Source organism: Vulcanococcus limneticus LL (assembly GCF_943369875.1).
Taxonomy (GTDB): Bacteria; Cyanobacteriota; Cyanobacteriia; order PCC-6307; family Cyanobiaceae; genus Vulcanococcus; species Vulcanococcus limneticus_A.
Window position 1 is genome coordinate 56,702 of the sequence record NZ_CALROT020000001.1, and the last position, 439,319, is coordinate 496,020.

The following is a 439,319-nucleotide window of genomic DNA, read 5'->3' on the forward strand; positions in this document are numbered from 1 at the left end:
ACGCGGCCTGGGTGTTGAGGGCGATGGGGGGAGAGCTGGTGGAGCCTGTCCTGCTGGGTGGGTTACCGAGGCAGCCCGTCAGCAGGATGGAGCTGGAGAGAGTTCCTGCAACCAGGGCCAGGACGGAGCGACGCTTGGTCATGGAGAATCGGCTTGGATAAGAAGGGAGGAGCGCAGAAAAGCGAGAGCCAAGCCTCATGACTGGCTCTTGACTTGTTGCGGTGCATGTAGAGCTAACGGCAAAGACTGGGACGCAGAGGCGTGGCTTCAGCTCCGTGGATTGAATGTCCCGGAACGTTAGGGGTCGTCTCTTTGGGGTTGGGGAGACTGTTGGCTTGGCGTTGCTGACTGTGTTTATAAGCTGGGATTATCAGTGCCCGGTGTCTGGTCGTTTCGGCTGGCATCTTCCGGCTTCCGGCTGCCATGGATGCTCGGGTGTGAGGCGCAGCAGATTGTCAGGACCCTCCCTGCAACGTCGCCCTTCTCTCCGATCCGTGGTGGGGGCTTTGGACCTGGTGACCCGTGTCAAGCCTGCGCTCTCCGCCAGCTGCTGGTGGGCGAGATTCATCGCCGTGAACGACAGACTCACGCCAGGGCTGCTGACACGTCCGAACCGTTCCGCCAGTACGAGCAGCAGTTGGAACAGCCGGGTTTCCGACGGTTGAATCCTCCCAGTGCTGTGGTGTGAGAACCATCGTCCCCTGACCCTTCCTAGGGTTTCCTGTCCTGGAGATCCGTCCCGCTGACCACAGCGGTGGCGGGCTTTTTTGTGGACCATCTCCTGCCATCCCACTCAGGCCAGGGCTACGCATCAGACCCAGATCGTGCTGCCAGTCTCTAACGTCCCTGCGCCACCGCTCCTCTGCCGGCATGGTGTCTCGCCGTTATGCCGGCCGTCTGATCGCCCTGGCCACCCAGCATGGCAAGCAGCAGGTCCTGGCCAGGCCGCTCCGGCACGGCCTGGGCCTCACCCTCCGCCATGCGGCCTCGGTCAACACCGACCGCTTCGGCAGCTTTGCCGGGGACCAGGTCCGATCCGCCGATGCCCCCACCACCTGCCGCCTGAAGGCCGAGGCGGCTCTGGAGGCCCTGGATCTCGACCTCGGTATCGCCAGTGAGGGCTCGTTCGGGCCCCATCCCGCGGTTCCCTTCCTGGCCATGGGCCAGGAGTGGCTGGTGCTGGTGGATCGCCGTGACGGCTTTGTGATCACCCAGCCGATGCTCTGCAGCCACACCAACTTCGGCTCCTGCACCGCTGCCGATCCCGAGTCCTGTGCGTCCTGGCTGCGCCAGGTGGCCTTCCCCTCCCATGCCCTGATGGTCCGGCCCCATGCCGGTGAGCGTGCCGACCCCCTCCCGTGGCTGGCCAAGGGGATCCATGGGGCTGCCGAGCTCGCCCAGTGGATGGCGGTGGCGGTGGACCTGTCCCCGCTTGGTCTGGCCTGGCTGGAAACGGACATGCGCGCCCACTGCAATCCCACCCGCATGGCATCGATCCGGCGCCTGGCCTTTCGGCTGGTGCGGCGGGTGGGCGCCACCTGCCCGGCCTGCGAGGCGCCGGGCTGGGGCCTGGTGAGCACCCGCGCTGGACTGCCCTGCCGGGCCTGCGGGCTGGCCACCGAGCTGGTGCAGCTGGAGGAGTTCGGCTGTGTGGCCTGTTCCCATCGCAGATTGCTGCCAAGGCGGGATGGGCTCACGGCCGCTGATCCCGGCCACTGTCCCTATTGCAATCCATGAGGGTCCTGGCTCCCAGATCATCGATCATCCACCGGGGAGATCCTTCACGGTCGAGTCCGTGAGGTCGCCATCCAGGCTGCTGTTGGGCCTGGATCAGGCTGATTGCTGATCACGTCGGGCCCATTTGACCAGCCAATAGGCAGCAGCCAGGCCCACCACAATCACCCCAAAGCCTGCCATGAGCTGGGGCTTGCTTTCCGTGCCTGGCGGCAGCACAATCACTTTTCTGGCGATGGCCGTCATGGCCGTGAGCAGCACCAGTTCGATCTGTACAACCTGATCACGGAGATAGGCCGTCACGTTTTGGAGGACTTCCAGGGCGATAAAAATCATCAGAAGCCGATCGAGCAGTCTGATCAGGCCTCCATCAAACCAATTCGACTGAAACTGGGCAATCTTGATGCTGGATTCGAAGACCAGTTCGAGGACGGCGAAGCCAATGACAACGGCCAGTAACAGGGCTAGAAGCTTTGCAAGTTGTCGCTCATAGTTGTGGATTCCGCCAAGGAACTGATCGTCGTCGAGAAACTTCATGCCGTCAATGGTGGAATGGCGAAGTGGTAAACAATAGAAAAGCCCGCCCATGCAAGGGTGCATAAGCGGGCTTCAGAAAAGCCGGTAACAGCTACTTGCTGGAAGCGGCCTCAGAATTTGTGATCGCGCAGGGCTTCAACTGGATAAATGTAGGTGATGATCGAGAAGTCGGTGTAAAACTTGGCTTCGATCTCACGGGTGATCTTGTCTGCCAGCTCGCGGGTGCCGGTCAGTACCTCGATTTTCACATTGGAGAGGGTGTGCGACACGCTTGGTTCGCCGGTGGAGCGCACGTTGCGGCTGCCTTCCCCTCCAGCTGCGTTCACCGTATAGCCGGTGGCGCCCGCGTCTTTGATGAGCTTTGTCAGCTTTTTGGAGAGGATTTCTTCGGCAACGATGACCAGCTTCCAGACTTGTTGGCTCATGAGTTTAGCTCGTGAATAAGTGATTGGGTGAGATTGTTATCGGCCGAGCATCATTTCGGCAATGCCAATGAACAGCGGGATGCAGATCGCGATCGCCACTGGGGTGCCGATGGCCGTGGAGGCACCGATGTAAGCCGAGGGATTGGCCGATGGGATGCCAGCGCGCAGGGTGGGCGGGCCGGAGATGTCAGAGCTGGAAGCCGCAATCACGGCCAGAACCACCGAGCCCCCGATGCTGAAGCCGGTGAGCTTGTGCAGGATCAGGCCAACACCGAAACCCAGAAATCCATGCACGATCGGAGCAAAGAAGGCATAGATCGCAAACCACTGGGCGACCTTGCGCAACTCGTTCATGCGCTGGGCGGCCTCCATTCCCATGATGATCATCAGAACGGCGAGGAAGCCGCGGAACAGAGGGTTGAAGAAGCTTTCATAGACCGGCTCTGGCTTGGTGAGGATGCCAAGGGCTACGCCCAGGAGCATGGCTGTGACGGCCGAACTCTGCAGGCTCTCTTTGATGATCGGCCAGATTTCAACTTTTTCGGAGGTATTGCCGGTTTTCTTGCTGATGTACAAACTGGCCATCACGATTGCGGCCACCAGGGCCGGGATGTCCATGAACGGATAGAGCGCAGCCGTCCAGGCCTCGTAGGGAACCTTGGCGGTATCCAGCTGAGGCAGCACCGCTGCAAGGGTGGAGCCACTCACCGCGCCAAATAGTCCGCCTGTGGCAACGGCGTCGGGCACGCTGATGCCTGGCAGTTTTCCCAGCGTGTAACGGCTGATCAAGACGATCACGATGCCAATCCCCACGGCGCCGAGGGCGGGGAGAATGATTTCGGAGAAGTTCGAATTGCGAATCGCGATACCGCCTGTCAATCCGATCTTCATCAGCAGGAAAAAGCTGATGAACTTGTAGATGGAGTCAGGAATGGCCAGCTGGCTTCCAAGTGCGGCGACAACGATGCCGCCAATCAGGAAGCCTAGGGTTGGCGATTGAAGTTGCTCGATGAAGAGAGGGAGGAAGTCTGTCAAGTCAAGTCCTCTTTTTGTGCGTTCAGACTACGGCTTTTGGAGTTTAGGAGCTTTGCCGCGAACTTGGGTTGAGCTCCTATTGAGGCTGTATTGATTGGGTCGGTTGGGGGCAGTGCGCGCCGGATAATAGGCAGTGTTCCCAAAAACTGGGTCGCGGTGGTTCAACCCAGTTGTGGTCCGCTCTGCCCATGAGCGCCCTGCGCCATGGCGGCCCTTCTTAGCCCTGCTCCAGCTGGTCGGTCTTTGCTGATCGATGCCCCCTCCCCGATAGGGAAATTCAGGGTCTCATTGGCTGTGCCGCCCCAAGGTCAGGGCCACCGTCCCTATAAATCCACAACCCCTTCTGTTTGCGATGCTCGCCCTTCCCCCGCTTCTGCTGGAGTTCAGTTCCCACCAACTTGAAGTGGCGGAAACCCTGATTCAGGTGGGCCGCTTTGTGGTGATCTTCTTCGCCGCCCGCGCCATCGCTGAAGTGATGGTGCGGCTGCAGCTGCCCACCATCCTGGGTGAACTGGTGGCCGGGGTGCTGATTGGGGTGTCAGGCCTGCACCTGATTGTGCCGCCCGAAACCCAGGCCCAGCTCGCTGCCAGCGTGACAGCGCTGGTGGGCTCCCTGGCCGAGATCAGTCCTGAGGCGGTGCAGGATGTCTACAGCGAAACCTTCCCCAACCTCCAGGCCGTGTCCCAGCTGGGCCTGTTTGCGCTGCTGTTCCTCACGGGTCTGGAAAGCGAGCTCGATGAGCTGGTGGCCGTCGGACTGCAGGCCAGCACCGTGGCGGTGGCTGGGGTGGTGCTGCCCTTTGCCCTGGGTACAGCTGGCCTGGTTTTCATTTTTCATGTGCCGCTGGTTCCCGCTGTCTTTGCCGGGGCGGCCATGACCGCCACCTCCATCGGGATCACTGCCAGTGTCTTCGGCGAGCTCAAGTGGCTCAAGCGCAAGGAAGGCCAGATCGTGATCGGCGCCGCTGTGCTCGACGACATCATCGGCATCGTGATCCTGGCCGTGGTGGTGGCGGTGGTGGGAGGCGGTTCATTCAGCCTCGGCCCTGTGCTGAAACTGTGTCTGGCGGCGGTGGTCTTCGTGGCGGTGGCCCTGGTGCTGAGCCGCAAGGCTGCCCCAGCCTTTGACTGGGTGGTGGACCGGCTCAAGGCGCCCGGCGATGTGGCGGTGGCCAGTTTCCTGGTGCTCACCGTGTGCTGTTTTGCGGCCCAGGCCATTGGCCTGGAGGCGGCCCTGGGGGCCTTTGCCGCGGGGCTGATCCTCAGCGCCTCGAAGCACACCCATGACATCGATGCGGCGGTGAAGCCACTGGTGGCCCTGTTTGCCACGGTGTTTTTCGTGCTGATCGGCACGGGCCTGGATCTCTCGGTGCTCAACCCCCTGGACCCGGCCAACCGGGAAGGATTGGTTGTGGCCGCTTTCCTGCTGGCAGTGGCGATCGCCGGCAAGGTGGCGGCCGGCTGGAGTTACCTCAGCAAGGAACCCACCAACCGCCTGGTAGTGGGTTTGGGAATGATGCCGCGGGGTGAGGTGGGTCTGATTTTCCTGGGGCTGGGCAGTCAGGCCGGCATCCTCACGCCCGCCCTGGAGGCCGCCATCCTGCTGATGGTGATTGGCACCACCTTCCTGGCCCCGATCCTGCTGCGGCTGGTGATTCCTCGCGAACCCGGAGAGGGCACAACGGTGGCCGCCGAACAGCCGGCCTGATTCCGTGCCATTGGGTTCGCCCTATGCGGGGCAGCGGCTCTGCCTCGCCACCCAGCACGGCAAGCAGCGGGCCCTGGCCCTTCCCTTTGCCGCAGGCCTGGGGGTGACCATGGAGGTGTGTACCTGCGACACCGACAGCCTGGGGACCTTCAGCGGTGAGGTGCAGCGCCTCGACGATGCCCTCACCACCTGCCGCCGCAAGGCTTTGATGGGTCTCGAGCAGACCGGCTTGCGGCTCGGCCTGGCCAGCGAGGCTAGTTTTGGCCCCCACCCAGCGGTGCCGCTGCTGGCCGTGGGGCAGGAACTGCTGGTGTTCGTGGATCTCGATCTCCCACTCAGCCTGGTGGAGCAACGCCTGGATTGGCGCACCAACTATGCCCAGATGACACTCGGGCCACAGCAGGATCCGTCAGCCTGGCTGAAGCAGGTGGGCTTTCCCTCCCATGGGGTGATCGCCCGTCCGTTGGAGCGGCCTGAGGGGCCCGTCTTCAAAGATCTCATTCACCCTGTTGCCCTCCATGACGCCCTCGCGGCCTGCCGCCGGCTCGATTCCCTGGGGCAGGTCTGGCTCGAGACTGACATGCGGGCCCATCGCAATCCCACCCGGATGCGCTCGATTCGCCGCCTGGGTGTAGCTCTGGTGCGGCGCCTGGGTTCAGCCTGCCCCGGCTGCGGGTCCCCGGGTTGGGGCCTGGTGGCCAGCGCGGCTCTCACTGCCCCGGCGGGACCGGCTCACGGCTGCCGACCCGGCCCACTGTCCCTACTGCAACCCCTGAGGCTTCAGGCCTCCAGGTAGTCGATCACCCGCTCGGAGAGATCCTTCACTGCGGCCACGGCGCGGCGCTCGATGCCCCGGGCGGTGTCGCGGGTGACGCCCAGGCTGCGGGCGGCGGCACTCAGGGTCATCGGCTCCGGGCGGTTGATGCCGTAGCGCAGGCGCAGCAGTTCAGCCTCCCGGTCGGGCAACCGCGTCAGCAGCTGCTCGAGGTCGTGGCTGAGAAGCTGGCGGCTGAGGCGATCGTCGGGCAGGGGAGCGTCGCAGGCCTGCAGGTCCAGCAGATGGCTGTCGTCGTGGCCGCCCAGCCCCGCATCGAGGCTCACCGGCTGCTGGGCGCGGAACAGGGTCTCGCGGATGTCCAGGGGCTTGAGTCCGGTGGCGTCCGCCAGTTCATCCACGCCGGGGGCCCGCCCCAGCTGCTGCCAGAGGCTGTGCTGGGCCTTGCGCAGCTTGCTGAGGGTGTCGCCCACATGCACCGGCAGCCGGATCGTGCGGCTCTTGTCGGCCAGGGCCCGCGTGATGCCCTCGCGGATCCACCAGTAGGCATAGGTCGACAGCTTGTAGCCGCGGCTGGGATCGAAGCGCTCCACGGCCCGGATCAGGCCGAGGGTGCCCTCCTGGATCAGGTCCTCCAGCTCCAGCTGACGGAAGGTGTACTTGCGGGCCACGCTCACCACCAGCCTGAGGTTGGCGGTGACCATGCGCGTCTGGGCCCGCTCGGCCAGGCGCAGCTGGCGCTGCAGGTGGCGCACGGTCAGGCCGGCCTCCACGGCCCAGGCCTCCAGGCTCGGCTCCAGGCCGCCGGCCCGCAGCTTCATCTCTTCGGCCAGTTCCAGCAGTCGCCGCCCGGTCTGCACCGATCGGGCCAGGCTGATTTCTTCGTCGGGGGTCAGCAGGGGAATGCGGCCGATGGCACGCAGGTGCTGAGTCATTGCGTCGCAGCCGCCGCTGGGGAGCTTCTGTGGCGCAGGCATCGGGGGATGTCTGAAAAGAATTCGGCAAACCTTACGGGCTTTGCGGCGGGATTGGTGGGTGGTCGGGGCAGCGACTAGCAGTCCCAATCGGGGCGATCAGGCGAGCTGATCATTGGGCGGCATCGCCCGGTCCACTCGTGTGGCCCGCTTAGCAAAGTGCGGGTGTTGTTGGGGGTCTGGCCCCCTCTTCCGCCCACCTGGGGCCATGGGGATCGGGCCCATCGGTGCTGCCCCAGGCCCTGGGCAGGCTTCCCACAATTGGGGTGACGGACTGCCCCTGCCCCGCCGATGACCGTGCTGTTCCTGGTGGCCCTCGGCTGGCTGGGCCTGCGCACGGCGCTGCTGCTGGCCCAGACGGTTCGCCACACGCCCGAGGCCCAGCTGGGTCGGGCCTTTCAGCAGGAGCTGCGGGACCGGGGGCTGATCGTGGAGCCGCGCGGCCGCTGAACGCCTGCCAGGCTCAGTGCCTGGGCGACAGGTGCCTCACCGTCGCCGGCCCGCTGCCTAGCCCGTGGTCTCCTCCTCGCTGCTCACGACCCTGCTGCTGCTGCTGGTGGGGATCCTGCTGGCCCGGCTCACGGCCAGCCGGCTGGAGCGCTGGGCGGTGCCGGCCATCGTGCTGGAGCTGGTGGTGGGCTTCGTGCTCGGCAACACGCTGCTGCCCTACACCGCGATCCGGCCCCTGGCGGGGCTCACCGAGCTCGGCGTGCTCACCCTGTTCTTCCAGGTGGGCCTGGAGGTGCGCGGCGATCTGCTTCGGTCGCGCCCGGGGGCCGTGCTGCGCACCGTGGCCCTCAGTGCCCTCACGCCCCTGCTGGCCTGGGCCCCCCTGCAGGTCGGCTTCCAGCTCGCGCCGGCCACCACGCTGCTGTGCCTGGCGGTGCTGAGTGCCACGGGCACCGGCGTCACCCTGCGGCTGCTGGCCCAGCGCCAGGCCCTCGGCACCCCATCGGGCCGCCTGCTGGTGGGCGTGTCGGTGCTCGACGACCTGCCGGCGATCGGCCTGCTGTCGCTGGCCATGGCCCAGGGAACCGCCCAGGCCAGGGCCGCGGGACAGGTGGCTCTGCAATCTCCGGGTCTGCCGGGCCTGCTGCTGGGGCTGGGCCTGGCGGCCCTGAGCTACTGGGGCGTGGAGCGCTGGCGGAGCTGGCGCGGCCCGTGCCAGCCGGATCTGCTCACGATCCTGCTGCTGTTGATCAGCTGTGCCTGGGTGGGCGAGGCCAGCGGCCTCACCAGCCTGCTCGGCGCCCTCTGGGCGGGTGTGCTGCTGGGCCGGCTGTTGCCGCAGGGGCCTGACAGTCCCGAGGAGCAGCGGCTGCGCGGCCACCTCACCCTGCTCTCGGAGGTGTTCCTGCCCCTCTATTTCCTCAGCGTGGGCATGCGCGTTCCGGCGGCCACCCTGCTGAACCCGGCGGCCTGGGGCCTGGCGGCGGCGCTCACGGTCCTGGCGCTGCTCTGCAAGGCCGTCTGCGGGCTGGGGATCCGTGCGGCCGACCGGGCGGCGGGCGTGGATCCCCAGGTGGTGGTCTACGGCCTGATCCCCCGCGGCCTGCCGGGTCTGGTGTTCGCCACCAGCGCCCTGGCCGCCGGCGTGATCACGGCGGTGCAGTTTTCGGCCCTGGTGCTGATGGTCACCGTCACCACGGTGCTGGGCCTGCTGCTGCTGGGGCGGCGCCTGCAGCAGCTGGAGGCCGCGGCGGCCCCGAGGATCAGCCCCTGAGGCAGCGCCAGGACAGCCCGGCCCGCTCGTTCAGCTGCCCTGCTGCAGGGCTGGCGTCACATCCACCAGCGGGATCTCGGCATCGCCCCAGCCGTCCGCGGGCAGCAGGGTGGGTGCCGTGGGACCGGGCGCGGCGGCCGCACCCGCCTGGAAGGCCCCGTTGACCCAGGCCAGGATCAGGCCCCGCAGCGGTCCACCTCCTTCCTCCAGGGGCGAGCGCAGGTTGAAGTGGTCGCCGCCCTTGGCCAGCACCAGGCGGTGGCCCCCGCCGATGCCGCGGAGCTGCGCTGTCATCGGGGCGATCGCCTCCGGCCCCGACGGGACGACCCAGTCGCGGCTGCCGCTCACCAGCAGTGCCCGGGCATTCATCGCCTGGGAGGAGCCGACATCGAACAGCAGCGCCGTCGGCGGGCTCACCGCCACCACCGCCTTGACGCGGGGATCGGCCAGGCCCGCCTGGTCGGCGGTGGCCTTGAAGCTGCACTGCAGCACCCAGCTGAGGTTGCGATCGGGATCGCGCAGGTCGGCGCAGCGGCCCTGCATGCGGTCGGCGCTGGGCCGGAGCCCGGCCAGCTGCAGCACCGTGGTCGCCCCCCACGACTGGCCCAGGGCCACCACCGCCTCGGTGCGCACCGGCGCCGGCAGCGTCAGGGCGCCGCTGGCCGCGGCATCGATCAGCGCCGACACGTCCAGGGGCCGCAGCTTGAGGTCGTCGGGGCTGGGGGGCGGCACCTTGCCGGCGAGCATCGCCTGCTGCTGGCTGCTGTCGCTGCCGGGGTGACGGGGCAGCACCACCGTGGTGCCGTGGCTGGCCAGGTGCTTGGCCCAGCCCTCGAAACCCTCGGGCGAATCCCAGAGCCCGTGGGAGATCACCGCCAGCCGGCCGTTGCCGCCGGTCTTGGGGGCGATCACCACAACCGCCAGGGCCTCGGGCCGGTGGCGCACGGGGATGGTCTGCTCCGTGCGCTGGATCGCCAGGGGGCCCGGGGCCGCCAGGGCCGGCGAGACCGCCGCCGGGGTGGCCGCCGCCAGGCGCAGGCCTTCACTCTGCTGGCGCTGCAGCCGCTCCAGGCCGACGAAGAATTTCTTCAGGTCCACCGTCACCGTGCGGCCCGGCAGGGCCTGCAGCAGGTCCACCACGGTGAGGGGGCCGCTGGCGGCGGTTCGGTTGAGGCTGGAGGCCAGGTCCTTGCTGTCGATCGTGTCGGGCACCCCATCCACCTCGCCCAGGGCCGACACCAGCAGCAGGGCCTGATCGAGCAGCGGTGAGCCCACGGCCTGGTTGGCGAAGGAGCGCACATTGAGCGGCAGCGGTGTGCTGAACACCCGGGCCAGCTCGCGGCCGATGGATCCGCTGGTGGCCCGATCCAGCTCGGCCAGATCGCTGCTGCCGCGGATCAGCTTGCTGGGATCGCGCAGCTCCGCCGTCTTGACGGTGAAGCTCGTCTGCAGGAGGGGAAGCTGCAGCTGCACCACGTCAATCGCCTGCGCCGGGGCGGCCAGGGCGGTGCTGCCGGCCAGGGCGGCGGCGGCCAGAAGGGCCCCCCGCAGGCGGCTGGCGGGGCGAAGGCGGACGGGCGGGCGGACCAAGGCGGACGGGCGGCGGGCGCAGCGCTCAGTCAACCAGCCTTTGGCCGTCTCTGCAGGCCCGGCCCGGGCCAGTCGGGGCCGTGAGGGGCCGCCAGGCCAGCCCCGATGGCAAACCATGACAGTGCTGAACCGTGCCCGCTGGCCCTGGTCATCCTGAGGATTCAGACCGGGCACCCTTCCGCTCCATGCTCGAGCTGCTGCCGGCCCTCAACGACCACAACCTGCCCTGGATGGACACCCTCCATCCGATCGTGGTGCACTTCGTGATCGCGATGGCGCTGATCGCCTTCGTGTTCGATCTGGTGGGCGTGCTGGGACGCAAGCCGGCCCTGCTGGAAGTGAGCTTCTGGAATCTGCTGTTCGCCACCGCGGCCATCTTCGTGGCGGTGATCCTGGGCCAGGTGGAGGCGGGCCTGGCGGCCCCCTACGGCGGCGCCCGCCGCATCCTCGATCTGCACACCACCCTCGGCTGGGCCCTGGCCGGCATCCTCTCGGTGCTCACCGGCTGGCGCTATGTGCTGCGCAACCAGGACAGCCAGACCCTGCCCTGGCCCTTCCTCGGCGCCGGCGCCCTGCTGAGCCTGCTGATCGGCGTGCAGGTGGTGCTCGGCGACCAGCTGATCTGGACCTATGGCCTGCACACCGTGAAGGTGGTGGCGGCGATGCGGGAGGGGTTGATCTGATGAACGCCTACGGCCCCAACGGGCTCCCCTACCCCCTGCCGATCCACCCCAACCTGGTGCACCTCACCGTGGGCCTGGTGGTGATCGGCATCGCCTTCGACATCGCCGGGGCCCTCTATCCGATCGAGCGGCGCCTGTTCCGCTTTCTGGCCCTGCCGGTGACCCGCTCCGCCCTGCACGACGTGGGCTGGTACAACCTGCTGGCGGGGGTGGTCACCGCCTTCTTCACCGTGGCGGCCGGCCTCTACGAGATGCTGCTGGCGGAGCCCCTGCCGGGCGTCACCAGCGCCTTCGGCCTGGGCAGCCTCGACACCATGCTCTGGCACGGCGTGGGCGGAGTGGCGCTGCTGCTGCTGCTCACGGCGATGGCGGTGTGGCGCGGCTTCCAGCGCTTCGCCTGGCGCCGCGACATGGGCCGCCAGGTGCAGTGGAGCTACCTGCTGGCCGGCGTGGGGCTGGTGCTGCTGCTGGCCGTGCACGGCACCCTCGGTGCCCAGCTGGCGGCCGAATTCGGCGTGCACATCGCCGCCGGCCAGCTGCTCCAAGCGGGCGCCGACCTGACCACGGCCCTGCCATGACCACGGCCATCCCATGACCGCCACCTCCCCCGCCAAGCCGCCCAACCGGCTCGCCATCGCGGCCGTGAGCCTCTGGACCGGCCTGATCGTGCTGGTGAGCCACTGGATGGCGCAGCAGTCCCAGCGCTGGCTGCCGGTGCAGGCCTCCAGCGCCGCCCCCCTGGTGGATGGGCTGTTCGGCTTCGAGACGGGCCTGGGCACCTTCATCTTCCTGGGGGTGATGACGGTGCTGGCTTGGAGCCTGCTGTTCCACCGCGCCAGGAAGTACGACGAGAGCGACGCCGAGCCGATCGAGGGCAACACCCGCCTGGAGATCGTCTGGACTGTGATCCCGCTGGTGCTGGTGCTGCTGATCGCCGCCAACGCCATCCGGGTGAACCGGGTGCTGGGGGTGCTGGGCCCGATGGAGCACGTGCACGGCACTGCCACGTCCACCGGTGCGGTGGCTCCTGGCGCAGAGGCGTCCGGGCCGGTGATGTCGGCGTCGGCGAGCTCCGGCGCGGCGGCCTCCGAGCTGCAGGTGGAGGTGATCGCGCGCCAGTGGTCGTGGGAGTTTCGCTATCCCCTCGGCGATGGCGACGCCCAGCCCCATGCCGTGCCGGCCATCGTCTCTTCCACCGAGCTGCACCTGCCCGTGAACCGGCCGGTGAGCTTCCGCCTGCTCTCGGAGGACGTGCTGCACGGCTTCTACGTGCCCGCCTTCCGCCTCAAGCAGGACGTGGTGCCCGGCCAGGCCATCCGTTTCCGCCTCACCCCCACCAGATCCGGCCGCTACCGGCTGCGGGACTCCCAGTTCAGCGGCACCTGGTTCGCGGCCAACCAGGCCGATGTGGTGGTGGAGAGTCCGGCCGCCTTTGCCCATTGGCTGGAAGTGGCGGTCCAGCAACCCCTGCAGCCCGGCCTCAGCCCCGCCGCCGACGACTACACCCGGCGTCAGCAGCGTCCCGCCAACGGCTGGGCCACCGTGGTGCCGGCCCCGCCGCCGCTGGTCAACGTGCCTGGATCCGCTGCCCTTCCCCACGACGCCTGAGCCGATGGTCTCCACCGCTGCCACCGCCACACCGCCAGCCTCGGGCTCCTGGCTGCGCTACCTGGGCTGGAGCACCGACGCCAAGGTGATCGGCATCCAGTACATCGCCACGGCCCTGCTGTTCCTGCTGGTGGGGGGCTTTCTGGCGATGGTGATCCGCGGCGAGCTGATCACCCCCGAGGCCGATCTGGTGGACCGCACGGTCTACAACGGCCTCTACACGATGCACGGGACGATCATGTTGTTCCTGTTCATCTTTCCGGTGCTCAACGGCCTCAACAACCTGCTGGTGCCGCTGATGATCGGAGCGCCGGACATGGCCTTTCCCAGGCTCAATGCCGTCGCCTTCTGGATGGTGCCGGTGTTCGGGCTGATCCTGATGGCCAGCTTCCTGGTGCCGGGCGGGCCGGCGGCTTCGGGCTGGTGGTCCTATCCGCCGGTGAGCCTGCAGAACCCGCTCGGGATCCTGCTCAACGGCCAGGCCCTGTGGATCCTGGCGGTGGCCCTCTCGGGCGTGTCCTCGATCCTCGGGGCCCTGAATGTGGTCACCACGATCCTGCGGCTGCGGGCGCCGGGGATGGGCCTGTTCCGCATGCCGATCTTCTGCTGGACGGCCCTCTCGGCCCAGCTGATCCAGCTGGCGGGCCTGCCCGTGCTCACCGGCGGGGCCGTGATGCTGCTGCTGGATCTGGTGGCGGGCACCTCCTTCTACCGGCCTGAAGGGGGCGGGGATCCGGTGCTCTATCAGCACTTCTTCTGGTTCTATTCCCACCCGGCGGTGTATGTGATCATCCTGCCGATCTTTGGGGTGTTCTCCGAACTGCTGCCGGTGTATGCGCGCAAGCCGCTGTTCGGCTACAACTTTGTGGCGATGGCGTCGCTGGTGATCGTGGGGCTCAGCCTGATCGTGTGGGTGCACCACATGTTCCCCAGCGGCGTGGCCCAGTGGATGCGCGATCTGTTCATGGTCACCACGATGCTGATCGCCGTGCCCACGGGCATCAAGGTGTTCGCCTGGGTGGCCACCCTCTGGCGCGGCAAGATCCGGCTCACCTCGGCGATGCTGTTCGCCCTGGGGGGCATCGTGAACTTCGTGTTCGCCGGCATCACCGGCATCATGCTCGCCACGGTGCCGATCGACATCCATGTGAACAACACCTATTTCGTGGTGGGCCATTTCCACTACGTGATCTATGGTGCCGCCACCATGGGGGTGTACGCCGCCATCTACCACTGGTTCGGCAAGTTCACCGGCCGCATGCTCTACGAGGGCCTGGGCAAGCTGCACTTCGTGCTCACCTTCATCGGCACCAACCTCAACTTCCTGCCGATGCATCCCCTGGGCCTGATGGGCATGCCCCGGCGCGTGTCGAGCTACGACCCGGAATTCGCCTTCTGGAATGTGCTGGCCAGCCTGGGGGCCTTCATCCTGGGGGTGTCGATCATTCCCTTCCTGCTCAATCTGGTGAGTTCCCTGGTGCGGGGCGCCAAGGCGCCGGCCAACCCCTGGAATGCCATCGGCCTGGAGTGGCTGCTGCCCTCGCCGCCGCCGGCCGAGAACTTCGAGGAGCACATCCCCACGGTGCTGCGGGGGCCCTACGGCTACGGCAGCGGTGAGCCGCTGGTGGAGCACCAGGAGCGCTACGAGCAGGCCCTGCGGGAGGTGGCGGCATGACCAGCACCAGTGCCGGTGTCGCCCCTGGAGAGGGTCGCGCCCCCGGCAACAACCCTGGCCCCGGCGAGACCCCCGGCAGCGGCCACCACGCCCATCCGGACCACAGCCTCACCGGCTTCGTGCTGTTCCTGGCCTCCGAGAGCCTGGTGTTCCTGGCGTTCTTCGCTGGCTACGCCGTGCTCAAGACCGGCGCCCTCAGCTGGTATCCCGCCGGCGTGGCGGGGCTCGAGTGGCGCGAGCCCCTGCGCTACACGGCGGTGCTGCTCTCCAGCTCCGGCACCATCGCCCTGGCGGAGCACTTCCTGGAGCGTGGCCGGCTGGGGCTGTTCCGCGGCTTCTGGCTGCTGACGATGGCGATGGGGGCCGTGTTCCTGGCGGGGCAGGTGCTCGAGTGGCGCGGCCTGGCCTTCGGCTTCACCGATGGCGTCTTCGCCAACCTCTTCTATCTGCTCACCGGCTTCCACGGTCTGCATGTGGCGGCCGGGATCGTGCTGATGGGCGTGATGCTGGTGCGCTCCTTCACGCCCAAGCCGGGCGGCGGCCACCGGGGCCTGCAGGCCGCAGGCCTGTTCTGGCACTTCGTGGACGTGATCTGGGTGGTGCTGTTCCTGCTGCTCTACGTGTGGCGGTCGCCATGATCATCGACGACCGCTCCTACGACGTGTTGATCATCGGCAGCGGCGCCGGTGGCGGCACCCTGGCCGGTGCCCTGGCCGCCAGCGGCCGCTCCGTGCTGCTGCTGGAGCGCGGCGGCGTGATGGCCCTGGCGGATCAGAACGTGGCCGATGTCGACCTGTTCCGCAAGGACCGCTACCACCCCGGCGAGCAGTGGTTCGGCCCGGACGGCGACCCCTTCGCGCCCCAGACCGTGTATGCCATCGGCGGCAACACCAAGATCTGGGGGGGCGTGCTGGAGCGCATGCGCGAGCGGGAGTTCGGCCCCCTGGCCCTGCAGGAGGGTCCGCTGCCCAGCTGGGAGCTCAGCTACGCCGACTTCGCCCCCTACTACGACCGGGCCGAGGCCCTCTACCGCGTGCACGGCCAGGCTGGCAGCGACCCCACGGCGCCGCCGCGCAGCGGCCCTTTCCCCCTGCCGCACCGCCCCCTTGATCCGCTGATGGCGGAGCTGCGCGGCGCCCTGGAGCGGGCCGGCACTCACCCCCACCCGCTCCCCCTCAGCTGGAGTGAGTCGGTTCAGGACCCCACGGGCGATGCCGAGCTGTTCGGGGTGGATCTGGCCCGCGCCAGTGCCACGGTCACGATGCGGGAGCGGGCCCGGGTGCGCCGCCTGCACGTGAGCCCCAGCGGCCGGGAGGTGCGGGGGGTGGAGGCGGAGATCGACGGCCAGCGCTGGCTGTTCAGCGCCCGGGTGGTGGTGCTGGCGGCCGGGGCGATCAACAGCGCCGAGATCCTGCTGCGCTCCGCCAACGACCGCCACCCCCAGGGCCTGGCCAACGGCTCGGGCCAGGTGGGCCGCAACCTGATGAAGCCCCAGCTCACGGCGATCCTGCAGCGCTCCGCCGCCCCCAGCAGCGGCCGTGAGGCCCGCTGCCTCGGCGTGCACGACTACTACTGGGGCGATCGCAACGTGTCGTTTCCGCTGGGCACGATCCAGAGCGGTGGCGGGGTGCTGCAGGATCCGCTGTTCGCCGAGTCGCCGCCGGTGCTCTCGCTGGTGACGCGGCTGCTGCCCAGCGCCGTGTTGGAGCGGCTGGCGGGGCGCTCGATCTGCTGGTGGGCCAGCAGCCCCGTGCGGCCCGATCCCGCCAACCGGGTGACCCTGCGGGGCGAAAGCCTGCAGATCGACTACACGGCCAACAACCGCGAGGCCCATGACCGGCTCGTCTACCGCTGGATCGAGACCCTGGAGGCGGTGGAGGCCGATCCGCTCAACACGGTGGTGCAGCCCTTCCCGATCCATCCCCGCGGCGAGGCGCCGCTCTCGGCGATCGGCCAGGTGTGCGGCACCTGCCGCATGGGCTCGGACCCGGCCAGCTCCGTGGTGAACCTGCAGGGGCAATGCCACGAGCTGGCCAACCTCTACATCGCCGACGCCAGTACTTTCCCCAGCTGTCCGGCGGTGGGGATCGGCCTCACCGTGATCGCCCAGGCCCTGCGCCTGGCCGACCACGTGCAGGCCCTGATCTGAGCGCGGCGCGCCGGGCCCGGGCTGGCCATGGTGGAGGCAGTGCGCCGCTCCAGCCATGTCCAGCCTCTCCCCGGAACAGGCCCTGGTGCTCACCGCCATCGAGCGCTTCCTGGCGGACCCCGACCTGATGGCGGAGGAGGGGGGCGGCGCCGATGGCGACGCTGACGGCGACGTGCTGGAGGCCATCGCCCTGGCCCTGACGGCGGTGCTGCCGCCGGAGTCGATCGAGCAGGCGATCACCAGCCTGCTGGCCAGCCATGGCGCGGAACTCGACGAGGAGATCCAGCTGGTGCTGGAGGCCCTGCTCGGCGCGATCGAGCGCGACGACAGCGACCTGGAGGCTGAGGCCGACTCCGGCCCCGACCTCGATCCCGACTCCGGCCCCGATGCCGGCGAGTCGGCGCTGCAGCGGGCCCTGGCCGGCCAGGCGGCCGCGTTGGAGGCCAATGCCCTCGATGGCAACTGCCTGCTGGTGTGGGACGAGCAGCAGAGCCCGCCCCTGCAGGAGCTGGAGATCCTCGATCTGCTCGATGAGTACCCCTGCCGCGGCGCTGGGGCCCGCTGGGGCCCGGAGGACTTCGTGGTGCTGCTGGAGGCCAAGAGCCGCCTCTGGCAGCAGACGATGGCGGCGCTGGAGATCTTCGCGGAGCGGCCCGAGAGCCGGCCCAACGCGGCCACGATGCTGGCCCTGGTGCCACCGGACCTGGAGCGGCCGATCGAGCTGATGGAGGTGCTGGTGCCGCTCACCGGCCTGGCCTGGACCGCGGATGAGGGCGGCCCGGTGCAGGAGCCTCAGGCCTGAATCGGGATCACCCGGTCGCGGCCGCGGTCCTTGCCGGCATACATGGCGCCATCGGCGCGGGCGATCAGCGCCTCCACCGACTCGCCCTCCTGGGCCACCGCTACGCCGATCGTGGCGGTGATGGCCAGGGGGCCGGCGACGGTGGGGATCGGCGCGGCGATGGCCCGGCGGATCTTCTCGGCGATCTGCGTGGCGTTGTCGAGGTCCTGCACGCCTTCGAGCACCACCAGCAGTTCATCGCCGCCGACGCGGGCCGCCAGATCGCCGGCGCGCAGGCAGCCGCTGATCCGCCGGGCCACGTCTCGCAGCAGGTCGTCGCCGGCGGCGTGGCCGTACTGGTCGTTGATGGTCTTGAAGTGATCCAGATCGCAGAACAGCGCGGCCGTCCGCGAGCCGGTGCGGGGCAACTGCCGCAGCAGCGCCTGGATCCGGCTGTGCATCTCCTGGCGGTTGAGCAGGCCGGTGAGGGGATCGCTGGCGGCGCGGCGGGCCAGTTCTTCCTGCTGCCGCCGGCGCTCGGTCACATCGAAGCAGTAGCCGATGTAGCCGCCGAAGGCGCCGTCGAGGCCCGTGAAGGGAATGCCGTTGTCGGAGATCCAGCGGAACTCGCCGTCGTGGCGGCGCAGGCGGTACTCCATCACGAAGGTGCGCCGCTCGGCCAAGGCCTCCAGATAGATCTGCAGACAGCCCGCCAGATCGTCCGGGTGCACCCCTTCGCTCCAGCCGTTGCCCATCTCCTGCTCCATCGTGCGGCCGGTGAAGGCCAGCCAGGTGGTGTTGAACCAGTCGCAGAGGCCGTCCTGGCCGGCGCGCCAGATCAGGGCCGGGGCGTCGTTGAGCAGCTGCAGATAGAAGGTGGCGGCCCGCTCCCGCTCCGCCTCCACCCGCTTGAGCGCGCTGATGTCCGTGATCTGCACGATGGTGGTGCTCAGGGCCCCGTCCGCGTCGCGGATGCCGCTCACCGAGACATCCCCCCACACCGGTGAGCCCTCCGGGCGGTGGAAGCGGGCCACCAGCCGGTAGCTGCTGCACTGGTTGGTCTCCAGGTCGCGCCGCAGCCGCTGCTCCTCCGCCAGATCCTGGGGAGCGATCAGGGCGCTCCAGCTGGTGTGCAGCAGCTGCTCAGGGTCACGGCCCAGGAACTGGCAGAGGGCCGGATTCACCCGCCGGACCCCCCCGCCGGGATCGAGCAGGCCCTGGCCCACGGCGGCGTTGTCCATCGCCATCTGGAACAGCTGCTCGGCCTTGGCCTGGGCCAGGCGGGCCTCCACCGCTGTGTGCACGTCGCGGCAGCTGCCGACGCGGGCGATCACCCGCCCCTCGCCATCGAGCACCGGCTTGATGGCCACGGACACCCACAGCGGCTCGCCGCTGGCCTTGCGCAGCCGCAGCTCGTAGGTGATCGGCCGGCCGGCCAGGATCTGCTCGGTGGCCCGCTGCAGCCGCGGCAGGTCCTCGGGCTCGATGATCTCGGCGGCGGAGCGGCCCACCAGCTGCTCCGGCTCGTAGCCCAGCAGGCTGCGGGCCGCGGGCGACACCCACTGGAACACCGCCTCCGGTGTGGAGCGGAAGATCATGTCCGCGGTGTAGTCCAGCAGCAGCTGGTAGTGGTCCCGGGTGGCCCTGAGCTCCCGTTCGCCCTGCCCGCGACGCGCGGCTACGACGACCGCCGTCAGCCCCACACCCGTGAGGCCCACCAGCCGCGAGAGGAAGTCGAGCGAGGGGAAAAAGGCCCAGTGGATCCCGGAGGCCAGCGACAGGGCCAGGGCCAGGCCCGCCAGCAGCAGCACCCTGGCGGGGGAGGCAAAGGCCGCCGCCAGCACCACCGGCAGCCAGTAGTAGGGCAGTACGACGATGTTGCGGGGCAGCACCAGATCCGCCAGGAACAGGCCGATCAGCAGCAGCACCAGCAGCAGCCAGCCGCTCTGCCGGTCCAGTCGGGTGGGGAGCCGTGGGACGGGGCGATCGGGCTCCCTGCTGCTGCTGGCTGCGTGCAGTGCCGTCCCCTCCAGCCGCTCTCGTCGTCAGTCTGGTGCGGATCGGAGCGGACGGCTGCGGGAGCGCCGGGGTGTTCACCGACAGACGGGGAGCCTGCCTGCGCCAGGTGCCCTCCGGGGATACGGTGCGGATGGCGGCGTCGCAGGCACGGCCATGGCCCTGATCAACACCGCCGTGGGCCTGCTGGCGATCAGTTCGCCGATCGGGGCGCTGCCGGTGGTGGCCAAGGCGGCCGGGGGCGAGCCCGGCCGGGTGCGGCGCATCAGCCGGCTGGCGGTGCTGACCTTTCTGTTCACCCTGCTGGCGGCCTGCTGGTGGGGTCAGGCGTTGCTGGATCTGTTCGCGATCACCCTCGATTCCTTCCGCGTGGCCGGCGGCCTGATCCTGCTGCCCATCGGCCTGCGGCTGATCGAAGGCCTGGAGGTGGGTCACCCGGAGGTCGACAACGATGCCGGCACGGTGGGGGTGGTGCCGATCGGCATGCCGCTGCTGGCGGGGCCCGGCGCCATCTCCCTGGTGGTGGCTGAGGCGCCGCCGGCCTGGATCGGTCGCCTGGCCCTGAGCGGGATCATCGCCCTGCTGGCCCTCGGCATCTATCTGGTGCTGCTGGTGTCGATGCCGCTTCGGCGCGCCCTGGGGGAACTGCAGGAGAAGGTGATCAGCCGCCTGATGGGGCTGCTGCTCAGTGCCATCGCCGTGCAGATGCTGGTGAGCGGCCTCAAGGGCTGCTTCCCGGTGCTGGCCTGAGGCTCACGCTCCGGCGGGCGGGTCGGCCGCGGCCGTGTCGCCGTGCTCAGCTGCCCTCCCCTGGGAACTCGGCCGGCTGGGCCAGGGCCTCGAACACGTCCGCCAACACCCTCTGCATCCCCGGCTGCAGGCGGCAGTCCGGCACGGCCTCGGAGGCCACCAGCAACAGGGCGCAGGCGTCGGCCAGGGCTGCGGCCTCCTCGGCGTTGAGGGCCAGTAGGTGCTCGCCCCTCCACTGGCTCGCCCTCACCGCTGCCTCGCGGCGACCGTCAAGGCCATGTCCAATTCCGTCATGCCGCTGCCTCCAGCGCTGGGCTGGGCCGAGCCTGGGCGGCAGCTGTGTCTGGCCGCTGACTGCGCCGGCTGCGGTTGCGACTGGATGTGACTGCGCCGCGCCGGTCCTGCGCCCAGGGCCGCGGCTCCCGAGCCCGGGGGCACGGCTCCGCTGCCTCTCGCCACGGCTCTCCTGCGCAGGGGCCCGGCCCGTGGTCCGTCGCCGGAGGCCGTGCCTACGGTTCGGGTGTGTGCCGTCCTGCCGTGACCAGCGCCGCCGATGGTCGCCCCCGTGCGCCGGTGGCCCGCGGGGGCCCGGCAGACGAGCCGCGGGCCCAGGCCCTGCTGGAGCAGCTCACGCTGGCCGAGAAGCTGGCGATGCTCGATGGCGACACGCCCTTCTGGTCGGGCATGGCGGACATCGCGCTCCACAACGCCTCCCACCAGCACCCCTGGCCGGCCGGCGTGGTGCCGCGGCTGGGCATCGGCGGCCTGCACTTCGTGGATGGCCCCCGCGGCGTGGTGCTGGAGGGCGGCGCCACCACCTTCCCTCCGCCGATCGCCCGCGGTGCCAGCTGGGATCCCGACCTGGAGGAGCGGATCGGCGCGGCCATGGCCCGCGAGACCCGCTCCTTCGGCGCGAACCTGCTGGGTGGCGTGTGCGTGAACCTGCTGCGCCACCCCGGCTGGGGTCGCGCCCAGGAGACCTACGGCGAAGACCCCGTGCACGTGGGTGCGATGGGCGCCGCCATGACCCGCGGCGTGGCCCGCCATGCGATCGCCTGCGTCAAGCACTTCGCGCTCAACTCGATCGACAGCGCCCGTTTCCGGGTGGATGTGCAGGCGACGCCGCGGGTGCTGCACGAGCTCTACCTGCCCCAGTTCCGCGACTGCATCGAGGCCGGCGCCCTGGCGGTGATGAGCGCCTACAACAGCGTCAACGGCGACTGGTGCGGCCAGCACCCCGTGCTGCTGGGCGAGATCCTCAAGCGGCGCTGGGGCTTCCGCGGCTTCGTGCTCACCGACTTCATCTTCGGCGTCCGCGACGGCGTGGCGGCCGTGCTGGCGGGCCAGGACCTGGAGATGCCCTTCCGGATGGTGTTCGAGGCCTGTCTGGCGGAGGCGGTGGCGAGCGGTGCGGTGCCCCTCAGCCGCATCGACGATGCGGTGCTGCGGCTGCTGCGGGCCCAGCTCTCGGTGCCCCCCGGCGACTACCCGGCGTCGCTGCGGGCCTGCGCGGAGCACCGGGCCCTGGCGCGGGAGGCCGCCACCAAGGCGATCGTGCTGCTCAAGAACGATCCGCTGGCGGAGGGTGGGCCGCTGCTGCCGCTGGCGGGCGTGGAGTCGATCGCCGTGATCGGGCCGCTGGCCGCCACGGCCAACCTGGGCGATCGCGGCTCCTCCGACACCCGCCCCGCCCCCGGTGCGGTGGTGACGCCCCTGGCGGGGCTGCGGGCGGCGGCGCCCCAGCTGCAGATCCGCCACAGCGACGGCCGCAACCTGGCCGAGGCCGTCGCCCTGGCCACCGAGGCCGAGGTGGCGGTGCTGGTGGTGGGGCTGGACTGGCGCCACGAGGGCGAGCACATCCACGCCGGCGACATCGCCCCGATCCTGCGCCACACGCCCCCGCCCGATCCCCTGCTGCGCCGCATCGGCCGGGAACGGCTGCTGCCGCTGTGGTCGAAGCTGGCGGCGGGCTTCGCGGCGGTGGCCAGCCTCGGCTCGGCCCGGCCGGGGGGCGATTTCGCCTCCGGTGACCGCACCGAGCTCAGCCTCGAGCCGCGCCAGGAGGCCCTGATCCGCGCCGTGGCCGCCGCCAACCCGCGCACCGTCGTGGTGCTGATGGGCGGCGGCGGCATCCTCTGCGAGGCCTGGCGGCGCCTGGTGCCGGCGATCCTGCTGCTCTGGTATCCGGGGCAGCAGGGGGGTGAGGCCCTGGCGGATGTGCTGCTGGGCCGCGTGTCGCCCTCGGGGCGGATGCCCTTCGCCCTGCCCAGCGACCACGCCCAGCTGCCCCCCTTCCACCCGCGCACCCGCCGGATCACCTACGACCTCTGGCACGGCTACCGCCGCTTCCAGCGGGATGGCCAGCTGGCCGCCTTCCCCTTCGGCTTCGGCCTCTCCTATGCGGCCTTCGAGCACAGCGATGTGGCCGCCGCGCTGGTGGAGGGCCCCGCGGGGATGGCGGATCCCCAGGCGGCCCTGCAGCTGGAGCTCACGGTGCACAACGCCGGCGCGATGGTGGCCGACGAGGTGGTGCAGGTGTATCTGGAGCCTCCCGGGCGAGCCCTGGAGCGGCCGGTCCGCAGCCTGATCGGCTTCCAGCGGCTCACCCTGGAGCCGGAGCAGAGCGAGCGGCTGCGGCTGGCGATTCCCCTGCGCCGCCTGGCCTATTTCGATGAGGCCCGCGACGGCTTCGCCCTCGAGGCCGGCCGGCACCGGCTGGTGGTGGCCCGCCACGTGGAGGATCCGGGCCTGGCGGTGGAGCTGGAGCTGGAGCCGCTGCTGCTGGGGCCCTGAGGGGGGGCCTCAGCCGCCCCCCGGGCGCTGGCGCCCCATCCGCTGCAGCAGGGCCGTGATCCGCAGCCGGTTGAAGCGCTGCAGCAGCAGGCAGGGCAGGTTGAAGGCCGTGGCGAACAGCAGGTTCAGCAGCACCCCCGCAGGCGGCAGCCACAGGGCCGTGGCGATCCAGAACGGCCACAGGGCCAGGTGCACCAGCTCGGCCCGGCGGGTTTCGGCCACCAGTCGCCGCAGCGCCTGCCCATCCCGCCCCACCAGGCTGGCCTTGCGGACGCCGCCGGCAAAGGCGGTGCCGGCATCCGGCAGCCGGTGCTTCCAGCGGCGGATCTGCAGCCAGCGCTCGTAATCCGCGGGCCGCTCGCCCCAGGCCCTGGGGGCGGTGAGCCAGCTGTCGCGCTCCAGGGCCGCCGGGGGCAGCCGCTGGGCCAGCCAGCCGATCAGCACCGACCAGCCCAGCCAGCCGCCGGCGCAGGCCAGGATCCTCCAGGCATCCGCCGGCATGGGGGATCTCCGGCCTCAGGCGCGCAGCAGTTCCTGGGCCAGGGGCGCCAGGGCCTGGGAATCACGCACCAGCTGGGGGTGGGTGAGCACCGGCAGCTGGTGCCGCGGCCCCACCGGCAGCACGGCGCTCCAGCCGGGCAGCACCATCAGATCCAGGCCTGAATAGAAACTGCAGCAGTCCACCTGGCGCAGGCTGTCGAGGTCGGCATCGAGGCGCTGCAGCAGCGGGCTGCCCGGCTTGAGGTCGGCGATACCGGCCAGCAGCTGCCGCGGCCAGGGCTGGGCCGTGAGCGTGCCCTGCTGGGGGCTGCCCAGGCTGATGAAGCGGCGTGTGCGGCGATACCCCCCCTGCAGCTGGATCCAGGTGCGGCCGATCACCCCACCCATCGAAAAGCCCAGCAGGTCCACCGGCCGGGAGGGGCCGAACGCCGCCTCGATCTGGCGGCCCAGCCACTCGGCCAGCTCCTGCACGGGGGTGGTGCCGAAGCGCACCGGCAGGGCGGGCACGAGCAGTTCCTGGCGCCCCTCGCCCAGGTGGCGCCGCAGCCGATCGAACACCCGCGGGCTGTCCATCAGGCCGTGCAGCAGCACCAGCGGCGGGGTGGCCGTCGGCGTGGAACCCTTCGCGTTGCGCATCACTGCATTCAAGGCCAGATCGCGCGGGGCCGCCGTCCGCCCGGCGGAGGGGAATACCGGCCGGGCGGAATCCCCTGGCCTGCGCCCCTGGTCGGAGCCCCCGGGCCGCAGGCCACAGAATGCAGCCCAGGCCCCCTCGCCCGCCCTGCCGCCGCTGCGGCACCGCCATGCTCACCGCGCTCCAGCTCCGCCAGTTCAAGTCGTGGCAGGACACGGGGGCTGTGGCCCTGGCGCCGGTGACGATGCTGCTGGGCACCAATTCCTCGGGCAAGTCGTCGCTGATCCAGAGCCTGCTGCTGCTCAAGCAGACGGCCCGGTCGCCCGATCGCACCGTGCACCTCGACCTCGGCGGCGAGGAGGGCACCGCCAGCTTCCACTTCGGCGACTTCGCCAGCCTGCTCAAGCAGGGGGCCCGCCCGCGCCGCGTCGGCATCGGCTTCAGCTTTGCCCGCCGCGGCAGCACGGAGCGGGTGGCCAGCGGCCGCTTCCAGGCCAGCTACGGCCAGAGCGCCAGCGGTGCCGTGGTGGTGCAGGAGCTGACCCTGGAGGACGGGGACGGCCAGCGCTTCCGGGCCGTGCGCCGCGAGAAGGGGAGCTACGGACTGCTGCTGGGGGCCGCGAACCAGTCCCAGGGCCACAGTCCCGCCTTCTGCCCCGAGCGCTCGATCGCCCTGCCGGCCCATGCCATCGCCCAGCTGGGTGCCGCCGGTGCCCGCGCCGAGGACCTCAGCCTGGCGATCCGCCGCGAACTGGAGGAGATCCTCTACCTCGGCCCGCTGCGCCGAAGGCCCGAGCGCGACTACCAATGGGACCGGGCCCGACCCGGTGAGATCGGCAGCGACGGCGGCCGCTGCATCGACATCCTGCTGGCCGATGCGCTGCTGCCGGGCCCGGAGCGCCACGCCATCGTCAACGGGGTGTCCCACTGGCTGCAGCGCATGGGGATCGCCCAGCAGCTGCAGGTGCGCCCGCTCGGCCGCTCCGGCCGCTACGAGCTGGTGATCGACCAGGAGGCGGTGGCCGCCAACCTGCACGACGTGGGCATCGGCCTCTCCCAGGTGCTGCCGGTGCTCACCGTGGCCTTCTTCGCCCCGCCCGGCAGCACCGTGATCCTGGAGGAGCCGGAGATCCACCTGCACCCCCTGGCCCAGTCGGTGCTGGCCGAACTGTTGGTGGAGGTGAGCCAGAGCCGCCGGGTGCAGTTCATCGTGGAGACCCACTCCGAGCACCTGTTCCGCCGCATGCAGACCCTGGTGGCCCGCCAGGCCATTGCCCCCGCTGACTGCGCTCTCTATTTCGTGGACAAGCGGGCGGGCAGCTCCCAGCTGCGCCGTCTCAGCCTCGACGACTACGGCCGGCTGCTGGATTGGCCCGAGCACTTCTTCGGCAATGCCATGGGCGATGCGGAGGAGCAGGCGCGGCTGATGTTCGAGCGGCAGATGTTGGAGCGTCAGATGGCCGAGCGCCAGCGGACTGGACGGCAGCACCCGGAGCGCCCGGCGGCCCGGCCATGAGACCCCGCTACGTGGTCGACACCAACGTGCTGATCGCCGGCAGTGCCGGCGACCCGCAGCAGCACCGCCCGATCGCCGCCACCCCGGAGGATCCCGCCCTGCGCCTGGCGGTGTGGCAGTGGCTGAAGGCGTTCAAGGAGTCGGAGAGCCGGCTGGTGCTCGACGGGGCGGGGCGCATCTTCGAGGAATACCGCCACCAGCTGGGCTTCGGCGACTACGGCCACCAGGTGGTGCTGCACAAGTGGAGCACCTGCGCCAGCGATGTGGTGGAGATCGCCTACGACGCCGACGGCAACGCCGTGCTGCCGGCGGATCTGCAGCCGGTGGTGCACGATCTGGCCGACCGCAAGATGGTGGCCGCCTGCGCCGAGGCGATCCGGGTGCACGGCGCCTGCTGGATCGCCTTCGCCGGCGACACCGACTGGCACGGCTGGGAGCAGGCCCTCAGCGCCCACGGCATTCCGCTGGAGCCGGTGATCGAGGCCTGGTCGCGCCAGAAGTACGCTGAAAAGGAGGACCACGGCCCGCGGGATCAACGCCCGCAGCACCACCGCCATGGCGAGGCCCCCGATCAGCGCCCCACTTAGCGCCCTGATCAGCGCCCAGATCAGCGCCACTGACAGGGCCTCTGCCCGCGCAGGGGCCCCGGGGCCAACCGCGCCATGACCCCTGCCGTCGACCCTGCCATGACCAGCGGCGCCGGGAGCCCGGAGTTCTTCCGCTTCCCCCACACCCCCCACCTCGCCTGGCTCGGCAGCGGCGATGTGCGCGGCGACAAGGTGCTCACCCCGCCCGAGGCCGAGCACTTTCTGCAGGCCCACCTGTCGGTGGAGGAGAAGGTGGATGGGGCCAACCTGGGCCTCTCCCTCGGCCCCGATGGCCTGCTGCGGCTGCAGCAGCGGGGGGAGTATCTGCAGGCGCCGTTCCAGGGCCAGTTCACCCGCCTGGGCTCCTGGCTGGCGGTGCATGGGCCGGCGCTGACGGCCTTTCTCTCGGAGCCGCAGCACCGGGGCCTGGTGCTGTTCGGCGAGTGGTGCGCCGCCCGCCACTCGCTCGACTACGGGGCCCTGCCGGATCTGTTCCTGCTCTTCGACGTGGTGAACCCCCGGGACCCGCGCTTCTGGAGCGCGGCGCGGCGCAATGCTCTGGCCCAGCAGCTGGGCCTGGCGGCCGTGCCCACCCTGCACCGGGGCCGGCTGGATCTGCCCGGGGTGGTCGCCCTGCTGGACAGCGCCCCCAGCCGCTACCGCAGCGGGGCCCCCGAGGGCTTCGTGCTGCGCCACGACGACGCCGACTGGTGCCTGTCGCGCAGCAAGCTGGTGCGGCCGGAATTCACCCAGGCGATCGCCGAGCACTGGCGCTCCCAGCCCCTGGTGTGGAACCAGGTGGATTACGGCGCCGCGCCCGAACCTGCCGGATACGGGTCTCCGTAGCCCAGCTCACCTCCAGGGACCGTTCAACCCCGCGAGACTGGTCCACGAGAAGCCAGCCATATCCGGGCCCCAGCTCCATGCGTGAAATCGTGTTCCGGGTGCTCCCCGATCGGCCAGGTCGCCTCCAGGCCACCGCCGAGAACGAGACGATCCACATCGAGGCCGACTCCCTCGAAGAACTCCAGCACGAGGCCCGCGAGGCCCTGATCGAACGGCTGGGTCCCTCCCACGTGGCCTACCGCGTGCGGCTCAAGCGCAGTCAGGCGGCGGTAGTGGCTCGGCCCTGCCCCCGGCCCTTGCCGCTGGGCTGATCCAGCCCAGGACCATCAACACCGAATCAGTCGGAGAGTCCCGCCCGGGCCATCTTGGTGAAGGCCACGAAGTTGCGGCGTTCCGACTCCGTGCCCACGAAGGAGATGCCGATCCTGGAGTTGCTCTGGCCCAGCCGGCACCAGCGCACCACCCCCTGAATCTTGCGGCCCTCGTCCATCGCCTGCTCCATGGGGCGGTTGTCGTATTGGGCCACCTCGATGGCCACCACATCGCCCACGCTCACCTCCAGCCGTCCCCGGCGGATGGCACAGGCGCCGCCCTCGTTGATGTCGTAGAGGTTGGCCATGCCGCTGCCGGCCTTGGGTAGATGCAGCTGGATCGGTGTCGCGGAGGGCATCACCTCCCGCTCGGCGCGGCCACTCTGGTCCGGCTGCAGCGGCGCGGCACTCGTCATCGGCTTCCCTGTTGTGCGCGGACCTCTCTCCCATTAAAGGAACGGGGCCCGGGGACCAGGCCCGGCGCCGCAGATCTTGACCTTCACCGGCCGCCGCGGCGCCGTGTCCGCGCGAACCGGCGGGGCCGCGGCTCCCATGGGACAGTCCAGGTACGATCGGATCCCGCCGCGATGTCCCTCTCCCCCGCCGAGCTGCTCGAGGTCCAGCGCTGGCGCTACGCCACCAAGGTCTTCGATCCCGGCCGCACCATCCCGCCCGAAACCTGGGAGGCCCTGGAGGAGTCGCTGGTGCTGAGCGCCTCCTCCTTCGGTCTGCAGCCCTGGAAGTTCCTGGTGATCGATGATCCGGCCCTGCGGGCCGAGCTGCGCGTCCACTCCTGGAACCAGGGCCAGATCACCGACAGCTCCCATCTGGTGGTGCTGCTGGCCAAGCGCCGCATCGACGCCGCCGACGTGGATCGCCTGATCACCACCACGGCCGAGACCCGGGGCCTCGATCCCGCCAGCCTCGATGGCTACCGCCAGCTGCTGGAGACGACCGTGCTGCAGGGCTTCAGCCCCGAGCGCGCCGACCAGTGGGCCGTCAATCAGGTCTACATCGCCCTGGGCAACCTGCTCACCTCTGCGGCACTCCTGCAGGTGGACACCTGCCCGATCGAGGGCTTCTCGCCGCCGGACTACGACCGGATCCTCGGCCTGGAGGGCAGCCCCTACCGCACGGCGGTGGTGGTGGCCCTGGGCTACCGCAGCGCCGACGACAAGTACGCCGGCCTGGCCAAGGTCCGCTACCCGCGCCAGGAGCTGATCGAGCGGCGCTGAGGCCCTAGCGCGCCGCTGCCGGGCTGGTCTGGACCCGCAGCACCTGATGCTCCGGGTCCCAGCTCCACTGGGGCTTGAGTTCCCCGGCGGCCTGGCGCCGGCCCTGCCGTTGGCGCCAGGCCGCCAGGTCCCGCTGCAGCGGCCCGTTCAGGTAGCGCTGTGCCTCCTGCAGCCGCCGGGCCTGGCCGGGATGGGAGCCCAGGGGATCCTCCGGGGCGTAGTCGGCATCGAGCTGGGCGCTGCTGAGCAGCTGCTGCACGCAGGCCTTGGGGTCGTGGCCGGCGATGGCGGTCATCAACATGGCGCCGCGGTCGGCCGCCAGCTCCTGCTGCTGCGAGAGCTGGGCCAGGGCGCGTTGGCGGGCCTGCTCGGGGAGGTCCTTGTAGGTGCCGTTGGCCGCCAGGGAGGCCAGATAGGAATGGCGGCGCAGCACGTGGCTCAGCTCATGGGCGATTACGCAGCGCAGGGCCGGGCGGTCGCCGTCGTGCACGAGGAAGAAGGAGCGATCGAAGGTGATCAGCCCATGGGGATAGCTGCGGGCCTGGGCGGAGCCGAACAGATAGGAGAGCCGGCGGATCTGGCGCTGGGCGGGGCTGGTGGCCTCCGCCGGCGACTGGTGGGCCCAGTTGGCGCAGGCATCGCCGGCCTCCCTGTCCTGCTGGCTGGCCTTGCAGAGGCCGGCCTTCTCGGCCCAGTAGGGGGCCGCATCCCCGAGCTCCAGTCCGAAGCGGAGCGGGGTGGTCTGGATGCGATTGGCGCGCAGTAAGGGCTCCGCCACGGCCTGAACCTCCGCCAGCTCCCTGGGGATCGGAGCCTCGCCGCAGCCGGCCAGCGCCAGCAGCAGCCCCAGGGCCGCCAGGGGGCGAGGCAGACGGTGCGCGCAGAGACGGCCCGCGCAGACAGGGCGCATGGCGAGGCGGTGCACGGGCTGGAGGCGCACCAGGGGCTCAGGCGTGCTGGGGCATCCGGTCGGTGAGCTGGAGCGTGGTGAGCTCGAAGCGCAGCCAGGTGTGCAGCTGGTGGCGCTCCGCATCGAAGACGAAATCGAGCACCCGTCCGGCGCTCACGGCGATGCCGCGCACCGGGGCCAGGCTGCACTGGCCCACCACGCTCACCCACTCGATCGGCGCGTCGAGCTGGCGCGTGAGCAGGTCCATCAGCTCTGGGGTCACCGGCAGGGCCATGGCGCAGCTCGCGTCTGAGCCCGGCCTAGCCAGCCTGGGCTGGGATGGGGCCTGCTCCACGGTTTTCCTGCAGATCCCCGCCCCTGCGCCGCCCCCAGGGCTGCGGTTGCCGCGGCGGCCGCGGCTGGCTAGGGGAGAGGAGCGGGGCCCACCCGGCCGCCGTTGAGGCCGTCGCCATGGATTCCTCGCCATGCACTACCACGCCGTTCCCGATCGGGTCTTCCAGCGCTGTGTGGAGCTGCGGCGCCGGCTGCATCGCCACCCGGAGCTGGCCTTCGAGGAGGTGGAGACCGCCGCGCTGATCAGCGCCGAACTCGAGGGCCTGGGCCTGGTGCCCAGCTACGGGGGCAAGGGGAGCGGCGTGGTCGCCGATCTGCCCGGCCCCGGGCCCCTGATCGCCCTGCGGGCCGACATGGACGCCCTGCCGGGCGAGGAGAGCACAGGCCTGCCCTTCAGCTCCGCCATCCCCGGCGCCATGCACGCCTGCGGCCACGACGCCCACATGGCGATGCTGCTGGGGGCCGCCCATCTGCTGGGCGCCGATCCGCCGGGGGTCGGCGTGCGCTTCATCTTCCAGCCGGCGGAGGAGAAGGGCGGCGGGGCCCGCACGGTGATCGCCGCCGGGGCCCTGGAGGGCGTCGGCGCGATCTTCGGCGCCCATGTCACCCAGCACTACCGGGTCGGCGAGGTGATGGTGGCGGAGGGGGTGATCACGGCTCAGTCCGATCGGTTCACGATCACGGTGCGCGGCCGAGGCGGCCATGGCGCCCGCCCCCATGAGGCCACCGATGCGGTGGTGATCACGGGCTTCCTGATCACCGCCCTGCAGACGCTGGTGTCGCGCGAGGTGGACCCCGTGCATCCGTCGGTGGTCACGATCGGCCGGGTGGAGGCCGGCACGGCGCCGAATGTGATCGCCGAGACGGCGCGGCTGGAGGGCAGCATCCGCAGCACCCTGCCCCGGGTGCGCGAGCAGCTGCACAGCGGCATCCGGCGCATGGCGCGGGCCCTCGGCGACCTGCACGGCGCCAGCCTCAGCGTGGAGATCCAGGAGGGCTATCCGCCGGTGGTGAACACGGCCGCCGAGGCGCAGCTGGCGGAGCGCACGGCCCGGCGGGTGGTGGGGGACGGCGGCCTGGTGCGGCTCGATCACCCCAGCATGGGCAGCGAGGACTTCGCCTACTACCTGCAGCGCGTTCCCGGCTGCTACGTGCGCTTGGGGGCGCGGCCCGCTGGCCAGGAGCAGGCCTTTGTGCCGCTGCACAGCCCCGCCTTCGACATCGATGAGGGGGTGCTGCGGGTGGGGGCGGCCTTCTTCGACCAGCTGGTGCGGGAGGCCGCGGCCGCCCGGCGTGCCGTCCCCTGAGGCAGGCCGATGGAGTTCTGCCCCTCGCCGGGCTTCACGGTGGGCCTGGAACTGGAGTTCCAGCTTCTCGATCCCGCCAGCTGGGATCTGGTCGATGGGATCCTGCCGCTGCTGGACACCTACCCCGCCCAGCAGGCCGTCAAGCCCGAGTTCATCCAGAACACGGTGGAGCTGGTCTCGCCGCCGGCGGCGGGCCTGGGCGAGCTGGAGGCGTCACTGCGGCCCCTGCTGCGGGAGCTGCTGGCCCACTGCGACCGCCTCGGCATGGGCCTGTGCGGCGCCGGCACCCACCCCTTCTATCGCCGCTCGGCGCTGGTCACCCCCGGCCGGCGCTACGCCGCCATGGAGCAGGCCAGTGGCTGGCTGGGCCACAACCAGGTGACCTTCGCCACCCACGTGCACCTGGGCCTGCCCGACGGCGAGGAGGCCGTGACGCTGATGCGCGAGCTCAAGCCCTTCCTGCCCCTGCTGATCGCCCTCTCGGCCAGCTCCCCCTTCTGGCACGGCGCCGACACCCGCTTCGCGGCCTTCCGCCAGCGGGTGCTGGCCTCCGCCCGCACCTACGGCACCCCGCCCGACTTCGCCTGCTGGGCCGAGTTCGAGCGCTTCTTCGCCACCATGCGCCGCGCTGGCCTGCTGCAGGCCCTCAACGACATCCACTGGGACCTGCGGCCCCGGCCGGATTTCGGCACCCTGGAAGTGCGCGTGATGGACGCCCAGCCGACCCTGGCGCGGGCCCTGGATCTGGTGGCGCTCGTGCGGGCGCTGTGCCGGTTCCTGCAGCACGGGCGCCACGATCGCGCCCTGGTGCCGCCGCTGATCCCCCTGCCCTGGTGGTCGCAGAAGGACAACGGCTACGCCGCCTGCCGCGATGGTCTTGAGGCCCAGCTGATCACCAGCGCCGACGGCGACCTCCAGCCGCTGCGGGCCGTCGCCCAGCGCACCTTTCGCCTGATCGAGCCCTTCGCCGCGCCCGACGAGCTTCCTCGCCTCAGGCGCCTGGCCGCCGCTCTGGAGGCGGACCTCCCCTACCGCCGCCAGCGCCAGCTCCATGGCGCCAGCGGGTCGCTGCCGGCGGTGGTGAGGGCCCTGGCCCAGGAGCTGCGCGCTGACGTGGAGGCGGGATCGGCCTGAGGGCAGCCGCTGGCGTTGGCAGGGGCCGGCGTGTCGCGGTGGATGGCCGTCGCCATGGCCCAGCATGGGAGCACTCCCGCCCTGTCTGCCCCATGGCTGATCCTCAGAGCCCCGCCCAGGCCTGCGATGCAGCGGCCGGCCACGGCCCGCTGGATCTGATCCACCGTGCCGCCATCCAGACCGCCCGGGACCTGCTCGCCGCCGAGAAGCAGGTGGAGAGCCTGCGCCATGAGCTGGCGGCCGCCGAGCACCACGCCCGTTCCCTGCGCCAGCAACTGGAGATGACCGTGCACCGCATCGACAAGGCCACGCCCGCGGCCTGAGCGCTGCGGTCACCCCCACAGCGGCCGCGCCGTCGTGCTGCCGCCTGGGTCCGGCTCCCGGATCAGGGCGTGATCCGCACCTCGGCGCCCGCCGGTGTCCGCTGGAACAGCCAGCGCGCCGTGGGGCTGGAGACGCGGATGCAGCCGTGGCTGCGTCGCACGCCGAAGGCCTGGCGGGCCGCCTCCTGCCAGGGGGCGGGATGGATGCAGATCCGATCGGGCCGCAGACCGCCGCCCCCCAGGCACATCACGTGGGCCACGGCGGGGATGCGGTAGCCCTCGCCCACGATCGGCGTGCTGGCGTACTTGCCGGCCACCCGGAACTGCCCGGCGGGCGTGGGCATTGAGGCCAGGCCGGTGGAGACGAGGGCGCGATAGAGCCGCCGTCCCTCGCCATCGAAGGCCGTGAGGCGCTGCTCGGAGAGATCGATCAGCAGCAGGGCCACCGGGCCAGCCGCCGCCGGGGCTGATCCCCCCGGGGCCGGCGCCGCTGGAGCGGATCGGGGCGGGGCGCTCGGGGCCTGGGATTTCGGCTTGGCGGGGGCCGGCGGCTGGGGCAGGGGCGGCAGGGGGGGTGGCGGAGCCTGCTGGGGGCTGTCGGGCTGGGGCGACGGCGGCAGCCCGGGCTGGGGGAGATCCGGCTGCGGGGCCGACGGTGCTGGCTGGGGCGATGGCGCTTCCGGTTGCGGTGTCTCCTGCTGGGGCGCCGGGGGCTGGGGCGCCACTGGCTCGGGTTGTGCCGGGGCCGCTGCGGGTGAGAGCTCTTCGGCGCGGCTGGGCTCTGGCAGGGCTGGCGCCAGGCCGAGGCCCACCAGGAGGGAGCCCAGCAGTGCCATTCCGGTGATGCGCCTCACGTCCATGCCCTCCCGTCCATCCCGTCTGCTCGATGCCCTCTTGTTGATGCCGCCGTGTCGACGCCGTTGCGGTGACGCCATCGCGTTGACCGCGCCACGGCTGCGGTGCGGCCTCCCCCCCCCACGCCTTAGCCACTGGAGGCGACTGTCGCCATCGATCAATCCCGACCACCGGCTCCGTCGTGATGCGGGGAACACAGGCCGCCGCATCAGCTGCGGCGGCAGCCGTGGCCCCGCTGGTCCATCGTGGGATCGATGACACCGTCACGTCCATGACCAGCGCCCCCGAGTCCACCCCGGCCACCGACGAGCCGAACCCCCGCGTTCAGCAGGTGCTGGATGCCGTGGAGGCCGCTGCCGTCACCCCCGAGGACGCGCTGCGGATCAGCCTGGAGCTGCTGGGCTTCGTGGAGGAATACCACCTGGAAACCCTGGAGGAGCTGCTGGGGGATGCCGAGGCCGACGCCATCAGCGTGGCCGTCTGGGCCGCCGACAGCGCCCGCCTCAAGACCGCCCGAGAGGTGCTGGAGGAGGTGCTCGGCGATGACGAGGACGAGGAGGGCGAGGACCTGGACTTCGGGGACGAGGCCGAGGACGCCTGAGCCCCTGATCCCCTGGGCTGCTCCGGTGGGCTCCCGCGGCCCGGCGCGGCCAACTCCCCTAGGAGAGCAGGGTTCTGGACAAGATCTGGAAGGGCCTCGGGTGAACCACCACCCTTGGCCCCAGCCCGAGGGCTACGCCATCGTGAAATGCCGCTCCGGCGCCAGCATGGCTGAGCGTCCTGGGGCCGGTGCGCTCAGGCAGCCAGCTCCAGCAGTGGAATCAGCTGCTCCAGGGCCACGCCACGGCTGGCCTTGAGCAGCAGCTGATCGCCCGGGGCCAGCCACTCCCGCAGCAGCGGCGCCGCCTCGGCCGGGCTCGACACCCGCCGCAGCCGGGGCAGGCCCGCCGCCGCCGCCAGCATGGCCTCCCCCTCCTGGCCGCCATCGACGATCACCAGGCCGTCGAGCTCCAGCTCCCGGGCCCGCTCGGCCACCTGGCGGTGCAGGGCCAGGCTCTGTTCCCCGAGTTCGAGCATGGTGCCCAGCACCGCGAAGTGCCGCCCGGGCTGGCGCTGCAGCAGGGCCAGGGCCGCGAGCACCGCCTCGGGGGAGGCGTTGTAGGTCTCATCCAGCACGGTGATGCCGCCGATGCTCTGGCGACGGCTCCGCCCGCCCGGCAAGGCCACCTCCAGGGGATCCAGCCGGCCGGGCTCCAGCCCCAGCTCCTGGGCGACGGCGAGGGCCAGCAGCAGGTTGCGGGCGTTGTGCTCCCCCTCCAGGGGCAGCGGGATCCGCGCCTCTCCCAGGCGAAGCACCGTGCCGTCAGCCTCCAGCTGGCCGGTCATCCCGGGGGGAGGCAGTGGGGCCGCCACCGGCGCGGCGCCGGTGGCCTCGGCATCGGCGCCCCTGGGGGCCGCCAAGGCCACGCGCACCACCCGCCCCGACCACACCCGCGCCAGGGCCTGCTCCAGCAGGGCATCGCCGGCGGGGATCACCACGAGCCCATCGGGGCGTAGGCCCGCCGTGATCTCGCACTTGGCGGTGGCGATGGCGGCGCGGCTGCCCAGGCGGCCGATGTGGGCCGTGCCGATGTTGGTGATCACGGCGATGTCGGGCTCGGCGCAGCGGGAGAGCCGATCGATCTCCCCGAGGCCACGCATGCCCATCTCCACCACCACGGCGCGGTGGTCCGGCCCCACCTTGAGCAGGGTGAGCGGCACGCCCACGTCGTTGTTCTCGTTGCCGCTGCTGGCCAGCACCGGCCCCAGGGGGGCGAGCACGGCGCGGATCAGCTCGCGGGTGGTGGTCTTGCCGGCCGAGCCCGTGACCGCCACCACCGGCGTCCGCAGCTCCTGGCGCCACAGCTGGCCCAGCTCCTGGTAAGCCGCCAGGCTGTCGTCCACGAGCCAGGCCGCCAGGCCGGGGGGGAGACCCGCCTCCCGGCCCCGCTGCACCAGGGCGGCCTGGGCCCCCAGACGGGCCGCCTCCGGCAGGAAGGCGTGGCCGTCGAAGCGCTCCCCCACCAGGGGCACGAACAGGGCCCCGGCCGCCAGCTGGCGGCTGTCGGTGCAGATGGGGCCCAGGGGCTGATCGGGGTCGACGGCGGCGCCGATCGGGGCTCCCCAGCGTTCGATCAACCGGCTCAGCAGCATGGGCTCAATTCCGCTCGGGAGGACTGAGCAGAATCATGCCGCCGCCCACCACCGCCTCCCGGCCCAGCAGGGCTCCATCGGCAGCGCGCAGCTGCAGGTGCTCGTAGCCCAGGCCCAGGGCCAGCTGCTGCCAGGTGTCGGCGCGGCGCTGCTGCTCGGCCCCGCTCAGGCCCTGGAAGCCGTCGCCCAGCACCAGCTGCAGGCTGGCGCTGGCGGGCTCGGCGCTGGCGGAGCTCAGCAGACCCGCCGCCGCCGGGCTGGCGAGGAGGTCGGCCAGGGGATCGGGCGGCACCATGGATCCCGGCAAGGCCGCGGCTTCGGGCGTCGCCGCTGCCGTGGGGGCCGCCTCCGCGAGGCTGGGGTCTGTCTCTGGGGTTGTGCGGGCCTCGGATCGGCTGGTGCCAATTGGGGCGTCGGAGGCGTCGGCAGCGCTGGTGGCTGGAGCGGCCACCGCGTTTGTCGGGGACGCTGCTGCCGGGGGCTCCATCGCGACAGTCCCGGAGCGGGGTTCAGGCGCAGCGCTTGCTGGGCCCGCGGCCGGGCTGGTGCCTGGCCTCTCCTGAGGCATCTCCAGGGGCATCTCGGCCGGGGGCGCTGGGGATGCCGGTTCCCCTGGCCCGACGGCTGGCCCGCCCAGCCTTCGGCCCAGCCCCACCCCCACCAGGAGCAGCGCCGCCAGCGCCAGGGCCAGCAGCAGGGGCCAGAACAGGGGCGCCAGGTCCCGGGGCCAGGGGCCAGGGCGGGGCAGATCCCCCTGGCCATTGCGGCGCCACAGTTCCTGCAGGCCCAGCCGCAGGCTGGCGGCCACCGCACGCAGGTCCTCGGCCAGGGCCCGCCAGGGGCTGCGGTAGGGCGCCGGCAGGTTGGTGCTCGGCTCCGGCCGGCTCATGGGGGAGATCGCAGGGGCGGTGCCGTCCGGCTGCGGCCGGGAGTCAGCCTCCCGAGCGGCGCCGCAGCAGCGCCAGGGGGTTGAACCGGGCCGCCAGGGAGGCGTCGGACGCGTCGGCCTGTTCCTCGCCGGTGCTGGTGCCGGCCGGGGTCGGATCGGCGGCGGCGGCCTGGCCCTGGCTCCAGCCCGGAGCGGCCTCCCCGTTCAGCGGCTCCCCGCCCCGGCGGCTGGGATCCGCGTCCTGGCCGAGGGAGAACTGCTCCACGGCCTGGGCATCGGGCGAGGGCTCCTTGATGCCGCGCACCTCCTTGTACATGCGGTCGTACTCCAGGGCGGAACGCTCCCAGCTGTGGTCCGCCGTCATGGCGCGGCGCTGCAGTTCCCGCCAGCTGTCGGCGTGGCGGAAGGCCTCCCAGGAGCGCACGATCGAGGTGTAGAAGTCCAGCGGGTCGTAGCGGTCGAAGCAGAAGCCCGTGCCGCTGTGGTGGGCCGGGTCGTGGGGCGGCACCGTGTCCACCAGGCCACCGACGCGGCGCACCACCGGGATCGAGCCATAGCGCATTGCCAGCAGCTGGCTGATGCCGCAGGGCTCGAAGCGGCTGGGCATCAGGAAGGCGTCGCTGCCGGCGTAGATCAGGCGGCTCAGGGCGTCGTCGTAGGTGAGGAACACCGAGAAGCGGCCGGGGTGGCGCGCCGCCATCTGCCACAGCCCCGATTCCAGGCTGCGATCGCCGGTGCCCAGCACCACGATCTGGCTGTCGGAGTAGGCGAGCACCCGATCGGCCACCTGCAGCAGCAGATCGATGCCCTTCTGGTCCACCAGCCGGCTCACCACCCCCATCAGGTAGCTGCCGGGATTCACGCTCAGGCCCATGCGCTCCTGCAGGGCCGCCTTGCAGAGGGCCTTGCCCCCCAGGTCGTCGGGGCTGAAGGTGGCCGGCAGGCTGGGGTCGGTGGCGGGGTTCCAGTCGTCCTGATCGATGCCGTTGAGGATGCCGCGCAGCTTGCCGCTGATGTAATTCAGCAGCCCATCGAGCTTCTCGCCGTATTCAGCGGTGCGGATCTCCTGGGCATAGGTGGGCGACACCGCATTGACCCGATCGGCATAGAGCAAGGCGGCCGCCATGGTGTGGTCCCCCTGCATGTACCAGGGGCACCAGGTGATGCGGTCCAGCTTCCAGCGCCAGGGCCCCTGGTATTTGAGGTTGTGGATCGTGAAGACCGTGCTGATCTCCGGGTCCTGGTGCATCCACACCGGGATCATGCCGGTGTGCCAGTCGTGGCAGTGCAGCACCTGGGGCTTCCAGTGGTTCCAGGCGAATTCCGCGGTGGCGCTGGCGAAGAAGGTGAAGCGCCAGTCCTCGTCCTCGCCGCCGTAGATGCGCTCCGGGTCGAACACCGGATGGCCTACCAGATACAGCGGCAGGCCCGTGGTGGGATGGCGGCTCTCGTAGATCGCGAAGTCGGTGCCCATCGTGTGGCCGCGCCACACCGGCTCGCTGGAGATCGTGAGCTTGCTCCACAGCCGGCCGTAGCCCGGCATGATCACGCGCACGTCGTGGCCGAGGGCCGCGAGGGCCGGCGGCAGCGAGCCCACCACGTCCCCCATGCCGCCCACCTTCACCATCGGGGCGCATTCGGCTGCCGCAAACAGCACGCGCATGGGGTCGATCACCACAGGTGGCGCAACTCTACGGGGGGTCTCCGGCGCTCCCGTTCGCGGCGAACCGCGGCGCCCTGGCCTCAGGGCAGCACCGTCACCGGCGTGCCGATCTGCACCAGCTCATACAGGTCGCGCACGTGCTCGTCGTAGAGGCGCACGCAGCCGTGGGAGATGGCACGGCCCACGGTCCAGCGGTGGGGGGTGCCGTGGAAACCCGCCACCACGCAGCCCTGCACGTCCAGGTAGCGCTCGCCGTCCCAGCCCTTGCGGCCCGTGCAGTCGCGGTGGAAGCCGATCCAGCGGCTGCCCAGGGGGTTGGCGGGGCCGGGCCCCACCCGCTTGCCGTTCTGCGGGTGCTCCCAGACCGGATCGACCTGCTTCTCCATCACCTGGAAGCGGCCCGCCGGCGTCTCCCAGCCCACCATGCCCACGGCGGCGGGGAAGCGGCGGCGCAGCTCGCCGTTCTCCAGCAGCATCAGCTGGCGCCTGCTGCGATCCAGCACCACCTGCAGCCCGGTCTGCAGGCGCAGCTCCTCCGGCACCGCAGCCAGGGCCACCGCATCGCTGATCGGTGGCGCCGCGGGGGGGATCGGGTCGGCCTGCCGGGCGTGGCCGGCCGCGGGCGCCAGGATCCCCAGGCCGGTGGCGGTCGCCAGCAGCAGGGGGGCCAGCCGAGCGGGGGCAGGCGGCAGGGGAAGCGAGACGGGAAACCGCGGCACAGCGGCGCAGAGTTCAGGTCGCTGCCTGGACCCTAGCGAGGGCAGGCCCTACGGCAGCCAGGGTGAGCCGGAGAAGTCCGGCGGCCGCTTCTCCAGGAAGGCATTGCGGCCTTCGCGGCCCTCCTCGGTTCGGTAGAAGAGGTGGGTGGCCTGGCCGGCCAGCTCCTGGAGCCCCGCCATGCCGTCGGTTTCAGCGTTGAAGGCCGCCTTGAGGCAGCGGATCGCGGTGGGGCTGTGGCCCAGCACCTCCCGGGCCCAGGACACCCCCTCGGCCTCCAGCTGCTGCAGGGGCACCACCGTGTTCACCAGGCCCATGGCCAGGGCCTGCTCGGCGTCGTACTGGCGGCAGAGGAACCAGATCTCGCGCGCCTTGCGCTGGCCCACCAGCCGGGCCAGGTAGCTGGCGCCGAAGCCGCCATCGAAGCTGCCCACCCGCGGCCCCGTCTGGCCGAACACGGCGTTCTCGGCCGCGATCGAGAGGTCGCACAGCAGGTGCAGCACCTGGCCGCCGCCGATGGCGTAGCCGGCCACCAGGGCGATCACCACCTTGGGCAGGCTGCGGATCAGGCGCTGCAGATCGAGCACGTTCAGCCGCGGCAGGCCCTCGTCGTCCACGTAGCCGCCGTCGCCGCGCACGCTCTGGTCGCCGCCGGCGCAGAAGGCCCAGCCCCCGTCGGCGGCCGGACCGGCCCCCGTGAACAGCACCACGCCGATGCTGGGGTTGTCGCGCACCCGAGAGAAGGCGTCGAACAGCTCGCTCACGGTGCGGGGCCGGAAGGCGTTGCGCTTGTGGGGGCGGTTGATCGTGATGCGGGCGATGCCCTCCTCGCTCAGGTCGAAGAGGATGTCGGAGTAGCTCCCCTGGGGGATCCAGCGCACGGGAGATGGCTGCGGGGTGAGCATCGGCCAGGCTGGTGGTGCCGGCCATTCTGGGGCGCGGCCTTGGTGTCCCCTGGGGCCGTCCGGCCCGGCAGGCTCGCCACCCGGGTCAGCGCGGCTCTGCGGCCGCCGGCGCGCTGGCCAGCTGCTGGGCCACCGTCGCCCGCAGCTGCTGGCGCAGCCGGGCATCGCCACGGCGGTCGCTGTGCAGCACGATCAGGGCCATCGGCTGCTCCGCCGCCCAGGCCAGGGCCGCTCCGAGCTCCGCCAGGCTCGCCAGGGGCCGCAGCGGAACCCCATGGGCGGCCGCCAGGGCGCCGTGGTCCACCGCCTGGGGCATGGCGAACAGGCGCTCGAAATCCAGGGGCGCCTCCCCGCCGCCCGGGGCTGCCTGCGGGCGGATCGGCAGCTGCTCGAAGATGCCGCCGCCGCCGTTGTCCACCAGCACCACCGTCAGCCGGCAGCCGGCCGCGGCGAGCTGCGTTCGCCACAGCCAGCCATTGGCGTCGTGCAGCAGGGCCAGATCGCCCGTGAGCAGCACCAGCTCGCCTTCCGCCAGGGCCAGGCCGGCGGCGATCGAGAGGGTGCCATCGATGCCGGAGGCGCCGCGGAAGCCATGCACCCGTCGCTGGGGCGCGGCCGGATCGGCAAAGCTCTCCCAGTCCCGCACCGGACTGCTGCTGGCGAGCATCAGCGGCAGCCCGGCGGGCAGCAGGCGGCTGAGGGCCCGCGCCAGGGCGGGTTCGCTGGTGGCCCCTGGGGATCCCCCACCGGCGTCCACGGGGCCCGGGGGGTGATCCCCAGGCCGGCTGAGGCTCCGATCCAGCTCCGCCTGGGCCAGGGCCTCGGCCCGTCGCCAGCGCACGGCCAGCTCCAGGGCCTCGGCCCCGGGCCCTGGGATGGGGGCTGAGGCCTCATCCGCCAGCCGCGGCCCGGCCCGCTCCAGCCAGGCGGCCAGGCCCTCGCCGCGGCGGGCCGTGGCGCTGCCGCTGGCATCCAGGTTGCGCGGCTCGGCCTCGCTGATCAGGAGCTGGGGGCCGCGGGTCGCGGCAATCCACAGCTGCAGGCGCCGGCTGGCGGGCATGGGGCCCAGGCGCAGCAGCTGGGGGGGCGCCAGCGCCCCGGGGGGCTCGGCCAGCACCAGGTCGTAGGCGGCCACCAGCTCCAGACCGGGCCAGCCCCGCAGGCCCGAGAGTCCATCGGCCAGCACCGGCCAGCCCGTGCGCCGCTGCCAGCGCAGCAGGGCGGCGGCAAAGCGCTCCAGCCCGGCGGCGGTGCCCCGCCAGGGGCCGGCCACCACGACCCCAGGCCGATCGGGATCCAGGCCGCCGAGGGGACCCGCCGCCAGGTCATGGGCCGGGTTACGGGCCAGGTCATGGGCCCGGGGCTCGATCCACTCCTGGGCCAGCACCGGCAGCTCAGCGGCCAGCTCGGCCAGCTCCTCCGCCCCGGCGTGCAGCGGCTCCTCAAAGGGCAGGTTGAGGTGTACCGGCCCCAGCGGGGCCCGCAGGGTGGCCTCCCAGGCCTGGTGCGCCAGGGCTTCGATCGCGGCCTGATCCATGGCCGCCAGGCCGCGCCCGTCGCCCGCCAGACAGGCCCGGCAGCTGGCCACCAGGAACTGCTCCTGGTTCACGGTCTGGTTGGCGCCGCAGCCCTTCAGCCGGCTGGGTCGATCCGCCGTGAGCAGCAGCAGCGGCACGCTGCCGCTGTCGGCCTCCACCGCCGCCGGCAGCAGGTTGGCCACCGCCGTGCCGGAGGTCGTCACCACCGCGGCCGGCAGCCCGTCGACCCGCCCCAGCCCGAGGGCCAGGAAGGCGGCGGAGCGCTCATCCACGCCCGTGAGCAGCTGCAGGCCGTGGCGCTCCAGCAGGCCCGCGGCCACCGCCAGGGGGGCCGAGCGGCTGCCGGGGCAGAGCACCAGGCGCCGCAGGCCCTGGCGCTGCAGTGCCAGCAGCAGGCGGAGGGCGGCCCGCAGGTTGGCGGCGGCCCGGGTGGGGAAGGCGGGAGCGGGCACCGGCGCCGGCGGCTGGTGAGGATGGACCGATCATGCTGACCGGACCGTCCGCCCATGGCCGATACCTCCTCTCCCCCGGCCGACGCTGCCGGCGCCGAGCCCCAGGGCCTGCAGGGGTGGCTGCGGCGCTGGCTGCCCCTGCTGGCCTGGGTCGTCGTGGCCCTGCTGCTGCGCTGGGCGGTGGTCGAACCCCGCTGGATCCCCTCCGGCTCGATGCTGCCCACCCTGCAGCTGCAGGACCGGGTGCTGGTGGAGAAGCTGCGGCCGCGGCTGCACCGCCCTCTGCCCCCCGGCACCATCGTGGTGTTCCATGCTCCGCCGGCCCTGGTGGCGGCCGGCTATGACCCCGACGCGGCCCTGATCAAGCGGGTGGTGGCCGAGCCGGGCGATGTGGTGGAGGTGCGGGACGGTCAGCTGATCCGCAATGGCAGCCCGGTGGCGGAGCCCTGGCTGCGTGAGGCCATGGACTACAGCCTGCCGCCGCTCACGGTGCCCGCGGACGCGCTCCTGGTGCTGGGGGACAACCGCAACGCCAGCCTGGATTCCCATCTCTGGGGCCCGCTGCCCAGCCGCGAGGTGATCGGCACCGCGGTGTTCCGCTACTGGCCCCTGGACCGGCTCGGTCCGATTCGGTTCTCCCCCCAGGGCCGCCGCGAGGGCCTCAACCAGTTGGGGTAGTGTTGCGCCGTGACGCGGAGCACACCGGAGATGTTCAACCCGGAGTTCCTGACGAGCGAGAACGAGGCGATCGGCACCAATTCGCTGATCCAGTACCTCCAGGAGCAGTCTCCCGACGTGCTGCAGCGGGTGGCCCGCTCGGCCAGCGGCGACATCCAGGACATCATTCGCCACAACGTGCAGGGTCTGCTCGGCATGCTCCCCGGCGAGCAGTTCGAAGTGAAGATCCAGGCCAGCCGCGACAACCTGGCCGGCCTGCTGGCTTCGGCGATGATGACCGGCTATTTCCTGCGCCAGATGGAACAGCGCATGGAGCTGGAAGCCTCCCTGTTCATTGATGCCGACCAGGACGTCGATCCGGGCGAGCTGAAGCTCTGAGTCCCACTTGATAGGGCCTCAGGGCACGGGCTGGTCGGGGACCACCCCCAGCTGCAGCAGGCGGTCGTCGATGCCGGCCAGGTAGGCCCAGTTGCCGTCCCGGGGGGCCCAGGGGCGGGCCTCGATCTGATCGGCGAGGGCCGCCAGCTGTCCGGGCGAGCAGGCGATCGGTGCCTCGTAGTGGGCGGGCACCAGCCAGCGCACCCCCTCCAGGGCGGCCAGCCGTCGCAGCCAGGCCACCAGGGGCTGGCGGGCCCGCGGAAACACCAGCCGCTCCAGCACCGGCGCGATCTGCAGCCGCGGCCGCCCGTCCTCCAGCAGGGCCTCAAAGGCGGTCTGCCAGCCGGAGCGCCAGCGGAACGGATAGAGGCCGAAATAGCTGCGCGGGCTGCGCAGCCCCGGCCGCAGGGCCTGGCCCAGCACCTCGCCCAGGGGCGGCACCGCCAGGGGCTCGGGCCGCAGGTAGGAGGCGAACAGCACCAGCCGTCGCCAGCCCCGCCGACGCTGCTCGAGGCCATCCTGCAGGGGCTCGTCGCCCCGCTCGCGGGCATGGAACAGCAGCGGCGTGGGGTCCGCGGCGAAGAGTTCGGGGGGCTCGGCGCCGATCGCCACCAGGGCATCGGTCACCAGCAGGGCGCCGCTGGCCCGGTGCAGGCAGGCCAGTTCCTGGAAGCGCCCCACCCCCAGGTCCAGGGGGCCCAGCGATTCCCACAGCAGTTCGTCGGGGTGGGGCCAGCCGTCCTCGCCCAGCACCCGGGTGCGGCCGGGGGGGAAGCCCAGCCAGGCCAGGGGCAGCCGCAGTGGGAAGCTCCACTGCCCCGGCGTCACCCACACCTGGGCCGCGGGGAAGGCCCGGGCCATGGCGGGCACCGGCAGCTTGTGCTCCAGCCCTGAGGCCGTGGGCAGCACGATGGTGGTTACCGGGCCGAAGCGCTGCTCCAGCTCCCGCAGGGCTGAGCGCACCTCGCCCGTGGGCGCCACCGGCGCGTAGAGCAGCAGCCCGGCCCGCAGCCGCACCACCGTCATCCGGATCGGCACCGCCACGTAGAACACCCCCTGCAACTGCTCGAAGCTCCACAGCTGCTCGGGGATCAGCTCCCGCACCAGGGTGCGGCGCCGGCCGTAGGGGTAGAGGGGCAGCAGCGGCCACCAGGGCCAGGACTGCTCGCGGCGCGCACCGGTCATCGTCACCCGTCCAGCCCCCGTCTCAAGCTCCGTCACCCTCCAACCTCAGCGGGCCCGCTGGGCCAGCAGGCCATGGCGGGGCGCGAACAGGAACGCCAGCAGGAACAGCCCGGTCTGCACCAGCACGATGCAGCCGGCGGTGGAGGCATCCAGCCAGTAGCTCAGGTAGATGCCCATCACGCTGGAGAGCATCGCCGAGGCGATGGCGATCCAGCTCATCCGATCGAAGCGGTCCGTCAGCAGGTAGGCGGTGGCTCCGGGGGTCACCAGCATCGCCACCACCAGGATGATGCCCACCGTCTGCAGGCCCGCCACCGCCGCCAGGGAGAGCACCGCCAGCAGCAGGTAGTGCAGAACTCCGGTGTTGAGGCCGATCGAGCGGGCGTGGGTGGGATCGAAGCAGAACAGGATCAGGTCGCGCCGGAACACCAGCAGCACCGCCAGCACCAGGCCGCTGATCAGCAGGGTCTGCTGGATGTCGGCGGCGCTGATACCGAGCACGTTGCCGAACAGGATGTGGGTGAGGTCGATCGAGCTGCGCAGCTTCGAGATCAGCGTCAGGCCCAGGGCGAAGAAGCCGGTGAACACCAGGCCGATCACCGTGTCCTCCTTGATCCGTGTCATCTGCTTGATGTAGCCGATCAGGGCCACCGAGCCCACGCCGAACACGAAGGCGCCCACGGCGAAGGGCAGCCCCAGGGCGTAGGCGATCACCACCCCCGGCATCACCGCATGGGAGACCGCGTCCCCCATCAGGGCCCAGCCCTTGAGGGTGAGGTAGCAGGAGAGCAGGCCGCAGACCGTGGCCACCAGCAGGCTCACCAGCAGGGCCCGCACCATGAAGGCGTGGCTGAGGGGCTCCGTGAGCCAGAGCAGGGCGTCCATCAGCGGCCCCTCCCCGGGCTCGTCCCCACGCCGGCCACCGCGGCGCTGAAGGTGCGCGCCAGGTTCTCCTCGGTGAACACCTCGTCGATCGCCCCGTAGGCCAGCACGGTCCGGTTGATCAGCACCACCTGGTCGCAGAAGCCTCTCACGTGGGAGAGGTCGTGGGTGGAGATCAGCAGGCTGCGGCCCTCGCGCCGGAACTGCTCGAACAGCTCCACCATCAGCCCCTCGGTGCGGATGTCCACGCCGTTGAAGGGCTCATCGAGCAGCAGCACTGTGGCCCCCTGGGCCAGGGCCCGGGCCAGGAAGGCCCGCTTGCGCTGGCCGCCGGAGAGCTCGCCGATCTGGCGGTCCTGCAGGTCCGCCAGGGCCACCCGCTCCAGGCTGTCGCGCACGGCCTGGCGGTCCTGGGGCCGTGGCTGGCGCAGCAGGTTCATGCGGCCGTAGCGGCCCATCATCACCACGTCGGCCACGCTCACCGGGAAGTTCCAGTCGACGCTCTCGGTCTGGGGCACGTAGGCCACGGCCTGCTCGCGGCGGGCCTGGGCCAGGGGGGCGCCGTTGATGCGGATCGTGCCGCGGGATGGCCGCACGAAGCCCATCAGCGCCTTGAACAGGGTGGATTTGCCGGCGCCGTTCATGCCCACCAGGCCGCAGATGCTGCCGGGGGCCACCCGCAGCGAGGCCTCGTGCAGGGCCACCACCCCGTGGTAGTCCACGCAGAGCCCCTCCACGGCGATGCGCTCGGGTGGCAGGGGAGCGGATGCATCGGAGCCGGAGGGCAGGGTCTCGCGGGGCGGATCAACCATCGCCTCAGCTTCCCGCACCGCGCAGGCCCTGCACCAGCGTGCGCAGGTTGTGGCGCTGCAGCCCCAGCAGGCTGGGGGCGGGGCCGTCAGGCAGCGACAGGGAGTCGACGTAGAACACCCCACCGAAGCGGCTGCCGGCTTCGCGGGCCACTTCCCGCTGGGCCTCGTCGCTCACGGTGCTCTCGCAGAACACCGCCGGCACGCGGCGGCGGCGCACCAGATCGATCAGGCGGGCCAGCCGCTGGGGGGTCACCTGGCTCTCGCCGTTGACGGGCCAGAGGTAGGCCTCCTGCAGGCCGTAGTCGCGGGCGAGGTAGGAGAAGGCCCCCTCGCAGGTGGCCAGCACCCGCTGCTCGGCCGGCAGGGCGGCCAGGCCCTGGCGCAACTCGCGGTCGAGCTGGCGCAGCTGGCGGCGGTAGGCCTCGGCGTTGCGGCGGTAGGTGGCGGCGCCGGCCGGATCGAGCTTGGTGAAGGCGGCTCGGATGTTCTCCACATAGATCTCGGCCAGCCGCGGCGACATACAGGCGTGGGGATTGGGCTGGCCGCGGCCGGCGTCTTCGGCGATCGGCAGCGGCGTGATGCCGGTGCTCAGGGTCACCCGCGGTACGCCCGGCAGGCCGGCGTGGAAGCGCTCGGCCCAGCGCTCCAGGTTGAGGCCGTTCTCCAGGATCAGCCTGGCGCCGCTGGCCCGCTGCAGGTCGCTGGGGGTGGGCTCGTAGCCGTGGATCTCGGCCCCCAGCTTGGTGATCGACTCCACCTGCAGCCGATCCCCCGCCACCTGGCGGGCCATGTCGGCGATCACGGTGAAGGTGGTCAGCACCCGGGGCTTGCCGCTGTCCACCGTCCCTGAGGTCTGCGGCTGCCGTCCGGGCTTGCAGCCGGTGAGCGTCAGGCCCGCCAGGCCCACGGCGACCAGGGCCCAGACCAGGGGCCGGCGGAACCGCTGGGGCCTGCAGCCGCCGCCGATCGGTGAGGGGACCATGGGGGCGCGCCCGACGGGTGGAGCCTACGAAAAAACCCCCGCCGCAGCGGGGGCTCTGGGGTCGCCGCGGGGCGGCAGGGGCGGAAGGCCCTCAGCCGATCGCGGGGGCGGTCAGGGCGACGGGGGTCACCTGGGTCGCGGCCAGATCGAGGGGGAAGTTGTGGGCATTGCGCTCGTGCATCACTTCCATGCCGAGGTTGGCGCGGTTGAGCACGTCCGCCCAGGTGGGCAGCACCTTGCCCTGGGCATCCAGGATCGACTGGTTGAAGTTGAACCCGTTCAGGTTGAACGCCATGGTGCTGATGCCCATGGAGGTGAACCAGATGCCCACCACCGGCCAGGCACCCAGGAAGAAGTGCAGGCTGCGGCTGTTGTTGAAGCTGGCGTACTGGAAGATCAGACGACCGAAGTACCCGTGGGCAGCCACGATGTTGTAGGTCTCTTCCTCCTGGCCGAACTTGTAGCCGTAGTTCTGGCTCTCGCTCTCGGTGGTCTCACGCACCAGGGAGGAGGTCACCAGGGAGCCGTGCATGGCGGAGAACAGGCTGCCGCCGAACACACCCGCCACCCCCAGCATGTGGAAGGGGTGCATCAGGATGTTGTGCTCGGCCTGGAACACCAGCATGAAGTTGAAGGTGCCCGAGATGCCGAGGGGCATGCCGTCGGAGAAGGAGCCCTGACCGAAGGGGTAGATCAGGAACACGGCATAGGCGGCGGACAGCGGAGCGCTGTAGGCCACGCAGATCCAGGGGCGCATGCCCAGGCGGTAGGAGAGTTCCCACTGGCGGCCCATGTAGGCCGAGATGCCGATCAGGAAGTGGAACACCACCAGCTGATAGGGACCGCCGTTGTACAGCCACTCGTCGAGGCTGGCGGCTTCCCAGATGGGATAGAAGTGCAGACCGATGGCGTTGCTGCTGGGGATGACAGCGCCGGAGATGATGTTGTTGCCGTAGAGGAACGAACCAGCCACGGGCTCGCGGATGCCATCGATGTCAACGGGCGGAGCCGCGATGAAGGCGATGATGTAGCAGATGGTGGCCGACAGCAGGCAAGGGATCATCAGCACACCGAACCAACCCACATAGATGCGGTTGTCGGTGGAGGTGACCCACTTGCAGAAGCGTTCCCAGCTTCCAGCGCGGCCGCTGCGAAGGGCAGTGGTCATGGACCGAATGAGTACGGGAATGCCACGGGATGTGGCAGAGCCACGCTAGGCAGCGCGTTCGAAGTGATTCGTGAACGACAACGAACGTGAGCGACCTTTGGGTTGCTTCATGAAGCACTTCACGAAGGCTTTACGAAGAGTTGTGAAGTGGCAGCCTGTCAGGCTGGGCCGGGCGCCAGGGCCTGCTGGCGCCACCAGTGGCGGCCCTGTTCCAGGAAGCCGGCCCAGTCGTGCCGCTCCTCCTCGGCCGCCCGGGCCACCAGCAGCGGGGCCTGCCGCTGCAGCAGGGCCGCCAGCTGCTCCTCCGGCACGCCGGAGGCCAGGGCCAGGTAATCGGCCATGGCCCGGCCCACCACCCGGGTCAGGTAGGCCGCGCTCAGGGCCTGCAGGGCTCCGCCCACCAGCCAGGTGGCCCCGTGCAGCTTGATCAGCGAGGCCAGGGCCTGGGAGCTCCACTCCACCACCCCCAGGGTGAGGGCGGCCTTGGCCAGTTCGCGGGCCGCCGCCTGCAGCTGCTCAGCCGACCAGCTGCAGTCCCACAGCCTGGCCATCTCCTGCAGCATCAGGCCGTTGGCGGCCGCCAGCACCAGCAGGTCGAGGCTGGGCAGGGGCGCCACCACCACCCCGGCCGCCACCGTCCACTGGGTGCGCGCCACGAGGACCTGCCAGCGGCTGCGGCGCAGGGCCTCCAGCTCCACCTGCCAGCGCCCGTGCAGCTGCTTGAGGCAGCGGCACTGGGTGCGCTCCAGCTGCAGCGGGGCGCTGCGGCCCAGTTCCGCCGCCAGGGGGGCCAGGGCCTGGGCCAGGGCCTCGCCGTCGCGGCTGGCGGGATCCCAGGCCAGCCAGCGCTGCCGCAGGCGCTCCGGCAGCTGCCCCTCCAGCTCCTGCTGCCGCCGCGGCCAGTCCGCCCCATCGCCCCGCTCCACCAGCAGCCACACCGACTGGCCCGCCGGCAGGGCCTCCAGCCAGCGCAGGTCCGAGGCCCGCAGCGGCAGCGGCAGGCAATAGAGCAGGTGGTCGCAGCGGTGGAACAGCTCGGGCCACTGCCAGCCGGGGCTGCTGGCCGGCAGCGGCCGGCCCCAGTGCAGCCGCACGGGCAGGGGGGCGCGGCAGGCCTGGGCCAGCAGGGGCTGCAGCTCGGGATCGGGCAGGTCGCAGCCCACCAGGGCCAGATCCAGATGACGGCGCTCCTGGTGGGTCTGCAGGGCCGCCAGGGCCTCGCGGCGTCCCGGCAGGGCCGGTGCGTCGGCCCCCTCCAGGTGCTCGAACTGCGTCAGCACGGCCTCACAGCGGCTCAGCCAGCCCTGGGAGGAGGCCGGCAGGCGGGGTGCCACGTGCCGGCTGCGGCCGTTCAGCAGCCACAGGCCCCCGGCGGCGGCCGAGAGGGCCACGACCGACGAGAGCGAGAGGTGCAGGGTCTCGCCCAGCAGCCAGCCGCCGCCCAGCACCGCGGCCCCCACGGGCCACCAGCGCCGCAGCGCAGGCCCGAGGACGGCCTCCAGGGCGCCGGATCCAAGGCGCACGGGGCCCGAGGGGGCTGCGGTGCTGGGCGAGAGGGGGGAGCTGGTGTCGGGTGGGGTCAAGGCCGGAGGAGCACGGGCCCGGTCGCCGGGAGGGCGGGGGCTGGCGGTCGGGTCCGAGCCTCTCTAGCTCAGGCCCCGCGGCCTGCCCAGGCGGATGGCGTCGAGCGACACCAGCTGCAGCGGCCCGGAGCCCATAGCTTGGGGCTCGGATGGGCATCGGGCGAGGCTGCTGCATGGGTTCCGTCTTCAGCCAGGTCAGCGCGGGCGGCGGCGCCGTGCCCTGGGCCAGGGCCGCCAGGGCCGGGGATCCCCAGGCCCCTGAGACCCGTCGGCAGGTCAAGCGGGTGCTGCTGGTGGCCCTGGCGGTGAACGTGGCCATGAGCCTGCTGAAGCTGGTGGTGGGCCTGGCCAGCGGCTCCCTGGCGGTGCTGGCCGACGCCATGCACAGCGCCACCGACGGCCTCTCCAGCCTGCTGGGGCTGATCACCAACGGCCTCTCCGATCCGGAGCCCGACCGCGACCACCCCTACGGCCACGACAAGTACGAGGCGGTGGGGGCCCTGGCCATCGCCGGCTTCATCCTGCTGACCGCCTTTGAGATCCTGCGCACGGCCGTGACGCGCCTGACCACCGGTCTCCGGCCCCTGCGGCTCGACGGCCACGAGCTGGTGCTGCTGGTGCTAGTGCTCGGCTGCAACCTGCTGCTGGCGGCCTACGAGCGCCGCGCCGGCCGCCGCCTCAACAGCCAGCTGCTGCTGGCCGACGCCCGCCACACCACCAGCGACATCTGGACCACCGTGGTGGTACTGCTGGGCCTGGCGGGGGTGCTGCTGCTGGGTCAGACCTGGTTGGACGTGGCGGTGGCCATCCCCCTCTGCCTGCTGCTGTTGCGGGCCTGCTGGCAGGTGGTGCGGGCCAACCTGCCCTGGCTGGTGGACCAGATCGCGATCGCGCCGGAGGCCATCCACGCCGTGGCGATGGGGGTGCCCGGCGTGCTCAACGTGCACGACATCGCCAGCCGCGGCGTGCTGGGCCAGCGGGTGTTCATCGAGCTGCACATGGTGGTGGATGCCGACGACCTGACCAGCGCCCACGCCATCACCGAGGCCGTGGAGGAGCACCTGGCCGAGCGCTTCGGGCCGGTGCGCTGCACGATCCACCTCGAGCCGCGCGACTACGCCATGGCCGCCATCACCTTCCAGGGGGCCCACGGGTGACGTCGATGGCCGACAACGCCCTGCTGAGCGGTGCCCTGCAGACGCCGCGGCTGCGCCTGCGGCTGGAGCGGCTGCTGGCGCAGCAGCAGCGCGAGCAGGGCTGGCATGGGGAGCTGCCGGTGCTGCTGCTGGAGCGCTGCTGGCTGCGGCTGGAGGTAGTGCCGGTGCGGCGGCTGGCCCAGGTGCTGCCGCCGGATGCCAGCGCCGAGGCCCCGGAGCTGGTGCGCTTCCGCGAGCTGCGCCGCCAGGGGCTGACGGCCGACCTGGCCCAGGAGCGCTGCTGGGAGGAGTTCGGCCGCGAGGCCTGCAGCCGCGCCCTGCGCCGCTTCTGGTGCTCCCAGGAGCAGCCGGGCCCCGGCTGGACCCTGGAGCGCTACCTGCTGCTGCTCGATCTCTACCGCCGCCACCTGGAGACGCCGGGCCCCCGACCGCTGCCCCTGCTGGTGCTGGCCCGCGCCGGCAGCGCCGAGCCGCACCGGCTGGAGTGGTGCTGGCCCGCGGCCACCGCCATGCGTCACACTTGCCCCTGATTTCAAGGGTTGCGGCCATGGCCGACGGGTTGAACGACGCGGGCCGGTCCCAGGAGCGCCAGGACGGCGGACGGGGTGGAGAGGGCCGTTTCCCCGGCGGCCGCGGCCCCCGCGAGGGCGGCCAACGGGACGGCGGCCAACGGGACGGTGGCGGCCGTGACCAGGGCGGCTTCCGCATCCGCCTGAGCGACAACGAGCTGCGGGCCGCCCGGGCCGTGCAGGAGGCCTTCGGCCTGCGTTCCACCGTGGCCGCCCTGGGCCTCTCGATCCGCACCGTGGCCCAGCTGCTGGAGGAGGGCAAGCTCGACGAGGTGCTGGCCCAGCACCGCGCCCAGGCCGGCAGCCGCCCCCAGGGTGAGAGCCGTGGCCGCCGCGGCGAAGGCCGGCCGGAGGGCCGTGGCGAGGCCCGGGGTGAGCGGGGTGGCCAGCGGGTCAACCCCTTCGCCAGGCCCAGCAAGCCCCCGGCTCCCGTGGCCGCAGAGGCCGAGCCCGCCGTGGATGAGGCCCCTGCGGCCAGCGACAGCGCTGAGACCGCGGACGGCGTGACGGCTGACGTCATCGCCGCCGAGGGATCGGACGCCGGCGCTGAAGCCACCCCCGAGACCAGCGCCGCCGAGGCCTGATCGCTCCAGCCGCCGCCGGCCGTCCGACGCCGGCGGGGGGCCGCCCCCAGGGCAGAATCCGCCCAACCGTCTGGCTTTGGGATGCAGCGCGCAAGGGTTCTCTCCGGGGTTCAGCCCACCGGGGCGCTGCATCTGGGCAACTGGCTGGGGGCCATCCGCAACTGGGTGGACCTGCAGGACAGCCACGACACCTTCTTCTGCGTGGTGGACCTGCACGCCATCACCGTGCCCCACGAGCCGGGCCAGCTGGCCGCTGACACCCGCAAGACCGCCGCGCTCTATCTGGCCTGCGGCATCGACCCGGCCAGGAGCACGGTGTTCGTGCAGAGCCACGTGCCGGCCCACAGCGAGCTGGCCTGGCTGCTGAACTGCGTCACGCCGCTCAACTGGCTGGAGCGGATGATCCAGTTCAAGGAAAAGGCGATCAAGCAGGGCGACCAGGTGTCGGTGGGCCTGCTGGATTACCCGGTGCTGATGGCAGCCGACATCCTGCTCTATGACGCCGACCTCGTGCCCGTGGGCGAGGACCAGAAGCAGCACCTGGAGCTGGCCCGCGACATCGCCCAGCAGCGCATCAATGCCCGCTTCGGCCAGCTGGACGCCGAGGGCGAGCGGATCCCGGTGCTGAAGGTGCCCGAACCCCTGATCCTCAAGGAGGGGGCCCGGGTGATGAGCCTCACCGATGGCCGCAGCAAGATGAGCAAGAGCGACCCCAACGAGGGTTCGCGCATCACGCTGCTGGATCCCCCGGAGCTGATCACCAAGAAGATCAAGCGCGCCAAGACCGATCCGGTGATGGGCCTGGAGTTCGGCAACCCCGAGCGCCCCGAGACCGACAACCTGCTGGGGCTCTACGCGATCCTCAGCGGCAAGGGCCGCGAGCTGGTCGCCGCCGAGTGCGCGGCCATGGGCTGGGGCACCTTCAAGCCGCTGCTGGCGGAGGCCACCGTGGAGGCGCTGCGGCCGGTGCAGCAGCGCTACGCCGAGCTCAGCGCCGATCCGGCGGAACTGGATCGGGTGCTGGCGGCTGGCCGTGAGCGGGCCCAGGCGGTGGCCCAGGCCACCCTGGAGCGCACCCGTGAGGCCCTGGGATTCCTGGCACGGGGCTGATCGATCGGACTCGAACCATCAGCTTGGCTGATCGAAACGGGGCCTCCGCGCGTTGAGCGGTCAGACACCGGTGACGGCGAAGGGCCTGGCTCCGTCGCGGGCGCAGATCGCTGCGTCTCACGGCTCCCAGGCGCGTCGCAGCTGGGTCCCAGGTGCAGTGGCATGGGTCCAAGGCATGGTCCGGTCCGTTTGTCCAGGGCGGTTCCAGGGGGTCTCCCCCTGGGACTGCTCGGGCCAGCAGGCTCAACCGACTTCGCCTTGCCCGCTTGCCCATGGTTCGTCGCCCGCTGCCCGGCTCCACGCCCCCCCTGTTCCTGGGTTGCGCCCTCGCCTCCGTGCTGGCGCTGCCCCTGCTGGTGGAGTTCCGGCCGGAGTCGGCAGCGGCCCAGGGGCAGGCCATGGCCACCGGGTCCCCAGCGGTGCAGGACGCCCCGGACGCCCGCGAGGCCGCCCCGGCCCGCCCCGCCGGCCACTACGCCATCACCCCCGAGCGCCGCGCCCTGCTCAACACGATCCGCTACGCCGAGGGCACTTGGCTGGGCGGCCGTCCGGAGGGCTACCGCACCCTCTACGGCGGCGGCCGCTTCGCCAGCCTGGAGCGCCATCCCGAGATCGTGGTGGTGAAGCGCTACGCCAGCGCCGCCGCCGGGGCCTACCAGTTCCTGCCGGGCACCTGGGGTGAAGCCTCCCGCAAGCTGCGGCTGGCCCGCTTCGATCCCGCCAGCCAGGACCAGGCCGCCCTCTACCTGGTGGAGCGCCGCGGCGCCCTGGGGGCCATTGACCGCGGCGGCCTGGATCGCCAGGCCATGGCGCGCCTCGCCGGCGAGTGGGCCTCCTTCCCCACCCTGGCGGGCGCCAGCGCCTACGGCCAGCCCGTCAAGAGCGCCGAGGAGCTGGAGCGCTTCTACAGCGCCAGCCTGCGCCGCGCCCGCAGCGCTGAGCAGGCCTGAGCCTCAGGGCTCCCGGTAGACCACCCGGCCCCGCTCGTCGTTGCCGACATCGAGCAGGTGGTCGAACAGCAGCCGCTCCACCTCCTCCCGCACCCGTTCCCGCGGCAGATCGGCGGGCAGCTTGAGTTCCAGCAGGGCGTCGTTGAGGGTGAAGCCGGCGGCACCGCTGCGGCGGGCCAGGGCCAGCAGCTGGCGATCCACCGGCTCCCCCAGGGCGAGGCCGTCGCCCTGCCGGTTGGCCTGCTCGATCAGGCCCGGCATCAGGAACAGATCCAGCAGCTGGCCCACGCCGCAAAGCCCCAGGGTGCACAACCAGAGGGTGCCGCTGACGGGCCTGCGGGCGTAGAAGCGCTGCAGGCCGCAGAGGCCCACCAGCGCCAGGGCCCAGAGCAGATAGCCCGCGGCCAGGCTGCGGCGCTGCCGCGGGCGGACAGCCAGCGGGCGGGCCTGGGTCATGGGGCGTCCTGGTCGGGCAGGGGGACCCCCGCCCCCCGCAGCTGCGAGGAGAGGTTCCAGACCCGCATCATCAGCCGGTGCCAGGGGGTCATGGCGTCCATGTCCACGGCCATGGGGGTGGGGGAGGCCCGGCGCAGGGCCCGGGTGGCGGCCAGGCCCGCCAGGCCCTCGCTCAGATCGGCGCGCAGCTGCTCCCGCTCCGCGGCGGGCAGCAGGTTCTCGGGGGCGCAGTCGAGCAGCACCAGGCCGCGGCGGAACCAGGTCTCGAAGTCGTCGAACAGGGAGGTCAGCAGCTGATCGAGCAGCGCGACCGATTCCGGTGGGGGAGGGGGAAGGCTCACCCACCCAGCCTAAGGAGCCCGATTTGGGCTGCGTAGGATCGGGTTTGCCTGCCTGTCTGCCGTGACCGCGACCCGCTCTGCCGACCAATCCCTCAGCAGCAGCGCGGCCACCACGACCACCGCCCCCGCCGGGGCCCCTGGCGCGGCTCCCAGCCCGATTCCCCTGCCCAAGACCAGCGAGAGCCCCCAGCTGCTGCGCATCCGCCACTCGATGAGCCACGTGCTGGCCATGGCGGTGCAGACGCTGTTCCCCAAAGCCCAGGTGACGATCGGCCCCTGGACCGAGAGCGGCTTCTACTACGACTTCGACAGCCCCGATCCCTTCACCGAGGCCGATCTCAAGGGCATCAAGAAGGAGATGATCAAGATCATCAACAGGAAGCTGCCGCTCGAGCGGATCGAGGTGAGCCGCGCCGAGGCCGCGGCCAGGATCCAGGCCCAGAACGAGCCCTACAAGCTGGAGATCCTGGCGGGCATCCAGGAGCCCATCAGCCTCTACACCCTGGGCGAAACGTGGTGGGACCTCTGCGCCGGCCCCCACGTGGCCAACACCGGCGAGCTCAACGCCAAGGCCTTCGAGCTGGAGAGCGTGGCTGGGGCCTACTGGCGCGGCGATGAAACCAAGGCCCAGCTGCAGCGCATCTACGGCACCGCCTGGGAAACCCCGGAGCAGCTGGCGGAACACAAGCGCCGCAAGGAGGAGGCCCTGCGCCGCGACCACCGCCGCCTCGGCACCGATCTGGATCTGTTCTCGATCGAGGATGAGGCCGGCGCCGGCCTGGTGTTCTGGCATCCCCGCGGCGCCCGCATGCGCCTGCTGATCGAGAACCTCTGGCGGGAGCTGCACTTCGCCGCGGGCTACGAGCTGCTCTACACGCCCCACGTGGCCGACATCAGCCTGTGGAAGACCTCCGGCCACCTCGACTTCTATGCCGAGAGCATGTTCGGCCCGATGCAGGTGGATGAGCGGGAATACCAGCTCAAGCCCATGAACTGCCCCTTCCACGTGCTCACCTACGCCAGCACCCTGCGCAGCTACCGCGAGCTGCCGATCCGCTGGGCCGAGCTGGGCACCGTGTACCGCTACGAGCGCCCCGGCGTGATGCACGGGCTGATGCGGGTGCGGGGCTTCACCCAGGACGATGCCCACGTGTTCTGCCTGCCGGAGCAGATCAGCGATGAGATCCTGCGCATCCTCGATCTCACCGAGCAGATCCTCTCCACCTTCGATTTCCGCAACTACGAGATCAACCTCTCCACCCGCCCGGACAAATCCATCGGCGAAGACGCCGTGTGGGAGCTGGCCACCCAGGGCCTGATCGAGGCCCTCGATCGCAAGGGCTGGGCCTACAAGGTCGACGAGGGCGGCGGTGCCTTCTACGGCCCCAAGATCGACATCAAGATCGAAGACGCCATCGGCCGGATGTGGCAGTGCTCCACGATCCAGCTCGACTTCAACCTGCCGGAACGCTTCGCCCTGGAGTACGTGGCCGCCGATGGCACCCGCCAGCGGCCGATCATGATCCACCGGGCCATCTTCGGCTCGCTGGAGCGGTTCTTCGGGATCATGACCGAGAACTACGCCGGCGATTTCCCCTTCTGGCTGGCCCCCGAGCAGATCCGGCTGCTGCCGGTCACCGATGAGGTGATGCCCTACGCCGAGGAGCTGCTGGGCCAGCTCAAGGCCGCGGGGGTGCGGGCCGCCATCGACCACTCCGGCGACCGCCTCGGCAAGCTGATCCGCAACGGCGAGCAGATGAAGATCCCCGTGCTGGCGGTGATCGGCGCCAAGGAGGCCGAAAGCGGCCGGGTGAGTCTGCGCAGCCGCCGCGACGGGGATCTGGGCAGCGTGGCGGTGACGGATCTGCTCGCGGCCGCCACCGGCGCCAACGCCGGCCGGGCCGCCGGCCTGGGGCTGCCGGCGGCCGCCAGCGCCTGAGGCCCGCCCGATGACGACCCTGCTGGCCTGCGACATCGGCGGCACCAAGACGCTGCTGGCCACCTACCGGCTGGAGGGGGGCGCGCTGATCCAGCAGCGGGCTGAACGCTTCCCCTCCGCCGACTGGGACGACTTCGCCGCCCTGGTGAATCACTTCCTGGCCGGCGGCGCCACGGGGGAGCCCCCGCGCCAGGCACCACTCCGCCAGGAGCCCCCGGCCGCGGCCTGCTTCGCCGTGGCCGGCCCCGTGCGCCATGGCCGCGTCAAGCTCACCAACCTGCCCTGGGAGCTGGAGGAGACCGCCCTGGCGGCCGCCTGTGGCCTCGGGCGGCTGGAGCTGGTGAACGACTTCGCCGTGCTGATCTACGGCCTGCCCCACCTCGGCCCCGGGCAGCAGGTGCCGCTGGATCCCGCCAATCCGGCGCCGGATCCCGGCGCGCCCCTGGCGATCCTCGGGGCCGGCACCGGTCTGGGGGTGGCGATCGGCGTGCCGACGGCCGCCGGCCTGGTGGCGGTGGCCAGCGAGGCGGCCCACGCGGCCTTTGCCCCCCGCACGGCCGAGGAGTGGGATCTCCAGCAGTGGCTGCAGGCCGACCGGGGGCTGGAGCGGGTCTCGATCGAGCGGATCGTGAGCGGCACCGGCCTGGGGGAGGTGATGCGCTGGCTGCTGGCCGGCGCCGATCCCGAAGGCCGGCACGCCCTGGCGGCCGCGGCCCGGGCCTGGCGTCACCCCGAGCCCGCTGCGTCCACGCCGGACCTGCCGGCCCTCACCGCCCAGGCGGCCGCGGCCGGCGATCCCCTGGCGGGCCGGGCCCTGGAGCTCTGGCTGGGGGCCTACGGGGCCGTGGCCGGGGACCTGGCCCTGCAGAGCCTCTGCCTGGGCGGCCTGTGGGTGGGTGGCGGCACGGCGGCCAAGCTCCTGGAGGCGCTGCGCTCGCCCGCCTTCCTGGGTCCCCTGCGGGCCAAGGGGCGCCTCAGCCCGGTGCTGGCCCAGGTGCCGGTCACGGCCCTCACCGACCCGCAGGCCGGCCTGTTCAGCGCCGCCTGCCGCGCCCGCATGCTGCTGGGCTCCTGATCGGGGCGGCGGGGGCCGTCACCGGCGGGTGGGACACTGGCCCGAGCAGAAGGACAGGCATGGTGCGCCCGCGCATTGGACAGGGCGTCGTGGTGGATGTGCCGGCGACCACGGCGAACCTGGGCCCCGGGTTTGATTGCCTCGGCGCTGCCCTCGATCTCAACAACCGCTTTGAACTGCGCCGCATCGAGGGCGATGACGAGCGCTTCGATCTGATCATCGAGGGCAGCGAGGGCTCCCACCTGCGCGGTGGGCCCGACAACCTCGTCTATCGGGCGGCCCAGCGGGTGTGGAAGGAGGCCGGGGAGCAGCCGATGGCGATCGAGGCCCGGGTGCGCCTGGCGGTGCCGCCGGCCCGGGGCCTGGGCAGCAGCGCCACCGCTATCGTGGCCGGCCTGATGGGCGCCAACGCCCTGATCGGCGAACCCCTCAGCCGCGAGAAGCTGCTGGAGCTGGCCATCGACATCGAGGGCCACCCCGACAACGTGGTGCCCTCGCTGCTAGGGGGCCTGTGCATGACCGCCAAGGCCGCCTCGCACCGCTGGCGCGTGATCCGCTGCGAGTGGTCGCCGGAGGTGCTGGCGGTGGTGGCGATCCCGGCGATCCGCCTCTCCACCAGTGAGGCCCGGCGGGTGATGCCCAAGGTGATCGCGATCCCCGATGCCGTGACCAACCTCGGCTCCCTCACCCTGCTGCTGCAGGGGCTGCGCACTGGCAACGGCGACCTGATCGCCGATGGCATGCACGACCGCATCCACGAGCCCTACCGCTGGGGCCTGATCCAGGGCGGCCGGCGGGTGCGGGAGGCGGCCCTGGAGGCGGGGGCCTGGGGCTGCGTGATCAGCGGCGCGGGCCCCAGCCTGCTGGCCCTCTGCAGCCGGGCCACGGCTGCGGCCGTGAGCCGGGCGATGGTGCGTGCCTGGGAGGGCGAAGGCGTAGCGTCGAGGTCCGAGGTGCTGCCGCTGCAGCAGGCCGGCAGCCGCTGGCAACCCCTCTGAACCAGCCCTCCCGCACACCACCAGGGCAGGAGACCAAGGCTGAGTAAAAATACCTAAACTGTTACATTGACAGGGTTGGGTTGCATCCCACGGGGCGCGTTGCGGCAGCACTCTTGCCGTCTCAGCGTCGTCACTGCAGGGCCGCCAGTGCGGCCAGCGGCTGGCGTCTCCTGGGCTGTCGTCCGACCGATCTCCCCCCGATCAAGCTGAGATGGACGCCAATCTGCCCCTCACGGCCGCGTCCAACCTCGGCAGTTTCCCCTGGCTGAGCCTGATCACGCTGCTGCCGGTGGCCGTGGCGCCGCTGCTGATGCTGCTCCCGGGGGACGGCACCGATCCCAAGCTTCCCCGCACCGTCGCCCTGGCGACCCTCGCGGCCGACCTCGGCCTGATGCTGTGGGTGTTCAGCCAGCGCTTCGACGGCTCCCTGGCCGATCTCCAGCTGGTGGAGCGCTTCGCCTGGGTCCCCTCCCTGGGGCTGGAGTGGTCCCTGGCGGCCGACGGCCTCTCGGCCCCCCTGGTGGTGCTCTCCGGCCTGGTGACCCTGCTGTCGGTGGCGGCCAGCTGGAACATCCAGAAGAAGACGCGCCTCTACTTCGCCCTGCTGCTGGTGCAGGCCTCGGCCCAGGCCCTGGTGTTCCTCTCCCAGGACTTCCTGCTGTTCTTCCTGGCCTGGGAGCTGGAGCTGGTGCCGGTGTACCTGCTGATCGCCATCTGGGGCGGCCAGCAGCGCCAGTACGCCGCCACCAAGTTCATCCTCTACACGGCCACCGCCTCGCTGCTGATCCTGCTCAGCGGCCTGGCCCTGGCCCTCAACGGCCCCTTCACCCTCAACCTCAGTGAGCTGGCCGCCCGCAGCCCCGGCGGCAGCTTCGGCCTGCTCTGTTACCTCGGCTTCCTGATCGGCTTCGGGGTAAAACTGCCGATGTTCCCCCTGCACACCTGGCTGCCCGATGCCCACGGCGAGGCCAACGCGCCGGTGTCGATGCTGCTGGCGGGCGTGCTGCTGAAGATGGGCGGCTACGCCCTGCTGCGCTTCAACGTGCAGATGCTGCCCGAGGCCCATCTGCAGCTGGCGCCGGCCCTGATCGTGCTCGGCATCGTCAACATCGTCTACGGGGCGCTGAACGCCTTCGCCCAGGACAACGTGAAACGGCGCATCGCCTGCAGCTCCGTGAGCCACATGGGCTTCGTGCTGCTGGGCATCGGCGCCGTCAACAGCCTGGGCATGAGCGGGGCGATGCTGCAGATGATCAGCCACGGCCTGATTGCCGCCGCCATGTTCTTCGTGACGGGGGTGTTCTACGAGCGCACCAAGACCCTCTCGATCCCCAACATGGGCGGCCTGGCCAAGGTGCTGCCGATCACCTTCGCCTTCTTCCTGGCCAGCTCCCTGGCCTCCCTGGCCCTGCCGGGCATGAGCGGCTTCGTGAGCGAGATCACGGTGTTCCTGGGGGTCACCAGCAACGCCGACTTCACCACCGGCTTCCGGGTGATCACCGTGATCCTGGCGGCCATCGGCCTGGTGCTCACGCCGGTGTACCTGCTCAGCCTCTGCCGCCGCGTCTTCTTCGGCCCGCGCATCCCGGCCCTGGCCGTGGTGGGCGACATGAAGCCGCGGGAGCTGGTGATTGGCCTCTGCCTGCTGGTGCCCACCCTGGTGATCGGCTTCTGGCCGCGGGTGGCCATCGACCTCTACGAGGCCAGCACCACGGCCCTGGCCACGGATCTGGCCGCCCACAGCGCCGTTCAGATCGCCTCCCATCCCGCCGGCCAGCTGGTCGCCGATGCGGCCGCCGTGGTCCAGGTGGCGCTGGGCCGGCTTCCCGCCCTCGGCTGAACCGCGCCGCTCGGCCCGGTTGGGCTGGAATGGTCGCTGCGACCGCCAGCCCCCCGCGCCGATGACCGCCGCTCCCGCCAGCTCCAGCGCCCCGGACTCCGCCGCCCCAGCCGCCGCCATCCCCAGCGGCTCCGCCTCGGCGGCCGACGGGTCCGGCGTTCCGCCGCTGCTGATCGGCGCCGGCCTGCCCCCGTTTGAGGCGATCACGCCGGAGCAGGTGGGTGCCCACATCCCCAGCCTGCTGGCGGACCTGGAACTGGAGCTCACCGCCCTGGAGCAGCGGCTGGAGACGGCCCTCGCCGCCGCTGGCCCGCTCAGCTGGCAGGTGGTGCTGGATCCACTGCAGCGGCTGGAGGAGCGCCTGCGCTGGAGCTGGGGCGTGGTGAGCCACCTCACCGGGGTTTGCAACAGCCCCGAGCTGCGGGAGGCCCACGCCGGCCAGCAGGCGGCGGTGGTGGCCTTCGGCAACCGCCTGGGCCAGAGCCGGGTGCTCTACCGCGCCCTGGAGACCCTCGATCACCAGCACCGCAGCGCCGCCCCCGGCGAGGCCGGCCAGCTGGATGGCGCCCAGCAGCGGATCCTGGCCGCCGAGCTGCGGGCGATGCAGCTGCGGGGCGTGGGCCTGGAGGGCGAGGCCCAGGCCGCCTTCAACGCCGCCAGCCAGGAGCTGGCCGAGCTCTCCACCCGCTTCGGCAACCAGGTGCTCGATGCCACCAACGGCTGGACCCTCTGCCTCACGAGTGCCGAGGAGATTGAGGGGCTGCCGGCGAGCCTGCTCGAGCAGCTGGCCCAGGCGGCCCGCGGCGCCGGCCCCACGGCCGCCGATGGCGGCGAGGCCACGGCCGAGGCCGGCCCCTGGCTGCTGGGGCTCGACATGCCCCGCTACATCCCCTTCCTCAAGTACAGCCGCCGCCGCGACCTGCGCGAGCGGCTCTACAAGGCCCACGTGGGCCGCGCCTCCGGCCAGGGGGAGGGGGCCAGCGCCGAGCTCAACAACTGGCCGCTGATCGAGCGGATCCTCACGCTGCGCGGCGAGCAGGCCCGGCGCCTGGGCTATGCCAACTGGGCCGAGGTGAGCCTGGCCTCGAAGATGGCCCACTCCGAGGCCGCCGTGGAGGCGCTGCTGGAGGAGCTGCGGGCCGCCGCCCTGCCGGTGGCGGAGCGGGAACTGGAGGAGCTGCGGGCCTGCGCCGCCCGCCACGGCGCCCCCGAGGCGGCGGATCTGCAGCCCTGGGACGTGAGCTTCTGGGCGGAGGTGCTGCGCCAGGAGAGCTTTGAGCTCGACAGCGAGGCCCTGCGCCCCTACTTCCCGCTGCCGCGGGTGCTCGACGGCCTGTTCGCCCTCTGCGGCCGCCTGTTCGACATCCAGATCAGCGCCGCCGATGGCGAGGCGCCGGTGTGGCACCCCGACGTGCGCTTCTTCCGGGTGCTGGAGGGCCCCGGGGCCGGCGAGCGGGCCGGCCAGCCGATCGCCGCCTTCTACCTCGACCCCTACAGCCGTCCCGGCACGAAGCGCGGCGGTGCCTGGATGGATGAGTGCCTGGGGCGCTCCCGGGCCGCGGATGGCGCCCCGGTGCTGCCGGTGGCCTACCTGATCTGCAACCAGAGCCCGCCGGTGGGTGAGACCCCCAGCCTGATGACCTTCGAGGAGGTGGAGACCCTCTTCCACGAGTTCGGCCACGGACTGCAGCACATGCTCACCACCGTGGAGCGGCCCCAGGCCGCGGGCATCAACAACGTGGAGTGGGATGCGGTGGAGCTGCCCAGCCAGTTCATGGAGAACTGGTGCTACGACCGCGCCACCCTGTTGGGTATGGCCCACCACTGGCAGAGCGGCGAGCCCCTGCCCGAGGCGGAGTTCGCCAAGCTGCTGGCCGCCCGCACCTTCCTGGGGGGCGCCGCCACCCTGCGCCAGGTGCACTTCGCCCTCACCGACCTGCGGCTGCACAGCCAGTGGCATCCCGGCTGCGGCCAGAGCCCCGAGCAGCTGCGCCGCGCGATCGCGGCCAACACCACGGTGCTGCCCCCGATCGACGAGGACGCCTTCCTCTGCTCCTTCGGCCACATCTTCGCCGGCGGCTACGCGGCCGGCTACTACTCCTACAAGTGGGCCGAGGTGCTCAGTGCCGACGCCTTCAGCGCCTTTGAGGAGGTGGGTCTGGAGAACGAGTCGCGCATCCGCGAGACCGGCCGCCGCTTCCGCGACACGGTGCTCAGCCTGGGGGGCAGCCTGGATCCCAAGGCGGTGTTCGAGGCCTTCCGGGGGCGTCAGCCCAGCAGTGAGGCCCTGATCCGCCACTCCGGCCTGGTGGCGGTGTGAGCTGACGGGCCGCCCCCCTCGGGCTCAGGGCTCCAGCAGGGCGGCTCCGATCGGCCCCAGGGCCTCGGGGCGGGTGATCAGGTGCTTGTGGTTGGCCACCGGCAGCACCTGCACCGTGCCAACCGGCAGCACCCCCTTCCAGGGGGGCACGATCATCGTGTCGATCGGGCACCAGAAGCTGCGGCAGTCCAGGCCCTTCAGGGGCGTGAGATCGGCGTTGAGACGCTGGATCAGCGGGCTGCCCACCTTCATGTCGGCGATGCCGGGCAGCAGCCAGCGGGGCCAGGGCTGGGCCGCGAAGGTGCCGTTCTGGGGGCTGCCGACGCTGATGAAGCGGCGGGTGCGGCGGTGGCCGCCCAGCAGCTGGATCCAGATGCGGCCGATCACGCCGCCCATGGAGAAGCCCAGCAGATCCAGCTCCTGCTCGGGGCCGAAGGCCGCCTCGATCTGCTCCCCCAGCTGCGCCGCCAGCTCCTCCAGGGGGGTGCTGCCCAGGCCGTGGGGCAGGTTCGGGATCAGCAGTGGATCGCGGCGCCCCCCCAGCCACTCCTCCAGCCGCCGGAACAGCCGCGGGGTGTCCCAGAGGCCGTGCACCAGCACCAGCGGGCGGTGGGGAGGTGTGCGGCTCATGGCCTGTCGCCCTCCGGCCTCACCAGGCCACGCCCTGGCCATGCCGGCTGCGCCGCACCGCCACGGTGCCCGTGAAGCCCGGCACCGGCGCCCGGCACTTGCGCAGCTCCAGCCGCATCGGCACCGGGCCGTAAAGCTCCTCCAGCAGCGTGAGGATCCGCTCGGCGTAGTGCTCCAGGGTCAGGCAGCGCACCGTGCGGGCCTGCTGCTGCAGGGCCGTGATGGCGCGGCTGTAGTCCAGGCTGAGCTCCAGGGCATCGGCGGCGCCGGCGGCGGCCAGATCCACCGCCAGCTCCAGGTCGAGCTCGAACCACTGGCCCAGCTGGCGCTCCGGCTCCAGCACGCCCACGTGGGCCCAGAGCCGCAGGTCGCGCACCAGGATCCGATCGGCCGGGGGCTGGGGGGCGGAACCGGGCGCGGCGGCTGGGATCACAGGGGCAGGGCGCGGTGGCTGAACTGGCGCTGGCCGCTGGCGTAGTCGGCGGCGATGTGGCCCTCGCCCCGCAGCCGGTAGCGGTAGGTCACCAGGCCTTCGAGGCCCACCGGGCCCCGGGGCGGCAGGGTCTGGGTGCTGATGCCCACCTCGGCGCCGAAGCCGTAGCGGAAGCCGTCGGCGAAGCGGGTGGAGCAGTTGCGATACACCCCGGCGCTGTCCACGGCCCGCAGGAAGCGCTCGGCCGTGGCGTCGTCGCGGGTGGCAATGGCATCGGTGTGACGCGAGCCGTAGCGGGCGATGTGGGCCAGGGCCTCCTCCAGGTCGTCCACCACCTTCACCGCCAGGATCAGGTCGGAGTACTCCGTGTGCCAGTCGTCCTCCGTCGCCACCCCGGCCACGCCGAGCTCCCGGGCCGCTGCGTCGCCGCGCAGTTCCACGCCGGCGGCGCTGAGGGCTGGGATCGCCGCAGCTAGGAAGGCCGGCGCCACGGCGCGGTGCACCAGCAGGGTCTCGATGGCGTTGCAGGCGGCCGGGTACTGGGTCTTGGCGTCCACGGCGATGCGCACCGCCTGGGGGATGTCCACGTCCCGGTCCACATAGAGATGGCAGATGCCATCGGCGTGGCCCAGCACGGGGATGCGGGTGTGGTCCTGGATGAAGCGCACCAGGGCGTTGGAGCCGCGGGGAATGATCAGGTCCACCAGGCCGTCGAGCTTGAGCAGCGCCAGGCTCTCCTCGCGGGAGGTGAGCAGGGCCAGGGCCTCGGGGCTCACCGCCGAGCCGGCCAGGCCCTGCTGCAGGGCCGCCAGGATCGCCGCGCAGCTGTGGGCGGCCTCCCGCCCCCCCTTGAGGATGGCGCCGTTGCCAGAGCGGATCGCCAGGGAGGCGATCTGCACCACCGCATCGGGCCGCGCCTCGAAGATCACCCCCACCACGCCCAGGGGCACGCTGACCCGCTCCAGCACCAGGCCGGCATCCAGTTCGGTGTGCAGCTGGCGCTGGCCCAGGGGATCGGCGAGGGCCGCCAGCTGGCGTACGCCCTCGATCGCGCCGGCGAGCTTGGCGTCATCCAGCTTGAGCCGGGCCACGAGGGCCGGGGCCAGGCCGTCGGCCGCCGCCGCCTCCAGGTCGGCGCGGTTGGCCGCCACGATCGCGGCGGCGTTGGCCTCGAGAGCTGCGGCCATCGCCAGCAGGGCCTCGCGCCGCTGCTGGTCGCTGCACTGGCCCAGGGCCATGGCGGCCCGGCGCACGGAGGCCGCCCGCTGCAGCAGCTCGGGGGAGGGATCGGGAACGCTGGCTTGGTCGATCACGCTCACGGCCGGGGGCGGGCTCTGGGGTGGGGCTTGAAGAGCATCATCCCAACCGGACCTCCCCTGTGCCGGAGCGCCGCGTCGACTCAGCCCCCCGCCGGCCCGCGCACCAGCCGGTCCAGGGCCAGCTTGGCGGCGCCGAGGCGGCCGGCGCCGTTGCCCAGGGCGCAGCGGCGCAGCTCCAGCCCCTCGCGGCTCACCGCCAGCACCCGCCGCTCCAGCTCGGCCCGCACCGCCGGCAGGAAGTGCGCACTGGCGCCGCTGAGGCCGCCGCCGATCAGCACCACCTCCGGGGTGAGCACGTAGAGCAGCGAACTCAGGCCGATCCCCAGCCAGCGCCCGTAGGTCGCCCACACCGCCAGGGCCTCGGGATCCCCCGCCGCGGCCCGCCGGCTGAGCTCGGCGGGATCCAGCGGGCTGAGCCGGGCCAGGCCGCGGATCGAGCAGCGGGTCTCCAGGGAGCCACTGTTGCCGCTGTTGCAGGGCGCGCCATCGGGCTCCACGCCGATCAGGCCCAGCTCGCCGGCGGCGCCGCCGTGGCCCACGAACAGCTCGCCGTTGAGCAGGATGCCGCCCCCCACGCCGGTGCCGAGGGTCAGCAGGATGGCGTCGCGGCAGTCCTGGGCGGCGCCGCGCCAGGCCTCACCCACCAGGGCGGCGTTGGCGTCGTTGGCCAGGGTCACCCGGCGGCCCAGACGGGGCTCCAGCCAGTCGGCCAGGGGCACCTCCTGCCAGCCCTCCAGGTTGATGGCCAGTCGGGCGATGCGGTTGTGGCGATCGGTGGGGCCGGGCAGGCCGATGCCCACCACCTCCGCCAGGCCGTCCGGGTCGAGCTGGCCGATCGCCTCGGCGATCGCCAGGGTCACGGCGCCGGGCATCGCCGGGCGGGGGGTGGCGAGCTGCAGCTCCGCCAGCAGTTCGCCCTGGGGATCGAAGCGCCCGAGCTTGATGGCGGTGCCGCCCAGGTCGACACCGATCAGCTGGGTCATCGCGCGGGCCGGAGCTGGCGGGCAGGGTAGGGCGGACTGGTGAATGCCCCGGGGGGGGGGCGACGGCCGTTCACACCCGGCGGTTCAGGGCCGGGACGTCAGAGCCGGGATGTCAGAAGCCGGAACGTCATGGCCGGGACGTCAGAAGCGGAAGAACAGCTGCAGCTGGGTCTGCCAGCGGCCCTCGCTGTCGACCGAGCCCTGCAGGCCCAGCTTGTCGCTGGCCTGGTAGCGCAGGGTCATCTGTGGGGGGATGTCGCTGCGGTTGGGGGCGGCCAGTACGGAGAAGTTGAAGCGCTCCGTGAGGTCCAGGCCGATCTCGCTGCCTAGCACCAGCTGCGAGGGGATGCGGCGCGCGCGGGTCTGGCCCGGCCCGCTGCTGCTGGCCGTGTCGGCGGGGGCGAAGTAGGTGGGATAGAGGGCGAAGCTGAAGCGCTGGCCGAAGGCCTCACTGAGGCTGCCCACCACCGGCGAGAGCAGCGACTGGCCCAGCGCCGTGGCCAGGGCGGCCGTGGCGTTGCCGCCGATCAGGCCCACCAGGGAGTTGCCGCCGATCAGGGCCACCAGCCGGTCCTCCGGCAGGGGCGGGGAGCTGCGCAGGCGGATGTTCTCCATCAGCCGGTCGGCCGGCCCGCTCACGGTCAGCACCACCCGGACCAGGTTCAGCTGGTCCAGGGCCGTGGTGGGGGCGGCCACGTTCCAGTCGTAGATGTTGGAGCGGTCGTTGCGGCCCGTGGCGATGTTGTCCGACACGCGGGTGCGCAGGGCGATGTCCAGGTAGGGGATCAGCCCCAGGGACGGGGTGAACACCGCCACGTTCGGCGCGTCGGGATCCAGGCTGAAGCTGGTGGTGAACAGTCCCAGGCGGCCGTTGAGCAGCCGCACCACCCCCCGGGCCTGGAGGGAGGGATCGAGCGGGCCGTTGAGGGTCAGCAGGCCGGCGGTGCTGAAGTTCACCACGTTCGGCACCACCACCCTCAGGTCCGGCCCCAGGCGCAGCCGCAGGCCATCGAGGCCGATGAAGGGCAGGTTCGGCACCGCCTCCCGCAGGGAACGGCTGGTGCCGCTCTCGATGTCGGGCCCCATCACCACGATCGGCTGGTTGAAGTCCCAGCGCTCCTCCACCAGCTGGCGCACGCTCACCGGCTGCTCCGGCGCCTCCACCTTGGCCAGCTGGCCCGGCTGCACGTTCAGCACCCCCCTGGAGAGGCGCAGTTCGCCGCCGAGCTGGGGGCGCAGCAGGCTGCCGCCCACCCGCACCGCGCCATCGGCCACTGCCCGCAGCCGCGGCACGCTGAAGGGGGCCTGGCGCAGCTGCAGGGTCAGGGGCCGCGCCTGGTCCTCGCTGGGATTGACCAGGGCCAGCTGGCCGCTGCCGGAGAGCAGGCCGCGCTCGCCCACCTTGGCGCTGAGCTCCTGCAGCTCCAGCTCGGCGAAGTCGAACAGCACCGTGGCCTCCAGCTCGCGCATGGTCTGGCCGGCCACCTCCAGTACGCCCTTGCGGAAGCGCAGGAAGCCGTTGGCGATCGGCTGGCGCAGGCTGCCGCGCACCAGCAGCTGCAGGTCGGCCGTGCCCTGCTGCCAGCGCACCGACGGCCCCGCCAGGCTGGCCAGGAAGCGCAGGCCATCGGCGCGGCTGGCCAGGCGCAGCTCCAGGCCCTCGGCCTCTGGCTGCAGCGGCACCCGGCCCTTGAACTCCACGTCGCTGCTGGCACCGGCGCTGCGCAGCGCCCAGTCCACCTCCACGGCGTCGCCGTCGAGGGCCAGGGCGCCCCGCTCCAGGGAGAGGGCCTGGCCGTTGAGGCTGGCCTGCTGCAGGGCCAGGGTCGCCTCCAGTTCGGGACTGGCGCCCCCCAGCCGGTAGCGCCCCTGGGCCGAGAGGCCGCCGCGCAGCCCCTCCGGCACGGGCGTCAGCAGGGCCAGCAGCGCCAGGGGCAGGTGGTCGAAGCTGAAGCGGCCAGCGCCCTGGCCCAGGGGGCCCTCGAGGCGCACCCGCAGCGGTTCGCTGGCCAGCACCTGGTCCCGGTCGTCCCGCTCCAGCCAGAGGTGGCCGCGGGCCCTCAGGTCGAGGTGCAGGCGATCGGGCGAGGGTCCGGTGAGGGTGAGGTTGGCATCCACTAAGGCCTGCAGGTCCTGCAGCTGGGGGCGTGGCGAGCGCTCCCGTTCCAGGACGGCCTGGCTGGCCAGCTGCTGCTGGGCCGCCGCCAGGGCCTGGAGCTGGTCCTGCAGGCTGCCGCCCAGCGTGTCGATCGCCAGGCTGCCCAGATCCCGGGCCCGGCCGCGGGGCGGTGGCGGCCCGCCCCGCCACTGGGGCCAGGCCTCCAGCAGTTCCCGGATCAGGTCGGCGCTGAGGTCGCGGCCCTCGAGCCGGCTCCAGAGGGCACCGCCGCGCTCGCCGCGCAGGCGCAGGCCGATCTGTCCGCCGGAGCGGGGGCCATCGCCGCGGGGCTGCAGCAGACCTGTGAGCTCGAAGCGATCGCCGCGGTACTCGCCGTGGGCGTCGAAGCGGCGGCCGCGGATGCCGAGCAGCTGGGGCGCCTCGATGCTGGCGCTGCCGTGCATCCACAGGGGCTGCAGATCCAGGGAGCCCTGGCCGCTGAGCAGGCCGGAGAGGGGCTGGAACCGCTGCCTGGGGCCGAGGGCCAGGCTGAGGCCGGCGAGGGGGAAGGCGCCGGCCCGCCAGAGGTAGCGGCGCGGCGAGCCGCTGAAGGCCAGCTGGCCCTCCTGCCGCTCCAGCTGCACCCGGCTGGGGAGCCAGTTCCGGCCCAGGCTGGCCGTGAGCCTCCCCGGCGGCGCCGGGGCCTGGGCGTCGAGCGCCAGGGTGCCGCCGCCGCCCGGGGTCGGGCTGAGCCGGCCGCGCCAGGTTTCGGCCAGGGCCAGGGGGCCCGCTCCGGGGGATTGCACCTGCAGCTCCAGATCGGGCCGCAGGGCCGCCAGCGGACCCCGCAGCGAGCCCGAGGCGTCGAAGACCCCGCGCACCCGCGAGCCCAGCAGCGGTGTCAGCCGCGCCAGGGGGTAGCGGCGCAGGGCCAGCTGCAGGTCCAGCTCGCCGGCCCGCAGGCCCTGGCGGCCCCAGGCGAGGGGCATCCGGCCGCTGGCCTGCAGTTCGGGGCCCGTCAGCTGCTCCAGCACCAGCCGCTGGCGGGCCCAGGCCAGCTGGGCGTTCCAGGGTCCCACCAGGAGGTTGCGCCGCTGGCGCAGGTCCAGGGCCAGCCGCGGATCCGCCAGGCTGCCGCTGGCCCGCAGCTCCGCCTCCAGCTGGGGCGAGGCCCCCAGGGGGCCGGTGAGGGCGGGCAGATCGCGCCAGAGGTCCTGGCCCAGCCGCAGCTCGCGGGAGCGCAGGTCCAGCCGCGGCCACACGCTGCCGACCGCCGTGAGGCGGGCATCGCCGCGCCGCAGCACCAGGTCGGGCAGCCGCAGCCGCAGGGGCGCACCGCCGCGGCGGTCGGGCCGTCCATCCACCTCCAGGCGGGCGCTGAGGTCCAGGGGCCGGGCCGGACCCCGGCCGATCGCGGGCAGCTGCAGCCGCCCCTGCAGGCGGCCGGCCAGATAGCGCCAGGGACCGGCCAGGCTGCCACCGAGGCGGTGCCCGCGCCGGCGCTCCCGGGCCTGCAGCTGCAGCTCCAGCCGGCCGGCCCGGCGCCCCGCCAGCTGGAAGCCGCCCTGGACCCGCCCGCTCCAGGGCCCCATGGCCAGCTCGCCGGGCAGCAGCAGCAGGGCCTGGCCGCGGCAGCGCAGGGTCAGCCGCTCGGCCGCCAGGGGCGCGGGCAGCACCGGCCAGCGCCAGCGGGCGCCGCGGACCTGCAGCTGGCCCTGGCAGCGCCGGTCCGGGTTCCCTGCGCTGGTGGGACGCCAGCCGCCCTGAGCGGACTGGCTTCGGCCCGCATCCACGAGCTCCAGCCGGCCGCTGGCCAGGCCCTCCAGCCGGCCCGCCAGCTGGCGCTGTACCCCCGCGGGCAGCAGCGGTACCAGGGGCGCCACGGGCAGCTGGCGCGGAGCCACGGCCACGGACCAGCGCCGATCCCGCCAGTTCAGGGCACCCTCGAAGGGCAGAACGCCGCCGGCCGTAGGCCTCAGGCTGCCGTCGAGCCGCAGCTGGCGCCGCCACAGCTCCAGCCGTGTGCGGCCCTGCAGGGAGGCCTGCAGGGGCCGGTTGGGCAGACCCGCCACCGCCGGGGGCAGCAGCCGCACCTGCGCGGCCTCCTGCAGCCGGATCTCGAGCCCGAGGCGGGGTGGTTCGGCCCCGGGGGGAACACGGCCCAGTTCCCAGTAGGCGCCGCGGCGATTGGGGCGCAGCTCGGCGCGGGCCCCCCGCAGCTCCAGGCGCAGCATCCAGGCCTGGCGGGCCAGGCTCGCCAGGGGGTCGAGGCTCACCGTCACGGCCTCCACCTCGGCCGTGGAGGGGTTGTCGGGCCCCGGCCGGAAGCGGCTGGCTCCGGCGGCGACCCCCCAGGGCCGCAGGCCGCGGTAGGGGCCGAGCTCCAGGGGGTGGCCCATCACCCGGCCGAGCTGCCGCTCCAGCTGGGGTTTGAGGTGGCGGTAGAGGCCGGCACCGGCGCCATCGGCCCCCCACCAGGCCACGGCCGCAACTCCGGCGGCCAGGGCCAGGGGCGCCAGGCGCCGCGGCAGGCTGGGACGGGCCGTGGCCGGGGGGGGACTGGCCGGGGACGGGCTGGCCGGGTCGCGGGAGTCCTGCGGCTGCACCCCCATGGGCCCGTGGCTGTCAGCGGCTGGGGAGGCCCGAATATAAGGGGGTTGCTTCGCTTGCCCCGTGCCCATGCCCGCCGATCCCCTGCTGTTTTCGGCCGGCACCTGGCTGGGCGCCGCGAGCGGTGTGTTGGCGGTGCTCACCGTGGCCGGCTTCCTGGCCCGCTGGGGGATCCGCTTCCGCCTGGTGGGGGTGACCAGCTTCACCGCCCTGCTGGCGCTCTCCTGCCTGGCCTTCGCGATCAGCTATTCGCCCCGCACGGCGGTCGAGGGTGCGGTGACCGTGCCGGTGGTGTTCGACAACGGCACCGACTTGGTGATCGCCGCCGCCCCGGAGGGCCTGGCCCCCGCGGCCTATGCCCCCACGGTGGAGCAGGTGGCCCGCAACCTGCGCGGTGGCGGTCGCAGCAGTGACGACGGCCTGGTGCATGTGCGGCTGCGCCGCATCGAGGCCGCCGGGGACGGCCTGGCGCGGCCGGTGATCCTGGCGGAGGCCACCCGCAGCCTGCGCGGCGATGCCGTGACGGTGCTGCCCTGAGCGGCTGTCCCCCGCTTGGGGAGCTCCCGGTGATGCTGCGCCTGCCGAGCCACTTCCGCGCCGAGGCCGCCGTGCTCGCCGCGGCCGGCATCGACAGCTGGTCTGCCCTGGCCAGCCAGGGCGATCCCCAGCTGCGCCGCCTGGCCAGCGGTGGCCGCGCCTCCGAGCAGCGGCTGATCAAGCTGCGGGGTCAGGCCCAGCTGGTGGTGGAGGTGGGGCTGGAGCCCGAGGAGGCCGCCCTGCTGCTCTATGCCGGCATCGCCAGCCGCCGCGGCCTGGCCGAGGCCTCGCCCCAGCAGCTGCTCACCCAGCTGGGCCGGCTGGAGCGTTCCCTGCTGGGCATGGCCCCGCCCCGGGTCGATCCGGCCACGCTGCGCCGCTGGATCCGCCAGGCCCAGGCCGGCCCTGGCCAGCCGGGTCCCGGGCAGCCGGGCCCTGGCCAGCCCAACCCCAGTCGCTCGCCGAACTGACCCCCGCGCCCCTACGGCTCCGGGCGCAGGCCCCTGGAATGGATTGACAACCACACGGGTGCTGAGCCCCGCCGATCCCCTTCCCCTCGGCTTCCATCCGGCCCCGCCTCGCTCCCCAGTCCCACGCCAGGGTCTCCCCCTGTCTCGCCGTGCGTTCCTCCCGCCGCCAGCTCCGAGCCCACGACCCAGCCGCCCGGCCCGTGCTCGCGCTGCTGACCGCCGCCCTGGCCATCCCCGCCGCCGGCCTGGTCGCCCTGCCCGCCCTGGCCAATTCCCCCCTGCTGGATTCGGTCAAGCAGAACCCGCAGCTGGCCCGCAGCCTCTGCAACGACCTCAGGGCCCTCAACGCCCAGGGCATCTCCTCCACCTCGCCCAAGGCGGTGGCGATGGTGGCCTCCCGCCAGGGCCTCAACAAGACCGACGCCGAGATCCTCACCACCTACGTGGTGGGCCTGCACTGCCCCGAGGTGCGCTGAGCCGTGGCGGCCGCGGCCGGGATCCCCGGAGCTGACCAGCCGGTTCAGGTCAGCGACGTCAGCCTCACGACCCCGGATGGCGTCCCCCTGGTGGGCCGCCTCTGGCGCCCGGCCGGCCGCGGCCCCTGGCCGGCCCTGTTGATGCGCCAGCCCTATGGCCGGGCGATCGCCTCCACCGTCACCTACGCCCATCCCCACTGGTATGCCAGCCAGGGCTACGCCGTGGTGGTGCAGGACGTGCGCGGCCGCGGCGACTCCGGCGGCAGCTTCGCCGGCTTTGCCCAGGAGGCGGACGACGGCAGCTGCACCCTGGCCTGGCTGCGGGATCAGTCCTGGTGCAACGGCCGGGTGGGCTGCTACGGCTTCTCGTATCAGGGCCTGAGCCAGTTGCTCTGGCGCGATGGCGCCCAGCTGCCCGATGCCCTCGCCCCCGCCATGGCGGGGCTGGAGGAGCGGCGGCACTGGGCCAGCGACGGTGGCGCCCACTGGTGGGGCCTGGGCCTGGCCTGGGCCCTGCAGCTGGCCGCCGAGGGCTGCCGGCGCCAGGGCGACGACGCGGGCTGGATGGCACTCCGCCAGGCCCTGGCGGACGGCAGCTTCCTGGGGGTGGGTCTGGAGCTGCTGGCCCGCCACGACCCCGGCGGCATGGGGCTGGCCTGGCTGCGGCGGGATCCCACCGACCCCCAGGGCTGGCGCAGCCACCAGCCGCCGGCGGAGCTCTGGAGCCGGCCGATGCTGCAGATCGGTGGCTGGCACGACCCCTATCTCAACGGCGTGCTGGACCTCTGGCAGCGGGCCGAGGCCGGCGGCAGCGACCAGCTGCTGCGCATCGGTCCCTGGACCCACCTCAACTGGCAGGGGGGGATCGACCGGCTGCAGCTGGCCTTCTTCGATCGCCACCTGCGCGACCGGGAGCCGCCGCCGGCCGCCGCCCAGCCCCCGGCCCTGCTGGCGGACCTGACCACGGGGCGCTGGCTGGCCCGCTCCCCCCGCCGCTCCAGCGCCCAGCGCTGGCGGCTGGCCAGCGGCGGCCTGGCGGCGATCGATGCCGGCGAGGGCCAGCTGCTGGAGGCCGGCCCCGGGGCTGGCGGCCGGAGCGGCGGCTCCGGGGGCGCCGCGGTGCTGCTGGTGCACGACCCCTGGCGGCCGCTGCCGGGCCGCGGCGGCCACCTGGGCCTCGATGCCGGCCCGGCGGAGCGGGGCGATCTCGACCAGCGCAGCGACGTGGCCTGCTTCACGGGTGTCCCGCTGGCGGCCCCCCTGGAGCTGCTGGGCCGGCCGGTGCTGGAGCTGGTGGTGGCGGCGGACCAGCCGGGCTTCGATCTGGCGGTGGCCCTCTCGGTGCTCAGGCCCTCGGGCGCGGTGCTGCAGCTCAGCACCGGTGTGGCCCGCTGGCTGGGGCCCGACGCCCAGCGGCCGCTGCGGCGGCGCGTGGCCCTGCAGCCCCTGCTGGCCACCCTCCAGCCCGGCGAGCAGCTGCGGCTCTCGATCGGTGCCGCCGCCTGGCCCCAGATCGCCGTCAATCCCGGCACCGGCGCCCTGCCCGCCGGCCCCAGCGGCCCCGGCCACCGGGTGATCACCCTGGAGCTGCAGCTGGCCGAGGCGGAGCTCGGCATCACCCCGATGCTTGGGGCAAACTGAGCCGACTCCGACCCTCCCCCCGCCCGTGACCCTGCGCGCCGTCCTGCTTGGTCTCGCTGTCGCCACCGCCGGCCTCAGCGGGGCGGCCCTGACCCTGGCGCCCGGGGCGGCCCTGGCGCAGGGCGCCGCCAAGGCCCCGGCCGCCGCCGCGCGTTCTACCCAGCCGGCCCTGAGCGTGGAGCAGGCCCGGGCCGCCGCGCGCCGCGTGCTGGAGGCGGTGAAGAGCCGCGATGCCAACGCCCGCTACGCCCAGTTCTCCGATGAGCTGAAGGCGATGAGCAGCCCCTCGATGGTGGCCGCCACGATCCGCAGCCAGCCCAGGATCCTCAGCTACGAGCTGCTGAGCGTGCGCAGCGGCGTCAACAGCAGCACCGTGGAGGCTGAGCTCACCACCGCCGACGGCAAGTTGGTGATCTTCATCGTGCTCAACCACGAGGGCAAGATCAGCCGCTACTACGTGGACCGCACCGATGACGCCACCAGCGAAGTGGCGCTGAATTTCGTGCGGGCCCTCAGCACCGGCAACTTCATCACCGCCGAGAGCTTCCTCAGCCCGGACTTCCAGAAGGAGATCCCCCCGGCGGCCCTGCAGGCCAAGTGGCTGCAGCTGCAGCGCGAAACCGGCAACTTCCTGCGGGTGGGCCGGGCCGTGGAGGCGGAGAGAACCCCGGACGCCCGGCTGGTGCTGGTGAACGTGGAGTTCAACCGGCTCACCGACAACCTCTTCGTGATCCTCAACGCCAACAACCAGATCGTGGGGGTCGACTTCCCCGAGGCACCGGCCAAACCCCGGCCGGCGCGCTGACGCCCAACACCGTGCGCGGCGGCCGCGGGGTCCAGGCGACGACCACGCCCGAGACGGCCCGTCAAATCCGCAACGACCGCCCCCGGAAAGCCGCCTAGGCTCGCAGCCACGCCCTGCTCTCAATGCCTGTGCTGGCTCAGCTCGACTGGTTGGTGGACGACGCCCAGCGCCTGGCGGAATGCCGGCACGACCATCCCTTCGCGCTGTTGGGTCCCCAGCCCCTGGAGTCCGGGGGCTGGACAGTGCGGGTCTGGATGCCGGAGGCCGAGCGGGTGGAGCTGCTCCACGCCGGCCAGACCATCCCCCTGGAGACCCCGCACCACCCCTGGCTGTTCGAGGCCGAGCTGGCGGACGCCCCCGGCAGCACCTACCAGGTGCGGGTGCGGCGCGGCGGCATCGAGCACGTGGCCCACGACCCCTGGGCCTTCCGCGACGAGTGGATGGGCGAGCTGGATCGCCACCTGTTCGCCGAGGGCAACCACCACCACATCTGGCGCCGCATGGGCGCCCACCCGGTGCAGCACCACGGGGTGGCCGGCGTGCAGTTCTGCCTGTGGGCCCCCAATGCCCGCAGCGTGGCCCTGCTCGGCAACTTCAACGGCTGGGACGGCCGCCATCACCCCATGCAGAGCCGCGTGGGCGGCCTCTGGGAGCTGTTCATCCCCGGCCTTGCCGCCGGCGAGATCTACAAGTACGAGGTGCGCACCCAGGCGGGCCACTGCTACCAGAAGGCCGACCCCTACGGCTTCCGCCACGAGGTGCGTCCCGCCAACGGCTCGATCGTCGAGTCCCTGGGCGCCTTCCCCTGGAGTGATGCCGCCTGGATGGCGGCCCGGGACAGCCGCAACCCCCTGGACCAGCCGATCGCGGTGTACGAGCTGCACCTGGGCAGCTGGCTGCACGGCAGCGCCGATCAGCCCTACATCGAAGCCGATGGCACGCCGCGGCCGCCCGTGCCCGCCGCCGACCTCAAACCCGGCGCCCGCCTGCTCACCTATCCGGAGCTGGCCGACAAGCTGATCCCCTACGTGAAGGCCCGGGGCTTCACCCACATCGAGCTGATGCCCATCTCGGAGCATCCCTTCGATGGCTCCTGGGGCTACCAGGTGACGGGCTGGTACGCCCCCACCAGCCGCTTCGGCACGCCGGATGAATTCCGCGCCTTCGTGGACCGCTGCCACGCCGAGGGCATCGGTGTGATCCTCGACTGGGTGCCGGGCCACTTCCCCAAGGATGCCCACGGCCTGGCCTTCTTCGATGGCGCCCACCTCTATGAGCACGCCGATCCGCGCATCGGCGAGCACAAGGAGTGGGGCACGCTGATCTTCAACTACAGCCGGAACGAGGTTCGCAACTTCCTGGTGGCGAACCTGGTGTTCTGGTTCGAGCAGTTCCACATCGACGGCATCCGCGTCGATGCGGTGGCGTCGATGCTCTACCGCGACTACCTGCGCCCCGACGGGGAGTGGCTGCCCAACGAGCACGGCGGCCGCGAGAACACCGAGGCGGTGCGCTTCCTGCAGCAGGCCAACCACGTGCTGTTCGAGCACTTCCCCGGCGCCCTCTCGATCGCCGAGGAATCCACCACCTGGCCGATGGTGACCCAGCCCACCAGCATCGGCGGCCTCGGCTTCAACCTGAAGTGGAACATGGGCTGGATGCACGACATGCTCGATTACTTCGAGCTGGATCCGTGGTTCCGCCAGTTCCATCAGAACAACGTCACGTTCTCGATCTGGTACGCCTACACCGAGAACTTCATGCTGGCCCTCAGCCACGACGAGGTGGTGCACGGCAAGAGCCACCTGCTGCACAAGATGCCGGGTGACGACTGGCAGAAGTTCGCCAACGTGCGGGCGCTGCTGGCCTACATGTGGACCCACCCCGGCAAGAAGACCATCTTCATGGGGATGGAATTCGGCCAGCGGGCCGAGTGGAACGTCTGGGGCGACCTGCAGTGGGACCTGCTCCAGTTCGAGCCGCACCAGGGACTGCAGCGCCTTGTGGACGATCTGAACGTCTTCTACAAGTCGGAACGGGCGCTCTGGGGCGACGACCACGACCAGTTCGGCTTCCAGTGGATCGACTGCAACGACAATCGCCACTCGGTGATCACCTTCATGCGGCGGGAGAGCACCACCGGTCGCTGGGTGGTGGTGGTGGCCAACTTCACCCCCCAGAGCCACTCCCACTACCGGGTGGGGGTGCCGCTGCCCGGCTTCTACAGCGAGGTGTTCAACACCGACGCCGAGCGCTACGGCGGCAGCAACCTGGGCAACCTCGGCGGCAAGTTCACCGACGACTGGGGCATCCACGGCTATGAGCAGTCCCTGGATCTCTGCCTGCCGCCCCTGTCGGTGCTGGTGTTCAGCCGCGACGAGAAGCGCAGCCAGGAGCTGGCCGCCGGCCCAGCGGCCTGATCCGGTCTGTGACGAAGCACTTGCCCTGGCCCGGCGCGGGCCGGGCGGCCGGGGGCTGTTCGGGTAAGTTCGCCCCTGGCCTCGCTTTCCCCCATGACCGGAACCGCCCCCCTGCTGCTGCGCGCCGCCCGAGGTGAGCAGGTGGAGAGGCCGCCCGTGTGGATGATGCGCCAGGCCGGCCGCTACATGAAGGTCTACCGCGACCTGCGCGACCGGCACCCCGGCTTCCGTGAACGCTCGGAGAACCCCGATCTCTCCTACGAGATCTCGATGCAGCCCTTCCACGCCTTCAAGCCCGATGGCGTGATCCTCTTCTCGGACATCCTCACGCCCCTGCCGGGCATGGGGATCGACTTCGACATCATCGAGAGCCGCGGCCCGATCATCGAGCCCGCCATCCGCTCCCAGGCCCAGGTGGATGCCCTGCGTCCCCTTGATCCCGCCGAGGCCCTGCCCTTCGTGGGTGAGGTGCTGGGCCGCCTGCGCCAGGACGTGGGCAATGAGGCCGCGGTGCTGGGCTTCGTGGGTGCCCCCTGGACCCTGGCCGCCTACGCGGTGGAGGGCAAGAGCTCCAAGACCTATTCGGTGATCAAGCAGATGGCGTTCCGGGAGCCGGCGCTGCTGCACCAGCTGCTGGGCCACCTGGCCGATTCGATCGCCACCTACGTGCGCTACCAGATCGATTCCGGCGCCCAGGTGGTGCAGCTGTTCGACTCCTGGGCCGGCCAGCTCAGCCCGATCGACTACGACGTGTTCGCCGCGCCCTACCAGAAGCGGGTGATCGATCAGGTGAAGGCCACCCACCCCGACACCCCTCTGATCCTCTACATCTCCGGCAGTGCCGGCGTGCTGGAGCGCATGGGCCGCACCGGCGTCGACATCGTGTCGCTGGACTGGACCGTGGACATGGCCGACGGCATTGCCCGCCTGCCAGAGCACGTGGGCGTGCAGGGCAACGTGGATCCCGGCCTGCTGTTCGGCACCCCTGAGGCCATCCGCGAGCGGATCGTGGACACCGTGCGCAAGGCCCGCGGCCGCAAGCACATCCTCAACCTGGGCCACGGCATCCTGCCCGGCACCCCCGAGGAGAACGCCCGCGTGTTCTTCGAAACCGGCAAGGCCGTGAACGAGCTGCTGGGGGCCGCCGTTTGACGGCCGCGCCCAACAACGCACCCAGCGGTGGCGGCCCTGTGCGCCGGCCCCAGCGGATCCTGATCACCGGCGCCAGCGGCTGCGTGGGCCAGCACATCGCCGCCCAGCTGTTCCGCGAGACCGACGCCGAGCTGCTGCTGTGGCTGCGGGATCCCGCCAAGCTCACGGCGGTGCCGGCCACCGATCCCCGCATCACCCTGCTGGTGGGGGACCTGCGCGATGTGGCGCCCCACCGGGAGCGGATCGCCAGCGCCAGCCGCGTCATCCACACCGCCACCGCCTGGGGGGACCCGGAGCGGGCCCGCCAGGTGAACGTGGTGGCCGTGAAGGAGCTGCTGGCCGCCACCGATCCGGCGGTGCTGGAGCAGGTGATCTATTTCTCCACCGCCAGCATCCTCGACCGGGATCTGCAGTTGCTACCGGAGGCCACGGCCTACGGCACCGAATACATCCAGACCAAGGCCCAGTGCCTGCGCCAGCTGGAGCAGCACCCCCTGGCCGAGCGCATCGTGGCGGTGTTCCCGACCCTGGTGTTCGGCGGGCGCGTCGATGGCGGCGGCCCCTTCCCCACCAGCTACCTCACCGCCGGACTGCGGGACGCCACCCGCTGGCTGTGGCTGGCCAAGTGGCTGCGGGCCGATGCCTCCTTCCACTACATCCACGCCGCCGACATCGCCCGGGTGTGCGTGCACCTGGCCACCCAGCCGCACCGGGCGAACCCCGAGCCGGGCCAGGGGGCCGTGCGGCGGCTGGTGCTGGGCCAGCCCATGGTCACGGTGAACGACACCGTGGCGCGCCTGTGCCGCTGGCGCCACAGTTGGATCCCTCCTTTCGGCGTCGACCTGCAGGGCTGGCTGATCGAGGGCCTGATCAAGTTGCTGCGCATCGAGGTGAATGCCTGGGATCGGTTCTCGATCCGCCAGCGCCACTTCGTGCATGAGCCGGTGAGTCCGCCGGAACGCTTCGGCCTGGTGAGCCACGCTCCCACGCTGGAAGCGGTGTTCGAGGACGCGGGCCTGCCCGAGCGCGGCCGGGTTTGAGGCGCCCATCGCGGTGCGCCGCGGGTTAGGGGCCCCCGCCTTTGTGGCGTCCGCCAGTCCGGGGCCCACGCCAGGCAGGCCCCGAATCCCTGCAATTGTTTCGATCCGATGCAGGGGACGGGGCGTTGGCGGGGGGTGACTCCTAGCCTGGCCCGGTTGCACGAGCCCCGATGCGCCGTCTTCTGTCCCTCATCGCTCTTTGCCTGGCGCTTGTGCTGGGTGCTGCCCCCAGCTACGCCGCTGACGCCGCCCACGGTGCCCAGGTCTTCTCCGCCAATTGCGCCGCTTGCCACATCGGCGGCGGCAACGTCGTCAATGCCGAGCGCACCCTCAAGCAGGATGCCCTCGAGGCCTACCTGGCCAACTACAGCGCCGGCCATGAGGCCGCCATCGTCACCCAGGTGACCAACGGCAAGAACGCCATGCCCGCCTTCGGCGGCAAGCTCAGCGCCGACGACATCGCCGACGTGGCCGCCTACGTCGAGTCCCAGGCCGCCAAGGGCTGGGCCTGATCCCTCGGGGACCTCTCCCCGGCCTTGACCCACGAACCGCCCCCCTGGGGCGGTTTTTTTGTGGGGCAGCCTGGTCACCGTCCGTCGGTGCCGCCATCGTGCCGGTAGTCCTGACGCCCGCACGGAGGTCTGCCATGACCCGCACGGAACTGGAACGGCTGGTGGCGGACGCCGAGCGCCAGCCCGGGCTGCGCCAGCAGCTCAGCCTGTGCCACAGCTGGCAGGAGCTGCTGCAGGCGGCCCAGGGCCGGGGCTATGCCGTGGAGACCGGCGATCTCCAGCAGGCCAGCCGCGAGGCCCACGCCAGCAGCTTTCTGGAGCGCTCCCGGCTGCGGCCGATCCCCGACCTGCTGCCGGGGGCTCCGGCCGCTCAGTCGTGGCCGCGGCGCTCGGCCAACACCGCCAGGTAGAGCTCCTCGGGCACCTCGCGGATGTCGTACTCGCTGGGCAGCACCCCGTGCACGTGACGGTGGACCGCCATCCAGCAGTTGCGCTCGGCGTCGCGGCCGGTGGCATCGAACTCCCGGGAGGCCTGGGCCAACCGTTCGATCAGCGCCTGCTCAGGGGCCTGGGCCATGGTTGCTGGTGGGGGGCGGGAGCGGCCGGCACACTGGGGCCAGCCGACCGCCGCCCATCATGGCCACCGGAGCCCATCACCTGGGACCCTGCCTGCCCATTGCCCTGCTGGCGACGCTGCTGGGCCTGGCCGGCTCGGTGGCGGCTGCCGACGCGGCCCCAGCCCCAGCCCCCACCCCGGCGCCGTCCTCCGGCCTCGCTCCGCCCCTGCCGGATCTGCGCCGCATCATCCCCGGCTCCACCCCCGCCGCCATCGACGCCAGCAGCTGGCGGCCGGGGGGCAGTCGCTGCCCGCTGATCGTCAAGCCGGTGGACGCGGTGTTCCAGCCCCTGCCGATCCAGCCGAGCCAGGTGGCGGCCAAGAACCGGGCCGGCTGCCTCTCGCCGGGTGATGCGATCTACGGACCGGATGGCTGCCCGATCCGCTTCTGCCGCGAGGGTGGGGGGGTGATCCCCCTGCCCGGTCCCGGTCGCCCCGCGTCTCAGCTGCCGGCCCCGTAGGCCACCTGGCAGACGGCGTTGAGCAGCTGGGCCTGGTCGGGATCGCCCGGCACCTGGCCGTTCAGCAGGCCGTCCTGGCAGTTGGCGGCCCCCAGCAGCTGGGTGCCGTTCACGTAGTAGCTGAAGCTCACCCCGGCGCTCCCCACCGACTCCACGGAGCCGAAGTTGAGCTGATAGCTGGTCTGGGGCACCACGATCACCGGGGACTGCTGCACGGACGCCGCGTTCACCAGGCTGGTGATGGCTGCACCGGTTGCCAGGCCCGCCACGCCCCAGGCGGCGGCGCTGGCTCCCCACCAGCCCCAGGAGGCGGGTGCCCAGCTGTACCAGCCGGCGCCCCAGGGCCGGCTGCCCCAGTAGCCGCCGTTGTTCCAGTCCCTGTTCCAGCCGTTGAAATCGCGGTTGTAGAAGTTGGTATTGACGTTCACGTTGCGGTTGAACGTGTCGACGTTGATGCCCTGGCGTGTGCCCGGGCCATACATCGGGTGGAAGCCGCCGTAGCCGTTGCGCCAGGCGTCACCGCCGGCGCCATTGAAGTGGTAACCGCCGCCACCGCCCCAGTGGGCGGCCCCGGTGCCCCAGCTCGCCCCCCCGAAGCCCCGGCCGCCCCCGCCGAATCCGCCTCCACCGAAGCCGCCGCCGCCGCCGCCCCGGGCCTGGACGGGGGCGGCGGCCAGCAGCAAGCTGCTGCCGACCAGGGGAGCGGCCAGCAGCAGGGCGGCCAGGGTGCGGCGGATCCGGAGTGCAGAGGGCCGCGGGGAACGTGTCATGGGAGGGAGTGGCAAGGCTCACCCCTGCTCTTAGCAACGCCACCGCGCTCGGGCTCACCCCAGGCCTGCGGGCACTGCGTGGCCGTCGTCTGGGGGCCTCCCCAGGGCGCCACCTTGAAGGAAAGGATCGGTTTGCTTCCCACGCCGGTTCGGCCTGCCCAACCTGGGGGGTGAGGCCCGAACCGATGGGTACGGCCCTCCTCTGGGGCGAATCCGTTCGCCCTCCATACGGTTCCTTCAGCGCAGTCCGCCCAGGAGGTACAGCCCATGCATCCCACCGCCGACCTGTTCACCGAGAAGGCCTGGGGCGCCATCGTGGCCGCCCAGCAGCTGGCCCAGCAGAAGCGCCAGCAGCAGATGGAGAGCGAGCACCTGTTCGCCGCCCTGCTGGCTCAGCAGGGCCTGGCCGGACGCATCCTGGAGAAGGCCGGCGTGGAGGTGGGCACCCTCAGCCAGCGGGTCGAGGCCTTCATCGCCGGCCAGCCGAGCCTGGCCACGGCCCCCGAGAGCGTGTATCTGGGCAAGGGCCTCAACGCCGTGCTCGATGCCGCCGAGAAGGCCAAGACCGACTTCGGTGACAGCTACATCTCGATCGAGCACCTGCTGCTCGCCCTGGCCGGCGACGAGCGCTGCGGCCGCCAGCTGCTCTCCCAGGCCGGCGTGGACGCCCAGAAACTCAAGACCGCCATTGAGGCGGTGCGTGGATCCCAGAAAGTGACCGACCAGAACCCCGAAGGCACCTACGAATCCCTGGAGAAATACGGCCGCGACCTCACCAAGGCCGCCCGCGAGGGCAAGCTCGATCCGGTGATCGGCCGCGACGAGGAGATCCGCCGCACGATCCAGATCCTCAGCCGCCGCACCAAGAACAACCCGGTGCTGATCGGCGAGCCCGGCGTGGGCAAAACCGCCATCGTGGAGGGCCTGGCCCAGCGGATCGTCAACGGCGACGTGCCCCAGGCCCTGCAGAACCGTCAGCTCGTGTCGCTCGACATGGGCGCCCTGATCGCCGGGGCCAAGTACCGCGGCGAGTTCGAGGAGCGGCTCAAGGCCGTGCTCAAGGAGGTGACCGACTCCGAGGGCCAGATCGTGCTTTTCATCGATGAGATCCACACCGTGGTGGGGGCCGGCGCCAGCGGCGGCGCCATGGATGCCAGCAACCTGCTCAAGCCGATGCTCGCCCGCGGCGAACTGCGCTGCATCGGCGCCACCACCCTCGACGAGCACCGCCAGCACATCGAGAAGGATCCGGCCCTGGAGCGCCGCTTCCAGCAGGTGTTCGTGGATCAGCCCACGGTGGAGGACACCATCTCGATCCTGCGGGGTCTGAAGGAGCGCTACGAGGTGCACCACGGCGTGCGCATCGCCGACAACGCCCTGGTGGCGGCGGCGGTGCTGAGCAGCCGCTACATCGCCGATCGCTTCCTGCCCGACAAGGCCATCGACCTGGTGGATGAATCGGCGGCCCGCCTGAAGATGGAGATCACCTCCAAGCCGGAGCAGATCGATGAACTCGATCGCCGCATCCTGCAGCTGGAGATGGAGAAACTCTCCCTGGGCCGCGAGTCCGATGCCGCCAGCAAGGATCGGCTGGAACGTCTGGAGAAGGAGCTGGCCGAGCTGCGCGAGCAGCAGAGCGCCCTCAATGCCCAGTGGCAGGCCGAGAAGGGTTCGATCGATGAACTGGGCGCCATCAAGGAGGAGATCGAGCAGGTGCAGCTCCAGGTGGAGCAGGCCAAGCGCAACTACGACCTCAACAAGGCCGCCGAACTCGAATACGGCACCCTGGCCGGGCTGCACAAGAAGCTCGCCGCCAAGGAGGAGGAACTCAATGCCAGCGGCAGCGACAAGACCCTGTTGCGCGAGGAGGTCACCGAGGACGACATCGCCGAGGTGATCGCCAAGTGGACCGGCATCCCCGTGGCCAAGTTGGTGCAGAGCGAGATGGAGAAACTGCTCCACCTCGAGGACGAACTGCACACCCGCGTGATCGGCCAGGAGAAGGCCGTCACGGCTGTTGCCGATGCCATCCAGCGCTCACGGGCTGGCCTGAGCGACCCCAACCGCCCGATCGCCAGCTTCCTGTTCCTCGGCCCAACTGGCGTGGGCAAGACCGAGCTCTCCAAGGCCCTGGCCTCGCAGCTGTTCGACAGCGAGGAGGCGATGGTGCGCATCGACATGAGCGAGTACATGGAGAAGCACGCCGTGAGCCGCCTGATCGGAGCGCCTCCCGGCTACGTGGGCTACGAGGAGGGCGGCCAGCTCACCGAAGCGGTGCGGCGGCGCCCCTATGCGGTGATCCTGTTCGACGAGGTGGAGAAGGCCCACCCCGATGTGTTCAACGTGATGCTGCAGATCCTCGATGACGGCCGCGTCACCGATGGCCAGGGCCGCACGGTGGACTTCACCAACACGGTGCTGATCCTCACCAGCAACATCGGCAGCGCGTCCATCCTCGATCTGGCCGGCGATCCCGCTCGCCACAGCGAGATGGAGCGTCGGGTGAACGAGGCCCTGCGGGGTCACTTCCGGCCCGAGTTCCTCAACCGGCTGGATGAAACGATCATCTTCCACAGCCTCAAGCAGGAGGAACTGCGCCACATCGTGGAGCTGCAGGTGCAGCGCCTGGCCAAGCGGCTGGAGGACAAGAAGCTGGGCCTCGCCCTCAACGCCGATGCCCTCGACTGGCTGGCCGGCGTCGGCTACGACCCGGTGTATGGAGCCCGGCCGCTCAAGCGCGCCATCCAGCGCGAGCTGGAGACGCCGATCGCCAAGGGGATCCTGGCGGGGCAGTTCACCGCTGGCCACACCATTGCGGTGGATGTGGAGACCGCCGGTGAGCAGAAGCAGCTGCGCTTCCAGCAGACCGATCCGGCCAAGCTGCCGGTGCTGGTCTGAGGCTGTCCCCGCAGGCGGGGCTCAGGCCGCCAGGGCCGCCTGGAGCTGGGGGTTGGCCTCCCAGCTCCAGGTTCCTTCGCGCACCGGTTCGATGCCAAGCTCGCGGCGTACCTCCTCGAGGTTGCGGCCCATCTGCTCCTCCCAGCACACGGGGAACAGCGGCCGAGCGGCGGCGCCCATCTCGAGCCCCTTGCTGATCATCCCGAAGGCGTAGGCCGTTGTGCGGGCCTGCTCGGCGGGATCGTCGAGCTCATCGATCGGTGTATCGCCCTTGAACCAGCTCAGCAGCATCGCCATCAAATCGGTGAAGGCCAGGCCGGGATGGGAGAACTGGGCGACGCTGATGCTGATCACCCCCAGCTCACCGAAGTTGTCGAGGCTGAAGCCGCTGAGGATGTGGTGCAGGTCGTGGGTGGCGTAGACGCGGTAGTTGATGTAATCAGCGTCGGTGGCCAGATCGGCGAAGAATGCCGGTTTGGGAAAGAAATTGATGTCGTAGTTCAGCGCACCCAGCACCGTGGCGTAGGTATGGCCGAGGCTGCCCTTGGGTAGCGCTCGCAGGGCGGCGCTGTCGTAGGGGGGCGCGCAGTGGCGCGCAGCGATCAGCGCAGCGCTGGCCGGATCCCTGGCCAGCCGCCGCTGGCAGAGTTGCATCGGGTTCGATTCCCGCAGCCGGTGCGAGAGTTGGAAGACGTTGTCGGCGGAGGCGCCGGCTCCGGCGGCCAGATCCACCAGCTCAAGGAAGGAGCGGATGTTGTCCTCGCTGGCGACGCGATTGAGGAAGCGGAATCCCATGGTTGCGGAATCGAGGTGGTGAGGAGGCGCCGGCGAGGGCGTCGATTCGGCGCGCCATCTCCAGATCCAGGCTGGAGAGGCCGCCGGTGTCGTGGATGGTGAGGGCGATCGACACCCGGTTCCAGACGTTGCTTCACTCCGGAAGGTGGCCCGTCGCCTCGGCGATTCGGGCCACCCTTCTGACGGGGTCGAACGCTGCGCCCAATCCCAGGAGCCATCGGTCAGGGGTTGGGCGTTCGGCCCATCACTGTTCCGCTGGCCCCCACTCCACGGTGCAGACGTAGCGGGGCGAGCTGTCGATCAGCATCTCGGTGCAGTCGGTGCTGGTGATGCGGGCCCCGGGTGGCATCCAGAGCGTGGCGTTCTGGATCGCGTTCTCACGGCTCACCAGGGAGGCGGCGGTGCCCCCATCGGCCCGGGCCTCACCCGGCAGCAGCAGCACGGCAGCCGCGGTTGCTGCCGCTGCGGCTGTCGCTGCGGTGAGCAGGGTGGTGGCGGCAGGGAGCCTGGTGGGAGTCGCAGCGCTGGGGACCATGGGACCTGGCGGGTTCTGCTCCGTTGGTAGCGGATCGGACGGCCTTTGGCGATCACCAGCCGCTGGGAACCTGCGCGTGGATCAGCTCACCCCGTGGCGCCGCCGGTGCCAGGCCCAGGCGTGCTCCAGGATCACCTCCAGCTGGGGGTAGCGCGGCGACCAGCCCAGCTCCCGCCGCGCCTTCTCGGCTCCGGCCACCAACTGGGGCGGATCGCCGGCCCGGCGCGGGGCCACATGGGCCAGCAGGCCCCGGCCGGTGACGGCTTTGGCCGCCTCGATCACCTGCTGCACCGAATAGCCGGTGCCGTTGCCCAGGTTGTAGACGAGGGGCTCAGGGCCGCCGGGCTGGTTGAGCAGTCGCCCCAGTCCCAGCACGTGCGCCTCGGCCAGGTCGCTCACGTGGATGTAGTCGCGGATGCAGGTGCCGTCGGGGGTGGGGTAGTCGTCGCCGAAGATCTGCAGGTAGGGCCGGCGGCCTGCCATCACATCCAGCACGAGGGGGATCAGGTGGGTCTCGGGGGTGTGGTCCTCGCCGAGGTCGCCATCGGGATCGGCGCCGGCGGCGTTGAAGTAGCGGAAGATCACGCTCGGCAGCCCGTAGGCGGCGCCGAAATCGCGCAGCAGCTGCTCCACCATCGCCTTGCTGCGGCCGTAGGGATTGATGGGCTGCTGCGGGTGGTCCTCGGTGATCGGCACCTGCTGGGGCACGCCGTAGGTGGCGCAGGTGCTGGAGAACACGATCGGCATCGGCCCGCTGTTGCCGTCAGCGCGCAGCCGGTGCTGGGGAACGTCCACCAGGGTCTCCAGCAGCACCAGGGTGTCGGCCAGGTTGTTGCGGTAGTACTTGGCCGGATCACTCACCGACTCGCCCACGTAGGCATAGGCGGCGAAGTGCAGCACGGCCCCCACCGGCTCCCCCAGGGCGGACGGATGGCGGCCGGACAGCACCGCCTCCAGCAGGGCCCGATCGCCCACCTGGCCCTCCACCAGCGGCACGCCGAGGCTGGCCACGATGTCGCGGTGGCCGTAGACCAGGTTGTCGAGCACCACCGGGCTGTGGCCCGCCCGCTGCAGGGCGCGCACGGCGTGGCTGCCGATGTAGCCGGCGCCGCCGGTGACCAGGACCTTCATGAACGGCGGGTGGGGGCGAGGGGGAACCAGCCCGCCATCATCGACCGGCCAGGACCGCATCGATCCGCCGGGCCAGCTCCAGATCCAGGGCCGTCAGGCCGCCGGCGTCGTGGGTCGTCAGATCGATCACCACCCGGTTCCAGACGTTGCTCCATTCCGGGTGGTGGCCCAGTCCCTCGGCGATCAGGGCCACCCGGGCCATGAAGCCGAAGGCGGCCGCGAAGTCGTCGAACTGGAGCCCGCGGTGCAGCTTGCCGTCGCGCAGCTGCCAGGCCGGCAGGGCAGCGGGCAGGGCGGCGAGTTCGTCTGGGGTGAGCAGGGCGGTGGCCATGGCCGGGCTTGCGAAGGGACTGTGGGGATGGGGATGGGGATCCGGATCAGAGCTCAGGCCCTCAGGGCTGGGCCTCCAGGGCCAGATCGTGGAGCCGGTCGATCAGCAGGTCCAGCTCGGTGTCCTGTTCGGGGTCGCCGCCGAGGGCCTGGCGCTGTTGCACCGCGCTGGCCAGCTGCTCGGCCTGGCGCCGCGCCAGGGGGTTGACCGTCTGGCTGGTGGTGGGGCCAGGGCTGGCTCCGGAGGCTGCCGCCGCCGGGCTGGCTGGGGCGCTGGCCAGCTGCAGCACCAGAACGCGCAGATCCCGGATCTCCTGGCGCAGGGCGCGGATCTCCGTGGCGAGGGCGTCGAGCCCGCCCAGCTCCCCGTCCGCCCCGGCGGCTGACGCCGCTGCCCAGGCCCGCGAACCCGCGGCCTTCGACTGGCTCCGTTCCCCCATGGCGATCGCCGCCGCACCGCCCTCACGCTACGAAGCGGCTAGGCGCCGATCAGGTGCAGGCTGAGCCGGCGCCGTTGCGGCTGGGCCCGGTGCTCCCACAGGTACACCGCCTGCCAGGTGCCCAGCAGCAGCCGACCGCCGTCGAAGGAGAGGCTCAGGCTCGTGGCCGTCAGGGCGGTGCGGATGTGGGCCGGCATGTCGTCCGGACCCTCGTCGTCGTGCAGCCAGGGCCGCAGCGGGCCCTGGCCGCTGATCGGCCGCACCCCCTGCTGGGGCACGAGGGCCCGCAGGTAGGCCGCCAGGTCGGCCAGCACCCGCGGATCGGCGTTCTCGTTCACCGTGAGCGAGCAGCTTGTGTGCTGCACGGCCAGCACCGCGATCCCCTGGGCCAGGCCGCTGCGGCCGATCTCGGCGTCGAGCCGGGCGGTGAGGTCGGTGAAGCCCTCGCCGTGGGTCTGGAGGGAGAGGCGGGTGAGGATCTGGCGCACGGCTGGGATCAGGGCTTGTCGCGCATGCCGCGGAACAGCTGGTCCGACTTGTCGGCGTCGGAGCCCTCCATCGGAATGCCGGTATCGGCGCTGAAGCGGGCTCCGTTGACCTGCAGGCCCGCGCGGGAGAGCTGCAGCCAGCCCCGGGCGAACGCCAGGCCCACCACCGCCAGGGCCGCCAGGGTGAGGAACCTGAGCATGGGCTGACGCTAGCGATGGCCGCCGGAGTGGGCCAGCCATCGGCCCGAGCTGGCGCGGGAATCCAGCGCCGATAGCGTGTGATCCCCTGCTGCCGGCCGATGTCCGCGCCTGCCCTGCCTGCCCGTCGCCTGGCCCGTGCCCTGCAGCTCTCTGCCCTTCTGGGCCTGGCGCTCGCCCCGCTGGCCCTGGCCCCCGCCGCCCGGGCCCAGCGGGTGGTGCCCAGGCTGCAGGCGCTGTGTCCGCTGGGCTACGTGGACATGCTCAACGGCAAGTGCTCCACCCTGGGGCTGATGCGCTACACGGTGACGCCCACCAACGGCAAGCCCTGCCTGGAGGGTTGGATGAACGTGGGCGGCGGCTACTGCCGCAAGAAGTGAGCGGCTCAGGCGCTGGCGTTCGGGTCCGGTGCCGCGGCTGAAGCGCTGGTCCTGGCCCAGCGCCTGGTGGCGGGGTGCCTTGCCTAGCCTGGCCCGATGGCTGAGCTCACCCTCCTCTACGACGGCGGCTGTCCCCTCTGCGTGCGGGAGGTGCGCTGGCTGGGGAGCCGCGACGGGGCCCTCCACGGCGAGGAGCCCCGGCTGGCCTTTGTGGACATCGACCAGCCTGGCTACGACCCCGCGGCCCACGCCGGCGTGACCTACCGCCAGGCCATGGGCCGCATCCACGCCATCGCCGCCGATGGCAGCGTGCTGCAGGATCTGGCGGTGTTCCGCGCGGCCTACCGGCTGATCGGCCTGGGCTGGCTCTATGCCCCCACCGGTTGGCCGCTGCTGGGGCCCCTGGCCGAGGCGCTCTACCGCCTCTGGGCCGAGCGGCGCCTGTGGCTCACCCGCCGGCCCGATCTGGACACCCTGTGCCGCTGCCGCAGCGCAGCTGGAGCCTGTCTCGCGGCGGCGGAGCCCCTCAGAAGCGGCGGTTGAGCTGGGCGGTGGAGAGCTGGGTCTCCCGCAGCAGCAGCAGCAGCGCAGCCATCAGGCTGGCCATCGCCACCACGAACAGCGGCACCACGATGGCCGCCAGATCCAGCACGGCCACGGCGCTCACAAAGGTCACCGACACCACCGCCGCCACCAGCAGGCCCGTGAGCGTGGCGCACTGCATCGCCCGCCCCAGCAGCCCCATGCGGCGCTTCTGAATCCCCATCTCCAGGTGCAGGGGCTCCCGTTCGGAGGGGGAGCCGCCGCTGGCTTCGCTGCGGCCGAGCTGGTCCTGCATGGCGCGGGCCCGGTCCACCACCCGCGAGAGCCGGCCGGCCAGCACCCCCAGCAGGCCGGAGATGCCCGTGAGCAGGAACACCGGGCCCACCGAGAGCTGGATCGCCCGCGCCAACCCCAGCACCGGCGCATGGGCGTCGGGCTCGGCGATGGCGGCCAGCAGGGCGAGGGGAACGGGCAGCGGCGGCATGGGCAGGGCGGTGGCGGTGGCGGCGAGCGGTGGCGGGTCGGGGGTGCACGCCGGTGCCAGCGCGCTCGGGAGCCAGGGCACCAGGCCGCCCACTGTCAGTGTGGAGCCCGTGCCCCAGCACCGCCGAGCCCGGGGCGCTGCACCGTCGCCGCAGCCTCTAGGCGACCCCCGCCCCCGCGCCCATGACCACGATCGACACCCGCTACGACGGCCAGCTGCGCTGCCATGCCGTCCATGGCCCATCCGGCTCGGAGCTCGACACCGATGCCCCCACCGACAACCAGGGCCGCGGCGAGCGCTTCTCCCCCACGGACCTGGTGGCCACGGCCCTGTCGACCTGCATCCTCACGCTGCTCGGCATCACCGCCGAGCGCCAGGGCTGGCGCCTGGAGGGCGCCACCGCCCGGGTGGAGAAGACCATGACCAGCAGCGGCGTGCGGCGCATCGAGCTGCTGGAGGTGTGGATTGCGCTGCCGGGGGATCTCAGCCCCGAGCAGCGCCAGCAGCTGATCCGCGCCGGCGAGACCTGCCCGGTGAAGGAGAGCCTGGAGGGCGCGGTGCCGATGCGCCTGCACTGGAGCTGAGGCCCGGGCCGGCCGGCCGCGCCGCCAGGCCTAGGGTCGCGCCATGGACCCCTCTGCCAGTGCGCCCCCCGCCGCGTCTGCGGCGCCCCCGGCCGCCAGCGGCACGCGCTCGCTGCCCCGCACCGGCGCGGTGAGCGGGATTGTGGAAACCCTCGCCTTCTTCCGCGATCCCGGCTTTGCCGAGCGCCGCTTCGAGCGCCACGGCGACGTGTTCGAGACGGTGTTGCTCGGTCAGCCGATGGTGTTCATCCGCGGCGGCGCGGCCATCGGCGATCTGCTGGCCCAGGGAGAAGCGGTGGAGGGCTGGTGGCCCGAGAGCGTGCGCCAGCTGCTGGGGAGCCGATCGCTGGCCAACCGCAACGGTCCGGCCCACCGGGCCCGGCGGCGGGTGGTGGGTCAGCTGTTCTCGGCGGCGGCGCTGCGGCGCTACAGCCCGCAGATCGTGGCGCTGGTGGATGAGCTGGCCACGGAGCTGCGGAGCGCGGGCGAGCCGCTGCCCCTGGCCGGGCGGATGCGGCGCTTTGCCTTCACGGTGATCGCCACGGTGGTGCTGGGCCTGGAGGGCCCCGACCGCGACGCCCTCTTCGCCGACTTCGAGATCTGGACCCGGGCCCTCTTCTCCGTGCCGCTGCCCCTCCCCGGCAGCCCCTTCGCCCGGGCCCTGGCGGCCCGCGCCCGGCTGCTGGCGCGTCTGCAGCAGGTGCTGGAGCAGGCGCCCCAGGGCCGCGGCGGGCTGGATCTGCTGGCGGGGGGCCTGGATGAGGCTGGCCTGCCCCTCACGGATGCCGACCTGGTGGAGCAGCTGCTCCTGCTGCTCTTCGCCGGCTACGAGACCACCGCCTCCTCCCTCAGCTGCCTGATGCGGGCGCTGCTGCTCGATCCCGCTCTGGAGGACTGGCTGAGGGTCGAGCTGGACGGCTTGCCCTGGCCGCCGCCTGAGACGGAGGCACCCAGCGCCTACGACCCCGCCCATGCCCCGCGGCTCGATGCCCTCGTGCAGGAGGTGTTGCGCTTCACGCCGCCGGTGGGTGGTTTCTTCCGCCGCACCGTCCGGCCCGTGGTCCTGGCGGGGGTGGCGGTGCCGGCCGGGCGGGTGGTGCAGGTGGCCCTGGCCGCCTCCCATCGCCATGCCGACGGCCCGGAGGCTGGCGATGGGGGGGCCTCCGCCAGGGAACACCTCGATCTGGAGACCTTCTGGCCCCAGCGTCACCTCGAGGGTGCCGTCGGCGCCACCCTGCTGCCCTTCGGCGGCGGCGAGCGGGTGTGCCTGGGCAAGGCCCTGGCGGAGCTGGAGATCCGGCTGATGGTGGTGGGTCTGCTGCGCCAGGTGAGCCTCGGCCTGGCCCCCGATCAGGACCTCAGCCTGCAGCGCCTGCCCAGCCCTTCGCCCCGGGATGGGCTGCTGGTGCAGACCCGTTCCTGATCTAAGAAGAGGGTTCTAAGACCAGTCGGTTACCTGTTCGGCGCGGGCTTAGCATCCGAGCGAGGATTGTGGCCATCGCGAGCCGGGACAACAGGTGGCCCTTGAACTGACGACTCCTTGGCTGTAGACCGCCAGGTCACGGTACGCCTGCTCCTGATGGCCGGAGTGGTGGCGGCGTTTGTTGCCGCCTGGCAGCAGCTCAGAACCATCCCGATGCTGGTCCTGGGCCAGCCCCAGTCCGTGGGCCTGCTGCAGCGGGAGCAGGAAGCCCCCTTTTTTCGCCATCTGGCAGACAGCACAGATCTGCCGTTGAGGATCACCTACAAAACGGCTGATTCCTTTGGCCTGAAGGATACCCACCAGCTGGAGGCCCTGCGCGATGGGCGCGTGGATATCGCCTCCCTGCGCTTCATGCAGAACATCGCCAAGGAGCCGGCCCTGGAGGGCCTGGATCTGCCCGGCATGATTCCAGACTTCCCGCAGGCCCGCCGGGTTGCTGAGGCCTATGGCCCCACCCTGGACCGCGATCTGCAGGAGCGTTTCGGAACCAAGCTGCTGGGTCTCTGGAGTTTCGGTCCCCAGATCATGGTCTGCCGAAGCCCTATCGGGAAGCTTGAGGATCTGAAGGGCCGCAAGGTGAGAATCGCCAGCCCCGGCTTGGCGCAGTTGATCGCCGCGATCGGCGGAATCCCCGCGATTCTTCCCTTTGAAGACACCAGGAGAGCCCTGGAGCTGGGTCTGGTCGACTGCGCCGTGACCAGTGCCGCCTCGGCCAGCTTCGCCGGTTGGACGGAGCACACCCGCTACTATTTTCCGCTCGCCTTTCAATTTGGCTTCAACGGCTACGCCATCTCCCTGGCCAAGTGGAAGGCGCTGCGGCCTGAGGAGCAGGATCGCCTGGCTCAGGCCTTCAGGGCGTTCAGTGTGAAGCTGTGGCGCTACTCCGAGGACCTGCAACGGGAGTCGGAGCGTTGCATTCTGGGCGGACAATGCCGTCAGCTGCGCCCCTCTGACCTGCGCCGTGTTCCGGTCAGCAGCCAGGACGTTCAGCTTCTGCAGCGGCTCTCCCGGGAGGTCGTCCTGCCCAGCTGGTCCGCCCGCTGCGAAGCCCATCGTCCGGGCTGTCGTCGCAGCTGGGATGCCATCGTGGCGCCCGTGACGGGATTTGCCCGTCCTGCCCAGCCCCGTCCGTGATGCCCGGTCGCCTTGCCGATGGGAGCCCCGGTGAGCACCCGTCCATCACCCTGCCGCTTCAGAGTGCGGGCCTGCTTTCGGCGCTGATCTTCCTGATCAACGCCATCTATGAAGTCCTGGTGATCAACCATCTGTATGGATCCCAGTATGTCCTGATTGGCCTGTTGCTGGCCGTGCTCTCGCTATGGGCCTTCCTGGAGGTGGCCCTGATCGGTCGACGGGCCATCGTGCCACCGCTGCGGATCCTCAGGCTGCTGCTGGCTGGTCAGATTGTCTTGATCCTGATCCGTCATGCTGGCGACGTTGCGTCCCGTTCAGCGGCTTTATCCAGTTCGGGGATTCCGGTTCAGTCTCCGCAATTCGGCCTGGCCATCGTGTTCCTGCCGGTCTTTGTGCTGCTGTTTCTGGCGATCAGCCGCTGCCTGATTGAGGCCTTTGCCTACGCGGAGCGTCGCCGCGCCAGGCAATTGCAGCGCCAGATGGCCATCCTCCGGCAGACCAAAGCGGAGCTGCAGGCCAGTGAACTGCGGTACCGGCTGATTGCCGAGAATGTGGATGATGTGATCTGGACCCTGGATTCCCAGGGACTCTTCACCTTCATCAGCCCATCCTTGAACACCCTGCTGGGCTATCGGGCGGAGCAGTGGATCGGCAAACCCCTGAACAATCTGCTGACTCCAGCGTCGTCCTCAACCCTGCAGGCTGCCCTCGCCCAGTGGCTCCAGCAGCCGCAACTGGTCGATGCCCCCGTGCCGTCCTACCGGGCGGAACTCGAACATCTCCATCGCGATGGCTCCCGGTTCTGGACCGAGATCACCATGACGCCCCTGCGTGGGGAGGAGGGGCCGTTGATGGGGTTTGTCGGCGTCACGCGGGATATCCGCGCGCGCAAGCTCTATGAGCGCAACCTCAGTGAGGCCCGCGATGCCGCTGAAGAGGCCAACAGCGCTCTCCTCTCAGCGAATGCGTTGCTGCACGGTCGTGCCACCACCGATGGGCTCACAGGCCTCCTCAACCGCCGGCATTTCGAGGAGATTCTGCGGGCGCAGATGAAGACGAGCGTTGAGCATGGCAAGAGCCTGTCTCTCCTGGTGATTGATGTGGATCATTTCAAGGAGATCAATGACGGCCTGGGTCACACCCTGGGTGACAAGATTCTCATTGAGGTGTCCCAGTTGCTGGCGGCCAGCCTGCGTCAGTCAGATCGACTGGCGCGCTGGGGCGGCGATGAATTCATCATGGTGATGCCGCGGCTGCAGGCTGAGGAGGCTCTTCAGGTGGCGAACCGTCTCTGCGAGAACGTCTCCAGCCACTCCTTCCCCGGGGGATGGGGCGTCACCTTGAGCATCGGTGTGGCGGACCTGCGGGCCCAGGAGAGCCTGGAGCAGTGGTTTGACCGCGCCGATGCCGCGCTCTACGCCGTGAAGAACGCCGGGCGCAACGCCGCCAGGCACAGCGCCTGATCCAAGCCTGGCTCGGGTTCCGGGAGGCCTCGGCTCCCCTGGCTGGGGCGGCATGCTGACGCCATCGCTGCTCCGGCCCCATGGCTGTTTCGGGATCCGCCCTCGATCGGCTGCACCAGCACCTGCACCAGACGCGGCTGCTGGGCTCGATCAGCAGCGCCCTCTACTACGACCAGAACACCGTGATGCCGGCGGCCGGCGCCTCCTGGCGGGGGGATCAGCTGGCCCTGCTGGCCAGCCAGCTGCACGAACGGCAGAGCAGCAGCGCCTACGCCGAGCTGGTGGCGGCGGCGGAGGGCGAGCTGGGTGCCGAGGCGCCGCCTGAGCACCGCCGCAACCTGCAGCTGCTGCGGCTGGAGCTGGAGCGCCAGCGCTGCCTGGATCCCGCCCTGGTGAGCGCCCTGGCCAGGGCTCAGTCCCGCGGCAACGCCGTGTGGCAGGAGGCCCGCGCCAACAACGACTTCTCCGCCTTTGCCCCGGCGCTGAAGGCGCTGATTGCCCTGCGCCGCCAGCAGGCCAGCCAGCTGGCCGCCGCCGAGCCGGTGGCCCGCAGTCCCTGGGAAATCCTGGCCCAGCCCTTCGAACCCGACATCAGCAAGGCCCGCCTTGAGGAGCTGTTCGCGCCCCTGAAGGCCGAGCTGCCGCCCCTGATCGCCGCGGTGGCCAGCGGCCAGGCCTCCGTTGCAGCCCCTTCCCAATCCGCGGAGGCCGTGGATCTGCCCGAGGCCCTGCAGGAGCGCCTCTGCGCCGAACTGCTCGACAGCTGGGGGTACGACCCCCGGCGCTGCCAGCGCGCCCGCTCGGCCCACCCCTTCTCCTGCACCCTGGGCCCCCAGGACTTCCGCATCACCACCCGGGTGGTGCCGGGCCAGCCCCTCTCGGCCTTCCTGGCCACCGCCCACGAGTGGGGCCACTCCCTCTATGAGCAGGGCCTGCCCCGCACCGACGACCACTACTTCCCCTGGCCCCTGGGGGAGGCCACCTCCATGGGGGTGCACGAGTCGCAGTCGCTGTTCTGGGAGTGCCGGGTGGGGCGCAGCCGGGCCTTCGCCGGGCGCTGGCATGGGCGCTTCGCCAGCGGGCTGGAGGCCGATCCCTGGGGCGGGGCCCCGGGGTTCTGGCGGGCCCTCAATCCGCTGAAGCCCGGCCTGATTCGGGTCGAGGCCGATGAGCTCAGCTACGGCCTGCACATCGTGCTGCGCTACGAGCTGGAGCTGGCCCTGCTGGAGCAGGAGATGCCGGTGGAGGAGCTTCCCAGTCGGTGGAACCGCCGCATGGGGGAGCTGCTCGGACTCGTGCCCGCCAGCGATGCCGAGGGCTGCCTGCAGGACATCCACTGGGCCGAGGGACTCTTCGGCTATTTCCCCTCCTATGCCCTGGGGCATCTCATCAGCGCCCAGCTCTCGGCGGCCATGGAGCAGCAGCTCGGCCCCCTCGAGGACCTGGTGGCCGCGGGCCAGGAGGCGGCTCTGCAGGGCTGGCTGGGCCAGCACGTCTGGCCCCTGGGCCGCCTGGTCAACGCGGAGGAGCTGGTCCGCCAGGTCACGGGCCGGCCGTTGAGCGCCCGCCCCTTTCTGGACTATCTCGGGGCCAAGGTCGCCGATCTGCGCGGCCCCCACTGAGCGGCCCCCTCTGAGGGCTCCAGCGGAGGGGCCGCCGGGCTGCGATCCGTAGGATGCCCGCCAGCCGTTTCCCAGCCGCTTCATGGCGAACATCGACCACGCCCCGAGCCGCACGATGCTCAACCTGCTGCACGTGCTGCCGGCCTTCGCCGATGAAGCCGAGCTGCGCCTCAACGCCATCGTGGAGCTCAACTCCAACACGATCAACAAGTACGAGCTGATCACCGAGACCGGCCACCTCAAGCTTGATCGCGTCGGCTATTCCTCCCTGGCCTATCCCTTCGCCTACGGCTGCATCCCCCGCACCTGGGATGAGGACGGCGACCCGCTCGACATCGAGATCGTCAATGTGACCGAGCCCCTAGTGCCGGGCTCCGTGGTGGAGGCCCGCATCATCGGCATCATGACCTTCGACGATGGCGGTGAGGTGGATGACAAGGTGATCGCCGTCCTGGCCGACGACAAGCGCCAGGACCACATCACCAGCTACACCCAGCTGGGTGAGCACTGGATCAAGGAGACCCAGTACTACTGGGAGCACTACAAGGACCTCAAGAAGCCCGGCACCTGCCGCGTCAACGGCTTCCTCGATGCCGCCGAGGCCGTGCGCATCATCAAGGAGTGCGAGCAGCGCTACCTCGACACCATCGAGGCCAAGCTGGTCAACTGAGCGCGCTGCGGGACGCCGCCCCTCCCCGGCGGCGCCCTCAGGGCGACAGGCGTTGGCGATTCGGCACCGGCGGCTAGCGTGAATCCACGCGTCACGCAACCCCGCCCTGTGCTTCGTCCATCCCTGCGCACGGTCCTCGCCGGCTTCACGCCTCTGCTGGTGGCGGGGGCCTTCGCCCTGCCCTTGGCGGGATCGCTGGATTCGGCCAGCGGCGCCAGGGCCGCCGAGGCTGGCGGCCCAGCCCCGGCACCCGCCGCGCTGTCAACGCCGGCCAGCGGGGTCGTGCCGGCCGTGCGCCCAGCTCCCGCCGCTGCGGTGGCCACCGGCTCCCAGGCCGCAACCAGCACCACCGAGATCCGGCTGGTGCTCAGCAAGCGGGAGATCAGCCTGATCCGTGACGGCAAGGTGGAGGGCCGCTGGCCCGTGGTGATCGGCGCCCCCGGCACCCCCACCCCCACCGGCACCTACAAGGTGCAGACCAAGGTCGTGAATCCGGTGTATCGCAGCACCGTGAGCGGCAAGGTCAAGGGCGCCGTGGGGCGCAATGGCCCCCTCGGGCACCGCTGGATCGGCTTCCACCGCACCGGCATCGACGACTACGGCATCCATGGCACCCCCTGGCCCTGGTGGGTGGATGCGCGGGCGGCCGTGAGCCAGGGCTGTGTGCGCATGCGCAATGAGCACGTGGAGAAACTGTTTGATGCCGTGAGCATCGGCACGCCGGTGGTGATCAAGCCCTAGGGCTGACTCGCCCGCCGGGCCAGGGCCCGGGCCATGCCGTCGCGGCTGGCCAGGCCCTGCAGACGGCCCAGAGCCAGTCCGCCGCCGGGCAGCCCCGTGGGCAGCTTCGGCAGGCTGGGATCGGGCAGGGCGAACACGGGACACTGGCGCAGGCCGTTGGGCCGCAGCTGGTCCTCCAGCTGGGCGAGGTTGGCGCTGGCCGGCAGCCAGACCAGGTCGCTGCGGCGGCAGTCCGCCAGGCAGAGGCTGCCGCCATGGGCGGCCGTCAGGCCCCGCTGCAGATCTCCCAGGGTCACCAGGCCGATCACCCACTCGTCCTGGGTCACGATCAGGCAGTGGCCGTGGGCCGCCAGCAGCTGCTCCAGGGCCTCGCGGGCCGGCAGGGTGCCCGCCAGCACCAGGGGCGCCTCGGGCTCCAGGGCCTCCCCCACGGTGAGGGCCGCCAGTTCGCGGCGCCGTTCCTCCTCGAGGGCGTCGGGCCCCAGCAGGCCGGGATCGCTCAGGCCCTGCCAGCGCTCCACCAGGGCGGCGCTCAGGCCGGCCGCCGCCATCAGCGGCAGCACGATGCGGATGTCGCGGGTGAGTTCAAACAGCAGCAGCAGGGCCGTGAGCGGCGCCCGGGCGCTGCCCGCGAGCACCGCCGCCATGCCCACCATCGCGTAGGCCGGCGGTTCGGCCACCGGCAGGCCGAAGCCGCCGTCGCCCAGCAGCTGGCCATAGACATTGCCGAGCACGGCTCCCAGGAATAGCGCCGGCGCAAAGCCGCCGCCCACAAAGCCCGTGGCGCTGCTCAGCCCCGTGGCCAGCAGCTTCACCCCCAGCAGGGCCAGCAGGGTGGTGAGGGCGATGCCGCCGTCGCTGCCGAGCAGGGCCTCGATCGTGTCGTAACCGACGCCCAGCACCTGGGGAAACCCCAGGGCCATCAGCCCCACCCCCAGGCCCCCCAGGGCCGTGAGCAGCCAGGTGGGCACCCGGCTCAGGGCCCGCTGCACCGGGCCGCTGCGGCCGGCCGAGAGCACGCTCACCAGGGCCCAGCTGGCAAAGCTGGCCACCAGGCCCAGCCCCAGATAGAGGGGCAGCTCCAGGGGGGAGCGCACCTCGTAGGCGGGCAGCCGGAAGATCGGTTCATCCCCCAGGCACAGCTGGGTGACCAGCTCGGAGGCCACCGCCGCCACCAGCACGGCCCGCACGCTGGGCCGGCCGGGAATCGTGCTGTAGCTGCCCTCGAAGGCGAAGAACACCCCGGCGATCGGCGCCTTGAAGCCCGCCGCCAGACCCGCCGCCACGCCCGCCGCCACCAGGGCCTTCTGGCTGCTGGGGGAGAGGCCGCCGCGGCTGCCCACCCACAGGCCGATGTTGCCGCCGCTCTCCACGCTGGGCCCCTCGGGGCCGAGGGAGGCGCCGCTGCCCAGGCTCAGGGAGGCGGCCACCAGGCGCAGCAGCGGCAGCTTGGGGGCCGCCTTGACGGCGCCGTCGGCCATGGCGATCAGGCTGGGCAGGCTCGGGCCCAGATCGCGCACCAGGAAGCGCAGCAGCCCCACCGCCAGGCCGCCGAGCATCGGGATCACCACCACCGGCCAGGAGGCGAGCCAGGCCGGCAGCGGCTCCCCGGGCAGGGGGATCGGCTCCGGTGGTGCGGGCGGTGGTGGCAGGAAGCCCAGGCCCCCCAGGCCGATCTGCACCAGCGCCCTGAGGGGCGTGCCCGTGTCCGGCGCTGGGGCGGGCAGGGGCTGGGCCAGCGGCTCCGGGGCCGTGTTGCCCACCAGGTTCAGCAGCCCTTCAACGACGGGGCCGAACAGCACGTTGTTGATGAAACCGAGCAGGTAGTGGAAGCCCACCACGGCGATGCCCGTGAGCACCCCCACCAGGGCGGCCCAGGCCAGCAGGCTCCACTGGAAGGGCAGGGGCCGCGCCTCGCCCTCGGCGCCGGCTGGCGGCGAAGGCAGGGGCGCCGCGTGCTCCGGCTCCAGCCCGGCGGCAGAACCCGAGGCGGAGGCGTCCGTGCCCTGCTCAGGCCTCGGGCCGGACGCTTGCAAAGATCTCCTCCAGGATCTCGCCGGCGCCCTGGGCCTTGAGGGCGTGGGCCAGGGCGATGCCGATCGCCTCGGGATCCTCCTGGGGCCCCCGGGCCTCGTCGCGGATCAGGCGCAGGCCATCGAGGCTGGCCACCATGCCGGTGAGCACCAGGGTGTCGCCCTCAAAGCGGGTGTTGACGCCGATGGGCACCTGGCAGCCTCCCTCCAGCTCCCGCAGGAAGGCCCGTTCGGCCAGGCAGCGGCGGGCCGTGGGCAGGTGCTCGAGCACCTTGATCTGCTCCAGCACGGCGGCATCGCCCTCACGGCACTCGATGCCGAGGGCCCCCTGGCCCACGGCGTGCAGGGAGATCGAGGGGTCGATCAGCTCGTGGATGCGATCGCCGAGGCCCAGGCGGCCCAGGCCGGCGGCGGCCAGGATCAGGCAGTCGAACTCTCCGGAGTCGAGCTTCTCCAGGCGGGTGATCACGTTGCCGCGCACGTCCTTGAAGGTGAGGTGCGGGTAGTGGTGGCGCAGCTGGGCCAGGCGCCGCAGGGAGCTGGTGCCCACCACCGCCCCGGCGGGCAGGGTGGCGAGGGTCTTGTCCTTGTGCTTCTCGTGCACCACCAGGGCATCGGCGGGATCCTCCCGCTCGGTGATGCAGCCCAGCATCAGCCCCTCGGGCAGGTTGGTGGGCAGGTCCTTGAGGCTGTGGACGGCGATGTCGGCCTGGTCCACCAGCATCTGGGCCTCCAGTTCCTTGGTGAACAGGCCCTTGTCGCCGATCTTGGCCAGGGCCACGTCCAGGATCTTGTCGCCCTGGGTGGCCATGGCTTCGATGCTGATCTCCAGGCCCTCGTGGGCCTTGGCCAGCTCATCGCGCACCCAGTGGGTCTGCACCATGGCCAGCTGGCTGCGGCGGGAGGCGATGCGCAGTTGGGAGGCGGCCATCGGATGCTTCGGGGGCAGCGGCGGCTGCCGGATCACAGCCGCCCAGCCTAAGGAGTGGCCGGTCCGCTCCTGGCGCGGACGCGGGAGGTCGTGATCAGAAGAAATCGAGGGGCAGCGGTCCCCAGGTGTCCTCGGCGGCCGGATCGGCGGGGCTGTGGCCGGTGATCAGGATCCCCTCCCCCAGGCCCGCCTCTGCCCGCACCAGGTAGCGGCCACTGTTCTGGTTGGCCTTGAGGAAGGCCGGACCCTCGATCGCCTCGGGCAGGGCGCAGCCCGGATCCAGCTCCAGGGCCGGCCAGCCCAGGGCGGCTTCGGCGGCCCGCAGGGCCTGCACGGCGGCGCCGGCCGAGGGCGCCATCACCCCCACGGTGAACCAGTCGCAGCGGCCGATGGCGGCATCGAGCTGCTGGCGCAGGAGCGCCCGCTGGGCGTCCGTGATCGCGGGTGCGCTGCGCAGGCCACAGAGATCGGTCAGCGCGGCCAGCTCGGCGCTGGGCTGGGGGGCGGAGTCGGAGGGCATGGGGGGTGTTGGAGAACTCAGAAGGCAGGGCTGCGTCGCGGGGCGCCGCAGGGCGCTGGCGTTGGCAGGCAGCGTGGCATCAGGCGGGTCGCTGGCGCCGCTCCCACACCGCAAAGCCGGCCAGGCAGCAGCTCAGCCACACGTAGCCCAGGGAGGCCCCGGCCACGATGTCGGTGAGCCAGTGGGCACGGCAGTAGAGGGTGCTCAGCCACACCAGCGCCACCCAGGCACTGGAGACGAGGAACAGGGGACGCCGCAGCCGGGGGTAGTGGGCCGCCAGCAGGGTGCAGGTCAGGAAATAGAACACCACCGAGCCGGCGGCATGGCCACTGGGGAAGCTGCGGCCGCTGATGTCCTCCAGCAGCCGGTTGCTGGGGCGGGACCGGTCGAACAGGGGCTTGAGCCAGCGGTCCACGATCACCAGGATGCCGGCCGTGCCCACCGCCAGGCACACCAGTTCGGCCCAGAGGCGGCGCCACACCAGAAAGGCCAGCACCGCCAGCACCAGAAAGGCGGTCACGTGCACGCCGCTGAGCTGATACACCAGCAGCAGCAGCTGGCCCAGCCCGTCGGGGATGGCGCCGTGGATCCGCTCCAGCACCACCTCATCGAAGGCGGGGTGCCGGTCGGCGGCCAGGCGCGGGCCAAAGCCCGCCAGGGCGGCGGCCACCAGCACGCCAAAGGCCAGGCGCCAGGGGCCCAACTGCTGCAGCCACAGCCGCGCCACAGACAACAGCGTTCCCATCAGGAGTCCTGCAGCTGGTGGAGGCGGGCCAGGGGCAGGCGGATCAGCCGGTGGGCCTGGCGCCGCGCCAGCAGCTCACCGTCGCCCGGGCCCAGGCCGAACTCCAGCAGTTCGGCGTCGTTGCCGAACAGCAGCAGGCTCTCCGGTGCCGCCCCGGGACGCGCAGGCCCGGGGCGTCCTGGGGCACCACCATCCCGCAGCTCGCGGCGGGCATCGTCGGCGTTGTGCACGAACAGCACCGGCCGGCCGCTGTAGTACACGACGCTGTAGCGCTTGTAGCCCACCACCAGCAGCGGCTCCCCCGGCCGGGCGATCGTGCCCGCCAGGCGCGCCAGCTGGCGGATCGGCAGCTGGCGCTCGCGATCCATCAGGGGGGCCAGGCCGGGCAGCACCAGAGCCAGCAGGCCCAGGAAGGCGGCGGCATTCGGAAGCCACAGCCAGGCCAGACCCCCCGGCTTCACCAGCAGCAGCGCCAGGGCGAGGGCCGCCGCGGCCAGCAGGGCGGCCAGCAGCTGGGGCAGGCCCGAGGCCTGCAGGGCGGCGGCGAAGTCGGGATAGGCGGGATCGCTGCTCACCAGCCGGGGCGCCAGGGCCGCCGCCAGGCCCATCAGGCCAAGCACGGCCCCATTCACCCAGCCGCTGGCGGCCTGGCCGCGGCCCAGGGGCTGGGCCGGCTGCTCCAGGGGCTGGAACTGCAGGGCCAGCAGTAGGGCCCCGGCGGGGATCGACGGCAGGATGTAGCCCGGCAACTTGGTGGCTGCGGCCGAGAAGAAGGCCACCACCACCACCAGCCACACCAGGGCCAGCAGGGGCAGATCGGCCGCCGAGGCCGGTGTGCGCCAGCGCTCCAGCCGCCAGAAACGCAGCCTGCTGAGGGCCACCGGCAGATACAGCGACCAGGGCAACAGCAGCACCACCAGCCAGGGCAGGTAGTACGAGGGCGGCCCCGGGTGCGAATAGAGCACCGAGGTGAAGCGCTCCAGGTTGCTGAAGCCGATGAAGTGCTGCAGGAACTCCATGCCGTTGGCCTGGGTGGCCAGGGCGTACCAGGGGATCGTCACCCCCAGGAACAGGGCCGCCATCGGCAGCAGCGGTGCCCGCCGCAGCTGGGGGAGCAGCTGGCCCTTGAGCAGCAGGAACACGCCGATCACCAGGCCGGGCAGCAGCAGGCCCACCGGCCCCTTGGCCAGCGTCGCGATGCCCGCGAACAGGGCCATGGCGCCGTAGCCCAGGCGCCGCAGCGCCACCCGCTCGGGCTGGGCGTAGGCCAGGGCAAAGCCGAACAGGGCCAGGGCGATGGCGCTGGAGAGGAACATGTCCGTCACCGAGGAGCGGCCCCAGCCCACCCAGCCGGGCGAGAGGGCCAGCACGGTGGCGGCCAGGGTGGCGCGCCCCACCCGCTGCCGCGGCGGCTCCGCGGCGGGGGCCAGCTGCCACACCAGGGCGGCCAGGGCCAGCACCACGGCGCTGGCGGCCAGGGCCACGGGCAGGCGGGCGGCCCACTCGCTGAGACCGAACAGCCGGAAGCTGAGGGCCACCATCCAGTAGCCCCACACCGGGTAGTCGAAGAAGGTGGAGCCGTTCCAGCGGGGGGTGATCCAGTCGCCGCTGTCCGCCATCTGGCGGGCCACCTCCACGAACAGGCCCTCGGTCTTGTCCATCAGGCCGAGGGTGCCCAGCTGCTGGAAGAACGCCAGGCTGCAGAGCCCGATCACGGCCGCCAGGCCCAGGGCCAGCGGGCGCCGCCCGTCGGCGTCCAACCAGCCCTGCAGCCGTGCCCGGGATCGCTCCAGCGGGCCGATCAGCCTCTCCATCGGGGGGATCTGCAACCGGGTGAGGCTACGGGGTGTTCCAGACGAATCTGGAGCTGGCGGCGTAGTTCCAGACGAACACCACCAGGATGCCGGCCAGCTGCGCACTCAGCGAATCGGCATAGGAGAAGCGCACCAGCACCTGGGCCACGCCCACGTTGGCCGCCAGCGGCAGGCTGGAGACCACCAGGAACTTGAGCAGGCCCTGGAGCAGCCCCAGGCCCCGCAGCCGCGCGAAGCGGAAGGTGAGGGCGTTGTTGATCAGATAGTTGGAGCTGGCGGCCGCCAGCGCCCCCACCAGGGCCAGCTCCTGGTTGCCGGCCAGGGGGCGGCCGCTGAGCCCCAGCAGCAGCTGGGTCACCCCCAGCTGCACCAGCACGCCGCTGGCCCCCACCAGGCCGAAGCTGATGGCGCGGCGGGGCAGCAGCCGCAGGCTGAGGCTGTGCAGGATCGAGATCAGGAAATCCCAGAAGATCGCCAGGTCCAGCTTGGAGGCGCCGTAGCTGCGGGGCTGGAAGCTGAGGGGGACCTCGGCGGCCCGCAGCCGGCCGCGGCTGACCGCCAGCAGCTCGTAGAGGAACTTGAAGCCGTTCACATCCACCCCGCGGATCAGTGGCAGGGCCGCATCGAGGCGCAGGGCGAAGAAGCCGCTCATGTAGTCGCTGAGGTGCCCGTAGGCACGGGGCAGGCTGCGGCGGGCGGCGGCATTGGCCCAGGTGGAGCCGGTCTCGCGGCGGCCGCTGAGGCCATGGATCTCGGCGTCGGGGTGGAAGCGGCTGCCGATCACCAGGTCCAGATCGCCCTGCTGGAGCGCCTGCAGGGCCCGCAGCACCGCACCGGGCTCGTGCTGGCCGTCGCTGTCCATCACCAGGGCCACGTCGCCGCTGGCATCCAGCAGGCCCTCCTTGATGGCGCTGGCCAGGCCGGCCCGGCCCACCCGCCGGATCAGGCGGATGGCCGGCTCGTCGTGGGCGAGGTGCCGCACCAGCTCGGCGGTGCCATCGGCCGAGTCGTCGTCCACCACCAGGATTTCCAGGTCGGCGTGCTGCCGGAGGGGCAGCAGCTGGGCCAGCAGCGGCTCGATGTTGCCCCGCTCGTTGTAGGTGGGCAGCACGATCGACAGCCGCAGGCGTGCCGCGGTGGACGGGGGCGTGGGCTCAGGCAAGGTCGGAGGATCTCCGCGATGGGCGGGGGACGTGCTGGCCGCCGGCACAGCAAAACCGGCGGGAAACTCCCGCCGGCCGCTGAACCGTAGACCGGTGCACCCGGAGCCGGGGCTCAGGTGGCTGAGCTCAGGTGGCGGCGCTCACTTGATGTATTCCTTGAGCACGCCGTTGCGGTTGGGGTGGCGCAGCTTGCGCAGGGCCTTGGCCTCGATCTGGCGGATGCGCTCGCGGGTCACATCGAAGATCTGACCGATCTCCTCAAGGGTCTTCATGCGACCGTCATCGAGGCCGTAGCGCAGGCGCAGCACGTCGCGCTCGCGGGGGCTGAGGGTGGCCAGCACGCCCTCGAGGTCCTCGCGCAGCAGGTTCTTGGCCACGTCCTGCTCGGGGTTCTCGATGTCGGCCTCGATGAAGTCACCGAGGCGGGAATCCTCTTCCTTGCCGATGGGGGTTTCCAGGGAGATCGGCAGCTGGGCCGATTTGGCAATGAAGCGCAGCTTCTCGATGGTCATCTCCATCGATTCGGCGATCTCCTCCTCGGTGGGCTTGCGGCCGAACTCCTGGCTGAGCACCTTGGTGGTCTTCTTGATGCGCGAGATGGTCTCGTAGAGGTGCACCGGCAGGCGGATGGTGCGCGACTGATCGGCGATGGCTCGGGTGATCGCCTGGCGGATCCACCAGGTGGCGTAGGTGGAGAACTTGTAGCCCTTCTCGTGGTCGAACTTCTCGGCGGCGCGGATCAGGCCCAGGGAGCCTTCCTGGATCAGGTCCTGGAAGGACAGGCCCCGGTTCATGTACTTCTTGGCGATCGACACCACCAGGCGCAGGTTCGACTGCACCATCTTTTCCTTGGCCCGGCGGCCCAGCATCAGGCGACGCCGGAACTTGATCACCGGCATGTCCACCAGTACCGCCCACTCCTTGGTGTCGGGGTAGTGGCCGTGGTCGGTCTCGAACTGGGCGGCGAGTTCCTCGAGCTGCAGCAGATCGGCGATCTTGCGGGCCAGTTCGATCTCCTCATCCGGGCGCAGCAGCCGGATGCGGCCGATCTCCTGGAGATACACCCGGATCGAGTCCTCGGTGTAGACGCCCTTGGGGCCCACCTTGATGCTGGCCAGGGCCTTGGCCTTGGCGTCCTTCTCGGCCTTGGGGCTGGCGGCGCCACCCTCGGCGGCGGCCAGCAGCTGGTCGGCGGCCCCATCGAGGTCCGCGCCGGCCTCAGCGGTGGCCTGGCCCTTGGCGGCGGCCTTCTTGGCGGTGGTCTTGGCGGCGGCCGCCTTGGTGCCCGTGGCCTTGGCCGCCGCGCTCTTGGTGGTCTTGGTGCCCGTGGCCTTGGTGGCCTTGGCTGCCGCGGCCTTGGTGGGGCTCACCTTGTTGGCCGGCTCGGCGCTGGCGGCATCGGCGGCGTCGGCCTTGGGCTTGCTGCGGCTCACCTTCGGCTTGGCGACCTGGATGGTTTCACCGGCCTGGTTGGCCACCATCAGGATTTCCAGGGCGGCTTTCTTGGGTTTGGGAGCGGCAGCAGGGCTCATGGAGGGGGAGGCGCGGGAACGGCGGGAGGAGGACGGGGCGGATGGCCCTGGGGTTCCAGGAGGAAGGGAGGAGGCGGCGCGCGGGGCGCAGCTCCGTCAACGACGTCGGCGGGTGGTGGCGGAGGGAGACGTCAGCAGGCGCGGTCGGTCGGGGGTGGCATCAGGCGCTTCGGCGGGCGGCGGCAGGGAGCCGGGGGGTAGGCCATCGGGGCGAACGCCGCGGCACTGGAGAAGCCACCAGGAGAGTCACCGGGGAATCGCCTGCGGGACGCAGGCGAGCAGCCAGGAGTCGGATCCCAGTCCAGGCCCCCGTGTTCATGCAGAAACTGTTCGATGTTGAACAGTCCGTGACTGAACAGGGCACGGATGAACGGTTCAGTGGTGAACAGTTCACCGGGCGGGGACGTGGCGACAGGGGCGGGCGAGACCGATGGCGGGTGGTCCGGAAGCGGCTGGTCCGGAATCGGGTGGTCGGGAAGCAGTGGGACGGGGCAGACGGAGCGCTCAGCAAACCGGAGGGGGCAGACCCAGGAGCGTGGGACAGGGGGGGACGGGCCCGACAGGGTGTTCCCACGGGGGTTGGGTGTGACCCGCGGCGGCTGGACCTGGGGGGAGATCCGGCCGTAGGAGCGGGTCCGGGGGCGGACGTCCGAGGCGAGAATCCGTGCAGGCGAAACCGAAACGGTGGGCAGAAGCCCGGGCAGTGCTGTCAGGGGTGGTCGCAGATCGGGGGCACAGGGTGGACCTGGCACAGCCTCGGATCTTCCCGCTGGTGCGGAACCTTGCCGGGTTCCGACAGCAGCCCAACGGACTGCTCAACAGGCTCATTCTAAGAAACGCCCGTGAGCTTTGCAACAGTTTCTGGCTCGGACGCTGCTGCGGAGGCTCCTGCAGCTCCTGCCGAACGGGGGGCGCCCTGGCTGCAGGTGTGGCTGGAGGCGGGCCGGGAGGGGCAGGTGTTCACCTACGCCAACCCCGAGGGCTGGCCCCTGGCCAGCGGCGATCTGGTGCGGCTGCGGCTGCAGGGCCGGCGCCACGTGGGCCTGGTGGTGGAGCCGCTGGCGGCGCTGCCGCCCGAGCTGGCCGGCCGCCGCATCCTGCCGATCGAGGCCCTGCACCAGAGCGCGGCGGTGGATCCCCACTGGCAGGCCCTGCTGGCCCAGGTCGCCCGCGACTGTCACACCAGCCTGTTCCGCACCCTCAAGACGGCTCTGCCGCCGGGCTGGCTGGGCCAGCGGGCCGAGCGCCGCGCCAGCGCACCGCGCCAGCGGATCCGGGTGGAGGTACGGCCTGCCGCCGAGGCCCCTGCCGAGGCCACCGCAGGCCTCACGCCGCGTCAGCTGCAGGCCCTGGAGCTGCTGGAGCGCGCCGGTGGTGCGGCCTGGCTGAGCCCGTTCAGCGCCGCCACGGGGATCGGCCGCTCGGTGCTGGAGGCCCTGGAGCGCCGCGGCCTGGTGCAGCTGCGCCGCCTGGCCGACGGCCCGGAGGACGGCGTGGGACTGGCGCCAGGCGCTGACGGCGCGGTGCCGGGGCTGGAGCGGCCCCAGCTGCTCACGGCCCAGCAGGCGGAGGTGCTGGCGGCGATCCGCGCCGCGGCCCCCGGCCAGGCGCTGCTGCTCTGGGGCGTCACCGGCGCCGGCAAGACCGAGGTGTACCTGCAGGCGGCGGCTGATGCCCTGGCGGCGGGCCAGTCCGCCCTGTTGCTCACCCCCGAGATCGGCCTGATCCCCCAGCTGTTGGAGCGCTGCCGGCGCCGCTTCGGCCCGGGGGTGCTCGAGTACCACAGCGGCTGCAGCGAGGGCCAGCGCATCCGCACCTGGCGGCGCTGCCTGGCCAGCGGTCCGGATGCCAACCCGGGCCGTGAGCCGGCCAGCCCCAGCGGCTCGCCGGTGCTGGTGGTGGGCACCCGCTCGGCCGTGTTCCTGCCGATGCCCCAGCTGGGGCTGATCGTGCTGGATGAGGAGCACGACAGCTCCTACAAGCAGGACAGCCCCATGCCCTGCTACCACGCCCGCGACGTGGCCCGGCAGCGGGCCCTGCGCAGCGGCGCCCGCCTGGTGCTGGGCAGCGCCACCCCCTGCCTCGAGACCTGGCTCAGCTGCCAGGACCCCCAGCCCAGCACCACCCTGCTGCGGTTGCCCCAGCGCATCGGCAGCCGGCCCCTGCCGCCGGTGCGGCTGGTGGACATGCGCCACGAGCTGGCGGAGGGCCACCGGCGCCTGATCAGCCGGCCGCTGATGGAGCGGCTCGAAGCCCTGCCCGCCCGCGGCGAGCAGGCGGTGGTGCTGGTGCCCCGCCGCGGCTACAGCAGCTTCCTCAGCTGCCGCAGCTGCGGCGAGGTGGTGCAGTGCCCCCACTGCGACGTGGCCCTCACCGTGCACCGCAGCCGCTCCACCGGCGCTGGCGCCGAGGGGCGCCAATGGCTGCGCTGCCACTGGTGCGACCACCGCCAGGAGATCGGCGAGCGCTGCGGCGCCTGCGGCTCCACCGCCTTCAAGCCCTTCGGCGCCGGCACCCAGCGGGTGATGGAGCAGCTGGAGGCCGAGCTGGAGGGGCTCCGGCTGCTGCGCTTCGATCGCGACACCACCCGCGGCCGCGAGGGGCACCGCCGCCTGCTGGAGCAGTTCGCCGCCGGCGAGGCCGACGTGCTGGTGGGCACCCAGATGCTGGCCAAGGGCATGGACCTGCCCGCCGTCACCCTGGCGGCCGTGCTGGCGGCCGACGGCCTGCTGCACCGCCCCGACCTGCGGGCCGGCGAGCAGAGCCTGCAGCTGCTGCTGCAGCTGGCGGGCCGGGCCGGCCGGGGCGACCGCCCCGGGGAGGTGCTCGTGCAGACCTACTGCCCGGAGCACCCGGTGAACCGCCATCTGGTGGACGGCCGCTATGAGGCCTTTCTGGAGGAGGAGCTGGCGCTGCGGCGCAGTGCGGGCCTGGTGCCCTTCAGCCGGGCCTGCCTGCTGCGCCTGGCGGGACCCTCCGCCAGCGGCACCGCCACGGCCGCCGCCGCCCTGGCGGAGCGGATCCGGCCCGGCGTGGAGGCCGCCGGCTGGCTGGTGATCGGCCCGGCGCCGGCCCCCGTGGCCCGGGTGGCGGGCCGCAGCCGCTGGCAGCTGTTGCTGCACGGCCCCGCCGGCACCCCCCTGCCGTTGGCGCGTGAGGCGGAGCTGCGGGACGGCCTGCCCCAGGCAGTGAGCCTGACGATTGATCCCGATCCGCTGGAGCTGTAGCTCAGGCGGGCAGCTCCGGCAGGCCGAAGCCGGCCCGCAGCCGCAGCCGCTGCAGCAGCAGGGTCAGGGCCAGCAGGGTCCCGATCGCCAGGCTGCCCAGCCCCAGCCGGCTCCAGCGCCAGCAGCGCAGCTCCAGCCGGTTGAGGGCCCCGGGCTGCAGGGTCCAGGCCAGCGTGCGCCCGGGCAGGGCGCGGGCGGGCAGGGGCTCCGCCAGGCGGAGGGCCCGCGGCCCGACGGGCTCCAGGTTCAGGTGCAGGTCCAGCCCCGGCAGGGCCGGGACGGCCCGCAGATCCAGGCCCACGCTGAAGTGCTGGCGCACCCCCAGCAGCCAGTTGCGCTCCTCCAGCTGCAGCTGGGGGGGCGGCAGCTCCAGCCCCGCCAGCTGGGCGGCCGTGGCGACGCTCCGGCCCAGCAGCTCCAGGGCCTCCGGGGCCGGCAGCACGGGGCTGCGGAGGGTCTGCAGGCCGTGGTCCTGGCGCTGGCGCAGGGGGGTGGACTCCAGGGCCACGGCCAGCTGCTGCTGCCAGGGCAGGCGGCGGCCCGTGGCGCTGAGGCTGCTCTGGCTGAACTGCAGGCGGCCGGGGGCGGGGAAGCGCAGGCTGGTCTCGAGCTGCACACAGCCCCCCAGCACCAGCGTCAGCACCAGCACCAGGCCCACCAGCAGGGCCAGGCCCCAGGGGGGACTGGTGGGGCCGGTGGGAGGGGCCGGCGGCGCCGGCGGCTTCGGGCGTCGCCGCCGCACCAGGGGCCGGCTGTTGCCCTCCAGGCTCTCCATCTCAGCCAGGCTGGGCAGGGTCATCGACCACTCCCGCGGCCGCTCCAGGGCCGGGGCGTCGAGCACCTCCTCCAAGTCGCGGGCCTGGGCCCGCAGGGTGGCGTCGCGGCAGGCCCGCAGGCTGCGGCAGACGCCGGCGGCCTCGGCGCTGCGGCCCTGGCCCATCAGGGCCGTGGCCATCAGCAGCCGCAGCCGCCCCCCGAAGGGGCTGGAGGCGCCGTGGGCCTCCGCCAGCGCCTTCAGATCGGCCAGGGCGCGGCCGTAATCGCCCCGCTCCACGGCCCGGCGGGCGGGGTCGAGCAGGACATCCAGCTCCTGCGGTTCGTCCATCGGATCGGGCCCGGCACCCGGCGACGGGGCGGCGGAGCTCGGCGGGGAGTCGGGCGCGTCGGCCACGGGGTCAGGCGGGAGGCTCAGAGGACGGCGCGGGAGCTGCCCACCACCATGGTGCCGATGCCGGCATCGGTGAACACCTCCAGCAGCAGGGCGTGGGGCGTGCGGCCATCCACGATGTGGGCCGCCGCCACCCCCTGGGCCAGGGCGCGGATGCAGCACTCGGTCTTGGGGGTCATGCCGCCGGCCACCACGCCGCTGGCGATCAGCTCCCGGGCCCCGGCCAGGCTCACCTGGCGGATCAGGGTGCTGGGGTCCTCCCGGTTGCGCAGGATGCCGGGGGTGTCCGTGAGCAGGATCAGCTTCTCGGCCTGCAGCGAGGCGGCCAGCTCGCCGGCCACGGTGTCGGCGTTGATGTTGTGGGCCTGGCCCTCAACGTCGGCCGCCACGCTGGAGATCACCGGGATGTAGCCGGCATCGAGCAGAGGGAAGAGCACGGCCGGGTCCACTGCCGCCACCTCCCCCACCAGGCCGTTGCAGCCCTCGCCGTAGGTGCGCGCCCGCACCAGGGGACCATCGCTGCCGCTGAGGCCCACGGCCCTGGCGCCCAGGCGGTTGAGGCCGTTGACGATCTGCTTGTTGACCCGGCCCACCAGCACCATCTCCACCACGTCCATGGTCTCGGGGGTGGTCACCCGCAGGCCATCGCGGAACTGGGGCTCGATCTGCAGACGCCCCAGCCACTCGTTGATCTCGGGGCCACCGCCGTGCACCACCACCGGCTGCACCCCCACGGAGGCCAGCAGCACCAGATCGCGGTACACGGCATCGCGCAGGTCGGCGCGCACCATGGCCGCGCCGCCGTACTTGACCACCACCCGGCGGCCGGCGAAGCGCTGGATGTAGGGCAGGGCCTCACTGAGAACGGAGACCCGCAGGGTGTCGTCGGGGTGGATGGCGGAATCGAAGCTCAAGGCCGGGCAGCGGGGAATGGAACGAGGGGAAAGGGGGGTCTCAGCTGTGGGGCGGCGCCACCGGGGCCGGACCGGCGGCGACGGGCGGCGCGGCGGGCACCAGCTGCAGCAGCACTTCGCCCGGGGCCGGCCGGCCCAGGCGCGCCTCCAGGCCCGGCGCGAAGAAGCGGCCGAGGCGGTCCTGCTTGGCCAGCCAGCGCTCGTAGGGCACGCCGGCGGTCTCGAAGCGCAGGGCCACCCCGTAGCCGCCGTTCTCCAGCAGCTCCTGGACGCTCAGCAGCTGGGGCGGCTGATCCTCGTCCCAGAGCTTGAGGGTCTCCAGGGAGCTCTCCAGGTGGCCCTTCTGGCCGTAGCGCCAGCGGTTCACGTCCTTCACCAGCTTGCGCAGGGTGAGGTTGGCGGGGTCGTTGCGCAGGGCCTCGGCGCCGGGGGCGGGCGGCAGCAGCTCGGCCGGGGCCAGCTCCGACGACTTGAGCGCCAGGCCCCCCAGCAGGATCGGGATGCCGTAGAAGATCGTCGGCAGGCTGAGGTTGGGGTTCTCGGTGGCGTAGCCGATCCAGCCGATCACCGAGAGAAGGGCTCCGGCCAGCGTGACTAGGCTGCCGGGGGACGTGAGTGCTTGCATGGCGCCATCTTCGGCCAACGGGGCGCAGCCGCGCGATCCGGAGCCCCAGCCCGGCGCTCAGCCCGGCCCGCAGACCGGTGGCGGCAGCTCAGGCTCGGCGGGCCCCGAGGCCGCGGCAGACCCCACGGCGGGCGGCGTGGCGAACCCCGCAGCGGTGCCGTCCCCGGCGGCGGATGACGCCGCCATCAGCACGGCGGAGCTGCTGGAGCTGCTGGGGGCCGATCGCCTCTGGCTGCTGCAGCAGATCGACGCGGGCCACTGGCCCGACCTGCGCCTCGACCTGGCGGCCCTGGAGCGGGAGCTGGGTCAGCTCCTGGACCAGGCCGCCGAGCGGCTCCCCTGCTGAGGAGCCGCCGGGGCCTGGCCCCCTGAACGCGGACCAGGGCACGGATCGGATGGCAGGCGGCTCAGAACGGAATCTCGTCGTCGCCCTCGGGCAGATCGGGCACCAGCGGCGAGCTGTTCCAGCTGGGGGGCTCGGGAGCCGCCTGGCGGGCAGGAGCAGGGCTCTGGCGGGCGGCACCGGCGGGCGTCGGCCGGGGCGCCGGTCCGCGGGCCGGTGCGCCGCCGCCTGCGGCCGGCGCGGCTGCGGACCCGGCGGGCGCCGGTGCGCTGCCGTAGCTCGGGCCGGCGCCGGCGCCGATGGGGTGCAGGCGGGCCAGGGTCAGCTCGGCCCGCTTCTCCTTCACACCGTCCGGGCGGGTCACGGTGTTCATGCGCAGCCGACCCTCCAGCACGACCCGCTGCCCCACCTGCACCCGGTTCTGCAGGTCCTGGGCCAGATTGCCCCAGCCGACCACCTTCAGCTGGCCCGGCGGATCGTCGGGCCGCAGCCCCTCGATCTGCACCGCCATTTCCGCCACCGGGGTCTGGTTGTCCTGGGTGTAGCGCACCTGGGGCGCCTCCAGCACCTCCGCCTCCAGCAAGCAATGGTTCACAGGTTCGATCCGGCTCCGGGGGCCACATCCTGATGCACGGCCACCCGTTCCACCAGGGGGCCGGCCCGCCGGCGGGGGGCGGAGCGCGGCCGGCCGCGCTCTGGCTGCTGAGCGGCACCGGGGAGGGACCGCCCCTGGCGACCGCCCTGCTGGCGCGGGGCTGGCGGCTGCGGGTCAGCGTGGTCAGCGCCGCCGCCGCCCGCGCCTACGGCCCCCATCCCCGGCTGGAGCTGCAGGTGGGGCCGCTCGGGGGGGAGACCGCCATCCGCGCCCAGCTGCTGGCCGCAGGCGTGCCCAGGTTCCGCTGGGTGGTGGATGGCACCCATCCCTTCGCCCGTCGCATCAGTGCCGACCTGCGGGCGGCCTGCGCGGCGGCGGGCCAGCCCCTGCTGCGCCTGGAGCGCCCCCGGCTGACGGGGCCCGAACCGCGGCGGGGGGTGGTGGGGCTGGAGGCGGTGGCGCAGCTGGCCCAGCAGCCCCTGGCGGGGGAGCGGCTGCTGCTGGCCATCGGCTCCCGCGGCCTGGCGGAGGCGCTGCGCCACAGCCGGGCCGCAGCCCACTACGCCCGCATCCTCGACAACCCCCGCAGCCTGCAGCTGGCCCGGGCCGCCGGCCTGGCCGATGCCCAGCTGGCCTGCCTGCGGCCGGGGCGGGGCCTGGCGGCCGCTGGAGCGGGGGCCCTGGAGCGGGCCCTCTGCCGGCGCTGGGGCATCACGGCCGTGCTCTGCCGCGCCTCCGGCGGCACCACCGAGGCCCTCTGGCGCCAGGTCTGCGCGGAGCTGGATCTGCGCCTGCTGCTGCTGCGGCGCCCCCCCGACTCCGCCGCGGGCTTGTGCCCGGAGGCCCTGCTGGCGAAGCTGGGACACCCCTGAGCCCCGCGCCATGGCCGCCGATTCCGCGCCGAGCGTGCTGGTGGCCGTGACCACCGAGGCGGACCTCGAGCGGGCCGAGGCCCTGGCCGGCGCGCTGGTGGAGCAGGGGCTGGCGGCCTGTGTGGCCCTGGAGCCCCAGCGGGCGATCTACCGCTGGCAGGGGCAGCTGGAGCGCAGCGAGGAGGTGCGGCTCACGATCAAGGGCCATCCCGCCCGGCTGGCCGAGCTGGAGGCGGAGGTGCGGCGCCTGCACAGCTATGCCACGCCGCAGTGGATCCACTGGATCGCCTCAGCCGGCGGGGCCTACGGGGCCTGGGTGGCCGAGGCCTGCGGGGAGGGGGCAGGGGGCTGAGGCTTGGGCCTGGGGCCAAGGGCGGACCCCTCAGCCCAGGTGGGCGGCCACCAGCTCCTGCAGGGAGCCCTGGGGCCGGGGGCCCAGCTGGGTCACCACCTGGCCGGCGCAGAGGGAGCCCAGGCGGCCGCAGGCCTCCAGATCCTGGCCCTGGGTGTAGGCGTGCAGGAAGCCGGCGGCGTAGAGGTCACCCGCGCCGGTGGTGTCCACCAGGGGGCCCAGCGTGACGGGGGCCACCGCCAGGGTCCGGTCGCCGCTGAGCACCACGGAACCCAGCTCGCTGCGGGTGAGGGCGGCGATGCGGCAGCGGCCGCGCACCTGGTCGGCGGCCTGCTCGAAGCTGTCGGCCCGGTAGAGGGAGGTGATCTCCATCTCGTTGGCGAACAGGATGTCGACGTGCCCATCCACCAGCTCCAGGAAGCTGTCGCGGTGGCGCTCCACGCAGAAGGCATCGGAGAGGCTCAGGGCCACCTCGCCGCCATGGGCGCGGGCCACCTCGGCGGCGGCGATGAAGGCCTTCTTGGCGTCGTCACTGTCCCAGAGGTAGCCCTCCAGGTAGAGCACCTTGGCCTGGGCCACGAGCTCCAGGTCCAGGTCCGCCGGATCGAGCCCCACCGAGGCCCCCAGGTAGGTGCACATGGTGCGCTGGGCGTCCGGCGTCACCAGGATCAGGCAGCGGGCCGTCGAGGGCCCGGCGGTGGCGGCGGGGGTCTCGAAGCGGGCGCCCACCGAGCGGATGTCGTGGGCGAAGATCGCCCCCAGCTGGTCGTCGCGCACGCGGCCGATGAAGCCGGCGCGGCCCCCCAGCTGGGCGATGCCGGCCAGGGTGTTGGCCGCCGAGCCACCGGAGGTCTCCAGGCCCGGACCGACGCTGGCGTAGAGGCCCTCGGCCTGCTGCTCATCCACCAGGGCCATGGTGCCCTTGGTGAGGCCGTGGTCGCCGAGGAAGCGCTCGTCGGCCTGCACGAGCACGTCGACGATGGCGTTGCCGATGCCGACAACGTCGAGGGTTTTGGCGGTCATGGCCTGGGAGGAGGAAGGGGCTCGGGGCTCAGACGCTGAGCAGCGCCCGCTTGGGACCGTGGATCGGGTCTTCCACCACGATCGTCTGGTCGCGGTTGGCGCCGAGCGACACGATGGCGATCGGCACCTCCATCAGCTCCGCCAGGAAGCGCAGATAGCTCATGGCCGTGGCCGGCAGGTCGTCGAGGCTGCGGCACTCGGCCGTGGAGGTCTGCCAGCCGGGCAGGGTCTTGTAGAGGGGCTTGCAGCGGGCGAAGGCCTCGGCGCTGCTGGGGAAGTACTCGATCCGCTCGCCATCCAGCTCGTAGGCCACGCACACCTGGATCTCGTCGAGCTCATCGAGCACGTCGAGCTTGGTGATCGCCAGGCAGTCGAGGCCGTTCACCTCCACGGCGTAGCGCCCGATCACGCCGTCGAACCAGCCACAGCGGCGGCGGCGGCCCGTGGTGGTGCCGTACTCGCCGCCCCGGTCGCAGAGGTGGTCGTTGAGGCTGCCCTCCAGCTCGGTGGGGAAGGGACCTTCGCCCACGCGGGTGGTGTAGGCCTTGGCCACGCCGATCACCCGGTCGATCAGGGTGGGCCCCACGCCGGCGCCGATGCAGGCGCCGCCGCTAACCGGGTTGGAGGAGGTGACGTAGGGATAGGTGCCGTGGTCGAGGTCCAGCAGCGTGCCCTGGGCGCCCTCGAACAGGATGTTCTTGCGGGCCCGGGCCGCCTGGTGGATGGCGCGGGTGCAATCCACCACATGGGGCGCCAGGCGCTGGCCGTAGCCCACGTACTCCGCCACCACGGCCTCGAAATCGAGCGGGGGGATGCCGTAGACCTTTTCGAGGATCTCGTTCTTCTCGGCCAGGGGGCCAGCCAGGCGGTCGCGCAGGCGGGCCTCATCGAGGATGTCGATGATGCGGATGCCGTTGCGCTCGGATTTATCGGCGTAGGTGGGGCCGATGCCCCGACCGGTGGTGCCGATGCGCCGGTCGCCGCGGCGCTGTTCCATCGCCTGATCCAGCAGGCGGTGGTAGGGCATGGTCACGTGGGCCGTGGAGGCCAGCTGCAGGCCGCCCACCTCGATGCCGTTCTCGGCGAGCATGTCGAGCTCGCCCAGCATCACCTTGGGATCGACAACGGTTCCCGAACCGATCAGACAGATGGTGTCGGGATAGAGAATGCCGGAGGGGATGAGGTGCAGCTTGAGCACCTTGTCGTCCACCACGATGGTGTGACCGGCATTGACACCGCCCTGATAGCGCACCACCACGTCGGCGGAGCGGCTCAGCAGATCGGTGATCTTGCCCTTCCCCTCGTCACCCCACTGCGCACCGATGACGACAACGTTGGCCAAGGACACAGCGGCCCGCAGCCGCTTCTGAGCACAAACAAAGAGAATCTCAGACGGGGTGCCCCCCCGTCAAAGAGGCCGAACAAAAAAGCGGCCTCAGGGGCCGCTCTCAAGGATCGGACCCTGGATCCGGCTCGCGATGGGGTGGGACCTCGGGCCCATCGGGCCGCTGGGATCAGGCGCCGCGGGTGGCGGTGCTCTCGGCCTTCTTCAGCTCCCGGCTGATCCGATCGCGCAGGGCCTCGGGCAGGGGCCGGTTGGCGTAGTTGGCGTAGTGGCCGGCAAGGGAATTGAGGGCGGTCTGCATGGTGGTGAAGGAGCTGAGGCTGTTCACCGCCTTCTGGGGCCGGTAGCGGGACACGTAGTCGTTGATCAGCGCCCGGGCGTCGGTCTCCGCCGTGTTGCGGTCGGCGTCATCCGGGGCCAGGGCGATGGTGGCCAGGATCCGGTCCGCCACCGCCACCGTGTCCTCCACGTAGTTGCCGCTGAGGCCCAGGCTGTCGTCGCCGCAGGCGGTGAGCAGCAGCGAGAGGCTCAGGCACACCGCGAACAGGGCTGCCATCAGCCGGCGCCATCCAGCAACCATGGGAGTCAGGGGAAGGAGAGAGCCCGATCCTAGGAGTTGCCGGCGACCCGGACCCTCGCTCACGGCCGTGCCGGTGGCCGCGAGGGCGTGGGCAGCGGGGGCCTCAGATCGCCAGGCCCGCCCGCTCCACCTGCAGGCGTCCCAGCAGCGTGTCCACCACCGCGCTGGCGGCCAGGTCCTGCTTGAGGCCGCCGGAGCGCTGCACCAGTTCCACCAGCCCCTCGGCGGCGCCGCGGCCCACCACCACCCGCCAGGGGATGCCCAGCAGATCGGCGTCCTTGAACTTCACCCCGGCCCGCTCTCCGCGGTCGTCCAGCAGGGCATCGATGCCGGCGGCCTGGAGGTCGGCGTAGAGCTGCTCCCCCAGGGTCCGCTGGCCGTCGTCGGCCGCGTTGGCGATCACCACGATCACCTCGAAGGGGGCGATGGCGGTGGGCCAGCAGATGCCGTTGGCGTCGTGGTGCTGCTCCACCGCCGCCTGGGCCAGGCGCGATACGCCAATGCCGTAGCAACCCATCCACAGGGGTTCGTCCGTCCCGGCCTCATTGGTGAAGGTGGCCCCCAGGGCGCTCGAGTACTTGCGCCCCAGCTGGAAGATGTGGCCCACCTCGATGCCGCGGCTGGCCTCCAGCTGCTGGCTGGGGTCGTGCTGGCAGCGGTCGCCGGGCTGGGCGGCGCGCAGGTCCAGGCTCTCCGGGCGCGGGGCCAGGGCGCCCCAAGCGGCCCCCACCAGGTGGGTGTCGGCGGCGTTGGCGCCGCACACGAAGGCGGGCAGCTCGGCCGCGGTGTGGTCCGCCAGGCGCAGGAAGGCCCGGTCCAGGGCGGGTTTGCTGCCGCCAGGCAGGGCGGCGGTCTCAGTCGATCGCCCGTCCGCCAGGACGGAATCGGGGAGGTGGGGGCCGATCGCGCCATAGGGGATGGCCTCGAGGGCCAGGGGCACAGCCCAGTCGCGCACGGTCTCCCGGGCCAGGGGGGCCACCGCCAGCAGGGCGCCGTGGTCGCCGCCCAGGCGGGCCGTGAGGGCATTGGCCAGCTTCACCTCGTTGAGCTGCTGGTCGCCCCGCAGGCTCACCAGCACGGGCTGGACCAGCCCCGCCTCGAAGCGCGCCAGCAGCAGCAGCACCTTCACGGTCTGGCTGGGGGCGAAGCCGTGGCCGGCGCAGAGGTCCTCGATGCTGGTCTGCCCCGGGGTGTCTAGGGGATCCCCCTGGCCGTCGCCCCGGGCGCCGCCGGGCAGGGGAAGGGCCTCCGGCGCCAGGGACACGGCCCGCTCCTGGTTGGCGGCGTAGCTGCCGTCGGGGCTGGCCAGGATCAGGTCCTCGCCGGCATCGGCCGTGACCATGAACTCCTGGCTGGCCGAGCCGCCGATGGCGCCGCTGTCGGCCTCCACGGCCACGGCCCGCAGGCCGCAGCGGCTGAAGATGCGGCGGTAGGCCTGATCCATCGCGGCATAGGTCTCCCGCAGGGAGGCCTCATCGGCGTGGAAGGAATAGCCATCCTTCATGATGAATTCGCGACCCCGCATCAGGCCGAAGCGGGGACGGATCTCGTCGCGGAATTTGGTCTGAATCTGATAGAGGTTCACCGGCAGTTGCCGGTACGACCGCAGCAGATCCGCCGCCAGGGCCGTGATCACCTCCTCGTGGGTGGGCCCCAGGCCCAGCTCCCGGCCCTGGCGATCCTGGAGGTGGAACATGATCCCCTCGCCGGCGGTGTAGCCCGCCCAGCGGCCGCTGCGCTGCCAGAGCTCGGCGGGCTGGAGCTGGGGCAGCAGTGTCTCGAGGGCGCCGGTGGCATCGAGCTCCTCGCGCACGATCGCCGAGACCTTGCGCAGCACCCGCCAGAGCAGGGGCAGGTAGGCGTAGATGCCGGGGCTGAGGCGGCGGATGTAGCCGGCCCGCAGCAGCAGCTTGTGGGAAGGGATCTCGGCCTCGGCGGGGTCGTCCCGCAGCGTCACCAGCATCAGGCGGGAGACGCGCATGGCCACGACCAGGGAAGGGGAGGCCGGAAGCTATCACCGAGCCGCCGGCCACCCAGGGGTGAGACTGGATGGCCACACCAGCCCAGCCGGCAGCAGCCTCCAGTCCACGGTCCGCGCCAGTCTCGTTCGACCGCTTCGAGAAGCGCCACAGAGCCCGTCCAGACACCCCAAAATTCCCTGGGCAACTGGAAAAGCTCTGCTAAGGTCGGCCGGTGAATCCCAGTTGTCGCAGCGTCGTCTCATGACCGCCCCCACGTTTGCAAACGGCGGCATGGGCGCAACCAGCGGCTTGGCGGCTTCCAGTGGCATGGCGGTGTCCAGCGCGTCGGCGGTGTCCACCGGTCTTGGTGCGTCTGCAGGCCTGGCCTCGGCCCTGCACAGCATCAGCGAGGCGGTCGCCTCCGAGACCGCGGAGGCCCTAATCGGCATCGATGAGGTGCAGCGCTCCCTCAACCGCTCCCGGGCCTCGGTGTACCGCTACACCAACACCGATCCCCGCAACCTCAACCCGCCCTTCAACCCGCGCAAGCTCAATCCCGAGTACCGCACCGACCAGAAGGAGCCGCTGCTCTTCCACCCCAACGAGGTGGCCCGCTTCGCCCGGGACGTGCTGCGCATCAAAGAAGTGACGGTGGAGGTGCTCAACTCCCCGTCCACCGCCACCCAGCAGCTGCTCGGCTCGATCCTCGAGGAGCTGCGGGCGATCCGGGAGCTGCTGGGCAGTTCCTCCAGCCTGCCCACCAGCCTGAGCAGCAAGCGCGAGCTGCAGGACCAGGCCCGTCCCGCGGCCTGAGCGTCTGAGCCCGGTCGACGTGCTCGATGGCCGCTGCGCTGGCTGGACCCTGCGGCAGGCTTGAGGCAAGCGACTGTGTGGCCTGGCCCCTCTGACCTCCCTGGTCTGGCCAGGGGTGTCAAGATGAAGCTGGATTGCTTTGCCGGAGTTCTGCTCCGGTCGGGTCCCCTGCGGCCCCATCCCCCCATCCCCGACCGTCGCCCCAGGCCCGGCCGGTGCCCCGCTCGCCCACCGGCGGCGGGGGAGAGCCCGGAACCCGCCGGCTCGGCTCGCCCTGATCTCCCGCTGACTGGCTATGCCGTCATCGGCGATCCGCGATCCGTGCAGCGCCTTCCGCCCGCAGCGACCCGGTCGCCGCACCCGGCTCACCGCGATGGGTGGTTCCCTTCCCTGCCTCCATGGATTCCGACCCCCCTCCCCGATCCCTCTCCGACAACCTGGCCCTCGGCGCCAGCCGATCCGGTGCTCCCCAGGCCGACTTCGACGCTGACCCAGGCGAGGACCCGGACAGTCGTCTGGTCCAGTCCCCCAGTGCCACCCTCCTCGACAGCGGCGCGCCCCTGATCGGCGCCCTGATCGCCCTGGCCACCCTGCTGCTGCCGCTTGCCAGCGTGCTCAGCGACAGGTCCGGCCTCGACCCAGCCCCACCGGCCCTCCGACGCGATGGATCTGCGCAGCCTGCCGGCCTCGCCGGCACCCGGCCTGGTGAACCTGGTGGTGGAGATCCCCGCCGGCAGCCGTAATAAGTACGAGTACAACGCCGAGGCCGGCCTGATGGCCCTCGATCGGGTGCTGCACTCCTCCGTGCGCTACCCGTTCGATTACGGCTTCGTGCCCAACACCCTCTCGGATGACGGGGCCCCCCTCGACGCCCTGGTGATCATGCAGGAGCCCACCTTTGCCGGCTGCCTGATCGCGGCCCGGCCGATCGGCATCCTCGACATGATCGACTGCGGCGCCCCCGACGGCAAACTGCTGTGCGTGCCGGCGGCCGATCCGCGCCAGCAGGAGATCCGCAGCTACCGCCAGATCGCCCCCAATCAGCTGGAGGAGGTGGCGGAGTTCTTCCGCATCTACAAGAACATGGAGGGCCGTCCCACCAGCATCAAGGGCTGGCTGGACGCCGGCGCGGTGCCCGAGCTGCTGGAGCGCTGCGTGGCGGCGGCCCAGGCCGCGGCCGGCAGGGGGACGCCGCCCTAGCCGCGCCGCTGCAGCAGGAAGCCCTCGTAGCCCAGGGCCTGGAAGATCCGGGCCGGATCGCCGAAGCCGGCCGCATTCACCAGGCTGGTGAGCCGGGCCAGGCCCACCGGGTGCAGGCCGTGGGTGAAGGGCGCCAGGTCCGCGTCGCTGGCCTGCAGGCCGCTGGCCCGCTGGAAGGCCAGCCAGGCCGCGGTGAGCTGCTCCTGCAGCGAGGGCAGCGAGGGCTGCATCAGATCCACCAGCACCAGCTGGCCGCCGGGTTGCAGGCTGCGGGCCAGGGCCGTCAGGAAGCCCAGCTTGCTGCCGTCATCGGGCAGCGACTGCAGCACCAGCACCGACAGGGCGCCGGCGAAGCGGCCCTGGCAGCCCGGGTCGTCGGCGAGGGCCTCGGCCGTGCTCTGGCGCCAGTGGATCGACGCCCCAGCGCCCTCCAGGCGGCTGCGGGCCTCGTCGAGCATGGCCTCCGAGGGATCGATGGCGGTGAGGCGCCAGTCGGGGCGCTGGGCCACGGCCTCCTGCAGCTCGGCGCCGGTGCCGCAGCCCGCCACCAGCACCTCGGCCCCCGGGGCCTCCGCCAGGGGCGAGACGGCCAGCAGGGCCACCCCCAGGCGGGCCAGGCTGCCGTAGCCGGGGATCAGCTGGCGCTGCAGGTGGTCGTAACCGGCCGGATTGACCATGGCGGCAGGGCTGAGCCCACTCTGGGGCGATCGTAGGCACCCCAGCGCCGTCTCCAGCCCGAGGCATCGGGGCGCCACTTCCGTTTCAGCCGCCAACAGTCAGGCCTGCATCCGCCGGGCCATCGACGCCGGCCAGGTAAGTTGGTCGGCGCCGTGATCCCCCGTCCGACCGTGCCCACCATCCGTTTCGAACAGGAAGGCCAGCAGGTCGGTTGCATCGAGGGCGCCAACCTGCGCAAGGCGGCCCTGGACGCCGGCATCAACCCCTACAAGGGCCTGAACAACCTCAACAACTGCGGTGGCGTGGGCCAGTGCGGCACCTGCGTGGTGGAGGTGGTGGACGGCATGCAGAACCTCTCCCCCCGCTCCGACGTGGAGCAGGTGTACCTGGCCGACCGCCCGGCCAACTACCGCCTGAGCTGCCGCACCAGCGTCAACGGCGACGTGACCATCCGCACCCGCCCCGACGGCGGCGTGGGCAAGGGCTCCAACAGCCTGGTGGGTGCCCTCAAGGCCCTGCTCGGCAAGTGATCCAGCAGCGTTGACCCCGCCGCGATTCAGGCGTGAGCACCGCACCCCTGCGCCTCTACAGCTATCCAAAGTGCAGCACCTGTCGCAAGGCGCTGCAGTGGCTGGCTGAGCGGGGCCTCTCCCCCGATTCAGGCCTGGAGCTGGTCGACATCACGGCCGACCCGCCCAGCCTCGATGAGCTGCGTCAGGCCCTCGCGGCCCTGGGGGACCGCAAGCGCCTGTTCAACACCAGCGGCCAGAGCTACCGGGCCCTCGGGGCCGCGGCCGTGGCTGCCCTCAGTGACGGGCAGGCCCTGGAGGCCCTCGCGGCCGACGGCAAGCTGATCAAGCGGCCCTTCGCCCTCACCGCTTCTGGTCAGGCCCTGGTGGGCTTCAAGCCCGAGGAGTGGTCGGCGGCCCTGGGCCTCTGAACCGTCCCTCCCCCATGCCGGCCTTCCCCTCTTAACAGGGGACAGGCTGGCTCTCAGCCGCCTGCCGTGGAACCCTCCCCGGCGGGGCTCCCGGGGCCTGCCGGGGTGGTCAGCTCATCCAGTTCGTCCATCAGGGCATCGATGCCGGCGCGGTTCACCTGGGCCAGGTAGGTGAGCTTGAGCTCCTGCAGCAGGGTGCAGAGCAGCTGCTGGCTGCGCTCCAGCGCCCCGCCCCGCTCCAGCGCCGCCGCCAGCTCATCCCAGAAGCGATCGCCGAAGCGCTGCAGCAGCTCCACCTGAAGGTTGTCGCGCTGGGCCAGCCGATCGGCGGTGCTGCGCGAGAGCTCCAGCAGGCTCTCCACCACCCCGGCCGCCAGCTGGCGGCTGAGGGCCGGCGGCAGCAGGACGCCGCCGGGCACATCGCGCATGCTCTGCTGCAGGGCGTGGCCGAGCACCCCCTGCAGCTCGGGCGAGAGCCGCGGTGCCACCTGGCCGAGCACCATTGGGCCCCATAGCCTCAGCAGTTCCACCACCTCCCGCTCATCACTCACGCTCACGCTCTGGTGGCTGCGCAGGCTGCGGATCCAGCGGGGCCACTGGGGCGAGCGGATCAGCGACTGGGTGCCGTCCACCAGCTGCAGCGCCAGCACCTCGAACAGCTCCAGGGCCAGCAGCGACACCACCGCCCGGCTGATCACGGCCCGCAGGGGCTCGATGTTGATCAGCTCGGCGGTGCTCAGCCGCTCCAGCACCGGCACCAGCCGCAGCCAGCGCCAGAAGGGCAGCAGCAGGGGCAGGTCGATCCAGCGCCGCAGCAGCGCATCCCGCCAGCTCAGGCCCGGGAAGCGGCGCCGCAGCCGCACCACCCGCAGCAGGATGTCGAGGGCGAAGACGCTCTGGAACAGCAGTAGATCGAAGCGCCAGAAGTGGTCGGTGGGACGGCCGTTCTCGTCGATCGAGCGCCAGTAGCCGGTCTCCACCAGCGGCAGGATCTGCTGGCGCCAGAAGCGCTCCTCCTCGCTCCAGGGGTGGCTGGCCAGCCAGCGGTCGCTGAGCAGCAGGGCGGTGGCCTGCTTGGCGGATTCGTCGCCGGCCCGCTGGCGCAGCCGGTTCTTAATCTTTTCGAGGGTGCCGGCGTTGCCGGAATCGAGGAAGGGGTTCTCCTCGATCATCAGCACCGTGAGGGCCACCTGCTGGCGTCGCAGTGCCGCGCTGGTGGACTGGTCGCCGGTCTTGTTGCTGCTGCCTGCGGCCTTGCCGCTGCCGGTCTTGTCGCTGCTGGCTGCGCCGCTGCCGGTGCCGCCCCTGGCCTCGCCGTCGAGGGCCCGGTCCATGCGCGCGAAGCCCGCCAGCCAGTCCTCGGTCTCGCGGTGGTGCTCGATGCCCTTCACCGGGTCGTAGACGCGGGTGAGATCCGGCAAGGCGGTGAGCGGAATCACCAGCGGCAGCGAGGGCAGCGGGTGCAGGTTGCGCTGCAGCCAGAAGGTGCGCAGCGGCACGTAGGTGAGGTCAAAGGCCACCCACACCAGGTTCACGCCGGCCCAGATCGCCACGGCCCGATCCCAGATCCGCCAGCTGCGGCCCACCGCCACCCTCGGAGTCAGGAGCCAGCGGGGGCGCACCATCGGCAAGCGGACGGGGGGTGGGGAGGCCTGATCGGCCTAATCTGCCGGATCCTCCCTGCAGCCCGGCGGCCGCAACCCTTGTCCCGACACGATCAGCCATCCCCGCTGGCGGACCCCGGCGCGCCAGCCGCCGAGCCGTCGGCCCCCCCGGAGCCCGCCGAGGAGAGCCCCTGGCACTTCTGGCGCGGTGTGCTGATCACCCTGGCGGTGGCGCTGGGGATCCGCCAGGTGCTGCTGGAGGCCCGCTTCATCCCGTCGGGCTCGATGCTGCCCGGGCTGCAGATCCAGGACCGGCTGCTGGTGGAGAAGCTCAGCTACCGCAGCCGGGCGCCCCGGCGCGGCGAGATCGTGGTGTTCCATGCGCCCCACCACTTCGATCCGGTGCTCAAGGCCGACCACCAGGCCGGCCCCCTGCGCTGCCTGCTGGTGAACCTGCCCCTGGTGAGCTCGATTCCGGGCCTGCATGAGCCCGCCTGCGACGCCTACATCAAGCGGGTGGTGGCGGTGGCCGGTGATCGGGTGGTGGTCAACCCCCGCGGCGAAGTGACTGTCAACGGCCGCCGGCTCGTGGAGCCCTACGTGAAGACCTACTGCCCCGTGGACTCCCAGGGCATGGGTCCCTGCCGTCCGCTCTCCGGCGTGGTGCCCCCCCACCACGTGCTCACCCTGGGGGACAACCGGGCCAACAGCTGGGACGGCCGCTTCTGGCCCGGCGGCGCCTTCCTGCCCACCAGCGAGATCATTGGCCGCGCCTTCTGGCGCTTCTACCCCCTCACCACGGCCGGCTCCCTGGACAGCCCCGATCCGCTCAGGCCGGCCCCCGCCACAGCGAAGCCCTGAGCCCGGTGGCCAGCACCTGCCCCCGCAGCTGACGATCGGCCAGGGGCTGGTTGGCGGCCAGGGGAGCCTCCGGATCGCTGGAGGCGTCCCAGGGCTGCTGGGGATCGAACAGGATCCAGGCGCTGCTGCCGGTCGTGAGCCGCGGTTCCTCCTGGGCCAGGAAGCGGGCCGGGCCCCAGCAGAGGGCCTGCCAGAGCTGCTCGGGGCTCCAGCCCCGGCCCACCACCAGTTCCTGCCACAGCGCGGGCAGCACGAAGCGGTGGCCCGCCACCCCGGGCTTGCGCTGATCCAGGGGCAGCAGCTGCTCCTCGGGATCCAGCGGTGCGTGGTGCACCGCCACGGCGCTCAGCACCCCGGCCGCCAGGGCGTCGATCAGGGCCGTGCGGTCGGAGGGGGTGCCGAGGGGGGGCTCCACCCGCCAGCCCTCGGCGATCGGATCGAGGCTGCCGCTGTCGGCCAGCAGGTGCCACCAGCTGACGCTGGCCGCCGGGCGATCGGCGGCGGGCAGGGCCGCCAGCAGGGCCACCGCCGCGGCGGTGGAGAGGTTCATCAGCCGCAGCTGCCGCCCTGGGTGCTGGGCGGCCAGGGCCAGCAGGCCCTGCAGGGGCAGGGTCTCGCTGAGGGGGGGATCCATGGGCCAGCCGGCCCGCAGGGCCTCCACGCCCTCGCGCACCAGGCCCTGCTGGCCGAGGGCGCGATCCCGCGGGGCCACCAGCACCGGGGCGTCCTCCATCTCCCCCAGGGCGAGGCTGCGCTCCAGCAGGGCCAGCGGCGGCAGCTGGGGTCCATCCGCCAGGCCCAGGGCCCCCGCGGCGAGCTGCTCGGCGTGGGCAGCCAGCTCCTGGCCATCACCGCCCAACGAGAGGCTCCCCCAGAGCCCCAGGCTCAGGCCGGAGCCGGCGGGGGCCGTCAGCTGCAGGGCCTCCGGGGCATCGCGCCAGCGCCGGGCCTGGGGCAGCAGGGCCACCCAGCCATAGCCGGCGGCCACGGCCGAGCGGGCCAGGGAGTCGAGGGTCTCGGCGCGGCCGGTGTGGGGATCCTCCAGCAGCGAATGGGGATCCACCAGCGGCGGCGCCAGCCACCAGCCGCTGGCGTCCAGGGGGCTCAGCCCGAGGGCCGCGGCCCGGGTGCGGGCCGGCTCCCCCTCCGCCGCGAGCTGCCCGTTCTCGAGCAGCACATCGGCCCGGCGGGGCGGCAGGCCTGGCCCCTCCAGCAGCTGGACCTGGCTCAGGAGGCGCGGGGTGGCCATCGGCGGATCGGGTGGGGCTCAGAGGGCGCCGGCGGCGGTGCGATCCAGCACCCCGCCGAGGTGGGCGGTCTGGTTGAGGCACACCACCACCGGCGGTTGATCCGGCCCGTGGGGGTAATCGATCACGGTCACGCCGCCGTTGCCCTGCTTCACGGCCCAGATGTCGGCGGGGCTGAGGCCCAGCAGGGCGCAGAGGATCGTCTTGTTCACCGCGTCGTGGGCCACCACCAGGGCGGTCTCGTCGGGGTGGAGGCTGCTGGCGATCCGGTTCCAGCCCTCCAGCGAGCGGTCCCACACGTCGTGGATGGTCTCGCCCTCCGGCATCTGCACGGTCTCGGGGGAGCGCTTCCAGTCGGCCAGCAGCTCGGGCCAGCCGGCGGCGATCTCCTCCTCCAGCTGCCCTTCCCAGGCGCCGTGGCCGATCTCCACCAGGTGGGGCACGCTGGTGAGGGGCACGCCGGGGTGGTGCTGGAGGATCCCCTCGGCCGTCTGGCGCGGGCGGGCCATGGAGCTGGTGTAGGCCCGGTGCACCCTCACGCCCTTGAGGTAGTCGCCGGCGGCGGCCGCCTGGGCCCGGCCGTTCTCATTGAGGGGAATGTCGATCTGGCCCTGGAAGCGGCCCTGGCGGTTCCAGTCGGTCTCGCCGTGGCGCACCAGCAGCAGCCGCGGGCCGGTGCCCTTGGCGGGCAGCGTCGAGCCGCAGAGTTCGGGGTGCAGGTGGCTGGTGCCGTTCAGCGACTCGATCTGCACCGTCACCCCGCCGCCCTCGGCCGGGCTGAGGTTCAGCACCGAGAGGGAGGCGTTGTCGATGCGCAGCCGGCGGAAGCCGCTGGCGGGCAGGCCCAGCAGGCTGAGCAGCAGGCAGCGCAGGATCGCGTTGTGGCCCACCACCAGCACGGTCTGCGGTTCGGCGGCGGTGGGGTCGTGGGCGGCCAGCAGCCTGGCGGCAAAGCGGCCGGCCTGCTCCATCAGCTCCGGGATCGGCGCGTAGCGCGTGCCATCCGGGCGCTCCAGGCTGAGCTGCTCCGGGTGGTGGTACCAGAGCCGGTGCTCGTGGGGGAAGCGCTCGCGCACCTCCGTGCCCAGCAGGCCGCTCCAGGGGGCCAGGTCCACCTCCAGCAGGTCGTTGTCGGGGACGGCCACCAGGCCGCCGCCGTGGGCCTCCAGCAGGGCCCGGGCGGTGTCGTGGGCGCGGCTGAGGGGCGAGGTGTAGGCCGCGTCGATCGTCAGGTCCCGCAGGGCCGTGCCGGTGGCGCGGGCCTGGGCAAAGCCCTCCTCGGTGAGGGAGGAGAGGTCGTCGCGGCCCTGGATGCGGTGCTCCACGTTGAAGCTGCTCAGGCCATGGCGAACCAGCAGGATCCGGAGGGACACGGGCGCAGCGCTGCAACAGGTCTGGCTGGATCGTATTGGAGCAGTCCGGACCGACCGAACCGCCGCCGACCCTCCCCGGACGGGCCCCTGGGCCGCAGCGGCGCCGCACAGGCGGAGAGAATCAAGCCACAACGGAGCGGGCTGGGTGAGCGCAGGCGGCGGACCGGAGGGCGGAGCCCGGGCCAGGGGTGGACCGGTTCCAGGCGGATCGACCCGCCCACGCGACCCGTCCGCCGCCGGCTGGAAGGGGCTGCTGGCCCTGCTCTGCCTGGCCATCAGCCTGCTGCTCTGGATCAACGGTCTGCTCGCCAGCCTGGATCGCCCCTCCGTGGGCGATGACCTCACCCGCCGCCAGCTGGAGCTGGCGGTGCTGGCGGCGCCGGAGTTGCCCCAGCCCCTGGGCGAAGCCCTGGCCGGCAGCGACCCCGAGGTCACGCTGCAGGAGCACCTGCTCCAGGAGATCGAGCGCCGCCAGGAGGCGGGCCAGCCCGCCGCGGCCGACCTGCTGCTGGAGCGGGCCCTGCTGCTGCGCCGCCAGCAGGACCGCCGCCAGGGCGATGCCCTTCTGGAGCAGGTGCGCGCCCGCCCTGACGACGACCCCCACAGCAGCGCTGCGGAGCGCCAGCTGGCCCGCGACCTGCTGGCCGCCCCAGCCCTGGACACCGCCGCCGCCCGCCCCCTCCTCAGCCCCGCCGAGGCCCGCGCCCAGGCCGCAGCCCTGGGCCGCGGCCCCCTGCTGGAGCAGCTCAGCTGCGCGGCCCTGGCGGGCAGTCCCGAGCCCTGCGGCGCCGCGCCGGCGGCCCGTCGGGCCGCCCGCCAGCTGCTGGTGGTGAACCTGCTGCCGGCCCTGATCCTGCTGCTGGGCCTGGGCCTGCTGGTGCGTCAGCTGTGGCTGCGCTGGCGCCAGGGCCCCCTGCCCGTGGCGCCCCTGCAGGGCCCGCTGCTGAGCGGGGTGGACGTGGTGCTGCTGGTGGCCGGCGGCTTTGTGGTGGTGGGTGAGCTGCTCACGCCGGTGCTGCTCACGCCGCTGGTGCAGCGGGGGCTCCTGCTGCTGGGCCTGACCGGCCCCCTGCGGGACGGCGTCACGGTGGTGGCCCTCTACCTGGGGCTGATGGCGGGCCCGCTGGTGATCCTCACCCTGATGCTGCGGGGCCTGGGCAGTGGCCCGGCGGGGGGCTGGCTGCAGTTCCGCTGGGTGCCCCTGGGCGTGACGGCCCGCCGCGCCTTTGTGGGTTTCCTGATGGTGCTGCCCCTGGTGAGCGTGGTGGGCTGGCTGCAGGCCCAGCTGTGGAGTGACGCGGGCGGCAGCAATCCGCTGCTGGAACTGGTGCTGAAAAGCCAGAACCTGCCGGCCCTGGCCTGCTTCGCCTTCACGGCGATCCTGCTGGCGCCGCTGTTCGAGGAGACGATCTTCCGGGGCGTGCTGCTGCCGGTGGCGGCCCGGGAGCTGGGCGGGGCCTGGGGTGTGGTGGTGAGTGCGGCGGTGTTCGCCGTGGCCCACCTCAGCCTCGGGGAACTGCCGGCCCTGTTCGTGCTGGGGCTGGGGCTGGGCTGGCTGCGGCTGAGCAGCGGCCGCCTGGGGGCCTCGGTGCTGATGCACGCCCTCTGGAACGCCATGACCTTCAGCAACCTGGTGCTGCTGGGCAGCTGATGAACCGGTCTGCTGCGGTTGCCTTGCTGGGGGGGGCGGCCCGTGGTTCACTTGCGCAGTTATCCCCCCGGCACCGTGGTCGCCGTTCCCGTTTCTTCGCCCAGCCGGGCCAACCGGGCGCCGCGCCAGCGCTCCTTCGCCCTGATCCAGGGGTCGCTTTCCGCCCGCAGGGTGGAGCGTCAGGCCCCCTGGCTGGCCAGCCTGCACCGGGTGGCCGATGGGGCCCTCAGCGGCCTGGGCCTGGCGGTGCTGGGCCTCAGTGGCCTCACCCTGCATTGGCAGGGCCAGTGGACCCAGGCCTACCAGCGCCTGGAGACGGCCCAGGTGCTGGAGCACCGCCTGCAGGAATCGGCCGCGATCCTGGAGCAGCACCACCTGGGTGTGGCCCGCAAGCCCGGCCGCCTGGTGCCCACCAGCGCCGAGAAACTCGTCTACCTGCCGGCCCCCGTGCCCCATCGGCCCGCCGCCATGGGCTCGCTGCTGGCCGGCGTCAGCCCCCGCCAGATTCTGGCGGGCTATTGAGGTGGTGAGCGGCGGCCAGCGTCAGCGGCCCGCCGGCCATGCCGTGCGGCCCCGCCCTGCACGGGTTGTCGACTTTCAGCCCGTCCCGGCCGGTCGCCTCGTCGCTGTCTACGCGATCCTCAGCGCCGGCCTGGTGGGCCTGGCGGCCCGTCTGGCCTGGGTGCAGGTGGTCCAGGGCGATCAGCTGCTCAACCGGGCCCGGGCGATCCAGACCCAGACGATCCAGCCCCTGGGCAAGCGCCGCACGATCGTCGATCGCCAGGGCCGCCTGGTGGCCCTCGACGAGGAGCGCTTCACCCTCTGGGCCCACCCCCGCTACTTCGCCTTCCCCGGTGACGACCCCGGCACGGTGCGACCGTCCCTGGATGTGGCCCGCAAGCTCTCGGCCGTGCTGGCGGTGCCGATGGCCGACCTGATGCGCAACCTCGGCGACCGCAAGTCCGGCGTGAAGCTGGCCTCGGACCTCGACCCCGACACCGCCCAGCGGGTGCGCAAGCTCGCCATCAGTGGCCTGGACCTCGAGCCCTACCCCCAGCGCCTCTATCCCCAGGGCGGCCTGTTCGCCAACGTGGTGGGCTTCCTCAACCTGGAGCGGGTGCCCCAGGCGGGCCTGGAGCAGAGCCGCGACAGCGACCTCAAGCGCCACGAGGCCCAGCTGTCGCTGCGCCGCGGCGCCGACGGCACGCCCCTGCCCGATGGCCTGCGGCCCGGCGTGATCTACGGCGACGACCTGCGGCTGCAGCTCACCCTCGATGCCCGCCTGCAGCAGGTGGCCCAGCAGGCCCTGACCAAGCAGGTGAAGCAGTGGAAGGCCAAGCGCGGCGTGGCCCTGGTGATGGACGTGCGCAACGGCGAGATGGTGGCCCTGGCCTCCACGCCCACCTACGACCCCAACCAGTTCTGGAAGTACTCCCCCGGCCTGTTCCGCGAGTGGAGCGTCCAGGACCTCTACGAACCCGGCTCCACCTTCAAGCCCATCAACCTGGCGATCGCCCTGCAGGAGGGCGCCATTGATCCGGCCGGCAAGGTGAACGACACGGGCCAGCTCACGATCGGTGGCTGGCCGATCTTCAACCACGACCGGCGCGGGAACGGCCTGATCGACTTCCCCACGGTGCTGCAGGTGTCCAGCAACGTGGCGATGGTGCAGGCCATGCGCAACGTCAAGCCGGCCACCTACTGGGAGTGGCTGCGCCGCCTCGGCATCGACGAGGTGCCCGACACCGACCTGCCCGGTGCCGTGGCCGGTGAGCTCAAGACCCGCGAGCAGTTCGTCACCCAGCCGATCGAGCCGGCCACCGCCGCCTTCGGCCAGGGCTTCTCGCTCACGCCCCTGAAGCTGCTGCAGCTGCACGCCATGCTCGCCAACGGCGGCCGGCTGGTGAGCCCCCACATCACCCGCGGTCTGCGCTCCGGCGACGACCTGGCCCCGCCGCCGCCGGCCTCCGGCGTGCAGCTGATCCGCCCGGAGATCGCCAAGACCGTTCTGAACTGGATGGAGACGGTGGTGCAGACCGGCAGCGGCAAGGGCACCAAGATCCCCGGCTACCGCATCGGCGGCAAGACCGGCACCGCCCAGAAGGCCCTCAACGGCATCTACATCCCCGGGGCGCGGATCTGCAGCTTCGTGGCCAACCTGCCGGTGGATGATCCCCGCTTCGTGGTGCTGGTGGTGGTGGATGAACCCCAGGGGGGCAATGCCTACGGCTCCACCGTGGCCCTGCCGGTGGCCCGCCAGATCATCGAGGCGCTGTTGGTGCTCGAGAAGATCCCCCCCAGTGCCCCGAGCGATCACCGCACCAAGACAAGCGGTTCTGCCCCTGGCCGGGCTGGCTAGTTTGAGGCCAACCGCCGGCTCGCCGTGGCCAACCTGCTCGACCAACTCGCCGCCATGACCGTGGTGGTCGCCGACACCGGCGACATCGACGCCATCCGGCAGTTCACGCCGCGGGATGCCACCACCAACCCCTCGCTGATCCTGGCGGCGGCCCAGATCCCCACCTACCAGCCCCTGATCGACGCGTCCCTCAAGGGCGCCCGCGCCGTGATCGGCCCCGAGGCCCCGGCCGAGGAGGTGGTGCTGGAAGCCCTTGATGAGATCTCGGTGATCTTCGGCACCGAGATCCTCAAGATCGTGCCGGGCCGGGTGTCCACGGAGGTGGATGCGCGGCTCAGCTACGACACTGAGGCCACCATCGCCAAGGCCCGCAAGCTGATCGGCCTCTACGCCGAGCAGGGGGTGGATCGCGAGCGGGTGCTGATCAAGATCGCCTCCACCTGGGAGGGGATCCGCGCCGCTGAACAGCTGGAGCGGGAGGGGATCCACTGCAACCTCACCCTGCTGTTCGGCTTCGCCCAGGCCGTGGCCTGCGCCGAGGCGGGCGTCACCCTGATCTCCCCCTTCGTGGGGCGCATCCTCGACTGGTACAAGAAGAGCACCGGCCGCAGCAGCTATCCAGGCCCCGAGGATCCGGGCGTGGTGTCGGTGAGCCAGATCTTCAACTACTACAAGACCTACGGCTACAAGACGGAGGTGATGGGGGCCAGCTTCCGCAATGTGGAGGAGATCATCGAGCTGGCCGGCTGCGATCTGCTCACCATCGCCCCGGCCCTGATGGATCAGCTGCGCAGCAGCGAGGGTGAACTGGTGCGCAAGCTCAACCCCTTCGATCCGGCCCCCACCGAGGCCCAGCTGCAGCTCGATGCCGCCAGCTTTGCGGCCATGCTCGCGGCCGATCCGATGGCCAGCGAGAAGCTGGATGAGGGCATCCGCGGCTTCAGCAAGGCGATCGAGACCCTGGAGGCCCAGCTGGCCCACCGGCTCGTGGAGCTGGAGGGGGCGGCGGCCTTCCAGCACGCGGCCCAGGAGATCTTCCTGCTCAACGACCTCGACGGCGACGGCTGCATCACCCGCGAGGAGTGGCTCGGCAGCGATGCCGTGTTCGATGCCCTCGACACCGACCACGACGGCCGCCTGCTGCCGGCGGACGTGCGTGGTGGCCTGGGGGTGCCGCTGGCGCTGCAGAGCGTCTGAGCTCTGGGCTCGGAGCCCGGCTCAAGCCCCGGGACCTTGGCCTGGGCTTAACCCGGCTGTTGCACACTGGGTCCATTCCCATGGATTGCGTGAACCGTTGAACGCCCTCGACACCATGCGCGCCCTGGCCAGCCAGGGCGAAGTGCTCAACTTCGCGCCGGGGGATTTCATCTTCCGCACCGGCGAGATGGGCGACTGCATGTTCGGGGTGCTCGATGGCACCGTTGAGCTGAACTGGAACGATGGCCTGGGCCATGAGCAGATCCAGTCGGGCGATGTGTTCGGCGCCGGCGCCCTGGTGACCCCCGAGCATCGCCGCTTCGGCAATGCCCGCGCCCTCACCCCCTGCAAGCTGCTGGTGATGAACCGCGAGAAGTTCCTGTTCGCCGTGCAGGAGTCGCCGATGTTCGCCATCGAGCTGCTCAGCGCCATCGATCAGCGCCTGCGCAAGCTCAAGGACTGCACGCGGATGGTGTAGGCCGAGCGCGGCAGGGCTGCCCGCCTGGCAGTGGACCTCAGCCCCGCTGGAACAGCAGCCGCTTGATCACCCGCTGGGCGATGTCGCCGTAGCCCATCTCGCCCGAGAGGATCTGGGCGATGCGCTGGGGTGCCGTGGGCCGCTTGATGCCGAGCTGGTAGCCCACCTTCGGCACCCGATAGAACACCTGGGCGATGCGCCGCCCCCAGGCCATCGAGTCGCCCCACTGCTCGCGCATGGCGGCCGTGTAGCCCGCCAGGGCTCCGGCCTCGCCGCCAAGGTGCCGGTCGAGGGCCTCGGCGGCCCGCACGCCGCTGAGCAGGGCCGGCCGCAGCCCCTCGGCCAGGAAGGGGTCGCACAGGGAGGCGGCGTCGCCCACCACCACCACGCCGGGCGCGTGCAGCGGATGGTGCCCGTCCCACACCCGCAGTGGCGAGCTGAAGCGCTCGCCCGCCCCGGCCGGCAGGCCCAGGCTGGGCAGCAGCCGCGCCAGCACCCCATCGGCATCGGTGGCCTCGCGGCCGATGAAGGTGCCCACGCCGATGCTGTAGCCCCCCTTGCGGGGGAAGGCCCAGCAGAAGCCGTGGCGCACCAGGCCGAATTCAAATCGGGCCGTGCCGGGCTCGGCCACCGGCGCCTCCACCTCCACGGCCACGGCCGAGGCGAAGCGGGGCCGGGGCGGGCCCAGGCCCAGGGGGGCGGCGAAGGGCGAGCCGGAGCCGTCGGCCACCACCAGGGCCCGGGCGGTGACCACCCCCGCCGGCGAACCGCCCGCGGCGGCGGCGCCTGGACCGGTGACCACGCGCCACAGGTCGCCGTCGCGGCTGATCGACTCCACCGGCGCGCCATCCTGCAGCTCGGCCCCGGCCAGGCAGGCCTGTTCGCCGATGTAGCCGTCCAGAACCGAACGGCGCACGATCCAGAAGGGGGCATCGCCGGGCAGCACCGCCGTCACCGGGTCTTCGAGGCACCAGGTGAAGCGCACCTGGCCGATCACCTGATCCACCGCCGGGGCCAGATCGAAGGGGAACCAGCGCTGCACCGACGCCGCCATGCCGCCGCCACAGGGCTTGCGCCGCGGCAGGCGCTCCCGCTCCAGCACCAGCACCCGCCGTCCCCGGGCCGCCAGGTGAAAGGCGGCGGCCGATCCGGCGGCACCGGAGCCCACCACGATCACGTCGAAGTCTGCGGGCATGGCGGTCCGGCGTGGGGAGGGGCCGATCAGGGCTGGCTGCTGATCCGGAGGAGGCGTCGATTCAGAGCGCCTTCTCGATCAGCGAGGAGTGTCGATCAGACCTTGAGGATGTCGGCTTCCTTATCGGCAAGCTGCTTGTCGATCAGGGCGATGAACTTGTCGGTGAGCTTCTGCACCTTGTCCTGCTCGTCGCGGCTCTGGTCCTCGGAGAGCTCGGCCTCCTTCTCCTGCTTCTTCACCTTGTCGATGGCGTCGCGGCGGATGTTGCGCAGTGCCACCTTGCCCTCCTCCGCATACTTGGCCGCCAGCTTGCAGAGGTCCTTGCGCCGGTCCTCGGTGAGGGGCGGGATGTTGATGCGGATGCTGCGGCCGTCGTTGTTGCAGGTGAGGCCCAGGTCGCTGGTGGCGATCGCCTTCTCGATCACGTTGATCGAGCTGGCATCGAAGGGCTGGATCTGGATCGTGGAGGAGTCGGGGGTGGAGATCGTCGCCAGCGACTTCAGGGGAGTCTCGGCGCCGTAGTACTCGACGCTGATCTTGTCGAGCAGGGAGGGGTTGGCCCGGCCGGTGCGGATGGTGTTGAAGGTGCGCTGGGTGGCGTCCACCGACTTGCGCATGCTGGCTTCGAGATCCATGGCGGGACTCAGGCGGAGATGACGAACGGGAACGGGGCCAGCTTGCTCCGGTGCGGAGCCGCGGGTTCAGGCCGAGGGGGTGATGCGGGTGCCGATCGGCTCACCCGCCACGGCCCGGCCGATGTTGCCGGGGCCGAACAGATCAAACACCACGATCGGGATGGCGTTGTCCTTGCACAGGGCGATGGCGGTGCTGTCCATCACGCCCAGCTCGCCGCTGAGCACGTCCTGGAAGGTGAGGCTCTCGTAGCGCCGGGCGTCGGGGTACTGGGCGGGGTCCCGGTCGTAGACCCCATCCACCTTGGTGGCCTTGAAGACCACGTCGGCGCCGATCTCGGCGGCCCGCAGGGCAGCGGTGGTGTCGGTGGTGAAGAAGGGGTTGCCGCAGCCGGCCCCGAAGATCACCACCCGGCCCTTCTCCAGGTGACGGATCGCCTTGCGTCGGATGTAGGGCTCGGCCACCTCCTGCATCGAGATGGCGCTCTGCACGCGGGTGGGCACGCCGGCCCGCTCCAGGCCGTCCTGCAGGGTGATGGCGTTCATCACTGTGGCGAGCATGCCCACGTAGTCGGCGGTGGCGCGGTCCATGCCGGCGGCGCTGCCCTTGAGGCCGCGGAAGATGTTGCCGCCGCCCACCACGATCGCGACCTGGGCGCCGGTGGCCACCACCTGGGCCACGTCACTGGCGATCGATTGCACGATGGCGGGGTCGATTCCATACCCCTGGTCGCCCATCAGGGCCTCGCCGCTGAGCTTGAGCAACACGCGCCGGTAAGCCATCGGTCTGCGCTCGCGGCACCTTTCGGCCGAACAGTAGCAAGCGTGCGCTCCGGCGCCGAAACGCCCTGCGGCCGGGCCGATTCACCCATCGGCGGCCCCCCGCGCGATCGGCAGGACGCCGCCGCGCCGGGGAGCCGTCGGCTCAGTACTCGATGCCGGCCTGGGCCTTCACGCCCTGCTCCCGGAAGGGGTGGCGCAGCAGCTTCATCTCCGTCACCAGGTCGGCCCGCTCCAGCAGGGCCGGCGGGGCGCCGCGGCCCGTGAGGGCCACATGGGTGAGCTCGGGCCGCAGGGCCAGCCCCTCCAGCACCTGCTCCACCGCCAGGTAGCCCAGCTTGAGGGCCACGTTCACTTCATCGAGCACCACGAGCTTGCGGCTGGCATCGGCGAGGTAGTCGAGCGAGCGCTCCCAGGCCCGCTGCACCAGCTGGCGGTCGCGCTCGCGGTCCTGGGTCTCCCAGGTGAAGCCCTCCCCCAGGGCGTGCCAGGCCAGGGCGTCGCCGAACAGCTCCAGGGCCCGGGCCTCGCCCGGCTGCCAGCCGCCCTTGATGAACTGCACCACCGCCACCGACTCGCCGTGGCCGAGGGTGCGCAGCACCAGCCCCAGGGCGGCCGTGGTCTTGCCCTTGCCGTCGCCGGTGAACACCAGCACCAGGCCCTTCTCCAGGTTGCGCTCGCCCACCCGCTGCTGCTGCACCTCCTTGCGGCGGGCCATGCGGCGCCGGTAGCCGTCCTGGTCGGCCTCGGGGGCCAGGTCACCGCCCGGGCCCAGTTCGGCGGCGACCTGATCGAGTTCGGTGTCCGGCACGGGTGGGGCGCTGCAGCGGTGCGCGCACTCTGGCGGGCTCAGGCGGCCCGTTGGCGTAGGCCCGCCCGCGCGAGCGCCGTATCCACCGCCTGCTGCTGGTCGCGGCGGGTGATCCAGTGGTGGTAGGTGCGGGTGTGGATCGCCACCGAGTGGCCCATCATCCGCGCCGCCACCGTGTCCGGCAGGCCGATGTGGATCGTGCGCACGGCCCAGGCGTGGCGCAGGTCGTAGGGGGTGAGGGGCAGGCCGTAGCGGCGGAACTGCTCGGCCACCCGCCGGCCCACCTGCTGCAGGGTGGTGTGGCGCAGGTCGGTGCACACCGGCGGCAGCAGCTCGCGGGCCTCCCCCAGGGCCTCCAGGCCGAAGTGCTCCACCCACTCCGGCTGGAACGGCCACACCTGGTGCTCGCCGGTCTTGGAGGTGGGCAGCACCCGGATCACCCGATCGCCGCCGGGGGCCAGGGCGGAGAGGTCGCTGAAGAACACCTCGTGGTTGCGCAGGCCGTAGGTGGCCATCAGCCCGTAGGCCAGGCGCCAGCCGGGGTTGGGGATGGCCTCGAGGGCGCCCAGGATCTGGCGATCGCTCGGCAGCTGGCGGAACTGGGCGGCGTGCAGGCCGTAGCCGCCGGCCCGCTCGCCCCAGTCGGCCGGCAGGGCCAGCCCCTCGGCCCTGGCCAGGGCGGCCAGGGCGGTGCCGCATTGCTGGCGGCCCCGGGAGGCGAGGGGGTAGCTCTCCAGCACGGCCTCGAGCAGCGGTGGCTGCAGCCGGTCATGGCCGTCGGCCTCGGCCTGGCGGCGCAGGCGGCGCAGGTAGGGGAGGTAGGCGGCGGTCCAGGTGCTGCGGCTGCCGGCGGGATTGCGGCGCCGGCGCGGATCGGCACCGAAGGCCTGCTCGAAGCGCCGCAGGGCCGGCTCCAGGGCGATCCCCGCGGGCGATCCCTGGCCCCCGGCTCCTGCGGCTGCGGCCCCGCCCGCGGGCCTGCGCCCAGCGGCCGTGCCCCCGGTGCCCTGGCTGCTGGGCACCACCCCCCAGGCGTCCCAGCGGAAGCGCTGCTGCTGCAGCTGCTGCAGCACCTGGCGCAGCCGCTGCCGGGCCTGCTCCAGGCCCGCGGCGTCGGCCGTCAGGCCGAGGCTGAGGCGCTGCACGGGGCTGCGGCCGCTGCCGCGCTTGCAGGGCAGGGGCCCGCGCAGGCCCAGGCGCTCGCCGCGGCGCTCCAGCCGCAGGGCCACGCCGCTCTCGGCCAGCAGGGCGTTGTGGCGGCGGATCTCCCCATCCAGCGGGTGCGGCGGCGGCGACATCACGGGGCGCTCGGGGCCCGGCAGGGGCCTGACCCTATCGAGCCCGCCCGGTCCGGTCGAGGCCCCAGCGGCCGCGGACAGCGGGCCCACGGCCTGCAGGGTTACGCTCACCGCCAACTCCCCTAGCTGGAACGAAGCGGGCATGGCCAAGGTCGGCGTGGTGCTGCTGAACCTGGGCGGCCCCGAGCGCATTCAGGACGTCGGCCCCTTCCTCTACAACCTGTTCGCCGACCCGGAGATCATCCGGCTGCCGATCCCGGCCCTGCAGAAGCCCCTGGCCTGGCTGATCAGCAGCCTGCGCTCCGGCAAGTCGAAGGCGGCCTACGAATCGATCGGCGGCGGCTCGCCCCTGCGCCGCATCACCGAGCAGCAGGCCCGTGAGCTGCAGAGCAGCCTGCGCCAGCGCGGCATCGAGGCCACCAGCTACGTGGCCATGCGCTACTGGCACCCCTTCACCGAGTCGGCCGTGGCCGACATCAAGGCCGACGGCATCGAGCAGGTGGTGGTGCTGCCGCTCTACCCCCACTTCTCGATCAGCACCAGCGGCTCCAGCTTCCGGGAGCTGCAGCGCCTGCGCCAGGCCGATCCCGCCTTCTCGAGGCTGCCGATCCGCTGCATCCGCAGCTACTACGACGACCCCGGCTACGTGGGCGCCATGGCCGAGCTGATTGCCCGGGAGATCCAGGCCTGCCCGGAGCCGGCCACCGCCCACGTGTTCTTCAGCGCCCACGGCGTGCCCAAGAGCTACGTGGAGGAGGCGGGCGATCCCTACCAGCAGGAGATCGAGGCCTGCGCCCGGCTGATCATGGAAAAGCTGGAGCGCGACCTGGGCCACCCCAACCCCTACACCCTGGCCTACCAGAGCCGGGTGGGTCCGGTGGAGTGGCTCAAGCCCTACACCGACGACGCCCTGCACGAGCTGGGGGAGCAGGGGGTGAAGGACCTGGTGGTGGTGCCGATCAGCTTCGTGAGCGAGCACATCGAGACCCTCGAGGAGATCGACATCGAGTACCGGGAGATCGCCACGGAGGCGGGGATCATCAACTTCCGCCGCGTGCCCGCCCTCGATACCACCGCCTCCTTCATCACCGGCCTGGCGGATCTGGTGCAGCACGCCCTGGAGGGCCCGGAGGTCAACCTCGACCAGGCGGCGGCCCTGCCGAAGCGGGTCAAGCTCTACCCCCAGGACAAGTGGGCCTGGGGCTGGAACAACAGCTCCGAGGTGTGGAACGGCCGCTTGGCGATGCTCGGTTTTTCCGCTTTCCTGCTGGAGCTGATCAGCGGTCGCGGCCCCCTGCATGCGATTGGCCTGCTCTGATTCCCGCCGCCGGCGGGGCTGGACCGGGGCCCGGGGCGGCACCCGTTCGGGAATGGCCGGCCTGGCTGCTCTGCTGGGCCTGACGGCCCTGGCCCTGGGCCCCCTCGGCCGGCCGGCCCTGGCGGAGCTGCGCTGGCGCCAGGGGGTGTTCCCCGTGGCCACCTTCCTGGGCTACACCAGCCACTTCGGCCAGCGGGTGGGGCCGAGTGGCCGCAGCGAGCCCCACTACGGCCTCGACATCGCCGCGCCCATGGGCTCGCCGATCCGCAGCTGGTGGGGCGGCGTGGTGGCCGATGTGATCAACGACGGCGCCTGCGGCATGGGCCTGGTGATCACCTCGGGCCCCTACGAGCACATCTACTGCCACCTCTCGGGCTCCGCCGCCGGTGGGGTGTACCGCAGCGGTCCGGTGGCCCTCGCGCCGGGCATGGGCGTGCGCGGCGGCCAGCTGATCGGCCACGTGGGCATGAGCGGCCGCACCACCGGGCCCCACCTGCACTGGGGCATCCGCTACCAGGGCCGCTGGCTCAACCCCGGCGCCATCCTCAAGGCCATGGCCCGGGCCCGCAGCCTCCGCTGAGGCAGTGTCCGCCGACGCAGCCTCCGTTGAGGCTGCGTCGGCGGCCGCGGGGTCGTGTCAGCTGAACAGCCAACCCCCCGGTGCCCGAACCAAACCTTAGGGTTGTTCCTATCGTGTCGATCTCCACCCGCTGAAGTCGTGACCGTTACGTCCGTTTCTCCAGCGGCTACCGCCGCCATCCCGTCGTATCCCGCCCGCGTCAACGGCGGCTACGCCCTGATGGACGCGCTGCACCGCCACGGGGTGGAGCACATCTTCGGCTACCCCGGCGGGGCGATCCTGCCGATCTACGACGAGCTGCACAAGGCGGAAGCCCGCGGCTGGCTCAAGCACATCCTGGTGCGCCACGAGCAGGGCGGCACCCACGCCGCCGACGCCTACGCCCGCGCCACCGGCAAGGTGGGCGTGTGCTTCGGCACCTCCGGCCCCGGTGCGACCAACCTCGTCACCGGCATCGCCACCGCCCAGATGGACTCGGTGCCGATGGTGGTGATCACGGGCCAGGTGCCCCGCGCCGCCATCGGTACCGACGCCTTCCAGGAGACCGACATCTTCGGCATCACCCTGCCGATCGTGAAGCACTCCTGGGTGGTGCGCGACCCGCGGGACATCGGCCGGATCGTGGCCGAGGCCTTCCTGATCGCCGCCAGCGGCCGGCCCGGCCCGGTGCTGATCGACGTGCCCAAGGACGTGGGCGTCGAGGAGTTCGACTACACGCCGGTGGAGCCCGGCACGGCCATCCCCGCCGGCTTCAAGCTGGCGCCGGCGCCCCGGCCGGAGCGGATCGAGCAGGCCCTGGAGCTGATCCGCCAGGCCCGCCGCCCCCTGCTCTACGTGGGCGGCGGCGCCATCAGCAGCGGCGCCCACGAGGCGGTTCAGCAGCTGGCCGAGCGCTTCCGCCTGCCGGTCACCACCACGCTGATGGGCAAGGGGGCCTTCGATGAACTGCATTCCCTGTCGGTGGGGATGCTGGGCATGCACGGCACCGCCTATGCCAACTTCGCCGTCACCGAGTGCGATCTGCTGATCGCCGCCGGCGCCCGCTTCGACGACCGGGTCACGGGCCGGCTGGACAGCTTCGCCCCCCGGGCCCAGGTGATCCACATCGACATCGATGCTGCGGAGGTGGGCAAGAACCGGGTGCCGGAGGTGCCCGTGGTGGCCGACGTGAAGCAGGCCCTCGAGCAGCTGCTGGCCGCCTCTGAGGGTGAGGGCTCCGCGGGCCGCACCGAGGCCTGGCTGGAGCGCATCAACACCTGGAAGCACCACTACCCGCTGGTGGTGCCCGCCCCCGAGGGGGAGATCGCCCCCCAGGAGGTGGTGACCCTGCTGCAGGAGCTGGCCCCGAGCGCCTACATCACCACCGACGTGGGCCAGCACCAGATGTGGGCGGCCCAGTTCCTGCACACCGGCCCGCGCCGCTGGATCAGCTCGGCGGGCCTGGGCACCATGGGCTTCGGCATGCCCGCCGCCATGGGTGTGCAGACGGCCTTCCCCGACGCCCAGGTGATCTGTGTGGCGGGCGACGCCAGCATCCTGATGAACATCCAGGAGCTGGGCACCCTCAGTCAGTACGCCCTGCCGGTGAAGGTGGTGGTGCTCAACAACGGCTGGCAGGGGATGGTGCGCCAGTGGCAGGAGAGCTTCTACGGCGAGCGCTACTCCGCCTCCGAGATGACCGATGGCATGCCGAACTTCCCGGCCCTGGCCGAGGCCTTCGGCGTGCGCGGCGTGAAGATCAGCGAACGCTCCGAGCTGCGCGAGCGCCTGGCGGAGGCCCTGGCCCACCCCGGCCCGGCCTTCATCGAGGTGCAGGTGCGCCGCAACGAGAACTGCTACCCGATGGTGCCCCCGGGTGCCAGCAACGCCCAGATGGTGGGTCTGCCCAGCCACCCTGAGCTGGCGATCGACACCACGCGCCATTGCAACAGCTGCGGCAACACCACCGTGAGCTCCAGCCTCTACTGCCCCAGCTGCGGCGCCAAGCTCTGACGCCCCCGGTGCCCCCCTGGCCCAGGCGGCTGCGCCAGGTTCGCGTCCACGCGATGGGCTGGCTGATCGGCCTGGTGGCCCTGGCCTCCCTGCTGCTGCCTCAGCCCGCTCTGGCGGCGGAGGTGCTGCAGGTCCGCAGTGGCACCCTGCTGCAGATCGGTGACGGCAACCGCAGCTACGCCGTGGAGCTGGCCTGCGTGGCGGTGGCGCCCGCCGATGACGCGGCCGCCGCGGCCTGGCTGCGCCAGGCCCTGCCGCGCCGCAGCCGCGTCAACCTGCGGCCCCGCGGCTCCGACGACGGCACCCTGCTGGCCTCCGTGCAGCGCCTCGCCCCTGGCAGCGGCTCCGAGCCGCGGCTGGACATGGGGGAGGGCCTGGTGGCCGCGGGCCTGGCCACGCCTTTGCCAAACTGCGGTGGCTGACGCCCGCTGCTGACCGCAGATCCACCGAGCGCCATGGGTCTCAACCGCACCGCCAAGGGCATCGTGCTCGTGCCCAGCCTGCTGCTGGGCAGCGCCTTTCTGGCGGCGGCGGCCTGGGGCGAGGCCGGCTCCAACCGGCCCCTGGCGCTCGGCCTGGGGGCCGCGCTGATGGGGGCCGGTCTCCTGGCCCAGCTGCTGCCGGAGCAGGCCCCCGAGAACGCGGAGCTCGACGAGGGGGGCTGACTCTCCAGGCCTGGGGCCCTGCTCAGCTGGCCTACTTGCCCGGCGCTGGAGCCGCGGCCGGGCCGCCCTTGCCCTGGTTGTCGCGCACCAGGCGGAAGTACTCCTGGGTCGGGAAGATCACGTAGCTGTCCTCGGGCGCCTTGATGATTTCCCGCAGCACGGCGGTGAGATCGGCCACCTGGGGCTTGAGCTTGTCCTTGTCCGGCAGCTTCGCCAGGGCCTGCTGCATCTCGTCGTAGCTGAGGAAGAACACGCCGCGGGGGCCCTTGGGCGTGTTGATCGTGAGGAACGGCTTGGCGAAGAACACCGGCACGCTCAGGCCCTCCTCGATCTGCTTGTCGCTGAGGCCCTGCTGCTTGAGCATCGCCACGGCCTGCTGGCGATCGCGCGGGTTGACCACCACCGGCGCCACCAGGGGCTTGGTCTTGTCCTTGAGCTGCTTGTTGAGCTCGGCCACCCGCTCGTTCATCACGTTCAGGGGGATCGCCAGCACCTGGGCCTTGAGGCTGGGGCTGGTCTTGCGCAGGTTGGCCAGCTCCTGGTCGGCCTTGGCGCGCTCAAGGTAGAGGGGCAGCAGCAGGGCCTTCTCCCGGGGGATCGGCAGGGGAATGCCCTTGTCGTCGGCCAGCACGAAGACGGGGATCACCTCGAGCTTCTTGATCGCCTCGGCTTCCGGAATCGCCAGGGCACGGTCCGGGGCCGTCAGGGTCAGCCCGGCACCGAGCAGCAGGCCGAGCAGTCCCCGGGGGACCCTGCGGCGCCTCCCACCGGAGTGGGCATGGGAGCGGCGGGCCTGCATACGACCAACTGTGGAAACGCCGAGCCTAGTCAGGTGAATCGGCCTAGCTTGCTGCGGCTGGGACGGTGCACGCCATGACCACCGCCGAGGTCACGGGACCCGCCCGGGCCAACGACGCCAGGGCCACCATCGCCACGGAGACGCCACCCGCCATGACGCCCCTGCCGGCCAGCCGCCATCCCCGGATCGGGCGCCAGCTCCCCGGCCTCGGTCTGGCGGCGGTGCTGCTCGGCAGCCAGGGGCTGGCGGCCAGCAGCCCCCTGCCCAGCGCCGTGCGCCTGCTGCTGCCGAGTGAGGGCCTGCTGGCCGGCCTCGGAGACGGGCTGCGCCGCGGCTACGGCCTGGCGATGGAGCAGGCCCGCGCCTGCGGCCTGGAGCCGCCGGGTCTGGCCCTCGGCTGGCTGCCCCCCGGTGCCGATCCGGAGCGGGCCCTGGCCAGCCTGGCCCGCTCCCAGCTGGTGATCGCCCCGCCGGCGGCCCCCGTGGAGCCCTACGGACGGCTGGCGGAGCAGCAGCGGCTCACGGTGCTGCTGCCCCTGCAGCGGGGCAGCTCCCTGGAGCGCCTGCCGCTGCTGCCCGGGTCCGACCGGCTCTGGCCCGTGGTGCCGGCCCGCAGCCTGGTGGCCGACCGTCTGGCCCAGGGGCTGCTGGCGGCCAACCGGGCCAGCGTGATGGTGGTGCGGGACCGCAGCGGTGAGTCCAGGGCCCTGGCCGAGCGCTTCACGGCCAGCCTGCGCACCGCCGGCGGCCGCACCACCGGCTTCCAGGAGGATCCCCTGGCCATCGACCCCAGCGACGCCAAGGCCCTCGCCCAGCTGCGGGCCGACGTGGACTGGTACCGCCCCCAGGCCCTGGTGGTGTTCACCCGCCCTGGCAGCGCCCTGGCCCAGGCCCTGCGCCAGGCTGACTGGCCGGCCGGGCTGGTGCTGGCCTGGCCCTTCCCGCTGCAGCCCTCCCAGGACCCCGGAGCGACGGCCCAGCTGGGGGTGGATCCCCAGGGCCGGGGCGAGGGCTGGACCGCGTTCGCGCGCCGCTTCCAGGACCGCTGGGGCTACCGGCCGGCCCTGGTGGAGGCCGCCGGCTACGACACCGGCCAGCTCACGGCCCTGGCCTCCCTGGCCCCGGCCGGCCGGCCGGGCTGGGATCTGGCCTGGTTCCGGCCCCAGGGCCGCAGCCTGCCGCTGTGTGAGGCGATCCGGGCCCGGCGCAGCGGCCAGAGCGTCCGCCCCCGCGGCGCCGCCAGCCGCCTGGACCAGACGGCCGGCACCCCCCCCACCGCCACCCTCCAGCTCAGCCCCGCCCCCGCCCAGCCATGACCGACCGCTCCTCGCCGCTGGTGGTGCCCCTGGAGGCGGTGGGCATCGACGCCATCGCCGAGGTGGGCGGCAAGAACGCCTCCCTGGGCGAGATGATCCGCGAGCTCTCCGCCGAGGGGGTGCGGGTGCCGGGCGGCTTTGCCACCACGGCCCGGGCCTACCGCCACTTCATCGCCAGCGGCGGGCTGGCCCAGCGGATGCACGCCATCCTCGATGGCCTCGATGGCAGCGACATCGCCGCCCTGCAGGCGGCCGGTGCCGCCGCCCGGGCCCTGCTGCTCGGCGCGCCGCTGCCGCCCGATCTGGAGCAGGCGATCCTCACGGCCTACCGCCAGCTGGCCCCGGCCGGCGGCGGCCCGGTGGCCGTGGCGGTGCGCTCCAGTGCCACCGCCGAAGACCTGCCCGATGCCTCCTTCGCCGGTCAGCAGGAGACCTACCTCAACGTGCACGGCGAGGCGGCCCTGATCGCGGCCTGCCGGCGCTGCTACGCCTCGCTGTTCACCGATCGGGCGATCTCTTACCGCCAGATCAACGGCTTCGACCACTTCGAGGTGGCCCTCTCGATCGGCGTGCAGCGCATGGTGCGCTCCGACCTGGCCGCCTCGGGCGTGATGTTCAGCATCGACACCGAGACCGGCTTCCGCGACGCGGTGCTGCTCACCAGCGCCTACGGCCTGGGCGAGAACGTGGTGCAGGGGGCGGTGAACCCCGATGAATACCTGATCTTCAAGCCCACCCTCACCGAGGGCCTGGCGCCGATCCTCAGCAAGCGGCTGGGCAGCAAGGCGATCCGCATGGTCTACGGCGAGGGGCCGGACCAGGCCTCCACCCGCAACGTGGACGTGCCGGAGGCCGAGCGCCGGCGCTTCGCCATCGCCGACGACGAGGCCCTGCAGCTGGCGCGCTGGGCCATCGCGATCGAGCGCCACTACAGCGCCCGCCGCGGCCAGCCCACCCCGATGGACATCGAGTGGGCCAAGGACGGCGAGAGCGGCGAGCTGTTCATCCTGCAGGCGCGGCCGGAGACGGTGGAATCGCGCCGCAGTGCCTCGGTGCTGCGCAGCTGGCACCTGGCGCCCCACGGTGCCGAGCTGCTCTGCAGCGGCCGGGCCATCGGCGCCTCGGTGAGCAGCGGCCGGGCCCGGATCATCCAGAGCCCCAGCGAGATCCAGCGCTTCGCCAAGGGGGATCTGCTCGTGACCGAGCGCACCGACCCCGACTGGGAGCCGATCCTGAAGATCGCCAGCGGCGTGATCACCAACCAGGGCGGCCGCACCTGCCACGCCGCGATCATCGCCCGTGAGATGGGCATCACCGCGATCGTGGGCACGGGCGATGCCACCGCGCGGATCCCCGATGGCGAACAGATCACCGCCAGCTGCTGCGAGGGCGACGAGGGCCGGGTGTACCGCGGCACCGTGCCCTTCACCCTGGAGGAGCGGGAGCTGGGCGACCTGCCGGCCACCCGCACCCAGATCCTGATGAATGTGGGCAATCCGGAGGAGGCCTTCAACCTGGCCCGCATCCCCTGCGACGGCGTGGGTCTGGCGCGGCTGGAATTCATCATCGCCAACCACATCAAGGTGCACCCCCTGGCCCTGCTGGAGCCCGGGCGGGTGGCCGATGCGGGCGAACGCCACGCCATCGCCGAGCTGGTGGCCGGCTACGCCAATCCGGCGGAGTACTACGTGGACCTGCTGGCCCAGGGGATGGCCCGCATCGCGGCGGCCTTCTATCCCCGGCCGGTGATCCTGCGCTTCTCCGACTTCAAGAGCAACGAATACGCCAAGTTGCTGGGCGGTGCGGCCTTCGAGCCCGACGAGGAGAACCCGATGATCGGCTGGCGGGGGGCTTCGCGGTACCACTCACCGGCCTTCCGCGAGGCCTTCGGGCTGGAGTGCCAGGCCCTGAAGCGCGTGCGGGAGGGGATGGGGCTCAGCAACGTGATCCCGATGATTCCCTTCTGCCGCACCCCCGAGGAGGCGGACAAGGTGCTGGCCGAGATGGCCCGCCATGGGCTGGTGCGGGGCCAGGCCGGGCTGCAGGTGTACGTGATGTGCGAGCTGCCCAGCAACGTGATCGGAGCCGAGGCCTTCGCCGAGCGCTTCGACGGCTTCTCGATCGGCTCCAACGACCTCACCCAGCTCACCCTGGGGCTGGACCGGGATTCGGCCCTGGTGGCCGACCTGTTCGACGAGCGCCACGCCACGGTGAAGGCGATGATCAGCCTGGCGATCCGCACCGCCAAGCGCTGCGGCCGCAAGATCGGCATCTGCGGCCAGGCCCCGAGCGACTACCCCGAGTTCGCCCAGTTCCTGGTGGAGGAGGGGATTGACTCGATCAGCCTCAACCCCGATGCGGTGATCGACGCCCGCATCCGCGTGGCGGCCCTGGAGGCCCAGCAGCGGTGACCGGGGCCGGCGGCGCTGTGCCGCCCCGCTCTCCCGCTGGCCTGCCCCGAGGGGCGAGGCTCGCCGGTGCTGCGCTCGCCGCTGCCGTGCTCACCGGCACGCTGCTGGCCATCCCGGCGGCCGGGGCCGAGACGATCACACTGCAGCTGCTTCAGCTCAACGACGTCTACGAGATCACGCCCCTGCCCGGCGGTGGCGGTGACCTGGCCCGGGTGGCCGGCCTGGTGCGGCAGCTGCGGAGTCGTCAGCCCCACACCCTGGTGCTGCTCGCCGGAGATGCGCTCAGCCCCTCGGCCCTCGGCACCGCCCGGGTGGACGGCCAGCCCCTCGACGGCCGCCAGATGGTGGCGGTGCTCAATGCCCTCGGCCTGGATGGCGCCACCTTCGGCAACCACGAGTTCGACCTGGCGGAACCGTCCCTCCGCGCCCGGCTGCGGGAGTCGCGCTATGCCTGGATCTCCAGCAACGTGAGCGGCAGCGATGGCCGCCCCCTGGCCGGTGTGGCCCGGGACCGGCTCCTGGAGCTGCGCGGCCCCGGCGGCGGCCGGCTGCGCCTCGGTCTGCTCGGCGTCACCCTGCCCAGCAACCCGGCGCCCTACGTGCGCTACGCCGATCCGCTCGCCAGCGCCACCGCCCAGGCCCGGAGCCTGCGCGGGCGCGGCGCCGACGTGGTGGTGGCCCTCACCCACCAGGACCTCGCCGCCGACCAGCAGCTGGCGGACTCCGGCGCGCCCATTGACCTGATTCTGGGGGGCCATGAGCACGAGAACCTCCAGCAGCTGCGGCTGCGCAACCTCGCCGGGGCGACCCCCGGCTGCCGCCCCGCCGGCGTGCCGATCGCCAAGGCCGACGCCAACGCCCGCACCGTCGTGCTCCACACCCTCCGCTACGACACCCTGAGCCGCTGTCTGGCGATCCGCTCCGACCTGCTGCCGATCGACGGGCGCTGGCCGAGTGATCCCCCGGTGCGGCGGGAGGCGGAGCGCTGGCAGGCCCTGGGCGACGCCGCCTTCCGCCGCCAGGGCCTGCAGCCCGAGCGGGTGGTGGCCACCAGCCCCGTGCCCCTCGACGGCCGCTCCGCCAGCGTCCGCACCGGGCCCACCGCCCTCACCCGGCTGCTGGGCCAGGCCCTGCGGGCGGCCGTGCCCGGCAGCGAGCTGGCCATCCTCAACAGCGGCGCCATCCGCCTCGACGACGTGCTGCCCGCCGGCCCGATCCGCGAGCTGGATGTGGTGCGGGTGCTGCCCTTCGGCGGCCGCCTGCAGCGGATCGCCATCCAGGGGTCGCTGCTGGAGCGGGTGCTGGAGGCGGGCCTGGCCAACCGCGGCAACGGCGGTTTCCTGGTGCTCGATGGGGCCGAACGGGATGGCGCGGGCCGCTGGCGCATCGCCGGCCAGCCCCTGGACCTGGCGCGCCGCTACCAGGTGTCCATTGCCGAGTTCCTGCTCACCGGCCGCGAGAGCGGCCTGGGCTTCCTCACGGCCACCGCCCCGGGCCTGGAGCTGATGGGGGATGGCGGCGAGCTGCGCCAGGCGGTGATCAGCTGGCTGGCCCAGGGGCCGTGGCGGCCGCCGCAGCAGCAGCCCCGCTGAGGGCGTAGCGCTGGCCGGGCTGCGGATCGATCAGCCGCGTGCCGGCGGGCAGGCCCGCGGCGGCCTCCGTGGGGCTGCCCTTCTGCCACAGCCAGCGGGTGAGCAGGCCCTCGAAGCGCACCTCTCCGCCGGCGGTGCTGGCCAGCACGGTGCGCGGCGCGAAGCGCTCCAGCAGCTGGGGCAGTACCCCCTGGCCCCGCACGAAGGCCCCGGCCAGGGGCAGGCCCAGGTCCACCACCGGGGTGATCACCGCATCCAGGGGCCTGGGCGGCAGATCGGCGGCCAGGAAGCCATGGGGTTCGAGGTAGAGGCTGCCGGCGGGGTGCTCCAGCAGGTAGCCGTTCTCCACCTGGGGCACGGGTGCTCCGGCGCTGGCGGTGAGGCGCAGGTCGCCCAGGCGGTGCTCCTCACCGGGGCTGAGGGCCGTCACGGCCGTGAACCCCAGGGCCTGGACCCGGGCGGCGGCGCTGGCGGAGCCCACCACGGGCAGGCTCCTGGGCAGCAGCGCCAGGCTGGGGGGGTGGGTGTGGTCGGGCAGGCCCTGGGTGAGCAGCAGCAGATCGAGGTTCTCGGGCGCGGGCCAGCTGTGGGGCAGCTCCCCTTGGAAGAACCAGGGGCCCGGCGGGAACTGCAGCGGCCCGGTGAGCCAGGGATCCACCAGCACCCGCAGGTCGCCGAACTCCAGCAGCCAGCCGTTGGCGCCGTAATAGGTGGCGTGCAGCTCCGAACCCGACCCCATGGCAGCCCCCTGGCGTGCAGCGGGCCGCGACCCTAGGCCCCCTGCAGGCGCAGCCGCGCCCGGGGGGCGGGCCGCCGCCACCGCCAGAGCAGCAGCCCATGGGCCACGGCGCGCGCCACGCTGAGCACCGCCAGGCCGACGCACACGGGGCAGTGGGTCAGTCCCATGGACGGGGTGCTGCGGTGGGCTCACCCTGGCAGGGGGGCCCTGCCCCTGGGGTGCGGTGCTGGAATACCGACATGGGACGAGGTATGGAGCGGGAGGTGCGTGGGTGCTGCGGCTGAATGAACTGAAGCTGCCGCTCAGCCACAGCCCGGAGGATCTGGCCGCGGCGGTGCGGCGACGGCTGAAGCTGGGCGAGCAGGAGCTGCGCCACCTGCAGGTCGTGAAGCGCAGCGTCGATGCCCGCCGCAAGGACGCCATCCAGCTGGTGTATGGCCTGGAGCTGGAGCTCGATCCGGCCACGGAGCGCCAGCTGCTGCAGCGGTTCCGCCGCGATCCCCACCTGCAGCCCGCGCCCGACACCACGTACCAGGTCGTGGCCCGGTTCCCGGAGGCCGCCGGGTCCGGGCTGCCCCGGCCCGTGGTGGTGGGGGCCGGGCCCTGCGGCTATTTCTGCGCCCTGGTGCTGGCCCAGATGGGCCTGCGGCCGCTGCTGCTGGAGCGCGGCAAGCCGGTGAAGCAGCGCACGGCCGACACCTTCGGCTTCTGGAGGGGCAGCGCCCCCTTCAATCCCGAATCCAACGTGCAGTTCGGCGAGGGGGGGGCCGGCACCTTCTCCGACGGCAAGCTCTACAGCCAGGTGCGCGACCCGGGCCACCGCGGCCGCAAGGTGCTCGAGGAGCTGGTGGCCGCCGGCGCCAACCCCGACATCCTCTGGCTGCACCGCCCCCACATCGGCACCTTCAAGCTGGCCACGGTGGTGCGGGGCCTGCGGGCCCAGATCGAGCGGCTGGGGGGCGAGATCCAGTTCGAGAGCCGGGTGGAGCGGCTGGAGCTGGAGCCGGAACCCCGCCCGCCGGCCCCTGGTGACCAGGACGGCGGCAGCCCCCGCCGGCGGGTGCGGGGCGTCACCCTCGCCGATGGCCGCTTCATCGCCGCCGAGCAGGTGGTGCTGGCGGTGGGCCACAGCGCCCGCGACACCTTCACCATGCTGCGGGATGTGGGGGTGGCGATGGAGGCCAAGCCCTTCTCGGTGGGCGTGCGCATCGAGCACCCCCAGGACCTGATTGATCGGGCCCGCTGGGGCACCTGCGCCGGCCACCCGCTGCTGGGGTCCGCCGAATACAAGCTGGTGCACCACGCCAGCAACGGCCGCTGCGTCTACAGCTTCTGCATGTGCCCCGGGGGCCTGGTGGTGGGCGCCACCTCGGAAGAGGGCCGGGTGGTGACCAACGGCATGAGCCAGCACACCCGCAACGAGCGCAATGCCAACAGCGGCATCGTCGTCAACATCGAACCGGCCGACGTGGCGCCCTATGGCGAGGGGCCCGGCGATCCCCTGGCGGGCATGGCCTTCCAGCGCCACTGGGAGCGCCAGGCCTATGAGCAGGGGGGCTGCAGCTACGCCGCCCCGGCCCAGCGCCTGGCCGACTTCCTGGCGGGCCGCGCCTCAGCGGCGCTGGGCGGGGTGGCCCCCTCCTACGCCCCTGGGGTGACCCCCACGGACCTGGCCCCCTGCCTGCCGGACTATGTGGTGGAGGCCCTGCGGGAGGCCCTGCCCGCCTTCGGCCAGAAGATCCCCGGCTATGCCCTGGAGGATGCCCTGCTCACCGGTGTTGAGACCCGCACCTCCAGCCCCGTGCGCCTGCCGCGCACGGCCGAACTGGAGAGTCTGACGATCGAGGGGCTCTATCCGGCCGGTGAGGGCGCCGGCTATGCCGGCGGCATCCTCTCGGCGGGCATCGACGGCATCCGGGTGGCCGAAGCCGTGGCCCTCAATCTTCGTCGTCGGTGGAGCCCAGGGGGGCCAGCCGGATCTGCTTGCGGCCCAGCTTGATCTCGAACTCGTCGCCGGGTTTGAGGTCCAGCAGGGCGGTATAGGCCTTGCCGACCATCAGGTTGCCGTTGAATTGCACCTTGGTGGTGAAGCTCAGCTTGCGACCACCCTTTCCCACCTTGGCGGCACCGCCACCGAATTCCACGCCCTTGGCATTGAGCAGGGCCTCGTAGAAGGCCGTGAAGTTCAGCCGTTCGGTGCCGTCCTTCTTGGTGGAGACATAGCCGCAGGCGCGCACGATGTCCGACTTGCTGGCGTCGCCGAGGTCTTTGACCTTGGCGAGGAGATCAGCGCCTGTGAGCATTGGGAGGAATTATGCGACATGTGCATTATTTCACTCCATTGGCGCCATGTGCAACCCCTTGGCTAGTTGTCTTGACCGGTCGCAGTTGGTCTGGTGAGGTGCTAGGTGCCGGCCGTTCAGCGCAAAGATTGCCGAACGAGCGCGGCGCCATTCCGTTCACTCCGGCGCCGCCTTTCGCGGCTGAGCAGCGGATTCGCCACGATGGCGCCAGTGCGCACGGGCCATGGCGGCCACCCTGATCTGGTTCCGGCGGGATCTGCGCCTGGTCGACCACGCCGTGGTGGAGGCCGCCTGCCGGCGCGGACCGGTGCTGCCGGTGTTCGTGCTCGATGACGCGCTGCTGTTTCACCCCGAGACGGCGGTGGCCCGGGTGGCCTTCCTGCTGGAGAGCCTGCGGGCCCTCGACCACGACTGGCGCCGCATCGGCGGCCGGCTGCTGGTGCGCCGCGGCGAGCCGGCCCAGACCCTGCTGACCCTGGCCCGGGCCGCTGGGGCCGACCGGCTGATGGCCTACACCGACAGTGAGCGGCTGGTGGGCCGGGTGCGCGATGCCCGGGTGAACCGGGTGCTGGCGGGGGCGGGGATCGCCCTGGACTGGATCGAACCCCCCGGGGCCACGGGCGAGCTGATCAGCTCCGCCAGCTGGCGGCGCCACTGGCACGGCGCAATGGCGGCACCGCTGCACGCCACCCCCGAACGGGCGGTGGTGCCGGAGCCGCAGGGTGCCCTCGCCGATCGGCCGATCCCCAGCCTGCAGCAGCTCGGCCTGCGCCCCGACGCCAAGCCGATTCCCCCCGCCGGCACCGCCGCGGCCCAGGCCCTGCTGGAGCGCTTCTGCAGCGGTGGGGCGGCCCGCAGCTATTTCTGGGAGCTGAGCTACCCGGCGGCGAAGGTCAGCACCGGCCTCAGCCCCTACCTGAAATTCGGGGTGATCTCGCCGCGCCAGTGCCTGCGGCGGATCGCGGCGTTGTCGGGGGAAGGCGACCGCCGCCTGGCCCGCAGTGCCCTGCAGCTGGCCAGCCGGCTGCGCTGGGCCGCCGCCATCACCCAGCGCTTCCGGTACCTGCCCCAGCTGGAGCTTCGCTCGCTCTGGAGCCGCTTCGACGCCGAGCCCTGGGGCTTCGACGCCGAGCTCTACGACGCCTGGCGGGAGGGCCGCACCGGCTTTCCGATCGTGGATGCGGCGGCCCGCTGCCTGCAGGCGGAGGGCGGTTGGCGGGAGCTGAACTTCCGCAGCCGCGCCATCTACGCCAGCTTCCTCTCCAACCTCGGCGGCATCGACTGGCGCTATGGCGCCCTGCACTTCATGCGCCACCTGATCGATGGCGACTGTCCGATCGACCACTACCAGTGGGCCATGCAGGCCGGCGTGACCTACCGGGGCGAGCGGGCCTGGAGCCGCATCTATCACCCGGGCCAGGTGGCGGTGGACCGCTGCGATCCCCAGGGCCTGTTCATCCGCCGCTGGCTGCCGGAGCTGGCCGAGCTCACCAACGACCAGCTGGGGGCCCCGCCAGCGATGGCCGCCTACCCGGCCCCGACCCTCGACTACGAGTCGGCGCGCCGCCGGCGGATCGAGCAGCTGGCCGAGCGGCGTCAGCGGCTGACGGAGCGGGACCAGCTGGCGGGGGAGAGCTCGATCGCGGGCCAGAGCCGGATCATTGGGCTGGGGCCCCTGGCCGGCCTGGCCGAGCTTCCGGCCGACCTCACCCCCTTCGCGGCGGAGCGCTTCCCCGAGGCGGTGCTGGGCTGGGCCCAGGAGAAGGGGGCGGCCCTGTTCCCGCCGGCCCTGGATCTCGCCAGTCTGGATGGCCCCGCCCGCCGCGAGCTGGCCAGCTGGCTGACGATGGCCCGCAGCGGCTCCGCCTCAGGCAGCCGGGGTCGCCAGGCCGATCCAGACGCCCCGGGGCCGGCGGGCGGCCGAAGCGCAGCCAGGGGCCGCGATGGCGCCCGCAGCGGTGGGCGGAGCGATGGGCGCAGTGGTGGCCGCTCCGGTGGCCGCGCCCGGGTGGCGCCCGGGCAGCTCAGCCTGGATCTGGGGATGGATCGGGCGAGCGATTTGGACCTGGAACGGTGAGCGTCAGCGCGATCGGCCTGCCCTCACTCAGGCCGCCTGGGCCACGATGCCGCTCCACTGCACGGCCTTGACCTGATCGCGGCGCCAGGAGTGGAACAGCAGCGGCTCCGCCACCGTGCACAGGGGGCAGAGGGCGATGCGGCCGGGATCCAGGCCGGCGTTCACCAGCTGCAGGCGGGTGGCGCGGCGGATGTCGAGGCGATCGCGGTCGGGCTGGGGATCGGCCAGCAGGGCGCCCACCTCCGAGAGGCTGGCCAGGGCGGCCTCGAGGGTGTCTGGCGCGAGGGCCTCGGGCTGCAGCGGCGCGGCCCCGGGGGCGGCCAGCACACTCGCCGCCACCTGTTCACTGACGCCCCGCTCCACCTGGTAGTTGTCCCCACTCACCGCCGGCCCCAGGGCCACCAGCAGCTGCTCGCGGCGGCTGCCGGCCGCCTCCAGCCGGGCGATGGCTTCGAGCACGATGCCGCCGGCCAGGCCCCGCCAGCCGGCGTGGCAGGCGGCCACGCGGCCGCTGCCGGGATCGGCCAGCAGCACCGGCGTGCAGTCGGCGCCGCAGACCCAGAGGCTCTGGCCGCCAGCGTCGCTCACCAGGCCATCGGCCTCGGGCCAGGGCTGGCCCTCCGCGGCGCTGGCGGGCAGCACCTCGGCGCTGTGCACCTGCTGGGGCCGGTGCACGCTCACCCCCGCGCTCAGGTAGCCCGCCAGCACCTCGGGGCCGCGGCCCTGCCACTGGCGGGTGAAGAAGCCGTGCTCGAAGGCCGCCAGCAGGTCGGCCTGGAGGTAGTAGCCGCCGTAGCAGCCCACCCAGCTCCAACCCTCCAGGGCGTTGAAGCCGGCATCGGGCCGATCAAACGGGGGATCGACGGCTTCGGCCATCAGCGCACTCCGCCGTCAGGCATCGGGCAGGTCGCGCAGGATCCAGAAGCCCTCGAAGCGGGGCTCGTCCTCGGCGGCCTGCACCGCCAGGAACTGGACGCCGCCGGCCTGCTCGCGGGCCGCCTGGAAGGCGGCGGCCGCCGCCTGGGCCTCCTCGGACTCGAGGCGGCCCAGCAGCCAGCGGTCCTCCAGGCCCGCTTCCAGCACCAGCTGGTTGTCGCTGATCGCCAGGCGCACCGGCTCCAGGCCCGCCAGCCAGCCGGCGATGGCCAGGGCCCGTGGGCCGCCGATCAGCCGCAGACCGCTCACCGGCACATCCTCGGCCAGGTCGGCGGGCAGGGCCACCAGCCCCGGGAAGCTGATCTCCCACTGGCCGGCCTCCCGCAGGGCCCCCAGGGGCAGGGAGGCCCAGCTCCAGCTCTGGCCGCGGGCGGCCTCCGGCAGGGGCACCGCCATCGGCTGCATCAGCTGGGGCGGTGGGGCCAGGGGGCCGGCCATGTAGCCCTCCTCGGCCGGGTACACCGTGGCCTGGCGCTCCTGCAGCCACTCCACCAGGGCGTAGCAGCGGCGGCTGGGCACCAGCTCCAGCCCCAGGGCCTCGGCGGCCCGCTGCACCATCGTGCGCATCGAGGCCCGCCAGCAGCGCACGCGCCGCGGCGGGGCGTAGCCCTGCGCCGCCGCCGCCTGCTGGGCCTCGGCCAGGGCCTCCTTGAGCCAGGTGGAGTTGACGCTCGTGGCCGGGCAGCGCTGCACCCAGCGGAACGGCTCCACGCCGGCCGGGGCGTCGGCCGCGCTGGTGGAGCACACCAGCAGCTCCCAGCGCTTCTTGCCGTCGGATTCGAGGATCGGACGGGAGTAGTAGTCCAGTTCCCAGTCGGCCTGGATCAGGCCGGGGGCCGCTTCGATCAGCTGGCTCATCCGGCGTTCTGTTCCTGTTGGCGCAGCACGTTGCGGGCCCGGTTGGCCCGGTCGGTGGCCTCGGCCATCACCTTCTCCTTGTCGATCAGCAGCTCGCCGGGCTGGCCCTCCAGCAGGGCGGTGTTGAGGGCGATGCGGCCGCGGCTGGGATCCAGCTCGGTGATCAGCGCCTTGACGCGATCGCCGTGGTCGAACACCTCGCGCAGGTCGCGCAGCTGGCCGCCGCTGATGCTGGATTGGTGCAGCAGGCCGCTGACGCCGCCCAAGTCCACGAACAGGCCGTAGGGCTTGACGGCCACCACCTGGCCCTCCACCAGCTGGCCCACCTCCAGGTTCTGGAAGAACGCGGCGCTGGCGGCCTTCTTCTCCGAGAGCACAAGCTTGCGGGTCTCCGCGTTCACCTCCAGGAAGGCCACGCCGAGGGTCTTGCCCATCAGGGCCTCGTGGTTCTCGCCCTCCTGCAGCTGGGAGCGGGGGATGAAGCCGCGCAGCCCCTCCAGATCGGCGGTGACGCCGCCGCGGTTGAAGCCGTTCACCTTCACCTGCACCACCTTGCCCTCCTTCTCCAGCTGGCGCACCTTCTCCCAGCTGTGGCGCAGGGCCAGGGCCCGGGCGCTCACGGTCACCATGCCGTCGGCATTCTGCTCGCGGGTGACGAGCACCTCCACCTCCAGGCCGCGGGGGAAGCGCTCCTTGAGGTTCGTGATCACCCCGAGGGCGGCTTCCTTCTTGGGCATGAAGCCGGGGGCCTTGCCGCCGATGTCCACATACACGCCATCGCTCTCGACCCCCACCACGACGCCCTTGGCCACCTCACCGGTGGTGCCCACGAAATCCTGCTCGTCGAGTGCCGCCAGGAAGGCGTCGGCATCGAAGTCGAAGTCGTCGACGGTGCGGGAGGGCACGGCGGCGGTGGGCTGGCTCTGGGCTGCCGCGCCTGCCCCGAACGCCTTGGCCGAGCCGGTGGCTCCCGCTCGGCCGCCGCGGCGCTTGCTGTCGTCCGGGCCCAGCAGGTCGGCCATGGTCAGGCCCTCGAAGGCCCCCATGTCGAACAGTTCGGCATCGCCGCCCGCGGGGCGGGCGGGGGCGCTGGGGCGCTGGGGCGCCTGCGGGGCCACCGGCGCCAGGGGCTCCTCCCCCCGGGCGGCGCGGGCGGCGTTCTCCAGTTCGGCGGCCCGCTGCTGGGCCGCGTCCGCGGCGGCCCTGGCCTCGGCGGCCTCGCGCTCCAGCCGGTCCTGCTCCTCGCGGCGGTTGATGGCCAGCACCTGGGGGGGCTTCCTCACCGGCGCCTGGGCTGCCGCCGCGGGCCGCACCGGTGCCGGCGGCGCCGGTCTGGGGGACTGGGCCTGGGGCCTGGTCGGCGGCTGGGGGGGCTGCGGGGTGCCGGATCCGGCCATGACCACGAGGGATGCACAGCGCCACACTGTAGGGACGTCCGCCGGGCTTTCTGGATGCGCCCCCACCGCGGTCTGGAGCGGCTGAGCTGGCCGGAGCTGCAGCGGGCGGCGGCCCGGCCGGGCAGCACGGTGCTCTGGCCCTTCGGGGCCTTCGAGCAGCACGGCCCCCAGTTGCCCCTCGGCACCGATGCCCTGTTCGCCGAGCGGCTGGCCGCGGCGGTGCTGGAGCGGCTGGAGCAGGACGGCAGCGATCCCCCGATCTGGAGCCTGCCCTGCTGGAGCTTCGGCTTCTCGCCGGAGCACGCCGGCTTCCCCGGCACCCTCAGCCTGCCGGCGGAGCTGCTGATCGCCCAGATCGTGGCCCTGGGCGGCCAGCTGGCGGCGGCCGGGTTCCGCCGCCTGGTGCTGTTCAACGGCCACGGCGGCCAGATCGCCCTGCTGCAGGTGGCGGCCCGCCAGCTGCGGGCCGCGCACCCCCAGCTGGCGGTGCTGCCCCTGTTCCTGTGGAGCGGCCCGCCGGGCGTCTCCGCGCTGATCCCCGAGCCCGAGCGCAGCCAGGGCCTCCATGCCGGCCTGGCCGAAACCAGCCTGATGCTGCACCTGGCACCGGAGCGGGTGGGCCCGGAGCGCCCCGTCGACGGGCTGCTGCCGGAGCCGCCGCCGCCCGGCTGGAGCCTGGAGGGGGCCGTGCCCCAGGCCTGGCTCACCGCCGATCTCTCGCGCTCGGGGGTGGTGGGGGATGCCCGCGGCGCCAGTGCCGCCCTGGGCGAGCGCCTGTTCGAGCAGCTCGTGGCGGGCTGGACCCGATTGTTCACGGACCTGCTGACCAGCGACTGGCCGCCCGTCAGCACCGGATCACCATGGTTACAGTCATGACCTGACCTGTTCCTGTTCCGGTAGCCATGGCCACCCTCGACACCGCAGCGGCCTCCGCCACCCTCGAGGGCTCCGCACTGCCCGACTTTGCGAGCGCTACCTATAAGGACGCCTACAGCCGCATCAACGCGATCGTGATCGAGGGCGAGCAGGAAGCCCACGACAACTACATCGCCATCGGCGGCCTGATCCCCGAGCAGGCCGAGGAGCTCACCAAGCTGGCCCGCATGGAGCTCAAGCACAAGAAGGGCTTCACCGCCTGTGCCGCCAACCTGGGCGTGGAGGCGGACATGCCCTTCGCCAAGCAGTTCTTCACACCCCTGCACGACAACTTCCAGGCGGCCCTGGCCGAGGGCAAGGTGACCACCTGTCTGCTGATCCAGGCGATCCTGATCGAGGCCTTCGCCATCTCGGCCTACCACATCTATATCCCTGTCTCCGATCCCTTCGCCCGCAAGATCACCGAGGGCGTGGTGAAGGACGAGTACACCCACCTCAACTACGGCCAGGAGTGGCTCAAGGCCAACCTGGAGAGCGTGCGTGAGGAGCTCGAGCAGGCCAACCGCGAGAACCTGCCGCTGGTGCGCAAGATGCTGGAGCAGGTGGCCGATGACGCCGCCGTCCTGCACATGGACAAGGAGGACCTGATGGCCGACTTCATGACCTCCTATCAGGAGGCCCTGATCGAGATCGGCTTCACCTCCCGCGAGATCGCCCGCCTGGCCACCGCCGCCCTGCTGGGCTGAGGGCTGCTCCGTCGGGTCGTTCGGTCGCGCCGGACGGTTTGTTCGGACGGTTGGCCAGGCTGCCCGTGGCAAACTGTGTCCACGGTCACACCTGACCCTGCGCCTGTCGCCCTCCAGCCACCACCCCACCTGCATGTTCGGCCTGATCGGTCACTCCACCAGCCTTGAAGAGGCCCGGAGCAAGGCCCTTGCCCTTGGTTATCCCGAGTACGCCGAGGGCGATTTCGAGATGTGGTGCGTGGCTCCACCCCAGCTGGTGGAAACCGTGCATGTCACCAGCCGCACCGGTCAGGTGATCGAGGGCGCCTACATCGATTCGGTGTTCGTGCCCGAGATGCTGAGCCGCTTCAAGACGGCACGGCGCAAGGTGCTCAGCGCCATGGAGCTCGCCCAGAAGAACGACATCGCCATCACGGCGCTGGGGGGCTTCACCTCGATCATCTTCGAGAACTTCAACCTGCTCAAGGAGCAGCACATCCGCGGCACCACCCTGGAGTGGGAGCGCTTCACCACCGGCAACACCCACACCGCCTGGGTGATCTGCCAGCAGGTGGAGCGCAACGCCCCCCTGCTCGGCATCGACCTGGCCAAGGCCAAGGTGGCCGTGGTGGGCGCCACCGGTGACATCGGCAGCGCCGTCTGCCGCTGGCTGCAGCGCAGCGGCGTGGGCGAGCTGCTGCTGGTGGCCCGCCAGCAGCCGCGGCTGCAGGAGCTGCAGAGCGAGCTGGGCGGCGGCCGGATCCTGCCCCTGGAGGAGGCCCTGCCCGAGGCCGATGTGGTGGTGTGGGTCGCCAGCCTGCCCCAGGGCCTGGCCGTCGATCCCGCCAGCCTCAAGAAGCCCTGTCTGATGATCGACGGCGGCTACCCCAAGAACCTGGACAGCAAGTTCGCCGGTGAGGGCGTGCATGTGATCAAGGGCGGCATCGTGGAGTTCTGGCAGGACCTGGGCTGGCAGATGATGGAGGTGGCGGAGATGGAGAATCCCAAGCGCCAGCTGTTCGCCTGCTTCGCCGAGGCGATGCTGCTGGAGTTCGAGGGCATCCACACCAACTTCAGCTGGGGCCGCAACAACATCACCCTGGAGGCGATGGAGCGGATCGGTGAGGCCTCCCTGCGGCATGGCTTCCAGGCCCTCGGCCTCGATCCGGCCCGCCTGGGGCATCAGCTGGCTGCCGTCTGAGCTCGCGCCCCCGTCGCCATCGCACCGCGCGAGCTCAGTCCTCCACCCCGGCCCCGTCCGTCTGTCCCCCAGTCCGCCCACTCCATGGTCCGCCGCCCCCTGCTTGAGTTCGAGAAGCCTCTGGTGGAGCTGGAGGAACAGATCGAGCAGATCCGCCAGCTGGCCAAGGATTCCGAGGTGGACGTGAGCCAGCAGCTGCTGCAGCTGGAAACCCTCGCCGCCCGGCGCCGGGAGGAGATCTTCAGCAGCCTCACCCCGGCCCAGAAGATCCAGGTGGCGCGCCATCCCCAGCGCCCCAGCACCCTCGACTACATCCAGGTGCTCACCGATGAGTGGATCGAGCTCCACGGCGACCGCCGCGGCAGCGACGACCAGGCCCTGGTGGGCGGCGTCGGTCGCATCGGCGATCAGGCCGTCGTGCTGCTGGGCCACCAGAAGGGCCGCGACACGAAGGAGAACGTGGCCCGCAACTTCGGCATGGCCTCCCCCGGTGGCTACCGCAAGGCCCTGCGCCTGATGGAGCACGCCGACCGCTTCCGGCTGCCGATCCTCACCTTCATCGACACCCCCGGTGCCTACGCCGGTCTGCTGGCCGAGGAGCAGGGCCAGGGCGAGGCCATCGCCGTGAACCTGCGGGAGATGTTCCGGCTGCGGGTGCCGATCATCGCCACCGTGATCGGCGAGGGGGGCTCCGGTGGGGCCCTGGGCATCGGTGTGGCCGACCGGCTGCTGATGTTCGAGCACAGCGTGTACACCGTGGCCAGCCCCGAGGCCTGCGCCTCGATCCTCTGGCGCGATGCCGCCAAGGCCTCCGCGGCCGCCGAGGCCCTCAAGATCACCGCTGCGGATCTGCTCCAGCTGGGCGTGATCGACGACGTGATCAGCGAGCCCTCCGGGGGCAACCACTGGTCGCCGCTGCAGGCGGCCGAGGGCCTCCGGCAGGCCCTGCTGCGCCATCTGGGCGAGCTTCAGCAGCTGACCGAGGCCCAGCTGAAGCAGCAGCGCTACGCCAAGTTCCGGGCCATGGGGCGCTACCTGGAGGCCGGGGCCACCGACACCTCCCTGAGTTCCTGAACGGAGCCCCCCGCCCCTCAGCCCAAGGATCCGAACCTTTAAGGTTTCGTTTCGATTCCCCGGGGGCGGTGCCCCCTGTGTGTTTGCCCGTCGCCCTGATCACCGGCGCCTCCCGGGGCATCGGCGCCGCCGCCGCCCGACGCTTCGTCGCCGCCGGCTACGACCTGCTGTTGCTCTCCCGCAGCGCCGACGCCCTGGAGGCGCTGGCCGAGGAGCTGCGCCACGGCAGCGGCGATCCCCGTCCCGCTGGCGATCCCTCGCCCGCCGTGCGCCGGATCGAGACCCTGGCCCTGGACCTGGCCGACCCTGCCGCCATCGCCCCTGGCCTGGCCGAGCTGCTCGGCCGCGGCCTCACCCCCCAGACGGTGATCAACAACGCCGGCGCCGCCTACACCGGCTCCCTGGCCGAGATGCCCGTGGAGCGCTGGCAGTGGCTGTTCCAGCTCAATGTCACCAGCGTGTTCCAGGTGAGCCAGGCGGTGCTGCCCGCCCTGCGGGCGGCCGGGGGCGGCCACCTGATCAACGTGAGCAGCCACGCCGCCCGCCAGGCCTTCCCCGACTGGGGGGCCTACTGCGCCAGCAAGGCCGCCCTGGCCTCCCTCAGTCGCTGTCTGGCGGAGGAGGAGCGGCCCCACGGGATCCGGGTGAGCACGCTCACCCTGGGTGCGGTCAATACGCCCCTGTGGGATAGCGAAACCGTCCACAGTTCCTTTGATCGGCGTGCCATGCTTGATCCCGAGCGTGCGGCCGAAGCCCTGCTGTTGCTCGCCCAACAGCCCGCCTCCCAAGTTGTGGAGGACCTCACCCTCATGCCGGCCGCCGGCGCTCTCTGAGATCACTCCATGACCTCCACCCTCCCCTCGAGCTTCACCGGCCAGCCGAGCACTCCTGACTCCGCTCCGCTGCCCGTGAGCCTGCGCATCCGCCAGCGGCTCGAGGCCGCCGGCGTGCCCTTCCTCGCCAACGACAACATCGCCGAGCAGCTGCTGGAGGGTGAACTCGACCAGCTGGAGATCGAGGTGGCCGGCAAGGTGCGGGAGCTGCTGCGCAGCCTCGTGATCGACATCGACAACGACCACAACACCGAGGAGACGGCCGAGCGCGTCGCCCGCATGTATCTGCATGAGGTGTTCAAGGGTCGCTATCACCATCAGCCGAAGATCGCCAGCTTCCCCAATGTCAAGAAGCTGGATGAGATCTACACCGTGGGTCCGATCACGGTGCGTTCCGCCTGCTCCCACCACCTGGTGCCGATTCTCGGCTCCTGCTGGATCGGCATCAAGCCGGGCGAACGGGTGATCGGCCTGTCCAAGTTCACCCGCGTGGCGGACTGGGTGTTCTCCCGGCCCCACATCCAGGAGGAAGCGGTGATGATCCTGGCCGATGAGATCGAGCGCCTCTGCAAGCCCCAGGGCCTGGCGATTCTCGTCAAGGCTCAGCACTACTGCATGAAGTGGCGCGGCGTGAAGGAACCTCAGACCAGCATGGTGAATTCGGTGGTGCGCGGTGATTTCCGCCACGACCCAAGCCTCAAGGCCGAGTTCTTCGAACTGGTCAAGCAGCAGGAATCCCTGCTCGGCCACTGACACCCGGGCGCTGACTCTGGTCCACTTCGTCAGCTGCGCGAGTCACATCGGGCCAGTGACGTCGGCCGTTGCAGGCGGCCGTTGAAGCCGGCCAAGTCCATCGCAGGGGCTCCACAGCCCGCAGGCCGGCTGGCCCCGAACCCGGGGCCAGCCGGTTCGTGTGTCAGGGCGCGGCCTGGATCGGCCCCAGGGGCGTGGAGGCCACCCGCTTGACCTGGCCGTTCTGCGTCACCACGGCCACCACCATCACCCGCTGGCCGATGTCGATCGGGCTGGGCACGTAGCGGGTGCCGTTGGCCCCCTCGATCAGCACCCAGCTGCGCTGGCCCGGGGCCAGGCGATACCAGTGGTAGTTGGCGGTGGGCAGGGCCGCCCGCGCGGCGGCGACCGCCGTGGCGGTGAGCAGCCCGCCCACGGCGGCGTTGCCCTCCAGCACCAGCTGGCGCAGGCCATCGATCTGCTGCTGTACGGCCCCCTCCTGCTGAAGGGTGTCGGAGAGCTGTTGCTCCAGGGCGCGGATCTGCTGCTGGGGGTCGGCACTCACCCCCGGCACGCACTGGATGTCGGCCCCCACCAGCTGGCAGCCCACCAGATCCTGGGCGCGGGCGGCCCCCCCGAGGGCGAGGCCGGTCGCGGTCAGGGCCATGGCGGTGACGGCGGTGGCCGCGAAGCCGGCGGCCCTGGCGCCTCCCCTGCAGGCTCCGGCGACGGGCAGGGGGAATGGGGCGGGTGCCATCGGCGCAGCTCAGCTGGGCTGATCCTGGCGGAAGGGCCGCAGGGCAGCCACCAGGGCGCCGACTCGCTCGAGGTCCTTGTCGCCCGGGGCGCGCTCCACGGAGCTGGAGGCATCGAGGCCATCGGGCCGCAGGCTCGCCAGCACCGGTGCCACCCGCTCGGGGCTGATGCCGCCGGCCAGCCACCAGGGCCGCTGCGGATGGAACGCCTGCAGCCACTCGATCGGGATGCGGTGGCCCGTGCCCCCCAGCTGGTCCGGCACCCAGGCATCCAGCAGCAGCGCGTCCACGTGGGGGGCGTAGGCGTCCGCCAGCAGCAGGTCTTCGGGACGGCGGATGCGCAGGGCCTTCCACAGCGCCAGCCCCGGGCCCAGGCGCTGGCGCAGCGCGGCGCAGCGCTCGGGCGACTCATCGCCGTGCAGCTGCACCACCTGGTGTCCCTGCCCCGCCGCCAGCTCCGCCAGCTCGGCCTCGCCGGGGTCGGCCACCACCAGCACCCCCAGGCAGGCCGGGGCGGCCTGGGCCATGGCCGCAAACAGGGCGGGGCGCTCCTCCGGCGCCAGCCAGCGGGGGGAGCGCCGCACGCCGATCACGCCGAGGGCGTCCACCCCCAGGGCGGCCACGGCGGCCGCCTGCTGGGGCTGGCGCAGGCCGCACACCTTCAGCAGCGGCCGCTGGCGGGGCAACGCCGGTGGCTTGGGCGAGGTCGGCGCCGGGGACTGGGGCGTGGACGTCGGGGGCACGGCGGACACGGCGGCCTGCGGGGTCCGACCTTTCTAGGATCGGTGCACTGGGGCTCCGTGCGTGGGTGAAGGCTGGCAGCTGCTGACGATCCGGGGCATCCCCCTGCGCATCCACCCCAGCTGGTTTGTGATCCTGGGCCTGGCCACCCTGGCCTTCCAGCAGCAGTACGCCGCTGAGTTTGCGGCCCGCGGCAGCGCTGCGCCGATGCTCTGGCTCGTGGCCCTGGCCACGGCCCTGCTGCTGTTCGTCTCGGTGCTGCTGCACGAGCTGGGCCATTCCGTGGCCGCCCTCAGCCAGGGGGTGAAGGTGCGCAGCATCACCCTGTTCCTGCTCGGCGGTGTGGCCAGCGTGGAACGGGAGTGCAGCCGCGCCAGGGGTGCCCTGCTGGTGGCCGCCGCCGGCCCGGCCGTGAGCCTGGCCCTGGCGGCGGTGCTGATCGCCGGCCGCCACGGCGCCGCTCACCTCTCGCCCCTGCTGGGGGCGATGGTCACCGAGCTGGGCACCCTCAACCTGGTGCTGGCCCTGTTCAACCTGCTGCCGGGCCTGCCCCTCGATGGCGGCCTGATCCTCAAGGCGCTGGTCTGGCAGTGGACCGGCAGCCAGCGCAAGGGCACCCAGGTGGCCACCGCCACGGGCCGCTTCCTGTCGTTGCTGGCGGTGGGCCTGGGCACGGTGCTGCTGCTGCGCAGCGGCAGCGTCGGCAGCCTGTGGCTGATCCTGCTGGGCTGGTTCGGCCTGGGCTCGGCCCGCAACCAGACCCAGATGCTGGCCCTGCAGCAGGCCCTCAAGGACCTGACCGTGCGCGAGGCGGCCCGCCGCCGCTTCCGGGTGCTGGAGGCCGGCGCCAGCCTGCGCGACCTGAGCCGGATCCGCATCGGCGAGGTGAAGGGTCCGGCCGACTGGCTGCTGGTCTGCGACGGCGGCCGCTGGCGCGGCGTGATCGACGACGCCCCCCTCAATGCCCTGCCGGTGCAGTGCTGGGACCAGGAGCGGGTCGCGGACCACATGCGCCCCCTGGACAGCCTGCCTGCCATCCGGGAGGACGCGCCCCTCTGGCAGGCGGTGCTGCAGCTCGATCGCGAGGGCAGCGACCCGGCCTCGCGGCTGCTGGTGCTGGGGCCGGCGGGCCTGCCCAGCGGCACCCTGGAGCGCCCCGAGATCGCCGAGGTGGTGCTGGCGCGCCTGGGGGTGAAGCTGCCGCCGCCGCTGCTGGAGGCCGCCCGCCGCCAGGGCAGCTATCCGCTGGGCATGGCCCTGGCCCAGGTGGCCCGGTCGATGGTGGCCAGTGGCGATGTGGCCTCCGCTGCCGACGACGCCAGGCTGGCGCCGGCCGCCGGCCAGCAGTAGCGCGCCGCGCGGGCCTCGACGGCCGCCCACTCCTCGCCTGAGAGCGGCTGCTCCCGCAGTGCTCCTCCACAGAGCTCCTGCTCGGCGCAGCGGCGCAGCAGGGTCATCAGCTCCTCGGTGCCCAGGCCCAGGGGCGGCAGCGGCGGCGGCGCGTCGCCGAACACTTCCCGCCACAGCGGCGCCGAGGGGGCGAGCAGCAGGCTGCCGTGCTGGAGCAGCTGGCCCCGGCGCCAGAGCTGGGCGCTGCCGATGCGCTTGGCGCCGTTGGCCTGGACCAGGTCGGCGGCGGTGCTGGTGGCGAAGCAGCTGGGGCGCTGCTCGGGGGCCGGCGCCCGCGGTGCCGCCCGGCCCAGGCTGAGGGGCTGCCCCAGCTCCCGGAAGGCCCGCTGCAGCCAGCGGCAGGCGTCCGCGTAGGCCCCTGGCCGATCGACCTGGGCCGGCCTCTGGACCAGGGCATAGGTGAGGCCGGCCTGGCCCGGCTCGTGCAGCACGGCGCGGCCGCCGCTGGGGCGCCGCACCAGCGCCAGCCGGCCGCTGGCGGCCAGGGCCGGCCAGTGGCTCTCCAGGCGCCGCTGGTGGAACCCCAGCGACAGGGTCGGCCGGCTCCAGCCGTAGAGGCGCAGCACCGGTGGCCCGCCCGCCAGGGCCTGGTCCAGCAGCCAGTCGTCGAGGGCCATCTGGATGGCCCCCTCGGCCTCCAGGGGTGGGATCCAGCGCCAGGGAGCCGTCAAGGCCGCCGCGCGCGGCGCGCCCCGTCAGTCCAGCCCATCCCAGAAGCTGCCGTCGAGTTCAAAGCCGAGCACCGCGGCCATCTGCTCCAGGTTGCCGCGGCAGCTCAGCCCCTGGCTCCGGCCCCAGCCATCCAGCAGGAACAGCCGGTGGGTGATCCACAGTTCCAGGGCCTCGGGGGCGAAGCGGATCCCCTCGCTGCGGCTGAAGCTGTGGGGCAGCAGCATCGCCACATGGCGCGTGAGCTGCCCGCCGCTGCGCTCCAGCAGCAGCGGCAGCCAGGGGCAGAGGGCATCGGCCCGCAGGCTCCAGATCCTCAGCTCGGGGATCTCGGAGAGCTCGCGGGGGTCCTCCGGGTCCCGGGGCCAGTCGAAGGCCAGCTCCAGCGTGCCGCTGCGGGCCTGGAGTTCGCTGGGGGCCAGGTCCCGCAGGGGGGCCAGGGGCGCCAGGCTGCGCCGGCGCACGGCCTCGGCCGGGATCGTCAGCGGGGCCGAGGGGAGGGGCGACACGGTCCGGGTCGGCGGCAGGGCCTGGACGGTAGCGAGCCCGGCTGCGCCCTGGCCCCCGCGGCCATCACGAGCTGTGACAGCCAGGCGCCTCCGGATGACGCCGCCGGCTGGGCCGCGGACAATGGGCCCGACATCTTTTGCTCAGAACAGGTCATGGTTTCGTCCCTCACCCAGGCCGAAGTGCTGATTGCCCTGGTCGTGGCTGCCCACGCCGGCGTGCTGGCCGTGCGCCTGGCCGCCAGCCTGTACCGCGCCTGATCCCCTTGGCAGCCTGGGGCCGGCCTGCTACAAGCGGGCCAGCCCCGCCGCCACCCCAGCCTTGAGCTCCCCCCGGCACACCCAGCCATCTCAGCGGAGATCCGCGCGCCGGGACCCCAGCTCCACCAGCCGCAATGGCTCCAGCGCTCCTTCCAGCGCTTCCCGTCCCAGCCGCGCCAGTCGTCCCGGTGGTGCCCTGGCGGCGGCCCCGGGCGGTCTGATCGGTGCCCTGGCCGCCGGCCTGGACAGCCGCCGCCCGGATGGCGAGCTGGCGGGCGCCGGCCCCTCTCCCCTGTCGGAGCACCCCGGCCTGAGGCCCTCCAGCAGCCAGCAGGAACTGGTCTGCAGCGCCATTGGCCTCACCCTCAAGCTGGGGCTGTCGCTGGTGGCCGTGGTGAGCCTGGTGCGCCTGGCGGGGGCCTACCAGGAGCGGCTCGATCGCCACGGCGAGATCACCGCCGTGCTCGAGATCCAGAAGGCCAAGCTGCTCAAGGCCCGCGGGCGCTTCGATCAGCTGTTCGCCACCGGCGGCGAGCAGCGCCTGATCGAGGAGCAGGACCAGTGGATCGCCCCCAACCGGCTGCGCGTGGTCTGGGAGCAGCAGAAGCAGCCGCCAATCGGTGCCGCCGGCTCCCCGGGCGCCGCCAGCCCGTTTCCAACTGTTGAGCAGCCCCCTGGCGCCCCCGGCACCCGCCCCTCTCATCCGTAGGTTGTGACCCGCCGCGCGCAGGGCGCCATGGTTTCCAGCTCCACCACCAGCACTCCCTCCCCCACGGCGGCCACCCCCGGAGCGGTTCTGATCACCGGCACCACCTCGGGGGTGGGCCTCAACGCCGTCAAGGCACTGGTGGACCGCGGCTGGACCGTGGTGACCGCTAACCGCGACCCGATCCGGGCCGCCGCCGCCGCCAGCTCCCTGGGGATCCCCCAGGAGCGGCTGCACCACCTGCGCATCGATCTCGGCGATCTGGAGAGCGTGCGCAGCGGTGTCGAGACCCTGGTGGGCTCCCTGGGCTTCCCCATCGACGCCCTGGTGATCAATGCCGCCGTCTACAAGCCGCGGCTGAAGCAGCCGGAGTGGTCGCCCCAGGGCTACGAGATCTCGATGGCCACCAACCACCTGGGCCATTTCCTGCTGATCCAGCTGCTGCTCGAGGAGCTCAAGAAGTCCACCCATCCCTCGCGCCGGGTGGTGATCCTCGGCACCGTGACGGCCAATTCCAAGGAGCTCGGCGGCAAGATCCCGATTCCGGCCCCCGCCGATCTGGGCGACCTGGCCGGCTTCAAGGCCGGCTTCAAGGCGCCGATCGCGATGGCCGACGGCAAGCCCTTCAAGCCCGGCAAGGCCTACAAGGACAGCAAGCTCTGCAACATGATCACCACCCAGGAGCTGCACCGTCGCCTGCACGGCTCCACCGGGATCGTGTTCAGCTCGCTCTATCCCGGCTGCGTGGCGGACACCCCCCTGTTCCGCAACACCCCCAAGGCGTTCCAGAAGATCTTCCCCTGGTTCCAGAAGAACATCACCGGCGGCTACGTGAGCCAGGCCCTGGCCGGCGAACGGGTGGCCCAGGTGGTGGCCGATCCCGAGTTCGCCGTGTCCGGGGTGCACTGGAGCTGGGGCAACCGCCAGAGCAAGGGCGGCAAGCAGTTCAGCCAGGAGCTCTCCGACAAGGCCAGCAACCCCGACACCGCCAAGGGCGTGTGGGAGTACTCCGAGCAGCTGGTGGCCCGCTCCTGAGCCCCACCCCCGGTACCCCCTGATGGCCCCGTCTGCGCTGCGCCGCGCCTATCCCCCCGCCATCCTGGGGGTCGGCAAGAACTACGCGGCCCATGCCCGCGAGCTGGGCCTGGAGGACCCCACGGAGCCGGTGCTGTTCTTCAAGAACCCGGCGGCGGTGATCGGCGACGGCGAGCCGATCCTGCTGCCGCCGGTGGTGCACACCCCCGAGCCCGGCGTCGACTACGAGGGCGAGCTGGCGGTGATCCTGGGCTGCGATGCCCGCGATGTGCCGGAGGCCGAGGCCCGGTCGGTGCTCTCCCACGTGGCCGTGGCCAACGACGTGAGCCAGCGCTGGTGGCAGTGGCACGGCGGCGGCGGCCAGTGGTGCCGCGGCAAGAGCTTCGACGGCTTCTGCCCCCTGGGGGAGCCCGTGCCGATCGAGCAGGTGCCGGATCTGCAGGCCCTGGAGCTGCGCACCAGGCTCAACGGCGCGCTGGTGCAGCACGACAGCACCGCCTCGATGCTGTTCCCGGTGGCCCGGCTGATCGCCGAACTGAGCCGCGGCACCACCCTGCTGCGCGGCACGGTGATCCTCACCGGCACCCCCTCGGGGGTGGGGGCCGGCCGCACGCCGCCCCGCTTCCTGCGCCATGGCGACCGGGTGGAGATCAGCATCAGCGGCGTGGGAAGCCTCAGCAACCCGGTGCTGGATCCGCTGCTGGCTGGGGGTTGAGGGCCGGCCCGGCCCGCCGTTGCTAAGACCCGGGGGCACTGCCTGAGCCGACGATGAACCGTGCCCTGCGCTGGGGCCTGGCCGCCCTGCTCGCCACGGGCCTGCTGGTGGGCGCCGTGGTGCTGGCCCCCTTCAGCTCCTGGCTGCCCGGCGGCACCGTGGCCGATGTGCCCCTGGCCCAGGTGGTGAACGGCAGTGCCTTCAACCGCCTGTTCCCGGCCCCGGAGCAGGGCCAGCAGCTGGTGTTCACCCAGGAGAAGCGGGGCTTCAGCGAGGCCAGGCTGAAGCAGGGCGGCGAGGCCCTGGCCCTGCTCGCCATCTCCGACACCCGCACCGCCCCGGAGGCCCGCGCCAAGTTCGAGGGCAGCCGTGAGCGTCTGCAGGGCTGGCCGCTGCTGGAGCAGGGGGCCCAGGCCAGTGCCCTCCTGGTGGCCGATCGCTTCCAGGTGAAGGTGATCGGCCAGGGGCTGGGCCTGGCGGCCGATCAGCGCCACGCCCTGCTGGAGGGCTTCGACCTGCCGGGCCTGGCGGCCCTCGCCCCCGCCCGGGAGCGGGCTGCCGCGGGCCGGCTGCCGGCAGGAGCCGCGGACCGCCCCATGGCCGCCGCCCCAGGGGGGGCGGCTGAGGCCTTCAGCCCTGAGTCCGCCCTGCAGGAGGCCGCATGAGCCGCACCGTTCTCGATCGCCTCGACCGCCTGCCCCGCCGGGGCCTCACGGTGCTGGCCCTGCAGGGCATCGCCACCCTGGTGCCCGGCGGCTGGAGCAACCCCACCAACGCCGAGGCCCTGATCGCCGAGGTGCTCGGCGACGACGATCCGGTCCTGGTGCGCCAGGTGCGGGCCCGGGCCGACCTGCTCAGCGGCGCCCGCCACGAGGGCTACGGCCGGGCCCTGAGCCTCTATGACGCCGTGAACCGCTCCCAGCGGGCCAGCGGCGGCCTGCGGGTGCTGGCCAACGTGACGGCTGGGTTGCCTGTGCTCAAGCGCCTCGGCAGCATCACGCCCCCCAGCGACAGGCTCCAGGCCGCCGACCTCAGCCTCAAGGTGGGTGCCGAGCTGCTGGCCTTCACCCAGGTGAACGGCCTGCCGGGCGACTCCTTCGGCGACTTCACGGCCTCCCTGGCGGACTACGCCGGCGATGCCCGGGTGCGCATGGCGGCGCTGATCTGCTTCGACGCCCTGCTGCCCCTGGGCAACCAGGCCCTGGAACGCCTCGATGGCCTGCTGGGCCAGGTGAGCAGTGGCGAGCTGCGGCAGCTGCCGGCCTATGGCCGCCTCAGTGGCCTGCTGCCCGGCCGCGGCGACCAGGCCCACCTGGGCTTCCTGCGCCGCGGCGTGGAGAGCTGGGCCGGCTGGGCCGGCGGCTTCATCGGCCAGCTCGGTCTCACGGGCCAGCGGGCCGTGCAGGCGCTGGAGGGCACCCTCGGGCCCTGGCAGGGGCGGATGGAGGGCCTCGCGGCGTTCCTGGATGCCTTCACCGACACCTATGCCCACACCGGCGTGCAGGCGGTGGCGCGGCGGCTGGTGGAGCGGGCCGTCGCCGAGATCTGACGGGGACCGCCCCCGGGGGGCCGCCTAGGGGATCCGCCCCTGGAGCAGCCGCTGCAGCCGGCTCAGCATCCGCCCCTGCAGGGTGGGCTCCAGCGGATAGGGGCGCGGCGGACGCTTGGCCCGCTGCTGCTCGGCCTCCTCGAGGGAGGCGCTCCCCAGCAGGTTGGACGTCTCGTAGTCGCTCGCCATGTGGTCGATGCCCTCGCCCACCACCAGGTAGCCGAACAGCAGGGCGGCGGCGAGAAACAGCAGGCCCGTCAGGCCCGAGATCCACTGGCTCATCCGACTGACGCTCTCCTGGCGCTGAGCGGAGGGCTGGCGGCGGCGCTGGCGGCTGCGGACCCTGGAATCCCGGGATGGTGTGGAGGGCGGCATGGCCAGGGAGCGGGGGCGGTGCCGGCCGGCGCGTGGCGCCGACCCCGACCTGGGCCGCACCATGCCATGGATCGAGGGCCCTGAACAGGGGCGGGCCCTGGGGACCTGCCTGGGGCTGGGCCTCCCTCTGATGGGGCAGGCTTGCCAATAATCAGCATGATTGCCGTTATTGAACACTCAGCACCCCAGTCGAGGTTCCCGTCTCTAATGTGGGGTGAACCAAACAGCAGATCACCGCTCCATGTACGGACTGGTCAATCAAGCCATCCGCGACATGATCTGCGTCAACCACGGCCAGGAGGCCTGGGACAGGGTGCGGCAGCGGGCGGAGGTCAAGGTGGACCGCTTCCAGGGCATGGAGCCCTATCCCGACGACCTCACCCATCGTCTGGTGATGGCCGCCAGCGTGGAACTGGAGGAAACTCCCGACGCCCTGCTGCGGGCCTTTGGTGAATTCTGGGTGACCTATACCGCTTCTGAGGGTTATGGCCCCCTGATGGAGATGGCCGGCTCCAGCCTGCCGGAATTTCTCCACAACCTCGATGATCTTCACGCCCGGGTGGGGGTGAACTTCCCCCAGCTGGTGCCCCCCAGCTTCGACACCGAAGAGCTCGGAGAGGGAACCATGCACCTCCACTACCACTCCCAGCGCCAGGGGCTGGCGCCGATGGTGATCGGTCTGGTGGAGGGTCTGGGCGATCGCTTCGACACGCCGGTGGAGGTGGAGCAGCTGGCCTGCCGCCGCGACGGTGCCGACCACGACGTGTTCGCCGTGCGCTACGACGAGCCGGCCGATCCTCCATGACCCTGGCACCCTCGGCCCAGCGGTTCCCTGAGCTGTTTCCCTTCCATCTCGTGGTCGACGCTGACCTCGTGATCCGCCAGATGGGGCCGGCGCTGCTGCGGCTACTGGGCAGCGAGGTCCGTGGTGCCCCATTCGCCAGGCATGTGCAGTGGCACAGGCCGCGGCTGAGCCAGCCCAGCCTCGAAGGGCTGAGCAAGCTCGGTTCCAAGTTCACGGTGCTGCAGCTGCTGGATCTGCCCCTGCAGCTCAAGGGCCAGGTGCTGGTGGATGGTCCGCACGCCTTCTTCCTCGGCACGCCGGTGGTCCACACCCTGGAGCAGCTCAGCTCCCTCGGCATCCGCCTCAGTGACATGGCCCGCCACGACGCCCTGGCGGATGCCCTGGTGATGATCCAGACCAAGGACATGACCATCGCCGACCTGGTGCAGCGGCGCACCCAGGATCTGGAACAGCTCGCCACCCAGGATGCCCTCACCGGCGTGGGCAACCGCCTGCTGTTCAACCGCGAGCTGCCCTCCGATCTGGAGGAGCACTGGCACGCGGGCCAGTCGCTGGCGCTGCTGATGCTCGATGTGGACTTCTTCAAGCAGTTCAACGATCAGCACGGCCATCTCACCGGCGATGCCTGCCTGCGGGCCGTGGCCGACCGCCTCGTGACCCTGGCCGGTCGCGGTGGCGATCGGGTGTATCGCTACGGCGGTGAGGAGTTCGCGATCCTGCTGCCGCGCACCGGGATCCATGGGGCCCATCAGCTGGCCAACCGCATCGTGGAGGGCTTCGCCTCCGCCCCGCTGCATCTGGAGGGGGTGCACCTGCCCCAGAGCATCACCCTGAGCGTGGGCCTGGCCGCCTTTGATCCCACCGACCAGTCCAGCCAAGCCGATCTGGCCGCCCAGGACCTCGCCCTCACCGCCACCAAGCTGATCGCCCGCGCCGATGAGGCCCTCTATGCGGCCAAGCGGGCCGGCCGCAGCCGTTGCGTGACCCTGGTCTGACGGCGCGGGGCTGGAGATCGGCTCCAGACCCGCGGCCCTGGCTATCCCCGATCAGTCGAAGCCCAGCAGGTCGAAGATCTCGCGATCCTTGAGCGATTCGGCCTCCAGCGGCTCCACCTTGTCGAGCATCCGCTGGGCCAGATTCAGATACTCCTGCTGCACCGCCTCCACCTCGGGGCTGGCCTCCATCTCGAAGATCGTGCACTTCTTGAGGCGCGAGCGACGGATGGCATCGAGATCGGGGAAGTGGGCCATGGTCTTCATGCCCACCCGCGCGTTGAAGCGATCGATCTGGTCGGTGTCCTTGGAGCGGTTGGCCACCACGCCGCCGAGCCGCACCTTGTAGTTCTTGGCCTTGGCCTGGATCGCGGCGATGATCCGGTTCATGGCGAAGATCGAATCGAAGTCGTTCGCCGTCACGATCAGGCAGTAGTCGGCGTGCTGCAGGGGCGCCGCAAAGCCACCGCACACCACATCGCCGAGCACGTCGAAGATCACCACGTCGGTGTCCTCCAGCAGGTGGTGCTCCTTGAGCAGCTTCACGGTCTGGCCGGTCACGTAGCCGCCGCAGCCGGTGCCCGCCGGCGGGCCGCCGGATTCCACGCACATCACGCCGTTGAAGCCCTGGAACACGAAGTCCTCGGGCCGCAGTTCCTCGGTGTGGAAGTCCACCGTCTCGAGGATGTCGATCACGGTGGGCACCATCGACTTGGTGAGGGTGAAGGTGCTGTCGTGCTTGGGATCGCAGCCGATCTGCAGCACCCGCTTGCCGAGCTTGGAGAAGGCCGCCGAGAGGTTGGAGGAGGTGGTGGATTTGCCGATGCCCCCCTTGCCGTAGACGGCGATCACCAGGGCGCCCGCCTCTATGTGCAGGGACGGGTCCTGATGCACCTGCAGGGAGCCTTCGCCATCGGGGCGGGAGAGGGTCGTGGTCATGGGATGGGAACGGGGAGGTGAGGGGTTGAGAAGCGGGAGCAGCGAACGCCTGGCCTGAACCGGCGGGCTGCTGCTGGGGAGGGCTTGGGCGGGAACGCCGCTGGGGAGGCGGCTCGGGTGAAACGGGTGGGTGAAACGGGTCAGTGGTCCTGGGCCGTGGGGCCCAGGACCGGCGGATCTAGGCGCTGTAGTGGGCCTTGGCGTCGAACAGGACCTCCTCGCTGATCGCGTTCAGGCCGTGCTCGCGGGCGTAGCGCTCGGTGTTGCGGCGCACCTTGCCGCGCACGAAGAAGGGAATGCGGGCCAGCTGGGCCTCGCCGTCCGGGGTCCAGGCCAGGGCCGCCTCGAGGCTGCCCGAGGCCGCGGAGGCGGCCGTCGTTCCGGCCGGGGTTGCGGCCGCGCTGGCCGGCGCCACCGGCGTCGCGACGGCGGCCGCCACCGCGATCGCCGCCGGCGGGGCCTCGGCCGGTGCCGCCCCACCTAGGTGGCTGCGGTGGCCCTCCACGAACTCGAAGTCGTGGCGGAACATGCCGATCAGGTGTTCCTCCAGGCCCATCATCAGCGGGTGCACCCAGGCGTCGAACAGCTCATTGGCCCCCTCCCAGCCCATCTGGGGGGCCTGGCGGGCCGGCACGTCCTGCACGTGCAGCGGTGTGCTGATCACGGCGCAGGGGATGCCGAGCCGCTTGGCGCTGTGGCGCTCCATCTGGGTGCCGAGCACCAGCTCCGGGGCCGCGGCGGCCATGGCCGCCTCCACCGCCAGGTAGTCGTCGGTGATCAGGGCCTCCAGGCCCAGCTCGGCCGCCGCCGCGCGCACCTCCCGGGCCAGTTCGCGGCTGTAGGTGCCCAGCCCCACCACCTGGAAGCCCAGCTCCTGGCTCGCCACCCGGGCCGCGGCGATGGCGTGGCTGGCGTCGCCGAAGATGAACACCCGCTTGCCCGTGAGGTAGGTGGAATCCACCGAGCGCGAATACCAGGGCAGCCGCGAGCGCCGCTCGGCCTCGGACACTCCACCGGCGCCCGGCTCCAGGTCGGCCGGCAGCTCCAGCCCCAGCAGGCCGTGCAGCTCCCGCAGGAAGGCGGCGGTGGCGCCGATGCCGATCGGCACCGTGCGCACCGTCGCCATCCCGAAGCTGCGCTCCAGCCAGCTGCACACCGGCCCCGCCAGCTCCGGGTAGAGGCACACGTTCAGATCGGCGCTGGGCAGCCGCTGCAGGTCGGCGGGGCGGGCGCCCAGGGGCGCCACCACCGACACGTCGATGCCGTGCTCGGCCAGCAGGCGGCTGATCTCCCGCACGTCGTCGCGGCAGCGGAAGCCCAGCAGCGTTGGGCCCAGCAGGTTCACCCGCGGCCGCCGGCCCTCCTGGCGCCAGCGGGTCGGCTCCGGTTTCGGCTGGCCCGGCGGTGGCAGCTGGTCCTTCAGCAGGCTGCGCACCAGCTGGTAGAAGGTCTCGGCGGCGCCCCAGTTCTCCTTCTTGGAGTAGGCGGGCAGCTCCAGGCCCACCACCGGCAGATCCCCCAGGCCCATGCCCTGGGCCAGGGCGGCGGGCTGGTCCTGGATCAGCTCGGCGGTGCAGCTCTCGCCCACCAGCAGGGCCTCCGGCTGGAAGCGCTCCGCCGCCTCGGCGATCGAGCGCTTCACCAGCTCGGCGGTGTCACCCCCCAGGTCCCGGGCCTGGAAGGTGGTGTAGGTCACGGGGGGGCGCCGCCCGCGCCGCTCGATCATCGTGAACAGCAGGTCGGCGTAGGTGTCGCCCTGGGGGGCATGCAGCACCAGGTGCACTCCCTCCATCGAGGCCGCGACGCGCAGGGCGCCCACGTGGGGGGGGCCTTCATAGGTCCAGAGGGTGAGTTCCAAGGGGTTCGGGGGAAGGCGAGGGGAAGGGCGGAACCGGCCGCTGACGGGGCGGTTCGTCGGGTGGGGTGGAGCGGAGGCTGGAGCGAAGCGGAGCGGGGAATGGCTGGTGGCGGGAGCCCGGCAGCGCTCAGCCGAAGCTGAGCAGGGCGCGCCGGCGCAGGGGCCGGGCGAACAGCTCGGCCAGATCCCCCGCCTGGTCGATGCCGTGGATGGGGCTGAACACCAGTTCGATCGACCACTTGGTGGCGATGCCCTCGGCCTCGAGGGGGTTGGCGAGCCCCAGGCCGCAGAGCACCAGGTCGGGCCGGGCGGCCCGCAGCCGATCGAGCTGGTGCTCCACGTGCTGCCCCTCACTGAGCTGCACGCCCGCCGGCAGCAGCGCCAGCTCCTCGGCCATCAGGCTGCGATCCAGATAGGGCGTACCCACCTCCAGCAGCTCCATGCCGCACTCGCGGGCCAGGAAGCGGGCCAGGGGGATCTCCAGCTGGGAATCGGGCATCAGGAACAGCCGCTTGCCGGCCAGCACCTCCTTGTGGGGCGCCAGGGCCCGCTGGCCCCGCTCCACCAGCGGCGCCAGCACCGCCTGCACGTGGGCCGGCGCCACGCCGAAGGCCGCCGCCGCCGCCGCCATCCAGGCCCGGCTGCCCTCCACCCCGAGCGGATAGGGGGCCGGGATCAGCTGGGCGCCCCGCGACACCAGGGCCCGGGCCGTGGCCGAGAGGAAGGGCTGGGCCAGCAGCACCCGGGTGCCGGGTCCCACCGGCGGCAGCTCGCTGGCGCGGCGCGGGGGCAGGCTGTCGATCCGGGGGATGCCGAGGCGGGTGAACAGGGAGCGAAAGCGGTCCTCCACCCCATCGGCGAGGGTGCCGACGATCATCAGCTGGTCCGGGGGGGCGGCGCTGCTGCCGGCATCCCGCGCCACCGGCGCCGCCGGCAGCAGCGGCACCAGGGCCAGCAGGGCGTTGTCCTCCCCCTGGGTGAAGGTGGTCTCGATGCCGCTGCCGGAGTAGCTCAGCACCCGCACCCGGCCCGCCAGCTGGGCCTGGAGCCGCTCGGCCGCCTTCGCCAGATCCAGCTTGATCACCTCGCTGGGGCAGGAGCCCACCAGGAACAGGGTGCGGATCTCGGGGCGTCGCTCCAGCAGATGGCCCACCAGCCGGTCGAGTTCGGCGTTGGCATCGGCCAGGCCGGCCAGGTCCCGCTCCCCCAGGATCGCGGTGCCGAAGCGGGGCTCGGCGAAGATCATCACGCCGGCGGCGCTCTGCACCAGGTGGGCGCAGGTGCGGGAGCCCACCACCAGGAAGAAGGCATCCGGCATGCGCCGATGCAGCCACACGATTGAGGTGAGGCCGCAGAACACCTCCCGCTGGCCGTTCTCACGGATCAGCGCCGGGGCCTCGGGGCTGCCGGTAGGCGCGGTGGTGACCGTGGGGCCCGCGGCCGGATCGGACGTGGGGCTGGCGAGGATCTGCGCCATGGATGCCCATGCCGAAATTCCCCTCCTCACTAGCTGTGCCGGCTGGCGCCGGCAGCCCCCGGGGAGAAGTCTTCGGGATCACGTGTGCGGATCCGCACGCCGCCAGGCCCCGTGGCTCTCCCGTGGGGCTCACTGGGGCGGCAGGGCCTCCAGGGCTGCGGCCGAGCCCATCACCACCAGCAGCTCGCCGGCCTGCAGCACCTGGGAGGCCGGCGGGTTGACCGTGAGCTGCTGGCTGGGACCCGCCGCCAGCACGCTCACGTTGTAGGTCTTGCGCAGGTTCAGATCCCGCAGGGTGCGGCCCACGAAGGCCGAGGGCACGCGGATCTCCTCGATGCTGTTGCGGTCGTCGAGGCGCAGCTGCTCCAGCAGGTTGGGGCGCATCAGCTCCAGACCGAGGCGCTGGCCCTGCATCTTCGAGGGGAACACCACCCGGTCGGCCCCCACGCGGCGCAGCATCTTCTCGTGCAGGTCGCTGGTGGCGCGGGCGATCACCTGGCGCACCCGGCTGCCCTGGCCGTCCTTGCAGATCAACGTGGCCGTGATGCTGGCCTCGATCGGCTCGCTGATGCCCACCACCACCGTGTCGAGGTCGAGCACGCCGGCCGCCCGCAGGGCCTCCTCGTCGGTGCAGTCCACCACCCGGGCCTCGATCGAGGGGTCGATCTGACGCAGCTCGTCGATGGCCCGCTGGTTCAGGTCCACCGCCAGCACGTCAGCGCCGCAGCGCACCAGCTCGGAGATCACGGCGGAGCCGAAGCGCCCCACGCCGATCACGGCGAAACTGCTGCGCCCGGCCGCCGCATCGGCAGGCCATTGCCACCACTGGTTCATCGGACTGGAACGCGCAAGGACGGAACGGAGGACTGGTCGGGGGGAGGGGCCGGCCGCCGGGGGCCAGTGGCCAGGGGACTAGGGCCAGGCAGTGGGGACTACACGTAGAGGTCCTCCCGGGGGAAGCCGACCCGCGTCTGGGGCCTGTGGGCATAGAGGGCCGAGAGCAGTAGCAGGATCCCCAGCCGCCCCACGAACATGCCCACCATCAGCACCAGCTGGCCCCAGCGGTTGAGGTTGGCGGTCACGCCCACATCCAGGCCCACGGTGCCGAAGGCCGACACGCAGGTGAACAGCTTCTCGAGGAAGCTGAACGGCTGATGGCCGGGTAGTCCCGCCGCGCTGGGCCCCACCTCCAGCAGCAGGGTCATCAGCACCACGAACAGGGCCGAGGCCAGGGTCACCCCCACGGCGCGCAGCACGGTGGAGTCGGGGATCAGCCGCCTGCCGATCACCACGTCGTTGCGGCCCTCGAGGGTGGAGCGGGTGGCGCCCATCAGGATCGCGAAGGTGGTGGTCTTGATGCCGCCGCCGGTGCCGCCGGGGCTGGCGCCGATGAACATCAGCACGATCATCAGCAGCAGACCCGCGTCGGAGAGGGTCTCGATCGTGAGCGGGATGGTGTTGAAGCCGGCGGTGCGGGTGGTCACCGACTGGAACAGGGTGATCTGCAGCTGCTGCCAGAGGCTGAACTGCTGCAGGCTGCCGTCGGGGGCAAAGTGCTCGGTGACCAGCAGCCCCAGGGCCCCCAGCACGATCAGGCCGATCGTGCTGCGCAGCACCAGGCGCGTGTGCAGGCTCAGGCGCCGCAACCTGGAGAGCCGCCGGCGGTTGGCCCACAGGTCGTTGATCACCCGCCAGCCGATGCCCCCCGTCACGATCAGGCTGGCGATCACGCCGTTCACCACCGGGTTGTCGCGGTAGGGCTCCAGGTTGGTGGCCCAGAGGCCGAAGCCGGCGTTGTTGTAGGCGCTGATGCAGTGGAACAGCGAGGCCCAGAGGCGGGCCAGCGGGTTGGGGATATCGGAGAAGCCGAAGGCGTAGAGCACCACCGTGCCCAGGCCCATCACGCAGAAGCCCGTGAGCAGGATGCTGTGGAAGGTGGGGCCGATGCCCCCCACGCCGAATTCATCGAGGGCGCGGCCCTTGTCGAGCCGGTGGCGCAGGCCGGAGCGCCCCTGCACGAAGCCCTGCAGGAAGGTGGTGATCGCCATCAGGCCCAGGCCGCCGGTCACGATCAGGCCTGCCAGCACCACCTGGCCGAAGGGGGTGAGGTCGCGCTCCACCACGATCACCGACAGGCCCGTGACCGTGATGGCGGAGGTGACGGTGAACAGGGCCTGCCACAGGCCCACCGCATCGGTGGAGCAGAGCGGCGAGGCCAGGATCACGGTGCCCGAGGCGATCACCAGCAGCCCGGTGACGGCCGTGAACTGGGGCACCGTGAGCTGATGGCGCCAGCGCTGCAGGCGTAGCCAGAGGGTCAGCGGGGCGCTGAGGGGCATGGGGGCAGGCGGCGGCAGGGGGCTCCCGGCTCGGGAGGCGCGACATGGGCGCCCGATGCGAAACCGTAGCTGGATCCCGTTGCGGCCCTCCCGCCGGGCGGCAGCGGTCGGTGACCGGCGGTAGGTTCCCCGCACTTGTGTAGGGCCCCCCTCGTGGATCCGATCGTCGTGCTGCTGGCGATGGCCGGGGTGATCCTGGTGGGCTCGGCGATCGCCACCGGGGTAGAGGCGGCGATCCTCACGGTGAACCCGATCCAGGTGCACACCCTCACCAAGCAGGGCGTCCCGGGGGCCCGGGCGCTCGAGCGCATCAAGAACCGACCGGGGCGGGCCCTGGCCCTGCTGGTGGTGGCCAACAACCTGTTCAACATCTCCGGTTCGATGGTGCTGGGCAGCCATGCCGACGGCGTGTTCCGCGGCGGCTATGGCGGTGCGGCCGGCCTGGTGATCTTCAACGTGCTGTTCACCTTGATGGTGATCCTGTTTGCGGAGATCCTGCCCAAGGCGATCGGCAACAGCCAGGCCATGCCGGTGTCGTTGGTGTCGGCGCGGGTGCTGCTGCTGGTGGAGCGCCTCAGCCTGCCGCTGCTGCTGCTGCTGGAGCGCCTGATGCCGGCCATCACCGCCGAGGCCGAACTCACCACCAACGAGCGGGAGATCCACCTGCTGGCGCGGCTTGGCTCCCAGCAGGGCCAGATCGAGGCGGATGAAGCCGCCATGATCGGCAAGGTCTTCGCCCTCAACGACCTCACGGCCCGGGAGCTGATGGTGTCGCGGGTGGCCACCCCCTCCCTGGCGGGGGGGCTGAGCCTGGAGCTGGCCCGCGATCAGATCGTGACGGCCCCCGAGGACACCTGGTGGGTGGTGCTGGGGGCTGGCGTGGACGAGGTGCTGGGGGTGCTGAGCCGCGAGGAGGCGATGGCGATCCTGCTGCGGGGCGGTGGCGACCGCCAGGTGAGCGCGGTGTGTGATGCGCCGCTGTTCGTGCCCGAGATGATCCGCGCGGACCGCCTGCTCACCAGCTTCCGCCGCGGCGACCGCAGCGCGGTGCGGGTGGTGGTCGACGAGCACGGGGCCTTCGTGGGCCTGGTGAGCGCTTCGGCCATCCTGGGGGTGCTTGCGGGCTGGAAGCGGATCCAGGGCCGCCCCGACAGCCTCGACGTCTAGCCCGGCGGAGTCGGTGCGCCCCGGCCCCATGGGGCCGGCTGCCCTCAGGGCCGGTGCTCCGCAACCCGCTCCGGAGCGGCCGGCCCATCGCCGCCGGCCTTGGCCGCCATCTGCAGCGCATCCAGCCTGCCCATGCCGACGGCCAGCGGCAGCAGCATGACGACCCCCAGCAGGATCAGGCCGTGGGCCCGCAGCCAGCTCAGCATCGGGTTGGGGCCGAGGTGCGGTTGGGGCCGGCCGCAACCACAGCACAGCAGCTGCTGGCCAGCCGGAGTGAGCATGTGGTCACCGCAGTGGGGACAGGCCATGCCGTAGGCACGTCGAAAGAACTGACCCTTGCGGAGTGCGTGGCCACCCGCTGTTCCAGGTGAACAGTCGTGCGGCGGGTTCTCCCTGGCGTGGATGGAGTGCGGTTCAGATCTCGGCGATGCGGCGAACCCGCCGCCACTGCAGGCTGCTCCAGGCCAGGAACACCAGCAGCAGCGGCAGGATCCCCACCAGCACCACCAGTCGGAACTCATCCGCCGAGGCTGGCAGGCTGTTGGAGAGCACCTGGTCCACCAGGTAGAGCCCGTAGAGGGCCATCAGAAGGCCGCCCTCCAGGCGGTTGATCACGCCCCCGGTCCAGAAGATCGGCAGGCAGGCCAGGGTGGTGGCCACCATCACTGGGAAATCGCGGATGAGCATCACGGGATCCACCCCCAGGCCACGCCCGCCGCTCACCACCCCGCACAGCCCCAGGATCACGAGCTGGTTGAGCAGGTTGCTGCCCACCACGTTGCCGATGGCGATGTCGGCCTTGCCGCGGTAAGCGGCCACCAGCGAGGTGACCAGTTCGGGCATCGAGGTGCCGGCGGACACGATCGTGAGGCCGATCACGGTTTCGCTCACCCCCAGCCCCAGGGCCGCGGCGGTGGCGCCCTTCACCAGCAGCTGGGACCCCACCACCAGCAGCCCGAGGCCGGCGGCCAGCTTGGCCAGGGCCACCGGGGTGGGGGCCGCATCCGCGGCATCGAGCTCATCGCCGTCCGCGTCCGGCTCCTCCTTGGCCGTGCGCATCTCCCAGATCACATTGATCACCGTGCCGGTGAGCAGCGCCAGGCCCGCCACCCACGTGAGCCTGCCGCCCGAGGCCATGCCCCAGGTGGCCATCGACACCCCCAGCAACAGCGGCACGTCGCGGCGCACGAGTCGGCTCTTGACCCGTAGCGGCATCACCAGGGCGCTGGCGCCGAGCACCACCAGCACATTGAAGATGTTGCTGCCCACCACGTTGCTCACGGCGATGGCATCGCCGCCGGCGGTGCCCTGGATGGTGGAGAGCAGGCTCACGAACAGCTCCGGCGCGCTGGTGCCGAGCGACACCACCGTGAGGCCGATCACGATCTGGGGAATGCCCAGCAGCAGCGAGATGGCGATCGAGCCGGCCACGAACAGTTCGCCCCCCCCGAAGAGCAGCAGGATCCCGCCGAGGATCTCCAGAACGTTCCAGACGTAGGGCATGGCGGAGCCTGAGCTGGGGGCATTATCAGCACCCGAAGCCAGGAAGCCGCGGCCCCGCGCCCCATAGCCGGGCCGGGCCGATCTCCATACGATGGCCGCAATCACCCGTCCCTCCACGCCCGCCATGACCCGACCCCTGCTTGGCCTGGCCCTCCTCTGCGTTATCGGGGGCCTGGGCGGCGCGGCGAGCCTGCTGGCGAGCCCGGCCCGGGCGGCCACCGCGACCTTCGGCTCCTACATCTCCGAAGTGGATGCCTGTAACCGGGCCCAGCTGCCGCTGCCGGCCAACGCCGTTGTCACCCGCACCCGGGTGCGCGTCGGCCGCCAGGGCGGCACGGTGACCTACACCTGCCGCGTCAACTGGAGCGACCGCAGCGGCACCCAGCCCAGCAATCTGCCGATCCTGTTTTGACGGGCGGGGCTCAGTCGGCCCAGGTGCCCTGGAGGTAGCTCTCCAGGAAGGTGTCAGCCGGCAGGCCGCCCTGCTGCAGGAACCAGAAGCCGCAGAAGGCGTGGTGCATCTGGAGATCGCACCACTGCAGCGTGGCCTCCAGGGTCACCACCTCGGGCGACTGGGCATCGCGGATCGTGAGCTGGCAGCGGTGGCCCACCTGGTCGTGGAGATGGCCCTGCACCAGGGCGCAGCAGCCCTCCCGGGTGATGTCCCACAGGGTGGCGGCGTAGGTGGTGTCCTCCGCACCGTCCGGGCCCCGGCCGGCGCCGGCGCCGGCAAAGCTCACCTCCACCACGATCACCCCCGCGGAGAAGGGAATCGGCTGGCGCTTATCGCCACGGGGGACTTTCTGCACGTTCGGCATCACAGCCGCGGCACCACGGGCCCTCAACCTAGGCAAGCGTCTTTGGCCTATTGGGCGGGTGATTACGGTTCTCCGCAGGGCTTGGGCGACCGGATGGGCCAGGCAGGCGGGCGCGGCGGGCGGCGGCTGGAGCGCTGGCTGGGGCGGCGGCGCCGTGGACTGCAGGCGCTCGGGTCCCGCCTGCGGCTGGCGGCGCAGCGCCTGCGGTCGCCCCTGCCGGCGGCGGAGGTGTTCCGGCGGGTCTCGGGCTCGGTAGTGGCGATCGACGTGCCCGATGGCTCCGGCGGCGGGGTGCTGCTCAGCCGCGCGGGGCTGGTGGCCACGAACCACCACCTGGTGGAGGGCTGGAGCACGGTGCTCGTGCGGCTCAGCAACGGCCAGCGGGGTCCGGCGCGGGTGGTGCGGGCCTACCGCGATCCCGACCTGGCCTTCCTGCAGCTGGAGCCGCCGCTGCTGCAGCAGGCGATCGGCCTGGCCCGCCAGCCGCTCATCGGCGGGCGGGCCCCGCAGGGGCGGATGCCCCAGGTGGGTGAGACCGTCTATGCGATCGGCCATCCCCTCGGCCTCGACTACAGCCTCAGCTCCGGCGTGGTGAGCGGCATCGAGCGCTCGATCGACGGACGCCGCTACGTCCAGCTCGATGCGGCGATCAATCCCGGCAACAGCGGCGGCCCCATCTGCGACGACCGGGCCGAGCTGGTGGGGCTGATCACCTGCAGCCGCGCCGACTCCCAGGGCCTCAACTTCGCGATCCCGGCGCCGCTGCTCTACAGCCGCTTCAACGACTACCTGCAGGAGCGCGCCCAGGGGGGCCTCCACTACTGCCCCAGCTGTGGCATGGCCTCCCGCAGCGCCGACTACTGCCACAATTGCGGCGCCCTGATCGCCCTGGCCGATGCGTTCGAGGAGCTGGGCGCCGCGGCCGGATCCCCGGAGGCCCCCGGGGCCGCACCAGACCCCGAGCCCCCCGCCGCCGAGCGCTGCCCGGTCTGTGGGGCGGCCAACCCCGAGCGCCGGCCCTACTGCCCGGTCTGCGGTGCCACCCTCTGACGCGCGGCCATGACGGGCTTCCTTCCCGATCTGCTGGCCCGCTGGCTTCCCCGCGAGCCGGCTGCCCCCTCCCTGGAGCAGATCGCCGATCTGGTGGATGAGGTGCTGGCGGGGCTGGGCATCGACGGCCAGCGCGAGGACGCCGACGACGGCGCCGACTGGTCGCTGCAGGTGGGCAGCGCCACGCTCGAGGTGGGGCTGCACCGCAACGGGATCCTCGATGAGGACACCCTGGAGGTGCGCTCGCCGATCCTGCGGCTGCCGGACCACAACCTGCTGGCCTTCTACCGGCGCTGCCTGGAGCTGAACCGGATCGTGGTGGGCTGCTGCTTCGGGGTGGACGAGGACGTGGTGGTGGTGGCGACGGAGCGCACGCTGCCGGGCCTGGGCAAGCCCGAGTTCGCGCGGATGCTGCTGGATGTGGCCAGCGTGGCCGACCAGTTCGACGACGAGCTGGCCCGGGAATTCGGCGCCGAGCAGCTGGGCCAGGCCTGAGCGGCCAGCGCCCCTAGCGTGGGGATCAAGCCGCCCCGGGCGCGTGCCTGATCCCGCCCCGCCGAGCTGGCATGCCCTCGCGCCGGAGTCCTGCCTGGCCGCCCTCGCGTCCTCCCCCCAGGGGCTGACGACGGAGCAGGCGGGCGAACGGCTGGCCGCGCTGGGCCCCAATCGCCTGGAGCCGGAGCCGGGCCGGGGCCGCCTGCGGATCCTGCTCGACCAGTTCGGCAACGTGATGCTGCTGTTGCTGCTGGCGGTGGCCGCGGTGGCGGCCTGGCTGGATCTCAGCGCCCAGCGGCTGCCGCGGGACACCATCGCCATCGGCCTGATCGTGGTGCTCAACGCGGCGCTGGGCTACGTGCAGGAGAGCCGGGCCGAGCGGGCCCTGCAGGCCCTGCGCCAGTTGGCCCAGCCCCAGGTGTCGGTGTGCCGGGATGGGCAGTGGCAGGTGCTGGCCGCCGAGCAGCTGGTGCCGGGCGATCGGATCCGCCTGGCGGCGGGTGATCGGGTGGCCGCCGATGCCCGCCTGCTGGAGGGCAGCGCGCTGGGCCTGCGAGAGGCGGCCCTCACGGGCGAGTCGGACACGGTGGACAAGCGGGCCGAGCTGGTGCTGCCCGACGGCACGCCGGTGGCGGAGCGGCGCAACTGCGTGTTCCAGGGCACGGAGGTGGTGCGCGGCCAGGGACTGGCGCTGGTGTCCGCCACGGGCCTGGCCACCGAGCTTGGGCGCATCGCCCTGTTGCTGCGCCGCACGCCCCGGGAGCGCTCGCCCCTGCAGCGGCGGCTGGATCAGCTCTCGGAGCAGCTGGTGGGCGGGGCCCTGGTGCTGGTGGGGGCCGCGATGCTGCTGGGGGTCTGGCTGGGGCAGCCCCTGCTGGAGCTGCTGGAGATGGCCCTGGCGGCCGCCGTGGCGGTGGTGCCGGAGGGGCTGCCGGCCGTGATCACCGTGACCCTGGCGATCGGCACCCAGCGGATGGTGCGCCGCCAGGCCCTGATCCGGCGCCTGCCGGCGGTGGAGACCCTCGGCTCGGTCACGGTGATCTGCACCGACAAGACCGGCACCCTCACCGAGAACCGCCAGGTGGTGCAGACCCTGCGGCTGGGCACTGTGAGCCTGGCCTGGGGCCGGGAGTCTCCGCTGGCCGGGGATCCCCTGCGCCGGCAGGCCGTGGCGCCACCGGCCGGGGCTCGGCCCGGCAGCACCGCTGGGGCCCTGCCGTTGCTGCTCAGCGCCGGGGTGCTCTGCAACGACGCCCGCTGGGGTCCGGCGCCGACCGGTGGGAATCCGGCGGCGGGTGAGACGCCGCCGACCGGTGGGAGTGAGGCGCTGGGAGAGCCGACGGCGGACGCTGGCCCAGCCCTCCCCGGGCGCCCCCTGTTGGGCGATCCCACCGAGGGGGCCCTGCTGCTGGCCGCCGAGCGCGCCGGCCTCGAGGCCGAGGCGATCCGCCGGCGCCACCCGCGGCTGGCCGAGCTGCCCTTCTGCGCCGAGCGCCAGTGGATGGCGGTGGTGGTGCTGGATGCCGGCGGTGAGCTCCAGGCCGGCCTGGCGGATCCGGCGGCTGGGGATGGTCCCCCGGCCGCGGGCGGGCAGCTCGCCATCGCCAAGGGAGCCCCGGAAGTGCTGCTGGCCCGCTGCGACCGCTGGCTGGATGGCGCTGGCGTGGCGCCGCTGACGGCGCTGCAGCGGCGCTGGTGGCTGGAGCAGGCCCAGGGCCTGGCGGCCTCCGGCCAGCGGGTGCTGGCCCTGGCCTGTGGATCGTCCCGGGCCCTGGCAGAGCCCGCCGCCAGCACCGACTGGATCCTGCTGGGGCTGGTGGGCCAGCGGGATCCCGCCCGGGCGGAGGTGCCGGCGGCCCTGGCGCGCTGCCGCAGCGCCGGCATCCGCGTGGTGATGATCACCGGCGATCACCCCCTCACCGCCCGCAGCATCGGCGCCGGCATCGGCCTGGCCGACCCCCAGGGCCCGGTGCTGCTGGGCCAGGAGCTGGAGCGGCTCAGTGACGCCGAGCTGGCGGTCGCCGTGGCCGGCTGCGATGTCTACGCCCGGGTGCCACCGGAGCAGAAGCTGCGCATCGTCCAGGCGCTGCAGGCGGGGGGCGCGATCGTGGCGATGACGGGCGATGGCGTCAACGACGCCCCGGCCCTGCGCCAGGCCCACATCGGGGTGGCCATGGGGCTGCAGGGCACGGAGGTCTGCAAGGAGGCCGCCGACATGGTGCTGCTCGACGACAACTTCGCCACGATCGTGAGCGCCGTGGAGGAGGGCCGGCGGGTGCTGGCGACGATCCGCCGCTTCGTGATCTATGTGCTGGCCAGCAACATCGGCGAGCTGGTGGCGATCAGCGCCGCTCCGCTGCTGGGCGTGCCGCTCACCCCCCTGCAGATTCTCTGGATCAACCTGGTGACCGACGGCGTGCCGGCCCTGGCCCTGGCCCTCGGCCCCGTGGATCAGGAGCTGATGCAGCGGCCGCCGCTGCCGGCCCGGGAGCCGATCTTCGCCCAGGGCACCGGCGCCGCGATCCTGCGCATCGGCCTGATGTTTGCGGCCCTCACCCTTGGGCTGATGGTGGTGGCGGCCCGCTCCGGAGCCCCCTGGCCCACGATGGTGTTCACCACCCTTTGCCTGGCGCAGCTGGGCCATGCCCTGGCGGCCGGCAGCGAGCGGCCCCTGTTGACCACCAGCCCCCTGGGCAACCCCTGGCTGCTGGGGTCAGTGCTGCTGAGCGGCGCGGCCCAGCTGGCCCTGCTGCAGGTGCCGGCCCTGGCCCGCTTCTTCCAGCTCACGCCCCTGACGGCGACCAACCTGGCGATCTGCCTGGGCTGCAGTGGTCTGTTCGTCGCCTACCTGGAGGCCGAGAAGGCCGTGCGGCGGTCGCGCCGCCCGCCGCTCAGCCAGGCCCAGGCCACGCCGTGACCTCCGGATCTGGCTCAGTCCGCCCAGTGCCGGTCGAGGTAGGAATCGAGGAACAGCCCCTCGGGCAGCCGGTTCTCCGCGAAGTGGATCCCCAGGAAGGTGGAGCTGTGCTCGGGGTGACTCCAGCGGGCCAGCCCCTGCACCTCCAGGCTCTGGTGGGTCGACTCGCAGACCAGGCGCACCGTCACCAGGGCCCCGTCCACCAGCTCATCGATGAAGTGGCGCACCACCAGGCAGGCCCCGATCGGGCTGACATCCCAGAGCTGGCCGCGCGGGAAGATCTGATCCGGCGTCATCAGCTCGGCCCGCACCGCCCCCGTCATCAGCGGCACGGGCGTGCGCTTCATGGACCGACGCTCGATCCGCTGCCCCGCCTGCGCTCCGGGCTGCCGATCCGCCCCCGCACCGCCGCTCGTTCTCACTGCAACCCCACTGCACGGCCCTGAATAGCCAGCGGCCTGGGCCTGGACAATTCCCTTTGTGGGGGCTTTGGGCCGATGGGCCCTGCTCCTGCTGGGGGTGTTCCGGGGCGTCGCCCGCCCGCCGGGGCCCGGCCTCAGATGCCGGCGCCGTCGGAGAAGGTCTCGTTGCGGGCCATGGCCTGGGTCACCGTGGCCCCCGCCGGCACCGAGGAGGTGAGCCACACATTGCCGCCGATCGTGGCGCCGCGGCCGATGGTGACGCGCCCCAGGATCGTGGCGCCGGAGTAGATCACCACGTCGTCTTCGACGATCGGGTGGCGGGGTTCGCCCTTCACCAGATGGCCGTTCTGGTCCACCGGGAAGCGCTTGGCCCCCAGGGTCACGGCCTGGTAGAGCCGCACCCGGTTGCCGATCACCGCCGTGCCGCCGATCACCACGCCGGTGCCGTGGTCGATGAAGAAGCTGTCGCCGATGCGGGCACCGGGATGGATGTCCACCCCGGTGCAGGAGTGGGCCGTCTCGGCGATGATCCGCGCGATCACCGGCACCCCCAGGCCATGCAGGGCATGGGCGAAGCGGTGGTAGGTGATCGCCTTGAACCCCGGGTAGCAGGCCAGCACCTCGTGCAGGCTGTCGGCGGCGGGATCGCCGATGTAGGCGGCGCGCAGATCCGTGTCGAGCAGGTGGCGGATGGTGGGCAGGTGGGTGGCGAACTCCTGCACCAGGGCCCGGGCCCGAGCCTGCAGGTCGGCGCTGCCCGGGCCCTCGGGTTCCGCGGGATCCGGGGCGCCCGGATCGCGGGCGCTGCGTCCTTCCACCTGGTTCACCTCCAGCTCGATGCCCACCTGCTCCGCCAGGGCCTCCAGGGCGGCCTCCAGGGTGTGGGCCACGGCGCCGTCCACGTCGTGGTCATCGCCTGCCACCCGGCTGGTGGGGTAGAGGGCGTCGCTGAGGGCCTCCACCACCTGGGTGAGGGCCGCCTGGGACGGCAGGGGCAGCAGGGTGCGGGGATGGGGCCACGCCTGCTGCCAGCGTTCGCGTCCATCGCGCAGGGCCCCGACGATCCAGTCCAGGTCCCAGGGGCTCAGCGGCGTACTCATGGGGCCAGACCCTGCTCCGTGCGGGCGCATCTGTGCTGCACGGTACTGACGGGGTGGCTCAGCTCCGCTCCAGCCCCTGGCGTCCAGGCCGGGAGAGGACGCTTGACCCGTGTCCCCTGGGGCACGCCGGTGCCGGCCTGGAGGCACGTCCTGGCGGGGCTGACGCTGCATTCGCTCTGGAGCTGTAGATCCGAAGGCCTGCTCGCCCCTCAGGCCGCCTGCAGGGTGGAGCGCTCGGCGGCGGCGAAGAAGCTCTCGCGCCACTCATCCCCCTTGCGGGACCACACCCAGTGGTCGCCGTTGAGGCGCTTGGAGAAGAAGCTCAGCTGCGATGCGGTGATCTGGTAGCCGTTCTCGGCGGCGACGCCCACGATCTCCTCCGGAGACTGAACCTGGCGCAGTTTCTCCTGCACGGAGCTGCTGAAGGTGGCCAGGGCGGTGAACAGATAGAAGTGATCCGACGACATCGATGGCCTCGCAATCGAACGCCCTTGACCCTAAAAATCGTGGTTCCGCCGTGATGTAGCGGCATCCACATGGCTTGATCGCTCCCACTACCTGCCCACCCCTGCAATGGGCGGGGGATGGGATGGGCGAGGGGCCGGTGCTGGAGCTCCGATCTGGCTAACCCTGGGCTACCACCAGCCCCCGCCGCGCCCGCATGAGCCTGCTGGAGCCCACCAACCTGCTGCTGCTGGCCTGCGCCCTGATCTACGGGCTGATCGGTGAGCCGGTGGACGGCGCGATCCTGCTGGTGTTCGTGGTGGCGATCGTGCTGCTCGACGCCGTGCAGCAGCGGCGCAGCAGCCGCGCCCTGGCGGAGCTGGCGCGGCTCTCGGCGCCCCTGGCCCACGTGCGCCGCGCCGGCCAGGACCTGGAGCTGCCCGCCGGGCAGCTGCGCGTCGGCGATCTGCTGCGCCTGGAGGAGGGCGACCGGGTGGCGGCCGATGCGGCGATCCGCGAGGCGGTGGGCCTGTGGCTGGATGAGTCGCTGCTCACGGGTGAATCGCTGCCGGTGGCCCGGACCCAGCCCGGCGAGCGGATTCTGGCGGGCTCGCTCGTGGCCAGTGGCCGCGGCTGGGCGGAGGTGGTGGCCGTGGCGGAGGCCACCGAGCTCGGTCAGCTCGGCCGCAGCCTCACCGCGGTGCAGCCGCCCCCCACCCGCCTGCAGCGCCAGGCCCGTCGCCTCACCGGCCGGCTGACCCTGCTGGCCCTGGGGCTGTGCGCGGCCCTGGCGCTGGTGCAGGGGGCCCTGAGCGGCGACTGGCCCCAGGCCCTGCTGGCCGCCCTGGCCCTGGCCCTGGCGGTGCTGCCCAACGAGATCCCGGTGGTGCTGGCCCTGTTCCTGGCTCTGGGGGCACTGCGGCTGGCGCGGATCGGCGTGCTGGCCCGCTGGCCCGCGGCGGTGGAGAGCCTCGGCAGCGCCACGGTGCTGGCGGTCGACAAGACCGGCACCCTCACCGAGAACCGCATGGCGGTACAGCAGCTGCTCACCTGGCCCGAGCGGCAGCGCTGGCAGGCCGGAAGCCCCCTGGAGGAGCCCTGGCATCGGCTGCTGGAGCTGGCGGTGCTGGCCAGCCGCGGCGATCCGGTGGATGCGATGGAGCTGGCGATCCAGCGGCTGGCGACGGCCCAGCTGGGGGGCAGCGAGCACCTCCACCCCGACTGGCCCCTGGAGCGCGACTATCCGCTGCAGAGCGACCTGCTGGTGTTCTCCCAGCTCTGGCGCGATGGCGTGGGGGCCTGGCAACTGGCGGCGAAGGGGGCCCCGGAGGCGATCGCCGACCTCTGCCACCTGGAGCCCGGGCCGGCCGCTGAGCTGCTGGCTGCCGCCGACGGCCTGGCCCGCCAGGGCCTGCGGGTGCTGGCGGTGGCCTGCGGCCTGGAGGGGGCGCCGCTGCATCCGGAGCTGCACCCGCAGCGGGCGACGGGCACCGCCGGCCAGCCCCCCGAACAGGTGCACGACTTCCTGTTTGAGCCGCTCGGGTTCATTGCCCTGGCCGATCCGCTGCGTCCGGACGTGCCGGCGGCGATCGCCACGGCCCAGGCGGCCGGGGTGCGGGTGGTGATGATCACCGGCGATGGCCCGGCCACGGCGCGGGCCATCGCCGACCAGGCCGGCCTGCCCGCAGGCGCCGTGCTCAGCGGCGCCGACCTTGCATCGCTGGCGCCGGGACGCCTGGCCGCGGCCGCGGCCACGGCGCCGGTGTTTGCGCGGGTGATGCCCCAGCAGAAGCTGCAGCTGGTGCGGGCCCTGCAGGCGGCGGGGGAGGTGGTGGCCATGACCGGCGATGGCGTCAACGACGCCCCCGCCCTCAAGGCCGCCGACATCGGCGTGGCCATGGGCCAGCGCGGCACGGCCGTGGCCCGCGAATCCGCCGATCTGGTGCTGCTCCACGACACCTTCAGCGACCTGGTGCGGGCCCTGGCCCTGGGGCGGCGGGTGGAGGCCAACCTGCACCGCGCCCTGGCCTACACCCTGGCCGTGCACCTGCCGATTGCCGTGCTGGGGCTGGTGCCGCTGCTCCTGCCGGGCCAGCCCCTGATCCTGCTGCCGGTGCACATCGCCCTGCTGCACCTGGTGATCGATCCGGCCTGCACGGTGGTGTTCGAGGCCCTGCCGGGCGCTGCCGGGCTGCTGCGCCAGCCTCCGCGGCGGCCCGATGCGCCCCTGTTCGGGCCCGCCACCTGGCACCGCGCCCTGATCCAGGGCGCCCTGGTGACCCTGGCCGCCCTGGCGCTGCTGGCCTGGCCCGCCGCGACTGGCCTGGCCGGCGGGCTGCCCGGCGGGGCGGAGGCGGTGGCGGTTCAGCGCAGCCTGGTGTTCGCCCTGCTGCTGGTGGCGGGCGGCGGGCTGGTGTGGCTCAACGGCGATCCCCGCAGCCCGATCACGGCCCTCGGCGCCGGCCTGGGCCTGGGCCTGTGGCTGCTGCTGCTGGCGCTGCCGGGGCTGCAGCGGCTGCTGAGCCTGGCGCCCCTGGCCGGCCCCCAGATCCTGGCGGTGCTGCTCAGTGCGGCCCTGGCGCTGCTGCTGGCGGGGGAGATCCAGCGTCGGCTGCGGCCTGGGGCTGCTGCCAGTTCTGCTTGACCAGCTGGCGGGCGCGGCCCAGGGCCAGGGCGCCGGCGGGCACGTCCTTGGTGAGGGTGGAGCCGGCCCCGACGGTCACGTTGGCCCCGAGTTCGATCGGGGCCACCAGCACGCTGTTGGCGCCGGTCTTGCTGCCGGAGCCGATCACGGTGCGGTGCTTGGCCACGCCGTCGTAGTTGGCGGTGATCGTGCCGGCCCCCACGTTCACCTGCTCGCCCAGTTCGGCATCGCCGATGTAGCTGAGGTGGTTCACCTTCGAGCCGGCGCCGATGCGGCTCTTCTTGATCTCCACGAAGTTGCCCACGCGGCAGTCCGCGGCCAGGTCGGCGCCCGGGCGCAGCTGGGCGAAGGGGCCGATGGCGCAGTCGTCCGCCACGCGGGCCTCGCGCACCACGGAATAGAGCACCTCCACGTTGCGGCCCAGGCTGGCGTTCTCCAGCAGGCAGCCGGGGCCGATGTGGCAGCCCGCACCGATCTGGTTGGCGCCGCGGAAGTGGCAGTCGGGCTCCACCAGCACATCGCGCCCGAAGACGGTGTGATCACTGAGGGTGCAGCTGGCCGGATCCACGAAGGTCACGCCCTCGCGCATCCAGTGCTCGCGCAGCCGCTGCTGCAGCACCGCCTCGCACTGGGCCAGCTGCAGCCGGTCGTTGATGCCGTTGATCTCATCGGCATCGGCCACCTCCAGGTGCATGGCCGGCCGCAGCAGCGCCACGGTGTCGGTGAGGTAGAGCTCGCCCTGGTCGTTGTCGGCGCGCAGCTGGGGCAGCACGGCGGCCAGCCGGGGCCAGTTGAAGATGTAGATGCCGGCGTTGGTGAGGGTGTTGTCCCGCTGGGCGTCGGTGCAGTCGCGGTGCTCGATGATTGCCGACACGTTGCCGGCGGTGTCCGCGAACACCCGGCCGTAGCCCGTGGGGTCGTCCAGCCGGGCGGTCAGCAGGGTCACGGCGGCGCCGCTGGCACGGTGCCGCTCCACCAGCTCGGCGATGGTCTGGGGGCGCAGCAGCGGCACGTCGCCGTTGAGCACCAGCAGCTCCCCCGTGAAGTCGGCCAGGGGTTCAAGCAGCTGCTGCACGGCGTGGCCGGTGCCCAGCTGGGGCTGCTGCAGCACGAACTCCAGGCCGTCGTGGCTCGCCAGGGACTGCTCCACCCGCTCGGCCTGGTGGCCCACGATCAGCAGGCGCCGCTCCGGCTCCAGGGCCTCGCAGCTGGAGAGCACCCGCTCCACCAGGGTGGCGCCGGCGATCGGCTGCAGCACCTTGGGCAGCTCGCTCTTCATGCGGGTGCCCTTTCCGGCAGCCAGGACGGCAACGGCGAGCATCGGCGGCAGCGGGCGGCTGGCCGGGAATCTACCGGGGCTGGCCCGCTGGACCCGGGCGGCTGGAGCGGGGCCGCGGCAACGGCGCCGCTGGATCGGGGCTGGGGACGGGTTGCTGACTACCCCGCATGCAGTAATCCTTGGCATGGGTCACCCGTGCTGTGCCGCCGATGGTTCTCCCGTGCTGAGGCGAGTTGGGGCTGAGTCGCTGTGATCGGCCCGGAGGAATTGCAGGCCCTCGATCTGTTGATCTGGCAGCGCACCGGCCAGCAGGCCGCGGCCCTGTGCCATTGCAACCAGAGCACCATCAGCCGGCGGGTGGCCCATGTGCTGAAGGTGTTCGACCTGCGGCTGCAGCGGGTCGGCCGGGAATGGCAGCTCTCGGGCTTCCATCAGCTGCTGGCGATGGAGCGCCTGGTGCACCAGCACTACCGGCTGGCGGGCCACGGGCCGCTGCGGCTGGAGGTCGGCTACATCGCCGCTCCCCTGCTGGCCACGCCACCGCCGCCCGGCTGGACCATCGGCCCCGGCGATCGCATGGGTCGCTTCCTGCCCCTGGCGATGCTGGAGCAGGGGGTCATCGATGCCTGGATCACCAGCAGTCCGATCGATCTACCCAGCGAGGAGGCGATGGGCTGCGTGGTGGTGCCGCTCAACTGGGCACCGGTGTGGCTGATGGCCAGCGCCGACCACCCGCTGAACGGCATCCGGGGGATCCGCCGCTCCGACCTGGATCGCTTCCCCAGCCTGGCCCTGCCGGAGGGCTGGTACCCCCACATGGAGTCGGTGCTGCGCGGCCAGGGTCTGTGGACGGACCCCGTGCGCATGGCCCGCTACGACCGCGCCAGCTGGGATGGCCGCACGGCCGATGGGGTGACGCTCACCTACGCCACGCCGCTGATGGCCAGCCTCAACCCGGCCCTGCACCGGTTGGAGTGGGATCTGGGCTTCCGCAACGGCGAGGCCCTGGTGGTGCGCCGCGACCTGGCTGAGCATCCCGCCATCGCCATGCTGCTGGAGGACCTGCGCCGGCGGGTGCAACGGCTGGTGCCACTGCACCCCGAGCTGGAGGCGGTGGCCGCCTGACCCCCGTTGCCGCTCCGCCAGGATCTCGGAGGTGGGGCGCCGGCGTGGGCCCCCTCAGGCCCGCAGGCGCTGAAGGTCATCCCAGAAGGTCGGGTACGACACGGCCGCCGCCTCGGGGCGATGCAGCCGGGTGCTGCCGCTGGCGACCAGGGCCGCCACCGCCAGGCTCATGGCCACGCGGTGGTCGGTCTCGCTGTCCACCTCGGCGCCGTGCAGCGCCGTCTCCCCCTGGATCGTGAGGCCGTCGGCGTGCTCCTCGATGCGGGCGCCCATGGCCCCCAGCTGGCGGGCCATCACCGCCAGCCGGTCGGTCTCCTTCACCCGCAGCTCGGCGGCCCCGGTGACGCGGCTGACCCCCTCGGCGCAGCAGGCGGCCACCGCCAGCACGGGGATCTCATCCACCAGCCGGGGGATCAGCTCCTCGCCGATCGTGAAGGCCTGCAGCGGACCGTGGCTCACCTGCAGGTCGCCCACGGGCTCGCCCGCCACATCGCGGGCGTTGAGCACCGTGATGCGGGCGCCCATCTGCTCCAGCACCTCGAGGATGCCGGTGCGGCTGGGGTTGAGGCCCACGTTCTGCACCGTCAGTTCGGCGCCGGGGGTGATGGCGCCGGCCACCAGCCAGAAGGCGGCGGAGCTGATGTCGCCGGGCACGATCACGTCCTGGCCCCGCAGCACGGCCCCCGGGGTGACGGTGACCTCGGTGTGGCCCGGGCCCCCCACCACCAGGTCGGCCCCGAAGGCCCGCAGCATCCGCTCGCTGTGGTCGCGGCTCTGGACCGGCTCGATCACGGTGGTGGGGCCGTCGGCGGTGAGGCCCGCCAGCAGGATGGCGCTCTTGACCTGGGCCGAGGCCACGGGCGTGCGCACCGTGGCGCCCTGCAGCCGGCGGCCCTGGATCGCCAGCGGGGCCAGGTTGCCGCCGTCGCGCCCGGCGATCGTGGCGCCCATCTCCGCCAGGGGTCCGCCGACCCGGCGCATCGGCCGGCGCCGCAGCGAGGCGTCGCCGTTGAGCACGAAGTGGCGGCCGGCGCGGCCCGCCAGCAGGCCCAGCATCAGCCGCATGGTGGTGCCGGAGTTGCCGCAGTCGAGCACGTCCTCCGGCTCCCGGAAGCCATCGAGGCCCACGCCCTGCACCGTCACTGGCTGCCCCGCCTCGATCGGCGAGACGGCCACCCCCATGGCCCGCAGGCAGGCGGCGGTGCTGAGGGGATCCTCGGCCGGCAGCAGCCCCTCGATGCGAGTGTTGCCCTCGGCGATGGCGCCGAACAGCAGCGCCCGGTGCGAGATCGACTTGTCGCCCGGCACCGTGACCGTGCCCCGCAGGCTGCCGCCTCCCGGCAGGGTCAGCAGGCTGGCGTCAGCGGCGGGATGGGCCAAGGCGGGAGGGGGGATCCGGTGCGGGGATCCTATGGAGCGCCCCGGGCGGGGGCTTGGCTTGCCCCCCGCACGGCCCCTCAGCCCAGGGACTGGAAGTGCAGGGGACCCCGGGGCTCCATCCCCAGGCTCCAGAGGCCGCCCGCTAGGGCCCGCAGCCCCTCCAGCAGGGTGGCGGTGTCGCCCGTGGCGATCCAGCGGGCCTTGAGGGCCGGCACCTGCTCCTGCAGCGCCTCGATCGGCACGGTGAGCAGCAGCAGGCTCCGCTCGCCCGCCGCCTGGCGCAGGGGCGCCGTGGCGCTGCGCTGCCACACCCGTAGCAGCAGCTCCAGGGCCTGGGCCCGGCCCGCCTCCCCGGGATCGCCCTCGGGCGGTAAGGGCTCCCGCAGCGACAGGCCCTGCAGCGGCATGGCCCGTTGGCCGTCCTGCTCCAGCAGGGCCAGCACGATCAGGTAGGGGGCGTCAGCCATGGCACAGCGCAGCGGAGGCCAGGGACAGCGGACCCCCGGGCCCCAATCCTGCGCCATGGTCCGCGGGCGCCTCGCCCGCCGCGTTCTGGCGCCCGGCCACCAGGCCATGCGCTGCTGCCTCCCCTGGTGGCGCCGCCCCGCCGGCGCCGCTACCACGAGGACGCCCCTCCGCCCTTCCATGGCCCACCAGCTTGAGGCCGTCTTCGCGTTCCTGGGCCTGATCCAGGGCGATGCCGACCTGCGCGCCCGCCTCAATGAGGTCTGCACCGCCGACGAGGTGGAGGCGATCGCCGCCGAGCGGGGCTACAGCGTGCCGGCGGCCACGCTGCTGGAGCTGTTCGAGCGCTGCAACGAGGCGCCGATCGCCCGCAGCGGCCTGATGGACGAGAAGCTGATCCGCGTGTGGCTGCGGCGCCAGAGCCTGGTCGGGGGATGACGGCCTGGCTCAGCCGAGCATCAGGCCGCCCTCATTGCTGAGGGTTTCGCGCCAGCTGCGCAGGTCGTAGAGCAGCTCCTCCAGGCTGAGGGCGGCCAGTTCCCGCTCCAGGGCGCGCTGCAGCCGGCTCTCCAGGGCTAGCAGCACCTGGGCTTCGGGATCGCTGGCGGGAGGGCCGGCGTCTGGGCCGATCTCGGATGGCGCGATGGCTGGGGCGCCAGCGTGGGAGGCAAAGGCTTCTGGTGCAACCGCGCCTGCTGCAGCGGCAGCGGTCCGGGAACCCCGCCCCCCCAGGTCGGGCATCGCCCCCACGGCCGCCAGCAGCTCCGCCACCGGGATCTCCCGCGCCGGCCGGCGCAGCCGGTAGCCCCCGAGGCGCCCGCGCCGGGCCTCCACCAGCTGGGCCCGCCGCAGTTGCAGCAGCAGCTGTTCGAGCATCGGGGCCGGCAGGTCCTGGGCGGAGGCGATGGCGGCCACCGAGCGCCACTGGCGCGGATCCCCCGCCGCCAGCTCCAGGGCGGCCCGCAGCGCCTGCACCCCGCTCCGGCGCAGCATCTCAGCGCTGGGCCCGCTCGCCCGCCAGCCGCTCCAGCACGTGCTCCAGGGTGTAGCCGAACAGGGCAGGATCGGGGGCGGCATCGCCCAGGTCGGCCAGGCCCAGCTCGGCCCAGCGGGCATCGAGGCGGGCCTCCAGCTCGGCGGGCCGTTGCAGGGCCTCGCCCCACTCGTGGCGCTTCTCCGGGCCCACCTTGGTGGTGGCGTCGATCGCCAGCCGGCCCCCCAGCCCCAGGCGCTCGCTGGCGAAATCCAGGGTGTCGAAGGGGGTGTTCTCCAGCACGAACAGATCCCGCTGGGGATCCACCAGGGCGCTGATGGCCCAGATCACCTGGCGCGGGTCGCGGATGTTGATGGTCTTGTCGACCACCACCACGAACTTGGTGTAGGTGAACTGGGGCAGGGCGCTCCAGAAGGCCATGGCCGCCCGCTTGGCCTGGCCCGGGTAGGCCTTGTCGATGGCGATCACGGCCAGCTTGTAGCTCAGGCCCTCCATCGGCAGGAAGAAGTCCACGATCTCCGGGATCTGCTGGCGCAGGATCGGCGTGTAGATCCGGTTCAGGGCAATCGCCAGCATCGCGTCCTCCTTTGGGGGCCGGCCGCTGAAGGTGGTGAAGTAGATCGGATCGCGCCGCTGGGTGACGCATTGGAAGCGCACCAGCGGTGAATCCTCCACGCCGCCGTAGAAGCCCATGTGGTCGCCGAAGGGGCCGTCAGCCAGCTCCTCGCCGGGGGTGATCGTGCCTTCGAGCACCACTTCGCTGTGGCTGGGCACCTCCAGGTTCACGGTCTTGCACTTGGCCAGCCGTACGCCTTCACCGGCGTAGAGGCCGGCGAACAGCCACTCGCTCAGCTGCACCGGGATCGGCGTGGCGGCGGCCATCACCAGCAGCGGGTGCACGCCGATGGCGATGGCGATCTCCAGCTTCTTGCCCATCGCCGCCGCCTTGCGCAGGTGGCGGGCACCGCCGCGCACGCTCAGCCAGTGCACGGTCATCGTGTTGAGGCTCTGCTGCTGCAGCCGGTACACCCCCACGTTCGGCGTGCCGGTTTCCGGGTCCTTGGTGATCACCAGCCCCAGGGTGATGATCCGGCCGCCATCACCCGGCCAGGGCCGCAGCAGCGGCAGGGCATCGAGGTTCACCGCCTCGCCCTTGAACACCTGCTGGTGGCAGGGGGGCGTGAGATCCAGATCCGGCCGGGCCTTCAGCACATCCCAGAGCACCCCGCCGAAGCGGGCGGCCTCCTTGAGCCCCTTGGGGGGCCGCGGCTGCTGCAGCAGCGCCAGCCGTTCCCCGAGGGCCTCGAGCTCCTCGGGCCGCTCCATGCCCATGCTCCACAGCACCCGCTCCTGGGTGCCGAGCAGGTTCACCGCCACCGGCATCGAACTGCCGATCACGTTCTCGAACAGCAGCGCCGGCCCCCCCAGGCTCAGCACCCGATCGGCGATCGCCGCCAGTTCCAGATCGGGATCCACCGGGGCGGTGATGCGCCGCAGCCGGCCCCGCTGCTCCAGCAGCTCCAGAAAGCCGCGCAGATCCCGGCGGCTGCGCTGGCTGATCAGGGGCGCTGCCATGGGCTGGCCGGGGCGGGGGAGGGGATCCGGCCACTGTGACGCAGGCGGGTGGGCGCCTGCGGGCGGGCCAGCCGTGCCCGCGGCTCGCCCCGGGAGCGAGCGGCCCAGGGCGCAGCCCGCCGCCGGCGCGGCTGCCTACGGTGGCCACCCATCCCCCTGGCGGCGGCCGTGCAGATCTCCTATTTCCACACCTCCGAAGCCGTTCCGGCGGTGCGTCCGGTGGCCGAGGGCGGCCCGGATGCCGCGGTGGTGATCGACGTGCTGCGGGCCACCACCACCATCGCCTGGTCGCTCCGCAATGGCGCCGAGGCCATCCAGGCCTTCGCCGACCTCGGCGAGCTCGAGGCGGCCGCGGCCGCCTGGCCCGCCGAGCGGCGCCTGCGGGCCGGCGAGCGGGGCGGCAAGCGCGTCGAGGGCTACGAGCTGGGCAATTCGCCCCTGGCCGTGACGCCGGAGCTGGTGGGGGGCAAGCGCATCTTCATGAGCACCACCAACGGCACCCGCTCCCTGGCGGCGGTGCGCGCCGTGCCGCTGCTGCTCACCGCCTGCCTGCCCAACCGCACCGCCGTGGCCCAGCGGCTGATCGCCGCCGGCGCCCAACGGGTGTGGATCGTGGGCAGCGGCTGGGAGGGCGACTACTCCCTGGAGGACACCCTGGCCGCGGGCGCTGTGATCTCGGCCGCCACCGAGCTGGCGGTGGCGCCCCACGTGGGCGTGGGCACCGGCAACGACGAGGCCCTGGCGGCCCTGGCCCTGTGGCAGCAGTGGCGCCATGAGCCCGAGACCTGCCTGCGGGCCGCCAGCCACGGCCAGCGCCTGATTGGCCTCGGCAACCACGACGCCGACTTCGCCTGCTGCGCCGCCGTGGACAGCCTGCAGGTGGTGCCGACCCAGACCAGCCCGGGCGTGCTCCAGCTGGTCTGAGGGCAGCCGGCGCCTGCGGCGGCCCCGGCTGCCGGGGGTTGGCCGCGGCGGCTCAACTACAGTGCCGCCGACAGCGAGACTCCAGCGGTGACAAGCTTTCTGGCGGCAGCCCTGCAGCTCACGAGCACGCCGGATCCCGAGGCCAACTTCGCCGCCGCCGAGGAGCAGATCGAGCTGGCCGCCCGCCGCGGCGCCGAGCTGGTGGGCCTGCCCGAGAACTTCGCCTTCATGGGCGACGATGAGCGCCGGCTGGAGCTGGCCCCGGCCCTGGCGGAGCGCTGCAGCCGCTTCCTCGTGACCATGGCGCGGCGCTACCAGGTGACCCTGCTGGGCGGCGGCTTCCCGGTGCCCGCCGGCGAGCGGCTCACCCTCAACCGCTCCGAGCTGGTGGGCAAGGACGGCCAGCTGCTGGCCCGCTACGACAAGATCCACCTCTTCGATGTGGACCTGCCCGACGGCAACACCTACCGCGAGTCGGCCACGGTGCAGCCGGGCAGTGAGCTGCCCCCCGTGGTGGAGGTGCCGGGCCTCTGCCGCGTGGGCCTGTCCATCTGTTACGACGTGCGCTTTCCTGAGCTCTACCGCCACCTGGCCGGCGCCGGCGCCGACGTGCTGATGATCCCTGCCGCCTTCACCGCCTTCACCGGCAAGGACCACTGGCAGGTGCTGCTCCAGGCCCGCGCGATCGAGAACACCGCCTACGTGGTGGCCCCCGCCCAGACCGGCAACCACGGCGGCCGCCGCCAGACCCACGGCCATGCCCTTGTGATCGACCCCTGGGGCACGGTGCTGGCCGATGCCGGGGTGGCCCCTGGGCTGGCGGTGGCGCCGATCGATCCGGGGCACCGCGAGCGGGTGCGGGCCCAGATGCCCAGCCTCCAGCATCGCCGTCCCGCCCTGTTCTGAGCCGGTGAGCGTGCGCGGCCGATCCCTGCTGGCGGCGGGTCTCCCCCTGGTGGCGGGCCTGGCCACGCTGCTCTCGGCCCTGCCGGCCTGGGCGGGCAGTGCCCTGGGCGCCTGGCGCATCAGCCGCGAGGGCCAGCTGGAGCTGCGCACCTCCCCCGACATTCAGATCCAGGCTTTCTACGAGGCGGGCCGCGGTCGCTCCGGTCCGCGCATCTGGGTGGATCTGCCCGGCGCGCCGCTCCGCACCCGCACCATCCAGGGGGCCGGCCTGGTGCGCCAGGTGCGCATCGGCAAGCCCACCCCCAACGAGACCCGGCTGGTGCTGGAGTTCCAGCCCGGCACGCCGATCAACCCGGCGGACCTGCGCCTGGTGGGCACCGCCCGGGACCGCTGGCGCATGGATCTCAAGGCCCTGGGGGCCGGCCTGGTGCCCCTGGGGGAAGGGGATGTGGAGGCCCCGAGCGCGCCCACCTGGCGCCAGGGCCCGCCGGCCACCGCCTTCGTGCCCCGCGGCTCGGTCAACGCCGGCAGCCTGCCCCAGGTGCCCCGGGGCCGCTTCAAGGTGGTGATCGATCCGGGCCATGGCGGTCCCGATCCCGGCGCCGTGGGCATCGGCGGCCTGCGCGAGACCGATGTGGTGCTGGATGTGAGCCTGCAGGTGGCCCAGCTGCTCCAGGCCCGTGGCGTGCAGGTGCTGCTGACCCGCACCTCCGAGGTGGATGTGGACCTGCCGCCGCGGGTGGCCCTGGCCAACAACAGCGGCGCCGATGTGTTCCTGAGCATCCACGCCAATGCCCTGAGCATGGCCCGCCCGGATGTGAACGGCATCGAGACCTTCTTTTTCCAGAGTTCCCTCTCCCGCGCCCTGGCCCAGGCCGTGCAGGAGCAGATGCTGTCCATCTCGCCGGGCACCCCCGATCGCGGCGTGCGGCCGGGCCGCTTCTTCGTGATCCGCCGCACCGTGATGCCTTCAGCCCTGGTGGAGATGGGCTTCGTGACCGGTGAGATCGACGCCCCCCGCCTGGCCGATGCCGGTTTCCGCCGCCGCATGGCCGTGGCGATCGCCACCGGGCTGCTCAACCACCTCGGCGGCCGATGAGCCGCCCTGGGCCCCTCGAGCTGGCGGAACGGCGGCCCGGGGCCCCGATCGGCATCTTCGATTCCGGGGTGGGCGGGCTGAGCGTGTGGCGGGAGCTGGTGGCCCAGCTGCCCGGCGAATCCACGGTCTATGTGGCGGACCGGGCCCATGTGCCCTACGGCAACCGCACCAGCGCCGAGATCCGCCGCTTCTGTGAGGCCATCGCCGACTTCCTGGTGGCCGAGGGCTGCAAGGCGATCGTGGTGGCCTGCAACACCGCCTCGGCCGTGGCCCTGCACGGCCTGCGCGAGCGCTTCCCCGGCGTGCCGATCCTGGGCCTGGAGCCGGCGGTGAAGCCGGCGGTGTCGCTCACCCGCTCCGGGGTGGTGGGGGTGATGGCCACGCCGGCCACCTTCCAGGGCCGCCTCTACCGGGCCACCGTGGGTCGCCACGCCGCCGATGTGCAGGTGGTGGAGCAGGTGTGCATCGGCCTGGCGGACCTGGTGGAGCGGGGTGAGCTGGAGGGGCCGGACTGCGAGGCGCTGCTGCAGGGCTTCGTGGGGCCAATGCTCGCCGCCGGTGCCGACACGATCGTGCTGGGCTGCACCCATTACCCCTTTGTGATCGAGGCGATCCGCCGCCTGGTGGGACCGTCCCTGGCGGTGGTGGATCCGGCCCCGGCCGTGGCGCGCCACCTGGGCCAGGTGCTGCGGCACGGCGCCCTGGAGGCCCCGGCCGATGGCCCGCCGCCGCGCCACCGCTTCTTCACCAGTGCCGAGCCCGCCTGCTTCGATCGCGCCGCCGGCCGCCTGCTGGGGCTCCACACCAGCAGTGAGGGGCTGCTGTGGGGCGATTCGGAGCGCGAGGTCCTGGTCCGGGCGGCCCAGCACTCCCGGCCAGCCGCGGGTGCCTTCTAGGATCGGCCCACCGCAGGGGGTCATGGCAACGGTCGCAGAGCTGCTTCAGCCCGTCGAGGCCGACCTGGAGGCCCTGCTCAGCGATCTGCGCAGCCTGATCGGCGCAGGTCACCCGATCCTGCAGGCCGCCGCCGAGCACCTGTTCAGCGCCGGTGGCAAGCGCCTGCGCCCCGGCATCGTGCTGCTGATCTCCCGGGCCCTCTCGCCCGATGGTGAGCTCAGCGCCCGCCACCGGCGCCTGGCGGAGATCACCGAGATGATCCACACCGCCTCCCTCGTCCACGACGACGTGGTGGATGAGGCCTCCACCCGCCGTGGCGTGGACACGGTGCACAGCCGCTTCAACCACCGGGTGGCGGTGCTGGCGGGCGATTTCCTGTTCGCCCAGGCCAGCTGGCACCTGGCCAACCTCGACGACCTCGAGGTGGTGAAGCTGCTCAGCCGCGTGATCATGGACCTGGCCGATGGCGAGGTGCGCCAGGGCCTGTTCCGCTACGACACCGGCCAGAGCTTCGAGACCTACCTCGAGAAGAGCTACTGCAAGACGGCCTCGCTGATCGCCAACAGCGCCCGCGCCGCCGGCGTGCTCAGCGGCCTGGGCGAACCCCAGCTCGATGCGCTCTACCGCTTCGGCCGCCAGCTGGGCCTGGCTTTCCAGGTGGTGGACGACATCCTCGACTTCACCGGCAGCGACCAGCAGCTGGGCAAGCCCGCCGCCAGTGATCTGGCCAGCGGCTACCTCACCGCCCCCGCCCTCTACGCCCTGCAGGAACGCCCCGCCCTGGCGGGCCTGATCGAGCGCGAGTTCAGCCAGGAGGGCGATCTGGAGCAGGCCCTGGAGCTGGTGCGGGGCAGTGATGCCATCCCCCGCTCGCGGGTGCTGGCCGAGGGCTTCGCCAACGAGGCCCGCGAGGCCCTCACCTGGCTGCCCGCCTCCGAGAGCCGCAGTGCCCTGCTGGCCCTGCCGGAGTTCGTTCTCAGCCGGCTGTACTGAGGTCGCGGTTCACAACACCAGAGTCGCGGTTCACAGCAGCAGTTCCCGCAGCGAGTCCAGCCAGCGCACCCCCCCGGGATAGGCCGCCGGATCGCCGCCCTCGGGGAGCAGCACATGCACCCGGCAGCCGGCCGCCTCGGCCGCCCTGGCGCCAGCGGGCGAGTCCTCGAAGGCCCAGCAGCTGCTTGGCTCCTGGCCCAGCCGCGCCGCCGCCAGCAGGAACACATCCGGCGCCGGCTTGCCCTCCCGCAGCTCCGGATCGTCGCCATGGACGCGGACCGTGATCAGCTCCAGCCAGGGGTGGGGCGCGGCCTTGAGGGCCACGGCGGCCCGGGAACTGCTGGTGGCCAGGGCCATCGGGATCGCCAGCTCGGCGCAGCGCCGCACCAGCTCGGGCGCGCCCGCCATCGGCTGGGCGTGCACCAGCAGGGCCTCGGCGATCGGCTGGCGCACCGCCAGCAGGGCCTCCACACTCGGCGGATCGCTATGGGCTGCGCCGGATTCAGGGTCCACGGCCCCGGCGATCCAGCCGCGCACCTGCTCGGCGCAGTCGAGGCGGCGGCGACCCCGCAGCTGCATCAGCTCGGCCGCGTTGAGCTGGCGGCCGAAGTGGGCGGCGGCTTCGCGCCAGGCCCGGGCGTGCAGCGGCTCGGTGTCGAGCAGCAGGCCATCGAGATCGAACAGGCAGGCGGCGGGTCGGGCCATCGGACCATCCTGGGCCAGCGGGGGTACGGCACGGCAACGCCAGGGTCAGCGGGGGTAGGCCCGGCAGCTCGCGGGTCGGCGCCGGCCACGGCACGGCAGCGGCCGACTCTGCCCACGTCACTATCGCGATGCTGTTGACCTGGGTCGCCCCGGTCGGCGGCCCCTCGCCGCGGCGCGGCGACCCCGGCCCGTTACAGCGCAGTGTCCGGGGCCCGTTTCTCGCTTGAATGGCAGCTCGCCGACCCCCGCGCCCCCGTCGCCATGAGTGATGCCACCATCGAATCGGTGCTGCAGGAGCAGCGGGTGTTCCAGCCCCCGGCGGCGCTGGCGGCCTCGGCTCGCATCGGCTCCCTGGAGGCCTACCGCGCCCTGGTGGCCCAGGCCGACGCCGACCCCGACGGCTTCTGGGGTGAGCAGGCCCGCCAGCACCTGCACTGGTTCGAGCCGTTCCACACGGTGCTCGACTGGAGCAACCCGCCCTTTGCCCGGTGGTTTGAGGGCGGCCGCACCAACCTCTCCTACAACTGCCTGGATCGCCACCTGGACGGCCCGCGTGCCGACAAGACCGCGCTGATCTGGGAGGGTGAGCCCGGCGATGTGCGCCGCTTCACCTACCGCGAGCTGCACGCCGAGGTGGCCAAGGCCGCCAACGCCCTCAAGGCCCTGGGCCTCAGCAAGGGCGACCTGGTGGCCCTCTACATGCCGATGGTGCCCGAGGCCGCCATCGCCATGCTGGCCTGTGCCCGCATCGGCGCCGTGCATTCGGTGGTGTTCGGTGGCTTCTCCGCCGACGCCCTGCGCGATCGCCTGATCGACGGCCAGGCCAAGGCGGTGATCACCGCCGATGGCGGCTTCCGCAAGGACAAGGCCGTCTCGCTCAAGCCCGCGGTGGATGAGGCCCTCGCCGATGGCGCCGCCCCCAGCGTGGAGCACGTGCTGGTGGTGCGCCGCACCGGCCAGGAGGTGGGCTTCGAGGCCGGTCGCGATCACTGGTGGCATGAGCTGGTGGAGGGCCAGAGCGCCGACTGCCCCGCCGAGCCCATGGAGAGCGAAGACCGGCTGTTCGTGCTCTACACCTCCGGCTCCACCGGCAAGCCCAAGGGGGTCGTGCACACCACCGCCGGCTACAACCTCTGGGCCCATCTCACCTTCCAGTGGATCTTCGACATCCGCGAGGACGACATCCACTGGTGCACCGCCGACGTGGGCTGGATCACCGGCCACAGCTACATCGTGTATGGCCCGCTCTCCAACGGCGCCACCACGGTGATGTACGAGGGGGCGCCGCGCCCCTCCAAGCCCGGGGCCTTCTGGGAGGTGATCCAGAAGCACGCCGTCACGATCTTCTACACCGCCCCCACGGCGATCCGCGCCTTCATGAAGAGCGGCCGCGAGGTGCCCGACCAGTACGACATGGGCAGCCTGCGGATCCTCGGCACCGTGGGCGAGCCGATCAACCCGGAAGCCTGGATCTGGTACCAGCAGGTGATCGGCCATGGCCGCTGCCCGGTGGTGGACACCTGGTGGCAGACCGAGACCGGCGGCGTGATGATCAGCCCCCTGCCCGGCGCCACCCCCACCAAGCCGGGCTCCTGCACCCTGCCCCTGCCGGGCATCGTCGCCGACATCGTGGATCACAACGGCGCCTCCCAGGCGGCGGACCAGGGGGGCTACCTGGCGATCCGGCGCCCCTGGCCCGGGATGATGCGCACCGTCCACGGCGACCCTGACCGCTTCCGCCGCAGCTACTGGGAGGAGATCCGCCCCGCCGACGGCAGCTACCTCTACTTCGCCGGCGATGGCGCCCGCCGCGACGGCGACGGCTACTTCTGGGTGATGGGCCGGGTGGATGACGTGATCAACGTGAGCGGCCACCGCCTGGGCACGATGGAGATCGAGAGCGCCCTGGTGAGCCATCCGGCCGTGGCCGAAGCCGCTGTGGTGGGCCGCCCCGATGAGCTCAAGGGCGAGGGGGTGGTGGCCTTCGTGACGTTGGAGGTCGGCCGCACGGGCGATGACGCCCTGGTGGCGGAGCTTCGCACCCACGTGGGCAAGGAGATCGGACCGATCGCCAAGCCCGATCAGATCCGCTTCACCGATTCCCTGCCCAAGACCCGCAGCGGCAAGATCATGCGCCGCATCCTGCGCTCCCTGGCCTCCGGCCAGGAGGTGAGCGGCGACACCTCCACCCTGGAGGACCGCTCGGTGCTGGACGCCCTGCGGGTCTGACGGCGCCCAGCACGGGCCCCGCGGCGAGGCCGAATCCAACAGGCACATCCCCCGCCGGCGGGGCTCAGGTCCCGCCGGCGTGCCAGCGCTGGATGCCCTCGGCCAGGGCGTCGATCTCCCGCTGGCGCTGGGGATCGTCGGCCCAGCTGCCCAGCAGGTTCTGGCGCAGGCCGGCGCTGGCCGGGGTGAGGTGATCTCCCGGCCGCTCCACCAGCAGGGAGCGGTCGCCGCTGCGGGCCTGCAGCACCGCCAGCAGCCGCTGGCTCTGGTCGAGGCCGTCGGCCTTGAAGCGCACCAGCAGGTTGTGGGGCTGGCGGTAGTGGGCCCCCACCAGCCGCAGGGTCTCCTCCGGGGAGGGGCTGAACTCGCTGCTGATCCCCAGCCGGGGCCCCAGCTCCGCCAGCAGCGGCACGGAGCGCTCGGCGGAGAAGTTGTTGAAGCTCAGGGCCACCAGGCCGCTGCAGCCCCGGCCGTTGTCCGGGGCCAGCAGGTGCAGCTTGCAGCCCAGGCTGTGGCCCAGCCGCAGGATGCCGCCGGGTAGCTCCAGGGGCTGGCGCTCGCGGGCCTGGCGGAAGGCCCGCCAGGCCTCATTGGCCTGGGCCTGGTGGTCGAAGCCCGGCACATAGCTCCAGGCCCGCACCATCAGCCCCTGGCGGGCCAGGGCCTCCAGCAGGCGCCGGTAGCTGAGCTGGGGCGTTGCGGCCAGGTAGCTGCCGCCGATGAACTCCACCAGGGCGCTGGGCCGGGGCGGCGTCAGCACCCAGAGGCTGCCCTGCTGGCGCCAGCTGCCCGCCTGGGGGCTGGCGGTCATGCGCTCTGCAGGGCCTCCAGGGCCCGACGGGCCTCGGCCACGTGGGCCGGCGCGTTGAGCAGGTCGTTGAAGACGTGGCGGATCACCCCCGCGCCGTCGATCACGTAGGTGACCCGGCCGGGCAGCACCAGCAGGCTGTTGGGAACCCCGAAGGCCTGGCGCAGGCGGTTGCCCCCGTCGGCCAGCAGGGGGAAGGTCAGGCCGTGGCGCTCGGCGAAGCGCCGGTGGCTGGCGGCATCGTCGCCGCTGATGCCCCACACCTCGGCACCGAGGGCCGTGAGGGCGGCGTGGTTGTCGCGGAAGGTGCAGGCCTCGATGGTGCAGCCGGGGGTGTCGTCCTTCGGGTAGAAGAACAGCACCAGCGGGCGGCCCCCCAGCTGATCGCTGCGCCGCTCGATGCCGTCCTGGTCGCCCAGGGCGATCAGGGGAGCGCGATCGCCGACGCCAAGGGCCTTCGCCACGGGGAGCTTCTGGAGTGGGGCCAGCCTAGGCAGCGGCTTGCCTGGCCTGGGATCATGGCGCGATTCAGGACAGGGCCATGGCGAGCGCGGGGGACCAGCAGCCGGAGCGGCAGGCGAGCCCCGCCCCGGCCGATCCAGGCCTTTCCGAGCAGGGCCCGGCGGTGTGGGAGCAGACCGACCTGCTGTCCCTGGTGGCGACCCTGGAACGGGCCGCACCGGTGGAGCCGACCACCCGGGTGGAGCAGGTTCTCCCCCCGGAGCGGACCACGTCCTCGGAGCGAGCCACTCCCTCGGAGCCGGCCACCCCTGCGGAGCCGGCCCTCCCTCAGGAGCCCGCTGAGCCTGCCGCTGGGCTGCCCGACCACCAGGCCTCCGGCGAGGCCGCCGCTGGCCAAACCGAGACCCCGGCCCCAGAGGATCACTCGGACACGGGCGAAGCCAAGCGGGTCCAGACCGCGCCAGCGGCGGCGGCGTCACCGGCTCCGGGGCCAGGTCCTGAGCCACAGGACCTTGCCTCGGCGCCACCCGCCCCAGCGCCCGAGTCCCAGACCGCATCATCAGCCGCACCCCCAGCCGCGGCGCCGGCGCCGCCTGCGGCGGAGCCCGTGCAGCTCCCCTCGTTCGTGGCCGGCGGCGGCCAGCCCCGCTGCCCCCAGCGCCTGCTGATCCTCGACACCGAGACCACCGGCCTGGATCCCGAGCAGCACAGCTGCATCGAGCTCGGCGCCGTGCTGTTCGACGTGCCTCACCGGGCCGTGCTGAACCAGGTGTCGTTCCTGATCCCCTGCCAGAGCAACCCCGCCGAGGCGGTGAACGGCATCCCGGCCGCCGTGAGCCGGCTGCCCCAGCCCTGGCGCTCGGGCCTGGCCTGCTTCGAGGCGATGCTGGAGGCCGCCGACGTGGTGCTCGCCCACAACGCGGCCTTCGATCGCCAGTGGTTCGGCCGGGGCGAGCTGCCCGAGATCCACAAGCCCTGGCTCTGCAGCATGGAGGACCTGCGCTGGCCGGCCGAGCGCAACCTGCGGGCCACCCCCTCGGTGCGGGATCTGGCCCTGGCCTATGGCGTGCCGGTCTGGGCCGCCCACCGCGCCCTCACCGACTGCATCTACCTGGCCCAGGTGTTCGAGCGCTGCGCCGAGCTGGAGGGGCTGCTGCAGGCGGGCCTGGAGCCCCGCCAGCTCTACCGGGCCCGCCTCTCCTACGAGGAGCGCCACAGGGCCCGCGAGGCGGGCTTCCGCTGGAACGAGCCCGTCAGCGGCGCCTGGAGCCGCCGGCTCTCGGAGCGGGAGGCGGCCCTGCTGCCCTTCCCGGTGGTGCCCGTGGAGCCCCAGGGGGCCGGACGGCGCCGCTCCGCCTGAGGCCGCCCACTCGCCGGCTGCCTTCCGGCGGCGTCAGCTGGCCGCTCAGCTTCGATTCTCTTCGGCAATCCGAAGCTGATCGGCCGCTTTGGCCCGCTCCGCTCCCATGAGGGCCAAGCTGGACGCATCACGCCGTGGCGATGGTGAGGCGGTCCCCCTCCCACTGGTTTCACCGGGGCACGCGCCTGCGGGAGCAGGTGCGGCGCTGGCAGGACACCCGCACCTGGGCGCGCCTGATCCGTGAGGCCGAAGCCCTCTGGCATGTGGACGTGCGGGACCTGCGGCGCCTCGGCGCCATGGAGCTGGGCCAGCTGCTGGAGGAGGTGCCGCCCGAGCTGCGGCCCCGGGTCAACCGCTGGCTCGCCTGCTACGGCGTGAGCACCCGCCTCACCTGAATCCGGCTGCCATCCGCGGCCCAGACGATCCCGTCAGGCCAGCACGTTCGCCGACACTTCAGGCGACCCAGTCAGATCATTCGGTCAGCGCCGCAGAAGAACAGCCTGTCCGCAAGACCTGCGCACAACCAACGGCGCAACAAAACCGCCCAGAAATAACGCCCACAAAAAAACCGCCTGGGGAAGGCGGTTGAGAAGTTGTCATCTCATGGATGAGCTGATCGATGGGCCGGTGATTGCAATCGGAGCGACAGGATTTGAACCTGCGACCCCCACTACCCCAAAGTGGTGCGCTACCAAGCTGCGCTACGCCCCGGCGAGAAAGAAGTTATCACAGCGGCTTTCGGCCCCTGGCCTGGATCCGGCGCAGGAGCCGGGCGGTGAGCTGCTCGCGATCCAGGCGCCCGTAGCCGCGCAGCTGCCACGCGCCCGCCAGCTGGCGCAGCTCCGCCAGGGTCATCGAGGCCAGGCGCAGTTCCGGGATCCGCCGCCAGGCTCCCGAGGCCACCGGCAGCTCACTGCCGACACGCCCCTCGCGCAGGCCCGCCAGGGCCCCGCCGGCCATCCACTCCGGCACCAGCACGAACAGCACGGCCAGCAGGCCATAGAGCTCCACCAGGCCCCGCGGCAGGGGATGGAGCCGCCGCGGCTCCGCCAGGGCCGCTGGGGGCTCCATCGCCGGCTCCGGCGACTCGCTGCCCGGCAGCTCCCCGCTCGGCATCTCAGCGCTCGGCAACTCAGTGCTTGGCAACGCAGTGCGATCCACGGCAGCAGTCAGGGGACCCGGCGGAGCAGGCCGCACGGTCGGCATTGTCCCCCAGATCCGGCCCGCCCCCGGTTCGAGCTGGCCTCAGATCAGCCCCCGCTGGGCTGCGGGCGGCTGTTGACGCCACAGCATCGGCGCCTCCTGGGCGGGCTGCAGGCGCACGAACCAGAACACCAGGGCGAACACCAGCCCCAGGGTCGCCACCAGGCCCACGATCACGGTGCGGTCGGGAAGGGGAGTCATGACAGGGGCTTCGGGGCAGGGCGGGCTCGGAGGGGGTGCCGTGCGGGGGCGAGGGCGGCGGCGCAGCGGTCTGGGCCTGACCTCAGACCTGCTCGGTGCGCAGGCACTGGATCCGCTGGGGCAGCCGCTCCACGGTGAGCTCATCACCCTGCAGGATCAGGCGCAGGTCGTCGCCGCGGTAGCGCAGGCCGGGCTCATCGGAGGCCTCCCGGAACAGGGTGGTGCGAAAGCCGCCGCTGATCAGCGAGGCCTGGGCGTCGTTGCGCTCCACCACCACCGCCCCCTGGCCGCCGCAGAGGAAGCGCTCCTTGATGGCGTAGTCCTCCCACCAGGGGGAGCTCATGGCACGGGCCGCGGGTGCCAGGGCTGGATTCAGCCCGGCACCAGCCGTGGCGAGCGCGGCGGCCAGGGCGGCGCCGCGTCGGCGTGCTCGGGCCGCCGGCCGCCCGCAGCCCCCGAGGCCGGTTCGGGCGCGACGGGTCATGGCTGGATCGGGGCCAACTGGATCGGGGCGTTGTCACCGCGCAGCACGCAGTGGCTGATCGACCAGTCGTAGTGATCCCACACCTGGGCGGGGAGCTTGAAGGCGGCACCGGGGAAGTCATCCAGGTGCAGGCCACTGGGCTGGGCCGAGCAGTAGGGGCGGCTGCCGGGGCGGGCCAGGTACTGCTGGTGGTGGGCCTCGGCGAAGAAGAAGGGCTGGCCGCTGGTGATCTCGGTGGTGATGCGTCCCCGGCCGGCGCCGTCCAGCAGCTGCTGGTAGCGGTCGCGGCTGGCCTCGGCGAGGGCCAGCTGAGCGGGGCTGTCCACGTAGACGGCCGAGCGGTACTGGGTGCCCGTGTCGTTGCCCTGGGCCATGCCGGCGGTGGGGTCGTGGCACTCCCAGAACAGCTTGAGCAGGTCGCTGAAGTCGATGGCGTTCACATCCCACACCACGCGCACCACCTCGGTGTGGCCGGTGCGGCCCGAACACACCTCCTCATAGGTGGGGTTGGGGGTGAAGCCGCCGGCGTAGCCCACGGCGGTGCTCACCACGCCGGGCAGTCGCCAGAAGCCCTTCTCGGCGCCCCAGAAGCAGCCGCAGCCGAACAGGGCCTCGGCCTGGCTGGTGCTGAGGGGTGCCTTGAGCGCCGTGCCCAGCACCACATGGCGATCGGCCGTGGGGATGGGACCGGGGCGCCCCTTCAGGGCGGCGTCGGGGGCCACCAGGGAAGTCTTGCTGCCACCCATGCTGCTGAAGAGTCCGAACACCGTTGCCGCTGGCTGTCGGGGCCCCGCCGCTGAGCCGGGCCCGCTGGGACCGCGAGCCTAGGCAGTCCGGCCGCCGTCGGCGGGCTCCAGGGCGATGTGGTTGAGCAGGGTGGTGGTGAAGGCGAACAGCAGGAAGGGCAGCGAGAGCACCAGGATCAGGCCCACGCCCACCAGGGCGAAGATCGGCTTGCTGGCCCCCATCAGCGCCAGGCCGGCGGCCAGGCTCACGAAGATCACCAGCATCCAGATCAGGATCTGGCCGTAGATATCCCCGAAGGTGAGGGTGCAGCGGAGGTTGTAGGGCTGCCCGTCGGGACTCCCGGTGGCCATGGCGGCGGCGCGTGCGATGGCCTCAGCTAAGCCGCGCCGCCGCCGCTTGTCTGCCGGCCTCAACAAGAGTTACGGGATTGCTTCCAGCTGCTCGGCCGCCTGCTCGCGCTCCCACAGGCGCCGGTAGGTGCCGGGCTCGCGCACCAGCAGGTCGTGGTGGCCCTGCTGCACCAGGCGGCCGTCGTCGAGCACCAGGATCCGGTCGCAGGCGGCGGCGGCCGAGAGCTGGTGGCTGATCATCAGGATCGTGCGGTTGCTCTGGTCGCGCACCGAGCGCAGGATCGCCGCTGCGGTGTTGTTGTCCACGCTGGCCAGGGCGTCGTCGAGCACCAGCAGCGGTGCCTCCACCAGCAGGGCCCGGCCCAGGGCGGTGCGCTGGCGCTGGCCGCCGCTCAGGGTGATGCCCCGCTCCCCCACCAGGGTGCCGTAGCCGTCGGGGAAGCCCTTGATGTCGGCCTCGAGCCGGGCCTGGATCGCCGCCTGTTCCACCCGCTGCTGATCGGCCCCGGGTTCGCCGTAGCGCAGGTTGTCGGCCAGGCTGGCGGTGAACAGGTAGCCCTCCTGGGGCACCAGCGCCACCTGGCGGCGCAGGTCGTCGAGGTCCAGGGCGGTGATGTCGACCCCGTCGAGGAAGAGTTCGCCGCCGGGCACCTCCACCATGCGGCCGATGGCGCGGGCCAGGGTGGTCTTGCCGCAGCCCACCGGCCCCACCACCGCCACCAGTTCGCCCGGCTCCAGCCGGAAGCTCACGTCGCTGAGGGACTCGCGGTCGGCGCCGTCGTAGCGGACGCTCAGGTTGCGGGCCTCCAGGGCCGCCGCGCCGGCCTGGCCGGGGCCGCGGGCCGGGGCCACGGGCACCGCGGGGGAGGTGATGCGCGGCCGGCGGCCCAGCAGCTCCTCCACCCGCTCCAGGCTCACCTGGCCGGTCTGGAAGGTGTTGAGGGTGAAGCCGAGCAGGGCGGTGGGGAACACCAGCCGCTCCACGAACAGGATCAGGGCCACCAGGTCGCCGATCGTGAGCCGGCCGCTCTCCAGCTGGCCGCTGCCGAGGGCCAGCAGCAGCAGCAGGCTGATGGAGGCGATGCCCTCCAGCATCGGGAACAGCGTGCTGCGGGTGCGGGCCAGCTCCAGGGCCTCGTCGCGGTAGCGGCGGTTGCGCTGGGCAAAGGCCTGGCGCTCGGTGGCCTCCTGGCCGTAGATCTTGATGGCGCTGATGCCGGAGAGGTCCTCCTGGATCAGGTCGCTCAGCTCGGCCAGCGACTCCTGCTGCCGGCGCTGCTGCTTCATCATGCGGCCGCCGAACAGGCGCACCGTCATCAGCATCAGCGGGTAGAGCCCCACCGCCGCCAGGCTGAGCAGCGGGTCGATCGCCAGCATCGCCGGCAGGGTGAGGGCGTAGGCGAGGGCCGTGTTGGTCAGGCTGAGCACGGCGAAGCCCAGCAGCCGCCGCACGTTCTCCACGTCGCTGGTGGCACGGCTGATCACCTCGCCGCTGCCGGTGGTCTGCACCCAGCCGGGCTCCTGGCGGAGCATGTGGTCGAAGATCTGCTGCTTGAGCGAGGCCTCCACCTGCCGGCCCACGCCGAACACCAGCATCCGCGACCAGAGCCGGATGCCGCCCATCAGGGTGGCCAGGACCACGATCAGGCCGGCCTGGCGCAGCACCTGGGCCAGCTCGAAGCCCGGCTTGAGCTCATCCACCACGCCGCGCACCAGCAGCGGGATCGAGACGCTCAGCAGGTTCACCGCCACCAGGGCGACCACGCCCAGCAGCACCGTGCGCCGGTAGGGCCGCAGATAGCGCCGGATCAGGCCGAGGCGCAGGGTCGCCATCAGGGCGCCATTCCATTCAGGGTGCCGCCAACCTAGACAGCACCTTGGCCGGGCCGGATCCACTGCCCGCTGCCCACTGCCCGCTGCCCCCGCGAAGCCCCCATGTCCGAGTCGCTCCAGGCCCATCCGCTGTATGCCACCGACCGGGAGCTGGTGGATCAGCTGCTGGCCGTGGAGCAGCCCGCCGACGGTCACCTGGTGGATCTGGCCCGCCTGCTGCAGCGCTACGACGGCTTCCCCGGCGCCCAGGATCTGCAGGACGACCTGGCCAAGACCCTGCGGCTCTGGGGGCTGGACCTCGCGGGCCTGCACCAGCGCACCCGGGCGATCTGGGCGGCCGGGTATCGGCCTGGCCAGGCGGCCGCCGCCCAGGCCGTCGGTTCCGGCTTCGACACCGCCGATCAGGACAGCCCCTGAACGCTTGGGGGTTGTGGCCCGTTGTCTGTTTAATGGCGGCCTGATCTCCGGCCCCCGCGGCCCGTCGTATCCATGGCCGCTGCCACCGCCTGGCCGCCCCTGCTGGAGCAGCTGCTGAATGGCACCTCCCTCAGCGCCGAGCAGGCCACCGCCCTGATGGAGGGCTGGCTGGCCGAGACGATCGATCCGGTGCTCACCGGCGCCCTGCTGGCGGCCCTGCGGGCCAAGGGACCCACCGGTGAGGAGCTGGCCGCCATGGCCGCCGTGCTGCGCCAGGCCTGCGCGCTGCCGGGGGAGCGGCCGGCCCTGGCCCTGGTGGATACCTGCGGCACCGGCGGCGATGGCGCCGACACCTTCAACATCTCCACCGCCGTGGCCTTCACCGCCGCCGCCTGCGGCGTGGCGGTGGCCAAGCATGGCAACCGCAGCGCCAGCGGTCGCGTGGGCTCCGCCGACGTGCTGGAGGCCCTGGGGCTGAACCTCCAGGCCGACCCGGCCCGGGTGGTGGCGGCCCTGCCCAGCAGCGGCGTGACCTTCCTGTTCGCCCCCGGCTGGCATCCGGCCCTGGTGGGCCTGGCGCCGCTGCGGCGCGCCCTGGGGGTGCGCACGGTGTTCAACCTGCTGGGACCCCTGGTGAATCCCCTGCGGCCCGAGGCCCAGGTGCTCGGCGTCGGCCGGGCCCACCTGCTTGAGCCGATGGCGGAGGCCCTGGCGCGGCTCGGCCTGGAGCGGGCGGTGGTGGTCCACGGCGATGGCGGCCTCGATGAGGCTGCGCTCTCGGGCCCCAGCGAGCTGCGGCTGGTGGAGCACGGCCAGGTGCGGGCGGAGCAGCTCGATCCCGCCGCCCTGGGGCTGGAGGCCGCTCCTCTCTCGGCCCTGGCCGGTGGAGCCGACGTGGCGGCCAATGCCGCGATCCTTGAGGCGGTGCTGCAGGGCCGGGGCACGGCGGCCCAGCGGGATGTGGTGGCCCTCAACACGGCCCTGGTGCTCTGGGCCGCCGGCCACACCGCCCAGGTGGCCGAGGGGCTGGAGCCGGCCCGCCAGGCCCTGGCCACGGGCACGGCCTGGCAGCGCCTGGAGGCCCTGCGGGCGGCCCTGGCCTGAGCGGGCCCCCTCGGGTTGCAGGGCCCCGACCGGGCCGCGCCGGGTGCTGCGGGATGATGCGTCCATGACGACTGCACCCTCCCCGGCGACGGCCCCCGCCAGTGCCGACCCGTCCCAGGCTCCGCGCCGCCCCGCCCTGCTGGTGCTGGCCGATGGCCTGGTGCTGCGCGGCGAGGCCTTCGGGGCCAGCGGCACCGCCATCGGTGAGGTGGTGTTCAACACCGGCATGACCGGCTACCAGGAGGTGATGACCGACCCGAGCTACTCGGGCCAGCTGGTCACCTTCACCTACCCCGAACTGGGCAACACCGGCGTCAACGGCGCCGACCAGGAGGCCGACGCCCCCCACGTGCGCGGCGTGATCGCCCGCCAGCTGGCCCCGACGGCCAGCAGCTGGCGCAGCGAGGAGAGCCTGGAGGCCTGGCTGGTGCGTCACGGCGTGGTGGGCATCAGCGGCATCGACACCCGCGCCCTGGTGCGCCACCTGCGCGAAGGCGGCGCCATCAACGGCGCCATCAGCACCGATGGCCGCGCCCCCGGGCAGCTGCTGGAGCAGGTGCGCTCGGCCCCGTCAATGGCGGGCCTGAACCTGGCCGAACGGGTCACCACCCGCGAGCCCTACGACTGGTCGGCCCTCTGCCCGGCGGTGTTTGACCAGCGCCGCCAGCCCAGCCCGGCCACCCCCTACCGGGTGGTAGCGATCGACTTCGGCATCAAGCGCGCCATCCTCGAGCGCCTGGCGGCCCACGGCTGCGCCGTGACCGTGCTGCCCGCCAGCGCCACCCTGGAGCAGGTGCTGGCGCTGCAGCCCGAGGGCGTGTTCCTCTCCAACGGCCCCGGCGACCCGGCCGCCGTGACCAGCGGCATCGCCCTGGCCCAGGGGCTGGTGCAGCAGCCCGATCTGCCCGTGTTCGGCATCTGCCTGGGCCACCAGATCCTGGGCCTGGCCCTGGGCGGCAGCACCTACAAGCTCGGCTACGGCCACCGGGGCCTCAACCACCCCTGCGGCAGCACCGGCCTGGTGGAGATCACCAGCCAGAACCACGGCTTCGCCCTTGATGCCGATTCCCTGCCGGCCGACCAGGTGGAGGTGACCCACTTCAACCTCAACGACCGCACCGTGGCGGCCCTGGCCCACCGCAGTCAGCCGCTGTTCGGGGTCCAGTACCACCCGGAGGCCAGCCCCGGACCCCACGACGCCGACCACCACTTCGCGCGCTTCGTGGCGCTGATGGCCAGCCGCCGCGGCTGAGGGGACCGCTGCTTCCTCACTGCGCCGCGTCACCCCGCCGCATCACGCTCCCGCATCACTTTTGTTGCGGAGCGGTCCCTGGCGACGGCGCTCCCTACACTTCGTGCGCTTGACGTTCGAGGAGCGGACCAATCACTGATCTGCAGCGCTTGACGGTGTCGCTTCGCGGCGGCTATCAGCAGCAGGGCAACTGCCTGCTGTTCAGCTTCACCGGTCAGCTGGATGCCTACTCGGAGAAGCAGTTCCTCAGCTTCATCACCGACCATCGCACCAGCACGCCGCAGCCGCTGGTGATTGATCTGAGCCGGATCGACTTCATCGATTCCTCGGGCCTCGGCGCCCTGGTGCAGCTCGCCAAGCAGTGCAACGAGCAGGGCGTGCAGTTCCTGGTGGTGGGCAATGCCCGCGTGGTGCAGACCGTGAAGCTGGTGCGCCTGGAGCAGTTCCTCCACCTCCAGCCCGACCTCGACACCGCCCTTGGCTCCCTCGCCGCCTGAGCCGGCGGCGGCCTCCTGGCTGGCGGGCCTGACCCCGCCGCCCCTCGGCCCGGAGCTGGGCCCCCTGCAGCTGGCCTGGCTCGGCGATGCCGTGTGGGAGCTGCACCAGCGCCTGCGCCGTTGCCGCCAGCCTGGCCGCAGCGCCGATCTGCACCGGGCCGTGGTGGCCGACGTGCGCGCCGATGCCCAGGCCGCCGCCCTTGAGCGTCTGGAGCCGCTGCTGAGCGCCACGGAACTGGAGTGGGTGCGGCGGGGCCGCAACCGAGCCGGCCGCGGGCCGCGCCGTGGCGAGGCCGGTGTTTATGGCCGGGCCACGGGATTTGAGACAATGATTGGCTGGCTCTTTCTGCAGGATCCGAATCGGCTCGCGCAGCTGCTGGATCAACTCGAGGAGACGGACCCATAAACCCTTTGACTGACAGAGATATGAGCCCTCGATTTGATCGCCGCGACCAGGGACAGGGATCGGGGGCCGGTGGCGATGCCCGTGGTGGTTACGGATCTGGCGGCGGCTATGGCGCCGGTGCCGGGCGCGGCGGCAAGGGCGGTCGCCCGGGCCGTCCGGCCTTCGGCGGCGGTGCGGGCAGCCGTGGTGGAGGCGGTGGCGCCCGCTTCGGCGGCGCCGGCCGCACTGGCGGCTCCCGGCCCTTTGCCCCCCGCGGCGAGTGGCGACCCGAGGGCGGTGAGCGGCCTGGTCGCCCCGAGGGCGATCGACCCTCCCGCGGCCCCCGTCCCGAGGGCTCCCGCCCCCCGGGTCGCCGCTTCGATGGCCCCGCCGGTGGCTACGGCTCTGAGGCCCGCCCGGGCGCCGGCCGCAAGCCCTTCGGCCGTCGTCCGGACGACCGTCGCCCTGGGGGCGAGCGTCCCAGCGGCGGCCGCTTCGAGGGTGCCCGCCCCGACGGGAACCGGTTTGAAGGCAAGCGCGGCGAGGGCGACCGCTTCGAGGGCAAGCGTTCCGACGGTCCGCGCTTCGGCGCCGGACGGCCCGAGGGCAGGCGCTTCGAGGCTGGCTCTGGCCGCTTCGAGCGCGGTAGCCGGCCAGCCGGTGGCCGCTTCGGTGGCCCCCGCCCCGAGGGCGGTTCCTTCCAGCGCAGTTCCTTCAAACCCGCCCGACCGCCGGGCCGCCCCGTGTTCGGCGCCCGCCCGGACCGCGGCCAGCCCGACGTCGCCGTGGCGGTGCCGGTGGGTGAATCCGAGCGCTTCAACGCCGGCCCCGCCGACGACCTGATCTGGGGGCGCCATGCCGCCCAGGCCGCCCTGGAGAGCGATCGGCCCATCCACCGCATCTGGTGCACCGCCGAGATGCGCTTCCAGCCCCGCTTCATGCAGCTGCTGCGCGAGGCCAAGGCCAGCGGCGTTCTGGTGGAGGAGGTCACCTGGGCACGCCTGGGTCAGCTCACCGACGGTGCCGTGCACCAGGGGATCGTGCTGCAGGCCGCTGCCGCCGACACCCTCGATCTGGGCAGCCTGATCGACGGCTGCAAGGGCCTCGGCGAGCCGCCGCTGCTGATGGCCCTCGACGGCATCACCGACCCCCACAACCTGGGGGCGATCGTGCGCAGCGCTGAGGCCCTCGGCGCCCACGGCCTGGTGCTGCCCCAGCGCCGTAGCGCCGGCCTCACCGGCTCGGTGGCCAAGGTGGCCGCCGGCGCCCTGGAGCACCTGCCCGTGGCCCGGGTGGTGAATCTCAACCGCTCCCTGGAGACCCTCAAAGAGGAGGGCTACCGCGTGATCGGCCTGGCCGGCGAGGGCGCCATTGCCCTCAGTGAGGCCGATCTCGACGGTCCGCTGGTGATCGTGACCGGATCGGAGGGCGACGGCCTCTCGATGCTCACCCGCAAGCACTGCGACCAGCTGGTGCGGATCCCGCTGCGGGGCGCCACCCCCAGCCTCAACGCCTCCGTGGCCACGGCGATGGTGCTCTACGAGGTGGCCCGCCGCGGCTGGATGAAGAACATCACCGGCTCCTCCCCGGCCCCGCGCATCGTGCGGCCCCAGCTGCCCACCAAGGCCCCGGCCGCCCCGGCTGCTGCTGTGGAGCTGGAGTCTGAGGAGGACACCACCGTCCTGGCGGTTGACGATGCCGCGCTGGAGCAGGAGCTGCCCGAAGTTCAGCCCGCCGCCGTCGACGACGCTCCCGCCCCGGTCGAAACGGCTCCCCTCGCCGAGGCCACCGAGCCCGCCGTCGCCACGGCTCCCGTCGCCACGGTTGCCGAGACCACGGCTCCCGAGGCCACGGTTCCCGACGTCACGGCCCCCGCTGCTGAGCCTGTGCCCGCCTCGGAGCCTGCTTCCGCCGCCACACCCGCACCCGCTTCAGCCCCCCAGGCCGCTGCGGACCTCAGCCTCGGCCTGAACCCGGCGCTGGCCTCGGGCTTCTCGACAGACATCCAACTCTGACGAGCGCGGGCATACGGCCCCAGCCCTGGGCACAATGGGTCCATCTCCACCAGCCCTGATGACTTCGCTGCTCTGGCCCCTCCGGAGTCTTGCCAACGGCCTGGGGCTGGCCTGGTGGGCCCGGATCGAGACCCGCGATCCGGATGTGACCTATTGGTTCGGCCCCTACGTGCGCCGCGACCAGCTCGAGCAGGCCCTGCCGGCCTTCCTCGCGGACCTGCGCAGCGAGGCCCCGGGCTCGCTGCAGCACGAGGTGCTGCGCACCCGCCGCGGCGAGCCGCTCACCATCCCCGCCCAGTCCTGACCCCGGGCCGGCCAGGGCTGACTGATAGCGTCGGGCCCAGCAAGAGCGAAGGTTGATGGGGATCGCCGAATGGCGCGGGCAGTTCCAGCGCGGTGAGGTGTCCGCCCGGGAGCTCACCGACCAGCACCTGAGCCGCATCGAGGCCGTGGAGCCCACGGTCCATGCCTACCTGGAGGTGACCGCCGAGCGGGCCCGCGCCGATGCCGATCGCATCGATGCCGCCCGGGCCGCCGGCGAGGAGCTCCCGCCCCTGGCCGGTGTGCCCCTGGCGATCAAGGACAACCTCTGCACCGCCGGCATCCGCACCACCTGCTCCAGCCGCATGCTGGAGACCTTCGTGCCCCCCTACGAGTCCACGGTCACCGAGCGGCTCTGGGGCGCCGGCGCCGTGCTGCTCGGCAAGACCAACCTCGACGAGTTCGCCATGGGCAGCTCGACCGAGACCTCCTACTTCGGCCCCAGCCGCAACCCCTGGAACCCCGAGCGGGTGCCGGGTGGCAGCTCCGGCGGCAGCTCCGCCGCCGTGGCCGCCGGCGAGTGCGTCGCCGCCCTCGGGTCCGACACCGGCGGCTCGATCCGCCAACCCGCCGCCTTCTGCGGCGTGGTGGGCCTCAAGCCCACCTACGGCCGCGTCAGCCGCTACGGCCTGGTGGCCTTCGCCAGCTCCCTCGACCAGGTGGGCCCCTTCACCACCAGCGTGGCCGATGCCGCCGAGCTGCTGCAGGTGATCGCCGGCGCCGACCCCCGCGATGCCACCTGCCTCAAGGCCCCGGTGCCCGACTACCGCGCCGCCCTGAGCCAGCCGGTGAAGGGGCTGCGGGTGGGCCTGGTGCGCGAGTGCTTCGAGGCCGACGGCCTGGCGCCGGAGGTGAAGGTCTCGGTGCTGGCCGCCGCCGCCCAGCTGGAGGCCCTCGGCTGCGAGCTGGTGGAGGTGAGCTGCCCCCGCTTCAACGACGGCATCGCCACCTACTACGTGATCGCCCCGTCGGAGGCCTCGGCCAACCTGGCCCGCTACGACGGCGTCAAGTACGGCCACCGGGCCGAGGGCGCCGGCAGCCTGGCGGAGATGACCGCCCGCAGCCGCGCCGAGGGCTTCGGCGACGAGGTGCAGCGCCGCATCCTGATCGGCACCTATGCCCTCTCGGCCGGCTACGTGGATGCCTACTACAAGAAGGCCCAGCAGGTGCGCACCCTGATCCGCCGCGACTTCGATCGCGCCTTCGAGGGCGTGGACGTGCTGCTCACCCCCACCTCCCCCACCACCGCCTTCCGCTTCGGCGCCCACGCGGAGGATCCCCTGGCCATTTACCTGGCCGACCTGCTGACGATCCCCGCCAACATGGCGGGCCTGCCGGCCCTCAGCCTGCCCTGTGGCTTTGACGGCGAGGGGCTGCCCATCGGCGTGCAGCTGATCACCGGCGTGCTGCAGGAGGAGCGGCTGCTGCAGGTGGCCCACCACTACGAGCAGGCCGCCAATGTGATGGCCAGCCGTCCGGCGGCCGCCCTGGTGCCCTGAGGGCCGCACCCCAGATTTGGTGTGCCGGCCGCTGCTGGCGGCCGCTGAGGCCCTGAATCTTGCGGTGGCCCCTTAGCCTGGGGCCCTGGGCAGCCGCCCGCCGCATCGCCCTCCCGCCTTGGCCTTCGTCCCCCTCCACAACCACAGCGACTACAGCCTCCTGGATGGGGCCAGTCAGCTGCCGGCGATGGTGAAGCGGGCCGAGGAGCTGGGCTTTCCCGCCCTGGCCCTGACGGACCACGGCGTGATGTACGGCGCCATCGAGCTCCTGAAGCTGTGCAAGGGCACGGCCGTGAAGCCGATCATCGGCAACGAGATGTATGTGATCAACGGCTCGCTCGATGATCCCAACCCTCCCAAGAAAGAACGCCGCTACCACCTGGTGGTGCTCGCCAAGAATGCGGTGGGCTACCGCAACCTGGTGAAGCTCACCAGCATCAGCCACCTGCGCGGCATGCGCGGCCGGGGCATCTTCTCGCGGGCCTGCATTGACAAGCCCACCCTTGAGAAGCACAGGGAGGGGTTGATCGTGGCCACCGCCTGTCTGGGCGGTGAGATCCCCCAGGCGATCCTCAAGGACCGCCCCGATGTGGCCCGGGACGTGGCCCGCTGGTACCAGGGCGTGTTCGGCGACGACTTCTACCTGGAGATCCAGGACCACGGCTCCCCGGAGGACCGGATCGTGAACGTGGAGATGGCCCGCATCTCCCAGGAGCTGGGCATTCCGCTGATCGCCACCAACGACGCCCACTACCTCACCCGCAACGACGTGGAGGCCCACGACGCCCTGCTGTGCGTGCTCACCGGCAAGCTGGTGACCGACGAGAAGCGGTTGCGCTACACGGGCACGGAGTACATCAAGAGCGAAGCGGAGATGCTGCGCCTCTTTGCCGATCACCTGGAGCCCGAGGTGGTGGCCGAAGCCGTGGCCAACACCGCCAAGGTGGCCGAGAAGGTGGAGGACTACGACATCCTCGGCCGCTACCAGATGCCCCGCTTCCCGATCCCCGAGGGCCACACCCCGGTGAGCTATCTGCGGGAGGTGAGCGAGCAGGGCCTGCGGGCCCGGCTGGAGCTGCCCGAGGGAGCCGCCTTTGATCCCACCTACGGCGAGCGGCTGGAGTTCGAGCTGCAGGTGATGGAGCAGATGGGCTTCCCCACCTACTTCCTGGTGGTGTGGGACTACATCCGCTTCGCCCGCGAGAGCGGCATTCCGGTGGGGCCGGGGCGCGGCTCGGCGGCGGGCTCGCTGGTGGCCTATGCCCTGGGGATCACCAACATCGATCCGGTGACCAATGGCCTGTTGTTCGAGCGCTTTCTCAATCCCGAACGCAAGTCGATGCCGGACATCGACACCGACTTCTGCATCGAGCGCCGCGGCGAGGTGATCGACTACGTGACCCGCCGCTACGGCGAGGAGAAGGTGGCCCAGATCATCACTTTCAACCGCATGACCTCCAAGGCGGTGCTGAAGGACGTGGCCCGCGTGCTGGATATCCCCTATGGCGATGCCGATCGCCTGGCCAAGCTGATTCCGGTGGTGCGCGGCAAGCCCGCCAAGCTCAAGGAGATGATCGGGCCCGAGTCGCCGGCTCCGGAGTTCCGCGAGAAATACGAGAACGACCCCCAGGTGAAGCGCTGGGTCGAGATGGCGATGCGCATCGAGGGCACCAACAAGACCTTCGGGGTGCATGCCGCCGGCGTGGTGATCGCCGCTGATCCCCTCGATGAGGTGGTGCCGCTGCAGCGCAACAACGACGGCCAGGTGATCACCCAGTACTTCATGGAGGACGTGGAATCCATGGGGCTGCTGAAGATGGACTTCCTCGGCCTCAAGAACCTCACCATGATCGACAAGACCCTCGATCTGGTGGAGCAGAGCAGCGGTGTGCGGGTCGATCCCGACAGGTTGCCCCTGGACGATCCGGGCACCTTCGGCCTGCTGGCCCGGGGCGACCTGGAGGGCATCTTCCAGCTGGAATCCTCCGGCATGCGCCAGATCGTGCGCGACCTCAAGCCCTCTTCGCTCGAAGACATCTCCTCGATCCTGGCCCTCTACCGCCCGGGTCCCCTCGATGCCGGCCTGATTCCCAAATTCATCAACCGCAAGCACGGCCGCGAGGCGATCGACTTCGTGGACGCCAAGCTCGAGCCGATCCTCACCGAGACCTACGGGATCATGGTGTATCAGGAGCAGATCATGCGGATCGCCCAGGATCTGGCCGGCTATTCCCTGGGGGAAGCCGATCTGCTGCGGCGGGCCATGGGCAAGAAGAAGAAGAGCGAGATGGAGAAACACCAGAGCCTGTTCGTGCAGGGCGCCACCGAACGCGGTGTGGCCCCGAAGGTGGCCGAGGGGCTGTTCGAGCAGATGGTGCTGTTCGCCGAATACTGCTTCAACAAGAGCCACTCCACCGCCTACGGCGCGGTGACATACCAGACGGCCTACCTCAAGGCCCACTACCCGGTGGCCTACATGGCCGCCCTGCTTACGGTGAATGCCGGCGCCACCGACAAGGTGCAGCGCTACATCGCCAACGCCAATGCCATGGGCATCGAGGTGATGCCGCCGGATGTGAATGCCTCCGGCACGGATTTCACCCCCGTGGGGGAGCGGATCCTGTTTGGCCTCTCCGCCGTGCGCAACCTCGGGGATGGGGCCATCCGGGCCCTGCTCGACAACCGCCAGGCCGATGGCCCCTTCCGCTCCCTGGCGGATCTCTGTGATCGCCTCCCCGGCACCACCCTCAACCGCCGCGGTCTGGAGTCGTTGATCCACTGCGGCGCCATGGATGGCCTGGAGCCCAACGCCAACCGCGCCCAGCTGATGGCCGACCTGGACCTGATCCTCGACTGGGCCAGCTCCCGGGCCAGGGACCGGGCCAGCGGCCAGGGCAACCTGTTCGACCTGCTCGGGGGCGGAGCCCCGGCCGAGACGGACCCGTCAGCTCCAGGTGCCGCCGATCCCCTCAGCACCGCCCCCAAGGCGGCCCCGGTACCCGACTATCCCCCCACCGAAAAGCTGCGTCTGGAGAAGGAGCTGGTGGGCTTCTACCTCTCCGACCACCCGCTCAAGCAGCTCACCCGTCCGATCCGTCTGCTCTCCGCCGTGGGCCTGGGCAGCCTGGAGGAGCAGGCCGACAAGGCCCGCGTCAGCGTGGTGGGGATGGTGAGCGGGCTGCGGCCCGTCGTCACCCGCAAGGGGGACCGCATGGCGGTGCTGCAGCTCGAGGACCTCACCGGCAGCTGCGAGGCGGTGGTCTTCCCCAAGACCTACGCCCGCCTCGCCGACCACCTGATGGTGGATGCACGCCTGCTGATCTGGGCCTCGGTGGATCGCCGCGACGAGCAAGTGCAGCTGATCGTGGACGACTGCCGCGTGGTGGATGAGCTCAAGTTTCTGCTGGTGGAGCTGGCGCCGGAGGAGGCCAGCGACATCGCGGTGCAGCACAAACTGCGCGAGTGCCTCAACCAGCACCGCACCGAGCGCGATGAGGCCGGCGTGCGGGTGCCCGTCGTGGCGCTCGTGCGCCACCAGAACGAGATCCGCTACGTGCGGCTCGGCCACCAGTTCTGCGTGAACGACAGCCAGGCGGCCCTCAGCACGCTCACGGCCCAGGCCTTCCGGGCCCGGCTCAGCTCCCCGCTGGTGGCCGCTTGAAGGAGCTGCGCAGGCGGCCCACGTTCAGGCCGATCTGCTCGAGGCCCAGCAGGCTGCCCGGCGCGTCCTCCCAGCTGGCGGAGAGCACGCCGTAGCTCAGGCCCAGCAGCCCCAACAGAAAACATCCCCCCGAAGCCACCAAGGTGACGCCGGTGGGGATGTCGAGGATGGAGCGGCTCACCAGCAGGTAGCTGGCGATGAACACGCCCATCCCGAGGACACTGGGAATGCCGGTGGCGATGGCGATGCGGCGGGCCATGCGGTTGCTGACGGCCTCAGGAATGCCCTGGGAGGCGCCGCGACCAGGGGATCTCGCCGCAGCTTTACCGCCAGCCGAGGGCTTGCGCCCATCCGAAACCTTGCTGCCGCTGGCCGATGGTTTGCCACCAGCGGCTTGACTGCCGGCCGCCTGAGCACCGGAGGATCGACCGGCAGCCGGTGATCCCCCCGCCTTGGAGGGGCGGATGCCGGAGCCGGCTTTGCCCTTGCCCTTGCCGGCCATGCCCGTCCTCAGCCGCGGATGCCGAGCTTGGCGATCAGGGTGGTGTAGCGCTCCTCGCTGTTGCTGCGCAGGTAGCTGAGCAGGCGCTTGCGGCGCCCGATCATCTTCAGCAGCCCCTGGCGGGAGGAGAAGTCGTGGATGTTCTTCTGCAGGTGACCACTGAGCTGGCTGATGCGCTCGCTCAGCATCGCCACCTGCACCTCAACGGAACCGGTGTCGGTGCCGTGGGTCTGGTGGGTGTTGATCAGTTCCTGCTTCTGGATGGTGTCGAGCGACATGCGCGGCGTCTGGCCCTGACGGTGCAAACAACCAACTTACCGCCCCGTGGTCAGGCTCTCGGGGGACGCCGGATTCAGGCCGCCTGGCGGGACAGCCAGCGCAGTGATTCCCGCAGCCAGGCCTCGCCGTCCTCGGCGCCGGCCAGCCCCTGGCCGCCCACGGCCCGCAGGGCCCGGTTGATCTCCAGGGGCTCGTAGCCCAGGGCCGCCAGGGTGAGCTGCAGCTCCTCGCGGGTGGCCGCCGCCGGCAGCGCCTCGCCGTCGGCGCCGCCGGCCTCCGGATCGGCCAGGGGATCCGCCAGCTCCAGGCCGGCCCCGAAGCGCTCCTGCAGGCGGCTGCGCAGCTCCACCGACAGCCGCTCGGCGGTGCGCTTGCCCACCCCCGGCGCCCTGGCCAGCAGCCGCAGGTCGGCCTGCACGATCGCCCGCACCAGCTCCTCGGTGGCCAGGGTGGCCAGCAGCCCCAGGGCCATCTGGGGCCCCACGCCGCTCACGGCCACCAGCTCGCGGAACAGGTCACGCTCGTGGCGCTCGCCGAAGCCGTAGAGGGTCCAGCCGTCCTCCCGGATCGCCTGGTGCACGAACAGACTGAGCTCCGCCTCCCGATCCGGCAGCCGCTCCCACTGGCGGCGGCTCACCTGCACCTCGTAGCCCACCCCGTGGCAGACGAGCAGCAGCCCGCAGCGGTTGGCCTGCTGCCAGCGCTCGGCCAGTCGCCCTTGCAGCCAGCCGATCATGGAGGTCCGTCCACCCGTTGCCTGCGCCCCATGCTGCCCGGTCCGCCCCGTCCTCGGTCCGCCCGATCCCAGTTCCGCGGGCGTCCGCTGGCGGGGCTCTGGGCCCTGCTGCTGGCGGCCGTGCTGGGCCTGGGGCTGGGCGGCTGCAGCAGCGGCATCGGCCAGCCGCCCCACGGGGTGCTGCTCTCGGCCCTGGCGCTGCAGATCGAGCTCACCCAGCGGGACATCGCCTCGGCCCTCAGCCTGGAGGCCGGCGGCGGCCCCAGCGTCAGCCGGGTGCGGGTGGAGGCCCAGGAGCCGCTGACCATCGGCGACACACCGGGGCTGCACCTGAGCGGCCGCTTCGACTGGCGCCTGCCGGGCGATCCGATCCGGGTCGACAGCCCGTTCGAGCTCTACCTGCAGCGGGGCGAACGGGGCCAGAGCTGGCGCCTGGCCCGCCCCACGGGCAGTGGCGACGGCAGCCGCCAGGACTGGATCACTGACCCGCTGCCGCTGCGGGGCGAGGCCGCAGGCTGACCAGGGTGGCGGCCAGCACCAGCGCCGCCCCGGCCACCGTCCAGCCGTCGAGGCCCTCGCCGAAGACCAGCCAGCCCCACAGTCCGGCGAAGACCACCTGCACGTAGCTGATGGCCGTGGCCTGGGCCGCCGGCAGGGCCGTGAGCCCGCGGGTGAGCGCCACCTGCCCCAGCTGGGTGAAGACCCCCACCCCCACCAGCCACAGCAGCTCCATGGGGGTGGGCAGCACCGGATCGAGGGCCACCAGCGGCAGGGTCATCGGCAGGGCCACCAGCGGGAAATAGAACACGATCACCAGCGGGTGTTCGCTGCTGCCCAGGGAGCGCACGCTCACGTAGGCCAGGGCGGTGAACAGCGCTCCGCCGATGGCGATCAGCACCGCCAGCGGCGGCAGGGCCGTGGCCCCCTGCAGCAGGCCCGCCGGCTGGGCCACCAGCAGCACGCCGATCCAGCCCAGCAGCATCGCCAGCAGCACCCGCCGGCCGATAGGTTCCCCCAGCATCAGCCAGGCCAGCAGGGCCGTGATCGTGGGGTAGAGGTATTGCAGCACCGTGGCGGAGGCCAGCGGCAGCAGGGCCAGGGCGGCGTAGACGCAGAGCAGGGCCACGGTGCCGATGGCGCCCCGCAGGATCAGCAGCCCGCGCCGCTGCCCCCAGGGATTCACGCCGGCGTGCTGCAGCAGCCACCAGCTGAGGCCCACGCTCACGATCGCCCGGGCCAGCACCACCTCGGCGGCGGGGATGCGCCCCCCCACCTGCTTGACGCACACCCCCATCAGGCTGAAGGCCAGGGCGCTGGCCAGCATGGCCAGCACCGGGGTGAGGGGACGCTCGCCGTCGGCGCCGCTGCTGGATCGGTGCACCGTCATTCCTGGCGCTGGATCTCCACCGCGGTGGGGTAGGGAATCGTGATTCCCTCGGCGGCGAAGCAGGCGAGCAGCGCCTGGTTGAGCCGGTCGATCGCGTCCTTGAACAGGGCCAGGCTGGGATGGCGGGAGTGCAGGCGGAACACGATGTCGTAGCTGAAGTCGGCGATGCCCATCAGCCGGCAGCACTGCAGCTCCAGCGCTGGATCCCGCCCCACCACCGCGGCGATCAGCTCGGGCAGCCGCCGCAGCTGATCGGCCGTGCTGTCGTAGCTCACGCCGATGTGCCGGGTGGAGAGTCGCACCTGTTCCACTAGTTCCTGTAGGCGCAGCAGCAGCGCCTCCCGCACCGCCAGATAGGCAGGCCAGTCGTTCAGGGTCACCATGGCGAAGCAGATCAGGGTGAGCTCGTCGGCATCGGTCTGCTCGATGCTCACCAGGGGCTCATGCAGATCCGACGTCCCGCCCACGTGCTGGCGTACGAGCTGCAGCAGGTCGTTCACCTGCTCCGGGGACAGTCCCTCCTCCAGGGTGAGGCGCACATCGAGGGATTGCATCGGCGCCGCGCCTGAATTGGGGCTGCGGCGGGAGTAATTCACGATCGTCTCCTCGTCGGCGATCCCGTTGGGGATCGTCACCCGGCTCTCGAGGGTCTGCAGCTCCAGCGAGCGCAGCCCGATCTTGGTCACGAAGCCCAGGTTGTCGCCGATCCGGCAGAACTCCCCCACCCGCAGGGGCCGGTCGGTCTGGATCGAGAGGCCGGCGAACAGGTTGCCCAGCAGCTTGGACGCCCCCAGACCGATGGCCAGGCCCGGCACCGCCGAGAACGCCAGCACCGTGGTGGAGGGCAGCCCCAGCGCGATCAGCAGCCGGTAGATGAGCACGAGGCCCACCAGCGCGCCGAGCACCCGGCACACCGGCATCACCAGGTTGCTCACCCGCCGCAGCTGAAGCTCCGAGCCGCCGCCCCGCAGCCGCACCAGCCATTCCGAGAGCGTGCGTCCCAGGGCCTCGAACAGATAGTAGAAGAAGAAGCTGGCGGCAATGAAATAACAGATGAAGAACAGATAGGTCACTGCCACCAGTGGGGCGCCGGTGAAGTTCACATAGTCATCGATGAACAGGTCGCTCAGGCGCGTCAGTGGCAGCACCGGCAGCGTGAGCAGCACCCGGAACCAGGCCACGTTGTCCTGATGCCAGGGGCGATTGGCTGTCCTGTCGGTGTTCTGCCAGTAGCGATAGGTGTGCAGCAGCTGGCGGAACACCGTCAGCAGCAGCCAGATGTACAGCAGCAGTGTGAGGGCAGTGGCGGCGATCTGGAAGAGCGTCTGGCCATCCACCGACACCTCGGCCAGGTTGCGCACCCCTTGGGGCAGCCTCAGGTACCACTTGGGTGGTGCCAGATAGCCCGGGGTGTAAATGAAGCCGGTGTAGAAATCCGGTGTTGCAAATGGCTGCTCCACCACCGGCTTCTGGCGGATCTCCTGGAACATGCGGCCGATCTCCGTCACCGTTCCGGCCGAGAACAGGAAGGTGACGTTGCCTTCCTTGCCCTCCACCTCGCTGCTGAGGGTGATCGACGTATTGGGGAGTGTCCAGGTTTCGCTGCTCTTGTTGCGTTGGCTGTTGATCGCCTTGAGCTCTGCCGAATCGGGAATCGTGATCGGTGTGCTGCTGTGGGTGAAGACGTAATCCAGCACCTGCTTGAGCTGGATCGCCGCCTCATCGGCCATGTCGTCGCGGATGCTGTCCGGGAACCCGCTGGCATCGAGGGCCTCGACCGCCAGCGCGAACAGCTCCTCGGCCGCCGCGATGCGCCGGCGGGCCGCCGGGCTCCAGAACCAGCCGGGATCGCGTCCGGGGTCGCCGGTGACCGCGTCGAGCTCACGCGTCACCCGGGCCATCACGGCGTAGAAATTCAGCAGGGTCTGGCGGGGGCTCTCGCCCACCACCTCGCTCAGGGGCGCATCGCTCCAGCGGGCCGCCGTGGCCAGCAACTCCGGGTAGAAGGGCTGCTCGCTGATCGGGATCAGCTGCGCCCGCGGCCCAGCGGTGGGCGTGGGCGCCGGCTGGAACCAGCCCAACCCCAGGCTGCTGGCCTGAACGCCAGTCCAGGGTCCCAGCACACTCAGCAGCACGCCCAGCAGGCCTGCCAGCAGGGCCCTGGGCCAGCGCTGCCCTGGCTCGCGCCGCCACCGCGGTGCCGGCGCCCCCTGGCCCCTCAGGTGGCCGCCCCACACGTCCCTGTCCACGACGGCCCGCTGCACTTCAGTGCCCGCATGCTGACAGTGCCTCCCGTGGGGGCACCGCCGCCCGTCCCCGTCAGAATCAGGGAGCCCCCGCCGCTGCCGCCTCCTTGAGCCTGCCCCGCCTGCACCCCCGCACGATCGAGGCCGTCAAGGAGCGGGCCGACATCGTTGACGTGGTGGGCGAGCACGTGGTGCTCAAGAAGAAGGGGCGCGAGTTCGTGGGGATCTGCCCCTTCCACGACGACAAGTCGCCGTCGATGACGGTGTCGCCGGCCAAGCAGTTCTATTACTGCTTCTCCTGCGGGGCCGGTGGCAACGCCATCAAGTTCCTGATGGAACTGCAGCGCAACAGCTTCAGCGACGTGGTGCTGGAGCTGGCGCGCAAGTATCAGCTGCCGATCGAGACCCTCGAGGGCCCCCAGCAGGAGCGGCTGCGCCAGCAGCTCTCGCGCCGCGAGAAGCTGATGAAGGCCCTGGCCCTGGCGGCCGGCTGGTTCCGCGCCCAGCTGCGCAGCCCCGAGGGGGCCGGCGCCCTGGCCTACCTCAAGCAGAACCGCGGCCTGAGCGAGGCCACGATCGAGGGCTTCGGCCTGGGCTATGCCCCCGAGCGCTGGGATGGCCTGCTCTCCCACCTGCAGCAGGTGGAGGGCCTGGCGCCGGAGCTGCTGGAGGCCGCCGGCCTGGTGGTGCCCCGCAAGGGTGGGGATGGCGTCTACGACCGCTTCCGCCACCGGGTGATGGTGCCGATCGCCGACCGCCAGGGCCGGATCATCGGCTTCGGCGGCCGCAGCCTCGATGGCGGTGAGCCGAAATACCTCAACTCCCCGGAAACGGAGGTGTTTGAGAAGGGCAAGCACCTGTTCGGCCTCGACAAGGCCAGCTCGGCCATCCGCAAGGACGACCGGGCCGTGGTGGTGGAGGGCTACTTCGACGTGATCGCCCTGCACGCCGCCGGCATCACCAATGCGGTGGCGGCCCTGGGCACGGCCCTCAGCAGCCAGCAGATCACCCAGCTCTGCCGCTGCTGCGACAGCAAGCGCCTGATCCTCAACTTCGACACGGACGGCGCCGGCGTGCGCGCCGCCCAGCGGGCCATCGGCGAGGTGGAGCAGCTGGCGCTGCAGGGCCAGCTGGAGCTGCGGGTGCTGCACCTGCCCGCCGGCAAGGACCCGGATGAGTTCCTGAAGGAGCACGGCGCCGGCGACTACCGCTCGCTGCTGGATCAGGCGCCCCTCTGGCTCGACTGGCAGATCGAGCAGGTGCTGGAGGGCCGCGACCTGGCCCGCTCCGACGACTTCCAGCAGGCGGTGAGCGCCCTGGTGGCGCTGCTGGGCAAGCTGCCCCAGAGCGCCGTGCGCTCCCGCTACCTGCAGCAGGTGGCCGAGCGCCTGTCCGGCGGCCAGGCCCGGCTGGCGATCCAGCTGGAGGACGACCTGCGCCAGCAGGTGAAGGGCCAGCGCTGGCATGGCCGCTCCCAGAAGTGGGAGCAGCCCGGCGAGGCGGGGCTCCGGGAGCGGGCCGAGGCGGAGCTGCTGCGGCTCTACCTACACTGCCCCAGCCACCGCGGCGCCATCCGCGCCGAGCTGCGGCGCCGCGAGCTCGACGACTTTGCCCTCTCCCACCACCGGCGCCTGTGGGCCGCCATCGGCTCCCTCGAGGAGGGCAACCTGGGGGCGGGCCGGCTGGAGGCGGTGAACCGGGGCCTGGATCCGGGCCACGAGCTGGGGGATCTGGACCTGCCGCGGCTGCTGGGCGAGCAGCTGGTGGTGGAGCAGAGCGAGCTGCTCAACCGGCTGACGCCGCTGCTGGAGCCCAATGAGGTGCAGCGCCTGGCCCTGGCCCAGCCGCTGCTGCAGCTGCGTGGCGCCACGGCCTCGCTGGAGCGCCAGCGCAGCCTCAAGCGCTGCCGCCACCTGCTCGATGCCTGGCGGGCCCAGAACCTGGAGACCCTGGAGCGCTGCATCGCCCGGTTGCTGCAGGAGCCCGCCGCCGCCGACGGGGCCACGGAGGCTGGCGCTGGGGGCAGTGGCGCTCTTGTGCACGCGGGGCTCGACATGGAGACGCGCATCGAGGCGATGTTCGTCGAACTCAATGGCGATGCCCTCAAGTTCCAGGAGCTCTATTACAACGAGCGCAAGCACATCACCCACCTCGATGCGCAGCGGCGCACCAGCTACGAGGAGGTGAGCCGTCCGGTGGCCGCGGGGGCCGCCGCTGCGGCCGACGGCCTGGACGCCCTCAGCGCCTGAGGGCCGGGGCCTCCCCGCGGCCGCCCGGGCGCCATCGGTGGGCGGTGATCGCTGCTGACAACCGCTGACAAAGGCTGACATCCGCGCTCACCTTCCTATGGTTTGGTTGGCTCAACGCTGTGGGACATTCCGTGACGCAGGGACTGGCCGCCGGCAATCGCCCGACGGTTCTCGCGGTTGACGACACACCGGAAAACCTCGATCTGATGTCTGGGTTGCTGCAGGATCGCTACCGGGTCAAGGTGGCGATCAACGGCGAGAAGGCCCTGCAGATCGCCCGCTCCGATGATCCCCCCGATCTGATCCTGCTCGACATCATGATGCCGGGTCTCTCCGGCTACGACGTGTGTGCGCAGCTCAAGCAGGACCCGGCCACCCGCGCGATTCCGATCATCTTCCTCACGGCCATGACGGCCACGGAGGATGAGACCAAGGGCCTGGAAATGGGGGCCGTGGATTTCATCACCAAACCCGTCAATCCACCGATCGTGCTGGCGCGGGTGGCCACCCAGCTGCAGCTCAAGGCGGCCGCCGACTTCCTGCGCGATCAGAACAGCTACCTCGAGGCCGAGGTGCAGCGCCGCGGCCAGGAACTCGCCGCCATCCAGGACGTGACCATCCAGGCGATGGCGGGCCTGGCCGAAACCCGCGACACCGACACCGGCAACCACATCCGCCGCACCCAGCACTACGTGAAGGCGCTGGCGCAGCACCTGCGCGATCACCCCCGCTTCCGCGATGCCCTCGACGACCGCACCATCGATCTGCTGTTCCGCTCGGCGCCCCTGCACGACATCGGCAAGGTGGGCATCCCCGACCGCATCCTGCTCAAGCCGGGCCGCCTCACCCCGGAGGAGTTCGCGATCATGAAGACCCACACCACCCTGGGTCGCGATGCGATCGCCACGGCCGAGCGTCAGCTCGGGCTGGAGGTGGGATTCCTGAAATACGCCAAGGAGATCGCCTACGGCCACCAGGAGAAGTGGGACGGCAGCGGCTACCCCGAGGGCCTGGCCGGCGATGCCATTCCCCTCTCGGCCCGGCTGATGGCCCTGGCCGATGTCTACGACGCCCTGATCAGCCGGCGGGTCTACAAGGAGCCGATGGACCACGCCCAGGCGCTGGACATCATTCGCCAGGGCCGTGGCAACCACTTCGACCCCGACATCGTGGACGCGTTTCTGGCCATCCACGAGCAGTTGCGGGCGATCGCGGTGCGCTTTTCGGACAGCGACGCCGACCTGCAGCACAAAGCGGAGCAGATCACCATGATGACGGGAGACCCCCAGCCCTAGGAGGGAGCTCCGCCATGCGGATCAGGGCCGCCAACGCGCTGTTCACGGTGCTGTATCTGGCCTTCGCCATCGCCGGCGGGTTTGCCTTCCAGCGCTTTGACCATGAGCGGCTGCGGGAGGCCAAGGCCTACCAGCGCCAGCGCCAGGCCAGCGATGAGCTGGCCCGCTTCCTGGCCGGTGCCACCCAGATCAGCAGCAGCGTGCAGGCCTTCACGGCCACCCGCGACTCCCAGTTCTCCCGGGCCTACTGGCAGGAGGTGGAGGTGACCCGCAGCCGCGAACAGGCCACCCAGGCCCTGCTCGACCTTGATCTCACCGACGATGAGAGCGGTCTGATCGCCGAGGCCAAGGCCCGCTCCGACTCCATGATCGGCGTGGGTGCCCAGGCGATCACGGCGGCGGAGGAGGGGGATCGGGCCCGGGCGATCCAGCTGGTGTTCGGCCCGGCCTACCAGCGCGCCCTGCAGGACGTGCTGGAGCCCACCCGGCTGCTGCGGCACATGCTGGAGACGCGCCTCAACACCGAGCTGGCCGAGGAGCGCCGACTGGCCCAGGCGTGGTGGCGCCTCTGCCTGGCCCTGGCCCTGCTCAACCTGCTGCTGGTGGTGGGTGTGCTGGTGCTGGTGTACCCGCGCTTCCTGGCCTGGCCGCTGCTGCGGCTCAACCAGCGGGTGCAGGCCCTGCTGGCGGGAGGGCAGCCCGCTCCCCTCGATCTGGGCCATGCCGCCACGGAAATCCGCGAGCTGGCCGTCTCCCTGGAGGCCTACCAGGCCATGGCCGACCAGATGGGCCGCGACCAGTGGGCCAAGGCCCAGCAGGTGCGCATCACGGCGGCCCTGCAGCGGCTCCATGATCCGGCCGCCCTGGCCCGCTGCTTCCTCGGGGAGATGGCCCCCCTGCTGGGCATCGCCTCGGCCACCTTCTACGTGCGGGATCCCGGCGCCGAGCAGCTGCATCTGGTGGGCTCCTATGCCCTGGCCGACCCGGCGGCGGTGCCGGTGCTGATCCGGTTCGGTGAGGGGCTGGTGGGGGAGGTGGCGTGCCAGGGCCAGCCCATCCAGCTGGACAACCCACCGGCCCGCTACCTGGAGATCGTGAGCGGCACCGGGGCCGCTCCGGCCGCCGTGGTGCTGGTGCTTCCCGTGGCCAGCTCGGAGCAGCTGCTGGCGGTGATCGAGCTGGCCGCCCTGCAACCGCTGGCCCCCCACCAGCAGCACCTGCTCACGGATCTGCTGCCGCTGCTGGCCCTGGCCCTGGAGGCCCTGCCGCCGGCCACGCTGCTGCCGCCGCAGCCCCAGCCCGCCACCGCCACTCCCACTGCCACCGCTACCTCAACGGCTCCTGCCACCGCCACCGCCACTCCCGCCTCCACGGCCGCGTCGTCATGAGTTCCGATCCCGCCTTCCTGCGCTCCCTGGAGCGCCGCCCGCTCAAGACCAAGCTGCTGGTGGGGTTCGGACTGGTGCTCACCGTGCCGCTGGCCCTGGGGCTGGTGAGCCTGCGCCGCATCGATCGGCTCAACCGCGACAGCCAGCGCATCTACCAGGAGTACGTGGGGGCCCTGGGCCACATCAGCGAGGCCAACCAGCTGCGGGCCTCCGTGGGCCGGGAGCTGCGCCAGATCGTGCTCGATCCGCGGCCGGAGCTGCGCCGCCAGCGGCTGCTGACCCTCGACAGGGAGCAGCGCCAGCTGACCCAGCAGCTGCAGGAGGCCCAGACCCACACCACCCTCCCGCAGCAGATCGCGGCCCTGCGCGAAGCCGAGCAGCTCGTCAACCGCTACCTGCAGTCGGTGCGCCAGGCCCTGGCGCTGGTGGAGCTTCAGACCCCCGGCCGCAACCTCAAGGCGGTGGACTTCCTGGCCAGTGATGCCTTCGACACGACCGTTGACCAGCTGGATTCCACGTTCCGGCGCATCCTCCAGATCAACCAGCAGGGGGCCCAGGAGGCCTCCGCCAACTCCACCCGGCTCCAGGCCAGCTCCTACCGGCTGATCCTGGGCCTGATGGCCGGCGGCCTCGGCCTCGGCGCCCTGGCCACCGTGGTGGTCGCCCGCTCGATCAGCCGCCCCCAGGGGCGCCTGCAGGCGGCGGTGGAACGGCTGGCCGCCGGGGAGCTGGAGCTGGAGCTGCCCAGCCGCGACGATCCCAACGAGATCGGCGCCCTCAGCCGCTCCATCGACGTGCTGCGCAGCGCCGCCCTGCAGGTGGAGGGCCAGCGCTGGCTCAAGGCCCAGCAGGCCAGCATCGCCGCCCAGCTGCAGGGCTCCACCAGCTTCGTGGAGCTGGCCCGGGCCTTCTTCACCGCCGTGGCGCCCCTGCTCGGCGTGGGCCACGGCGCCTTCTACATCTATGAGGAGGAGCAGCAGCTGCTGCGCCTGCTGCACGGCTACGCCCTGCGGGAGCGCAAGCAGCTGCGCCAGCACCTGCAGCTGGGCGAGGGTCTGGTGGGCCAGTGCGCCCTGGAGCGCCAGCCGATCCTGCTCAGCGATCCCCCCGCCGACTACGTGCGCATCGGCTCCAGCCTGGGGGAGGCGGTGCCCAAGGTGCTGGCGGTGTATCCGCTGCTGCGCAAGGAGCGCCTGCTGGCGGTGGTGGAGCTGGCCGCCTTCCGGCCCCTGGGGGAGCAGGAGCAGGCGCTGCTGGCCGAGGTGCTGCCCATCCTGGCCATGAACCTGGAGATCATCGAGCGCAGCTCCCGCACCGCCCGCCTGCTGGAGCGCTCCCAGAAGCAGGCCGAGGCGATGGAACGCCAGGCCGGCACCCTCAAGGAGCAGGCCGAGGCGCTGGAGCAGCAGCAGCAGGCCCTGCGGGCCACCGAGGCCTGGTACCGCAGCATCATCGAGTCGGCCCCCGACGGCATGCTCGTGAGCGATGCCCACGGGCGGGTGACCCTGGCCAACCCCCAGGCCGAGGCGATGTTCGGCGCCGCCGCCGGTGGCCTGCAGGAGCAGTCGCTGCTGCAGCTGGTGGCCGACCGCCAGCGGCCCGAGCTGCAGGCCCTGCTCGATCAGACCGGGCTCCGCCCCCGGGCCGATCGCCCGCAGCCGTCGCCGGAGCCGGTGCTCACCAGCGAACTGATCGGGGTGCGCCCCGATGGCAGCTCATTCCCCTTCGAGATCGGCCTCTCACGCCTGCCGGATCTCGGCCCCCAGGGTGGCAGCCTCTGCGTGGCCCTGCGCGACATCAGCCAGCGCCGCGCCCAGGAGCAGGCGATCCAGGAGCTGATGAACCAGCAGGAGGCGATCTTCCAGAGCGCTCCCAACGGCATCCTCTACTCCGCCGCCGGCACCCTGATCCGCGCCAACCAGCGCATCGCCGAATACCTGGGCTATGAGCCCGAGGAGCTGATCGGCCAGCCGACCCTGATCCTGCACAACAGTGCGGAGGACCATGCCGCCTTCCGGGCCGTGATGTACCCCCCCCTGATGCAGGGGGGCATCGCCTCCACCGAGTGGGTGTATCGCCGCAAGGACGGCTCCCCGTTCCAGGCCGCGGTGTCGGCCCGGGCCCTGAAGATCGAGGGGGACCAGGTGACGGCGGTGTGGATCCTCGAGGACATCGCCGAGCGCAAGGCCGCCGAGGAGAAGGTGAATGCCTACTTCAACAGCTCCAACGACGGGCTGCTGGTGCTGGATCCCGCGCGCGGCGGCTGGTTGCACGCCAACGGCCGGGCCGTGGAACTGTTCGGTTTCGCCTCGATCGAGGAGCTGCTCAAGACCGGCCCCGCTGAGCTCTCCCCCGAGGTTCAGGAGAACGGCCGGCTCACCAGCGAACTGGCTCCGGAGATCATCGCCGCCACCCTGGAGCAGCACCTGACCAATCGCTTCGAGTGGATCCACCGCCGCTGCGACGGCACCCTCTTCCCCTGCGAGATCACCCTGGTGCCGATCACCCTGGCCGGCAAGCCGGTGCTGATGACGACGATCCGCGACATCACCGAGCGCAAGCAGGCCGAGCGGGAGCTGCGCCAGGCGATGGCGCTGGCGGAGGAGGCCACCAGGGCCAAGAGCGACTTCCTGGCCAACATGAGCCATGAAATCCGCACGCCGATGAACGCGATCATCGGCATGACCCACCTGGCCCTGCAGACCGAGCTCAACAGCAAGCAGCGCAACTACGTGGTGAAGGTGCAGCGGGCGGCCGAGAATCTGCTCGGGATCATCAACGACATCCTCGACTTCTCCAAGATCGAGGCCGGCAAGCTGGCCATGGAGGTGATCGACTTCCGCCTGGAAGACGTGCTCGACCACCTGGCCAGCCTGGTGGGCATGAAGGCCGCCGACAAGGGCATCGAGCTGCTGTTCGACGAGGCGACGGATGTGCCCAGCGCCCTGCGTGGCGATCCGCTGCGCCTGGGCCAGGTGCTGATCAACCTGGGCAACAACGCCGTGAAGTTCACCGACCGCGGCGAGATCATCGTGGGCGTGGAGGTGGTGCGCCAGCCGGCCGAGGCTGCGCTGCCGGCGGCCGATGGCCAGGCCCCGGACGAGGTGGAGCTGCACTTCTGGGTGAAGGATTCCGGCATCGGCATGAGTGAGGAGCAGTGCTCGCGGCTGTTCCAGTCGTTCAGCCAGGCCGATTCCTCCACCACGCGCAAGTACGGCGGCACGGGCCTGGGCCTGGCGATCTCCAAGAACCTGGTGGAGCAGATGCACGGCCGCATCTGGGTGGCGAGCACGCCGGGCCAGGGCTCCACCTTCCACTTCCACGCCCGCTTCGCCCTGCAGCAGAATCCCCAGCCCCGGCGCATGTTCAGCGCCCAGGAACTGCAGGGCCTGCGGGTGCTGGTGGCGGACGACAACGCCGCCGCCCGCGAGATCCTCTCGGCGATGTGCAGTGGCTTCGGGCTCGCGGTGGAGCTGGCCATCGATGGGGAACAGGCCGCCAGGCAGGTGGTGGAGGCCGAAGCGAACGGCCAGCCCTTTGATCTGGTGCTGATGGACTGGAAGATGCCGGTGCGCGATGGCATCGACGCGGCCTTCGCGATCGAGCAGGCCAGCCTCAGCCGCATCCCCAAGATCATCCTGATCACTGCCTTCGGCCGCGATGACGCCATCGAGCTGGCCAGCCAGCGCGGTGCGGTGTTCAGCTCCGTGCTCACCAAGCCCACCACCCCCTCCTCGCTGCTGGAGGCGATCGGCGAGGCCCTCGACCGCGGCACCCTGCTGGAACGCCGCGCCACGCCGCGCGTGGATCCGGTGGTGGAACTCACGGCCCAGCTGCGCGGCGCCCGCCTGCTGCTGGTGGAGGACAACGAGATGAACCAGGAGCTGGCCCTGGAGCTGTTGCGCAACGCGGGGATGGAGGTGGTGCTGGCCCAGCACGGCCAGGAGGCCCTCGACATCCTGGGCCGCGATGCCCGCTTCGACGCGGTGCTGATGGACTGCCAGATGCCGGTGATGGATGGCTACACCGCCACCCGTGCCCTCCGCGCCAATCCCGCCCTGGCGGACCTGCCGGTGATCGCCATGACGGCCAACGCCATGGCCGGCGACCGGGAGAAGGTGCTGGAGGCCGGCATGGTGGATCACATCGCCAAGCCCCTCGACGTGGCGGCGATGTTCGCCACCATCGCCCGCTGGATCCGGCCCCGGCCGCTGGAGGCGTCGGCGACGGCGGCCCCCGCCGAGGTGCCGGTGCTGCCCCAGGCCACGCCCCGGCCGTCCGCCAGCGGCGAGCTGCCGGAGCTGCCGGGCATCGACACGCGCGTCGGCCTGGCCGGCACCAACCACAACCCGGCCCTCTACCGCAAGCTGCTGCTGAAGTTCCGCACCGCCGCTGCCCACTTCGCTGCCGACTTTGCGGCGGCCCTCCAGGCGGCCCGCCACGGCGAGGACCCCGACACCCCGATGCGCCTGGCCCACACCCTCAAGGGCACCGCCGGCACGATCGGCGCCGCCGCGGTGCAGCAGGCCGCCGCCCAGCTGGAGCTGGCCTGCCGTTCGGCCGGCCCCGCGCCCCAGGGCGACGGCCAGTTCGCGGCGGAGCTCGCCGCCGTGGTGGCCGCCCTGGCGCCCGTGCTCGATGGCCTCGAGCGCCTGCTGCCCGAGGCGGCCGCCGCCGCAGCAACAGGAACGGGGGCCGATGCGCCTGGGGCGGCGACCACGGCGCCCGGGGCAGACAGTCTGCCCGCCGATCTGGAGCCCCGCTTGGAGGCGATCCGCGCCCTGCTGCGCGACAGCGACGGCAGCGCCAACGACGCCCTGACGGAGCTGGCCGACCAGCTGGCCGGCACCACCTGGGCCCCGCCGCTGCAGCGGGCCCTGCGGGCCGCCACCGGCTACGACTACGACGCCGCCCTGGCCGCCCTCGACCCCCACGCCGCCGCCCCGGCCGCCGCAGCGGCGTCCGCTGCCCCCTCGGCCTAGCGCGCCCAGACCGTGGGGATGTCGCTGAGGCGGGTGGTGGCCGCCCGCGACAGCCGGTCGCGGCGCATGGCCCAGGCCGGCCGCAGACCGCAGGCGGCCCAGCCCACGGTGCCGCTGCCGTAGCGGCGGTTGAGACCATCGACCGTGGCCATCAGCGCCTCGCGGCGCCGCTGCTGCTCCGGTGGCAGCGGCGCCAGCAGGTGGTGCTGCAGCTGGTCGTCGGGCTGGAGCTCCTGCAGCAGCACGCCCGCCTTCTGGAAGCGGCGCTGGGGGCGGAAGATCCGCTCCACCAGCGGCAGGGCCGCCGCCAGCAGCACGGCGGTGTCGTTGCTGGCCAGCGGCAGGCTGAGGCTGGCGGCCTTGGCGTAGAAATCGCCGCTGAACGGACTGGTGCGGGCGAACACCGTCAGGTGGCCGGCTTGCTGGCGCTGGCAGCGCAGCTTCTCGGCGGCCCGCACCACGTAGCTGGCCACGGCCTGGCGCAGGGGCTCCAGCTCGCTGATCGGCTGGCCGAAGCTGCGGCTCACGCAGGTCTCGCGCTTGGGGCTCGGGGCCGCCACGAGCGGCAGGCAGGCCCGGCCGCGCAGTTCCTGCTGCAGCCGCAGGCCCACCACCCCCGCCTTCGCCTTCAGCTCGCCGCTGGCCATGTCGCGCAGGGCCCGGGCATCGGCCACGCCCCGCAGGCGGCACCAGCGGGCCAGCCGGCGGCCGATGCCCCACACCTCCTCGATCGGCACGGCCTCCAGCCACGGGTCCGGGTCGTCTGCGGCCCCCAGGTCGAACACGCCGCCGTGGCTGGGATCGCCCTTGGCCAGCCGATTGGCGAGCTTGGCGAGCACCTTGGTGGGGGCGATGCCGATGGCCACCGGCAGCCCCAGCTCCTGCAGCAGGCGGGCCCGCAGCGCCCGGGCCCAGGGCCCCAGATCGCCGCCGGCGGGGCGGGGCAGCCGCCCGAAGGCCTCATCGATCGAGTAGATCTCCAGCTCGGCCAGCCAGGGCTCGAGGCTGGCCATCAGCCGGGCGCTCATGTCGCCGTAGAGGGCGTAGTTGGAGCTGCGCACCACCACGCCGTGGCGCTCGATCAGCGCCCGCACCTGGAAGTAGGGCTTGCCCATCGGCAGGCCCAGGGCGCGGGCCTCGGCGCTGCGGGCCACCACGCAGCCGTCGTTGTTGGACAGCACCACCAGGGGGCGGCCCATCAGGGCCGGATCGAGGGCCTGCTCGCAGGAGGCATAGAAGTTGTTGGCGTCGATCAGCACGGTGGCCTCCGGGGCCCGGCCTGGGCCCGTGCCAGCGGCCCGATCGCGTCCAGGAGGGTTTGCCAAGGCTCGGACGCGCCGCCACCGGAATTCCTGGATAGTAGATCTGTACTGGCTGTTTTGCCTCGGGTTGGCTGCCGCTGCCGCTGCCGGCGGCCTGCGGGGCTCGTGCTGCGTTGCCCACCGCTCTCAGCCCACCATCACCCGATTGCGCCCGGCCTGCTTGGCGCGGTAAAGCTCATCATCCACCCGTCGGAACCAGGATTCCGCCGACTCCAGCGGCCGCCGCTGCACCACCCCGAAGCTGGCCGTCACCGTGCCCACGCCCTCGATGGGGGTCCCGGCCACCAGCCCCCGCAGTTTCTCTGCCAGCTGGTGCGCTTCCTTGTCAGTGCTGTGGGGCATCAGCACCAGGAACTCCTCGCCGCCCCAGCGGCCCAGGCCATCGCTCTCGCGCAGCTGGGCCCGCACCCGCCCGGCCAGCTCCACCAGCACCCGATCCCCCGCCGCATGGCCGAAGCGGTCGTTGATCGCTTTGAAGTGGTCGATGTCGAACAGCACCAGGGAGAGCTCGTCGCCGTAGCGGTCGGCGCGATCGAGCTCGCTGCGCACCAGCTCATCCAGCTGGCGCCGGTTCCAGAGGCCGGTGAGGGGATCGGTGTGGGCCAGCCAGGCCAGCTTGTGGTGATGGCCGTCGGTGAGCCGGAACACCAGCAGCAGGGCCAGGATCAGGGTGAGCAGCGCCGTCACGCTGATCTGCAGCAGCGACGACCACAGGGGCCCCGAGGGCACGCGAACGGGCTGGCTCACCACCAGGGTCCAGTTCAGTTCGGGAATGCGCTTGGTGCGCACATAGATCATCTCCCCGCCCTGCCGGAACTGGAAGGCATTCGTGGCTTGGTCGCGGAGGCCGTCGCGCAGGCGCTGCTGGCCGATGGCCCGCTGGAGCAGCGGCGGCGGCGGGGCAGGCCCGCGTCGGGGGCTCAACAGGATGCGGCCCCGATCGTCCAGGAACATCACCTGAATCCCGTTGGTGCGCTCGGCCTGCTGAATCCGCCGGGTCAGCTGGCTGGTGGAGCGTCCGAGGCCCACGGCTCCCAGGAAACGGCCGTCATCCCCCAGCAGCTTGTAATTCACGAACACCGTGGTGCGGCTCGGATCGGCGGTGTCGCGATCGAGATTCACCTCGTAGGGGGAGGAGCTGGCGCGCAGCCGGAAGAACCAGGCGTCCTGGGCGCTGCCCGGTGACACCGTCTTGAGGACGCCGGTGGGGTGGTAGTAGCGCCGCGAGGCGTCGGACACGAAGAAGGTGGTGGTGGCCCCGTGCTCGGCCTGCACCCGGCTCAGGTGGCGCCGCACGGCGGCCTCGGGCTGCTCGCCCTGGTTCACCCAGTCGATCAGCAGGGTGTTGGCCGCCATGCCGGAGGCGAACAGGATTGGCTCCACGAAGTCGTGCTGGAGGTCGGCGGAGAGGGCGTCCAGGGTGAGGGGCAGGGTGGATTCCACCACCTGGCGGCGGGCTGCCGTGAGGGCGTTGGCATAGGTGAACAGGGCCACCGCACCGAAGCCCAGGGTGAGGATCACGCTCAGCTGCACCGAGAGCCACCAGCGGTCCCGGGCGAGGCTGTCCTGCGGCTGCCGGCGGCGCCAGCGGCTCCGCAGCCGCGGGCCGATTGATGGGAGGGTCGCGCTCAAGACGCTGGTCCCTGCGGGATCGCCGCCACCGGGGTCCGCTGCCCCTGGGGCCCGGAGCTCTGGCTGTCGGGCGTGGCCTCGAAGATCTGCCGGAACTGCTCACTCACCTTGAGGAATTCCTCCACCAGGGAGGGATCGAACTTGGTGCCCGCCAGGGCCACGACGGTGTCGACCACCTCGCCATGGGGCAGCGCCTCCTTGTAGCAGCGCTTGGAGGCCAGGCCGTCGTAGACGTCGAGGATGGCCATGATCCGGGCCACCAGCGGAATGCTCTCGCCGCTCAGGCCCTGGGGATAGCCGCTGCCATCCCAGTTTTCGTGGTGGGAGAGGGCCAGATCCTTGGCCATCTCGAACACCCGCCTGTCGTGAATGTCGATGTCCTGGCTGAGGAGATCGAGGATATTGAACCCGATCTGGGGATGCAGCTGCATCGTGGCCTGCTCCTCGGCCGTCAGCCTGTCGGGTTTCTTGAGGATCGCGTCCGGGATGCCCACCTTGCCGATGTCGTGCAGGGGAACGGCCATGGTGAGGGCGTCCAGATCGGCGTCGCTGATCGGCAGACCCTCCGCCTGCAGCTGGCGACCGATTACCTCAGCGTAGCGGGCGCAGCGCTCCAGATGGGCGCCGGTCTCGTCGTGGTGGGTGCTGGCCACGATGGCCATCGCCTTCACGGTGGCGTGGCGCAGGCGGCGGGCATCCCGCAGGGCCCGAAACCGCGAGCGGTTGCCGTTGAGCAGGGCCAGGGTGCCGCCGCCCGTGACCACCAGCCCCAGCAGGCCCACGAGTGCCTCCTCCCCCCAGCGCTCCAGGGCCGGGCGTGCCCGGGTGGCGGCGATGGTCAGCTGTCCCCCCGGCAGGGGCAGGCTGAGGCGGCTGCCCGCCCCCGACCGGGCCAGGGCCGCGAAGCCCGGGCTCTCCTGCACCCTGCCGCTGGAGTCGACCACCCGCAGCTGGCTGTCGAAGCCGCCGGCGCGGGCGTTCTCCCCCAGGTCGGCGGTGAGGGCCTCCCAGTCGAGCAGGATCCCCGAGAACCCCCAGAAGCGCTGGCTGCCCGCCAGGAAGATCGGGGTGCGGATCACCAGGCCCTGGCCCCCCTGCACCAGGGGAAACGGCCCCTGGGACACGCTGGTGCGGCGCTGCAAAGCCAGCTGGCTCGTGCGGCGATTGGTGGGGCTGGTGAGCAGGTTCAGACCGATCTGGGGCCCGCCCTGGTAGGGGTACTGGGCCGCGATGCTGCCGCCGGGCGAGAGCTGCAGGGCCAGCACGTCGCGCTGCTGGTTCAGTGCCTGTTCGGCGAAGCGGTAGAAGCCGTCGATCGTGAGCCGGGGGTTGAGCACGATCGAGGCCGCCAGCGATTCGGAGATCACCTGGGCGGCGATGAAGCGGGGCTGGAGGCCGGAGGCCTGGCGCCGCAGCCAGGCCTCCGCCTCGCGCCGGTCGCTGCGCTCCCGGTTCTGGCGGAACCCCTGCCAGCAGGCCAGGCCGCCGATCAGCCCCAGCCCCAGGGCGAGGCCGAGGCCCGAGCTGAGCCCGGCGCCGGTGAGGCGGCGCCAGATGCGGCTGGTGGGTGGAGCGAAGTGCATCGGCATCCTGCGGGCACTGGCGCGGGTCCGGTCTCGCCTCAGTCGGTCAGGGCATCCTGGTGGCGGTCGCCGATGGCGGCCACCTCCTCGGCATGGCGCTCGATCGCGGCCACGCAGTCGCCGTCGAGCTTGCCGGCGGCCACCAGCCGGTTGAGCTCGGTGCAGGCCTCCGCCACCGACCAGGCCGGCTTGTAGGGCCTCCGGCTGGTGAGGGCATCAAACACGTCGGCCACGGCCACGATGCGCGCCTCCAGGGGGATCTGCTCGCCCCGCAGGCCCCGGGGGTAGCCGGAGCCGTCGAGCTGTTCGTGGTGGCCGCCCACGATGGCCCGCAGCACGTGGGAATCGGGCAGGTCCTGCAGGGCGAACTCCCCCAGGATCTTGTCGATGATCTCCAGGCCCAGGGTCACGTGGCTTTCCATGATCTGGCGCTCCTCGGGATCCAGCCGGCCCGGCTTGAGCAGGATCCGATCGGGGATGCCGATCTTGCCGATGTCGTGCAGCGGCGCGAACAGGAACACGTGCTCGATGAACTCATCGCTGAGGCCGTGGGAGGGCGCCAGGTCGCGGGCGATCAGGCGGGAGGTGTGGGCCATCCGGTCGAGGTGGCCGCCCGTCTCGAAGTCGCGAAGGTGGGCGAAGTCGCGCGCCACCTGGGCTGAGGCCATGATCGAGCGAACGGCATTGAGCTCGTTCGAGATCGTCATGTTGATCAGCCGGGTGAACAGCTCCAGGTTGCGCTGCACGATCGGCGTGAAGGCCGCCAGCTGGCAGGAGTCGTAGAACACGAAGCCGATGAACTGCCCCTGGTCGGTGAGCGGCACCGTGAGGGAGGAGCGGTAGCCCTGCTCCAGCAGCCAGTTGGAGTGGAGGCTGTTGGGTTTCACCGCGGCCTGGATGTCGTCGATCACCCGCGGCCGGCCGCTGCTGGCGATGGCGCTGAGGGAGGCGCTCTCCTTCAGGGGGAATTCGTAGCCCTTGATCGCCTCGCCGCTGCGGGTGCTGTTCACGAAGGTCTTGAGCCGATCGCTGTCGTCGTCGTAAAGCACGCAGGCGATGCGATCAATGGAGGGCACCATCTCCAGCAGCTGGTCGTGCAGCTGGGAGAGCCGATCGTTCAGCAGGCGGCTCAGCTCCTCCTCGCCGGTGTGCACCACCTGGGAGCTCGAGCCCGGGATCGCGTTGAGGGTCAGGGCGATCGGATTGGTCATGCTGGCGTTCCACCTGTGGCGGCCCTACCCCTCCAAGGTAGGGAGATGCTCCGAATGGCGCAGCGGCCGGCGCTGGCGGGCCGGGGGCTCAGAGGGCGTGGATCACGTGCACGGCCACGCCCCAGATCAGCACCTCGCCGCACTGCTCCAGCTCCAGGGGTGGATAGGCGGGATGGGCGGCCTCCAGCCGCAGCCGGCCCTGGCAGCGCACCAGGCGCTTGAGGGTGAAGGCCCCGTCCAGCACGGCCACCACCACCCGGCCGGGGCGGGGATCGAGGCTGCGGTCCACCACCAGCAGGTCGCCGTGGTGGATGCCGGCGCCGGTCATCGAGTCGCCGCTCACCCGCAGGAAGAAGGTGCTGCTGGGATGGCGGATCAGCTGCTCGTTGAGGTCGATGCCGACCTCGATGTAGTCGTCGGCGGGGCTGGGGAAGCCGGCGGCCACGCTCTCACCGGCCAGGGGCAGCCGCAGCGGAAGGGGCGGCGGCGTGCGCGCCGGCAACAGGCCCGGTGGAAGTCGCTCCGGTGGGCACAGGCCTGGCGGGAGCGGTCCCGGCGGCAGCCGGTCTTGTGGCAGTCGGTCTGGCGGCAGCTGGTCTGGCGGCAGGACAGCGCCCATCGGGCCCGCAGCAACGCACTCACCAGGCTAGTTCATCTGTACTGATGGATCGTGGGCGCGTGGGCGGGCGCTCAGCGCAGGCCCGTCAGCTCGCCGCGGCCGTGGCGTTCGGCCAGGGCGTCGTAGCCGCCGATGAAGACGCCGTCGATGAACACCTGGGGCACCGATCCCTCGGCCCGGGGCTCCACCAGCGCATGGGGGATGCCGAGGGTGCGCAGCATGCGCAGGGCCCGCGCCGAATAGGGACAGCCCGGCCGCACGGCGATCGCCACCCGCGGCTGGCCGGTGGCCGGGGCGGATTGGCCCGCTGCCGGTGCGGGTTGCTCCGCCGGCGCCGGCTCCGCCAGCACCCCCACCAGCAGGTCCGCGCCCTTGAGCACCAGGCTGCCGGGCTCAAGGTGGCCGCCCCACACCTGGCAGTCGCCATCGGAGAAGCTCAGGTGCAGGTGCACCCCCTCGGGCCCCACGGTGCCCTGCAGGCTGATGATCTCGAAGTCGCCCTGCAGCACGGTGGGGCCGCCGGGCCCCGGGCACTGGAAGGCCACCTGCGACAGGTTGCCCACCACCCCGAGCACGAAGCCCGGCGCGTTCTGCGCCCGCCCCAGCTGCACCAGGCTGCGGTGCAGGTCGCTGCCGGGGCCGAGCTTCAGCGGCACGGGACGCATGGAGGGGCAGGGCGATCGGCGTGCAGCAGCCTAAGCAGCGCCAGACTCGCGGCCCCGCCGCCGTCCGCCCCCGCGCGCCCGCCCATGACCCAGCTGCAGCTCAGCACCCTCGCCGGCTGCGGCCTGGCCATCGGCGCCTATCCCCGCTTCCGCTACGACGCCCGCGGCGGTGGCGGCCTGGGCCGGCTGGCGGCGGCGACGGGCCGAGACCCCCAGGCCCTGTGCTTTGAGCCGGCGGGCCTGCGGATCCCCGACCTCGATGGCCGCACCACCCGCTGGCTGGGCCTGCCGCTGCCGCCGGGCCTGGCGATCGCCATCGCGCCGGAGCAGCTGGAGGGCCAGCTCGATCCCGCCAGTGGCCAGCTGGAGCTGCGCTTCCGGGCCCGCTTCCGCTTCCGGATCGGCGCGCTGGTGCAGGCCCCCGACCTGCTGATCGACGCCCAGCTCGGCACGGGCCCTGTGGTCAGCCGGCGCCACCGGGCCGAGGGCCAGCCCCTCGATGCGGAGGGTCAGGCGCTGCTGGTGGGGGTGGCCACGGTGCAGCCCAGCGGCGCGGCCTGGCTGGATCGGTTTCTGGGCCTGCCCGATGAGGCCCTGGCGATCCTGCGCTGCCAGCTCGGGCCCTGGGCTGGCTGAGCTCAGGCCCCAGGGTTCAGGCCGCTGGGTGCAGGCCTCAGGCCTTGTGGTACGGGCCGCCCTGCTGGATCGTCTGGGCGCGGTAGAGCTGCTCCACCAGCAGCAGCCGCGCCAGCTCGTGGGGAAAGGTCATCGGCGAGAGGCTCAGCAGCCAGCGGGCCCGGGCCTTGAGGGCAGGATCCAGGCCGTCGGCGCCACCGATCACGAAGGCCAGCCGCTCCGAGCCCAGCCCCTCCAGTCGCCGCGCCAGCGGCACCGAGCCCAGCAGGTCGCCCTCCTCGCTCAGGCCGATCAGCTGTTCGTCGGGCCGCAGGGCCGCCAGCACCGCCTCCGCTTCCCGGGCCGGTGTGGAGTCCTTGAGTTCCACGATCTGCAGGCCCGGCAGGCGCTTGAGGTAGAGGGCCAGGCCGTCGCTTACCCAGCGCTTGCGCAGCTTGCCCACGGCGAGCACGCGGATCCGGGCGGGGTTCAGCACCGCCTCAGCCGGCCTCGAGGTCGCCCAGGCGATCGCCCGGCTGGGCCCCGAGCTGCTGGAGCAGGGCCTGGCCGGCGCTGGCCCGGCGGCCCTCCAGCTGGGCCTCGCGGATCAGCACCGGGCAGCCGCCCGTGGCCACCACCAGCCCGGTGCCCTCCGCCACCGCCAGCACCGTGCCGGGGGCCGGGGCCGTGGGCGCGGCGTCTTCGCCAGCGGCCGGGCTGCCGCCACCACTGGCTTCTGCGTGCGTTTCCAGCGGCGTCCCCGCCGGCAGGCCCCAGCGCTCTGCCAGGGCGGCGGCCTCCGGGCTGAGCTGGTCCGCCAGGCGCCGCACCAGCGGCTCGGTGGCCAGCAGCTTGAGGCGCTGGCCCTGCCAGCTGGTGTGGGCGCCGGGGTAGAGGCCCATCACCCGGCGGTGCACCGCCAGGCCGGAGGCGCTCCAGTCGATGGTGAAATCGGCTTTTGCCAGCAGGCGGGCATAGGTGAGGCCCTGCTCCGGCTGGGGCCGCACCCCCAGCCGCGCCAGCCGCTCGGCCTCCGGCCCCGGGCCGGCCGCTTCGATCCGGGGCAGGGCCTCCACCAGCAGCTCGCCGGTGAGCTGGGCCAGCCGGGCCCCCAGCTGCTGGGCGTTCTCCAGCAGGCCGATCGGGATCGCCCGCTCCAGCAGCACGGGGCCCGTGTCCAGACCCTCCTCCATCGCCATGATGCCCACGCCCGTTTCGGCGTCGCCCTCGATCAGGCTCCACTGGATCGGGCCGGCGCCGCGCCAGCGGGGCAGCAGCGAGCCATGGCCGTTCCAGCAGCCGAAGGCGGGCTGGGCCAGCACCTCCGGCGGCAGGATCTGGCCGAAGGCGACCACCACGGAGATGTCCGCCCCCAGGGCGGCCAGCTGGGCCTGGAGCTCCGGCTCGCGGCGGATCCGCTGCGGCGTGATCACCGGCAGCCCCAGCTCCAGGGCCCGCGCCTTCACCGGCGAGGGCAGCAGCTCCTTGCCGCGGCCCCGGCGCCGGTCGGGCTGGCTCACCACCCCCACCAGCTCATGGCCGGCGGCCGCCAGGGCCTCCAGGCTGGGCACGGCGTAGGCCGGCGTGCCCCAGAACAGCACCCGCATCCTCAGGCGTCGCCGGTCACCGACAGGCCCTCGACCCACACGTGGGGGCAGAGGCCGTCGGGGGTGACCTTGGCCTCCCCCTCGAAGCCGACGATGGCGTTGAGCAGGGTGCGGATGTCGCCGGCCACGGTGGCCGCCTCGATCGAGCGGGCTTCGCCGCCCTGCACCAGCCAGCCGTCGAAGGGCAGCGAGAAGGAGCCCTGGCTGGCCTTGACGCCGGCATGCAGCGCCGAGAGGGAGTCGATCCACACGATCGGCTCAGGGGCGCGGAAGCGATCGAGGCCCTGTTGGCCGCCGCCGCTGCCGGGGGTGGGGCCGATCTCGAACCAGTCGGGACCCACCGACACCTTGGCCCCCAGGCCCGCGTGGCCGGTGGGGGCCACGCCGAAGGCCCGGGCCGTGGCCTCGGAGTGCAGGAAGTTCTGCAGCACGCCGCCCTCCACCAGGGCGAGGCGGCGGGTGGGGGTGCCCTCGCCGTCGAAGGCGGAGGCGCCGATGTTGCCCGGGTGCAGGCCGTTGTCGTGGATCGAGAGGAACGGCACGGCCAGGGGCTGGCCGATCGACTCGCGGTTGCTCAGGCTCACCCCGTCCAGCACGGCGCGGGCATTGAACAGGCTGCTGAAGGCGCCGATCAGATCGAGGAAGGCCTCGGGGCTGAACACGCAGGTGTAGCGGCCCGTGGTGATCGGGGCGTAGTCGAGGTGGCTGATGGTGCGCTGGGCGGCCTCGTCGATGCAGCCGGCGATGTCGAGGTCGGCGGCGCCGTAGGCCAGGCGCACGGCGCCGGCGCTGCGGGGTTTGCGGCCCGTCTCCTCGGCCCGGGCATAGAGGTAGACGCTGGCGGTGCTGAGCCGCTGCTGGCGGCTGGCGCCGGCGCTGTTGAGGTAGAGCCGCTCGCTGCTGCGCTCGGCCAGGCCGTTGTAGGGCACCGTGGCGATGGCGCTGTGGCGCCCCAGCAGGTCGGCCTCGGCGCCCTTGAGGGTGTCCAGCAGCCGCAGGATGCCCTGGGGGTCCTGCAGGGGCTGGTGCAGTTCCTGCAGCGGCGCCGTCGCCAGCGGCGAGAACTGCGGCGTGTCGTCGGCGTTGCCGAAGGCGCTGGCGTCCCGGGCGCCAGCGAGGGCCTTCTCCAGGCCGGCCTCCGACAGGTCCGAGGTGCTGGTCACGCCCACCAGGCCGTCGTCGTTCCAGACGCGGATGGTGATGGAGCTGCGCTGGGCGCCCTTCATCTGCTTGGCCTCGCCCCGGTCCACCTGCACCGAGGTGTCGGTGCTGCAGGCGGCGCCGAGGTCCCACTGGCGGATGCCGGCGCTGGCGGCCAGGCGCTCCAGGCTGGTGCGCAGGGCCTGGGCATCGAGGCCCTGGCCCACGCCAGGGGTTGCGGTCACGGTCGACGTCATGCTCAGCGGCCTCCCACGGTGATCGAATCGACCTTGATGTGGGGCTGGCCCACGGTCACGAAGATGCTGCCGCTCACCGAGCCGCAGAAGCCGGCGGCGAGCTCGAGGTCGTTGGCGCACATGGAGATGCGCGGCATCACCTCCTTGGCCTCGCCGATCAGGGTGGCGCCCTTCACGGGCTTGGTGAGCTGGCCGTTCTCGATCAGGTAGCCCTCCTCCACGGCGAAGTTGAACTGGCCGGTGGGGCCGACGCTGCCGCCGCCCATGGCCTTGCAGTAGAGGCCCCGGTCCACCGAGGCGATCAGCTCTTCCGGCGTGTGGGGACCGGCGGCGATGTAGGTGTTGCGCATGCGGCTGGCGGCCGCGAAGGTGTGCCCCTGGCGGCGGCCGCTGCCGGTGCGGGCATGGCCCGTGCGCCGCTCGCCGGCCCGGTCGGAGAGGAAGCGCTGCAGCACGCCGTTCTCGATCAGCACCGTGCGCTGGGGCTCCATGCCCTCGTCGTCCATGGACAGGGAGCCGAAGGCGCCGTCACTGAGCCCCTCGTCGATGGCGGTGACGGCCTCGTGGGCGATGGCCTCGCCCACCTTGCCGGCGAACGGGGTGGTGCCCCGCTCCACCTGGGTGGTTTCCAGCAGGTGGCCGCAGGCCTCGTGGAAGATCACGCCGCCGAAGCGGTTGGCCAGCACCACCGGCAGCTGGCCGGCCTCCACGTAGTCGGCGTAGAGCATGGTGCCGGCGCTCTCGCACACCTCCTGGGCGGAGCCGTCGGCGTTCCACTCGCGCAGGTCGTCGGGGCGGCCGGAGGTGCCGTAGCGGCGCCCCACGCTGGAGCGGTGCTCGCCATCGGCCGCCAGCACGTTCAGCCCCACTGACTGGTGCAGGCGGATGTCGCGGCCGAAGGTGCCGTCGCTGGCGGCCACCAGCACCTCCTGCCAGTCGCGGGCGTAGCTGCCGCGGCGCACCTGCAGGTGGGAGCCGTGGCGCTCCAGCAGGCCGGTGCCCTCCAGCAGCCTGCCGGTGGCCTCGCGCAGTTCGGGGCAGCGGCGCAGCCAGTCTTCCTTGGCAGCGGCGAAGTCCCGCAGGTCGGCCAGGCCCTCGAAGCCGCCCGCCAGCGCCGTTCCGGCCAGGCTGGGCAGCTGCAGACCGAGCATGCCCAGGGCCTGCTCCAGGGCCCGCCGCAGGCCGGCGTCGCTGAGGTCGTTGGTGCTCACGAAGCCGTCGCGCTCGCCGCGGAACACGCGGATGCCGGCCCCCATGCCGAAGGCGGGGCTGACGCTGGTGATCGTGTCCTGCTCGGCCAGCACGCCGAGGTGGTCGGTGCGCTCCAGGAACAGCTCCACCAGGTCGGCGCCGGCGGCGCTGCCGCTGGCCAGCAGGCTCTCCAGCCGCGGCCGCCAGGCGGCATCGAAGCGCGGGGGAGCGCCGGGATCGGGGCTGGTGGTGCCGGGTCCGGCGCTGGTGGCTGAAGCGACCAAGGGGCTGACGGGCAGTGGGGTTTGGGGGTGGAGCTCGGCGGGTGCAGCGCGGGGCTGGACCCGGGGGGCTCGGCTCTCGACGACGGTCCTAGCAAGAAGGCCCCGGCCGCAGGGGCCAGGGCCTCGAGAACAGCGCTGCTGCAGGGGTGCTCCGGTGGGTCCGGCAGGCTGCCGCTGCGCTGCGGCAGGTCAGCGCACGGCGGGCTGGAACTGCTCGCTGCGGATCGGGGCCGTGAGGAACAGCTTGGCCATCTCCAGGCCGTTGGCGGCCCAGTAGGGCAGCTTGCGCAGCAGCTTCAGGGGAGCGGGGGCGCTGCTCTGGTCGGCCTCGGCCAGGGCCTGGTTGTTGGTCACCAGGCGCTCCAGGCGCTCGTAGAACTTGGGGTGATCCACGTTCAGCACCACCGGGAACACGCGGGCTGAGGTCTCGTTGGTCTTGGCGATCACGTACTTGTCGTACTCGCGGGCATCGAGGCCGAGGGCTTCGTAGAACTCCTTGCGGGCCACGTCGCGCACATACATGGTGGCGAACACGGCCAGCAGGAAGAAGCGGCACCACAGGCGCGCCTGCAGACCGGTGACGGTCTTGGGCTGGGCCTTCATCAGAGCATCGAAGAAATCGCCGTGGCGGTTCTCGTCCTGGCACCAGTTCTCGAAGAAGTTGAAGATCGGGAAGATCTTGCTGTCGGGGTTCTTCTCGAGGTGGCGGAAGATGGCGATGTAGCGCCAGTAGCCGATCTTCTCGCTCAGGTAGGTGGCGTAGAAGATGTAGGCCGGCTTGAAGTAGGTGTAGGCCTTGCTGGCGGTAAGGAAGCCCAGGTCGAGCTGCAGGCCGAAATCGCCCATGGCCTTGTTGAGGAAGCCGGCGTGGCGGGCCTCATCGCGGGCCATGTGGGCGAAGCACTCGGCCAGCAGCGGGTTCTTCTCCTTGATGCGGCGGCTCAGCTCCTTGTAGAGCAGGAAGCCGGAGAACTCGGAGGTGCAGCTCTGCTCCAGGAACTCAATGAAGACCTTGCGGGTCTCGGGGTCGAGCTTGTCGGCGGCCCCTTCAAATTCCTCGTTGCGGACGAAGTGGTGGCGGTTGTAGTCCTTGCGGAACTCCTCGCAGATGGCCTCCAGCTCCGCCTCGTTGGGGCGGAGATCCATCGCCGCCATGGCGTCGAAGTCCGTGGTGTAGAAGCGCGGCGTCAGGATCGTGTCCTTGACCGGATCCTTGACGGCCGGCGCCTCAGGCGTGCCGAGGGCGGGTGTGGCAACGGCGGCGGGGGGCACCATCGGGATGCGCAGCTACGGGCGTGGGAGCCATCGTAGGTGGGGCGGGGGCTCAGACGCCGGACTGTGAAGCAAGCCCGGCAGGCGGGCCGGCGCCGGCGGGGCCGCTGCTGCGGGCCCCCGCCCAGGCCGACGGGTGTTGGGGCTCAGTTGGCGCCCAGCCACTTCTGGCCGTTGAGGCGCTGCACCAGCCGGGACACCAGCAGGGCCAGGGTGGTCTTCTTCTCGTCGATCAGGAACGACTCCAGCAGGCTCGGCTCCGCCCCCGCCTCGGCCACGGCGATGGTCTTGGAGGAGCTGATGGAATCGCTGGTGAAGCAGAGCCAGAAGCGGCGGGCGCCCGGCAGGCTGCCGATCACCATCCAGCAGTTCGCGCCCACCACGGGCATGGGCCCCTGCTCGAAGCGCAGGTCCACGGCCGGCCCGCCATAGGCCTGGATCTCCTGGGCCAGGGCCGGGATCAGCAGCTGGGGCACGAACTCGGCGAAGGGCCGGTCCTCCGGCGCGGGCGGCTTCTCCTTGGCCGCCGGCTTGACGGCGGCGGCCGCCTTGGGCTCGGGGACCGCCGGGGTGTCGGGGGCGGGGCTGGCGGAATCGGTCACCGGAGCGGGCCTCGGGCTTAACGCTGGTGCGGACTCTAAGGACCCCGGCCCTCGATTCTGGTTTGGCAAGCCGCGTCCGCGGCCTGATCCCTACCAGTCGTCGCTGCCGGGCTCATCCCAGCCATCGCCGGTGCTCACCACGCTCGCCCCGGCCGGGGCCGTGGAGCGGCGGCCGGCCGGGGTGCCCGCGGAGGCCGCAGCGCTGCTGGCCGGGCCGTCAGGCCGCGCCGAGCCCGCGGAGCCCCGGCGCAGGATCCGAAAGGGCACCGAGACCGTGGGAGGGGGATCGCCGGGGGCGCGGCTCGGCCCGGCCCAGCCCTCCGCGGCCGGGGTGGGGCCGCCCCAGCCGTCGCGCCCCGCCGGACCGGCACCGTCGTCCTCCGGCCAGGCCTCCGCCTCCCGCCGGCGGCCGAACACCTCGGCCACCGGGCGGCGCCGGAAGGGGCCGGGCTGGCCGCCGCCGCCGCCGCCGCTGCGCAGGGCCAGGGCCGTGGCGCCGGCGCTGAGGGCCCCACCCCCAGCCGCCGCCAGGCTGATCCAGGCCCCCAGGGGCCAGGCGGGCGTGCGCCACACCAGCAGCTGCAGCGCCGCCCAGGGGCGGGGGTTGAGGGCCCCCACCAGCAGCGCCGCCAGCAGGGGCGCGAGCAGGGGCAGCAGCAGCAGGCGTTGCAGCACGGGCCGGATTCAGGCGTGGGGACGGGCCAGGGGAACGGGTCCCTGCCAGCGCTGCAGGGCGCCGAGCTCGAAACCGAGGCAATCGAACACCCGGATCACCAGAAAATCCACCATCTCCTCGATCGTGGTGGGCCGGTGGTACCAGGCCGGCACCGGCGGGGCGATGCGGGCGCCCGCCTCCGCCAGGGCCGTGAGGTTGCGCAGGTGGATCAGGTTCCAGGGGGTCTCGCGCGGGCAGATCACCAGGGGGCGGCCCTCCTTGAGGTGCACGTCCGCCGCCCGCTCCAGCAGGTCGGTGGCCACGCCGGCGGCGATGCGGCCCACGCTGCCCATCGAGGCGGGCAGGATCACCATCCCCTTGGTGCGGAAGCTGCCGCTGGCGATGCCGGCGGCCTGGTCGTTCCAGCGGTGGCAGCGCAGGCTGCCGGCCGTGGTGCCGGTGCGCTCGCGCCAGAAGACCTCCTGGGCCTCAGGCTCGCTGGGCACCCGCAGCCCCAGCTCCGCCTGCCACACGCCGATGGCGCCGCGGCTGGTGACCATCTCCACCCGCTCGCCCGCCTCCAGCAGCAGCTGCAGGGCCCGCTGGGCCAGGGGCTGGGCGGAGGCGCCGGACACCGCCAGCACCACCGGATCACCGGCGGCGTCCATCGGTTCAGGCCTCGTCGGAGTCGCTGGATCCGGGCTCCTCGCCCGCGTCCGCGTTGTCCAGGTCGCCCTCCGGCAGCACCACCTCGAGGTCGATCTGGTGGCGCAGCACGTCCACCTTGCGGATCACCACCTCCACGCTGTCGCCGAGCATGTAGGTGCGGCGGTTCTTGCGGCCCACCAGGCGGTTCTGGCGCGAGCGGTACTCGTACCAGTCGTCCTTGAGGGAGCTCACGTGCACCAGGCCCTCCACCTCGGTGGGGGGCACCTCCACGAAGAATCCGTAGCTCTGCACGCCGCTGATCACGCCGGTGAGGGTCTGGCCCACCTGGGGCTCGGCCTGGCGCGCCTGGGCCATGGCCACGGCGTCGTTGCGCAGCTCGGCGGCGAAGCGGGAGCGGGCGTTGAGGCGGTGCAGCAGCGCGGCGCTGCGGCCCTCCTGCAGCGGCGTGATCTGGCTGGGGGCCAGCAGCGGCCAGTCGATGGCGCCGTGGCTGGCGTCGCCGGCGATGTCGACCCGGGTCTTGTGGCGCACGGAGGGGCGGTCCTTGCCCTCGGTCAGCAGCAGCACCAGCAGGTGCTGGTTCCACAGGTCGGCGTAGTGCAGGCCCGGGCAGCTCCAGGGGGCGAAGGCCAGCGGCTCGCCGGCCAGCATGTTGGGGCCCGGCGCATCGGCCAGCAGCACCGGCTGCAGCGGCTCCCGCAGCTGCTGCTGCAGCACCCGGCGGCGGTCGGTGGCGGCGAAGGCCACGGCCAGCTCCTGGGCGGTGGCGTTGCCGTCGGCGGAGAGTTCCAGGGGGATCTCCAGGGCTAGGGCGGCCTTGGCCACTTCATTCACGGCCTCGGGGTCGGGCTCGGCGTTGGTGGCGAACAGGCCCGGCAGCTCCAGGGCGGCGAAGTGGCGGCCCAGGGCCCGGTGGGCCGGCAGCACCAGCTCCCGCAGCAGCCCCATGGGTGAGCCGGCATCCAGGCTCACCAGCCAGCCCTCGCGGCTCTCGTCCGGTTCGGGGATGGCCAGGTCTCCCAGGCCGGCGATGGCGGGCAGGGGCAGGTCGAGCTCGATGGAGCCGGCCGCCAGCCGCTGCTGGTGCAGCAGGTCGGCCAGGGCAATCAGCTGCTCCAACAGGGGCAGCTGGTCCTTGAGGGCCTTGAGGGCGGCCGGGGTGGTGCGGGCCTTGGGCTTGCGCTCGGCCAGGGCCTGCAGGGCCTTGTCATCCACCAGGGCGTCGGGGCGGATCGTGCTGCGGCTGAAGCGGTAGTGCTCCAGGGCGCCGTCTGGGCCGATCTCCAGCGCCACCGAGAGGGCCGCCTGGGCCTCGCCGGCCTTGAAGGCGGCCGCCTTGGTGAGGGCGGGGGTGAGCAGGGGCAGCCAGCGCTCGCCCACGCAGAGGGCCTCGCCCTGGTCCCGCAGGACGAGGTCGAGGGCGCTGCCGAAGCCCACCCGCTCGGCGATGGCGGGGGCGTGCAGCCATAGGCGCTGGCCGCTCTCCGTCGTCTCCAGCGACACGGCCGGCAGGATCGGGGCCTCGGCGCCGCTCCAGCCCTGCAGCAGCAGGGTGGGCAGGGCGGTGAGGTCGTCGCGCTCCTTGTCGGCCGGGGCCTTGAGGGTGGCGCGGGGGGCGGCGGGGCGGTCGCGCAGGCCGTGCTTGGTGAGCAGCAGGTCCAGAGCGGCTTCGGGGCCGGCGTTGATGGCCAGGCTGCGGGCCACGTGGCCCTGGGGCGGCAGCTGGCCCACCGGGTAGCGGTCCACCTTCACCTCCACCACCGCCTCGCCCTCGGGCTTGAGGTGTTCGGCGTCCGCGGCGGGCAGCTCCACGGTCGTCAGCAGGCGGTCGTCGAGCGGCACCGCCACCAGGCGCTCGTTCTGCTGCTCCACCTGGGCCAGCAGGCTGGTGGTCTGGCGTTCGAGGATGCACTGCACGCCGCCCTCGGGGGAGCGGCGCCGGCCGCCCTCGCGGGTGACGCGCACCAGCACCCGATCGCCGTTCCAGGCGTGGTTGAGCTGGTGGTCGCGGATGTAGATGTCCTCGCCGCCGTCGTCCCGCAGGGCGAAGCAGAAGCCCTTGCTGCTGCAGCGCAGCCGCGCCTCGATCAGGCCTTCGTCCTGCACGCGGCCGACGCCGTCGTCGCTCTGGGTCAGCACGCCCACCTTGGCCAGGGCGGCCAGGGCGATCGCCAGCTGTTCCTTCTCGCCCTTGCCGGACAGGCCCAGGGCCTTCTCGAGCTTGGCGACGGCAAGCGGCTCCTCGGCGGGCAGCTGGTCGAGCAGGTCGGCGACCGTGAACTTCATGGGGCGCGAAGGGGAGGCGAGGGGGAAAGCGGCGCTGGCGGGCTGGCCCGGCCCTCAGCCCTGGGCGGTGCCACGCCACGGCGCGGCTCGCGGGGTGCGGGATCCAGGGGAGCGGGTGCCACCCAGCGGCTGCAGCGGAGCTGCGGCGACGGTTGCGGCGGAGCTGGCAGGGCCGTGGGCAGCGGAACTGCTGGGGCCGGTGGCAGCAGGAGCCCCCGCGATCACCCGGGTGGAGAGAGAGGTCTCCGGGCGCGGTAGTGGGTCCTGACTCTGACTTTAGGCAGTGGGCGGTTCGCTGTCTGCGGCTTCCGCCTGGCCCGCCTTGATCACCAGCCGGATGCCGATCACCAGGAAGCCCAGCGAGGCCGCCAGCTGCAGGGCATTGGTGGGGATCACCGCCGAGAGCGACCCACCGGCGCCGGCCCCCAGCAGGCTGGCCAGCACCAGGGCGCAGGAGCTGCCGGCGAACACGGCGCCGCTGCGGCTGGAGGTGCCGCTGATGGTCACGATCGCCAGCTGGGTCTTGTCACCCAGTTCGGCGAGGAACACGGTGGCGAAGGTGGAGGCCAGGAGGGGCAGCTGCACGGGGCCGGAGCGGAGGACGGACGGAAGGGGACTGGATGGGGTGGGGGGGCGCGAGTGGGTGACGCCGACGGTCGGCAGCCTCAGCCCACCGGCAGCGCGCCGGGCAGGCCGGACGGCAGCAGCGTCAGCACCGCCTGGCGGCCAAGCCACAGGCCCAGGGCGATCATCAGGATGCCGGCGCCGCGCTCCAGCTGGTGGGGCGGCACCACCCGCGACAGCCAGCGGCCCAGCACCACCCCCACCAGGCTGGAGCTGATCAGCGCCAGGGAGGCGCCCACGAACACCAGCACCGGCCGGCCCGACTCGGCCGAGAGCAGCAGGGCCGCCAGCTGGGTCTTGTCGCCCAGCTCGGCCAGGAACACCGTGGTGAAGGTGGTCAGGAACACGGCGCCGAAGCTGCCGGCCTTGGTCTCGTCGCCGGCGGTTCCGGGGGTGGCGTGGTCGGCCCCAGTGGCCTGCTCGGCGGCCTGCTCAGCGGCGCTGGCGGCCTCGGCGGCCTCGGCGGCCTGTGGCTCCGGCGGGTCGGCGGCTTGGGTCATGGCTGGGGCAAGGGGGCTGGCGGGCTCGGTCGGCAGGCTCCGGGGGCCGGGCTCAGCCGGCGGCGTCGGGGGGCTGGCGGATGGCCTGCTCGAAGCGACGCATCACCATGCCACGGCCGCCGTGTTCGCAGCGGATCTGCTGGCGGCAGCAGGCGATGGCGAAGGCGTTGCGCTCCGCCTCGGGCACGTCGAACAGCACCCCCAGGTTCTCCACCCGGCAGAACGCGGGGCGCTCGTCATAGATGCGGCACTGGCTCGAGCCGGTGTCGAAGTGCAGGCACCAGCCATCGGGGCCCACCATTGCCAGGTACTGCTCCTGCTGCTCGGGCGAGAGGGCCGCCAGGGCCTCGTTGCGCTCGCCCGGATCGAGCCGGCAGCAGGAGCCGCAGCCACTGATGCAGCGCCAGGTGAGGGACTCACTCATGGCCGCCCCTGGCCGAGGCCTGCTGCCTGTGACAAGCCGTCACAGAGCCACCGCGGCAGCCCGAGAGCGGGGGCCGGCACCCCGTAACCTTGCCCACAACCTGTGCAGCCGCTGCGCCGCTTCTCCATGGGAATCGACTTCCATCTGATCGCCAACTTCGCTGCCCTGTTCCTGATCACCATTGCCGGCCCGGCGGTGATCTTCATCCTCTTCTACCGCCGCGGCGCCCTCTGAGCTCCACAGCTCTCAGCACCTGAACCCCCCGGCTGCCGGGGAGTTCGCTGTCCGGCCCGTTCCCTCCAGGGAGCGGGCTTTGTCGTGCTGGGGGCCTGCGCTCGGGCCCTGTGCTGGCGCCCTGCTGGGGCCTTCTGTGCGCGCCTCGGGCTGACCCTGACGCCGCCCCTCAGGCGGCGAGGCCCAGGGCCAGGGCCGCCTCCTGCAGCAGCGACTGCAGGTAGGGGTGGTCTCCCCGGGGGTGGTCGGCCTGCAGGCCGCCGCCCTCGCCATCGGGGCGTCCCCGCAGCTCCTCGCCGGCCGCGTTGCGGATCACCAGCTCCTCCCCCTCACGGCTGCACCAGTAGGTGCGGTCGCGGCGCTGCAGCCGCACCGTGTCGCCGCCGCTGGGGCGCAGCCCCACCAGCTCCAGCTGCAGGCGCTCCTCCCCCTGCCAGCGGTTCAGCCGCAGCCGGTAGGCCACATCCACCCGGGGCGGCAGGCGATCGCCACCCTTCCAGCGCCAGGCGATCGCCCGCACCCGCGTCTCCCCCTGGGCCAGGCTGAGCTGCAGGTGGCCGCCCCGCAGCTCCTTCTGCTGCACCACCCGGCAGTCCGCGCTCCAGAACACCGGCGCCGGGTGGCCGCTGCCGAAGGGCTCCAGCCGCTGCAGCTGCTGCCACAGGGCCCGATCGATCCGCTCCAGGGGCAGCAGCGCCTCCGGCTCCACCAGCACCGCGGCGCCCCGCTGCTCCAGCCACTGGCTGGCCAGCCCATTGAGCGCCTCGTGCAGCTCCGCCACCCGCTCCGCCCGCACCGTGAAGCCGCCGGCGGCCGGATGCCCCCCGAAGCGCTCCAGCAGGTCCCCGCAGTGGGTGAGGGCCCGATCCACCGCGAAGCCGCGGGGGGCCCGCACGGAGGCCCGCAGCCGGCCGTTGCCCTCGCTGGCCAGCAGGGCCACCGGCAGGCCGAAGCACTCCACCAGGCGGGCGGCCACGATGCCGATCACCCCGTGGTGCCAGTGGTTCTGGGCCAGCAGCAGAAACGGGCTGCGCTGCTCGCCATCCGCCAGCACCAGGGCCACCGCCTCCGCCTCGATCGCCTCGCACAGCTCCCGTCGCTGGCGGTTGAGGGCCTCGCACTCCCGGGCGAGCTCCAGGGCCTTCTCCCGGTCGTCGGTGGTGAGCAGCTCCACCACCAGGGCGGGATCCCCGAGCCGGCCCACGGCATTGATGCGCGGTGCCAGCTGGAAGCCCACCGCCCCCGCATCGAGGGCGCCCTCCTCGAGGCCGGCCAGCTGCTGCAGGGCCTGCAGCCCCGGCAGGGGGCTGGCCTTGAGCCGCGGCAGCCCGTCGATCAGCCAGCGCCGGTTCACCCCCTCCAGGGGCGCCATGTCGGCGATGGTGCCGATGCAGAACAGGTCCAGGGCCATGGCCAGGTCCTGGCCGGAGCCCTGGGTTTCCGCCAGGGCCCGCGCCAGCACGTAGGCCAGGCCCACCCCCGCCAGGCCCCGGTAGGGCGAGCCCTCCGGGGTGCAGGCCGGGTGCAGCAGCGCCAGGTAGGGCGGGCGTTGCTCCGGAATCGTGTGGTGGTCGGTCACGATCACGGCCACATCCAGCTCCCGGGCCCGCTCCAGGGCCTCCCGGGCGGCGATGCCGTTGTCCACCGTCACCAGCAGGCCGATCCCCTCGCCCGCCAGCCGCTCCACCATGGCGGCGTTGAGGCCGTAGCCGTCGTCCTGGCGGCTGGGGATGGCGGCCACGGGCCGGGCACCGAGGCGCCCCAGCAGGCCCACCAGCAGGGCCGTGCTGGTCATGCCGTCGGCGTCGTAGTCGCCGCAGATGGCCACGGCCTCGCCGGTCTGGCAGGCCCGCTGCAGGCGCGCCACGGCTGGGGCCAGGTCGGGGAAGTGGTCGGCAGGATCGGGGGCTGCGGGCGGATCCAGCAGGGTGGCGATCGCCTCGGGGCTGCTGAAGCCCCGGCGGATCAGCAGCGCCAGCAGTGGCTCACACAGGCCCAGGGCGCGCAGCGGCTCCGCGATCGCCACGGGGGAGGGCAGCTGCCAGTGCTGCTCGCTGGCCTCGGGGCGGACGGCGGGGTTTGACACAGGGTCCATTGTGCGCGGCCGCTCGGGGGGCGGCGATGTGTTGCCTCGGCCGGAGCGGGATCGGGGGGCGAGAACGGGGGCCGGGAGCGGTGGGCTTGGGGGCTGTCTCCGCTGGCTCAGGGTTCCCGCCACGCAGTCGCCCGACCGCTGCCCCCCTGGTCCACGCCTGGCCGCTGCCTACCCTCACCTCCTGCCACCACGCCCCGGATCCTGCGCCGCCATGTCCGTCACCCCGGCCCCTCCAGCGCTGGCGGCCCTGCTCTGGGACGTGGACGGCACCCTGGCCGAGACCGAGCTCGACGGCCACCGGCCGGCCTTCAACCGGGCCTTTGCGGAGCTGGGCCTGCCCTGGCACTGGGATGAGCCCACCTACCTGGAGCTGCTGGCCATCAGCGGCGGTCGGGAACGCCTGCGCCAGTTCCTGGCCGAAGCCGAGGGCTCCCCGCCGGCTCCCGCCCTGGTGGAGGCCCTGCAGGCCGCCAAGCAGCGCCACTACACGGCCCTGATGGCAGCCGGAGCGCTGACGCTGCGGCCGGGGGTGCGTCAGCTGCTGGTCGAGGCGGCGGCGGCGGGCCTGCGCCAGGTGATCGTCACCACCAGCGGCCGGGCGGCGGTGACGGCACTGCTCCAGGCCCTGCTGCCGGAGCTGGCCGGCGGCTTCGCCTTTCTGGTCTGCGGCGAGGATGTCGCCCGCAAGAAGCCCGACCCGGAGGCCTACCAGCTGGCCCTGGAGCGGCTGGGGCTGCCCCCCGGCGCGGCGCTGGCCATTGAGGATTCCGGCAATGGCCTGGCGGCGGCCCGCGCCGCTGGTCTCGCCACCCTGGTGACCCGCAGCCGCTCCAGCGCGGCCGAACCGAGCCAGGCCTTCACCTCCGCCAGCGCCGTGGTGGACCAGCTGGGTGCGCCGGACAGCCGCCTGCGGGTGCTGCACGGTCCCGCTTGCCCCCAGGGCCGGGTCACGCTCTCCTATCTGCAGCAGCTGCTGGGGCGGCCATGACCCGATTGCCGGTTCGGGCGACGCGCTTTGAGCGCCTGCAGCGGCAGCTCGCCGCCGGCCTGTTCGGCGCCTTCCGCGGCCCCTGGCGGCGCCGCAGCCTGGGGCTGCTGGCCCTGCTGCTGGGGCTCTACTCCGGCAACAACCTCACCGTCTACTGGCTGGTGAAGCTCGGTCCGCGGCCGCCGGTGGTGCTGAGTCTCGTGGTGCTTCTGGAAGTGGTGGTGCGGCTGCGCACGCGGGCGGTGAAGGGCGAACCGGGCCTGGGCTGGCTGATGGCCGACAACCTGCGCATCGGGCTCGTCTACGCCCTGGTGCTGGAGGCCTTCAAGCTGGGCTCGTGAGCGGGGTCGGCATGGCGACGGTGGTCTCCGGTGAGTCCGGCCAGCCAGGACAGGGGCCGCAGCCGCCCCTGCCACAGCCGATGCACCAGGACGTTCAGCAGCCTTCCGAACGGCGGCGGGAGCGCTTCATCGCGGCCCTGCTGGATCGCTGCACCGCTCTGGTGGCGGCGGGTCAGCGGCCGGTGCTTGGGCTCAATGGCCCGGTGGGGGCCGGCAAGAGCACCCTCAGCCGGCTGCTGCGACAGCGGGCCCAGGACCGCGGCCTGGCCCTGGCGATCGCCTCGATCGATGACGCCTACCTGCCCTGGCAGCAGCGCCTGGAGGCCATGGCCGCCAACCCCTTCGGCGTGAACCGGGTGCCGCCCGGCAGCCACGACCCCGGGCTGCTGGCCTCGGCAATCGCCGCCTGGCGGGCCGAACCCGCCGGCCTGGCCTCCCTGCAGCTGCCCCGCTTCGACAAGACCCTGCGCCAGGGCCTCGGCGATCGTTGCGATCCCTGGCACGGCCCTGCCGACGCCCTGCTGCTCGAGGGCTGGCTGGTGGGCTACCGGCCCCTGGGCCCTGGCCTCGCGGAGGCTCTGGCTATAGGTGACGCCTTGGCGGGCCTCAGCCCGGAGGAGCGCCGGGCCCTACCCCGCTGGGATCAGGCGCTGCAGCCCTACCAACCCCTCTGGGACGCCCTCGACGGCCTCGGCCTGCTCTGGCCCTGCCGCTGGGAGCTGCCGCGGCGCTGGCGCTTCCAGGCCGAGGCGCGGCAGCGGCGGGCGGGCGGGGGCTGGATGCAGCCCAAGGCGCTGGAGGCCTTGATACGGGCCAGCCTGGCCTCGCTGCCCCCGCTCCTCTACGGGCGGGCGCTGCTGGGCCAGGCTGATCGGGTGATGCTGCTGGATGGCCGGCGCCGCTGCCTGTGGGAGGGCAGTGGCGCCGAGGCCATGGGCCAGCGTTGGGCTCAGATGGGGGCGAGGGCTCAGGCCTCGTCGCCGTCCTCTTCAGCCACGGGATAGACGAATCCCTGGGCGCGACCGCTCAGCACGGCCTTGCCGATCGAGAGGGCTTTCTGCGCCGCGATGGCAGCTTTGCCTTTCCAGGTGGCGTGGCGCTGGTTGCGCTTGCCCTTGGAGGTTTTCTTCTTGGGAACAGCCATCCCGCTCGTGATCAGCCAAACAATGATCTTCCGTTGCCGCCCTCCCTTTCGTCAAATCGCTAAGCTCTTCCGAGAAGCAGAGCCCAGTGAGCACCGGCGTTTCCCCGTCTTCCCAGGGCTGGGCCATCGCCCAGGCCGTGCCTGCCCCCGGCTCCAAGGCCCCCGCTGCTGCAGCTCCTGCCGCAGCCTCCCCTGACGCCGCAGCCCCGGATGCCGTTGCGGCGCCTCCTGCCGTCCGGCCCGCCACCGAGCCCTCCACCGAGCCCGCCACTGAGCCTGCAGCCCAGCCGCCCGCCCAGCTCCAGGCCCCGGCCAAGCCCAAGCCGGTGGAGGCCCAGCAGGGCGGCCGGGGTCTGCTGCAGGGCCTGGTCCAGCAGGCGCCGGCCCCCAGCTACAGCCAGCTGCTCCAGCAGCTGCGCGGCGGCACGGTGCGGGATCTGGAGCTCTCCACCCGCCGCCGGGAGGTGCGGGTCACCTACACCGATGGCCGCACGGTCACCGTGCCGGTGTTCAGCAACGACCAGCTGCTGCTGCGCAGTGCCCAGGAGGCCCGGGTTCCCCTCACCGTGCGCGACGACCGCCGCGACGAGGCCACCGCCGGGCTGGTGTCCAACGTGCTGCTGCTGGTGCTGCTGTTCGGCGGCCTGGCGCTGCTGATCCGCCGCTCCTCCCAGGTGGCCAACAAGGCCATGGGCTTCGGCCGCAGCCAGGCCCGCGTCCAGCCGGAGGGCAGCGTCACCGTGCGCTTTGAGGACGTGGCCGGCATCAACGAGGCCAAGGAGGAGCTCCAGGAGGTGGTGACCTTCCTGAAGGAGCCCGAACGCTTCACCGCCGTGGGCGCCAAGATCCCCAAGGGTGTGCTGCTGGTGGGACCGCCCGGCACCGGCAAGACGCTGCTGGCCAAGGCGATCGCTGGCGAGGCCGGCGTGCCCTTCTTCTCGATGGCGGCTTCCGAATTCGTGGAGCTGTTCGTGGGCGTGGGCGCCTCGCGGGTGCGGGATCTGTTCCGCAAGGCCAAGGAGAAGGCGCCCTGCATCATCTTCATCGACGAGATCGATGCGGTGGGCCGTCAGCGCGGCGCCGGCATCGGCGGCGGCAACGACGAGCGGGAGCAGACCCTCAACCAGCTGCTCACCGAAATGGACGGCTTCGCCGAGAACTCCGGCGTGATCCTCCTGGCGGCCACCAACCGCCCCGATGTGCTCGATGCGGCCCTGACCCGGCCCGGCCGCTTCGATCGCCAGATCCATGTGGACCTGCCGGACCGCAAGGGCCGCGAGGCGATCCTGGCGGTGCACGCCCGCAGCCGGCCCCTGGATCCCGAGGTGTCCCTGAGCGACTGGGCCAGCCGCACCCCGGGCTTCTCCGGAGCCGACCTCTCCAACCTGCTGAATGAGGCGGCGATCCTCACCGCCCGCCGCGGCCGGCAGACCCTCGACGACCAGATGCTCAACGAGGCCCTGGAGCGGATCACCATGGGCCTCACCGTGGCGCCGCTGCAGGACAGCGCCAAGAAGCGGCTGATCGCCTACCACGAGGTGGGCCACGCCCTGCTCACCACCCTGCTGCCCGCCGCCGACAAGTTGGACAAGGTGACCCTGCTGCCCCGCTCCGGTGGCGTGGGTGGCTTCGCCCGCACCATGCCCGATGAGGACGTGCTCGATTCGGGCCTGATCAGCAAGGCCTACCTGCGGGCCCGGATGGTGGTGGCCATGGGCGGCCGCGCCGCCGAGCTGGTGGTGTTCGGTCCCAGCGAGGTGACCCAGGGCGCCTCCGGCGACCTGGAGCTGGTGAGCCGCATCGGCCGCGAGATGGTGACCCGCTACGGCTTCTCCAGCCTGGGCCCGGTGGCCCTGGAGGGGGATGGCCACGAGGTGTTCCTCGGCCGCGACTGGCTGCGCTCCGAGCCCCACTACTCCCGCGAGACCGGCAACCGCATCGACGCCCAGGTGCGCGGCCTGGCGGTGGAGGCCCTGGACCAGGCCGTGGCGCTGCTCACCCCCCGCCGCGAGCTGATGGATGCCCTGGTGGAGCAGCTGATTGAGCAGGAGACGATCGACGGCGACCAGTTCCGCGCCATCGTCGACCGCCACGAGGCGCAGCCGGCCGGCGCCGCTGCCGGCCTCGTGGAGCTGCCCTGCTGAATCCGGCGTCTCAGCTGAGCCCGATCAGGCTCGGCCCGTGAAGGCTCAGCCCGCGAAGCGGATGTCCAGGCTGCGCAGGTAGGTGTGCAGCCCGGCATCCTGGATCGGCAGCAGCAGCGCCGTGCGGCCGCTGGCGTTGACGTGGGCGTGCCAGTGGCCCGGGGGGGTCACGAAGGCGCCGCCGGCCTGCCAGTCGATGCGGGTGGGGTTGCGGATCGCGCCGTCGGCGTCCAGCTCGGTGCCCACCAGGGTGTAGCAGCCGGGATCGCAGTCCACGATCAGATCGAGGGCCACGGACTGGTGGCGGTGCGGGGCCTGGACGGCCCCGGCGGGCACCATGCCGAACATGGCCCAGAGGGTGTGGGTCACGGTGCGGCTGGCGGGCAGATCCGTGTTGGCCAGCAGCAGGCTCAGCCGGTTGCTGCGGGCGCTGCTGGGGTCGGCGGCCAGGGCGTCGAGCTCCTGGCGCAGCCAGCTGCCGGCGTAGTGGGTGGCCTGAAAGCGCGGCTCGCTGGCGGTGGCACCCAGGAACTGCAGCAGGGGGGCGTCGTGCACCCAGTAGAGAACGCTGCTGGTTTCCGCCTCCAGCAGGGCCGCCCCACCGGCCGGCAGCACGAACAGATCCCCCGCCTGCCAGCTGAGGCTGACGGCCGGCGAGGCCCCCTCGGCCCGGCGACGGCACAGGCCCCGGCCCTCCAGCACGAAGAAGAGGGAGCTGGTGGCGTTGGCGGCGGCGGGTAGACCCTCCCCCGCCTCGATGCGCAGGAAGTGGGCGGCCAGGGCCGGGCTGGTGCTGGGGCCCGCGTTCCCGAGCTCCTGGCTCAGATCCAGCGGGATCACCCGGCTGGCACCGCTGGCGTGCAGCTCGGGTCCCCACTGGTGGTAGGGGATCGGTTCGGTGAGTCCGTGGCGCACCGGATTGGCGGCCTGGCGATAGTCGAACAGCAGGGCCTTGGCAGCCGGATCGGCGGTGCCGGGTTCAGCCGATGGGCGGGATTCGAGAGGGCTGGAGGAGCGGATCTCAGGAGCCTGGGTCATGGCATCTCTCCGGCGTCTTCGTGGAATGAAGCCTATTGAGCCGCCGGCGGCGCTGGCGGATGGCCGCCGTTGCTACCGGGGGCGCTATGGGAGCTGCTCAGCCACCGGCCACGGCGGGCACGATGCTCACCTCATCGCCGTCCTGGAGGGCCGTTTCCTGGTTCTGCAGGAAGCGGATGTCCTCGGAATTCACATACACATTGAGGAAGCGGCGCAGCTTGCCGCCCTCGTCGCAGAGGCGCCCCTTGATGCCGGGATAGCGCTCCTCCAGGGCGTCGAGCAGTCCATCGACGCTGGCGGCCGTGAGCGCCACGCTGGCCTCGTCGTTGGTGAACTTCTGCAGGGGGGTGGGGATCAGAACCTGAACGGCCATGGATGCGGTCGGAAGGGGGGATGGAAGCAAGAAGGGTTGGGAGGGGAACGCCGGGCTCAGGCCACCGGCTCCCAGCTGGCCCGATGCAGGGACTGGGCCCGCTCCCAGGCGGCGTTGAAGCTGTCGAGCTGGGCCTCGATCAGGAACGGCTCGCCGATGGCGGAGCTCACGGCCTCGGTGGTCTTGAGGCCGTTGCCGGTGATGTAGGCCACGGTGGTCTCGTTGGGGTCGATCTTGCCCTGCTCCACCAGCTTCTTGAGCACGGCGATGGTGGTGCCGCCGGCGGTCTCGGTGAACACGCCCTCGGTTTCGGCCAGCAGCTTGATGCCGTCGATGATCTCGGCATCGCTCACCGCCGCGATGCTGCCGCCGGTCTTGTTGGCGATGTCGATGGCGTAGGGGCCGTCGGCCGGGTTGCCGATGGCGATCGACTTGGCGATGGTGTTGGGCTTCACCGGCGTGATGAAGTCGCGGCCCTCGGCGAAAGCCTGGGCGATCGGGCTGCAGCCCTCGGCCTGGGCGCCGCTGAAGCGCACGGGCTTCTCGTCCACGAGGCCCACCTTGATGAATTCATCAAAGCCCTTGCGGATCTTGGTGAACAGGGAGCCCGAGGCGAGCGGCGCCACAATGTGGTCGGGCAGTTGCCAGCCCAGCTGCTCGATCACCTCATAGCCCAGGGTCTTGGAGCCCTCGGAGTAGTAGGGGCGCAGGTTGATGTTCACGAAGCCCCAGCCGTAGGTGTTGGCCACCTCCGAGCACAGGCGGTTCACCTGGTCGTAGTTGCCCTTCACCGCCATCAGGGTGGGGTTGTAGATCAGGGTGCCGAGCACCTTGCCCAGCTCCAGATCGCTGGGGATGAACACGCAGCACTCCAGGCCGGCGTGGGCGGCGATGGCGGCGGTGGAGTTGGCCAGGTTGCCGGTGGAAGCGCAGCTCACCGTGGTGAAGCCCAGCTCGCGGGCGCGGGTGAGGGCCACGGACACCACCCGGTCCTTGAACGAGAGCGTCGGCATGTTGACGCCGTCGTTCTTGATGTAGAGGTTCTTCAGGCCGAGGCGGCGAGCCAGCCGATGGGCCTTCAGCAGGGGCGTGAAGCCGGTGCCCACATCGATCGGGTCGCCCTCGATCGGCAGAAACTCGCGGTAGCGCCAGATGGAGGTGGGGCCGGCCTCGATCGAGGCCCGGCTGACGCGGCGCTTGATCGCGTCGTAGTCGTAGACGACCTCCAGGGGGCCGAAGCAGACGTCCTCACAGACGTGACGGGCTCCGGCCTCATAGGCATGGCCGCATTCCTTGCAGCGCAGGCCGGTGAAGGTGGAGCGGGAGAGGGTCGCGGTCACGGGCACGCCCAGGAATTGCAAGGACGCTAACAGCGGCGCTCGGCTGGCCTGGAAATACCCGAACTAGGGGATCGGGTATGGAGTGTCGATGGGCTGGGCCTTGTCGCCAGTTGGGTTCTGCCTACGCTCGTGGGGTGAGCACCCTCCCCTCCCCGGCCCGGCGCCGCCGGTTGTCCGCGCTCCGTGCCGCGGCCATCGCCATCGTCATCGCTGTCGCTGCCCTGGCGGCGATCCTGCTGCTGGCCCGCATGGTGGTGGAGTGGGACTGGTTCGGGCAGTTCGAGCTCCAGGGGGTGCTGCTGCGTCGCTGGGCCCTGCAGATCGCCGCGTTCACCCTCGTGTTCGGCGGCGGTTCGCTCCTGCAGCTCAAGCAGCTCCAGCGCTGCTGGCGATTGCGCCAGGAGGCGGCCACCAAGTCGCTGGGTCCTGAACCGCTGCTGCGGTTGGGTGGTCGCGGCCTGCTGTTGGCCCTGGTCGCCCTGCTGCTGCTGCTGGCCACCGGCCTGACCTACCTCGTGCTGCAGGCTCGCGACCTGATCGGGGCCCCGTTCAGCGGCCAGGTGATCACGGGCTTCAGCGTGCTGCTCGATCTGCCGCCGCTGCTGCCCCTGGGGCTGGCGGCCGGCCTGTTGATCCCCCTGCTGATCCGCCCCCTCGCCACCCTGCGCATCACCCTGGCGGCCGCTCTCGCTGCCTCCGCTACGGCCCTCGCCCGAGGCTGGAGCCTCTGGCTTCCGGCCCTGCTGGCGGCGCCCTTCGGCGAGCTGGATCCGCTGGTGGGGCTGGATCTGTCCTTCACGGTGCTGCGGCTGCCTGCCCTCAAGCTGCTGCTGAGCGTGCTGCTGGCCCAGGGTGTGGTCGGGCTTGCCGGCTGCCTGCTGCTCTGTTTCAGCGAGGGCACCAGCCTCTCTGATGGCGCCTTCCCCGGCCTGAGCCGCGCCCAGCAGCGGGTTCTCCAGCCCCAGCTGGCCTTTCTGGCGGTGGTTGCGGCCCTGATCAGCGGCCTGGCGCCCTTCGATCTGATGGTGGAGGGGAGCGGCATCGCCTCCGGAGCCGGGTATGTCGATCTCCATGTGCGCCTGCCGCTGCGGCTGTTGCTGGCCCTGCTGCTGCTGCTCACGGCCCTGGGTCTGCTGGTGCCCCTGCCGAAGGGATGGCTGCGGCGCGGGGCTCTCCTCCCCCTGACCTTCACGGCCCTGCTGGTGCCGATCAGCGAGTGGCTGCTGGCCCCGCTGGTGCAGCGGCTCTGGGTCCAGCCGCGGGAGCTGGCCGTGGAGACCCCCTATCTGCGGCGCAGCATCCAGGGCACCCGCCGCGCCTTCGGCCTGGAGCGGGTGCGCACCATCACCCTGGAGCCCCGTCAGAAGATCACTGCCGAAGACCTGGCGGCCGCCCCCGGGACCCTGGCCAACGTGCGTCTCTGGGACAGTCAGCCCCTGCTCGCCGCCAACCGCCAGCTGCAGCAACTGCGTCTCTACTACCGCTTCTCCTCGGCGGCCGTCGACCGCTACCCCCTGCGGGACAAGACCGGACGGCAGGGCAGCCGACAGGTGCTGATCGCGGCCCGCGAGCTCGACAGCAGCGCCTTGCCCCTGGGCTCGCGCACCTGGCTCAACCGTCACCTGGTGTTCACCAACGGCCACGGCTTCACGGTTTCCCCGGTCAATGCCGCCGGACCCGACGGTCTGCCGCTCTTCTTCGTGAAGGATCTGGGGCGCAGCGGCCGGGTCCAGGGACTGCCCCAGCTGGGGGTGAGCGACGCCGAGGCGCAGGCCGCCCTGCCGGTGGGCCGGCCCAGCCTCTATTTCGCGTCGGCGCCGGCTCCCTACGCCATCGCTCCCACGAAGGTTCAGGAGTTCGCCTACCCCGACGGCGAACTGAACGTCTACACCCACTACGACGGCACCCGGGGAGTGCCCCTGGCCACGGCCTGGCAGCGTCTCTGTGCAGCTGCCTACCTCCTCGAGCCACGGGTCCTGTTCACCGGTTCCTTCACCCCCCGCTCGCTTCTTCTTCTGCGCCGTCAGGTGAACCAGCGCCTGGAGGCCCTGGCGCCCTTCCTGCACTTTGAGAGCGAGCCCTATCTGGTCACGGCCCGGGTGGGCCAGCACAAGGGGTACCGACGGGATCAGCACCAGTACTGGCTGCTGGACGGTTTCACCAACAGCCGCTCCTACCCCTACAGCGATCCCAATCCCCAGGGCCTGCGTTACTTCCGCAACCCGGTCAAGGCCGTTGTGGATGCCCACGACGGCCGTCTGTGGCTCTATGTGAACGACCCTTCCGATCCCGTGCTGCGCACCTGGCGTCGGGCGTTTCCCGAACTGTTCCGTCCTCTGTCGGAAATGCCTGAGGCCCTGCTGCGCCACATCCGGGTGCCCCAGAGCCAGTTCACGATCCAGTCGGAGCGGCTGCTGCGTTACCACGTCACTGATGTGCGCACCTTCTACAACGGCGACGACGTGTGGTCGGTGCCCTTCGAGATCTACGGCAACAGCAACGTCCAGGTCCGCCCGTATCACCTCACCCTTCAGCTTCCGGGCCAGACCAGCACTGAATTCGTGCTGCTGCTCCCCTTCGCCCCGCTGAAGCGCACCAACCTGGTGGGCTGGCTGGCTGCCCGCAACGACCCTCCCCACTACGGCGAACTCCTCCTGGTGCGGTTCCCCCAGCAGCGCTTGCTGCTGGGTCCCCAGCAGGTTTCTGCCCTGATCGACCAGGACCCCACGATCAGTTATCAGTTCGGTCTCTGGAATCGCCTGGGATCGCGGCTGTTCCGGGGCAACATGCTGGTGTTACCCGTGGGATCGGGTCTGCTCTACGTGGAGCCGGTGTATCTGCAGTCGAAGGCCAACGATCTGCCCACCCTGGTGCGGGTGGTGGTGACCGACGGCACGACCTTCGTGATGGAGCGAAACCTCAGCGATGCCCTGAAGCGGCTGGCCCGTGGGGGCCAGTGGTCCCCCACTGCCCGACCGACTCCCGCCGCCCCCGTTCAGCCCTGAAACGCCGGCTCGGATCGGCAGGGAACGCGCAGTGAACTGGTTGGCCTGGAAAGCCGGCCATGAAAAAAGGGCCCCGAGGGGCCCTTGGCAGAATCCGAGTGGTGACGTCGAGGCGGATGGAGCCCCGATCAGCCGAATCAGGCGGCCACAGCGGTCTTGGGATCCAGTTCGCCCTTGGCGTAGAGGCCGGCGTAGTAGTTGATGTCGCGCTGCTTGATCTTGCTGGCGTTGCCGGCACACCAGAACTGCTGATAGCGATCCAGGCACACCTGCTTCATGTAGGCCCGGGCGGGCTTGTTGAAGTGGCGGGGGTCGAAGTTGGCGGGATCCTTGGCGGCGGCTTCACGGATGGCGGCGGTGAAGGCCAGGCGGTTGTCGGTGTCGATGTTCACCTTGCGCACGCCGTTGCGGATGCCTTCCTGGATCTCTTCCACGGGCACGCCGTAGGTCTCGGGGATGGCACCGCCGAACTTGTTGATCATGTCCAGCCACTCCTGGGGAACCGAGGAGGAGCCGTGCATCACCAGGTGGGTGTTGGGGATGGCCTTGTGGATCTCGGCGATGCGGCTGATGGCCAGTACTTCACCCGTGGGCTTGCGGGTGAACTTGTAGGCGCCGTGGCTGGTGCCGATGGCGATCGCCAGGGCGTCCACCTTGGTCTTGGCCACGAAGTCGGCGGCCTCGGCGGGATCGGTCAGCAGCTGGCTGTGGTCGAGCTTGCCCTCGAAACCGTGGCCGTCCTCGGCCTCACCCATGCCGGTCTCCAGGGAGCCCAGGCAGCCCAGCTCACCTTCCACGCTCACGCCGATGGCGTGGGCCACGTCCACCACTTCCTTGGTGACGGCCACGTTGTACTCGTAGCTGGCGGGGGTCTTGGCGTCGGCCATCAGCGAGCCGTCCATCATCACCGAGGTGAAGCCATTGGCGGCAGCGCCGTAGCAGGTGGCGGGGCTGTTGCCGTGGTCCTGGTGCATCACCACCGGGATGTCGGGATAGGTTTCCACGGCCGCCAGGATCAGGTGGCGCAGGAAGTTCTCACCGGCGTACTGACGGGCACCGCGGGAGGCCTGCAGAATCACCGGAGAGTCGGTCTCGTAGGCCGCCTCCATGATCGACTGCACCTGCTCCAGGTTGTTCACGTTGAAGGCAGGGATGCCGTAGCCGTTTTCAGCGGCGTGATCGAGCAGCAGCCGAAGCGGAACGAGCGCCATGGGAAAACCTCGGGGAGGGGTGGAGGGTGAAGTCAGGTGGTGCCGAAGGAAACACCTCGGCCAGCCGGGCCCAGGGCTGCGCCTCGCGAAGGAGGCCGTCTGCCCTGGCTTTGGACTGGGGGGGACTCTAGCTGGCCGTCAAGGGCGGTTCTGACCGGGCCGGATGGGGCGCCCGTCGGGCCCCGCCGCCCAGCAAAAAGCCCCGCCGGGGGCAGGGCTTCAGCGGCCTGCGGCGGGCGCAGGCTCGTGGTCTGATTCGCGGAGAGGTTCGCGGAGTGGTTCGCGAACAGGCTCGCGGACTGTGGCCCGGGCAGGCGTTCGCCGGTGCACCGGGTCCCCTGGTCGGGGCCTCAGTCGATCAGGTGCTGGCGGCGCAGAGCGTGCACGGCGTAGGCGTGCTCGCGGGCGTCGCGCCGGGCCTGTTCGGCCTGGCGGGCCAGCAGTTTGGCGGTGGTGATGGACATGGGACGTGCCTCCGGGGAATGCCGCCGGCCCAGGGCTGGCGGGGTGGATGGCGCGTTGCTTCGGCGAGGACCGGCCGGCCCTCCCCTACTTCCGCCGACGCCGGCCAGGGCCGGTCGTGGTCAACGTTCCCAAATGGTAGCGGTTGCTACGGAGCGATGGGGTGGAAGGTGATACTGGAAAAGCCAATCCTGTCCGTCTACGGGGCGCGACTCATTCCGCCGCTGTGCTGGCTCCCGGCTGACCAGGCCGCTGGCGCTGCCGTTCGGGGAGGGCGTCAGAGGGTCCGGCGCAGGCCCGTGGCGGCGGAGTCCAGGGCCAGGTCGGCGATGGCCTGGCTGTGCACGGCCTCCGCGAGCCCGGGCACCATCGGCCGGCCCGCGCGTGCCGCCTCGGCCCACCAGCCGAGGATCCGCTGCACCGGCGCCACCCGCCCATCCACCCAGGTGCGCGCAAAGGCCAGCCCGGCATCGGGCTCCACGGGCTGCAGCGGCTCCCCCGGCCGCGCCTGCCAGAGCTGGAAGCCGTGCACGTAGTCGGCCTGGTTGGAGGAGCCCAGCACCAGGGTGCCCTCGCTGCCATACACCTCGATCCAGTAGCCGCGCCCGGCCCGGGTCACCGCCGCCAGGCTCACCTGGGCCGGCACGCGGGCGCCGCTGGCGCTCTCCAGCTCCAGCTGCAGCAGCGCGATGTCCTCGGAGTCCACCGCCGCCAGGCGGCCGCTGCCATCGGCCAGGGGCCGCTGGCCGATGGCCGTGCTGCAGCTGGCGCTGACGCTGCGGGCCGGACCCACCAGCCAGTGCAGCGTGTCGAAGGCATGGGTGCCGAGGGATCCCAGCACGCCGCCCCCCTCGCTGCGCTGGGAGTACCAGTTCCAGGGCCGCTGGCTGTCGGCGCGGCTGCCCATCAGCCAGTCGAGCTTCACCAGCCAGGGGCTGCCGATGGCCCCCGCCGCCAGCAGGGCCGCCAGCTGCTGGAACAGGGGCACGGCCCGGTATTCGAAGTCCACGGCCACGGTCACCCCGGCCTGGAGTGCCAGCCGCTGCAGCTCCTGCACCTGGCTCGCCGCCAGGGCCACGGGCTTCTCCAGCAGCAGGTGCTTGCCGGCGGCGATGGCGGCGCGGGCCAGCTTGAAGCGGGGACCCGGGGGCGTGGCGATCACCAGGGCCTCGATGCCGGGGTCGGCCAGCAGGGCGTCAAAGTCGCTGAAGCCGCTCAGGCCGGAGCTGGCGCAGGCTTGCTCCAGCCGTTCGCTGCGCGGATGCCAGAGGGCCACGGGCTCGGTGGCGGGGCAGTCGGCCAGGGCCGGCAGGTGCACCGCCGCGCCGAAGCCCAGCCCCGCCACCGCCACCCGCAGGGGGGCGGCTGGGGAGACGGAGACGTTGGGGGTGGACGGGCTCACCGGGAGGCCAGCAGGGAGCTCCCAGCCTCACAGACGGCAGCGACCGTTTCCTCGATCAGCCCATCGCCGCCCACCGGCTGCCACTGGGAGCCCCACTGGGGTAGGCCATTGATGGAGGTGTCGCGGAACAGCAACTGGTCGCAGTCGATCTCCATCACGTAGAGATCGCTGGGTCGGGGGCGAGGGGCTTGAGCCGCTGGGTCGGTCGCCGCAGGCGACGCCCCGGCTGGGTCTGTGCCACTCGTTTCTGCCGGGGGGGCGGCTTCGGGGCTGCTGGGCTCGGAGGCCGGCTGGAAGCGGCTCAGCACCGAGAGGTTGCCGGATTTCGTGAGCCGCAGGCTGCCGGCATCCCACCACTGGCGCCCGTCGGCGGTGGCGGGCAGCTCCTGCCAGTTCACCGGCCCAGCCGAGGCGATTGCCGGTGCCACCAGGCCAATGGCGAGGGCCAGCAGCAGCGCCAGGGCCAGGCGGATCAGGCGGCCCCCGCGCACGCTGGCCTCCCTCACGCCGCTACGGCCTGGCCGCAGCCGTGCAGGCGCAGCAGCGTGGCGAGGGTGGCCCGCAGGCGGGGCCGGGGCACGATCGTGTCCACAAAGCCGTGGTCCTGCAGGTATTCGGCGGTCTGGAAGTCGTCAGGCAGCTTCTCGCGCAGGGTCTGCTCGATCACGCGCCGGCCGGCGAAGCCGATCAGGGCCTTCGGTTCCGCCAGGATCAGATCGCCCAGCATGGCGAAGCTGGCGGTCACCCCGCCGGTGGTGGGGTGGGTGAGCAGGGGCAGGTAGAGCAGCTCGGCGGCGCGGTGGAGCTCCAGGGCGCCGGAGATCTTGGCCATCTGCATCAGGCTGAGCATCCCCTCCTGCATGCGGGCGCCGCCGGAGGCGCAGACGATCAGCACGGGATAGCGGCGGGCGGTGGCCTCCTCGATCAGGCGGGTGAGCTTTTCGCCCACCACCGAGCCCATGGAGCCGCCCATGAAGCGGAAGTCCATCACCCCCAGGGCCAGGGGCATGCCCTCCAGCCGGCAGAGGCCGGTGATCACGCCATCCTTGAGGCCGGTGCTGCGCTGGGTGTCGCGGATGCGGTCGGCGTAGCTGCGGCGATCCTTGAAGGCCAGCGGATCGGTGGGGGCCAGATCGCCATCGAGCGGCTCGAAGCTGCCCTCGTCGGCGATCAGGCGGATGCGCTCCTCACTGAAGATGCGGTGGTGATGGCCGCAGCCGGTGCAGACGCTGGCGTTGGCCACCAGGTCCTTGCGGTACATCACCAGGCCGCACTCGGGGCACTTGCTCCAGAGGCCGTCGTCCTCGCTCACCTCCTGGGCGTTGCGCACCGCCGGGGCGGTCTTGCGGCGGTCGGCGAACCAGTCGAACAGCGACATCGAGGCGGCGGCTCAGAAACGGGGCACGGGCGGCGGGCCCGGCGTCCCAGGGGTTGGCTCTATTTAAAGGTTCAGAGGGGGCCCCAACCGAACAGCAGCGCCAGCTGCTGCAGCCACCAGCCGTTGCCCCCCAGCCAGACCGCCACCCCACCGGCGGCCAGGAAGGGGCCGAAGGGGAAGGGCTGACCGCGCTTCAGCCGGCCGCTGGCCAGGCCCAGCACCCCGAACAGGGCGCCGGCGGCGATCGCCAGCACCACCGCCAGCCCCACCCCCGCCAGCCCCAGCCAGGCCCCCAGCAGGGCGGTGAGCTTGGCATCGCCGAGGCCCAGGGCCGGTTTGCCCATGGCCCGCTGGGCCAGGGCGCTCAGCCCCTCCAGGACCAGCAGTCCTGCCGCCGCCGCCAGCAGGTGCTCGAGCAGCAGGGCGCGGCCGCTGGCCTCCCCCTGGCTGAAGCCGGCGATGGCCGTCACCAGCAGGCCCAGCAGCACACCCCAGCGGCACAGGGATTCGGGCAGCCAGAGGTGGTCCAGATCGATCAGGGTGAGGGGCAGCAACCAGCTCACCAGCAGCCAGCCGGCTCCGAGCAGCAGCCAGGCGGGCACGGCCGCCCCCAGGGCCGTGGTGCTGCCGGCCTGGACCGCCAGCAGCACCGCCACCCACAGGCCGGCGCTGAGCAGTTCCACCGCCGGGTAGCGCAGGGCGATCGGGCCGTGGCAGTGGCGGCAGCGGCCCCGCTGCAGCAGCCAGCTCAGCAGCGGCAGATTCTCGAACCAGCGCAGGGGCGTGCCGCAGTGGGGGCAGTGGCTGCCGGGGGTCACCACCGATTCCTCCCGGGGCAGGCGCCAGGCCACCACGTTGAGGAAGCTGCCCACGCAGGCCCCCAGCACGGCGATGAGCAGGGGGTCGGGGCCGGCCATGGCGGGAGCGAGCGGGTCGGGAGGGAGCATCGGCGGGAGGCGGGGCGGAGGGGTCAGCCGCGCCAGCTGGGCCGGGAGCCGCGGGCCCGCTGGCCCCGGCCGCGCACCACCTCCAGGGGCACGTACTGCTCATCGGGCAGCAGCACCGGCAGATCGAACACCACGCGGCCGCCGGAGCGGCCGGTGAGCACCACGCCGAGCGGTTCCAGGCCACTGGGACCTTGCTCGATGTAGAGGAAGTAGACGCGGCGGGCCCGGGCGATCACCTCACCGCTGTTGATGCGATCCCAGCGCACATCCAGGTTGCGCAGCCCTGGGTTGCGCTGGTCGGAACTGCGGGGCTCGCTGCGGCGCGCGTCGGAGCGCAGGTCCGGGCGCTGCGGCTGACCGGAAGGTCCGGCGGCTCCCCTGATCTCAAAGGAGAGGGAACCGCCGGACGCAGGGGCGTCGGATTTTGAAGCCACCGGGTCCGCCTGACCGCCCCAGACTAGGGGCTGGGGCTGGCCTGGGACCGATCAGAAGAAGGAATCAGGCGAACGCCTTCTTCTCCTCGATCATGCGGTGGATGATCGGGGTGAGGATCAGCTCCATGGCGAAGCCCATCTTGCCGCCGTTCACCACGATCGAGGTGGGGCTGGACATGAAAGAGTCGTGGATCATGTCCAGCAGATAGCGGAAGTCGATCCCCCACTTCTCGCGGGCCCCCTTGCGGAAATGGATGATCACGAACGACTCATCCGGGGTGGGGATGTCCCGGATCATGAACGGGTTCGAGGTATCCACGGTGGACACCCGCTGGAAGTTGATGTCCGTGCGGCTGAACTGCGGGCAGATGTGGTTGATGTAATCCGGCATGCGGCGCAGGATCGTGTCGACCGTGGCCTCGGCCGAATAGCCGCGCTCCTTGTTGTCGCGGGCGATCTTCTGGATCCACTCCAGGTTCACGACAGGCACCACGCCCACCAGCAGGTCGGCCATGCCGGCCACGTCATAGCCCTCGCCTTTGACGCCGCCGTGCAGACCCTCGTAGAAGAGCAGATCGGTGCCGGAGGGGATTGCCTCCCAGGGGGTGAACTGGCCGGGATCCAGGTTGGTGCCCAGGCGGGCGTTGTGCTCGGCGGCCTCCTCGACGGAGTGCAGGTAGTAGCGCTTCTGGCCGCTGCCGGTCTCGCCGTAGGTCTGGAACAGTTCGGCGAGCTTGTCGAACAGGTTGGCCTCGGGGCCGAAGTGGGAGAAGTTCTCACCCTTGGCGAGGGCCTCGGCCATGGCCTCCTTCATGGGGCCGCGCTCGTAGCGGTGGTAGCTGTCGCCCTCCACCACCGCGGGCGTGATGCCTTCGCGCTTGAAGATGTGCTCGAAGGCGCGCTTGACCGTGCTGGTCCCAGCGCCGGAGGAGCCGGTGACAGACACAACCGGGTGACGCTTCGACATGCGCAGGAACCAGAAAACCGACCGTGAGTTTGGCAGGTCACCGGACCCGCCCTCGCCTCGGGCTCTGGACCGCTGCCGCGAGCGGCCCCTCGGCCGCTGCGCCGATCAGGCCTCCAGGGCCGCCAGCAGCTGCTCGCCCATGGCACGGCAGCCCAGCGGGGTGCAGCCCTCGGCCATCAGGTCGCCGGTGCGGAAGCCCGCCGCCAGGATGCGCTCCACCGCCCGTTCCAGATCGGCGGCGGCGGCCTCCTGCTTGAGGCCGATCCGCAGCAGCATGGCGGCGCTGAGCACCATGGCCATGGGGTTGGCCTTGTCCTGGCCGGCGATGTCCGGGGCGGAGCCGTGGATCGGCTCGAACAGGCCCGGGCCGCCCTCCCCCAGGGAGGCCGAGGGCAGCATGCCGATCGAGCCGCTGAGCATGGCGGCCTCGTCGCTGAGGATGTCGCCGAACAGGTTGCTGGTCAGCAGCACGTCGAACTGCCGGGGGGCCCGCACCAGCTGCATGGCGGCGTTGTCCACGTACATGTGGCTCAGCTCCACGGCCGGGAACTCGGTGTGGATCGCCTCGACCCGGTCGCGCCAGAGCTGGCTCACATCCAGCACGTTGGCCTTGTCGACGCTGCAGAGCCGGCCGCTGCGCTCGCCGGCGAGCTGGAAGCCCACCCGGGCGATCCGGTCGATCTCGAAGTCGGAGTAGGCCATGGTGTTGAAGGCCCGCACGTGGCCATCGGCCTCGACGCGGCCCTTGGGGGTGCCGAAGTAGACGCCGCCGGTGAGCTCCCGCACCACCAGCAGGTCCACCCCTTCGATCACCTCGCGCCGCAGGGTGGAGGCCTCCACCAGGGCGGGGATGATCTTCACCGGCCGCAGGTTGGCGAACAGGCCCAGGCCGGCCCGCAGGGCCAGCAGGCCGCTCTCGGGCCGCTGCTGGCGGGGCAGGCTGTCGTACTGGGGCGAGCCGATGGCGGCCAGCAGCACCGCATCGGCGGCCTTGCAGGCCTCCAGGGTGCTGGCGGGCAGGGGCTCGCCGGTGGCGTCGATGGCGGCGCCGCCCATGGGCTGCTCGTCGTAGACGAGGGTGAAGCCGTGGCGCCGACTCACCGCATCCAGCAGCTGGCGGGCCACCGCGGTGATCTCCGGGCCGATGCCGTCGCCGGGGAGCAGGGTGATCCGGTAGCTGGACGTCATAGGTCTGGAGGGGGCTGGAGCGCCGGGCGCGGGATTCGGGGCCGGGCGCGAGGCTACGGCGCGGCCGGTCGCGGCTCCGGCCACGCGGACCCAGACGCGACTGCGGGCCCCGCCGACCGGCGCGGACCCCTCAGCCCTCGCTGCGCCCCTCGGCCGCCTTTTCCAGCCGGCGCAGGCCCTTGGCGAGGTCCGGCAGCTTGTTGAAGGCGGCGGAGCAGCGCAGCCAGAGCCGGTTGGGGATGGCCGGATAGCCGCTCACCACCTCGCCGGCCGCCACCTCGCCGTGGATCCCCGACTTGGAGGAGGCGATGGCCCGGTCGCCGATGGTGGCCCGGTTGGCCACGCCCACCTGGCCCGCCAGGATCACGCCGTTGCCCAGGCGGGCGCCGCCGGCGATGCCCACCTGGGCCGCCAGGGCGCAGCCGCGGCCGGTGCTGACGCCATGGCCCACGTGCACCAGGTTGTCGATCTTGGTGCCGGCGCCGATGCGGGTCTCGCCCACCGAGGGGCGGTCGATGGTGCTGCCGCAGCCCACCTCCACGCCGTCTTCGAGCACCACCAGGCCGGTCTGGGGCATCTTGCGCCAGCCGCTGGCGGTGGGCACGAAGCCGAAGCCCTCGCTGCCGACCACGGCGTTGGAGTGCACCACGCAGCCGCGGCCCAGGCGACTGCCGGGGTGGAGCACGGCACCGGCGTGCAGCTCGCAGCCCTCGCCCATTTCCACGTCGTCGTAGATCACCACGCCCGGGTGAATGGTGCAGCCGTCGCCGATCCGCACCTGGCTGGCGATCACCGCCTGGGCGCCCACGTGCACTCCTGCGCCGAGCCTGGCCTCGGGATCGACCACCGCGCTGGGGTGGATGCCGGCGGGCCTGGGCCGGCGCGGGTAGAGGGCCTCGAGGGCCTCGGCGAAGCCCAGGCGCGGATCGGCCAGGGCAATCCAGGCCAGGCCCCGCTCGGTGGCCTGCTGCTGCAGCGCGGCCGCCTCGTCGCCCCTGGCCGGGATCAGCACGGCGCTGGCGCCGGTGGCGGCCAGGGCCGCCGCCAGGGCGTGGCCGGCCTCCAGGAAGCTCAGCTGGCCGGGGCCCGCCTGGTCGAGGGCGGCGGCGCCGCCGAGCTCGGGATCCTCAGCCAGGTGGCGGGCCGGACCGGTTCCATCGCCACTGGCCTTCACCTCACCCAGGTGGCTGAGCAGCTCGCTGAAGCGCATTCCCGGATCGCCGAATCGGCCGGATCGTAGGCGCGCCGCCCGGTCCGGCGGCCGCGGGAGCGGTGATGGGGTCAGCCGGCGCCCGGGGTTTCTACCGCGCTGGCCAGGGTGAGCACCAGGTGGTCGCGGTGCACCACGGCGCCACCGACGGGCCCGTAGCTCTGGCGCACCTCGGCGCTGCTGCGGCCCATCACCGCCCGCAGCTCCTCGCTGCTGAGGGAGCAGAGGCCCCGGCCCAGCTCGCGCCCATCGAGGCTGAGCAGCCGCACGGCATCTCGGCGGTTGAAGCTGCCCTCCACCTGGCGCACGCCCACCGCCAATAGCGAGGCGCCGCGCTCCACCAGGGCCCTCTCGGCGCCGGCATCCAGCCGCAGGCTGCCCTTGGGCAGCAGGGCGTGGGCCAACCAGCCCTTGCGGCCCTCCAGGGGGCTGGGGGAGGGCCGGAACAGCGTGCCCGGGCTCCCACCCGCCAGCAACTCCTCCAGCACCGCCGGATCGCGGCCATCGGCCAGGCGCACCTGGATGCCGCTGGCCGTGGCGATGCGGGCCGCCGCCAGCTTGGTGGTCATGCCGCCGGTGCCCCAGCGGCCGCCGCCCTTGGCCACCCCCGCCAGGGCCTCCAGCTCCGCCAGGCTGCCCACCTCACGGATCGGGCGGGCCTCGGCGTCGCTGCGGGGATCGCCCGAGTAGAGGCTGTCGATGTCGGTGAGCAGCACCAGTTCATCGGCGCCGATCGCCACGGCCACCAGGGCCGAGAGGGTGTCGTTGTCGCCGAAGCGCAGCTCGTCGGTGGCGAGGGTGTCGTTCTCGTTGATCACCGGCGTCACGCCCCAGGCCAGCAGCTGCTGCAGGGTGCGGCAGGCGTTCTGGTAGCGGCGGCGCGAGGCCAGGTCACCGCGGGTGAGCAGCACCTGGGCCACGCAGCGGCCGTGGCTGGCGAAGGCCTGGTCGTAGAGGGCCATCAGCCGGCCCTGGCCCACGGCGGCGGCGGCCTGCAGCGCCTCCAGCTCCGTGGGCCGCTGGCCGTGGCCGAGGGCGCGGCAGCCCAGGCCCACGGCGCCGCTGGTCACCAGCGCCACGGGCTCGCCCCGCTGCCACAGGCCGCTGAGGCTGGCGGCCAGGTCGGCGATCACCGCCTCGGTGCCGCGGCCCTCGCTGCCGCGCAGCAGGCTGGTGCCCACCTTGATCACTCGGCGCATCGGCATGGGGATCCGTTCGGTTGGGTTCGCTTCAGCTCAGTTGGTTCGGGTCGATGGGGTTGCGCGGGGCGCTGATCAGTGCAGATCGGCGCCGGCGAGGCGGGCCAGGCGCACCTCCAGCCGCTGCCAGCGGTCGTGGGGGCAGGGCTGGCCCTGGGGGTTCACCGGCCGCACCAGCACCGTGTAGAGCCCCAGGCGGTTGCCCCCGAGCACATCGGTGAACACCCGATCGCCCACGATCGCCACCTGCGCCGGTGGGATCGCCAGCTCGGCCATGACCCGCCGCAGGGCGCCGCGGCGGGGCTTGGCGGCGCTGGTGGTGTAGTCCACCCCCAGCTGGCGGGCCACCGATCCGATGCGCTGGCGCGACGGGTTGTTGCTGAACAGGTGCAGATGCAGCTGCTCGGCCTGGGCCCGCTGCAGCCAGTCCGCCACGGCGGCGGGCAGCTGGTTGCCGCGGCGGGGCAGCAGGGTGCGGTCCACATCCAGCACCAGGGCGCGGATGCCCCGATCCAGGAAGTGCTGCAGCGGCAGTTCGGCCACGGTGGCCTCGGGCTGCCAGTCGGGCTGGAGCAGCTGCCGCAGCTGGCTGGGGAGGGGGCGCGCGTCGCTCAAGGGCTCGGGGTTGGATGGGGACCGCTCGGTGGAGGTGTAGGTGCAGCGTCAGTCGCCCGCCAACTCGCGTTCATCGAGTTCGGCCTCGATGCGGGGTTGGATCCGCTCGAATTCCTCACCCTCCACGACTACACCTTCCCCGTTTTCGATGCGGGCGACCACGAAGAAGGGATCGATAGGCACAAACAGCGCGTATTGCTCTTCTCCGACCCAGAATGGGCGGCCAAGCATTTCGTACAGGTCGCTTTCCTCTTCTTCGGTCTCGTCATCCTCAAAGGCCTCAGGATCGATCTCGTCAGGATCAGGCTCCTCCAGTTCGCCGCTCACCGTAAGGGTCACTGCCGAACGGATCAAAGTGAGATCTTCTTCCTGAAGGATCACGTCGGCAATCGAAAGGATCTCCTCTGCACCCTCAAGTTCGTCAATCGGCTCGTCTTGCTCGTCGTCGTCCTGGGCAAGACGTACCAAACAGACGGGGGTGTCCACCGGCGTCATCAGGCCGTAGTCGTGGCCGTCGAGGGGGATCAGCTGCTCGAGGAAACAGAGCAATCGACGGCCCTGGCCGTCGCGCACGAGCACCGTGGGCACATCGCCGGAGCCGGAGGTGGAGGGGCTGTCGGAGCTCATGGGGGAGAGGCAGATGCCCTCAGGATGCCTGGGCGCCGGACCCGGGGCCAAGCTCCGGTCCCCGACTGCCCACCGGAGCGGCCGGGACGGGTGCAGGGGCCAGGGCCTGGGGCTCGGGCCCCTCGGCCAGCCACTGCTCCAGCAGCAGGGCGGCGGCGGCACTGTCGAGGGCGCCGCTGCGGTCGCCGTGGAGGCCGTGGCGTTCGCCGGCGGCCCAGCTGCTGGCGTGCTCGTTCACGAAGGCCAGGGGCAGCCCCAGCTGGCGGGCGAGGCGCTCGCCATAGCGGCGGCAGTGTTCGGCCTGGTCCGTGGGCTGCTGGGCCGCATCCAGGGGCAGCCCCACCACCAGGGCCTCCACCCGGCGCCGCGCGATCAGGGGCTCCAGCACGGCCAGGTCGGCGGGGAAGCGGCCCCGGCGCAACGCAGCCAGCGGCGTGACGGTGAGCCCGAGGGGATCGCAGCCGGCCAGGCCGATGCGGCGGCGGCCCACGTCCAGGGCCAGCACCGAGCGCGGCCGGGGGTGGCGGGCGGCCACGGCGTCAGCGCCCCAGGGGCGTGGGCAGGGGCCGCTGGCGGGGCTGGAGCTGGCCGAGCACCGCGTCGAGGCGGCGGGCCACCGCCGCGCTGGGCTGGGGGGAATGGCGCCGCCAGACGCTGCGGGCCATCACCACCTCCTCGCCCTCGGGGGCCATGCCCAGGCTTTGCAGCCAGCGGCTGCGCTCGCTGTCGCCCATGTCGCTGCGGACGATCAGCTGCTCGCAGCCGGCGGCGCTGCGCTCCAGCAGCAGCTGCAGCGGCGCCCCCAGCAGGTGCTGCCAGCCCGGGTGCAGGGTGAGTTCCAGTTCCGGCAGGCCTCGACTGCCGGGCCGCAGGCGCCGGGCGCCGGCCACGGCCGTCTGGCGGGAGGCATCCACCAGCATCAGGCTGGGGCCCTGGCTCTGGTCGAGCAGATCCTCCACGCGCCGATCCAGCAGCTGGCGCAGCTGGGCCGGCAGGGCCGCCTGCTCCAGGTGCCACATCAGGCCGGCCGTGCGGCGGCTCAGGGGTTGCAGCTGCAGATCGGCCGGCAGGGCCTGCAGCTGCCGCTCCGCCTCACCGCCGCTGGGGCTGCCGCCGGGCTGGGGCTGCCAGCGCCAGAGGGTCTCGTGGCGCAGGGGCTGGAAGCCCTGCTGACGCAGCAGGGCCAGGCGGGCGTCGTCGCAGCTGGAGCTGGTGGCGATCCAGCTGGCGGCGCTGCGGCTGCGCTGGATCGCCTCGCGCACCAGGGCCGATTCCAGGGCCATGCGGCCCGCTTCAGCGGCGGCCAGCACGGCTTCGCTGCTGCGCAGGTGCAGCAGCTGCCAGCAGCTGCCGCTGCGGTTGAGCCGCTCGCTCACGATCAGCCCCAGGGGCCGCTGGGGATCGCGGTAGGCGACCAGCACCGTCGGTGCCAGGGCGCGGCGTGCCACGACGCTGCGCAGCAGCCACTCCGGTCCCTGCAGCAGCAGGGAGCGCTGGAGCAGCGGCTGAAGATCCAGAAAGGCGGGGTCGTGGAGCAGGGGCAGGTGCCAGCCCTGCAGGGGCTCGATCCGCAGCGGTGGCAGGGGGCCAGCGGCGGGCTCGCCGGCCGCCCCGCTGGCGGGGCCGGCCGATGGCTGGCTGCTGCTCGGGACCGCTCGGGTGGTCGACACGCTTGCGCTCGGCAGGGTTACGGCCCCGCTCGACAGGCCTCACCTCCATCGTATGGGGCCGGGCGGGCTATGGGCGCACCAGCACCAGCGGGGTGCGCTCGTTGGCGTTGCCGGCGGGGTTGGGCCTGAGGGCCCGCTGCAGCAGCTCCTCGTCCGTGCCGGGGCTGGCGGCCAGCACCTTCACCCGGCCCAGGTCGTTCACATCCACCACGGCCACGGCGACCCCGAGCTCGGCGGCGAGCTGGGCGCAGATGGCGGCGGGCTGCTCCGGGCCCAGCACGATCGTCTGGTCGTAGGGCGGTGTGGTGCCGGTGATGTCGTCGATCAGGCGGGCCTGATCCCCCGCCAGCCGGTAGAACCAGCCCTTGAGGCCCACCAGCTTGAGGCCGGTGCCCACCAGCCAGGCCACCAGCACCCGGGCCGGCCCCACCACATCGATCAGGCTCTGCAGGCCGCAGGCGGAGGCCAGGGAGCTGGTGGGGTGGAACACCCGGCAGAGCAGGCGCGCCAGGGCCGAGGGCTGCACCGTTTCCGGGTGGTGGTAGCGGCCCTGGATCACCGCCAGGGGCGTCTCGCCGATGGTGAGGATGTCGCCGGGCTGGAGCACGGCGCCGGCGTAGTGGCGCAGCACCTCGGCCGGATCGTCGAGCACGCCGAGCAGGTGGGTGCGGATCGGCAGCACCTGGCAGTGGTCGCCCGGGCGCCACTGGGCGTTGGCCGGGGTGGTGGCGGCGGGCCGGCGCAGGGGCACCAGCACCGCGTCGCGGCGCTGCAGCCGCCCGAAGGGCCCGTAGTTCATCCAGAGGATCTCCACCCAGAGGGTGTCGAGCAGCCCCTTGAGGTCCACCCCGGCGGGGGCCGTGATCTTCAGGCGCAGCTTGGCCTCGGTGCTCTTGCGCCCCTTGACGATGTAGGCGAACCAGTAGCCATCGGCCCGCGCCGGCTCATCCGGGTGGTTGGCGATGATCTCGCTGCTGATCTGCACGGCCTTGAGGTCACCGCGGCCCAGCAGGGTGGGCTTCACGCGGATCTCCGGCACGAACACCTCCATGCGGGGATGGGGGTTGGTGATGGTGAGCGTGCCCTTCACCAGCGCCCCGTCGTCCTGGCGCAGCACCTTCCAGGCGCCGGAGCGCAGCTGCAGGGGGGAGGCGGGCCGCAGGCGGTGGCGCAGCTCGAGCCAGAGCAGGCTCAGGCCGAACAGCAGCAGCGCGATCAGCAGAACGGAAAACAGCGGGGCCACGCCGGAGTTTCAGGGACCGCCGGAGCGTAGGCCGCGCCGCCGGTAGCGGCCCCGATTGCGGCGGTTGGTGGCGGCCTCGTTGCCGGCTGGATCAAGCGCCGTACGGTGCGAGTAACGCCGCCGGAGCGGGCCCCATGCGCAAGACCTACGTTCTCGATACGAACGTTCTTCTGCACGACCCCCAGGCCCTCACCCGCTTCCAGGACAACGCGATCGTGATCCCGATCGAGGTGGTGGAGGAGATCGACCGCTTCAAGCGCGATCCGGCCGAGAAGGGGCGCAACGCCCGCCAGGTGTCGCGGCTGCTGGATGCCCTGCGGGAGAAGGGCAACCTGGCCGACGGCGTGCCGATCGACGAGGACAGCGGCGGCACCCTGCAGGTGGTGTTCTGCCGGCGCGAGACCCTCGATCAGCTGCCCCCGGAACTCAAGGGCGGCAACGGCGACAACAACATCCTGGCGGTGGCGCTGGAGCAGCTGCGCCAGGGGGTGATCGGCGGCGATAAGCAGCCGGTGGTGCTGGTCACCAAGGACACGAACTTGCGCATCAAGGCCGATGCGGTGGGCCTGATCGCCCAGGACTACACCACCGACAAGGTGACGATCGCCGACCTCTACCCCGGGGTGTGCGATCTGCCGGTGAGTGCCCAGCAGATGGAGGCGATCAAGGGGGAGGGCGGCCTGCCCCTCGCCGAGGTCCAGGCGGCGCTGGAGGCCACGGGCCTCTCCCTGCAGGCCAACGAGGGCGTGACCCTGGTGGATGTGTTGCAGCCGGGCCACACGCTGCTGGCCCGCTACGACGCGAAGCGCGGTTCCCTGGTGCCGCTGCAGCGGGTGCAGCGGGCGCGGCTGGGGCGGATCAGCGCCCGCAACCGCGAGCAGACCTTCGCCCTGGACCTGCTGCTGGATCCGGCGATCCAGCTGCTCACGCTGGTGGGCAAGGCCGGCACCGGCAAGACCCTCCTGGCCCTGGCGGCCGGCCTGCACCAGGTGGCCGATGAGCACCTCTACGACCGGCTGCTGGTGACCCGGCCGGTGATCTCCCTGGGCAAGGAGATCGGCTTTCTGCCCGGCACCCTCGAGGAGAAGATGGGCCCCTGGATGCAGCCGATCGTCGACAACCTCGACTTCCTGCTGGGCCGCAGCTCGGAGGAGGAGGGCCGCGCCTCGAGCCGCAGCGGCAGTGCTGGCCGGCCGGCGGGCCACCGCCCGCCCCGCAGCAACTGGACGGATCTCAAGGGCATGGGCCTGCTGGAAGTGGAGGCGATCAGCTACATCCGCGGCCGCTCGATTCCGCGCCAGTTCATGGTGGTGGACGAGGCCCAGAACCTCACCCCCCATGAGGTGAAGACGATCGTGACGCGGGTGGGCGAAGGCACCAAGATCGTGCTCACCGGTGATCCCTACCAGATCGACAATCCCTACGTGGACGCCGAGAGCAATGGCCTCACCTGGCTGGTGGAGCGCTTCAAGGGCCAGACCCTCGCCGGCCACGTGACCCTGGTGCGCGGCGAGCGCTCCGAACTGGCGGAGCTGGCGGCCAACCTGCTCTGAGCGCCCTGGCGGGAGCGCTGCCGGATCGGCGCTGGCGGCGCGATGCCGAGGGCTGGCGGCCCCTGGCCGTTGCGCCTACGGTCCGCAGACTTCAAGCGCTGGGTGCATGCAGGTTCTTCCCCTACTGCTGCTCGAGCTGGGCGGCCACAGCGTGGAGGTGGCCCACACCCTGATCGAGGTGGGGCGCTTCGCCCTGATCGTTCTGGCGGCCCGCGCCCTGGCCGAGCTGATGGTGCGGCTGCAGCTGCCCACGATCCTGGGGGAGCTGCTGGCGGGCGTGCTGATCGGTCTCTCGGGCCTGCACCTGATCCTGCCCCCCGACCTAGGGGCCCAGCTCAACGGTGCCCTGGTGGCGGCGGTGGCGGGCCTGTCCCACCTGGCGCCGGATCAGGTGAGCGCCCTCTACAACGACAGCTTCGCCAACCTGCAGTCGGTCGCGCGCCTCGGTCTCTACGCGCTGCTGTTCCTCACGGGCCTGGAGTGTGAGCTGGAGGGGCTGATCGCCGTGGCGGCCCAGGCCGTCGGCGTGGCGCTCACCGGGGTGCTGCTGCCCCTGGCCCTGGGCACCGCCGGGCTGCACCTGCTGTTCCATGTGCCGCTGCTGCCGGCCCTGTTCGCCGGTGCCGCCATGACCGCCACCAGCATCGGCATCACCGCCAGCGTGTTCGGGGAGCTGGGGGTGCTCAAGAGCCGCGAGGGCCAGATCGTGATCGGTGCCGCCGTGCTCGATGACATCCTCGGCATCGTGATTCTCGCGGTGGTGGTGTCCCTGGCGGCGGGGGGCAGCATCAGCGCCGGCCCGATCCTGCAGTTGCTGGCGGCCGCCGCCGTGTTCGTGGCGGTGTCGCTGCTGCTGAGCCGCAAGGCCGCACCGCTGTTCGATGGTCTGCTCGATCGGCTGAAGGCCCCGGGCGAGGCGGTGGCGGTGGCCTTCCTGGTGCTGTGCCTCGGCTGTTTCGCCGCCCAGGCCATCGGCCTGGAGGCGGCCCTGGGGGCCTTCGCCGCCGGACTGGTGCTGAGCAACTCCCGCCATGCCCACGCCATCGAGGCGGCGATCCAGCCGTTGGTGGCCCTGTTCGCCACCGTGTTCTTCGTGCTGATCGGCACCACCATGGATCTGGCGGTGCTCAACCCGCTCGAGCCGGCCAACCGCGAGGGCCTGGTGGTGGCGGCCTTCCTGCTGGGGATCGCCGTGGTCACTAAGCTGGCGGCGGGCTTCAGCTACCGCTCCGCCGAGCCCACGAACCGCTGGCTGGTGGGGCTCGGCATGATGCCGCGGGGGGAGGTGGGCCTGATCTTCCTGGGCCTTGGCAGCCAGGCGGGCCTGCTCAACCCGGCGCTGGAGGCGGCGATCCTGATCATGGTGATCGGCACCACCTTCCTGGCGCCGGTGCTGCTGCGGCTGGTGCTGAGCCCGGCTCAGCCGGCCGCCACCGGCTGACAGCTCCCATCCATCATCACCTCCCCCGGCTGGCCCCCCTTGGTGAGGGCCTGCTCCTGGAAGGTGAGGCGATGGCGGTCGATCGTGGTGCGGTGCTCCACGTCGTGACGACGGTCGAAATGCACCACCACCGGGGCCGCCGTGGCAGGGATGCCCAGCTCCCGCCGCTCTTTACTGCCGACCCCCATCCCATCCTCATCGCCGTCATCGTCGGCGAGGTGGAAGCTGTTCGACTCCTTCTCCAGGAACGTGATCCGATCGCGGGACGTCTCAACCGGCAGGGTCTGCCCATCGGCGAAGCGCACCTGATCCTGGCCTCGGCCCACGGTGACCCGGAAATTGATCAGTCCCTTGGGATCGTCCCGGTGGCGACAGATCAGCGACTGGGGACCCACGGGGTCCCAGCTCCTCACGGCCAGAACGACGAGAGCGACGCCAGCGGTGATCAGCAGCAGGCCGGGCTTGCTGATCCTGAACTGCCACGGATCCGGGATGGCCATGCTGATCCTGCGGTCCGTCGCCCATGCTGGTCCGGCCGGACGGCGCCTGGCAACCCCAGTGGTGGGCTTGGTGATCTCCGCTGGGCAGGCCGTTCGGGTGCACGGAGCAGGCCACATCCAACGGCCCCCTGCCTCACACCGGCTGCCGGGGCCCACCCTGGGCGCCCAGTCAGCCGATCAGGGTTCTAAGGCTGGGGAACATGATCCTGATACTGAGCACGAATGGCCTGAAACTGATCGGAGAGGGCGAGGAACGCACTCACCACAGCAGGATCAAAGTGACTGCCGCCCCCCTTCATGATGATGGCGCTGGCTTCATCGTGGGAAAACGCACGCTTGTAGACGCGCTCACTGATCAGGGCGTCATAGACATCGGCCAGTGCCATCAGGCGTGCTGCCAACGGGATCGTCTCGCCGCTCAGGCCCTGGGGATAGCCACTCCCATCCCACTTCTCATGGTGACAGTAGGCAATGTCCTTGGCGGTGACCAGAAACGAACTCGGTGAATTCAGGGCTTCTTCCGCCTGCTCAATCGTGAGTTTGCCGAGAGTGGTGTGGGTCTTCATGATGTCAAACTCCTCCACAGTCAGGCCGGCTGGCTTCAGAAGGATGGAGTCTGGTATTCCGACCTTGCCGATATCATGCAGTGGCGCAGACTTGTAGAGGATCTCAATCTGTTCGTCCGAGAGTTCAGCCGCGTGGGCCGGGCTTGATTGGAGGTGCTTGGCCAGGGCGCGGACGTATTGCTGGGTTCGCTTGATGTGGGCACCCGTTTCGTTATCCCTGGTTTCTGCCAGTGAGGCCATGGCCAGGATGGTGGTGTCCTGAACCGCCTCCACCTCAGCCGTCCTCCTGATCACTTCGGAGGTGAGGTAGGTGTTGTTGTCCTTGAGGACATCCCGGGCGCGTTTCAGTTCAACGTGGGTGGCAACCCGAGCACGGAGGATGGAGGGAGAGATCGGCTTGGTAATGTAATCAACACAGCCGCATGAAAATCCCATCTCCTCGTCATGGGTCTCGGTGCGGGAGGTGAGAAAGATGATGGGGATATCCTGAAGGTCCGGGTCTTCCTTCAGGATCCTGCAGACCTCGTAGCCATCTGTTCCTTCCATGATGATGTCCAGAAGGATCAGGTCTGGCAGGGGTTGCTGTCTGATGCTGCGCAGTGCCGCGCTGCCACTCGTCGCCATGCGAATGTGATAATTCTCCTTCAACAGACTGTTGATCTGTTGCAGGCTTTCGCGGGCGTCGTCAACGGCGACGACCAGTGGCTTGGTGGAGGAACTCTGGGTCATGCCTGGCGGGTCTCGGGATCTTGATTTGTTCTGTAGCCTCTGGGTGAATGTCTTCGCGGAAGGGATTCAGTAGGGCCTCTCCGTTGTGGATTGCCTCGTGCTGCACTTCTCATCGTTTTCCGCCCGTGTTGGTTGCATCTGGGGAAAGCCATCCTGGATCTGCTGGTGAAGGCCGTGTGGTGCTGGGGAAGACAGCAACAGCAATGGATCTTTTTTCTACTTTCAGGCTATCCAGCCTGGAGGCTGTCTGAGAGGCCTGCAGGTCGCCCGTCGGTGCACGTGATACAAAACCTCATGCTGCCAGGGGCCGCTTGCGGCGGGTCGACGCCTCCATGCCCACTCGATGCCCCGAGTGGCCAGCGGTGCGTTCAGACGGTGCCTCCCAGGGCGGGTTGCAGGGTGGCGAGGGCCGCTTCGAATTCCAGATCATCGAGCTGTCTGTGGAGTTGGGTATACACCTGATCTCCCAGAATCTGTTGCAACAGGGTCTGCTCCCGCGCGGCGAGCTCGATGGCTTCGCCGTCACCGCAGTCGATCAGGCCGGCCAGGGTGTGGAGCAGGTCTCTGTGGGTGTCGGCCAGGTCCTGGTCTGGAGCGGCCTCTGCAGGGCTGGGTGTGGGTGGATTCGTCTGACCGCTCCTTGCCAGCTCCGGCTGGTGCAGGGCTGCATCGAGCCATTGCAGCGTGGAGGTCAGGCACTGGTTGAACGTCTGCTGAGCTGTGTCTGTCGGTGCACGCTCCCGCAGAGCGTGCTCCAGGGCATCGGCGCTGCTGTGCAGCGCCATGACACCAAGATTGCCCGCCACCCCCTTGATCGTGTGCACCAGCCGCTCCGCCGTGGCGTGATCCCCGCTCGCGAGGGCCTGCTCCACCTGCTCGACGGCAGTTCTCTGGGTGGTGGCGAAACTGTTCAACAGCTTCAGATACAGCGATTCGTCCCCAGCTGTCCGCCGCAGTGCACCGGCCACGTCCACACCGGCCTCCCGGAGGGCGTCCAGAGGCTTGGCCCCCGGGTTCGCGGCTGAGGGGGCATCCAGGCTGGGTCCTGCTGGTGCCGCTGCCGCTGCTGCCGCTGCTGCTGCGGGCGCCGCTGCCGGTGCCGGTGATGGCGCTGGGCCCTCGGGCTTGTAGGCCGTCAAGGCCTGATAGAGCCGATCGGGGTCGATCGGTTTGGTCAGATGATCCTGCATGCCAGCGACCAGGCAGCGATCCCGTTCCTCGGCAAAGGCATGGGCTGTCATCGCCAGAATCGGAAGATCGTGCCAGCGGCTTTCCGAGCGGATTCTGTGGGTGGCTTCCCATCCATCCATCACCGGCATGGCCAGATCCATCAGCACCACATGGAAGGGAGATGGCGTGCGTTCAAGCTCTTCCAGGGCCTCAAGACCATTCTGGGCGACAACAACCTGGCCGCCGACGGCCCGGATCAGTTCGACGGCGATCAGCTGATTGATCTCGTTGTCTTCCACCAGCAGCACCCGCAGCCCCTCCAGGTTCCAGCGGCTGCTGTCGTGGCCCGCTGCCGGCTTCTCCGCCTTGGATGCGTCTCCCTGGGTGATTCTTGCCAGGGCCTTGCGAAGGGCGCTGCCGGTGACGGGCTTTGTGAGAAATCCCTCAATGGCTGTGTCGGGATGGTCTCGCAGGGCCTGGTCTTTGTCAAAGCCCGTCACCATGATCACGGGTGGGTAGTGTTGCTTCAGCCTGCGTTCCAATTCTTCCGCCGTGCTGCAGCCATCCAGGCCTGGCATCATCCAGTCCATGAAGATCACATCGTAGGGATTCCCCTGTTCCACGGCCGAGAGCACCATCGGGATGGCCTCCTCCCCCGAGGTGGCCGTCTCAATCCGGGGACACAGCTCGCTGAGACGATCCTCCAGCACCGACCGGGCCACAGGGTTGTCATCCACCAGCAGCATCCGCCAGTTCTGCAGCACCTCCAGGTTGCCGTCTGCCTGCCGGTTCGCTTCCGGCGCCATCCCCAGCCAGGCCAGGCCATGGAAGGTGCTTCCCACTCCCGTATCACTGCTCACCGACAGTCCTCCGCCCATCAGCTCCAGCAAGCGTCGACTGATCGTGAGCCCCAGACCCGTTCCTCCATGGGTACGGGTTGTGGAGGATTCCGCCTGGGTGAAGGCCTGAAACAGTCGTGTGATCTGTTCTGCGGACATCCCGATGCCCGTATCCCGCACGTCGATGGCCAGCTTGATCCTGTCCTCCTTGCTGTCAGCCACCCAGATGTGGATGTCAATCAGGCCCGTTTCCGTGAACTTGATCGCGTTCGTGATCAGGTTGATCAGGACCTGTTTGAGCCTCAGGGAGTCGCCCCTGAGTGAGGTTGGCACGCCTTGCTCAACGTGATAGGAGATCTCGAGGCTCTTTTCCTCTGCCTTGAAGGCCACGATGTTCGAGATCTCCTCGAGAATCTGATCCAGTTCAAAGGTCGCCTCTTCGAGCTCAACCTTGCCGGCTTCAATCTTGGAGAAATCAAGGATGTCGTTGATGATGCCCAGCAGGTGAATGCCTGCATTGTGAACCTTCGAGATATAATCCTCCTGTTTTTCGGATAGTTCTGTTCTCAGCGCCAGATGGGAGAGGCCAATGATGGCATTCATTGGTGTGCGCAGCTCATGGCTCATCTTTGCCAGGAACTCAGACTTCGCTCGGGTTGCTTCTTCGGCCTGCAGAATCGAATCCTTCAGCTGTTCATTCATGAGGCCGGTCTGTCGAAACAGTTCCTCCCTGGATTGCTCCTGAAGGATCGCTGCAGCCTCGTTGATCCGTTCTTCCGGTATTGACGGCTCTGGGAGGGGCAACCTCAGGATCTGTTCGGTCGATCCATCGTCCGTGGTGGCCGTCTCCAGTCGAACCAGGCGGATCGGACAGCGAGGCAACTGACAGGCCCAATCCGTCTGCAGCCGCAGGGTGAGAGCAGGCTGCTCAGGCTTCTGCTCCAGCTCCACGCCCACATGAATCGGATGCAGCTCGGACACCAGCGGCGACCATTCCCCTACCCAGGCCAGACAGGCTTTGATCGGTAGGTCGGCGTCCAACACCTGCAGCACACGATGCAGCTTGCTGCGCAGCAGAAAGCAGGAGCTCTCGTCCCACACGTCCAGCGATCCCAGGGCTACGGATGCAGGCATCTCACAATCAGGCAGGAGGCGTCGTCGTGGTTCTTGCCGGCATCCCGCAGGATCATGTCGCTGAAGTCCTGGGCTTTCATGCCTGGCCTGTAGAGGTCCCAGAGGTGTCGAGAGGTCGATTCGGAGATGCCGTCTGATGTCATCACCACCATGTCTCCCGGATGGATGTCGACCTCCTGAATGAACGCTGATCGCATTCTCTGGCCGATGATTCCATCCCTGCTGACTCCTCGCCATCGCTGGTGCCCCAGCAGCCAGATGCTGATGTTTCCCACGCCAGAAAAGAGCAGTTTGTGCCGGGTCTGATCCAGCAGGGCCAGGCCGATCGCTGCTCCACGGCTTCCGCGGTGCTCCTGGTGCACTCTTTCTAGGATCTGCCCGATCCCCGCGCCACCGTGCTGCTCAACCGTTTGCTGCATCTCGCAGGCCAGGGCGTGGGCCTCCGACCCATGCCCCGACACATCAATCAGGCCAGCGAGCAGGCCATCGGGATGGTTCACGAGAACGCTGATATCCCCGCTGACGCGCTCTCCCTGGATCGGTCTGATGGAGAGGCCAACGTCGTAATGCTCCAGATTCAGCTTGGCGGCTTCAGCGGCCTGCCCATGGCGAACAAGTTGTCTGGCTTTGATCGGTTCTCCATCCAGCCACTTATTCGCCACAATTCTGGTGCCCTCACCCTCGGTTGTCTCGATCGCCATGTTGGTCATCATGCGATTGACGGCGGGGAGGCCCATGCCCAGGGTTCCTGAGGTGCTGAAGTGATCCGTCATGGCCTTCTCCACATCGTCGATTCCCTTGCCCCGATCCACGGCTGAGACCTGAATGGCGTCGTGGCCGTGATCCATGGTGCGCTGAACCCGAATGGTTCCTTTGCCGGCGTATTTCAGGATGTTCGTCCCCAGTTCGGAGACTACGGTGGCAATCAGAACCCTGTCCTGTTCGCTGAGATCCGCCATGAAGGGCAGTCTGCGGGTCATGGCCACGGCGCCATACAGGCTGGTGATGCTCACGATCTGGAAGGCGGCGGCCTTCTGTTCAGCCTCAACGTCAGCGGCCATGGCTGCTGGCCCCTTCCGCTGAGAAGTGCTGCATGGCATCCTCAATGCCCAGGAAGAACCTGATCTCAGGGTGTATGGCTTCTGACTCCGCAAGATAGAGAACCACTTCTCGACAAAGATTCGAGATGGCTACCTGCGGCCCCAGCAGGTGCAGGGAAAGCAGCATGGAATAGATGCGCTCATATTCGCTATGGCTGAGCAACTGCACCGTGGAAAAATCCAGCACAACAGCCTTGGGCCTGTCCTTGGCGACTTTCTCTCCCAGCAGGGTGGTGAGATCCCGGAACTGGTCTGAATCCAGATCGGGCTGCATGGTCACCAGCAGTATGCCCTGCACTTTTGTGATGGAGATGCCTGAGTTGTGGCTTTCCCTCATGCTGCCTCCATCCTTCTTGCTTGCGTCTGCATCGTTGCGGCCCAAATCACCGCACGCTCAGGGCTGTGCCCTTCTCCTCCTGTCGCGACTGGCCGATGCGGGTCCCCAGGCTGGCCAGGGCCGTTTCGAAGGCGTCCCGGAGGGTGGCCGTCGTGCGGATCTCCCCCACATTCACCCCGAGTTCCACGATGGTGCGGGCGATGGCTGGGGAGAGTCCGGAGATGATGGCCTCACAGCCCATCAGCTGGGTGGCCTTGGTGATCTTGATCAGCTGGTTGGCCACGGCCGTGTCCACGGTGGCCACACCGCTGATGTCCAGCACGAAGATGCGTGCCCGCGTCTGGGAGATCATCTCCAGCGACTTCGTCATGATGGAGGCGGCACGGGTCGAATCGAGAATGCCCACCAGGGGCAGCAGCAGGATCTGATCCCAGATCGGCGTGACTGGGGTGGAGAGTTCCTGGATGGCGAGATCCATTTCCTTTCTGGCCCGTTCCGCCTCGTTGGCCTTGGCGAGCTCGATTTCCAGTTCCTTGGCCTTGTGGGAGGCTTCGAGGGCTTGCTCCAGTTCATCGGCCTGGTGAACAGCTGTGGTGATGTCGTAGGCGAACTTGACGATTTTGACGACCTCACCATCCGGACTGAGAATGGGCGCATAAGTGGCCTGCAGCCAGATTTCTTCTCCTGTCTTGCTGAATCGTTTGTACCTCCCCTCCATGGACTCACCGGCTCCTAGTCTGCGCCAGTGCTCCGCATACTCTTCTGAGTGGGCGTACTCCCGCCCCACGAACAGGCTGTGGTGCTGGCCGGTGATCTCCGACAGGGAGTAGCCGGTGAGGTTGAGAAAGTTCTGGTTGGCCGAGATGATGGTTCCGTCCTTCTGGAACTCGATCACGGCCATCGCCCGCTCGATGCCGGCGATCATTCCGGCGTTGTAGGTGGCGATCAGCTTGCTGGCGGTGACGTCTGAGGCCACCTTGACAATCTTCACGGGCTGGCCGGAGCTGTCTGTTGCCAGCATGTAGGTGCCTTGCAGCCAGATTTCGCGCCCACCCTTGCCGAACCTCTTGAATTCGGCTGTTGTGCTTTTGCCGCTGGCAAGGCTTTTCCAGAATTCTTGATACTCTTCCGACTGGGCGTAGCCGGGATCGACAAAAATCCTGTGGTGTTTGCCGACCACGTCCCCCAGTTCGTAGCCCATGATCTCCAGAAATCTCTGGTTGGCGGAGAGGATCTCGCCATCCAGAGAGAAGGTGGCAATGGCAAGCGATTCGGAGATCGCCCCCATCAGCTGCTTCGCCTCTTCTGTCGCCATGCCCTTGGCCATGGTTGCTCCGCCAGTTGTCAGGCGTTCAGGACCTTCCCTGGCAACCTAGCCACGCTGGCCAGATCACACCATTTGCTGGGGCTGCACCCACTGGTCGAAGTCCGCGGCGCTGATCTCGCCGAGCACCAGGGCGGCCTCCTTGAGGCTGAGCTGGTGGTTGTGGGCGTGCTTGGCGATGGCGCTGGCCCGGTCGTAGCCGATGGCGGGGGTGAGCGCCGTCACCAGCATCAGGCTCTGATCCAGCAGCGTCTCGATGCGGGCCTCATTGGCCTGCAGACCCTCGATGCAGTGTTCCCGGAAGGTGCGGCAGGCGCCGGCCAGCAGTTCGATGCTTTCCAGCACGTTGTGGGCGATCACGGGCTTGAACACGTTCAGCTCGAAATTGCCCTGGCAGGCGGCCAGTTGTACGGCGGTGTTGTTGCCCATCACCTGAACGGCCACCATTGTGAGGCTCTCGCACTGGGTGGGATTCACCTTGCCCGGCATGATCGAAGACCCCGGTTCGTTCTCCGGCAGCACCAGTTCGCCCAGGCCGCAGCGGGGGCCGCTGCCCAGCCAGCGGATGTCGTTGGCGATCTTCATCAGGCTGCCGGCAAGCACCGTGAGGGCGCCATGGGCCATCGCCAGCCCCTCGTGGCCGGCCAGGGCCTGGAACTTGTTGGGGGCGCTGCTGAAGGCCGTGCCCAGCCGCTCCCCCAGCCGTTTCGCCACCAGCTCGCCGAAGCCCTTTGGGGCATTGAGGCCCGTGCCCACCGCCGTGCCGCCGATGGCCAGCTCGCGCACGGCCGGCAGGCTGGCGTCGATCGCGTCGAGCCCCAGGCGCAGCTGGGCCACGTATCCCCCGAACTCCTGGCCCAGGCTCAGGGGCACCGCATCCTGCAGGTGGGTGCGCCCGATCTTGATGATCTCCGCATAGGCCGTGGCCTTGGCCTGCAGGGCCCCCATCAGCCCCTGCAGCGCAGGGATCAGCTGGCGCTCCAGCTCCAGCACCACCGCCACGTGCATGGCCGCCGGGAAGGTGTCGTTGCTCGACTGGCTCAGGTTCACATGGTCGTTGGGGTGCACCGGCCGCTTGCTGCCGAGCTCGCCGCCGAGGGCCTCGATCGCCCGGTTGGCGATCACCTCGTTGGCGTTCATGTTGCTCTGGGTGCCCGAGCCCGTCTGCCACACCTTGAGCGGGAATTCGGCATCCAGGGTGCCGGCGGCCACCTCCTCGGCGGCGGCCACGATCGCCTTGCACAGCTCAGGGTCGAGCTTGCCCAGATCGCGGTTCACCTCGGCGCAGGCGGCCTTGAGCTGGCCGAAGGCATGCACCACCGGCAGCGGCATGCGCTGGCCGAAGGGGAAGTTGTGGATCGAGCGCTCGGTCTGGGCGCCCCAGTAGTGCTGCGCCGGCACCGCCACGGCGCCGAGGCTGTCGGTTTCGATCCGGGTGGCAGGGCTCATGGCGGGCGGGGCGCGGCGGGGCGCCGTGGGGGTCAGCGGCTGAGGTGGCGCGGTGGTGGTGGTGCCGTTGGGCGCCGGGTGGGGCCGGCTGGTGTGACGTGGCGCCGACGGTCACCTGGAGATCGCGCCACTCGAGAACACCATCAATTCGAAAACACGATCTCGCTGTTCAGCTCGTTCACCTCGCGGCTGACGCTGGCCTTGGAGTCGCCCTGGGGCTTGAGGCCCGTCACCGTGGTGAGGGCGGCGTTGATGGCGTTGATGTCCACCGGCCCGGTGGCGTCGAGCACCGGCTTCCCATCGGTGCCGAACACCAGCACCTGGGGAATGACGCCCTTCCAGTAGTGGCCCGGCTCGCCGGGGCCGGGGTCTGGGCGGCCCTGCAGCGGGTCGGTGGTCACCAGGATCAGCTCGACGCTGCGGCCCCAGAGGCGCTGCAGCTCGTTGAACACCACGGCGTTCTGCTTGCTCACCGCGGCGTCGTCGAGGAAGTAGGCCAGCACCACCGGTCGGTGCTCGGCCAGGGCGTCAGCCAGGTTGCTGCGGGGGGGCACCAGCGAGCCGTTGCCGGCGTAGAGGGCATAGATGTTGCCGTCGTAGCTGTTGGTGTCGCGGGCGGCCCAGGCCGGGGCCGCGGGCAGGGCCCAGCACAGCACCAGGGCGAGGGCGACGCCGAGGGCACGGACCAGAGGGCGAACCAGGAAACCGGGGATCAACGGGCCGAGCCGGAGGGTGGGGCCATTGTGACGCGCGGCCGTCGGGGACTGGGCTGGGGGGCTGGGCTCAGCTGCGGCCGAAGCTGCGGCCCATCCCCTGGGCGATGCCCCGGCCGATCAGGCCGATGGCCCGGCCGATCACCTGGGTGAGCACCACCACCACCAGATCCCCGAGGCGGCGCAGGGCGCCGTGCACCTGGGGGGCCAGGGCGTCGCGGGCCTCCAGGGCCAGGGTCACCAGCTGCTGCAGCCAGCCCAGCTGGCGCAGTTCCGCGTCGCGGGGTTCGGTGAGCTGCACGGTCACGATCGTGCCGCCCTCCAGCCGGTAGAGCTGCCGCTGGCTCTCGTAGAGCTGCACGGGCCGCTCGAACAGGCCGCTCCAGCGCTGCTGGCTATTGAGCTGGTTGCGCAGCCGCTCCAGGTTGCGGGTGGCCAGCAGATCCGCGCAGAGCAGGTAGCGGCGCAGCTCCGGCCAGGTGCTGCAGCAGGCCAGCAGTTCGGCGCTGATCAGCTCGGCGCTGCGGATCAACCAGTTGGCGATCAGCGCCTCCAGCTGTAGCAGGGCCAGGGGCTCATCGGGCGCCAGCAGCCGCCCGTCCACCAGCAGCGGCTGGGCCAGTACCAGGGCCGCCAGCATCGGCAGCGGTGCCGGCAGCTCCGGATCGCTGAGCTGCAGATCGGCGCTGGCGGTGAGGGTGTCGGCCACCGGCAGCAGGCTGCCCTCCTGGGGCAGCTGCACGTATTCCCCCGCCATGGCCCGCAGGGCCAGGCGGCGCAGATCCGGCTGCAGCTGCAGCCAGCGCTCCTGCAGCTCCTCGCCCCGCAGCTGCTCCTGGCGCAGCCGCAGCACCAGCAGATCCAGCTGGCTGATCAGGGCCAGCAGCAGGTCGCGGCGGTGGGCGGGGCTGAGGCCCTCGAGGGCCAGCAGCTGGCCGCTGGCGTTGGTGAGCTCGCCGCTGCTGGCTGCCACCAGCCGCTCCTGGATCGCCTGCCACACGCCCTCCGCCGTGCGCTGGCGCAGGGTGATGGCGGTGCTGGAGGCGGTGGGCGGCAGGGGCAGGGGAGCCGCGGGGGCCGGGTCGGGCAGGGTCTCGGGCCAGGCCATCGCGATCGGGCCCCACAGCCACAGCAGCAGGCGCCGGGCCACCGCCAGCTCCCGCAGTCGCCCCCGCAGCAGCAGCCGGGCCAGGCCGCCGCGATCGGCCAGCTCCAGCCACTGGTGGCAGCGCCGTCGCTCGGCCTCGATCTGGGCCAGGCCGCTCTGCAGCAGCCACTGGCCCAGGCCCACGGCCCCTGGCAGGGGCTCGGCGTCCGCCGTGGCGCGCGGACCCGCCAGCGGTCGCAGCTCCACCACACGCCCGCCCGCCAGCAGCGTGGCGACGGCCCGGGTCAGTTCCTCCGGTTCCCCCTGCTGCAGCAGACCCTCCACCGGCAGCTGCAGCAGCCAGGTGCTGGGGTAGGGGGCATCGGCGGCCAGCAACAGCAGCAGGCAGCTGCCGGGCCAGCGGCCCCGCAGCTGCTCCAGTTCCCGCAGCAGGGTGGGGGCCGGCAGGGTGGCGGCCACATCCCACACCACCAGGGCCGGGGTGCCCTCCAGGTCTTCCAGGCGTGAGGCGAGTCGGTAGCCGGCGCTGCCGAGCAGGCCGCTCAGGCCCTCGCGCACCAGCGGTTCGGCGAGCAGCAGCAGCTGGGGTGAGGCCGGGGCCTGGGGCACGGTGGGCTGCGGGAGGGAATCGCTGGCGCCCAAGGTAACGAGGCCGCTGCCATTTCTCCAGACGGCGGGCCAGCGGGGCGCTTGGCTGCCGCCGGTCCGGGCGGGCTCAGCCGCCGGTGCGGGGGCGGCCGCTCAGGTGCAGGGTGTAGCTCTCGATCGTGAAGCCGGTCAGGTCCTCGATCCGGGAAATCAGGTCGGGGGGAAGCTCCACATCCAGGTCCTGGATGGCGCCCGACTCCACGCAGGTGAGGTGGCTGTGGGGGTCGCTGCGGTAGCCGTAGAGGCGACCGCTGGCGCGATCGAGGCACTCGATCACGCCGGCGCTCTGTAGGGCCTCCAGGTTCTGGTACACGGAGGTGTGGCCGATGTTGCGGCCCTGGGCGTTGAGCTTCTCGAAGATGTCGCGGGCGCTGAGGTGGGCCTTCTCCGACCACAGCAGATCCAGCACCATGCGCCGCTGGCGGCTCAGGCGCATGCCCAGTTCACGGCAGCGCAGGTAGGCGATGTCGGCAGTGCTGGTCGCTGGACTGCCGGACGTGGCGCTGCCGGCAGCCGAGGGCAGGTGGGTGGCGGGCACGATGCTGCCGTCTCTTTACACCGTTATAGAACCGCTAGGCGGAATGACTGCGTCCTGGAGCCGCTCGGGCCCCACGGCGGCGATCGCCTCGGCCAGGTCCACGGCGCCGTCGTAGAGGGCCCGGCCCACGATCACCCCCTCCACCCCCAGGGGCGCGATCGACAGCAGGGAGAGAATGTCCTCCAGGCTGCCGATGCCGCCGGAGGCGATCACCGGGATGCGGCTGGCCTCGGCCATGGCCCGCAGCGCCGCCAGGTTGGGGCCCGCCAGGGTGCCGTCGGTGGCGATGTCGGTGCTGATGATCGCCGCCACGCCGGCGTCCTCGACGCTCTTCGCCAGCTCGGTGGCCTGCACGGTGCTGGTCTCGATCCAGCCGCGGGTGGCCACCAGGCCGTCCTTGGCGTCGATGCCCACCACGATCCGGCCCGGGTGCCGCGAGGCCAGCTGCCGCACCAGCTCGGGCTGCTCGATCGCCACCGTGCCCAGGATCACCCGGTCGAGGCCGCAGGCCAGCAGCTCCTCGGCCCGCTCCAGGCTGCGCACGCCGCCCCCCAGCTGCACGGGAATGGTCAGGGCTGCGGTGATCGCCTTCACCACCGCATCGTTGACGGGCTGGCCGGTCTTGGCGCCATCGAGATCCACCAGGTGCAGGCGCTGGGCCCCCTGGCGCTGCCAGTCCAGGGCCTGGGCCAGGGGGTCGTCGCTGAAGCGGGTCACCTGCCCGTAATCCCCCTGGTGCAGCCGCACGCACTGGCCGCCGAGCAGGTCGATGGCGGGGATGATCTGCATGGGGATCGCTTGGCTGGATCCATCTTGAAGGCCCGTTGCCGGCGCTCCCTCGGGCTCCAGGCCAGCGAGGCGCTGCCAGCCCGGCTGCCAGAGGCGGCGATCGCGCAGCTCCGCCAGGGGCACCAGCACGCGGAAGCCCTTCTCCAGCACCGCCTCCAGCTCCACGGCCCGCTCGCCGCCGCGCCCCCGATGGCCCAGCAGCCGGAAGTGGCGGTAGCCGCCCGTGGTCTCGAGGGCGGGCGGTTGGGCGGTCCAGGCGTTGCCGAGGCGCACGGGCATGGCCTCAGTTCTCCCCCAGCAAGCCCTGGCTGCGCAGCCCATCGACCTCCCGGTCGGCCGGCTCGGCGATGCCCAGCCGCTTGAGGGTGTTGAGGGAGCGCAGCAGCTCGCCGAAGCGCGACATCGAACCAGGTGGGCAGATCGCCCCACTGTGGGCCGGCGGCTTGAATGGCGCCCAGTTCCTCAAGGGCCGGCGTGAAGATCCTGGTGATGGGCGGTACCCGCTTCGTGGGCAAGCCCCTGGTGGCGCGGCTGCTGGCGGAGGGCCACGACCTCACCCTGTTCACCCGTGGCCGCAACCCGGTGCCCGCCGGCGTGGAGCACCTCCAGGGTGACCGCGGCAGCGCCGAGGGCCTGGCCGCCCTGGCGGGGCGCCAGTTCGATGTGATCGTCGACAGCTCCGGCCGCAACCTGGAGGATTCGCGCGCGGTGCTGGAGCGCACCGGCGCGCCGTCGCACCGCTTCGTGTATGTGAGCTCCGCCGGCGTCTACGCCGACAGCGACCTGTGGCCCCTCAGCGAAGACTCCCCCACCGACCCCAAGAGCCGCCACAGCGGCAAGCTCGACACCGAGGCCTGGTTGCACGCCGAGAAGATCCCCTTCACCAGCTTCCGGCCCACCTACATCGTGGGGGCGGGCAACTACAACCCGGTGGAGAGCTGGTTCTTTGATCGGATCGTGAACGGCCGCCCTGTGCCCCTGCCGGGCGACGGCAGCACCATCACCCAGCTGGGCCATGTGGCCGACCTGGCCGAGGCCATGGCCCTGTGCATCGGCGTGGAGGCGGCCGCCAACCGCATCTACAACTGCAGCAGCGTGCAGGGCATCACCTTCCGCGGTCTGGTGCACGCGGCCGCGCGGGCCTGCGGCAAGGACCCGGCGGCGGTGGAGATCCGCAGCTTCGATCCGGCCGGCCTCGATCCCAAGGCCCGCAAGGCCTTCCCGCTGCGGCTGGCCCACTTCCTCACCGATGTGACGCGGGTGCAGCGGGAGCTGGCCTGGACCCCCCGCTACGACGTGGAGCGCTCCCTGGCCGACAGCTACGCCAACGACTACGCGCGCCGGGAACCCACGGCGGTGGACTTCAGCGGCGACGCGGCGTTGCTGGCAACGGTCACAGTCAATTGAGTGGTCGGCCGTCAAACCGAGAAATCGGTACGATCCAACCATGTGAACGGTTGAATCTTGGCGGCAGCTGCGCTCAGCGCCCTCCGCTCCTGGGGGAAGGAAGAGCGCCTCGTTCTGGGTGTGCGTCCGCTGCGGGTCAGATTGGCCGTGGCGGGTGCGGTGCTGCTGCCGCTGCTGGCTCTTGTGGGCCGTGCCCGGCTCCTGGAGGCCAACGAGACCCTGCGCACCGAGCGGCGTGAGCCCCTGGCCGTGGTGCTCTCCTCCCTCACAGACGCCAACCGCGATGCGCGGGACTGGGGCCAGTGGGATCAGATGCGCGACTACGTGGAGCAGCCCGAGCCCACGGTGCTGCCCGAGGCCATCGAGCCCACCTCCGTGCTGGAGATCGGCCGCGTCATGGCCGTGGTGCACGACAGCGGCCGCGTGCTGTTCATCCGCGGTGGCGACGGCGATCTGGGCGCCCTGCACCGCTCGCTGCTGGCCTGTGCCCGCCCCAACCTGACTGCGCTCCGCGCCGTGAATCAGGTGCGCCTGCTGGCCTGCCGGGATGGTGCTGGCCGCGACTTCCTCGGCGCGGCCACCCGAGTGACCAACAGCGCCAGGACGGCGGTCTCCCCGGCCGTGCTGATGTTCTTCGTGCCCCTGCACCACCTGGAGCTTGGCCCCGCCATCAACGCCCAGGTGCGCCGACTCGCCAGGGATTTCGTGTGGGTGTCCTCCGGGCCGGCCCCGGGGGCGTCGGCCCCCGATCGTGACGCCGGGCTGGAGCCGCTCGGCTTCCCAGCGCCGGTCTACGGCCCCGGGGGACAGCAGCTGATGTTGCGCCACCCGTCGGCCCTGGGGCCCGCCCTGACCCTGCTGCAGCGGGATCTGGCCCTGGCGGCGCTGATTCTTGCCGCGGTGCTCGGCCTGCGCCTGGCGGTGATGTTGCAGCGCCGCCGCTCCCGGCTCGTGCAGCGCCAGGTGGAGCGCCGCGGCAACAGTCGTGTGCGTCAGCTGGGCGCCGAGCTCGAAGCCCTGCTCGGCGGCACGGGCATCACCCAGCTGGCCGCCAGTCGCTCCGATCAGGTGTTGGCCCGGCTGATGGGGGGCCATGGGACGGCCGCACTGGACAGCGGCGGCGACCAAGCGGCCGTGGTCGGCTTCGAGCAGCGGATGCAGCGGCTGGCCAGCCGGTGCCAGGACGTGCTGGAGCGGGCCTGGTCCCTCGCCCTGCTCGATCCCCTCACCGGCCTGCCCAACCGGCGCTACTTCATCGAACACCTGCAGTTGCAGCTGGAGCAGTGGCGTGGCCGGGCGGCCGCTGCCGACTCGTCAGGCCCGGAGGCTCCGGCCGCCAGGGACTCCGCCGGAACGGTTCCCTTTGCGGTGGTTCTGATCGACATCGATCGCTTCAAGATCATCAACGACAGCTATGGCCACCGCACCGGCGATGCGGTGCTCAAGGCCGTGGCCCTGCGCCTCCAGCAGCTCATCACCCCCGCCGACTTTCTGGCCCGTTATGGCGCCGATGAACTGGCCATCTGGGTGGATCTGAGCCGGGAGGACGACCAGTCGCCCCAGGGCCTGCGCCTGGCGCTGCAGGGGCGGGCCGATGCCCTGGCCGGCGCCTTCCGCTTGCCCCTGAATCTGGAGGTTCTGGACCTCACGGTGAGCATCAGCCTCGGCGTTCACCTGCTCGCCACGGCCCAGGACGACGGCAGTGAGGCCCTCAAGTGCGCCAACCTGGCGATGGTGCGGGCCAAGGCGAAGCGCCACAGCGCCGTGGTCGTGTTCGACCCCGAGCAGGACGTGAGCGATCTCACCAGCTATCAGGTCTATCTGGACCTGATTGCGGCGATCCGCGGCGACGACGACCAGCTGCAGGTGCTGTTCCAGCCCATCTTCGGGACCACCGGAGAAGTGCGTGCCGTGGAGGCCCTGGCCCGCTGGACCCACCCCACCAGGGGGCCGATCTCCCCGGACATCTTCCTGGCCCTGGCGGAGCAGCACCGGGCCATGGCGGATCTGGGGGAGGCGCTGCTGCGGCTCACGCTGGCGAGCTTTGCGCCCATCCACCGCCGCAACCCGGCCATCCGCCTCGCCCTCAACCTGCACCCCACGCAGCTCTCCGAGGCGTCGCTGGTGCGGCGTCTGATGGATCGGCTCGATCAGGTCGGCATCGCCGCGTCCTGCCTCACGGTGGAGCTCACCGAGCAGGCCCTGCTGGAGCCCGAGCCGTCGGTGAGCGCCAACCTGGAGCTGCTGCGCCAGCACGGCATCGCCCTCTCCCTCGACGACTTCGGCACCGGCTATTCCTCGCTGGTGCTGGTGGGCAGCCTGCGGCCCGATGAGGTGAAGATCGATCGCTCCTTCAGCCAGGCGATGCTCGCCAACGCCTACGCGGCCCAGACCGTGTCGCTGATCGCCAGCATGGCCAGCAGCCTCGATCTGGCCCTGGTGGCCGAAGGGGTCGACAGTGCGGAGGTGCTCCAGGCCCTGATGGCCCTGGGGGTGCGGCGCTTCCAGGGCTTCCTGCTGGCGCGGCCGATGCCGGTGGCCGAGCTGATCGACCGCCTCGACGGCCGTGGCTTCGACTTCCCCGTTGCCTCAGCGCTGGCGCAGGTATCCCAGGGCTGAGCTGAGGGCCAGCAGCAGCGACGGCCAGAACAGCAGCCAGCCCAACCCGTGCAGCAGCCCCACCAGGGCTGTGGTGCCGAGGGTGAGGGTGCCGCCCCAGCCGCTGGGCCAGAGCAGCAGCAGCAGCGCAGCGAACTGCAGGATCGTCTTGGCCTTGCCGCTCCAGGAGGCGGGCCCGCCGCTGCCCTGGCCGGCCCGCCAGCCCGAGATCAGCAGCTCCCGGGCCAGCAGCAGCCACACCGCCCAGAGGGGCAGGCTGCCCTGGGCCGCCAGCCAGAGCAGCGGCGCGCTGATCAGGATCTTGTCGGTGAGGGGATCGAGCCGCGCCCCCCACACCGAGCCGCCGCCGGCCCGGCGGGCCAGCCAGCCGTCGGCGGCGTCACTGACGCCCCCCAGCAGCAGCAGCCACCAGGCCAGGCCCTGCCAGCCGGCCGCCAGGGCCAGCAGCAGGGGCAGGCCCAGCACGGCCCGTCCGATGGTGAGGGCATCGGCGCTGCGGCGGCTGATCGACATCGGGGTTCGGAACGGCGAGGACAGGGGCGGGCCCGGCCGCGCTGCCAAGGGGGAACGGCAACAGGGCCTTGCGACGCCCATTCTTTCGCCCACCCCGCGGGCGAGAATGGGCCCAGCAGCGGACGAGCGATGGTGGTGGAACGGAGCGTGGCCGAGGTGATGACCGCGCCGGTGCTCAGCGTCGCCGTGGACACGCCCCTGCAGGAGGCGGTGAAGCTGCTCAGCGAGCACCACATCAGCGGCCTGCCGGTGGTCGATGCCGGCGGTGCCCTGGTGGGCGAGCTCAGCGAGCAGGACCTGATGGTGCGCGAGAGCGGCTTCGACGCCGGCCCCTACGTGATGCTGCTGGATGCGGTGATCTACCTGCGCAATCCCCTGGAGTGGGACAAGCAGGTGCACCAGGTGCTCGGCAACAGCGTGGGCGAGGTGATGGGCCACCATCCCCACTCCTGCGGCCCGGACACCAGCCTGCCGGCGGCGGCGCGCCAGCTGCACACCAGCAGCACCCAGCGCCTGTTCGTGCTCGATGGCGAGCGCCGTCCGGTGGGCGTGCTCACCCGCGGCGATGTGGTGCGGGCCCTGGCCGCCGCCGAGTGACTACGGCGGGGCTGCCCGCGGCGCTGCCCCGGGGGGCTGGGCTGCGGGCAGCGGCGGGGGTGGCAGCAGTGGCGCCGCGGGCGTGATCGGTGCGGGCGAGGGCGCGGTCGTCCCTGGAGCGCCGCTGCCGCTGTCCGGGGCCGCATCCTGACCTGCCTCCGGGGTCTCCGTGGCCGGCCCGCCGCTGCCGGGCAGGGCGCCGGGTTCGGGCGTGACCGCCTCGGGATCCTCCGGCAGGCTCTGACCCTCCTGCAGCAGCAGCGGCGGCGGCAGGTCCGGGGCCAGCGGCGCGTCCACCGGGCTGCGGTCCTCCCCCTGCTGCTGCAGTTCCCGCAGGGCCATCGGGTCGGCGGTGATCGGCGGCTCCCGCAGCGGCGCGCGCACCCCCAGCCGCTGGGGGTCCTGCGGGCCGCGGGGCGCCCAGATCAGCCGCGCCACCGGCTGGACCCCCTCCTCCATCAGCCGGTTGAAACCCGCCAGGGCCCGATCGAGCAGCTGGCCGCCGAGGGTCTGGCCGCACTGCAGCGGGTTGCCGCAGCTTCGGGCGCCGAAGCGGGGCGTGAGGCTGGCCAGCAGGTCGCCCTGGAGCGGCACGCTGCGCCGGCTCAGCCGCAGCAGATAGGGCACGTGCACGAAGCTGGTGGCGCCGCCGCTGATCCAGTTGGCGTCCGCCTCACTGAAGTCCTTCACCCCCGGGATGATCAGCCGGCTCTTGGAGGCGTGGTCGGGCAGGTAGGCGGCCCGCAGGCCCCGCTCGCGGGCCAGGGCCCGCGTCTGCTCGAGGGTCAGCCCCTCCCGGCTCATCAGCACCTCCAGGCGGCCGTCGCCGCGCAGGCCGATCACCATGCGGATGCGCGGCAGGAAGTAGCGGATCTGCTGCCCCATCGAGATGCTGTAGGCGCCGCGGTAGTCGCTGGGGGGCGATTCGAGGTCGTTGTAGAGGCTGTGCAGGCCGCCGATGAAGCTGTCGTAGTCGGCGGCCCGCTCGGGGGTGAGTTCGCCGTAGCTGAAGTCCACCCGGCCGTCGTGGCGGATGCCGATGAAGGCCCGCTGGCGGGCGGCGGTGCGGTTGCGGCCCCGCCACACCCGCTCGCCGAGCTTGATGTCCCCCAGGGGAACGGTGATCTCCTGGCCGCTGTTGTTGACGTGCCGCTCGTACATCGGCCCGCTCACGTAGGCCAGGGCGGCGCTGTCGGCGTAGGCGTCGGCTTCCCGGTCCCAGCCCTCCAGCAGGTCGAGGCGCACCTTGCGGGGGTCGAAGTCCAGGGCGAAGACGGCGTCGTCCGGGGCGTAGCGGAACACCTCCTCGCCGCTGGCCAGGGGCGTGGCGTCGGCCGGGCGCCGCTTCTCCGGCAGGGGCGGGGCGATCGCCACCAGCACCGCCAGGGTGCCGGCTGGAATCCCCAGGCTCAGCCAGCGCTTGCGCCGCCACAGGGGCCTGCGGCGGGGGGCGGCCTGCGCGGCGCGCGGGGAGGGTGGGGCGGACAGGGGCGGCGTGGCTCGATCCAGGGTGCTCGGTTGGCTGGGGAACTACCGCTCGGGAGAGCCCCGGATCGGCCGCAATCCCTGGAATCTAGGAGCAGCCAGCCGCTCCCCTAGACGCCGGCGGGCAGCTCCAGCACGGCGCCCTCCGCCACCACCCAGCGCCGTAGTCCCGGTGGGCAGGGGTGACCGCCAGTGAGCCGGCCGAAGGAGGGCAGCAGCAGCCGCGGTGCCCCGGGGTCGAGGGCGAAGCAGGGCAGCCGCAGCCGGTCGGCGCCGGGCCGGCCCGTCCGGCCGCCCCCCAGCAGCGCCACCGGGTGCAGGTGGCCGCAGACGTTGAGCAGCCCCGGCGCGCCCGGCGGCTCCGGTTCATGGCTCAGCCACAGCGGGCCGCGCCGCTGGGAGGGCTGGGCCGGCAGCCCCTCGATCCAGCTGCCCCGCTCGTGGTTGCCGCCGATCAGTCCGAAGCGGCAGCCCAGCAGCTCCGGCAGGGCCGCCAGCTTGGCGCGCAGCTCCGCCGTCAGGCCCAGGCGGCTGTGGATCAGGTCGCCGAGCACGAGCACCTCCGCCGGCCGCAGGCGGTGGGCCAGCTCCAGCAGGGGATTGAGGGTGGCGCCGTCACCGTCGCTGGGCAGGGGCACGCCCTGGGCCTGGAAGCTCTCGGCCTTGCCCAGGTGCAGATCCGCCAGCAGCAGCAGGCGCTCGCCCGGCAGCCAGAGCGCCCGCTGCGGTAGCAGCTCCAGTGTGCTTTCTCCCCAGACCAGCACGGCGGCGCGCTCAGGCCAGGCCCATCACCGTGCGGTAGGCGGGTCGGGCCTGGGTGGCGGCGATGGTGGCTTGCACGTGGGGCCAGGGGCTGAGGTCGATCTGGGGGAAGAAGATCGGCAGGTAGGCCAGGTGCGCGTTCACGGCACAGTCGGCCACGCTCCAGCCATCCCCCAGCAGGGGGCCCTTGGCCAGCACGGCGTCGAGCACCTCCATCAGCCGCGGGAATTCCCGCTCGCGGCTGCTGGGCACGAACAGGGCGGTGGCCAGGGTGGCGTTGGCGAACAGCACCCACTGCTGGGCCAGGGCCCGCTCGGCTGGGCTGCCGAGCTCGCCGCCGTAGCGCTCCGCCAGATAGAGCAGGATCGCGCCGCTTTCGAACAGCTGCAGCCGGCCCCCCGGCAGGGCGGGGTCCTCATCCACCAGGGCCGGCACCTTGCCGAAGGGGTTGATGGCCGTGAAGGGCTCGGCGCGGTGCTCGCCGGCCTCCAGATCCAGCACGGTCCAGGTGTAGGCGATGCCCCGTTCCGCCATGTACCAGCGGGGCATCGAGGCGCGGCTGCGCAGGCCGCCGTAGAGGGTGAGGGCCATCGGGAAGCAGGGAAGCGGCGGCCATCATCCCGCCGGGGGCCGAACAGTCCATGGCCGCCATCGGTCCATCACAATGGCGTTGAACCGTGAGGGGCCAGTGCCGGAGCCGCAGCTGAGCACCACCGCGGCCGATGCCGCCCCTGCCACCGCGGAGGAGGCCGCCAGCGCCGAGGCCCCCGCCGCGGCGAGCCCGGGGGGGACAGCCCCCGCCGAGGCCCGCGACACCGGCAGCTCCGCCGCCTCCGCCCTGCCCGAGGCCTTCCGCCGGCTGGCGCCCCATGCGGTGGGCCGCACCCGCCGCGGCGTGGTGGGCAGCAGTCGCTACGCCCGCAATCTGCGGGAGGCGATCCGCCGCGCCGCCGAGGATCCCGCCGCCGGCCCGGTGCTGCTGGTGGGGGAGCCCGGGCTGGAGAAGGACAACCTCGCCGCCCTGATCCACTTCGGCTCCCCCGCCCGCCACCAGCTGCTGGTGCGCTTCGATGGCGCCCTGCTGGCGGCCGACGGCAGCGACCTGTTCGGCAGCGCCAGCGGCGCGGGCGAGGACGCCCTGCTCGACACCCTCGGCGCCGGCTCTCTGCTGATCGACAAGCTCGACCAGGTGCCCCAGGCCCTGGTGCCCGGCCTGCTGGAACTGGCCCGCAGCGGCCGCTGGACGCCGCCGGGCGGCACGGGCCCGGCGCGGCAGTTCCAGGGGCGGCTGTTCTTCACCAGCGAGGCGGCCCAGCCGAGCTTCGATCGTGTGTGCACCCTGATCCGGGTGCCGCCGCTGCGGGTGCGCCGCCAGGACCTGGGGGAGTGGATCCGCTACGGCGTGCGCCAGCGCAGCCGCAAGCTCGGCTGGGCTCAGCCGCCGGAGGTGCCCGAGGCGGCGGTGAAGCGCCTGCAGAGCTACGACTTCCCCAACAACCTGCGGGAGCTGGAGGTGCTGATCTACCGGGCCCTGCAGCAGGCCCGCCAGGTGCAGCCCGAGCTGAGCGAGCTGCCGGAGGACGTGTTCTGGACCACCCCCCGCCAGCAGCGCCTGCGCTTCGACCTCTGGCGCTGGAAGCCCCAGCTGCGCGACTGGATGCGCTCGCCGCGGCTGTGGAACGGCCTGCTGTTCGGCCTGGTGAGCTGGGTGTTCGTGCTGGTGAATCTCTGGCTGTGGCTCGGCCCCCAGGACCGGGCCCACAACGGCGCCCTCAACCTGTTCTGGGCCTGGTGGTGGCCCCTGATCCTGCTCAGCTTTCCGTTGGTGGGCCGGCTGTGGTGCTCCTTCTGCCCGTTCATGGTGTGGGGCGAGATCAGCCAGCGCCTGGCCCGGCGCCTGGGCTGGCAGCCGGCCGCCTGGCCCCGGGGCAACAGCGACACCTGGGCCTCGCCGCTGCTGGCGGCGGGCTTCGCGGGGATCCTGCTGTGGGAGGAGACGGCGGACCTGCTCAACACCGCCTGGCTGAGCAGCTGCCTGCTGCTGCTGATCACCGCCGGCGCCGTGGTGGGCTCGCTGCGCTTCCAGAAGCGCTTCTGGTGCCGCTACCTCTGCCCGGTGGGGGGCATGAACGGCCTGTTCGCCAAGCTCTCGATCCTGGAGCTGCGGGCCCAGGCGGGCACCTGCAGCGGCAGCTGCAGCACCTACGCCTGCTTCAAGGGCGGGCCGGCCGATGGCGAGGGGATGGCCACTGCCGGCTGCCCGCTCGGCACCCATCCGGCCCACCTGGCCGACAACCGCAACTGCGTGCTCTGCCTCACCTGCGCCCAGGCCTGCCCGCACCGCTCGGTGCAGCTGAGCCTGCGGCCCCCCGCCGCCGATCTCCAGCGCGACATGACCCCGCCGGTAGGCGAGCCGGGCCTGATCCTGGTGCTCGCCGGCGACATCGGCCTGCACCACTGGTCGAAGCTGCTGGGCTGGCTGCCGCTGGCTCCCGAGAGCCTCAGCGCCGGTCCGCTGCTGCCGCGGCTGGCCTTTGCCACCCTGGCCCTGGCGATCCCCTCGGCCCTGTTCCTGCTGGCGCGGCTGGCCTTCTCCAGCGTGCGGCTGCGGCGCACCCTCTACGGCCTGCTGCCCCTGATCTGGGGCCTGCTGCTGGCGCGGCACCTGCCGGTGGGCATGGCCGAGGCCGGCGCCCTGCTGCCCGTGAGCCTGGCGCCGCTGGATCCGGCCTGGGCGGCCAGCCTGCCGGCCTGGCGCGCCGATCCCCACGTGATCGGCTTCTGCCAGAGCGCGGCGGTGCTCACCGGCCTGGTGGGGGCGCTGGTGGTGCTGCGCCGGCTGCTGCAGACGAGCCAGCTGGCCTGGGGTGGGGCGTCGGTGCTGGCGGTGCTGCTGGCCGCCGCCGGCCGCTGGCTGGTGGCGGCCTAGGTGCCGCGGCAGAGGCGCTGCAGGTCGCCGAAGCGGTAGAGCTCCACGGGCTTGGAGGGGTCGGATTCGGCCAGCCGGGTGTTCTTGGTGAGCAGGTGATCAGCGCCCAGCTGGTTGGCCACCGCGATGCGGGCGTTGCCGCTGGCACTGGCCCAGCGATGGCAGTCCTGGGTGAGGTCGCCGGCCTGCAGGGGCAGCGGGCTGAGGGCGCCGGCCAGGGCCACGCCGGCGGCGAGGGCGGCGGGCCCCAGGGCGGCACTCCTGCGCCGGCCTGCACCGTTCCACCCCTGCGCGCCCCTGCTGTGCCCCATCGCCGCTCGGCTCCGTTCCGGCCGGCATTGTGGCCTGGCCGCTCAGGTCTGCGTCCTGCCCCGGCCGCGCCAGCGGCCATCGGCCAGCAGCCGGGCATGGCGCACCTGCCGCGGCCGGCCCAGGTACACCCAGGCGTGGCTGCCATCCAGCAGCTGCAGCCAGTGGCGCCCGTAGAGACGGGGGCAGCCCTCCAGCAGGTCGAGCTGGGCCAGGCCGTTGGCGCTGACGCGGTAGAGCTCGCCTTGGATCGGCGCGAGGGCGCTGTCTGCCGCTGCCGTGGCGCTGGTCTCGGTTGTGCTGCTCGCCTCGGCGTCGCTCGCGGTTACGCCGCTTGAGGCCTCCAGATCACCGGCGACGGCCACGGCCATGGGGAAGGGCCCCAGGTCGAACAGCTGGGCGCCGCCCAGCTGCCGTTGGCCCACGAAGCTGGCCCCCGCCAGCCAGTGGTGGTTGCTGTGGCCCCGCTGGAGCGTGCCGTAGACGAACACCGGTTCACCGGCCGCCCCCGGACCGCCCGCCAGGGCCATGGCCTCGGGGTCGTGGTTCGCGGGCTTGCGGGGCGCGGGGGCTGGAGGCGTGGGGGCAACGGGCGCAGATGCATCTTCTGCATCCAGGTGCTGGTTGTGTGCCATCGGCTACCCGGATCCGGCCACGCTCGATCAGGATTCTCCTGGACCCAACGGGCACACCGCCATGGCCCAGCGCCGCCAGCTTCTCCAGCTCCCCTCCGAGACCCTGTTCGGCATCGAGCAGCGCATCGACAGCCTGGAGCGCGACCAGCTGTTCGAAGAGGCCTACGCCCTGCGCATGGAGATGGCCGAGTGGCTGCTGGCCAGCCCCGGGTCCGCCGACCCCCTGCTCACGGTGACGGCGCTGCTGCGGCGCCGCAGCCCCGAGGCCGGCCCGCTGCCCCAGACCTGAGCGCCCAGGTGGCCGCCCTCCCTGGGGATAATCAGGCCTTCGCCGCTGCGAGTTGATGACCATCGCCCTGCTGATCGCCCTGGCCGGATCCCTGGTGCTGATGACCGTGATCGTGCGCCGGCTCGAGCGCACCTGAGTCCCGAGGCCTCGGCAACCCCTCCTGTTTCAGGCGGGTGGCAGCGGCAGCTCGGTGGCCACGTCGATGAACCCGTCCGCCTCGTGTTTGGCCTTGTACATCGCCCTGTCGGCCGCAACGAGCAGGCCGTCGGCATCGAGGGCATGGTCGGGCCAGCGGGCAATGCCGATGCTGAGCGATACCGCCACCGACTCCGGTAGGTCGGGGTAGGGCTGCCCCACCCTGTCCCGCAGGGTCTGGGCCAGCGTCACGAGCTGCGTCAGTTCGGGTGCCTCGGGAATCAGCAGCACGAACTCGTCGCCGCCCTGGCGGCAGAGGATGTCGGATTCGCGCAGCTTCTCCCGCAGCCGTGTCGCCACCAGCTGCAGCAGCTGGTCGCCGACGCCGTGGCCGAGGGTGTCGTTCACGGGCTTGAAGCCGTTGATGTCCATGAACATCACCGCCACCTGGTGCTGGTGGCGCCGTGCCATGGCCAGGGCCTGCGCCAGCTGCTCCATCAGCAGGGCCCGGTTCGGCAGGCCCGTGAGGTAGTCGTGGGTGGCCTGGTAGCGCACCGCCTCCTGTTCCTCGTGGCGCTCGGTGATGTCGCGCAGCATCCCCACGAAGTTGGTGATCTGCAGGTGGTTGTCGAGCACGGCATTGATGCTGAGCTCATGGCGCCGCAGCTGGCCGTTGCGGTGGCGGTTCCAGATCTCGCCGTGCCAATGGCCCTGCTGGATGACGCTGTCCCAGAGGTCGCGGTAGAAGGCCTCATCGTGCTGGCCCGACTTGAGCAGGTTGGTCTTGCGGCCGTGGACCATCTGGCGGGAGTAGCCGCTGATCTCGGTGAAGGCCTCGTTGCTGGCGAGCACGAAGCCATTGGCGTCGGTCACCACGATCGCCACCGGGCTGTTCTCGAACACGGTGGTGGCCAGGGCCTGCTCCCGGCTGGCCCGGTCCGCCATCTGGAGCGCCCGCTGCAGCGTGAGCTGGCTGTCCACCAGGGTGCGCAGGCCCAGGGCCGCCGCCAGGCTGATGGCGAGGCCCACCAGACCCCTGATCAGGAGGCTGCTGCTGACCCCGTTGGGGCTGATCTGGTCGGGGGGCAGCTGGATGCCGATCAGCCAGTCGCGGTTCACGACCCGCAGGCTTTGCCAGGTGGGGTGCTGCAGCCGACTGGTTCCATGCACCTTCTGGCTGTCGAACAGCAGGGCACTGGCCAGGGGTTTCGAGCCGTCGAAGATCAACACCGCACTGCGGGCCAGGACGGGGTTCCTGATCGCGGCCAGGGTGGCCTGCAGCAGGTCTTCCATCCGCAGGGGGGCATAGGCCCATCCCTCCAGATGGCGCAGGCGATCGGCTTCGGATCGGGGCTCCTGGCGGTAGACCGGCAGGTAGAGCAGGGTGCCGGGCTGCACGCGCTTCCCCGCCTCCTGCATCAGCTTCACCGGGCCGGTGAGGGCGGGGCCTCCGGTGCTGGCGGCCCACTGCATCGCCTCGCGGCGGGTGGGCTCGGAATACATGTCGAAGCCGATGGCGCGCTGGTTGCGCCAGTCCAGGGGCTCGAGAAAGAGGATCGCGCTGGTGAGGGGGCGACGGCCCGCCGGTCGCACCTGGAAATCGGTCAATCCCTCGCGGCGGGCCTGGGCCTCAAAGGCCGGGATGCCGCCCGGCGGGATGACCGCGGAGTAGCCCACCCCCTGGACCCCCGACAGGGTCGAGGGGGAGAGGGAGAGGGAGCGGTAGAAGCGATTGAACTCCGTTGCCTCCACGGCGGCTGAGCTCTGGAACAGGCCCACCACCGCCGCGAGCACGGCCTGGGTGCTGGTGAACTTGGCCTCAATGGCGCTGGTGATGTCATCGGCGAGGTCGCGCTCGATGCGTTCGTGTTCGGCGCGGCCCTGGCGGCGCTGGCCTTCGCACACCACCCCCGTGAGGCCCAGGCCCAGCACCAGCACCAGCCAGGGCAGGGTCTGGATCGTCGGCCGGCCCAGCCGCTGGCTGCACCGGGCCACGGCGCGGCTGATGCCTGCCTTCAGCCCCGCAGGCCATGGGGCGCGCTGCCCCTGGGCGGGATCGGGTGCTGGCTGAGGGGGCGAGGCTGGCAAGGGCCTACCTCTTCTGGGGCGTGGCTCAGGTGTACAGCAGATCAGGGCGGTTTGGGAGCCGACTTAGAGACTCTTGGCAGAACAACGGGCCTAGATGCAAAAGATGCATGAAACTTGCATCGGACTCCGGAATGATTAGCCCAGCCCCTCGGCCCGCTGGGCCTCCCGCACCAGCCGCTGCACCCGCTCCAGCAGCGATTCGTTGCTCAGCCGGCTGTTGAGGCGCTCCACCAGCAGCGGAAAGGCCAGGGGCCCCGGCCGCCGCGGTGTCTCCAGCACCCAGCGGCTCTCCGCCAGGCGCTGCAGGGCGGCCGCCAGCCGGGGCAGCTCCAGCTGCTGCTCGATCACCTCCCGCCGCGCCTGCTCCAGCAGCCGGTGGCCGGGCTCATGCTTCTGGAACACGTCGAACAGCAGGGCAGCACTGATCTGCAGCTGACCCCCCTGCACCTGCCCGCCGCCCCTGGTCTGGCCGGGCAGGCCGTTGTGCACCAGGCCGCTGATCTGGGCGATGGCGCGGAAGCGGCGGCGGCAGAGCTCGGAGAGGTTCACCGCCTGCTCCAGGTCGGCCTCCAGCTGCTGCTGATCCAGCAATGCATCGCCGTGGAGTTCCAGCAGCTCGGCGAAGGGATAGCCCTTCGGGGCTAACAGCTCAAAGCCGTAGTCGTTCACCGACACGGTGATCGTGCTGGGGCGATGGCGCGCCAGGCGCCAGGCCCAGAGGAAGCCCAGGCCCTCGTGCACGAAGCGTCCCTCAAAGGGGTAGGCGAACAGGTGGCTGCCCTCGCGGCTGCTGCACACCTCCACCAGCAGCTCCTCGGCGCGGGGCAGGCGCGAGAGGTCGGCCTGGCGGCGCAGCAGCGGTTCGAGGGCGCGCAGCTCGGGGCTGTCGAGGTCACCCTCGGCGCAGCGGTGCACCTCCTGGCGCAGCTGGCGGCTGAGCAGGTCCGAGAGGGCCAGCTGGCCCCCGGCCCAGGCCGGCACCGTGCTGCTCTTGCGGGTGGTGGCCTTCACCTGGGCCGTCATCTGCCGCAGCCGCACGAACTCCAGCTGGCGGCCCGCGAAGAAGAACACATCTCCGGGTTTGAGCCGGCCGATGAAAGCCTCCTCCACATGGCCCAGCACTCCCCCGCGCACGAAGCGCACCGTCACGGCCCGATCGGCGGTGATCGTGCCGATGTGGAGCCGGTGCAGGCGGGCGATGGCGGTCTCGCGCACCACGTAGGCGAAGGGCTGCCCCGGCGCCGGGGTGGCGTCGCGATCGAGGCGGCCGTCGGGCGTGAGGGCGGCCCGCTGCAGCTTGCGGTAGCGCGGGTAGGCCCCCAGGCACTCGCCGCCCTCTTCGAGGAAGCGCAGGCACCAGGCCCAGTCGGCGTCGCTGAGCTGGCGGTAGCTCCAGCAGCGCCGCACCACCGGCAGCTCCCGCTCCGGCACGAAGCCCGGCCCGCAGGCCAGGCTCACCAGGTGCTGCAGCAGTACATCCAGCGGCAGCCCCGGCGGCCGGCGCGTTTCTACCAGGCCCTTGGCCAGGCCCCTCCGCATGGCGCTCACCTCCAGCAGCTCCAGGGCGTTGGTGGGCATGAACAGCACCTGGGCGGTGCCGCCGGGGGTATGGGCGCTGCGGCCGGCCCGCTGCAGCAGCCGCGCCAGGTTCTTGGCCGAGCCGATCTGCACCACCCGCTCCACCGGCTGGAAATCCACCCCCAGGTCCAGGGAGCTGGTGGCCACCACCCAGCGCAGCTGCCCGGCCTTCACGCCCGCCTCGATCGCCTCGCGCTCGCCGCGGTCGATGGCGCTGTGGTGCAGGGCCAGGGCCCCCTCCAGCTCCGGGCAGGCGTAGCGCAGGCACTGGTGCCAGCGCTCGGCCTGGTTGCGGGTGTTGGTGAACAGCAGGGTGGAGATCGCCGGATCGAGGGCGGCCACCAGTTCCTCGTACATGCGCAGGCCCAGGTGGCCGGCCCAGGGGAAGCCGTCGATGGCCTCCGGCAGCAGGCTGCGGATGGCGGTGCCGCGCCGCAGCGGCGCCGTGATCAGCGTGGGCACCGCCCCCACCCCCACGGCCACCTGGGCCGCCTCCTCGAGGTTGCCGATGGTGGCGCTGAGGGCCCAGGTGCGCAGCTCGCTCCGCAGGGCCCGCAGCCAGCCCAGGCACAGCTCGCTCTGGCTGCCGCGCTTGCTGCCCATCAGCTCGTGCCACTCGTCGAGCACCACCGCCTGCAGCTGGCCGAACAGCTCCGGGGCCTTCGCATTGCTGATCAGCAGCGCCAGCGATTCGGGCGTGGTGATCAGGATCTGGGGCGGGGTGCGCAGCTGGCGGGTGCGCTCGCTGCTGGGGGTGTCGCCGTGGCGGATGCCCACCCGGATCGGCCAGCCCATGGCCTCGATCGGCTGCTGCAGCGCCAGGGCCAGGTCGCGGCTGAGGGCCCGCAGAGGGGTGAGCACCACCAGCCGGATGCCGGGGGAGAGCCCCCGGCCGCTGCCCCGCTCCGCCACCCCGGCCTCGGCGAGCATCGTGGCGATCGGGCCCATCACGGCGGCGTAGGTCTTGCCAGAGCCGGTGGGTACCTGGATCAGGCCGCTCTCGCCGCGCAGGTGGGCGCGCCAGCTCTGGCGCTGGAAGGGCAGCGGCCGCCAGCCCTGCTGGGCGAACCAGGCCTCGATCGGCGCCAGGCGCTTCATGGGCCGGAAGGCGGTGGCGTGAGCACCAGTTCGCCATGGGCGGCGGCCCAGGGCTCGAGCCGCTGGCGCAGCAGCTCCGCCAGGGCCAGGGTGCGCGGGTGCTCGGCCCACTCGCGCCGCACCACCAGGGCCTCGCCGCTGCTGATCGGCAGCTGCAGCGGCAGCCGCACCAGCTGCCCAGCCACCTGCTCGCTGAGCACCGTGGCGTAGCCCACCTGCAACTCCTGTTCGCTCTTGCCCTCCCAGCGCTCGCGCCGGTAGCGGGCCATGCGGATGGGGCTGCTCCACAGGCCCAGGGCCCGCAGGCTGGCCTCCACCTTGGGGTAGGTGCCGGGCGGCAGGGCCAGGGAGGGGAAGGCGGCCACATCGTCCCAGCTCAGCGGCTCGCCCCGCTCCAGCGGCTGCAGCAGCGGATGGCCCGGCGCCACCACCAGATGCACGGGCATCGTGCACAGCGGAAGCGTGCGGAAGGTCGGGTCGTCGGCCTCGGGCCAGTCGGGGCCACCGGTGAGCCAGGCGTCGATGACGCGATCGTGCAGCCACTGCAGCGGCCGCTGCACGCCCACGGTGTCGTGGCGGCCCCCCACCCAGCCCTCCGGCTCCGGGGTGAGCAGCAGCGGTCCGCTCCAGTAGGTGCCCTCGATCCGCAGCGGCCCCTCGCCCAGCCAGCGGGCCGTCTGGTGCACGTGGCGCTCCAGGGCCAGCAGCGTCAGGTTCGGCTCCGGGCCCTGCACCTCCCACTCCTGCTCGCTCTTCTGCAGCGTCAGCTCGAACAGCCGCAGGGCCATCTGCAGGCGCCGGCTCACGTTCGATTGGTTGAGGGCCAGCCGCTGGCCGGCCTCCTGGCCGGAGCGCAGCCACAGGCTCAGGTCCAGGGCGGCGAGCTTGTCGAGGCTCAGCATGCGGGCGCCCCGCCGCCGCTGGCCTCGGCCGCATCCGCCGACTGCAGCAGGGCCAGGGCCGAGGTCAGCGTGTCGGCTTCGTGGGCGGGCTTGTCGCGGCGCCAGCGGGCGATGCGCGGGAAGCGCACGGCGATGCCGCTGCGGTGGCGCCGCGAGGGCTGCAGTCCTTCGAAGGCCAGTTCGAACACCTGCAGGGGCTCCACTGCGCGCACTGGCCCGAAGCGCTCGATCGTATGGCTGCGGATCCAGCGATCGAGCTCCGCGATCTCGGCGTCGCCGAGGCCGGAGTAGGCCTTGGCGAAGGTCACCAGGGCCGGTGTGGGCGCCTCCGGCTGGGGCGGCTCGCTCCAGAGGGCGAAGGTGTAGTCGGTGAACAGGTTGGCGCGGCGACCGCTGCCGGCCTGGGCATACACCAGCACCGCATCGAGCCGCAGGGGCTCCAGCTTGTGCTTCCACCAGTCGCCGCGGCGCCGGCCCACCCCGTAGGGGGAGGTGGCGGCCTTGAGCATCAGCCCCTCGGCCCCGGCGCTGCGGGCCTGCTGGCGCAGGTGCTCCAGGCCCTCCCAGGCGGGCAGGGGCAACCGCGGCGAGAGGCGCAGGAGCCCGGCGCCGGGAGTGGCCGCCGCCTCTGGTAGCTCCTGCAGCAGACACTCCAGGGCGGCGCGGCGCGGCTCCAGGGGCCGGGGGCGCCAGTCCTCGCCGTCCCGTTCGAGCAGGTCGTAGGCCACGAACACCGCCGGACACTCCGCCAGCAGTGCGCGGCCCGGGGCCCGGCGGCCCAGGCGGCGCTGCAGTTGGGCGAAGGGGGCCGGCCGCTCGGCCGCCTCGGGCCACACCAGCACTTCGCCATCGAGCACGGTGCCGTCCGGTAGGGCGGCGGCGGCGGCGATCAGTTCTGGGAAGGCGGCGTTGATCAGCTCCTCGCCGCGGCTCCACAGGAAGCTCTCGCCGCCGCGGCGGATCAGCTGGCCGCGGATGCCGTCCCACTTCCACTCCGCCAGCCAGGCGCCGGCCGGGCCGGGCAGGGGTGGGTCGGCGGGGTCGCCCGGGGGCTCCAGGGGGGAGGCCAGGCAGAAGGGGTAGGGGCGGCTGATCGGGCCGTCCGCGCCGCCGGCCGGGGCCAGCAGCGTCTGCCAGGCCACTGCCGCGGGGTGGGCGCCGCCCTGCCCTGGGCCGGCCAGCGGCAGGCCGCCCATCAGCCGGTGGGCCAGCAGCGACGCCTCCAGGCCGCTCACCTGGCTGAGGGCCCGCAGCACCAGGCCCTGGGCCACCCCCACCCGGAAGCCGCCCGTGAGCAGCTTGTTGGCCACCAGCAGGGCGCCGGGCTCCAGACCCCGCCAGAGCCGTCGCACCGCCTGGGCCTGGGCCTCCCCCTCCAGGGCGGCGGCGGCCGGCAGCAGCTCCGCCATCCAGCGGTGCAGGGGCTGCTCCAGCAAAGGCTCCGGCCGAGAGCCATCTGCCGCTTCCTGGCTCGCCTCGGGCTCCAGCTGTCGCCAGAGCAGGGCGATGGTCTCGGCGGTGTCGCCCACCTGGGCGTAGCAGTCGTCGAACAGCCACTCGGGCAGGGCGCTGCCCTCCAGGGCGATCTGGCGCAGGCGGCGGCCGGTGATCAGGCGCCGGCGCTGCTTGCCCAGGAGCAGGTGCAGGGCCCAGGCGGCATCGGCGGGGTCGGCGGCGGCGAAGTAGGCGGCCAGGGCCTCCACCCGGGCACTGGTGCCGCCGCTCGCATCGAGCTCGCCGAAGAGGGCGGTGAAGCGGCGCATGGGCTAGGCGAGCGGAGTCGCCGCGGGCGTCTCGGCCGCGGGCGTCGCCGGCTCCGCGCCGTCCGGGTCCTCGCCGCCGCGCTCGGCGCTGAAGCCCCCCTCCAGCGGCTCGGCGCAGATCCCCTCCACCTCGCGCAGGTAGCGGGCCAGGCCGTCGCTGTTGCCGTGGGTCACGTACACCTGGCCGGCGCCGCTCTGCCGCACGCTCTGCAGCAGCCCCGGCCAGTCGGCGTGGTCGGAGAGCACGAAGCCGCGCTCGATGCCGCGGCGGCGGCGGGCGCCGCGCACGGCCATCCAGCCGCTCACGAAGGCCGTCTGCGGCCGCTTGAAGCGCCGCATCCAGGGGGCGCGCTGGGCGGCGGGCGGCGCGATCACCAGCCGCCCGGCCAACGACTCTCCCCGCGGCAGCTCGCCCACGGGCCGCGTGGGCGGCAGCGCCACGCCGGCCTCGCGGTAGGGCTCCATCAGGGCCTGCACGGCCCCGTGCAGCAGGATCTCGTCGCCCTCGGCCCCGGGCCGGCCCGCCTGGCCCACCCCGAGGGCCGCCAGCTCCGCCAGCACCCGCTGGGCCTTGCCGAAGGCGTAGCAGAACAGCACCGACGGTTGCTCCGGCGCCGCCTGCCACCAGTCCAGGATCTCCCGGGCCACCGCGGCGCCGCCCTGCCAGCGGTAGATCGGCAGGCCAAAGGTGGCCTCGGTGATGAACACATCGGCGCCCACCGGCTCGAAGGGCGCGCAGCTGGGGTCGGCGCAGCGCTTGTAGTCGCCGCTCACCAGCCAGCTTTCACCGCCGGCCTCCAGCCGGATCTGGGCGCTGCCCAGCACGTGGCCGGCCGCGTGAAACGACACGCGGGCGTCGCCGATGCGGTGTGGCTGGCCGTAGTCCACTGGAATCAGGTGGATCGTGGCGCCCAGGCGCTGGCGCAGGATCCCCTCGCTGCTGCCGATCGCCCAGTACTCGCCGCTGCCGGGGCGGGCGTGGTCGGCGTGGGCATGGGTGATCAGGGCCCGGGGCACCGGCCGCCAGGGGTCGATCCAGGCCGCCGCCGCCGGGCAGTAGAGCCCCTGGGGGGTGAGCTCCAGCAGGCTGCCGGGGGGGAGGGGCATGGGACCGGTCCGGTGATCAGGCGTCGCCCTCAGGCCTCAGGGCTCATCCCAGAGGGCCTGCAGCGTCCAGGGGCTGCCCTCCATCAGCCAGAACGACCCATCCACCAGGCGCCGGTGCTGATCCAGGCCGGCGATCCGCTCGAGATCGGCCGCTGTGAGCTCGATCGCCGCCGCCGCCAGGTTCTCCCGCAGCCGCGCCGGTCTCACCGACTTGGGAATGGTGGAGATGCCGCCCTGCAGCTGCCAGGCGATCAGCACCTGGGCGGGGCTGCAGCCGTGCTCCGCGGCGATCGCGCCGATTACCGGGTTCTCCAGCAGCACCGGTTCATCGGCGCCCTTGAGGGCGGCCGGCCGGTCCTGGGATCCCAGCGGCGAGTAGGCGGTGATGTGCACGCCTGCGGCGGCGCAGTCGGCCACCAGGGCCGGCTGTTGCAGCAGGGGGTGCCGCTCCACCTGGTTCACCTCCGGGCGGATCCGGCCGTGGGCCAGCAGGTCGTGCAGCTTGCGGCTGGAGAAGTTGCTCACGCCGATGTGGCGCGTGAGCCCGGCCTCCAGGGCCGCTTCCATCCCCTCCCAGGTGGCGTGGAGCGGCAGCTGCTCCAGGGGCACCAGTTCGCTGCCGCTGCTGGGGAAGGCCACGCCGGGCTTGATCGGCACCGGCCAGTGGATCAGGTAGAGGTCCAGCCACTCCAGGCCCAGATCCGCGAGGCTGCGGCGCAGGGCCGCCTCCACGTTGTCGCGGCCATGGGCATTGCACCAGAGTTTGGAGGTGATCCACAGCTCCTCACGCCGCACCTCGCCGGCCTCGATGGCGCTGCGGATCGCCTCGCCCACCTCCGGCTCGTTGGCGTAGACGCTGGCGCAGTCAATGTGGCGGTAGCCCAGCCGGATGGCTTCCCGCACGGCGGCCCCCACCTCACCTGGAGCCGATTTCCAGGTGCCCAGCCCGAGCAGGGGCATGCGGTCGCCATTGGCGAAGGCAACGGTGCGCATGGGTGGAGCAAGGGCTGGCGCGCGCACCCTAGGGCTTGGCTCCCACCGGGGTTGCCAGCTCGGTGCCGGCCTCGAGCCGGTGCTGGGCGCTGGCCGGATCGGTCAGGCCGTGGGGGCATCCGGGGCCAGGGCCCGGCTGAGCCGCTCCACCAGCGGCAGCCGCTGCTCCGGATCGCCCACCAGCTGCAGCACCCCGCTCTGGGGCCACCAGTTGAGCTTCAGGTTGCTGACGCCGTCGTCGATCACGGCCACCTCAAAGGCGCCCTTGTGCTCCCAGTGGCACGGCACGTCCAGGCTCTGGAGCAGGTCCTGCAGCTCGCTCAGGCTTCCGTGGAATTCCATCGCCATGCCACTGAGTTTTCGGCATGGTACGGGGATTGAACGGCAGAAATCGGCCACAGATGTGGCACCGGTCCCTGCCTCAGCGGCTCATCTCCAGCATCTTCCGGATCGGTGCCAGGGCCCGCTGGCGCAGGCCTTCGTCCATCACGATCTCGGGCTGCATCGTCTGCAGGCAGTGCTCCAGCTTCTCGAGGGTGTTGAGGCGCATGTAGGGGCAGGCGTTGCAGCTGCAGCCGTCGGCGCCCGGCACCTCGTAGAACGCCTTATCCGGCACCGCCTTGCGCATCTGGTGCAGGATTCCGGGCTCGGTGAGCACGATGAAGCTGGGGGCGGGGCTGGCCTCGGCCCGGTGCAGCAGCTTGCTGGTGGAGCCGATGAAGTCGGCCAGATCAAGCAGGTGCTGCTGGCATTCCGGGTGGGCGAGCACTTCGGCCTGGGGGTGCTCGAGCTTCAGTTGCAGCAGCGCCTGCTCGCTGAAGGTCTCGTGCACGATGCAGCTGCCGGGCCAGAGGGTGAGCTCGCGGCCGCTCTGGCGCTGCACCCAGCGGCCCAGGTTCTGATCCGGGGCGAACAGGATCGGCCAGGTCAGCCGCCTGCAGGTCAACAGCGTAGAAACCATCCCGATCGCCTCGGGCCGGGGATCCGAACAGCGGGACGCTCGCTCCAGGCCGATCAGCCACGGGCGATGCTCTCCCTTGGCAAAGAGGCGCCAGCGGGATGCCGAGCTGCCATCCGCCGACCAGGAAGATCTGCCCCTCACGAACCCCATCGGAGGGAGAGCAGAGAAAGCCGATCTGACGAGAAACTGCCCACTGATGACTCCCTTGGCGCTGTGGATCAGGTGAGCCACGCCTCATCCATAGGAACAGCCGTCAGGAGTCGAAACAGATGGGTTATGGCTGCTCAGGCACTGGATCAGGCCCAGAAGGAGCCTGCCGCCACGCCAGCAACACTGGGATCAGCGAAAGCATCAGGCCGATGACAAGAATCAGCAGCGACAAACGACGAGCCGATTCGTAGACTTGATACTGGAGACTCTCAACCATCAGAGCCGACCGGAAATTTGGAAGATACTGATAGACGCCGATCACCGGTTGAGATTGGCTGTTTAAGTAAAGACCCTCCCCAGATGCTCCTTCCAACGCGCGTCGCAGTCCCTTGCTCTCCAAAGGCACGAAGCCGAAACGGGCCGCCTGCTGTTCTGTGAGAAAACTGGGAGGTGAAATCACGGTGATTCGATCCAGAGAGGTGCGTGCTGCCAGATAGGCATCAACGTCAGGCCCCTTGTTGATCTGAGTGCTACCGCCCTTGAGCTGAGAGGTCACCTGACCATTCAGTCTACGAAGATTGAGATCAATGGCGAGAAAGCCAGCGCGGGTCTGTTGTGCTGTTGTGATTGGCAGAGCCACTGAGATCGACGGTCGCCCGGAGAAGGAATCTGTGAAGAAATTGAGTGGCGTCATAGCCAGATCCACCAAGTCGACACTGGTGGTGGTGTTCTTCAGGGGTTGGTACATGCCAAGCCGCTGCGGGTCTGTGGAGAACACCACAATTCCCCCCTTGGTCAGCAATGAGACACTATTCCGATTGGCTGCGTGGGGCTCAAGCAGCGTCTGAAGCCCGAGGCTCAGCGGATTGTTCTTGTTGGATCGCAGCTGACGTCTTGACTGGAGGATCAATAGCGAGCGACCAACGAGCTCTTGATTCTGGAGATCGCTGCCGATCCGGTTCACCTCTTGACCCCACCACGCGGCGATGCGGTTACGGTTGATCTCCAGCAGTTGCCGTTGTCGTGCGAAGGCCTGTTCAGTCAACGGCCTCGTCGCCATGAAATAGCTGGCGAGGCTGATCATGCTGGTCACGCCCACGGAGGCGACCGAGAGCCTGAGCAGCTGTTCTTTCGTCAGGGATACAGTCATGGCATCAACCCCAGCGTTGCACGATGTCGCGAATGTCGGCGATAGCTTGATCGGCAGCCTTGACCGCGGAACTGGATCCCGTGGCGATCGACTCGATCGCATGGCCCCAGATGTTTTTCGTAATCACTGCGCTGTAGGCGGGGTTCAGAATCCAGGCGGGGGGCTTGACAACCTGAAGATTCTTGATCGCTGTCTGGATATGTTGATCCCGCTCATTGTGCCAGAAGGGCATGGCGATGATCGTTTTTGTGATCGGCAGGAAGCGCCCCTGGGATCCCTCCACATAGCGGCTAAGATTTTCAGGTTTGAGGAGATAGGCAAGAAGACTCCTTGCGGACTCGGCATTGGAGCCTTGAAAAACAACGGCCTGCTTGATTGAGTTAAAGGAGCGAGTCTGCTGTCCATCAAGGCTACTGGGCCAGCGCAGGCTGCCAAGACGCTCAAAGTAGGCTATTTCGTCTGAAATCTGAGATCCAGGAATTGAGAGAGTTGGATTCGCCGTCATCAGTGAAAGACTGCTGAGGAAATGGATGTTGTTGTCCGGGTCACTCCAGCTGGTGGATTTCGGCGGAACGGCTTTTTCCTTGTAGAGATCAGTGTAGTTGCGAAGTGCTGCGATCACCCGGCGGCGCATGTCAGCGTCATCGAGCTGGAACTTCCCCCCTGGATTGATGAGCTGAGCCCCGTGGGCTTCTAAGAAGAATTCAAAGATATAGGTTGTATCCCTAGACTGGCTTGACATCGGTAGGGCAAGGCCGAAGACATCGTCATAGCCCTTGCCTCTCAATCTGCTTTGACAGTCAAACCAGAAGCGCCAGAAACCGTTCCAGTCCTTTGGGATGATCGCCGTGTCGTCAGTGCCTATGGCCTCCTCCAGCAGATCACGCCAGTAGTGAAGGTTTACCGAGTGCTGGGAGAGCGGTGCGCCATAGATGGACTTGGTTCGCGACTCTCTGTTCAGATAGGTTATGCCATCAATAACCCCTGGCAGTAGATCATTTTTAATCGGCCGGATGATGTCATTGAGCGAGACAATCTGATTGCGATAACTTAAGACTGGCACCGTGGTGTCATTGATCCCGTACCCATAGAGAATGTCCGGCACGGGCCCGCCATCCACAGCAGATTGAGCCTTGGCTGTGATCTCATTCTCACTGAAGAATGTGAGGTTCAGCTTCTTCCCTGATAGGCGCGACCAGGCAGTGAAGATACGTTCGATCGCATCAGTTTCTTCCGGGTAGTAACCCTCTGACCACCAGATCTGCAGGTCATGGGGTGCCTGGTTGCCCCCCCCTGATCCAGGCAGGCCAAGCGAGCGGCAGGCGGCTAGACCGCTCGCTATCAGGCCGAGGCCCAGTATTTCGCGACGCTTCATGGCAGGCCGAGTGATGAAGTGATGCTAGCAACGCAGATCGTTGCTGCCTGCATGACATCGCCAAACAAAGCAGGCACCTAGCAACAGACCCACACAAGGAACAGGTTCTAATCACAGAGTCATCCCCATAAAGTGACTCGAACATGGGCCTGAGCAATGGCCTTTCAGCCCTAGCATGACTCGTGAGTCTGTGGTACGAGGATCTACCAGAATCGAGGCAGGAGCTTGGGCATCTGAACGACATCAATCGAATTCGCGGCGGCCTCAACCTGGGTTGCGTCAGCCCGTTGGGGTCTCCGGTGATAGCCTCTATCCTCCTCTCGTACTGTGATCACCAGCTTGTGAACATCAGTACCCAGATCGGCATCGTGAATGCGAAGACCAGGCATGAGAGCAGTATGGAGGCCACCGTCAGCTTCAGGTCAAGGTCATACTTCTCAGCCAGGAGCAGGGAGGCGAAGGCGCAGGGCATTGAGGCCTGCAGCACCAACACCAGACGCTGCGGCCCATGGAAGCCCACGGCGGTCAGAGCAGCACCCATGATCAGCGGCACCAGGATTGTCTTGATGGCCACCGGCTGCAGGGCCAGCCTGAGATCTCCGCCAGTTTGCAACTGCTGAGCACGCATCCCCATCACCAGCAGCGCAACCATGATCGATCCCCAGGCAATCCCGTTGAGAATCGTGGCGATGCCATCGGAGATTGGAATTTGTTTGAGGAAGAGACCAATGAAGAAGGCGTAGAAAATCGGATTCTTGATCAGGGATTCCACCGCTATCACCCAAGGTGTTGGTTCACCAGGTCCAACCACGGTCGATGGCCCCGTCTGTTTGGCGACATCTCGCTCCTGTATGGCATCGCAGCCAGGGCTGCTGAATGGCTCAGACTGGCCCTCGCCAGAGACAGCCATGCTGCGGGCCGAACGCAGGATGGCCGACTTGATAATGATAACCCCCAGTCCGTAGCCGGCCAGCAAAGTACCGAGAATGTCGTAAAGAACTGCTGAACTGAAGTATTGGGGACCAAGCTGCGGCAGCAATAGAATCACCGGAAAGCCCATGTAGCTTGTGTTTCCGATGTAGCTAAGCAATACGAAGCTAGTCTTGGTCTGCGCTGAATAGTGCCTTTTGGAAGAGCGAAGTAGCAGAACGCTGAGGAAGATTGCGAGAAGTATGGCCACCCAGGCTACGACGGGTGATAACCAGACTGAGGCATTTAATTCGGCCTTGCGGATAAAGTTACCCACGGCGATCGGGATGCCAACAAGAGAAAGAAACCGCGCTAGAACGTCTGGTATCTGCTCCTCGATCGGAATAGTGTTTGCCTGGTTTCTTCTGCGCTTCAGGAGCAGACTCAGGAAATAGCCTGCCAGCGTGAACGCCAGAATCGGCACGTAGACCGCGGTTACAATCTGAAGAATGGCCTGCATGCTCTGATACGGACAACAGGACGTCACGGGCGACGCTGAGTCGGTGGAGCACCGCTTCTCAGGTCACACTTGTGTCTGACCCATTATCTTCTCATTCCTGCCAGGCTGGGCAGAGCCCAGCAGATTAATTTAGAACTTAGGAGAATTCTCCGGTCTTCATCGATGCCACGCCTGGGCACCTCAGGATCACCGGCTGCTGCAGAAAGGCCAGGCACGGGCTGGACGGAGTCTCCTGGCCCTCTGTCTTGTGGCGAGCCTGTGTGACCAGCTTGTGGTGGCTGAGGGTATGTTCCAGAGCCTGTTGAGGTGTGTGATCCCGTAGCGAGATTCCATAGAGACCGATCAGACTGAAGGGCCGGGCGTCTATCCCCTGACTGCCGCCAGCTGCAGCGCCGTTCACCGGCTCAACCTCTGGGCTGAACTGACCCAGAAAGTCGAGGACTACAGGGTTATCAGTGGCCACATGTAATTGATCAAAGGTACGCAGCAGGGCCAGAAGTCTGAGTGCCCGTTGGCCACCTTCTCCAAGGCCCTTAAAGCCGAACTCATCACTCGCCTGACGCAGGAACTCCAGAGCCGTGAAGGCATCCGAGCGCAGCAACCGGGCCCTGACGCCACTAAAGAGATGGCGGTGAGCGCCGAAACTGTTGGGTAAGGCCTGATCCAGCATCTGCAGGGGGCTGAGTCCGGGTTTCGTTATGCCCGCGTCCTGGTCCACATCATCTTCAAGGGCCTGCTCCAGGGCGCCGAACACCGTCTCTTCCTCACTCACCAGGTACAAATAGCGTTCCCAACGATCGAGAATCTCTCTTTTCAAGTGGTCACTCAATGCCAGGCGACGGCTCAGGCACGTCTCCAGGTGCTCGGCCTCCTGACCGGTCTCCGCCGGGATTGACCGCCAGGTCTCCAGGCTGAACTGCAACAGGGCCTGAAGGTGAAGAACGGTACCTGAATTGCCGAGGCCTTGAGCATTGCGTTGTTCATGGCAAGGATTGAACAGCAATGCTGATCGGCAGGGGGAGTTACGAGAGAGGATCGTGTTGCCAAAATCGTTGAAGTTACTGAGCAGGTGAAGACTGCGGGCTCCAGCCAACAGATCCGTTCCTTTTTCCCACTCCGTATCGGCGATCACCACATCCACGCTGGCCCGCATGATCAAAGTGTGCCCCCGTTCCAGGGGCTCCATCAGGGCGGCACGTTCCTCTTCCCGATCACCGATCCAGAAGGCCTCCACCTGGTCCCGTTGGCGGCAGACCACGGAGATGCCGATCGGATCGGACAGCAGCCGACCAGTTCGTGCCCTCAGGGCACGAATGATCTCCGAAGCGAAATGATCGATCAACTGCACGAAGCGGTTGCCGGTTTCGCCAGGGCGCGTCAGGCGATCGGTGAGCACATCCAGAGAGTGTGTGATCCGCACGGTGCTCATACAACCGACACCGATCGCGAGCATCTTGTGGATTCCGCCACTGCCAGCCCGCCCTTCATAGGGGTGGAGATCAGTATCCCCGGCGACCAACAGCAGATCACAGCTCCAGAGCTGCTCTGGCACCTGCAGCACCACGGTCTCGCCTGTTCGACCCCTCGGATCGGCAACTCGAAGGCTGCGACAGGGCAGGCTGTCGAGTGTGGTCTGCTGCAGCAACGGCACCGCCAACCTGGCGAGCCGGCGCTCGCGTTCCGGTTCCAGGATCCTGCTCACATCCTCCTTGGCCATCCGGGGATGGGTGCCCAGCCCGAACAGGATCGTCAGTGAGAGGCGCTCATCCCGTTCGCAGAGATCCAGCACCGCATCAATGCTCAGGCGAGCGGCCGTCTGGCGCCGGGTCTTGTCGGGAAGCAGCAGCAGCAGCTCGAAGGAGTGAGGCCGAGCGCCGCTCGGAGCAGCGGTCCACGTCGCCAGGACACGCTCCTGGATGGATTGAATCACTGTGGCCCGATCCAGAGACTCGCAGTTTCCGGCCGTGGGCGTCAGAACCTGGGTGCCTGCAGGCAGGGCGATCGTCGATCCTGGAAAGCTCTGCAGCTCCAGCTGGTGGAGGCAGAAAGAATCCATGCCATTGCCTCGGTCCCTGAATCTGCGGTAATCAAGCACGACCGCCCTGATGAACGTTCCGTGATTTGTCAGGGTGCTCTGTCTCGCCAGGTGCGTCGCCCAGGCCGCTCACAGAGCCGCTGCTGCGGCAAGCTCGAGCCCAGAGCCGAGCACGTCCTGAAACGGTTGAGGATCGCTAGGTCTCGGGGCAACCACCCGTTTGACACCTGCGCGTTCTGGGACAGCCTCCCGGAGGCCCATTCGCGGTAGGAGTCTGGATGAACCTCTCGGCCTTGCCATCTCTTCTGGGCTCATAGCGCCTGGCGCGGATGTGCCGCAACCCGAGTGCGCTGCAGGCCCTGGCGAACGGCTTGGCGTCGTCGACGGCGACGTGCACCCTCTCGTAGACGACCCCATTGGCGACGCTGGAGAACGGAGGTTACAGCTGGACGGCCGATGGTGAGATCGCCCTCAGCGAGGCTTGCTGGCAGCCGCTTCAGTGGAGTGGAGCGTCCTGGCGGAGCTCGATCAGTCGGGCCGCGATGCCGTTGGAGTCGCCACGACACTGCGCGTTGCCGTCTGGTTGACGGCCGCAGGACCTGCCGGAGCCGGGCGATTCACCGGCGGGTCTGGCCAGCGACCGCTGGTCTCAGCGGCTCATCTCCAGCATCTTCCGGATCGGTGCCAGGGCCCGCTGGCGCAGGCCCTCGTCCATCACGATCTCGGGCTGCATCGTCTGCAGGCAGTGCCACAGCTTCTCGAGGGTGTTGAGGCGCATGTAGGGGCAGGCGTTGCAGCTGCAGCCGTCGGCGCCCGGCACCTCGTAGAACGCTTTATCCGGCACCGCCTTGCGCATCTGGTGCAGGATTCCGGGCTCTGTGAGCACGATGAAGCTGGGGGCGGGGCTGGCCTCGGCCCGGTGCAGCAGCTTGCTGGTGGAGCCGATGAAGTCGGCCAGATCGAGCAGGTGCTGCTGGCATTCCGGGTGGGCGAGCACTTCGGCCTGGGGATGCTCGAGCTTCAGCTGCAGCAGCGCCTGCTCGCTGAAGGTCTCGTGCACGATGCAGCTGCCGGGCCAGAGGGTGAGTTCGCGGCCGCTCTGGCGCTGCACCCAGCGGCCCAGGTTCTGATCCGGGGCGAACAGGATCGGCCGGTCGGCGGGCAGCTGCTGCACCAGATCCACGGCGTTGCTGCTGGTGCAGATCAGGTCGCTCTGGGCCTTCACCGCCGCCGAGCAGTTGATGTAGCTCACCACGATGTGCTCCGGGTGCTCGGCCCGGAAGGCGGCGAAGCCATCGGCGGGGCAGGCGTCGGCCAGGGTGCAGCCGGCCTCGAGATCCGGCAGCAGCACCGTTTTCTCCGGGCTGAGGATCTTGGCGGTCTCCGCCATGAAGTGCACGCCGCAGAACACGATCACGTCCGCGTCGGTGGCGGCGGCCTTGCGGGAGAGTTCCAGGGAGTCGCCGATGAAGTCGGCCACGTCCTGAATGGCGGCGTCCTGGTAGTAGTGCGCCAGGATCACGGCGTTGCGCTCGCGCTTGAGGGCGGCGATGGCGGCGGGCAGCTCAGCCAGCGGCGGGCAGGGCGGCGTGGCCAGGCCGGCAGCTCCCGGGGCGCCCTGGCTTGACGACCCATCGCCCGCAGCGCCGCTGAGGGGGCCATCGCCAGCCGGTGTGCCGCTGCCGGGAGCACGGTCCGGGGTGTTCTGGGCTGCCGCGAAAACCAATTCGGACCCTCTGCGATGCAGGATGGGGCAAGCCTAGGGATCTGGTTGGCGGCGACCGGCACAGCAACCGAACCGGGGCCCGACCCACGACCCGAGCCCAGCCGGCCGATCCAGATCGCCATTGCCGGTGACCTGCACGGCCAGTGGGATGCCAGCGACGAGGCCCTGCTGGGTCTGATCGCTCCCGATGCCCTGCTGGTGGTGGGCGACCTCAGCGACGGCCAGCAGCGCATCCCCGCCCGCCTGGCGCGGCTGCCCCTGCCCACCGCCTGCATCCTCGGCAACCACGACACCGGCCGCGACCCCACCGGCCACACCCTGCGCCGCCAGCTGGATCTGCTGGGCGACCGCCACTGCGGCTGGGGCCTGCGGGAGCTGCGGCCGCCGGGGCTGGCGGTGGTGGGGGGCCGCCCCGCCAGCGCCGGTGGCGGCTACCACCTCAGCCACGGCGCCCATGCGGTGTTCGGCCCGGTGACCCTGGAGGACTCGGTGGCGCGCATCACCGCGGCGGCCCTGGCGGCCGATCCGCTGCTGCCGCTGGTGCTGCTGGCCCACTGCGGCCCCAGCGGCCTGGGCAGCGGGCCGGCCGATCCCTGCGGCCGCGACTGGAAGGCCCCCGCCCGCGACTGGGGCGACCAGGACCTGAGCCTGGCGATCGACCGGATCCGCCGGGTGCGGCCGGTGCCGCTGGTGGTGTTCGGGCACATGCACCACCGGCTGCGGCGCGGCCAGGGCGACCGGCTCAGCTTCTGCCGCGACCGGGCCGGCACCTCCTATCTCAATACGGCCTGCGTGCCCCGCCACGACCAGGACGACCGCGGCCGCAGCCTGCGCCACTTCAGCTGGGTGGTGCTCCAGGACGGGGAGCTGTTGGAGGTGAGCCACCGCTGGTATTCCCCCGCCGGCGATCTGCTCTACCGCCAGCTGCTGCACGAGCAGCAGGCGTCGCTGCCGGCCCTGGCGCCCTGCTGAGGTGCCGCCGCCGTGATCCTCTACGCCTGCATCAGCGGCCACGGCTATGGCCATGGTTCGCGGGTGGCGGCGGTGCTCTCCGCCCTGCACGCTCGCCGCCCCGACTGGCGCCTGGTGCTCTCCACCCCCCTGCCGGAGCCGTTCCTGGCGGCCGCTTTTGGCCCGGTGCCCGTGGAGCGGCGGGTCTGCCGCTGGGAGGTGGGGGTGATCCAGGCCGATGCCCTCGGCGCCGACGGCCCCGCCACCCTGGCGGCCCTGGCAGATCTGGAGCGCAGCCTGCCGGCCCAGATCGCCGCCGAGGCCGCCTGGCTGCGCCAGCAGGGCGAGCCGGTGCTGGTGCTGGCGGATGTGGGCCCTGCCGCCGCCGACCTGGCCGCTGCGGTGGGGGCGCCCCTGGTGTGGATGGGCAACTTCGGCTGGGATGCCATCTACGGGCCCATGGGCGGCGCCTTCGCGGCCTGGGCGGAGCGCTGCACCGCCCTCTACCGGCGCGGCACGGCCGTGATCCGCTGCCCCTTCGCCATGGCGATGCCCTGGGGGCTGCCGGAGCACCCGGTGGGGCTCACCGCCGGGCAGCCCCGCGGCGATCGGGAGGCGCTGCGGCGCCAGCTCGACCTGCCCAGCGAGCGGGAGGCGGTGGTGCTGGTGGGCTTCGGCGGCCTGGGGTTCCCCCTGGAGGCGGCCCTGTTCGCCCGCTGGCCCGAGCACCGCTTCCTGGTGGCCGACCCCCAGCTCGCGGGCCAGGCGGCCAATGCCGTGGCCCTGCCGCCGGGGCTGCGCCCCCTGGATCTGCTGCCCCTCTGCGGGCGCCTGCTCACCAAGCCGGGCTACAGCAGCTTCTGCGAGGCCCTCACCCAGGGGGTGGGCCTCCACCTGGTGCGGCGCGAGGGCTTTGCCGAGGCCCAGGTGCTCAGCGACGCCCTGGAGCGCCACGGTGCGCACCGGCTGCTGAGCCGGGAGCAGCTGCTGGCGGGCGACTGGCAGCTGGACCAGCCCCTGATTCCCCCGTCGGACGGGCCCCTGGCGGCCGGCGGCGAGGGGGAGGCGGCCGATGTGTTGATCGCTTACGCACCGGAATGATCAGCATTACTGAATTGACCCGGAAAGATGGCCGTGAAGCCATCGAGAACTCTGTTGCAGCCAGTGATCCGAATCTGGTTCCGTAGTTTTGAATACATGTGGACACTTGTGTGACTGTCACTAACTAGATTCCTCTGGAGGGTTGATTTGACAAACTCTGCGCAACCAATTGACTAACTCGGCACAACTGTTCTTTCGCTCGCTGTCTGACGGGTTCCTTCCCGCCTGATACGGCTTCAGATCCAGCTCTGCTGCAGTCCGGTTTTTTGGCTTCCTTCGCCCGCTGAGGTGGGTGACTCAGGCCCCGGCCCTTCTTTCCAAGGCCTGCCTGTCGATCCCGGCTCCCCCCTGTGTTGTCCCTTGCGGTGCCAGTTCCTGGCGCCGGCTTTGGCCTGACGCTTCGCGGAATGTCCTCTGCTTCGAACGGTTTGCGATCCCTCCTCTCCCTGGCTCCCATCGCCCGTGCCCGTGGTTCTCGCCTGAGCCGCGCCGGACTGATCGGAGGCTGCGCCGCCGCCCTTGCCCTGCCCCTGGCCGCTCCCGTCCAGGCCGCAACGGAGGCTGACCCCCAGGAGCCGATCCATTCCAGCTTCCAGCTGCAGACCCCGGCGCCCCGGCTGGCCATGCTCGACGCCGGCCCGGACCCCTCGGCGCCGCCGGCCTCCCTGCCCACCACCGGCAGCCGCTTCAGCGGCCCCTACCCGATCACGCCCGAGCGCCGGGCCCTGCTCAACACGATCCGCTACGCGGAGGGCACCTGGGCCAATGGCCAGGACATCGGCTACCGGATCATGTTCGGCGGCGGCCTGGCCCCCGGCCTGGAGCGCCACCCCGACCGCGTGATCCGCTCCGGCGGGTACGCCAGTGCCGCCGCCGGCGCCTACCAGTTCATGCCGTTCACCTGGTCGATGGCCAGCCGCGTGCTCGGCCTGCAGGGCTTCGGTCCCGACGTGCAGGACCAGGCCGCCCTGCTGCTGGTGCACCGCCGCGGCGCCCTGTCCCTGGTCGACCAGGGCACCTTCACCCGTGAGCTGGCCGCCAAGCTCGCCCCCGAGTGGGCCTCCTTCCCCACCCTGGCGGGGCAGAGCTATTACGGCCAGCCCGTGAAGCGCTACGACGGCCTGCGCCGCTTCTTTGAGGACAACCTCGCCCAGCTGCGGGCCGGCCAGGGCCTGGTGGATCCCAGCGTGGCCTCGGTTCCCACGCCGCCGCCGGCACCGCCCTGCAACGACGGCAGCCTGGAGTGCGCCCTGCGTCAGGTCGGCAACTGATCGCTCGCAAGCCGATCGGCGCTTCGAAACCGATCGGCTGTGTCCGGGATGATCGGCGGGGGCCTCAGCCCTCGCCGCCTCCATCGGCAAGCCGCGCCTTGCCCACGGTGTTCTGGGCGATCAGGTAGGCCACGGCGATGGCGCCGGCGAAGCCGAGCACGTTGCGGGCCACCGGCAGCAGGTCGCTGGTGCGGGTCACGATCGGGCCCAGGCCGAACACGCCGAAGAGGATCACCCACAGGGGCGAGAGCAGCAGCACCCAGGCCCACTCCACCTTGTGCTCGGGCTTGCGCGGGTAGGCGGCGAAGCCCACCACCAGGCCGCCGATGATCGAGGTCACCAGGGTGAGCAGCCACTGCTCCTGGGGCAGGCCCGGCACCACCTGGCAGCCGCCGCGCTCCAGGCAGATCGCCACGGCGTCGAGGGCGTCGGTGATGGCGCCGTCCTCGCCGTGGTCACGCACGTAGTACTGGTTGCCGAAGCGGGTCTGCAGCTCCACCCAGTAGGTGCGCGGCATCAGGGCGAACAGGGCATCGCCCACGTTGAAGTTGAGCAGGTTGCCGCCGCGGGGATCGGCGATCAGCACCAGGCTGCGCTCATCCAGCCCCCAGAACTCCCGGATCGCCAGCCCCGGCGTGCGGTCGTACTGGGTGAGCACCCGCAGCTTCCAGCCGGTGTCGGCCTCGATGGCGTTGAGCTTGGTCTCGAGGGCAGCGCGCTGGCCGTCGGTGAGGGCCTTGGCCAGGTCGATCACCGGAGTGGGGTGATCGGGCAGCAGGTCGGGGTTGTCGTAGGCGTAGGCGGGGCCGCCGGGCAGGCCGGGGCCGGCCGGGGCGCCCAGCAGCAGCGCCAGGGTCAGGCAGAGGCCCAGCACCAGGGCCCGGGCGCCCCGGCCGAGGCGGCGCAGGTCTCCCCAGGCCCCGACCTCTGGCCCGGCGTGCTGCTCCCGGTCCTGTTCCCGCGGGGCCATGGCGACTGTTCCAGAGTGGCCAGCATTCTCCCTGAGTCCGCCGGCCGCCGTGGAGTTCCCCAGTCCCCGCCCCACGGTTCCGAGCAGCCCGGCCTCCACCGCCCCGGCCCCCGGGCCAGCGCCGGATGCGGAGCCCGCCGTGCCCGCCTGGCTGGCGGAGCGCCTGGCGGCGGCCGGCGGCTCGGTGCCCTTCGCCACCTACATGGCCTGGGCCCTGCACGACCCGGAGCACGGCGCCTATGGCAGCGGCCGCCTGCAGGTGGGCCCGGGCGGCGACTTCGCCACCTCCCCCTCCCTGGGCCCGGATTTCGCCGCCCTGCTGGCCCCCCAGATCGCCCAGTGGCTGGGTGAGCTCGCCGCCGATGGCCCGCTGGCCCTGATCGAGGCCGGCCCGGGCGAGGGCAGCCTGGCCCGCGACCTGGCCGAGCAGCTCGCCGCCGGCTGGCCCGAGCTGGCCGCCCGCACCGAACTGGTGCTGGTGGAGCCCAACGCGGGCATGGCGGCCCGCCAGCGCGCGCTCCTGGCTGACTGCCCCCTGCCCTGCCGCTGGAGCAGCTTCGAGGCGCTGGCGGCGGCGCCGCTGCGGGGGGTGGTGCTGGCCCACGAGGTGCTCGATGCCCTGGCGGTGGAGCGGATCACCTGGGACGGGGCCCTCTGGCGCCGCCAGCGGGTGGCGCTCCACCAGGGCGTCCTGCGGCTGGAGCCCGGCGAGCCCCTGGAGCCGCCGGCCACGGCGCACCTCGAAGCCCTCGGGCTCCTGGGCCCGGGCCCCCAGCGCCTGGTCGGCTGGAGCACGGAGCTGCACCCGGAGCTGGAACCCTGGCTGGCGGCCTGCGGCGCCGCCCTGGCCTGCGGTCCGCTGCTGGTGATCGACTACGCCCTGGAGGCCTGGCGCTACTACGCCCCCTCCCGCGCCGACGGCACCCTGATGGCCTACCGGGGCCAGCGGGCCAGCGGCGATCCGCTGCTCGAGCCCGGCCACTGGGACCTCACGGCCCACCTCTGCATCGAGAGCCTGCAGGCGGCGGCCCTCGCCAGCGGCTGGGAGCCGATCGGCCAGTGCCGCCAGGGAGAGGCGCTGCTGGCCCTGGGGCTGGCCCAGCGGCTGCACGGGCTGCAGCAGCCGGCGGCGAGCCCGGCGGGAGTTGTCAGTCCGGTCGGAGTCTCTTCCTCGTCGTCGGAGATGAGCCTCGGAACCCTGCTGGCCCGGCGCGAGGCCCTGCTGCGGCTCGTGGATCCAGCGGCCCTGGGCGATTTCCGCTGGCTGGCCTTCCGCCGCGGGCCCGCCTCCGCCCCCGACCTGCCGCTGTTCCTGCAGGAGCCGCCCCTGGCCTAGCGGCAGCGGCTGGAACGGGGTGGGCACTGGTGAGCGGCGTTGCGGCTCCCCCCATGGCCCCCGGTTCCCTGCACAGCTTCCACGGCTTCCCCGGCGGGGCCCCGCTGCACCTGCACCTGCCGCACGTGGTGGATCCGCAGGCGGCGGCCTGCTGCTACGTGGAGGCCCTGGAGCTGGCGGGCGCTCCGGCCGCGCTGCTGGAGGGCTTCCGCCTCTGCCAGCCCCAGGCCCAGCCCGTGGCGGCTCCCGAGCAGGACACCCTGGCCCTCTACCGCTACCGGCTGCGCCACTGCCCCAGGCGCCGCCAGGCCCTGGAGCTGGAGTGCTGGCGCCTCTACCCCGGCTGCGGCGGCTGGCAGCGCCGCTGCGGGCCGATGCCCCTGGCGGCGTTTCTGGAGGAGTTCCTGCCGGAGCTGGAGGACTGAGCTCAGGCCAGTCGGGCCAGCACCTGGCGGATCGTGGCCGCCTCCACGTCGTCGCGGATCACCACGCTGCCGTACACCGACCCACCCGGCTCAGCGGGGGCTCCGGCGCCGAGGGGCAGCACGAAGCGCACCTTGCCGTCGCGCACCTTCTTGTCGCCCTGCAGGCAGGCGAGCACGGCGTCGGGATCGAGGGCCGGCCAGGCCAGGGGCAGGCCGGCGGCGGCGATCAGGCGCAGCTGCCGCTCCTGGTCGGCCGGGCTCCACAGGCCCAGGGCCAGGCTCAGTTCGCCGGCGGCGCGCATGCCCAGGCCCACGGCCTCGCCGTGCAGGTAGGTGCCGTAGCCGCAGAGGGTCTCCACCACGTGGCCGAGGGTGTGGCCGTAGTTGAGGATCGCCCGCAGGCCGCCCTCGCGCTCATCGGCGGCCACCACCTGGGCCTTGGCGGCGGCCGAGCGCTCCAGCAGGGTCTGCAGCAGCGCGGGTCCCACCGCTGCCTGGCTGGCGAGGCCGGCGGCCGGGTCCCGCTCGGCGGCGGACTCGAGCGCGGCCATCAGTGCTTCATCCCCGATCACTCCGTACTTGATCACCTCCGCCATGCCGGCTCGGAACTCGCGCTCCGGCAGGGTGGCCAGGGTGTCGGGGTCGATCAGCACCAGCCGGGGCTGGTGGAAGGCGCCGATCAGGTTCTTGCCGCCGGGGTGGTTCACGCCGGTCTTGCCGCCGATGGCGGCATCCACCATGGCCAGCAGGGTGGTGGGCACCTGCACCACGGCGATGCCCCGCAGCCAGGTGGCGGCCGCGAAGCCGGCCATGTCGCCCACCACGCCGCCGCCGAGGGCCACGATCAGCGAGCCGCGCTCCAGCCGGCGCTCAAAGGCCGCGTCGTGGATCAGGGCCACGGTGGCGGGGGTCTTCTGGTCTTCGCCGGCCTCGATCACCAGGGCGGAGGCCTCCAGGCCCGCGGCGCTGAGGCTCTGCAGGGCGGTGGCGCCGTAGTGCTCGTTCACCACCGGGTTGGTCACCACCAGCACCTTGGTGCCGGCCTTGATCCCCTGGGCGCGGATCTGCTCCCCCAGCTGGGCCAGGCTGCCGGCGCCGATGGCGATCGGGTAGGGGTTGGCGCTGAGCTCCACCCGGATGGTGCGGATCGCGGTGGGGGTGGCGGTCATGGCGGTGGGAGCGGCCAGGGCGGCGGGTCGGCAGGCTGGGGTGAGGCTACGGCGGTGGGCTGAGGGGGGATTTGCGGTCCCTGGAGCTGGCGCTGGGGGCCAGCCCTTCAGGGGCAGAGGCCAAGGATCTGGCCCACGATCTCCAGCACCTGCTCCAACGGCTCAGCCGCCAGCCGGCCCAGCGGATGGGGGCGGGCGCCGCGGGCTTTCCAGTCGAACGATTTGATCTGGTGGCAGAGCACAAAGCTGTGGGCTCCTGGCCGGTCGGCGATCGCTCCGAGATCCACCGCCAGGGAAGACCCTGCGTTGTAGGCGGCCGATGTCATGGCGCAGCCCACCACAAGACCCACCGTGGTGTGGAACGAAGCGGTGGAGAGCACCAGGAAGGGATGGTGGTCTTTCATCTCCCGGCCCGCCTGGGGGTTGTGGTCGATCCAGATCACCTCGCCCCGATCCGGCACCCAGCCGGTCGCAGGGCGGCGTGGCGTCATGGGGTCACTTCCGCGCCGACCGGCTGCCAGGCCATGGCTTCCGTGGGCTCCGCAGCCATCGGTTCATAGGAGGCCAGCCGTTCGGCCAGGGACAACCGACGCCGGACGGGGCGAATCAGCACGCCCTCCTCCACAACCGTGAGCTCGATGGCCTGATCTTCCTGGAGATGGGCTTCCCGTGCGATAGCGACCGGAAGTCGGATCCCAAGGCTGTTGCCCCAACGCCGCACGGCCTGCCTGGACATTGCTGGCGCCATTGGGCTCTCCTGTATAAACGCAGTTTAGCCGTGGCGACCACGGTCGGGCGCTGCGGCATCGGACGCTCCCCGCTCTCGGAGCGCCCCCGTCAGAGTGGGCCCATGGCTTCCCCTTCCGATCCAGGCCCAGCCCCCACCCCAGGCGCCCCCGTGCTGGTGTTCGACGGTGGCTGCCTGTTCTGCCGCCACTTCGCCCAGCTCAGCGAGCTGCGCAGCGGCATCCCCGGCCTGCAGATCCGCGATGGCCGCGCCGACCACGCCCTGCGGCGCCAGCTGGCCCAACGCGGCTACGCCCTCACCGATGGGGCCGTGCTGCTGGTGGGCGAGCAGGTGCTGCACGGCGCCGCGGCGATCCAGTGGCTCTGCGCCCGGATGAGGCCCTCCGCCGCCCTGTTGCAGCTGCTCGGCCCCCTGCTGGCCACCCCCGCCCGGGCCCGGCGCCTCTACCCGCTGCTGCTGCTGGCCCGCCGCGGTGCCCTGGCCCTGCGCGGCCTGCCGCTGGATCCGGACGCCACCCTGGCGTCGCCGGCCGCCGGGGCCCATCCATAGGCTGAACGACCTCTACAGCCGGCGCCCTCCGTGGACCCCACCAGCCTGAAGGCCCTGTTCACCAAGCCCTACGGCGCCCCGGCCCCGGCTGAGGCCCAGTGGCGGGCGGCCTACGCCGACGACGTGCACTTCCAGGACCCCACCCAGGAGAAGCAGGGCATCGCCGCCTACCTGGAGGCCCAGGAGGGTCTGCTGCGCCGCTGCGACGACGTCTACCTGACCCCCGGGGCCATCGCGATCGACGGCAACACGGCCTTCGTGGAGTGGGAGATGGGCCTGAAGATCAAGGGCATCGAGTTCATCTACCCCGGCACCAGCCGTCTGCTGTTCAACGCCGAGGGCAAGATCGTCGACCACCGCGACTACTTCGACTTCGTGGGCCCCACCTTTGCGCCGGTGCCCGTGGTGGGCGGCTTCGTGCGCTGGCTCTACAAGCGCTTCGTGGCCTGAGCGGAAGGGCCTCGACGTGGCAGGCGATGGGCTGCGGCTGTCCCCGCCTCCCTAGGGCAGGGTGAAGCCCGACTGCATGCTCTTCACATCGAGCATCACCCAGGTGAGCCAGATCACCAGGGCAATCACGCCCGACACCGCCGCAAAGCGGCCGACGAACCGCAGCAGCAGTTCCCCAGGACTGATCTCTCGCATCGGCAGCTCCGTTCAGGCCTCCACTCTGCTCTGCGGAGGTCTGCCGGGCCCGGGTACCGGGATCTCATGGTGAGGGCTTGACTACCTTGACGGCATCCCGCGCACGCCATGGCCCGATCCTTCGCCGAGATCCTGCATGGGGGGCCCGTCGACCTCGCCGAGGTGGAGCGGGTCCGGGAGACCTTGGTGTTCGAGGGGCCGAGGCTGGGCCCGGCGGTGTTCAAGTTCCTGTGCCTGCTGGTGCTGGCCTCGAGCATCGCCACCTACGGCCTGCTGGGGGATTCGCTGGCGGTGGTGATCGGGGCCATGATCGTGGCGCCCCTGATGCTGCCGATCATGGGGCTGGCCTTCGGCATCAGCCTCGGCGATCGCCGGGCGATCCTGAGCACGTTGGGCGTGAGTGTGGCCGGCATCGTGGCGGCCGTGGCCGTGGGCTATCTGCTCACCCTGCCGATCGCGCCGCTGAAGCAGCCCCAGGCGATCCAGCAGGTGATGGTGCGCACCGCCCCCCACCTGCTCGACCTGATGGCGGCCCTGGTCACGGGCCTGGCCGGCGCCTTCGCCCTGGCCCGCCGGGACGTGTCCGACACGCTGCCCGGCGTGGCCATCGCGGTGTCGCTGGTGCCGCCCCTGGCCAACGTGGGGATCCTGCTGGCCCTGGGGGAGCCCGCTCTGGCCTCCGGCAGCCTGCTGCTGTTCGGCACCAACTACGTGGCGATCCTGCTCACGGGCTCGCTGGTGTTCTCGCTGATGGGATTCCGGCAGGCGGCCCTCTCCCCCTTCGATCCGCGTGCGCGGCGCCGGGCGCTGGCCGTGGCCGTGGTGGCGCTGGTGCTGATCGCGCTTCCCCTCACGGCCACCAGCACCCGCCTGATTGTCACCACCAAGGTGGCGGCCCGCACCCAGGCCATCGCGGAGACGTGGCTGCAGGGCTCGAACTACCGGATCCAGTCGGTGGACGCCGAGACGGCGGATGGCTCGGTGAACCTGCTGCTGCTGGGCGAGGGGCCCCTGCCGCCGATCCAGACCCTCGAGGAGCGCGCGCGGGCCAGCCTGCTCGGCCGCACCCTGCGGGTGACGCTGGTGGAATCCCGCACCCTGGAGCTGGCCAAGCCAGCGGGCTGAAGGCCGGCCCGGGACGCTGGAGGATGGGGCCGCGAGCCTGCGAGTGATCCGCCATGTCCACGGTTCTGGTGACCGGTGCCAGCGGCGGCATCGGCCTGGAGTACTGCCGCCAGCTGCAGGCGCGGGGGGAGCAGGTGATCGCCGTCTGCCGCACGGCCTCGCCGGAGCTGCAGGCCCTGGGTGTGCGGATCGAGGCGGGGGTGGAGCTCACCAGTGAGGCCGCCATCGCCGGCCTGGTGGAGCGGCTGGACCGGCTGCCGATCGATGGCCTGATCCTCAACGCCGGCATCCTCGAGGCCACGAACCTGGAGCATCTGGACCCGGAGAGCATCCGCCGCCAGTTCGAGGTGAACGCCCTGGCGCCGCTGCGGCTCACCCGGGCCCTGCTGGATCAGCTGCCCAGCGGCGCCAAGCTGGTGCTGATGACCAGCCGCATGGGCTCCATCGACGACAACAGCTCCGGCGGCTCCTACGGCTACCGGATGTCGAAGGTGGCCCTGAACATGGCGGGCAAATCCCTGGCGATCGACCTGCGGCCCCGCGGCATCGCCGTGGCGATCCTGCACCCGGGCCTGGTGCGCACCCGCATGATCGGCTTCAACCCCCAGGGCATCAGCCCCGAGCAGGCGGTGCAGGGGCTGCTGGCGCGCATCGACGCCCTCACCCTGGAGACCTCGGGCACCTTCTGGCACGCCAATGGAGAGGTCCTGCCCTGGTAGGGCGCGCCGATGGCGCACGGGCCGAGACACGCTCTCAGATTCTTCACGTTCCGTTACCAGAGTTGCCAGACTTTCGGCCGCTTCAACTCGGCCATGGCCCTTCCCCTGCCCCTGGAAATCGTGGCGGGCATCTGTGCCTCCACGCTCACCATCGGTCTGCTCCGTGGTGACACCACCTCCGCGTCGATCGCATCACCGAGCGCAACCACGCCCACGGCGCAACCCACTGCACCGTCGGCCGTCGCCTTGAACCTGCCGCCCGCGCTGGAGGGCGCCATCCGGGGCTACCTCCTCGGCCAGGGCCGGCTGCAGAGCCTGGGCCTGCTGCTGCTGCGCCTGGCGGTGGGCGTGATGATGATTCACCACGGCCAGGACAAGCTCGCCGATCCCCAGAGCTTCGCCACCAACTACGTGGCGGCGCTGCACCTGCCCTTCCCGCTGCTGATGGCCTATGCGGCGGGCTATGCGGAAATCCTGGGCTCCTGGCTGCTGATCTTCGGCCTGTTCACGCCGCTCGGGGCCCTGGCGCTGAGCGGCACGATGGCGGTGGCGGGCTACCACCACATCCTCACCAGCGGCCTCAACATCTACGTGCTGGAGCTGGTGGTGCTCTATCTGGGCGGCAGCCTCGGCCTGCTGCTGCTGGGGCCCGGGCGCTTCTCCTTCGATGCCGGCATTGCCCACGAACTGCTGGGCGATGGGGTGCAGCAGGCGGAGGACGTCGCCATGGCCGCCTCCCGCTCGGGCCTCTCGGCAGTGGTGAGCTCCCCGTCTGGGGCGGTCTGAACCGCTGCGCCGTCGCCCAGCCGGCTACGCGCGCCAGCCGGCAGGGCGACCACCAGCCGGCTACACCACCTCCAGCTCCCTCTCCTCCAGCTGCGCCACTCCGCGCCGGTGGATCTCGCTGGCGTAGTCGGTCCAGGTGCCCTGGCCCCAGTAGCGGAAGCAGCTGGTTTCCAGCAGCAGCAGCTGCAGCAGCGCCCGCTGATAGGCCTCGCTGCGGGTCACCGCGGGGTCGGCGGCCACCAGCGGGTCGAAGCGCTGGTGAAAGGCGGCGCTGAGGCTGCTCATCGGCTCGAGCACGTTGGCGTAGCCCTCCACCCAGCTGAGGTTGTTGGTCCAGGAGGCGCCGGCCATCGAGAAGCCGGAGTCGTGGGCCTGGAGCTCGGCGATCACCGCCTGCACCGCGTCCGGCGTGGGTGGGCCCTCCAGCTGCTGCCAGAGCCGGTGCTGCTGCACGGCCTGAATCCGGGGGAACGCCTCCGATGACACGCCGGCGGCCTCCAGCAGCTCCAGGTATTCCGTGCCGTTCATCGCCACCGTGCCGGTGCGGCCACCCCCTTCAGCGGCGATGCGCTGGTGGGCCTGGATGAAGGCCTGGGGGAATTCGTTCATCATCACGCCGCCGTTCTCGCCATCGGCGATCTGCGACACCAGGGGCGGAATGGTGGTGCCGCCCAGCTCCAGCCGGTTCAGCCCCAGGGCCTCGTAATAGGGCTGCATCTGCCCCACCAGCTTGGTGTCGGAGCCCTGGGTCTTGATCAGGGCGGTGATGCTCAGCGTTTCGCCGTGGGAGTTGCGGGCCACCAGCTGATTGGGGATGTAGCGCTGCTCGTGGCCGAGGGCGGAGCCATCGAGGTTTTCCACGCTGTGTTCCTGCACCAGCAGCCAGCGGTAGCCGCACTCCCGCAGGGCCTTCACGAATTCATAGAGCGTGTCGGGGTGGTTGGGCAGGGCCATCTCCGGCGGCGAGAAGCCCTTCACCCGCTGCAGGGCTTCCGGCCCGAACAGGGCCTCGAACTGGTGCTGCCAGGCCAGGATCTGCAGCTTCAGATCGGGGATGGGTGTGGAGGGGGCCACGGCATGGCTCCAGAAGGTGCCGAGCCACTCCACATGGGGTTGCAGGGCGGGATCCCAGGCCAGCCGCTGCAGTGCCTCCACGATGTCGCGGCGGCCCATCTGCTCCACGCCCCAGAGCAGATTGCCGGAGTAATCCAGCATGATCCGCGGGTTGCAGCCCTCGGCGATCAGCTGGGGCAGCAGGTCGGCCAGGCGCCGGTAGCACTGGGCGAAGGCTTCGGCGTTGTGGTTATCGCCCTCGCCCGGGTGCTCAAACATGTATTGGAGATGGGAGATCAGCTCCCCCTGGGCTCCAGCGGGGATCGTGGGCTGATGCATGTGCAGCGCGCAGGCGAAGCCGGAGCGGATCTGGGCCAGATCGAGGGCGTTCGGCGGCGACGCCAACGGCCGGTTCTGCTGCACCAGGGCCAGGATCTCGGCTTCGCGGCCGGCGATCGGTGGCAGGGCGTGGGGATTCATCAGCGGGGCTCGGGGGCTTGCGCCTGAACCTGCATCATCGAGAGCTCCGTCCAGGCGCGCAGCACTTCCGCCACAGACCAGGCCTGGGCGATGCAGCCGCGGGGCGCATGGGGCGGATCGCCATCGAAGATCTCGCTGACGCTGCCGAGCCCGGCGGCGGCCAGATGATCCCCGATCGCCTCCAGCCATTGCAGGGCCGGCTGGGGTGATCCCTGCACGCGGGCCTGGGCAATGGCCCAGGGCCCCAGCCACCAGCCCCACACCGTGCCCTGGTGGTAGGCCCGGTCGCGGGCCACGGGGTCGCCGCCGTAGTGGCCCTGGTAGCGGGGATCCTGCGGGTCGAGGCTGCGCAGGCCCATGGGGGTGAGCAGCCGCTGGCCGCACACCGCCAGCAGCTGGCGGGCCTGCTCCGGGCTGAGCAGCTGATCCGTGAGGGCCACCGCCAGCAGCTGATTGGGCCGTATGGCGGCGTCATGGCTGCCGCCTGGGCCATCGAGCACGTCGAAGCAGCAGCCCGCCTGCGGGTTCCAGAAGCGCTGAAAGCCCGCACGCGCCTGCTCGGCCAGCGCCGCGTAGGGCTCGGCGGCTTCCCCACACAGCGGCGCGAAGCGGGCCAGGCTGCGCAGGGCGCAGAACCAGAGCACGTTCACCTCCACCGGCTTGCCGCGGCGGGGGGTGATCACCGTGCCGTTCACCTTGGCGTCCATCCAGGTGAGCTGCAGGCCCTCGGCGCCGGCGGTCAGCAGCCCATCCACCGGATCGCGGCGGATGCCATGGCGGGTGCCGCGGCAGTGGGCGTCCACGATCTCCCGCAGGCGCGGGAACAGCTCGCGGATCAGGGCTGTATCACCGGTGGCCTCGTGGTAGCGGCGCAGCGCCTCGACGTACCAGAGGGTGGCGTCGACGGTGTTGTAGTCGTGCTCGCCCAGGGGAGCGCCGCCCTCGGGGAAGCGGTTGGGCAGCATGCCGGCGCTGAGGTGGCCGGCGTAGGTGCGCAGGATCCGGGCGGCGACGGCGGGGCGGCCGGTGGCCAGGGTGAGGCCGCTGAGGCTGATCATCGTGTCGCGCCCCCAGTCGCCGAACCAGGGGTAGCCCGCCAGCAGCGTCTGGCCCGCCTCCGCTGCGCCCGTCGCCGCGCCCTCGGCCGGGCCTTCGCCGGTGCGGGCCACCACGAACTGGTCGGCGGCCAGCACCAGCTGCCGCACCCAGGCGGGGGCGCGGCCGGCCAGCTGCGGATGGGCCGCCCGCCATTGCTGCAGGAGGGCGTCGTCGTGGCGGCGGCGCTCCTGCAGGCTGCGCTCCCCATCCAGGGGCGGGGCGGCCTCGGTGCTGGCCACCAGGGTGACCGTGGGGGCCTCGCCGCTCAGCGTCACCGTGATCCGGCAGGCCCGCAACGGGCTGTCCTGGCTGCGCAGGCCCCGCTCCCGCTCGGCGCTGAGCGCCACGTCCACCCAGTCGCCTGGGGCGGCCAGCTCGGTGCGGCCCCGATCGCTGAGCACCACGAAGGGCGGTACGTCGTGCCGTTCGGGCTGCAGCTGCACGCCCCGGGGCAGGGCCCGCACGCCGATCGCCGGCTTCTCGCCGCTGCCGTGGTGGGAGCGGGCATGCACCAGCACGGCGATCTGCAGCTCCAGCGGCCGGCTGGCCTGCAGCAGGCGGTAGTGCACGGTGGTGGTGTGGGCGCCGGGCTGCATCCAGAGGCGTTTCTCCAGCAGGGCGTCGCCGATGGCGTAGCGCCAGCAGGGCACGCTGCCCTCAAGGCTGAAGGCCACGATCGTGCGCGGGTTCAGCGCCGGGCCCTCCTCCAGGCCAGCCACCAGCAGGGTGCGGGTGCAGGGATCGGTCGGGGCGCCCAGGGCCGCCACCAGCAGGCCGTGGTAACTGCGGGTGTTGGAGCCGGCCACGGTGCCGCTGGCGTAGCTGCCCAGGCCGTTGGTGATCAGCCATTCGCGCTGCCCGGCGACGGCCGGATCAGCGCAGAGGTCGCTGCCGAAGCGGATGGCCATGGCGCTGCCCTTTGGGCCGGCGGGTGTGATTCGGTCTAAGGCGCGGCGGGGGCGGCGAGCTCCCCTCGATCCACCTGGTGCAGAAAGTCGATCAAGCCGCGCCTGTACACCGTCTGATCGTCGACCATCGCCAGGTGACTTCCCTCGGGGCAATGGAGATGACGGCCCTGCGGCAGGGCCTCGGCCATGGCGGCCATCACCCGGGGATCCATGGTGTCGTGGGCGGCGCCGATGGTGAGGGTTGGCACCTGGATCTGGGCGAGATCGGCGCTGCGATCCCAGTGCGCCAGCTTGCCGCGGGCCCCCAGTTCACTGGGGCCCTGCATGGGGATGTAGACCTTCGGATTGATGTGATCAAAGGCCCGCAACACCGAATCGGGCCACTGCGCGTAGGGCCGCCTGAGCACGTGCTGCTCATAGTGGTAGGGGATCAACAGCTCCATGTAGCGCGGATTGTCGTAATCCTCCGCCGCTTCGATGGCCTGCAGTTCGGCCAGCACCTCGGCCGGCAGGGCGTTGATGAACTGCTGCTCGGCGTAGCGGTTGTACTCCGGCACGCTCCAGACCATGTTGGAGATCACCAGGCCCTTGAGCTGCTGCTGGTGCTGCAGGGCGTATTCCATGGCCAGGATTCCGCCCCAGGAGTGGCCGAGCAGGAAGAAGTTGCTCGCCTCCAGGCCCAGGGCCAGGCGAACCTGTTCCACCTCCTCCACAAACCGGTTGATCTCCCAGAGATCCTCGTGATCCGGCTGGCTGCTGTGATACGAGCCCAGCTGGTCGTAGAAATACAGCTCGATTCCCGCGTCCGGCAGGTAGCGGTCGAACACCTCGAAATATTCGTGGGTGCAGCCAGGCCCGCCATGGAGCAGCAGCAGCTTGATGCCCGCACTCGCGCCGCTGCGCCGCGTCCAGACCTCAAAGGTGCCGTGGGCCGTGCGCACCGGAATCCTGCGGACCGCGGCGTTGTCCTGAGCCGGATGGGACGTCATGGGCAACGGCGACGGGGCAACCAGGTCATGGTGGCAAGGAACGCCTGCGGCCTCCGCCGGAACGGGTCTCAGGCGAGGGGCGCTACGTCGGGCGCACCATCTCCCGGTGATGGCTGGCCCTGCCGCTGCTGCCCATGGCCGATGGCCAGCAACAGCAGGCTGATCACGCCGAGCAGGGCCGTGAGCAGGGCCACGATCAGCAGGGTGCCCGCCAGGCCGCTGGCGTAGGCGCCGTAGACGGCGCTCTCCCACACCTTGGCGGTGGGGGTGGCGTCGGGCAGCACGCCCTGGCTGAGGAAGGCGCGCACCTTGGCCACCAGATCGGTGAGGTCCTGGGGGTGCACGCCGAGGGCCAAGAGGCGCTGGCGCAGGCTGGCGAAGCCGAAGCCGTTCACCATGGCGCCGCTGGCCGCCAGCCCCAGGGCGAAGCCCAGCTGGCCGGTGGTGGTGCGGAAGGCGGTGACGGCCCCGAAGCAGTGGGCCGGAGCCTCCTGCACGAACAGGGCCGACTGCGGCACCGAGATGAACGAGAGCCCCAGCCCCACCAGCAGCAGGCCGGGCACCAGGGCCAGGTAGGGGCTCTGGGCCCGGATCACCGCCAGCAGGCCCACCCCGAGCACCAGGGCGACGAAGCCGGCGGCCATCAGCTGGGTGGTGCGGCGTCCGGGCTGCATCAGCCGGCCCGCCAGCAGGCCGCCGAGGCCGAAGCAGAGCAGCAGCGGCAGCTGGGCCAGGGCCACCTGGCTGGTGCTCCAGCGCTGCACCACCTGCCAGAAGTTGCTGGTCTGCAGCTGCACCACCGACTGGGCGAAGTTCCAGGCGATGCCGCTCACCACGGCGGCGGCGAAGCAGCCGCGGCCGTAGAGGGCCACCGGGAAGATCGGCTCGGAGCGGCGCCGCTCGATCAGCAGGTGCACGGCGACGAGCAGCAGGCCGCCGAGGCTGGGCAGCCAGAAGGCGGGGGCGGTGAGGCCCTCCACCGCATGGCTCACGCCGCTGAGCACGAGCACCATGGCGGCGGCGATGCTCAGCAGGCCGGGCACGTCGGCCCGCAGGGTGGGGTTGGCGGGCATCGGCGGCAGCAGGGCCGGCAACAGCGGCAGGCAGAGCAGGCTGATCAGGGGCACCAGCCCCATGGCCAGGCGCCAGCTGCTGTCGGCCAGCACCCCGCCCAGCAGGGAGCCCACCACGAAGCCGGCGATGATCAGCAGATTCCAGAGGCCGAGGTCGCGGGCCAGCTGCCCGGGGGCACCCACGGCGCGCACCGCCGCGAAGGAGGCGGCGAGCACCGAGCCCATGGCGATGCCGGTGAGGCCGCGCCCCAGCAGGAACACGCCGGCATTGGGGGCCGCCAGGGTCAGGGCGTTGCCGGCGATCGCCAGCAGCAGCGAGGCGCCGAGCACCCGGCGGCGGCCGAGCCGATCGCCGAGGAAGCCCATCAGCAGCACGGTGGCGGCCTGGGTGAGGGTGGAGAGGCTGGCGGCCAGGGCCAGGGTGGAGCCGTGCATCGCCAGGCTGCGGCCGGCCTGCACCAGGGCCGTGTTGGCCACGGTGGGATCGATCAGCTGCAGGCTGGCCAGCACCCCCAGGTAGGCCACGGTGAGGGTGTTGGAGCTCTCGCTGCTGCGGGGGCTGGCGGTGGCGGTCATGCGGGGAGGGACACGGGGGCGGGGAGGGGCCAGCGCAGGGCGGGAGCATCGGCGCGGCTGATGGCCACCAGCCGCCCGCGGCGCTGCAGGGGAGAAGGCCAGGGCCAGCGGGGCCCGTCGGCGAGCTCGAGCTGATCGCCGGCGCGATCGAGCGGCACGGGCCCTTCGGGCTGGTCTTCAAGCCACACATCGCCCTTGAGGCGCAGCACCTCCGGCCCCAGCTGCCGGGCCCAGGCCAGCAGCTGCCGGCGCGGCAGGGGCTGCAGCTGCAGCCAGGATTCGCTGCGCACCAGCCGGCGCTCCTCGTGCACCGGCAGGGCCGGGCCTGGGCGGCGGGCCGCCAGCTGCTCGGCCAGCCACCGGCGGCATTCGGCGGCGCGGGCGGGATCGATCCGGTCGACCTTGGTGAACTGGAGCAGGTCCACCCCGTCGAACTGCTGCTGCACCAGCTGGCCCACCCAGGGGTCGTGCCAGAGGGCCTCGATGCGCTCGAGATCCACCACGAGCAGCAGGCGGGCCAGCTCCAGGCCGTGCAGCTGCAGCTGGCTGGCCACCCGCTCGGGCACGGCCATGCCGCTGGTTTCCACAAGCACGTGGGCGGGCGGTTCCGGCAGCTGGGCGAGCTGCTGCAGGGCCGGGCCGAGGCCCTCGCGCAGGCTGCAGCAGAGGCAGCCCTGGCTGAGCTCCAGCACCTGGCCGCTCACCTGGCGCAGACGGTCGGCATCCACGTTGATGCTGCCCAGGTCGTTCACCAGCACGGCCCAGCGCCGGCTGGCGGGGTCCTGGAGCCAGCCGTTGATCAGGGTGGTCTTGCCGGAGCCGAGGTAGCCACCCACCACGGTGGTGGGCACGCCGCGCAGGGCCGCCAGGGGCGAGCCGGCGCTCATGCAGCGGCTCCGGTCGTGGTGCCGGCGGGGTCGCCGTACACGCACACGCCGTCCTTGAAGGTGGCCACCACGCCGATGGCGTTGAGCTGCTCCGGCGGCGTGGCGGTGGGGTCGCGGTCGAGGATCACCAGATCGGCCCGCTTGCCCGGCGCCAGGCTGCCCTTGCTGGACTCCTCGCGCAGCTGCCAGGCCGCCTCGATCGTGAGGGCCCGCAGGGCCGCTTCGGCGCTCACCCGCTCCGATTCGCCGAGCACCACGCCGCTGCGGCTGCGGCGCGTCATCGCCGTTTCCACCATCCGCATCGGCTCGATCGGCGTCACGGAGAAGTCGTTGTGGTTGGTGCAGTGCAACCCCAGGGCCATGGCGCTCGCCATCGGACTCAGGCCGCTGGCGCGCTCCAGGCCGAGGTTGGCGACGTGGGTGTCGCCGAAAAAGAAGGCATGCACGGTGAAGAAGCTGGGATGCAGGCCCAGCTCCACGTACTGCTCCAGCTGACCCGGGGCCATGAACTGGGAGTGCACGATCACGGTGCGGTGGTCCTGGCCGGCCGTGAGCCCGGCCCGGCGGCAGGCCTCGATCATCATCGCGATGGCGGCATCGCCGTTGCAGTGGGCGAACAGCTGCAGCCCCTGGGCCGAAAGCCGGGCCACCGTGTCGTTGAGCACCTCGGGCGGGAACAGGGGCTGGCCGCGCCAGTTGTCCTCACCGTTGGGGCCCGGGGTGAGCAGCGGTTCACTCCAGAAGGCGGTCTTGCCCTGGGGGGAGCCGTCCACCAGCAGCTTGATGCCCTGCAGCTTGAGGTGGTCGTCGTAATGGCCGAAGGCGTCGCGGGCCGGCTGGGGCAGCTCCAGGGTGTCGCCGTGGAAGTCGGGGAAGCGCTCCTTGAGCATCCCCGGCACCTCCAGCACCAGGGGCAGCAGCACCAGGTCGATCGAGAGGCGGCCCTGGCGGGCGGCGGTCTGGAACAGGCCTAGGTCGGCGGCGGCGGTGGCGCCGTCCTGGGCGGTGGTGATGCCCTGGCGGGTGTAGAGCTCCTGGGCTTGGGCGAAGCGCTCCAGCCGCTCCTGCTCGGAGGGCTGGGGCATGTGCACGAACAGCGGCAGGAAGGCCGTTTCCATCACCAGGCCGGCCGGTTCGCGGCTGCCGGGACGGCGCACGATCACGCCACCAGCGGGGTCGGGGGTGTTGGCGTCGTAGCCCACCAGGGCCAGGGCGCGGCTGTTGAGCACGGCGCCGTGGTTGGAGTTGTGGATCACCATCACCGGGTTGTCCGGAAACAGCGGATCCAGATCGGCCCTGTCGAGGGGGCGGCCGTCGGCGAGGCCATCGGGGTCGTAGCCGTAGGCCACCACCCAATCGCCGGGCTGCACGGGATGGCGGGCCACGTGCTCGCGCAGCACCTGCTGCAGGCTGGCGATGCTGTCCACCGGCCCCGCCGGCGGGCGCTGGATGTTGGCCCAGGTCACCACCTGCAGGGCGTTGGCGAAGTGGCCGTGGGCGTCGATGAAGCCGGGCAGCAGGGTGCGGCCCTGCAGGGGGATGCGGGTGGTGGCGGGGCCGGCCAGGGCGAGCACGCTGGCGTCATCGCCCACGGCCAGGATGCGGCCCGCGGCCACGGCGATGGCTTCGGCGCGGGGCTGATCGGCCTCCATCGTGAGCACGGTGCCGCCGTGCAGGATCAGGTCGGCAACGGGGGCGTCGGTCAAGGGGAGGCGTTCGCTACCCGCGGCTTAGCCAGCCGGCCTGGCGGCGTCAGCCCGCGGCCTACGGCTCCACCTTCTTGAGGAAGCGGCCGGCCAGGCGCACGGCCAGCACCACCGCCGCGATGCCGTAAGAGGTGAACGTCACCACCTGGCCCGCCGTGCCGGGGGCGTAGGCCTCGCGCTCCAGCAGCACGATGTCGGCCAGGGAGGCGGCGGTGCCCCAGAGCAGCACCCACACGCTCACGTAGAGGACGCCTTTGAGGGTGGGGTTCATGGGCTGCCTGCAGGGGCCGTGGGGCCGACCCTAGGCAGACGCGCTGCCCCCCACCCACTGGGCCGGGCGGTGGCTTCAGGCCAGCTCGCCGGCGGCCACCTTGGCGCGGATGCGGCGCAGCAGGTCGCGCACCCGGGGGCTCACGTCGGCGCTGCAGCCGCTGTGGCGATCGGCGCGGGCCACGAAGAACAGGGTGGCGCGCAGTTCGGTGAGGGTGGAGGCGCTGCCGCTGTGGGCGAGGGCGGCGCAGGCGTCGAAGCCACCGGCCGCTGCATAGCCATCGATGGTGTGGGCGAAGGGCCCCCAGTCGGCGAGGTCGCCGTCGGGATCGGGGATGCGCTCGAGCCGGAGCTGCCGGTTGCTGAGGTGCGTCATCGGGGCGCCAGGGGAGCGGGGCCGCATTGTGCGACTCCCGGCGGCGGATCCGCCAGGCTGGCCTCCTCCCTGAGGCCCCGGCCCGATCCATGGTTCCTCGCTTCCTGATGGGGCGCGTGCTGCGTCCCCTGCTGGCCTGCTGTGCGGCGCTGCTGCTGTTGGCGAGCGCCGCACCGGCCTGGGCGGAGTTCGCGCTGCCGCCGCTGCCCTATCCCGCCGACGCCCTGGAGCCGGCGATCGATGCCACCACGATGACGATCCACCACGACCGCCACCACGGCGCCTACGTGGCCAACCTCAACGCCCAGATCAAGGCCAACCCGGCCCTGGCCAACCTCAGCCTGGATGTGTTGCAGGGCCAGATCGCCGGCTTCCCCGAAGTGGTGCGCAACAACGGCGGCGGCCACTGGAACCACAGCCAGTTCTGGGCCGTGATGGCGCCCAAGGGCCAGGGCGGGGTGCCGTCGGAGGAGCTGCTGGCGGCGATCACCAGCCGCTTCGGCTCGCTGGAGGCGATGCAGACCCAGTTCAACCAGGCGGCCGCCGGGCGTTTCGGTTCGGGCTGGGCCTGGCTGATCCGCAAGCCCGACGGCAGCCTCGCCATCACCAGCACCCCCAACCAGGACAACCCGCTGATGGACCTGCCGGGGATCGAGCGGGGCACACCGCTGCTGGGCCTGGACGTGTGGGAGCACGCCTACTACCTCAAGTACCAGAACCGCCGGCCCGACTACATCCAGGCCTGGTGGGACCTGGTGAACTGGAACGAAGTGAACCGCCGCTACGGCGAGGCGGCGGCGGCCCCCACCGCCACGCCCGCCCGTCCGTGAGGCTCCTGCCCCTGGCCGCTCTGCTGGCTCTGCCGGTAGGCGTGGTGACGCCAGTCCCGTCCGCCCTGGCGGCGCCTCTCCCCGTGGCGCGCCCGGTTGGGGTGGATGCGGCGTTGCTGCAGCAGAGCCAGGCGCGGGTGCCACCCTTCCTGGCGGAGCTGGACCGCCTGGTGTCGATCGACAGCGGCAGCGCTCAGCGGCAGGGCCTGGAGCGGATGGCTGCTCACCTGGAGCAACGGCTGCGGCGCCTGGGGGCGCGGGTGGAGCGCCACCCGGCCAGGCCAGGCGGCGGCGACATCCTGGTGGGCCATCTGCCGGGCCGCGGGGATCGCTCCGTCCTGCTGATGGTGCACACCGACACGGTGTTTGCGGAGGGGGAGGCGCGCCGCCGGCCCTTCCGGATCGCGGCGGGGCGGGCCCGCGGCCCGGGCGTGGCCGATGCCAAGGGCGGCGTGGTGATGATTCTGCAGGCCCTGGAGCTGCTGCGGGCGCGTCAAGGCCCCAACCACGCCCCGATCACGGTGCTGTTCAATCCGGATGAGGAGATCGGCTCACCTGGATCGGCCCGGCTGATCGCCGAGCAGGCCCGTCGGCACGCGGTGGTGCTCTCGTTCGAGCCGAGCCCGCAGAACGGCGTGATCGACAGCACCAAGGGCATCGCCCTGCTCAACCTCGCGGTGCAGGGCCGCTCGGCCCATGCCGGCGCCGATCCCGACAGCGGCCGCAACGCGGCGGTGGAGCTGGCCCATCAGGTCGTGGCCCTGCAGAGCCTGGGGGATCCGGCCCGGGGCACCACGGTGAACTGGACGGTGTTGCGCAGCGGTGAGCGCCCCAACGTGATCCCCGCCGAAGCCAGCGCCACCGCCGACATGCGCTACAGCGATCCAGCCGAACTGGAGCGGGTGCGGCAGCAGGTGCAGGGCAGCATCGGCCGCCCCCACATCGCCGGCACCACCACCACGCTCGCCCTCAAGCTGCGGCGACCGCCCTTCCCCCGCAATCCGGCCTCCGAGGCGCTGGTGCGCCAGGCCGAAGCGATCTTCCGCGAGCTGCAGCTTCCGCTACCGGCGATCACGATGGGGTTCGGCACCGATGCCGGCCATGCCTTCCAGCCCGGCAGTGCCAGCCCCGCCGTGCTGGAGGGCCTGGGCGTGGTGGGCGGCGGCCTGCACAGCCCGGAGGAGTGGATGGATCTCGGCAGCCTGCCGGCGCGCCTCTATCTGGTGGTGCGGCTGCTGGAGACGGTGCCCCTCAGCGGTTCCCTGCATCGGGCTTCTGGTGATGATCTCCCGACAGGCAAAGTGCGCGAGATCAGGGATGCGCTGTATCGCTGAACAGGGTCACCAGTGGGTGGCCCTTGATCACAGCTGGAAACTCCTGCAGGTAAAGCGTGGTGGCTTCGCGCAGGTTGGCGAGGGCCTCCTCGATGGATTCCCCTTCCGTTGTGGTGCCCGTTTCAGGGTTGAAGGCCACGTATCCGCCTTCCTCCGCAGGTGTCAGAACAGCGGTTAGTTCCATCGGTGACGGTGCAGTGGCTTCAGTCTGACGGCCTCAAGCTGTTGCGGCAGGCCCACGACCGCCGCCAACGCCCCCCCAACCGCCCCGCCACCACTCCCCACCGCCTCGCCAGGATGGGGGCCTCAGCGTCAGGGCCCTGCCCAGGCCGCGCCACACCCGAGAGATCCGTGCCGACAGCCGTGCCGACCGCCGCGTCCACCACCGTGCCGACCAGCACGTTCGCCGCGTTCGCCCAGCGGGCCGACTACTCGCTGCTGGAGTCCCTGCAGGTGGATCCCCAGGCCACCGACGACGGCCGCGATCACCGGCCCCGCCAGGTGCTCTCCGGGCACTACGTGCCGGTGACGCCCACGCCCCTGCCAGCGCCGGAGTATGTGGCGCACAGCAGCACCCTCTTCCACGAGCTGGGCCTGAGCGATGGGCTGGCCCACGACGAGCAGTTCCGCCGGCTGTTCTCCGGCGACATCGGCGTGGCGCAGGAGCCGATGCGGCCGTTCGGCTGGGCCACCGGCTATGCCCTCTCGATCTATGGCACGGAATACATCCAGCAGTGCCCCTTCGGCACCGGCAACGGCTACGGCGATGGCCGAGCTATTTCCGTGTTTGAAGGCGTGTTCAACGGCAAGCGCTGGGAACTGCAGCTGAAGGGCGGCGGCCCCACCCCCTACTGCCGCGGCGCCGATGGACGCGCCGTGCTGCGCTCCAGCGTGCGCGAGTTTCTGGCGCAGGAGTTCATGCACGCCCTGGGGGTGCCCACCTCCCGCTCGCTCACGCTCTACATGTCGCGGGAGGAAACGGTGCGCCGGCCCTGGTATCTGCCGGATTCCCGCTCGTTTGATCCCGACGTGATGGTCGACAACCCGGCGGCGATCACCACCCGCGTGGCCCCCTCGTTTCTGCGGGTGGGCCAGCTGGAGCTGTTCGCCCGTCGCGCCCGCAGCCAGGCGCACCCGCAGGCCCTGAATGAGCTGCGGCTGATCGTGCAGCACCTGATCGAGCGCAACTACCGGCCGGAGATCGATCCGAGCCTGGATTTCGCCGATCAGGTGGTGGAGCTGGCGGGCTTGTTCCGCGGGCGGCTCACCGCCCTGGTGGCCCACTGGATCCGCGTGGGCTACTGCCAGGGCAATTTCAACAGCGACAACTGCGCCGCGGGTGGCTACACGCTCGACTACGGCCCCTTCGGCTTCTGCGAGCTGTTCGATCCCCGCTTCCAGCCCTGGACCGGCGGCGGCGAGCACTTCTGCTTCTTCAACCAACCGGCGGCGGCCGAAGCCAACTACCAGATGTTCTGGGCCGCCATCCGCCTGCTGCTTGAGGGCAACAGCGAGGCCCTGGCGAAGGTGGATGCGATCCGCGACGGCTTCGCCGGCGCGATGCAGCAGGAAATCGAGGCGATGTGGGCCCGGAAGCTGGGCCTGGCCAACCCCGATGCCGACCTGGTGCAGGAGCTGCTGCAGCTGATGGCGCACTCCAGGGCCGACTACACGATCCTCTTCCGCCGGCTCTCTGCCCTGGCCGCTGACCCTGGCGCTGGCCTGCCGGAGCAGCTCGCCACCCTTTCGGAGAGCTTCTACATGCCGAGCAGCGAGGAGCTTGAGGCGCGCTGGATCCAGTGGCTGCAGCGCTGGCGGGATCAGCTGTCGGCCAGCGGCGACCCCCGCGACACCGCTGCCGCGATGCAACGGGTGAATCCGGCCATCACCTGGCGCGAATGGCTGGTGGCCCCGGCCTATGAACAGGCAGCGCTTGGCGACACCAGCCTGGTGCAGGAGCTACAGCAGGTGCTGAGCCACCCCTACGACGAGCCCTCCCCTGACATCGCAGCGAAATACGACCGCCTGAAGCCCAGGGAGTTCTTCAGCGCCGGGGGCGTGTCGCACTACAGCTGCTCGTCGTGAGCAGCTGTCGTGCCCTCAGTCGAAGACGTGGCCGTGGGCGAAGCGCTCCTCATGGCCGGCTGCCTCGGTGAGGGCGGCCACGTTGTCGCGGGTGAAGAAGCCGTCGTAGCCCTGGCAGCGCTGCACGTATTCGGTGATCAGCAGCGAGTGGGGTGAGCTTTTGGAGAAGATCTGCTTGAGGTTGGGCTGATCGCGGCATTCGCCCACCACCTCGGCGAGGAAGGGCACGCCGTGGCTCTGGAGGTTGCGCACCACCCAATCCACGTTCTGTTCTGAATTGATCGCACCATCGAGTACCTCCAAGGCGATGTGATGCATCCGACGGCCGAAGTTGCGCACGAAGTCTTCCGTGGGCATCGGCAGGTTCACGAGCGAATTGAGATAGGAGGGGGTGTTGTTGGCCGTGAACACCCTGGCTGGCGAGTGCTTCTCATCGCTCACATGGGGGCAGCGGGTCACATTGGTGGAGGAGTTCATCTCATGGATGTTGTAAGCCCCCCAGAAGTAGTAGGGGACCATCGTGAGATATTCCAGGATCGCGTCCTCCCGTTCACCGGCCAGCACGCGGGTGGCCATGTGATCGATGCCCAGCACGCGCCCTTCGAGGCCGAGGCTGCGGTGGAGCTCCGCGGCCTCGAGGAGCGGCCGTTCGCTGTCGTCGTCGAGCAGCACACGATCGCCAAGGTTGAGGGGCGCCAGCGAATCGAGCGGCACATCCACATAGCCCACCCGGTTGTAGGTGTAGTCGGAGAGGAAGGTGAAACTGAGATGCGGTTGGGCGTAGAAGGGATTCGGCGTTTCGCCGGGATACACGAAGCGGATGTTCTGCTCCTCCAACGCCGCCCGCACCGCGCTGCAGGAGTTGCAGCTGTAGATCTCGCCCACATAGCGCGCGTTGGGGTGGGGGGCCGCCAGCGGATACATGGCATTCCAGCGGGTTCCCTCATCCTCGAAACCGCTGTTGAGCGGTTCCAGCACGATCAGCCGTGGCCAGGCCGGATCCGCCGCGAGCAGATACACCCGATGCGTTTCGATCAGCCAGCATTCCCGGAAGCGGTAGGGACCCATCAGCGCCAGTTCGGCCAGATAGGGCAGGCCATGGCCGTGGTCCACCTGCACCACCAGCGCCGCCATCGTTCCCACCAGCTGATCGAGGCCGGAGCGGGCCCGCCGTTCGTAGACGAGCGGCAGAGTCTCCTCGAAGAAGGGGGTGTTCCGCTTGTCGCCGCGGGGGCGGTAGGTGCTGAGGTCGATCATGCGCCCGTGGCGGATGGCGAGGCGGCAGCCACAGTGAAGCAGCTCTGACTCAGCTGCGCCGGCTGCAGTGCCACGGCTGTTGGAGGCGACGGCTCGCTGTTGCGTAGAACCGCATCCTGCATCAGGTGATTGGTTTCGAACTGTGCCCGGTCGAGTCCTGTGCAGTAGCTCACGGCACGCAGGGCAAAGCGCTCCATGTCGTGTGCATAGAGGCGCCAGTCGCGATCCCGGCCCCTGTCAGAGGGTGATGGCATCCGCTTCAACCGTTGGCCTGAGCTCCTTTCGGAGTGCCTGTTCCGTGACCAGATCGACAGGCTGCTGAAGCAGGTCTTCTAGGAAGAGCTGGAGCCCATAGAAGCGTCTGGCCGTGGCGGGGCCATCGAAGGCCACCAGCAGATCCACATCGCTGCCGGTTGTCGCCGTGCCACGCGCCCAGGAGCCGAAGATCCGCAGGCTGCGGACGCCGAAACGCTCACTCCAGGTGGGCGCGTGCTCCCGCAACCGGCTGATCAGATTGTCAGAGCTGACGTCCATGGCCGGCAGCGGACATTGAGGCGGGGCCTGGTCCAGACGCTAAACCGCCAACGCCATCACCGGCAGCCCCATCGCCGGACTCTCCCGCTTCAGCTGCCAGCGGATCGCCATCGTCTGCTCGCCCTCGTGGCTCTTGTACCGGGCAAAGCCGAGGCAAACAAACGGCTCCGTGACCGCACCCTGCCGGCGCTGCTCCCACACGAACAGCAGCACCCGCGCACTCTGCGCCTCGTGGTGGATACACCGCTGCCCGGAGGCGAAGGCAGCTTCGATCTCGGCGCGGCTGTAGCGACGGTGCACGCGCAGGTTCAGGTTCCGCGATGAAAGGTTTCAGAGGGCATCGATGAACGTTTCCGCGTCGACTCCTGCCTGACGAAGCACGCTTCCCAGTGTCCCCAACGCCAGATCACGCCGATGGAGTGGCACCACGCAGGTCACATTGGCGTCGCCACGTTCAGGGTTGGGGGACTGTTTTCGCAGGACTACATGGGAGCCTTTCTGGCGCACGATCTCGAAACCGAGGCGCTGCAAGGCGGCGATGACGGCAGATGCCGGCAACCGAGGCAACTTAGGCAACGCCGACCTCGAAGGTGGTCAGCAGTCGGGGCGCGAGGGCAGGTTGCGGACACTCCTCCAGGTAGAGCTCGGTGGCTTCGCGCAGGTTGGCCAGTGCTTCCTCGATGGTGTCGCCTTGGCTCGCAGTGCCGACCTCCGGGCACTCCGCCACGTAGACCTCGTCTTCCCGATACAGGATCGCCGTGAGGCGCTGGGGGGTGGCGGTCGTCATGGTCGCCGGGGTGCTCTGGACACCAGTCTGGCGGTTCTCCAACCGGCAACGCCACGTTGAGGGACACTGAGGCAGAGACGGCGCCGGGGATCCCGGTGAAGTCGGCCGGCTCCATGGCGAGCGCTGATCACGATTGTGGACCGCTTCCAGGACGCCGTGCGGAAGGCGGCATGGGAGCGCAGGCCTTGTTCAGACTCGATATCGATCACCTGTGGGGGGTCATACGCGTCAAGCTGTTCCGCAACGGCCGCAGCCAGGCGGTGCGGATGCCGGCCGATCTCGAACGCCACGGGAAGCCGTTGGCGGCGATGGATCTGCTGATCGCCAGCCATGCCTCAGCGAAGGTTGCGCCCTGGTGACGGCGGATCAGGCCTTTGCCAATGGGCCCGATCTGCAACTGGAGGCCTGTTAATGGCAAGCAGGGCGCGAATCGCCATCGGCCGCTGCAGGGGATCAGGACCCATGGCCTCAGCTCTCTGGTCGCGCTGACATCGATGGGATCCCAGTGAGAGCCCCTTGAGTGGGGAACAGCAGAAGCAACGATGGGCCACGCCAAAGGCCGCTTCGAGGCCTGCCCCGCCGTTCTCTGCCTTCCCTGTCAGCCCCTGCAGCCGACAGGACTGGTGCGGCCGGGTTTCCCACGGAAGCGGCCGCTGGTCTCTGCTGTTGGCCTTTGTTTTTGGCCCAGTCGATCCAACAAGCTCGACTAGCGTGGTGGGGCTCGCAATGACGCCTCCCATTTGACGACCGTAAGCGTCATCACGCCGACCAGGCTTTTGCCCGATCGCCTGTCGATGTTGAGCGATTTAAATCGTAGCCTTACTCAAAATAGCTGCAAGATAGAACATGTGATTGTCGTTGATGGCAACGGCATCGAATCGCTGCCTGCGGATCTTGCGGCTAACGCCACCGTGATCGCTTCCGCTCGGCCCATTGGTCAGGCCGCAGCGCGCAATCTTGGTCTGCTTGTGGCACGGGGTGAGTGGATCACCAGCGCCGACGATGACGACTGGCTCTATCCCCGCTCCATCGACCAACGCCTGGCGGCGATTGATGACCAGGCCGGGGCCCTGTGGGCAGCCGGCTATTGCACCGACGACCTCAAGAACGATCCGGCCATCGTCGCCGCAGGCCCCTGCCTGGCGGGTGATGTCTGGCGGGCGTGGCCATCTCCCCATGACAGCATTCCCCTGGGTCCAACCACCCTGCTGGTGGAGGCTGCCTTGCTCAAGCGGGTCGGCGGCTGGATGGGGCTACCTCAAGGTGAAGACCTGGGCATGATGATCGCCGTCACCAGCACGGCGCCGGGGGTGTTGATTGCTGATTATGTGTATCACATCCGCCTCCATGTTGGCCAGATGACCAAGGCAGCATGGTTCGACGATTTGGAACTCCTGTCGCGTCGATCTGCCTGGGAACGTGGTCAGTCCATTCTCTCCCAGCAGCAGCCTGCCAGTGCATCGGTGCCTCTGATCCGCCAACGGATGGCCACCCTCTGAGCTCGCCTGACGTGGCTGCCGAGCCTGGCTCAGGCCTGGGAGGGATGCTCGGCGAGCCACGTCGTCAGGTCAGCGAGCGGCATAGGCCGGGCAATGGCGTACCCCTGCACGTAGTCGGCGCCGGCGTCGCGAGCGAGGGCCCGATGTTCGTCGTCCTCGGCTCCTTCAACGACGACCTTCGCACCGATCACATGGGAGATCTCAACGGCTGAGCGGATGAGGGCAGCTCGTGTTTCGGATCCCTGTTGTCGGCTCAGGAACGATCGGTCCAGCTTGATGTAGGCGGGGGTGAGTGCTTGCAGGAGTCCGAAGTTCGAGTAGCCGGATCCGTAGTCATCGATGCACGCTTCCACTCCAAGCGCCACGAGGCTATCCAGCTGCTCCAGGGCTTGGCTGCGGCCGGGGAGGAAGACGGATTCAACGATCTCCACGACAAGGCCACCGAGGCCGTCCGGTGCGTCGATCGCGGTGAGGTTGTTCAAGGTGTTCCTGTCCTCGAGCTGCGTGACGGACACGTTGAAGGCGATGCGTAAGTCGTCGTAGCGCGTGGCCTGGATGATCGGTAGATCGTTGCGCAGCAACTCCAGGGTCAGCAGGCCCAGGGCGCGGATCTGGCCACTCTGCTCGCAGAAGTCGATGAACTCGCAGGCTGGAACGAGTTGGCCGTCGCGGCGCCAGCGCACGAGGGCTTCCACGCCCCACACGTCGTTCGTCGTCGCGTGGACGATGGGCTGATAATGCAGTTCGAAATTGCGACTGTCGATCGCCGCGCTGATGTCCAGGCGCATCCGTCGCCGCTCAGCGGCCGCGTTGTTCATCGACGGGGTGAAGTAGGCAGCACCGTCCCCCAGGCGTTTCTTGACCTCGTACATGGCCGCATCCGCCGCCCCGAGCAGGTCATCCGGCGATTGGGCATCCCCGGGGAACAGCGCCACCCCGATGCTTCCTGAGATCTTCGCCTCCCGCCCATCCACCTCGACAGGCTGGCGAAGGATGGCCAGCAGCCGATCCAGCACGGCGTCGAGCTCGGCGGGGCTCTTGTAGTCGGCGATGATCACGCCGATCTCGTCGCCGCCGAGTCGCCCCACCACGTCTGTGGAACGCACGACCTCCAGCACCCGCGCACTCGCGGTACGCAGCGTCACGTCGCCAGCGTCGTGCCCGTGCTCGTCGTTCACCTCCTTGAAGCGGTCCAGGTCGATCCAGGCGAGGGCGAGTTGCGACCCGGCGCGGGACGCTCGAGCGATCTCGTTCGCCAGGGCCTCCGAGAAGTTCTTCCGGTTCAGGAGCCCGGTGAGCGAGTCAAACGCCGTCTCTTCAAGGAGTTCGGACTTGACTTGCAGCTCGGCCAGAGCCGCCTCGGCGGTGGCCCTCAAGCTGTCCAGCTCCGTCACATCCGTCAGGGTGATGATGGCGCCCAGAGGGAGTCCCTCGGAGTCCCTGTACGGGAGGACCTGAACCAGGTAGCAAACCTCGTTGTCTCGAGCCTGGATGGTGAGTCGCTGACCGCCGCCGACGACGTCGCGCAGGGCTGCCTCCAGGCCAGGAATCGGCAGCGTCGTTCGTGCGGACAGCACGGGAAGCCCGACATCAGCGTCCACGAGGCCGAAGACCCGAACGGCCAGCGGGGTGAAACGCATGATGCGCAGGTCCTGGTCCACGATGACCATGCCTTGGTTGACCGAGGCCTCGACGTTCGAGAGGTGGGAGTTCAGGTTCTGCAGGAGGTCACCGCGCTGAAACGACTCCTGATTGAGAACGGCGAGTTCCTCATTCGTGGCTTGGAGCTCCTCGTTCGATGCCTGCAGTTCCTCGTTCGACGCCTGCAGTTCTTCCGACGCCGCCTGCAGTTCCTCCGACGCCGCCTCGAGTTCCTCGTTGACCGATTGGAGCTCGGCCAACGACCGGCGAAGGGTGTCCTGGCTGACGAGTACTTCCTGCTCGAGGCGCTTCAGTTCGCGGTCGAACGAGGCGCTGCGATCAGACGGTGTCGGTGAGCCGACACTCAGGCCGCTGTCTGGGATGAAGGCGAGCACCGTGAGCGATTCCTCGCCCACCTGGATCGGTTTGGCCGCGATGTGGAACGGGTGAGCGATGCCCTCGATGGACAGTGACTGCCCGCTGACGGGTTCGTTGTTCCCACGGCAAAGGAGAAGCAGCGCACGCGCCTCGTCCCGCAGCTCTTCCCGCAGGAAGGACGAAATCGATGCTGCCAGAGTCCCTTCGGGAACCCGGCAGTAGGAGGAGACGTCACCGACCACGCGGACCGGCCGTTGCCGGTCGTCCAGGACCACATAGGCGTCGCCGCTGAAACGCACGAGCTGTTCGAGCAGGGCGATCAGCTCCACATCCCGCTCGGGCTCCAGGGTCCGCGGACGATGGGCGGGTCGTTTCTGCCGGGCGGCGTCGGCGAAGAACGGGGGTGGAACGTGTTCGTAGGAGGGCAGGGATTCACCCGAGTGCCGGAAGATGCGGCTGCCTGCATCGACAACGGTGAAGCCCTCGCAATGACGACCGAGGCCCTCGCTCTCGCCGAGGAAGAGGAGCCCCCCCGACCGGAGCGCGAAGTCGAACCGGCGGATCACACGCCGCTGCAGCGGTGACGTGAAGTAGATGAGGGTGTTGCGGCACGAGATCACGTCCAGGCGAGGGAACGGCGGATCGGTGCCCACGTTGTGCAGGGCGAAGACGGCACACTCGCGCAGCACGTCGGCAACCTGGAAGCTGTCGCCACCTTGCCTGGTGTAGGCCGTCCGCAGCGGTTCCGGGATCTGCGACAGAGCCGAGGCGGGGTAGATGGCGCGCCGGGCCAAGGCCAGGGACGCATCATCCAGGTCGGTGCCGAAGATCTTCAATCTCCGGGCGAGGTCGGCCGGCCGGCCCATGAGATCGCCCACGATCATGGCGATCGAGTACACCTCCTCACCCGTGGCGCAGCCGGGCACCCACACGCGCAGAACCTCGTCAGCGCCAGGACGGGCCAGGTAAGTGCCAAGCACGTCGCGAAGCACCTTGAAGGCCTCCGGATCCCGGAAGAACGAGGTGACCGACACCAAGAGGTATTGCTTGAGCGCCTGCGCCTCATCGGGTTCAGCAGCCAGCAACGCCACGTAGTCGCTGATGACGTCGATCTGCCGAACCGCCATCCGCCGCTGCACCTGCCGTTTGAGCGTGGATGCCTTGTACTCAGCGAAGTCGACTCCGATCGACCGCCTCAGCTGCGCCACCACCTGGGGGATGACGCCTTCCTCGACCTGAGGCAGATCCGCCTCCCCATCGCCCACGGAGGTCGGGATCTCGGCCAGTCTGGGGCCGAGCTCTGCCGCATCGGCCACCACGTCAGGCTTGCCCAGGGCGAGTGCGGCGCGAGGCATCCCGTCGAAGCGGGCCGACTCCGGCGTCTGCACCATCGTCAGACCGCCTGCAGCCCGGATGGCACGCAGGCCACGGGCGCCGTCCGATCCCGTCCCCGACAGGACGATGCCCACGGCGCGTGCCCCCCAGCTCTGCGCGAGTGACTCGAACAACAGGTCGATGCTGGGGCTGGGACCCACCCGCTCCGCAGCCTCCACAAGAGCGAGCCGATCGCCGACGAGGGTCAGATCATGGTCGGGCGGCACCACGGTCACGGTGTTTGGACGGAGCGGACTCCCGTCAACAGCCTCCTCAACGTCGAACGGTGTCGAACGGGACAACAGTTCGACGAGCAACGTGGGGTGATCCGGTGCCAGATGCTGGGCCACGAGGATCGTGGAACCATCAGGCGTCAATGAGCCGAGGAACTCCTGCAGGGCTTCCAGCCCACCGGCCGAAGCCCCCACACCCACCACCCGCGATACGGCGCTCAACGTCGAGCCAGAGCCCTGGTCGTCTGCGGTGGCGCTGTTCAACGACCGGCTCTCCTCATTGGCCTGCTCGAACGCTACGTGGCCCTTGCCGCTTCCATCGCCCTTAGACCGAATTTCAATAGAGCTGCCGCAACTGACAAGTCAGCTGTTTTGGCAGCCCCACTTGGTCTTGTGTCTCACCAGGTTCGTCGGCGGCGCAGCTCGATGAGCCGCTGCAGCGCCCGCTCGACCAACAGGGGAATGCCCTTGGATCGCCACCAGGCGACATCCACCGATCCGCCGGACATCCCGCCATGGTCGAGGTGGGGCCGGTGCACGACCCGCTTGTCGGTCTGATCGATGTCCACGTCGGCCACGCGGCGCAGGGCGTCGACGTAGGCCGCACGGATCGCCTCGCGATTGTTCGGTGTGGGCATGGCTCCGACGAGCTCACGCATGGCCCTCCAGGCGTGCCCATCACCGCGCAGGCCCCACTGCCGGTGGTTGACGTCGAACCCGTCACCGAGCAGTCCGTCGCCGGGGTCGTCGGTTCGGTGTCCACAGGTGGGGCAGCGCCAGACCCCCGCCACTCCGTCCACAGGCTCCAGCGGCGCACCATCGGCAGCACACACCTCCCCGACCAAAAGCCTGGACATCAGCCCTCCTCTGTGTCCAGAAGGCGGATGCGGTAGGCCATTGGGTTGGCTCCTTGGCTGACCCACTCTGGCCGGCATCAAACCGCCAACGCCATCCCCTGCAGCCACCCCGCCGGGATCTCCCGCTCCAGCCGCCAGCGGATCGCCATCGGCCGTTCGCCTGCATGGCTCTCGTAGTTCACGAAGCCCAGACACCGGAACGGCTCGGTGACCGTGCCCTGCCCGCGGTGCTCGCGCACGAACAGCAGCACCCGCGAGCCTCGCGCCTCGTGGTGGATGTAGCGCTGGCCGGTTAGGGAGGCGGCGGTGGTGGTGCTCTGGCTCTCCCAGTGGAACAGCGCGGGGCCCAGGGCCAGGTCGCGGTAGCGGGTGGTGGGGGAGAAGAGCGACTCGCTCTTGTTGAGGGTCACAAACAGCAGATCGGTCTGGCTGGGTTCGTGCCAGAGCACGCCTTCGCGGTGGATCCAGGGGGCGTCATCGCGCAGGATGCCGAAGGCCGCTTCGATCTCGGCGCGGCTGTAGCGGCCGTGGACGCGCAGGGGCACCGGCAGCGCCCAGGGCAGTGGGTGGACCCGGTGATCGGCGGCTTCGGCCAACAGCTCCAGCAGCTGGCGCAGTTCCTCGCGCCAGGCGTCCGCCTGCCAGAGCAGGGCCAGGGCCTCGGGCAAGGGACGCCAGCGGCGGCCGGTGCCGCACAGCTGCACGGCGAGCATCAGCCACTGGCGCCGCTCGCGCTCGCCCAGGCCGGCGGGGTTGGGTGGTGCGGCGGCCTGGAGCGCTGCGGCCAGCCAGCGCAGGCGATCGGGATCGTCGAGGTGGAGCAGGCCGGCGGCGATGGCGCGCGTGAGCCGCTCCTCCTCGAGGTGGGGAGCACCTGGGAGCCAGCCGAGTTCGCGCCGCAGGGCGGTGAAGCCGGCGCCACGCACCCCGTAGAACTCGGCCGGCTCCATGCCCAGCGCCTCGAGCCAGGCCGCCAGGCCGGAGGCGGGGCCGATCACCCCCTCGGCGGCCAGGGCCCGCAGTTCCTCCAGCAACTGGGGGCGGCGGCTGGGCAGGCTCTGGCGCAGGTTCGTGAGCACCCGATCCGACGCCACCCGATCGAGCACCAGCCGGCAGCCGGGTGGCAGAAACGGGAAGCCCTGTTGCAGCTGGGTTTCCAGCTGGCGGCGGCTGCCCCCCAGCAGGGCGCGGTAGCGCAGATCGAAGCGGAAGCGGCGGTGCTGCTGGCCGATGAAATCGAGCACCGTGAGGCAGCTCTTGCCGGTTTCAGGGGAGAGACGCAGACCCCGGCCCAGCTGCTGCAGAAACACCACGGCGCTCTCGGTGGGACGCAGCAACAGCACGGTGTCGATAGCGGGGATGTCGAGGCCCTCGTTGAACAGGTCCACCGCGAAGAGGATCTGCAGCTCGCCGGTCTGGAGGCGCCGCAGGGAATCGCGGCGCTGATCAGCTGGGCTGCTCGCATCGAGGGCTTCGGCTTTCAGCCCACGGGCGCGGAAGCGCTCGGCCATGAAGCGGGCATGCTCCACGCTCACGCAGAAGCCCAGGGCGCGCATGCGGGCCGGATCGGCGAGCGTCTTGTCGAGCTCGCTGAGGATCAGATCCACCCGCCGGTGATCGCCTGTGTAAAGGGTGCTGAGCTCGGCCGGCACGTAGCCACCGCGGCGCCATTCCAGGGCGGAGAGGTCGGTGGCGTCGGCCACGGCGAAGTAGTGGAAGGGGCTGAGCAGGCCCTGGTCGAGGGCGCTCCACAGGCGCAGCTCGGCGGCGATGCGACCGTCGAACCAGTGGAGGATGTCGAGCCCGTCGGCCCGCTCGGGGGTGGCGGTGAGGCCGAGCAGGAGCTTGGGGGTCAGGTGATCGAGCCAGCGCCGGTAGCTGGATGCGGCGGCGTGGTGGAACTCATCCACGATCACCACGTCGAACAGATCGGGTCGGATCGCCGCGGTGTCCTGCTGGCTGAGCGACTGCACGGAGGCGAACACATGGCGCCACTGGCTGGGCCGCTCGCCATCCACCCACAGCTCCCCGAAGGAGGGATCGCGCAGCACCTGGCGGAAGGTCTGCTGGGCCTGCTGCAGGATCTCCTTGCGGTGGGCGATCAGCAGCAGCGGCGGCGGATCGGGCGATGGGAACTGCTCGGGGAAGTCGGCATGGAGCCGGGCCACATCGAAGGCGGCGAGCACGGTCTTGCCGGTGCCGGTGGCGGCCACCACGAGGTTGTGCCAACGCTGGTGCAGCCCACGCTCCGCCGCCAGCTGATCGAGCATCTCGCGCTGGTAGGCGTAGGGGCGCAGGTCGAACCACACCGGTGTCGTGCTGCCGCCGGCAGCTGGATCGTCGCCACGGGCGAGGGCGAGCTGGTGGTCGATGCGGGCCTGCTGCTCGGCGGTGGCGGCATAGGGCTCGAATTCGCCCTCCTCCCAGTAGGCGTCAAACGTGTCCTGAAACTTGCGCAGCATCGCCGGGGTTTCCAGGGCCGCCAGGCGCACGTTCCACTCCAAGCCGTCGAGCAGGGCGGCACTGGAGAGGTTGGAGGAGCCGATGTAGGCGGTACTGGTGCCGCTGGCGCGGTGAAACAGCCAGGCTTTGGCGTGTAGGCGCGTGCGGCGCGTGTCGGTGCTGACGCGCACCTGGGCCCGATGCTTCACCAGCCAGTCGAGCGCTTTGCGATCGGTGGCGCCCATGTACACGGTGGTGAGGACCCGCAGGGGCCGACCAGCTCTTAGATGGGTGCTCAGCTGCTCCTGCAGCAGACGGAGCCCGCTCCACTTGATGAAGGCGCAGAGCAGGTCGATGCGATCGGCTGAGGGGCATTCCGCCTGCAGGGCCAGGCCGACGCTCGGCTCACTGGGGGCATTGATCAGCAGGGTGCCATCGGCCAGGGGGATCAGGGGCCTGGTGATGGGGGGTTGGTCTGGGAGCAGGGGAGCCGTGCGCAGTTCCTGCAGGAGCTGCGCACTGGGGTGCAGTTGGTCGCCGGGGTGGATCGCGGTGGGTACCTTCTGGTGCAGCAGGGCCACGATCTGATTCACCAGGGCCAGCTGGTGTTGCTGTCGCTGGGCTTCTGGCAGGGAGGCCAGGGCTGTTTCGCTGAGCTGGCGCAGGTAGCGGGCCAGGCGCTGAGGGGCTTCGGCAGGGTCGAGGGGCTCGAGGTGGTGGAGTGAGGCCGGATGGGACGCGAGGGCCTGGTGCTTCGCCGCGCTGAGGAGGTGGTCGTAGAGCCCGGCGGGGAGGTCCTGCGGGGGCATGAATTGGCTACCCGTTACAAGGACTGCCTCAGTACTAGCAAAGGCCTCGGAGTGAATACCACCTTGCTCTACACCCATACCCCTAATTGGGAACGCCCCAGGGTCCGCGGCCCAGCGGATAGTCAGTAGCAGAGTGAACAGATGGTTCACGGACGCGAGAACCACGGCTATCTTGGGCAAGAATTCCGCGAGACCCTTGTTTTTATAAGGACTTTCAGCGGGCTTCCTAGTGGAGCTGGCAGTGGTTCTCGGAATGTGATGCCAGCTTGGCTCTTTTTTGCGGAACCGCCCAATAAAGAGTTAGGCCGCACAAGCTGACGTGACGCAGTTCCCCCACCCCTCAATACTCATTCGCGCTTCCTACAGTTTAGGTACACCTTCAAGAATTTTTCGGAAGCGCGCGGTGTTGTTACCAGCAGGTTTGTCGAATTACGTATGAAGACCATCGGGACAGTGCTATTTCTTACATTTCTTGCTTTGCTTTTGCTCGCCAGTAAGCTCTCCGAAAGCGGCTTTGCATTGGGAGGACACTGTGATCTTGGTTTCGGCAAAAGTCTTCGTGATGTTCAAGAGAAAGCAATCCGCAGATACTTCATCGAGAAATTACCCAAAGCAATTGATCTGGAAAGTGTGACCTGCGGACAACTCTTTGATTCTAAACTCGTGGCTACGTTTCGTATATCCAAAGACGAGGCTAAACAGTTGGTCGCAGAACTAGAAGCAACATTCGACTCATCACAGAATCATCCTACTTTTCCTGATTCATGGAAACGTCGAAAGATGATCGGTAGACCCGAAATAATTACTTACATCTATCATCTTCCAGGGACATCAAATATTGATGAGCGAATTGTGAGTGTTTCATTTCCCGAAGACGCAAGCAATGTTTCCACGGTGGTATTCCAAGGCACCAAGTTCTAATTCAGAGTGCCAAGAAACTAATCCGCGCCAGATGGAGGAAACTTTTTCGCTAGATCAAGCAGTATTCTGCGTAGTGCGGCCTAACCCCTCGCTCAAGCTGACCCGCTACGGCATGCAGCGTAAACCTGGTGTGCGGCGCCTTCGTCACCTTCGCACGCCAAGCCTTCACTGTATGCCTCCGTGGGCAGCTTAGCTCGAACGTTAGTACAACAAGTGATTTCCCTCAAATCTTGCTTGCAAGAGTTCCAGTCTGTTCATGAGCTTTTGGAGCTTCTGCTCCTTCCTTTTCTTGGCACTGGGCGGACCGTCAAAATGGCTCATTTCATTGCCCAGGAGATAGTCGACAAAGTCTTTGGGCTCGCAAGGCCTTGAGCCCATCCACTTGTGGAAGTTTCGATGAATATTGCTGCTGATGGCAATCAAGTTCTCTTCATAAGCCGCTAGATCTGGCCTTGAACCTGCATCGAACAGGTGATGCACTTCTAGTTCAACTGGATTCTGATCGGAGGAGGATGGTTTGTGGCCAGAGACCGCGCAACCTGATCCGTCTTTACGCAGCGCCCTCTGGCGGACTTTCTCCTTCGCTGCCTTCACCCTTGCTTCGTGGCTTTCCAGCAGCTTTCGCTGGACCTCGAAGCACTCCTCCGCCACATCGGCAACGGCTTTGACCCATGCCTTCCGTGCCTTGGTGATCCTGCCTTTGTCCCTCATCGTCTTGGCTAGGCGCACGATGCCGCGCTGGCTCCAATGACGCTGTTCTTTGCCCTCAAAGCTGTCGAAGTGAACGCCAATCTCTAATCCCTCGGCCCCTTCTAGGCCAGAACTTTCTTCTTGGATCCTCGTGATTGTGCCAGCCATGCCTTTGCCATTCGTGCCGAGCACTCTGACGACAGAGCGCTGTTCAAGAAAAATTAGATCTCCTCGGATCTGGATCGTGCTTCGGTCTTGGGTAACTTGGATGATTCTGCGTTTGACGAGTGTGCGGGTCACTCTCGCGCGATGGTGAGTGAAGAACTCATGAATCTTGGCCAAGATGCTCCCGCCCTCCTTCTCCTCCAAATACTTTGCAAGTGCCATCACGCCTTCTTCGTAAAAGCGCCGGCTCCGAGCCTGGCCTGGTTCGTACTCAAAGAATTCTCCTTCTATGAGCTCCCATTCATCATCTGAATGGGCATCAAAAAACTCGCAAATGCTATTGAGCTTCTTGGGGGTTATTCCAAGAATTCTGGCAGTCTCCTGAAAAGAAAAAGCGTCGCGTGACCGTTTGGATGTCGTCGTCATCGGATTGCTTAGAGGAAGGCAAGAAGGGAGTCACGCATTTTTTGGAGCCGTTCCATGACGCGAGGGTCGCCGCCTACATCGGGATGGTGTTCCTTGGCAAGCCTGCGGAAAGCCTCTTTAATGTCTTCGGCAGTCGCTGTTGACGGGTCAAGAGAGAAGACATGCCAAGGTCTGAAGTTCTCTAAAACATCGATGCCATTGATTGACGTCTTGCCAGTTTTGGCGCGCTCGCTGTGGGGAACACCAACCCACTCCCGATAGAGCTTGAGCCAATCAGCCTTTGTTTTCAGATCAAATGTGCGGCCCGCCATCGCCATGGTGAACTCACTTGATTTGCGAAGCTCAGTGGCGTTCTTGGTGCCAAACACCTTGCATACTGCCGTTTTGAGCTCTGACAGTGTGAGAGCGGGCTCGGGGAACGGCTTCCCGTTGATGAACTCTGCGAAAGCTAAAAGGCTTTCGGCATCAGGAGTCCCATCTGAGAGGATCTCTTCGATCTTTGCTAGGACCGTTGGTCGATCGAGCTTCTTGCGCGTCGGCGTCTTGGTGGCCACGGCTCAGTACGGCTGTTTTCCCTTGATAACCCCCCGAACCCCTCCGCGGGGAGAATTGTCATCACCTGTTCGACGAGGGATCAGATGCCAGTGCGCATGAAACACCGTCTGTCCAGCCGCCTCGCCTGAATTCAGCCCCACGTTCCAGCCGCTGATCGTGGCGTCCTGGGCGCTGAGATGCTCCTGCCTCCGCTTCAGCAGTTCCACTACCGCGTTCCACTCTGGCTGGTGCAGCCCCATGCCGTCCGCCACGTGCCGCCGGGGGATCACCAGGCTGTGCCCCGTGCTCACCGGGTAGGCGTCGGCGATGCAGACCGCCAGCTCGTTCTCCAACAGCACTCGCCCGCTGCCCTCTAGCGCGCAGAACACACATCCCTCTTCCCGCCGCCCATAACTGGCCTGAACACCCCGGAAGTCGGTGCGGTCGGTGTCGCGCTTGCCGGCGTTGCAGCGGAAGCAGAGCGCCTGCAGGTTGCTGATGTCGTCCGATCCCCCTTGGTTTTTGGGGATGATGTGATCCACCTCCAGGGCCCGCTGGTGCTCGTGCGCGCCGCAGCACTCGCAGCGGCCACGAGCCCTTGTGAGCACCCGGTATTTCACGGAACCGCTGATCGGGTTGCGGTGGCGGGAGCGATGGGCAAACACCTCCTCACCCCGTTGCTCGCGAAACCCGTCCAGGCGCTGGCGACACAGCTGCAGCAGTGCGTCGCGCTCGCTGTCGCTCAGCTCTTCTGCTCCGATCAGCGTGTAGAGCCCATCGCCATAGCTGGTGATGCCGTTGCCGGTGAGGACGCGGCCCACCATCCGCTTCACCCGCTCGGTGTAGTACTCGACCTGGGTCACGTCTTCGCCCAGGATCCGCCGGGCGATGTCCTGAGCTGGGGCCGGACTGCTGCGGCCCAGCAGTTCCATCAGCATCAGGGGTTGGTAGATGTGGCTCATCCGCATCCGCTCGGCGATGTAGTGCCGGAGGCGCTGGTAGGCCTGGGAGTGGTCCGTCATGCCCCCATGTCCGCGCCGGATGCCTGATTCAGCCAGTTGTCTAGCTCGGGATCACAGGCCAATGACGTGCCCCCCTTCAATGGTCTGGAGCCCTGATCTCGCCGTTCTCCCTGGATCGCCTCTGCCTCATCAGGCGTCTCCCGTCAGGGCGGGGCGCTCGCTATCCGACAACGTTCACGGTGTTGCCGTAGCGCCCCAACTGGCGGTCCGCTGTCAGCAGCAGCATGGGTTCCGTCCTGCTCTGGCACACCAGCAGCCGATCAAAGGGATCGCGATGGTCGCCATCGGCCTCCAGCTCCGCCAACGCCAGCAGATGGGCGTTGCGAATCGGCAACCAGCGAAAACCCTGCAGCGGCACCTGGCGCTCCAACTCAGGAAGATCCACTTGCAAGCGGCCGATCGACACCTTGATCGCCATCTCCCAGAGCGAGGCCTGGCTCACGAACACCTCTGCCTCCGGAGCCCGCACGCGCTCCACCACAGGCTTCGGCAGCCGCGGATCGTCATTCAGCCACCACAGAACCAGGTGGGTGTCGAGCAGCAGCCGCGTCACTGCAGCGCTTCGAACAGGTGATCCAGTGGTGCATCGAAGTCAGCCCCGAGCTGGATCTGGCCGCGCATCGCTCCGGGCGCTGCCACAGGCTGGGCTTGAGCCTGCCAGCTCACCAGCCGTGCAATCGGTACGCCGGCCCGGGCGATCACCACCTCCTCTCCCTGCTCCACCACCTGCAGCAACTGGGAGAGCTGGGTCTTGGCCTGGTGGATGTTCACCGGCTCCATCATGGATTGCGCTGAACTAAGTCTTAGTCTAGTCCGTCCATCTCGGGTGCGACGTCCATGGCGATGCAGAAGGGCACCCGTCGCCATCCCCTGGGGCGCCCCCTCCTCGCGTGCGTCGCTTGTACCAACACTGATCGATGGTCTTCGCCTAGGGGTTGTCACCATGTCTGCCATCGGTACGTGAGCTCCTGAGCGCTCAGCCCGGCTCTCCCTGCGCGCCACGCCGGAACAGGTAGCCGTGCTGCGCCGTGCCGCCGAGGTAATCCACAAGTCGCTCACCGGCTTCATCCTCGACAGCACCGACCTTGCTGCCAGCAGACGCTGCTGGTCAGCGCCTGTCTCTCCAGGTCCTTAGGCCGCCTTGGAGCCTGCCTACGCTGAAAAACCAGCCGGCGTAGCGTCGGCCTCTTGGCGACAGCCCCGCTCTGGCATGACCTACTGCATCGGCTACTGGCTGGAAAAGGGCCTGGTGCTGGCCTCCGATTCCCGCACCAACGCCGGGGTGGATTACATCTCCACCTACAGCAAGATGACGGTGCTCCAGCCTGCCCCGGATCGGCTGTTCGTGATCCTGGCGGCCGGCAGCCTCGCCACCACCCAGGCGGTGATCAGCGCCATCCGCCGCGACCTCGACCGCCCCGCCGACCTGGCGGCAGGCGCCGGCCAGGACCTGCGCCACTGCGACTACCTCTTTGAAGCGGCGGCCTACGTGGGCCGCCTCAGCGTGGCGGTGCAGAAGCAGCACGAGGAGGCCCTTAGCCAGTCGGGCGCCAGCGGCGCGGCCACCTTCCTGCTGGGTGGGCAGATCGGCAACGAACCCCATGGGCTCTACCTGATCTATCCCCAGGGCAACGCGATCATGGCCACGCCGGAAACGCCCTACCTGCAGATCGGCGAGAGCAAATACGGCAAGCCCCCGCTCGACAACATCGGCCACACCAACCTCTCCCTGGAGGACGCAGCCCGCCTTTGCCTCATCTCCGAGGTGCTCACCCAGCGCTCCAACCTCTCCGTGGGGCCCCCGTTCGACCTGGTGGTGATCGAAGCCGGCCGCAAGACCATCACCCACCAGCTCAAGCTGGAGGCGGGTGATCCCAGCCTCGACGCGATGATCCACACCTGGAGCCAGGCCCAGCGCGAAGCCCTGCACCGCCTGCCGCGCCTCCCCTGGGAACCGGACGGCAGCGGCAGTGGCACCTGATCCAGGCGGCATGTCATGACGGTCGAGGCCTCCCTGCTGGCCTGGATCGGCAACCGCGGCCGCCGCTGCAGCGTCGGTGAGGCGGCGGCCGGCACTGGCCTGGCGCTGCAGGAGGTGGAGCAGGGCCTGATGGCCCTGGCGGCGGAAGCGCCCGGGCGGCTGCAGGTGGCCGACGACGGCACCGTGCTGTTCGTGTTCCCTCCAGCCCTGCGGGCGCGGCTGCTGGCCCGCAGCGGTCGCCGGCGCCTGCAGGCCCTCGTGCAGGCAGTGCTGCGCCTCGCGGCCCGGGTGATCCGGCTCAGCTTCGGGGTGGTGCTGGTGGTGGTCACCACCCTGGTGGTGCTCTGCCTGCTGGTGCTCCTGATCTGGCGGCTGCTCAGCAGCGACAAGGGCGGTGATCTGGCGGCGGGGCTGCTGCAGGTGATTGCCCAGGTGCCCGCCACCATCCTCGATCTGCTGGTGTCCGGCATCGGTGCCCTGGCCCAGGAGGGCAGCGCCTCCGCCACGCGCCAGCACCTGTGGAGTCTCCTCTGGGACCTGCCCGGAGAGGGGGCCGAACCCGATTCGCTCGGCTTCCTCAGTGCCGTGTTCTCGATCCTGTTCGGCGATGGCGATCCCAATGCCCGCCTCGAACCGCTGCGCTGGCGTCGCATCGCCGCCTTCCTGCGCCTGCACGGCGGCGTGGTGATCGCCGAAGACCTCGCCCCCCTGCTCGACCTGCCCGACTGCCCCTCCGATCCCGACCGCCGCCGCGACCTGGCCGATGCCGCCATGTTGCCGGTGCTGCTGCGCTTCGACGGTCGCCCCGATGTGAGCGAGCACGGCGACCTGATCCATCGCTTCCCGGCCCTCCCCAGCAGCGACGCCGGCGCGGTGGTGCCGGCGGGGCCCGTGCCCGCCGCGCCGGTGCCGCCCCTGCGTGAGCGGGCCCATCGCTTCAGCCAGGCCGGCGTTGAGCAGCGGGTGGCCTATGGCATCGGCGTGGGGGCCCTGCTGGTGCTCTCGCCCTATCTGCTGGCGATCACACCCGCCTGGCTGCCGCCCGTGGCCTGGCTGGCGCGCTTCGCCATCGGCTACGCCCTGTTGTTGCTGCTGGTGCCCCTGCTGCGCCTGCCGTTCCTGCACGGTCGTAACCGGGCCATCGCCCTCCGCAATGGCCGCCGCCGGGCCTGGGCCCGGGCGGCCCGCCATGGCGGAGCGCGGCTGAACCGGCGCCGTGAGGCCGCCCGCCAGCTCCGGGCCGCCGAACCCCACAAGCCCGCGTCGCGTGTGATCTACGACAGCGGCCGCGATCTGCTTGAGCAGACTTTGGACAGCCTGGATGCCGCTCCGGAATCTCCGCCCCCCGTCGATCCACCCCCGGGCGCTTGAGCGCTCGCTGCCCCGTTGCTCTGCGCCGATGACCCGCTACGTCCCCACCCACGCGCAGCAGTGGCAGCCGATCGATGTGCGGGGCATCGCCATGCAGGCCTGCCGCCTCTGGGAGGGCGACCACAACGTGGAATCGGGCCTCTACCGCCTGCCCCAGGGCCTCACGAATCCCCGCCATCACCACCCCACCTGGTGCCAGGTGTTCGTGGTGAGTGGTGAGATGCGGGTGCAGGCCGAGGGTGATGCAGCCCACAGCATCGATGCCGGCGGCTATTACTTCGTGGAGCCCGGCGACACCCACACCGAAACCGCCGTGGTCGACACCCTGCTGCTGGTGACCTGTGAGGAAGACCGTCCGGACCTGCGCCGCCAGCCTTAGCCCGACCCTGGCGGCCGCCGCTCTGCTGGCTTGGCCCGCGGGCCTGCCGGTTGCGGCCGCCCCGGGGCCCTGCCCCGCGGCCCTGGTGGCCCAGATCGATCGTCTCTATCGCTGGCAGGTGGCCCGGCAGGAGCAGCGCGGACCCATCGATCTCACCAGCCAGAGCGCCCGCTTCACGCCGTCCCTCGATCGGCAGCTGCGCGCCGCCTTCCGCCTCGACCCGGCGACCGATGGCCGCTTCGTGGATTTCGACGTGTTCAGCGGCACCCAGGTGAGCACCTTCGGCGCCCGGGTGCTGGGCTGTACGCCCCTGCCGGGCGGTGAGCTCGAGGCTCTGGTGAGCGTGCAGGCGGGCCTGCGCAACCGGCCGGCGGAGACGCCGCTGCAGCTGCGCTACGTGATGCGGCCCGGCCCCACCGGCACCTGGCAGATCGCCGACATCCTCTACCGCGGCGACCCGGGCTTCCGCCTCACCACCTTCCTGGCCGAACTGCTCGCGCCGCCCCGCCCCTGAACCCCTGCGCATGACCGTGCTCAGCGCGCCGTTGCACAACGCTCAGGCCGGCCCCTCGATCCTGCGGCAGCGTCCTGTGCGCTTCCCCTCGCGCACCTCCGGGCCCCCATCGACTCGAAGTTGCCACCCCGACGTGTAGGTGAGCGAGGTGAGATCGATCGTGTTGGTTTCCCGCTCGAACTGGGGGCGATACATGCTGTTCTCCCAGGTGATGCGCCGCGGCGTGATTGTCACCTCACTGTCATCAATGATGCCGCCCCCTAGTTCCGGTGGCGGCCTGCTGGTGGTGATCGTGCGGGACACCTCGCCCGTTTTCGGATCCAGCTCCTGCACCTGTTGCAGCCGGGGCACGATGCGGAAGAGCGTGGGCGGGTCGGCGCCGAGGCTGCAGCTCAGCCGGAACGGCTGCGCCGTCCAGCGCCAGAGGCTGTCGCATCCCGCCAGTAGGGGAGTGAGCAGAGCCAGGGCGGTAATGCGGCCGGTCATGGGGATCCGGGACCCAGAACGGCCGGTGGTGCGTTCTGGCTTCTGATCAGGGGTGTGGTGGGTCATGCCACAACGGCGGATCGCCTGGGAGATGCCAGCGATTGGCGTCGTTTTCAGGATCGCGATTCCGCAGCCGTTGAACCACGGCAATGATGGAACCAATGAACCGACAGGGACCTCCCAACCTCGATGAGCTCCGGCGTCTGGCGCCGCAGCTGCAGACCCTCACGGCTGCGCACGGGGGCCGGGAGCTGCGGGTGTTCGGCTCGGTGGTTCGAGGCGCCTCAGGGCCGACCAGCGACCTCGACCTCCTTGTGGACTTCCCAGCCAGTCCGAGTTTCGAGCAGTTCATGGACCTCAAGCTGGCGCTGGAGGATCTCCTGAACGTTCGCGTCGACCTGGTGACCCGCAACGGTCTGCGCGCCGAGCTGCGCGACCGGATCGAGCGTGAGGCCCTGCCCCTTGCCTGAGTCGGGCTGCCCTCGCGATTGGGCCCTGTTCCTCAGGGACATGCAGGGCTTCTGCGCCAAGGTGATGCGCTACACCGACGGCCTCAGCCAGCAACAGTTCCTGGACGACGAACTGGTCTTCGATGCTGTGCTTCGCAATCTTGAGCTCCTCGGCGAGGCCGCCAAGCAGATTCCTGTAGAGGTGCGGAATCGTCACCCGACTGTGCCCTGGCGCCGGATCACTGGCCTGCGTGATGTTCTGGCCCATGCCTATTTCGGCTTGGAAAATGACACCATCTGGCAGACCGTGAGTCGCAGTGTTCCTGCACTGGCAGAACAGCTGGATGCCGTTGCCGCGAGCGAGCGGCTTGGCCCGACCTGACCACCGCCACTGACCCCGCCCCGCCAGTACCCCGCGATGCCCGACGCGATCCTCGCTGTAGACCTGCAGGCCTTTGAGCGCGGCGACGCCGCCGCCCGGGCCGCGGTGGTGGATGGGGTGCGCCGCAGCCTGGCCACGGGTTTCGTGTATGCCCGCACCGACCTCTCGCCCGACCTGCTCGACACCGCCTACGGCCTGCTGGGCCAGTTCTTCGCCTGCGACACCGCCACCAAGGAGCGGTTCCGCGCCCCCGGCAGCGCCGGCCAGACGGGCTACACGGGCCTGCTGGTGGAAACGGCCGCCGGCAGCACCCAGGCCGACTGGAAGGAGATGCTCAATTGGTCCACCCCGCTGCCGGAGGGCCATCCGCTGCGGCGTCGCTATCCGCTGCTTTACCCCGAGCCCGTGCTGCCGGAGGCCGTGGTGCCGGGCATCACCGCCGTGCTCGACAGCTTCCACCGCACCCTCGCCGAGCTGCAGCGCCGGTTCCTGCGGGTGGTGGCCCTGGGGATTGGCTGCGCCGACAGCTTCTTCGATGAGATCGTGCAGGAGGCGCCCACCCTCAGCCGCGCCGTGCGCTACCCGCCCATGGCCCAGGCGCCGGCCGCCGGCCACCTCTGGGCCGAGGCCCATGCCGACATCAACCTGATCACGGCATTGCCCCGGGCTACTGCCGCCGGCCTGCAGGTGCAGGTGGAGGGCACCTGGGTGGAAGCGCGTCCGCCCAAGGGCCACGTGATCCTCAACAGCGGCCTGATGCTGGAGCGCCTCAGCAACGGCGCCATCCCGGCCGGCTGGCATCGGGTGGTGGCGCCGGCCGGCCACAGCGGCGAGCGCCTGAGCGTGGTGCAGTTCTGCCACGCCCGTCCCTGGACGGTGCTGGCCCCGGTGCCCTCCTGCTGCACGCCGGAGCGGCCGCCCCGTTGGGCCGGCATCACAGCCGCCGATGCCCTGGAGGAGGTGCTCTACCGGATCAACCTGCTGGGGTCGCCTGAGCCGCGGTCCTGAATCCTCAACGGGGGCAGGCCGACGCCGTGCCAGCGGCTCCTGGGGCGGCGTGGGGGATCACGTTCTCCTGTTCATTGGCATCGTTGCGGGCCACCAGGGCGATGGCGGGCTCGCGGCTGCTCAGGTTCACCGGCATGTGCGGCACGCCGGCGGGGATGAACAGGAAGTCGCCGGCGCGGTTGACCACCGTCTTCTCCAGGCAGGTGCCGTAGAAGGTCTTCACCGTGCCGCTCAGCAGATAGATCGCCGATTCCGAGCCCACGTGCCGGTGCGGCGCCGCCCGACCCCCGGGCGGAATCACCACCCGGTTCATCGAGAGGCCGCGGGCGCCGCTGTTGGCGCCGGAGATCCCCACGAACTGCTGCAGGCCCTGGCGGTTGGTGATGCTGCTGCGGGGCCGCACGGTCACGATCGAATCGGGCCCCGGGGTGCCGATCACCTGCACCGCCGGCGGTGCGGCTGCACCGGGGCGTGGCTGTACCGGCGGGGTCTGCGCCAGGGGGAGATGGGCCTGCGCTTGACCCGCCAGCCCTAACCCCAGCCCCAGCAGGGAGACTCCGATCCTTCGCATCCCCCCGATCTCCGGCTGGCTGTCTGCCCGGAGGTCTAGCGGTTCAGCCGCTGCCGCGCCGATTGCGGTGGCTCAGAGCTGGCGATTGTCGAGGGCATCGGCCAGGCGGGTCACGGCGGAGGCCAGCTGAGCCTGGGTGTCGGGTGCCGCCACGGCCTTCTCGGCCCGCCGCAGGCCCTCGATCGCGCGCACGATCAGGAACACCACGAAGGCGATCACCACGAAGTTGATCAGCGCCACCACCACAGCGCCGGCGGGCCAGTCCGCGATCGCGGCCACGTTGGCGGCCTTCAGGGCCGGCTTCAGCAGGGAGCCCATCACCAGGCTCACCACGGCATCCACCACCTTGCCGAAGGCGCCGCCGATCACCACGGCCACCGCCAGGTCCACCACGTTGCCCTTGTTGATGAAGTCCTTGAAATCACCAAGGAAAGAACGGGAGCGCGACATGACGGGCGGTGCCTGGGGGAGGGACGCCGTCAGTCTTACCCCCAATGCGGGGGTTGGCTTCAGGTCTGCCGGGCCATCGACGCCCACAGCCAGGCCGCCAGCGTGGAGATGGCGGCCCCAAAGGCCAGAAAGGCAATCAGCAGGTCGGTGCGTTCCATGCGCTCATCCTGGCTCGGCCGGGGGGCTGGCTGCGGGGTCAGCCATCGAGCGGCTCGATCGCGGGTGGCGGCGACGTGATCCCCTGTTGCTGCATCACCCAGGTGGTGGCGGCCCTCTGGGTGTGCCAGGCCTGCAGCAGCTGCTTCGCCAGATCGCGCAGCTGGCTGGCGTCGGCCGTGGCGTCGATCACGCGGTTGAAGCGTTCGATTTCGAACTGCTGGCCCATGCTCAGCTCGATCTTGCACTCCACAGGGCGACTCCCAAACGTGGGCGCAAGGTATGAATGGCAGCGCTGCGAAGGCGTAGCGACAGCAACAGAGCGCGATCCCTGTCAGGGAACGGTGGTGTGATCAGGCCTTGCGATCACACGGCCAATCACCTGGCCGTATGGCTGCAATCAGCAGGACTGATCGACGTTGGTGGCAGCGGAGTTGGCCTGGCCGTTGTCACTCAGGTCCTGGAGCAGCAGCAACAGCGCCACCCCCATCAGGGCCAGGGCGGTGCCGCTGTTCTCCTGGCCGGCATGCCCAAGGGTGCGCGCCGCAGACAGATGCTCGGTCCAGGTGAAGCGCATGCCGCTAGGGGAGCTCAACCGGTCCTAGCAACAGTGGCCGGGCTGCGCGCCGCCAGCCGCCCGTGGCGGCCGGTTGCGTTACAAACGGTCACAGGGCGAATCTCGGCCGGGCCATTGACACGCACATCCGCAATGGCTAGTACAGGTGTACTTAACCCCTCGGAAGGTCCATGGCTGCCTGTGCCTCCGTCTCCCGTGTTGCCGCCGCCTGCTCCCCCTACGCCGTGTTCCGCGCCAGTGATCGGGTCTGGGCCCGCGCCTGGGCCCTAGCGCCGTCCCTGGCTCCGCCGGCGGCTGCCCAGCCCGTCGTCGCCCCGCCGAAAGCCCTGTCCCAGTCCCGGCCGCGCCGGCGCCGGGACGCCGCGGCGGTGATCCAGGGCGAGCTCTTCGGCCTTCCGCCAGGCCTGCCGCAGTCCACTAGCCGGCGGAAGTCGTCGCGCTGAGCGGGGGATGGGCCCGGCTCGGCTAGCAAGCTCCCGGCCTGGCTCTAGTGGCCCTGCAGCAGCTCCAGCAGGCCCTCGCCGTAGCGCTCCAGCTTGGCGGCGCCGATGCCCCCCACCTCCGCCAGCTCCGTAAGCGACCCGGGCCGGCGGGCGGCCAGCTCCAGCAGCGTGCGGTCGTGGAACACCACGTAGGGCGGCACGGCCTGCTGCCGGGCCTGTTCGGTGCGCCAGGCCTTGAGGGCCGCCACCAGGTCGGGATCGGCCTCGCCCCACTCGGCTGCCGCACCCGACCCCGCGGCCCCGCCGCTGCGGGAGCTCGAACTGGAGCGTCGCCGCTCCTGGCGTGGCGGCGGCAGCGGCAGCTCCACGGTCCGCTCGCCCCGCAGCACCGCCCGAACCTCCGCCTCCGGGCCCCATTGCAGGCCGCCGCGCCCCTCGGGCACGGGCTCCAGCAGCCCCAGACCCGTGAGCTGGCGGATCAACGACTTCCACTGCTCCTTGTCGAGCTCGTTGCCGATGCCGTAGACGCTCAGCTCCTGGTGCCCCTGGGCGCGGATCTTCTCGGTGTTGGCCCCCAGCAGCACATCCACCAGGTGGGCGGCGCCGAAGCGGTGGCCGGTGCGCCACACCGCCGAGAGCAGCTTCTGGGCCGGCACGGTCACATCGGTGCGGGCGCGCGGCTCGAGGCAGCCGTCGCAGTTGCCGCAGGGTTCCGCCAGGGCCTCGCCGAAGTGGGACAGCAGCACCTGCCGGCGGCAGCCCGTGGCGTCGGTGAAGCCGATCAGGGCATCGAGCTTGCCGTGCTCGATCCGCTTCTGGGCCAGGGGCGCGTCCGAGTCGTCGATGAAGCGGCGCAGCTGCGGCACATCGCCCGGGCCGTGCGCCATCCAGGCCACCGCCGGCAGGCCGTCGCGGCCCGCCCGCCCGGTTTCCTGGTAGTAGGCCTCCAGGCTCTTGGGCAGGTCCACGTGCGCCACGAAGCGCACATCCGGCTTGTCGATGCCCATGCCGAAGGCGATCGTGGCCACCACCACCACGCCCGAGTCGCTGCGGAAGCGCTCCAGGGCGCGGCTGCGCTCGGCGTTGCCCAGCCCGGCGTGATACGCCACCGCCTCGAAGCCGGCGCCGCGCAGGTCGGCCGCCAGCTTGTCCACCCGGCTGCGGGAGCGGGCATACACGATGCCGGCATCGCCGCGGTGGTCGTCCAGAAAGCGCAGCAGCTGCGCCTTCACCTCCTGCTTGTCGCGCAGCAGGTAGCGGATGTTGGGCCGATCGAAGCTGGCCAGGAACACCTGGCCCTCCTGCAGCTGCAGCCGCTCCACGATCTCGGTGCGGGTGCGCGGATCGGCGGTGGCGGTGAGCGCCAGCCGCGGCACCGCCGGGAAGCGCTCCGCCAGCACCCCCAGCTGGATGTACTCCGGCCGGAAGTCGTGCCCCCACTGGGACACGCAGTGGGCCTCATCAATCGCAAACAGGGCCAGGGGTTCCGGCCCAGGCAGCTGCGCCAACCGCTCCAGCAGGTCCCCCGCCAGCAGCCGCTCCGGCGACACATAGAGCAGCTGCAGCTCGCCGGAATTCAGCTGGCGCCACAGGGTCTGGGCCTCCTCGGGCTCCAGGGCCGAGTGCAGCGCCCCGGCCCGCACCCCCGCCTGGCGCAGGGCCGCCACCTGGTCCTGCATCAGGGCGATCAGGGGCGACACCACCACCGCCAGCCCCGGCCGGCACAGGGCCGGCACCTGATAACAGAGCGACTTGCCGCCGCCGGTGGGCATCAGCACCAGCCCCGAGCCGCCGCCGATCACGTGGCGCACGATCGCCTCCTGGGGGCCGCGGAAGGCGTCGTAGCCGAACACCTGGCGCAGCACCTGGCGGGGATCGGCCTCAACGGCTCCGGAGCTGGTCAAGGCGCTGGTGGGGCCGTAGGGATCTCCCACAATGGCCGCATCCAGTCCGGCGTGATGCAAGGCTCCTCCCCCTCGTCCGCCAGGCCAGCAGTCCCCGCGGCTGGCGCCGTAGCGCGCCAGCGCAGCGCCACCGCCTGGGGCTTCCTGGCCCCCGCCCTGCTGCTGATCGGCCTCTCGGTGCTGATCCCCGCCGCCATGGCCCTGGTGATGAGCTTCACCCGCAGCGGCCTGGATGTGGGCGAACCGCTGCAGTGGGTGGGCCTGGCCAACATCCGCCGGCTGCTGGCCGATCCGATGTTCTTCCGGGTGCTCGGCACCACGCTGCTCTATTTGATCGGCGTGGTGCCGCCGGTGGTGTTGGGCTCCCTGGTGCTGGCGGTGCTGGTGAACCGGCAGCTGCCGGGGATCCACTGGTTCCGGGCTGCCTTCTACACGCCGGTGCTGGTGTCGATCGTTGTGGCGGCCATCGCCTTCCGCTGGCTCTACGCCGAGACCGGCCTGATCAACGGCTGGCTCAGCGCCCTGGCGCGGGACGGCTGGCTGGCGGACCTGCTTGGCTCCTTCCAGCCCATCGGCTTCCTCACCAACCCCGCCCTGGCCCTGCCCTCGGTGATGCTCGTGACCCTCTGGAAGGGCCTCGGCTACTACATGGTGATCTTCGTGGCGGGCCTGCAGGGCATCCCCAAGGACCTCTACGAAGCGGCCGAACTGGACGGCAGCGAGGGCTGGCGCAAGCACGTGGACATCACCCTGCCGCTGCTGCGGCCCTACATCACCCTGGTGGCCGTGATCTCCGCCATCGCCGCCACCAAGGTGTTCGAGGAGGTGTACCTGATGACCCAGGGCGGCCCGGCCGAGTCCACCAAGACCCTTGTCTATTACGTGTACGACCAGGCCTTCGCCGAGCTGGAGATCAGCTACGCCTGCACCGTGGGCCTGGCCCTGTTCGTGATCGTGCTGCTGCTCAGCCTGGTGCGCTTCGCCTTCGCCGGCGACAAGGGCTTCACCTGAACGGGCTTCACCTCAGCGCGCTTCATCGGATCCCGGACCGGCCAGTGGTCCGCGGCCGCCATCGCCCCTAGGGTCAGCCCGCGCGTGTACCCGGCCATGGCACCCTCCGGCGGCAGACGCCCCAGCGGCCTCAACGAGCGGCAGTGGCTCGGGGTGTTCAGCCTGGGCCTGGGCCTGGTGCTGTTCGCGCTGATCGTGCTGCGGGGCAAGCAGGCCGAGGCCGAGGGCGACCAGACCTTCCGCAACGACGCCTTGGTGGTGCTCGTGTCGCCCCTGGTGTTCTCCGCGGCCGGGGTGGCCCTGCTGCGCTCCAAGCGATCCGGCTCGCCCCGCCCCTCCGGCCCGGCTGCCACCCCCGCCTGGGCCGCCCGCCGCCCCCGCGATCCCCAGCTCCCCAAGGCCCTCGACAAGGCCGCCACGGCCGCCCGCAGCGCCGACGCCAGCCTCAGTGCCGTCGCCCCCCAGCTGCAGGCCCAGCTGGACCAGGCCCGCGCCGAGGCGGAGGCGGCCCAGCGCCAGGCCGAGGCCAGCCAGCGCCAGTTGGAGGCGGCCGGCACCGCCACCCAGGCCGCCCAGGCCCGCATCGCCGAGCTGGAGCGCCAGCTGCTCCAGGCCCAGGAGGCCCGCCGCCAGGGCCAGGCGGAGCTGGAGACCGCCCTCAGCAGCCAGGCCGGCAGCGCCGCGGGCGTGCTGGCGGCGGCCCGGGCCTCCCAGCAGCGCTCCGAGCAGCTGGCGGCCGAGCTGGCCAGCCGCCAGGCCCAGCTGCGATCGGCCGTGGAGGCCCTGCAGCGCAGCCAGGCCTCGGAGCTGGACCAGGCCCGCGCTGCCGTGGCCCAGGCCCTGGGCGCCGCCCAGGCCAGCGGCGCCCAGCTGGAGCGGCTCGCCGCCAGCCTCGATGGCCAGGCGGGGCAGCTACGGGGCCAGCTCGATCAACTCGAGAGCCAGCAGGTCGGCCAGCTGGCCGGCGCCCGGGAGGCGGCCAGCGAGGCCCTGGCCCGGGCCGAGGCGATCCAGGCGGCGGTGTCCGCCGGCGCCGATGCCCTCACCAGCCGGCTGCTGGAGCTGGAGCAGGAGATCCGCCAGGCCCAGCAGACCCGCGCCCGGATCGAGGCGGACTCGGCCTCCCTGACGGGCCTCTCGGCGGCGACGGCCGAGGCCCAGGCGGCGGCCAAGGCCGCCCAGACCAGCGTGGAGCGGGCCGCCGGCAGCACCGCCGCCCGGCTGGAGCAGGCCCGCGGCGAGACGGCCGAGGCCCTGCGGCTGAATCAGGAGGCCCGGAGGCGCCTGGAGCAGCTGGAGCAGGCCGGCGCCAAGGCCGCCACCGACAACTGGAGCCTTCCCACCCAGGAGGCCGATCCCTTCCTGCGCTGCTACCGCGAGGCCTGCGAACAGATCGGCGTGCTGCCCGGCAGCAACTGGCAGGAGGTGCGGGCGGTGTGGCGCCGCAACCTGCTCCAGTGGCATCCGGACCAGGGCGGCGACGCCGACCTCTGGGGCCGCCGCAACGCCGCCTACCAGCTGCTGGCGGCCTGGTACGAGTTCCACGGGGCCGGCTGAGCGCCAGGGGGCTTTCCGGCCCGGGCCCCACGGCCCCGGCAGAGGTGCGAAAGTGGCCGATTGGTCCGCAGCGCCGGCTGGATCTGGTGAGCACCCTCTCCCCTGCCCCTATCCCTGCGGCTGAGGCCGGTCCCGCCATCGGCATCGTGGGCGGCGGTCAGCTGGCCTGGATGCTCGCGGAGGCCGCCCGCGACCGCGGCGCCGCCCTGCATGTGCAGACCCCCGCCGACCACGACCCGGCCGTGCGGCTCGCCAGCAGCGTTGTGAGCGCCGGCATCCGCGACGCCGCCGGCACCCGCGAGCTGGCCCGGCGCTGCAGTGCCATCAGCTTCGAGAACGAGTGGGTGGACCTGGAGGCCCTGGCGCCCCTGGCCGCCGACGGGGTGCAGTTCGTGCCCAGCCTCGAGGCCCTGCGGCCGCTGGTGTGCAAGCGTAGCCAGCGGGAGCTGCTGGATCGCCTGCACCTGCCCTCCCCCCGCTGGCTGCCGCTCGACCAGCTGCTGCTGCCGCCCGATCCGGCCCCTGAGACCGATCCGAATGCCCCTGCGGCGGCCGCAGACTCCGGCGGCCCGGCCCTGTCAGTCTCCGCCCCATCCCCCGCCGGCGCCTCCGGCCAGACCTGGGCCCTGCCCGAGGGCTGGACCTTCCCCGTGGTGGCGAAGGCCGCCACGGGCGGCTACGACGGCAAGGGCACCCAGGTGCTGCCCGGCGCCGAGGAGCTCGAGGCCCTGCTGCAGCGCGTGCAGCCTCACGACTGGATCCTGGAGGAGTTCGTGGCCTTCGAGCAGGAGCTGGCCCTGGTGGCCGGCCGCGATCGCTCCGGCGCCGTGGTGTGGTTCCCCCTGGCCAAGACCCACCAGCACCAGCAGGTGTGCGACTGGGTGATGGTGCCGGCCCAGGCCAGCCATGCCGTGGAGCAGGCCGCCCGCAACGTCGCCGCCTCCCTGCTCACCGCCCTCGACTACGTGGGCGTGCTCTCGATCGAGTTCTTCTACGGGCCCCAGGGCCTGCAGGTGAACGAGCTGGCGCCCCGCACCCACAACTCCGGCCACTACTCGATTGAGGCCTGCAGCGTCAGCCAGTTCGCCCTGCAGCTGCAGCTGGTGTCCGGCCAGGCGGCCCTGCAGCCGGAGCTGAGTGCCGCCGGCGCCCTGATGGTCAACCTGCTGGGCTTTCAGGACAGCGACGACAGCGACTACCTGCCCCAGCGCCAGGCCCTGGCCGCCCTGCCCCAGGCCCACCTGCACTGGTACGGCAAGCGCGGCTCGTCCCTGGGGCGCAAGCTGGGCCACCTGACCCTGCTGCTGCACGAGCGCCGCGGGCCCGAGCGGGAGCAGGAGGCGATGGCCCGGCTGGCCGATGTGCGGGCGATCTGGCCCCTGCCGCCCGCCTGAGGGCTTAGGCTGATCACGGACTGCTGTGTTGGTGACTGCCTTCTACAGTTTTCTGATCTGACTCCCTTTTCGACTTGGGGTGTCTGTCGCGACGGCAACGTAAACCGGCCCCGTAGCCGGAAACGGAACCCCGCTCTGACGCCCCTTCTGGTTTATCCAGGTCGGAATCTGGGGCAGAACGGCACGGTGGTCCACCCCTTTTCGGCTCGCGCTGCTCCCTGCCGTCCATGCAGAGCCGCCCGCCCCGTCCCCAGGCCGCCCGTCGGCTCCTGGCCATCCGCAACGGCCTGATCAGCCTGGCCCTCGGAGCTCTGCTGGCCCTGGCCCTGCTGGTTCACGCCGAGCAGGCGCGTCGCCAGGGGGATGCGGAACTGGCGCGCGACAGCCTGCGCATGCTCTGGTCTCCGGCGGTGTTCGCGGGGGTGGGGGTGCTGTTTCTGCTGCGCAGCATCGGCCCGCCCTACCGGCTGCCTGGAGCCATGCCGCGGCAGCTCCGCTGGCGCCGGCCCGCCCCGGTCCGCTCCGCCCGACCCCAGGCCCAGGTCTCGGCCGCCCAGGCCCGATCCAGCGCGGCCGCTGCCGCTCCACCCCCAACTCCCGCTCCATCTCCCCCGGCCCCTGCCGCTCCGCCCGGCGGCGACCGCTACCTGCAGGCCTGCCAGGAGCTGGGGGTCAGCCCCGGCGCCGAGTGGGTTGTGGTGCGCTCCACCTGGCGGCGGCAGCTGCAGCACTGGCATCCCGACAACGGCGGCGATCCGGAGCAGTGGAACCGCAAGAAGGCCGCCTATGCCCTGCTCGAGGCCTGGGAGCAGTTCCGCGCTTGAGCCCCAGGCCTGCGCAGGCCGCTCAAGCCGTTCAGGCCGCCCCCAGACAGGTTTCGATCAGCGCCTGCAGCCCCGCCTGCTCGAGCGCCGTGACCACGAACACCTCCTGGGCGCTGGAGCCCCGCCGCGCCAGCAGCTTCCAGCCCCCCGTGATCGGCGTCGAGACCCGCAGCCGCAGCTCCGGCGCCCGGCCCCGCACGCGGCTGATCACCGCTGGGGTCACCGTGTCGATGGCGTGCTCCTTGGCGAGGCGCCGCAGCACCGGGATCAGGCCCTCCAGGTAGGTGCTGTGGGTGATCACCAGCCGCCCCATCGCCCCTCCTGAATCGGTAGCTGCCAACCCTAGGAAATTCTGCTAAGAATCATGTCCCTCGGGCCCTGGTCATGGCCGCGGATCCACCAGCGCCTTCCGCCCCTGGGCCCCTGCAGGACGGCGCCGGCCTGCCCTCCCGGCAGGTGCTGACCCGGGAACTCAGCGACGCCCTCGGAGCGCCCGCGGCCCTGGTGAGCGTGCGGCCGGAAAGCCGCGGGCGGGTGCGGGGGCTGGCCGTGTGCTCCGGCCGCATCCTCAGCTTCGTGCGGGAGGCCCAGGGGCAGGGGCTGCGCACCCGCGAGCTCTTTGCCCTGGTGCGCCGCACCGTGAGTTCCCGCGTGACGGTGGAGCCGCCGGCGGCGCCTGGTGCAGGGCCAGCGGCAGACCCAGCTCCCAGGGATGGCGGCTGATCGGCCTCAGCCCCGCTCCAGCGGCGCCATGGTGAGGCCCTCGGCGCCCAGTTGCTGGTGGTAGAGCTCCGCCTGCTCCAGCGGACCGCTCCACACCTCGGCGGAGCCGCTGCCGTCGATGCGGTGGGCCAGCTCCCAGGCCCGATCCGGCGTCATCGCCGGGATGATTCGCACCAGGCACTCCACCACGTGCTGGAAGGTGTTGATGTCGTCGTCGAGCACGATCACGCGCCCGTTGGGGTAGGGCTGCTGCAGGCTCTGCCGATCGAGCACCTGCTGGGGGCTGGACAGGGTGGCGGAGGGGCGGGCCGCTGCCATGGCGGAAGGGGCGAAAACGAACGGGGGAATGGGCTCTGGAGCGAGGCTAGAGGTCTACACTGCCGCTGCACCAAAGATTCGCTCCATGTTGATCACGCTGGGTTGGGCCTCCCTGGCCGCTCTGTTCAGCTTCTCGATCGCCATGGTGGTGTGGGGCCGCAACGGCGACGGCACCCTCAAATTCTGAGCGTCCGGCCCCTTGGCTGACCTGCCCCTTCCGGCCACCAACCTGCTCGCCATCGTCGCCACCGTGCTGCTGGTGTTTGTGAGCGGTGGCGTGCTCTACCTCTCCACCGTCGAATGGCGCGACCGGCGTCGGCGTCAGACCGCCGGCTCCACCAAGCGGTGAGCGGACAGCCCGCAGCCCTGGCGGACTGGTCCTGGCGTCTGGCGGCCGACCTGCTGGTACCGCCCCCCGAGGGGGTGAGTGTCCCGGTGGAGGTGCGGCCGGCTCAGATCGCTGCTGACCCTGAGGCTGGGCTGCAGGGCCTGGTGGAGCGTCTGGATCAGCATCTGGATCCGCGCCGTGCCGAACGGGTCGATCCCAGGCAGGCCGCACCGTTGGCCCTCGAGCTGCTCACCTGGCCTGACCACGCCGCGGCTGAGCCGGTGGTCCGTGGCTCAGCGGAGACCGGCGTCGAGTCCACAGGCGATCCCGGTGGCCAGCTCGCCGCCGCTTCCAGCCTTCGCCAGCTGGCCGATCGCCGCCGGCAGGCCCTGGCCGGGGAGACGGTCACCTACGTGGTGAACCGCAACCTCAACTTCACCAACCACTGCGAGCAGCACTGCGGCTTCTGCGCCTTCCGCCGCGACGCCGGCGACGCCGGCGCCTACTGGCACCCCCTGGAGCTGCTCCAGGAGCGCGCCCACCAGGCCCAGGCCATCGGCGCCACCGAGCTCTGCCTGCAGGGGGGTCTCAACCCCGAGGCCCGGCTGAACGGCAGCGCCCTGGCCTACTACCGCCAGCTGCTGGAGGCCTGCCTGGAGGCCGCCCCCGGCATCCACCTGCACGCCTTCTCCCCCCAGGAGCTGCTGTTCATCGCCGAGCAGGACGGCCTGCCGCTGCAGCGGGTGATCGCCGAGCTGCAGGCCGCCGGGCTGGGGTCGGTGCCGGGCACCGCGGCCGAGGTGCTGAGCGAGCGGGTGCGGCAGCGGCTCTGCCCTGAAAAGCTGAGCGCCCGGGCCTGGTGTGCCGTGGTGCTCGAGCTGCACCGCGCCGGTGTGGCCAGCACCGCCACCCTGATGGCCGGCCACATCGAGCAGCCGGCCGACCTGGCGGCGCACCTGCTCACCCTGGTGGCCCTGCAACAGCACGCCTGGCAGCATTCCCGCCGTGGCTTCTCCGAGTTCGTGCTGCTTCCCTTCGTGGGCGCCCACGCCCCAGCGCCCCTGCGGCAGCGGGTGGGGCGCGACCAGCCCGACCTGCAGGCGATGCTGCGGCTCACGGCCCAGGCGCGGCTGCTGCTGGGCAGCTGGTTCGTGAACCACCAGCCCAGCTGGGTGAAGCTCACCCTCGCCGGCGCCCGCGAGGCCCTGCGCTGGGGCTGCAACGACCTGGGCGGCACCCTGATGGAGGAATCCATCACCAGCATGGCCGGCGCCCGCGGCGGCACCGCCCAGACCCCGGAGCAGCTGGAGGGCGCCGCCCGCCAGCTGGGCCGTCCGGTGCGCCGGCGCACCACCCTTTACGGAGCCCCGGCGTGAGCCTCGCCCCGCCCAGGCCCCTCGGCCCCCAGCTGCGCGCGGCCCTGCTGCGGTGGCCACTGCCCGCCACCTGTCTGGCCCTGGCCCTGCTGCTGCTGCTGCCCCTGATCGGCCTGCGCCGCCAGCCCCGCAGCAACGCCGCCGGCCTGCAGCGCCTGCTGAGCTCGGCCGCCCTGCTGCAGAGCTTCGGCACCGCCAGCGGCCAGCCCCTGCCGGAGCTGTGGAGCCAGCGTCTCGGGGCGGCGCGGGCCCAGCAGCTCTGGCAGCGCCAGCCGCGGCTCTGGTGGCAGTTCTGGGGTGCCCATGCCGATGCGGGCGCCTATCTGGTGCTGCCGGCCGAGCTGGTGGCGCCCCGGCCTACCTCCCCCCTTCCGTCTCTGGCCCTGCGCCTCGACGACCTGGTGGTGGTGGCCCCCGACCCCCTGGCCCTGCAGTTGCTGCAGCAGCAGCTGAAGGTGCGTCAGCGAGCCCCCCAGGGACTGGAGCAGCGCTGCGTCGCCCTGCTGGGCCAGCGGGAGGCGGTGCTCTGGAACGGGGCAGCCCTGGGCCAGATGCTTGGCCCCCTGGCGCCCCTGGCGCTGGCGCTGCAGCAGGGCTGCCTCGGCCTCGACAGCCGTGGCGGCTCCCTGGTCTGGCAGGGGGAGGCCAGCGGCACCGCCGGTCTGCTCAGCGCCGCGCCCCCCGTGCCCGCCCTGGGCCCGCGCCAGCCGCTGGCGGGCCCCGTGGTGCTGGAACTGGCGGGCCGCCGCCTGGGGCTGCTCACCCAGGGCCTGCTCGCCAGCCAGCTGCTGCGCGAGCCCCTGGCCCAGCGCTATGGCCTTGGCCCGGCCCAGCTGCCACTGCTGCAGCGCACCCCCTTCGTGCTGCGGCTGCGGGAGCAGCCCACCGGCCCCTTTCAGGCGGGCCTGGAGCTGGAGCTGGCCGTCGGTCCAGACCGCGGCCCCTGGCTGGAGGTGCTGGCCCGCACCCGCAAGGCCCTGCTGGATCAGGGCCTGCTGGAGCAGGAGTCCGGGGCGTCGGGGCAGCAGCTGCAGCGGCCCGGCCCGGCCACCAGCCTGCCGGTGAGCACCTGGCAGCGGGAGGACGGCACCGTGGTGGGTGGCTGGCGCTGGAGCCTCCCCCGCGGCGGCGGTTCGGCTCAGCAGCCGCGGCTGCTGCTCTCCCTGGGTCCGGTTCCGGCCGTGACGGCGCAGTCGCCTGGACAGGCCGCCCAGGGCACCGATGCCGGTGCCGCTGTGGGGGCGGCAGGGGAGGGTTCCACCGATCTGATCCTGCGCCTCCGGCCCGCCGCCCTGGCCCGGCTGGGGCTGCTGCCCGAGGCGCTGCCCCCCCTGGTGCGGCGAGCCTCCCAGGTGGAGCTGCTGGGCCTCAGTGCCCCGGCCGATCGGCGCGGCTCCACCGGCCCGCAGCTGGGCCTGGCGGGGCGCCTGGAGCTGGGCCGTTAGGCCTGGGCGGAGGTGTCGCCGGCCGGAGTGGCCTCGGGAGCGGCGGCTTCGTCGGCGGTCGGGGTGGCGCTGGCGCCCTCTTCCTGGCGCTGGCGGCGGCGGCGCTCGGCCGCCAGGGTCTCCTCCATCAGCTCCACGGCCTGGGCCAGCTTCTCGATGTTGGCGGCGTAGAGGGCCAGGTCCTTGTCGACCCGCTCCTTGAGCAGGCCCATCGCCTCGCCGATGCCGTGGGCCGCTTCCCGCAGGGCCTGGGGGTCCATCCCATCGGCCCCCTGGGCCCGCTGCAGCAGGCTCAGCAGGCCCACGGCCACCAGCCGGGAGTAGTGAAAGTCCTCGCGCTGCACCTGGCCCAGCAGCTCGGCGATCGGGGCCGGAGCGCCCTCGCCCCGGTTGGTGAGCCAGCCGCGCACCTCGTCGAAGCTGTGGTGGCCCGCGGCCTCGATCGCCTGGGCCGCCTGGCGGCGCATCTCAGCGGCCTCGTAGCCGGTGGCGCTGCAGAGGGCCTGGAACAGGGGCTCCTTCTGGTCCTCCGGGCGGTAGCCACGCGAGAGGCTGTCGAACACCTGGGTGAGCCCCACGGCGAACAGGCCATCGGGGCGGAAACCCTTCTGATGGCTCAGCAGGTGCAGCTCCACCAGCAGCTCATCCACGAGCCGGCGGTAGAGCGGCGCGATCACATGCGGAAAGGCCTGGTGGAAGGCGCGCTTGCTGTCGGCAACGGTGAGACAGGCGCCCACGCTGAAGGATCCAAGGGTCCTGGGACCATAGCGCTGCAGCCGCTGGCGCCGCTCGCGCAGCGGCCGGGCTCAGTAGGATCAAGCCCAGCTGCTGTCCCGTCTGTGTCCGTGATCCCGATCGTGATCGAAGAGTCGGGCCGGGGAGAGCGCGCGTTCGACATCTATTCGCGCCTGCTGCGCGAACGCATCATCTTTCTGGGGGAGCCGGTGACCGCCGAATCGGCCAACCGGGTGGTGGCGCAGCTGCTGTTCCTGGAAGCGGAAGACCCCGAGAAGGACATCTTCCTCTACATCAACTCCCCCGGCGGTTCCGTCTACGACGGCCTCGGCATCTTCGACACGATGCAGCACATCAAGCCCGATGTGCAGACCGTGTGCCTGGGCCTGGCCGCCTCCATGGGCGCCTTCCTGCTCGCCGCCGGCGCCAAGGGCAAGCGCAGCAGCCTCACCCACTCGCGGATCATGATCCACCAGCCCCTGGGCGGCGCCCGGGGCCAGGCCAGCGACATCCGCATCCAGGCCGACGAGATCCTCTACCTCAAGAAGAAGCTCAACCAGGAACTGGCTGATCGCACCGGCCAGCCCCTCACCCGCATCGAGGAGGACACCGACCGCGACTTCTTCATGTCGCCGGCCGAGGCCGTCGAGTACGGCCTGATCGACAAGGTGATCGACAAGCGCCCCGTGCGGCCCGTCTGAATCCGGCCCGTCTGAGTCGGCTCCCGTGGCACGCGGTCGCGGCAAGCCGGACGCCCGTCCCGGCGGCAAGGGCCTGCCCCCCAGCCAGCGCCCCTCCAAGGTCTGCCCGGTCTGCGGCAGGCCTTTTGTGTGGCGCCGGAAGTGGAGGGCGGTGTGGGAGGAGGTGATCTACTGCTCCGATCGCTGCCGCCACCAACGCTGAAGCCCCCTGAACCCATCGCGGGTCCAGGGGGCTTTGGTTTCAGCCGGCTCGTTCGAGGCGGCTGGCCAATCTGTTCGCGCCCAGCTCACCGGAGCTGGGCCAAGGCCCTCGCTCAGCCGGCGGTGGCGGTCTCGGGGGCCGGGGTGGCCTCCACGTTCACCTCGGCGAGGAAGGGCGAGAAGCGCTCCTTCTCGGGGATCGTGGCGAATTCGCTCACGATGGCGCGGAACTCGTCGCCGTCGAGGCTCTCCTTCTCGATCAGCAGGTCCACCACCCGGTCCATGCAGGCCCGGTGGTCGGCCACCAGCTTCACGGTGTCGGCGTAGCAGGTCTGCACGATCTCGCGCACGGCCAGGTCGATCTTGCTGGCTAGGCGGTCGGAGCCATCGCTGCGGGTCATCAGGTCGCGGCCCAGGAACACTTCCTGGTTGCCGGCTTCGAACGACACCTGACCCAGGTCGCTCATGCCGAAGCGGGTCACCATCTGGCGGGCGATCGAGGCCACCTGCTGGATGTCGCCGCCGGCGCCGGTGGTCACCTCGGCGTGGCCGAACACCACGTCCTCGGCGGCGCGGCCGCCCAGGGCGCCCATGATCCGGGCCCGCAGCTGGGCGCGGCTCACCAGCATCTGCTCCTCATCGGGGGAGAACCAGGTCAGACCCTGGGCCTGGCCGCGGGGCACCAGCGTCACCTTCTGCACCGGGTCGTGGGCCTTGATCAGGGTGCCCACCAGGGCATGGCCCACTTCGTGGTACGCGATCAGGCGCTTGCTACGACCGTCGGTGAGGGGCTTGCCCTCCATGCCGGCGATGATCCGGTCCACTGCGTCGTCGATCTCGGCCAGGGTGGTGGCCTCCTTGCGGCGGCGGGCGGTGAGGATCGCAGCCTCATTCAGCAGGTTGGCCAGGTCGGCGCCGGAGAACCCGGGGGTGCGGCGGGCGATGGCCTCCAGGCTCACGTCCGCGGCCAGCTTCTTGTCGCGGGCGTGCACGTTGAGGATCGAGAGGCGGCCCTTGATGTCGGGCACGTCCACCATCACTTGGCGATCGAAGCGGCCGGGACGCAGCAGCGCCGAATCGAGCACGTCGGCCCGGTTGGTGGCGGCAATGATGATGATGCCGCTGTTGCCCTCGAAGCCATCCATCTCCGTGAGGAGCTGGTTGAGGGTCTGCTCCCGCTCGTCGTTGCCGCCGCCCACACCGGCGCCGCGCTGACGGCCCACGGCGTCGATCTCGTCGATGAAGATCAGGCAGGGGCTGTTCTCCTTGGCCCGCTTGAACAGGTCGCGCACGCGGCTGGCGCCCACGCCCACGAACATCTCCACGAACTCGGAGCCCGAGAGGGAGAAGAAGGGAACGCCGGCTTCACCGGCGATGGCCTTGGCCAGCAGTGTCTTGCCGGTGCCGGGAGGGCCCACCAGCAGCACACCCTTGGGGATCTTGGCGCCCACGGCGGTGAAACGCTCGGGGGTCTTGAGGAAGGTCACCACTTCCTGGAGGTCCTGCTTGGCCTCCTCCACGCCGGCCACGTCGTCGAACTTGACGCCGGTTTCGGCCTCCATGGCGAAGCGGGCCTTGGTCTTGCCGAAGGCCATCGCCTGGCCGGGGCCGCCGGGCATACCGCTGCCGCGGCGGGCCAGGAACACCAGGGCGCCGATCAGCAGCAGCGGGAACAGCAGGTTGCCGAGCAGGCCCAGCACAGGCGGGGAGGTGCGGGGCGGATGGATGTCGAAGCTGATGCCCTCGGACTTGAGCTTGTTCACCAGCTCGGGGGCCAGGCCGGGAAGATCAACCCGCAGGCGCTGCACGCGGTTGTCGAGGTCCGGATCCACCGCCTCGATCACGGCGCTGCGGCCGCCGTCGAACACATCCACCGCCGTCACGCGACCCGCCTCGACGTAGTCGAGGAAGCGGCCGTAGCTCATGCGGGCCACGGCGGCGTTGCGGGGTGCCACGGTGGGGCCGCTGGGGCCGATGCGGTTGGGGCCGCTGCCGAGCACCTGCCAGCCGAGGAACAACGCGACGCCGATCGGGAGGACCCAGAGGGCGATGGTGCGCCAGCGCTGATTCATGGCGGGGACGGAATCCTGAGGGATGTTTAACAAGTGTAAAGCTCCCTCACGCGGGGCGGGAGCTTCGCGATCACTTGATTGATCCCATTCTGGGCCGTCTACGGGTTCAGCCGGCGTTCAGCCAGCGGGCCGGCTCCAGGGAGCGGCAGGCCGCGGGCTCCGGCGCCAGGCCCAGACCGCCGGATTCGCCGCCGCGTGCCGCCTTGGCCTTGGCGATCGGCTCGGCCTTGGCCTCCGGCTCCGGGTCCGCCTCAGGCTCGGGATCCAGCTCCTGATCCATGGCCAGTTCCGCGGCGCCGAGGCTCTCCACCAGCTCGGCTCCGCCGAGGCCGTGGGTCCAGATCTCCACCACCGCGTCGCGCGGTGCCAGGAAGTTCAGCAGCTCAAACGGGAACACCACCCGCTCAAGGAAGAACTCCTCGGGGCCAAGGCAACGCACGATCACCATGCGATCGGTGCCATTGCGGTAGCCGCAGGAGAACAGGCCCAAGAGTCCATACCTCAAGATCAGGATCTATCAAGCCATCGCCGCCCGCAGCGGTTGGTGGCCTTCGACACGGATTGGCGTTCTTAAGGGTTTCTTTGGGGATCGGCCGGTGGGGCGGCGGCGCTGCCCAGGTGCCGGCAGCGGCGGCTCAGAGGCTGCGCAGGGCGGCAATCGGATCCAGCCGGGCGGCCCGTCGCGCCGGCAGCACCCCGAAGATCAGGCCGATCGAGCCCGAGAGCCCCACGGTGATCAGCACGCTGTCGGCGCCGATCGAGGCGGGCAGGGGGGTGAAGCGGGCCACCGCCGTGACCGCCGAGAGCCCCAGGGCGCTGCCGATCACCCCGCCCAGGCTGGCCAGCACCAGCGACTCCACCAGGAACTGGGCCAGCACGTCGCTGCTGCGGGCCCCCACGGCCTTGCGCAGGCCGATCTCCTCGGTGCGCTCACTCACCGACACCAACATGATGTTCATGATCCCGATCCCGCCCACCAGCAGGGAGATGGCGCCGATGGCGGCGAGCATCAGGGTCAGGCCACCGGTGATCGTGCCCACGATCGAGAGGGCGTCCTTCTGGGAGCGCACGGCGAAGTCGTCGTCCCGCAGGATGCGGTGGCGCTGGCGCAGCAGGTTCGTGATCTGGAACTTGGCCGCCCCGGTGCTGGCCTCGTCGCGGGCCTCCACGCTGATGAAACTGAGGCTCACCCCGTAGGTGGGATCGCGGCCGCTCAGCTTGCTCACCATCGTGGTGAGCGGGATGTAGGCGATCTCGTCCTGGTTGGAGCCGAACACGGCCCCCTTGGGGCTCAGCACGCCGATCACCTCGAAGCTCTGGTCGCGGATGCGCAGGTTGCGGCCCAGGATCGAGCCCACCGGCTGCAGCTTGCTGGCCAGATCCGGGCCCACCACCGCCACGTTGCGGGCCGAGTCCAGGTCGCGCTGGTTGAAGAAGCGGCCCTGGGCCACCTCGAAGCGCCGCACCGTCAGAAAGTCGGGCGTGATGCCCGACACCGAGCTGCTCTGGCTGCGGGATCCCGCCTGCACCACGGCGTTGATCGTGATCTGGGGCGCCACGCGCCGCACGCTGGGCACCTGCTCGGCGATGGCCTCGGCGTCCTGCAGCACCAGCGTCTTGGGGGAGTCGATGCCCTGGCGGCGGGTGTCGTTGTTGCCCGGCACCACGAACAGCACGTTGGCGCCGAGGGTGTTGAGCTGCCCCTCCGCCAGGTTCTGGGCACCCTTGCCCACGCCCACCAGGGTGATCACCGAGGCGTTGCCGATCACGATGCCGAGCATCGTGAGCAGGCTGCGCAGCCGGTTGGTGCGCAGCGTGTGCAGGGCCATCCCCACGGTTTCACGCAGGGGCAGCTTGGCGGCCATGGAGGTGCGGCTCCGCTCGACGAAGGTGGGCTGGGAGATCCTGGCGGATCCGGATCAGGCCAGCGAGCCGGCGGAGGCCACGGTGTGGTTGCGGGCGCCGCGGTGCACCACGCCCTCACGCAGTTCCAGGGTCACCATCTCGCCGTGGCGCAGCTCGTCGGTGGCGTTGGCCACCCCCACGATCACGGGCACGCCCAGCTTCTGGGCGATGGTGGCGGCGTGGCTGCCGGGACCCTCGGCCTCGGCGATCACCCCCTTGGCCCGACGGATCGCGTCGAGGTAGTCGGCGTCGGTGTCGCGCACCACGAGGATCTCACCGCTCTCCAGGCCCTCGGCCTCAGCCGCCGTGGTGGCCAGCCGCACCCGGCCGCTCACCGAGCCGTTGCCGATGCCCAGGCCCCGGCCCAGCACGGCGCTCACGATGCCCACCTTCACCAGGTCGGTGGAGCCGCTCACCCCGGCCAGGGTGCCGGCGGTCTGCACCACGAGGTCGCCCTCGCTGAGCACCCCCAGCTCCTGGGCCACGCCCATGGCGATGGTGAAGGTGCTGGTGGCGGAGTGCTCCTGATGCACCAGCAGGGTGTTCACGCCCCACACCAGCTGCAGGCGGCGGGCCACATCCACCTCGCTGGTGATCGCCAGGATCGGGGTGGAGGGACGGAACTTGCTCACGTTGCGGGCGGTGGCGCCGCTCTTGGTGAGGGTGAGGATCGCCGAGGCCTCCAGCTGGCGGGCGATGGCGCTCACGGCCTGGCTGATGGCGTTGGGGATGGTGGAGGCCAGGTGGCTCTCCACCGAGCGGCGCGGGTAGTCGCGCTCGATGCGGCGGGCGATCTGGCTCATGGTGGCCACCGCCTCCACGGGGAAGTCGCCCACGGCGCTCTCGTTGGAGAGCATCACGGCGTCGGTGCCGTCGAGGATGGCGTTGGCCACGTCGCTCACCTCGGCCCGGGTGGGACGGGGGCAGCTCACCATCGAATCCAGCATCTGGGTGGCGGTGATCACCGGGATGCCCAGGTTGTTGGCCTTGCGGATCAGTTCCTTCTGGAGGAGCGGCACCTCTTCGGCGGGCATCTCCACGCCCAGATCGCCGCGGGCCACCATCACCCCGTCGCAGAGGGGCAGGATCGCGTCGATCTGATCGATGGCCTCGAACTTCTCGATCTTGGCCACCACCGGCGTGTTGTAGCCGTGGCCGCGGATCAGCTCCTTGATCTCCTGCATGTCGGAGGGGTTGCGCACGAAGCTGAGCGCCACCCAGTCCACGCCCTGCTGCAGGCCGAAGGCCAGGTCGGTGCGGTCCTTGTCGGTGAGGGCCCGGATCGAGAGCTGCACGTCCGGGAAGTTGACCCCCTTGTTGTTGGAGAGCACCCCACCCACCGTCACGGTGCAGTAGAGGGTCTGCTGGGCCTGATCGACCCGGTCAACCACCATCTCCACCCGACCGTCATCCAGCAGGATGCGGCTGCCGGGCAGCACCTCATCGGCCAGCTTGTCGTAGGTGACGGTGGCGATTTCCTGGTTGCACTCCACGTTCCGCGAGGTGAGCGTGAAGGCGTCGCCCTTAGCCAGGGTGATCGGGCCGTCCTTGAAGCGGCCCAGGCGGATCTTGGGGCCCTGCAGGTCCTGCAGGATGCCCACATCGATGCCGAGTTCGCGGCCCACCTGGCGGATGGTGGCGATGCGGGCGGCGTGCTCGCTGTGGTCGCCGTGGGAGAAGTTGAGGCGGAAGGTGGTGGCGCCGGCCTCGATCAGGTCGCGCAGCTTCTCGGGAGATTCCGTGGCAGGGCCGATGGTGGCCACGATCTTGGTGCGACGCGTGAGATCGGGCAGGGCCATTCGGCGGGGCCAAAGTTAGGGGCGACACTACCATCGGGGCCCACCAACCCTGTTGCCCCAATGGATCTCAATGCCTATCAGCAGGGAGCCCGCGAAACCGCCCGCTATCCGGATGTGGGCCGCAATCCCATCTATCCAACCCTGGGGCTCTGCGGCGAGGCCGGTGAAGTGGCCGACAAGGTGAAGAAGGTGCTGCGCGACAGCGGTGGCGTGTTCTCGCCGGAGGTGCGGGAGGCCCTGAAGCTGGAGCTGGGGGATGTGCTCTGGTACGTGGCACAGCTGGCCAGCGAGCTCGACTTCGAGCTGGAGGAGATCGGTGCCGCCAACCTGGCCAAGCTCGCCAGCCGCGCCGCCCGTAACGTGATCGCAGGCAGTGGCGATCAGCGATGACAGGGGCAGCGCCGGCGACAGCGGAGCGGTCGTGGGGGCCGCGTCAGGTCCGGCCCTGGCGCCTAGCGGCACTGCGCTGGTCCGGCGCCCTGGTGTCTGCGGTGCTGCCCCTGGCACTGGCGGTGCTCCTGGCTGGCGGCTCTCTGCTGGCCGTCGCCGCGCCGGCCTGGGCGGCCAACCTGGTGGTGAGTGAGGTGAGCCTGGAGCCCTGCCCCGCCGAGGACGTGGGCTCCCAGCCCCAGCTGCGGCGCCCCAGCGGCGCCAGCTGCTATGCCCTGCGCGGCGTGGTGACCAACCCCGGCAAGAAGCCGGTGGTGGACACCGATGTGTTCGCCCAGATCCTCGATGCCAGCGGCGAACCGGTGCTGCAGAACCGCTCGCGGGTGGGCTCGATCGGCGATGTGCCGCCTGGCCCCTCCGCCTTTGCCCTCCGGCTGGCGGTGCCGGCCGGCACGCCGGGTCCCTTCACCTTCTCCAACGTGAAGGCCCGCGGCTTCAACGCACCGGTGCGCACCCGGGCCGGCGTCGACGACGACCTGCTGCCCCTGGAGCAGGACGTGGCCGGACTGGACTGAGTCCGGCCTGGGCCGCGCCTCAGTAGCCGCTGGCCAGCATGCTCATGCTGGCGGCCCCCAGCAGCTGCTGGCCGAGGCTGAGGGCCAGGAAGGCCACGATCGCCGAGAGGTCCAGGCCGCCGATGGGCGGGATCAGGCCGCGGAAGGCATTCAGGTAGGGATCGGTGATCGAGCTCACGGTGGAGAGCAGCGGGTTGCTCCAGTCCAGGTTGGGGAACCAGCTCAGCAGCACCCGCACCAGCAGGATCAGCGAGTAGATCTCGAGGGTGCGGCCCAGCACGGAAAGGAGCAGGCTCACGGCTTCCATGGGCTGATCGGCGGCGATGGGGGGAATCCCGTGAACTCTATGCAGCGCCGTTCCTAGGCGGCCTGCTCCCAGTCGTCCGCCGTGGCTCCGGGCTCAGATCCGGTGGGGGCGCCTTGGCCGGGATCCGGTTCCGGGGCGGCGCGCAGCGGCTCCGGCCCCGGCGCAGCTGGCCGCCGGGCCGCCAGCAGCTCATCGGTGCTCACGGCGAAGGTGCGGTGGAACTTCTCGCTGAGGCTGAGCCAGAAGGAGCGGCCATCGCTCTGGCGCTTGCGATCGATGAAGTTCTGGGCCAGCAGTTCCTTGATGTGGTCGTAGGCGCCGGAGCCGCGCAGCTCCACCAGCTCCGACTGGAGCACCCGCTTCTTGAGGGCGATCGTGGCCAGGGTGCGCAGGGCGGCGGTCGAGAGGTCCACCGGCAGCAGGTTCTGCACCAGATCCGCCAGGCCGTCGCGCAGCTGCAGGCTGTAGCGCTGGCCCTCCTGGCGGATCTCCAGGGCCGTGTCGCGGTGGGCGTAGTCGGCCATCAGGGTGATCAGCCCCAGCTCGGCGGCATCGCGCTCCACGCCGGCGATCTCCGCCAGTTCGCCCAGGGAGAGGGGACGGCCCTTGAGGTAGAGGATCGCCTCCATCCGGGCCGGCAGCGACAGCCGCTCCAGGCTGGGGGGGATGGGCGCTGGGGAGGCGGGCGCAGGAGTGGCGGCGGCTGCGGGGGCCTCGGCCTGGTCGTCGCTGGGCATGGCCTCGCTCCAGCTCGGGGATGGGGAAACGCTACCCAACGCCTGCCGTGCCGGCCACCAGCGCCGGCAGGGGCTCCGCCAGCTCCCCCAGGAACAGGCGGTAGGCCGGGTTCTCGGTCTCGTTGATGAAGTCGTAGTCGAGGCCGTCGAGGAACGCCTGCCAGGCCTCCAGCTCGGCCGGTGGCACCTGCACCCCCACCACGATCCGGCCCACGTCGGCGCCGTGGTTGCGGTAGTGGAAGATGCTGATGTTCCAGTCCGGATGCAGGCTGGTCACGAAGGCCATCAGCGCCCCGGGCCGCTCCGGGAACACGAAGCTGTAGAGCAGTTCGCGGCCCTTGCCGGCGGCCGCGCCGGCGCCGGCGGGCAGGCGGCCCCCCACCATGTGGCGCAGGTGCAGCTTGGCCAGTTCGTTGTGGCTGAGGTCGAGGCAGGGGAAGCCGGCGTCCTCCAGGGCGGCGATCAGCTCGCGGGTGTCGCTGGGCCCCTGGGTCTGCACCCCCACGAAGATGTGGGCGCGGCGCGGATCCGCCAGGCGGTAGCTGAACTCGGTGAGGCTGCGCTGGCCCAGCAGGCCGCAGAAGCGCCGCAGGCTGCCGGGCTGCTCGGGGATCTCCACCGCCAGCATCGCCTCCCGCTCCTCGCCCAGCTCGGCCCGCTCGGCCACGAAGCGCAGGCGGTCGAAGTTCATGTTGGCCCCGCAGGCCACCGCCACCAGGGTGCGGCCCTTGAGGCCCCGGCGGGCCACATCCGCCTTCATGCCCGCCACGGCCAGGGCGCCCGCCGGCTCGAGGATCGAGCGGGTGTCCTCGAACACGTCCTTGATGGCGGCACAGATCTCATCGGTGTCCACCGTCACCATGGCGTCCACCGTGCGGCGGGCCAGGGCGAAGGTGGTGGCGCCCACCTCGCGCACGGCCACGCCGTCGGCGAACAGGCCCACCTGCTCCAGGCGCACCCGCTCGCCCGCCGCCAGGGAGCGGGTCATGGCGTCGGCGTCCACCGGCTCCACGCCGATGATCTCCACCTGGGGCCAGAGCGCCTTCACGTAGGCGCCGATGCCGGCGATCAGGCCGCCGCCGCCCACGGCGATGTAGATGGCATCGGGCGGCTCCGAGCACTGGCGCAGGATCTCCAGGCCGATGGTGCCCTGGCCGGCGATCACGTCCGGATCGTCGAAGGGGTGGATGAAGGTGAGGCCCCGCTCGGTGGCCAGGCGGGTGGCCTCGGCGCAGGCGGCGTCGTAGTTGTCGCCGTGGAGCACCACCTCGGCGCCGCGGGCGGCCACGGCCCGCACCTTCATCTCCGGCGTGGTGACCGGCATCACGATCACCGCCCGGGTGCCCAGCTTCTGGGCCCCCAGGGCCACCCCCTGGGCGTGGTTGCCGGCGCTGGCGGCGATCACGCCCCGCTCCAGCTCGGCCGGCGTGAGGCCCGCCATCTTGTTGTAGGCACCGCGCAGCTTGAAGCTGAACACCGGCTGCAGGTCCTCCCGCTTGAGCAGCACGGTGTTGCCCAGGCGGCGCGAGAGGTTGGGGGCCGGGTCCAGGGGCGACTCGATCGCCACGTCGTAGACCCGCGCCCGCAGGATGCGCCGCAGCATCTCGGCCCCGGGATCCGCTTCGGCCCCGCTGGCCGTGCCGGTGGGTTCGCCGGCGCCCTGGGGGCTGGCCTGGCCCAGCGCCCGGTGCTCCTCGCCGCTCCCCATCCCGATCTCCCCTGCCGACGCACCGATGGGACCAGTGTGCCAAGCGCCTGAGAGGCAGGGCGCCGGCCGCCGGCTCCTGGGGCGCAGCACGTAGATTGATCTTCAATGAAGGCGTGGGGCATGCATCTCAGCGAGCTGAATCATCCGAATCAGCTGCATGGCCTGAGCACGGCCGAGCTCGAGGGCATCGCCCGGCAGATCCGCGAGCGCCACCTGGAGGTGGTGAGCACCAGCGGCGGCCACCTGGGCCCAGGCCTGGGCGTGGTGGAGCTCACCCTGGCCCTGTACCAGACCCTCGACCTCGACCGGGATCGGGTCGTGTGGGACGTGGGCCACCAGGCCTATCCCCACAAGCTGGTGACCGGCCGCTTCAACAGCTTCGACAGCCTGCGTCAGCAGGGCGGCGTCGCCGGCTACCTCAAGCGCTGCGAGAGCCGCTTCGACCACTTCGGCGCCGGCCACGCCTCCACCTCGATCTCGGCGGCCCTGGGCATGGCCCTGGCCCGGGACCAGCGCGGTGAGCACTTCAAGTGCGTGGCGGTGATCGGCGATGGCGCCCTCACCGGCGGCATGGCCCTGGAGGCCATCAACCACGCCGGCCACCTGCCCAAGACCAACCTGCTGGTGGTGCTGAACGACAACGACATGTCGATCAGCCCGCCGGTGGGGGCCCTCTCGACCCACCTGAACCGCATGCGGCACAGCAAGCCGCTGCAGTTCCTGCAGGACAACGCCGAGGAGGCGATCAAGCACCTCCCCTTCCTGCACGGCGAGCTGCCGAGCGAGCTCAAGACCCTCAAGGAGAGCATGAAGCGCCTGGCGGTGCCCAAGCTGGGCGCCGTGTTCGAGGAGCTGGGCTTCACCTACATCGGTCCGGTCGATGGCCACAACATCGCCGAGATGGTGCGCACCTTCGAGCAGGCCCACAGCACGCCGGGTCCGGTGCTGGTGCATGTGGCCACCACCAAGGGCAAGGGCTACGCCTTCGCCGAGGAAGACCAGGTGGGCTACCACGCCCAGAGCGCCTTCGACCTGGCCACCGGCAAGGCCTACCCCTCCAGCAAGCCCAAGCCCCCCAGCTATTCCAAGGTCTTCGGCCAGACCCTGGTGACCATCTGCGAGCAGGACCCGCGGGTGGTGGGCATCACCGCCGCCATGGCCACCGGAACCGGCCTGGACCTGCTGGAGAAGGCCCGCCCTCAGCAGTATTTCGATGTGGGCATCGCCGAGCAGCACGCTGTGACCATGGCGGCCGGCATGGCCTGCGAGGGCCTGCGGCCCGTGGTGGCGATCTACAGCACCTTCCTGCAGCGCGCCTTCGACCAGCTGATCCACGACGTGGGCATCCAGAACCTGCCCGTGACCTTCGTGATGGACCGGGCCGGCATCGTGGGGGCCGACGGCCCCACCCACCAGGGCCAGTACGACATCAGCTACTTCCGCGCCATCCCCAACTTCACGGTGATGGCCCCCAAGGATGAGGCGGAACTGCAGCGGATGCTGGTGACCTCCATCCACCACAGCGGTCCCTGCGCCCTGCGCATCCCCCGCGGTGAGGGCGAGGGCGTGCCCTTGATGGAGGAGGGCTGGGAGCCCCTGGAGATCGGTCGGGGCGAGCTGCTCACCGACGGCGACGACCTGCTGATCGTGGCCTACGGGGCCATGGTGGGTCCGGCCATGGCCACCGCCGGCCTGCTGCAGGAGCAGGGCGTGCGGGCCGCCGTGATCAATGCCCGCTTCCTGCGGCCCCTGGATGAGGAGCTGATCGGTCCGATGGCCAAGCGCATCGGCCGGGTGGTGACCATGGAGGAGGGTGCCCTTGCCGGTGGCTTCGGCGCCGCCGTGGTGGAGGCCCTCAACGACCACGACGTGCTCGTGCCCGTGTTCCGCATCGGCATCCCCGATGTGCTGGTGGACCACGCCAGCCCGGACCAGAGCAAGCAGGCCCTCGGCTTGACGCCGCCCCAGATGGCGGATCGGATCCTGCAGCGCTTCGGCTCGGCCCTCCAGCGCCACCCCGTCGGCGTCTGAGACCACCCGACCGTCCGCTCGCCCCGGCCCTGTTCCCCGAGCGCTGCGATGTGCTGATCGCCGGCTGCGGCCCCGCCGGGGCCGAGCTGGCGCGGCTGCTGGCCCGCCGCGGCGTTCACGTGCTGGTGGTGGAGGCCCTGCCGGACCTGGACCGGGCGGCCTTCAGCAGTGCGGCGCTGCCCCTGGCTGCCCTGGAGCGCCTGGACATCCCCGCTGCGGTGGTGGCCCACCGCTGGAGCGGCTGGCGGCTGCTGGGGCCGGGCCCGGCCGATCGCCACTGGCGGGCCAGCGATGGCCGTCCCCTGGGGGCCGTGCTCGACTTCGCGGCCCTGCGCCGCTGGCTAGCTGGCCAGGCCCAGGGCTTCGGGGCCCAGATCGCCCTGGGCTGGCGCGCCCTGACGGTGCAGCAGCCGGCTGCCACCGGGCTGATCCGGACCCGGCTGCGGGGGCCTGGGGGCGAGGAGCACTGGCTCACGAGCCGCTGGGTGGTGGATGCCACGGGTCAGCAGCGGGGGCTGCTGGGGGATCCGCCGGCCGATGGCGCCGATCCGTTGGTGAGCGGCCTCGGGGCTGAATGGCTGCTGGAGCTGCCGCTGGAGCGCTGGCGGCCGTGGAGTGATCAGCTCACCTTCCTGCTGGGCAGCGACTGGATGCCCCAGGGCTATGGCTGGGTGTTCCCGATGCAGCCCGGCCAGCTCAAGCTGGGGGTCTGCCGCCTCAATGCCGAGGGAGTCGGCCCTGGTGCCGCGCCGGCGGGTCGGCGCCAGGCGCCCCTGGGGCCCTGGCTGGAGGCGACCCTGGCGCGCACGGGCCTGGCGGGGGCGCGGGTGCTGGACCGCCACGGCGGCCTGATCCGCAGCACGGTGCGGCGTCGGGAGCCCCACCAGCGGGGGCGGCTGATCGGCCTGGGCGACGCGGTGAGCACCGCCAACCTGCTGGGGGGCGAGGGCATCCGCCACGCCATGGCCAGCGCCCGGGTGCTGGCGCCGCTGCTGCTGGAGGCCCTGGAGGACGAGCCGGAGCAGCTGGCGGCCTACCCACGCCGGCTGCGGCGGGAGCTGGGCTGGCGCTGGAGCCTCAGCGGCCGGCTGGCGCGCCGCACCTGGCTCGGCCTGGAGGGGCCCCGGGCCGATCGCCGCCTGGAGGGCCTGCTGGCGGGGCTGGCCCAGCAGCACAGCGCCGAGGATCTCTCCGCCCTGCTGTTTGACTACCGCTTCGAGCGCTACGGCCTGCGCGCCCTGCCCTATCTGCTGGGCTGGCGTCGCTGAGGGCCGTCATCCCACGGGCCGTCATCGCAAGGGCCGCCATCCCAAGGGACTGCAGCCAGAAGGCCGGCAACACGCCCCCATCAAAAAAAGGCGGGGGTTGTGGACCCCCGCCCTGCGCTGTGTGAGCTGTCGCTGCGGCTCAGAGCACGCCGCGGGAGGCCAGGCCCAGGATGGTGCCGATCCCGAGGATGTGGCCCAGGCTGGTGGTGGCCAGCAGGGAGGCGTGGCTCAGACCGCCGAAGAAGGCGTCGTTGGGCAGCTTGGCGCCCACGTTGGGCTGTTGGATCGTGGCCTTGCCGATGGCGATGGCGATCACGTTGGAGATGATCATCACCAGGCCCACCTTCGGGGACCAGGAGACCGCAGCGGGGGCGATAGCCAGCAGGGTGGGGAGCATGGGATTCAAGGCGACGCCCCATCTTCCGGGCAGTGTTCGCCGGCTACCCCGCCCGCTTAAGACTTGTTCATCGCCTCCCGGCGCAGGGCCGCCACCACGCCCTGCTGCTTCAGGCGGCTGATGGCGTGATCGATGCGGGCCTGGGTGGCCGGATCCAGCTGCGGCGAGAACACAAACGCCTGGGATTCGCTCTGCTGGTTGCGCAGCACCAGTTCCAGCTGGCGGTTGCCGGAGCGGCGCAGCAGAAACTCCAGCTGGGGGTCGTCGGCCAGCACGGCATCGGCGCGGTCGTCGGTCAGCAGCTGCAGCGCCTCCTGCACCCGCGGCAACGGCACGATCGTGATCGGCTCGGCCGTGCCACCGGCATTGATCCGCTCCAGGCTGGCGCTGCTCACGCTGCCCGGACGGGCCGCCACGCGCTGGCCCGCCAGGTCCTGCAGGCTGCGCAGCGGACGGGCGCCGCTGGCCCGCGGCTCCTGCACCACGTTGATCGTGATGTAGCTCACCAGCAGCGAGGCGGTGACGATGCGGATCAGGTAGCTCACGATCACCAGCCCGTGGCCGCGGGTGGTGGTGGCGATGGTGTTGGTGCCGGGGCCGGTGGCCAGGATCTGGAACACCTTGGCGAAGCCGCGCCGGTGGTCCTGGCCATCCCGCAGCCGCTGCGGTCCCTCCACCACCCAGAGCACGCCGCTCACCAGGCCGATCGCCACCAGATAGCCGCCGAGCAGCCGCAGCAGATCCGGCGCCAGCAGCGAGCGCAGCACGGCCTGGCCCAGCTCCAGCCGGTCGCGCTTCACCAGCACCGCCAGCCCCATCTCCTGGAAGGGCAGGCTGAAGCGGTAACGGCCGATCCGTTCCGGCGTCACGTTCAGGCAGCCCACGCCCACATCCAGCTCGCCGGCGGCGGTGGCCGCCAGCAGGCTGCTGGCGCTGGCCCGGGCCTCGAACACGAAGGGCAGGCCCTCCTCGATGGCCAGGCGGTTCCAGAGTTCCACCGCGCTGCCGCTCCAGCGGTTGCCCGTGTGGTCGGAGCAGGGGGCGGAGCCGCTCAGTACGCCCACCCGCAGCACAGGCGGCTCGGCGGCGGTGGCAATGGTGGCGGCGGTGGCGGCGGAACCGCCCAGTAGCCCGGCCAGCAGCAGCCCCGCCAGCGCCAGGGCGCCCCGGACCTTGCCCCTGCGCCGGGGGTGGTGCCGGTTCATCGCCCCGGCTTGCCGCCAAGGCTGAAGCCGGCGAGCACCAGCAGGTTGCTCAGGGTGAGCAGCGACTCGGCGGCGCCGTGCAGGTGATCCACATCGGCCAGCTGGCGGCCGTAGTTCACCTGGGCCAGCACCGCCGCCACGATCGTGGCCGCCACGAACACCAGGGTCATGGCGAAGCCCCAGAGCGCCAGCGGCGGGAAGCGGCGGCTGCGCCAGCCCCACCAGAGGAAGGCCAGGTAGGGCACCAGGGAGAGCACGAACAGGGGGGCCGGATCGAAGCCGGCCAGCCCGTCGAGGAAGGTGCCGACGCTCATGCGGAGGGCGTGTCGCTGGCGGACGGCACGGCGGTGGCGGGTGCGGTGCCCTGGCGGGGGCTGCGGCTCTGGCGCCAGATCACGTAGGCCACCGCCGCCAGGGCGATGTTGCCGAGCAGCGTGGTGCCGGCCTGGAGCACCACCAGCCCCCGCAGCCCGTCGGGGTTGTCGAACAGGTGCCAGGTGCAGGCGCACATGGCGCTCACCAGGGCCGGCACCATCGCCAGGGCCAGCCAGCTCCAGATGGGCTCACCGCGGCGCTGGCCCCAGCGCTGCACCAGCAGCATCGCCAGGGCCCACTCGAGCACCGAGGTGATGTGGATCCACCACGTGGGCAGGGAGAGGGCGTGCATCGGCTCAGACCGTTCGGCGCAGACCGTGCGGCAGGGCCAGAACCCCAACGCGAAGGCCCTCAATGTAGGCAGCACGCGTCTGGGGGCGGGCGCCCACCTGCGCGGCAGGCTACCCGTAGGCAGCGGCCCATGCCGCCCCTACAACGATGGGGTCCGGGGAGTCCCGCCATGACCGGCGTCGCCCAGCTGATCCACGCCGCCTTCAGCTTCCAGCCGGGGGATTTCCAGCGGCTGGAGGCCGTGGCGCCGGGCACCGCCATGGCGATCTGGGTGGCGGTGCTGGCGGGCCTGTCCCAGGGGGTGGGCGAGGCCTTCGTGCTGTTCGTGAACCGGGTGCGGCCCCAGCGCTTCGTTCTCAGCCTGCTGGTGGAGGCGCTGCTGTTTGGCTGCGGTTTCCTGGTGTGGGCGCTCAGCACCTGGCTGGCGGCGCGGCTGCTGTTCGGCGTGGCCGTGCCCCTGGCGGCGGTGGTGCGGGCCCTGGGCCTGGCCCACACCCCCCAGCTGCTGGCCTTCCTCGGTGCCCTGCCCTACCTCGGGGTGCCCTGGCTCACCCTGCTCTCCCTCTGGACCGCCGTGCTGTTCGTGCTCGGCCTGGTGACCGCCACCGGCCTCTCGGCCTGGGGCGCCTTCTGGTGCCTGGTGAGCGGCTGGCTGGCGATGCATGCCCTGCAGCGCAGCGCCGGCCAGCCGGTGATGGCCCTGGGCCGGCGCCTGCAGGACTGGGCCGCCGGCGTGACGATCGTCAGCGATGGCGAGCGGCTGCAGGAGCTGCTGCGGGCCGGCCCGCGCGGTCGCCGCTAGCGGCGCGCCCTTCCCCCCGACCCCCCCCCTCACGCCGCTGCCGCTGTGCGCCGTCCGTCCCTCTCCCCGCGCCAACGCCTCTGGCTGCTGCTGGCCCTGGTGGGGCTGGTGCTGGTGCCGGGCACCGGGGCGCTGCTGCACCTGGCCTACGCGGGCCTGCGCCGCTCCTTCGGGCTGGCCCTGGATCTGGGGCTGATCGCCCTGGTGCTGGTGCTGATCGCCCTCTTCTTCGCTCCGCTGGAGGCCCTGGGCTGGTGGGCCGGCTGGGAGGGCGATCAGCCCCTCGACACCGGCACTCCGCCCGGGGCGTTGGCGGCACCGGTGACGCGCGATCGGCCCATCAGCCGCTTCGTGGTGTACCTCGACGGCATCGGCCAGGCCTCGGGCGATGCCCTGCCGGAGGGGGAGGACTTCCTGCGGCGGCTGGCGGCGCGCCTGCCGGATGACGTCGCCATCCTGCGGGGGCTGATGCCCTATTCGGTGCGCAACGTGCCGCTCACCGAGGGCAGCTGGCTGGCGGGCTTCTGGCGCTGGGTGGATCGCCTGCGGCTGCGGGATCCCCGGGCCCTGCTGGGCGCCCTGATCAACCTGCGCAACGTCACCGTGGTGGCGGTGTCGGCCGACCAGCGCTACGGGCCGATCTACAACCAGGGCATGGCCCAGGTGATCGCCGACAGCCTGCTGGCCCACGGCTATCCCCTGGGGAGCTGCACGCCCGTGACCCTGCTGGGCTTCAGCGGCGGTGGCCAGATCGCCCTGGGGGCCCTGCCGCACCTGCGCCGCAGCCTGCAGGCGCCGATCGAGGTGATCTCCCTGGGCGGGGTGTTCGCGGGCAACACCCACATCCTCGAGGCCGAGCACCTGTATCACCTGCTGGGGGATCGGGATCCCGTGGCGCGGCTGGGGCCGGTGCTGTTCCCGCGGCGCTGGCGCTGGCAGGTGCTCAGCTACTGGAACCGGGCCCGGCGGCGGGGCCAGGTGACGATCCGCTCCCTGGGGCCGGTGGGCCATGCCCTGCCGGGCGGCCTGATGGATGCCGCCTTGCTGCTGCCCGATGGCCGCAGCGCCATGGACCAGACCGTGGATCAGGTGGCGGCGATCCTCACGGACCGGGATCCCGCCCAGGCCGCGCCGCGGCGGGCCACTAGCAACGTCGACCGCTTTCGGGCCAACGGCTGGCACCGCCTCGACGTGGGCCGCGACACGGCTCCCCCACCGGCGCCCTGCTTCCGCCCCCTGGCGGGCTGGATCGGCCGTCTGCGGCTGCCGGCCCCGGAGCAGCGCGACGGCGGCCGGGTGGGCTTTGAGGTGTTCGCAGCCCCCGAGCCCTGGCGGCAGCTGGTGGGTCGCACCTGCCAGCTGGAGTGGCTGGACCCACGCCTGGGGGCGGTGGTGCGGGATCTCAACCTCAGCCCGGAGGCCCGCTGGAGCGCCGGCCAGGGGCTGGTGCACCCGCTGAGGCTCGACCACTGGCGCCAGGTCTCACCCCTGGAATCCCTGGCCGGCAGCCGACCCGAGGACGACGTGCTGGTGCGACTGCCCGAGCCAGTGCAGGTGCTGGAGGACGGCCGCCTGTTGCGGATCGAGGCCGAGCCGGTGCAGACCACGGGCCTGGCTCTGGCCCTGGTGCAGTTCCGCCAGCCCCTGGGCGGCGACCTCTGGAGCGCCGCCAGCTACGAGCCGCAGCGCGGTGCCTTCCGCACCGAGCCCGACCTGCGGCTGCGCCTGCCCGCCCCGATCGCCAACGGCGAGGGAATCCTGCCGGCCACGGCCGAGGGCATCGAGGGAGCGGCGCTGAATGCCGAGGGCTGGCTGGTGAGCGGCGTGCCCGATGGGGCCGGGGCGTTCGTGGTGCAGTCGCTGATTCCGCGCCGGCTGCGGCGCCTGCTCCCGGACCGGATCGTGACGGGCCGGCCGGCGACCCGGCAGCTGCTCAAGCGGGAGATCTGGGCTGCCCTGGAGCCGGGCACGGCCTTCAGCGCCCTGGTGTCGCTGCAGCCCCTGGCGGCGGCCGCAGCGGCCGGCCCAGCAGCAGCCCCAGCGCTCGACCCAGCAACGGCACCGTCGCCCTCCACCCTGCCGCCGGGCTGGCAGCTCGGCGACCGGCTGCTGGTGGTGCACGTGTTCGGCGGCATCGGCGGCGAGCAGCGGGAGCAGGCGCTGCAGCACGGCCTCTGCGCCGGCCACTTCGCCTACGGCATCGCCGAGGTGGTGGCGGAGCCCCTGGCCGGCGAGCCCGTGATCCAGCTGGCCTACCGCCAGGTGTACACCCACAACCCCGACGGCCTGATCGCCGGTCGCCACGACGACTGGCGCTACCTGGGTGATCGCCAGTGGGGCTGGCTCGGCACCCGTCCCGTGGCCGACATCCTGCTGCGCTATCCGCCCTTCACGGGCTCCTACCGGATCGGCGACCACAGCCGCTCCCCCCTCGATGGCCTCGACCATCAGCTCACGGCGATGATGGCTCGCTACCGGGTGGGCGATGGCACCGGCGCCACCTTCGTGGGTCCGGCCAACAACTGTGCCCAGGATTCCAACCAGGCCCTGTTCGCCGCCATCCGCGCCCTGCAGCAGGAGGTGGCCCACCAGGATCCGGCGGCCCTGCGGGCCTGGGAGCAGGCCGATCCGGAGCAGGCCGAGCGCCTGCGGGCGCTGCTGCGGCTGGAGCGGCGGCTGCGCCACCAGCTGCTGCCCTTCGCCGGACTGCGGCCCGACTGGCAGCGCAACGCCGCGGTGCTGGGCAGCAGCCTCGAGGATCGCCCCCTCGACAACCTGCTGCGGGGCCTGGGCAGCTGGCGCCTGCTGCTGCCGCGGCTGGCCAGCGAGACGGTGGTGTGGGCCTTCCTCGAGGCCGGCGCCAGCGCCTTGATCCTGCGCAGCAACCAGTGCGGCGGCGCGCATCCGCAGATCGAACCGGTGGCGCCGATCACCCTGCCGCTCTGAGCCGCGATCGGCCCCCGTCGCGATCAGGGGACGCCAGCGCCCACCAGAGTGCCCGCAGCATGGTCCGCTTGATCGTTGTGCCGAAGCCGATGCGCAGGCCCTGGTTCCTGGCCCTTCTGCTGGCCCTCAGCTGCCTGCTGCTGCCGGCGGCCTGGGCCGGCGCGCCGGCGTCGGCGCCCGAAGCCCAGGCGGACCCCACCGAACGCCTCGCCGGCAGTTACGACGTGGCCCCGGTGCGGATCCTGGGGATTCCGGCCATCAGCGTGGCCTCGCCGGTGGTGGGCCCCGGGCAGGACAGTCCCGATGCCCGCCAGCGGGCCACGGTGATCGAGGGCAACCTGAGCCTGCTGTACAGGCCCCAGACCCTCTGCAGCGGCGGCGAGACCGTGGCCGAGAGCCTGCTGGAGACCCTGGTGCTGGGGGGGCCGGATCGGCTCTGCACGGGTGATCCCTGGAACGTGCTCGGCACGCCCGAGGACCTCACGGTGGTCGTCGCCCAGGCGGCCCAGGGGCCGCCGGTGCTGGAGGCGCACCTCAAGGGGCGAACGGAAGCGCTGCCGCTGCTCACCGTGACGGCCGCCGATGCGCAGCTGCACGGTCAGACCCCGACGGCCCTGGCCGCCCGCTGGCGCCAGCTGCTGCAGCGGCGGCTGCGCCACGCCCGGCTCACCATGCAGCCCGAGCAGCTGGCGATGCGCTTCCGGGCCGTGGTGGCGGTGGAGCTGTTCCTGGCCGTGACGGTGGGCCTCAGTTTCTGGGGCTGGTCGCAGCTGCGGGCCCGGCTGCGGGCCCGGCAGCGCAGCGCCCAGACGGCCGCCGACCTGCAGGGGCTGCGGCCGCAGCTGCTGATGGTGCTGGGCCGGCTGCTGTTCCTGGCGGTGCTGGTGCAGCTGGTGACCATGCTGGCCCTGGGGGTGACGGCCGTGCCCGGCCAGATCCCGCTGGGGATGGCCCTGTTGATGCAGCCCGTCGCCGTGCTGGCCAAGCTGCTGCTGCTGGGCCTGGTGGCCTTCCTGCTGCGGCTGCTGGCGGCCTTCGTGCTGCGCCAGTGGGTGAGCAGCCTGCGGGTGCCGATCGAAGAGCGGGCCCGGCGCGACCAGCGCTACCGCAACCTGGTGCAGGCCAGCCAGCGGCTGATTGATCTCGCCTGCATCGCCGTGCTGGTGATCCTGGTGCTGGCCGACATTCCCGGCATCAGCGAGCTCTCCTTCAACGCCGTGCTGGCCGGTGGTGCCCTGCTGGGCGGCCTGGCCATCGCCTTCCAGGGCCTGCTGCGGGATTTCGTGGCGGGTCTGGTGGTGCTCATCGACGACCACTACGCCGTGGGCGACTGGGTGGAGATCGATGGTCTGGAGGGCGATGTGGTGGATGTGGGCCTGCTGGTGACCGTGCTGCGGGCCGCGGACCAGCGGGTGGTGGTGGTGCAGAACAGCAGCTGCCAGCGCCTGGTGAACCACACCAAGATCCGCTCCGGCATCGATGTGGTGCTGCCCCTGGCGGTCACCAACGCCGATCTCCCTGCTGCCCTGGCGGTGATTGGCGCGGAACTGGAGCTGTTCGCCAGCGACCCGCTCTGGAGCCTCGAGCAGATGGCCCCACCGCTGCTGCGGGGGGTCAACGGCGTGGGGCCCCTCGGCATTCAGGTGAGCGTGATGCTCACCACCCGCACCGGCCGCCAGTGGGCCTGCCAGCGGGAGCTGCTGGCCCGGCTGATCACGCGGCTGCAGCGGGAGGGCATCGCCCTGGCCGGAGCCCCGGCGGCGGTGCCGTTGCCCACCTGAGTCGTCATCCCGGCCCGCTGGCCTTTGGGTTGTGGCCGGGGATCAGCGCTAGGACGGAGGAACACGATCCGCGCCGCCCGCGCTGGCGCCTGGGGCCCATGCTCAGCCAACGTTCCCCGCTGCCCCACGGCCCAGGGCAAGCTGGCCCGTTCTGGACGGGCCGGAGAGCTGGAGCAGCCCGGCTCCTCGGTGGGCTCCTCCCAGCGGTGCTGGCCCTCCCAGCCCTGGCCGGCCCCGAGGGCCTGGCCAGATCCCCCGCCCTGGCCGGCCCCGAGGGCCTGGCCGGATCCCTCGCCCTGGCGGGGAGTCCGCCTGCCACGGCCACGCCCCAGGCCCAACCGGCCCCGATCGTGCGGCGCACCGTGCCGCCGCTGGCCAGCCCCGATCGGCGTCTGGAGGCGGCCCTGCGCCGGGCCCTGTTTCCGGTGCGGGTGGACGATGGCCAGGGCCACGGACCCGATCCGGGCTCGCCCGAATGGCGGCAGGCCCAGGGCCGCCTGATCGAGCGGGCCTGCCTGGCGGCCCGTCTGCCCGGGCAGGAGACCCGCTACGCCTACAACCGCGTCGACCTCAACGGCGATGGCCGCCTGGAGGTCGTGGCGACGCTGCTGGGCCCGCTGGACTGCGGCACCGGCGGCTGTCCGCTGCTGATCTTCCGCGAACGCCAGGGGGATCTGGAGCTGGTGAGCCGGATGACCCTGTTCCGGGATCCGCTGATCGTGGGCGAGGGTCGCCACCACGGCTGGAGCGACCTGATCAGCCGCGTGCGGCTGGATGCGGCCCACGGCTTCTACGCCCTGCTGCCCTTCGATGGCCGCCGCTATCCCAGCAACCCCAGCGTTCCGCCCGCCCGGCCGCTGACCCGTCCGGTGCGCGGCACCGCCTACCTGCCCTGGGTGGAGGATCCGGCCACACGTCACCCCCTGCCCTGCGCCGCTCCGCAGCAGCCGTAGGCTCGCCCGGTGCGGCAGCGACGCTTTGGCAGGGGTTGGGGACCTCCGGGATGATGGGCCTCGACCCGTACTGCTCTGCGGCTACTACGGCGAGCACAACCTGGGCGATGACGCCCTGCTCACGGCCCTGCTGCGCCAGCTGCCGCCCCAGCTCACGCCCCTGGTGACTGCCCACGACCAGGCGGAGGTGCGCGAGCGCTTCGGCGTGGCCACGGTGGATCGCCGCAGCCCCCGGGCCGTGCTGGCGGCCCTGGCCGGCTGCGGGGCCCTGGTGTTCGGCGGCGGCAGTTTGCTGCAGGACTCCACCAGCTTCCGCAGCCTCCTCTATTACGCGGCCCTGATCGCCTCGGCCCGCCTGCGTGGCAAGCCGGTGCTGCTGTGGGGCCAGGGGCTGGGTCCCCTGAAGCGCCGCCGCAGCCGTGCCCTCGTTCGGGCCCTGCTGCCTTTGGCCCAGGGCATCACCTGGCGGGATCCCGAGTCGGCCCAGCTGGCCCAGCGGCTGGGGCGGCGGGCGCCGGTGGGGAGCGATCCGGTCTGGTCGCTGGAGCCGCAGCCGTGGCGGGGGGCCGGCGGGCCGATCGTGGTCTGCTGGCGGCCCACGCCCCTGCTCAGCGGCGCGGCCTGGCGGCCCTACCTGCAGGCCCTGGAGCTGCTGGCGGTGCGGCAGCAGCGGGAGGTGATCTGGCTGCCGTTCCATCGCGAGCAGGACACCGGCCTCTACGCCCGCCTGCTGGCGGAGCGCCTGGTGGGTGAGGCGCTGGCCCGCCACAGCCGCCAGGTGGAGGCCCACGAGCCCAGCGAGGCCATGGCTGTGTTCCAGGCCGCCGGCCTGGTGGTGGCCATGCGCCTGCACGCCCTGATCCTGGCGGCCCTGGCGGGGGCGCCGGTGGCGGCCCTGAGCTACGACCCCAAGGTGCGCGCCGCCGCCGCGGCAATCGAGGCCCCCTGGCGCGACCTGGCCGATCCCCCGCCCAGTGCCGAGGAGCTGGCGGCCAGCTGGACCGCCAGCCTCGATCGGCCCCTCGCGCCCAGCGCCATGGCCGCCCAGCGGGCCGCCACGGCGGTGCACCGCGATCTGCTCACCCGTCTCACAGCCTGACCATGCGTGCCATCGGCTACCAGCAGTCGCGGTCCGTGGAGGATCCCCTCTGCCTGCTCGCCATCGAGCTGCCCGACCCCGTGCCGGGACCCCGCGATCTGCTGGTGCGGGTGGAGGCGCTTGCGGTGAACCCGGTCGACACCAAGGTGAGGCGCCGCGACACGCCCGCGCCAGGGGAGTGGAAGGTGCTGGGCTGGGATGGGGCCGGCACGGTGGAGGCCGTGGGCCCGGCGGTGCAGGGGTTCCAGGTGGGCGACCGCGTCTGGTACGCGGGGGCCCTGGACCGGCCGGGCTGCAACGCCGAGCTGCAGCTGGTGGATGAGCGGTTGGTGGCGCGGCGGCCGGAATCGCTGTCGGCCGCCGAGGCGGCGGCCCTGCCGCTCACGGCGATCACGGCCTGGGAACTGCTGTTCGATCGGCTGCGTCTCATTCAGGGGCCCGAGGCGCACCAGGGTGAGGCCCTGCTGGTGGTGGGGGCCGCCGGCGGCGTGGGCTCGATCCTGGTGCAGCTGGCCCGGCGCCTCACCGGCCTCACCCTGGTGGGCACGGCCTCGCGGCCGGAGGGTCAGGCCTGGCTGCGGCAGCTCGGCTGCCAGCACGTGATCGACCATCACCAGCCCCTGGCCCCCCAGCTCGAGGCCCTGGGCCTGCCCGCGGTGCAGCGGGTGATCAGCCTCACCCACACCGACCAGCACTTTCCCCAGCTGGTGGAGGTGCTGGCCCCCCAGGGCGCCCTGGCCCTGATCGACGACCCGGCCCCCGAGGCCCTCAACGTGCTGGCGTTGAAGAAGAAGAGCCTGTCGCTGCACTGGGAGCTGATGTTCACCCGCTCCCTGTTCCACACCCCGGACATGGCCGAGCAGGGTGCCCTGCTGGCGCGGGTGGCCGCCCTGGTGGACGCCGGCCAGATCCGCAGCACCGCCCGCCTGCAGCTCGGGCTGATCAGTGCCGACAACCTGCGCCGTGCCCACGCCCTGATGGAGAGCCACACCAGCGTGGGCAAGGTGGTGCTGGCCGGCTGGGACTGAGCCAGGCCGCCGGATGGCGGCTCCAGGTGCCCTCACGCCGTCGCCATCGGTCCGGGGATCGTGGGATGCCCCTGTTCTGCCGCCGTGCACGGTGCTATCAGGTGGGGAACCTGGGCCCCCCATGACCCTCTCCACCCAGAGCCTGGTGCTGCCGGTGCGGCAGTACTACGTGCAGACCGACAGTCAGCTGCCGGGCCAGGCCCTGCGCATGTGCTTCTCCTCCACCTGCGCCATGGCGGTGAAATACCTGCGGCCCCAGGCGCTGCGCGGTCCCAACGCCGACGACACCTACCTGCGCACCGTGCAGCGCTACGGCGACACCACCTCCCCCGAGGCGCAGATCGCCGCCTGCGCCGACTACGGCGTGACCGGCAGCTTCCGCACCGATGGCACCCAGGACCAGCTGCTGGAGGACCTGGACCAGGGCTTTCCGGCGGCGACCGGCTTCCTGCACCACGGCCCCTCCTCGGCGCCGCGGGGCGGCGGCCACTGGATCCTGGCGGTGGGCTACAGGCCTGGTTTCGGCGTGTTCAACGATCCCTACGGCGAACTCGACAACCCCAACGGCGGCTACGTGCAGGTGGGCAGCGGCGGCCGGGCCGTGGCCTACAGCTGGCGCCACTGGCTGCCGCGCTGGCAGGTGGAGGGTCCGGCGAGCGGCTGGTGGATGCGCTTCCGCCCGGCGCCGTCCGTGGCGCCCCCCGTTCAGCCCAGCGACGCCCGGCTCGCCTGAAGCCGCTCCAGCTCGCTGAGCACCTCCTGGCTGTGGCCCGTGGGCCGCACCGCCACCCAGCGGGCCCGCAGCACGCCGTCGGGGTCGATCAGGAAGGTGTGGCGCTGGGAGAAGGGGGCGATCCAGGAGCCGTAGCGCTGGCTCACCGCGCCAGCGGGATCCGAGAGCAGGGGGAAGGCGAGGTCCTCACTGCCGCAGAAGGAGGCGTGGGAGTCCGGGTCGTCGGCGCTGATGCCCACCACGGCGGCACCGCGGCTCCGGAAGCTCTCCAGATCCTTCTGGAAACCGCGGGCTTCGAGGGTGCAGCCGCCGGTGAAATCGCGCGGATAGAAATAGAGCACCAGCCACTGGCCGGCGAAATCGCCCAGGGCGAGGCGGGCCTCACGCACGCCACCGCTCTGGGGCACGACCCCGTCGAGGTCGAAGGCCGGGGCCGGCTGGTCGAGATCGGGAAGGACCCCACCAAGGGCAAGGGCCTGCGGCGCGTACGCCAGCAGGCCCAGGGATGCCAGGGTGAGGCCGCCGAGGAATTGGCGGCGCTGCATGGGGAAGGTCTGAGAGGCTTTGGGGCTGAACAGCCGCCGGGCTCAGATCTTGGCCAGGTTGATGCCCAGCTCCTTGGCATAGGCACCCAGACCCTTCTTCTGGATGGTCTTGAGGGCGCGGGTGGAGACGCGCAGCTTGATGAAGCGGTTGCCCTCGGCCCACCACAGACGGCGCTCCTGCAGGTTCACCTGCTGCAGCTTCTTGGTGCGCACGTGGGAGTGGCTGACGGCCATGCCGTTGTTGGCGCGCTTGCCGGTGAGTTGGCAGACCCGGGACATGACCGATTTCCGAAACGATGACAGGGCTTGACACCCGTCGGCCATGGTACCAAACGGACCCACGCAACCAGGCACGACCACTCGTGGTGATCCTAGGCAGACACTGCCGTTTGGCCGGAACGGCCCGTCGGGTCCATCGCCGCGCCCCTGGGCAGGTCCAGCAGCACGTCGGCACCGCCGAGGCTGGCGCTGCGGCCCAGATGCACCTGGCCCTGATGGTTGGTCACGGCCGTCTCCACCACAAACAGTCCGATGCCCAGGCCATCGGGTTTGGTGGTGCGCAGCAGCTCGTAGGGCGTCGAACGGCTGTAGTCCGCTGGAAAGCCGGGGCCACTGTCGCTGATGCGGAGCTGCACGCGTGGGCCGTGATCCATCAGCTCGATCTGAATCTGGCGGCTCGACGGTGCTTGTGCCGCCATCGCCTGGATGGCGTTGCGGATCAGGTTGACGACGGCAATCTGCAACTGAGCGCCATCGGCCGTGATCAGGCAGGGCTTCTCCGTGCCGATGCAGTGGCAGCGGATCTGATGGGCCAGCAGGTCGTTCTTGAGGAAGACAAGGGCACTGTCGATGTTGAGGCAGAAGTCGATCAGGGTGTGATTGGATTCCACATTGCGAAGGAGCATTCGCACGCGCTCCATGCTCTGGGACACCCGCTCGCCTTCATCCTTCAGGCTGAGCAGCTGGGTGCGCAACTGTGCCGGGATGGAACTGGGTGGCGCCGTCCGCAGGCCGTCGTCGGCCAATCGGCAGTTGAGCAGAATTGAGCTGAGCGGTTGCTGGATTTCGTGAACCAACGCAGCCGCCGTCAGGCTGGTGCGTAGCTTTGTTTCCAGTTCATCGCGTTGGTGCTTGAGTAACTCCTTTTCGCGCACCAGTGCAGCAGCAAGCTCCGATTCAATCTGTTTGCGCTGCGTGATATCAATGATATTGAGATAGAACTGGCTGGAATCTTGGTGGTTGGCAGTGCTGGGCCTGCCGGAAAGCATCACTGAAATCACGGATCCATCCCTTCGGGCCAATCGCGATTCAATCTCGAATCCATCGGGTTTCGAGCCAAGCAGGCGCTCGAAGTTTTCGGCATGGGGCGGCTCATCAACGGGACGGATGATCTGCTGCCAGGGCCTGCCAAGGATGTCCTCGTCTGTGTAACCCAGAATCTTGGCGCAGCGCTCGTTCATGGCCAGGAAGCGCCTGTCTTTGCAGAGGATGGCCGTGCCAACAAGCTGCTGGTTGAAGATGTTGCGGTAGCGGCTTTCGCTGGCCATCAGATCGTGCCTAGCCTTCTCCAGCAGTTGCATCTGCTTGGTCAGCAGTCTTGTTTTCAGGCGCTCGGCATGGCCATAGATCATGACGAGGCACCGGCTCGTTGCCAGGAAGACAAGCAGTTCAATCAGGATGAAGAGCGTGGAGGCCAGCCAATCGCCCTGAGGAGTTGAGAGTGGCAGGTTCTGTTCGGTGCTGACATGGGCTGCGCTGTGAACCAAGGATCGGATCAGGATGAAGCCAAGCTGGGCAGCAAGAATGCCCTTCATGGTTTGCAGCGCCCTGAAATTGCGAGCAGGTCTGATCAGAACGGCTTCCAGCAGGGCCCAGATCGAGAGGGTCAGCAGCAGCAGCAGCAGATCATGCTGTTGAGGATAAACATTGGTGAGGACCAGAAACTCGAAAAGAGTGCTGAACAAAAAGATCAGTGCCGAAAGCAGGCCAATGCTCTGCAAGTTGACACTCAAATCCGAACTGTCTGTCGGTGCTGTTGGAAAGTAACGGCGTGGCAGTCTCATTCCGTCTTGCCGATGTCTGCCGTGGTCAGGATCGGCGCGACCGTTGTAGTCCAGGCGCGGCGGCAGCCGGGGTGTTTGGCCTCACAGCGTGCCAGCCACGCCGGAATCACAGCATGGCGTGAAATCTGATGCAAGAGTTTGACATCGTCTCTGGTTGGTTCAACGCGGATCAGTCGCCGATGGGTGGAGCCACTGCAGCGGCCAGTGCTCAGGCAACGCTCCGATTCCTGCCGCAGCTCTTCCGAGAACCGCCACAGCTCCGCGTTGAACGCAGCGAAGCTCCTGGCCAGTTGCTGTTGTTGGTCGCTGGACAGCTTCGACCATACCTGACTGCCAATCGTGTAGCCATTCAGGCCGTAATGCATCGGCAGTGGCAGATAGTAGTTGGTGTGGTCTGTCCAGCCTGCGGCCATCGCAGATGCAGCGCTGGTGACTGCGCAATCGACAATCTGAGCTCGAAGAGCCGTTTCTGTGTCGTCGAAAGGTATCACTGCGGGGACACCACCAAGGCCTCTGATGATCTGGGCCAGTGAGCTGCTGGCCACGCGAACTGGACGGCCCTTGATGTCTTTCAGGCTCGCGATGCTGCTTCTACAGAACAGCACCTGGGGGCCAAAACTCCAGATCCCCAGCAGCTTGATTCCATACAGGCGATGCAGCTCATGATCGAGCCAGGGGCTGTAGGCATCGGTGACCTGGCGCGCCGTTGCAGCCGTGGACACCATGCCGGGCAGATCGATCCCCTCCAGGGCTGGGGCGGCGGCCGTGTTCTGCATGAACCGTAGGGAAGCCAGTCCAATCCGGTTAACGCGGAGGGCTTCCAGTTGATAGTTGTCCTTCAGGCCGAAGGCATTGGCTGGGATGTAAGCGATGCTCAGGGGCAAGCCTGTGCGCGCTGCCAGGGTGTGAAAGAAGGGAACTTCCTTCTCGGCCTGCAAACGGCCAACGGACTGGGGTTGCCCCAGGACAAGGATATCGATCGTGTTGCGGATCCGCCAGGCCCAATAGAACACGCTGCCGATGCTCAACAGCAGCAGAAGGCGGATCCAGATCGAATTAGAAGACGTCAGCGGGCGACCGGATGGGTGCCGACGGGTTGAGGCCTGTCGGTTGTCAGCTGACACAAGAACTTACAGGCTCGAGACTGTAACTCCGCCGCTCGCCGGCCAGTGCAGCCAGCCGGATCAGGGCAGCACCGCTGAGATTGAGCTTGCTGCAGAGGTTCCGCCGGTGCGTTTCCACCGTTCTCAGCGAGATATTGAGGATGCTGGCAATCATCTTGCTGGTCTTTGCCTCCCCCAGGAGAAGCAACACCTCCAGCTCGCGCTTGGTGAGTTGCGCCAGGACTGCTTCCAGATCGGAAACGGCCGGTGTGAGGGTCGGCAGCAGGTTCCGCACTTCGTCGAGCAGGGTCTCGATACCTTGGTTCTTATCCAGGATGGCGGTGACCATCTCCTTCAGCTCTGCTGGCCGAACCACGGTGCTTGCAAAGGACGAGAGCACGAACACCTGGGCCGACGGATTGAGCTGTTGCAGGGCGAAGGCCACGTCAAATCCGTCGCCATCCGGCAGGGCCATATCCAGAATCAGCAGGTCGGGCTGGAACGACGAGCAGGCCGCGATCCCTTCCGCCACCGACGGCGCGCTGGCCACGACGATCTGTTCCTGCCACTGTTCCAACAGGCCAACCAGCAGCTGGCGCAGGATCGTCTGATCTTCCACGATGAGGCACCTGATCGTTGCGCCAGAAGCAGTCATGCGTGGGCTGCTGACATCGAGCGCTCGTACCCGCTAACAAGGAAGTGCAGTTTTTGCATTCTAGGCGATGGCCTGAGTCGCCAGCCGACATCGTGCCGACTTGTGCTTAGTTGCCGCTCTGGTTCAGCCAGGCCTCCATCCAGGCCTCGAGCTGGGCGTCCCCTTCCAGTTGATACAGCCGTGGTGGCACCACGGGATCGTTGAGGCTGGCGGCCTCGAAACGTTCCACGCGCAGAATCACCCAGTCCCCCGCTGCCAGCTGCACGGGTTCCCGCAGCTTGCCTGGCGGGGAACTCCTCACCATGTCGGCAAGGGCCGGGGGCAGCTCGATCAGCGGTCGATGGCCCCACTGGCCCGCCTGGCGCTGGGGTTGATCACGGCAGTAGCGCTCGGCGAGCTCCTGCACAGTGGCCTCGCCCTCCTGGAGCTGCAGGTAGAGCTCGCGGGCCAGGCCCTCATCCTCCAGGCGGAGCAAGGCGATGCTGGCCTGATCGAGCTGGTTCTTGTGCTTGAGAAACAGCGCTTCCTGGCTGTGGGCCCAGCGCTGGCTGCACCACTGCCTCCAGCGCTGCGGACGGCTGAGCATGGCGATGAGCTCCGCTTCGCTGAGATGGCGCTGGCGCAACCAGCTGGCCTGTTTCTCCGGGGGCAACGTCTGGCGCTGCCAGAAGTCACGGAGCAGGGCCTGTTGTTGCTGCTCATCCGGAAGGGGGATCTGGTCGTCGGCTAACGACTGTTCGATCAGCTCCACTCGCAGGGCCTGGCGCAGCACGCCGCTGCGGGCCAGGGTGGCGCGGTGCCCATTCAGCCAGCTCAGGGTCATCGGGCGCTCGCCTCCAAGCGACTCTCGAGCAGCTGCTGCCGCTGGGCGCGCCACGCGTCTGCGGCTTGTCGATCGCCGAGGGTCTGTTCAATCGCGGCCAGGTTGGCCAGCCAGCTGGGTTGATAGGGGTGGAGCTGCACCGATCGACGCATCGCCTCTTTGGCCGCCGGTAGATCTCCCAACAGGGCCAGGGCCGCGCCATGGAAGTGGTGGGCGGCGGCGTGCTGCGGCTGATGCGTCAGCAGCTGCGCAAACCGATAGCGGGCCAATTCGGCCTGGCCTGCCTGAAGGGCTGCCATGCCGGCGCCAAACAGGCCAGGCTCCGCGTCTGGCAGCGGCAGTGGGGGGGGATCAGCGGGCAGTGGTGCCGCCAGGGTGGCGTCCAGGTCATCGAGCTGGCCGGCGTAGCGACGCCAGCGGGCCTTCGAGCTGGTGTACACCGGCTGGCGCACCTGCCAGACGCTGGCGGTGCGGACGGAGCGCTCCAGCTGCTGAAAGTCCAGCACCTGGGGCTCCCAGTCCAGGTCGAGGTGCGCGAGCAGGCGCCGAGCCCAGGCCTCGGTGTCGTCCACCAGATCCTCGTAGGGCACCTCGAGGATCTGACCGGGGAAGAGCCGGTGCCAGTGGGCCATCAGCCTGTCGTGATCGCGCAGTTGTTCACCGATCCAGCGCAGGTCGTAGGCGAAGCCCATGCCGCCGAACTTGGCGGCGTAGTCGGTGATGTAGTTGGAGATGGCGATGTCGCGCGCGTCGCGGCGCAGGTGCACGATCGCGGCGTTGGGGAAGAGCAGCTTGATCAGGCCGATGTGCTGGAAGTTGTGGGGCAGCTTGTCGATCACGCGGGCGCTGCCCCTGGGGGCGAGGGCTTCCAGGCCGCTGAGCAACCTGGCGGCGTGCCGCTTCAGGTCCGTTGCGGTGAGATCGCTGACGCAGTCGGGATAGCCGCAAACGCTGCCGAGGTGCAGCTCCCAGGCGAGCAGGCGCTGGATCAGCTCGCCGATCTGGGAGAGTTCACCGGCGCCGTGCACCTGGCTGTGGCCGGCGAGAATCTGCTCCACCAGCGTGGTGCCGGATCGCGGCATGCCGAGCACGAACACCGGCAGGCGGGAGGGGTGCCCCCAATCGCGGCGGGCATCCAGGAAAGCCTGGGAGAAGCGGGCAATCGCGGCGTCAACGCTGCGGCGATGGGCGGCAGGGTCGTAAACGAGCAGCGCCTTGGAGGCCTCATTGGCTTCGCGGGCCAGGGCGAAGGCCCGTTGCGGCTGCTTCTGACGATCCCAGGCGGCGGCGAGGGTGAAGAGCACGCCGGTGCGAACCCGGCCCTCCAGGCTGGGTTGCCGCGCGGCGCGCTCCATCTGCTCGAGCACGGCGGGATCATCCGGCAGTTCGCGGGCGTGGATCAGCTGACTCCACCCCTGCAGCGGTGCGGTGCTGCGCAGCAGGCGGAACTGCTCGAGTGCCTCCGGCAGGCGCCCCTGCTGCAGCAGCAGATGCCCCAAGCCAGACAGGGCGGGCACCAGGCTGGGGGCGAGGGCCAACGCCTCGAGCCAGGCCTGCTCGGCGGCGGCCGTGTCGCCACTCTCCGCCAGCACGTGGGCATGGGCGGTGAGGGCCAGGGCCCGCAGCGGTGGTTCGGCCTCGGCCGACAGCGCAAGGGCACGATCAGCGGCCTGGCGCGCGCCAGCGGATGGGATGCCGCGTTGGCCCAGTTGGCCCAGTTGGGCCAGGCGGGCCCAGAGGGCCACATTGGTGGGATCGCTGTCGATCGCCTGGCGCAACAGCCGATCGGCTTCCGCCAGCCGCCCCCTGAGCTGGGCCAGATCGGCCGCCGCCAGCAGCAGCGGCGTGGCGGGGCTCACCCGGGTTCCAGCCTCCTGCAGCAGCTGGGCTGCGGCATCGTGGCGGCCGACGCTGGCCAGGGTGACGGCCCGGGCAATCAGGATCTGCGGATCCGCACTGGTTTCGGGCAGCAGATCGAGCGCGGCCTGGCCCTGGCCCAGTTCGAGCAGGGCCTCCGCCAGGGAGCGCAGGCCGAGCGCGTGATCGTGGCGCACCAGTTCCAAGGCGGCGCGCAAGGGTGCGAGCGCCTCTTCGGCGCGGCCGCTGAGGGTGAGGGCACGGCCGAGGTTGAGGTGATCGGAACCTGGATCGCTGCTGTTGCCCGCCACGGCGGCCTGCAGGGCCGGCAGGGCGAGCTTGAGTTGGCCAAGGGCCAACAGTGCGGCACCGGCCAGGCTCGCCGCATCCGCCGGTGCGGCAGGCCAGTCGTACTGGAGATGGGGCAGGGCCTGGCGTGGCTGGCCGCTTTGGATCAATGAAGCTGCCAATCGTGCTCGCCCGATTGGATCGAGCGGCACGACTGATGGTTGTGTGCTGACGGACTCGGTCGGGATGATCACCGGATCAGGTGAACTCAGGCCAACTGACGATGATTTGGTCTTGGCTGACGACCGTGCTTACATCTGATGTATTGTAGCCGAACACGCAGACAGCATTCTGTTCATTGTTAAAGACGTTGATTGCGCCTATGGCTCGGCCAGAAGTCGGTTGGCCCCAGTCTGCCACCATATAGACAGAACCTGTACCTGCAGGACGGCTAGCAGTAGGTGCTTTCAGATTTTCAACAAGCAAGGTCTTTATTAGGCCTTGGGAGTCCGAGGCAACTGTTCCTACGACATTTCGAACGGCTTGGTTGCCAGTTTTTTGACCATAGGCGTCAACCATGTTTGCCAAGTCGAGCTCGATGCGGTCATCCGAGGTGAAACCGTGGAGATCCAGGCAGCCACCATCCAGTTGCCAGGCCTTGATGCGGATGTCGTCGGTGGCAAAATCAACTCCGTCAAGAGTGTATGAAGTTGTTCCGTTGAAGATGCTGTTCTGCTTCTGGTAATTCTCGTCTACAACTGTCTTGCTGATGCTGGTTTCACCTTCGTCAAGAACGCCATCCTGGTTGTCGTCGTACCAGGCACGACCGGGATTGGTGGCATCGCCCTTGCCATCGACCGAGATGAAGAGGTCAAGCTCGCTCAGCGCGATCTCCTGGACGCTGGACCAGTTGCCTTGCGTGTCGCCGGCCTGGACGTAGTAGGTGGGTTCTAGTGGCAGGGGTTCGAAGAAGATGGGTTGAAAGAAGTTGGGTAGCGCAAAGCTGAAATCCGCCAGCCCGTCGGTGGATGGATCCGTCAGGGTTTCAAAGTCGTTCACGGCTGATCCCACACCAGCGGCCGTCATGGTGATCTTGCCGGAGCTGTCGATGCTGAAATAGCCATCCTCCGATATATCACCGTGGATCACTTCACCATCGAAGCTGACAAAGCGGTATTGGGTGACACCAACCTTGTCTGACACCGTGCTGCTGATGTCGGCGACAAGTCCATCGACTCTCTGGTTCTCCCTGTAGCTGAAGCTGTAGTCGGCATCCTGACTGAAGGCGGGTGCCGTGCTGTCCACTGCATTCAGCGTGATCGTTTGCGAAGACGACCAGTTGCCCTGCGCGTCACCGGCTTGCAGGAGGTAAGTGTGAGAGGTCTGGGTCTGGATGTCGTTCACTGCGGCGGCGGCGCCTGCATACTTGATGCTGATCTTGCCAGTGCTATCGATGCTGAAATAGCCATCGGACGTTCTAGCGCCGTAGATCGTCTGGCCGTCGGTGCTGACAAAACGGAATTGCGTGACGACGCCGGAGTTGTCTCCCACCAGTGTTGACGTAATCTCGGCAACAACGTCATTGGCAACGTTGTTCTCGTTGTAGTTGAAGCTGTAGTCGATACCGACGCCCTGATTGAAGACCGGTGGCTTGTCGTCCAGCTCATTCAGCGTGATCTGCTGAGCACTCGACCAGTTGTCCTTCGCATCACCGGCCTGTACGTAATAGGTGTGTTGATCTCCCTCGCCGCTTCCATATTGTGCGACCACATCATCCCAGCCGGCATCCGTAATGCTGACCTTGCCAGAATTATTGATACTGAAAAAGCCGTCCTCCGTTGTGGACCCGATGACCGTCTGACCGTCTGCGCTGACAAATCGGTATTGGGTGACGCCAACATTGTCTGTCGCGGTCGTGATCTCAGCGACGACGGCGTTGGCGTCTACGGTCTCCTTGTAGTTGAAGCTGTAGATCCCGCCCTGGCTGAAGGTTGGCGCCGTGGTGTCCACAAACGGATCGGCTTCGGCGTTGAGCTTGATGCCACCAGTGCCGTTCACGGAGGTGGCACGGATGCCCAGGGTGATGTCGGCCAGGGACTCCTGTGACTCGAGGAAGGCCAGGGAGCCGGCATCGAGGGTGATGCTCTGGGTTTCGCCTGCCGTGAGGAATGTGATTTTAGTCGTACCCGCTGAGCCCAGCCCCACCGTGCTGAGCCTGGTCATCTCATCCCAGGTGATCGTGTTGCCGTCCGCATCTACGGAGCCGGCACCTGTCATCTTCAGGGACGAGAGGTTGTTGGTGAGGCTGGTGTCACCCTCCTTGAGGCTGTCGCCATCGGAGAACCAGAGGGCATTGAGATCCATCGAGCCCTCGATCATGTGGACCGATGCGGCGCCGCTGTCGTCAATGGTGACGACAAAGTTAAGGCCGCTCCCTGCAGTCCCGAAGGTCCAGGTGGTCATGACGGAGGGTTGCCCGATGTTCCACCAGTTCACCAGTGGCGGGCTCCCGAGCGCATCGCAAAGACTCGGTATTTTTGGGAGGGAGCCAGCGGCGGTGGCCCCACCACCACGGCCAGCGTCAGTCCAGTCGCTGGCCGCTGGCGGCCGCGAAGCGCAGTTCGTCCTCCGGGCGCCAGCTCACCTGCAGCGCGTCGCCGGGTGTGAGGCCCGCCTCCGCCAGCAGCAGCAGTTCGCCGCGGCTGGTGTCCAGCCAGAGCAGCTGCTGGCTCCCCTGCCACTCGCGCCGCAGCAACCGTGCCGGCAGCCCGTTGCTCTCCACCAGGCGCAGCTGTTCCGGGCGGATGGCCAACTGCACGCCGCCTTCGCTGGCCAGCAGGTTGATGCCGGGGCGGCCGAGGAAGCGGGCCACGAACAGGTTGGCGGGGCGCTGATACAGCTCCTGGGGGGTGCCCACCTGCTGCAGCACGCCACCCTCGAGCACGGCGATGCGATCGGCCAGGCCCATGGCCTCCTGCTGGTCGTGGGTCACATGGATCACGGGGTGGCCGGCCCGGTGCAGCAGGGCCCGCAGCTCCGGCCGCAGCTGATCGCGCAGCTGGGCATCGAGATTGCTCATCGGCTCATCCAGCAGCATCAGCCGCGGCTGCCGCAGCAGAGCCCGCGCCAGGGCCACCCGCTGGCGCTGGCCGCCCGAGAGCTGGGCCGGCCGGCGCCGCTCCAGGCCCTCCAGTTGCAACAGGGCCAGCACCTCGGCGATCCGCTGCCGCCGTTCCGGCGCCGGTACGCGCCGCACCTCCAGGCCCAGCTCCAGGTTGGCCCACACGCTCAGGTGCGGATAGAGCGCGTAGCTCTGGAACACCATCGCCACCTGGCGTTCACCCGCCGGGCGGTGGGTCACGTCCTCGCCGTCCAGCCGGATGCGGCCGCCGCTCACCGGATCGAGCCCGGCCAGCAGCCGCAGGGTGGTGGTCTTGCCGCAGCCGCTTGGCCCCAGCAGCGCCAGGCTTTCGCCCGGCGCCACCGACAGGCTGAGGCCCTCCAACAGCAGGCGATCGCCGACGCGGCGGCTCAGGTGTTCGCAGTGCAGTCCGGCTGTGGTCATCCCTTCACCGCCCCCTGGGTGAGGCCGCTCACGATCTGGCGCTGGAACACGAGCACCAGGGCCAGCAGCGGCAGGCCGCCGAGCACCGTGGCCGCCGCAAACGCGCCGTAGGGCACCGCATACACCGAGGAGCCGGCGATGCGGGCCATCGCCACCGGCAGGGTGAGCAGGTCATTGCGGCTGATCCAGGTGAGGGCGATCGGGTACTCGTTCCAGCTGAACAGGAACACCAGGATTGCCGTGCTGGCGATGGCCGGCGCCAGCAGGGGCAGAAGCACCCGGTGCAGGCGCTGCCAGAGGTTGAGGCCCTCCAGTCGGGCGGCATCCTCCAGTTCGGTCGGCAGATCGGCGAAGGCCGCCCGCAGCAGCAGCACCGCCAGCGGCAGCGACAGGCCTGCATAGGGCAGGGCCAGCGCCAGCAGCTGGTTGCCCCAGCCCAGGGCCCGCGCCAGCTCCAGCAGGGCCAGAAACAGCAGCACGTAGGGGAACATCGCCGCCGCCAGCAGCAGCAGGCTGATGCCACCGCGCAGGGCCGGCCGCTGCCGCTGCAGCCCGTAGGCGGCCGGGATGGCCAGCAGCAGCGTCAGCCCCGTGCTGGCCGCCCCCACCAGGGAGCTGTTGAACAGATAGCGCCAGAAGGGGGGATTCCCCTGCAGCACCTGGCGGTAGTTGGCGAGGGTCCAGCCCTGTAGCCAGGCCGCCGGCCCCTGCAGCACCAGCGCCTCCGGCGTGCGCAGCGAGGTGAGCAGCTGCCAGAGCAGGGGCAGCAGGCTCCAGGTGAGGGCCGCCAGCAGCGGCAGGGCGATGGGCATGGGGCCTCGGGTGGTGGAGGTCATGGCGTCAGCTGGGGTGTTACCTCAGCCGCTTCCGCCAGGCGGCGGCGCAGGGCCTGGCTCAGCAGCACCAGGGCGCTGAGGCCGAGCACCAGCGCGAACATGCCGAGCATCACGGTGGCCGCGTAGCCGAAATCGAGGAAGCGCATCGCGTTCAGGTAGGCGTAGAGCGCCAGGCTCTCGGTGCTGCTGGCGGGCCCACCCCCCGTGAGCACCTGGATCAGGTCGAACACCCCCAGGGCCTGGGCCAGGCGGAACAGGGCGGCCAACAGCAGGTAGGGCGCCAGCAGGGGCAGGGTGAGCCGGCGCAGTCGCTGCCAGGGGCCGGCCCCCTCCAGCACCAGGGCCTCCTCCAGCTCGGGCGGGATCGCCTGCAGGCCCGCCAGCAGCAGCAGGGCCACGAAGGGCGTGGTCTTCCACACGTCCGCCAGCACCGTGAACAGCCAGGTGGTGGCGGGGGTGGAGAGGAAGCCGTAGGAGCTGCCGCCCAGCCCTTGAATCAGGCGGTTCAGGGGCCCGAAGGGATCGTTGAGGATCCAGCGCCAGCCCAGGGCCATCACGGTGGTGGGCAGGGCCCAGGGCAGCAGCACCGCCGCCCGCACCAGGCCCCGGCGCGGCAGGGGCCGGTGCATCAGCATCGCCAGGACGAGTCCGAGCAGGAGCTCCAGCGCCAGCGACAGGCCGGCGAAGCGCAGGGTCTGGGCGGCGTCCTGCCAGAAGCGCCCATCGGCCAGCAGCCGCTGCCAGTTGGCGCCGCCGTTGGGCACCGGCACCAGGCCGGTGAGCACCGAGCTGGCCTGCAGGCTCAGCCAGCCGTAGCGCAGCAGCGGCCAGAGGAACACGCCGAGCACCAGGGCCAGGGCCGGGAGCAGCAGCAGGGTCATGGCCGCCTCATGCCGCTGGCCCCGCCGACTGAAGGATCAGCGTGCTCTGGCGCTGGGCTTCGGCCATGGCCGTCTCCGCCGTGCCGGAGCCGGTGATCAGCCCCGAGAGCTGGCGCTGCAGCACATCGCTCAGCTGGGCGTAGACCGGTGTGAGCGGCCGCAGGGCCGTGCGTTCCAGGGCCTGGCGCAACACCGGCAGCAGCGGCAGCCGCTGCTGCAGCTGGGGATCGTCGAGCAGCGACTGCCACACGGGGGTGTAGCCGAAGCGTTCGGCCAGATCCCGGCTGGTGGGCTCGCTGGTGAACCAGCGCATCACGGCCGCCGCCTGCTGCGGATGGGCGCTGCCCCGCAGCATCGAGAAGCCCCAGCTGCCCTGGGTGCCGTCGCCCAGGCTCACCACCCCCACCCGGCCGGCCACGGCACTGCCGGGCTTCTGCAGCTCGGCCCAGGCATAGGGCCAGTTGCGCATGAACGCGGCCTCACCGGCGCCGAAGATCTGCAGCGACTCCGACTCCGACACGTTGGCCACCGCCGCCGGCGTGACGCCCTGGCGCACCAGATCCCCCAGCCAGCGGGCGGCGGCGATGGCGGCCGGGCTGTCGAGGGCGGCCTGGTCTCGGCCGCCTGGGCTCGCCTGCAGCCACGCGCCGCCGAAGGCCCGCAGCACCTCCAGGAACACGCAGCTCAGGCCCTCGTACTGGCGTCCCTGCCACACATAGCCCCAGCTCACCTTGCCCTTGGCCTTCAGGTCGGCGGCGGTGGCCGCCAGCTCCTGCAGGCTGCGGGGCGGGGCGTCCATCAGATCGGTGCGCCAGTAGAACAGGCCCATGTCCGCCAGCAGCGGCAGGCGCCAGAGGTGGCCGCCGAAGGCATTGCCCAGCTGGGCGCCGGCGGCCATGCCCTCCATGGCGTCCTCGCCCAGCAGCCGCTCCAGCGGCTCCAGCCAGCCGGCGGCGGCGTACTTGGGCGTCCAGGTGACGTCCATCAGCAGCAGGTCGTAGGGGGTGTCCCCCAGCAGCAGGCTGCTGATGGCCAGGTCGGAGAGGGCCTCGGTGTCGAGCGGGCCGCGGGTCACGGCGATCTGCAGATCGCGGTGCCCGCGGTTGAAGGCCGCCACCAGCGGCGCGGTGGCATCGGCGAAGGGCGCCGGCATCAGCACCGAAACCTCCACGGGCCGGGGCCGTGCCAGCCCGACAACCCCCCAGAGCACCAGGGCGAGCGCGCACAGCGAAGCGGTCAGCGCCCGCAGGCGCCGACCGCCGAAGCCGATTGGTGGGGGCTGAGGGCCAGCCGGCAAGCGATCAGAGGCCGCGCTCCATCAGCTTGCCCATCAGATCGCAACTGCGCTGCTGGAACCCGGCCAGCTGGTTGGGTTCCAGGCCGCCCACGGCCAGCCGCGCCGTCTCGTAGAGGTGGCGGCTGAGGTCGTCGGCCAGCTGCTGGCTGGGGGAGCTGGCGCCGGCACCGGTGATCACCGATCCGGCCGAGAGCTTGAGCAGCCCCTCCACCAGCGGGTGCTTGCGGTTCACCAGCAGCACGTGGTGGTCGGGCAGGCCGGGCAGGCGCTGCTCCATCAGGGCACCCATGTCGTTGAGGCGGCGCATCTGCTCGGGCAGCAGGATCAGGGCGGCGGGGGCGTTGTCGCCCTTGAGGGCCTGCACCTGGATCGTCACCTTGTCGTCGGCCAGGGCGCCCTTGAACAGATCCCGCAGCTTCTCGGAGCTGTCCTTGCCGTCGGCGTCGGCCAGCTCGCTCTCCTGCTCCTGCAGCGAGTCGTCGAGTTCGCTGTCGACCCGCTGGAACTTCAGCTCGCTGTGGCGGTATTCCAGCCAGGGGATGAACTGGGTGTCGATGAAGGTGTCGGCCAGCAGCACCTCGGCCCCCTGCCCCTTCCACAGCGCCAGGGCCCCGGCCTGGCCGGCCTCATCGGTGCAGTAGAGGATGCGCTTGTCGTTGGCGGCCTCCAGGCGGCTGCGGTAGCCCGCCAGGGTGGTGTAGGCCTTGCCGGCCTCGCCCGGGATCGGATCGGGGTTGGCCAGTTCGGCCTCGCCGCCCTCCTGGGCGGGGGCGGTGGTGCCGAACAGCACCAGATCGGCCACCTGCTCGGCGAACTTGTCGTCCTCCATGGCGCCGATCTTGATGAAGGGGGCCAGGGATTCCCAGATCTCGGCGTAGCGCTTGGGTTCGTCCCGGTGCAGCTGCTTGAGGCGGTCGCCCACCTTCTTGGCCACGAAGCCGCCGATCGAGCGCACGCGACGGTCGGTCTGCAGGGCCGAGCGGCTCACGTTGAGGGGGATGTCGGGCGAATCGATCACGCCGCGCAGGGGCAGCAGGTAGCGGGGCACCACCTCCTTGATCGAGTCCGACACAAACACGTTGTTGCAGTAGAGCCGGATCTCACCCTTCTCCCAGTCGGCACGGCCGGTGGACTTGGGGAAGAACAGGATGCCCTGCAGGTTGTAGGGGTAGTCGGTGTTGAGGTGCACCCAAAGCAGCGGGTCGCCCTGGAAGGGGTAGAGGTAGCGGTAGAGCTCGATGTAGTCGTTGTCGGTGAGGTCGCGGGGGCTCTGGCGCCAGGGGGCCTCCCGCTTGTTCACCGTTTCACCGTCCAGCTGCACCGCCACCGGCAGGAAGTCGCAGTAGGTGGTGATCAGGGTGCGGATGCGGGAGGGCTCGATGTATTCGAGTTCCTCCTCCATCAGGTGCAGGATCACATCGGTGCCGGGCTCACTGCGCTCGGCCCCCTCCAGGCTGAAGTTGGGGGAGCCGTCGCAGCTCCAGCGCACGGCCTCGCTGCCCTCGCGGGCGGAGCGGCTCACCAGCTCCACCTGCTTGGCCACCATGAAGCTGGAGTAGAAGCCCAGGCCGAAGTGGCCGATGATCGCGTCGCTCTCCTGCTTGTACTTCTCCAGGAAGTCTTCGGCGCTGGAGAAGGCCACCTGGTTGATGTAGCGCTTCACCTCCTCGGCCGTCATCCCGATGCCGTTGTCGGAGATGGTGAGGGTCTTGGCCTCGCGGTCGATGCGGATCTGGATCTGGCCTTCGGGGCCCTCCGTGCAGTCGCCGGCCATGGCGGCCATGCGCCGCTTGCTGATGGCATCGACGCCGTTGCTCACCAATTCCCGCAGGAACACCTCGTGGCCGGAATAGACGGCCTTCTTGATGATCGGGAAGATGTTCTCGGTGTGGATCTGGATCTGGCCCTGTTCTTCCAGCACCGCCATGGCAGTTCTCGTGGGATCTGGGGGGACCGTAGGGGCCGCGGGCGACCCGCCTCAACGGCGGCGAGGGAGGGGTCTCCGAACACGGCGTGGCGGACGCGGTGGCGGACGCGAACCCCCTGGGCCCTACACGGCGGCCCCACAGGGCCTGGGCTGGGGATGGAGCATGGGGGTCAGGCGCCGGCGCAGGCGCCGCAGGCTGCGGCGCTCGGCGTTCTGCACCTGGTTCCTGTTGAGGCCCAGGGCCTGGGCCGTCTCCGTCAGGCTGTGGCCCTCGTCGCTGCCGAAGCGCAGCTGCAGCAGCCGCTGGTCGATCGGATCGAGGCCACGCAGCTGCTCGTGCAGCCAGGCGTAGGTGTCGCTGACCCCGGGGCTGTGGGGATCCGGGATGCTGTCGAGCAGGGTGGCGCCGTTCTCCAGCCCGTCCAGGCTGCGGTCGAGGGAGGCGGTGCTGCAGAGCTCGAGGGTGCGCAGGGCCGTGGTCACGCGGGCCTCGTCCTGTCCCAGGCGTTCGGCCAGGCCGCCGAGGCTCAGGCGCTGCGGCGAGCTGGCCTGCAGTCGCTGGGCCCGGAAGGCCAGCTGGATCATCTGGGTGGGCAGGCGGATGGCGCGCCCCAGTTCACTGATGCAGCGCCGCGCCGACTGGTCGATCCACCAGAAGGCGTAGGTGGAGAGCCGGTAGCCGCGGCTGGGGTCGTAGCGCTCCACGGCGCGGATCAGCCCGAGGTTGCCGGCCTGGATTAGGTCGAGCACGTCGAGCTGGAGGCTGCTGATGCGGTTCTGGTAGCGGCGGCACACCATCACCACCAGCCGCAGGTTCGCGGACACCATGCGGTTGCGGGCGCGGGTGCCGCGGCGCCGCAGGGCCGGCGGTGGCTCGGGGTGCTGGAGCCACTCCTGCACGATGGCGCCGAGGTGCAGCTCCTCCGCGGCCGTGAGCAGGGGGATGGTGCCGGCCTGGTTGAGGTAGTCGAGCAGGGCTTCACCGCGATGGGGGCGCGTCATGGCTGGGCTGGGCGGTCCAAGGGATCCATCGGCAGTGGTTGATCGGAGCTGACGCAGCCCAAGCTCCGCACCCGTCACCACGGGGCGGGCGCCCAGCCCTTCGGCTGGATACAGGGATCACAGGGGAACCAGGGTGATCTCAGGGGTCCGTTCAGCCCTGAGCGCCGTCCTGTCTCACCGTACGAAGCGCGGCCGGGCCTGAACGCGTTTCCAGCCGATCGGGCACCTCAGCGGCACGATTGCGCCTGGCTGCTACACGCATTGCAATGGCGGGAACGGGGCCGGGCGGCGCGGCCATGTCCGAGGCCCCGCTGCGTGGCCGTTCAGCCCTGGCGACTGGCCTCCACCCGCAGGGTGTAGCCCGTGCTGCCGTCGTGGCGGCGGTAAGGGCACACCTGCACCTCCACAGCGCGCGCGGGGCCCTGGTGGGTCTGCAGCTGCGCAGGGCGCCGCGCACTCCAGCCAGCGGGCAGGGCTGGGGGCGTCGCGGCGCCGGAGCTGGGGGCCGCGAGGCTGGCCCGCAGCTGCTGGTCGTCCGCCGCGGAGGTGAGCTGGCCGTAGGCCATGCCGACCAGCGCCCGCGGGCTGCGGCGCACCAGGGCGCCGAAGCCCTCACTGGCGGCCAGCACCTGCAGGTCCTGATCCAGGAAGGCCACGGCCAGGCCGGGGGTGGCCAGTAACGCGTCCAGCCGGCCGGCCAGCTCGGCGTGGCTGCGGCCGAGCTGCTCCAGATCCGTCACATCCGCCAGGGTGCCCATCACCACCAGCTCGCCCTCCTGCCCCACCACCCGGGCCGACTCCTGCACCCAGAGCTGGCGGCCGTCGCGCCCCCGCAGCCGATACCGCACCGACCACTCCCCCTGGCCCACCTGCCGGGCGGCGGCCACGCGCGGGCGGTCGGCCTCCAGGATCGCCGCATCCAGCAGCTCGGGGTGGTTGCAGAGCTCCAGCGGCGCCCAGCCCGTGATCGCCGCCAGGCGCCGGCTGGCGTAGAGCAGGCGCCGCAGGCTGTGGTCGCGCTTCCACACCCCCGCCTCCAGGGCGTCGGTGAGGCCGCTGAATTCCGCCAGGGAGGCCTCCGCCGCGCCGTGCAGGGCCGCCAGCTCACTCATGTCGCTGAGGGTCACGATGGCGCCCTGGCGCCGGCCGTCGCCCTGCTGGTGGCGCTGCACCTGCACCAGATAGACCACGTCGTCGCCGCTGGCCTCAAGGCTGCGCCGCTCCGCCCCGGCGACCGCCGCCTGCAGCGCCTCGCGCAGCCCCGGCAGCGGCAGGCGCGTGGGCACCTCCAGCAGCGGCCGGCCGATGTCCGCCTCGATCAGGCCGAACAGCCGCACCGCCAGGGGCGAATAGCGCACCACCCGCAGCTCGGCGTCCACGATCACCATCCCCTGGTTGAGGGAGTGGAGGAGACCGCGCAGGTCGGTGTTGAGCCGCTCCAGCTCCCCGCTGTGGCCCTGCAGGTGGACGTTGAGGCGGCCCAGGTCGGCATTGGCGGCCTGCAGCTGCTCGTTGGCGGCCTCCAGTTCCTCATGGGAGGTCTGCAGTTCTTCGCTGGAGGCCTGCAGCTCCTCCGCATGGGCCTGCAGGTCTTCATGGGCCTGCTCGAGCTGTTGCAGGGAACGGCGCAGGCTGTCCTGGCTGGCGAGCAGCTGTTGCTCCAGCCGCGCCACCTCAGCGCCGTCGGCGATGGGTGGGGCCACGGGGATGGGAACCGCGCCGGGGTCGGGGTGGAAGCTCAGCAGCAGCCACTGGCGCTCGCCCACGGGTAAGGGCTGCACGCTCAGCCGCAGGGGCGAGGGTGGGCTCGCGGGCTCAGCGCTCAGCGCCTCTCGGCTGCACTCCTCGCGGCAGCCCACCAGGCCGCTGACCCCCTCGCCCCGGGCGCGGGCCTGGAGCAGCAGCGAGCGCGCCAACGGCTGCAGGTCGGGGCGGAGGTAGGCGTCGGCGGCGGCGGTGGCACTCCCTTCGGGCAGGCGGCAGTAGGGGCTCACATCGCCGATCACCTGCACCAGCTCGTGCTGCTGCCCCACCACCAGGGCCGCCGGTCCCACCAGGCGCACCACGGCCTCCAGCAGGGCCAGCTGCAACCCTGCCGCTTCGGAGGCGTCTTGGCTGCCAGACGGCCGCGCCGTCAGGGCCGCCAGGCCGCGGAACGGCGCCACGGAGGATCGCCCCAGCGGCGAGGGCATGGCTAGCTCCGGCGCTGGGCTGGCCGCGGGGGCAGTGAGGGACGGCCTGCGGCCCTTGGCGTGGGTTACCACCCGGTAGGTCTGTGCACTCCCGGCCACGGCGTCGAAGCCCCGCGGCGGCTCGCCAAGGCGCTCACCTGCGGCCAGCACCAGCACGCCGCCGCGCTGCAGGCTGAAGCGGAACTGGTCCAGCAGCCGCTCCCGCAGGGGGTCCGCCAGGCCGTCGAGGTGGTGGCGGCAGACGATCAGATCCAGGTCGGGGAAGGAAGG

423 protein-coding genes, 1 tRNA gene, 1 other RNA gene and 5 pseudogenes (2 of these 430 running past the window's edge) are annotated in these 439,319 nt (G+C 71.1%); 187 read left to right on the top strand and 243 right to left on the bottom strand.

What is annotated here, in order from left to right:
• Nucleotides 1-142 carry the 5' portion of a CmpA/NrtA family ABC transporter substrate-binding protein gene (locus ACLV7J_RS00250; protein ID WP_411867129.1) on the bottom strand. Its footprint begins 1,199 nt before the window's first position, so 142 of the gene's 1,341 nt are visible here — the first part of the coding sequence; the start codon lies at nt 140-142; the stop codon falls past the left edge of the window.
• Between the two features lie 728 nt (nt 143-870).
• Here ACLV7J_RS00250 and ACLV7J_RS00255 point away from each other — a divergent pair.
• Complete coding sequence (locus ACLV7J_RS00255; protein ID WP_411867130.1) at nt 871-1,737, top strand: DUF6671 family protein; 867 nt, start codon at nt 871-873, stop codon at nt 1,735-1,737.
• 93 nt (nt 1,738-1,830) lie between these two features.
• Here the strand turns inward: ACLV7J_RS00255 and ACLV7J_RS00260 are convergent, their stop codons facing one another.
• The 3 genes from ACLV7J_RS00260 to ACLV7J_RS00270 are packed head-to-tail and all read right to left on the bottom strand — an operon-like array spanning nt 1,831 to nt 3,731.
• Nucleotides 1,831-2,322 carry a phosphate-starvation-inducible PsiE family protein gene (locus ACLV7J_RS00260; RefSeq protein WP_411867131.1) on the bottom strand — a complete coding sequence of 164 codons (492 nt, stop codon included), beginning with the start codon at nt 2,320-2,322 and terminating at the stop codon, nt 1,831-1,833.
• Between the two features lie 59 nt (nt 2,323-2,381).
• Entirely contained in the window at nt 2,382-2,696 is a 315-nt protein-coding gene (locus ACLV7J_RS00265) for a P-II family nitrogen regulator (RefSeq protein WP_411867132.1), read from the bottom strand.
• A 36-nt stretch (nt 2,697-2,732) separates the two neighbouring features.
• Nucleotides 2,733-3,731, bottom strand: coding sequence for a sodium-dependent bicarbonate transport family permease (locus tag ACLV7J_RS00270; protein WP_411867133.1), 999 nt, complete (start codon nt 3,729-3,731; stop codon nt 2,733-2,735).
• Between the two features lie 352 nt (nt 3,732-4,083).
• Here ACLV7J_RS00270 and ACLV7J_RS00275 point away from each other — a divergent pair, with 352 nt between their 5' ends.
• Both ACLV7J_RS00275 and ACLV7J_RS00280 read left to right on the top strand, forming a co-directional pair.
• The gene (locus ACLV7J_RS00275; RefSeq protein ID WP_411867134.1) at nt 4,084-5,439 is read left to right on the top strand and encodes a cation:proton antiporter; all 1,356 of its coding nucleotides are present in this window, start codon (nt 4,084-4,086) and stop codon (nt 5,437-5,439) included.
• 4 nt (nt 5,440-5,443) lie between these two features.
• Nucleotides 5,444-6,235, top strand: coding sequence for a DUF6671 family protein (locus ACLV7J_RS00280; protein WP_411867135.1), 792 nt, complete (start codon nt 5,444-5,446; stop codon nt 6,233-6,235).
• Here ACLV7J_RS00280 and ACLV7J_RS00285 read toward each other — a convergent pair.
• The gene (locus ACLV7J_RS00285; RefSeq protein ID WP_411867136.1) at nt 6,220-7,149 is read right to left on the bottom strand and encodes a sigma-70 family RNA polymerase sigma factor; all 930 of its coding nucleotides are present in this window, start codon (nt 7,147-7,149) and stop codon (nt 6,220-6,222) included. The two genes, ACLV7J_RS00280 and ACLV7J_RS00285, sit on opposite strands and share 16 nt — an antisense overlap.
• A 330-nt stretch (nt 7,150-7,479) precedes the next feature.
• Here ACLV7J_RS00285 and ACLV7J_RS00290 point away from each other — a divergent pair, with 330 nt between their 5' ends.
• Nucleotides 7,480-7,638 (top strand): hypothetical protein, encoded by a 159-nt coding sequence (locus ACLV7J_RS00290; protein WP_411867137.1) that lies wholly within the window; start codon nt 7,480-7,482, stop codon nt 7,636-7,638.
• Nucleotides 7,639-7,702: 64 nt separating this feature from the next.
• Nucleotides 7,703-8,911: a cation:proton antiporter gene (locus tag ACLV7J_RS00295; protein ID WP_411867138.1), complete on the top strand. Its 1,209-nt coding sequence runs from the start codon at nt 7,703-7,705 to the stop codon at nt 8,909-8,911.
• A gap of 30 nt (nt 8,912-8,941) precedes the next feature.
• Here ACLV7J_RS00295 and ACLV7J_RS00300 read toward each other — a convergent pair whose 3' ends face one another.
• On the bottom strand, nt 8,942-10,501 hold the full coding sequence (locus tag ACLV7J_RS00300) for a dienelactone hydrolase (RefSeq protein WP_411867139.1): 1,560 nt from the start codon (nt 10,499-10,501) through the stop codon (nt 8,942-8,944).
• A gap of 185 nt (nt 10,502-10,686) precedes the next feature.
• Here ACLV7J_RS00300 and ACLV7J_RS00305 point away from each other — a divergent pair, with 185 nt between their 5' ends.
• The 7 genes from ACLV7J_RS00305 to ACLV7J_RS00335 are packed head-to-tail and all read left to right on the top strand — an operon-like array spanning nt 10,687 to nt 17,418.
• Complete coding sequence (locus ACLV7J_RS00305) at nt 10,687-11,184, top strand: DUF2231 domain-containing protein (RefSeq protein WP_411867140.1); 498 nt, start codon at nt 10,687-10,689, stop codon at nt 11,182-11,184.
• The gene (locus ACLV7J_RS00310; RefSeq protein ID WP_411867141.1) at nt 11,184-11,762 is read left to right on the top strand and encodes a DUF2231 domain-containing protein; all 579 of its coding nucleotides are present in this window, start codon (nt 11,184-11,186) and stop codon (nt 11,760-11,762) included. The genes ACLV7J_RS00305 and ACLV7J_RS00310 overlap by 1 nt, the downstream gene beginning before the upstream one ends.
• Before the next feature lie 13 nt (nt 11,763-11,775).
• Entirely contained in the window at nt 11,776-12,792 is a 1,017-nt protein-coding gene (locus ACLV7J_RS00315; protein ID WP_411867142.1) for a cytochrome c oxidase subunit II, read from the top strand.
• 4 nt (nt 12,793-12,796) lie between these two features.
• A complete protein-coding gene (locus tag ACLV7J_RS00320) occupies nt 12,797-14,467 on the top strand; it encodes a cbb3-type cytochrome c oxidase subunit I (RefSeq protein WP_411867143.1) in 1,671 nt (556 codons plus the stop codon).
• Nucleotides 14,464-15,105, top strand: a complete 642-nt coding sequence (locus tag ACLV7J_RS00325; protein ID WP_411867144.1) for a heme-copper oxidase subunit III — start codon at nt 14,464-14,466, stop codon at nt 15,103-15,105. Before ACLV7J_RS00320 ends, ACLV7J_RS00325 begins: the two co-directional genes overlap by 4 nt.
• The gene (locus tag ACLV7J_RS00330; RefSeq protein WP_411867145.1) at nt 15,102-16,616 is read left to right on the top strand and encodes a GMC oxidoreductase; all 1,515 of its coding nucleotides are present in this window, start codon (nt 15,102-15,104) and stop codon (nt 16,614-16,616) included. Before ACLV7J_RS00325 ends, ACLV7J_RS00330 begins: the two co-directional genes overlap by 4 nt.
• A gap of 55 nt (nt 16,617-16,671) precedes the next feature.
• Nucleotides 16,672-17,418: a hypothetical protein gene (locus ACLV7J_RS00335; protein WP_411867146.1), complete on the top strand. Its 747-nt coding sequence runs from the start codon at nt 16,672-16,674 to the stop codon at nt 17,416-17,418.
• On the opposite strand, the gene ACLV7J_RS00340 is transcribed toward ACLV7J_RS00335, so the two are convergent.
• Nucleotides 17,409-19,325 carry a PAS domain S-box protein gene (locus tag ACLV7J_RS00340; RefSeq protein WP_411867147.1) on the bottom strand — a complete coding sequence of 639 codons (1,917 nt, stop codon included), beginning with the start codon at nt 19,323-19,325 and terminating at the stop codon, nt 17,409-17,411. The two genes, ACLV7J_RS00335 and ACLV7J_RS00340, sit on opposite strands and share 10 nt — an antisense overlap.
• A gap of 244 nt (nt 19,326-19,569) precedes the next feature.
• Between ACLV7J_RS00340 and ACLV7J_RS00345 the strand changes: the two genes are divergently transcribed.
• Nucleotides 19,570-20,163: a MarC family protein gene (locus tag ACLV7J_RS00345; RefSeq protein WP_411867148.1), complete on the top strand. Its 594-nt coding sequence runs from the start codon at nt 19,570-19,572 to the stop codon at nt 20,161-20,163.
• 46 nt (nt 20,164-20,209) lie between these two features.
• Here the strand turns inward: ACLV7J_RS00345 and ACLV7J_RS00350 are convergent, their stop codons facing one another.
• Nucleotides 20,210-20,413: a hypothetical protein gene (locus ACLV7J_RS00350; RefSeq protein ID WP_411867149.1), complete on the bottom strand. Its 204-nt coding sequence runs from the start codon at nt 20,411-20,413 to the stop codon at nt 20,210-20,212.
• Between the two features lie 287 nt (nt 20,414-20,700).
• Between ACLV7J_RS00350 and ACLV7J_RS00355 the strand changes: the two genes are divergently transcribed.
• The gene (locus tag ACLV7J_RS00355; protein WP_411867150.1) at nt 20,701-22,956 is read left to right on the top strand and encodes a beta-glucosidase family protein; all 2,256 of its coding nucleotides are present in this window, start codon (nt 20,701-20,703) and stop codon (nt 22,954-22,956) included.
• Nucleotides 22,957-22,965: 9 nt separating this feature from the next.
• On the opposite strand, the gene ACLV7J_RS00360 is transcribed toward ACLV7J_RS00355, so the two are convergent.
• Together ACLV7J_RS00360 and ACLV7J_RS00365 are read right to left on the bottom strand one after the other, a co-directional pair.
• The gene (locus tag ACLV7J_RS00360) at nt 22,966-23,457 is read right to left on the bottom strand and encodes a hypothetical protein (protein ID WP_411867151.1); all 492 of its coding nucleotides are present in this window, start codon (nt 23,455-23,457) and stop codon (nt 22,966-22,968) included.
• Between the two features lie 15 nt (nt 23,458-23,472).
• Entirely contained in the window at nt 23,473-24,093 is a 621-nt protein-coding gene (locus ACLV7J_RS00365; RefSeq protein WP_411867152.1) for an esterase/lipase family protein, read from the bottom strand.
• 167 nt (nt 24,094-24,260) lie between these two features.
• Between ACLV7J_RS00365 and ACLV7J_RS00370 the strand changes: the two genes are divergently transcribed.
• The 4 genes from ACLV7J_RS00370 (at nt 24,261) to ACLV7J_RS00385 (ending at nt 27,351) form a co-directional block, all read left to right on the top strand.
• Complete coding sequence (locus ACLV7J_RS00370) at nt 24,261-25,607, top strand: AAA family ATPase (protein WP_411867153.1); 1,347 nt, start codon at nt 24,261-24,263, stop codon at nt 25,605-25,607.
• On the top strand, nt 25,604-26,194 hold the full coding sequence (locus ACLV7J_RS00375; RefSeq protein ID WP_411867154.1) for a hypothetical protein: 591 nt from the start codon (nt 25,604-25,606) through the stop codon (nt 26,192-26,194). Before ACLV7J_RS00370 ends, ACLV7J_RS00375 begins: the two co-directional genes overlap by 4 nt.
• A 75-nt stretch (nt 26,195-26,269) precedes the next feature.
• The gene (locus ACLV7J_RS00380; protein ID WP_411867155.1) at nt 26,270-27,040 is read left to right on the top strand and encodes an RNA ligase family protein; all 771 of its coding nucleotides are present in this window, start codon (nt 26,270-26,272) and stop codon (nt 27,038-27,040) included.
• Between the two features lie 77 nt (nt 27,041-27,117).
• Nucleotides 27,118-27,351, top strand: a complete 234-nt coding sequence (locus ACLV7J_RS00385) for a hypothetical protein (protein WP_411867156.1) — start codon at nt 27,118-27,120, stop codon at nt 27,349-27,351.
• 26 nt (nt 27,352-27,377) lie between these two features.
• Here the strand turns inward: ACLV7J_RS00385 and ACLV7J_RS00390 are convergent, their stop codons facing one another.
• Entirely contained in the window at nt 27,378-27,767 is a 390-nt protein-coding gene (locus ACLV7J_RS00390; RefSeq protein WP_411867157.1) for a PilZ domain-containing protein, read from the bottom strand.
• Nucleotides 27,768-27,938: 171 nt separating this feature from the next.
• Between ACLV7J_RS00390 and ACLV7J_RS00395 the strand changes: the two genes are divergently transcribed.
• The gene (locus tag ACLV7J_RS00395) at nt 27,939-28,586 is read left to right on the top strand and encodes an NAD(P)H-dependent oxidoreductase (RefSeq protein ID WP_411867158.1); all 648 of its coding nucleotides are present in this window, start codon (nt 27,939-27,941) and stop codon (nt 28,584-28,586) included.
• A gap of 4 nt (nt 28,587-28,590) precedes the next feature.
• Here ACLV7J_RS00395 and ACLV7J_RS00400 read toward each other — a convergent pair whose 3' ends face one another.
• Complete coding sequence (locus ACLV7J_RS00400) at nt 28,591-29,496, bottom strand: M48 family metalloprotease (protein ID WP_411867159.1); 906 nt, start codon at nt 29,494-29,496, stop codon at nt 28,591-28,593.
• Nucleotides 29,497-29,533: 37 nt separating this feature from the next.
• Nucleotides 29,534-29,770, bottom strand: a complete 237-nt coding sequence (locus tag ACLV7J_RS00405; RefSeq protein ID WP_411867160.1) for a hypothetical protein — start codon at nt 29,768-29,770, stop codon at nt 29,534-29,536.
• A gap of 190 nt (nt 29,771-29,960) precedes the next feature.
• Here ACLV7J_RS00405 and ACLV7J_RS00410 point away from each other — a divergent pair, with 190 nt between their 5' ends.
• From ACLV7J_RS00410 to ACLV7J_RS00420, 3 genes are all read left to right on the top strand, one after another.
• A complete protein-coding gene (locus ACLV7J_RS00410; RefSeq protein WP_411867161.1) occupies nt 29,961-31,136 on the top strand; it encodes a M20 metallopeptidase family protein in 1,176 nt (391 codons plus the stop codon).
• Between the two features lie 9 nt (nt 31,137-31,145).
• The gene (locus ACLV7J_RS00415) at nt 31,146-32,270 is read left to right on the top strand and encodes a YbdK family carboxylate-amine ligase (RefSeq protein ID WP_411867162.1); all 1,125 of its coding nucleotides are present in this window, start codon (nt 31,146-31,148) and stop codon (nt 32,268-32,270) included.
• A gap of 92 nt (nt 32,271-32,362) precedes the next feature.
• Entirely contained in the window at nt 32,363-32,593 is a 231-nt protein-coding gene (locus ACLV7J_RS00420; protein WP_411867163.1) for a hypothetical protein, read from the top strand.
• Nucleotides 32,594-32,655: 62 nt separating this feature from the next.
• Here ACLV7J_RS00420 and ACLV7J_RS00425 read toward each other — a convergent pair whose 3' ends face one another.
• Nucleotides 32,656-33,429: a L,D-transpeptidase gene (locus tag ACLV7J_RS00425; RefSeq protein WP_411867164.1), complete on the bottom strand. Its 774-nt coding sequence runs from the start codon at nt 33,427-33,429 to the stop codon at nt 32,656-32,658.
• A 290-nt stretch (nt 33,430-33,719) separates the two neighbouring features.
• On the opposite strand from ACLV7J_RS00425, the gene ACLV7J_RS00430 reads away from it, so the two are divergent.
• Nucleotides 33,720-34,049 (top strand): hypothetical protein, encoded by a 330-nt coding sequence (locus tag ACLV7J_RS00430; protein ID WP_411867165.1) that lies wholly within the window; start codon nt 33,720-33,722, stop codon nt 34,047-34,049.
• A gap of 194 nt (nt 34,050-34,243) precedes the next feature.
• Here the strand turns inward: ACLV7J_RS00430 and ACLV7J_RS00435 are convergent, their stop codons facing one another.
• The 6 genes from ACLV7J_RS00435 to menD form a co-directional block, all read right to left on the bottom strand.
• The gene (locus tag ACLV7J_RS00435) at nt 34,244-35,641 is read right to left on the bottom strand and encodes a UDP-N-acetylmuramoyl-tripeptide--D-alanyl-D-alanine ligase (RefSeq protein WP_411867166.1); all 1,398 of its coding nucleotides are present in this window, start codon (nt 35,639-35,641) and stop codon (nt 34,244-34,246) included.
• Between the two features lie 4 nt (nt 35,642-35,645).
• Entirely contained in the window at nt 35,646-36,530 is an 885-nt protein-coding gene (locus ACLV7J_RS00440; protein WP_411867167.1) for a hypothetical protein, read from the bottom strand.
• A gap of 43 nt (nt 36,531-36,573) precedes the next feature.
• Nucleotides 36,574-38,193 (bottom strand): glycogen synthase GlgA, encoded by a 1,620-nt coding sequence (gene glgA / locus ACLV7J_RS00445; RefSeq protein WP_411867168.1) that lies wholly within the window; start codon nt 38,191-38,193, stop codon nt 36,574-36,576.
• Between the two features lie 80 nt (nt 38,194-38,273).
• Nucleotides 38,274-38,852 (bottom strand): L,D-transpeptidase, encoded by a 579-nt coding sequence (locus ACLV7J_RS00450; protein ID WP_411867565.1) that lies wholly within the window; start codon nt 38,850-38,852, stop codon nt 38,274-38,276.
• Nucleotides 38,853-38,960: 108 nt separating this feature from the next.
• On the bottom strand, nt 38,961-39,815 hold the full coding sequence (gene menB, locus ACLV7J_RS00455) for a 1,4-dihydroxy-2-naphthoyl-CoA synthase (protein WP_411867169.1): 855 nt from the start codon (nt 39,813-39,815) through the stop codon (nt 38,961-38,963).
• Nucleotides 39,816-39,900: 85 nt separating this feature from the next.
• Nucleotides 39,901-41,805 carry a 2-succinyl-5-enolpyruvyl-6-hydroxy-3-cyclohexene-1-carboxylic-acid synthase gene (menD, locus tag ACLV7J_RS00460; protein WP_411867170.1) on the bottom strand — a complete coding sequence of 635 codons (1,905 nt, stop codon included), beginning with the start codon at nt 41,803-41,805 and terminating at the stop codon, nt 39,901-39,903.
• A gap of 54 nt (nt 41,806-41,859) precedes the next feature.
• Here menD and lepB (ACLV7J_RS00465) point away from each other — a divergent pair, with 54 nt between their 5' ends.
• Nucleotides 41,860-42,483: a signal peptidase I gene (gene lepB / locus ACLV7J_RS00465; RefSeq protein WP_411867171.1), complete on the top strand. Its 624-nt coding sequence runs from the start codon at nt 41,860-41,862 to the stop codon at nt 42,481-42,483.
• A 30-nt stretch (nt 42,484-42,513) separates the two neighbouring features.
• Nucleotides 42,514-42,861 (top strand): DUF760 domain-containing protein, encoded by a 348-nt coding sequence (locus tag ACLV7J_RS00470; RefSeq protein WP_255125793.1) that lies wholly within the window; start codon nt 42,514-42,516, stop codon nt 42,859-42,861.
• 18 nt (nt 42,862-42,879) lie between these two features.
• Here the strand turns inward: ACLV7J_RS00470 and ACLV7J_RS00475 are convergent, their stop codons facing one another.
• From ACLV7J_RS00475 to ACLV7J_RS00500, 6 genes are all read right to left on the bottom strand, one after another.
• The gene (locus ACLV7J_RS00475; protein WP_411867172.1) at nt 42,880-44,046 is read right to left on the bottom strand and encodes a DUF4336 domain-containing protein; all 1,167 of its coding nucleotides are present in this window, start codon (nt 44,044-44,046) and stop codon (nt 42,880-42,882) included.
• Between the two features lie 45 nt (nt 44,047-44,091).
• Entirely contained in the window at nt 44,092-44,931 is an 840-nt protein-coding gene (locus tag ACLV7J_RS00480) for a metal ABC transporter permease (protein ID WP_411867173.1), read from the bottom strand.
• Entirely contained in the window at nt 44,931-45,740 is an 810-nt protein-coding gene (locus ACLV7J_RS00485; RefSeq protein ID WP_411867174.1) for a metal ABC transporter ATP-binding protein, read from the bottom strand. The genes ACLV7J_RS00480 and ACLV7J_RS00485 overlap by 1 nt, the downstream gene beginning before the upstream one ends.
• 4 nt (nt 45,741-45,744) lie before the next feature.
• The gene (locus ACLV7J_RS00490; protein WP_411867175.1) at nt 45,745-46,722 is read right to left on the bottom strand and encodes a metal ABC transporter substrate-binding protein; all 978 of its coding nucleotides are present in this window, start codon (nt 46,720-46,722) and stop codon (nt 45,745-45,747) included.
• A 91-nt stretch (nt 46,723-46,813) separates the two neighbouring features.
• Complete coding sequence (psbA, locus tag ACLV7J_RS00495; protein WP_411867176.1) at nt 46,814-47,890, bottom strand: photosystem II q(b) protein; 1,077 nt, start codon at nt 47,888-47,890, stop codon at nt 46,814-46,816.
• Nucleotides 47,891-48,048: 158 nt separating this feature from the next.
• The gene (locus tag ACLV7J_RS00500) at nt 48,049-49,473 is read right to left on the bottom strand and encodes a DUF697 domain-containing protein (protein ID WP_411867177.1); all 1,425 of its coding nucleotides are present in this window, start codon (nt 49,471-49,473) and stop codon (nt 48,049-48,051) included.
• A 173-nt stretch (nt 49,474-49,646) separates the two neighbouring features.
• Between ACLV7J_RS00500 and ACLV7J_RS00505 the strand changes: the two genes are divergently transcribed.
• The 5 genes from ACLV7J_RS00505 to ACLV7J_RS00525 all read left to right on the top strand — a co-directional run bounded on the left by ACLV7J_RS00505 (nt 49,647) and on the right by ACLV7J_RS00525 (nt 53,843).
• Nucleotides 49,647-50,630: a cation diffusion facilitator family transporter gene (locus tag ACLV7J_RS00505; RefSeq protein ID WP_411867178.1), complete on the top strand. Its 984-nt coding sequence runs from the start codon at nt 49,647-49,649 to the stop codon at nt 50,628-50,630.
• Between the two features lie 5 nt (nt 50,631-50,635).
• Nucleotides 50,636-51,160, top strand: a complete 525-nt coding sequence (locus ACLV7J_RS00510; RefSeq protein WP_411867179.1) for a hypothetical protein — start codon at nt 50,636-50,638, stop codon at nt 51,158-51,160.
• A gap of 17 nt (nt 51,161-51,177) precedes the next feature.
• Nucleotides 51,178-51,783 (top strand): hypothetical protein, encoded by a 606-nt coding sequence (locus ACLV7J_RS00515; protein ID WP_411867180.1) that lies wholly within the window; start codon nt 51,178-51,180, stop codon nt 51,781-51,783.
• 81 nt (nt 51,784-51,864) lie between these two features.
• A complete protein-coding gene (trpS, locus tag ACLV7J_RS00520; RefSeq protein WP_411867181.1) occupies nt 51,865-52,893 on the top strand; it encodes a tryptophan--tRNA ligase in 1,029 nt (342 codons plus the stop codon).
• A gap of 272 nt (nt 52,894-53,165) precedes the next feature.
• Nucleotides 53,166-53,843: a muramidase gene (locus ACLV7J_RS00525; RefSeq protein WP_411867182.1), complete on the top strand. Its 678-nt coding sequence runs from the start codon at nt 53,166-53,168 to the stop codon at nt 53,841-53,843.
• A 3-nt stretch (nt 53,844-53,846) separates the two neighbouring features.
• Here the strand turns inward: ACLV7J_RS00525 and ACLV7J_RS00530 are convergent, their stop codons facing one another.
• Together ACLV7J_RS00530 and ACLV7J_RS00535 are read right to left on the bottom strand one after the other, a co-directional pair.
• Nucleotides 53,847-54,299, bottom strand: coding sequence for an NINE protein (locus ACLV7J_RS00530; RefSeq protein WP_411867183.1), 453 nt, complete (start codon nt 54,297-54,299; stop codon nt 53,847-53,849).
• On the bottom strand, nt 54,296-54,640 hold the full coding sequence (locus ACLV7J_RS00535) for a DUF2605 family protein (RefSeq protein WP_411867184.1): 345 nt from the start codon (nt 54,638-54,640) through the stop codon (nt 54,296-54,298). The genes ACLV7J_RS00530 and ACLV7J_RS00535 overlap by 4 nt, the downstream gene beginning before the upstream one ends.
• Before the next feature lie 211 nt (nt 54,641-54,851).
• Between ACLV7J_RS00535 and thrS the strand changes: the two genes are divergently transcribed.
• From thrS to ACLV7J_RS00560, 5 genes are all read left to right on the top strand, one after another.
• Nucleotides 54,852-56,579, top strand: coding sequence for a threonine--tRNA ligase (thrS, locus tag ACLV7J_RS00540; protein ID WP_411867566.1), 1,728 nt, complete (start codon nt 54,852-54,854; stop codon nt 56,577-56,579).
• Between the two features lie 10 nt (nt 56,580-56,589).
• Nucleotides 56,590-57,654 carry a glucokinase gene (locus ACLV7J_RS00545; RefSeq protein ID WP_411867185.1) on the top strand — a complete coding sequence of 355 codons (1,065 nt, stop codon included), beginning with the start codon at nt 56,590-56,592 and terminating at the stop codon, nt 57,652-57,654.
• A gap of 59 nt (nt 57,655-57,713) precedes the next feature.
• On the top strand, nt 57,714-58,652 hold the full coding sequence (gene thrB / locus ACLV7J_RS00550) for a homoserine kinase (RefSeq protein ID WP_411867186.1): 939 nt from the start codon (nt 57,714-57,716) through the stop codon (nt 58,650-58,652).
• Between the two features lie 211 nt (nt 58,653-58,863).
• Nucleotides 58,864-60,492: an NAD(P)H-quinone oxidoreductase subunit 4 gene (locus ACLV7J_RS00555; protein ID WP_411867187.1), complete on the top strand. Its 1,629-nt coding sequence runs from the start codon at nt 58,864-58,866 to the stop codon at nt 60,490-60,492.
• Nucleotides 60,493-60,553: 61 nt separating this feature from the next.
• Nucleotides 60,554-62,812 carry a M3 family metallopeptidase gene (locus tag ACLV7J_RS00560; RefSeq protein ID WP_411867188.1) on the top strand — a complete coding sequence of 753 codons (2,259 nt, stop codon included), beginning with the start codon at nt 60,554-60,556 and terminating at the stop codon, nt 62,810-62,812.
• A 24-nt stretch (nt 62,813-62,836) separates the two neighbouring features.
• On the opposite strand, the gene ACLV7J_RS00565 is transcribed toward ACLV7J_RS00560, so the two are convergent.
• From ACLV7J_RS00565 to ACLV7J_RS00585, 5 genes are all read right to left on the bottom strand, one after another.
• Complete coding sequence (locus ACLV7J_RS00565; RefSeq protein ID WP_411867189.1) at nt 62,837-63,442, bottom strand: esterase/lipase family protein; 606 nt, start codon at nt 63,440-63,442, stop codon at nt 62,837-62,839.
• Between the two features lie 19 nt (nt 63,443-63,461).
• Nucleotides 63,462-63,875: a dihydroneopterin aldolase gene (gene folB, locus ACLV7J_RS00570; RefSeq protein WP_411867190.1), complete on the bottom strand. Its 414-nt coding sequence runs from the start codon at nt 63,873-63,875 to the stop codon at nt 63,462-63,464.
• Nucleotides 63,872-65,194: a glutamate-5-semialdehyde dehydrogenase gene (locus tag ACLV7J_RS00575; RefSeq protein WP_411867191.1), complete on the bottom strand. Its 1,323-nt coding sequence runs from the start codon at nt 65,192-65,194 to the stop codon at nt 63,872-63,874. Before ACLV7J_RS00575 ends, folB begins: the two co-directional genes overlap by 4 nt.
• A gap of 80 nt (nt 65,195-65,274) precedes the next feature.
• Complete coding sequence (locus ACLV7J_RS00580) at nt 65,275-66,177, bottom strand: ROK family protein (RefSeq protein ID WP_411867192.1); 903 nt, start codon at nt 66,175-66,177, stop codon at nt 65,275-65,277.
• Nucleotides 66,178-66,318: 141 nt separating this feature from the next.
• Nucleotides 66,319-70,887, bottom strand: coding sequence for a translocation/assembly module TamB domain-containing protein (locus ACLV7J_RS00585; RefSeq protein ID WP_411867193.1), 4,569 nt, complete (start codon nt 70,885-70,887; stop codon nt 66,319-66,321).
• A gap of 67 nt (nt 70,888-70,954) precedes the next feature.
• On the opposite strand from ACLV7J_RS00585, the gene ACLV7J_RS00590 reads away from it, so the two are divergent.
• The 10 genes from ACLV7J_RS00590 (at nt 70,955) to ACLV7J_RS00635 (ending at nt 80,348) form a co-directional block, all read left to right on the top strand.
• A complete protein-coding gene (locus ACLV7J_RS00590; RefSeq protein WP_411867194.1) occupies nt 70,955-71,422 on the top strand; it encodes a Ycf51 family protein in 468 nt (155 codons plus the stop codon).
• A gap of 32 nt (nt 71,423-71,454) precedes the next feature.
• The gene (locus ACLV7J_RS00595; RefSeq protein ID WP_411867195.1) at nt 71,455-71,892 is read left to right on the top strand and encodes a DUF4332 domain-containing protein; all 438 of its coding nucleotides are present in this window, start codon (nt 71,455-71,457) and stop codon (nt 71,890-71,892) included.
• 149 nt (nt 71,893-72,041) lie between these two features.
• On the top strand, nt 72,042-72,368 hold the full coding sequence (locus tag ACLV7J_RS00600; protein ID WP_411867196.1) for a hypothetical protein: 327 nt from the start codon (nt 72,042-72,044) through the stop codon (nt 72,366-72,368).
• A gap of 3 nt (nt 72,369-72,371) precedes the next feature.
• The gene (locus ACLV7J_RS00605) at nt 72,372-74,009 is read left to right on the top strand and encodes a CocE/NonD family hydrolase (protein ID WP_411867197.1); all 1,638 of its coding nucleotides are present in this window, start codon (nt 72,372-72,374) and stop codon (nt 74,007-74,009) included.
• A gap of 25 nt (nt 74,010-74,034) precedes the next feature.
• Nucleotides 74,035-74,814 carry a DUF3887 domain-containing protein gene (locus tag ACLV7J_RS00610; protein WP_411867198.1) on the top strand — a complete coding sequence of 260 codons (780 nt, stop codon included), beginning with the start codon at nt 74,035-74,037 and terminating at the stop codon, nt 74,812-74,814.
• 122 nt (nt 74,815-74,936) lie between these two features.
• A complete protein-coding gene (gene glgB, locus ACLV7J_RS00615; RefSeq protein WP_411867199.1) occupies nt 74,937-77,234 on the top strand; it encodes a 1,4-alpha-glucan branching protein GlgB in 2,298 nt (765 codons plus the stop codon).
• Between the two features lie 93 nt (nt 77,235-77,327).
• Nucleotides 77,328-78,386, top strand: coding sequence for a uroporphyrinogen decarboxylase (gene hemE, locus ACLV7J_RS00620; RefSeq protein ID WP_411867200.1), 1,059 nt, complete (start codon nt 77,328-77,330; stop codon nt 78,384-78,386).
• A complete protein-coding gene (locus ACLV7J_RS00625) occupies nt 78,383-79,426 on the top strand; it encodes an NAD-dependent epimerase/dehydratase family protein (RefSeq protein ID WP_411867201.1) in 1,044 nt (347 codons plus the stop codon). The genes hemE and ACLV7J_RS00625 overlap by 4 nt, the downstream gene beginning before the upstream one ends.
• 170 nt (nt 79,427-79,596) lie before the next feature.
• A complete protein-coding gene (petJ, locus tag ACLV7J_RS00630; protein ID WP_411867202.1) occupies nt 79,597-79,938 on the top strand; it encodes a cytochrome c6 PetJ in 342 nt (113 codons plus the stop codon).
• 134 nt (nt 79,939-80,072) lie between these two features.
• A complete protein-coding gene (locus ACLV7J_RS00635) occupies nt 80,073-80,348 on the top strand; it encodes a Nif11 family protein (protein ID WP_411867203.1) in 276 nt (91 codons plus the stop codon).
• Here the strand turns inward: ACLV7J_RS00635 and ACLV7J_RS00640 are convergent.
• Complete coding sequence (locus ACLV7J_RS00640; protein WP_411867204.1) at nt 80,309-80,515, bottom strand: hypothetical protein; 207 nt, start codon at nt 80,513-80,515, stop codon at nt 80,309-80,311. The two genes, ACLV7J_RS00635 and ACLV7J_RS00640, sit on opposite strands and share 40 nt — an antisense overlap.
• A gap of 59 nt (nt 80,516-80,574) precedes the next feature.
• Between ACLV7J_RS00640 and ACLV7J_RS00645 the strand changes: the two genes are divergently transcribed.
• The gene (locus tag ACLV7J_RS00645; protein ID WP_411867205.1) at nt 80,575-81,015 is read left to right on the top strand and encodes a hypothetical protein; all 441 of its coding nucleotides are present in this window, start codon (nt 80,575-80,577) and stop codon (nt 81,013-81,015) included.
• On the opposite strand, the gene ACLV7J_RS00650 is transcribed toward ACLV7J_RS00645, so the two are convergent.
• Entirely contained in the window at nt 80,997-81,785 is a 789-nt protein-coding gene (locus ACLV7J_RS00650) for a hypothetical protein (RefSeq protein ID WP_411867206.1), read from the bottom strand. The genes ACLV7J_RS00645 and ACLV7J_RS00650 overlap by 19 nt on opposite strands.
• A gap of 267 nt (nt 81,786-82,052) precedes the next feature.
• Between ACLV7J_RS00650 and clpB the strand changes: the two genes are divergently transcribed.
• A complete protein-coding gene (clpB, locus tag ACLV7J_RS00655; protein ID WP_411867207.1) occupies nt 82,053-84,683 on the top strand; it encodes an ATP-dependent chaperone ClpB in 2,631 nt (876 codons plus the stop codon).
• Between the two features lie 21 nt (nt 84,684-84,704).
• Here the strand turns inward: clpB and ACLV7J_RS00660 are convergent, their stop codons facing one another.
• The 8 genes and pseudogenes from ACLV7J_RS00660 to ACLV7J_RS00695 form a co-directional block, all read right to left on the bottom strand.
• Nucleotides 84,705-85,478, bottom strand: coding sequence for a Coq4 family protein (locus tag ACLV7J_RS00660; protein ID WP_411867208.1), 774 nt, complete (start codon nt 85,476-85,478; stop codon nt 84,705-84,707).
• Nucleotides 85,420-85,599, bottom strand: a pseudogene (locus ACLV7J_RS00665) (hypothetical protein); the annotation flags it as partial. The gene ACLV7J_RS00660 and the pseudogene ACLV7J_RS00665, both read right to left, overlap by 59 nt.
• 123 nt (nt 85,600-85,722) lie before the next feature.
• Nucleotides 85,723-86,013, bottom strand: coding sequence for a hypothetical protein (locus tag ACLV7J_RS00670; RefSeq protein ID WP_411867209.1), 291 nt, complete (start codon nt 86,011-86,013; stop codon nt 85,723-85,725).
• An 81-nt stretch (nt 86,014-86,094) separates the two neighbouring features.
• The gene (gene galE, locus ACLV7J_RS00675; protein ID WP_411867210.1) at nt 86,095-87,144 is read right to left on the bottom strand and encodes a UDP-glucose 4-epimerase GalE; all 1,050 of its coding nucleotides are present in this window, start codon (nt 87,142-87,144) and stop codon (nt 86,095-86,097) included.
• A 37-nt stretch (nt 87,145-87,181) separates the two neighbouring features.
• Nucleotides 87,182-87,475, bottom strand: coding sequence for a 4a-hydroxytetrahydrobiopterin dehydratase (locus ACLV7J_RS00680; RefSeq protein ID WP_411867211.1), 294 nt, complete (start codon nt 87,473-87,475; stop codon nt 87,182-87,184).
• 61 nt (nt 87,476-87,536) lie between these two features.
• Nucleotides 87,537-87,914, bottom strand: coding sequence for a hypothetical protein (locus ACLV7J_RS00685; RefSeq protein WP_411867212.1), 378 nt, complete (start codon nt 87,912-87,914; stop codon nt 87,537-87,539).
• Nucleotides 87,915-87,952: 38 nt separating this feature from the next.
• Nucleotides 87,953-88,402: a secondary thiamine-phosphate synthase enzyme YjbQ gene (locus ACLV7J_RS00690; protein WP_411867213.1), complete on the bottom strand. Its 450-nt coding sequence runs from the start codon at nt 88,400-88,402 to the stop codon at nt 87,953-87,955.
• A gap of 8 nt (nt 88,403-88,410) precedes the next feature.
• Nucleotides 88,411-88,602 (bottom strand): hypothetical protein, encoded by a 192-nt coding sequence (locus ACLV7J_RS00695; RefSeq protein ID WP_411867214.1) that lies wholly within the window; start codon nt 88,600-88,602, stop codon nt 88,411-88,413.
• Nucleotides 88,603-88,701: 99 nt separating this feature from the next.
• On the opposite strand from ACLV7J_RS00695, the gene ACLV7J_RS00700 reads away from it, so the two are divergent.
• Both ACLV7J_RS00700 and ACLV7J_RS00705 read left to right on the top strand, forming a co-directional pair.
• The gene (locus tag ACLV7J_RS00700; protein WP_411867215.1) at nt 88,702-88,980 is read left to right on the top strand and encodes a hypothetical protein; all 279 of its coding nucleotides are present in this window, start codon (nt 88,702-88,704) and stop codon (nt 88,978-88,980) included.
• Nucleotides 88,981-89,076: 96 nt separating this feature from the next.
• Entirely contained in the window at nt 89,077-89,523 is a 447-nt protein-coding gene (locus tag ACLV7J_RS00705) for a thiol-disulfide oxidoreductase DCC family protein (RefSeq protein ID WP_411867216.1), read from the top strand.
• Here ACLV7J_RS00705 and ACLV7J_RS00710 read toward each other — a convergent pair.
• Complete coding sequence (locus ACLV7J_RS00710; protein WP_411867217.1) at nt 89,507-90,088, bottom strand: DUF2721 domain-containing protein; 582 nt, start codon at nt 90,086-90,088, stop codon at nt 89,507-89,509. The two genes, ACLV7J_RS00705 and ACLV7J_RS00710, sit on opposite strands and share 17 nt — an antisense overlap.
• Nucleotides 90,089-90,189: 101 nt before the next feature.
• Here ACLV7J_RS00710 and ACLV7J_RS00715 point away from each other — a divergent pair, with 101 nt between their 5' ends.
• The 7 genes from ACLV7J_RS00715 to ACLV7J_RS00745 all read left to right on the top strand — a co-directional run bounded on the left by ACLV7J_RS00715 (nt 90,190) and on the right by ACLV7J_RS00745 (nt 97,704).
• Nucleotides 90,190-90,591 carry an OsmC family protein gene (locus ACLV7J_RS00715; protein ID WP_411867218.1) on the top strand — a complete coding sequence of 134 codons (402 nt, stop codon included), beginning with the start codon at nt 90,190-90,192 and terminating at the stop codon, nt 90,589-90,591.
• 43 nt (nt 90,592-90,634) lie between these two features.
• Nucleotides 90,635-92,014, top strand: a complete 1,380-nt coding sequence (locus ACLV7J_RS00720; RefSeq protein ID WP_411867219.1) for a cytochrome P450 — start codon at nt 90,635-90,637, stop codon at nt 92,012-92,014.
• Between the two features lie 117 nt (nt 92,015-92,131).
• Nucleotides 92,132-93,208, top strand: coding sequence for a TRAP transporter substrate-binding protein DctP (gene dctP, locus ACLV7J_RS00725; RefSeq protein ID WP_411867220.1), 1,077 nt, complete (start codon nt 92,132-92,134; stop codon nt 93,206-93,208).
• Nucleotides 93,208-94,671 (top strand): diguanylate cyclase, encoded by a 1,464-nt coding sequence (locus ACLV7J_RS00730; protein ID WP_411867221.1) that lies wholly within the window; start codon nt 93,208-93,210, stop codon nt 94,669-94,671. The genes dctP (ACLV7J_RS00725) and ACLV7J_RS00730 overlap by 1 nt, the downstream gene beginning before the upstream one ends.
• An 80-nt stretch (nt 94,672-94,751) precedes the next feature.
• Nucleotides 94,752-96,293 carry a carboxypeptidase M32 gene (locus ACLV7J_RS00735; RefSeq protein ID WP_411867222.1) on the top strand — a complete coding sequence of 514 codons (1,542 nt, stop codon included), beginning with the start codon at nt 94,752-94,754 and terminating at the stop codon, nt 96,291-96,293.
• Between the two features lie 82 nt (nt 96,294-96,375).
• A complete protein-coding gene (locus ACLV7J_RS00740; protein WP_411867223.1) occupies nt 96,376-96,963 on the top strand; it encodes an inorganic diphosphatase in 588 nt (195 codons plus the stop codon).
• Between the two features lie 108 nt (nt 96,964-97,071).
• The gene (locus tag ACLV7J_RS00745; RefSeq protein ID WP_411867224.1) at nt 97,072-97,704 is read left to right on the top strand and encodes a L,D-transpeptidase; all 633 of its coding nucleotides are present in this window, start codon (nt 97,072-97,074) and stop codon (nt 97,702-97,704) included.
• Here the strand turns inward: ACLV7J_RS00745 and ACLV7J_RS00750 are convergent.
• The 7 genes from ACLV7J_RS00750 to rpoD form a co-directional block, all read right to left on the bottom strand.
• Nucleotides 97,701-99,740, bottom strand: coding sequence for a chloride channel protein (locus ACLV7J_RS00750; RefSeq protein ID WP_411867225.1), 2,040 nt, complete (start codon nt 99,738-99,740; stop codon nt 97,701-97,703). The genes ACLV7J_RS00745 and ACLV7J_RS00750 overlap by 4 nt on opposite strands.
• Nucleotides 99,715-100,668, bottom strand: coding sequence for a hydroxymethylbilane synthase (gene hemC, locus ACLV7J_RS00755; RefSeq protein ID WP_411867226.1), 954 nt, complete (start codon nt 100,666-100,668; stop codon nt 99,715-99,717). Before hemC ends, ACLV7J_RS00750 begins: the two co-directional genes overlap by 26 nt.
• 94 nt (nt 100,669-100,762) lie before the next feature.
• Entirely contained in the window at nt 100,763-101,188 is a 426-nt protein-coding gene (locus tag ACLV7J_RS00760) for a DUF1824 family protein (RefSeq protein ID WP_411867227.1), read from the bottom strand.
• Nucleotides 101,189-101,267: 79 nt separating this feature from the next.
• Entirely contained in the window at nt 101,268-101,933 is a 666-nt protein-coding gene (locus tag ACLV7J_RS00765; RefSeq protein WP_411867228.1) for a phosphatase PAP2 family protein, read from the bottom strand.
• Nucleotides 101,933-103,747: an ArnT family glycosyltransferase gene (locus ACLV7J_RS00770; protein WP_411867229.1), complete on the bottom strand. Its 1,815-nt coding sequence runs from the start codon at nt 103,745-103,747 to the stop codon at nt 101,933-101,935. Before ACLV7J_RS00770 ends, ACLV7J_RS00765 begins: the two co-directional genes overlap by 1 nt.
• 25 nt (nt 103,748-103,772) lie before the next feature.
• Nucleotides 103,773-104,909, bottom strand: a complete 1,137-nt coding sequence (locus ACLV7J_RS00775) for a glycosyltransferase (RefSeq protein WP_411867230.1) — start codon at nt 104,907-104,909, stop codon at nt 103,773-103,775.
• 141 nt (nt 104,910-105,050) lie between these two features.
• Nucleotides 105,051-106,442, bottom strand: a complete 1,392-nt coding sequence (gene rpoD, locus ACLV7J_RS00780; RefSeq protein ID WP_411867231.1) for an RNA polymerase sigma factor RpoD — start codon at nt 106,440-106,442, stop codon at nt 105,051-105,053.
• Nucleotides 106,443-107,368: 926 nt separating this feature from the next.
• Here rpoD and priA point away from each other — a divergent pair.
• Nucleotides 107,369-109,669: a primosomal protein N' gene (priA, locus tag ACLV7J_RS00785; protein ID WP_411867567.1), complete on the top strand. Its 2,301-nt coding sequence runs from the start codon at nt 107,369-107,371 to the stop codon at nt 109,667-109,669.
• A gap of 1 nt (nt 109,670) precedes the next feature.
• Here priA and ACLV7J_RS00790 read toward each other — a convergent pair whose 3' ends face one another.
• The 3 genes from ACLV7J_RS00790 to ACLV7J_RS00800 all read right to left on the bottom strand — a co-directional run bounded on the left by ACLV7J_RS00790 (nt 109,671) and on the right by ACLV7J_RS00800 (nt 112,376).
• Entirely contained in the window at nt 109,671-110,774 is a 1,104-nt protein-coding gene (locus tag ACLV7J_RS00790; protein ID WP_411867232.1) for a DUF3153 domain-containing protein, read from the bottom strand.
• An 83-nt stretch (nt 110,775-110,857) separates the two neighbouring features.
• The gene (argB, locus tag ACLV7J_RS00795) at nt 110,858-111,751 is read right to left on the bottom strand and encodes an acetylglutamate kinase (protein WP_255128308.1); all 894 of its coding nucleotides are present in this window, start codon (nt 111,749-111,751) and stop codon (nt 110,858-110,860) included.
• 40 nt (nt 111,752-111,791) lie between these two features.
• Entirely contained in the window at nt 111,792-112,376 is a 585-nt protein-coding gene (locus ACLV7J_RS00800) for a DUF2854 domain-containing protein (RefSeq protein ID WP_411867233.1), read from the bottom strand.
• Here ACLV7J_RS00800 and ACLV7J_RS00805 point away from each other — a divergent pair.
• Nucleotides 112,375-112,722 carry a hypothetical protein gene (locus ACLV7J_RS00805; protein WP_411867234.1) on the top strand — a complete coding sequence of 116 codons (348 nt, stop codon included), beginning with the start codon at nt 112,375-112,377 and terminating at the stop codon, nt 112,720-112,722. The two genes, ACLV7J_RS00800 and ACLV7J_RS00805, sit on opposite strands and share 2 nt — an antisense overlap.
• Before the next feature lie 61 nt (nt 112,723-112,783).
• Here ACLV7J_RS00805 and ACLV7J_RS00810 read toward each other — a convergent pair whose 3' ends face one another.
• A complete protein-coding gene (locus ACLV7J_RS00810; protein ID WP_411867235.1) occupies nt 112,784-113,314 on the bottom strand; it encodes a single-stranded DNA-binding protein in 531 nt (176 codons plus the stop codon).
• Between the two features lie 32 nt (nt 113,315-113,346).
• On the opposite strand from ACLV7J_RS00810, the gene ACLV7J_RS00815 reads away from it, so the two are divergent.
• Together ACLV7J_RS00815 and cutA are read left to right on the top strand one after the other, a co-directional pair.
• Complete coding sequence (locus tag ACLV7J_RS00815) at nt 113,347-114,186, top strand: precorrin-6A/cobalt-precorrin-6A reductase (RefSeq protein WP_411867236.1); 840 nt, start codon at nt 113,347-113,349, stop codon at nt 114,184-114,186.
• Between the two features lie 10 nt (nt 114,187-114,196).
• Nucleotides 114,197-114,538, top strand: a complete 342-nt coding sequence (gene cutA / locus ACLV7J_RS00820; protein ID WP_411867237.1) for a divalent-cation tolerance protein CutA — start codon at nt 114,197-114,199, stop codon at nt 114,536-114,538.
• 30 nt (nt 114,539-114,568) lie between these two features.
• Here the strand turns inward: cutA and ACLV7J_RS00825 are convergent, their stop codons facing one another.
• From ACLV7J_RS00825 to ACLV7J_RS00840, 4 genes are all read right to left on the bottom strand, one after another.
• Nucleotides 114,569-115,561, bottom strand: a complete 993-nt coding sequence (locus ACLV7J_RS00825; protein ID WP_411867238.1) for an adenosine kinase — start codon at nt 115,559-115,561, stop codon at nt 114,569-114,571.
• Nucleotides 115,562-115,589: 28 nt separating this feature from the next.
• Complete coding sequence (locus ACLV7J_RS00830) at nt 115,590-116,909, bottom strand: adenylosuccinate synthase (RefSeq protein WP_411867239.1); 1,320 nt, start codon at nt 116,907-116,909, stop codon at nt 115,590-115,592.
• 166 nt (nt 116,910-117,075) lie between these two features.
• On the bottom strand, nt 117,076-117,462 hold the full coding sequence (psb27, locus tag ACLV7J_RS00835; RefSeq protein ID WP_411867240.1) for a photosystem II protein Psb27: 387 nt from the start codon (nt 117,460-117,462) through the stop codon (nt 117,076-117,078).
• Between the two features lie 127 nt (nt 117,463-117,589).
• Nucleotides 117,590-119,467: a proline--tRNA ligase gene (locus ACLV7J_RS00840; RefSeq protein ID WP_411867241.1), complete on the bottom strand. Its 1,878-nt coding sequence runs from the start codon at nt 119,465-119,467 to the stop codon at nt 117,590-117,592.
• Between the two features lie 307 nt (nt 119,468-119,774).
• Between ACLV7J_RS00840 and ACLV7J_RS00845 the strand changes: the two genes are divergently transcribed.
• The 3 genes from ACLV7J_RS00845 (at nt 119,775) to ACLV7J_RS00855 (ending at nt 121,460) form a co-directional block, all read left to right on the top strand.
• The gene (locus ACLV7J_RS00845) at nt 119,775-120,260 is read left to right on the top strand and encodes a hypothetical protein (RefSeq protein ID WP_411867242.1); all 486 of its coding nucleotides are present in this window, start codon (nt 119,775-119,777) and stop codon (nt 120,258-120,260) included.
• Between the two features lie 398 nt (nt 120,261-120,658).
• Nucleotides 120,659-121,003: a hypothetical protein gene (locus tag ACLV7J_RS00850; protein ID WP_411867243.1), complete on the top strand. Its 345-nt coding sequence runs from the start codon at nt 120,659-120,661 to the stop codon at nt 121,001-121,003.
• On the top strand, nt 120,924-121,460 hold the full coding sequence (locus ACLV7J_RS00855) for an inorganic diphosphatase (protein ID WP_411867244.1): 537 nt from the start codon (nt 120,924-120,926) through the stop codon (nt 121,458-121,460). The genes ACLV7J_RS00850 and ACLV7J_RS00855 overlap by 80 nt, the downstream gene beginning before the upstream one ends.
• On the opposite strand, the gene ACLV7J_RS00860 is transcribed toward ACLV7J_RS00855, so the two are convergent.
• Nucleotides 121,457-122,137, bottom strand: a complete 681-nt coding sequence (locus ACLV7J_RS00860) for a class I SAM-dependent methyltransferase (RefSeq protein ID WP_411867245.1) — start codon at nt 122,135-122,137, stop codon at nt 121,457-121,459. The two genes, ACLV7J_RS00855 and ACLV7J_RS00860, sit on opposite strands and share 4 nt — an antisense overlap.
• Nucleotides 122,138-122,308: 171 nt before the next feature.
• Between ACLV7J_RS00860 and ACLV7J_RS00865 the strand changes: the two genes are divergently transcribed.
• Both ACLV7J_RS00865 and ACLV7J_RS00870 read left to right on the top strand, forming a co-directional pair.
• Entirely contained in the window at nt 122,309-122,668 is a 360-nt protein-coding gene (locus ACLV7J_RS00865; protein ID WP_411867568.1) for a 2Fe-2S iron-sulfur cluster-binding protein, read from the top strand.
• 32 nt (nt 122,669-122,700) lie between these two features.
• Nucleotides 122,701-123,078 carry a Spx/MgsR family RNA polymerase-binding regulatory protein gene (locus ACLV7J_RS00870; protein WP_411867246.1) on the top strand — a complete coding sequence of 126 codons (378 nt, stop codon included), beginning with the start codon at nt 122,701-122,703 and terminating at the stop codon, nt 123,076-123,078.
• A 53-nt stretch (nt 123,079-123,131) separates the two neighbouring features.
• Here ACLV7J_RS00870 and ACLV7J_RS00875 read toward each other — a convergent pair whose 3' ends face one another.
• Entirely contained in the window at nt 123,132-124,703 is a 1,572-nt protein-coding gene (locus ACLV7J_RS00875) for a hypothetical protein (RefSeq protein ID WP_411867247.1), read from the bottom strand.
• A 78-nt stretch (nt 124,704-124,781) separates the two neighbouring features.
• Here ACLV7J_RS00875 and lepB (ACLV7J_RS00880) point away from each other — a divergent pair, with 78 nt between their 5' ends.
• Nucleotides 124,782-125,543, top strand: a complete 762-nt coding sequence (gene lepB / locus ACLV7J_RS00880; RefSeq protein WP_411867248.1) for a signal peptidase I — start codon at nt 124,782-124,784, stop codon at nt 125,541-125,543.
• Here lepB (ACLV7J_RS00880) and ACLV7J_RS00885 read toward each other — a convergent pair.
• Both ACLV7J_RS00885 and ACLV7J_RS00890 read right to left on the bottom strand, forming a co-directional pair.
• Complete coding sequence (locus ACLV7J_RS00885) at nt 125,512-126,792, bottom strand: dihydroorotase (protein ID WP_411867249.1); 1,281 nt, start codon at nt 126,790-126,792, stop codon at nt 125,512-125,514. The two genes, lepB (ACLV7J_RS00880) and ACLV7J_RS00885, sit on opposite strands and share 32 nt — an antisense overlap.
• An 18-nt stretch (nt 126,793-126,810) precedes the next feature.
• Complete coding sequence (locus tag ACLV7J_RS00890) at nt 126,811-128,163, bottom strand: histidine phosphatase family protein (protein WP_411867250.1); 1,353 nt, start codon at nt 128,161-128,163, stop codon at nt 126,811-126,813.
• Between the two features lie 145 nt (nt 128,164-128,308).
• Here ACLV7J_RS00890 and ACLV7J_RS00895 point away from each other — a divergent pair, with 145 nt between their 5' ends.
• From ACLV7J_RS00895 to ACLV7J_RS00915, 5 genes are all read left to right on the top strand, one after another.
• Nucleotides 128,309-129,814, top strand: coding sequence for a type II CAAX prenyl endopeptidase Rce1 family protein (locus ACLV7J_RS00895; protein WP_411867251.1), 1,506 nt, complete (start codon nt 128,309-128,311; stop codon nt 129,812-129,814).
• Between the two features lie 75 nt (nt 129,815-129,889).
• Nucleotides 129,890-130,336, top strand: coding sequence for a hypothetical protein (locus tag ACLV7J_RS00900; protein WP_411867252.1), 447 nt, complete (start codon nt 129,890-129,892; stop codon nt 130,334-130,336).
• Between the two features lie 43 nt (nt 130,337-130,379).
• Nucleotides 130,380-132,173 carry a peptidoglycan D,D-transpeptidase FtsI family protein gene (locus tag ACLV7J_RS00905; protein WP_411867253.1) on the top strand — a complete coding sequence of 598 codons (1,794 nt, stop codon included), beginning with the start codon at nt 130,380-130,382 and terminating at the stop codon, nt 132,171-132,173.
• A 24-nt stretch (nt 132,174-132,197) separates the two neighbouring features.
• Nucleotides 132,198-133,370 carry a transaldolase gene (locus ACLV7J_RS00910; protein ID WP_411867254.1) on the top strand — a complete coding sequence of 391 codons (1,173 nt, stop codon included), beginning with the start codon at nt 132,198-132,200 and terminating at the stop codon, nt 133,368-133,370.
• Between the two features lie 97 nt (nt 133,371-133,467).
• Nucleotides 133,468-133,848: a Crp/Fnr family transcriptional regulator gene (locus tag ACLV7J_RS00915; protein ID WP_411867255.1), complete on the top strand. Its 381-nt coding sequence runs from the start codon at nt 133,468-133,470 to the stop codon at nt 133,846-133,848.
• A 37-nt stretch (nt 133,849-133,885) separates the two neighbouring features.
• On the opposite strand, the gene ACLV7J_RS00920 is transcribed toward ACLV7J_RS00915, so the two are convergent.
• The 5 genes from ACLV7J_RS00920 to ACLV7J_RS00940 all read right to left on the bottom strand — a co-directional run bounded on the left by ACLV7J_RS00920 (nt 133,886) and on the right by ACLV7J_RS00940 (nt 138,564).
• Nucleotides 133,886-135,043, bottom strand: coding sequence for a geranylgeranyl reductase family protein (locus ACLV7J_RS00920; protein WP_411867256.1), 1,158 nt, complete (start codon nt 135,041-135,043; stop codon nt 133,886-133,888).
• A 95-nt stretch (nt 135,044-135,138) separates the two neighbouring features.
• Entirely contained in the window at nt 135,139-135,678 is a 540-nt protein-coding gene (gene frr / locus ACLV7J_RS00925) for a ribosome recycling factor (RefSeq protein WP_411867257.1), read from the bottom strand.
• A gap of 66 nt (nt 135,679-135,744) precedes the next feature.
• Nucleotides 135,745-136,458 (bottom strand): UMP kinase, encoded by a 714-nt coding sequence (gene pyrH, locus ACLV7J_RS00930; RefSeq protein WP_255128260.1) that lies wholly within the window; start codon nt 136,456-136,458, stop codon nt 135,745-135,747.
• Nucleotides 136,459-136,600: 142 nt separating this feature from the next.
• A complete protein-coding gene (gene cobO, locus ACLV7J_RS00935; RefSeq protein ID WP_411867258.1) occupies nt 136,601-137,266 on the bottom strand; it encodes a cob(I)yrinic acid a,c-diamide adenosyltransferase in 666 nt (221 codons plus the stop codon).
• 38 nt (nt 137,267-137,304) lie between these two features.
• Complete coding sequence (locus ACLV7J_RS00940) at nt 137,305-138,564, bottom strand: site-specific integrase (protein ID WP_411867259.1); 1,260 nt, start codon at nt 138,562-138,564, stop codon at nt 137,305-137,307.
• A gap of 142 nt (nt 138,565-138,706) precedes the next feature.
• Between ACLV7J_RS00940 and hemH the strand changes: the two genes are divergently transcribed.
• The 5 genes from hemH to ACLV7J_RS00965 all read left to right on the top strand — a co-directional run bounded on the left by hemH (nt 138,707) and on the right by ACLV7J_RS00965 (nt 143,119).
• On the top strand, nt 138,707-139,882 hold the full coding sequence (gene hemH / locus ACLV7J_RS00945) for a ferrochelatase (protein WP_411867260.1): 1,176 nt from the start codon (nt 138,707-138,709) through the stop codon (nt 139,880-139,882).
• Nucleotides 139,883-139,934: 52 nt separating this feature from the next.
• Nucleotides 139,935-140,462 (top strand): M23 family metallopeptidase, encoded by a 528-nt coding sequence (locus tag ACLV7J_RS00950; RefSeq protein WP_411867261.1) that lies wholly within the window; start codon nt 139,935-139,937, stop codon nt 140,460-140,462.
• A 138-nt stretch (nt 140,463-140,600) separates the two neighbouring features.
• A complete protein-coding gene (gene ilvB / locus ACLV7J_RS00955) occupies nt 140,601-142,454 on the top strand; it encodes a biosynthetic-type acetolactate synthase large subunit (RefSeq protein WP_411867262.1) in 1,854 nt (617 codons plus the stop codon).
• A gap of 8 nt (nt 142,455-142,462) precedes the next feature.
• The gene (locus ACLV7J_RS00960) at nt 142,463-142,876 is read left to right on the top strand and encodes a nuclease (protein ID WP_411867263.1); all 414 of its coding nucleotides are present in this window, start codon (nt 142,463-142,465) and stop codon (nt 142,874-142,876) included.
• A 33-nt stretch (nt 142,877-142,909) separates the two neighbouring features.
• Nucleotides 142,910-143,119, top strand: a complete 210-nt coding sequence (locus tag ACLV7J_RS00965) for a GIVxVP protein (RefSeq protein ID WP_411867264.1) — start codon at nt 142,910-142,912, stop codon at nt 143,117-143,119.
• Between the two features lie 31 nt (nt 143,120-143,150).
• Here ACLV7J_RS00965 and ACLV7J_RS00970 read toward each other — a convergent pair whose 3' ends face one another.
• Nucleotides 143,151-143,918: a Tic22 family protein gene (locus ACLV7J_RS00970; RefSeq protein WP_411867265.1), complete on the bottom strand. Its 768-nt coding sequence runs from the start codon at nt 143,916-143,918 to the stop codon at nt 143,151-143,153.
• A gap of 74 nt (nt 143,919-143,992) precedes the next feature.
• Here ACLV7J_RS00970 and ACLV7J_RS00975 point away from each other — a divergent pair, with 74 nt between their 5' ends.
• The 3 genes from ACLV7J_RS00975 (at nt 143,993) to ACLV7J_RS00985 (ending at nt 149,237) form a co-directional block, all read left to right on the top strand.
• Nucleotides 143,993-145,234 (top strand): ABC transporter substrate-binding protein, encoded by a 1,242-nt coding sequence (locus ACLV7J_RS00975; RefSeq protein ID WP_411867266.1) that lies wholly within the window; start codon nt 143,993-143,995, stop codon nt 145,232-145,234.
• On the top strand, nt 145,231-147,645 hold the full coding sequence (gene ppsA, locus ACLV7J_RS00980) for a phosphoenolpyruvate synthase (protein WP_411867267.1): 2,415 nt from the start codon (nt 145,231-145,233) through the stop codon (nt 147,643-147,645). Before ACLV7J_RS00975 ends, ppsA begins: the two co-directional genes overlap by 4 nt.
• A gap of 86 nt (nt 147,646-147,731) precedes the next feature.
• Nucleotides 147,732-149,237: a bifunctional metallophosphatase/5'-nucleotidase gene (locus ACLV7J_RS00985; protein ID WP_411867268.1), complete on the top strand. Its 1,506-nt coding sequence runs from the start codon at nt 147,732-147,734 to the stop codon at nt 149,235-149,237.
• Here ACLV7J_RS00985 and ACLV7J_RS00990 read toward each other — a convergent pair.
• Together ACLV7J_RS00990 and ACLV7J_RS00995 are read right to left on the bottom strand one after the other, a co-directional pair.
• Nucleotides 149,185-149,976 carry an MBL fold metallo-hydrolase gene (locus tag ACLV7J_RS00990; RefSeq protein ID WP_411867269.1) on the bottom strand — a complete coding sequence of 264 codons (792 nt, stop codon included), beginning with the start codon at nt 149,974-149,976 and terminating at the stop codon, nt 149,185-149,187. The two genes, ACLV7J_RS00985 and ACLV7J_RS00990, sit on opposite strands and share 53 nt — an antisense overlap.
• Nucleotides 149,977-150,008: 32 nt before the next feature.
• On the bottom strand, nt 150,009-150,143 hold the full coding sequence (locus tag ACLV7J_RS00995; protein WP_411867270.1) for a hypothetical protein: 135 nt from the start codon (nt 150,141-150,143) through the stop codon (nt 150,009-150,011).
• A gap of 104 nt (nt 150,144-150,247) precedes the next feature.
• Here ACLV7J_RS00995 and ACLV7J_RS01000 point away from each other — a divergent pair, with 104 nt between their 5' ends.
• Complete coding sequence (locus tag ACLV7J_RS01000; protein WP_411867271.1) at nt 150,248-151,975, top strand: NAD(P)/FAD-dependent oxidoreductase; 1,728 nt, start codon at nt 150,248-150,250, stop codon at nt 151,973-151,975.
• Here the strand turns inward: ACLV7J_RS01000 and ACLV7J_RS01005 are convergent.
• The gene (locus ACLV7J_RS01005; protein ID WP_255127764.1) at nt 151,914-152,279 is read right to left on the bottom strand and encodes an AbrB family transcriptional regulator; all 366 of its coding nucleotides are present in this window, start codon (nt 152,277-152,279) and stop codon (nt 151,914-151,916) included. The two genes, ACLV7J_RS01000 and ACLV7J_RS01005, sit on opposite strands and share 62 nt — an antisense overlap.
• A gap of 223 nt (nt 152,280-152,502) precedes the next feature.
• Here ACLV7J_RS01005 and ACLV7J_RS01010 point away from each other — a divergent pair, with 223 nt between their 5' ends.
• Entirely contained in the window at nt 152,503-154,356 is a 1,854-nt protein-coding gene (locus ACLV7J_RS01010; protein WP_411867272.1) for an FAD-binding domain-containing protein, read from the top strand.
• A gap of 27 nt (nt 154,357-154,383) precedes the next feature.
• Here the strand turns inward: ACLV7J_RS01010 and pgeF are convergent, their stop codons facing one another.
• Genes pgeF through ACLV7J_RS01025 form a run of 3 tightly spaced genes read right to left on the bottom strand, consistent with a single transcriptional unit; the run spans nt 154,384 to nt 157,547 of the window.
• Nucleotides 154,384-155,232, bottom strand: coding sequence for a peptidoglycan editing factor PgeF (pgeF, locus tag ACLV7J_RS01015; RefSeq protein WP_411867273.1), 849 nt, complete (start codon nt 155,230-155,232; stop codon nt 154,384-154,386).
• A 15-nt stretch (nt 155,233-155,247) separates the two neighbouring features.
• On the bottom strand, nt 155,248-156,150 hold the full coding sequence (locus ACLV7J_RS01020; RefSeq protein WP_411867274.1) for a Tab2 family RNA-binding protein: 903 nt from the start codon (nt 156,148-156,150) through the stop codon (nt 155,248-155,250).
• Nucleotides 156,147-157,547, bottom strand: coding sequence for a S1 RNA-binding domain-containing protein (locus ACLV7J_RS01025; protein WP_411867275.1), 1,401 nt, complete (start codon nt 157,545-157,547; stop codon nt 156,147-156,149). Before ACLV7J_RS01025 ends, ACLV7J_RS01020 begins: the two co-directional genes overlap by 4 nt.
• Before the next feature lie 54 nt (nt 157,548-157,601).
• On the opposite strand from ACLV7J_RS01025, the gene ACLV7J_RS01030 reads away from it, so the two are divergent.
• The 6 genes from ACLV7J_RS01030 (at nt 157,602) to folE (ending at nt 163,009) form a co-directional block, all read left to right on the top strand.
• Nucleotides 157,602-158,423, top strand: coding sequence for a creatininase family protein (locus ACLV7J_RS01030; protein WP_411867276.1), 822 nt, complete (start codon nt 157,602-157,604; stop codon nt 158,421-158,423).
• A gap of 26 nt (nt 158,424-158,449) precedes the next feature.
• Nucleotides 158,450-159,169, top strand: a complete 720-nt coding sequence (locus tag ACLV7J_RS01035; RefSeq protein ID WP_411867277.1) for an aldehyde oxygenase (deformylating) — start codon at nt 158,450-158,452, stop codon at nt 159,167-159,169.
• Between the two features lie 133 nt (nt 159,170-159,302).
• On the top strand, nt 159,303-160,349 hold the full coding sequence (locus ACLV7J_RS01040; protein ID WP_411867278.1) for a long-chain acyl-[acyl-carrier-protein] reductase: 1,047 nt from the start codon (nt 159,303-159,305) through the stop codon (nt 160,347-160,349).
• 84 nt (nt 160,350-160,433) lie between these two features.
• On the top strand, nt 160,434-161,423 hold the full coding sequence (locus ACLV7J_RS01045) for an acetyl-CoA carboxylase carboxyltransferase subunit alpha (RefSeq protein WP_411867279.1): 990 nt from the start codon (nt 160,434-160,436) through the stop codon (nt 161,421-161,423).
• 83 nt (nt 161,424-161,506) lie between these two features.
• Nucleotides 161,507-162,256, top strand: coding sequence for an SDR family oxidoreductase (locus ACLV7J_RS01050; protein WP_411867280.1), 750 nt, complete (start codon nt 161,507-161,509; stop codon nt 162,254-162,256).
• A gap of 9 nt (nt 162,257-162,265) precedes the next feature.
• On the top strand, nt 162,266-163,009 hold the full coding sequence (gene folE / locus ACLV7J_RS01055) for a GTP cyclohydrolase I (protein ID WP_411867281.1): 744 nt from the start codon (nt 162,266-162,268) through the stop codon (nt 163,007-163,009).
• 163 nt (nt 163,010-163,172) lie between these two features.
• On the opposite strand, the gene ACLV7J_RS01060 is transcribed toward folE, so the two are convergent.
• Nucleotides 163,173-163,745 carry a hypothetical protein gene (locus ACLV7J_RS01060; RefSeq protein ID WP_411867282.1) on the bottom strand — a complete coding sequence of 191 codons (573 nt, stop codon included), beginning with the start codon at nt 163,743-163,745 and terminating at the stop codon, nt 163,173-163,175.
• Nucleotides 163,746-163,754: 9 nt separating this feature from the next.
• Nucleotides 163,755-164,429 carry a phosphoribosylanthranilate isomerase gene (locus ACLV7J_RS01065; protein ID WP_411867569.1) on the bottom strand — a complete coding sequence of 225 codons (675 nt, stop codon included), beginning with the start codon at nt 164,427-164,429 and terminating at the stop codon, nt 163,755-163,757.
• 118 nt (nt 164,430-164,547) lie between these two features.
• On the opposite strand from ACLV7J_RS01065, the gene ACLV7J_RS01070 reads away from it, so the two are divergent.
• The gene (locus ACLV7J_RS01070) at nt 164,548-165,834 is read left to right on the top strand and encodes a site-2 protease family protein (RefSeq protein WP_411867283.1); all 1,287 of its coding nucleotides are present in this window, start codon (nt 164,548-164,550) and stop codon (nt 165,832-165,834) included.
• Here ACLV7J_RS01070 and ACLV7J_RS01075 read toward each other — a convergent pair.
• Together ACLV7J_RS01075 and ACLV7J_RS01080 are read right to left on the bottom strand one after the other, a co-directional pair.
• Nucleotides 165,723-166,565 carry a lipoate--protein ligase family protein gene (locus ACLV7J_RS01075; protein WP_411867284.1) on the bottom strand — a complete coding sequence of 281 codons (843 nt, stop codon included), beginning with the start codon at nt 166,563-166,565 and terminating at the stop codon, nt 165,723-165,725. The two genes, ACLV7J_RS01070 and ACLV7J_RS01075, sit on opposite strands and share 112 nt — an antisense overlap.
• A 24-nt stretch (nt 166,566-166,589) precedes the next feature.
• Nucleotides 166,590-167,072: a CRR6 family NdhI maturation factor gene (locus ACLV7J_RS01080; protein ID WP_411867285.1), complete on the bottom strand. Its 483-nt coding sequence runs from the start codon at nt 167,070-167,072 to the stop codon at nt 166,590-166,592.
• Nucleotides 167,073-167,225: 153 nt separating this feature from the next.
• Here ACLV7J_RS01080 and psaM point away from each other — a divergent pair, with 153 nt between their 5' ends.
• The 6 genes from psaM to ACLV7J_RS01110 all read left to right on the top strand — a co-directional run bounded on the left by psaM (nt 167,226) and on the right by ACLV7J_RS01110 (nt 171,335).
• Complete coding sequence (gene psaM / locus ACLV7J_RS01085; protein WP_094590456.1) at nt 167,226-167,330, top strand: photosystem I reaction center subunit XII; 105 nt, start codon at nt 167,226-167,228, stop codon at nt 167,328-167,330.
• Nucleotides 167,331-167,391: 61 nt separating this feature from the next.
• Entirely contained in the window at nt 167,392-168,039 is a 648-nt protein-coding gene (locus ACLV7J_RS01090; protein ID WP_411867286.1) for a hypothetical protein, read from the top strand.
• 27 nt (nt 168,040-168,066) lie between these two features.
• Nucleotides 168,067-169,071, top strand: a complete 1,005-nt coding sequence (locus ACLV7J_RS01095; protein WP_411867287.1) for a protochlorophyllide reductase — start codon at nt 168,067-168,069, stop codon at nt 169,069-169,071.
• A 22-nt stretch (nt 169,072-169,093) separates the two neighbouring features.
• A complete protein-coding gene (locus ACLV7J_RS01100; protein ID WP_411867288.1) occupies nt 169,094-169,786 on the top strand; it encodes a fumarylacetoacetate hydrolase family protein in 693 nt (230 codons plus the stop codon).
• A 53-nt stretch (nt 169,787-169,839) separates the two neighbouring features.
• Nucleotides 169,840-170,451: a hypothetical protein gene (locus ACLV7J_RS01105; protein WP_411867289.1), complete on the top strand. Its 612-nt coding sequence runs from the start codon at nt 169,840-169,842 to the stop codon at nt 170,449-170,451.
• On the top strand, nt 170,448-171,335 hold the full coding sequence (locus tag ACLV7J_RS01110) for a hypothetical protein (protein ID WP_411867290.1): 888 nt from the start codon (nt 170,448-170,450) through the stop codon (nt 171,333-171,335). Before ACLV7J_RS01105 ends, ACLV7J_RS01110 begins: the two co-directional genes overlap by 4 nt.
• Nucleotides 171,336-171,359: 24 nt before the next feature.
• Here ACLV7J_RS01110 and ACLV7J_RS01115 read toward each other — a convergent pair whose 3' ends face one another.
• Nucleotides 171,360-171,710, bottom strand: coding sequence for a hypothetical protein (locus ACLV7J_RS01115; RefSeq protein ID WP_411867291.1), 351 nt, complete (start codon nt 171,708-171,710; stop codon nt 171,360-171,362).
• Nucleotides 171,711-171,951: 241 nt separating this feature from the next.
• Between ACLV7J_RS01115 and ACLV7J_RS01120 the strand changes: the two genes are divergently transcribed.
• Together ACLV7J_RS01120 and ACLV7J_RS01125 are read left to right on the top strand one after the other, a co-directional pair.
• Nucleotides 171,952-172,515 carry a heme NO-binding domain-containing protein gene (locus ACLV7J_RS01120; RefSeq protein ID WP_411867292.1) on the top strand — a complete coding sequence of 188 codons (564 nt, stop codon included), beginning with the start codon at nt 171,952-171,954 and terminating at the stop codon, nt 172,513-172,515.
• The gene (locus ACLV7J_RS01125) at nt 172,512-173,510 is read left to right on the top strand and encodes a diguanylate cyclase domain-containing protein (protein WP_411867293.1); all 999 of its coding nucleotides are present in this window, start codon (nt 172,512-172,514) and stop codon (nt 173,508-173,510) included. Before ACLV7J_RS01120 ends, ACLV7J_RS01125 begins: the two co-directional genes overlap by 4 nt.
• Nucleotides 173,511-173,561: 51 nt before the next feature.
• Here the strand turns inward: ACLV7J_RS01125 and bchL are convergent, their stop codons facing one another.
• From bchL to ACLV7J_RS01150, 5 genes are all read right to left on the bottom strand, one after another.
• Nucleotides 173,562-174,446: a ferredoxin:protochlorophyllide reductase (ATP-dependent) iron-sulfur ATP-binding protein gene (bchL, locus tag ACLV7J_RS01130; protein WP_094590466.1), complete on the bottom strand. Its 885-nt coding sequence runs from the start codon at nt 174,444-174,446 to the stop codon at nt 173,562-173,564.
• Between the two features lie 178 nt (nt 174,447-174,624).
• Entirely contained in the window at nt 174,625-176,304 is a 1,680-nt protein-coding gene (locus ACLV7J_RS01135) for a ferredoxin:protochlorophyllide reductase (ATP-dependent) subunit B (protein WP_411867294.1), read from the bottom strand.
• 127 nt (nt 176,305-176,431) lie between these two features.
• The gene (locus tag ACLV7J_RS01140; RefSeq protein WP_411867295.1) at nt 176,432-177,781 is read right to left on the bottom strand and encodes a ferredoxin:protochlorophyllide reductase (ATP-dependent) subunit N; all 1,350 of its coding nucleotides are present in this window, start codon (nt 177,779-177,781) and stop codon (nt 176,432-176,434) included.
• Nucleotides 177,782-177,910: 129 nt separating this feature from the next.
• On the bottom strand, nt 177,911-178,615 hold the full coding sequence (locus tag ACLV7J_RS01145) for a potassium channel family protein (protein WP_411867296.1): 705 nt from the start codon (nt 178,613-178,615) through the stop codon (nt 177,911-177,913).
• 98 nt (nt 178,616-178,713) lie between these two features.
• Complete coding sequence (locus tag ACLV7J_RS01150; protein ID WP_411867297.1) at nt 178,714-180,120, bottom strand: TrkH family potassium uptake protein; 1,407 nt, start codon at nt 180,118-180,120, stop codon at nt 178,714-178,716.
• Between the two features lie 153 nt (nt 180,121-180,273).
• On the opposite strand from ACLV7J_RS01150, the gene ACLV7J_RS01155 reads away from it, so the two are divergent.
• A complete protein-coding gene (locus tag ACLV7J_RS01155; RefSeq protein ID WP_411867298.1) occupies nt 180,274-181,287 on the top strand; it encodes a CNNM domain-containing protein in 1,014 nt (337 codons plus the stop codon).
• A 44-nt stretch (nt 181,288-181,331) separates the two neighbouring features.
• On the opposite strand, the gene ACLV7J_RS01160 is transcribed toward ACLV7J_RS01155, so the two are convergent.
• Both ACLV7J_RS01160 and ACLV7J_RS01165 read right to left on the bottom strand, forming a co-directional pair.
• Entirely contained in the window at nt 181,332-181,595 is a 264-nt protein-coding gene (locus tag ACLV7J_RS01160) for a hypothetical protein (RefSeq protein ID WP_411867299.1), read from the bottom strand.
• Between the two features lie 106 nt (nt 181,596-181,701).
• A complete protein-coding gene (locus ACLV7J_RS01165) occupies nt 181,702-182,790 on the bottom strand; it encodes a calcium/sodium antiporter (protein ID WP_411867300.1) in 1,089 nt (362 codons plus the stop codon).
• Nucleotides 182,791-182,914: 124 nt separating this feature from the next.
• On the opposite strand from ACLV7J_RS01165, the gene ACLV7J_RS01170 reads away from it, so the two are divergent.
• Complete coding sequence (locus tag ACLV7J_RS01170; RefSeq protein ID WP_411867301.1) at nt 182,915-183,202, top strand: hypothetical protein; 288 nt, start codon at nt 182,915-182,917, stop codon at nt 183,200-183,202.
• A 10-nt stretch (nt 183,203-183,212) separates the two neighbouring features.
• Here the strand turns inward: ACLV7J_RS01170 and ACLV7J_RS01175 are convergent, their stop codons facing one another.
• Nucleotides 183,213-183,608 carry a hypothetical protein gene (locus ACLV7J_RS01175; protein WP_411867302.1) on the bottom strand — a complete coding sequence of 132 codons (396 nt, stop codon included), beginning with the start codon at nt 183,606-183,608 and terminating at the stop codon, nt 183,213-183,215.
• A gap of 93 nt (nt 183,609-183,701) precedes the next feature.
• On the opposite strand from ACLV7J_RS01175, the gene ACLV7J_RS01180 reads away from it, so the two are divergent.
• The 3 genes from ACLV7J_RS01180 to ACLV7J_RS01190 are packed head-to-tail and all read left to right on the top strand — an operon-like array spanning nt 183,702 to nt 188,070.
• Nucleotides 183,702-184,658 (top strand): trypsin-like peptidase domain-containing protein, encoded by a 957-nt coding sequence (locus tag ACLV7J_RS01180; protein WP_411867303.1) that lies wholly within the window; start codon nt 183,702-183,704, stop codon nt 184,656-184,658.
• Between the two features lie 9 nt (nt 184,659-184,667).
• Nucleotides 184,668-185,153, top strand: a complete 486-nt coding sequence (locus ACLV7J_RS01185; protein WP_411867304.1) for a YbjN domain-containing protein — start codon at nt 184,668-184,670, stop codon at nt 185,151-185,153.
• Between the two features lie 43 nt (nt 185,154-185,196).
• Nucleotides 185,197-188,070 carry a cation-translocating P-type ATPase gene (locus ACLV7J_RS01190; RefSeq protein WP_411867305.1) on the top strand — a complete coding sequence of 958 codons (2,874 nt, stop codon included), beginning with the start codon at nt 185,197-185,199 and terminating at the stop codon, nt 188,068-188,070.
• Between the two features lie 14 nt (nt 188,071-188,084).
• Here the strand turns inward: ACLV7J_RS01190 and ACLV7J_RS01195 are convergent, their stop codons facing one another.
• The 3 genes from ACLV7J_RS01195 to ACLV7J_RS01205 form a co-directional block, all read right to left on the bottom strand.
• Entirely contained in the window at nt 188,085-188,417 is a 333-nt protein-coding gene (locus ACLV7J_RS01195; protein ID WP_411867306.1) for a PilZ domain-containing protein, read from the bottom strand.
• 209 nt (nt 188,418-188,626) lie between these two features.
• Nucleotides 188,627-189,592, bottom strand: coding sequence for a serine O-acetyltransferase EpsC (gene epsC, locus ACLV7J_RS01200; RefSeq protein ID WP_411867307.1), 966 nt, complete (start codon nt 189,590-189,592; stop codon nt 188,627-188,629).
• Nucleotides 189,593-189,801: 209 nt separating this feature from the next.
• The gene (locus ACLV7J_RS01205) at nt 189,802-190,059 is read right to left on the bottom strand and encodes a Nif11 family protein (protein WP_411867308.1); all 258 of its coding nucleotides are present in this window, start codon (nt 190,057-190,059) and stop codon (nt 189,802-189,804) included.
• A gap of 194 nt (nt 190,060-190,253) precedes the next feature.
• On the opposite strand from ACLV7J_RS01205, the gene ACLV7J_RS01210 reads away from it, so the two are divergent.
• Nucleotides 190,254-192,680 (top strand): cation-translocating P-type ATPase, encoded by a 2,427-nt coding sequence (locus tag ACLV7J_RS01210; RefSeq protein ID WP_411867309.1) that lies wholly within the window; start codon nt 190,254-190,256, stop codon nt 192,678-192,680.
• Here ACLV7J_RS01210 and glmU read toward each other — a convergent pair.
• Nucleotides 192,601-194,001: a bifunctional UDP-N-acetylglucosamine diphosphorylase/glucosamine-1-phosphate N-acetyltransferase GlmU gene (gene glmU / locus ACLV7J_RS01215; protein ID WP_411867310.1), complete on the bottom strand. Its 1,401-nt coding sequence runs from the start codon at nt 193,999-194,001 to the stop codon at nt 192,601-192,603. The genes ACLV7J_RS01210 and glmU overlap by 80 nt on opposite strands.
• 207 nt (nt 194,002-194,208) lie before the next feature.
• On the opposite strand from glmU, the gene ACLV7J_RS01220 reads away from it, so the two are divergent.
• Complete coding sequence (locus ACLV7J_RS01220; protein WP_411867311.1) at nt 194,209-195,084, top strand: LysR family transcriptional regulator; 876 nt, start codon at nt 194,209-194,211, stop codon at nt 195,082-195,084.
• A gap of 54 nt (nt 195,085-195,138) precedes the next feature.
• Here ACLV7J_RS01220 and aroA read toward each other — a convergent pair whose 3' ends face one another.
• Nucleotides 195,139-196,464 carry a 3-phosphoshikimate 1-carboxyvinyltransferase gene (gene aroA / locus ACLV7J_RS01225; protein WP_411867312.1) on the bottom strand — a complete coding sequence of 442 codons (1,326 nt, stop codon included), beginning with the start codon at nt 196,462-196,464 and terminating at the stop codon, nt 195,139-195,141.
• Between the two features lie 77 nt (nt 196,465-196,541).
• Nucleotides 196,542-196,931 (bottom strand): hypothetical protein, encoded by a 390-nt coding sequence (locus ACLV7J_RS01230; RefSeq protein WP_411867313.1) that lies wholly within the window; start codon nt 196,929-196,931, stop codon nt 196,542-196,544.
• A gap of 178 nt (nt 196,932-197,109) precedes the next feature.
• On the opposite strand from ACLV7J_RS01230, the gene ACLV7J_RS01235 reads away from it, so the two are divergent.
• Nucleotides 197,110-197,367: a Nif11-like leader peptide family natural product precursor gene (locus tag ACLV7J_RS01235; protein ID WP_255127602.1), complete on the top strand. Its 258-nt coding sequence runs from the start codon at nt 197,110-197,112 to the stop codon at nt 197,365-197,367.
• Nucleotides 197,368-197,376: 9 nt separating this feature from the next.
• On the opposite strand, the gene ACLV7J_RS01240 is transcribed toward ACLV7J_RS01235, so the two are convergent.
• Nucleotides 197,377-197,922 (bottom strand): Rrf2 family transcriptional regulator, encoded by a 546-nt coding sequence (locus ACLV7J_RS01240; RefSeq protein ID WP_411867314.1) that lies wholly within the window; start codon nt 197,920-197,922, stop codon nt 197,377-197,379.
• 1 nt (nt 197,923) lies between these two features.
• On the bottom strand, nt 197,924-199,498 hold the full coding sequence (locus tag ACLV7J_RS01245) for a UbiD family decarboxylase (protein WP_411867315.1): 1,575 nt from the start codon (nt 199,496-199,498) through the stop codon (nt 197,924-197,926).
• Between the two features lie 168 nt (nt 199,499-199,666).
• Here ACLV7J_RS01245 and ACLV7J_RS01250 point away from each other — a divergent pair, with 168 nt between their 5' ends.
• The 5 genes from ACLV7J_RS01250 (at nt 199,667) to sds (ending at nt 204,317) form a co-directional block, all read left to right on the top strand.
• Nucleotides 199,667-200,422: a 2-phosphosulfolactate phosphatase family protein gene (locus tag ACLV7J_RS01250; protein ID WP_411867316.1), complete on the top strand. Its 756-nt coding sequence runs from the start codon at nt 199,667-199,669 to the stop codon at nt 200,420-200,422.
• Between the two features lie 87 nt (nt 200,423-200,509).
• A complete protein-coding gene (locus tag ACLV7J_RS01255) occupies nt 200,510-201,328 on the top strand; it encodes a carbon-nitrogen hydrolase family protein (RefSeq protein WP_411867317.1) in 819 nt (272 codons plus the stop codon).
• Nucleotides 201,329-201,338: 10 nt separating this feature from the next.
• Entirely contained in the window at nt 201,339-202,427 is a 1,089-nt protein-coding gene (locus tag ACLV7J_RS01260) for an N-acetylmuramoyl-L-alanine amidase (protein ID WP_411867570.1), read from the top strand.
• Nucleotides 202,424-203,323: a glutamate racemase gene (gene murI, locus ACLV7J_RS01265; protein WP_411867318.1), complete on the top strand. Its 900-nt coding sequence runs from the start codon at nt 202,424-202,426 to the stop codon at nt 203,321-203,323. Before ACLV7J_RS01260 ends, murI begins: the two co-directional genes overlap by 4 nt.
• Before the next feature lie 22 nt (nt 203,324-203,345).
• Nucleotides 203,346-204,317 carry a solanesyl diphosphate synthase gene (gene sds / locus ACLV7J_RS01270; RefSeq protein ID WP_411867319.1) on the top strand — a complete coding sequence of 324 codons (972 nt, stop codon included), beginning with the start codon at nt 203,346-203,348 and terminating at the stop codon, nt 204,315-204,317.
• A 30-nt stretch (nt 204,318-204,347) separates the two neighbouring features.
• Here sds and ACLV7J_RS01275 read toward each other — a convergent pair whose 3' ends face one another.
• Nucleotides 204,348-205,022 (bottom strand): HAD family hydrolase, encoded by a 675-nt coding sequence (locus ACLV7J_RS01275; protein WP_411867320.1) that lies wholly within the window; start codon nt 205,020-205,022, stop codon nt 204,348-204,350.
• A 261-nt stretch (nt 205,023-205,283) separates the two neighbouring features.
• Here ACLV7J_RS01275 and acs point away from each other — a divergent pair, with 261 nt between their 5' ends.
• Complete coding sequence (gene acs, locus ACLV7J_RS01280; RefSeq protein WP_411867321.1) at nt 205,284-207,251, top strand: acetate--CoA ligase; 1,968 nt, start codon at nt 205,284-205,286, stop codon at nt 207,249-207,251.
• A gap of 64 nt (nt 207,252-207,315) precedes the next feature.
• Here the strand turns inward: acs and ACLV7J_RS01285 are convergent, their stop codons facing one another.
• Together ACLV7J_RS01285 and ACLV7J_RS01290 are read right to left on the bottom strand one after the other, a co-directional pair.
• Complete coding sequence (locus tag ACLV7J_RS01285; RefSeq protein WP_411867322.1) at nt 207,316-208,062, bottom strand: DUF1350 family protein; 747 nt, start codon at nt 208,060-208,062, stop codon at nt 207,316-207,318.
• Nucleotides 208,059-208,523, bottom strand: coding sequence for a peroxiredoxin (locus ACLV7J_RS01290; protein WP_411867323.1), 465 nt, complete (start codon nt 208,521-208,523; stop codon nt 208,059-208,061). Before ACLV7J_RS01290 ends, ACLV7J_RS01285 begins: the two co-directional genes overlap by 4 nt.
• A 605-nt stretch (nt 208,524-209,128) precedes the next feature.
• On the opposite strand from ACLV7J_RS01290, the gene ACLV7J_RS01295 reads away from it, so the two are divergent.
• Both ACLV7J_RS01295 and ACLV7J_RS01300 read left to right on the top strand, forming a co-directional pair.
• Nucleotides 209,129-209,881: a 3'-5' exonuclease gene (locus ACLV7J_RS01295; RefSeq protein ID WP_411867324.1), complete on the top strand. Its 753-nt coding sequence runs from the start codon at nt 209,129-209,131 to the stop codon at nt 209,879-209,881.
• 140 nt (nt 209,882-210,021) lie between these two features.
• Complete coding sequence (locus ACLV7J_RS01300; RefSeq protein WP_255127585.1) at nt 210,022-210,276, top strand: hypothetical protein; 255 nt, start codon at nt 210,022-210,024, stop codon at nt 210,274-210,276.
• A 242-nt stretch (nt 210,277-210,518) separates the two neighbouring features.
• Here the strand turns inward: ACLV7J_RS01300 and ACLV7J_RS01305 are convergent.
• The 7 genes from ACLV7J_RS01305 to ACLV7J_RS01335 all read right to left on the bottom strand — a co-directional run bounded on the left by ACLV7J_RS01305 (nt 210,519) and on the right by ACLV7J_RS01335 (nt 214,699).
• Nucleotides 210,519-210,592: transfer RNA gene (locus ACLV7J_RS01305), tRNA-Pro, on the bottom strand.
• Between the two features lie 15 nt (nt 210,593-210,607).
• Nucleotides 210,608-210,997, bottom strand: coding sequence for a Rho termination factor N-terminal domain-containing protein (locus ACLV7J_RS01310; protein ID WP_411867325.1), 390 nt, complete (start codon nt 210,995-210,997; stop codon nt 210,608-210,610).
• A gap of 129 nt (nt 210,998-211,126) precedes the next feature.
• Nucleotides 211,127-211,285 carry a hypothetical protein gene (locus ACLV7J_RS01315; RefSeq protein ID WP_255127581.1) on the bottom strand — a complete coding sequence of 53 codons (159 nt, stop codon included), beginning with the start codon at nt 211,283-211,285 and terminating at the stop codon, nt 211,127-211,129.
• A gap of 82 nt (nt 211,286-211,367) precedes the next feature.
• The gene (locus ACLV7J_RS01320) at nt 211,368-211,769 is read right to left on the bottom strand and encodes a hypothetical protein (protein WP_411867326.1); all 402 of its coding nucleotides are present in this window, start codon (nt 211,767-211,769) and stop codon (nt 211,368-211,370) included.
• Nucleotides 211,766-212,515 carry a peptide-methionine (S)-S-oxide reductase MsrA gene (gene msrA, locus ACLV7J_RS01325; protein WP_411867571.1) on the bottom strand — a complete coding sequence of 250 codons (750 nt, stop codon included), beginning with the start codon at nt 212,513-212,515 and terminating at the stop codon, nt 211,766-211,768. The genes ACLV7J_RS01320 and msrA overlap by 4 nt, the downstream gene beginning before the upstream one ends.
• Nucleotides 212,516-212,593: 78 nt before the next feature.
• Nucleotides 212,594-212,866, bottom strand: coding sequence for a hypothetical protein (locus ACLV7J_RS01330; protein WP_411867327.1), 273 nt, complete (start codon nt 212,864-212,866; stop codon nt 212,594-212,596).
• 69 nt (nt 212,867-212,935) lie between these two features.
• Nucleotides 212,936-214,699 carry an ABC transporter ATP-binding protein gene (locus tag ACLV7J_RS01335; RefSeq protein WP_411867328.1) on the bottom strand — a complete coding sequence of 588 codons (1,764 nt, stop codon included), beginning with the start codon at nt 214,697-214,699 and terminating at the stop codon, nt 212,936-212,938.
• A 102-nt stretch (nt 214,700-214,801) separates the two neighbouring features.
• Between ACLV7J_RS01335 and ACLV7J_RS01340 the strand changes: the two genes are divergently transcribed.
• The 9 genes from ACLV7J_RS01340 (at nt 214,802) to ACLV7J_RS01380 (ending at nt 225,850) form a co-directional block, all read left to right on the top strand.
• Nucleotides 214,802-215,116, top strand: coding sequence for a DUF3288 family protein (locus ACLV7J_RS01340; RefSeq protein ID WP_411867329.1), 315 nt, complete (start codon nt 214,802-214,804; stop codon nt 215,114-215,116).
• A 72-nt stretch (nt 215,117-215,188) separates the two neighbouring features.
• On the top strand, nt 215,189-216,220 hold the full coding sequence (trpD, locus tag ACLV7J_RS01345) for an anthranilate phosphoribosyltransferase (RefSeq protein ID WP_411867330.1): 1,032 nt from the start codon (nt 215,189-215,191) through the stop codon (nt 216,218-216,220).
• Between the two features lie 64 nt (nt 216,221-216,284).
• Nucleotides 216,285-217,472 carry a glutamine-hydrolyzing carbamoyl-phosphate synthase small subunit gene (carA, locus tag ACLV7J_RS01350; RefSeq protein ID WP_411867331.1) on the top strand — a complete coding sequence of 396 codons (1,188 nt, stop codon included), beginning with the start codon at nt 216,285-216,287 and terminating at the stop codon, nt 217,470-217,472.
• Nucleotides 217,473-217,621: 149 nt separating this feature from the next.
• A complete protein-coding gene (locus tag ACLV7J_RS01355; RefSeq protein WP_094589460.1) occupies nt 217,622-217,969 on the top strand; it encodes an STAS domain-containing protein in 348 nt (115 codons plus the stop codon).
• Nucleotides 217,970-218,024: 55 nt separating this feature from the next.
• Entirely contained in the window at nt 218,025-218,375 is a 351-nt protein-coding gene (locus tag ACLV7J_RS01360) for a ribonuclease III domain-containing protein (protein WP_411867572.1), read from the top strand.
• Nucleotides 218,376-218,395: 20 nt separating this feature from the next.
• Nucleotides 218,396-220,369 (top strand): 23S rRNA (guanosine(2251)-2'-O)-methyltransferase RlmB, encoded by a 1,974-nt coding sequence (rlmB, locus tag ACLV7J_RS01365; RefSeq protein WP_411867573.1) that lies wholly within the window; start codon nt 218,396-218,398, stop codon nt 220,367-220,369.
• Nucleotides 220,370-220,427: 58 nt separating this feature from the next.
• Nucleotides 220,428-220,673, top strand: coding sequence for a DUF1816 domain-containing protein (locus ACLV7J_RS01370; protein WP_411867332.1), 246 nt, complete (start codon nt 220,428-220,430; stop codon nt 220,671-220,673).
• Between the two features lie 55 nt (nt 220,674-220,728).
• Nucleotides 220,729-222,189 carry an Asp-tRNA(Asn)/Glu-tRNA(Gln) amidotransferase subunit GatA gene (gatA, locus tag ACLV7J_RS01375; protein ID WP_411867333.1) on the top strand — a complete coding sequence of 487 codons (1,461 nt, stop codon included), beginning with the start codon at nt 220,729-220,731 and terminating at the stop codon, nt 222,187-222,189.
• A gap of 118 nt (nt 222,190-222,307) precedes the next feature.
• Nucleotides 222,308-225,850, top strand: a complete 3,543-nt coding sequence (locus ACLV7J_RS01380) for a DNA polymerase III subunit alpha (protein WP_411867334.1) — start codon at nt 222,308-222,310, stop codon at nt 225,848-225,850.
• On the opposite strand, the pseudogene ACLV7J_RS01385 reads toward ACLV7J_RS01380, so the two are convergent.
• The 3 genes and pseudogenes from ACLV7J_RS01385 to ruvA form a co-directional block, all read right to left on the bottom strand.
• Nucleotides 225,825-226,145, bottom strand: a pseudogene (locus ACLV7J_RS01385) (PAM68 family protein); the annotation flags it as partial. The gene ACLV7J_RS01380 and the pseudogene ACLV7J_RS01385 sit on opposite strands and share 26 nt — an antisense overlap.
• 215 nt (nt 226,146-226,360) lie before the next feature.
• Nucleotides 226,361-226,630 (bottom strand): 30S ribosomal protein S15, encoded by a 270-nt coding sequence (rpsO, locus tag ACLV7J_RS01390; protein WP_094589470.1) that lies wholly within the window; start codon nt 226,628-226,630, stop codon nt 226,361-226,363.
• Between the two features lie 74 nt (nt 226,631-226,704).
• Nucleotides 226,705-227,367, bottom strand: a complete 663-nt coding sequence (gene ruvA / locus ACLV7J_RS01395) for a Holliday junction branch migration protein RuvA (protein ID WP_411867335.1) — start codon at nt 227,365-227,367, stop codon at nt 226,705-226,707.
• A 30-nt stretch (nt 227,368-227,397) separates the two neighbouring features.
• Here ruvA and ACLV7J_RS01400 point away from each other — a divergent pair, with 30 nt between their 5' ends.
• Nucleotides 227,398-227,886, top strand: a complete 489-nt coding sequence (locus ACLV7J_RS01400; RefSeq protein ID WP_411867336.1) for a hypothetical protein — start codon at nt 227,398-227,400, stop codon at nt 227,884-227,886.
• Here ACLV7J_RS01400 and ACLV7J_RS01405 read toward each other — a convergent pair.
• Both ACLV7J_RS01405 and ACLV7J_RS01410 read right to left on the bottom strand, forming a co-directional pair.
• A complete protein-coding gene (locus ACLV7J_RS01405) occupies nt 227,846-228,754 on the bottom strand; it encodes a DMT family transporter (protein ID WP_411867337.1) in 909 nt (302 codons plus the stop codon). The genes ACLV7J_RS01400 and ACLV7J_RS01405 overlap by 41 nt on opposite strands.
• Nucleotides 228,751-231,003, bottom strand: a complete 2,253-nt coding sequence (locus tag ACLV7J_RS01410) for a mechanosensitive ion channel family protein (RefSeq protein ID WP_411867338.1) — start codon at nt 231,001-231,003, stop codon at nt 228,751-228,753. The genes ACLV7J_RS01405 and ACLV7J_RS01410 overlap by 4 nt, the downstream gene beginning before the upstream one ends.
• 104 nt (nt 231,004-231,107) lie before the next feature.
• Between ACLV7J_RS01410 and dnaG the strand changes: the two genes are divergently transcribed.
• From dnaG to ACLV7J_RS01430, 4 genes are all read left to right on the top strand, one after another.
• Complete coding sequence (dnaG, locus tag ACLV7J_RS01415; RefSeq protein ID WP_411867339.1) at nt 231,108-233,249, top strand: DNA primase; 2,142 nt, start codon at nt 231,108-231,110, stop codon at nt 233,247-233,249.
• 131 nt (nt 233,250-233,380) lie between these two features.
• Nucleotides 233,381-234,544: a two-component system response regulator gene (locus ACLV7J_RS01420; protein ID WP_411867340.1), complete on the top strand. Its 1,164-nt coding sequence runs from the start codon at nt 233,381-233,383 to the stop codon at nt 234,542-234,544.
• 14 nt (nt 234,545-234,558) lie between these two features.
• Nucleotides 234,559-235,932, top strand: a complete 1,374-nt coding sequence (locus tag ACLV7J_RS01425) for a GAF domain-containing protein (protein WP_411867341.1) — start codon at nt 234,559-234,561, stop codon at nt 235,930-235,932.
• A complete protein-coding gene (locus tag ACLV7J_RS01430; RefSeq protein ID WP_411867342.1) occupies nt 235,929-240,914 on the top strand; it encodes a PAS domain S-box protein in 4,986 nt (1,661 codons plus the stop codon). Before ACLV7J_RS01425 ends, ACLV7J_RS01430 begins: the two co-directional genes overlap by 4 nt.
• Here ACLV7J_RS01430 and ACLV7J_RS01435 read toward each other — a convergent pair.
• The 6 genes from ACLV7J_RS01435 to ACLV7J_RS01460 form a co-directional block, all read right to left on the bottom strand.
• Entirely contained in the window at nt 240,911-242,239 is a 1,329-nt protein-coding gene (locus ACLV7J_RS01435) for a Y-family DNA polymerase (RefSeq protein ID WP_411867343.1), read from the bottom strand. The two genes, ACLV7J_RS01430 and ACLV7J_RS01435, sit on opposite strands and share 4 nt — an antisense overlap.
• A gap of 123 nt (nt 242,240-242,362) precedes the next feature.
• On the bottom strand, nt 242,363-243,868 hold the full coding sequence (locus ACLV7J_RS01440; protein ID WP_411867344.1) for a diguanylate cyclase: 1,506 nt from the start codon (nt 243,866-243,868) through the stop codon (nt 242,363-242,365).
• Complete coding sequence (locus ACLV7J_RS01445) at nt 243,865-245,451, bottom strand: HD domain-containing phosphohydrolase (protein ID WP_411867345.1); 1,587 nt, start codon at nt 245,449-245,451, stop codon at nt 243,865-243,867. The genes ACLV7J_RS01440 and ACLV7J_RS01445 overlap by 4 nt, the downstream gene beginning before the upstream one ends.
• A 38-nt stretch (nt 245,452-245,489) precedes the next feature.
• Nucleotides 245,490-246,662, bottom strand: coding sequence for an HD domain-containing phosphohydrolase (locus ACLV7J_RS01450; protein ID WP_411867346.1), 1,173 nt, complete (start codon nt 246,660-246,662; stop codon nt 245,490-245,492).
• A gap of 88 nt (nt 246,663-246,750) precedes the next feature.
• A complete protein-coding gene (locus ACLV7J_RS01455; RefSeq protein WP_411867574.1) occupies nt 246,751-247,167 on the bottom strand; it encodes a LexA family protein in 417 nt (138 codons plus the stop codon).
• A gap of 185 nt (nt 247,168-247,352) precedes the next feature.
• A complete protein-coding gene (locus tag ACLV7J_RS01460; protein ID WP_411867347.1) occupies nt 247,353-247,946 on the bottom strand; it encodes a PCC domain-containing protein in 594 nt (197 codons plus the stop codon).
• Between the two features lie 84 nt (nt 247,947-248,030).
• Between ACLV7J_RS01460 and ACLV7J_RS01465 the strand changes: the two genes are divergently transcribed.
• Nucleotides 248,031-248,582, top strand: a complete 552-nt coding sequence (locus ACLV7J_RS01465) for a hypothetical protein (protein ID WP_411867348.1) — start codon at nt 248,031-248,033, stop codon at nt 248,580-248,582.
• Between the two features lie 37 nt (nt 248,583-248,619).
• Here the strand turns inward: ACLV7J_RS01465 and ACLV7J_RS01470 are convergent, their stop codons facing one another.
• The 12 genes from ACLV7J_RS01470 to ACLV7J_RS01525 form a co-directional block, all read right to left on the bottom strand.
• Nucleotides 248,620-249,054, bottom strand: coding sequence for a 23S rRNA (pseudouridine(1915)-N(3))-methyltransferase RlmH (locus ACLV7J_RS01470; RefSeq protein ID WP_411867575.1), 435 nt, complete (start codon nt 249,052-249,054; stop codon nt 248,620-248,622).
• Nucleotides 249,055-249,061: 7 nt separating this feature from the next.
• Nucleotides 249,062-250,168 (bottom strand): methionyl-tRNA formyltransferase, encoded by a 1,107-nt coding sequence (gene fmt, locus ACLV7J_RS01475; protein ID WP_411867349.1) that lies wholly within the window; start codon nt 250,166-250,168, stop codon nt 249,062-249,064.
• A gap of 2 nt (nt 250,169-250,170) precedes the next feature.
• The gene (locus ACLV7J_RS01480) at nt 250,171-251,565 is read right to left on the bottom strand and encodes a TldD/PmbA family protein (RefSeq protein WP_411867350.1); all 1,395 of its coding nucleotides are present in this window, start codon (nt 251,563-251,565) and stop codon (nt 250,171-250,173) included.
• 2 nt (nt 251,566-251,567) lie between these two features.
• Nucleotides 251,568-253,040 (bottom strand): TldD/PmbA family protein, encoded by a 1,473-nt coding sequence (locus ACLV7J_RS01485; RefSeq protein ID WP_411867351.1) that lies wholly within the window; start codon nt 253,038-253,040, stop codon nt 251,568-251,570.
• A gap of 189 nt (nt 253,041-253,229) precedes the next feature.
• Nucleotides 253,230-254,315 carry a magnesium-protoporphyrin IX monomethyl ester (oxidative) cyclase gene (gene acsF, locus ACLV7J_RS01490; protein WP_411867352.1) on the bottom strand — a complete coding sequence of 362 codons (1,086 nt, stop codon included), beginning with the start codon at nt 254,313-254,315 and terminating at the stop codon, nt 253,230-253,232.
• 143 nt (nt 254,316-254,458) lie between these two features.
• Nucleotides 254,459-254,914, bottom strand: a complete 456-nt coding sequence (locus ACLV7J_RS01495; RefSeq protein WP_411867353.1) for a DUF2996 domain-containing protein — start codon at nt 254,912-254,914, stop codon at nt 254,459-254,461.
• 90 nt (nt 254,915-255,004) lie between these two features.
• The gene (locus ACLV7J_RS01500; protein WP_411867354.1) at nt 255,005-255,589 is read right to left on the bottom strand and encodes a hypothetical protein; all 585 of its coding nucleotides are present in this window, start codon (nt 255,587-255,589) and stop codon (nt 255,005-255,007) included.
• A gap of 9 nt (nt 255,590-255,598) precedes the next feature.
• Nucleotides 255,599-256,237 carry a flavin prenyltransferase UbiX gene (locus tag ACLV7J_RS01505; protein ID WP_411867355.1) on the bottom strand — a complete coding sequence of 213 codons (639 nt, stop codon included), beginning with the start codon at nt 256,235-256,237 and terminating at the stop codon, nt 255,599-255,601.
• Nucleotides 256,238-256,241: 4 nt separating this feature from the next.
• Complete coding sequence (locus ACLV7J_RS01510; protein ID WP_411867356.1) at nt 256,242-258,524, bottom strand: RNB domain-containing ribonuclease; 2,283 nt, start codon at nt 258,522-258,524, stop codon at nt 256,242-256,244.
• Nucleotides 258,525-258,800: 276 nt separating this feature from the next.
• On the bottom strand, nt 258,801-259,109 hold the full coding sequence (locus ACLV7J_RS01515) for a TMEM165/GDT1 family protein (protein ID WP_094589513.1): 309 nt from the start codon (nt 259,107-259,109) through the stop codon (nt 258,801-258,803).
• A gap of 80 nt (nt 259,110-259,189) precedes the next feature.
• Complete coding sequence (locus ACLV7J_RS01520) at nt 259,190-259,495, bottom strand: TMEM165/GDT1 family protein (RefSeq protein ID WP_411867576.1); 306 nt, start codon at nt 259,493-259,495, stop codon at nt 259,190-259,192.
• Between the two features lie 205 nt (nt 259,496-259,700).
• Nucleotides 259,701-260,072 carry a YkgJ family cysteine cluster protein gene (locus ACLV7J_RS01525; RefSeq protein WP_411867357.1) on the bottom strand — a complete coding sequence of 124 codons (372 nt, stop codon included), beginning with the start codon at nt 260,070-260,072 and terminating at the stop codon, nt 259,701-259,703.
• A 126-nt stretch (nt 260,073-260,198) separates the two neighbouring features.
• Here ACLV7J_RS01525 and psb30 point away from each other — a divergent pair, with 126 nt between their 5' ends.
• Nucleotides 260,199-260,306 (top strand): photosystem II reaction center protein Ycf12/Psb30, encoded by a 108-nt coding sequence (psb30, locus tag ACLV7J_RS01530; protein ID WP_094589557.1) that lies wholly within the window; start codon nt 260,199-260,201, stop codon nt 260,304-260,306.
• Between the two features lie 169 nt (nt 260,307-260,475).
• Here the strand turns inward: psb30 and recJ are convergent, their stop codons facing one another.
• A complete protein-coding gene (recJ, locus tag ACLV7J_RS01535; protein ID WP_411867358.1) occupies nt 260,476-262,401 on the bottom strand; it encodes a single-stranded-DNA-specific exonuclease RecJ in 1,926 nt (641 codons plus the stop codon).
• A gap of 211 nt (nt 262,402-262,612) precedes the next feature.
• Here recJ and ACLV7J_RS01540 point away from each other — a divergent pair, with 211 nt between their 5' ends.
• The 3 genes from ACLV7J_RS01540 to ACLV7J_RS01550 all read left to right on the top strand — a co-directional run bounded on the left by ACLV7J_RS01540 (nt 262,613) and on the right by ACLV7J_RS01550 (nt 264,734).
• On the top strand, nt 262,613-263,389 hold the full coding sequence (locus ACLV7J_RS01540) for an HAD-IA family hydrolase (protein ID WP_411867359.1): 777 nt from the start codon (nt 262,613-262,615) through the stop codon (nt 263,387-263,389).
• A complete protein-coding gene (locus tag ACLV7J_RS01545) occupies nt 263,386-263,730 on the top strand; it encodes a DUF565 domain-containing protein (protein WP_411867360.1) in 345 nt (114 codons plus the stop codon). Before ACLV7J_RS01540 ends, ACLV7J_RS01545 begins: the two co-directional genes overlap by 4 nt.
• 80 nt (nt 263,731-263,810) lie before the next feature.
• Nucleotides 263,811-264,734, top strand: coding sequence for a hypothetical protein (locus ACLV7J_RS01550; RefSeq protein WP_411867361.1), 924 nt, complete (start codon nt 263,811-263,813; stop codon nt 264,732-264,734).
• Here the strand turns inward: ACLV7J_RS01550 and rpmF are convergent.
• Nucleotides 264,698-264,874, bottom strand: coding sequence for a 50S ribosomal protein L32 (gene rpmF, locus ACLV7J_RS01555; protein ID WP_094589526.1), 177 nt, complete (start codon nt 264,872-264,874; stop codon nt 264,698-264,700). The genes ACLV7J_RS01550 and rpmF overlap by 37 nt on opposite strands.
• A 326-nt stretch (nt 264,875-265,200) precedes the next feature.
• Between rpmF and ftsH (ACLV7J_RS01560) the strand changes: the two genes are divergently transcribed.
• Nucleotides 265,201-267,018: an ATP-dependent zinc metalloprotease FtsH gene (gene ftsH / locus ACLV7J_RS01560; protein WP_411867577.1), complete on the top strand. Its 1,818-nt coding sequence runs from the start codon at nt 265,201-265,203 to the stop codon at nt 267,016-267,018.
• Between the two features lie 45 nt (nt 267,019-267,063).
• On the opposite strand, the gene ACLV7J_RS01565 is transcribed toward ftsH (ACLV7J_RS01560), so the two are convergent.
• The 3 genes from ACLV7J_RS01565 to thrC form a co-directional block, all read right to left on the bottom strand.
• The gene (locus ACLV7J_RS01565; protein ID WP_411867362.1) at nt 267,064-268,056 is read right to left on the bottom strand and encodes a cupin; all 993 of its coding nucleotides are present in this window, start codon (nt 268,054-268,056) and stop codon (nt 267,064-267,066) included.
• A 97-nt stretch (nt 268,057-268,153) separates the two neighbouring features.
• Nucleotides 268,154-268,429: a MoaD/ThiS family protein gene (locus ACLV7J_RS01570; protein ID WP_411867363.1), complete on the bottom strand. Its 276-nt coding sequence runs from the start codon at nt 268,427-268,429 to the stop codon at nt 268,154-268,156.
• A 56-nt stretch (nt 268,430-268,485) separates the two neighbouring features.
• Nucleotides 268,486-269,769, bottom strand: a complete 1,284-nt coding sequence (thrC, locus tag ACLV7J_RS01575; protein ID WP_411867364.1) for a threonine synthase — start codon at nt 269,767-269,769, stop codon at nt 268,486-268,488.
• A 170-nt stretch (nt 269,770-269,939) separates the two neighbouring features.
• On the opposite strand from thrC, the gene ACLV7J_RS01580 reads away from it, so the two are divergent.
• The gene (locus ACLV7J_RS01580; RefSeq protein ID WP_411867365.1) at nt 269,940-272,774 is read left to right on the top strand and encodes a UPF0182 family protein; all 2,835 of its coding nucleotides are present in this window, start codon (nt 269,940-269,942) and stop codon (nt 272,772-272,774) included.
• Nucleotides 272,775-272,911: 137 nt separating this feature from the next.
• Here the strand turns inward: ACLV7J_RS01580 and fba are convergent, their stop codons facing one another.
• From fba to ACLV7J_RS01655, 15 genes are all read right to left on the bottom strand, one after another.
• Nucleotides 272,912-273,985, bottom strand: a complete 1,074-nt coding sequence (gene fba / locus ACLV7J_RS01585) for a class II fructose-bisphosphate aldolase (protein WP_255126627.1) — start codon at nt 273,983-273,985, stop codon at nt 272,912-272,914.
• A gap of 739 nt (nt 273,986-274,724) precedes the next feature.
• The gene (locus ACLV7J_RS01590) at nt 274,725-275,849 is read right to left on the bottom strand and encodes a Gfo/Idh/MocA family protein (RefSeq protein WP_411867366.1); all 1,125 of its coding nucleotides are present in this window, start codon (nt 275,847-275,849) and stop codon (nt 274,725-274,727) included.
• Nucleotides 275,846-276,355: a hypothetical protein gene (locus ACLV7J_RS01595; protein ID WP_411867367.1), complete on the bottom strand. Its 510-nt coding sequence runs from the start codon at nt 276,353-276,355 to the stop codon at nt 275,846-275,848. Before ACLV7J_RS01595 ends, ACLV7J_RS01590 begins: the two co-directional genes overlap by 4 nt.
• Nucleotides 276,352-277,227 carry an acetyl-CoA carboxylase, carboxyltransferase subunit beta gene (accD, locus tag ACLV7J_RS01600; RefSeq protein WP_411867368.1) on the bottom strand — a complete coding sequence of 292 codons (876 nt, stop codon included), beginning with the start codon at nt 277,225-277,227 and terminating at the stop codon, nt 276,352-276,354. Before accD ends, ACLV7J_RS01595 begins: the two co-directional genes overlap by 4 nt.
• 71 nt (nt 277,228-277,298) lie before the next feature.
• Entirely contained in the window at nt 277,299-278,174 is an 876-nt protein-coding gene (locus ACLV7J_RS01605) for a prepilin peptidase (RefSeq protein WP_411867369.1), read from the bottom strand.
• 23 nt (nt 278,175-278,197) lie between these two features.
• On the bottom strand, nt 278,198-278,608 hold the full coding sequence (locus ACLV7J_RS01610; protein WP_411867370.1) for a hypothetical protein: 411 nt from the start codon (nt 278,606-278,608) through the stop codon (nt 278,198-278,200).
• Nucleotides 278,609-278,672: 64 nt separating this feature from the next.
• Complete coding sequence (locus ACLV7J_RS01615) at nt 278,673-279,575, bottom strand: phosphoribulokinase (RefSeq protein ID WP_411867371.1); 903 nt, start codon at nt 279,573-279,575, stop codon at nt 278,673-278,675.
• Nucleotides 279,576-279,680: 105 nt separating this feature from the next.
• Nucleotides 279,681-280,763, bottom strand: coding sequence for a 3-isopropylmalate dehydrogenase (gene leuB / locus ACLV7J_RS01620; protein WP_411867372.1), 1,083 nt, complete (start codon nt 280,761-280,763; stop codon nt 279,681-279,683).
• 130 nt (nt 280,764-280,893) lie between these two features.
• Nucleotides 280,894-281,973: a UDP-3-O-(3-hydroxymyristoyl)glucosamine N-acyltransferase gene (gene lpxD / locus ACLV7J_RS01625; protein ID WP_411867373.1), complete on the bottom strand. Its 1,080-nt coding sequence runs from the start codon at nt 281,971-281,973 to the stop codon at nt 280,894-280,896.
• A 71-nt stretch (nt 281,974-282,044) separates the two neighbouring features.
• Nucleotides 282,045-283,178 (bottom strand): glutamate 5-kinase, encoded by a 1,134-nt coding sequence (gene proB, locus ACLV7J_RS01630; RefSeq protein WP_411867374.1) that lies wholly within the window; start codon nt 283,176-283,178, stop codon nt 282,045-282,047.
• Between the two features lie 69 nt (nt 283,179-283,247).
• Complete coding sequence (locus tag ACLV7J_RS01635; RefSeq protein WP_411867375.1) at nt 283,248-283,787, bottom strand: YqeG family HAD IIIA-type phosphatase; 540 nt, start codon at nt 283,785-283,787, stop codon at nt 283,248-283,250.
• A 48-nt stretch (nt 283,788-283,835) separates the two neighbouring features.
• Entirely contained in the window at nt 283,836-284,414 is a 579-nt protein-coding gene (locus ACLV7J_RS01640; RefSeq protein ID WP_411867376.1) for a DUF3727 domain-containing protein, read from the bottom strand.
• A 19-nt stretch (nt 284,415-284,433) separates the two neighbouring features.
• Nucleotides 284,434-284,949 carry a Holliday junction resolvase RuvX gene (gene ruvX / locus ACLV7J_RS01645; RefSeq protein ID WP_411867377.1) on the bottom strand — a complete coding sequence of 172 codons (516 nt, stop codon included), beginning with the start codon at nt 284,947-284,949 and terminating at the stop codon, nt 284,434-284,436.
• 4 nt (nt 284,950-284,953) lie between these two features.
• Nucleotides 284,954-286,084, bottom strand: a complete 1,131-nt coding sequence (locus tag ACLV7J_RS01650) for a hypothetical protein (RefSeq protein WP_411867378.1) — start codon at nt 286,082-286,084, stop codon at nt 284,954-284,956.
• A 67-nt stretch (nt 286,085-286,151) separates the two neighbouring features.
• Complete coding sequence (locus ACLV7J_RS01655) at nt 286,152-287,327, bottom strand: F420-0:Gamma-glutamyl ligase (RefSeq protein ID WP_411867379.1); 1,176 nt, start codon at nt 287,325-287,327, stop codon at nt 286,152-286,154.
• A gap of 134 nt (nt 287,328-287,461) precedes the next feature.
• Between ACLV7J_RS01655 and ACLV7J_RS01660 the strand changes: the two genes are divergently transcribed.
• Entirely contained in the window at nt 287,462-288,880 is a 1,419-nt protein-coding gene (locus ACLV7J_RS01660) for a PhoH family protein (protein ID WP_411867380.1), read from the top strand.
• A 106-nt stretch (nt 288,881-288,986) separates the two neighbouring features.
• Nucleotides 288,987-290,321 carry a cation:proton antiporter gene (locus tag ACLV7J_RS01665; RefSeq protein ID WP_411867381.1) on the top strand — a complete coding sequence of 445 codons (1,335 nt, stop codon included), beginning with the start codon at nt 288,987-288,989 and terminating at the stop codon, nt 290,319-290,321.
• On the opposite strand, the gene ACLV7J_RS01670 is transcribed toward ACLV7J_RS01665, so the two are convergent.
• The 12 genes and pseudogenes from ACLV7J_RS01670 to ACLV7J_RS01725 form a co-directional block, all read right to left on the bottom strand.
• Nucleotides 290,300-290,821 carry a hypothetical protein gene (locus ACLV7J_RS01670; protein ID WP_411867382.1) on the bottom strand — a complete coding sequence of 174 codons (522 nt, stop codon included), beginning with the start codon at nt 290,819-290,821 and terminating at the stop codon, nt 290,300-290,302. The genes ACLV7J_RS01665 and ACLV7J_RS01670 overlap by 22 nt on opposite strands.
• A gap of 185 nt (nt 290,822-291,006) precedes the next feature.
• On the bottom strand, nt 291,007-292,116 hold the full coding sequence (locus ACLV7J_RS01675; protein ID WP_411867383.1) for an HD domain-containing phosphohydrolase: 1,110 nt from the start codon (nt 292,114-292,116) through the stop codon (nt 291,007-291,009).
• A gap of 368 nt (nt 292,117-292,484) precedes the next feature.
• Entirely contained in the window at nt 292,485-295,259 is a 2,775-nt protein-coding gene (locus tag ACLV7J_RS01680; protein ID WP_411867384.1) for a response regulator, read from the bottom strand.
• Nucleotides 295,244-296,320, bottom strand: coding sequence for an ATP-binding SpoIIE family protein phosphatase (locus tag ACLV7J_RS01685; RefSeq protein ID WP_411867385.1), 1,077 nt, complete (start codon nt 296,318-296,320; stop codon nt 295,244-295,246). The genes ACLV7J_RS01680 and ACLV7J_RS01685 overlap by 16 nt, the downstream gene beginning before the upstream one ends.
• Nucleotides 296,310-296,741, bottom strand: a complete 432-nt coding sequence (locus ACLV7J_RS01690; RefSeq protein ID WP_411867386.1) for an STAS domain-containing protein — start codon at nt 296,739-296,741, stop codon at nt 296,310-296,312. The genes ACLV7J_RS01685 and ACLV7J_RS01690 overlap by 11 nt, the downstream gene beginning before the upstream one ends.
• 1 nt (nt 296,742) lies before the next feature.
• The gene (locus ACLV7J_RS01695) at nt 296,743-298,023 is read right to left on the bottom strand and encodes a PAS domain S-box protein (protein ID WP_411867387.1); all 1,281 of its coding nucleotides are present in this window, start codon (nt 298,021-298,023) and stop codon (nt 296,743-296,745) included.
• Nucleotides 298,024-298,086: 63 nt separating this feature from the next.
• Nucleotides 298,087-299,469 carry a class II fumarate hydratase gene (gene fumC, locus ACLV7J_RS01700; protein WP_411867388.1) on the bottom strand — a complete coding sequence of 461 codons (1,383 nt, stop codon included), beginning with the start codon at nt 299,467-299,469 and terminating at the stop codon, nt 298,087-298,089.
• A 143-nt stretch (nt 299,470-299,612) separates the two neighbouring features.
• Nucleotides 299,613-300,185: a thylakoid membrane photosystem I accumulation factor gene (locus tag ACLV7J_RS01705; protein ID WP_411867389.1), complete on the bottom strand. Its 573-nt coding sequence runs from the start codon at nt 300,183-300,185 to the stop codon at nt 299,613-299,615.
• Between the two features lie 67 nt (nt 300,186-300,252).
• The gene (locus ACLV7J_RS01710; RefSeq protein WP_411867390.1) at nt 300,253-301,899 is read right to left on the bottom strand and encodes a DUF3685 domain-containing protein; all 1,647 of its coding nucleotides are present in this window, start codon (nt 301,897-301,899) and stop codon (nt 300,253-300,255) included.
• 106 nt (nt 301,900-302,005) lie between these two features.
• Nucleotides 302,006-302,374: a Fur family transcriptional regulator gene (locus ACLV7J_RS01715; RefSeq protein WP_411867578.1), complete on the bottom strand. Its 369-nt coding sequence runs from the start codon at nt 302,372-302,374 to the stop codon at nt 302,006-302,008.
• A gap of 117 nt (nt 302,375-302,491) precedes the next feature.
• Nucleotides 302,492-303,265: a 1-(5-phosphoribosyl)-5-[(5-phosphoribosylamino)methylideneamino]imidazole-4-carboxamide isomerase gene (gene hisA / locus ACLV7J_RS01720; protein ID WP_411867579.1), complete on the bottom strand. Its 774-nt coding sequence runs from the start codon at nt 303,263-303,265 to the stop codon at nt 302,492-302,494.
• 84 nt (nt 303,266-303,349) lie between these two features.
• Nucleotides 303,350-303,586, bottom strand: a pseudogene (locus tag ACLV7J_RS01725) (TIGR02450 family Trp-rich protein); the annotation flags it as partial.
• 153 nt (nt 303,587-303,739) lie between these two features.
• On the opposite strand from ACLV7J_RS01725, the gene ACLV7J_RS01730 reads away from it, so the two are divergent.
• Entirely contained in the window at nt 303,740-304,672 is a 933-nt protein-coding gene (locus ACLV7J_RS01730; protein WP_411867580.1) for an NAD-dependent epimerase/dehydratase family protein, read from the top strand.
• Nucleotides 304,673-304,819: 147 nt separating this feature from the next.
• Nucleotides 304,820-307,291 carry a putative bifunctional diguanylate cyclase/phosphodiesterase gene (locus ACLV7J_RS01735; RefSeq protein ID WP_411867391.1) on the top strand — a complete coding sequence of 824 codons (2,472 nt, stop codon included), beginning with the start codon at nt 304,820-304,822 and terminating at the stop codon, nt 307,289-307,291.
• On the opposite strand, the gene ACLV7J_RS01740 is transcribed toward ACLV7J_RS01735, so the two are convergent.
• Nucleotides 307,262-307,804, bottom strand: a complete 543-nt coding sequence (locus ACLV7J_RS01740) for a CDP-alcohol phosphatidyltransferase family protein (RefSeq protein WP_411867392.1) — start codon at nt 307,802-307,804, stop codon at nt 307,262-307,264. The genes ACLV7J_RS01735 and ACLV7J_RS01740 overlap by 30 nt on opposite strands.
• A 129-nt stretch (nt 307,805-307,933) precedes the next feature.
• Here ACLV7J_RS01740 and ACLV7J_RS01745 point away from each other — a divergent pair, with 129 nt between their 5' ends.
• On the top strand, nt 307,934-308,401 hold the full coding sequence (locus ACLV7J_RS01745; RefSeq protein WP_411867393.1) for a CBS domain-containing protein: 468 nt from the start codon (nt 307,934-307,936) through the stop codon (nt 308,399-308,401).
• On the opposite strand, the gene ACLV7J_RS01750 is transcribed toward ACLV7J_RS01745, so the two are convergent.
• The 3 genes from ACLV7J_RS01750 to ACLV7J_RS01760 form a co-directional block, all read right to left on the bottom strand.
• Nucleotides 308,402-309,910, bottom strand: a complete 1,509-nt coding sequence (locus ACLV7J_RS01750; protein ID WP_411867581.1) for a hypothetical protein — start codon at nt 309,908-309,910, stop codon at nt 308,402-308,404. It lies immediately after the preceding gene.
• An 86-nt stretch (nt 309,911-309,996) separates the two neighbouring features.
• Nucleotides 309,997-310,650 (bottom strand): ligase-associated DNA damage response endonuclease PdeM, encoded by a 654-nt coding sequence (gene pdeM, locus ACLV7J_RS01755; RefSeq protein ID WP_411867394.1) that lies wholly within the window; start codon nt 310,648-310,650, stop codon nt 309,997-309,999.
• A gap of 10 nt (nt 310,651-310,660) precedes the next feature.
• On the bottom strand, nt 310,661-311,239 hold the full coding sequence (locus tag ACLV7J_RS01760; RefSeq protein WP_411867395.1) for a glutathione S-transferase family protein: 579 nt from the start codon (nt 311,237-311,239) through the stop codon (nt 310,661-310,663).
• A gap of 73 nt (nt 311,240-311,312) precedes the next feature.
• Between ACLV7J_RS01760 and ACLV7J_RS01765 the strand changes: the two genes are divergently transcribed.
• A complete protein-coding gene (locus tag ACLV7J_RS01765; protein ID WP_411867396.1) occupies nt 311,313-313,577 on the top strand; it encodes a 4Fe-4S binding protein in 2,265 nt (754 codons plus the stop codon).
• Here ACLV7J_RS01765 and ACLV7J_RS01770 read toward each other — a convergent pair.
• Together ACLV7J_RS01770 and ACLV7J_RS01775 are read right to left on the bottom strand one after the other, a co-directional pair.
• The gene (locus ACLV7J_RS01770; protein WP_411867397.1) at nt 313,574-313,888 is read right to left on the bottom strand and encodes a hypothetical protein; all 315 of its coding nucleotides are present in this window, start codon (nt 313,886-313,888) and stop codon (nt 313,574-313,576) included. The two genes, ACLV7J_RS01765 and ACLV7J_RS01770, sit on opposite strands and share 4 nt — an antisense overlap.
• A 42-nt stretch (nt 313,889-313,930) precedes the next feature.
• Nucleotides 313,931-314,416, bottom strand: coding sequence for a gamma-glutamylcyclotransferase (locus tag ACLV7J_RS01775; protein ID WP_411867398.1), 486 nt, complete (start codon nt 314,414-314,416; stop codon nt 313,931-313,933).
• Between the two features lie 166 nt (nt 314,417-314,582).
• Between ACLV7J_RS01775 and ACLV7J_RS01780 the strand changes: the two genes are divergently transcribed.
• The gene (locus tag ACLV7J_RS01780; RefSeq protein WP_411867399.1) at nt 314,583-314,810 is read left to right on the top strand and encodes a hypothetical protein; all 228 of its coding nucleotides are present in this window, start codon (nt 314,583-314,585) and stop codon (nt 314,808-314,810) included.
• Between the two features lie 165 nt (nt 314,811-314,975).
• On the opposite strand, the gene ACLV7J_RS01785 is transcribed toward ACLV7J_RS01780, so the two are convergent.
• The 14 genes and pseudogenes from ACLV7J_RS01785 to nadA (ACLV7J_RS01850) form a co-directional block, all read right to left on the bottom strand.
• Nucleotides 314,976-316,940, bottom strand: coding sequence for a CHASE domain-containing protein (locus tag ACLV7J_RS01785; RefSeq protein WP_411867400.1), 1,965 nt, complete (start codon nt 316,938-316,940; stop codon nt 314,976-314,978).
• 228 nt (nt 316,941-317,168) lie between these two features.
• The gene (locus ACLV7J_RS01790; RefSeq protein WP_411867401.1) at nt 317,169-319,709 is read right to left on the bottom strand and encodes a ligase-associated DNA damage response DEXH box helicase; all 2,541 of its coding nucleotides are present in this window, start codon (nt 319,707-319,709) and stop codon (nt 317,169-317,171) included.
• Nucleotides 319,706-320,611, bottom strand: a complete 906-nt coding sequence (locus tag ACLV7J_RS01795; protein WP_411867402.1) for a LysR substrate-binding domain-containing protein — start codon at nt 320,609-320,611, stop codon at nt 319,706-319,708. The genes ACLV7J_RS01790 and ACLV7J_RS01795 overlap by 4 nt, the downstream gene beginning before the upstream one ends.
• Nucleotides 320,605-322,374 (bottom strand): ATP-dependent DNA ligase, encoded by a 1,770-nt coding sequence (locus tag ACLV7J_RS01800; protein ID WP_411867403.1) that lies wholly within the window; start codon nt 322,372-322,374, stop codon nt 320,605-320,607. Before ACLV7J_RS01800 ends, ACLV7J_RS01795 begins: the two co-directional genes overlap by 7 nt.
• 3 nt (nt 322,375-322,377) lie before the next feature.
• Nucleotides 322,378-323,481 (bottom strand): ligase-associated DNA damage response exonuclease, encoded by a 1,104-nt coding sequence (locus ACLV7J_RS01805; RefSeq protein ID WP_411867404.1) that lies wholly within the window; start codon nt 323,479-323,481, stop codon nt 322,378-322,380.
• A gap of 36 nt (nt 323,482-323,517) precedes the next feature.
• Complete coding sequence (locus tag ACLV7J_RS01810) at nt 323,518-324,474, bottom strand: aldo/keto reductase (protein WP_411867405.1); 957 nt, start codon at nt 324,472-324,474, stop codon at nt 323,518-323,520.
• Between the two features lie 102 nt (nt 324,475-324,576).
• Nucleotides 324,577-324,816, bottom strand: coding sequence for a hypothetical protein (locus tag ACLV7J_RS01815; protein ID WP_411867406.1), 240 nt, complete (start codon nt 324,814-324,816; stop codon nt 324,577-324,579).
• A 79-nt stretch (nt 324,817-324,895) separates the two neighbouring features.
• Nucleotides 324,896-325,396, bottom strand: a pseudogene (gene nadA, locus ACLV7J_RS01820) (quinolinate synthase NadA); the annotation flags it as partial.
• A 313-nt stretch (nt 325,397-325,709) separates the two neighbouring features.
• Complete coding sequence (locus ACLV7J_RS01825) at nt 325,710-326,735, bottom strand: hypothetical protein (RefSeq protein ID WP_411867407.1); 1,026 nt, start codon at nt 326,733-326,735, stop codon at nt 325,710-325,712.
• A gap of 4 nt (nt 326,736-326,739) precedes the next feature.
• Entirely contained in the window at nt 326,740-328,110 is a 1,371-nt protein-coding gene (locus ACLV7J_RS01830; RefSeq protein WP_411867408.1) for an ABC transporter substrate-binding protein, read from the bottom strand.
• A 331-nt stretch (nt 328,111-328,441) separates the two neighbouring features.
• A complete protein-coding gene (locus ACLV7J_RS01835; RefSeq protein ID WP_411867409.1) occupies nt 328,442-329,539 on the bottom strand; it encodes an AEC family transporter in 1,098 nt (365 codons plus the stop codon).
• A gap of 136 nt (nt 329,540-329,675) precedes the next feature.
• Nucleotides 329,676-331,595, bottom strand: a complete 1,920-nt coding sequence (locus ACLV7J_RS01840; RefSeq protein WP_411867410.1) for a hypothetical protein — start codon at nt 331,593-331,595, stop codon at nt 329,676-329,678.
• A gap of 233 nt (nt 331,596-331,828) precedes the next feature.
• Nucleotides 331,829-331,920 (bottom strand): annotated as a pseudogene (locus ACLV7J_RS01845) (IS481 family transposase); the annotation flags it as partial.
• 303 nt (nt 331,921-332,223) lie between these two features.
• Nucleotides 332,224-333,147 (bottom strand): quinolinate synthase NadA, encoded by a 924-nt coding sequence (nadA, locus tag ACLV7J_RS01850; protein WP_411867582.1) that lies wholly within the window; start codon nt 333,145-333,147, stop codon nt 332,224-332,226.
• A 198-nt stretch (nt 333,148-333,345) separates the two neighbouring features.
• On the opposite strand from nadA (ACLV7J_RS01850), the gene ACLV7J_RS01855 reads away from it, so the two are divergent.
• From ACLV7J_RS01855 to ACLV7J_RS01865, 3 genes are all read left to right on the top strand, one after another.
• Entirely contained in the window at nt 333,346-334,272 is a 927-nt protein-coding gene (locus ACLV7J_RS01855) for a TIGR04168 family protein (RefSeq protein ID WP_411867411.1), read from the top strand.
• A gap of 12 nt (nt 334,273-334,284) precedes the next feature.
• Complete coding sequence (locus ACLV7J_RS01860; RefSeq protein WP_411867412.1) at nt 334,285-335,352, top strand: hypothetical protein; 1,068 nt, start codon at nt 334,285-334,287, stop codon at nt 335,350-335,352.
• A gap of 428 nt (nt 335,353-335,780) precedes the next feature.
• Nucleotides 335,781-336,623 (top strand): endolysin, encoded by an 843-nt coding sequence (locus ACLV7J_RS01865; RefSeq protein ID WP_411867413.1) that lies wholly within the window; start codon nt 335,781-335,783, stop codon nt 336,621-336,623.
• 64 nt (nt 336,624-336,687) lie between these two features.
• On the opposite strand, the gene ACLV7J_RS01870 is transcribed toward ACLV7J_RS01865, so the two are convergent.
• Nucleotides 336,688-337,593: a TPM domain-containing protein gene (locus ACLV7J_RS01870; RefSeq protein ID WP_411867414.1), complete on the bottom strand. Its 906-nt coding sequence runs from the start codon at nt 337,591-337,593 to the stop codon at nt 336,688-336,690.
• On the opposite strand from ACLV7J_RS01870, the gene ACLV7J_RS01875 reads away from it, so the two are divergent.
• Together ACLV7J_RS01875 and ACLV7J_RS01880 are read left to right on the top strand one after the other, a co-directional pair.
• Nucleotides 337,592-338,929, top strand: a complete 1,338-nt coding sequence (locus tag ACLV7J_RS01875) for a class I SAM-dependent methyltransferase (RefSeq protein WP_411867415.1) — start codon at nt 337,592-337,594, stop codon at nt 338,927-338,929. The two genes, ACLV7J_RS01870 and ACLV7J_RS01875, sit on opposite strands and share 2 nt — an antisense overlap.
• Before the next feature lie 53 nt (nt 338,930-338,982).
• Nucleotides 338,983-339,354: a hypothetical protein gene (locus tag ACLV7J_RS01880; RefSeq protein WP_411867416.1), complete on the top strand. Its 372-nt coding sequence runs from the start codon at nt 338,983-338,985 to the stop codon at nt 339,352-339,354.
• A gap of 2 nt (nt 339,355-339,356) precedes the next feature.
• Here the strand turns inward: ACLV7J_RS01880 and aroB are convergent, their stop codons facing one another.
• The 3 genes from aroB to ACLV7J_RS01895 form a co-directional block, all read right to left on the bottom strand.
• The gene (gene aroB, locus ACLV7J_RS01885) at nt 339,357-340,523 is read right to left on the bottom strand and encodes a 3-dehydroquinate synthase (RefSeq protein WP_411867417.1); all 1,167 of its coding nucleotides are present in this window, start codon (nt 340,521-340,523) and stop codon (nt 339,357-339,359) included.
• A gap of 107 nt (nt 340,524-340,630) precedes the next feature.
• Nucleotides 340,631-341,014: a type II toxin-antitoxin system PemK/MazF family toxin gene (locus ACLV7J_RS01890; protein WP_411867418.1), complete on the bottom strand. Its 384-nt coding sequence runs from the start codon at nt 341,012-341,014 to the stop codon at nt 340,631-340,633.
• Nucleotides 341,011-341,271 carry an AbrB/MazE/SpoVT family DNA-binding domain-containing protein gene (locus ACLV7J_RS01895; RefSeq protein WP_411867419.1) on the bottom strand — a complete coding sequence of 87 codons (261 nt, stop codon included), beginning with the start codon at nt 341,269-341,271 and terminating at the stop codon, nt 341,011-341,013. The genes ACLV7J_RS01890 and ACLV7J_RS01895 overlap by 4 nt, the downstream gene beginning before the upstream one ends.
• A 102-nt stretch (nt 341,272-341,373) precedes the next feature.
• On the opposite strand from ACLV7J_RS01895, the gene ACLV7J_RS01900 reads away from it, so the two are divergent.
• Both ACLV7J_RS01900 and ACLV7J_RS01905 read left to right on the top strand, forming a co-directional pair.
• Nucleotides 341,374-341,820, top strand: a complete 447-nt coding sequence (locus ACLV7J_RS01900) for a hypothetical protein (protein WP_411867420.1) — start codon at nt 341,374-341,376, stop codon at nt 341,818-341,820.
• 30 nt (nt 341,821-341,850) lie between these two features.
• Complete coding sequence (locus ACLV7J_RS01905; RefSeq protein WP_411867421.1) at nt 341,851-342,270, top strand: nuclear transport factor 2 family protein; 420 nt, start codon at nt 341,851-341,853, stop codon at nt 342,268-342,270.
• Nucleotides 342,271-342,321: 51 nt separating this feature from the next.
• Here ACLV7J_RS01905 and ACLV7J_RS01910 read toward each other — a convergent pair whose 3' ends face one another.
• Complete coding sequence (locus ACLV7J_RS01910; RefSeq protein WP_411867422.1) at nt 342,322-342,465, bottom strand: hypothetical protein; 144 nt, start codon at nt 342,463-342,465, stop codon at nt 342,322-342,324.
• Nucleotides 342,466-342,573: 108 nt separating this feature from the next.
• Here ACLV7J_RS01910 and ACLV7J_RS01915 point away from each other — a divergent pair, with 108 nt between their 5' ends.
• From ACLV7J_RS01915 to ACLV7J_RS01925, 3 genes are all read left to right on the top strand, one after another.
• The gene (locus ACLV7J_RS01915) at nt 342,574-343,590 is read left to right on the top strand and encodes a DUF389 domain-containing protein (protein WP_411867423.1); all 1,017 of its coding nucleotides are present in this window, start codon (nt 342,574-342,576) and stop codon (nt 343,588-343,590) included.
• Nucleotides 343,591-343,643: 53 nt separating this feature from the next.
• Nucleotides 343,644-344,309: an SDR family oxidoreductase gene (locus ACLV7J_RS01920; RefSeq protein ID WP_411867424.1), complete on the top strand. Its 666-nt coding sequence runs from the start codon at nt 343,644-343,646 to the stop codon at nt 344,307-344,309.
• A gap of 246 nt (nt 344,310-344,555) precedes the next feature.
• On the top strand, nt 344,556-345,095 hold the full coding sequence (locus tag ACLV7J_RS01925) for a DoxX family protein (protein ID WP_411867425.1): 540 nt from the start codon (nt 344,556-344,558) through the stop codon (nt 345,093-345,095).
• Between the two features lie 60 nt (nt 345,096-345,155).
• Here the strand turns inward: ACLV7J_RS01925 and ACLV7J_RS01930 are convergent, their stop codons facing one another.
• The 8 genes from ACLV7J_RS01930 to ACLV7J_RS01965 all read right to left on the bottom strand — a co-directional run bounded on the left by ACLV7J_RS01930 (nt 345,156) and on the right by ACLV7J_RS01965 (nt 354,511).
• Nucleotides 345,156-346,628: a glycosyl hydrolase family 57 gene (locus ACLV7J_RS01930; RefSeq protein ID WP_411867426.1), complete on the bottom strand. Its 1,473-nt coding sequence runs from the start codon at nt 346,626-346,628 to the stop codon at nt 345,156-345,158.
• Entirely contained in the window at nt 346,628-348,634 is a 2,007-nt protein-coding gene (locus tag ACLV7J_RS01935) for an amylo-alpha-1,6-glucosidase (protein WP_411867427.1), read from the bottom strand. The genes ACLV7J_RS01930 and ACLV7J_RS01935 overlap by 1 nt, the downstream gene beginning before the upstream one ends.
• Nucleotides 348,635-348,669: 35 nt before the next feature.
• The gene (locus tag ACLV7J_RS01940) at nt 348,670-349,623 is read right to left on the bottom strand and encodes a proline iminopeptidase-family hydrolase (RefSeq protein ID WP_411867428.1); all 954 of its coding nucleotides are present in this window, start codon (nt 349,621-349,623) and stop codon (nt 348,670-348,672) included.
• A 68-nt stretch (nt 349,624-349,691) separates the two neighbouring features.
• Complete coding sequence (locus ACLV7J_RS01945; RefSeq protein WP_411867429.1) at nt 349,692-351,272, bottom strand: MFS transporter; 1,581 nt, start codon at nt 351,270-351,272, stop codon at nt 349,692-349,694.
• Nucleotides 351,269-352,159 (bottom strand): CobW family GTP-binding protein, encoded by an 891-nt coding sequence (locus ACLV7J_RS01950; protein WP_411867430.1) that lies wholly within the window; start codon nt 352,157-352,159, stop codon nt 351,269-351,271. Before ACLV7J_RS01950 ends, ACLV7J_RS01945 begins: the two co-directional genes overlap by 4 nt.
• On the bottom strand, nt 352,156-353,865 hold the full coding sequence (locus ACLV7J_RS01955) for an amidohydrolase (protein WP_411867431.1): 1,710 nt from the start codon (nt 353,863-353,865) through the stop codon (nt 352,156-352,158). The genes ACLV7J_RS01950 and ACLV7J_RS01955 overlap by 4 nt, the downstream gene beginning before the upstream one ends.
• 58 nt (nt 353,866-353,923) lie before the next feature.
• On the bottom strand, nt 353,924-354,136 hold the full coding sequence (locus tag ACLV7J_RS01960; RefSeq protein WP_411867432.1) for a hypothetical protein: 213 nt from the start codon (nt 354,134-354,136) through the stop codon (nt 353,924-353,926).
• A gap of 75 nt (nt 354,137-354,211) precedes the next feature.
• On the bottom strand, nt 354,212-354,511 hold the full coding sequence (locus tag ACLV7J_RS01965) for a hypothetical protein (protein ID WP_411867433.1): 300 nt from the start codon (nt 354,509-354,511) through the stop codon (nt 354,212-354,214).
• 89 nt (nt 354,512-354,600) lie between these two features.
• On the opposite strand from ACLV7J_RS01965, the gene ACLV7J_RS01970 reads away from it, so the two are divergent.
• Both ACLV7J_RS01970 and ACLV7J_RS01975 read left to right on the top strand, forming a co-directional pair.
• The gene (locus ACLV7J_RS01970; RefSeq protein ID WP_411867434.1) at nt 354,601-355,341 is read left to right on the top strand and encodes a superoxide dismutase; all 741 of its coding nucleotides are present in this window, start codon (nt 354,601-354,603) and stop codon (nt 355,339-355,341) included.
• 83 nt (nt 355,342-355,424) lie between these two features.
• Nucleotides 355,425-356,675: a glutamate carboxypeptidase gene (locus tag ACLV7J_RS01975; protein ID WP_411867435.1), complete on the top strand. Its 1,251-nt coding sequence runs from the start codon at nt 355,425-355,427 to the stop codon at nt 356,673-356,675.
• Here the strand turns inward: ACLV7J_RS01975 and ACLV7J_RS01980 are convergent.
• Nucleotides 356,653-356,859, bottom strand: a complete 207-nt coding sequence (locus tag ACLV7J_RS01980) for a type II toxin-antitoxin system HicB family antitoxin (protein WP_411867436.1) — start codon at nt 356,857-356,859, stop codon at nt 356,653-356,655. The two genes, ACLV7J_RS01975 and ACLV7J_RS01980, sit on opposite strands and share 23 nt — an antisense overlap.
• Before the next feature lie 203 nt (nt 356,860-357,062).
• Between ACLV7J_RS01980 and ACLV7J_RS01985 the strand changes: the two genes are divergently transcribed.
• Nucleotides 357,063-358,760 (top strand): protein adenylyltransferase SelO, encoded by a 1,698-nt coding sequence (locus ACLV7J_RS01985; protein ID WP_411867583.1) that lies wholly within the window; start codon nt 357,063-357,065, stop codon nt 358,758-358,760.
• Nucleotides 358,761-358,775: 15 nt separating this feature from the next.
• Here the strand turns inward: ACLV7J_RS01985 and ACLV7J_RS01990 are convergent, their stop codons facing one another.
• The 5 genes from ACLV7J_RS01990 to ACLV7J_RS02010 all read right to left on the bottom strand — a co-directional run bounded on the left by ACLV7J_RS01990 (nt 358,776) and on the right by ACLV7J_RS02010 (nt 361,338).
• Nucleotides 358,776-360,017 carry a hypothetical protein gene (locus ACLV7J_RS01990; RefSeq protein WP_411867437.1) on the bottom strand — a complete coding sequence of 414 codons (1,242 nt, stop codon included), beginning with the start codon at nt 360,015-360,017 and terminating at the stop codon, nt 358,776-358,778.
• 237 nt (nt 360,018-360,254) lie between these two features.
• Nucleotides 360,255-360,551, bottom strand: a complete 297-nt coding sequence (locus tag ACLV7J_RS01995; protein WP_411867438.1) for a nucleotidyltransferase family protein — start codon at nt 360,549-360,551, stop codon at nt 360,255-360,257.
• 39 nt (nt 360,552-360,590) lie between these two features.
• Nucleotides 360,591-360,851, bottom strand: a complete 261-nt coding sequence (locus tag ACLV7J_RS02000) for a hypothetical protein (RefSeq protein ID WP_411867439.1) — start codon at nt 360,849-360,851, stop codon at nt 360,591-360,593.
• Nucleotides 360,852-360,881: 30 nt separating this feature from the next.
• A complete protein-coding gene (locus ACLV7J_RS02005; RefSeq protein WP_411867440.1) occupies nt 360,882-361,127 on the bottom strand; it encodes a type II toxin-antitoxin system HicA family toxin in 246 nt (81 codons plus the stop codon).
• Nucleotides 361,120-361,338 carry a type II toxin-antitoxin system HicB family antitoxin gene (locus ACLV7J_RS02010; protein ID WP_411867441.1) on the bottom strand — a complete coding sequence of 73 codons (219 nt, stop codon included), beginning with the start codon at nt 361,336-361,338 and terminating at the stop codon, nt 361,120-361,122. Before ACLV7J_RS02010 ends, ACLV7J_RS02005 begins: the two co-directional genes overlap by 8 nt.
• Nucleotides 361,339-361,451: 113 nt before the next feature.
• Between ACLV7J_RS02010 and ACLV7J_RS02015 the strand changes: the two genes are divergently transcribed.
• On the top strand, nt 361,452-361,697 hold the full coding sequence (locus ACLV7J_RS02015; RefSeq protein WP_411867442.1) for a hypothetical protein: 246 nt from the start codon (nt 361,452-361,454) through the stop codon (nt 361,695-361,697).
• A gap of 381 nt (nt 361,698-362,078) precedes the next feature.
• On the top strand, nt 362,079-362,837 hold the full coding sequence (locus ACLV7J_RS02020) for a glycosyltransferase family 2 protein (RefSeq protein ID WP_411867443.1): 759 nt from the start codon (nt 362,079-362,081) through the stop codon (nt 362,835-362,837).
• 29 nt (nt 362,838-362,866) lie between these two features.
• Here the strand turns inward: ACLV7J_RS02020 and ACLV7J_RS02025 are convergent, their stop codons facing one another.
• The 3 genes from ACLV7J_RS02025 to ACLV7J_RS02035 form a co-directional block, all read right to left on the bottom strand.
• Complete coding sequence (locus ACLV7J_RS02025) at nt 362,867-366,727, bottom strand: EAL domain-containing protein (RefSeq protein WP_411867444.1); 3,861 nt, start codon at nt 366,725-366,727, stop codon at nt 362,867-362,869.
• A 134-nt stretch (nt 366,728-366,861) separates the two neighbouring features.
• Nucleotides 366,862-367,122 carry a hypothetical protein gene (locus tag ACLV7J_RS02030; RefSeq protein ID WP_411867445.1) on the bottom strand — a complete coding sequence of 87 codons (261 nt, stop codon included), beginning with the start codon at nt 367,120-367,122 and terminating at the stop codon, nt 366,862-366,864.
• A gap of 275 nt (nt 367,123-367,397) precedes the next feature.
• Complete coding sequence (locus ACLV7J_RS02035; RefSeq protein ID WP_411867446.1) at nt 367,398-370,571, bottom strand: DUF3427 domain-containing protein; 3,174 nt, start codon at nt 370,569-370,571, stop codon at nt 367,398-367,400.
• A 435-nt stretch (nt 370,572-371,006) separates the two neighbouring features.
• On the opposite strand from ACLV7J_RS02035, the gene ACLV7J_RS02040 reads away from it, so the two are divergent.
• Nucleotides 371,007-371,492 carry a hypothetical protein gene (locus ACLV7J_RS02040; protein ID WP_411867447.1) on the top strand — a complete coding sequence of 162 codons (486 nt, stop codon included), beginning with the start codon at nt 371,007-371,009 and terminating at the stop codon, nt 371,490-371,492.
• A gap of 201 nt (nt 371,493-371,693) precedes the next feature.
• Here the strand turns inward: ACLV7J_RS02040 and ACLV7J_RS02045 are convergent, their stop codons facing one another.
• From ACLV7J_RS02045 to ACLV7J_RS02065, 5 genes are all read right to left on the bottom strand, one after another.
• Complete coding sequence (locus tag ACLV7J_RS02045) at nt 371,694-372,773, bottom strand: hypothetical protein (protein WP_411867448.1); 1,080 nt, start codon at nt 372,771-372,773, stop codon at nt 371,694-371,696.
• A gap of 8 nt (nt 372,774-372,781) precedes the next feature.
• On the bottom strand, nt 372,782-373,327 hold the full coding sequence (locus tag ACLV7J_RS02050) for a DnaJ domain-containing protein (protein ID WP_411867449.1): 546 nt from the start codon (nt 373,325-373,327) through the stop codon (nt 372,782-372,784).
• A gap of 3 nt (nt 373,328-373,330) precedes the next feature.
• A complete protein-coding gene (locus ACLV7J_RS02055) occupies nt 373,331-374,329 on the bottom strand; it encodes an HIT domain-containing protein (protein ID WP_411867450.1) in 999 nt (332 codons plus the stop codon).
• A 160-nt stretch (nt 374,330-374,489) separates the two neighbouring features.
• Nucleotides 374,490-374,882, bottom strand: coding sequence for a type II toxin-antitoxin system VapC family toxin (locus ACLV7J_RS02060; RefSeq protein ID WP_411867451.1), 393 nt, complete (start codon nt 374,880-374,882; stop codon nt 374,490-374,492).
• Nucleotides 374,879-375,112, bottom strand: coding sequence for a type II toxin-antitoxin system Phd/YefM family antitoxin (locus tag ACLV7J_RS02065; RefSeq protein WP_411867452.1), 234 nt, complete (start codon nt 375,110-375,112; stop codon nt 374,879-374,881). Before ACLV7J_RS02065 ends, ACLV7J_RS02060 begins: the two co-directional genes overlap by 4 nt.
• Before the next feature lie 208 nt (nt 375,113-375,320).
• On the opposite strand from ACLV7J_RS02065, the gene ACLV7J_RS02070 reads away from it, so the two are divergent.
• The 5 genes from ACLV7J_RS02070 (at nt 375,321) to ACLV7J_RS02090 (ending at nt 378,574) form a co-directional block, all read left to right on the top strand.
• Nucleotides 375,321-375,464, top strand: coding sequence for a DUF1778 domain-containing protein (locus ACLV7J_RS02070; RefSeq protein WP_411867584.1), 144 nt, complete (start codon nt 375,321-375,323; stop codon nt 375,462-375,464).
• Between the two features lie 75 nt (nt 375,465-375,539).
• Nucleotides 375,540-376,310, top strand: a complete 771-nt coding sequence (locus ACLV7J_RS02075) for a 20S proteasome subunit A/B (protein ID WP_411867453.1) — start codon at nt 375,540-375,542, stop codon at nt 376,308-376,310.
• 15 nt (nt 376,311-376,325) lie between these two features.
• Nucleotides 376,326-377,681 (top strand): hypothetical protein, encoded by a 1,356-nt coding sequence (locus tag ACLV7J_RS02080; RefSeq protein ID WP_411867454.1) that lies wholly within the window; start codon nt 376,326-376,328, stop codon nt 377,679-377,681.
• Between the two features lie 28 nt (nt 377,682-377,709).
• Nucleotides 377,710-378,060 carry a cupin domain-containing protein gene (locus tag ACLV7J_RS02085; RefSeq protein WP_411867455.1) on the top strand — a complete coding sequence of 117 codons (351 nt, stop codon included), beginning with the start codon at nt 377,710-377,712 and terminating at the stop codon, nt 378,058-378,060.
• A gap of 85 nt (nt 378,061-378,145) precedes the next feature.
• Nucleotides 378,146-378,574 carry a hypothetical protein gene (locus ACLV7J_RS02090; RefSeq protein ID WP_411867456.1) on the top strand — a complete coding sequence of 143 codons (429 nt, stop codon included), beginning with the start codon at nt 378,146-378,148 and terminating at the stop codon, nt 378,572-378,574.
• 42 nt (nt 378,575-378,616) lie between these two features.
• Here ACLV7J_RS02090 and ACLV7J_RS02095 read toward each other — a convergent pair whose 3' ends face one another.
• Complete coding sequence (locus ACLV7J_RS02095; RefSeq protein ID WP_411867457.1) at nt 378,617-379,060, bottom strand: hypothetical protein; 444 nt, start codon at nt 379,058-379,060, stop codon at nt 378,617-378,619.
• Nucleotides 379,061-379,221: 161 nt separating this feature from the next.
• Here ACLV7J_RS02095 and ACLV7J_RS02100 point away from each other — a divergent pair, with 161 nt between their 5' ends.
• From ACLV7J_RS02100 to ACLV7J_RS02110, 3 genes are read left to right on the top strand one after another with little or no spacing between them, the layout of a single operon-like run.
• Nucleotides 379,222-379,530, top strand: a complete 309-nt coding sequence (locus ACLV7J_RS02100) for a nucleotidyltransferase family protein (RefSeq protein ID WP_411867458.1) — start codon at nt 379,222-379,224, stop codon at nt 379,528-379,530.
• 40 nt (nt 379,531-379,570) lie between these two features.
• On the top strand, nt 379,571-379,891 hold the full coding sequence (locus ACLV7J_RS02105; protein ID WP_411867459.1) for a DUF86 domain-containing protein: 321 nt from the start codon (nt 379,571-379,573) through the stop codon (nt 379,889-379,891).
• Nucleotides 379,892-379,927: 36 nt separating this feature from the next.
• Nucleotides 379,928-380,899, top strand: coding sequence for an isopenicillin N synthase family dioxygenase (locus tag ACLV7J_RS02110; RefSeq protein ID WP_411867460.1), 972 nt, complete (start codon nt 379,928-379,930; stop codon nt 380,897-380,899).
• Nucleotides 380,900-380,903: 4 nt separating this feature from the next.
• Here ACLV7J_RS02110 and ACLV7J_RS02115 read toward each other — a convergent pair whose 3' ends face one another.
• From ACLV7J_RS02115 to recQ, 5 genes are all read right to left on the bottom strand, one after another.
• Nucleotides 380,904-381,344, bottom strand: coding sequence for a cupin domain-containing protein (locus ACLV7J_RS02115; RefSeq protein WP_411867461.1), 441 nt, complete (start codon nt 381,342-381,344; stop codon nt 380,904-380,906).
• A gap of 198 nt (nt 381,345-381,542) precedes the next feature.
• Nucleotides 381,543-381,920, bottom strand: coding sequence for a large conductance mechanosensitive channel protein MscL (mscL, locus tag ACLV7J_RS02120; RefSeq protein ID WP_411867462.1), 378 nt, complete (start codon nt 381,918-381,920; stop codon nt 381,543-381,545).
• 196 nt (nt 381,921-382,116) lie between these two features.
• Nucleotides 382,117-382,329 carry a hypothetical protein gene (locus ACLV7J_RS02125; RefSeq protein ID WP_411867463.1) on the bottom strand — a complete coding sequence of 71 codons (213 nt, stop codon included), beginning with the start codon at nt 382,327-382,329 and terminating at the stop codon, nt 382,117-382,119.
• A 147-nt stretch (nt 382,330-382,476) separates the two neighbouring features.
• A complete protein-coding gene (locus ACLV7J_RS02130) occupies nt 382,477-382,653 on the bottom strand; it encodes a hypothetical protein (protein WP_411867464.1) in 177 nt (58 codons plus the stop codon).
• Nucleotides 382,654-383,140: 487 nt separating this feature from the next.
• The gene (recQ, locus tag ACLV7J_RS02135) at nt 383,141-385,000 is read right to left on the bottom strand and encodes a DNA helicase RecQ (protein ID WP_411867465.1); all 1,860 of its coding nucleotides are present in this window, start codon (nt 384,998-385,000) and stop codon (nt 383,141-383,143) included.
• 54 nt (nt 385,001-385,054) lie between these two features.
• On the opposite strand from recQ, the gene ACLV7J_RS02140 reads away from it, so the two are divergent.
• The 5 genes from ACLV7J_RS02140 to ACLV7J_RS02160 all read left to right on the top strand — a co-directional run bounded on the left by ACLV7J_RS02140 (nt 385,055) and on the right by ACLV7J_RS02160 (nt 389,786).
• Nucleotides 385,055-386,011 carry a carbohydrate ABC transporter permease gene (locus tag ACLV7J_RS02140; RefSeq protein ID WP_411867466.1) on the top strand — a complete coding sequence of 319 codons (957 nt, stop codon included), beginning with the start codon at nt 385,055-385,057 and terminating at the stop codon, nt 386,009-386,011.
• Between the two features lie 96 nt (nt 386,012-386,107).
• Nucleotides 386,108-387,568, top strand: coding sequence for a hypothetical protein (locus ACLV7J_RS02145; RefSeq protein WP_411867467.1), 1,461 nt, complete (start codon nt 386,108-386,110; stop codon nt 387,566-387,568).
• An 86-nt stretch (nt 387,569-387,654) separates the two neighbouring features.
• Nucleotides 387,655-388,962 (top strand): 5-(carboxyamino)imidazole ribonucleotide synthase, encoded by a 1,308-nt coding sequence (locus ACLV7J_RS02150; RefSeq protein WP_411867468.1) that lies wholly within the window; start codon nt 387,655-387,657, stop codon nt 388,960-388,962.
• A 14-nt stretch (nt 388,963-388,976) separates the two neighbouring features.
• A non-coding RNA gene (gene ssrS / locus ACLV7J_RS02155) (6S RNA) lies at nt 388,977-389,159 on the top strand.
• Nucleotides 389,160-389,189: 30 nt separating this feature from the next.
• A complete protein-coding gene (locus ACLV7J_RS02160) occupies nt 389,190-389,786 on the top strand; it encodes a hypothetical protein (protein ID WP_411867469.1) in 597 nt (198 codons plus the stop codon).
• A 31-nt stretch (nt 389,787-389,817) separates the two neighbouring features.
• Here ACLV7J_RS02160 and ACLV7J_RS02165 read toward each other — a convergent pair whose 3' ends face one another.
• Nucleotides 389,818-390,099 (bottom strand): DUF2103 domain-containing protein, encoded by a 282-nt coding sequence (locus ACLV7J_RS02165; protein WP_411867470.1) that lies wholly within the window; start codon nt 390,097-390,099, stop codon nt 389,818-389,820.
• 71 nt (nt 390,100-390,170) lie between these two features.
• Between ACLV7J_RS02165 and ACLV7J_RS02170 the strand changes: the two genes are divergently transcribed.
• Complete coding sequence (locus ACLV7J_RS02170; RefSeq protein WP_411867471.1) at nt 390,171-390,509, top strand: hypothetical protein; 339 nt, start codon at nt 390,171-390,173, stop codon at nt 390,507-390,509.
• A 6-nt stretch (nt 390,510-390,515) separates the two neighbouring features.
• Here ACLV7J_RS02170 and clpS read toward each other — a convergent pair whose 3' ends face one another.
• Nucleotides 390,516-390,827 (bottom strand): ATP-dependent Clp protease adapter ClpS, encoded by a 312-nt coding sequence (gene clpS / locus ACLV7J_RS02175; RefSeq protein WP_411867472.1) that lies wholly within the window; start codon nt 390,825-390,827, stop codon nt 390,516-390,518.
• A gap of 85 nt (nt 390,828-390,912) precedes the next feature.
• Here clpS and petN point away from each other — a divergent pair, with 85 nt between their 5' ends.
• From petN to ACLV7J_RS02195, 4 genes are read left to right on the top strand one after another with little or no spacing between them, the layout of a single operon-like run.
• Complete coding sequence (gene petN / locus ACLV7J_RS02180; protein ID WP_411867473.1) at nt 390,913-391,014, top strand: cytochrome b6-f complex subunit PetN; 102 nt, start codon at nt 390,913-390,915, stop codon at nt 391,012-391,014.
• Nucleotides 391,015-391,026: 12 nt separating this feature from the next.
• Nucleotides 391,027-391,176 (top strand): hypothetical protein, encoded by a 150-nt coding sequence (locus ACLV7J_RS02185; protein WP_411867474.1) that lies wholly within the window; start codon nt 391,027-391,029, stop codon nt 391,174-391,176.
• Nucleotides 391,173-392,531, top strand: a complete 1,359-nt coding sequence (locus ACLV7J_RS02190; RefSeq protein ID WP_411867475.1) for a CofH family radical SAM protein — start codon at nt 391,173-391,175, stop codon at nt 392,529-392,531. The genes ACLV7J_RS02185 and ACLV7J_RS02190 overlap by 4 nt, the downstream gene beginning before the upstream one ends.
• Complete coding sequence (locus ACLV7J_RS02195) at nt 392,528-393,976, top strand: hypothetical protein (protein ID WP_411867476.1); 1,449 nt, start codon at nt 392,528-392,530, stop codon at nt 393,974-393,976. Before ACLV7J_RS02190 ends, ACLV7J_RS02195 begins: the two co-directional genes overlap by 4 nt.
• Here ACLV7J_RS02195 and psb29 read toward each other — a convergent pair.
• The gene (gene psb29 / locus ACLV7J_RS02200; protein ID WP_411867477.1) at nt 393,973-394,713 is read right to left on the bottom strand and encodes a photosystem II biogenesis protein Psp29; all 741 of its coding nucleotides are present in this window, start codon (nt 394,711-394,713) and stop codon (nt 393,973-393,975) included. The genes ACLV7J_RS02195 and psb29 overlap by 4 nt on opposite strands.
• A 108-nt stretch (nt 394,714-394,821) precedes the next feature.
• Between psb29 and clpP the strand changes: the two genes are divergently transcribed.
• Nucleotides 394,822-395,412 (top strand): ATP-dependent Clp endopeptidase proteolytic subunit ClpP, encoded by a 591-nt coding sequence (gene clpP / locus ACLV7J_RS02205; RefSeq protein ID WP_411867478.1) that lies wholly within the window; start codon nt 394,822-394,824, stop codon nt 395,410-395,412.
• Nucleotides 395,413-395,437: 25 nt separating this feature from the next.
• A complete protein-coding gene (locus ACLV7J_RS02210) occupies nt 395,438-395,614 on the top strand; it encodes a DUF2256 domain-containing protein (RefSeq protein ID WP_411867479.1) in 177 nt (58 codons plus the stop codon).
• Nucleotides 395,615-395,726: 112 nt separating this feature from the next.
• Here ACLV7J_RS02210 and ftsH (ACLV7J_RS02215) read toward each other — a convergent pair whose 3' ends face one another.
• The 4 genes from ftsH (ACLV7J_RS02215) to pyk form a co-directional block, all read right to left on the bottom strand.
• Nucleotides 395,727-397,685, bottom strand: a complete 1,959-nt coding sequence (gene ftsH, locus ACLV7J_RS02215) for an ATP-dependent zinc metalloprotease FtsH (RefSeq protein ID WP_411867480.1) — start codon at nt 397,683-397,685, stop codon at nt 395,727-395,729.
• 106 nt (nt 397,686-397,791) lie between these two features.
• Nucleotides 397,792-398,175, bottom strand: coding sequence for a DUF1830 domain-containing protein (locus tag ACLV7J_RS02220; RefSeq protein WP_411867481.1), 384 nt, complete (start codon nt 398,173-398,175; stop codon nt 397,792-397,794).
• Nucleotides 398,176-398,320: 145 nt separating this feature from the next.
• Nucleotides 398,321-399,550: an ABC transporter permease gene (locus ACLV7J_RS02225; RefSeq protein ID WP_411867482.1), complete on the bottom strand. Its 1,230-nt coding sequence runs from the start codon at nt 399,548-399,550 to the stop codon at nt 398,321-398,323.
• A gap of 54 nt (nt 399,551-399,604) precedes the next feature.
• On the bottom strand, nt 399,605-401,389 hold the full coding sequence (pyk, locus tag ACLV7J_RS02230; protein ID WP_411867483.1) for a pyruvate kinase: 1,785 nt from the start codon (nt 401,387-401,389) through the stop codon (nt 399,605-399,607).
• Nucleotides 401,390-401,449: 60 nt separating this feature from the next.
• Here pyk and ACLV7J_RS02235 point away from each other — a divergent pair, with 60 nt between their 5' ends.
• Nucleotides 401,450-401,779: a nucleoside triphosphate pyrophosphohydrolase family protein gene (locus tag ACLV7J_RS02235; RefSeq protein WP_411867484.1), complete on the top strand. Its 330-nt coding sequence runs from the start codon at nt 401,450-401,452 to the stop codon at nt 401,777-401,779.
• Between the two features lie 104 nt (nt 401,780-401,883).
• The gene (locus tag ACLV7J_RS02240) at nt 401,884-402,354 is read left to right on the top strand and encodes a hypothetical protein (protein ID WP_411867585.1); all 471 of its coding nucleotides are present in this window, start codon (nt 401,884-401,886) and stop codon (nt 402,352-402,354) included.
• A 19-nt stretch (nt 402,355-402,373) separates the two neighbouring features.
• Here the strand turns inward: ACLV7J_RS02240 and ACLV7J_RS02245 are convergent, their stop codons facing one another.
• The 3 genes from ACLV7J_RS02245 to ilvA are packed head-to-tail and all read right to left on the bottom strand — an operon-like array spanning nt 402,374 to nt 405,001.
• The gene (locus ACLV7J_RS02245) at nt 402,374-402,661 is read right to left on the bottom strand and encodes a YggT family protein (protein ID WP_411867485.1); all 288 of its coding nucleotides are present in this window, start codon (nt 402,659-402,661) and stop codon (nt 402,374-402,376) included.
• Nucleotides 402,662-402,714: 53 nt separating this feature from the next.
• Nucleotides 402,715-403,398, bottom strand: a complete 684-nt coding sequence (scpB, locus tag ACLV7J_RS02250; protein WP_411867486.1) for an SMC-Scp complex subunit ScpB — start codon at nt 403,396-403,398, stop codon at nt 402,715-402,717.
• 31 nt (nt 403,399-403,429) lie between these two features.
• Nucleotides 403,430-405,001: a threonine ammonia-lyase, biosynthetic gene (gene ilvA / locus ACLV7J_RS02255; RefSeq protein WP_411867586.1), complete on the bottom strand. Its 1,572-nt coding sequence runs from the start codon at nt 404,999-405,001 to the stop codon at nt 403,430-403,432.
• Between the two features lie 225 nt (nt 405,002-405,226).
• Here ilvA and dxs point away from each other — a divergent pair, with 225 nt between their 5' ends.
• Nucleotides 405,227-407,137 (top strand): 1-deoxy-D-xylulose-5-phosphate synthase, encoded by a 1,911-nt coding sequence (dxs, locus tag ACLV7J_RS02260; RefSeq protein ID WP_411867487.1) that lies wholly within the window; start codon nt 405,227-405,229, stop codon nt 407,135-407,137.
• Between the two features lie 50 nt (nt 407,138-407,187).
• Nucleotides 407,188-408,405: an FAD-dependent monooxygenase gene (locus ACLV7J_RS02265; RefSeq protein WP_411867488.1), complete on the top strand. Its 1,218-nt coding sequence runs from the start codon at nt 407,188-407,190 to the stop codon at nt 408,403-408,405.
• 139 nt (nt 408,406-408,544) lie between these two features.
• Here ACLV7J_RS02265 and psaK read toward each other — a convergent pair whose 3' ends face one another.
• Genes psaK through ACLV7J_RS02285 form a run of 4 tightly spaced genes read right to left on the bottom strand, consistent with a single transcriptional unit; the run spans nt 408,545 to nt 410,674 of the window.
• Entirely contained in the window at nt 408,545-408,802 is a 258-nt protein-coding gene (gene psaK / locus ACLV7J_RS02270) for a photosystem I reaction center subunit PsaK (protein WP_411867489.1), read from the bottom strand.
• A 56-nt stretch (nt 408,803-408,858) separates the two neighbouring features.
• Complete coding sequence (locus tag ACLV7J_RS02275) at nt 408,859-410,007, bottom strand: substrate-binding periplasmic protein (RefSeq protein ID WP_411867490.1); 1,149 nt, start codon at nt 410,005-410,007, stop codon at nt 408,859-408,861.
• On the bottom strand, nt 410,004-410,321 hold the full coding sequence (locus tag ACLV7J_RS02280; protein WP_411867491.1) for a DUF3593 domain-containing protein: 318 nt from the start codon (nt 410,319-410,321) through the stop codon (nt 410,004-410,006). The genes ACLV7J_RS02275 and ACLV7J_RS02280 overlap by 4 nt, the downstream gene beginning before the upstream one ends.
• Entirely contained in the window at nt 410,318-410,674 is a 357-nt protein-coding gene (locus tag ACLV7J_RS02285; protein WP_411867492.1) for a DUF2499 domain-containing protein, read from the bottom strand. Before ACLV7J_RS02285 ends, ACLV7J_RS02280 begins: the two co-directional genes overlap by 4 nt.
• Nucleotides 410,675-410,842: 168 nt before the next feature.
• Between ACLV7J_RS02285 and ACLV7J_RS02290 the strand changes: the two genes are divergently transcribed.
• From ACLV7J_RS02290 to ACLV7J_RS02320, 7 genes are all read left to right on the top strand, one after another.
• Nucleotides 410,843-411,475, top strand: coding sequence for a hypothetical protein (locus tag ACLV7J_RS02290; protein ID WP_411867493.1), 633 nt, complete (start codon nt 410,843-410,845; stop codon nt 411,473-411,475).
• Nucleotides 411,476-411,520: 45 nt separating this feature from the next.
• Nucleotides 411,521-414,421, top strand: a complete 2,901-nt coding sequence (locus tag ACLV7J_RS02295; protein WP_411867494.1) for a hypothetical protein — start codon at nt 411,521-411,523, stop codon at nt 414,419-414,421.
• 89 nt (nt 414,422-414,510) lie between these two features.
• Entirely contained in the window at nt 414,511-416,202 is a 1,692-nt protein-coding gene (locus ACLV7J_RS02300) for a mechanosensitive ion channel family protein (RefSeq protein ID WP_411867495.1), read from the top strand.
• A 206-nt stretch (nt 416,203-416,408) separates the two neighbouring features.
• Nucleotides 416,409-417,155 (top strand): hypothetical protein, encoded by a 747-nt coding sequence (locus ACLV7J_RS02305; RefSeq protein WP_411867496.1) that lies wholly within the window; start codon nt 416,409-416,411, stop codon nt 417,153-417,155.
• Between the two features lie 25 nt (nt 417,156-417,180).
• The gene (gene csaB, locus ACLV7J_RS02310) at nt 417,181-418,254 is read left to right on the top strand and encodes a polysaccharide pyruvyl transferase CsaB (protein WP_411867497.1); all 1,074 of its coding nucleotides are present in this window, start codon (nt 417,181-417,183) and stop codon (nt 418,252-418,254) included.
• A 2-nt stretch (nt 418,255-418,256) separates the two neighbouring features.
• Entirely contained in the window at nt 418,257-419,282 is a 1,026-nt protein-coding gene (locus ACLV7J_RS02315) for a zinc-binding alcohol dehydrogenase family protein (RefSeq protein ID WP_411867498.1), read from the top strand.
• A 121-nt stretch (nt 419,283-419,403) separates the two neighbouring features.
• Complete coding sequence (locus tag ACLV7J_RS02320) at nt 419,404-420,015, top strand: hypothetical protein (protein WP_411867499.1); 612 nt, start codon at nt 419,404-419,406, stop codon at nt 420,013-420,015.
• Here the strand turns inward: ACLV7J_RS02320 and ACLV7J_RS02325 are convergent.
• From ACLV7J_RS02325 to ACLV7J_RS02395, 15 genes are all read right to left on the bottom strand, one after another.
• Nucleotides 419,988-420,560 (bottom strand): peroxiredoxin, encoded by a 573-nt coding sequence (locus ACLV7J_RS02325; RefSeq protein WP_411867500.1) that lies wholly within the window; start codon nt 420,558-420,560, stop codon nt 419,988-419,990. The genes ACLV7J_RS02320 and ACLV7J_RS02325 overlap by 28 nt on opposite strands.
• A gap of 42 nt (nt 420,561-420,602) precedes the next feature.
• Nucleotides 420,603-420,839: a 50S ribosomal protein L28 gene (gene rpmB, locus ACLV7J_RS02330; RefSeq protein ID WP_094590744.1), complete on the bottom strand. Its 237-nt coding sequence runs from the start codon at nt 420,837-420,839 to the stop codon at nt 420,603-420,605.
• A 92-nt stretch (nt 420,840-420,931) separates the two neighbouring features.
• The gene (locus tag ACLV7J_RS02335; protein ID WP_411867501.1) at nt 420,932-422,560 is read right to left on the bottom strand and encodes a PAS domain S-box protein; all 1,629 of its coding nucleotides are present in this window, start codon (nt 422,558-422,560) and stop codon (nt 420,932-420,934) included.
• A 59-nt stretch (nt 422,561-422,619) separates the two neighbouring features.
• Nucleotides 422,620-423,651 (bottom strand): TRAP transporter substrate-binding protein DctP, encoded by a 1,032-nt coding sequence (dctP, locus tag ACLV7J_RS02340; protein ID WP_411867502.1) that lies wholly within the window; start codon nt 423,649-423,651, stop codon nt 422,620-422,622.
• Between the two features lie 85 nt (nt 423,652-423,736).
• Nucleotides 423,737-424,345 (bottom strand): response regulator, encoded by a 609-nt coding sequence (locus ACLV7J_RS02345; protein ID WP_411867503.1) that lies wholly within the window; start codon nt 424,343-424,345, stop codon nt 423,737-423,739.
• 142 nt (nt 424,346-424,487) lie between these two features.
• Nucleotides 424,488-425,204 (bottom strand): peptidylprolyl isomerase, encoded by a 717-nt coding sequence (locus ACLV7J_RS02350; protein WP_411867504.1) that lies wholly within the window; start codon nt 425,202-425,204, stop codon nt 424,488-424,490.
• Nucleotides 425,201-427,519: a sulfotransferase gene (locus tag ACLV7J_RS02355; protein WP_411867505.1), complete on the bottom strand. Its 2,319-nt coding sequence runs from the start codon at nt 427,517-427,519 to the stop codon at nt 425,201-425,203. The genes ACLV7J_RS02350 and ACLV7J_RS02355 overlap by 4 nt, the downstream gene beginning before the upstream one ends.
• Nucleotides 427,520-427,607: 88 nt before the next feature.
• The gene (locus tag ACLV7J_RS02360; protein WP_411867506.1) at nt 427,608-429,812 is read right to left on the bottom strand and encodes a hypothetical protein; all 2,205 of its coding nucleotides are present in this window, start codon (nt 429,810-429,812) and stop codon (nt 427,608-427,610) included.
• Between the two features lie 118 nt (nt 429,813-429,930).
• The gene (locus ACLV7J_RS02365) at nt 429,931-430,914 is read right to left on the bottom strand and encodes an ABC transporter ATP-binding protein (RefSeq protein WP_411867507.1); all 984 of its coding nucleotides are present in this window, start codon (nt 430,912-430,914) and stop codon (nt 429,931-429,933) included.
• A complete protein-coding gene (locus ACLV7J_RS02370; protein ID WP_411867508.1) occupies nt 430,911-431,750 on the bottom strand; it encodes a carbohydrate ABC transporter permease in 840 nt (279 codons plus the stop codon). The genes ACLV7J_RS02365 and ACLV7J_RS02370 overlap by 4 nt, the downstream gene beginning before the upstream one ends.
• Nucleotides 431,747-432,631, bottom strand: coding sequence for a carbohydrate ABC transporter permease (locus ACLV7J_RS02375; RefSeq protein WP_411867509.1), 885 nt, complete (start codon nt 432,629-432,631; stop codon nt 431,747-431,749). Before ACLV7J_RS02375 ends, ACLV7J_RS02370 begins: the two co-directional genes overlap by 4 nt.
• Before the next feature lie 7 nt (nt 432,632-432,638).
• Nucleotides 432,639-433,802, bottom strand: a complete 1,164-nt coding sequence (locus ACLV7J_RS02380) for an extracellular solute-binding protein (protein WP_411867510.1) — start codon at nt 433,800-433,802, stop codon at nt 432,639-432,641.
• A gap of 130 nt (nt 433,803-433,932) precedes the next feature.
• Entirely contained in the window at nt 433,933-435,855 is a 1,923-nt protein-coding gene (gene htpG, locus ACLV7J_RS02385) for a molecular chaperone HtpG (protein WP_411867511.1), read from the bottom strand.
• Nucleotides 435,856-435,978: 123 nt separating this feature from the next.
• The gene (locus tag ACLV7J_RS02390) at nt 435,979-436,857 is read right to left on the bottom strand and encodes a sigma-70 family RNA polymerase sigma factor (RefSeq protein WP_411867512.1); all 879 of its coding nucleotides are present in this window, start codon (nt 436,855-436,857) and stop codon (nt 435,979-435,981) included.
• Between the two features lie 323 nt (nt 436,858-437,180).
• Nucleotides 437,181-439,319 carry the 3' portion of a CheR family methyltransferase gene (locus ACLV7J_RS02395; RefSeq protein WP_411867513.1) on the bottom strand. The gene runs 411 nt beyond the window's last position, so the window shows 2,139 of its 2,550 coding nt (coding positions 412-2,550); its start codon lies beyond the right edge, outside the window; it ends in the stop codon at nt 437,181-437,183.

What these genes read in the sequence shown, in the direction of transcription:
- ACLV7J_RS00255 (WP_411867130.1), top strand. Translation starts at nt 871, where the DNA reads ATGGTGTCTCGCCGTTATGCCGGCCGTCTGATCGCCCTGGCCACCCAG.
- ACLV7J_RS00260 (WP_411867131.1), bottom strand. Translation starts at nt 2,322, where the DNA reads ATGGGCGGGCTTTTCTATTGTTTACCACTTCGCCATTCCACCATTGAC.
- ACLV7J_RS00265 (WP_411867132.1), bottom strand. Translation starts at nt 2,696, where the DNA reads ATGAGCCAACAAGTCTGGAAGCTGGTCATCGTTGCCGAAGAAATCCTC.
- ACLV7J_RS00275 (WP_411867134.1), top strand. Translation starts at nt 4,084, where the DNA reads ATGCTCGCCCTTCCCCCGCTTCTGCTGGAGTTCAGTTCCCACCAACTT.
- ACLV7J_RS00285 (WP_411867136.1), bottom strand. Translation starts at nt 7,149, where the DNA reads ATGACTCAGCACCTGCGTGCCATCGGCCGCATTCCCCTGCTGACCCCC.
- ACLV7J_RS00290 (WP_411867137.1), top strand. Translation starts at nt 7,480, where the DNA reads ATGACCGTGCTGTTCCTGGTGGCCCTCGGCTGGCTGGGCCTGCGCACG.
- ACLV7J_RS00305 (WP_411867140.1), top strand. Translation starts at nt 10,687, where the DNA reads ATGCTCGAGCTGCTGCCGGCCCTCAACGACCACAACCTGCCCTGGATG.
- ACLV7J_RS00310 (WP_411867141.1), top strand. Translation starts at nt 11,184, where the DNA reads ATGAACGCCTACGGCCCCAACGGGCTCCCCTACCCCCTGCCGATCCAC.
- ACLV7J_RS00315 (WP_411867142.1), top strand. Translation starts at nt 11,776, where the DNA reads ATGACCGCCACCTCCCCCGCCAAGCCGCCCAACCGGCTCGCCATCGCG.
- ACLV7J_RS00320 (WP_411867143.1), top strand. Translation starts at nt 12,797, where the DNA reads ATGGTCTCCACCGCTGCCACCGCCACACCGCCAGCCTCGGGCTCCTGG.
- ACLV7J_RS00325 (WP_411867144.1), top strand. Translation starts at nt 14,464, where the DNA reads ATGACCAGCACCAGTGCCGGTGTCGCCCCTGGAGAGGGTCGCGCCCCC.
- ACLV7J_RS00330 (WP_411867145.1), top strand. Translation starts at nt 15,102, where the DNA reads ATGATCATCGACGACCGCTCCTACGACGTGTTGATCATCGGCAGCGGC.
- ACLV7J_RS00335 (WP_411867146.1), top strand. Translation starts at nt 16,672, where the DNA reads ATGTCCAGCCTCTCCCCGGAACAGGCCCTGGTGCTCACCGCCATCGAG.
- ACLV7J_RS00345 (WP_411867148.1), top strand. Translation starts at nt 19,570, where the DNA reads ATGGCCCTGATCAACACCGCCGTGGGCCTGCTGGCGATCAGTTCGCCG.
- ACLV7J_RS00360 (WP_411867151.1), bottom strand. Translation starts at nt 23,457, where the DNA reads ATGCCGGCGGATGCCTGGAGGATCCTGGCCTGCGCCGGCGGCTGGCTG.
- ACLV7J_RS00365 (WP_411867152.1), bottom strand. Translation starts at nt 24,093, where the DNA reads ATGCGCAACGCGAAGGGTTCCACGCCGACGGCCACCCCGCCGCTGGTG.
- ACLV7J_RS00370 (WP_411867153.1), top strand. Translation starts at nt 24,261, where the DNA reads ATGCTCACCGCGCTCCAGCTCCGCCAGTTCAAGTCGTGGCAGGACACG.
- ACLV7J_RS00375 (WP_411867154.1), top strand. Translation starts at nt 25,604, where the DNA reads ATGAGACCCCGCTACGTGGTCGACACCAACGTGCTGATCGCCGGCAGT.
- ACLV7J_RS00380 (WP_411867155.1), top strand. Translation starts at nt 26,270, where the DNA reads ATGACCCCTGCCGTCGACCCTGCCATGACCAGCGGCGCCGGGAGCCCG.
- ACLV7J_RS00385 (WP_411867156.1), top strand. Translation starts at nt 27,118, where the DNA reads ATGCGTGAAATCGTGTTCCGGGTGCTCCCCGATCGGCCAGGTCGCCTC.
- ACLV7J_RS00390 (WP_411867157.1), bottom strand. Translation starts at nt 27,767, where the DNA reads ATGACGAGTGCCGCGCCGCTGCAGCCGGACCAGAGTGGCCGCGCCGAG.
- ACLV7J_RS00395 (WP_411867158.1), top strand. Translation starts at nt 27,939, where the DNA reads ATGTCCCTCTCCCCCGCCGAGCTGCTCGAGGTCCAGCGCTGGCGCTAC.
- ACLV7J_RS00400 (WP_411867159.1), bottom strand. Translation starts at nt 29,496, where the DNA reads ATGCGCCCTGTCTGCGCGGGCCGTCTCTGCGCGCACCGTCTGCCTCGC.
- ACLV7J_RS00405 (WP_411867160.1), bottom strand. Translation starts at nt 29,770, where the DNA reads ATGGCCCTGCCGGTGACCCCAGAGCTGATGGACCTGCTCACGCGCCAG.
- ACLV7J_RS00410 (WP_411867161.1), top strand. Translation starts at nt 29,961, where the DNA reads ATGCACTACCACGCCGTTCCCGATCGGGTCTTCCAGCGCTGTGTGGAG.
- ACLV7J_RS00415 (WP_411867162.1), top strand. Translation starts at nt 31,146, where the DNA reads ATGGAGTTCTGCCCCTCGCCGGGCTTCACGGTGGGCCTGGAACTGGAG.
- ACLV7J_RS00420 (WP_411867163.1), top strand. Translation starts at nt 32,363, where the DNA reads ATGGCTGATCCTCAGAGCCCCGCCCAGGCCTGCGATGCAGCGGCCGGC.
- ACLV7J_RS00425 (WP_411867164.1), bottom strand. Translation starts at nt 33,429, where the DNA reads ATGGCACTGCTGGGCTCCCTCCTGGTGGGCCTCGGCCTGGCGCCAGCC.
- ACLV7J_RS00430 (WP_411867165.1), top strand. Translation starts at nt 33,720, where the DNA reads ATGACCAGCGCCCCCGAGTCCACCCCGGCCACCGACGAGCCGAACCCC.
- ACLV7J_RS00435 (WP_411867166.1), bottom strand. Translation starts at nt 35,641, where the DNA reads ATGCTGCTGAGCCGGTTGATCGAACGCTGGGGAGCCCCGATCGGCGCC.
- ACLV7J_RS00440 (WP_411867167.1), bottom strand. Translation starts at nt 36,530, where the DNA reads ATGAGCCGGCCGGAGCCGAGCACCAACCTGCCGGCGCCCTACCGCAGC.
- glgA (WP_411867168.1), bottom strand. Translation starts at nt 38,193, where the DNA reads ATGCGCGTGCTGTTTGCGGCAGCCGAATGCGCCCCGATGGTGAAGGTG.
- menB (WP_411867169.1), bottom strand. Translation starts at nt 39,815, where the DNA reads ATGCTCACCCCGCAGCCATCTCCCGTGCGCTGGATCCCCCAGGGGAGC.
- lepB (WP_411867171.1), top strand. Translation starts at nt 41,860, where the DNA reads ATGGCCGATACCTCCTCTCCCCCGGCCGACGCTGCCGGCGCCGAGCCC.
- ACLV7J_RS00470 (WP_255125793.1), top strand. Translation starts at nt 42,514, where the DNA reads ATGTTCAACCCGGAGTTCCTGACGAGCGAGAACGAGGCGATCGGCACC.
- ACLV7J_RS00475 (WP_411867172.1), bottom strand. Translation starts at nt 44,046, where the DNA reads ATGACCGGTGCGCGCCGCGAGCAGTCCTGGCCCTGGTGGCCGCTGCTG.
- ACLV7J_RS00480 (WP_411867173.1), bottom strand. Translation starts at nt 44,931, where the DNA reads ATGGACGCCCTGCTCTGGCTCACGGAGCCCCTCAGCCACGCCTTCATG.
- ACLV7J_RS00485 (WP_411867174.1), bottom strand. Translation starts at nt 45,740, where the DNA reads ATGGTTGATCCGCCCCGCGAGACCCTGCCCTCCGGCTCCGATGCATCC.
- ACLV7J_RS00490 (WP_411867175.1), bottom strand. Translation starts at nt 46,722, where the DNA reads ATGGTCCCCTCACCGATCGGCGGCGGCTGCAGGCCCCAGCGGTTCCGC.
- psbA (WP_411867176.1), bottom strand. Translation starts at nt 47,890, where the DNA reads ATGACCACTGCCCTTCGCAGCGGCCGCGCTGGAAGCTGGGAACGCTTC.
- ACLV7J_RS00505 (WP_411867178.1), top strand. Translation starts at nt 49,647, where the DNA reads ATGGGTTCCGTCTTCAGCCAGGTCAGCGCGGGCGGCGGCGCCGTGCCC.
- ACLV7J_RS00510 (WP_411867179.1), top strand. Translation starts at nt 50,636, where the DNA reads ATGGCCGACAACGCCCTGCTGAGCGGTGCCCTGCAGACGCCGCGGCTG.
- ACLV7J_RS00515 (WP_411867180.1), top strand. Translation starts at nt 51,178, where the DNA reads ATGGCCGACGGGTTGAACGACGCGGGCCGGTCCCAGGAGCGCCAGGAC.
- trpS (WP_411867181.1), top strand. Translation starts at nt 51,865, where the DNA reads ATGCAGCGCGCAAGGGTTCTCTCCGGGGTTCAGCCCACCGGGGCGCTG.
- ACLV7J_RS00525 (WP_411867182.1), top strand. Translation starts at nt 53,166, where the DNA reads ATGGTTCGTCGCCCGCTGCCCGGCTCCACGCCCCCCCTGTTCCTGGGT.
- ACLV7J_RS00530 (WP_411867183.1), bottom strand. Translation starts at nt 54,299, where the DNA reads ATGACCCAGGCCCGCCCGCTGGCTGTCCGCCCGCGGCAGCGCCGCAGC.
- thrS (WP_411867566.1), top strand. Translation starts at nt 54,852, where the DNA reads ATGAGCCACGTGCTGGCCATGGCGGTGCAGACGCTGTTCCCCAAAGCC.
- ACLV7J_RS00545 (WP_411867185.1), top strand. Translation starts at nt 56,590, where the DNA reads ATGACGACCCTGCTGGCCTGCGACATCGGCGGCACCAAGACGCTGCTG.
- thrB (WP_411867186.1), top strand. Translation starts at nt 57,714, where the DNA reads ATGGTGCGCCCGCGCATTGGACAGGGCGTCGTGGTGGATGTGCCGGCG.
- ACLV7J_RS00555 (WP_411867187.1), top strand. Translation starts at nt 58,864, where the DNA reads ATGGACGCCAATCTGCCCCTCACGGCCGCGTCCAACCTCGGCAGTTTC.
- ACLV7J_RS00560 (WP_411867188.1), top strand. Translation starts at nt 60,554, where the DNA reads ATGACCGCCGCTCCCGCCAGCTCCAGCGCCCCGGACTCCGCCGCCCCA.
- ACLV7J_RS00565 (WP_411867189.1), bottom strand. Translation starts at nt 63,442, where the DNA reads ATGAGCCGCACACCTCCCCACCGCCCGCTGGTGCTGGTGCACGGCCTC.
- ACLV7J_RS00580 (WP_411867192.1), bottom strand. Translation starts at nt 66,177, where the DNA reads ATGACCCAGCTGATCGGTGTCGACCTGGGCGGCACCGCCATCAAGCTC.
- ACLV7J_RS00585 (WP_411867193.1), bottom strand. Translation starts at nt 70,887, where the DNA reads ATGGGGGTGCAGCCGCAGGACTCCCGCGACCCGGCCAGCCCGTCCCCG.
- ACLV7J_RS00590 (WP_411867194.1), top strand. Translation starts at nt 70,955, where the DNA reads ATGCCCGCCGATCCCCTGCTGTTTTCGGCCGGCACCTGGCTGGGCGCC.
- ACLV7J_RS00595 (WP_411867195.1), top strand. Translation starts at nt 71,455, where the DNA reads ATGCTGCGCCTGCCGAGCCACTTCCGCGCCGAGGCCGCCGTGCTCGCC.
- glgB (WP_411867199.1), top strand. Translation starts at nt 74,937, where the DNA reads ATGCCTGTGCTGGCTCAGCTCGACTGGTTGGTGGACGACGCCCAGCGC.
- hemE (WP_411867200.1), top strand. Translation starts at nt 77,328, where the DNA reads ATGACCGGAACCGCCCCCCTGCTGCTGCGCGCCGCCCGAGGTGAGCAG.
- petJ (WP_411867202.1), top strand. Translation starts at nt 79,597, where the DNA reads ATGCGCCGTCTTCTGTCCCTCATCGCTCTTTGCCTGGCGCTTGTGCTG.
- ACLV7J_RS00635 (WP_411867203.1), top strand. Translation starts at nt 80,073, where the DNA reads ATGACCCGCACGGAACTGGAACGGCTGGTGGCGGACGCCGAGCGCCAG.
- ACLV7J_RS00640 (WP_411867204.1), bottom strand. Translation starts at nt 80,515, where the DNA reads ATGGCCCAGGCCCCTGAGCAGGCGCTGATCGAACGGTTGGCCCAGGCC.
- ACLV7J_RS00645 (WP_411867205.1), top strand. Translation starts at nt 80,575, where the DNA reads ATGGCCACCGGAGCCCATCACCTGGGACCCTGCCTGCCCATTGCCCTG.
- ACLV7J_RS00650 (WP_411867206.1), bottom strand. Translation starts at nt 81,785, where the DNA reads ATGACACGTTCCCCGCGGCCCTCTGCACTCCGGATCCGCCGCACCCTG.
- clpB (WP_411867207.1), top strand. Translation starts at nt 82,053, where the DNA reads ATGCATCCCACCGCCGACCTGTTCACCGAGAAGGCCTGGGGCGCCATC.
- ACLV7J_RS00660 (WP_411867208.1), bottom strand. Translation starts at nt 85,478, where the DNA reads ATGGGATTCCGCTTCCTCAATCGCGTCGCCAGCGAGGACAACATCCGC.
- ACLV7J_RS00670 (WP_411867209.1), bottom strand. Translation starts at nt 86,013, where the DNA reads ATGGTCCCCAGCGCTGCGACTCCCACCAGGCTCCCTGCCGCCACCACC.
- galE (WP_411867210.1), bottom strand. Translation starts at nt 87,144, where the DNA reads ATGAAGGTCCTGGTCACCGGCGGCGCCGGCTACATCGGCAGCCACGCC.
- ACLV7J_RS00680 (WP_411867211.1), bottom strand. Translation starts at nt 87,475, where the DNA reads ATGGCCACCGCCCTGCTCACCCCAGACGAACTCGCCGCCCTGCCCGCT.
- ACLV7J_RS00685 (WP_411867212.1), bottom strand. Translation starts at nt 87,914, where the DNA reads ATGGGGGAACGGAGCCAGTCGAAGGCCGCGGGTTCGCGGGCCTGGGCA.
- ACLV7J_RS00695 (WP_411867214.1), bottom strand. Translation starts at nt 88,602, where the DNA reads ATGCTCAGGTTCCTCACCCTGGCGGCCCTGGCGGTGGTGGGCCTGGCG.
- ACLV7J_RS00700 (WP_411867215.1), top strand. Translation starts at nt 88,702, where the DNA reads ATGTCCGCGCCTGCCCTGCCTGCCCGTCGCCTGGCCCGTGCCCTGCAG.
- ACLV7J_RS00705 (WP_411867216.1), top strand. Translation starts at nt 89,077, where the DNA reads ATGGCTGAGCTCACCCTCCTCTACGACGGCGGCTGTCCCCTCTGCGTG.
- ACLV7J_RS00715 (WP_411867218.1), top strand. Translation starts at nt 90,190, where the DNA reads ATGACCACGATCGACACCCGCTACGACGGCCAGCTGCGCTGCCATGCC.
- ACLV7J_RS00720 (WP_411867219.1), top strand. Translation starts at nt 90,635, where the DNA reads ATGGACCCCTCTGCCAGTGCGCCCCCCGCCGCGTCTGCGGCGCCCCCG.
- ACLV7J_RS00730 (WP_411867221.1), top strand. Translation starts at nt 93,208, where the DNA reads ATGCCCGGTCGCCTTGCCGATGGGAGCCCCGGTGAGCACCCGTCCATC.
- ACLV7J_RS00735 (WP_411867222.1), top strand. Translation starts at nt 94,752, where the DNA reads ATGGCTGTTTCGGGATCCGCCCTCGATCGGCTGCACCAGCACCTGCAC.
- ACLV7J_RS00740 (WP_411867223.1), top strand. Translation starts at nt 96,376, where the DNA reads ATGGCGAACATCGACCACGCCCCGAGCCGCACGATGCTCAACCTGCTG.
- hemC (WP_411867226.1), bottom strand. Translation starts at nt 100,668, where the DNA reads ATGGCCGCCTCCCAACTGCGCATCGCCTCCCGCCGCAGCCAGCTGGCC.
- ACLV7J_RS00760 (WP_411867227.1), bottom strand. Translation starts at nt 101,188, where the DNA reads ATGCCCTCCGACTCCGCCCCCCAGCCCAGCGCCGAGCTGGCCGCGCTG.
- ACLV7J_RS00765 (WP_411867228.1), bottom strand. Translation starts at nt 101,933, where the DNA reads ATGGGAACGCTGTTGTCTGTGGCGCGGCTGTGGCTGCAGCAGTTGGGC.
- ACLV7J_RS00770 (WP_411867229.1), bottom strand. Translation starts at nt 103,747, where the DNA reads ATGGAGAGGCTGATCGGCCCGCTGGAGCGATCCCGGGCACGGCTGCAG.
- rpoD (WP_411867231.1), bottom strand. Translation starts at nt 106,442, where the DNA reads ATGAGCCCTGCTGCCGCTCCCAAACCCAAGAAAGCCGCCCTGGAAATC.
- ACLV7J_RS00790 (WP_411867232.1), bottom strand. Translation starts at nt 110,774, where the DNA reads ATGGACGAACCGCAGGAGCTGGATGTCCTGCTCGACCCCGCCCGCCGG.
- ACLV7J_RS00805 (WP_411867234.1), top strand. Translation starts at nt 112,375, where the DNA reads ATGGCGCCATCTTCGGCCAACGGGGCGCAGCCGCGCGATCCGGAGCCC.
- ACLV7J_RS00800 (WP_411867233.1), bottom strand. Translation starts at nt 112,376, where the DNA reads ATGCAAGCACTCACGTCCCCCGGCAGCCTAGTCACGCTGGCCGGAGCC.
- ACLV7J_RS00815 (WP_411867236.1), top strand. Translation starts at nt 113,347, where the DNA reads ATGCACGGCCACCCGTTCCACCAGGGGGCCGGCCCGCCGGCGGGGGGC.
- cutA (WP_411867237.1), top strand. Translation starts at nt 114,197, where the DNA reads ATGGCCGCCGATTCCGCGCCGAGCGTGCTGGTGGCCGTGACCACCGAG.
- ACLV7J_RS00825 (WP_411867238.1), bottom strand. Translation starts at nt 115,561, where the DNA reads ATGACCGCCAAAACCCTCGACGTTGTCGGCATCGGCAACGCCATCGTC.
- psb27 (WP_411867240.1), bottom strand. Translation starts at nt 117,462, where the DNA reads ATGGCAGCCCTGTTCGCGGTGTGCCTGAGCCTCTCGCTGCTGCTCACC.
- ACLV7J_RS00840 (WP_411867241.1), bottom strand. Translation starts at nt 119,467, where the DNA reads ATGCGCGTCTCCCGCCTGATGCTGGTGACGCTGCGGGACGACCCCGCC.
- ACLV7J_RS00845 (WP_411867242.1), top strand. Translation starts at nt 119,775, where the DNA reads ATGGCGGTGTCCAGCGCGTCGGCGGTGTCCACCGGTCTTGGTGCGTCT.
- ACLV7J_RS00850 (WP_411867243.1), top strand. Translation starts at nt 120,659, where the DNA reads ATGGATTCCGACCCCCCTCCCCGATCCCTCTCCGACAACCTGGCCCTC.
- ACLV7J_RS00855 (WP_411867244.1), top strand. Translation starts at nt 120,924, where the DNA reads ATGGATCTGCGCAGCCTGCCGGCCTCGCCGGCACCCGGCCTGGTGAAC.
- ACLV7J_RS00860 (WP_411867245.1), bottom strand. Translation starts at nt 122,137, where the DNA reads ATGGTCAATCCGGCCGGTTACGACCACCTGCAGCGCCAGCTGATCCCC.
- ACLV7J_RS00875 (WP_411867247.1), bottom strand. Translation starts at nt 124,703, where the DNA reads ATGGTGCGCCCCCGCTGGCTCCTGACTCCGAGGGTGGCGGTGGGCCGC.
- ACLV7J_RS00885 (WP_411867249.1), bottom strand. Translation starts at nt 126,792, where the DNA reads ATGGCCACCCCGCGCCTCCTGAGCCAGGTCCAGCTGCTGGAGGGGCCA.
- ACLV7J_RS00920 (WP_411867256.1), bottom strand. Translation starts at nt 135,043, where the DNA reads ATGCCCGCAGACTTCGACGTGATCGTGGTGGGCTCCGGTGCCGCCGGA.
- frr (WP_411867257.1), bottom strand. Translation starts at nt 135,678, where the DNA reads ATGGATCTCGAAGCCAGCATGCGCAAGTCGGTGGACGCCACCCAGCGC.
- pyrH (WP_255128260.1), bottom strand. Translation starts at nt 136,458, where the DNA reads ATGGCTTACCGGCGCGTGTTGCTCAAGCTCAGCGGCGAGGCCCTGATG.
- ACLV7J_RS00940 (WP_411867259.1), bottom strand. Translation starts at nt 138,564, where the DNA reads ATGTCGCCGCCGCCGCACCCGCTGGATGGGGAGATCCGCCGCCACAAC.
- hemH (WP_411867260.1), top strand. Translation starts at nt 138,707, where the DNA reads ATGGCCAAGGTCGGCGTGGTGCTGCTGAACCTGGGCGGCCCCGAGCGC.
- ACLV7J_RS00950 (WP_411867261.1), top strand. Translation starts at nt 139,935, where the DNA reads ATGGCCGGCCTGGCTGCTCTGCTGGGCCTGACGGCCCTGGCCCTGGGC.
- ACLV7J_RS00965 (WP_411867264.1), top strand. Translation starts at nt 142,910, where the DNA reads ATGGGTCTCAACCGCACCGCCAAGGGCATCGTGCTCGTGCCCAGCCTG.
- ACLV7J_RS00970 (WP_411867265.1), bottom strand. Translation starts at nt 143,918, where the DNA reads ATGCAGGCCCGCCGCTCCCATGCCCACTCCGGTGGGAGGCGCCGCAGG.
- ACLV7J_RS00975 (WP_411867266.1), top strand. Translation starts at nt 143,993, where the DNA reads ATGACCACCGCCGAGGTCACGGGACCCGCCCGGGCCAACGACGCCAGG.
- ppsA (WP_411867267.1), top strand. Translation starts at nt 145,231, where the DNA reads ATGACCGACCGCTCCTCGCCGCTGGTGGTGCCCCTGGAGGCGGTGGGC.
- ACLV7J_RS00990 (WP_411867269.1), bottom strand. Translation starts at nt 149,976, where the DNA reads ATGGGGTCGGGTTCGGAGCTGCACGCCACCTATTACGGCGCCAACGGC.
- ACLV7J_RS00995 (WP_411867270.1), bottom strand. Translation starts at nt 150,143, where the DNA reads ATGGGACTGACCCACTGCCCCGTGTGCGTCGGCCTGGCGGTGCTCAGC.
- ACLV7J_RS01005 (WP_255127764.1), bottom strand. Translation starts at nt 152,279, where the DNA reads ATGCTCACAGGCGCTGATCTCCTCGCCAAGGTCAAAGACCTCGGCGAC.
- ACLV7J_RS01010 (WP_411867272.1), top strand. Translation starts at nt 152,503, where the DNA reads ATGGCGGCCACCCTGATCTGGTTCCGGCGGGATCTGCGCCTGGTCGAC.
- pgeF (WP_411867273.1), bottom strand. Translation starts at nt 155,232, where the DNA reads ATGGCCGAAGCCGTCGATCCCCCGTTTGATCGGCCCGATGCCGGCTTC.
- ACLV7J_RS01020 (WP_411867274.1), bottom strand. Translation starts at nt 156,150, where the DNA reads ATGAGCCAGCTGATCGAAGCGGCCCCCGGCCTGATCCAGGCCGACTGG.
- ACLV7J_RS01025 (WP_411867275.1), bottom strand. Translation starts at nt 157,547, where the DNA reads ATGGCCGGATCCGGCACCCCGCAGCCCCCCCAGCCGCCGACCAGGCCC.
- ACLV7J_RS01030 (WP_411867276.1), top strand. Translation starts at nt 157,602, where the DNA reads ATGCGCCCCCACCGCGGTCTGGAGCGGCTGAGCTGGCCGGAGCTGCAG.
- ACLV7J_RS01035 (WP_411867277.1), top strand. Translation starts at nt 158,450, where the DNA reads ATGGCCACCCTCGACACCGCAGCGGCCTCCGCCACCCTCGAGGGCTCC.
- ACLV7J_RS01040 (WP_411867278.1), top strand. Translation starts at nt 159,303, where the DNA reads ATGTTCGGCCTGATCGGTCACTCCACCAGCCTTGAAGAGGCCCGGAGC.
- ACLV7J_RS01045 (WP_411867279.1), top strand. Translation starts at nt 160,434, where the DNA reads ATGGTCCGCCGCCCCCTGCTTGAGTTCGAGAAGCCTCTGGTGGAGCTG.
- folE (WP_411867281.1), top strand. Translation starts at nt 162,266, where the DNA reads ATGACCTCCACCCTCCCCTCGAGCTTCACCGGCCAGCCGAGCACTCCT.
- ACLV7J_RS01060 (WP_411867282.1), bottom strand. Translation starts at nt 163,745, where the DNA reads ATGGCACCCGCCCCATTCCCCCTGCCCGTCGCCGGAGCCTGCAGGGGA.
- psaM (WP_094590456.1), top strand. Translation starts at nt 167,226, where the DNA reads ATGGTTTCGTCCCTCACCCAGGCCGAAGTGCTGATTGCCCTGGTCGTG.
- ACLV7J_RS01095 (WP_411867287.1), top strand. Translation starts at nt 168,067, where the DNA reads ATGGTTTCCAGCTCCACCACCAGCACTCCCTCCCCCACGGCGGCCACC.
- ACLV7J_RS01100 (WP_411867288.1), top strand. Translation starts at nt 169,094, where the DNA reads ATGGCCCCGTCTGCGCTGCGCCGCGCCTATCCCCCCGCCATCCTGGGG.
- ACLV7J_RS01105 (WP_411867289.1), top strand. Translation starts at nt 169,840, where the DNA reads ATGAACCGTGCCCTGCGCTGGGGCCTGGCCGCCCTGCTCGCCACGGGC.
- ACLV7J_RS01110 (WP_411867290.1), top strand. Translation starts at nt 170,448, where the DNA reads ATGAGCCGCACCGTTCTCGATCGCCTCGACCGCCTGCCCCGCCGGGGC.
- ACLV7J_RS01115 (WP_411867291.1), bottom strand. Translation starts at nt 171,710, where the DNA reads ATGCCGCCCTCCACACCATCCCGGGATTCCAGGGTCCGCAGCCGCCAG.
- ACLV7J_RS01120 (WP_411867292.1), top strand. Translation starts at nt 171,952, where the DNA reads ATGTACGGACTGGTCAATCAAGCCATCCGCGACATGATCTGCGTCAAC.
- ACLV7J_RS01125 (WP_411867293.1), top strand. Translation starts at nt 172,512, where the DNA reads ATGACCCTGGCACCCTCGGCCCAGCGGTTCCCTGAGCTGTTTCCCTTC.
- bchL (WP_094590466.1), bottom strand. Translation starts at nt 174,446, where the DNA reads ATGACCACGACCCTCTCCCGCCCCGATGGCGAAGGCTCCCTGCAGGTG.
- ACLV7J_RS01140 (WP_411867295.1), bottom strand. Translation starts at nt 177,781, where the DNA reads ATGGCGCAGATCCTCGCCAGCCCCACGTCCGATCCGGCCGCGGGCCCC.
- ACLV7J_RS01145 (WP_411867296.1), bottom strand. Translation starts at nt 178,615, where the DNA reads ATGAACCAGTGGTGGCAATGGCCTGCCGATGCGGCGGCCGGGCGCAGC.
- ACLV7J_RS01150 (WP_411867297.1), bottom strand. Translation starts at nt 180,120, where the DNA reads ATGCCCCTCAGCGCCCCGCTGACCCTCTGGCTACGCCTGCAGCGCTGG.
- ACLV7J_RS01160 (WP_411867299.1), bottom strand. Translation starts at nt 181,595, where the DNA reads ATGGCCTGTCCCCACTGCGGTGACCACATGCTCACTCCGGCTGGCCAG.
- ACLV7J_RS01165 (WP_411867300.1), bottom strand. Translation starts at nt 182,790, where the DNA reads ATGCCCTACGTCTGGAACGTTCTGGAGATCCTCGGCGGGATCCTGCTG.
- ACLV7J_RS01170 (WP_411867301.1), top strand. Translation starts at nt 182,915, where the DNA reads ATGACCCGACCCCTGCTTGGCCTGGCCCTCCTCTGCGTTATCGGGGGC.
- ACLV7J_RS01175 (WP_411867302.1), bottom strand. Translation starts at nt 183,608, where the DNA reads ATGCCGAACGTGCAGAAAGTCCCCCGTGGCGATAAGCGCCAGCCGATT.
- ACLV7J_RS01180 (WP_411867303.1), top strand. Translation starts at nt 183,702, where the DNA reads ATGGGCCAGGCAGGCGGGCGCGGCGGGCGGCGGCTGGAGCGCTGGCTG.
- ACLV7J_RS01185 (WP_411867304.1), top strand. Translation starts at nt 184,668, where the DNA reads ATGACGGGCTTCCTTCCCGATCTGCTGGCCCGCTGGCTTCCCCGCGAG.
- ACLV7J_RS01195 (WP_411867306.1), bottom strand. Translation starts at nt 188,417, where the DNA reads ATGAAGCGCACGCCCGTGCCGCTGATGACGGGGGCGGTGCGGGCCGAG.
- epsC (WP_411867307.1), bottom strand. Translation starts at nt 189,592, where the DNA reads ATGAGTACGCCGCTGAGCCCCTGGGACCTGGACTGGATCGTCGGGGCC.
- ACLV7J_RS01205 (WP_411867308.1), bottom strand. Translation starts at nt 190,059, where the DNA reads ATGTCGTCGGATCACTTCTATCTGTTCACCGCCCTGGCCACCTTCAGC.
- ACLV7J_RS01210 (WP_411867309.1), top strand. Translation starts at nt 190,254, where the DNA reads ATGAGCCTGCTGGAGCCCACCAACCTGCTGCTGCTGGCCTGCGCCCTG.
- glmU (WP_411867310.1), bottom strand. Translation starts at nt 194,001, where the DNA reads ATGCTCGCCGTTGCCGTCCTGGCTGCCGGAAAGGGCACCCGCATGAAG.
- ACLV7J_RS01230 (WP_411867313.1), bottom strand. Translation starts at nt 196,931, where the DNA reads ATGGCTGACGCCCCCTACCTGATCGTGCTGGCCCTGCTGGAGCAGGAC.
- ACLV7J_RS01235 (WP_255127602.1), top strand. Translation starts at nt 197,110, where the DNA reads ATGGCCCACCAGCTTGAGGCCGTCTTCGCGTTCCTGGGCCTGATCCAG.
- ACLV7J_RS01240 (WP_411867314.1), bottom strand. Translation starts at nt 197,922, where the DNA reads ATGCTGCGCCGGAGCGGGGTGCAGGCGCTGCGGGCCGCCCTGGAGCTG.
- ACLV7J_RS01245 (WP_411867315.1), bottom strand. Translation starts at nt 199,498, where the DNA reads ATGGCAGCGCCCCTGATCAGCCAGCGCAGCCGCCGGGATCTGCGCGGC.
- murI (WP_411867318.1), top strand. Translation starts at nt 202,424, where the DNA reads ATGAGCCGCCCTGGGCCCCTCGAGCTGGCGGAACGGCGGCCCGGGGCC.
- sds (WP_411867319.1), top strand. Translation starts at nt 203,346, where the DNA reads ATGGCAACGGTCGCAGAGCTGCTTCAGCCCGTCGAGGCCGACCTGGAG.
- ACLV7J_RS01275 (WP_411867320.1), bottom strand. Translation starts at nt 205,022, where the DNA reads ATGGCCCGACCCGCCGCCTGCCTGTTCGATCTCGATGGCCTGCTGCTC.
- acs (WP_411867321.1), top strand. Translation starts at nt 205,284, where the DNA reads ATGAGTGATGCCACCATCGAATCGGTGCTGCAGGAGCAGCGGGTGTTC.
- ACLV7J_RS01285 (WP_411867322.1), bottom strand. Translation starts at nt 208,062, where the DNA reads ATGACCGCCAGCCCCCAGGCGGGCAGCTGGCGCCAGCAGGGCAGCCTC.
- ACLV7J_RS01300 (WP_255127585.1), top strand. Translation starts at nt 210,022, where the DNA reads ATGGTGAGGCGGTCCCCCTCCCACTGGTTTCACCGGGGCACGCGCCTG.
- ACLV7J_RS01310 (WP_411867325.1), bottom strand. Translation starts at nt 210,997, where the DNA reads ATGCCGAGCGGGGAGCTGCCGGGCAGCGAGTCGCCGGAGCCGGCGATG.
- ACLV7J_RS01315 (WP_255127581.1), bottom strand. Translation starts at nt 211,285, where the DNA reads ATGACTCCCCTTCCCGACCGCACCGTGATCGTGGGCCTGGTGGCGACC.
- ACLV7J_RS01320 (WP_411867326.1), bottom strand. Translation starts at nt 211,769, where the DNA reads ATGACCCGTCGCGCCCGAACCGGCCTCGGGGGCTGCGGGCGGCCGGCG.
- msrA (WP_411867571.1), bottom strand. Translation starts at nt 212,515, where the DNA reads ATGGGTGGCAGCAAGACTTCCCTGGTGGCCCCCGACGCCGCCCTGAAG.
- ACLV7J_RS01330 (WP_411867327.1), bottom strand. Translation starts at nt 212,866, where the DNA reads ATGGCCACCGGGAGTCCCGACGGGCAGCCCTACAACCTCCGCTGCACC.
- ACLV7J_RS01335 (WP_411867328.1), bottom strand. Translation starts at nt 214,699, where the DNA reads ATGGCGACCCTGCGCCTCGGCCTGATCCGGCGCTATCTGCGGCCCTAC.
- ACLV7J_RS01340 (WP_411867329.1), top strand. Translation starts at nt 214,802, where the DNA reads ATGTCCGAGTCGCTCCAGGCCCATCCGCTGTATGCCACCGACCGGGAG.
- trpD (WP_411867330.1), top strand. Translation starts at nt 215,189, where the DNA reads ATGGCCGCTGCCACCGCCTGGCCGCCCCTGCTGGAGCAGCTGCTGAAT.
- carA (WP_411867331.1), top strand. Translation starts at nt 216,285, where the DNA reads ATGACGACTGCACCCTCCCCGGCGACGGCCCCCGCCAGTGCCGACCCG.
- rlmB (WP_411867573.1), top strand. Translation starts at nt 218,396, where the DNA reads ATGAGCCCTCGATTTGATCGCCGCGACCAGGGACAGGGATCGGGGGCC.
- ACLV7J_RS01370 (WP_411867332.1), top strand. Translation starts at nt 220,428, where the DNA reads ATGACTTCGCTGCTCTGGCCCCTCCGGAGTCTTGCCAACGGCCTGGGG.
- gatA (WP_411867333.1), top strand. Translation starts at nt 220,729, where the DNA reads ATGGGGATCGCCGAATGGCGCGGGCAGTTCCAGCGCGGTGAGGTGTCC.
- rpsO (WP_094589470.1), bottom strand. Translation starts at nt 226,630, where the DNA reads ATGTCGCTCGACACCATCCAGAAGCAGGAACTGATCAACACCCACCAG.
- ruvA (WP_411867335.1), bottom strand. Translation starts at nt 227,367, where the DNA reads ATGATCGGCTGGCTGCAAGGGCGACTGGCCGAGCGCTGGCAGCAGGCC.
- ACLV7J_RS01400 (WP_411867336.1), top strand. Translation starts at nt 227,398, where the DNA reads ATGCTGCCCGGTCCGCCCCGTCCTCGGTCCGCCCGATCCCAGTTCCGC.
- ACLV7J_RS01405 (WP_411867337.1), bottom strand. Translation starts at nt 228,754, where the DNA reads ATGACGGTGCACCGATCCAGCAGCGGCGCCGACGGCGAGCGTCCCCTC.
- ACLV7J_RS01425 (WP_411867341.1), top strand. Translation starts at nt 234,559, where the DNA reads ATGCGGATCAGGGCCGCCAACGCGCTGTTCACGGTGCTGTATCTGGCC.
- ACLV7J_RS01430 (WP_411867342.1), top strand. Translation starts at nt 235,929, where the DNA reads ATGAGTTCCGATCCCGCCTTCCTGCGCTCCCTGGAGCGCCGCCCGCTC.
- ACLV7J_RS01445 (WP_411867345.1), bottom strand. Translation starts at nt 245,451, where the DNA reads ATGCACTTCGCTCCACCCACCAGCCGCATCTGGCGCCGCCTCACCGGC.
- ACLV7J_RS01450 (WP_411867346.1), bottom strand. Translation starts at nt 246,662, where the DNA reads ATGACCAATCCGATCGCCCTGACCCTCAACGCGATCCCGGGCTCGAGC.
- ACLV7J_RS01460 (WP_411867347.1), bottom strand. Translation starts at nt 247,946, where the DNA reads ATGCGTCCCGTGCCGCTGAAGCTCGGCCCCGGCAGCGACCTGCACCGC.
- ACLV7J_RS01465 (WP_411867348.1), top strand. Translation starts at nt 248,031, where the DNA reads ATGACCCAGCTGCAGCTCAGCACCCTCGCCGGCTGCGGCCTGGCCATC.
- fmt (WP_411867349.1), bottom strand. Translation starts at nt 250,168, where the DNA reads ATGCGGGTGCTGTTCTGGGGCACGCCGGCCTACGCCGTGCCCAGCCTG.
- ACLV7J_RS01480 (WP_411867350.1), bottom strand. Translation starts at nt 251,565, where the DNA reads ATGACGTCGACCGTGACCGCAACCCCTGGCGTGGGCCAGGGCCTCGAT.
- acsF (WP_411867352.1), bottom strand. Translation starts at nt 254,315, where the DNA reads ATGGTGCCCCCCGCCGCCGTTGCCACACCCGCCCTCGGCACGCCTGAG.
- ACLV7J_RS01505 (WP_411867355.1), bottom strand. Translation starts at nt 256,237, where the DNA reads ATGGACGCCGCCGGTGATCCGGTGGTGCTGGCGGTGTCCGGCGCCTCC.
- ACLV7J_RS01510 (WP_411867356.1), bottom strand. Translation starts at nt 258,524, where the DNA reads ATGAAGTTCACGGTCGCCGACCTGCTCGACCAGCTGCCCGCCGAGGAG.
- ACLV7J_RS01525 (WP_411867357.1), bottom strand. Translation starts at nt 260,072, where the DNA reads ATGAGTGAGTCCCTCACCTGGCGCTGCATCAGTGGCTGCGGCTCCTGC.
- psb30 (WP_094589557.1), top strand. Translation starts at nt 260,199, where the DNA reads ATGGGAATCGACTTCCATCTGATCGCCAACTTCGCTGCCCTGTTCCTG.
- recJ (WP_411867358.1), bottom strand. Translation starts at nt 262,401, where the DNA reads ATGGACCCTGTGTCAAACCCCGCCGTCCGCCCCGAGGCCAGCGAGCAG.
- ACLV7J_RS01540 (WP_411867359.1), top strand. Translation starts at nt 262,613, where the DNA reads ATGTCCGTCACCCCGGCCCCTCCAGCGCTGGCGGCCCTGCTCTGGGAC.
- ACLV7J_RS01545 (WP_411867360.1), top strand. Translation starts at nt 263,386, where the DNA reads ATGACCCGATTGCCGGTTCGGGCGACGCGCTTTGAGCGCCTGCAGCGG.
- ACLV7J_RS01550 (WP_411867361.1), top strand. Translation starts at nt 263,811, where the DNA reads ATGCACCAGGACGTTCAGCAGCCTTCCGAACGGCGGCGGGAGCGCTTC.
- rpmF (WP_094589526.1), bottom strand. Translation starts at nt 264,874, where the DNA reads ATGGCTGTTCCCAAGAAGAAAACCTCCAAGGGCAAGCGCAACCAGCGC.
- ACLV7J_RS01565 (WP_411867362.1), bottom strand. Translation starts at nt 268,056, where the DNA reads ATGACCCAGGCTCCTGAGATCCGCTCCTCCAGCCCTCTCGAATCCCGC.
- ACLV7J_RS01570 (WP_411867363.1), bottom strand. Translation starts at nt 268,429, where the DNA reads ATGGCCGTTCAGGTTCTGATCCCCACCCCCCTGCAGAAGTTCACCAAC.
- fba (WP_255126627.1), bottom strand. Translation starts at nt 273,985, where the DNA reads ATGGCGCTCGTTCCGCTTCGGCTGCTGCTCGATCACGCCGCTGAAAAC.
- accD (WP_411867368.1), bottom strand. Translation starts at nt 277,227, where the DNA reads ATGTCGCTGTTCGACTGGTTCGCCGACCGCCGCAAGACCGCCCCGGCG.
- ACLV7J_RS01605 (WP_411867369.1), bottom strand. Translation starts at nt 278,174, where the DNA reads ATGCTCCCTCCCGACCCGCTCGCTCCCGCCATGGCCGGCCCCGACCCC.
- ACLV7J_RS01615 (WP_411867371.1), bottom strand. Translation starts at nt 279,575, where the DNA reads ATGTCGAAGCGTCACCCGGTTGTGTCTGTCACCGGCTCCTCCGGCGCT.
- leuB (WP_411867372.1), bottom strand. Translation starts at nt 280,763, where the DNA reads ATGACGTCCAGCTACCGGATCACCCTGCTCCCCGGCGACGGCATCGGC.
- lpxD (WP_411867373.1), bottom strand. Translation starts at nt 281,973, where the DNA reads ATGCGCTTCAGCGAGCTGCTCAGCCACCTGGGTGAGGTGAAGGCCAGT.
- proB (WP_411867374.1), bottom strand. Translation starts at nt 283,178, where the DNA reads ATGCCGATGCGCCGAGTGATCAAGGTGGGCACCAGCCTGCTGCGCGGC.
- ACLV7J_RS01640 (WP_411867376.1), bottom strand. Translation starts at nt 284,414, where the DNA reads ATGAGCTCCGACAGCCCCTCCACCTCCGGCTCCGGCGATGTGCCCACG.
- ACLV7J_RS01660 (WP_411867380.1), top strand. Translation starts at nt 287,462, where the DNA reads ATGCGCAAGACCTACGTTCTCGATACGAACGTTCTTCTGCACGACCCC.
- ACLV7J_RS01665 (WP_411867381.1), top strand. Translation starts at nt 288,987, where the DNA reads ATGCAGGTTCTTCCCCTACTGCTGCTCGAGCTGGGCGGCCACAGCGTG.
- ACLV7J_RS01670 (WP_411867382.1), bottom strand. Translation starts at nt 290,821, where the DNA reads ATGGCCATCCCGGATCCGTGGCAGTTCAGGATCAGCAAGCCCGGCCTG.
- ACLV7J_RS01675 (WP_411867383.1), bottom strand. Translation starts at nt 292,116, where the DNA reads ATGACCCAGAGTTCCTCCACCAAGCCACTGGTCGTCGCCGTTGACGAC.
- ACLV7J_RS01680 (WP_411867384.1), bottom strand. Translation starts at nt 295,259, where the DNA reads ATGCCTGCATCCGTAGCCCTGGGATCGCTGGACGTGTGGGACGAGAGC.
- ACLV7J_RS01685 (WP_411867385.1), bottom strand. Translation starts at nt 296,320, where the DNA reads ATGGCCGCTGACGTTGAGGCTGAACAGAAGGCCGCCGCCTTCCAGATC.
- ACLV7J_RS01695 (WP_411867387.1), bottom strand. Translation starts at nt 298,023, where the DNA reads ATGGCCAAGGGCATGGCGACAGAAGAGGCGAAGCAGCTGATGGGGGCG.
- fumC (WP_411867388.1), bottom strand. Translation starts at nt 299,469, where the DNA reads ATGAGCCCTGCCACCCGGATCGAAACCGACAGCCTCGGCGCCGTGGCG.
- ACLV7J_RS01715 (WP_411867578.1), bottom strand. Translation starts at nt 302,374, where the DNA reads ATGCGCCTGAGCCGCCAGCGGCGCATGGTGCTGGATCTGCTGTGGTCG.
- hisA (WP_411867579.1), bottom strand. Translation starts at nt 303,265, where the DNA reads ATGCAGATCATCCCCGCCATCGACCTGCTCGGCGGCCAGTGCGTGCGG.
- ACLV7J_RS01740 (WP_411867392.1), bottom strand. Translation starts at nt 307,804, where the DNA reads ATGTCGATCAGCCGCCGCAGCGCCGATGCCCTCACCATCGGACGGGCC.
- ACLV7J_RS01745 (WP_411867393.1), top strand. Translation starts at nt 307,934, where the DNA reads ATGGTGGTGGAACGGAGCGTGGCCGAGGTGATGACCGCGCCGGTGCTC.
- ACLV7J_RS01760 (WP_411867395.1), bottom strand. Translation starts at nt 311,239, where the DNA reads ATGGCCCTCACCCTCTACGGCGGCCTGCGCAGCCGCGCCTCGATGCCC.
- ACLV7J_RS01765 (WP_411867396.1), top strand. Translation starts at nt 311,313, where the DNA reads ATGGCGTTGAACCGTGAGGGGCCAGTGCCGGAGCCGCAGCTGAGCACC.
- ACLV7J_RS01770 (WP_411867397.1), bottom strand. Translation starts at nt 313,888, where the DNA reads ATGGGGCACAGCAGGGGCGCGCAGGGGTGGAACGGTGCAGGCCGGCGC.
- ACLV7J_RS01775 (WP_411867398.1), bottom strand. Translation starts at nt 314,416, where the DNA reads ATGGCCCTGGCGGGCGGTCCGGGGGCGGCCGGTGAACCGGTGTTCGTC.
- ACLV7J_RS01780 (WP_411867399.1), top strand. Translation starts at nt 314,583, where the DNA reads ATGGCCCAGCGCCGCCAGCTTCTCCAGCTCCCCTCCGAGACCCTGTTC.
- ACLV7J_RS01790 (WP_411867401.1), bottom strand. Translation starts at nt 319,709, where the DNA reads ATGAAGCGCCTGGCGCCGATCGAGGCCTGGTTCGCCCAGCAGGGCTGG.
- ACLV7J_RS01795 (WP_411867402.1), bottom strand. Translation starts at nt 320,611, where the DNA reads ATGCTGAGCCTCGACAAGCTCGCCGCCCTGGACCTGAGCCTGTGGCTG.
- ACLV7J_RS01800 (WP_411867403.1), bottom strand. Translation starts at nt 322,374, where the DNA reads ATGCGCCGCTTCACCGCCCTCTTCGGCGAGCTCGATGCGAGCGGCGGC.
- ACLV7J_RS01805 (WP_411867404.1), bottom strand. Translation starts at nt 323,481, where the DNA reads ATGCCCCTCCCCCCCGGCAGCCTGCTGGAGCTCACCCCCCAGGGGCTC.
- ACLV7J_RS01810 (WP_411867405.1), bottom strand. Translation starts at nt 324,474, where the DNA reads ATGCGCACCGTTGCCTTCGCCAATGGCGACCGCATGCCCCTGCTCGGG.
- ACLV7J_RS01815 (WP_411867406.1), bottom strand. Translation starts at nt 324,816, where the DNA reads ATGGAATTCCACGGAAGCCTGAGCGAGCTGCAGGACCTGCTCCAGAGC.
- ACLV7J_RS01825 (WP_411867407.1), bottom strand. Translation starts at nt 326,735, where the DNA reads ATGACTGTATCCCTGACGAAAGAACAGCTGCTCAGGCTCTCGGTCGCC.
- ACLV7J_RS01830 (WP_411867408.1), bottom strand. Translation starts at nt 328,110, where the DNA reads ATGAAGCGTCGCGAAATACTGGGCCTCGGCCTGATAGCGAGCGGTCTA.
- ACLV7J_RS01835 (WP_411867409.1), bottom strand. Translation starts at nt 329,539, where the DNA reads ATGCAGGCCATTCTTCAGATTGTAACCGCGGTCTACGTGCCGATTCTG.
- ACLV7J_RS01840 (WP_411867410.1), bottom strand. Translation starts at nt 331,595, where the DNA reads ATGGATTCTTTCTGCCTCCACCAGCTGGAGCTGCAGAGCTTTCCAGGA.
- ACLV7J_RS01875 (WP_411867415.1), top strand. Translation starts at nt 337,592, where the DNA reads ATGGCGACTGTTCCAGAGTGGCCAGCATTCTCCCTGAGTCCGCCGGCC.
- ACLV7J_RS01870 (WP_411867414.1), bottom strand. Translation starts at nt 337,593, where the DNA reads ATGGCCCCGCGGGAACAGGACCGGGAGCAGCACGCCGGGCCAGAGGTC.
- ACLV7J_RS01880 (WP_411867416.1), top strand. Translation starts at nt 338,983, where the DNA reads ATGGCCCCCGGTTCCCTGCACAGCTTCCACGGCTTCCCCGGCGGGGCC.
- aroB (WP_411867417.1), bottom strand. Translation starts at nt 340,523, where the DNA reads ATGACCGCCACCCCCACCGCGATCCGCACCATCCGGGTGGAGCTCAGC.
- ACLV7J_RS01890 (WP_411867418.1), bottom strand. Translation starts at nt 341,014, where the DNA reads ATGACGCCACGCCGCCCTGCGACCGGCTGGGTGCCGGATCGGGGCGAG.
- ACLV7J_RS01895 (WP_411867419.1), bottom strand. Translation starts at nt 341,271, where the DNA reads ATGGCGCCAGCAATGTCCAGGCAGGCCGTGCGGCGTTGGGGCAACAGC.
- ACLV7J_RS01900 (WP_411867420.1), top strand. Translation starts at nt 341,374, where the DNA reads ATGGCTTCCCCTTCCGATCCAGGCCCAGCCCCCACCCCAGGCGCCCCC.
- ACLV7J_RS01910 (WP_411867422.1), bottom strand. Translation starts at nt 342,465, where the DNA reads ATGCGAGAGATCAGTCCTGGGGAACTGCTGCTGCGGTTCGTCGGCCGC.
- ACLV7J_RS01915 (WP_411867423.1), top strand. Translation starts at nt 342,574, where the DNA reads ATGGCCCGATCCTTCGCCGAGATCCTGCATGGGGGGCCCGTCGACCTC.
- ACLV7J_RS01920 (WP_411867424.1), top strand. Translation starts at nt 343,644, where the DNA reads ATGTCCACGGTTCTGGTGACCGGTGCCAGCGGCGGCATCGGCCTGGAG.
- ACLV7J_RS01930 (WP_411867426.1), bottom strand. Translation starts at nt 346,628, where the DNA reads ATGAATCCCCACGCCCTGCCACCGATCGCCGGCCGCGAAGCCGAGATC.
- ACLV7J_RS01935 (WP_411867427.1), bottom strand. Translation starts at nt 348,634, where the DNA reads ATGGCCATCCGCTTCGGCAGCGACCTCTGCGCTGATCCGGCCGTCGCC.
- ACLV7J_RS01940 (WP_411867428.1), bottom strand. Translation starts at nt 349,623, where the DNA reads ATGACGTCCCATCCGGCTCAGGACAACGCCGCGGTCCGCAGGATTCCG.
- ACLV7J_RS01945 (WP_411867429.1), bottom strand. Translation starts at nt 351,272, where the DNA reads ATGACCGCCACCGCCAGCCCCCGCAGCAGCGAGAGCTCCAACACCCTC.
- ACLV7J_RS01950 (WP_411867430.1), bottom strand. Translation starts at nt 352,159, where the DNA reads ATGAGCGCCGGCTCGCCCCTGGCGGCCCTGCGCGGCGTGCCCACCACC.
- ACLV7J_RS01960 (WP_411867432.1), bottom strand. Translation starts at nt 354,136, where the DNA reads ATGAACCCCACCCTCAAAGGCGTCCTCTACGTGAGCGTGTGGGTGCTG.
- ACLV7J_RS01965 (WP_411867433.1), bottom strand. Translation starts at nt 354,511, where the DNA reads ATGACGCACCTCAGCAACCGGCAGCTCCGGCTCGAGCGCATCCCCGAT.
- ACLV7J_RS01970 (WP_411867434.1), top strand. Translation starts at nt 354,601, where the DNA reads ATGGTTCCTCGCTTCCTGATGGGGCGCGTGCTGCGTCCCCTGCTGGCC.
- ACLV7J_RS01980 (WP_411867436.1), bottom strand. Translation starts at nt 356,859, where the DNA reads ATGGAACTAACCGCTGTTCTGACACCTGCGGAGGAAGGCGGATACGTG.
- ACLV7J_RS01990 (WP_411867437.1), bottom strand. Translation starts at nt 360,017, where the DNA reads ATGATCGACCTCAGCACCTACCGCCCCCGCGGCGACAAGCGGAACACC.
- ACLV7J_RS01995 (WP_411867438.1), bottom strand. Translation starts at nt 360,551, where the DNA reads ATGGACGTCAGCTCTGACAATCTGATCAGCCGGTTGCGGGAGCACGCG.
- ACLV7J_RS02010 (WP_411867441.1), bottom strand. Translation starts at nt 361,338, where the DNA reads ATGACGACCGCCACCCCCCAGCGCCTCACGGCGATCCTGTATCGGGAA.
- ACLV7J_RS02015 (WP_411867442.1), top strand. Translation starts at nt 361,452, where the DNA reads ATGGCGAGCGCTGATCACGATTGTGGACCGCTTCCAGGACGCCGTGCG.
- ACLV7J_RS02030 (WP_411867445.1), bottom strand. Translation starts at nt 367,122, where the DNA reads ATGCGTGAGCTCGTCGGAGCCATGCCCACACCGAACAATCGCGAGGCG.
- ACLV7J_RS02035 (WP_411867446.1), bottom strand. Translation starts at nt 370,571, where the DNA reads ATGCCCCCGCAGGACCTCCCCGCCGGGCTCTACGACCACCTCCTCAGC.
- ACLV7J_RS02040 (WP_411867447.1), top strand. Translation starts at nt 371,007, where the DNA reads ATGAAGACCATCGGGACAGTGCTATTTCTTACATTTCTTGCTTTGCTT.
- ACLV7J_RS02045 (WP_411867448.1), bottom strand. Translation starts at nt 372,773, where the DNA reads ATGACGACGACATCCAAACGGTCACGCGACGCTTTTTCTTTTCAGGAG.
- ACLV7J_RS02055 (WP_411867450.1), bottom strand. Translation starts at nt 374,329, where the DNA reads ATGACGGACCACTCCCAGGCCTACCAGCGCCTCCGGCACTACATCGCC.
- ACLV7J_RS02065 (WP_411867452.1), bottom strand. Translation starts at nt 375,112, where the DNA reads ATGATGGAGCCGGTGAACATCCACCAGGCCAAGACCCAGCTCTCCCAG.
- ACLV7J_RS02075 (WP_411867453.1), top strand. Translation starts at nt 375,540, where the DNA reads ATGACCTACTGCATCGGCTACTGGCTGGAAAAGGGCCTGGTGCTGGCC.
- ACLV7J_RS02080 (WP_411867454.1), top strand. Translation starts at nt 376,326, where the DNA reads ATGACGGTCGAGGCCTCCCTGCTGGCCTGGATCGGCAACCGCGGCCGC.
- ACLV7J_RS02085 (WP_411867455.1), top strand. Translation starts at nt 377,710, where the DNA reads ATGACCCGCTACGTCCCCACCCACGCGCAGCAGTGGCAGCCGATCGAT.
- ACLV7J_RS02095 (WP_411867457.1), bottom strand. Translation starts at nt 379,060, where the DNA reads ATGACCGGCCGCATTACCGCCCTGGCTCTGCTCACTCCCCTACTGGCG.
- ACLV7J_RS02100 (WP_411867458.1), top strand. Translation starts at nt 379,222, where the DNA reads ATGAACCGACAGGGACCTCCCAACCTCGATGAGCTCCGGCGTCTGGCG.
- ACLV7J_RS02105 (WP_411867459.1), top strand. Translation starts at nt 379,571, where the DNA reads ATGCAGGGCTTCTGCGCCAAGGTGATGCGCTACACCGACGGCCTCAGC.
- ACLV7J_RS02110 (WP_411867460.1), top strand. Translation starts at nt 379,928, where the DNA reads ATGCCCGACGCGATCCTCGCTGTAGACCTGCAGGCCTTTGAGCGCGGC.
- mscL (WP_411867462.1), bottom strand. Translation starts at nt 381,920, where the DNA reads ATGTCGCGCTCCCGTTCTTTCCTTGGTGATTTCAAGGACTTCATCAAC.
- ACLV7J_RS02130 (WP_411867464.1), bottom strand. Translation starts at nt 382,653, where the DNA reads ATGCGCTTCACCTGGACCGAGCATCTGTCTGCGGCGCGCACCCTTGGG.
- ACLV7J_RS02140 (WP_411867466.1), top strand. Translation starts at nt 385,055, where the DNA reads ATGCAAGGCTCCTCCCCCTCGTCCGCCAGGCCAGCAGTCCCCGCGGCT.
- ACLV7J_RS02145 (WP_411867467.1), top strand. Translation starts at nt 386,108, where the DNA reads ATGGCACCCTCCGGCGGCAGACGCCCCAGCGGCCTCAACGAGCGGCAG.
- ACLV7J_RS02160 (WP_411867469.1), top strand. Translation starts at nt 389,190, where the DNA reads ATGCAGAGCCGCCCGCCCCGTCCCCAGGCCGCCCGTCGGCTCCTGGCC.
- ACLV7J_RS02165 (WP_411867470.1), bottom strand. Translation starts at nt 390,099, where the DNA reads ATGGGGCGGCTGGTGATCACCCACAGCACCTACCTGGAGGGCCTGATC.
- ACLV7J_RS02170 (WP_411867471.1), top strand. Translation starts at nt 390,171, where the DNA reads ATGGCCGCGGATCCACCAGCGCCTTCCGCCCCTGGGCCCCTGCAGGAC.
- clpS (WP_411867472.1), bottom strand. Translation starts at nt 390,827, where the DNA reads ATGGCAGCGGCCCGCCCCTCCGCCACCCTGTCCAGCCCCCAGCAGGTG.
- petN (WP_411867473.1), top strand. Translation starts at nt 390,913, where the DNA reads ATGTTGATCACGCTGGGTTGGGCCTCCCTGGCCGCTCTGTTCAGCTTC.
- ftsH (WP_411867480.1), bottom strand. Translation starts at nt 397,685, where the DNA reads ATGAATCAGCGCTGGCGCACCATCGCCCTCTGGGTCCTCCCGATCGGC.
- ACLV7J_RS02225 (WP_411867482.1), bottom strand. Translation starts at nt 399,550, where the DNA reads ATGGCCGCCAAGCTGCCCCTGCGTGAAACCGTGGGGATGGCCCTGCAC.
- pyk (WP_411867483.1), bottom strand. Translation starts at nt 401,389, where the DNA reads ATGGCCCTGCCCGATCTCACGCGTCGCACCAAGATCGTGGCCACCATC.
- ACLV7J_RS02235 (WP_411867484.1), top strand. Translation starts at nt 401,450, where the DNA reads ATGGATCTCAATGCCTATCAGCAGGGAGCCCGCGAAACCGCCCGCTAT.
- ACLV7J_RS02245 (WP_411867485.1), bottom strand. Translation starts at nt 402,661, where the DNA reads ATGGAAGCCGTGAGCCTGCTCCTTTCCGTGCTGGGCCGCACCCTCGAG.
- scpB (WP_411867486.1), bottom strand. Translation starts at nt 403,398, where the DNA reads ATGCCCAGCGACGACCAGGCCGAGGCCCCCGCAGCCGCCGCCACTCCT.
- ilvA (WP_411867586.1), bottom strand. Translation starts at nt 405,001, where the DNA reads ATGCTGCGGCGCATCCTGCGGGCGCGGGTCTACGACGTGGCGATCGAG.
- dxs (WP_411867487.1), top strand. Translation starts at nt 405,227, where the DNA reads ATGCATCTCAGCGAGCTGAATCATCCGAATCAGCTGCATGGCCTGAGC.
- psaK (WP_411867489.1), bottom strand. Translation starts at nt 408,802, where the DNA reads ATGCTCCCCACCCTGCTGGCTATCGCCCCCGCTGCGGTCTCCTGGTCC.
- ACLV7J_RS02275 (WP_411867490.1), bottom strand. Translation starts at nt 410,007, where the DNA reads ATGAACCGGCACCACCCCCGGCGCAGGGGCAAGGTCCGGGGCGCCCTG.
- ACLV7J_RS02280 (WP_411867491.1), bottom strand. Translation starts at nt 410,321, where the DNA reads ATGAGCGTCGGCACCTTCCTCGACGGGCTGGCCGGCTTCGATCCGGCC.
- ACLV7J_RS02285 (WP_411867492.1), bottom strand. Translation starts at nt 410,674, where the DNA reads ATGCACGCCCTCTCCCTGCCCACGTGGTGGATCCACATCACCTCGGTG.
- ACLV7J_RS02290 (WP_411867493.1), top strand. Translation starts at nt 410,843, where the DNA reads ATGACCGGCGTCGCCCAGCTGATCCACGCCGCCTTCAGCTTCCAGCCG.
- ACLV7J_RS02300 (WP_411867495.1), top strand. Translation starts at nt 414,511, where the DNA reads ATGCGCAGGCCCTGGTTCCTGGCCCTTCTGCTGGCCCTCAGCTGCCTG.
- ACLV7J_RS02315 (WP_411867498.1), top strand. Translation starts at nt 418,257, where the DNA reads ATGCGTGCCATCGGCTACCAGCAGTCGCGGTCCGTGGAGGATCCCCTC.
- ACLV7J_RS02320 (WP_411867499.1), top strand. Translation starts at nt 419,404, where the DNA reads ATGACCCTCTCCACCCAGAGCCTGGTGCTGCCGGTGCGGCAGTACTAC.
- ACLV7J_RS02325 (WP_411867500.1), bottom strand. Translation starts at nt 420,560, where the DNA reads ATGCAGCGCCGCCAATTCCTCGGCGGCCTCACCCTGGCATCCCTGGGC.
- rpmB (WP_094590744.1), bottom strand. Translation starts at nt 420,839, where the DNA reads ATGTCCCGGGTCTGCCAACTCACCGGCAAGCGCGCCAACAACGGCATG.
- ACLV7J_RS02350 (WP_411867504.1), bottom strand. Translation starts at nt 425,204, where the DNA reads ATGACCCTGAGCTGGCTGAATGGGCACCGCGCCACCCTGGCCCGCAGC.
- ACLV7J_RS02360 (WP_411867506.1), bottom strand. Translation starts at nt 429,812, where the DNA reads ATGACCACCTGGACCTTCGGGACTGCAGGGAGCGGCCTTAACTTTGTC.
- ACLV7J_RS02365 (WP_411867507.1), bottom strand. Translation starts at nt 430,914, where the DNA reads ATGACCACAGCCGGACTGCACTGCGAACACCTGAGCCGCCGCGTCGGC.
- ACLV7J_RS02370 (WP_411867508.1), bottom strand. Translation starts at nt 431,750, where the DNA reads ATGACCTCCACCACCCGAGGCCCCATGCCCATCGCCCTGCCGCTGCTG.
- ACLV7J_RS02375 (WP_411867509.1), bottom strand. Translation starts at nt 432,631, where the DNA reads ATGACCCTGCTGCTGCTCCCGGCCCTGGCCCTGGTGCTCGGCGTGTTC.
- htpG (WP_411867511.1), bottom strand. Translation starts at nt 435,855, where the DNA reads ATGGCGGTGCTGGAAGAACAGGGCCAGATCCAGATCCACACCGAGAAC.
- ACLV7J_RS02390 (WP_411867512.1), bottom strand. Translation starts at nt 436,857, where the DNA reads ATGACGCGCCCCCATCGCGGTGAAGCCCTGCTCGACTACCTCAACCAG.